General features: G+C 35.3%; 424 protein-coding genes, 3 tRNA genes, 1 other RNA gene, 36 pseudogenes and 1 riboswitch (2 of these 465 running past the window's edge). Of the genes and pseudogenes, 202 read left to right on the top strand and 262 right to left on the bottom strand.

All coding sequences use genetic code 11. The annotated features are described in order from the left end of the window. Nucleotides 1-1,518: the 5' portion of a UvrD-helicase domain-containing protein gene (locus ABWU73_RS03080; RefSeq protein ID WP_341810294.1), read on the bottom strand. 1,809 nt of this gene lie to the left of the window's left edge; the window shows 1,518 of its 3,327 coding nt (coding positions 1-1,518); its start codon is at nucleotides 1,516-1,518; the stop codon falls past the left edge of the window. An 81-nt stretch (nucleotides 1,519-1,599) separates the two neighbouring features. Between ABWU73_RS03080 and ABWU73_RS03085 the strand changes: the two genes are divergently transcribed. The 10 genes and pseudogenes from ABWU73_RS03085 to ABWU73_RS03130 all read left to right on the top strand — a co-directional run bounded on the left by ABWU73_RS03085 (nucleotide 1,600) and on the right by ABWU73_RS03130 (nucleotide 8,275). Further along, complete coding sequence (locus ABWU73_RS03085; RefSeq protein WP_264329568.1) at nucleotides 1,600-2,466, top strand: 4-(cytidine 5'-diphospho)-2-C-methyl-D-erythritol kinase; 867 nt, start codon at nucleotides 1,600-1,602, stop codon at nucleotides 2,464-2,466. Nucleotides 2,467-2,469: 3 nt separating this feature from the next. Next, nucleotides 2,470-2,834 (top strand): annotated as a pseudogene (locus ABWU73_RS03090) (Mth938-like domain-containing protein). A gap of 1 nt (nucleotide 2,835) precedes the next feature. After that, nucleotides 2,836-3,636, top strand: a complete 801-nt coding sequence (locus ABWU73_RS03095; RefSeq protein ID WP_010962536.1) for a metal ABC transporter permease — start codon at nucleotides 2,836-2,838, stop codon at nucleotides 3,634-3,636. A gap of 144 nt (nucleotides 3,637-3,780) precedes the next feature. Continuing rightward, nucleotides 3,781-3,960 (top strand): hypothetical protein, encoded by a 180-nt coding sequence (locus ABWU73_RS03100; protein ID WP_010082539.1) that lies wholly within the window; start codon nucleotides 3,781-3,783, stop codon nucleotides 3,958-3,960. Nucleotides 3,961-3,965: 5 nt separating this feature from the next. Continuing rightward, nucleotides 3,966-4,958, top strand: coding sequence for a DNA polymerase III subunit delta (gene holA / locus ABWU73_RS03105; protein ID WP_010962537.1), 993 nt, complete (start codon nucleotides 3,966-3,968; stop codon nucleotides 4,956-4,958). A 169-nt stretch (nucleotides 4,959-5,127) separates the two neighbouring features. After that, complete coding sequence (locus tag ABWU73_RS03110) at nucleotides 5,128-6,174, top strand: Fic family protein (RefSeq protein ID WP_264329569.1); 1,047 nt, start codon at nucleotides 5,128-5,130, stop codon at nucleotides 6,172-6,174. An 83-nt stretch (nucleotides 6,175-6,257) separates the two neighbouring features. Next, a complete protein-coding gene (locus ABWU73_RS03115; RefSeq protein ID WP_353285508.1) occupies nucleotides 6,258-6,821 on the top strand; it encodes a hypothetical protein in 564 nt (187 codons plus the stop codon). Then, nucleotides 6,814-7,473 (top strand): RadC family protein, encoded by a 660-nt coding sequence (locus ABWU73_RS03120; RefSeq protein WP_065094945.1) that lies wholly within the window; start codon nucleotides 6,814-6,816, stop codon nucleotides 7,471-7,473. Before ABWU73_RS03115 ends, ABWU73_RS03120 begins: the two co-directional genes overlap by 8 nt. 102 nt (nucleotides 7,474-7,575) lie before the next feature. Then, nucleotides 7,576-7,911, top strand: a complete 336-nt coding sequence (locus ABWU73_RS03125) for a helix-turn-helix domain-containing protein (RefSeq protein ID WP_065094946.1) — start codon at nucleotides 7,576-7,578, stop codon at nucleotides 7,909-7,911. Nucleotide 7,912: 1 nt separating this feature from the next. Then, complete coding sequence (locus ABWU73_RS03130; RefSeq protein ID WP_065094947.1) at nucleotides 7,913-8,275, top strand: helix-turn-helix domain-containing protein; 363 nt, start codon at nucleotides 7,913-7,915, stop codon at nucleotides 8,273-8,275. 188 nt (nucleotides 8,276-8,463) lie between these two features. On the opposite strand, the gene ABWU73_RS03135 is transcribed toward ABWU73_RS03130, so the two are convergent. Further along, nucleotides 8,464-9,546 carry a hypothetical protein gene (locus ABWU73_RS03135; RefSeq protein WP_065094948.1) on the bottom strand — a complete coding sequence of 361 codons (1,083 nt, stop codon included), beginning with the start codon at nucleotides 9,544-9,546 and terminating at the stop codon, nucleotides 8,464-8,466. Nucleotides 9,547-9,723: 177 nt separating this feature from the next. Between ABWU73_RS03135 and ABWU73_RS03140 the strand changes: the two genes are divergently transcribed. From ABWU73_RS03140 to ABWU73_RS03175, 8 genes and pseudogenes are all read left to right on the top strand, one after another. Beyond that, nucleotides 9,724-10,668 carry a hypothetical protein gene (locus ABWU73_RS03140; RefSeq protein WP_245611053.1) on the top strand — a complete coding sequence of 315 codons (945 nt, stop codon included), beginning with the start codon at nucleotides 9,724-9,726 and terminating at the stop codon, nucleotides 10,666-10,668. A gap of 51 nt (nucleotides 10,669-10,719) precedes the next feature. After that, nucleotides 10,720-11,049 carry a helix-turn-helix domain-containing protein gene (locus ABWU73_RS03145; protein WP_007549995.1) on the top strand — a complete coding sequence of 110 codons (330 nt, stop codon included), beginning with the start codon at nucleotides 10,720-10,722 and terminating at the stop codon, nucleotides 11,047-11,049. 22 nt (nucleotides 11,050-11,071) lie between these two features. Then, a complete protein-coding gene (locus ABWU73_RS03150) occupies nucleotides 11,072-11,446 on the top strand; it encodes a helix-turn-helix domain-containing protein (RefSeq protein WP_007549999.1) in 375 nt (124 codons plus the stop codon). Between the two features lie 303 nt (nucleotides 11,447-11,749). Beyond that, nucleotides 11,750-11,881, top strand: a complete 132-nt coding sequence (locus tag ABWU73_RS03155; protein ID WP_265017781.1) for an ankyrin repeat domain-containing protein — start codon at nucleotides 11,750-11,752, stop codon at nucleotides 11,879-11,881. A 9-nt stretch (nucleotides 11,882-11,890) separates the two neighbouring features. Next, entirely contained in the window at nucleotides 11,891-12,097 is a 207-nt protein-coding gene (locus tag ABWU73_RS03160) for an ankyrin repeat domain-containing protein (protein WP_353273299.1), read from the top strand. After that, nucleotides 12,097-12,165: pseudogene (locus ABWU73_RS03165) on the top strand (hypothetical protein); the annotation flags it as partial. The gene ABWU73_RS03160 and the pseudogene ABWU73_RS03165, both read left to right, overlap by 1 nt. Before the next feature lie 27 nt (nucleotides 12,166-12,192). Further along, nucleotides 12,193-13,025 (top strand): annotated as a pseudogene (locus ABWU73_RS03170) (IS5-like element ISWpi1 family transposase). Between the two features lie 87 nt (nucleotides 13,026-13,112). Further along, a pseudogene (locus tag ABWU73_RS03175) lies at nucleotides 13,113-13,957 on the top strand (IS630 family transposase). Here the strand turns inward: ABWU73_RS03175 and ABWU73_RS03180 are convergent. The 4 genes from ABWU73_RS03180 to ABWU73_RS03195 all read right to left on the bottom strand — a co-directional run bounded on the left by ABWU73_RS03180 (nucleotide 13,952) and on the right by ABWU73_RS03195 (nucleotide 18,262). Continuing rightward, complete coding sequence (locus ABWU73_RS03180) at nucleotides 13,952-14,212, bottom strand: DUF6444 domain-containing protein (RefSeq protein ID WP_065094363.1); 261 nt, start codon at nucleotides 14,210-14,212, stop codon at nucleotides 13,952-13,954. The pseudogene ABWU73_RS03175 and the gene ABWU73_RS03180 sit on opposite strands and share 6 nt — an antisense overlap. A gap of 472 nt (nucleotides 14,213-14,684) precedes the next feature. Then, nucleotides 14,685-14,852 (bottom strand): hypothetical protein, encoded by a 168-nt coding sequence (locus tag ABWU73_RS03185; RefSeq protein ID WP_353285509.1) that lies wholly within the window; start codon nucleotides 14,850-14,852, stop codon nucleotides 14,685-14,687. A 6-nt stretch (nucleotides 14,853-14,858) separates the two neighbouring features. Then, nucleotides 14,859-16,781, bottom strand: coding sequence for a hypothetical protein (locus ABWU73_RS03190; protein ID WP_353285510.1), 1,923 nt, complete (start codon nucleotides 16,779-16,781; stop codon nucleotides 14,859-14,861). 8 nt (nucleotides 16,782-16,789) lie between these two features. Then, nucleotides 16,790-18,262, bottom strand: coding sequence for a hypothetical protein (locus ABWU73_RS03195; protein ID WP_264373741.1), 1,473 nt, complete (start codon nucleotides 18,260-18,262; stop codon nucleotides 16,790-16,792). A gap of 432 nt (nucleotides 18,263-18,694) precedes the next feature. On the opposite strand from ABWU73_RS03195, the gene ABWU73_RS03200 reads away from it, so the two are divergent. Then, complete coding sequence (locus ABWU73_RS03200) at nucleotides 18,695-19,576, top strand: DMT family transporter (RefSeq protein WP_264373742.1); 882 nt, start codon at nucleotides 18,695-18,697, stop codon at nucleotides 19,574-19,576. A gap of 124 nt (nucleotides 19,577-19,700) precedes the next feature. On the opposite strand, the gene ABWU73_RS03205 is transcribed toward ABWU73_RS03200, so the two are convergent. Then, nucleotides 19,701-21,026 (bottom strand): IS4 family transposase, encoded by a 1,326-nt coding sequence (locus ABWU73_RS03205; protein WP_264339118.1) that lies wholly within the window; start codon nucleotides 21,024-21,026, stop codon nucleotides 19,701-19,703. A 142-nt stretch (nucleotides 21,027-21,168) separates the two neighbouring features. On the opposite strand from ABWU73_RS03205, the gene ABWU73_RS03210 reads away from it, so the two are divergent. Continuing rightward, entirely contained in the window at nucleotides 21,169-22,371 is a 1,203-nt protein-coding gene (locus ABWU73_RS03210) for a UDP-glucose dehydrogenase family protein (RefSeq protein ID WP_353285523.1), read from the top strand. Between the two features lie 27 nt (nucleotides 22,372-22,398). On the opposite strand, the gene ABWU73_RS03215 is transcribed toward ABWU73_RS03210, so the two are convergent. The 14 genes and pseudogenes from ABWU73_RS03215 to ABWU73_RS03280 form a co-directional block, all read right to left on the bottom strand. After that, complete coding sequence (locus ABWU73_RS03215) at nucleotides 22,399-23,535, bottom strand: MFS transporter (protein WP_264951477.1); 1,137 nt, start codon at nucleotides 23,533-23,535, stop codon at nucleotides 22,399-22,401. Between the two features lie 127 nt (nucleotides 23,536-23,662). Then, nucleotides 23,663-23,929, bottom strand: coding sequence for a hypothetical protein (locus tag ABWU73_RS03220; RefSeq protein WP_353285511.1), 267 nt, complete (start codon nucleotides 23,927-23,929; stop codon nucleotides 23,663-23,665). 40 nt (nucleotides 23,930-23,969) lie between these two features. Further along, a protein-coding gene (locus tag ABWU73_RS03225) for an IS5 family transposase (protein WP_156518237.1) occupies nucleotides 23,970-24,733 on the bottom strand; the annotation gives its coding sequence in 2 pieces (ribosomal slippage) (nucleotides 23,970-24,379 and nucleotides 24,379-24,733; 765 coding nt in all). Between the two features lie 62 nt (nucleotides 24,734-24,795). Then, nucleotides 24,796-25,137 (bottom strand): annotated as a pseudogene (locus ABWU73_RS03230) (beta-eliminating lyase-related protein); the annotation flags it as partial. Next, a pseudogene (locus ABWU73_RS03235) lies at nucleotides 25,121-26,443 on the bottom strand (ABC transporter ATP-binding protein); the annotation flags it as partial. The pseudogenes ABWU73_RS03235 and ABWU73_RS03230, both read right to left, overlap by 17 nt. A 21-nt stretch (nucleotides 26,444-26,464) precedes the next feature. Further along, a protein-coding gene (locus ABWU73_RS03240; protein ID WP_265017733.1) for an IS5-like element ISWpi1 family transposase occupies nucleotides 26,465-27,297 on the bottom strand; the annotation gives its coding sequence in 2 pieces (ribosomal slippage) (nucleotides 26,465-26,928 and nucleotides 26,928-27,297; 834 coding nt in all). A gap of 53 nt (nucleotides 27,298-27,350) precedes the next feature. Further along, nucleotides 27,351-27,833 (bottom strand): annotated as a pseudogene (locus ABWU73_RS03245) (ABC transporter ATP-binding protein); the annotation flags it as partial. Then, a complete protein-coding gene (locus tag ABWU73_RS03250) occupies nucleotides 27,834-28,661 on the bottom strand; it encodes a phytanoyl-CoA dioxygenase family protein (RefSeq protein ID WP_353285512.1) in 828 nt (275 codons plus the stop codon). A 3-nt stretch (nucleotides 28,662-28,664) separates the two neighbouring features. Next, nucleotides 28,665-28,823, bottom strand: coding sequence for a hypothetical protein (locus ABWU73_RS03255; RefSeq protein WP_353285513.1), 159 nt, complete (start codon nucleotides 28,821-28,823; stop codon nucleotides 28,665-28,667). Between the two features lie 4 nt (nucleotides 28,824-28,827). Next, nucleotides 28,828-30,504 (bottom strand): WG repeat-containing protein, encoded by a 1,677-nt coding sequence (locus tag ABWU73_RS03260; protein ID WP_264373748.1) that lies wholly within the window; start codon nucleotides 30,502-30,504, stop codon nucleotides 28,828-28,830. Further along, nucleotides 30,465-32,792 carry a glycosyltransferase gene (locus ABWU73_RS03265; RefSeq protein ID WP_264951393.1) on the bottom strand — a complete coding sequence of 776 codons (2,328 nt, stop codon included), beginning with the start codon at nucleotides 32,790-32,792 and terminating at the stop codon, nucleotides 30,465-30,467. Before ABWU73_RS03265 ends, ABWU73_RS03260 begins: the two co-directional genes overlap by 40 nt. After that, on the bottom strand, nucleotides 32,749-33,702 hold the full coding sequence (locus tag ABWU73_RS03270) for an NAD-dependent epimerase/dehydratase family protein (RefSeq protein ID WP_264951391.1): 954 nt from the start codon (nucleotides 33,700-33,702) through the stop codon (nucleotides 32,749-32,751). Before ABWU73_RS03270 ends, ABWU73_RS03265 begins: the two co-directional genes overlap by 44 nt. A gap of 94 nt (nucleotides 33,703-33,796) precedes the next feature. After that, nucleotides 33,797-34,576 carry an NTP transferase domain-containing protein gene (locus ABWU73_RS03275; RefSeq protein WP_264711469.1) on the bottom strand — a complete coding sequence of 260 codons (780 nt, stop codon included), beginning with the start codon at nucleotides 34,574-34,576 and terminating at the stop codon, nucleotides 33,797-33,799. A gap of 120 nt (nucleotides 34,577-34,696) precedes the next feature. Then, nucleotides 34,697-37,297, bottom strand: a complete 2,601-nt coding sequence (locus ABWU73_RS03280) for an ankyrin repeat domain-containing protein (RefSeq protein WP_264373665.1) — start codon at nucleotides 37,295-37,297, stop codon at nucleotides 34,697-34,699. A 554-nt stretch (nucleotides 37,298-37,851) separates the two neighbouring features. Here ABWU73_RS03280 and ABWU73_RS03285 point away from each other — a divergent pair. After that, a complete protein-coding gene (locus tag ABWU73_RS03285; protein ID WP_245610998.1) occupies nucleotides 37,852-37,995 on the top strand; it encodes a hypothetical protein in 144 nt (47 codons plus the stop codon). 201 nt (nucleotides 37,996-38,196) lie between these two features. On the opposite strand, the gene ABWU73_RS03290 is transcribed toward ABWU73_RS03285, so the two are convergent. Next, a complete protein-coding gene (locus tag ABWU73_RS03290) occupies nucleotides 38,197-39,117 on the bottom strand; it encodes a patatin-like phospholipase family protein (protein ID WP_264373666.1) in 921 nt (306 codons plus the stop codon). A gap of 9 nt (nucleotides 39,118-39,126) precedes the next feature. Next, a complete protein-coding gene (locus ABWU73_RS03295; RefSeq protein WP_065094365.1) occupies nucleotides 39,127-39,351 on the bottom strand; it encodes a hypothetical protein in 225 nt (74 codons plus the stop codon). Between the two features lie 197 nt (nucleotides 39,352-39,548). Between ABWU73_RS03295 and ABWU73_RS03300 the strand changes: the two genes are divergently transcribed. After that, nucleotides 39,549-40,010 (top strand): ankyrin repeat domain-containing protein, encoded by a 462-nt coding sequence (locus tag ABWU73_RS03300; RefSeq protein ID WP_265038305.1) that lies wholly within the window; start codon nucleotides 39,549-39,551, stop codon nucleotides 40,008-40,010. Here the strand turns inward: ABWU73_RS03300 and ABWU73_RS03305 are convergent. The 12 genes from ABWU73_RS03305 to ABWU73_RS03360 all read right to left on the bottom strand — a co-directional run bounded on the left by ABWU73_RS03305 (nucleotide 39,987) and on the right by ABWU73_RS03360 (nucleotide 49,244). Continuing rightward, the gene (locus ABWU73_RS03305) at nucleotides 39,987-40,955 is read right to left on the bottom strand and encodes a phage late control D family protein (protein ID WP_264951386.1); all 969 of its coding nucleotides are present in this window, start codon (nucleotides 40,953-40,955) and stop codon (nucleotides 39,987-39,989) included. The two genes, ABWU73_RS03300 and ABWU73_RS03305, sit on opposite strands and share 24 nt — an antisense overlap. Nucleotide 40,956: 1 nt before the next feature. Continuing rightward, nucleotides 40,957-41,160: a tail protein X gene (locus ABWU73_RS03310; protein ID WP_065094347.1), complete on the bottom strand. Its 204-nt coding sequence runs from the start codon at nucleotides 41,158-41,160 to the stop codon at nucleotides 40,957-40,959. After that, nucleotides 41,141-41,362, bottom strand: a complete 222-nt coding sequence (locus tag ABWU73_RS03315) for a phage tail protein (protein ID WP_353285514.1) — start codon at nucleotides 41,360-41,362, stop codon at nucleotides 41,141-41,143. The genes ABWU73_RS03310 and ABWU73_RS03315 overlap by 20 nt, the downstream gene beginning before the upstream one ends. A gap of 40 nt (nucleotides 41,363-41,402) precedes the next feature. Beyond that, entirely contained in the window at nucleotides 41,403-42,491 is a 1,089-nt protein-coding gene (locus tag ABWU73_RS03320) for an IS481 family transposase (protein ID WP_264329420.1), read from the bottom strand. 72 nt (nucleotides 42,492-42,563) lie between these two features. Next, the gene (locus ABWU73_RS03325) at nucleotides 42,564-42,755 is read right to left on the bottom strand and encodes a phage tail protein (RefSeq protein ID WP_353285515.1); all 192 of its coding nucleotides are present in this window, start codon (nucleotides 42,753-42,755) and stop codon (nucleotides 42,564-42,566) included. Nucleotides 42,756-42,758: 3 nt separating this feature from the next. Then, nucleotides 42,759-44,930, bottom strand: a complete 2,172-nt coding sequence (locus tag ABWU73_RS03330) for a phage tail tape measure protein (protein ID WP_265017787.1) — start codon at nucleotides 44,928-44,930, stop codon at nucleotides 42,759-42,761. Nucleotides 44,931-45,042: 112 nt separating this feature from the next. Next, a complete protein-coding gene (locus tag ABWU73_RS03335; RefSeq protein ID WP_065094344.1) occupies nucleotides 45,043-45,294 on the bottom strand; it encodes a phage tail assembly protein in 252 nt (83 codons plus the stop codon). Between the two features lie 17 nt (nucleotides 45,295-45,311). After that, on the bottom strand, nucleotides 45,312-45,812 hold the full coding sequence (locus ABWU73_RS03340; RefSeq protein ID WP_065094343.1) for a phage major tail tube protein: 501 nt from the start codon (nucleotides 45,810-45,812) through the stop codon (nucleotides 45,312-45,314). A 14-nt stretch (nucleotides 45,813-45,826) separates the two neighbouring features. Further along, nucleotides 45,827-47,014 (bottom strand): phage tail sheath subtilisin-like domain-containing protein, encoded by a 1,188-nt coding sequence (locus tag ABWU73_RS03345; protein ID WP_264373673.1) that lies wholly within the window; start codon nucleotides 47,012-47,014, stop codon nucleotides 45,827-45,829. Between the two features lie 11 nt (nucleotides 47,015-47,025). Further along, nucleotides 47,026-47,583, bottom strand: a complete 558-nt coding sequence (locus tag ABWU73_RS03350; protein ID WP_065094341.1) for a hypothetical protein — start codon at nucleotides 47,581-47,583, stop codon at nucleotides 47,026-47,028. Nucleotides 47,584-47,589: 6 nt separating this feature from the next. Further along, nucleotides 47,590-49,053 (bottom strand): hypothetical protein, encoded by a 1,464-nt coding sequence (locus ABWU73_RS03355; protein ID WP_065094340.1) that lies wholly within the window; start codon nucleotides 49,051-49,053, stop codon nucleotides 47,590-47,592. Further along, entirely contained in the window at nucleotides 49,050-49,244 is a 195-nt protein-coding gene (locus ABWU73_RS03360) for a hypothetical protein (protein ID WP_065094339.1), read from the bottom strand. The genes ABWU73_RS03355 and ABWU73_RS03360 overlap by 4 nt, the downstream gene beginning before the upstream one ends. A 117-nt stretch (nucleotides 49,245-49,361) precedes the next feature. On the opposite strand from ABWU73_RS03360, the gene ABWU73_RS03365 reads away from it, so the two are divergent. The 5 genes from ABWU73_RS03365 to ABWU73_RS03385 all read left to right on the top strand — a co-directional run bounded on the left by ABWU73_RS03365 (nucleotide 49,362) and on the right by ABWU73_RS03385 (nucleotide 54,480). Beyond that, nucleotides 49,362-50,450 (top strand): IS481 family transposase, encoded by a 1,089-nt coding sequence (locus tag ABWU73_RS03365; protein WP_264329420.1) that lies wholly within the window; start codon nucleotides 49,362-49,364, stop codon nucleotides 50,448-50,450. Nucleotides 50,451-50,551: 101 nt separating this feature from the next. Further along, nucleotides 50,552-51,979: a phage portal protein gene (locus ABWU73_RS03370; RefSeq protein ID WP_341811062.1), complete on the top strand. Its 1,428-nt coding sequence runs from the start codon at nucleotides 50,552-50,554 to the stop codon at nucleotides 51,977-51,979. After that, complete coding sequence (locus tag ABWU73_RS03375) at nucleotides 51,976-53,046, top strand: S49 family peptidase (RefSeq protein WP_065094326.1); 1,071 nt, start codon at nucleotides 51,976-51,978, stop codon at nucleotides 53,044-53,046. Before ABWU73_RS03370 ends, ABWU73_RS03375 begins: the two co-directional genes overlap by 4 nt. A gap of 27 nt (nucleotides 53,047-53,073) precedes the next feature. Next, nucleotides 53,074-53,445, top strand: coding sequence for a head decoration protein (locus ABWU73_RS03380; protein WP_341811061.1), 372 nt, complete (start codon nucleotides 53,074-53,076; stop codon nucleotides 53,443-53,445). A gap of 30 nt (nucleotides 53,446-53,475) precedes the next feature. Then, nucleotides 53,476-54,480: a major capsid protein gene (locus ABWU73_RS03385; protein WP_264711513.1), complete on the top strand. Its 1,005-nt coding sequence runs from the start codon at nucleotides 53,476-53,478 to the stop codon at nucleotides 54,478-54,480. Between the two features lie 148 nt (nucleotides 54,481-54,628). On the opposite strand, the gene ABWU73_RS03390 is transcribed toward ABWU73_RS03385, so the two are convergent. From ABWU73_RS03390 to ABWU73_RS03415, 6 genes are all read right to left on the bottom strand, one after another. Beyond that, complete coding sequence (locus tag ABWU73_RS03390) at nucleotides 54,629-55,717, bottom strand: IS481 family transposase (RefSeq protein ID WP_264329420.1); 1,089 nt, start codon at nucleotides 55,715-55,717, stop codon at nucleotides 54,629-54,631. A gap of 53 nt (nucleotides 55,718-55,770) precedes the next feature. Beyond that, nucleotides 55,771-55,959, bottom strand: a complete 189-nt coding sequence (locus tag ABWU73_RS03395) for a gpW family head-tail joining protein (RefSeq protein WP_353285516.1) — start codon at nucleotides 55,957-55,959, stop codon at nucleotides 55,771-55,773. Further along, nucleotides 55,949-57,787 carry a phage terminase large subunit family protein gene (locus tag ABWU73_RS03400; RefSeq protein WP_341811104.1) on the bottom strand — a complete coding sequence of 613 codons (1,839 nt, stop codon included), beginning with the start codon at nucleotides 57,785-57,787 and terminating at the stop codon, nucleotides 55,949-55,951. The genes ABWU73_RS03395 and ABWU73_RS03400 overlap by 11 nt, the downstream gene beginning before the upstream one ends. Beyond that, the gene (locus ABWU73_RS03405) at nucleotides 57,784-59,268 is read right to left on the bottom strand and encodes an ankyrin repeat domain-containing protein (protein ID WP_265038249.1); all 1,485 of its coding nucleotides are present in this window, start codon (nucleotides 59,266-59,268) and stop codon (nucleotides 57,784-57,786) included. Before ABWU73_RS03405 ends, ABWU73_RS03400 begins: the two co-directional genes overlap by 4 nt. An 18-nt stretch (nucleotides 59,269-59,286) precedes the next feature. Then, nucleotides 59,287-59,757 (bottom strand): hypothetical protein, encoded by a 471-nt coding sequence (locus ABWU73_RS03410; protein WP_065094962.1) that lies wholly within the window; start codon nucleotides 59,755-59,757, stop codon nucleotides 59,287-59,289. Between the two features lie 132 nt (nucleotides 59,758-59,889). Next, nucleotides 59,890-60,360, bottom strand: a complete 471-nt coding sequence (locus tag ABWU73_RS03415) for a Holliday junction resolvase (RefSeq protein WP_065094961.1) — start codon at nucleotides 60,358-60,360, stop codon at nucleotides 59,890-59,892. Between the two features lie 885 nt (nucleotides 60,361-61,245). On the opposite strand from ABWU73_RS03415, the gene ABWU73_RS03420 reads away from it, so the two are divergent. The 6 genes from ABWU73_RS03420 to ABWU73_RS03445 all read left to right on the top strand — a co-directional run bounded on the left by ABWU73_RS03420 (nucleotide 61,246) and on the right by ABWU73_RS03445 (nucleotide 67,243). Further along, on the top strand, nucleotides 61,246-61,737 hold the full coding sequence (locus ABWU73_RS03420; protein WP_065094960.1) for a sigma-70 family RNA polymerase sigma factor: 492 nt from the start codon (nucleotides 61,246-61,248) through the stop codon (nucleotides 61,735-61,737). A 51-nt stretch (nucleotides 61,738-61,788) separates the two neighbouring features. Beyond that, a complete protein-coding gene (locus tag ABWU73_RS03425) occupies nucleotides 61,789-62,586 on the top strand; it encodes an ATP-binding protein (protein ID WP_065094959.1) in 798 nt (265 codons plus the stop codon). A gap of 23 nt (nucleotides 62,587-62,609) precedes the next feature. Then, a complete protein-coding gene (locus ABWU73_RS03430) occupies nucleotides 62,610-63,098 on the top strand; it encodes a hypothetical protein (RefSeq protein ID WP_065094958.1) in 489 nt (162 codons plus the stop codon). Nucleotides 63,099-63,241: 143 nt separating this feature from the next. Beyond that, nucleotides 63,242-64,005 (top strand): IS5 family transposase gene (locus ABWU73_RS03435; protein ID WP_156518237.1). Its coding sequence is split into 2 segments (ribosomal slippage): nucleotides 63,242-63,596 and nucleotides 63,596-64,005, totalling 765 coding nucleotides; the frame shifts between segments, so codons are not numbered across the junction. A 123-nt stretch (nucleotides 64,006-64,128) separates the two neighbouring features. After that, nucleotides 64,129-65,166, top strand: a complete 1,038-nt coding sequence (locus ABWU73_RS03440) for an AAA family ATPase (RefSeq protein ID WP_265017850.1) — start codon at nucleotides 64,129-64,131, stop codon at nucleotides 65,164-65,166. 22 nt (nucleotides 65,167-65,188) lie between these two features. Beyond that, nucleotides 65,189-67,243 carry an AAA family ATPase gene (locus ABWU73_RS03445; protein ID WP_410541773.1) on the top strand — a complete coding sequence of 685 codons (2,055 nt, stop codon included), beginning with the start codon at nucleotides 65,189-65,191 and terminating at the stop codon, nucleotides 67,241-67,243. A gap of 248 nt (nucleotides 67,244-67,491) precedes the next feature. Here the strand turns inward: ABWU73_RS03445 and ABWU73_RS03450 are convergent, their stop codons facing one another. After that, a complete protein-coding gene (locus ABWU73_RS03450; protein ID WP_264711505.1) occupies nucleotides 67,492-68,604 on the bottom strand; it encodes a hypothetical protein in 1,113 nt (370 codons plus the stop codon). Further along, entirely contained in the window at nucleotides 68,570-69,766 is a 1,197-nt protein-coding gene (locus tag ABWU73_RS03455; RefSeq protein WP_265017813.1) for a hypothetical protein, read from the bottom strand. Before ABWU73_RS03455 ends, ABWU73_RS03450 begins: the two co-directional genes overlap by 35 nt. 319 nt (nucleotides 69,767-70,085) lie before the next feature. On the opposite strand from ABWU73_RS03455, the gene ABWU73_RS03460 reads away from it, so the two are divergent. The 7 genes from ABWU73_RS03460 (at nucleotide 70,086) to ABWU73_RS03490 (ending at nucleotide 74,858) form a co-directional block, all read left to right on the top strand. Further along, nucleotides 70,086-71,720: a recombinase family protein gene (locus tag ABWU73_RS03460; RefSeq protein ID WP_265017851.1), complete on the top strand. Its 1,635-nt coding sequence runs from the start codon at nucleotides 70,086-70,088 to the stop codon at nucleotides 71,718-71,720. Between the two features lie 475 nt (nucleotides 71,721-72,195). Beyond that, the gene (gene dapB / locus ABWU73_RS03465) at nucleotides 72,196-72,981 is read left to right on the top strand and encodes a 4-hydroxy-tetrahydrodipicolinate reductase (protein ID WP_264329570.1); all 786 of its coding nucleotides are present in this window, start codon (nucleotides 72,196-72,198) and stop codon (nucleotides 72,979-72,981) included. Beyond that, nucleotides 72,978-73,736, top strand: a complete 759-nt coding sequence (pstB, locus tag ABWU73_RS03470; protein ID WP_006280935.1) for a phosphate ABC transporter ATP-binding protein PstB — start codon at nucleotides 72,978-72,980, stop codon at nucleotides 73,734-73,736. Before dapB ends, pstB begins: the two co-directional genes overlap by 4 nt. 78 nt (nucleotides 73,737-73,814) lie before the next feature. Continuing rightward, nucleotides 73,815-74,117 carry a transposase gene (locus ABWU73_RS03475; protein WP_209472831.1) on the top strand — a complete coding sequence of 101 codons (303 nt, stop codon included), beginning with the start codon at nucleotides 73,815-73,817 and terminating at the stop codon, nucleotides 74,115-74,117. A gap of 122 nt (nucleotides 74,118-74,239) precedes the next feature. Beyond that, entirely contained in the window at nucleotides 74,240-74,536 is a 297-nt protein-coding gene (locus tag ABWU73_RS03480; RefSeq protein ID WP_094189604.1) for an IS3 family transposase, read from the top strand. A 3-nt stretch (nucleotides 74,537-74,539) separates the two neighbouring features. Beyond that, a complete protein-coding gene (locus ABWU73_RS03485) occupies nucleotides 74,540-74,701 on the top strand; it encodes a DDE-type integrase/transposase/recombinase (protein WP_010082071.1) in 162 nt (53 codons plus the stop codon). Continuing rightward, nucleotides 74,694-74,858, top strand: a complete 165-nt coding sequence (locus ABWU73_RS03490; RefSeq protein ID WP_010082072.1) for an IS3 family transposase — start codon at nucleotides 74,694-74,696, stop codon at nucleotides 74,856-74,858. Before ABWU73_RS03485 ends, ABWU73_RS03490 begins: the two co-directional genes overlap by 8 nt. A gap of 179 nt (nucleotides 74,859-75,037) precedes the next feature. Here ABWU73_RS03490 and prfB read toward each other — a convergent pair. Then, a protein-coding gene (prfB, locus tag ABWU73_RS03495; RefSeq protein ID WP_141456981.1) for a peptide chain release factor 2 occupies nucleotides 75,038-76,142 on the bottom strand; the annotation gives its coding sequence in 2 pieces (ribosomal slippage) (nucleotides 75,038-76,066 and nucleotides 76,068-76,142; 1,104 coding nt in all). 153 nt (nucleotides 76,143-76,295) lie between these two features. Between prfB and mgtE the strand changes: the two genes are divergently transcribed. Further along, nucleotides 76,296-77,666 carry a magnesium transporter gene (gene mgtE, locus ABWU73_RS03500; protein WP_265017723.1) on the top strand — a complete coding sequence of 457 codons (1,371 nt, stop codon included), beginning with the start codon at nucleotides 76,296-76,298 and terminating at the stop codon, nucleotides 77,664-77,666. A gap of 255 nt (nucleotides 77,667-77,921) precedes the next feature. Here the strand turns inward: mgtE and ABWU73_RS03505 are convergent, their stop codons facing one another. Then, nucleotides 77,922-79,382, bottom strand: coding sequence for a TrkH family potassium uptake protein (locus ABWU73_RS03505; RefSeq protein WP_095742676.1), 1,461 nt, complete (start codon nucleotides 79,380-79,382; stop codon nucleotides 77,922-77,924). 141 nt (nucleotides 79,383-79,523) lie between these two features. On the opposite strand from ABWU73_RS03505, the gene ABWU73_RS03510 reads away from it, so the two are divergent. Continuing rightward, nucleotides 79,524-80,582, top strand: coding sequence for a hypothetical protein (locus ABWU73_RS03510; protein ID WP_244226868.1), 1,059 nt, complete (start codon nucleotides 79,524-79,526; stop codon nucleotides 80,580-80,582). A gap of 72 nt (nucleotides 80,583-80,654) precedes the next feature. Here the strand turns inward: ABWU73_RS03510 and ABWU73_RS03515 are convergent, their stop codons facing one another. Continuing rightward, nucleotides 80,655-81,671 (bottom strand): substrate-binding domain-containing protein, encoded by a 1,017-nt coding sequence (locus ABWU73_RS03515; protein ID WP_341810296.1) that lies wholly within the window; start codon nucleotides 81,669-81,671, stop codon nucleotides 80,655-80,657. Nucleotides 81,672-81,812: 141 nt separating this feature from the next. Between ABWU73_RS03515 and dcd the strand changes: the two genes are divergently transcribed. The 7 genes from dcd (at nucleotide 81,813) to ABWU73_RS03550 (ending at nucleotide 92,283) form a co-directional block, all read left to right on the top strand. Continuing rightward, the gene (gene dcd, locus ABWU73_RS03520; protein ID WP_006280485.1) at nucleotides 81,813-82,370 is read left to right on the top strand and encodes a dCTP deaminase; all 558 of its coding nucleotides are present in this window, start codon (nucleotides 81,813-81,815) and stop codon (nucleotides 82,368-82,370) included. Nucleotides 82,371-82,705: 335 nt separating this feature from the next. Next, nucleotides 82,706-85,912 (top strand): glycoside hydrolase TIM-barrel-like domain-containing protein, encoded by a 3,207-nt coding sequence (locus ABWU73_RS03525; RefSeq protein ID WP_265040401.1) that lies wholly within the window; start codon nucleotides 82,706-82,708, stop codon nucleotides 85,910-85,912. A 57-nt stretch (nucleotides 85,913-85,969) separates the two neighbouring features. After that, the gene (locus ABWU73_RS03530) at nucleotides 85,970-86,836 is read left to right on the top strand and encodes a hypothetical protein (RefSeq protein ID WP_264329574.1); all 867 of its coding nucleotides are present in this window, start codon (nucleotides 85,970-85,972) and stop codon (nucleotides 86,834-86,836) included. 394 nt (nucleotides 86,837-87,230) lie between these two features. Beyond that, nucleotides 87,231-88,394: a multidrug effflux MFS transporter gene (locus tag ABWU73_RS03535; protein WP_265017884.1), complete on the top strand. Its 1,164-nt coding sequence runs from the start codon at nucleotides 87,231-87,233 to the stop codon at nucleotides 88,392-88,394. Nucleotides 88,395-88,526: 132 nt separating this feature from the next. Further along, nucleotides 88,527-90,305, top strand: a complete 1,779-nt coding sequence (locus ABWU73_RS03540; RefSeq protein WP_353285518.1) for an ankyrin repeat domain-containing protein — start codon at nucleotides 88,527-88,529, stop codon at nucleotides 90,303-90,305. Nucleotides 90,306-90,377: 72 nt separating this feature from the next. Further along, nucleotides 90,378-91,466, top strand: coding sequence for an IS481 family transposase (locus tag ABWU73_RS03545; protein ID WP_264329420.1), 1,089 nt, complete (start codon nucleotides 90,378-90,380; stop codon nucleotides 91,464-91,466). Between the two features lie 43 nt (nucleotides 91,467-91,509). Next, nucleotides 91,510-92,283 carry an ankyrin repeat domain-containing protein gene (locus ABWU73_RS03550; protein ID WP_341810305.1) on the top strand — a complete coding sequence of 258 codons (774 nt, stop codon included), beginning with the start codon at nucleotides 91,510-91,512 and terminating at the stop codon, nucleotides 92,281-92,283. A 275-nt stretch (nucleotides 92,284-92,558) separates the two neighbouring features. Here ABWU73_RS03550 and ABWU73_RS03555 read toward each other — a convergent pair whose 3' ends face one another. After that, on the bottom strand, nucleotides 92,559-92,732 hold the full coding sequence (locus ABWU73_RS03555) for a hypothetical protein (protein WP_264329576.1): 174 nt from the start codon (nucleotides 92,730-92,732) through the stop codon (nucleotides 92,559-92,561). Nucleotides 92,733-92,947: 215 nt separating this feature from the next. Further along, nucleotides 92,948-95,020: a transketolase gene (gene tkt, locus ABWU73_RS03560; RefSeq protein ID WP_341810298.1), complete on the bottom strand. Its 2,073-nt coding sequence runs from the start codon at nucleotides 95,018-95,020 to the stop codon at nucleotides 92,948-92,950. A 113-nt stretch (nucleotides 95,021-95,133) separates the two neighbouring features. On the opposite strand from tkt, the gene rpsD reads away from it, so the two are divergent. The 3 genes from rpsD (at nucleotide 95,134) to iscX (ending at nucleotide 96,075) form a co-directional block, all read left to right on the top strand. Beyond that, entirely contained in the window at nucleotides 95,134-95,748 is a 615-nt protein-coding gene (gene rpsD, locus ABWU73_RS03565; protein WP_010962555.1) for a 30S ribosomal protein S4, read from the top strand. A 9-nt stretch (nucleotides 95,749-95,757) separates the two neighbouring features. Then, a tRNA-Leu gene (locus ABWU73_RS03570) sits at nucleotides 95,758-95,844 on the top strand. 30 nt (nucleotides 95,845-95,874) lie between these two features. Beyond that, nucleotides 95,875-96,075, top strand: coding sequence for a Fe-S cluster assembly protein IscX (iscX, locus tag ABWU73_RS03575; RefSeq protein ID WP_010962556.1), 201 nt, complete (start codon nucleotides 95,875-95,877; stop codon nucleotides 96,073-96,075). Between the two features lie 142 nt (nucleotides 96,076-96,217). Here the strand turns inward: iscX and ABWU73_RS03580 are convergent. Further along, nucleotides 96,218-97,050 (bottom strand): IS5-like element ISWpi1 family transposase gene (locus tag ABWU73_RS03580; protein ID WP_094189578.1). Its coding sequence is split into 2 segments (ribosomal slippage): nucleotides 96,218-96,681 and nucleotides 96,681-97,050, totalling 834 coding nucleotides; the frame shifts between segments, so codons are not numbered across the junction. A 382-nt stretch (nucleotides 97,051-97,432) separates the two neighbouring features. On the opposite strand from ABWU73_RS03580, the gene ABWU73_RS03585 reads away from it, so the two are divergent. The 5 genes from ABWU73_RS03585 to ABWU73_RS03605 are packed head-to-tail and all read left to right on the top strand — an operon-like array spanning nucleotide 97,433 to nucleotide 100,864. Further along, complete coding sequence (locus ABWU73_RS03585) at nucleotides 97,433-97,774, top strand: DUF721 domain-containing protein (RefSeq protein ID WP_010082513.1); 342 nt, start codon at nucleotides 97,433-97,435, stop codon at nucleotides 97,772-97,774. A gap of 37 nt (nucleotides 97,775-97,811) precedes the next feature. Beyond that, a complete protein-coding gene (rpmB, locus tag ABWU73_RS03590) occupies nucleotides 97,812-98,126 on the top strand; it encodes a 50S ribosomal protein L28 (protein ID WP_006279619.1) in 315 nt (104 codons plus the stop codon). Further along, nucleotides 98,119-98,982 carry a lipoyl synthase gene (gene lipA, locus ABWU73_RS03595; RefSeq protein ID WP_077188099.1) on the top strand — a complete coding sequence of 288 codons (864 nt, stop codon included), beginning with the start codon at nucleotides 98,119-98,121 and terminating at the stop codon, nucleotides 98,980-98,982. The genes rpmB and lipA overlap by 8 nt, the downstream gene beginning before the upstream one ends. A gap of 53 nt (nucleotides 98,983-99,035) precedes the next feature. Then, complete coding sequence (ubiE, locus tag ABWU73_RS03600; protein ID WP_264329578.1) at nucleotides 99,036-99,752, top strand: bifunctional demethylmenaquinone methyltransferase/2-methoxy-6-polyprenyl-1,4-benzoquinol methylase UbiE; 717 nt, start codon at nucleotides 99,036-99,038, stop codon at nucleotides 99,750-99,752. Continuing rightward, the gene (locus tag ABWU73_RS03605) at nucleotides 99,749-100,864 is read left to right on the top strand and encodes an FtsW/RodA/SpoVE family cell cycle protein (RefSeq protein ID WP_264329579.1); all 1,116 of its coding nucleotides are present in this window, start codon (nucleotides 99,749-99,751) and stop codon (nucleotides 100,862-100,864) included. The genes ubiE and ABWU73_RS03605 overlap by 4 nt, the downstream gene beginning before the upstream one ends. 441 nt (nucleotides 100,865-101,305) lie before the next feature. On the opposite strand, the gene ABWU73_RS03615 is transcribed toward ABWU73_RS03605, so the two are convergent. From ABWU73_RS03615 to ABWU73_RS03635, 5 genes and pseudogenes are all read right to left on the bottom strand, one after another. Further along, entirely contained in the window at nucleotides 101,306-101,563 is a 258-nt protein-coding gene (locus tag ABWU73_RS03615; protein ID WP_213862938.1) for a hypothetical protein, read from the bottom strand. Between the two features lie 6 nt (nucleotides 101,564-101,569). Beyond that, a complete protein-coding gene (locus ABWU73_RS03620) occupies nucleotides 101,570-102,310 on the bottom strand; it encodes an Rpn family recombination-promoting nuclease/putative transposase (RefSeq protein ID WP_264329580.1) in 741 nt (246 codons plus the stop codon). Further along, complete coding sequence (gene ltrA / locus ABWU73_RS03625; RefSeq protein WP_006280223.1) at nucleotides 102,307-103,854, bottom strand: group II intron reverse transcriptase/maturase; 1,548 nt, start codon at nucleotides 103,852-103,854, stop codon at nucleotides 102,307-102,309. Before ltrA (ABWU73_RS03625) ends, ABWU73_RS03620 begins: the two co-directional genes overlap by 4 nt. Nucleotides 103,855-103,891: 37 nt before the next feature. Beyond that, nucleotides 103,892-104,035, bottom strand: coding sequence for a hypothetical protein (locus ABWU73_RS03630; protein ID WP_173862902.1), 144 nt, complete (start codon nucleotides 104,033-104,035; stop codon nucleotides 103,892-103,894). 454 nt (nucleotides 104,036-104,489) lie between these two features. Further along, nucleotides 104,490-104,735, bottom strand: a pseudogene (locus ABWU73_RS03635) (PD-(D/E)XK nuclease family transposase); the annotation flags it as partial. A gap of 841 nt (nucleotides 104,736-105,576) precedes the next feature. On the opposite strand from ABWU73_RS03635, the gene ABWU73_RS03640 reads away from it, so the two are divergent. The 5 genes from ABWU73_RS03640 to ABWU73_RS03660 all read left to right on the top strand — a co-directional run bounded on the left by ABWU73_RS03640 (nucleotide 105,577) and on the right by ABWU73_RS03660 (nucleotide 110,105). After that, nucleotides 105,577-107,292 carry an ABC transporter ATP-binding protein gene (locus ABWU73_RS03640; RefSeq protein WP_264329714.1) on the top strand — a complete coding sequence of 572 codons (1,716 nt, stop codon included), beginning with the start codon at nucleotides 105,577-105,579 and terminating at the stop codon, nucleotides 107,290-107,292. 195 nt (nucleotides 107,293-107,487) lie between these two features. Then, nucleotides 107,488-107,706: a hypothetical protein gene (locus tag ABWU73_RS03645; protein WP_010962563.1), complete on the top strand. Its 219-nt coding sequence runs from the start codon at nucleotides 107,488-107,490 to the stop codon at nucleotides 107,704-107,706. A gap of 93 nt (nucleotides 107,707-107,799) precedes the next feature. Next, on the top strand, nucleotides 107,800-109,506 hold the full coding sequence (argS, locus tag ABWU73_RS03650; protein ID WP_010962564.1) for an arginine--tRNA ligase: 1,707 nt from the start codon (nucleotides 107,800-107,802) through the stop codon (nucleotides 109,504-109,506). Between the two features lie 94 nt (nucleotides 109,507-109,600). Continuing rightward, nucleotides 109,601-109,825, top strand: a complete 225-nt coding sequence (locus ABWU73_RS03655; RefSeq protein ID WP_010962565.1) for a hypothetical protein — start codon at nucleotides 109,601-109,603, stop codon at nucleotides 109,823-109,825. Next, on the top strand, nucleotides 109,803-110,105 hold the full coding sequence (locus tag ABWU73_RS03660) for a type II toxin-antitoxin system RelE family toxin (protein WP_233395579.1): 303 nt from the start codon (nucleotides 109,803-109,805) through the stop codon (nucleotides 110,103-110,105). Before ABWU73_RS03655 ends, ABWU73_RS03660 begins: the two co-directional genes overlap by 23 nt. Nucleotides 110,106-111,106: 1,001 nt before the next feature. Here the strand turns inward: ABWU73_RS03660 and ABWU73_RS03665 are convergent. The 4 genes from ABWU73_RS03665 to ABWU73_RS03680 all read right to left on the bottom strand — a co-directional run bounded on the left by ABWU73_RS03665 (nucleotide 111,107) and on the right by ABWU73_RS03680 (nucleotide 115,781). Continuing rightward, nucleotides 111,107-112,402, bottom strand: a complete 1,296-nt coding sequence (locus tag ABWU73_RS03665) for a Na+/H+ antiporter NhaC family protein (RefSeq protein WP_006280467.1) — start codon at nucleotides 112,400-112,402, stop codon at nucleotides 111,107-111,109. Nucleotides 112,403-112,545: 143 nt separating this feature from the next. Then, nucleotides 112,546-113,634, bottom strand: coding sequence for an IS481 family transposase (locus tag ABWU73_RS03670; RefSeq protein ID WP_264329420.1), 1,089 nt, complete (start codon nucleotides 113,632-113,634; stop codon nucleotides 112,546-112,548). Between the two features lie 1,088 nt (nucleotides 113,635-114,722). Further along, nucleotides 114,723-115,346 (bottom strand): heme ABC exporter ATP-binding protein CcmA, encoded by a 624-nt coding sequence (gene ccmA / locus ABWU73_RS03675; protein WP_007548816.1) that lies wholly within the window; start codon nucleotides 115,344-115,346, stop codon nucleotides 114,723-114,725. 3 nt (nucleotides 115,347-115,349) lie between these two features. Beyond that, complete coding sequence (locus ABWU73_RS03680; RefSeq protein ID WP_174515653.1) at nucleotides 115,350-115,781, bottom strand: hypothetical protein; 432 nt, start codon at nucleotides 115,779-115,781, stop codon at nucleotides 115,350-115,352. Nucleotides 115,782-115,977: 196 nt separating this feature from the next. Between ABWU73_RS03680 and aspS the strand changes: the two genes are divergently transcribed. Both aspS and ABWU73_RS03690 read left to right on the top strand, forming a co-directional pair. Next, nucleotides 115,978-117,780, top strand: a complete 1,803-nt coding sequence (gene aspS, locus ABWU73_RS03685) for an aspartate--tRNA ligase (protein WP_007548818.1) — start codon at nucleotides 115,978-115,980, stop codon at nucleotides 117,778-117,780. A 61-nt stretch (nucleotides 117,781-117,841) separates the two neighbouring features. After that, nucleotides 117,842-119,104, top strand: coding sequence for an MFS transporter (locus ABWU73_RS03690; protein ID WP_006280528.1), 1,263 nt, complete (start codon nucleotides 117,842-117,844; stop codon nucleotides 119,102-119,104). A 7-nt stretch (nucleotides 119,105-119,111) separates the two neighbouring features. Here the strand turns inward: ABWU73_RS03690 and ABWU73_RS03695 are convergent, their stop codons facing one another. Together ABWU73_RS03695 and pdhA are read right to left on the bottom strand one after the other, a co-directional pair. After that, a complete protein-coding gene (locus ABWU73_RS03695; RefSeq protein WP_006279888.1) occupies nucleotides 119,112-120,035 on the bottom strand; it encodes an RluA family pseudouridine synthase in 924 nt (307 codons plus the stop codon). A 383-nt stretch (nucleotides 120,036-120,418) separates the two neighbouring features. Then, nucleotides 120,419-121,399 (bottom strand): pyruvate dehydrogenase (acetyl-transferring) E1 component subunit alpha, encoded by a 981-nt coding sequence (gene pdhA / locus ABWU73_RS03700; RefSeq protein ID WP_006279887.1) that lies wholly within the window; start codon nucleotides 121,397-121,399, stop codon nucleotides 120,419-120,421. Nucleotides 121,400-121,454: 55 nt separating this feature from the next. On the opposite strand from pdhA, the gene hemJ reads away from it, so the two are divergent. The 3 genes from hemJ to miaB all read left to right on the top strand — a co-directional run bounded on the left by hemJ (nucleotide 121,455) and on the right by miaB (nucleotide 124,105). Then, nucleotides 121,455-121,883 carry a protoporphyrinogen oxidase HemJ gene (gene hemJ / locus ABWU73_RS03705; protein WP_010082641.1) on the top strand — a complete coding sequence of 143 codons (429 nt, stop codon included), beginning with the start codon at nucleotides 121,455-121,457 and terminating at the stop codon, nucleotides 121,881-121,883. Beyond that, nucleotides 121,880-122,185 (top strand): hypothetical protein, encoded by a 306-nt coding sequence (locus ABWU73_RS03710; protein WP_353285519.1) that lies wholly within the window; start codon nucleotides 121,880-121,882, stop codon nucleotides 122,183-122,185. Before hemJ ends, ABWU73_RS03710 begins: the two co-directional genes overlap by 4 nt. A 600-nt stretch (nucleotides 122,186-122,785) precedes the next feature. Beyond that, nucleotides 122,786-124,105, top strand: a complete 1,320-nt coding sequence (gene miaB / locus ABWU73_RS03720; RefSeq protein WP_264329713.1) for a tRNA (N6-isopentenyl adenosine(37)-C2)-methylthiotransferase MiaB — start codon at nucleotides 122,786-122,788, stop codon at nucleotides 124,103-124,105. Between the two features lie 139 nt (nucleotides 124,106-124,244). On the opposite strand, the gene ABWU73_RS03725 is transcribed toward miaB, so the two are convergent. After that, the gene (locus tag ABWU73_RS03725; RefSeq protein ID WP_007548626.1) at nucleotides 124,245-125,711 is read right to left on the bottom strand and encodes a peptide MFS transporter; all 1,467 of its coding nucleotides are present in this window, start codon (nucleotides 125,709-125,711) and stop codon (nucleotides 124,245-124,247) included. 176 nt (nucleotides 125,712-125,887) lie between these two features. Between ABWU73_RS03725 and ABWU73_RS03730 the strand changes: the two genes are divergently transcribed. Together ABWU73_RS03730 and ABWU73_RS03735 are read left to right on the top strand one after the other, a co-directional pair. Beyond that, entirely contained in the window at nucleotides 125,888-129,229 is a 3,342-nt protein-coding gene (locus ABWU73_RS03730) for an isoleucine--tRNA ligase (RefSeq protein WP_265017716.1), read from the top strand. Between the two features lie 58 nt (nucleotides 129,230-129,287). Beyond that, the gene (locus ABWU73_RS03735) at nucleotides 129,288-132,035 is read left to right on the top strand and encodes a hypothetical protein (RefSeq protein ID WP_265017715.1); all 2,748 of its coding nucleotides are present in this window, start codon (nucleotides 129,288-129,290) and stop codon (nucleotides 132,033-132,035) included. On the opposite strand, the gene pheT is transcribed toward ABWU73_RS03735, so the two are convergent. Continuing rightward, nucleotides 132,026-134,365, bottom strand: coding sequence for a phenylalanine--tRNA ligase subunit beta (gene pheT, locus ABWU73_RS03740; protein ID WP_209472911.1), 2,340 nt, complete (start codon nucleotides 134,363-134,365; stop codon nucleotides 132,026-132,028). The two genes, ABWU73_RS03735 and pheT, sit on opposite strands and share 10 nt — an antisense overlap. 112 nt (nucleotides 134,366-134,477) lie before the next feature. Then, nucleotides 134,478-134,741 (bottom strand): hypothetical protein, encoded by a 264-nt coding sequence (locus ABWU73_RS03745; RefSeq protein WP_010962582.1) that lies wholly within the window; start codon nucleotides 134,739-134,741, stop codon nucleotides 134,478-134,480. 229 nt (nucleotides 134,742-134,970) lie between these two features. Here ABWU73_RS03745 and ABWU73_RS03750 point away from each other — a divergent pair, with 229 nt between their 5' ends. Genes ABWU73_RS03750 through ABWU73_RS03775 form a run of 6 tightly spaced genes read left to right on the top strand, consistent with a single transcriptional unit; the run spans nucleotide 134,971 to nucleotide 139,574 of the window. Then, nucleotides 134,971-135,696: a F0F1 ATP synthase subunit A gene (locus ABWU73_RS03750; protein WP_341810299.1), complete on the top strand. Its 726-nt coding sequence runs from the start codon at nucleotides 134,971-134,973 to the stop codon at nucleotides 135,694-135,696. A gap of 59 nt (nucleotides 135,697-135,755) precedes the next feature. Beyond that, the gene (locus ABWU73_RS03755) at nucleotides 135,756-135,983 is read left to right on the top strand and encodes a F0F1 ATP synthase subunit C (protein ID WP_006014985.1); all 228 of its coding nucleotides are present in this window, start codon (nucleotides 135,756-135,758) and stop codon (nucleotides 135,981-135,983) included. A gap of 3 nt (nucleotides 135,984-135,986) precedes the next feature. Continuing rightward, nucleotides 135,987-136,466, top strand: a complete 480-nt coding sequence (locus ABWU73_RS03760) for an ATP synthase F0 subunit B (RefSeq protein WP_010962584.1) — start codon at nucleotides 135,987-135,989, stop codon at nucleotides 136,464-136,466. An 8-nt stretch (nucleotides 136,467-136,474) separates the two neighbouring features. Then, on the top strand, nucleotides 136,475-136,951 hold the full coding sequence (locus ABWU73_RS03765) for a hypothetical protein (protein WP_065094793.1): 477 nt from the start codon (nucleotides 136,475-136,477) through the stop codon (nucleotides 136,949-136,951). Nucleotides 136,952-136,956: 5 nt separating this feature from the next. Continuing rightward, complete coding sequence (locus ABWU73_RS03770; protein WP_264329710.1) at nucleotides 136,957-138,564, top strand: glycosyltransferase family 2 protein; 1,608 nt, start codon at nucleotides 136,957-136,959, stop codon at nucleotides 138,562-138,564. Further along, the gene (locus tag ABWU73_RS03775; protein WP_264329709.1) at nucleotides 138,513-139,574 is read left to right on the top strand and encodes a COX15/CtaA family protein; all 1,062 of its coding nucleotides are present in this window, start codon (nucleotides 138,513-138,515) and stop codon (nucleotides 139,572-139,574) included. Before ABWU73_RS03770 ends, ABWU73_RS03775 begins: the two co-directional genes overlap by 52 nt. On the opposite strand, the gene ABWU73_RS03780 is transcribed toward ABWU73_RS03775, so the two are convergent. Further along, complete coding sequence (locus ABWU73_RS03780) at nucleotides 139,523-141,598, bottom strand: acetyl-CoA carboxylase biotin carboxylase subunit (protein WP_353285520.1); 2,076 nt, start codon at nucleotides 141,596-141,598, stop codon at nucleotides 139,523-139,525. The two genes, ABWU73_RS03775 and ABWU73_RS03780, sit on opposite strands and share 52 nt — an antisense overlap. Before the next feature lie 70 nt (nucleotides 141,599-141,668). Next, nucleotides 141,669-142,388 (bottom strand): hypothetical protein, encoded by a 720-nt coding sequence (locus ABWU73_RS03785; RefSeq protein WP_264373806.1) that lies wholly within the window; start codon nucleotides 142,386-142,388, stop codon nucleotides 141,669-141,671. A gap of 150 nt (nucleotides 142,389-142,538) precedes the next feature. On the opposite strand from ABWU73_RS03785, the gene gltX reads away from it, so the two are divergent. Together gltX and sdhA are read left to right on the top strand one after the other, a co-directional pair. Further along, nucleotides 142,539-143,969, top strand: a complete 1,431-nt coding sequence (gltX, locus tag ABWU73_RS03790; RefSeq protein ID WP_264329706.1) for a glutamate--tRNA ligase — start codon at nucleotides 142,539-142,541, stop codon at nucleotides 143,967-143,969. A gap of 763 nt (nucleotides 143,970-144,732) precedes the next feature. Continuing rightward, the gene (gene sdhA / locus ABWU73_RS03795; protein WP_213862922.1) at nucleotides 144,733-146,538 is read left to right on the top strand and encodes a succinate dehydrogenase flavoprotein subunit; all 1,806 of its coding nucleotides are present in this window, start codon (nucleotides 144,733-144,735) and stop codon (nucleotides 146,536-146,538) included. Here the strand turns inward: sdhA and ABWU73_RS03800 are convergent, their stop codons facing one another. From ABWU73_RS03800 to ychF, 5 genes are all read right to left on the bottom strand, one after another. Continuing rightward, entirely contained in the window at nucleotides 146,539-149,061 is a 2,523-nt protein-coding gene (locus tag ABWU73_RS03800) for an ankyrin repeat domain-containing protein (RefSeq protein ID WP_264329705.1), read from the bottom strand. It lies immediately after the preceding gene. 282 nt (nucleotides 149,062-149,343) lie between these two features. Then, on the bottom strand, nucleotides 149,344-149,952 hold the full coding sequence (gmk, locus tag ABWU73_RS03805; protein WP_209473330.1) for a guanylate kinase: 609 nt from the start codon (nucleotides 149,950-149,952) through the stop codon (nucleotides 149,344-149,346). Further along, entirely contained in the window at nucleotides 149,936-151,741 is a 1,806-nt protein-coding gene (locus tag ABWU73_RS03810) for a pentapeptide repeat-containing protein (protein WP_265017714.1), read from the bottom strand. The genes gmk and ABWU73_RS03810 overlap by 17 nt, the downstream gene beginning before the upstream one ends. Continuing rightward, the gene (locus tag ABWU73_RS03815; RefSeq protein WP_264329703.1) at nucleotides 151,734-152,927 is read right to left on the bottom strand and encodes an ankyrin repeat domain-containing protein; all 1,194 of its coding nucleotides are present in this window, start codon (nucleotides 152,925-152,927) and stop codon (nucleotides 151,734-151,736) included. The genes ABWU73_RS03810 and ABWU73_RS03815 overlap by 8 nt, the downstream gene beginning before the upstream one ends. A gap of 267 nt (nucleotides 152,928-153,194) precedes the next feature. Then, the gene (gene ychF, locus ABWU73_RS03820; protein WP_010962597.1) at nucleotides 153,195-154,289 is read right to left on the bottom strand and encodes a redox-regulated ATPase YchF; all 1,095 of its coding nucleotides are present in this window, start codon (nucleotides 154,287-154,289) and stop codon (nucleotides 153,195-153,197) included. A gap of 117 nt (nucleotides 154,290-154,406) precedes the next feature. On the opposite strand from ychF, the gene ABWU73_RS03825 reads away from it, so the two are divergent. After that, the gene (locus tag ABWU73_RS03825) at nucleotides 154,407-155,342 is read left to right on the top strand and encodes a hypothetical protein (RefSeq protein WP_265017713.1); all 936 of its coding nucleotides are present in this window, start codon (nucleotides 154,407-154,409) and stop codon (nucleotides 155,340-155,342) included. 87 nt (nucleotides 155,343-155,429) lie between these two features. After that, nucleotides 155,430-156,605 (top strand): CCA tRNA nucleotidyltransferase, encoded by a 1,176-nt coding sequence (locus ABWU73_RS03830; protein ID WP_264329701.1) that lies wholly within the window; start codon nucleotides 155,430-155,432, stop codon nucleotides 156,603-156,605. On the opposite strand, the gene ABWU73_RS03835 is transcribed toward ABWU73_RS03830, so the two are convergent. The 5 genes from ABWU73_RS03835 to ABWU73_RS03855 form a co-directional block, all read right to left on the bottom strand. Next, nucleotides 156,589-157,668 (bottom strand): hypothetical protein, encoded by a 1,080-nt coding sequence (locus ABWU73_RS03835; protein WP_264329700.1) that lies wholly within the window; start codon nucleotides 157,666-157,668, stop codon nucleotides 156,589-156,591. The genes ABWU73_RS03830 and ABWU73_RS03835 overlap by 17 nt on opposite strands. Next, nucleotides 157,646-158,359: a hypothetical protein gene (locus ABWU73_RS03840; protein WP_264329699.1), complete on the bottom strand. Its 714-nt coding sequence runs from the start codon at nucleotides 158,357-158,359 to the stop codon at nucleotides 157,646-157,648. Before ABWU73_RS03840 ends, ABWU73_RS03835 begins: the two co-directional genes overlap by 23 nt. Nucleotides 158,360-158,494: 135 nt before the next feature. After that, complete coding sequence (locus tag ABWU73_RS03845) at nucleotides 158,495-159,028, bottom strand: HK97 family phage prohead protease (RefSeq protein ID WP_264329698.1); 534 nt, start codon at nucleotides 159,026-159,028, stop codon at nucleotides 158,495-158,497. A 250-nt stretch (nucleotides 159,029-159,278) separates the two neighbouring features. Next, nucleotides 159,279-159,611: a hypothetical protein gene (locus ABWU73_RS03850; protein ID WP_044471216.1), complete on the bottom strand. Its 333-nt coding sequence runs from the start codon at nucleotides 159,609-159,611 to the stop codon at nucleotides 159,279-159,281. Nucleotides 159,612-159,715: 104 nt separating this feature from the next. Next, nucleotides 159,716-160,012 carry a hypothetical protein gene (locus ABWU73_RS03855; protein WP_353285521.1) on the bottom strand — a complete coding sequence of 99 codons (297 nt, stop codon included), beginning with the start codon at nucleotides 160,010-160,012 and terminating at the stop codon, nucleotides 159,716-159,718. Between the two features lie 171 nt (nucleotides 160,013-160,183). On the opposite strand from ABWU73_RS03855, the gene ABWU73_RS03860 reads away from it, so the two are divergent. Both ABWU73_RS03860 and tatC read left to right on the top strand, forming a co-directional pair. Beyond that, nucleotides 160,184-161,281, top strand: a complete 1,098-nt coding sequence (locus ABWU73_RS03860) for a type I glyceraldehyde-3-phosphate dehydrogenase (protein WP_264329858.1) — start codon at nucleotides 160,184-160,186, stop codon at nucleotides 161,279-161,281. Then, the gene (gene tatC / locus ABWU73_RS03865) at nucleotides 161,278-162,039 is read left to right on the top strand and encodes a twin-arginine translocase subunit TatC (protein WP_264329696.1); all 762 of its coding nucleotides are present in this window, start codon (nucleotides 161,278-161,280) and stop codon (nucleotides 162,037-162,039) included. The genes ABWU73_RS03860 and tatC overlap by 4 nt, the downstream gene beginning before the upstream one ends. Before the next feature lie 53 nt (nucleotides 162,040-162,092). Here the strand turns inward: tatC and ABWU73_RS03870 are convergent, their stop codons facing one another. Continuing rightward, nucleotides 162,093-162,548, bottom strand: a complete 456-nt coding sequence (locus tag ABWU73_RS03870) for an arginine repressor ArgR (RefSeq protein ID WP_010081874.1) — start codon at nucleotides 162,546-162,548, stop codon at nucleotides 162,093-162,095. Nucleotides 162,549-162,673: 125 nt separating this feature from the next. On the opposite strand from ABWU73_RS03870, the gene ABWU73_RS03875 reads away from it, so the two are divergent. From ABWU73_RS03875 to ABWU73_RS03885, 3 genes are read left to right on the top strand one after another with little or no spacing between them, the layout of a single operon-like run. Further along, nucleotides 162,674-163,408 carry an ABC transporter substrate-binding protein gene (locus tag ABWU73_RS03875; protein WP_264329695.1) on the top strand — a complete coding sequence of 245 codons (735 nt, stop codon included), beginning with the start codon at nucleotides 162,674-162,676 and terminating at the stop codon, nucleotides 163,406-163,408. Next, nucleotides 163,408-164,055: an amino acid ABC transporter permease gene (locus ABWU73_RS03880; protein ID WP_007548901.1), complete on the top strand. Its 648-nt coding sequence runs from the start codon at nucleotides 163,408-163,410 to the stop codon at nucleotides 164,053-164,055. Before ABWU73_RS03875 ends, ABWU73_RS03880 begins: the two co-directional genes overlap by 1 nt. After that, nucleotides 164,048-164,680, top strand: a complete 633-nt coding sequence (locus ABWU73_RS03885; protein ID WP_227738583.1) for an amino acid ABC transporter ATP-binding protein — start codon at nucleotides 164,048-164,050, stop codon at nucleotides 164,678-164,680. The genes ABWU73_RS03880 and ABWU73_RS03885 overlap by 8 nt, the downstream gene beginning before the upstream one ends. Before the next feature lie 391 nt (nucleotides 164,681-165,071). Here the strand turns inward: ABWU73_RS03885 and ABWU73_RS03890 are convergent, their stop codons facing one another. Together ABWU73_RS03890 and ABWU73_RS03895 are read right to left on the bottom strand one after the other, a co-directional pair. After that, nucleotides 165,072-165,836, bottom strand: coding sequence for a phage major capsid protein (locus ABWU73_RS03890; RefSeq protein WP_341810306.1), 765 nt, complete (start codon nucleotides 165,834-165,836; stop codon nucleotides 165,072-165,074). Then, nucleotides 165,785-166,117, bottom strand: coding sequence for a hypothetical protein (locus ABWU73_RS03895; RefSeq protein WP_341810301.1), 333 nt, complete (start codon nucleotides 166,115-166,117; stop codon nucleotides 165,785-165,787). Before ABWU73_RS03895 ends, ABWU73_RS03890 begins: the two co-directional genes overlap by 52 nt. A 92-nt stretch (nucleotides 166,118-166,209) precedes the next feature. Between ABWU73_RS03895 and ABWU73_RS03900 the strand changes: the two genes are divergently transcribed. Beyond that, nucleotides 166,210-166,410, top strand: coding sequence for a hypothetical protein (locus tag ABWU73_RS03900; RefSeq protein WP_264329693.1), 201 nt, complete (start codon nucleotides 166,210-166,212; stop codon nucleotides 166,408-166,410). A gap of 599 nt (nucleotides 166,411-167,009) precedes the next feature. On the opposite strand, the gene ABWU73_RS03905 is transcribed toward ABWU73_RS03900, so the two are convergent. The 5 genes from ABWU73_RS03905 to ABWU73_RS03925 all read right to left on the bottom strand — a co-directional run bounded on the left by ABWU73_RS03905 (nucleotide 167,010) and on the right by ABWU73_RS03925 (nucleotide 173,876). Next, a complete protein-coding gene (locus tag ABWU73_RS03905) occupies nucleotides 167,010-167,807 on the bottom strand; it encodes a hypothetical protein (RefSeq protein ID WP_007548904.1) in 798 nt (265 codons plus the stop codon). Between the two features lie 49 nt (nucleotides 167,808-167,856). Continuing rightward, nucleotides 167,857-168,531, bottom strand: a complete 675-nt coding sequence (gene pyrF, locus ABWU73_RS03910) for an orotidine-5'-phosphate decarboxylase (RefSeq protein WP_006279404.1) — start codon at nucleotides 168,529-168,531, stop codon at nucleotides 167,857-167,859. 30 nt (nucleotides 168,532-168,561) lie between these two features. Further along, complete coding sequence (locus tag ABWU73_RS03915) at nucleotides 168,562-169,884, bottom strand: hypothetical protein (RefSeq protein ID WP_264329692.1); 1,323 nt, start codon at nucleotides 169,882-169,884, stop codon at nucleotides 168,562-168,564. 171 nt (nucleotides 169,885-170,055) lie between these two features. Further along, nucleotides 170,056-171,135 (bottom strand): hypothetical protein, encoded by a 1,080-nt coding sequence (locus ABWU73_RS03920; RefSeq protein WP_265017711.1) that lies wholly within the window; start codon nucleotides 171,133-171,135, stop codon nucleotides 170,056-170,058. A 263-nt stretch (nucleotides 171,136-171,398) separates the two neighbouring features. Next, nucleotides 171,399-173,876, bottom strand: coding sequence for a valine--tRNA ligase (locus tag ABWU73_RS03925; protein ID WP_264329690.1), 2,478 nt, complete (start codon nucleotides 173,874-173,876; stop codon nucleotides 171,399-171,401). 249 nt (nucleotides 173,877-174,125) lie between these two features. Between ABWU73_RS03925 and ABWU73_RS03930 the strand changes: the two genes are divergently transcribed. Next, nucleotides 174,126-175,382, top strand: coding sequence for a hypothetical protein (locus tag ABWU73_RS03930; RefSeq protein WP_341810302.1), 1,257 nt, complete (start codon nucleotides 174,126-174,128; stop codon nucleotides 175,380-175,382). Between the two features lie 50 nt (nucleotides 175,383-175,432). On the opposite strand, the gene ABWU73_RS03935 is transcribed toward ABWU73_RS03930, so the two are convergent. Then, a complete protein-coding gene (locus ABWU73_RS03935; protein ID WP_264329687.1) occupies nucleotides 175,433-175,948 on the bottom strand; it encodes a gamma carbonic anhydrase family protein in 516 nt (171 codons plus the stop codon). Between the two features lie 144 nt (nucleotides 175,949-176,092). Between ABWU73_RS03935 and secG the strand changes: the two genes are divergently transcribed. The 4 genes and pseudogenes from secG to ABWU73_RS03955 all read left to right on the top strand — a co-directional run. After that, the gene (gene secG, locus ABWU73_RS03940; RefSeq protein WP_264329686.1) at nucleotides 176,093-176,413 is read left to right on the top strand and encodes a preprotein translocase subunit SecG; all 321 of its coding nucleotides are present in this window, start codon (nucleotides 176,093-176,095) and stop codon (nucleotides 176,411-176,413) included. Further along, on the top strand, nucleotides 176,413-178,017 hold the full coding sequence (locus ABWU73_RS03945; protein WP_264329685.1) for a CTP synthase: 1,605 nt from the start codon (nucleotides 176,413-176,415) through the stop codon (nucleotides 178,015-178,017). Before secG ends, ABWU73_RS03945 begins: the two co-directional genes overlap by 1 nt. Nucleotides 178,018-178,042: 25 nt before the next feature. Further along, nucleotides 178,043-178,450 carry a nucleoside deaminase gene (locus ABWU73_RS03950; RefSeq protein WP_209472967.1) on the top strand — a complete coding sequence of 136 codons (408 nt, stop codon included), beginning with the start codon at nucleotides 178,043-178,045 and terminating at the stop codon, nucleotides 178,448-178,450. 64 nt (nucleotides 178,451-178,514) lie between these two features. Then, nucleotides 178,515-179,242 (top strand): annotated as a pseudogene (locus tag ABWU73_RS03955) (IS5-like element ISWpi1 family transposase); the annotation flags it as partial. A gap of 35 nt (nucleotides 179,243-179,277) precedes the next feature. Here the strand turns inward: ABWU73_RS03955 and ABWU73_RS03960 are convergent. Continuing rightward, nucleotides 179,278-180,366 (bottom strand): IS481 family transposase, encoded by a 1,089-nt coding sequence (locus ABWU73_RS03960; RefSeq protein WP_264329420.1) that lies wholly within the window; start codon nucleotides 180,364-180,366, stop codon nucleotides 179,278-179,280. A gap of 232 nt (nucleotides 180,367-180,598) precedes the next feature. Between ABWU73_RS03960 and tsaD the strand changes: the two genes are divergently transcribed. Next, on the top strand, nucleotides 180,599-181,606 hold the full coding sequence (gene tsaD, locus ABWU73_RS03965; protein ID WP_265017708.1) for a tRNA (adenosine(37)-N6)-threonylcarbamoyltransferase complex transferase subunit TsaD: 1,008 nt from the start codon (nucleotides 180,599-180,601) through the stop codon (nucleotides 181,604-181,606). Between the two features lie 441 nt (nucleotides 181,607-182,047). Beyond that, entirely contained in the window at nucleotides 182,048-183,136 is a 1,089-nt protein-coding gene (locus ABWU73_RS03970; protein ID WP_264329420.1) for an IS481 family transposase, read from the top strand. Between the two features lie 243 nt (nucleotides 183,137-183,379). Here ABWU73_RS03970 and ABWU73_RS03975 read toward each other — a convergent pair whose 3' ends face one another. Further along, nucleotides 183,380-184,516: a cysteine desulfurase family protein gene (locus ABWU73_RS03975; protein ID WP_264329523.1), complete on the bottom strand. Its 1,137-nt coding sequence runs from the start codon at nucleotides 184,514-184,516 to the stop codon at nucleotides 183,380-183,382. A gap of 155 nt (nucleotides 184,517-184,671) precedes the next feature. Between ABWU73_RS03975 and ABWU73_RS03980 the strand changes: the two genes are divergently transcribed. After that, nucleotides 184,672-185,370: an alpha/beta hydrolase gene (locus ABWU73_RS03980; protein ID WP_209473125.1), complete on the top strand. Its 699-nt coding sequence runs from the start codon at nucleotides 184,672-184,674 to the stop codon at nucleotides 185,368-185,370. Between the two features lie 238 nt (nucleotides 185,371-185,608). Here the strand turns inward: ABWU73_RS03980 and ABWU73_RS03990 are convergent, their stop codons facing one another. Both ABWU73_RS03990 and ABWU73_RS03995 read right to left on the bottom strand, forming a co-directional pair. After that, entirely contained in the window at nucleotides 185,609-186,283 is a 675-nt protein-coding gene (locus tag ABWU73_RS03990) for an ABC transporter ATP-binding protein (RefSeq protein WP_007549198.1), read from the bottom strand. Between the two features lie 39 nt (nucleotides 186,284-186,322). Then, nucleotides 186,323-186,784, bottom strand: a complete 462-nt coding sequence (locus tag ABWU73_RS03995; protein WP_164224387.1) for a HesB/IscA family protein — start codon at nucleotides 186,782-186,784, stop codon at nucleotides 186,323-186,325. 47 nt (nucleotides 186,785-186,831) lie between these two features. On the opposite strand from ABWU73_RS03995, the gene ABWU73_RS04000 reads away from it, so the two are divergent. From ABWU73_RS04000 to tnpC (ABWU73_RS04010), 3 genes and pseudogenes are all read left to right on the top strand, one after another. Next, complete coding sequence (locus tag ABWU73_RS04000) at nucleotides 186,832-188,031, top strand: deoxyguanosinetriphosphate triphosphohydrolase (protein WP_065106726.1); 1,200 nt, start codon at nucleotides 186,832-186,834, stop codon at nucleotides 188,029-188,031. Then, nucleotides 188,031-189,113 carry a bifunctional diaminohydroxyphosphoribosylaminopyrimidine deaminase/5-amino-6-(5-phosphoribosylamino)uracil reductase RibD gene (ribD, locus tag ABWU73_RS04005; protein ID WP_264329521.1) on the top strand — a complete coding sequence of 361 codons (1,083 nt, stop codon included), beginning with the start codon at nucleotides 188,031-188,033 and terminating at the stop codon, nucleotides 189,111-189,113. Before ABWU73_RS04000 ends, ribD begins: the two co-directional genes overlap by 1 nt. Before the next feature lie 112 nt (nucleotides 189,114-189,225). Then, a pseudogene (gene tnpC / locus ABWU73_RS04010) lies at nucleotides 189,226-190,564 on the top strand (IS66 family transposase). A 143-nt stretch (nucleotides 190,565-190,707) separates the two neighbouring features. Here the strand turns inward: tnpC (ABWU73_RS04010) and rpe are convergent. Together rpe and ABWU73_RS04020 are read right to left on the bottom strand one after the other, a co-directional pair. Further along, complete coding sequence (gene rpe, locus ABWU73_RS04015) at nucleotides 190,708-191,388, bottom strand: ribulose-phosphate 3-epimerase (protein WP_007549508.1); 681 nt, start codon at nucleotides 191,386-191,388, stop codon at nucleotides 190,708-190,710. 94 nt (nucleotides 191,389-191,482) lie between these two features. Continuing rightward, nucleotides 191,483-191,911 carry a zinc-ribbon domain-containing protein gene (locus tag ABWU73_RS04020; protein WP_182366253.1) on the bottom strand — a complete coding sequence of 143 codons (429 nt, stop codon included), beginning with the start codon at nucleotides 191,909-191,911 and terminating at the stop codon, nucleotides 191,483-191,485. A gap of 73 nt (nucleotides 191,912-191,984) precedes the next feature. On the opposite strand from ABWU73_RS04020, the gene dapD reads away from it, so the two are divergent. Continuing rightward, a complete protein-coding gene (gene dapD, locus ABWU73_RS04025) occupies nucleotides 191,985-192,815 on the top strand; it encodes a 2,3,4,5-tetrahydropyridine-2,6-dicarboxylate N-succinyltransferase (protein WP_264329520.1) in 831 nt (276 codons plus the stop codon). 6 nt (nucleotides 192,816-192,821) lie between these two features. Here the strand turns inward: dapD and ABWU73_RS04030 are convergent, their stop codons facing one another. Together ABWU73_RS04030 and ABWU73_RS04035 are read right to left on the bottom strand one after the other, a co-directional pair. Beyond that, complete coding sequence (locus tag ABWU73_RS04030; RefSeq protein WP_010962783.1) at nucleotides 192,822-193,106, bottom strand: DUF2610 domain-containing protein; 285 nt, start codon at nucleotides 193,104-193,106, stop codon at nucleotides 192,822-192,824. After that, complete coding sequence (locus tag ABWU73_RS04035) at nucleotides 193,107-193,478, bottom strand: hypothetical protein (protein WP_022626336.1); 372 nt, start codon at nucleotides 193,476-193,478, stop codon at nucleotides 193,107-193,109. Nucleotides 193,479-193,579: 101 nt separating this feature from the next. Between ABWU73_RS04035 and ABWU73_RS04040 the strand changes: the two genes are divergently transcribed. After that, a complete protein-coding gene (locus tag ABWU73_RS04040) occupies nucleotides 193,580-194,629 on the top strand; it encodes a class I SAM-dependent methyltransferase (RefSeq protein ID WP_264329519.1) in 1,050 nt (349 codons plus the stop codon). Nucleotides 194,630-194,892: 263 nt separating this feature from the next. On the opposite strand, the gene terL is transcribed toward ABWU73_RS04040, so the two are convergent. The 3 genes from terL to ABWU73_RS04055 all read right to left on the bottom strand — a co-directional run bounded on the left by terL (nucleotide 194,893) and on the right by ABWU73_RS04055 (nucleotide 199,727). After that, entirely contained in the window at nucleotides 194,893-196,344 is a 1,452-nt protein-coding gene (terL, locus tag ABWU73_RS04045; RefSeq protein WP_265017706.1) for a phage terminase large subunit, read from the bottom strand. A gap of 1,014 nt (nucleotides 196,345-197,358) precedes the next feature. Next, on the bottom strand, nucleotides 197,359-198,933 hold the full coding sequence (locus ABWU73_RS04050) for a penicillin-binding transpeptidase domain-containing protein (protein WP_209472678.1): 1,575 nt from the start codon (nucleotides 198,931-198,933) through the stop codon (nucleotides 197,359-197,361). Continuing rightward, nucleotides 198,888-199,727: a polysaccharide deacetylase family protein gene (locus ABWU73_RS04055; RefSeq protein WP_065106681.1), complete on the bottom strand. Its 840-nt coding sequence runs from the start codon at nucleotides 199,725-199,727 to the stop codon at nucleotides 198,888-198,890. Before ABWU73_RS04055 ends, ABWU73_RS04050 begins: the two co-directional genes overlap by 46 nt. A gap of 122 nt (nucleotides 199,728-199,849) precedes the next feature. Here ABWU73_RS04055 and ABWU73_RS04060 point away from each other — a divergent pair, with 122 nt between their 5' ends. The 4 genes from ABWU73_RS04060 to ABWU73_RS04075 all read left to right on the top strand — a co-directional run bounded on the left by ABWU73_RS04060 (nucleotide 199,850) and on the right by ABWU73_RS04075 (nucleotide 201,558). Further along, nucleotides 199,850-199,972, top strand: coding sequence for a hypothetical protein (locus ABWU73_RS04060; protein WP_264711393.1), 123 nt, complete (start codon nucleotides 199,850-199,852; stop codon nucleotides 199,970-199,972). 84 nt (nucleotides 199,973-200,056) lie between these two features. Further along, complete coding sequence (locus ABWU73_RS04065; RefSeq protein ID WP_012673223.1) at nucleotides 200,057-200,716, top strand: RadC family protein; 660 nt, start codon at nucleotides 200,057-200,059, stop codon at nucleotides 200,714-200,716. A gap of 103 nt (nucleotides 200,717-200,819) precedes the next feature. Then, complete coding sequence (locus ABWU73_RS04070) at nucleotides 200,820-201,152, top strand: helix-turn-helix domain-containing protein (RefSeq protein ID WP_041582615.1); 333 nt, start codon at nucleotides 200,820-200,822, stop codon at nucleotides 201,150-201,152. A gap of 34 nt (nucleotides 201,153-201,186) precedes the next feature. Beyond that, on the top strand, nucleotides 201,187-201,558 hold the full coding sequence (locus ABWU73_RS04075) for a helix-turn-helix domain-containing protein (protein ID WP_041582616.1): 372 nt from the start codon (nucleotides 201,187-201,189) through the stop codon (nucleotides 201,556-201,558). Between the two features lie 136 nt (nucleotides 201,559-201,694). On the opposite strand, the gene ABWU73_RS04080 is transcribed toward ABWU73_RS04075, so the two are convergent. After that, nucleotides 201,695-202,777, bottom strand: a complete 1,083-nt coding sequence (locus ABWU73_RS04080; RefSeq protein WP_012673224.1) for a hypothetical protein — start codon at nucleotides 202,775-202,777, stop codon at nucleotides 201,695-201,697. A gap of 198 nt (nucleotides 202,778-202,975) precedes the next feature. On the opposite strand from ABWU73_RS04080, the gene ABWU73_RS04085 reads away from it, so the two are divergent. The 8 genes and pseudogenes from ABWU73_RS04085 to ABWU73_RS08135 form a co-directional block, all read left to right on the top strand. Further along, nucleotides 202,976-203,899 (top strand): hypothetical protein, encoded by a 924-nt coding sequence (locus tag ABWU73_RS04085; RefSeq protein WP_012673225.1) that lies wholly within the window; start codon nucleotides 202,976-202,978, stop codon nucleotides 203,897-203,899. A gap of 51 nt (nucleotides 203,900-203,950) precedes the next feature. Next, nucleotides 203,951-204,280 (top strand): helix-turn-helix domain-containing protein, encoded by a 330-nt coding sequence (locus ABWU73_RS04090; protein ID WP_007549995.1) that lies wholly within the window; start codon nucleotides 203,951-203,953, stop codon nucleotides 204,278-204,280. Nucleotides 204,281-204,302: 22 nt separating this feature from the next. Then, on the top strand, nucleotides 204,303-204,677 hold the full coding sequence (locus ABWU73_RS04095) for a helix-turn-helix domain-containing protein (RefSeq protein ID WP_007549999.1): 375 nt from the start codon (nucleotides 204,303-204,305) through the stop codon (nucleotides 204,675-204,677). A 398-nt stretch (nucleotides 204,678-205,075) separates the two neighbouring features. Continuing rightward, nucleotides 205,076-205,839 (top strand): IS5 family transposase gene (locus ABWU73_RS04100; protein ID WP_156518237.1). Its coding sequence is split into 2 segments (ribosomal slippage): nucleotides 205,076-205,430 and nucleotides 205,430-205,839, totalling 765 coding nucleotides; the frame shifts between segments, so codons are not numbered across the junction. A 127-nt stretch (nucleotides 205,840-205,966) separates the two neighbouring features. Continuing rightward, nucleotides 205,967-206,086 carry an ankyrin repeat domain-containing protein gene (locus ABWU73_RS04105; RefSeq protein ID WP_353285524.1) on the top strand — a complete coding sequence of 40 codons (120 nt, stop codon included), beginning with the start codon at nucleotides 205,967-205,969 and terminating at the stop codon, nucleotides 206,084-206,086. Between the two features lie 83 nt (nucleotides 206,087-206,169). Continuing rightward, nucleotides 206,170-206,217, top strand: a pseudogene (locus ABWU73_RS04110) (hypothetical protein); the annotation flags it as partial. 12 nt (nucleotides 206,218-206,229) lie between these two features. Further along, on the top strand, nucleotides 206,230-206,406 hold the full coding sequence (locus tag ABWU73_RS04115; protein WP_007552506.1) for a hypothetical protein: 177 nt from the start codon (nucleotides 206,230-206,232) through the stop codon (nucleotides 206,404-206,406). 50 nt (nucleotides 206,407-206,456) lie between these two features. Beyond that, nucleotides 206,457-206,576 (top strand): annotated as a pseudogene (locus ABWU73_RS08135) (recombinase); the annotation flags it as partial. A gap of 452 nt (nucleotides 206,577-207,028) precedes the next feature. On the opposite strand, the gene ABWU73_RS04120 reads toward ABWU73_RS08135, so the two are convergent. After that, the gene (locus tag ABWU73_RS04120; protein WP_264377396.1) at nucleotides 207,029-209,809 is read right to left on the bottom strand and encodes an ankyrin repeat domain-containing protein; all 2,781 of its coding nucleotides are present in this window, start codon (nucleotides 209,807-209,809) and stop codon (nucleotides 207,029-207,031) included. A 617-nt stretch (nucleotides 209,810-210,426) separates the two neighbouring features. Between ABWU73_RS04120 and ABWU73_RS04125 the strand changes: the two are divergent. Next, a pseudogene (locus ABWU73_RS04125) lies at nucleotides 210,427-211,448 on the top strand (IS110 family transposase). 287 nt (nucleotides 211,449-211,735) lie between these two features. Here ABWU73_RS04125 and ABWU73_RS04130 read toward each other — a convergent pair. After that, nucleotides 211,736-214,000: a hypothetical protein gene (locus tag ABWU73_RS04130; protein ID WP_191111445.1), complete on the bottom strand. Its 2,265-nt coding sequence runs from the start codon at nucleotides 213,998-214,000 to the stop codon at nucleotides 211,736-211,738. A gap of 9 nt (nucleotides 214,001-214,009) precedes the next feature. Continuing rightward, complete coding sequence (locus tag ABWU73_RS04135; RefSeq protein ID WP_264688609.1) at nucleotides 214,010-215,374, bottom strand: hypothetical protein; 1,365 nt, start codon at nucleotides 215,372-215,374, stop codon at nucleotides 214,010-214,012. 281 nt (nucleotides 215,375-215,655) lie between these two features. On the opposite strand from ABWU73_RS04135, the gene ABWU73_RS04140 reads away from it, so the two are divergent. The 6 genes from ABWU73_RS04140 (at nucleotide 215,656) to ABWU73_RS04165 (ending at nucleotide 219,273) form a co-directional block, all read left to right on the top strand. Next, nucleotides 215,656-215,982, top strand: coding sequence for a hypothetical protein (locus ABWU73_RS04140; protein ID WP_007549972.1), 327 nt, complete (start codon nucleotides 215,656-215,658; stop codon nucleotides 215,980-215,982). A gap of 391 nt (nucleotides 215,983-216,373) precedes the next feature. Further along, complete coding sequence (locus tag ABWU73_RS04145) at nucleotides 216,374-216,991, top strand: ankyrin repeat domain-containing protein (RefSeq protein WP_007549519.1); 618 nt, start codon at nucleotides 216,374-216,376, stop codon at nucleotides 216,989-216,991. A gap of 24 nt (nucleotides 216,992-217,015) precedes the next feature. Next, nucleotides 217,016-217,348: an ankyrin repeat domain-containing protein gene (locus ABWU73_RS04150; protein WP_007549517.1), complete on the top strand. Its 333-nt coding sequence runs from the start codon at nucleotides 217,016-217,018 to the stop codon at nucleotides 217,346-217,348. Between the two features lie 31 nt (nucleotides 217,349-217,379). Then, nucleotides 217,380-218,735 carry an IS66 family transposase gene (gene tnpC / locus ABWU73_RS04155; RefSeq protein ID WP_264688612.1) on the top strand — a complete coding sequence of 452 codons (1,356 nt, stop codon included), beginning with the start codon at nucleotides 217,380-217,382 and terminating at the stop codon, nucleotides 218,733-218,735. 46 nt (nucleotides 218,736-218,781) lie between these two features. Continuing rightward, nucleotides 218,782-218,955 carry a hypothetical protein gene (locus tag ABWU73_RS04160; protein ID WP_007549098.1) on the top strand — a complete coding sequence of 58 codons (174 nt, stop codon included), beginning with the start codon at nucleotides 218,782-218,784 and terminating at the stop codon, nucleotides 218,953-218,955. 72 nt (nucleotides 218,956-219,027) lie between these two features. Then, nucleotides 219,028-219,273 (top strand): hypothetical protein, encoded by a 246-nt coding sequence (locus ABWU73_RS04165; protein ID WP_146038228.1) that lies wholly within the window; start codon nucleotides 219,028-219,030, stop codon nucleotides 219,271-219,273. A gap of 310 nt (nucleotides 219,274-219,583) precedes the next feature. Here ABWU73_RS04165 and ABWU73_RS04170 read toward each other — a convergent pair whose 3' ends face one another. The 7 genes from ABWU73_RS04170 to ABWU73_RS04200 all read right to left on the bottom strand — a co-directional run bounded on the left by ABWU73_RS04170 (nucleotide 219,584) and on the right by ABWU73_RS04200 (nucleotide 236,576). Next, nucleotides 219,584-220,672, bottom strand: a complete 1,089-nt coding sequence (locus ABWU73_RS04170; protein WP_264688613.1) for a hypothetical protein — start codon at nucleotides 220,670-220,672, stop codon at nucleotides 219,584-219,586. 212 nt (nucleotides 220,673-220,884) lie between these two features. Beyond that, on the bottom strand, nucleotides 220,885-221,340 hold the full coding sequence (locus ABWU73_RS04175) for an Hsp20/alpha crystallin family protein (protein WP_007549102.1): 456 nt from the start codon (nucleotides 221,338-221,340) through the stop codon (nucleotides 220,885-220,887). A 442-nt stretch (nucleotides 221,341-221,782) separates the two neighbouring features. Then, entirely contained in the window at nucleotides 221,783-223,576 is a 1,794-nt protein-coding gene (locus ABWU73_RS04180; RefSeq protein WP_353285457.1) for an ankyrin repeat domain-containing protein, read from the bottom strand. A 63-nt stretch (nucleotides 223,577-223,639) separates the two neighbouring features. After that, complete coding sequence (locus tag ABWU73_RS04185; RefSeq protein ID WP_341817317.1) at nucleotides 223,640-224,623, bottom strand: ankyrin repeat domain-containing protein; 984 nt, start codon at nucleotides 224,621-224,623, stop codon at nucleotides 223,640-223,642. A gap of 380 nt (nucleotides 224,624-225,003) precedes the next feature. Further along, nucleotides 225,004-232,428, bottom strand: a complete 7,425-nt coding sequence (locus ABWU73_RS04190; RefSeq protein WP_264711397.1) for an ankyrin repeat domain-containing protein — start codon at nucleotides 232,426-232,428, stop codon at nucleotides 225,004-225,006. 372 nt (nucleotides 232,429-232,800) lie between these two features. After that, on the bottom strand, nucleotides 232,801-233,880 hold the full coding sequence (locus ABWU73_RS04195; protein WP_174516910.1) for an ankyrin repeat domain-containing protein: 1,080 nt from the start codon (nucleotides 233,878-233,880) through the stop codon (nucleotides 232,801-232,803). A gap of 95 nt (nucleotides 233,881-233,975) precedes the next feature. Next, nucleotides 233,976-236,576, bottom strand: a complete 2,601-nt coding sequence (locus ABWU73_RS04200; protein ID WP_264951567.1) for an ankyrin repeat domain-containing protein — start codon at nucleotides 236,574-236,576, stop codon at nucleotides 233,976-233,978. A gap of 517 nt (nucleotides 236,577-237,093) precedes the next feature. Between ABWU73_RS04200 and ABWU73_RS04205 the strand changes: the two genes are divergently transcribed. Beyond that, nucleotides 237,094-237,246, top strand: coding sequence for a hypothetical protein (locus ABWU73_RS04205; protein WP_174516912.1), 153 nt, complete (start codon nucleotides 237,094-237,096; stop codon nucleotides 237,244-237,246). A 201-nt stretch (nucleotides 237,247-237,447) separates the two neighbouring features. Here the strand turns inward: ABWU73_RS04205 and ABWU73_RS04210 are convergent, their stop codons facing one another. Beyond that, the gene (locus tag ABWU73_RS04210; RefSeq protein WP_264951913.1) at nucleotides 237,448-238,368 is read right to left on the bottom strand and encodes a patatin-like phospholipase family protein; all 921 of its coding nucleotides are present in this window, start codon (nucleotides 238,366-238,368) and stop codon (nucleotides 237,448-237,450) included. A gap of 4 nt (nucleotides 238,369-238,372) precedes the next feature. Continuing rightward, on the bottom strand, nucleotides 238,373-238,591 hold the full coding sequence (locus ABWU73_RS04215) for a hypothetical protein (RefSeq protein WP_264711399.1): 219 nt from the start codon (nucleotides 238,589-238,591) through the stop codon (nucleotides 238,373-238,375). Nucleotides 238,592-238,739: 148 nt separating this feature from the next. Between ABWU73_RS04215 and ABWU73_RS04220 the strand changes: the two genes are divergently transcribed. Then, entirely contained in the window at nucleotides 238,740-239,252 is a 513-nt protein-coding gene (locus tag ABWU73_RS04220) for an ankyrin repeat domain-containing protein (RefSeq protein WP_264711400.1), read from the top strand. Here the strand turns inward: ABWU73_RS04220 and ABWU73_RS04225 are convergent. The 14 genes and pseudogenes from ABWU73_RS04225 to ABWU73_RS04290 form a co-directional block, all read right to left on the bottom strand. Further along, a complete protein-coding gene (locus ABWU73_RS04225; protein ID WP_191110948.1) occupies nucleotides 239,229-240,197 on the bottom strand; it encodes a phage late control D family protein in 969 nt (322 codons plus the stop codon). The two genes, ABWU73_RS04220 and ABWU73_RS04225, sit on opposite strands and share 24 nt — an antisense overlap. Nucleotide 240,198: 1 nt before the next feature. Beyond that, nucleotides 240,199-240,372, bottom strand: a complete 174-nt coding sequence (locus ABWU73_RS04230; RefSeq protein ID WP_255586148.1) for a tail protein X — start codon at nucleotides 240,370-240,372, stop codon at nucleotides 240,199-240,201. A gap of 10 nt (nucleotides 240,373-240,382) precedes the next feature. Next, a complete protein-coding gene (locus tag ABWU73_RS04235) occupies nucleotides 240,383-240,799 on the bottom strand; it encodes a phage tail protein (RefSeq protein ID WP_191110947.1) in 417 nt (138 codons plus the stop codon). Between the two features lie 3 nt (nucleotides 240,800-240,802). Beyond that, a complete protein-coding gene (locus ABWU73_RS04240) occupies nucleotides 240,803-242,974 on the bottom strand; it encodes a phage tail tape measure protein (protein WP_264711401.1) in 2,172 nt (723 codons plus the stop codon). A 112-nt stretch (nucleotides 242,975-243,086) separates the two neighbouring features. Further along, nucleotides 243,087-243,338 (bottom strand): phage tail assembly protein, encoded by a 252-nt coding sequence (locus tag ABWU73_RS04245; RefSeq protein WP_015588509.1) that lies wholly within the window; start codon nucleotides 243,336-243,338, stop codon nucleotides 243,087-243,089. 16 nt (nucleotides 243,339-243,354) lie between these two features. Then, nucleotides 243,355-243,855, bottom strand: a complete 501-nt coding sequence (locus tag ABWU73_RS04250; protein ID WP_065094343.1) for a phage major tail tube protein — start codon at nucleotides 243,853-243,855, stop codon at nucleotides 243,355-243,357. A gap of 14 nt (nucleotides 243,856-243,869) precedes the next feature. After that, nucleotides 243,870-245,027: a phage tail sheath subtilisin-like domain-containing protein gene (locus ABWU73_RS04255; protein WP_264711403.1), complete on the bottom strand. Its 1,158-nt coding sequence runs from the start codon at nucleotides 245,025-245,027 to the stop codon at nucleotides 243,870-243,872. Between the two features lie 15 nt (nucleotides 245,028-245,042). Then, complete coding sequence (locus tag ABWU73_RS04260; protein ID WP_208571640.1) at nucleotides 245,043-245,600, bottom strand: hypothetical protein; 558 nt, start codon at nucleotides 245,598-245,600, stop codon at nucleotides 245,043-245,045. A 6-nt stretch (nucleotides 245,601-245,606) separates the two neighbouring features. Next, nucleotides 245,607-247,082, bottom strand: coding sequence for a hypothetical protein (locus ABWU73_RS04265; RefSeq protein ID WP_264688622.1), 1,476 nt, complete (start codon nucleotides 247,080-247,082; stop codon nucleotides 245,607-245,609). Continuing rightward, nucleotides 247,079-247,264: a hypothetical protein gene (locus ABWU73_RS04270; protein ID WP_174517025.1), complete on the bottom strand. Its 186-nt coding sequence runs from the start codon at nucleotides 247,262-247,264 to the stop codon at nucleotides 247,079-247,081. The genes ABWU73_RS04265 and ABWU73_RS04270 overlap by 4 nt, the downstream gene beginning before the upstream one ends. A gap of 7 nt (nucleotides 247,265-247,271) precedes the next feature. Then, a complete protein-coding gene (locus ABWU73_RS04275; RefSeq protein WP_264336323.1) occupies nucleotides 247,272-248,468 on the bottom strand; it encodes a hypothetical protein in 1,197 nt (398 codons plus the stop codon). 20 nt (nucleotides 248,469-248,488) lie between these two features. Beyond that, nucleotides 248,489-250,435, bottom strand: coding sequence for a DUF4815 domain-containing protein (locus tag ABWU73_RS04280; protein WP_264688624.1), 1,947 nt, complete (start codon nucleotides 250,433-250,435; stop codon nucleotides 248,489-248,491). A gap of 6 nt (nucleotides 250,436-250,441) precedes the next feature. Then, nucleotides 250,442-251,128, bottom strand: a complete 687-nt coding sequence (locus ABWU73_RS04285) for a hypothetical protein (protein ID WP_264378050.1) — start codon at nucleotides 251,126-251,128, stop codon at nucleotides 250,442-250,444. A gap of 20 nt (nucleotides 251,129-251,148) precedes the next feature. Next, a pseudogene (locus ABWU73_RS04290) lies at nucleotides 251,149-251,601 on the bottom strand (phage tail protein); the annotation flags it as partial. Nucleotides 251,602-251,680: 79 nt separating this feature from the next. Here ABWU73_RS04290 and ABWU73_RS04295 point away from each other — a divergent pair. Further along, complete coding sequence (locus ABWU73_RS04295) at nucleotides 251,681-252,769, top strand: IS481 family transposase (RefSeq protein ID WP_264329420.1); 1,089 nt, start codon at nucleotides 251,681-251,683, stop codon at nucleotides 252,767-252,769. A 36-nt stretch (nucleotides 252,770-252,805) separates the two neighbouring features. Here ABWU73_RS04295 and ABWU73_RS04300 read toward each other — a convergent pair. The 17 genes and pseudogenes from ABWU73_RS04300 to ABWU73_RS04380 all read right to left on the bottom strand — a co-directional run. After that, nucleotides 252,806-253,576: pseudogene (locus ABWU73_RS04300) on the bottom strand (phage tail protein); the annotation flags it as partial. Between the two features lie 3 nt (nucleotides 253,577-253,579). After that, complete coding sequence (locus ABWU73_RS04305; RefSeq protein ID WP_012673241.1) at nucleotides 253,580-254,377, bottom strand: baseplate J/gp47 family protein; 798 nt, start codon at nucleotides 254,375-254,377, stop codon at nucleotides 253,580-253,582. Between the two features lie 9 nt (nucleotides 254,378-254,386). Further along, nucleotides 254,387-254,722, bottom strand: coding sequence for a GPW/gp25 family protein (locus tag ABWU73_RS04310; RefSeq protein WP_191110937.1), 336 nt, complete (start codon nucleotides 254,720-254,722; stop codon nucleotides 254,387-254,389). Nucleotides 254,723-254,727: 5 nt separating this feature from the next. Next, the gene (locus tag ABWU73_RS04315) at nucleotides 254,728-255,180 is read right to left on the bottom strand and encodes a PAAR domain-containing protein (protein WP_318010167.1); all 453 of its coding nucleotides are present in this window, start codon (nucleotides 255,178-255,180) and stop codon (nucleotides 254,728-254,730) included. A gap of 39 nt (nucleotides 255,181-255,219) precedes the next feature. Further along, the gene (locus ABWU73_RS04320) at nucleotides 255,220-255,789 is read right to left on the bottom strand and encodes a phage baseplate assembly protein V (protein ID WP_205517798.1); all 570 of its coding nucleotides are present in this window, start codon (nucleotides 255,787-255,789) and stop codon (nucleotides 255,220-255,222) included. Beyond that, nucleotides 255,779-256,306: a hypothetical protein gene (locus ABWU73_RS04325; protein WP_224721422.1), complete on the bottom strand. Its 528-nt coding sequence runs from the start codon at nucleotides 256,304-256,306 to the stop codon at nucleotides 255,779-255,781. The genes ABWU73_RS04320 and ABWU73_RS04325 overlap by 11 nt, the downstream gene beginning before the upstream one ends. Continuing rightward, nucleotides 256,287-256,775: a phage tail protein gene (locus tag ABWU73_RS04330; protein ID WP_164224822.1), complete on the bottom strand. Its 489-nt coding sequence runs from the start codon at nucleotides 256,773-256,775 to the stop codon at nucleotides 256,287-256,289. The genes ABWU73_RS04325 and ABWU73_RS04330 overlap by 20 nt, the downstream gene beginning before the upstream one ends. Next, nucleotides 256,768-257,088: a hypothetical protein gene (locus tag ABWU73_RS04335; protein WP_174516711.1), complete on the bottom strand. Its 321-nt coding sequence runs from the start codon at nucleotides 257,086-257,088 to the stop codon at nucleotides 256,768-256,770. Before ABWU73_RS04335 ends, ABWU73_RS04330 begins: the two co-directional genes overlap by 8 nt. Before the next feature lie 83 nt (nucleotides 257,089-257,171). Continuing rightward, nucleotides 257,172-258,176, bottom strand: a complete 1,005-nt coding sequence (locus tag ABWU73_RS04340) for a major capsid protein (RefSeq protein WP_164224824.1) — start codon at nucleotides 258,174-258,176, stop codon at nucleotides 257,172-257,174. A gap of 43 nt (nucleotides 258,177-258,219) precedes the next feature. After that, nucleotides 258,220-258,591 (bottom strand): head decoration protein, encoded by a 372-nt coding sequence (locus ABWU73_RS04345; protein ID WP_164224825.1) that lies wholly within the window; start codon nucleotides 258,589-258,591, stop codon nucleotides 258,220-258,222. Continuing rightward, nucleotides 258,584-259,672, bottom strand: a complete 1,089-nt coding sequence (locus ABWU73_RS04350) for a S49 family peptidase (RefSeq protein ID WP_236515170.1) — start codon at nucleotides 259,670-259,672, stop codon at nucleotides 258,584-258,586. The genes ABWU73_RS04345 and ABWU73_RS04350 overlap by 8 nt, the downstream gene beginning before the upstream one ends. Next, the gene (locus ABWU73_RS04355; RefSeq protein ID WP_264337665.1) at nucleotides 259,669-261,096 is read right to left on the bottom strand and encodes a phage portal protein; all 1,428 of its coding nucleotides are present in this window, start codon (nucleotides 261,094-261,096) and stop codon (nucleotides 259,669-259,671) included. The genes ABWU73_RS04350 and ABWU73_RS04355 overlap by 4 nt, the downstream gene beginning before the upstream one ends. Beyond that, on the bottom strand, nucleotides 261,096-261,320 hold the full coding sequence (locus tag ABWU73_RS04360; protein ID WP_187297528.1) for a gpW family head-tail joining protein: 225 nt from the start codon (nucleotides 261,318-261,320) through the stop codon (nucleotides 261,096-261,098). The genes ABWU73_RS04355 and ABWU73_RS04360 overlap by 1 nt, the downstream gene beginning before the upstream one ends. Before the next feature lie 3 nt (nucleotides 261,321-261,323). Continuing rightward, a complete protein-coding gene (locus tag ABWU73_RS04365; protein ID WP_341817332.1) occupies nucleotides 261,324-263,147 on the bottom strand; it encodes a phage terminase large subunit family protein in 1,824 nt (607 codons plus the stop codon). Beyond that, nucleotides 263,144-264,622 (bottom strand): ankyrin repeat domain-containing protein, encoded by a 1,479-nt coding sequence (locus tag ABWU73_RS04370; RefSeq protein ID WP_264711408.1) that lies wholly within the window; start codon nucleotides 264,620-264,622, stop codon nucleotides 263,144-263,146. Before ABWU73_RS04370 ends, ABWU73_RS04365 begins: the two co-directional genes overlap by 4 nt. A gap of 19 nt (nucleotides 264,623-264,641) precedes the next feature. Next, on the bottom strand, nucleotides 264,642-265,112 hold the full coding sequence (locus ABWU73_RS04375) for a hypothetical protein (protein WP_264711409.1): 471 nt from the start codon (nucleotides 265,110-265,112) through the stop codon (nucleotides 264,642-264,644). A gap of 135 nt (nucleotides 265,113-265,247) precedes the next feature. Beyond that, the gene (locus ABWU73_RS04380) at nucleotides 265,248-265,718 is read right to left on the bottom strand and encodes a Holliday junction resolvase (protein WP_077188250.1); all 471 of its coding nucleotides are present in this window, start codon (nucleotides 265,716-265,718) and stop codon (nucleotides 265,248-265,250) included. 876 nt (nucleotides 265,719-266,594) lie between these two features. On the opposite strand from ABWU73_RS04380, the gene ABWU73_RS04385 reads away from it, so the two are divergent. Genes ABWU73_RS04385 through ABWU73_RS04405 form a run of 5 tightly spaced genes read left to right on the top strand, consistent with a single transcriptional unit; the run spans nucleotide 266,595 to nucleotide 271,708 of the window. Then, nucleotides 266,595-267,086 (top strand): RNA polymerase sigma factor, encoded by a 492-nt coding sequence (locus tag ABWU73_RS04385; RefSeq protein ID WP_236514589.1) that lies wholly within the window; start codon nucleotides 266,595-266,597, stop codon nucleotides 267,084-267,086. Nucleotides 267,087-267,137: 51 nt separating this feature from the next. Then, complete coding sequence (locus ABWU73_RS04390; protein WP_341817331.1) at nucleotides 267,138-267,935, top strand: ATP-binding protein; 798 nt, start codon at nucleotides 267,138-267,140, stop codon at nucleotides 267,933-267,935. 23 nt (nucleotides 267,936-267,958) lie between these two features. After that, nucleotides 267,959-268,447, top strand: a complete 489-nt coding sequence (locus ABWU73_RS04395; protein ID WP_264337671.1) for a hypothetical protein — start codon at nucleotides 267,959-267,961, stop codon at nucleotides 268,445-268,447. Further along, on the top strand, nucleotides 268,444-269,670 hold the full coding sequence (locus tag ABWU73_RS04400) for an AAA family ATPase (RefSeq protein ID WP_264711411.1): 1,227 nt from the start codon (nucleotides 268,444-268,446) through the stop codon (nucleotides 269,668-269,670). Before ABWU73_RS04395 ends, ABWU73_RS04400 begins: the two co-directional genes overlap by 4 nt. Before the next feature lie 22 nt (nucleotides 269,671-269,692). Then, on the top strand, nucleotides 269,693-271,708 hold the full coding sequence (locus ABWU73_RS04405; protein WP_264711412.1) for an AAA family ATPase: 2,016 nt from the start codon (nucleotides 269,693-269,695) through the stop codon (nucleotides 271,706-271,708). 15 nt (nucleotides 271,709-271,723) lie between these two features. On the opposite strand, the gene ABWU73_RS04410 is transcribed toward ABWU73_RS04405, so the two are convergent. Together ABWU73_RS04410 and ABWU73_RS04415 are read right to left on the bottom strand one after the other, a co-directional pair. Continuing rightward, complete coding sequence (locus tag ABWU73_RS04410; protein WP_012673262.1) at nucleotides 271,724-272,833, bottom strand: hypothetical protein; 1,110 nt, start codon at nucleotides 272,831-272,833, stop codon at nucleotides 271,724-271,726. Further along, the gene (locus ABWU73_RS04415; protein ID WP_007549549.1) at nucleotides 272,799-273,995 is read right to left on the bottom strand and encodes a hypothetical protein; all 1,197 of its coding nucleotides are present in this window, start codon (nucleotides 273,993-273,995) and stop codon (nucleotides 272,799-272,801) included. Before ABWU73_RS04415 ends, ABWU73_RS04410 begins: the two co-directional genes overlap by 35 nt. Before the next feature lie 312 nt (nucleotides 273,996-274,307). On the opposite strand from ABWU73_RS04415, the gene ABWU73_RS04420 reads away from it, so the two are divergent. From ABWU73_RS04420 to ABWU73_RS04440, 5 genes are all read left to right on the top strand, one after another. Beyond that, a complete protein-coding gene (locus ABWU73_RS04420) occupies nucleotides 274,308-275,939 on the top strand; it encodes a recombinase family protein (protein ID WP_353285458.1) in 1,632 nt (543 codons plus the stop codon). Further along, on the top strand, nucleotides 275,869-277,332 hold the full coding sequence (locus ABWU73_RS04425; RefSeq protein ID WP_341817379.1) for a YifB family Mg chelatase-like AAA ATPase: 1,464 nt from the start codon (nucleotides 275,869-275,871) through the stop codon (nucleotides 277,330-277,332). The genes ABWU73_RS04420 and ABWU73_RS04425 overlap by 71 nt, the downstream gene beginning before the upstream one ends. Nucleotides 277,333-277,415: 83 nt before the next feature. Further along, the gene (locus tag ABWU73_RS04430) at nucleotides 277,416-277,865 is read left to right on the top strand and encodes a hypothetical protein (RefSeq protein WP_264329516.1); all 450 of its coding nucleotides are present in this window, start codon (nucleotides 277,416-277,418) and stop codon (nucleotides 277,863-277,865) included. A gap of 248 nt (nucleotides 277,866-278,113) precedes the next feature. Further along, complete coding sequence (gene ftsZ / locus ABWU73_RS04435) at nucleotides 278,114-279,310, top strand: cell division protein FtsZ (RefSeq protein ID WP_264329515.1); 1,197 nt, start codon at nucleotides 278,114-278,116, stop codon at nucleotides 279,308-279,310. Continuing rightward, entirely contained in the window at nucleotides 279,310-279,708 is a 399-nt protein-coding gene (locus ABWU73_RS04440) for an EVE domain-containing protein (RefSeq protein WP_007549395.1), read from the top strand. Before ftsZ ends, ABWU73_RS04440 begins: the two co-directional genes overlap by 1 nt. Nucleotides 279,709-279,741: 33 nt before the next feature. Here ABWU73_RS04440 and ABWU73_RS04445 read toward each other — a convergent pair whose 3' ends face one another. Together ABWU73_RS04445 and ABWU73_RS08140 are read right to left on the bottom strand one after the other, a co-directional pair. Then, nucleotides 279,742-279,921, bottom strand: a complete 180-nt coding sequence (locus ABWU73_RS04445; protein ID WP_022626337.1) for a hypothetical protein — start codon at nucleotides 279,919-279,921, stop codon at nucleotides 279,742-279,744. 15 nt (nucleotides 279,922-279,936) lie between these two features. Then, nucleotides 279,937-280,068 carry a hypothetical protein gene (locus ABWU73_RS08140; protein ID WP_255322244.1) on the bottom strand — a complete coding sequence of 44 codons (132 nt, stop codon included), beginning with the start codon at nucleotides 280,066-280,068 and terminating at the stop codon, nucleotides 279,937-279,939. A gap of 24 nt (nucleotides 280,069-280,092) precedes the next feature. On the opposite strand from ABWU73_RS08140, the gene ybeY reads away from it, so the two are divergent. Both ybeY and ABWU73_RS04460 read left to right on the top strand, forming a co-directional pair. Further along, a complete protein-coding gene (gene ybeY, locus ABWU73_RS04455; RefSeq protein WP_010082473.1) occupies nucleotides 280,093-280,545 on the top strand; it encodes an rRNA maturation RNase YbeY in 453 nt (150 codons plus the stop codon). An 86-nt stretch (nucleotides 280,546-280,631) separates the two neighbouring features. Beyond that, nucleotides 280,632-281,420, top strand: coding sequence for a succinate dehydrogenase iron-sulfur subunit (locus ABWU73_RS04460; protein WP_010082472.1), 789 nt, complete (start codon nucleotides 280,632-280,634; stop codon nucleotides 281,418-281,420). A 3-nt stretch (nucleotides 281,421-281,423) separates the two neighbouring features. Here the strand turns inward: ABWU73_RS04460 and ABWU73_RS04465 are convergent, their stop codons facing one another. The 4 genes from ABWU73_RS04465 to ABWU73_RS04480 are packed head-to-tail and all read right to left on the bottom strand — an operon-like array spanning nucleotide 281,424 to nucleotide 284,857. After that, nucleotides 281,424-282,560: a hypothetical protein gene (locus tag ABWU73_RS04465; RefSeq protein WP_010962793.1), complete on the bottom strand. Its 1,137-nt coding sequence runs from the start codon at nucleotides 282,558-282,560 to the stop codon at nucleotides 281,424-281,426. A gap of 42 nt (nucleotides 282,561-282,602) precedes the next feature. Then, on the bottom strand, nucleotides 282,603-283,382 hold the full coding sequence (locus tag ABWU73_RS04470; RefSeq protein WP_006280097.1) for a GNAT family N-acetyltransferase: 780 nt from the start codon (nucleotides 283,380-283,382) through the stop codon (nucleotides 282,603-282,605). Continuing rightward, a complete protein-coding gene (locus ABWU73_RS04475; protein WP_006279290.1) occupies nucleotides 283,372-283,854 on the bottom strand; it encodes a phosphatidylglycerophosphatase A in 483 nt (160 codons plus the stop codon). Before ABWU73_RS04475 ends, ABWU73_RS04470 begins: the two co-directional genes overlap by 11 nt. A 19-nt stretch (nucleotides 283,855-283,873) precedes the next feature. Continuing rightward, the gene (locus ABWU73_RS04480; protein WP_010962796.1) at nucleotides 283,874-284,857 is read right to left on the bottom strand and encodes an NAD(P)H-dependent glycerol-3-phosphate dehydrogenase; all 984 of its coding nucleotides are present in this window, start codon (nucleotides 284,855-284,857) and stop codon (nucleotides 283,874-283,876) included. 325 nt (nucleotides 284,858-285,182) lie between these two features. Between ABWU73_RS04480 and ABWU73_RS04485 the strand changes: the two genes are divergently transcribed. After that, complete coding sequence (locus tag ABWU73_RS04485) at nucleotides 285,183-285,953, top strand: response regulator transcription factor (protein ID WP_265017705.1); 771 nt, start codon at nucleotides 285,183-285,185, stop codon at nucleotides 285,951-285,953. A gap of 51 nt (nucleotides 285,954-286,004) precedes the next feature. On the opposite strand, the gene rnpB is transcribed toward ABWU73_RS04485, so the two are convergent. The 3 genes from rnpB to ABWU73_RS04500 form a co-directional block, all read right to left on the bottom strand. Continuing rightward, nucleotides 286,005-286,354: RNase P RNA component class A (rnpB, locus tag ABWU73_RS04490), an RNA gene on the bottom strand. A 157-nt stretch (nucleotides 286,355-286,511) separates the two neighbouring features. Further along, nucleotides 286,512-286,778, bottom strand: a complete 267-nt coding sequence (locus tag ABWU73_RS04495) for a hypothetical protein (protein WP_353285459.1) — start codon at nucleotides 286,776-286,778, stop codon at nucleotides 286,512-286,514. Then, on the bottom strand, nucleotides 286,763-288,613 hold the full coding sequence (locus tag ABWU73_RS04500; protein WP_353285460.1) for a hypothetical protein: 1,851 nt from the start codon (nucleotides 288,611-288,613) through the stop codon (nucleotides 286,763-286,765). Before ABWU73_RS04500 ends, ABWU73_RS04495 begins: the two co-directional genes overlap by 16 nt. A 224-nt stretch (nucleotides 288,614-288,837) precedes the next feature. Between ABWU73_RS04500 and nuoE the strand changes: the two genes are divergently transcribed. Beyond that, complete coding sequence (gene nuoE / locus ABWU73_RS04505) at nucleotides 288,838-289,338, top strand: NADH-quinone oxidoreductase subunit NuoE (protein WP_264329512.1); 501 nt, start codon at nucleotides 288,838-288,840, stop codon at nucleotides 289,336-289,338. Next, nucleotides 289,339-290,343 (top strand): annotated as a pseudogene (gene tgt / locus ABWU73_RS04510) (tRNA guanosine(34) transglycosylase Tgt); the annotation flags it as partial. A gap of 33 nt (nucleotides 290,344-290,376) precedes the next feature. Here tgt and ABWU73_RS04515 read toward each other — a convergent pair. The 3 genes and pseudogenes from ABWU73_RS04515 to ABWU73_RS04525 form a co-directional block, all read right to left on the bottom strand. Then, nucleotides 290,377-291,150: pseudogene (locus ABWU73_RS04515) on the bottom strand (integrase core domain-containing protein); the annotation flags it as partial. Between the two features lie 13 nt (nucleotides 291,151-291,163). Further along, a complete protein-coding gene (locus ABWU73_RS04520) occupies nucleotides 291,164-292,489 on the bottom strand; it encodes an IS4 family transposase (RefSeq protein ID WP_264339118.1) in 1,326 nt (441 codons plus the stop codon). 86 nt (nucleotides 292,490-292,575) lie between these two features. Then, nucleotides 292,576-292,905 (bottom strand): annotated as a pseudogene (locus tag ABWU73_RS04525) (helix-turn-helix domain-containing protein); the annotation flags it as partial. A gap of 77 nt (nucleotides 292,906-292,982) precedes the next feature. Here ABWU73_RS04525 and ABWU73_RS04530 point away from each other — a divergent pair. Beyond that, nucleotides 292,983-293,093, top strand: a pseudogene (locus ABWU73_RS04530) (IS5 family transposase); the annotation flags it as partial. 93 nt (nucleotides 293,094-293,186) lie between these two features. Here ABWU73_RS04530 and ABWU73_RS04535 read toward each other — a convergent pair. The 4 genes from ABWU73_RS04535 to ABWU73_RS04550 form a co-directional block, all read right to left on the bottom strand. Continuing rightward, on the bottom strand, nucleotides 293,187-295,133 hold the full coding sequence (locus ABWU73_RS04535; RefSeq protein ID WP_353285525.1) for an ankyrin repeat domain-containing protein: 1,947 nt from the start codon (nucleotides 295,131-295,133) through the stop codon (nucleotides 293,187-293,189). Continuing rightward, entirely contained in the window at nucleotides 295,090-295,941 is an 852-nt protein-coding gene (locus tag ABWU73_RS04540; RefSeq protein ID WP_264329683.1) for an ankyrin repeat domain-containing protein, read from the bottom strand. Before ABWU73_RS04540 ends, ABWU73_RS04535 begins: the two co-directional genes overlap by 44 nt. A gap of 249 nt (nucleotides 295,942-296,190) precedes the next feature. After that, entirely contained in the window at nucleotides 296,191-297,396 is a 1,206-nt protein-coding gene (locus ABWU73_RS04545; RefSeq protein ID WP_244663081.1) for an MFS transporter, read from the bottom strand. A 266-nt stretch (nucleotides 297,397-297,662) separates the two neighbouring features. Then, nucleotides 297,663-297,839, bottom strand: a complete 177-nt coding sequence (locus ABWU73_RS04550) for a hypothetical protein (protein WP_174930852.1) — start codon at nucleotides 297,837-297,839, stop codon at nucleotides 297,663-297,665. A gap of 714 nt (nucleotides 297,840-298,553) precedes the next feature. Here ABWU73_RS04550 and ABWU73_RS04555 point away from each other — a divergent pair. Continuing rightward, nucleotides 298,554-299,648 (top strand): ATP-binding protein, encoded by a 1,095-nt coding sequence (locus tag ABWU73_RS04555; RefSeq protein ID WP_264329682.1) that lies wholly within the window; start codon nucleotides 298,554-298,556, stop codon nucleotides 299,646-299,648. 547 nt (nucleotides 299,649-300,195) lie between these two features. Continuing rightward, entirely contained in the window at nucleotides 300,196-301,194 is a 999-nt protein-coding gene (locus ABWU73_RS04560; RefSeq protein ID WP_012673123.1) for a pyruvate dehydrogenase complex E1 component subunit beta, read from the top strand. On the opposite strand, the gene ABWU73_RS04565 is transcribed toward ABWU73_RS04560, so the two are convergent. The 11 genes from ABWU73_RS04565 to pgsA all read right to left on the bottom strand — a co-directional run bounded on the left by ABWU73_RS04565 (nucleotide 301,170) and on the right by pgsA (nucleotide 312,944). Next, complete coding sequence (locus tag ABWU73_RS04565) at nucleotides 301,170-301,544, bottom strand: TrbC/VirB2 family protein (RefSeq protein ID WP_006279664.1); 375 nt, start codon at nucleotides 301,542-301,544, stop codon at nucleotides 301,170-301,172. The genes ABWU73_RS04560 and ABWU73_RS04565 overlap by 25 nt on opposite strands. 854 nt (nucleotides 301,545-302,398) lie before the next feature. Beyond that, nucleotides 302,399-304,195: a translation elongation factor 4 gene (gene lepA / locus ABWU73_RS04570; RefSeq protein WP_264329681.1), complete on the bottom strand. Its 1,797-nt coding sequence runs from the start codon at nucleotides 304,193-304,195 to the stop codon at nucleotides 302,399-302,401. 75 nt (nucleotides 304,196-304,270) lie between these two features. Then, nucleotides 304,271-305,674 carry a malonyl-CoA decarboxylase gene (locus ABWU73_RS04575; RefSeq protein ID WP_264329680.1) on the bottom strand — a complete coding sequence of 468 codons (1,404 nt, stop codon included), beginning with the start codon at nucleotides 305,672-305,674 and terminating at the stop codon, nucleotides 304,271-304,273. A 1,200-nt stretch (nucleotides 305,675-306,874) separates the two neighbouring features. After that, nucleotides 306,875-307,567: a thiamine diphosphokinase gene (locus ABWU73_RS04580; protein ID WP_010962623.1), complete on the bottom strand. Its 693-nt coding sequence runs from the start codon at nucleotides 307,565-307,567 to the stop codon at nucleotides 306,875-306,877. Further along, nucleotides 307,548-307,823, bottom strand: a complete 276-nt coding sequence (locus tag ABWU73_RS04585; protein WP_006280002.1) for a SemiSWEET family sugar transporter — start codon at nucleotides 307,821-307,823, stop codon at nucleotides 307,548-307,550. Before ABWU73_RS04585 ends, ABWU73_RS04580 begins: the two co-directional genes overlap by 20 nt. Next, nucleotides 307,812-307,914: riboswitch (TPP riboswitch) on the bottom strand. (Overlaps the previous gene by 12 nt.) Before the next feature lie 76 nt (nucleotides 307,915-307,990). Then, a complete protein-coding gene (locus tag ABWU73_RS04590; protein WP_265017881.1) occupies nucleotides 307,991-308,836 on the bottom strand; it encodes an SPFH domain-containing protein in 846 nt (281 codons plus the stop codon). A 7-nt stretch (nucleotides 308,837-308,843) separates the two neighbouring features. After that, nucleotides 308,844-309,782 (bottom strand): M23 family metallopeptidase, encoded by a 939-nt coding sequence (locus ABWU73_RS04595; protein ID WP_264329854.1) that lies wholly within the window; start codon nucleotides 309,780-309,782, stop codon nucleotides 308,844-308,846. Nucleotides 309,783-309,785: 3 nt separating this feature from the next. Continuing rightward, nucleotides 309,786-310,520: a YebC/PmpR family DNA-binding transcriptional regulator gene (locus tag ABWU73_RS04600; protein WP_341810146.1), complete on the bottom strand. Its 735-nt coding sequence runs from the start codon at nucleotides 310,518-310,520 to the stop codon at nucleotides 309,786-309,788. A gap of 60 nt (nucleotides 310,521-310,580) precedes the next feature. After that, a complete protein-coding gene (locus ABWU73_RS04605; protein WP_213862790.1) occupies nucleotides 310,581-311,288 on the bottom strand; it encodes an outer membrane protein assembly factor BamD in 708 nt (235 codons plus the stop codon). Nucleotides 311,289-311,348: 60 nt separating this feature from the next. Continuing rightward, a complete protein-coding gene (locus ABWU73_RS04610; RefSeq protein WP_010962628.1) occupies nucleotides 311,349-312,290 on the bottom strand; it encodes a hypothetical protein in 942 nt (313 codons plus the stop codon). A gap of 120 nt (nucleotides 312,291-312,410) precedes the next feature. After that, nucleotides 312,411-312,944 (bottom strand): CDP-diacylglycerol--glycerol-3-phosphate 3-phosphatidyltransferase, encoded by a 534-nt coding sequence (pgsA, locus tag ABWU73_RS04615; RefSeq protein ID WP_010962629.1) that lies wholly within the window; start codon nucleotides 312,942-312,944, stop codon nucleotides 312,411-312,413. Nucleotides 312,945-313,078: 134 nt separating this feature from the next. Between pgsA and ABWU73_RS04620 the strand changes: the two genes are divergently transcribed. Next, a complete protein-coding gene (locus ABWU73_RS04620) occupies nucleotides 313,079-314,401 on the top strand; it encodes a malic enzyme-like NAD(P)-binding protein (RefSeq protein ID WP_264329853.1) in 1,323 nt (440 codons plus the stop codon). A 14-nt stretch (nucleotides 314,402-314,415) separates the two neighbouring features. Here ABWU73_RS04620 and ABWU73_RS04625 read toward each other — a convergent pair whose 3' ends face one another. Next, nucleotides 314,416-315,342, bottom strand: a complete 927-nt coding sequence (locus ABWU73_RS04625) for a P44/Msp2 family outer membrane protein (RefSeq protein ID WP_265017703.1) — start codon at nucleotides 315,340-315,342, stop codon at nucleotides 314,416-314,418. A 111-nt stretch (nucleotides 315,343-315,453) separates the two neighbouring features. Here ABWU73_RS04625 and ABWU73_RS04630 point away from each other — a divergent pair, with 111 nt between their 5' ends. Together ABWU73_RS04630 and grxD are read left to right on the top strand one after the other, a co-directional pair. Further along, the gene (locus ABWU73_RS04630; protein ID WP_006280012.1) at nucleotides 315,454-315,672 is read left to right on the top strand and encodes a BolA/IbaG family iron-sulfur metabolism protein; all 219 of its coding nucleotides are present in this window, start codon (nucleotides 315,454-315,456) and stop codon (nucleotides 315,670-315,672) included. A 15-nt stretch (nucleotides 315,673-315,687) separates the two neighbouring features. Beyond that, nucleotides 315,688-316,011 (top strand): Grx4 family monothiol glutaredoxin, encoded by a 324-nt coding sequence (grxD, locus tag ABWU73_RS04635; protein ID WP_006280013.1) that lies wholly within the window; start codon nucleotides 315,688-315,690, stop codon nucleotides 316,009-316,011. Nucleotides 316,012-316,205: 194 nt separating this feature from the next. On the opposite strand, the gene fumC is transcribed toward grxD, so the two are convergent. The 4 genes from fumC to murC form a co-directional block, all read right to left on the bottom strand. Next, complete coding sequence (gene fumC, locus ABWU73_RS04640; protein WP_264329675.1) at nucleotides 316,206-317,600, bottom strand: class II fumarate hydratase; 1,395 nt, start codon at nucleotides 317,598-317,600, stop codon at nucleotides 316,206-316,208. Nucleotides 317,601-317,992: 392 nt separating this feature from the next. Further along, a complete protein-coding gene (gene cgtA, locus ABWU73_RS04645; protein ID WP_006280016.1) occupies nucleotides 317,993-319,015 on the bottom strand; it encodes an Obg family GTPase CgtA in 1,023 nt (340 codons plus the stop codon). After that, nucleotides 319,003-320,277 (bottom strand): phosphopyruvate hydratase, encoded by a 1,275-nt coding sequence (eno, locus tag ABWU73_RS04650; RefSeq protein WP_010082238.1) that lies wholly within the window; start codon nucleotides 320,275-320,277, stop codon nucleotides 319,003-319,005. The genes cgtA and eno overlap by 13 nt, the downstream gene beginning before the upstream one ends. A 4-nt stretch (nucleotides 320,278-320,281) precedes the next feature. Then, entirely contained in the window at nucleotides 320,282-321,778 is a 1,497-nt protein-coding gene (gene murC, locus ABWU73_RS04655; RefSeq protein ID WP_038250394.1) for a UDP-N-acetylmuramate--L-alanine ligase, read from the bottom strand. A gap of 26 nt (nucleotides 321,779-321,804) precedes the next feature. Between murC and ABWU73_RS04660 the strand changes: the two genes are divergently transcribed. The 3 genes from ABWU73_RS04660 (at nucleotide 321,805) to ABWU73_RS04670 (ending at nucleotide 326,315) form a co-directional block, all read left to right on the top strand. Continuing rightward, a complete protein-coding gene (locus tag ABWU73_RS04660; RefSeq protein WP_209472799.1) occupies nucleotides 321,805-322,479 on the top strand; it encodes a septal ring lytic transglycosylase RlpA family protein in 675 nt (224 codons plus the stop codon). 849 nt (nucleotides 322,480-323,328) lie between these two features. Continuing rightward, a complete protein-coding gene (locus ABWU73_RS04665; protein ID WP_012673105.1) occupies nucleotides 323,329-324,693 on the top strand; it encodes an ankyrin repeat domain-containing protein in 1,365 nt (454 codons plus the stop codon). 134 nt (nucleotides 324,694-324,827) lie between these two features. Next, entirely contained in the window at nucleotides 324,828-326,315 is a 1,488-nt protein-coding gene (locus tag ABWU73_RS04670) for a type II secretion system protein GspD (RefSeq protein WP_015588942.1), read from the top strand. 7 nt (nucleotides 326,316-326,322) lie between these two features. On the opposite strand, the gene ABWU73_RS04675 is transcribed toward ABWU73_RS04670, so the two are convergent. Both ABWU73_RS04675 and mtaB read right to left on the bottom strand, forming a co-directional pair. Then, a complete protein-coding gene (locus ABWU73_RS04675; protein WP_264329852.1) occupies nucleotides 326,323-327,234 on the bottom strand; it encodes a P44/Msp2 family outer membrane protein in 912 nt (303 codons plus the stop codon). A gap of 66 nt (nucleotides 327,235-327,300) precedes the next feature. Beyond that, entirely contained in the window at nucleotides 327,301-328,527 is a 1,227-nt protein-coding gene (gene mtaB / locus ABWU73_RS04680) for a tRNA (N(6)-L-threonylcarbamoyladenosine(37)-C(2))-methylthiotransferase MtaB (RefSeq protein ID WP_264329674.1), read from the bottom strand. A 389-nt stretch (nucleotides 328,528-328,916) separates the two neighbouring features. Here mtaB and gatA point away from each other — a divergent pair, with 389 nt between their 5' ends. After that, nucleotides 328,917-330,386, top strand: a complete 1,470-nt coding sequence (gene gatA, locus ABWU73_RS04685; RefSeq protein WP_010962643.1) for an Asp-tRNA(Asn)/Glu-tRNA(Gln) amidotransferase subunit GatA — start codon at nucleotides 328,917-328,919, stop codon at nucleotides 330,384-330,386. 158 nt (nucleotides 330,387-330,544) lie between these two features. Here the strand turns inward: gatA and ABWU73_RS04690 are convergent, their stop codons facing one another. Beyond that, the gene (locus tag ABWU73_RS04690; RefSeq protein WP_264339118.1) at nucleotides 330,545-331,870 is read right to left on the bottom strand and encodes an IS4 family transposase; all 1,326 of its coding nucleotides are present in this window, start codon (nucleotides 331,868-331,870) and stop codon (nucleotides 330,545-330,547) included. A gap of 136 nt (nucleotides 331,871-332,006) precedes the next feature. Beyond that, a complete protein-coding gene (locus tag ABWU73_RS04695; protein ID WP_244226866.1) occupies nucleotides 332,007-332,600 on the bottom strand; it encodes a hypothetical protein in 594 nt (197 codons plus the stop codon). 85 nt (nucleotides 332,601-332,685) lie between these two features. On the opposite strand from ABWU73_RS04695, the gene ABWU73_RS04700 reads away from it, so the two are divergent. The 4 genes from ABWU73_RS04700 to ABWU73_RS04715 all read left to right on the top strand — a co-directional run bounded on the left by ABWU73_RS04700 (nucleotide 332,686) and on the right by ABWU73_RS04715 (nucleotide 333,744). Beyond that, entirely contained in the window at nucleotides 332,686-332,970 is a 285-nt protein-coding gene (locus ABWU73_RS04700) for a transposase (protein ID WP_038198869.1), read from the top strand. A gap of 147 nt (nucleotides 332,971-333,117) precedes the next feature. Further along, on the top strand, nucleotides 333,118-333,426 hold the full coding sequence (locus ABWU73_RS04705; protein ID WP_238514268.1) for an IS3 family transposase: 309 nt from the start codon (nucleotides 333,118-333,120) through the stop codon (nucleotides 333,424-333,426). Continuing rightward, the gene (locus tag ABWU73_RS04710) at nucleotides 333,426-333,590 is read left to right on the top strand and encodes a DDE-type integrase/transposase/recombinase (RefSeq protein ID WP_156768661.1); all 165 of its coding nucleotides are present in this window, start codon (nucleotides 333,426-333,428) and stop codon (nucleotides 333,588-333,590) included. Before ABWU73_RS04705 ends, ABWU73_RS04710 begins: the two co-directional genes overlap by 1 nt. After that, nucleotides 333,580-333,744, top strand: coding sequence for an IS3 family transposase (locus ABWU73_RS04715; RefSeq protein ID WP_080717614.1), 165 nt, complete (start codon nucleotides 333,580-333,582; stop codon nucleotides 333,742-333,744). Before ABWU73_RS04710 ends, ABWU73_RS04715 begins: the two co-directional genes overlap by 11 nt. Before the next feature lie 89 nt (nucleotides 333,745-333,833). Here the strand turns inward: ABWU73_RS04715 and ABWU73_RS04720 are convergent. The 3 genes and pseudogenes from ABWU73_RS04720 to ABWU73_RS04730 all read right to left on the bottom strand — a co-directional run. Then, nucleotides 333,834-334,212: pseudogene (locus ABWU73_RS04720) on the bottom strand (IS4 family transposase); the annotation flags it as partial. Between the two features lie 221 nt (nucleotides 334,213-334,433). Then, a complete protein-coding gene (locus tag ABWU73_RS04725; RefSeq protein WP_264329673.1) occupies nucleotides 334,434-335,435 on the bottom strand; it encodes a gamma-glutamyl-gamma-aminobutyrate hydrolase family protein in 1,002 nt (333 codons plus the stop codon). Between the two features lie 90 nt (nucleotides 335,436-335,525). Then, a tRNA-Phe gene (locus ABWU73_RS04730) sits at nucleotides 335,526-335,598 on the bottom strand. A gap of 79 nt (nucleotides 335,599-335,677) precedes the next feature. Between ABWU73_RS04730 and coaD the strand changes: the two genes are divergently transcribed. After that, on the top strand, nucleotides 335,678-336,184 hold the full coding sequence (gene coaD / locus ABWU73_RS04735) for a pantetheine-phosphate adenylyltransferase (RefSeq protein ID WP_006279325.1): 507 nt from the start codon (nucleotides 335,678-335,680) through the stop codon (nucleotides 336,182-336,184). A gap of 68 nt (nucleotides 336,185-336,252) precedes the next feature. Continuing rightward, nucleotides 336,253-336,444 (top strand): zinc-finger domain-containing protein, encoded by a 192-nt coding sequence (locus tag ABWU73_RS04740; RefSeq protein ID WP_006279326.1) that lies wholly within the window; start codon nucleotides 336,253-336,255, stop codon nucleotides 336,442-336,444. 16 nt (nucleotides 336,445-336,460) lie between these two features. Here the strand turns inward: ABWU73_RS04740 and ABWU73_RS04745 are convergent, their stop codons facing one another. Genes ABWU73_RS04745 through rpsB form a run of 7 tightly spaced genes read right to left on the bottom strand, consistent with a single transcriptional unit; the run spans nucleotide 336,461 to nucleotide 341,056 of the window. After that, nucleotides 336,461-337,087, bottom strand: a complete 627-nt coding sequence (locus ABWU73_RS04745) for a phosphatidate cytidylyltransferase (protein ID WP_077188153.1) — start codon at nucleotides 337,085-337,087, stop codon at nucleotides 336,461-336,463. Continuing rightward, entirely contained in the window at nucleotides 337,077-337,772 is a 696-nt protein-coding gene (gene uppS / locus ABWU73_RS04750) for a polyprenyl diphosphate synthase (RefSeq protein WP_006279327.1), read from the bottom strand. Before uppS ends, ABWU73_RS04745 begins: the two co-directional genes overlap by 11 nt. Before the next feature lie 6 nt (nucleotides 337,773-337,778). Then, nucleotides 337,779-338,042 (bottom strand): hypothetical protein, encoded by a 264-nt coding sequence (locus ABWU73_RS08145; RefSeq protein ID WP_010962657.1) that lies wholly within the window; start codon nucleotides 338,040-338,042, stop codon nucleotides 337,779-337,781. Between the two features lie 5 nt (nucleotides 338,043-338,047). Then, the gene (gene frr / locus ABWU73_RS04760; RefSeq protein ID WP_264329672.1) at nucleotides 338,048-338,605 is read right to left on the bottom strand and encodes a ribosome recycling factor; all 558 of its coding nucleotides are present in this window, start codon (nucleotides 338,603-338,605) and stop codon (nucleotides 338,048-338,050) included. 7 nt (nucleotides 338,606-338,612) lie between these two features. Continuing rightward, on the bottom strand, nucleotides 338,613-339,350 hold the full coding sequence (pyrH, locus tag ABWU73_RS04765) for a UMP kinase (RefSeq protein WP_369800793.1): 738 nt from the start codon (nucleotides 339,348-339,350) through the stop codon (nucleotides 338,613-338,615). A gap of 16 nt (nucleotides 339,351-339,366) precedes the next feature. Then, the gene (gene tsf, locus ABWU73_RS04770) at nucleotides 339,367-340,227 is read right to left on the bottom strand and encodes a translation elongation factor Ts (RefSeq protein WP_341810149.1); all 861 of its coding nucleotides are present in this window, start codon (nucleotides 340,225-340,227) and stop codon (nucleotides 339,367-339,369) included. Then, nucleotides 340,208-341,056 carry a 30S ribosomal protein S2 gene (gene rpsB / locus ABWU73_RS04775; RefSeq protein WP_010962661.1) on the bottom strand — a complete coding sequence of 283 codons (849 nt, stop codon included), beginning with the start codon at nucleotides 341,054-341,056 and terminating at the stop codon, nucleotides 340,208-340,210. The genes tsf and rpsB overlap by 20 nt, the downstream gene beginning before the upstream one ends. A gap of 191 nt (nucleotides 341,057-341,247) precedes the next feature. Between rpsB and ABWU73_RS04780 the strand changes: the two genes are divergently transcribed. The 10 genes and pseudogenes from ABWU73_RS04780 to ABWU73_RS04825 form a co-directional block, all read left to right on the top strand. Further along, nucleotides 341,248-341,324: transfer RNA gene (locus ABWU73_RS04780), tRNA-Asp, on the top strand. Nucleotides 341,325-341,461: 137 nt separating this feature from the next. Then, nucleotides 341,462-341,833 carry a preprotein translocase subunit YajC gene (gene yajC / locus ABWU73_RS04785; protein ID WP_010081840.1) on the top strand — a complete coding sequence of 124 codons (372 nt, stop codon included), beginning with the start codon at nucleotides 341,462-341,464 and terminating at the stop codon, nucleotides 341,831-341,833. Nucleotides 341,834-341,913: 80 nt separating this feature from the next. Then, a complete protein-coding gene (gene glmS, locus ABWU73_RS04790; RefSeq protein ID WP_264329851.1) occupies nucleotides 341,914-343,725 on the top strand; it encodes a glutamine--fructose-6-phosphate transaminase (isomerizing) in 1,812 nt (603 codons plus the stop codon). Between the two features lie 306 nt (nucleotides 343,726-344,031). Beyond that, nucleotides 344,032-344,277: pseudogene (locus tag ABWU73_RS04795) on the top strand (PD-(D/E)XK nuclease family transposase); the annotation flags it as partial. 454 nt (nucleotides 344,278-344,731) lie between these two features. Further along, nucleotides 344,732-344,875: a hypothetical protein gene (locus tag ABWU73_RS04800; protein ID WP_173862902.1), complete on the top strand. Its 144-nt coding sequence runs from the start codon at nucleotides 344,732-344,734 to the stop codon at nucleotides 344,873-344,875. Nucleotides 344,876-344,912: 37 nt separating this feature from the next. Next, a complete protein-coding gene (gene ltrA / locus ABWU73_RS04805; protein ID WP_265017700.1) occupies nucleotides 344,913-346,460 on the top strand; it encodes a group II intron reverse transcriptase/maturase in 1,548 nt (515 codons plus the stop codon). Beyond that, nucleotides 346,457-347,230, top strand: a complete 774-nt coding sequence (locus ABWU73_RS04810) for an Rpn family recombination-promoting nuclease/putative transposase (RefSeq protein WP_341810150.1) — start codon at nucleotides 346,457-346,459, stop codon at nucleotides 347,228-347,230. Before ltrA (ABWU73_RS04805) ends, ABWU73_RS04810 begins: the two co-directional genes overlap by 4 nt. A 20-nt stretch (nucleotides 347,231-347,250) precedes the next feature. Further along, complete coding sequence (locus ABWU73_RS04815) at nucleotides 347,251-347,964, top strand: pyrimidine dimer DNA glycosylase/endonuclease V (protein WP_015588934.1); 714 nt, start codon at nucleotides 347,251-347,253, stop codon at nucleotides 347,962-347,964. Between the two features lie 109 nt (nucleotides 347,965-348,073). Beyond that, nucleotides 348,074-349,552: a cytoplasmic incompatibility factor CifA gene (locus tag ABWU73_RS04820; protein WP_341811072.1), complete on the top strand. Its 1,479-nt coding sequence runs from the start codon at nucleotides 348,074-348,076 to the stop codon at nucleotides 349,550-349,552. A gap of 86 nt (nucleotides 349,553-349,638) precedes the next feature. After that, nucleotides 349,639-350,124 (top strand): annotated as a pseudogene (locus ABWU73_RS04825) (cytoplasmic incompatibility factor CifB); the annotation flags it as partial. A gap of 23 nt (nucleotides 350,125-350,147) precedes the next feature. Here ABWU73_RS04825 and ABWU73_RS04830 read toward each other — a convergent pair. The 4 genes and pseudogenes from ABWU73_RS04830 to ABWU73_RS04850 form a co-directional block, all read right to left on the bottom strand. Further along, nucleotides 350,148-350,911 (bottom strand): IS5 family transposase gene (locus tag ABWU73_RS04830; RefSeq protein WP_156518237.1). Its coding sequence is split into 2 segments (ribosomal slippage): nucleotides 350,148-350,557 and nucleotides 350,557-350,911, totalling 765 coding nucleotides; the frame shifts between segments, so codons are not numbered across the junction. 52 nt (nucleotides 350,912-350,963) lie between these two features. After that, nucleotides 350,964-351,251, bottom strand: a complete 288-nt coding sequence (locus ABWU73_RS04835; protein WP_264373933.1) for a UPF0758 domain-containing protein — start codon at nucleotides 351,249-351,251, stop codon at nucleotides 350,964-350,966. 166 nt (nucleotides 351,252-351,417) lie between these two features. Continuing rightward, nucleotides 351,418-352,310 (bottom strand): annotated as a pseudogene (locus tag ABWU73_RS08150) (helix-turn-helix domain-containing protein). An 86-nt stretch (nucleotides 352,311-352,396) separates the two neighbouring features. Continuing rightward, a pseudogene (locus ABWU73_RS04850) lies at nucleotides 352,397-352,596 on the bottom strand (DNA mismatch repair protein MutL); the annotation flags it as partial. 411 nt (nucleotides 352,597-353,007) lie between these two features. Here ABWU73_RS04850 and ABWU73_RS04855 point away from each other — a divergent pair. Both ABWU73_RS04855 and ABWU73_RS04860 read left to right on the top strand, forming a co-directional pair. Beyond that, nucleotides 353,008-353,895, top strand: a complete 888-nt coding sequence (locus ABWU73_RS04855; protein ID WP_209473055.1) for an Rpn family recombination-promoting nuclease/putative transposase — start codon at nucleotides 353,008-353,010, stop codon at nucleotides 353,893-353,895. 20 nt (nucleotides 353,896-353,915) lie between these two features. Next, nucleotides 353,916-354,461, top strand: a complete 546-nt coding sequence (locus ABWU73_RS04860) for a pyrimidine dimer DNA glycosylase/endonuclease V (protein WP_007549769.1) — start codon at nucleotides 353,916-353,918, stop codon at nucleotides 354,459-354,461. Between the two features lie 14 nt (nucleotides 354,462-354,475). On the opposite strand, the gene ABWU73_RS04865 is transcribed toward ABWU73_RS04860, so the two are convergent. The 8 genes and pseudogenes from ABWU73_RS04865 to ABWU73_RS04900 all read right to left on the bottom strand — a co-directional run bounded on the left by ABWU73_RS04865 (nucleotide 354,476) and on the right by ABWU73_RS04900 (nucleotide 363,104). Next, nucleotides 354,476-356,020, bottom strand: a complete 1,545-nt coding sequence (locus ABWU73_RS04865) for a hydantoinase/oxoprolinase N-terminal domain-containing protein (RefSeq protein ID WP_209473057.1) — start codon at nucleotides 356,018-356,020, stop codon at nucleotides 354,476-354,478. Nucleotide 356,021: 1 nt separating this feature from the next. Then, entirely contained in the window at nucleotides 356,022-357,071 is a 1,050-nt protein-coding gene (locus tag ABWU73_RS04870) for a DUF917 domain-containing protein (RefSeq protein WP_209473059.1), read from the bottom strand. Continuing rightward, nucleotides 357,040-358,218, bottom strand: a complete 1,179-nt coding sequence (locus ABWU73_RS04875; RefSeq protein ID WP_264951909.1) for a cytosine permease — start codon at nucleotides 358,216-358,218, stop codon at nucleotides 357,040-357,042. The genes ABWU73_RS04870 and ABWU73_RS04875 overlap by 32 nt, the downstream gene beginning before the upstream one ends. Before the next feature lie 94 nt (nucleotides 358,219-358,312). Further along, entirely contained in the window at nucleotides 358,313-360,409 is a 2,097-nt protein-coding gene (locus tag ABWU73_RS04880) for a hypothetical protein (protein WP_264329745.1), read from the bottom strand. Nucleotides 360,410-360,903: 494 nt separating this feature from the next. Continuing rightward, nucleotides 360,904-361,560 (bottom strand): hypothetical protein, encoded by a 657-nt coding sequence (locus tag ABWU73_RS04885; RefSeq protein WP_264329542.1) that lies wholly within the window; start codon nucleotides 361,558-361,560, stop codon nucleotides 360,904-360,906. A 174-nt stretch (nucleotides 361,561-361,734) separates the two neighbouring features. Then, nucleotides 361,735-362,007: pseudogene (locus ABWU73_RS04890) on the bottom strand (TrbC/VirB2 family protein); the annotation flags it as partial. Nucleotides 362,008-362,009: 2 nt separating this feature from the next. After that, nucleotides 362,010-362,315 (bottom strand): annotated as a pseudogene (locus tag ABWU73_RS04895) (DDE-type integrase/transposase/recombinase); the annotation flags it as partial. 7 nt (nucleotides 362,316-362,322) lie between these two features. Further along, a pseudogene (locus tag ABWU73_RS04900) lies at nucleotides 362,323-363,104 on the bottom strand (IS5 family transposase). Between ABWU73_RS04900 and ABWU73_RS04905 the strand changes: the two are divergent. Further along, complete coding sequence (locus ABWU73_RS04905; RefSeq protein ID WP_065095500.1) at nucleotides 363,096-363,368, top strand: hypothetical protein; 273 nt, start codon at nucleotides 363,096-363,098, stop codon at nucleotides 363,366-363,368. The pseudogene ABWU73_RS04900 and the gene ABWU73_RS04905 sit on opposite strands and share 9 nt — an antisense overlap. 531 nt (nucleotides 363,369-363,899) lie before the next feature. After that, the gene (locus ABWU73_RS04910) at nucleotides 363,900-365,213 is read left to right on the top strand and encodes a hypothetical protein (protein WP_341810154.1); all 1,314 of its coding nucleotides are present in this window, start codon (nucleotides 363,900-363,902) and stop codon (nucleotides 365,211-365,213) included. Between the two features lie 293 nt (nucleotides 365,214-365,506). Here ABWU73_RS04910 and ABWU73_RS04915 read toward each other — a convergent pair whose 3' ends face one another. The 16 genes from ABWU73_RS04915 to ABWU73_RS04990 all read right to left on the bottom strand — a co-directional run bounded on the left by ABWU73_RS04915 (nucleotide 365,507) and on the right by ABWU73_RS04990 (nucleotide 376,034). Continuing rightward, the gene (locus tag ABWU73_RS04915) at nucleotides 365,507-365,635 is read right to left on the bottom strand and encodes a hypothetical protein (RefSeq protein ID WP_264328353.1); all 129 of its coding nucleotides are present in this window, start codon (nucleotides 365,633-365,635) and stop codon (nucleotides 365,507-365,509) included. Nucleotides 365,636-365,736: 101 nt separating this feature from the next. After that, complete coding sequence (locus ABWU73_RS04920; RefSeq protein WP_341813942.1) at nucleotides 365,737-367,266, bottom strand: recombinase family protein; 1,530 nt, start codon at nucleotides 367,264-367,266, stop codon at nucleotides 365,737-365,739. 10 nt (nucleotides 367,267-367,276) lie between these two features. Continuing rightward, a complete protein-coding gene (locus tag ABWU73_RS04925) occupies nucleotides 367,277-367,708 on the bottom strand; it encodes a DUF2924 domain-containing protein (protein WP_341810155.1) in 432 nt (143 codons plus the stop codon). A 4-nt stretch (nucleotides 367,709-367,712) separates the two neighbouring features. Continuing rightward, a complete protein-coding gene (locus ABWU73_RS04930) occupies nucleotides 367,713-368,201 on the bottom strand; it encodes an ankyrin repeat domain-containing protein (protein ID WP_341810156.1) in 489 nt (162 codons plus the stop codon). A 33-nt stretch (nucleotides 368,202-368,234) separates the two neighbouring features. Then, complete coding sequence (locus tag ABWU73_RS04935; RefSeq protein ID WP_264329719.1) at nucleotides 368,235-368,960, bottom strand: ankyrin repeat domain-containing protein; 726 nt, start codon at nucleotides 368,958-368,960, stop codon at nucleotides 368,235-368,237. Nucleotides 368,961-369,144: 184 nt separating this feature from the next. Further along, nucleotides 369,145-370,305, bottom strand: a complete 1,161-nt coding sequence (locus ABWU73_RS04940) for a phage tail protein (protein ID WP_264329720.1) — start codon at nucleotides 370,303-370,305, stop codon at nucleotides 369,145-369,147. Continuing rightward, nucleotides 370,305-371,099 (bottom strand): baseplate J/gp47 family protein, encoded by a 795-nt coding sequence (locus ABWU73_RS04945; RefSeq protein ID WP_065095511.1) that lies wholly within the window; start codon nucleotides 371,097-371,099, stop codon nucleotides 370,305-370,307. Before ABWU73_RS04945 ends, ABWU73_RS04940 begins: the two co-directional genes overlap by 1 nt. Nucleotides 371,100-371,101: 2 nt before the next feature. Beyond that, a complete protein-coding gene (locus tag ABWU73_RS04950; RefSeq protein ID WP_065095512.1) occupies nucleotides 371,102-371,437 on the bottom strand; it encodes a GPW/gp25 family protein in 336 nt (111 codons plus the stop codon). Between the two features lie 21 nt (nucleotides 371,438-371,458). Further along, nucleotides 371,459-371,713 (bottom strand): PAAR domain-containing protein, encoded by a 255-nt coding sequence (locus ABWU73_RS04955; RefSeq protein WP_065095513.1) that lies wholly within the window; start codon nucleotides 371,711-371,713, stop codon nucleotides 371,459-371,461. Nucleotides 371,714-371,718: 5 nt separating this feature from the next. Beyond that, on the bottom strand, nucleotides 371,719-372,183 hold the full coding sequence (locus ABWU73_RS04960; protein ID WP_264328538.1) for a phage baseplate assembly protein V: 465 nt from the start codon (nucleotides 372,181-372,183) through the stop codon (nucleotides 371,719-371,721). Further along, nucleotides 372,170-372,643 (bottom strand): hypothetical protein, encoded by a 474-nt coding sequence (locus ABWU73_RS04965; protein WP_264328537.1) that lies wholly within the window; start codon nucleotides 372,641-372,643, stop codon nucleotides 372,170-372,172. Before ABWU73_RS04965 ends, ABWU73_RS04960 begins: the two co-directional genes overlap by 14 nt. Further along, complete coding sequence (locus tag ABWU73_RS04970) at nucleotides 372,640-373,140, bottom strand: phage tail protein (protein ID WP_341810157.1); 501 nt, start codon at nucleotides 373,138-373,140, stop codon at nucleotides 372,640-372,642. The genes ABWU73_RS04965 and ABWU73_RS04970 overlap by 4 nt, the downstream gene beginning before the upstream one ends. A 1-nt stretch (nucleotide 373,141) precedes the next feature. Next, nucleotides 373,142-373,447 carry a hypothetical protein gene (locus tag ABWU73_RS04975; RefSeq protein WP_052265018.1) on the bottom strand — a complete coding sequence of 102 codons (306 nt, stop codon included), beginning with the start codon at nucleotides 373,445-373,447 and terminating at the stop codon, nucleotides 373,142-373,144. Nucleotides 373,448-373,530: 83 nt separating this feature from the next. Continuing rightward, nucleotides 373,531-374,535 (bottom strand): major capsid protein, encoded by a 1,005-nt coding sequence (locus ABWU73_RS04980; protein WP_264328557.1) that lies wholly within the window; start codon nucleotides 374,533-374,535, stop codon nucleotides 373,531-373,533. Between the two features lie 43 nt (nucleotides 374,536-374,578). Then, a complete protein-coding gene (locus ABWU73_RS04985) occupies nucleotides 374,579-374,953 on the bottom strand; it encodes a head decoration protein (protein WP_264328533.1) in 375 nt (124 codons plus the stop codon). Nucleotides 374,954-375,020: 67 nt separating this feature from the next. After that, entirely contained in the window at nucleotides 375,021-376,034 is a 1,014-nt protein-coding gene (locus ABWU73_RS04990; protein WP_341810308.1) for a S49 family peptidase, read from the bottom strand. A 34-nt stretch (nucleotides 376,035-376,068) separates the two neighbouring features. On the opposite strand from ABWU73_RS04990, the gene ABWU73_RS04995 reads away from it, so the two are divergent. Next, a complete protein-coding gene (locus tag ABWU73_RS04995) occupies nucleotides 376,069-377,157 on the top strand; it encodes an IS481 family transposase (protein ID WP_264329420.1) in 1,089 nt (362 codons plus the stop codon). Nucleotides 377,158-377,232: 75 nt separating this feature from the next. On the opposite strand, the gene ABWU73_RS05000 is transcribed toward ABWU73_RS04995, so the two are convergent. The 5 genes and pseudogenes from ABWU73_RS05000 to ABWU73_RS05020 form a co-directional block, all read right to left on the bottom strand. Beyond that, on the bottom strand, nucleotides 377,233-380,691 hold the full coding sequence (locus tag ABWU73_RS05000; RefSeq protein WP_341810169.1) for a cytoplasmic incompatibility factor CifB: 3,459 nt from the start codon (nucleotides 380,689-380,691) through the stop codon (nucleotides 377,233-377,235). A gap of 13 nt (nucleotides 380,692-380,704) precedes the next feature. Next, entirely contained in the window at nucleotides 380,705-382,156 is a 1,452-nt protein-coding gene (locus ABWU73_RS05005; RefSeq protein ID WP_341810168.1) for a cytoplasmic incompatibility factor CifA, read from the bottom strand. Nucleotides 382,157-382,264: 108 nt separating this feature from the next. Next, on the bottom strand, nucleotides 382,265-382,462 hold the full coding sequence (locus tag ABWU73_RS05010; RefSeq protein ID WP_341810312.1) for a hypothetical protein: 198 nt from the start codon (nucleotides 382,460-382,462) through the stop codon (nucleotides 382,265-382,267). Next, nucleotides 382,438-382,977: a pyrimidine dimer DNA glycosylase/endonuclease V gene (locus tag ABWU73_RS05015; RefSeq protein ID WP_341810167.1), complete on the bottom strand. Its 540-nt coding sequence runs from the start codon at nucleotides 382,975-382,977 to the stop codon at nucleotides 382,438-382,440. The genes ABWU73_RS05010 and ABWU73_RS05015 overlap by 25 nt, the downstream gene beginning before the upstream one ends. A 20-nt stretch (nucleotides 382,978-382,997) precedes the next feature. After that, nucleotides 382,998-383,135 (bottom strand): annotated as a pseudogene (locus tag ABWU73_RS05020) (transposase); the annotation flags it as partial. Nucleotides 383,136-383,335: 200 nt separating this feature from the next. Between ABWU73_RS05020 and ABWU73_RS05025 the strand changes: the two are divergent. Next, complete coding sequence (locus ABWU73_RS05025; protein WP_353285461.1) at nucleotides 383,336-384,274, top strand: IS110 family transposase; 939 nt, start codon at nucleotides 383,336-383,338, stop codon at nucleotides 384,272-384,274. Here ABWU73_RS05025 and ABWU73_RS05030 read toward each other — a convergent pair. The 5 genes and pseudogenes from ABWU73_RS05030 to ABWU73_RS05050 all read right to left on the bottom strand — a co-directional run. After that, the gene (locus ABWU73_RS05030) at nucleotides 384,237-384,932 is read right to left on the bottom strand and encodes an Rpn family recombination-promoting nuclease/putative transposase (RefSeq protein ID WP_341810165.1); all 696 of its coding nucleotides are present in this window, start codon (nucleotides 384,930-384,932) and stop codon (nucleotides 384,237-384,239) included. The genes ABWU73_RS05025 and ABWU73_RS05030 overlap by 38 nt on opposite strands. Further along, nucleotides 384,929-386,335, bottom strand: a complete 1,407-nt coding sequence (gene ltrA, locus ABWU73_RS05035; RefSeq protein ID WP_353285462.1) for a group II intron reverse transcriptase/maturase — start codon at nucleotides 386,333-386,335, stop codon at nucleotides 384,929-384,931. The genes ABWU73_RS05030 and ltrA (ABWU73_RS05035) overlap by 4 nt, the downstream gene beginning before the upstream one ends. Next, nucleotides 386,332-386,478: a reverse transcriptase N-terminal domain-containing protein gene (locus tag ABWU73_RS05040; protein ID WP_353285463.1), complete on the bottom strand. Its 147-nt coding sequence runs from the start codon at nucleotides 386,476-386,478 to the stop codon at nucleotides 386,332-386,334. Before ABWU73_RS05040 ends, ltrA (ABWU73_RS05035) begins: the two co-directional genes overlap by 4 nt. Nucleotides 386,479-386,515: 37 nt before the next feature. Next, nucleotides 386,516-386,659 (bottom strand): hypothetical protein, encoded by a 144-nt coding sequence (locus tag ABWU73_RS05045; protein ID WP_173862902.1) that lies wholly within the window; start codon nucleotides 386,657-386,659, stop codon nucleotides 386,516-386,518. Between the two features lie 454 nt (nucleotides 386,660-387,113). Beyond that, a pseudogene (locus ABWU73_RS05050) lies at nucleotides 387,114-387,359 on the bottom strand (PD-(D/E)XK nuclease family transposase); the annotation flags it as partial. A 329-nt stretch (nucleotides 387,360-387,688) separates the two neighbouring features. Here ABWU73_RS05050 and ABWU73_RS05055 point away from each other — a divergent pair. The 6 genes and pseudogenes from ABWU73_RS05055 to ABWU73_RS05080 all read left to right on the top strand — a co-directional run bounded on the left by ABWU73_RS05055 (nucleotide 387,689) and on the right by ABWU73_RS05080 (nucleotide 393,416). After that, nucleotides 387,689-388,603, top strand: coding sequence for a helix-turn-helix domain-containing protein (locus ABWU73_RS05055; protein ID WP_341810164.1), 915 nt, complete (start codon nucleotides 387,689-387,691; stop codon nucleotides 388,601-388,603). Nucleotides 388,604-388,788: 185 nt separating this feature from the next. Beyond that, the gene (locus ABWU73_RS05060) at nucleotides 388,789-389,457 is read left to right on the top strand and encodes a RadC family protein (protein WP_341810163.1); all 669 of its coding nucleotides are present in this window, start codon (nucleotides 388,789-388,791) and stop codon (nucleotides 389,455-389,457) included. A gap of 316 nt (nucleotides 389,458-389,773) precedes the next feature. Continuing rightward, nucleotides 389,774-391,108, top strand: a complete 1,335-nt coding sequence (locus tag ABWU73_RS05065; RefSeq protein WP_341810162.1) for a hypothetical protein — start codon at nucleotides 389,774-389,776, stop codon at nucleotides 391,106-391,108. Between the two features lie 53 nt (nucleotides 391,109-391,161). After that, nucleotides 391,162-392,250 (top strand): IS481 family transposase, encoded by a 1,089-nt coding sequence (locus tag ABWU73_RS05070; RefSeq protein WP_264329420.1) that lies wholly within the window; start codon nucleotides 391,162-391,164, stop codon nucleotides 392,248-392,250. 293 nt (nucleotides 392,251-392,543) lie between these two features. After that, a pseudogene (locus ABWU73_RS05075) lies at nucleotides 392,544-392,591 on the top strand (hypothetical protein); the annotation flags it as partial. A 45-nt stretch (nucleotides 392,592-392,636) separates the two neighbouring features. Continuing rightward, nucleotides 392,637-393,416 (top strand): helix-turn-helix domain-containing protein, encoded by a 780-nt coding sequence (locus tag ABWU73_RS05080; RefSeq protein ID WP_341810161.1) that lies wholly within the window; start codon nucleotides 392,637-392,639, stop codon nucleotides 393,414-393,416. Nucleotides 393,417-393,462: 46 nt separating this feature from the next. On the opposite strand, the gene ABWU73_RS05085 is transcribed toward ABWU73_RS05080, so the two are convergent. The 19 genes from ABWU73_RS05085 to ABWU73_RS05175 form a co-directional block, all read right to left on the bottom strand. After that, nucleotides 393,463-394,089 (bottom strand): hypothetical protein, encoded by a 627-nt coding sequence (locus ABWU73_RS05085; RefSeq protein WP_341810160.1) that lies wholly within the window; start codon nucleotides 394,087-394,089, stop codon nucleotides 393,463-393,465. Further along, the gene (locus ABWU73_RS05090; protein WP_341810159.1) at nucleotides 394,074-395,003 is read right to left on the bottom strand and encodes a patatin-like phospholipase family protein; all 930 of its coding nucleotides are present in this window, start codon (nucleotides 395,001-395,003) and stop codon (nucleotides 394,074-394,076) included. The genes ABWU73_RS05085 and ABWU73_RS05090 overlap by 16 nt, the downstream gene beginning before the upstream one ends. Before the next feature lie 20 nt (nucleotides 395,004-395,023). Further along, nucleotides 395,024-395,251, bottom strand: a complete 228-nt coding sequence (locus ABWU73_RS05095; protein ID WP_341810158.1) for a hypothetical protein — start codon at nucleotides 395,249-395,251, stop codon at nucleotides 395,024-395,026. A gap of 29 nt (nucleotides 395,252-395,280) precedes the next feature. Next, a complete protein-coding gene (locus ABWU73_RS05100) occupies nucleotides 395,281-395,715 on the bottom strand; it encodes an ankyrin repeat domain-containing protein (RefSeq protein ID WP_353285464.1) in 435 nt (144 codons plus the stop codon). Nucleotides 395,716-395,808: 93 nt separating this feature from the next. Further along, nucleotides 395,809-396,759 (bottom strand): phage tail protein, encoded by a 951-nt coding sequence (locus tag ABWU73_RS05105; protein ID WP_353285465.1) that lies wholly within the window; start codon nucleotides 396,757-396,759, stop codon nucleotides 395,809-395,811. Then, complete coding sequence (locus ABWU73_RS05110; RefSeq protein WP_265017961.1) at nucleotides 396,760-396,969, bottom strand: tail protein X; 210 nt, start codon at nucleotides 396,967-396,969, stop codon at nucleotides 396,760-396,762. Continuing rightward, complete coding sequence (locus ABWU73_RS05115) at nucleotides 396,966-397,313, bottom strand: phage tail protein (protein ID WP_341814233.1); 348 nt, start codon at nucleotides 397,311-397,313, stop codon at nucleotides 396,966-396,968. Before ABWU73_RS05115 ends, ABWU73_RS05110 begins: the two co-directional genes overlap by 4 nt. Before the next feature lies 1 nt (nucleotide 397,314). After that, the gene (locus tag ABWU73_RS05120; RefSeq protein ID WP_353285466.1) at nucleotides 397,315-399,624 is read right to left on the bottom strand and encodes a phage tail tape measure protein; all 2,310 of its coding nucleotides are present in this window, start codon (nucleotides 399,622-399,624) and stop codon (nucleotides 397,315-397,317) included. Beyond that, on the bottom strand, nucleotides 399,606-399,737 hold the full coding sequence (locus ABWU73_RS05125; protein ID WP_341814235.1) for a hypothetical protein: 132 nt from the start codon (nucleotides 399,735-399,737) through the stop codon (nucleotides 399,606-399,608). Before ABWU73_RS05125 ends, ABWU73_RS05120 begins: the two co-directional genes overlap by 19 nt. Further along, nucleotides 399,734-399,991: a phage tail assembly protein gene (locus ABWU73_RS05130; RefSeq protein WP_149168985.1), complete on the bottom strand. Its 258-nt coding sequence runs from the start codon at nucleotides 399,989-399,991 to the stop codon at nucleotides 399,734-399,736. The genes ABWU73_RS05125 and ABWU73_RS05130 overlap by 4 nt, the downstream gene beginning before the upstream one ends. Nucleotides 399,992-400,068: 77 nt before the next feature. After that, nucleotides 400,069-400,832 (bottom strand): IS5 family transposase gene (locus tag ABWU73_RS05135; protein ID WP_156518237.1). Its coding sequence is split into 2 segments (ribosomal slippage): nucleotides 400,069-400,478 and nucleotides 400,478-400,832, totalling 765 coding nucleotides; the frame shifts between segments, so codons are not numbered across the junction. 20 nt (nucleotides 400,833-400,852) lie between these two features. Then, nucleotides 400,853-401,395 (bottom strand): phage major tail tube protein, encoded by a 543-nt coding sequence (locus ABWU73_RS05140; protein WP_353285467.1) that lies wholly within the window; start codon nucleotides 401,393-401,395, stop codon nucleotides 400,853-400,855. Between the two features lie 11 nt (nucleotides 401,396-401,406). After that, nucleotides 401,407-402,594 carry a phage tail sheath subtilisin-like domain-containing protein gene (locus tag ABWU73_RS05145; protein WP_353285468.1) on the bottom strand — a complete coding sequence of 396 codons (1,188 nt, stop codon included), beginning with the start codon at nucleotides 402,592-402,594 and terminating at the stop codon, nucleotides 401,407-401,409. After that, nucleotides 402,587-403,147, bottom strand: a complete 561-nt coding sequence (locus ABWU73_RS05150; RefSeq protein ID WP_065095397.1) for a hypothetical protein — start codon at nucleotides 403,145-403,147, stop codon at nucleotides 402,587-402,589. The genes ABWU73_RS05145 and ABWU73_RS05150 overlap by 8 nt, the downstream gene beginning before the upstream one ends. A gap of 6 nt (nucleotides 403,148-403,153) precedes the next feature. Next, entirely contained in the window at nucleotides 403,154-404,614 is a 1,461-nt protein-coding gene (locus ABWU73_RS05155; protein WP_341813920.1) for a hypothetical protein, read from the bottom strand. After that, the gene (locus ABWU73_RS05160; protein WP_341810236.1) at nucleotides 404,611-404,805 is read right to left on the bottom strand and encodes a hypothetical protein; all 195 of its coding nucleotides are present in this window, start codon (nucleotides 404,803-404,805) and stop codon (nucleotides 404,611-404,613) included. Before ABWU73_RS05160 ends, ABWU73_RS05155 begins: the two co-directional genes overlap by 4 nt. A gap of 4 nt (nucleotides 404,806-404,809) precedes the next feature. Next, nucleotides 404,810-405,997: a hypothetical protein gene (locus ABWU73_RS05165; protein WP_341813921.1), complete on the bottom strand. Its 1,188-nt coding sequence runs from the start codon at nucleotides 405,995-405,997 to the stop codon at nucleotides 404,810-404,812. A 14-nt stretch (nucleotides 405,998-406,011) separates the two neighbouring features. Further along, on the bottom strand, nucleotides 406,012-407,943 hold the full coding sequence (locus ABWU73_RS05170; protein ID WP_341813922.1) for a DUF4815 domain-containing protein: 1,932 nt from the start codon (nucleotides 407,941-407,943) through the stop codon (nucleotides 406,012-406,014). Nucleotides 407,944-407,949: 6 nt separating this feature from the next. Beyond that, nucleotides 407,950-408,633, bottom strand: coding sequence for a hypothetical protein (locus ABWU73_RS05175; RefSeq protein WP_065095316.1), 684 nt, complete (start codon nucleotides 408,631-408,633; stop codon nucleotides 407,950-407,952). A 251-nt stretch (nucleotides 408,634-408,884) separates the two neighbouring features. Here ABWU73_RS05175 and ABWU73_RS05180 point away from each other — a divergent pair, with 251 nt between their 5' ends. The 6 genes and pseudogenes from ABWU73_RS05180 to ABWU73_RS05205 all read left to right on the top strand — a co-directional run. Beyond that, nucleotides 408,885-409,373: a sigma-70 family RNA polymerase sigma factor gene (locus tag ABWU73_RS05180; protein ID WP_065095315.1), complete on the top strand. Its 489-nt coding sequence runs from the start codon at nucleotides 408,885-408,887 to the stop codon at nucleotides 409,371-409,373. Nucleotides 409,374-409,425: 52 nt separating this feature from the next. Beyond that, nucleotides 409,426-410,238, top strand: coding sequence for an ATP-binding protein (locus ABWU73_RS05185; protein ID WP_065095314.1), 813 nt, complete (start codon nucleotides 409,426-409,428; stop codon nucleotides 410,236-410,238). A gap of 23 nt (nucleotides 410,239-410,261) precedes the next feature. Continuing rightward, nucleotides 410,262-411,068: an AAA family ATPase gene (locus ABWU73_RS05190; RefSeq protein WP_065095313.1), complete on the top strand. Its 807-nt coding sequence runs from the start codon at nucleotides 410,262-410,264 to the stop codon at nucleotides 411,066-411,068. Nucleotides 411,069-411,100: 32 nt separating this feature from the next. Then, complete coding sequence (locus ABWU73_RS05195; protein WP_065095312.1) at nucleotides 411,101-411,592, top strand: hypothetical protein; 492 nt, start codon at nucleotides 411,101-411,103, stop codon at nucleotides 411,590-411,592. Then, nucleotides 411,589-412,773, top strand: a complete 1,185-nt coding sequence (locus ABWU73_RS05200) for an AAA family ATPase (RefSeq protein ID WP_065095311.1) — start codon at nucleotides 411,589-411,591, stop codon at nucleotides 412,771-412,773. Before ABWU73_RS05195 ends, ABWU73_RS05200 begins: the two co-directional genes overlap by 4 nt. Nucleotides 412,774-412,808: 35 nt before the next feature. Next, nucleotides 412,809-413,927 (top strand): annotated as a pseudogene (locus ABWU73_RS05205) (AAA family ATPase); the annotation flags it as partial. Between the two features lie 57 nt (nucleotides 413,928-413,984). On the opposite strand, the gene ABWU73_RS05210 reads toward ABWU73_RS05205, so the two are convergent. Beyond that, on the bottom strand, nucleotides 413,985-415,073 hold the full coding sequence (locus tag ABWU73_RS05210; RefSeq protein WP_264329420.1) for an IS481 family transposase: 1,089 nt from the start codon (nucleotides 415,071-415,073) through the stop codon (nucleotides 413,985-413,987). 77 nt (nucleotides 415,074-415,150) lie between these two features. On the opposite strand from ABWU73_RS05210, the pseudogene ABWU73_RS05215 reads away from it, so the two are divergent. Further along, a pseudogene (locus ABWU73_RS05215) lies at nucleotides 415,151-415,261 on the top strand (IS5 family transposase); the annotation flags it as partial. Between the two features lie 203 nt (nucleotides 415,262-415,464). Here ABWU73_RS05215 and ltrA (ABWU73_RS05220) read toward each other — a convergent pair. The 5 genes from ltrA (ABWU73_RS05220) to ABWU73_RS05240 form a co-directional block, all read right to left on the bottom strand. Beyond that, nucleotides 415,465-416,436 carry a group II intron reverse transcriptase/maturase gene (ltrA, locus tag ABWU73_RS05220; RefSeq protein ID WP_353285470.1) on the bottom strand — a complete coding sequence of 324 codons (972 nt, stop codon included), beginning with the start codon at nucleotides 416,434-416,436 and terminating at the stop codon, nucleotides 415,465-415,467. Next, entirely contained in the window at nucleotides 416,421-416,864 is a 444-nt protein-coding gene (locus ABWU73_RS05225) for a hypothetical protein (RefSeq protein ID WP_341810171.1), read from the bottom strand. The genes ltrA (ABWU73_RS05220) and ABWU73_RS05225 overlap by 16 nt, the downstream gene beginning before the upstream one ends. Then, nucleotides 416,839-417,612 (bottom strand): reverse transcriptase domain-containing protein, encoded by a 774-nt coding sequence (locus ABWU73_RS05230; RefSeq protein WP_341810172.1) that lies wholly within the window; start codon nucleotides 417,610-417,612, stop codon nucleotides 416,839-416,841. Before ABWU73_RS05230 ends, ABWU73_RS05225 begins: the two co-directional genes overlap by 26 nt. Nucleotides 417,613-417,657: 45 nt before the next feature. After that, entirely contained in the window at nucleotides 417,658-417,807 is a 150-nt protein-coding gene (locus ABWU73_RS05235; RefSeq protein WP_353285471.1) for a hypothetical protein, read from the bottom strand. 318 nt (nucleotides 417,808-418,125) lie between these two features. Continuing rightward, nucleotides 418,126-419,013: a reverse transcriptase N-terminal domain-containing protein gene (locus ABWU73_RS05240; RefSeq protein ID WP_353285472.1), complete on the bottom strand. Its 888-nt coding sequence runs from the start codon at nucleotides 419,011-419,013 to the stop codon at nucleotides 418,126-418,128. A 975-nt stretch (nucleotides 419,014-419,988) separates the two neighbouring features. On the opposite strand from ABWU73_RS05240, the gene ABWU73_RS05245 reads away from it, so the two are divergent. The 3 genes from ABWU73_RS05245 to ABWU73_RS05255 all read left to right on the top strand — a co-directional run bounded on the left by ABWU73_RS05245 (nucleotide 419,989) and on the right by ABWU73_RS05255 (nucleotide 426,511). Then, entirely contained in the window at nucleotides 419,989-422,475 is a 2,487-nt protein-coding gene (locus ABWU73_RS05245) for an ankyrin repeat domain-containing protein (RefSeq protein WP_264328570.1), read from the top strand. Between the two features lie 102 nt (nucleotides 422,476-422,577). Further along, nucleotides 422,578-425,277, top strand: coding sequence for a hypothetical protein (locus tag ABWU73_RS05250; protein ID WP_341810174.1), 2,700 nt, complete (start codon nucleotides 422,578-422,580; stop codon nucleotides 425,275-425,277). A 145-nt stretch (nucleotides 425,278-425,422) separates the two neighbouring features. Then, nucleotides 425,423-426,511, top strand: coding sequence for an IS481 family transposase (locus ABWU73_RS05255; RefSeq protein ID WP_264329420.1), 1,089 nt, complete (start codon nucleotides 425,423-425,425; stop codon nucleotides 426,509-426,511). 34 nt (nucleotides 426,512-426,545) lie between these two features. On the opposite strand, the pseudogene ABWU73_RS05260 reads toward ABWU73_RS05255, so the two are convergent. The 4 genes and pseudogenes from ABWU73_RS05260 to ABWU73_RS05275 all read right to left on the bottom strand — a co-directional run. Continuing rightward, nucleotides 426,546-426,923: pseudogene (locus ABWU73_RS05260) on the bottom strand (ankyrin repeat domain-containing protein); the annotation flags it as partial. 19 nt (nucleotides 426,924-426,942) lie between these two features. Then, the gene (locus ABWU73_RS05265; protein WP_065095468.1) at nucleotides 426,943-427,422 is read right to left on the bottom strand and encodes a hypothetical protein; all 480 of its coding nucleotides are present in this window, start codon (nucleotides 427,420-427,422) and stop codon (nucleotides 426,943-426,945) included. Nucleotides 427,423-427,605: 183 nt separating this feature from the next. Continuing rightward, on the bottom strand, nucleotides 427,606-429,498 hold the full coding sequence (locus ABWU73_RS05270; RefSeq protein ID WP_264328554.1) for a hypothetical protein: 1,893 nt from the start codon (nucleotides 429,496-429,498) through the stop codon (nucleotides 427,606-427,608). Nucleotides 429,499-429,629: 131 nt separating this feature from the next. Further along, nucleotides 429,630-430,685: pseudogene (locus ABWU73_RS05275) on the bottom strand (DNA modification methylase); the annotation flags it as partial. Nucleotides 430,686-430,743: 58 nt separating this feature from the next. Between ABWU73_RS05275 and ABWU73_RS05280 the strand changes: the two are divergent. Further along, nucleotides 430,744-431,575: pseudogene (locus ABWU73_RS05280) on the top strand (IS5-like element ISWpi1 family transposase). A 22-nt stretch (nucleotides 431,576-431,597) separates the two neighbouring features. On the opposite strand, the pseudogene ABWU73_RS05285 reads toward ABWU73_RS05280, so the two are convergent. Both ABWU73_RS05285 and ABWU73_RS05290 read right to left on the bottom strand, forming a co-directional pair. Then, nucleotides 431,598-431,768, bottom strand: a pseudogene (locus ABWU73_RS05285) (ParB N-terminal domain-containing protein); the annotation flags it as partial. A gap of 103 nt (nucleotides 431,769-431,871) precedes the next feature. Then, the gene (locus tag ABWU73_RS05290; RefSeq protein WP_065095465.1) at nucleotides 431,872-432,336 is read right to left on the bottom strand and encodes a Holliday junction resolvase; all 465 of its coding nucleotides are present in this window, start codon (nucleotides 432,334-432,336) and stop codon (nucleotides 431,872-431,874) included. A 218-nt stretch (nucleotides 432,337-432,554) separates the two neighbouring features. Here ABWU73_RS05290 and ABWU73_RS05295 point away from each other — a divergent pair, with 218 nt between their 5' ends. Both ABWU73_RS05295 and ABWU73_RS05300 read left to right on the top strand, forming a co-directional pair. Continuing rightward, complete coding sequence (locus ABWU73_RS05295) at nucleotides 432,555-433,787, top strand: hypothetical protein (protein WP_065095464.1); 1,233 nt, start codon at nucleotides 432,555-432,557, stop codon at nucleotides 433,785-433,787. Beyond that, the gene (locus tag ABWU73_RS05300; protein ID WP_065095463.1) at nucleotides 433,753-434,868 is read left to right on the top strand and encodes a hypothetical protein; all 1,116 of its coding nucleotides are present in this window, start codon (nucleotides 433,753-433,755) and stop codon (nucleotides 434,866-434,868) included. Before ABWU73_RS05295 ends, ABWU73_RS05300 begins: the two co-directional genes overlap by 35 nt. Before the next feature lie 1,228 nt (nucleotides 434,869-436,096). Here the strand turns inward: ABWU73_RS05300 and ABWU73_RS05305 are convergent. Genes ABWU73_RS05305 through ABWU73_RS05330 form a run of 6 tightly spaced genes read right to left on the bottom strand, consistent with a single transcriptional unit; the run spans nucleotide 436,097 to nucleotide 442,102 of the window. Continuing rightward, nucleotides 436,097-438,178 (bottom strand): AAA family ATPase, encoded by a 2,082-nt coding sequence (locus ABWU73_RS05305; RefSeq protein ID WP_082941387.1) that lies wholly within the window; start codon nucleotides 438,176-438,178, stop codon nucleotides 436,097-436,099. Between the two features lie 35 nt (nucleotides 438,179-438,213). Next, complete coding sequence (locus ABWU73_RS05310; RefSeq protein WP_065095311.1) at nucleotides 438,214-439,398, bottom strand: AAA family ATPase; 1,185 nt, start codon at nucleotides 439,396-439,398, stop codon at nucleotides 438,214-438,216. Beyond that, the gene (locus ABWU73_RS05315) at nucleotides 439,395-439,886 is read right to left on the bottom strand and encodes a hypothetical protein (protein WP_065095312.1); all 492 of its coding nucleotides are present in this window, start codon (nucleotides 439,884-439,886) and stop codon (nucleotides 439,395-439,397) included. The genes ABWU73_RS05310 and ABWU73_RS05315 overlap by 4 nt, the downstream gene beginning before the upstream one ends. A 32-nt stretch (nucleotides 439,887-439,918) precedes the next feature. Continuing rightward, a complete protein-coding gene (locus tag ABWU73_RS05320) occupies nucleotides 439,919-440,725 on the bottom strand; it encodes an AAA family ATPase (protein WP_065095313.1) in 807 nt (268 codons plus the stop codon). Between the two features lie 23 nt (nucleotides 440,726-440,748). Next, the gene (locus ABWU73_RS05325) at nucleotides 440,749-441,561 is read right to left on the bottom strand and encodes an ATP-binding protein (RefSeq protein WP_065095314.1); all 813 of its coding nucleotides are present in this window, start codon (nucleotides 441,559-441,561) and stop codon (nucleotides 440,749-440,751) included. A 52-nt stretch (nucleotides 441,562-441,613) separates the two neighbouring features. Then, nucleotides 441,614-442,102 carry a sigma-70 family RNA polymerase sigma factor gene (locus tag ABWU73_RS05330; RefSeq protein WP_065095315.1) on the bottom strand — a complete coding sequence of 163 codons (489 nt, stop codon included), beginning with the start codon at nucleotides 442,100-442,102 and terminating at the stop codon, nucleotides 441,614-441,616. Nucleotides 442,103-442,353: 251 nt separating this feature from the next. Here ABWU73_RS05330 and ABWU73_RS05335 point away from each other — a divergent pair, with 251 nt between their 5' ends. From ABWU73_RS05335 to ABWU73_RS05410, 16 genes are all read left to right on the top strand, one after another. Then, nucleotides 442,354-443,037: a hypothetical protein gene (locus ABWU73_RS05335; RefSeq protein ID WP_065095316.1), complete on the top strand. Its 684-nt coding sequence runs from the start codon at nucleotides 442,354-442,356 to the stop codon at nucleotides 443,035-443,037. A 21-nt stretch (nucleotides 443,038-443,058) separates the two neighbouring features. After that, nucleotides 443,059-443,355, top strand: a complete 297-nt coding sequence (locus ABWU73_RS05340; protein WP_065095317.1) for a hypothetical protein — start codon at nucleotides 443,059-443,061, stop codon at nucleotides 443,353-443,355. Nucleotides 443,356-443,372: 17 nt separating this feature from the next. Then, nucleotides 443,373-447,113, top strand: coding sequence for a neuraminidase-like domain-containing protein (locus ABWU73_RS05345; RefSeq protein WP_353285473.1), 3,741 nt, complete (start codon nucleotides 443,373-443,375; stop codon nucleotides 447,111-447,113). 87 nt (nucleotides 447,114-447,200) lie between these two features. After that, a complete protein-coding gene (locus tag ABWU73_RS05350) occupies nucleotides 447,201-450,671 on the top strand; it encodes a hypothetical protein (RefSeq protein WP_353285474.1) in 3,471 nt (1,156 codons plus the stop codon). Between the two features lies 1 nt (nucleotide 450,672). Then, on the top strand, nucleotides 450,673-452,625 hold the full coding sequence (locus ABWU73_RS05355) for a DUF4815 domain-containing protein (RefSeq protein ID WP_341810180.1): 1,953 nt from the start codon (nucleotides 450,673-450,675) through the stop codon (nucleotides 452,623-452,625). Between the two features lie 17 nt (nucleotides 452,626-452,642). Further along, nucleotides 452,643-453,821: a hypothetical protein gene (locus tag ABWU73_RS05360; RefSeq protein WP_065095394.1), complete on the top strand. Its 1,179-nt coding sequence runs from the start codon at nucleotides 452,643-452,645 to the stop codon at nucleotides 453,819-453,821. 4 nt (nucleotides 453,822-453,825) lie between these two features. Continuing rightward, nucleotides 453,826-454,020 carry a hypothetical protein gene (locus ABWU73_RS05365; RefSeq protein WP_065095395.1) on the top strand — a complete coding sequence of 65 codons (195 nt, stop codon included), beginning with the start codon at nucleotides 453,826-453,828 and terminating at the stop codon, nucleotides 454,018-454,020. Beyond that, nucleotides 454,017-455,486, top strand: coding sequence for a hypothetical protein (locus ABWU73_RS05370; RefSeq protein ID WP_065095396.1), 1,470 nt, complete (start codon nucleotides 454,017-454,019; stop codon nucleotides 455,484-455,486). Before ABWU73_RS05365 ends, ABWU73_RS05370 begins: the two co-directional genes overlap by 4 nt. Before the next feature lie 6 nt (nucleotides 455,487-455,492). Continuing rightward, nucleotides 455,493-456,053 carry a hypothetical protein gene (locus tag ABWU73_RS05375; RefSeq protein ID WP_065095397.1) on the top strand — a complete coding sequence of 187 codons (561 nt, stop codon included), beginning with the start codon at nucleotides 455,493-455,495 and terminating at the stop codon, nucleotides 456,051-456,053. Then, entirely contained in the window at nucleotides 456,046-457,233 is a 1,188-nt protein-coding gene (locus tag ABWU73_RS05380; protein ID WP_065095403.1) for a phage tail sheath subtilisin-like domain-containing protein, read from the top strand. The genes ABWU73_RS05375 and ABWU73_RS05380 overlap by 8 nt, the downstream gene beginning before the upstream one ends. An 11-nt stretch (nucleotides 457,234-457,244) precedes the next feature. Then, nucleotides 457,245-457,751 (top strand): phage major tail tube protein, encoded by a 507-nt coding sequence (locus ABWU73_RS05385; protein ID WP_065095398.1) that lies wholly within the window; start codon nucleotides 457,245-457,247, stop codon nucleotides 457,749-457,751. A gap of 122 nt (nucleotides 457,752-457,873) precedes the next feature. Continuing rightward, nucleotides 457,874-458,110 (top strand): hypothetical protein, encoded by a 237-nt coding sequence (locus ABWU73_RS05390; RefSeq protein ID WP_065095399.1) that lies wholly within the window; start codon nucleotides 457,874-457,876, stop codon nucleotides 458,108-458,110. Further along, nucleotides 458,086-458,376: a type II toxin-antitoxin system RelE family toxin gene (locus ABWU73_RS05395; protein WP_065095400.1), complete on the top strand. Its 291-nt coding sequence runs from the start codon at nucleotides 458,086-458,088 to the stop codon at nucleotides 458,374-458,376. Before ABWU73_RS05390 ends, ABWU73_RS05395 begins: the two co-directional genes overlap by 25 nt. Before the next feature lie 144 nt (nucleotides 458,377-458,520). After that, entirely contained in the window at nucleotides 458,521-458,778 is a 258-nt protein-coding gene (locus tag ABWU73_RS05400) for a phage tail assembly protein (RefSeq protein WP_065095401.1), read from the top strand. A 100-nt stretch (nucleotides 458,779-458,878) separates the two neighbouring features. Beyond that, nucleotides 458,879-461,179 carry a phage tail tape measure protein gene (locus tag ABWU73_RS05405; protein ID WP_065095402.1) on the top strand — a complete coding sequence of 767 codons (2,301 nt, stop codon included), beginning with the start codon at nucleotides 458,879-458,881 and terminating at the stop codon, nucleotides 461,177-461,179. Next, nucleotides 461,179-461,373, top strand: partial view of a phage tail protein gene (locus ABWU73_RS05410; protein ID WP_065095495.1) — the 5' portion only. It continues 153 nt past the right edge of the window; the window shows 195 of its 348 coding nt (coding positions 1-195); it begins with the start codon at nucleotides 461,179-461,181; its stop codon lies off the right edge, out of view. Before ABWU73_RS05405 ends, ABWU73_RS05410 begins: the two co-directional genes overlap by 1 nt.

A 461,373-nucleotide genomic window follows, 5' to 3' on the forward strand; every position in this document is an offset into this window, starting at 1 on the left:
TACAAGCATCAAAACTTCTGGAGTTGAGCGAAATGACTTTTCAAGTTGGCATGATATCCAATCTCTACCACCAGTTTTCGTATGAAAGTATTGTTGCATATAGTTGAATAGATGGGGATTTGCTCCTTGAAATCTGTATATGGATTGTTTTACGTCACCAACAACAAATAAGGTTCGCTTTTCATCATTACCGGCAAAAAATTCATCGCAGAGATTTGTTATAATTTTCCACTGGCTGATGCTATTGTCTTGTGCCTCGTCAACAAGGATGTGATCTATTTTTTGATCCAAGTTAAACAATATCCAATCTTTATAGTTTGGATTGCTAAGAAGATTTGTTGCTAAGTTGATTATATCATTGTAGTCAAGCAGTGCATTTTTTGATTTTTCACTATTATACAAATCAACATATACTTTAAATACACCAAGTAAGCTACTGGTTCTCTTGAATATTTGATAAGAGTTCATGTCTCTTATATGGGTAAATACTACATTCTGAACGCTCTCTATTATTTGCTCTGCATCTTTGAATTTCTCCAAAATACTTTTTGTTGCAATGGATGATATGCTCTTTTTTTCGTGCGATTCTGATTTTAAAAAGACCTTGGCTAGGTTTTCTACTTTAGTGTCATTCCAGCGCGTGACGCTGGTTCTTTTCTTCTGGATCCCAGCTGGGATGACAGTAGAATAAAGTATTTCACTATAACTCTGATCTCTTTTACTGCCTTCATTTAATATCTCGGCTAGTCTTCCCACGTGCTCAATTGTTTCACTCTGTAAGTCATGAATTTCATCTGGGGCGCTCAATTTATCTTTGATATATTTCGAATCATTTGCTGACGCTGATCTTTTTACACATAAAGTATAAAGCAAATCGCGTAGTTTATTTTCATCAATTTCAGTTGCAATAAGGTTGATATCATCCTGCACAGTTTCGTTATGAAGCACTTTATTGAATATGATGGAATGTAATTCTTTGCATTCGCTCATCGTGCAATTTGGAGCAATGCCAGCTTCTATAGGAAAGCTGGAGATTAATTTGTAACAGAAAGCGTGTATGGTTTGTATAGTTAGACCAAGATTTTCCAGTTCAGAGAAAAGCCTTCTTGCTCTTGTTAAGTGACGATCAAGTGCTTCATTTTTTCTGGATCCCTCCGTTATCCCAGCACTCTCCTTTGTCATCCCAGTGCTTGACACTGGGATCCATTCTTCCTTTTTTCTGGATTCCAGCGTCACGCGCTGGAATGACACCGATTCCTCACTTAAATGCAAGAGGTCTAGTTGTTCCAGATCCATTATTAATTCACTCTCTGAGCATATTGCCCACTTACTGAGTATGCTGTGAATGCGATTCTCCATTTCGTTTGCTGCAGCATTGGTGAATGTTAAGCAAAGAATATTTCTTTTGTTTTCTAATAAAAGTCTCAATACTCTGTCTATTAAGATTTTTGTTTTGCCTGTACCAGCGGACGCATTTACCCACACAGAGAAATTAGGATTTATGGCATTTGATCTCATCAGAAGTGCGAGAACCTTATAAAAGTTGACTAGAATAGCATTATACATATAATGTAAAAATAGTGTTAGTGAAGATATATAATGAAAAGTTTTTGTGTAAAGGCGCCTGCAAAAATCAATCTTTTTTTGCATGTTGTAGACAAAAAAGAAACAGGGTATCACTTGATTGAAGGTTTATTTGTCTTTGCTAATCTCTCTAATTTTTTGGAAATAAAAGTAGGTGAGAAGGATTCTAGATACGATAACTCTACAGTTGAATTTATAAACTCCGAGTCTAAAATAAATAACCAATATAACACTGTAATGAAAGCGGTTAATCTGCTGCTTAGGCATGCTCCTGTACGCACTAAAGTCACTGTAAAGGTTGTAAAAAACATACCAATTGCTGCAGGACTTGGTAGCGGATCCTCAGATGCTGGAGCTGTGGTACGTACGCTAGGGAAGCTGTGGGAGATTGATAGGACGATTTTAAATGAAATAGCCTTAAACGTTGGTGCTGATGTTCCCGCAAGCGTAGATAGCAAGCCAGTTTTTGTTAGAGGTATTGGCGAAGAATTATGCCACATTAAAAAATTCTCTTTACCTACAAATGTGGTGCTTGTGAAACCGAAAAAAAGGTTTTTGAGTACACCAGAGGTATTTTCCAAACATGAAGGAAAATTTTCTGAGCCAATTAAATGGAGCGATGACGCTGAAAAGGATTTGTTGAAGCTTCTTAAAGAGACGAGAAACGATCTTCAAGAAATAGCAATAAGCCTTGTTCCTGAAATTAAGGATGTGATATCAACACTTAAGTCACAAGAAGGCTCTATACTTTCTCGCATGTCAGGCAGTGGTGTATCATGCTTTGGAATATTCGATAGTGAGGAAAATGCAAAAGCTGCTGCAGTTAATATCGGAAAAAAGCAACCAGAATGGTGGGTATGCAACACTCAATTAATAGTTTGACTTATGGATATAACTCCCTTAATTTCCGAGAATAAAAATCTTATAAATGGTTACAGGGAAGGAAAATTTTTGTAAACAATCAAGAATATTGCGGCTCAATTATAATTTTTCCTGAAAAGGTGATAAAATTGAAAGAAAGTGATATAAACAGCAAGGAGTATTTTGAATCTTTTTTAACAGAGGAAATAGAAATTTTGTTAATAGGTACTGGTAAAACACGCAATATACTAAGTTCTTCAGTGAAGTCCTATCTTATGGAACAAAAAGGTTTAAATTTTGAATTTATGACAACAGGTTCTGCATGCAGAACCCATAATATTCTGATATCCGAAGATAGATTTGTTGTCAGTTATCTAATAGCCATATAGCATGCTTACCCAGGACTTTTTCATCAACAGTCTAGTTGCAGTAGTTGTAATTAGCCTAGTAACAGGCGCTTTAGGATCGTTTATGATATGGCAAAGGTTATCTTATCTTGGTGATAGTTTGTCCCATTCTTCGTTGCTTGGTGTTGCACTTGCTTTAATCTTTAAGATTAGCCCATCGCTTAGCATAATGCTCATTGCAATTACATTTGCTATACTACTTTCTCTTAATTTTAACAGATTATATTCTGCTGATACGATATTGAACATTGTTACCAATGTAGTTTTATCATCGAGTTTAATACTTATGTCTTTTCTTCCATCTGGCAATAATAGTATTATTAGCTCACTGTTTGGTGATATATTAACGCTCGATCAAAGTGATATAGTATTGATTTTTTTAACCTCTGCAGTAGTTACTTTGATATTAATATTTAGATGGCGTTATTGGTTAATGATTTCAATTAATCAAGATTTAGCAGTAGTTGAAAAAATTAATGTTACCTTTGTTAGACTAGAATTTTTAATCACTCTTGCTATATTTATAGCAATTGCTGCCCAACTAATAGGAATATTACTCATTGCTGCATTTTTGCTAATACCAGCAGCATCTGCAAGGCTCATTTCGAAAACTCCAATGCAGATGATTATTGTTGCAACAGTTTTTTCTGTGATCTCTGGGATATCAGGTCTCATGTTATCTGCAAGTTTTGATTTGTTAACTGGACCTGCAATTATACTTGTTGCAGCGGTATATTTAATTATCGCTTATTTTATAAGGCTAGTATTAAGCAGGTTGGCTTAATTTTGATCTCGAATGTTAATAATTTTGTAATATACTCATTATAAAACATCACTATAAAACATCACTATCTTAGCACAAAATAGTTTTTGCTATACTATTATTTATATGCTAATGATAAGTTGTTAATTTTATGGAGTAAGCAATATGAGCGAAGAAGGATTTTTTTCCAAATATATATCTCAACCTGTGAAAAAATTTTATAATTATATTACAGGAAAAACAGAAGAGTCAGATGATGTAGCAGGTGATGTGCATAATATTGCACAAGGAGACTCAGAGTCTTTGGATACTCATGTACAGTCAAATGAGAATGATATCATATAGATAGCATGAGGGTCACACCATCCAAAGTTAAAAAATTCCTAGAGAAACCTGATGCTTTACGTGGTGTGTTAATTCATGGAAGTGATAACAGTAGGGTTGATTTTTATGTACAAGAAATAATTGCTAATTTGGGTGAGTATTCAGTTCAGGTGATGGATTTTGCAATAGTGAATAAGTCACCCAGTTTACTGTTTTCTGAATTGGCAAACGTTTCGATGTTTACCAGCAAAAAATTAATTAAGCTGATAAATGTGAGTGGAGGTATATCCAAGGAGTTAAAAAATGTATTGGATTATAACGCAAGTGGTCATTATGTAATGATGGTAGCAAATGATCTTCCATATAATTCTGCGACTAAAAGTTATATGGAGAGTTCAAAAATTTTTGGTGTGATTGCTTGCTATAAGGACAGCAACAGCAATCTTTATGACATTATATCAAGTTACTTAAAACAAAATGATATAAAATGCACAAATGAGATAATCTACCATTTGCAATCTTACTTTAATCATAGCAAGCTGCCTATATGTTCAGAACTTGAGAAGTTAGTTTTATACTTAGGGGAGAGAAAAGACCTAAAACTTACTGATATAGAATTATGCTTTTCAACTTCCGGCAACGACTATGCTACACTTGATGATCTATGCTCTGCCATAGCAAGTAAAGATATGTCGCGTTTCATTAGAATTTCTGATGCATTGATATCGCAAGAAAATTTTTCACCGATAGCACTAATTCGCATTATATCAAATTATTTCCTACGCCTTGAAAACGTTTTGCTGTCAGTGCAAGGTGGAATGAGTGAGCAGGCTGCGATTGATCAGCTAAGCCCTCCATTGTTTTTTAAACAATTGCAGAGTTTTAAATCTCATTTGAAAAGTTTGCAACTTTCAGAACTTAAGAAGATCTTGGAAAAATTGATAAGCTTAGAAGTTACCTGTAAAAAAACTGATTTAGATCATAAAATGATTTTTCAACATGCACTGACGGGTAGCTGACTACTCGGATCCAGCCTTTCTTATAATTTCATCAAAATGTTGTATTTTAACATAAAATAGCTGCTTTTATGCCTACCAAAATTCATTCTTTAGTGTGTGTCTCACAAGTATTCTTTGCTAATAGGATATTTTCGAATGTAATTGAATATAACTAGATAAAAATACAGATATGTTTGACATTTCAAAAATTGTAATAACACCTGAAATGTTAAAATTAGTTGCTGAAATTGATGAATTTAAAGGAGCATGGCAATTGTTTGGTAATTTAGCTCCAGAACGTTTACAAATGCTCAAGAAAATTGCAACAATTGAAAGTATTGGTTCTTCTACTCGTATTGAAGGGGCAAGATTATCAGACCGTGAAGTTGAGCAATTACTATCCAAACTTGATACACGCTCATTTCGTTCTCTAGATGAACGAGAAATAGCCGGATATGCGTATGTGTGTGAAGAAGTATTTCAAAACTTTAACAAGATGCCATTTACAGAAAACACTATAAAACAGTTTCACATCTGGCTTTTACAATTTTCATATAAAGATCAAAGGCACATGGGAGAATATAAAAAATTCCCCAATCATGTTGAAGCGTTTGATGAATCTGGAAAAAGCTTGGGCATAGTTTTTGAAACAGCCTCTCCATTTGAGACAGCAACACAAATGCAAGAACTTATTTATTGGACTAGCCAGCAATTAGAGGTGAAATCGTTACACCCTCTATTAATTATTGGCATTTTTATAGTTACTTTTTTAGCTATTCATCCCTTCCAGGATGGAAATGGCAGATTATCACGCATTCTCACAACTTTCTTGTTACTAAAGTTAGGGTATATCTATGTACCTTACAGTTCCCTTGAAAGTATAATTGAAAGTAATAAGGAGAGTTACTACTTAGCTTTGCGTCGTACTCAACAATCCTTGAAGGCGAGCAGCTATGATTTTAATCCATGGCTTATGTTCTTTTTAAGGTCACTACAAAAGCAAAAATTTCATCTTGAACAAAAGGTGTCACATGAAAAAGTGTTAAATCTCTATTTACCACCACTTTCTGCTAAAGTATTAGCACTACTCAGCAAACATGGACGTCTTACAATTAAGGATTTGGAAAATATTACTAAAGCAAACTGCAATACCTTAAAGAAGCACGTATCTAATCTCGTAAAGAGTAATCACATCACTCAGCATGGAAAAGGCAAAGCAACCTGGTATGTAATATAGAGCTCAATAGGATATGTATTCATTTTGAATTGTTAAATTATTCAGCTATAGAATATAGATCACAGCTGTACAAACATTGTAGTTTGAGCCCACTAGATCCCAGTGCCCTATTCTTGTCATCCCAGTGCCCTATTCTTGTCATCCCAGTGCCCTATTCTTGTCATCCCAGTGCCCTATTCTTGTCATCCCAGTGCCCTATTCTTGTCATCCCAGTGCCCTATTCTTGTCATCCCAGTGCCCTATTCTTGTCATCCCAGTGCCCTATTCTTGTCATCCCAGTGCCCTATTCTTGTCATCCCAGTGCCCTATTCTTGTCATCCCAGTGCCCTATTCTTGTCATCCCAGTGCCCTATTCTTGTCATCCCAGTGCCCTATTCTTGTCATCCCAGTGCCCTATTCTTGTCATCCCAGTGCCCTATTCTTGTCATCCCAGTGCCCTATTCTTGTCATCCCAGTGCCCTATTCTTGTCATCCCAGTGCCCTATTCTTGTCATCCCAGTGCCCTATTCTTGTCATCCCAGTGCCCAAGCAACAAGGACAACATTGCAAATTTAGAGTTCAAAAGGGTTATTCCTCGAGAACTACTGCGTCAGAAAGCTGGCGCTGAATTTGTATATAATGTTGATCTTGGGGGTTTTTATGAATAATAGTGAGAGAAAAGAGAAATTAGAAACTCGTATTCTATCAAGTAGAGGTAGGTCTTTACTTGACCATGAGCTACTGGAACGTAATCTATCTGCGTGTGCAGAAGGAAGAGAAGTCGCTAAAAGGCTAATGGAGCTCTTTAGTAGTTTAGGAAGGGTAATTAATGCTGATTTTTATGAGCTAAAAAATGTTACAGGAATGAACGATGGAGCAATAGCAAGTATCTTTTGTCTGAAAGAGATTTTTGATAGGATACTGAAAGGTAAGTTAAAAAAATTGTCAATTCTTGATAATAGAGAAGAGCTACTAAAATACTTTAAAGCAGCAATAGGGCAGTCACGAAAGGAAAGCTTACGAGTAATATACTTAGATCGAAGTGATCATTTAATATATGAGTATATTCAAGACTGTGGAACTATAGACAGAGTACCTCTGTATGTCAGGGAAATAATAAAACAGGGATTACTGATTGATGCAGCATCTGTTGCAATTTCACACAATCATCCAAGTGGAGATATAGAACCTTCAAAGGAGGATGAGGATAACACACTTACATTAGCTGCAACCTGTGAAAATGTAGGAATGAAATTAATAGATCATATAATCGTAACACAGAAAAGCCACTTTAGTTTTTATGACAGTGGTTTATTGTAATCTGTAGACCGGAAGGAAAGTTCTCCAACTTTCCTTCTTTTTTTCACTTTATAAATTAAAAAATTCAATATAAGCTTGAACAGCTAAAATTAGTAATGAAAGGTGGAATTAGGCAAAAAAATAAAAGAGCTTAGGTTATACTGTGGTTTGACACAAACTGAATTAGGAAAAAGAATAGGTGTTTCATATAGACAGATACAAAGGTACGAAAATGGTTCAAATTGCATTTTAGCTAGTAGACTATATGACTTAGCAAAAGCCCTATCGATTGATGTTGCTGATTTTTTTACTGATGTGCATGACGACTCACATGAAGCTTATGATGAGGAGATATTAAAATTAGTTAAAGGATACAATGAAATTAAGAGCAAAAGGTTACGTAGTGTAGTTTATATATTGGTAAAATCTTTTTCTCAAAGTATATTATCTGATACGTAAAATGACCATACAACATCCTATCGATAAGCAAATAGGTGAAAGAATAAGGAAAAGAAGGCTAATGTGTGGTTTTAGCCAAAGAGACTTAGGAAAAAAGCTTGAAATTTCATTTCAGCATATACAAGGATATGAAACTGGAGAGGTAAGGCTTGTAGTTGATAGATTATATAATTTGGCAGAAGCTTTGTCAGTTGATATGTCATATTTTTTTACTAAAACCTCTGAAGACTTACGTGATAAGGCCTTCCATAGTGATGTAGGTAGCGAAGAAATATCAAGATTAGTAAGAGAATATAGAAAAATTAAAGATGAAACATTGCGTGATATTGTGCATTCAGTGATAAAGGCTCTTGCTAACAAATAGTACAAATTTTAAAGTTCAGGTATTTTTTATAATATAAAACACTTCTACAAGCAATACTAATTAAAGTAAATTATTTATGGTAAATTTGATTAAGTTTTAAAAACTACTTTACTTTGTAATAGTTAAATTGTTTACTATTTATTTCTGATAGACAAGTGGCTATGTTTCACATAGCCACTTGTCTCCAATCAAGAACGTCCTACGGATGTCGTTTTGTTGTCTTTTAATTTATTCACCCAAGAAAAGGTCTCACTACTTTTAGAATTTTGGTCGCCCCACCTTCCACATCTAGTAAAACAGCCTTTTTCTACTGCTTCTTTAACAGACATTCCACCAAATAAACAACCCTTTCCTACGATTTCTCCTATTTCTTGCAACTCGTTCCACATTTCTTCATCTTCTACCTCAATTTGTACTTGATTATAGTCTGCTGTGTCATGGTATACCATTAAATTTAGCTCTCCTAGGCTAGTATAAAATGTGACTGCAAAAGCACTGTTATCCGATATATCCACGTAGTCTCTTTCACCGCCTTTCCCAGTTTTGACTTCAACTTCACCATCACCTATTTTTATAATATTGCCACCAAGGTTTAAGTCTCCTTTACTTAAGCCCAAATTTTTTGCACCTTCTACAACTTTAGCAACATCAACTATGCAGCTATGTGAAAATTCCATATAGAAGGTCTTATTATCGATTTCTACATTTTCAACAGTTCCTTCTATAGTAGCGTTCTCTCCAACTTCCCTGAGTTTTGTGAGCCTACTATATATTTGTGGCTCAATTTCTTTTTGCACCTTTTGATGAATTTCAGTTATTTTCTTATCAACTTGTACATTAAAATCTGCTCCATTTAATGCTAACTTCCTGATTATATCCTCTTGTTTATTCCCTTTGAATTCATCACGATACATCTTAAACATTGTAACGTTAGCGAAGCCAAAGCCATCTTCATTGGCAGCATTTATTCTTATTCCTAAGTCCAAAGCTTCATCGATAACTTTACTTAACTCGTTTATATTTTTAGCTGCAATAGCTTTTTCCAGGAATTCATTTAGTTTCATATTTTCATATTCACTTAGTCTTATCCTGCATAAAGCTGATCGAAATGGATTGAGCTCCTCAGGATATGTTAAGACAGGTAATTTACTAATCTTTTTATTCGCTGTTGGAGCAGCTTTTATAAAATTAGGTAATAACCCTTCTTTTGCTATTCGCTCTACCGCTTTTAACATTTTACTAGACAATTTTTTACCATTTATTTTTTTCATTGTAACCCTCACTTAATTTCATTACTATTCGATCATATCGTGATAAATATTATTTAATTGTTAATATTATACGACTTATTGATTTACTGTATGTTATAATAACAAGTTTTGCGGGCATTTACACTAGAAAAACACATCTTGTAAAAATTATTTCAATTTCAATCAAAGTTGGGTATTGTGATTGTAAAACTGAAAGAAATGGATCTCTTGTCTTACTCCACTGAAAAGTTGAAGAAGCATTGTCAGCTACTTGATAATGAAGAAAAAATAATTCTATATGAGCAGCTGCTAGACAAGGCTAAAGACATACTTGAAAATTCAAGAGATAATGTTTCTGAACTGAAAAAGATCAGTAAAGCTGCTGTAGCAATAGAGGAAACCACCGATAAGCAGTTACTAGAAAAGTTTAATGATGACCACCCGCTAAGAGAAGTGGACATTTTAATCTACTCTCCTCAGGGAAATACTGAATATCTATTCAGCATAGATAACTCGTCAGAGCTTTATGATTTAAAAGAAGATAAGGATAAAGCTCTTTATAATGCAGTAAAATCAAATGATGTTGAGCTTGTAAAAAAGCTGCTAATGATCCTTTTACCTACAGAAGTAGGTAATTTTGATGTAGAATACTTGGAAGAATTGAAAATATTGCTGTCAGGAATTCACAAAGAATTGCAATTATCACAAGATATGAAAAATTATCTTGTGAAGACGATAAAGTTCTATAGTTTTTTATGTAGTAATTTTAGCTTATTAGTTGCAAATCCTACTGATGTAAAAGCTATGATCAATCTATTTGCTACTCAACCAAATATTGATTACCAAATAGATAAGCTTCTGCTTTCTTTTATTGTGAGAGATGTTGAGGAAAAAAAGCTAAATTCTGAAATCAAACACATGATAGAGCTTCTTGAGCAGCATGAAAGATTTGCTGAGCTCGAATATAAGGTTAGAAGATTAAGATCAGAGTTTGCATGTGGCAAAAGCAGATATTCGGCTGAAGTAATACGAAATAGCATTGCAGAACGAGAAAAAGAGATGAGGGAAATTGAGAAAAAATACGTAAGGCCAAACGATTTAATTAGCGAGAGGCAGAAATTATTAAAGCAATTACTTTGCTAGCTTTTTTTCCACTTCATAAAATTTGTTGTAAATTTGAATAAGAGGTGAAAAGTGCAATTAGGTAAAAAAATAAAACAACTTAGGTTAGATCGTGCTTTGACACAGACCGAATTGGGAAAGAGAATAGGTGTTTCGTATAGACAGATACAAAAGTACGAAAATGGTTCAAATTGTGTTTTGGCCAGTAGATTATATGATTTAGCAAAAGCACTATCGATAGATGTTGCTAACTTTTTTACTGATATGCATACTGACTCACATGAAGCTTATGATGAAGAAATACTAAAGTTAGTCAAAGGATATAACGAAATTAAGAGCAAAAGGTTACGTAGTGCAGTTTATATATTGGTAAAATCTTTTTCTCAAAGTGATAATACATAGTTAATATTATCTGATACGTAAAATGACTATACAACATCCTATCGATAAACAAATAGGGGAAAGAATAAGGAAAAGAAGGCTAATGTGTGGTTTTAGTCAAAGAGACTTAGGAAAAAAGCTTGAAATTTCATTTCAGCATGTACAAGGATATGAAAGCGGAGAGATTAGGCTTGTAGTTGATAGGTTATATAAATTAGCAGAAGTACTATCGGTTGATATGTCGTATTTTTTTACCAAAGCCTCTGAAGACTTACATGATAAGGCCTTCCATAGCGATGTAGGCAGCGAAGAAATATCAAGGCTAGTGAGGGAATATAGAAAAATTGAGGATGAAACTCTGCGTGACATTGTTCATTTAGTGATTAAGGCTCTTGCTAATACAGGCTTTAAAGCATAAATTCTCTCCTTGAATCGTTGAAGAAAACTTAAACTTTCATTTTCTTCATCATTTTGCTTTTGATTTTCTTTCACTTTGATGCGTGTAGTTATACCCTACACAAAGTATAATGTTTTAAAAATAAAAACCTGCACCATAAAATATTGAGATTTAGAATATTAACTTATAAAGTCTTTTCGGCAGTTTTAGTGAGGGTTTATTAGCAAGGATGTTGGAGGTTAGAAATGACTATATCTGAAGGTGTAATACAGGGTATAAGGCATAATGATAAGAACGAGATAGGGGAATGATTTTTTGGTCAAGATGGCTTTGCATCATCCAGCTAAGTTTGATAGCTTAGAAGTAACAAAATTTTTAGTAAATAATAAAGGTGTAAGTTTTAACACTAAAACTAATGACGAAAACAAGCCTATTCATATTGCAGCTGATTTTTGAAATATTGATATTGTAAAGTTTTCTCTTAATCAGGGAGTAGAAGTTGGTACAAAAGGTAAAAACAATTGGACTCCTTTGCATTATGCTACCAATAAAGGATATCTAGGAATTGTAAAGCTTCTAATAGAAAAGCAACAACAAGAATCATTTATTAATAATTCTAAAACTACAGATCAGTCTACTATGCTGCCAAGGAAGGACATTTACCATCTGTAGAATTTCTCATAGAAAAAGGAGCAAGAATTGATATTAGAGGTTGTCCGGAAACAAGTAAAAGGCTATAATATCTGAAATTTTAGTACGGGGTAAAGATGAGAAAAAAGTATCCAACAGATCTAAGCGAAAGGGAATGGGCAAGAATAGAAAAACACTTCAGAGTATCATACAAGAAAGGAGGAAGGCCGCCAAAGTATAGCAAAAGAGAAATATTAGAAGCAATTTTCTATGTATTGCGTACAGGGTGTTAATGGCGGTATTTACCAAATGATTTTCCGCTATGGAAGACTGTGTATGAGCAGTTCAGGCAATGGAAGAAGCAGGGAATTTTTGAGAAAATGAATTATGAAATTACAAAATATAGTAGAAGAAAAATAGGAAGGAATGAGCAGCCGAGTGCCTGTATAGTAGATAGTCAATCTGTAAAGACTACAGAAAAGGGGGGATCAAAGGCTATGATGGAAGTAAAAAAGTAAAGGGTAGAAAAAGGCATATAATTACAGACACTCAGGGTTTTATACTAGGTTGTTACGTAGGCGCTGCTAACGAAAATGATAGAGATGGTATTAAAATAGCATTAAACAATATGAGAACAAAATATACTAAAGTTAAAAAAATGTGGGCTGACATGGGATACCAAGGAAGAAATTTAAAGAATCACATAAAGGAAGAATATGACATAGATATTGAAATTGTTAAAAGGCCTCCATGTAGATTTTGGGTGCACAAAGATACGCCACCTGAGCTACTACCAACAAGAGAACAAGGGTTTAAAGTACAGCCAAGAAGATGGGTTGTAGAAAGGACTTTTGCTTGGGTTAATAGGAATAGAAGGCTATCGAAGGAGTATGATTTACTCACAACATCCACTGAGAATTTCATATACCTAGCTATGAGTAGGGTTATGTTAAAGAGGGAATATGCTTGAATTTACTTGTTTCCGGACAACCTCTATAGCCCTTCCCATAATAGTCCAAAAAGAGTAAGATATGGATTTATAGTAGTGAAGGTAAGGATGCCAGTAGCATATAGTTATGACTTAAGGAAAAAGGTAATGGAAGCGTTGGATGAAGGAGAGAGTGGAGAAACTGTTGCCAAGAGATTTAAGATCGGAAAAACAACTTTATATGAGTGGAAGAAAAGACGTGAGAAAACGGGAGATTTTCAGTCAAAAAAGCCTGGAAGCGTGGGCTATAACCATAAAATTACCGACTGGAATGCATTTGCCGAATTTGCAAATGAACAAGGTAGCAAAACTCAGTCAGAGATGGCTAAGCTTTGGGGCAATATTAGTAGACAAACAATTCATCGAGCACTTAAAAATATAGGATTCACAAGAAAAAAAAGACCTACGGGTACAAAGAAAGAAATGAGGAGCTCAATTTGCAAAGGTTATAGCGACAAAAGAACCTAAAGAATTAGTGTATATAGATGAGTCTGGCATTGATAACACTGAAGACTACCCTTATGGATATTGCCAGAAGGGACAGCGGTTTTATGCCCTAAAATCTGGCAAGAAAACTCAACGAATCAGCATGCTTAAGTGGAAGAAAGATAGTTGCTCCGGTAACCTTTGAAGGCCACTACAATATGAATATCTTTAATAAATGGTTTGAGCAGTTCCTGACACCGATTTTGGAACCTGGACAAACTGTTATCCTTGATAATGCTACTTTTCATAAGTCTAATAAGATTACTGAACTTGCTAAAGGAGTTGGTGCAGAAATTTTATATCTACCGCCTTATTCTCCCGATTTTAACAAAATTGAGCATCATTGGTTTGCTATAAAAAACAGAATTAGGAAAAACATTCCTCTATTCACATCTTTTCATCATGCTGTTGATTCTTCCTTCTTATGACTTTTTTGGACTATTATGGAAAGGGCTATAACTCTCGCTTGTGCGCTTCATGTCCTGGTTGCCTTCCTGGATTCCTGTTACTCTTCTTTTTTGTTTTTTTACATCTTGTGATGGTGGTAGAGATAAATTTTTTGAATTTAAACCCAGCTTGTCTTGTAACTCTATTACTTCCTTTCTAAGATTTTCTATCTCTGCTTTCAGATCGGCATTTTCTGACTCTAACACCACAATCTTCTCTTGCAGCACTTCTATCATTAAACCCTCTCTATCTAGCTTATCTTCTCTATACCACTATACCATTTTTGTAAACTACTTTCTTATATCGTGAACGGTTACTAGAAAAGCTTTCGAACTATGCAAGGTATCTTTTTGCCTTTACTATTTCTTTATTGTTTTAAGGCAACTGTCTGAGCTCCTCTGCCTTAGCATTATATCTCCACTTTCTGCAAGTTATTCCATTAAGTAGTAAAAATATTAGACTTGCTGCAAAACTAAGAAAAAAAGACCAAAGATAGAGCAGATTGAACTTACAGTAAAAATAGAACAAAAAACTCCAACAATAAATTGTACAAACTTCATCAGGTTAACTTTAACTTAAGAAAACATAAATCAAATTTTCTTGCTAAAAGACCTTGCTTTTTCTCCAACCTTACTCAAACGCACTCTAGCTTAATGCATAATTTTACCCATAAACAACCTTATCTTTGGTACTTTTATTAGTTACAAGTCATCTAGAAAACCCAGATGCTCTACGAAGCCCACCAATCAATATCAGATCCTGCTCTTGTTCTATAGCATTCAATATAGCGTATAACAAAACCATCGCATCTCCCCCAGTAATACGCTTGCATCCTCCACAAAATTCATATTCACTTAACTGTCGATTTGCCTCCACCCTTTTTCATTCAACTTGCTCTGCGGTGTTAGCATACTTCAACTCTATTCCAATTGGATGAGTATCATCATTTTCCGCAGATTTTGATAATATTAGGTCTATTTTCCTTCCTCTCTGTAGCTGGAACTCAATAATTACCTTGGCAGGATTACCGCAACTTTGAAATATCCCACGCAACAAAGCCTGAAATTTAGCTTCATTGTTCACGAGTAGACGGTTTCCATTTAATAACGGAGACAACAGACGAGAAATCTCGTTAAATAAAACTTCATACCTAGCCCTGTACTCACCATTCACATTACCATCATTACCAAAATTAGGCGCAGCACTCATCAATTCATCTGCAAATTGATGTAAGTTCCTAACGTTACCCATTTGTTCTGAGAACCTACCCTCAAAATAACCTTCTCTATGAGAACGTGAGTAAGCACGTAGTGATTTAAACTTCCTTGCAGAAACCACTTGTAGATGATTCTGGGCATCCACCTTACAAAGCACCTCACGTACCTTAGCATCACCTGTGGCTTGAGGTAGTAACGATAGGTCCAATGCCTTATCTGGCAAAGTCTGCCACTTCAAATGACGAAAAATGTGAAGCACAACAAAACCAATACTTGATACAAATAGAGCTAGAGTTAACGTATGCCTTACAATTTCTGCTGCATTTCCCCTACCACCTATACGTCTCATTCTCTCTCTTTGAGAGCAGTTAAATAGATACTTGTCAACCGTTACTACCCTTCGTCTACCAGCTACTCTTAAAAGATCGGCTGTGGACAAAACATTTCCCAAGAAAAACGATGACATACAGGAAAAAGTGTCACAATGAGGTGATTGAGTGAACTCTGATTCTATGGGTTGTGAAAAACGTTTTACACTCCCAATAACTTCATTTCCATGAGGATGTAGTAACCCCGGTATTAAGGAAAGACCACCTTCTGAAAAGGCCTGCACAGAAGTTCGTAGACCATCACCTCCACGCAATTGAAAATTTAACGCTACACAAACAGCACTTGGTGATGAGGTATGAATAGGCAAAGACGAAACAGAACAACTTTTAGCATAATCTTTAGCTTGTTCTAACCCTTCCTCATCACCAACCTTCAACTCAATTATAACTGGAACTGAATCATTTGCCTGATCAACACCACGAACAAGCAAAACAACATCTGCATAACCTTTTCCTATGAGTAGCTCTGGGTAGACACCAGCCACAGACCGGTATCTAAAATTTACTAAAAAACCACACAGAAAACCGTGGTAATCAGACTCTGCACCGAACACTAAGCTACCTTCATGTTCATCATGTATATCAACAATGTATTGCAAAATCCTTTTAACATTAGTACGCACTTCTCCTGCGTTATCATTTGCCAACTCATTCATCAGGTCTAACAATTCACCTGGTGCTCTGATTGGGTTAATTTCGTGAAAAACTGGTGCTTCATATTCATCACGTTGAGGGAAACTGTGTCCTTCATCAAAATGCCTACATTCCTCTCCAAATCGAAATATTTTATACTCTTCCCAGTCCAGATCCTCATCTTCCTGTAATTCTTGTGGAAGATTTTCTTCTACCTGCTGCTTCTCTTCTGCACTAAACCTTGACCCAGGGCTGTTCTCATTATCAGCAATAGTATAACACCTTACTATTCTTCTATCTTCTTCATTAGTAAGAACTGCAACTTTCAGATTTCCACAACCGTCAAAACGAAAATAAATTCTTTCATCATTTGGATCTGCAATACTAGAATCATGTGCAGTAGCAAACATGCCAAAGAAGAATGCAGGAAAAAAGCCGTGCTTATTAGCAGAATGCAAAAAAGATGGACAATTGTTTAAAAAATCCTCAAACTTCCCACTGAACTCAGTACAATTTCCATTTAATAAATCCCTAACTAATTCATCATCTTCATCATTACCATGCATAAACACTCCTACTTGTTAATAACTACAACAGGCGAACCACTAACACTAGTGCCTGCTAACGTGGATTGAGGAACTTCAGTGCTAGCAGAGGATAAATTCAAATTTCTTGCCGACTTACACAACTCTTCTATTAAATTGCAGGAGCTAGTTGCATCTATCATCTTAGAATTCCTTGTTTTATCTAAACTATTTGCTATCCTCTCTTTTAATGATTTAAAGCTTTTGTCTGAACAACAATCTTTAGCAAACTTTAAAATACTCAAGACCAAATCAACTTTTTCACCATCGCCAGCACTTTGAGTATTCTTGCTGTTCTCCTGATCTACAATCAAATTTGAAATTGCATTTTCCATTGCAACAAAAGCAATCCTATCTTTAAAAGAATCAACAACATTTATTTTATTTTGGTTAAATACGCTAGATCTCCAAAGACTGCTAATAGCTGACCTTGCTTCATTCCTGTTATCCAAGTCATAATCTTTAGAAACTACAACAAATGAAAGCGATGAGAGAAGATGTGCATATCCTCTAGGTGAAAGCATTTTCTCTACTTCAGATCTTGAACATCCCTCGCTCAAGTACTGGATAACATACTTAGTTGTGCAAAGAAAACCGTGCTCTACTAAGCAACTAAGAGGACGATAGATAACACCCCTATCTTTCTTATTCGGTAGCCCGAGCAGTGACTTATGATCTACTTTCGCGCTTATGACTTTACCTAGAAGGGAATTTAAGGTAGCAGCAAGTTTATAGCTAGATTGAAATGGAGATAATTTTGCAATAGCAGAAACTAGCAACTTTTCTCGCCCTTCTTTCCCTAATTTTTTTTCAGAACATAGAAGATTATAGAAGTGTTCCACTCCCTTACTCCACTTGAAATCTACAGCCTTATTAAATCCATCTTCTGCTTCTATATTTTCTTTGAGGTCACCTGATTTTTCATCAATCCAGAAACTGAATACATGGTCATCCTTCTCTACAAAGCGCAACAGTTCAACTCTTGCAAGTTTGTCGTTGGCAGCCAACTCCCGATTCTCCTTACTCGCGCCTTTATGACATAAATCAAGCTTAAAAGACTCCAACATCTTGTTGAATAGTTGCCTAATTTCACTCTTCACACATTCAATACATGCTATTTCATAGATAGCAAAAGGATCCAATATATCTAACCTGGCCAACTCTTTCACCAATCTAGCAGGATTTAACTCTATACCTGACCAACAAGATTCATCACGAAACGCATTACATAAGAGGTCCGATTGCTCAACGGTTAGACCCTCTACTGTTACAGGGTGAGCCTTGACCCATTCCTCAATAGCTGAAGTTCTATCACCTTTAACAACATCCTTCAGCTTACTTATTACTTTGCTAGAGATAATCTCTTTATCTTCTTCAGAATCAGAACTGAGACGAGATCTTTTGCTTGGGCCTGCATTACCCTTCAAATCTTCCGTTCCACGTTTAGTTTTACTTTTTGGCATCTAATTACCTCAAAATCAAATATTCAATGAAGGTATTATACAAGCATTAGAATAATATACAAATCGAAAAATTAGTGTGCACCTAAATTTAAGCAGTAAGTATAGACCTGCTGCAAAAGAGGAGATATAAAGAGAGATGTAGCAAGAGGGAAGATGAGCTTAAATTATCAAATCAACGTTATTCTACTCTACCTCACTAGCATTTTCCTTACCTTGAACCTTACTATTACTCACAAATATAAACATTCGTTACGTAGTTCTTAATATGTCTACAGAGACGAAATTTCCCGAATTATTTATAATTAACCCTCACGATCACATTCTGGGACCATACATCAGAAAACTTTTATATTATTAGTTTTGTAGTAAAATTATATGAGTACATCATATCTATTAAATCAGAAGCTTTATGGATTATAGACTGAGAGTTATTTGTTTGGGGTTATCTGGTTTATACTTAGCTTATTTAGTAGTGTAGCTAATGATACTATATCAAAATATCTAAGTTTACATCTTCAGAGTTTTGAAATAATTTTTTTCCGCTTTCTGTTTACCACTATTACCCTTGTACCTTTTATGTTTTACTATGGAATAGAAGCTTTTAAAACAAGTCAAATATCTATTCAAATAACTAGAGGTGCATTATTGTTTTGTGGAACGGTCTTATGGACCTATGGATTGAGTACTTTCCCCATAGTAACTGCAACGATTATAAGTTTTTCTGTACCATTATTTGTTATACTTCTTGCAATCCCTTTACTAAACGAAAATATAATTTGGCAAAGATGGATAGTAACTATTATTGGTTTTGTTGGTATTGCTATTACTATCAAAGCTCATAGTGAAGACTTTAATCCTAAAATTCTTATTTTTATTGTATCTGCATTAATCTTTGCTATATTAGACATACTTAATAAGAAACTTGTGATAAAAGAGTCAGTAATAAGTATGTTATTTTATTCAGCTCTAACGACAACTATTTTTTCTACTCCACCTTTGTTATTTTATTGGCATATGCCTTCCTTGTTGGAATTAGTATTACTGCTGATTCTGGGAATTAATTCAAATCTAATTTTGCTCTTTATCTTAAAAGCTTTTACTCTTACTGATGCTACTGCACTTGCACCTTATAGGTACATAGAGCTAATAATTTCTGCAATAGTAACATACGTTATATTTAATGAATTACCTGATAAAAGTGCTTTATATGGTACTTTGATATTAATATCTTCAACCTTATTTATAATTTATTCGGAAAGTAAGGCAATTAAGCAAAATAATGTAACAACAAAAGTTTATGACTCTCATTGTTAATGGTATTTATTTTAGATGCTAAGCTATATTTTTAAGGTGATAATAAAATGCACATAACTATTATAGGAGTAGGGTATGTAGGCTTAGTATCTGGTACAATGTTATCGGAGCCATACGCGTCAAGTTAAGAGATTGTGAGCAAATTTAGAGAGGTTAAAGTGGATACTCTAGCCCTTCTACGTTTGTCTTTTAATGAAAATCGCGACCAAGTTATAGTGAGTTTTTTAAGAAATGCTTTTAAACTATTAATTTTGGTTAATACTAAAAATAACTCTCTAACCCGCCTTTTTAGCTCAATAAATGCCTTTGTTAAGCTAAGTTCTGTATTCTTTTTCACTTCTGTGCAACCAACTATGCCGTGAAATATAAGAATTGCGCACAATTTAGCATATAGTTCACATAATACTCTGCATGGCTTTCCTTTTAGCTTATCAAGCCTGATATGGCTTTTATACAATTTAAATAATAACTCAATTTGCCACCTTACTCTGTAAATCGTTAATACTTGCTCAGCACTAATTTTATTTTCTGGAACATTAGTTATAAATATTGACCAGTTCAACAATTTTTGATTTCTTTTAGAGGATGTATATCCCTGCGATCTTGCTAATCTATTAGCTTTCCTTCTTCTGGCCATAGACTGTTCTTCAGTTAGTTTCTGACATATAATTCTTACTCTAATTTTTGCTTCTTTTCCTAACAATACCTCGTTTTCTAAAAATAACTTATCCTCTAAACATTCTAATAACTCCATTTTTTGATTTGTTTCTACATCATATATGTTGGTATCGGATTTATAACGACTTATGAAATAAGCTCCTATTTCATTGATTTGTTTAAAAGAACTTGGCACAAAATAACCGAGATCAGATATTAGCAAATCATTGCTTAATATATTACTTAAATGTTTCCTATATCCCTGGTCTGATCTTACCCCCTCCGTTAAATTAAGTTGGTCTATTATCTGATTCATGTAGTCGAAAACTAATTGTAACTTTATTCCAGACTTAGTATTGCTTTCATAGCCACTGTAGCTAGTACCATAACCTTTATACATCTCTTCCATACTGTTAGGTAGAGTAATATAGCTACTGTCCAATAATTTAACACTATTAAATTGCTGTAAGATTTTGCAATCAACTTGCAAGATATTTTTAAAGAGAATCACAGATTCATTATACATCCTTTTCATAAATTCCACTGCTTCTTCAGTAAATCTAAAATCCAAACCTTGTTTTGTTATATCTATCGAGTCCTCGTTTAGTAATTGACACATTGTTTCTACGCTACAATTATCAACTCCTATATTACCCAAGACCATGGCTTTTACGAATGATGAACCTTTTAGCTTTCTCTTTCTTTTTATAAACCTTGTTGTAATTGAGATTTTCTCTGCTTTTTCATTAAAAAATTCTTTGAGCTTTTTTGATAAGCAAGTTATTTTATTCATTGGTTCTCTCACTAAAAGTATATCTGGGAGAACTTATACCTTATTATTCTATCTCTTTCATACCTTTATTTCCTTAACTTGACGCGTATGGTTATCGGAGCAGGGCCATAAAGTTGATTGCATTGACATAAATACTGAGAAGATTGAACTTTTGAAATCAGGGAAAATTCCTCTATATGAACCTGGATTAGCAGATTATTTAGAGAATAATATAAAGTCACAAAGGATAAGATTTTTCGATTCGTATTTTCAAATAAATCCCAATACAGAAGTAGTATTTATAACTGTAGATACTCCATCAGACTCCCTAGGAAATGCAAATTTAAAGAATGTATATAATGCAGTAAGTGAAGTTTCTGAGAGAGTTAATCAAGATTGCTTAATAGTGATAAAGTCAACTGTTCCTCCTGGTACTGCAGAAAATATACATAATTATTTATCTAATAAGGGCTATAACTTTGATTTGGGGGTGAATCCAGAGTTTCTCAAGCAAGGCTCTGCAGTATCAGATTTTTTATACCCAGATAGGATAATAATAGGAGTAAAAACTAAGCTAGCTAGGGCAAAACTAGAAGTTATATATAGACCATTTATAGATAAGAATATTCCGTTAATAGTCACTGATACAGTTACTGCTGAAATGATTAAATATGCTTCTAATGCTTTTCTAGCAACAAAGGTTGCTTTTATCAATGAGATGGCAGGTTTATGTGAGCTATTAGGAGCAGACATTGACCTTTTAGCTAACAGTATGGGAATGGACCATAGAATAGGTAAGGAATTTCTCAAAGCTGGTCCAGGATTTGGAGGATCATGTTTTCCTAAAGATTTGTCAGCTTTAATAAGGCTTGCTGAAGACCACAATGTTAAGCTACAAATTTTAAATTCAGTTAAGGAATCTAACTATAATCATATAACAAACATTGCTAAAAAGGTAGAATATCTATTAAATGGAGTCCAAAATAAAAAAATAGCAATATGGGGGCTAACTTTTAAGTCTGGTACTGATGATGTAAGAAATAGCCCAGCTATAGATATTGCACAATTGTTAGTGAATAACAAGGCTAAAATTACTGCATATGACCCAATGGGGATGGATAATGCTAGGCAAGTTCTAAAGGATATAGAGTACGCGGACAATGCTATAGGGGCTGCAAGGGACGCGGAAGCCTTGTTATTGTTAACGGAGTGGAAAGAATTTAAAAATCAAGATTTTGCAAGTTTAAAGAGTATTATGGCTGCACCTAATGTTTTTGATTTCCGTAATTTATTAGATAGCGAGCTGTTACTAAGATATGGTTACCATGTTTATTCCTTGGGTAAAAAATCTATCTACAAAGTTTAACTGTTGAGAAATTTTTTTTACACCGCTTTACTTAGTTTTTTTAAGATCTTTGCTTGATAGTATGGAAAAGCAAACGAGTGCAACAACAGAGCAAATGGAAAAAAATGAAAACATAATACTGTTACCACAGTGCTTAACAAGTACTCCTAAGAGCACGCATGAAAATATTGAACTTGCAATATACCCAAATAATCCTGTTAAGCTTACAATTGCACATACATTATTTTGTGGAGCAATTTCTACAGCTATAACACCTGTCAGTACTTGCACTCCAAATATAAAGAATCCTGATAAGATTGCACCAAGGTTCATAAGAATTATGTTTTGACCAAAGTTCATTGCAATAAAAGTGAGTGCTATACCCAACATGTAAAATAATGCCAGCAAGCTTCTATTTTGAAAGAAGTACATATCACTAATTCTTCCTGTGATTAAAGTTCCAAGGATTCCACCTAAATCATATACACCTGTTATTAGTGAGGATTGTACAAGAGAAATTTGTAATTTATCCCTTAAAATTATAGGAAACCAAAAGAAGATTCCCATTTTTATAATATAAGCACAAAAAGTAGCACAACATAGAAACCATATGGAACTTGTTACCTTGATACCTATTTGAGATTTATGCACCTTATAATAGGTAGTAAAGTTGGCAATTTCTTTGTAATATGCTTTTAATATTATATAAATTCCAAAAAGTAAGCATAAGAGACCAGAGTACAAAAATGCACTCTTTGCATCATACATTTTTATTATACTTGGTAATACAATTAAAGTAATACAAGAACCAAGTTGCTGAGATGCGCTCATAACTCCCCATGATGATGCAATTGAAGAGATGCTAGAGTTTGTAACCATAAACTTGGTAATAGCTGGCCAACCTAACCCTTGTGTCCAAGCTAATAATATTAATGTTAACAGTAATAAAGTTAGATTATTATATGATAAAGTTATACCAATGGTTAATAATCCAGTTGCAATATTGCATAGCCCAAACATAAATAATGGATTATTTTTGGAGTCCATGATTATTCCATTAACAAATTTTGATACTCCATAAAAAAAAGAAAAGCAGGCAAAAAAATAGCTTAATTTTACATGGTCAGTATCTATTAACAGTGGTAGAGCAATTGGTATACTTTGTCTTGATAAATAAAGCAGCATATATCCACAGAAGAATAGTAAATATTGAAAGAAGACAAAGTTCACACCTATTCCCAAATAGCTCTATGCAGATGCTAGCATAATACTATATTGGTATAATATTGTTTGACAAGAAGTTTGCAAACAATTAGTGCAGAAAATTACTTAGTATCTTTCTTATAGCAGATACAGTAGCATTAATATCTTCATAGCTTATATCTCTATGTGTTATAGCTCTGATTTTACCTTTGATGTTAGCCATTCTAATTCCATAATTTGTCATTAGTACGTTTATTAATTCTTGAGTAGATATACAATTAGTACGTAATGAAAAATACGCTATATTAGTTTTATACAGGTCGATATCAATTATAACTTGATCTATGGAGTCTAGGCCTTCTATAAGGTGCTGCATTTTTTTATGATCTTCTTCTAAGAACCTGTCTTGAAAGGAGTTAAGCAGCTAATTTAGTAAGCATAGAAGTAATCATATTAAATAAGATATTGTTTTTTGAAGTAAGAGGAGAATGCTCGTAATCCTTGCTCATGCGTCTAAAATTGGAAAGCCAAGCAAAGGTTCGTTCTACAATCCAACGTTTAGGAATAACCTGAAATCCTGTATCAACCAATTTCTTGGTAATCGTTAGCAAACATCCAGTTTCCAACAAACATCGATTTTGTAATTTACCTTTGTATCCTTGATCAGCAAAAAACTTACGTAATGTTGGAGCTTTGCATTTAGCTTGAATAAAAAGATTGGTAGCACCATCACGATCCTGAATGCTTGCGCTGTGTACCTCTGCAGTAATTACAAGACCTAGTGTATCTACAATAATATGGCGTTTTCTACCCTTTATTTTTTTACCGGCATCATATCCTCTTGATCCCCTTTTTGAGTCGTTTTCACTGATTGACTGTCAATTATACCTACTGAAGGTGTTTCATTTTTACCAACCATTTTTCTTACCTCTTTTACTAGCATGTCATGTATTTTTTTCAATTTTCCATTATTACGCCACCTGATAAAATAGTCATACACCGTTTTCCATGGGGGAAAATCCTTTGGTAGCATTCTCCACTGGCAACCACCCCTCATTATATACCTTATTGCATTAATAATTGTTCTGATGTTATGTTTTCTTGGTCGTCCTATCGCTCCTTGTGCAACATAGGGCTCTAAAATTTCCCATTCCTTGTCACTTATATCACTTGGATACAATTTACCCTCCTATTTTTTGCTTACCTCATCATACTCTTTTCTTTATTCCCTTTCAAGACAGGTTCTAAGATTCCGCTATTATTTCTAATACAATTAAATACGATATTATTTACTTTTGCATTGCCTGCGCTATCGAAAAAATTAACGTGATAATTATAATGAGTTATTAGTTCATCACCAGGACTTGTTTGACTGGCAATGGCTAATCTATTTGCAAGCATACCGCTGGTTACAAATAATGCTTCTTCTACTTTGAATAATTGTTTGCAATATTCTGATAAGTCATTACAGCTTTTGTCTTCACCATAAGCAAAATCTCCAACAATTGCATTACTTATTGCATTTATAATGTTGGAGCTCTGCAGAGTTGTAGTGTCACTTCTCAGATCAATAATTTTTTCCATCTTCTTTTTCGACATTCAAACAACCAATTTGAGCATTCCAAAGTTCCTTGTAAAGACCTTGCTTAGAAACTAGTTCAGCGTGTTTACCATCTTGGACAATTTTTCCTTTGTTAAATACTATAATTCGATCCATGTGTAAAAGTGTAGAAATACGGTGTGCTATAGTAATCGTAGTTTTATTTTGCATCAGTTTAAATAAACTCATTTGAATTGTTTTTTCTGTTATAGAATCTAACTGACTAGTTGGTTCATCGAGAAATAATATTGGAGCGTTTTTTAAAAATGCCCTTGCTATTATTATTCTTTGTCTTTCTCCTCCAGATAGCTTGATGCCTTTTTCTCCAACTGTAGTTCCATATTGATCTGGTAGAGTCATAATGAAATCGTGAATACCAGCTAGCTTTGCAGCTCTCATTATTTCTTCGATAGTAGATTGAAGTCTACCATATATGATGTTTGCTAAAATAGTATCATGAAATAACAATGGGTCTTGAGGTATTACAGATATTTGTTGCCTCAAAGAACTCTGTGTAACTTCTGATACTATTTGATTATCAATCTGTATATTACCTTTTTTAACATCAAATAGCCTTAGAATTAAGTTTATAAAAGTAGATTTACCACCTCCAGAATAACCAACTAGACCTACCTTTTCGCAAGGATTAATGGTAACTGAAAAATCTTGAAATAATGGCTCCTGACCTTCATAAGAAAAAGAAACATTATTAAACGTTATTCTTCCACTTAATAAATTTAATTCTTTAGCATTTTCCTTATCTTGAATTTCTGGTACAGTAGTCAAGATTGGCAATGCATCTGAAACTTTGCCAAAATGAGTAGAAAATTGGGTAAGATTCCTAGTTAGATGGTTAAGAAACTCTATAATTGATACATTAATTCCAAGTACAAGAGCAATATCTCCTATTGCGATCTTGTTCAATTGATAATCATGAATTAAAAAGTACAAGTTTACTGCTTGGAGTATATCAAATGAATAGCCATATATAAACCAAAGCCAAAAGTATGCCCATTGTAATTTTTTCTCTGCAATAGTTCTTTTCTTGCATATTTGAAAAAATTTGTGTCTCTCATGTGCTTGCTGAGAAAATAACCTTACTGATATAACATTTAAAATACTATCTGCTATACTAGCTATTACTTGTGAATTTTGTTTAGAGTAATTATCAGCTAATTCAGTAAGTACACGAAAGCTGAAAATCGAGACTAAAATAAAAATGTTTACCCAAGTGAATGTAGCGATTGCAAATTTTATGTTTACTAATGATAAGGTATAAATAGCTAAGAGGTTGTCCGGAAACTAGTAAATTCAAGCATATTCCCTCTTTAACATAACCCTACTTATAGCTAGGTATATGAAATTCTCAGTGGATGTTGTGAGTAAATCATACTCCTTCGATAGCCTTCTATTCCTATTAACCCAAGCAAAAGTCCTTTCTACAACCCATCTTCTTGGCTGTACTTTAAACCCTTGTTCTCTTGTTGGTAGTAGCTCAGGTGGCGTATCTTTGTGCACCCAAAATCTACATGGAGGCCTTTTAACAATTTCAATATCTATGTTATATTCTTCCTTTATGTGATTCTTTAAATTTCTTCCTTGGTATCCCATGTCAGCCCACATTTTTTTAACTTTAGTATATTTTGTTCTCATATTGTTTAATGCTATTTTAATACCATCTCTATCATTTTCGTTAGCAGCGCCTACGTAACAACCTAGTATAAAACCCTGAGTGTCTGTAATTATATGCCTTTTTCTACCCTTTACTTTTTTACTTCCATCATAGCCTTTGATCCCCCCTTTTCTGTAGTCTTTACAGATTGACTATCTACTATACAGGCACTCGGCTGCTCATTCCTTCCTATTTTTCTTCTACTATATTTTGTAATTTCATAATTCATTTTCTCAAAAATTCCCTGCTTCTTCCATTGCCTGAACTGCTCATACACAGTCTTCCATAGCGGAAAATCATTTGGTAAATACCGCCATTGACACCCTGTACGCAATACATAGAAAATTGCTTCTAATATTTCTCTTTTGCTATACTTTGGCGGCCTTCCTCCTTTCTTGTATGATACTCTGAAGTGTTTTTCTATTCTTGCCCATTCCCTTTCGCTTAGATCTGTTGGATACTTTTTTCTCATCTTTACCCCGTACTAAAATTTCAGATATTATAGCCTTTTACTTGTTTCCGGACAACCTCTAAGACTAATGCTATGCTGTAACCGAAAAAACAATCTATAAGCAATCTTATTAACTCTATCACACTATCCATTAAGTTACTGACCTTATGTACTAAGCTTCCAGATAAATTGTTCTGATAATAGGAATGGTCTTGTTGGAGTAGCCTACAAAAAGATATATCAGCTATCTTTTGACGCATTAAGGTAAACATTCGAATGTCAACAAAATAGCCATAGAATCTAAAAGCAGTAGTGATAAGTAATGCCATACCAAGATAAGCGCTTACAGGTAATAAAAGATTTTCAATTACATTACCTTCCTGATATTTTACAGCTGTATCTAGAATATTTTTTACTAAATACTTTCTAAAAGACAAATCAACAGCTACCACCAGGGCAACTAAAGACATTATAAGTACATTAAGCTTGAATTTAGATACTATATTCAAGATGAACATCAATACACATTTGAAGCTATCAACTCTACTTCTGTTCATTTACAATGCTAGCTCCACTACGGTGACTTTTTTATTGAGAAATACAAGTAGTGAAAACCATAAATTTTTGTATATTTTTCCTGAGATGTCTCCAGCATCATGTAGTGCTGATGCTTGATTCAGAATAAGTAGCTTATATAAATCTCGCTTAGCCTCAGTAGTGTCGATCTCAGAAATATTTGTAGTTGTGTCTGTAATAAAGGCTAACCAGCTCTTGATAAGTTCTTCCATGTTTTTTACTTTTATACTTTCCTGGTAGCAAAATAATGACAAGCATTTTCTCAGTATAGATTCTGTTAACTCACCACAATTGAGTATACCAAAAACTGAAGGCTGAGGTTTTGGCACATAGGGAAGATCTTGATCTTTTATAATCCACCTTGTTACATAAGCAAATCTATCTTTAGCATCTGTATTCTTATCACTACCATGCCATAACCGTGAATCAAAAACTATCGCATCTCCTGATGAAATAGGTAGTGACTTAATTTTATAATTTTCTCGGTTATCTGAGTACTGATCAAAAAAATATGGATACCAAAAATCAACTAAAGGTTGTATTTCCCATTTATGACTGTTTTCTATAATTTGTAGTGCACCTGAAGTTTCACTGACATTATTCAAAGCTAACCAAACGGAAAAGTGGTAAGGATCATTAAAACTATAGGAGATGTCTTGATGGAAGGGAACTGCATCTATTAAATCAGCAGTTTTACATATAACATTTGATTTTTTCTGCAGTATCTGACACTGAAGTGACTTTTCAAGGTAATTTTTAATAATTTTATCTAATGCTTGAGATATAATTCTAGTTACTTGAGATAACATGCCTCATCTGCCGGTACAGTTTAAGTAGTCAGAAGTTGAAACACTTAGTTCTTGGGATAGCTTTGATATTTTATTTGTTATATCACTTAAAGACTGAGTTATTAGTTCTAAAGGAACCAGATTTTTGATAATAAAAAAACCATTTTTTTGTAGTATTTTCATATGATTAACACCTGACATCAATGACTGATAAGTAATCTGTTAAAGGTACAACAGAAGAAATTTTGAATCCTTTTACTTGTTTGAGTATTTTTTCCCAATCGCTTAATGTTCTTAGTTTACCTCCTGTTTCAACCATTACATTAATATCTACAGAGCCTCCAGCTGGAGAGCGGTAATCTAAAATAGTTTCTATCAATAAAATACGAGATATTCCTTTGACCAATTTTAAATAAGATAATACTTTATCATCATCATAATGCTGTAGAAAGCAGCAAAAGACACCTAATTCATAATTTGTAGCTGATAGTTCTTCCTGAGTTATAAGTTTGACTTTTAAATTTTCTACTAACTGTCTTGGTACTTTATGTTCGTTATATAGGCCTATAGAACCTTTATTGTGTATATCAGAATAAGCAAGAAATAAAGAATGTACACCAAATAGCAATATATTCTTAGCATCATCTATATTAATTCTAGAATTAAACTCTTTAGTATCAAACCTAGAATATCCTAGCAATGCTTGGTAAAACGCTATTTTCTTATCTTCTGATGCTTCTCTTTCCTTAAAAGATTCAAATGAAGAGATTGACTTCTGTTTTAGTATATCGGCAATCTTTAACCAATTCTTTTCAGCTGCAACTCTCACCCACATTGTTGCAGCTTTAGACAAAAACGGTATTTCCTTAAAGCACTTACCTTTTGATGATAGTTGCCATAAGTCCTTGTCCTTATCGTAATCAATAAACCCTATTTCCCACAACGCCCTTAACAGCCTTTCTAGATTTGGTACGATAATGTTTAACTTTTTAGATAAAACCGGCATAGTTGCAGGTAAAATATTTAACAAATCAAGTTCAATAGCAACGTTTGTTAGGTACGTTTTCCAAAAGGCTGAAAGTTCTGCAGAAATCCTATGCACTTGAGATTCTTTACCTAAATCAAAAATATTAAACTTTACATTTCCGGTAATATCGATTTGTCCTAACACACCTTCAAGAGTTTCAACTTTTGCCATCCCATTATAGAATGCTTCTACCATTTTAAATCTCTGCTGGTAAACAGGATCACCATTAATATCTATATGAAACCAACCATGTTGATCTTCTGCAATAGAATACCCTTTATGAAAAACATTAAGTTTTTTATACCATTTATTATGTACTAACTTTCCATGATGATTAATATGTGTAGCTTTGCCATCCTTATAGACTACAGCGATACCATCCTTAAAATCTCCAACATAATCATATTCCTCCTGATAAATCCTGTTGCCATTTAAATTAATATGAAAACATTTATCATGTCTTCTAACTACACAAGCATCTTCCTGATAATTTCCAATCCATTGATACGACTGTTTGTATACTCTACATCCAGATGAATCAATATGGTAACACCCTGTATCATCTTCTACGGCCGCTCTATTAAAGTAGAATCCAAAAGTTTTTAGAAATCTATGATGATAAACTGCTTCTCCTCTCACATTGATATGATAAGCGCCTATCTGATCATAAACCGGTGCAAGACCGGGCTCATGAAATTTACCAACCTTTATAAACCTATTTTCATACAAAGGATTTCCTAGCAACTCGTGAAACCTCTCACACGGTGAAATTTTAATAGATCTAAGATTATCTTTGATTAATTGATCAAAGGTTTTCTCATGTTGCATGTTTTGCATAATTTGTAATTTAAATAATTTTTTTGTAAGCTTAGGTACTCACTACTCTGCCATATTTCCTCGAGTTTAACCTCATTAACATTACCAAAATTTCCTAATGTCTTACGGAGTTCATCTGGGGCACAGCAAGGACTAAACTTTCCTTCATTGTTTATCCATGCTTCTTTACCTAAAAATGGGCATTGACCACCTGGAGCCAAATCCTTAATACCTTCTTGAGAAAGGATTGTGAAATTTTCTAATTTTATCTTTTTACCATTTGGCAATAGCATATTATCTCTAAGTTCGTATAACCTTCTCACCTCCGTGTTCCATCTACTAATTGCTAACTCATCTCTTCTCATAGATAGATCCTTAATTTCCTCAAAATGTGCCCAAAGATGATGTCCTTTAACTCTATCTATGCCATTTTTTATGGCCATCTTAACTATGTCATAGAGTTCATGTAAATTACTTTCCAAAAATGTTAATTGTAAAGTAACGGTACACCTTTCACCTGTATTGCTAAAGTATTTATCTCTAACTTCAAGAAAAGTTTTTAAATTTTCTGTCACTACTTCCCATTTTGAACCTTTCATGATTCTTTCATGAGTTTCTTTGGTTGCCCCATTCCAGGAAATCTTAACATCAGATAAAATTGGTACCAATAGTTCAGCCCATTTTCTAGCTCCTTTAATAGGAAAAGAACCATTGGTCGTGAGGTTAAGCTTAAGGCCGAACTCATGGCACAAATTGATTATTTCATCAAAGCTTTTGTACATTAAAGGTTCACCCATAGTAGAAGGAATGATTTCCCTTAAAGGTGTGCCAGCTGCTTCCTTAATTACTTTTCTGATAGTTTCTATCGACAGTATCTTAGGTTTTATTCCTTTAGCTTTCTTTTCTTCTTTAACTTTGCTGTATGGTGAAAAACATTCGCACATTATACAAGCAAAATTGCAGTAATCTGGATTAGTATCAAAAGTAATTCTCCAAGGACCGGGTTTAACAGCTACTGATTTGCCTTTCTTTTCAATAGCATTACGGTAAATCTTGTTAAGTTTCTCAATATGCTCACTCATAGAAGGTATATTTCCATTTTCAGTATAAGGATAGCCTTTTTGGGTAAGTTTACTATATAACCCCTGATCTGTAGATAGGATTTGCATTTTTTCTGATAAACTACTTGCATCTCTGTGCTTAAATAATAGTCCATCTCTTACATATTCTGCCATACCACCATAATCGGCTGTTATAACTGGTATTCTAAGTTGCTGTGCTTCATGTATTACTAATGGTGAATTTTCACCCCAAATTGAAGGAACGACTATTGCATCAACTTTATTAAATACGTCAGTAACTATATTCTTATTATCATAACTTCCCATCCACTCTATTCTTTCTTTAACAACAGGTGAAAACTGATCGGCAATCGCTTTTAAAGCTTTAGTTTCTTCTCTTGCTGCTCCCCAAATTCTAAGTTTTGCTTTAGATGGTAAGTGAGAAAAAGCCTTTAGTAATAGGTCAACACCTTTTTCGGGAGTATGAGTACCAATATAACCGAAAATAAACTCTTTTTCTTGTACTCTATTTCTATTCTTAAGACGATTGAGATCAAAACCATAATCAAGATAAGAAATTTTGTTTATCGGAACATTAAAATCCTGAGTAAATTTATCCATCAAGAATTTCGATGGGGAAATAAAGTAATCTATATAGTCTATTATTTTCCTTGTGTGCTTCATTCTAGTTGCAACCCATTGTTCCCAATAATTTATGTCTAAATTCAGGAATTCTTTATCTCCTGTAAAATATCCTTTGTAACATTGGGTTGCACATTTTTGATCCTTTTGTCCATCACAAAGCCGTAACAAATCTTCAGAATTGCGTTGAATAAACCTTCCTCTTGGACACATTAACCAAAAGTCATGTAGCGTAAAAATTGTAGGTATATTTTCTTTAAAAGCAATTTCTGGTAAAGTAATTGATAGATGATTAAGATGACCAAAATGTATAAGATCTGGCTGAAAGTTATCTATTACTCTTTTAAATTGTATATCTACTTCTTCATTGATAAATTTGTAACGATATTTAGCTATGGGTATATTAATTAAATGCAGTAAGATTCTGGAATCACTACTATCTAGGACTGTAGTGTAATAAAAATCAGGTAAAAAGCTATTTTCATACCTAGTAAATACTTGTACCTCATTGTTATTTGCTAGTTCATGAGCAAGAGTTTGGCTATAAACCTCTGAACCAGCACTATAATAAGGAGGGTAACCATGAATAACTTTTAATATTTTCATATATTACCATATCTATATTGTTAGGATATTGTTGTGTATTGTTTTGTAGACTTTTTATAAATTTACTTAATCCTACTTCTAATGAATGTTTTGGAGACCAACCAAGTAGCTCTTTAGCTCTAGTAAAATCACCATGGAACTTAGTTACATCAAAATTTCTTGGAGGATAAAAATCAATTCTAGAACCACTTTTCGTGACTTTTAATATTGTTTTTGCTAAGTTTTCTAAAGTACATGGGCTATTAGTAGTAAGATGAATAGCAGGAAGAGAAGATTTTTCGCTTTGTAAATATTTAACAGTTAAGCATATACCCTCTATAACATCATCCAAATAGGTAAAATCAAAAACACATTCTTTACCTTCTATTTTAATTGGATCACCTCTTAATGCATTAATACAGAGTGCAGGAATTACTCTACTGTTATGATCTAGTAAACCACCGTATACATTTGAAAAGCGTAATATTGCTACATTAAAATCTTTTGAACTTGTTATTTGTTCCTCAATAAATGCTTTACCTTTTGCATAATTATTTATTGGATCGATACTAGCAGATTCTGTAACTGGCAGTTCCTTCTGCTCTCCATAGACTTCCCTACTACTTGCATATATAAACCATGGTTTATTTGAAAGTGACTTACATAACCCTAAAAACTGCATTGTACCATCAACATTAATTTTTCTACACAGTTCAGGATAAAGTTCACCATGTATAACTCGAGAAATTGCAGCCAGATGAATAATTCCTGTACACTTAGCAAGTAGTGGTACTATATCTTCTGAAAAAAAACTGAGTGGATTGTTGTGAAACCTAATATCACAGCTTATTACTTCATGGCCCTGGTTTTCTAACTTTTTCACCAAGGTTGACCCTATCAAACCTGCAGCACCTGTTATTAATATCCCCATGTATACCCTCTCACTACAACTAGGAAAATTTGTCGTACCAATTATCTTACGAGTAAGAATCAAAAGGTATTATAAAACCAGTATAAAACAAATGTCAACTTAAATTAATGAATAAAAAAATGTAGTTATGAAAGAAAAGTTGGCCGCCTTTTTTTTGAAAATAGTGTTCGGCTTTAATCAAATCCTCTTTATTATTTACTCCCATTGCTTCTCTTTCATCAGAAACTACATAACCTACACTCAAGTTATTGTTTGCTGCAATGGGTACTATATCATTAAGACAATATTCATTGGTCGAATTATTAAATTTTATTTCTTTTACTAAGGTAAAAAGATCTTTAGCATATGAAACTATTATTCCAGAGTTTGCAAGAAGCATTTTATCTCCATTTTTTAGGATTTTTTGAACATTTCCGTAATTATCAATTACTAATCTTCCATATTGTTCATCTTGACTATTGAATCCAAGAAGAACTAAATTATTATACTTTAAACAATCAGTCATTTTCATAACTGTATCACTAGATATAAAGGGAGTGTCTCCATACTGTATTAAAACTATGTCTTGATCAGATAACTCCTCCAGATTTTCTAGAGCAATTTTAACTGCAGTGCCAGTACCTGTAATATCTTCTTGAATTATTAGTTTTATATTGTATTGATCGATTATACTTTTTAGGGTATCAAACTTTTCTAAATCTTTTAGAAGGGAGTTGTTAACAACAATTGATAAGCTTTTTAGACTCAGCGATTTTGCATTAGAAATTATATGCTCTAAAAGAGTAAGATTTCCCACTTGGTGCAACGCTTTTGAATATTCAGAATTCATTCTACTGCTCTTTCCTGCTGCTAATATTATCAAAATGTTACTCATACATGACTTAGGGATTGATTAGATAGTAAGTTAATTTATAATTAATAAGATGTAAAGCCCACTATAATTTTCTAAATGATCTAGATCTTGGCACCCTCATTAGAGTTTCATTTAAGAGAGCTATAACTTCAAACTCTTTACTCGATTTTCTACGCTGACATCTTGTAAACTCTGATCTGGACTTTTTAATATTTCTAATAATCTACTTGCAAGGTTTGAGTGTTTATTAATTACTGCAACCTGGACTAATGACTTGCCTTGATCATCACGAGCATTTGTTACAGCTACGCGCTCATCAGGTTTTATTGCTTTCAGCTTACTGATAATTTCAACATTACCATTTTTTGCATTCTCAAACAGCTCTTCTACTAATTTCAATAGGTTAGTAATATTCTGGTCTCGAGAAAGATCAAGTGGTGTTTTACCTTCTTTATTCTTGATGTTATAAATTGCACCATGTTTCAACAAAGACTTTACAGCTTCAAAAAAGCTATTTTCAGTAGCAACATGCAACGATGTAGTGCCTTTAACTATTGTTTTAGCATTAATAAAATCACTCAATTTATTGTGGCTTACACGTTGTAACAAAGCTTCAATAATTTCTTTATGACCTTTGGAAGCAGCAGTGTGTAATGGTGTATTACCTTTGTTAGTAACTTTAGTAGCATCAGCTCCATTTGCTAGCAAGATATTTACAACTTTTATATGCCCATTATTAACAGCATAATGTAATGGCGTTCTTCCATCCACGTTTTTCGAATTAGTGATTGCTCCATCTCTAATTGAACTCTCAATTCCTAAATAATTATTATCTTCTATAGCCTTAAATAACTTCTCAGTCAATTTTAGTAATTTTATAACTTCTGGGTTTCCTCTTCTTTCTGCAAAGTGTAATGGTAAAACATATCTATCTCCTTCAGCTCCAGCATTAAAGTATGCTCCGCTCATAAGTAGAGACCTAACTATATCTAAATTACCAATTTGTGCCCCTAAGTGTAAAGGCGTAGCATTTTTATCCATTTTTGCATTAACATCCGCTCCATTTATAATAAGAGTTTTAACTACCTTAGGATGACCATATTGAGCTGCAAGATGTAGGGCTGTGCCTTTATTTTGATTTTCTTTTACATTTACATCAGCACCATGTTTCAATAGAACGGTTGCTATCTGATCATAACCTTTTTCTGCTGCAAAATGTAAAGGAGTCCAATTTGTGTGATCTAGAGCATTAACTTCTGCCCCTTTTTTTAAGAGCAATTCAACCACCTCTAAATGATCATGGTCTACTGCAAAGTGTAGAGGTGTAGTACTTTTAACTGTTTTAGCATTAATGTCTGCTCCTTTATTAAGCAAAGATTTAGCAACTTCTAAATTACCATCATATGTTGCACAATGTAGAGGAGTCCAACTTCTGTTATCTAGAGCATTAACATCTACTCCATTTTCAACCAAGAAATTCATTATTTCCAAGTGATTATGCTCTGCGGCCAAATGTAGAGCTCTTCTACCATCATCCATCTTTGCATTTATATTTGCTCCTTTTGCAATTAAGCTCTCTACTATTTTTAAAGAAAAACCATTATATGCTGCATTATGTAAAGGAGTCCAATTCTGATCATCCACGTTGTTAATGTTTGCTCCATTTTTAATTAAAAAATCACTCACCTCGAAATGACTTTGCTGAATTGCTAGATGCAAAGGTGTAAAACCTTCGTTTTTTTTAGCATTAACATTGGCTTTTTTCTCTATTAGTAGCTTCACTACTTCTAAGTGACCATTCTGAGATCCTATATGTAAAGCTGTGGAATTATCGTGGCCTTTAGCATTAACATCAATTCCCCTTACTAGAAGAAGAGACTTAACTACTCCAAAGTGATTACGTTCTGCTGCTAAATGCAGAGGTGTAAGATTCTCATAATCCTTAGCATTAACATTAGATTTTGCTTTTATTAAAATGTCTACTAACTCTAAAAAGCCATTTTGAGACGCTAAATGTAGAGGTGTAATCTTATCACCTGTTTTTGTATTAACGTTTGCTCCCGCTTCAAGCAGAGCCTTAACTATATCTAATCTACCAGTTTGTGTTCCCAGATGTAAGGCTGTAATGTTCGCATCAACTTTATGATTACCTACTCCTAAAGATCCAGCATTAATATCAGACCCATGTGAAACAAGAGCTTTAACTACCTCGAGATTACCATTTTGTACTGCAGAATGCAAAGGTCTTGCTCGATCATTATTTACAGCATTAACATCTAATCCCTTTTCAATAAAAACATTTACTATATCTAGATGACCATTCTCTGCTGCTAGGTGTAAAGGTGTATTAAGTTTATCTGTTTTAGTACTAAGATCTGCTCCATTTGCAATCAAGGTGTTGACTATATCTAAATAGCCTTGCTGGGATGCAAAACTTAAAGGTGTAAAGCCTAGAATGGCCTTATGGTTTACATCTGCTCCATGAGCAATAAGAAAGTTAACCATCTCTAAGCGATTTTTTGCAATTGCAAAATACAGTGGCGTAAAGCCATCGTACTTAATCTCTGAATTAATATCTAAACCTTCTCCTAATAAAGTGTTGACTAAATCCAACTGACCATTTCCTGCTGCTAAATGTAGCGGTGTAAGACCAAGATGTTTCTGAGTTTCATAATTTTCATTTAAAAACTCTACAAAAAATTGCAGCTGATCCAGATTATTAGATATTCTATTAGTAAACATAAAAGCCTCGCATTGAAGAATTTATGTAAAATATAGCATCTACAAGTTTTTAAGCAAGATAAATCTTCTTCTTAAAAAAGATACTGTAATCCAATCTGTGTGCTTATAACTTTTTTATTTGATCATGAGTGATCAGCTGTCTCAGCTGCAATAGAGACACCTGCCTTAAGTAGCTACGTCAATTTTCTCTTTTTTTTCGCTGATGATGATGTCTTCATTCTTCTCAGTAACCAACATTCCTTTTAGAGTATAATCGTTACGTGCACCAAGAAACTTGGAAAGAACAATAGGAAATCCACTTAAAAAGCATTAATAATTATACACAATTCTGAAGAAATATTCAATCTTTTTATTGTTTTGAATGTGTTGATGAAAAAAACGTCTGTCAGAGATCATCTGAGAATTGCATTTTAGGCTTTAGATGTAGAAGGGGTCTTATCGTCTTTTTATAAATACTCTAAAAATAGGCTTAAATCGCCAAGAGATGGATATCATGAATTTAGTAGCGTAAAAACATCAAAGATACCTCATATCATAAAGTTTAATGTCAACATTTGGTAGCAACATTCCCGATTTACAAAGCAGAGGCAATAAAGGTTGCAAATAATCTACGTATGTTGGACGTTTCTGTTGATGCTATTTCTAAAATAACAGATTTATCTATTGAGGAACTTGAAAATCACGCTTCCAAAACTTAACCTGAATTAAAAGCAACATTAGTTTACTGATTTCTACACAATATATTAAAATATCAACGAAGGTGATTACATAATTAATTATCTGCATTGCTGAATGAAATTCTTGTGCTTCTGTATTCAATATATAATATTAAAAAAATATTTTAGTAAATTTATTAAAGTAGATACTAGAAACTCGCTTATTTCGTTTTTCTAGCTCAGTTATAGTTTTGGATTTTGCTTGCAGAATTTGTCTATCACTTTCTGGTTATCCTCTATCATTTTACTTGCCTCTTGCTGAAGAAATTTGATATTTTTGAGTGTAATATTGTCCATCTCAGTCGATGCTACTTTCAATTGCGATTGTATTCTTATGTATTTATCATCTATTACTTGTTCTAGTTGATAATCAACGCAATCCAATCCAGAAGCAAACATCACATTCAGTAGTGGCTTGATCCACCCTATTTTGCCAAATCTCCTTGAGTTAGCATACTTTATACTTCTATTTGTTCCACCAGTGCCTATTGATAGCAGTATAATCTCATCATTTGGAAATAACCTTTTACCACTTGCATATGCACAAGCCGCTGGATTATTGGCAAACACTCCGCCATCTATCAACACTCTCTCTCTTTGGCTAATTTTTAGACGTTTTGGTGTGAAGTACGTTGGAGCAGCTGTTGTAGCTCTGAGTGCATCTTTTAACTTAATGTTTTCTTCTTTCCAACTTTTGAAGAAAAATTCACAACTATTGTGAATGCCATAACTGGTGAGCAGTAGATTACTAGCAACATCGGCCATAGTGCTTTCGCCGAAGTATTTGTTGAGAATAAATTCCATATTTTTATATGAGTACTGAGAACCACTCAGCCAAGAAGCGATTGATTTTCTCCAAAGTGATGCTTGAAAGATATATGGTCCATACTCTTGGTAAAGTTCAACCAAATCATTGGCAGAGTATTGAAGTTTATTGCTTTTACAAAGTCCAGCAACAACAATTCCACCGGTTGAGGTTCCTGCCATTAAGTCAAAGATCTGGGAAATTGGCTTTTTTGTCCTAGATTCAATTTCTGCTAGAATAATGGCAGGAATTATTCCTCTAATTCCTCCTCCATCTACAGATAAAATGTACTTTGTCATTTGTTATAGTTATTTTTGTCTCTGCTCAAGCTCGTTAACTTCTTCAGCAAGGTTTTTGACCCTTTCTTCAAGACGATAGATGATTTCTGTAGTCCTTTGGTTTTGTTCTATAAATTTATCATGCATGTGTACTCTTAAGTCGAGTTTGGCCAGCCACCAGATAAATGCTATTGTTTGTATTACCATAGTAGCAATTACTGCTACAGGGATCTTTCCTGTACTTTGGTTTTTCATCTTAAAGTTCTCTTGCACAAATAGCTGCGTATTGATATATACAAGATTCATCAAAATTACGTCCAAAAAATCTTTTCTAAAATAAAGTTAATTGGTTGCACTGAACAAGCGATGCAAATAATATAAGAGACATGAAATCTAGCCTTTTTCGAAAATTATTAGTAAATTCGATAATACCAATAATATGTACTATCTTTTTGTTTCAACATTTTAGACCTTCAAAAAACATACCAATAAAAAGTAATGCAAATGGCAATAATCTGGAAAGATTGTCTACTGCAGCTAAAAAATGTAACTTAGATACTGTAAAGTCCTTAATAAAAAATGTGGTAGATATCAATGCTACTCATCATTTTGGCGCAACATCATTACACTATGCTACAAGCGGAGGCTGTTTAGAAGTTGTAAAATTTCTAATTAAAGAGGGCATTGATATAAATATTACTGATGCTTTTGGCTGGACAGCTTTGCACTATGCTGCACAGGAAGGACGTTTGGAAATTACTAAATTTCTACTGGAAAATGGAGCACATTCTCTTGCTAAAAATAAAGATAAAAAAACTCCTTTAGATCTTGCTGTAGAGGAATTAAACAATAATAAAGAAAAAAAAGATATTTATGAGGAAATTATCAATTTACTTTCCCATAACTGCTGTTAATATAGTACGATAGCCCAAATTATCAATTACATGCCCAGCCTTATTTATTATCCAATCACCATAAACTCCTTTGCGAAACCCCAAAAGGTTGATCTTTGCTTCGGCAAATAATTCAGGACTTCCTGGCATTGTGATATTAAGTGTTACTGTACTGCTCATCAGCTGATTTAATTTTGCAGATGCTGCACTTTGCGCCAAATCACTGCTTGCATAAACATCTCGCAGAATATAGCTTGGTTCCTGATCACCTACTTTTTCTGTTATAGTCTCTGCTTTTTCATAATCATACCAGTAGGCAATAACCGAGCCATATTGATTACGCTCATTAAATCTTACTTTCCAATTTGTAATATCTCCAGGTGTGAAAGTAATAGTGCTTAAAGTTTTTCCGGTAACTGATTTTGCTTTTCCTTTTGAAACAAACAGTAAATACCCTCCTGCAGGTTTTGCTATTGCTCCATAAATTTGAGCAAGCCTGGTTAAAAAATGCATATCGCTCTCTGCGGTCTGATCAATATGTGATATCATGATACTTGCAAACTCTTCAGCAACTTTAGCTTGATAGCCATGTTTGTTTGCGATTTTTTCCACTAAATCACTTAAAGTAGTTTGATGCCACTCATTAAACACTTGTTCCTTTAAAGACTGTTTTAAATCTGCTGCATGACTCTTAATTTTTAACGCCTGTGGCGGGCCTTGTAACACAATTTCATTTACTATGTAACCTCCCATTGGCACAATGCCAGTTTCTTTATATCCAAGTAAAATATTCAGCTTTGCTCCAGTTCTAGGAATCTCAAATAACGAATCACGGTCATCAAGGTGAATTATAGCAGTATCACTTATTACTCCAGCTTCATCAGTAATATGCATTGATACCAATCGACTCTTTATCAGCTCAGTGATTAAAACTCCCTCTACTGAAATACTAAAGTCTGGTGTCACTTTAATTCCATAGTTTTACTACTTGCTTTTGTATTGCTTTTTGAATTACAGGCAGTTTAATGGTTAACCCTGCAGGAAGAAGCTCATACTCTGCAAGACCAGGATTAGCTTTTAATACAACCTCAACTGTGCCAGAGCTGAATCCATAGTGTCTCCAGCAAATAAAATCTAACATGTCATTTTCTTTAGTTTTGTAGTACATCATTGTCAGCTGCAGTAAAGTCAGTAGTGTTATTTTGTGATGATAAATTGCTATAATGTTTTAAACTTAAATGAAACTCAGTTTTCCTTGGTTCACCATTCGGAAAAAAATATTTCTGTGTTTCTTCTATTTTTACGATAACAAAATGGCCTAAAATGTTACCTTGGCCATCAATAAGTAAAAGAGGTTTCGATGAATTTCGCATATTATTTGTAATAGTTCAGACTTGATCTGACAGGCGTGAATTAACTGACAGAAGAATTGACAAAGTCAAAACCAAAATCAGCATCCTGTTTAATGCTATCAATATTTTTCTGATAAGCAATATGCATACTATCAAAAAAGGTTTGCATAGGTGTCTTACCATAGCAATATTTACCTGAATGCGGTCGAGATCTATTGTAAGAATGCACCCAATGGTCTACATCTAGCTGAAGCTCTGCCAAAGAGGTGTAAATTTTCTTTCTGAAGATAATATTGTAGCATTCATCTTGCATAGTTCTGTGGAACCTTTCACAGATGCCATTAGTTTGTGGAGAACGAGCTTTGGTTCGAGAATGATCAATATTTTCTACCCCCAAATACAGCTGGTAAGCGTGATTTTCAGGTCTGCCACAGTACTCTGTACCACGATCCGTCAAAATGCGTAGCAATGATACTTTCTGTTCATCAAAAAACGGTATCACCCTATCATTGAGAAGGTCTGCAGCTGTAATAGCAGTCCTTTCTGTATAAAGCTTAGCAAAAGCAACTCTAGAGTAGGTATCAACAAAGGTTTGTTGGTAAATTCGTCCAATACCTTTGATATTACCCACATAATAGCTATCTTGGCTACCCAAGTATCCTGGATGTTCTGTTTCAATTTCTCCATGGGCCTCTTTTTCTTCCTTAGCCTTCTCTAGAGCTGTTATCTGCTCTTCTGTTAAGATAATGCCATCTTGAGCTACTTTTGCTTCTAATGCCTTTAACCTCTTTTTGAAATTCTCAAGATCGTTTCTTTGCCACACTGATCTTATTCCACTTGCAGAGATGAGAATTCCTCTCTTTTTCAGTTCGTTTGCTGCTCTTTCTTGTCCATACGCTGGAAATTCTATTGCTATTTCAATTACTGCTTTTTCTATATCCTCCGATACCCTATTTGCATATAATGGCTTGCTTTTGCTTATCTCGTGTAAAGCCTCTTCTCCTCCTTTTTCATACAGTTCTTTGAAGCGGTAAAATGTATCCCTTGAATATCCCATTACCTTACACGCCTGTGATACATTTCCTAATTGCTTTGCAAGTTCTAGCAATCCCAACTTTGGTTTTAGTATTTTTTCTTGTGTTGTACTCATATCTGACACTCCTTTAAAATTTATTCATATTTTTATCTTACTTTGTTCGCCTGTCAGATCAAGTCTGAACTATTACATATTATTTATTTGCTTCAGCCCTCCTGAATAGATTACTCCTGCAAGCTCAACAATGTCCTCTCCAGGACCAATACTTTGGAGCAATGGCTTTTCCCCAATACGCTCAAGTGCAGGCCAGCGATATTCACTTCTGCGTGTAAAGCCTTGCTCAATTAATGAAAATCTATATGGACCAAGAGATAACATAATTTAATTTATATCGTAAAGTGCGCCACTAAATTGTTCTCTAATTCGTTCCATTACTTCATCAGCAATGCTGCGTGCATTCTGCTCAGGGCTTGAATGAATATTGATACTAAATTGCATTTTGTTTTCTACAGTCTTACTTTGTGCTGTAATGGGGTACTTAAGAGAATCACTGATAACGTTATTTACAGATCTAACTTCTAGTCTAGCCTCATTTTTTTTACTCCATAGATTATTGATTGTTTTAAAAGGCTGAGTAATATTATTCCAAAATTTTCCTACCCAATCAGAAAAAGACTTCCATACAATTTTCACTGATTCCCAGATAGTAACAAAAAAGTTCTTTACTGCTTGCCATTTGGTAATTATCAAAGTTGCAGCAACAGCAATACCACCAATAATCAGCCCCATAGGGTTGCTCATCACGGCAATTGTTAATGCTTTAAATCCAGCAATAATTGCTGGAAAAACTGCAGAAGTAGAATAAAGACCTATTTTTACCAAAGTAATAACAGATCCAAACATTCTCCAAGTAGATAAAAGAGCGAATAAAGAACCTTTTATAAAAGTCCAAGCATATCCAAGAGATATAGCTGCTATTTTAATGCTAATCAACGCTGTAGCAGTACTCGTGATTACTGTAGTCAGTATTGGATATTCTTTTGCATACAGCGCTACTTGTGTAGTTGCTGACTTGAGAAGATTAACAGTAAAATTTAAAGGTGGTAATAATACCGCACCAAGATTCATACCCAATTCTGCTATTGAGTTCTTAAGTAACTGAAGATTATTTGCTGTAGTATTTGCTCTATTTTCAAACTCTCTTTGCATTGAGCCATGATATTCTTCGTTTATTAATCGCAAAGATTTTCTATATTCATCTAGACTACCAGTAAGTAGCGCTATATCATCCTGATATTCAAGACCAAAGAGGTCAAAGAGAACGCTAGAACGTTCTTGCTTATCTAATTTTGCAACTGTTTCTAAAAACTTAAGTAATGTACCTTGTGCATTCTTACCGATTGCTTTCTCAAACTCCTGAGCATTTATTTTTAGCACTTGAAACGCTTTTTGAAAATTGCCACCTTGTTTACTCGCTGTTTGCAACTTGCTGAGCATTGCATTAATCGCCGTACCTGCTTTTTCAGGAGTTTTGCCAAGACTAATGAAGCTACTTGCTAAAGCTCCTGCTTCCACTGCAGTTAAACCAAATTGCCTTGCTGTACCACCAATCCTGTTTAGCGTTGGAACAATGTCCTGAGCCTTTGCCGCAGTGTTATCAGAGATATGGTTTATCGCATCGCCAACGCTTTTCATTTCACCAATTTTAATTTGATAAATATTAGAAAGTTTAGCAATAGCGTCGCCTGCTTCTTCTGCTGACATATCAAATGCAGTTGCCATTTTGGCCACAGTGTCTGTAAAGATTGTAAGATCTTTAGCTGCAATACCAAGCTGACCACCACTTGCAGTAATTTGCGCAAGTTCTGCTGCAGATAGCGGAATTGTTCGTGACATTTCCTTTAATGTTTCCCCAAGCTTTGTTAAGCCATTTACATCTGTATCTTCAAACTTTACAACTTTCTTTACATCAGCCATGGCACTCTCAAAACTAATTGCAGCCTTAAGTGGTGCTGCAAGGGTGAGGCCAAGTGCCACGGTATCCATGATTTGAGCTCTAAAATTTGCTCTTTGCGCTAAAACTCCCTTACGTTTTTGCATTACGGAATTTAAAGCTGTATAGTTATTTTTAAGCTTTTCAATAGAAGAGCCAAGTTTAGCTTGATCTCCAATAAGAGATTTTATATCTCTACCACTTTTACTGAACTCCGTGCGTAAATGGTGGAGAGCACTTCTTTTTTGTAAATAAGCTGTTTTAGCTTTCAGTGCTGCAGTTTTAGACCTTGTAAACTCATTTTGCAGACTCTTACTTGGTTCTTCTGCGTTTTTTATCTGCTGAGCAAGAGATTTTGTCTTTATTTCTAGTTCATTCCAAGAACGCCTAGCAAGCAGAGCATCGTGGCTTAATTGTTTAAACTTGGATACTGATTTACTTGATGATTCAAGTTGTTTTATCGTACTACCAATACGAGAAAGTTGCTTCGTGCTACCTGCTATCGTACTATTAAAACTGCTTTGCAGTGTTGCTCCAATTACTATAGAAATTGCCTTCATTTGTATAATTTTCCGCTACTTTCAAACCAAGTAATAAATTCTTCAATATCCATATCAAGCCACTGATTGATTCCACCACCAACCATTGAGCTAAGTGATAATATGCTCAGCCTTAAATCTTCTGCTGAGACAAAAAACCTTGTAACGCTCCCTGAATCTTATTGTAGTCTGCAAGATCAAGTTCTTCTACTGCTTCTCTTGAAATACTTGCAAGATTTCCAATCAGTGCTACTTCTTTCTCTGCATCACTATTACCCATACGTTCAACAGCTAAACGGTCTCGAACTTTTGGACGACGTAGAGTTAGCTCTGAAACTAAAATTCCATCGATTTTTATTGGTTCAGTTAATTTAATTTTTTGCATTAATTTTACCCTTTTATTTAAATCCCTAAAGCTGTGCGCATAGAAGTCATTTGATCAACACCATCGATCTTGCGAATCATGTTTTCTGCATCAATTTCAATCAATTCTCTGCCATCAATGGTAAGCTTATAATAGTTGGCAGCAATTATACATTTTAGTGTTGCTTTTTCAGCAGCCTTCCAGTTACCAAAATCAAGTTCCTTAAAGAGCCCTCTTAAGTTAATTACTACTGATTCGGCATCACTACTTCCCTGCAAACCTCCTCTTAAAGTAAGAGAAACAGCATTATTGTTTATCAATCCGAAAAGTCTAAAGAGCTCAGAGTCATATTCAGAAAAAGTGAAATCTGCTTCAAGCTTTTCCATGCCCATATCAATATTTATTGGAATATCCATACCACCAGCTCTGTATTCTTCTGTTTTTATGGTAAGTTTTGGCAAGGTTACTTCATCTATTTTTCCTGCATAACCACGACCATCAACAAATACGTTAAAATTCTTTAGGATCTTTGGTAACATCTCTCTTTCTCCTTTTACAATATTGCGCCACTCACAAGGTGTGACCTGAAAGTAATCTGTTCAGCTGGATATGGTGGCGTGAACTCAAAATCAAAAGACACTTTTCCGCTTGCAATATTTGTTGGTGTATTGAGCTCTGGAGTTGCATAACATTTTCCGCTAATAATCGCCCCTTGCGCTTTTAAATTTGCAAGATAAGAATTTACCCCCTCAATCACATCATCTATATAAGTTTTGGTAATATTGCGATCAACTGCCCATAAATGAGCTCGAAGTAGACTATCGTTGATTAAATCTGCAGTCCTTCTCACTGACAGAAAAGCCCATTTTGAGTCATTTGAACATGTTCTATTTCCCCAAAGCCTATAGCCATTTTGATGAATTATCGTTGTTACTTCATTTTCATTTAAGTAGTTTGCTCTACAATTTGTATTACCGAGCGTAAAATCAATAGGCCTGCTTATGCCAACAATACCGTTTATTTCTTTATTTGAAGGTGAATGCCAAAATCCTTGTTCGCTATCTACTTTCGCTATTAAACCAGCTACAAATGGGCTAGACGGCAAAATTTCTTCTTTTCCTTCAATAAACACCTTAACCCATGGGTCAACAACGTAAACTCTTGAGCTACCTACACTTTTTCTCCATTTTATGGCTTCTTCATCATTGGTATTTGGTCCATCTGCAACTATTATTGCCCTTAGCTTTTCTGCTACTCCTATCAAAGCTGCTACTACTGGGTTTTTAGGATTTTCAGATTCAGGCAATTGATGAGTAAACTGAGGTGCAATTAGTATTCTTGGGGCAACATGTATTATGCTTTCACTGCTGAGGAATGCTTGAATTCCCTGATATTTTCCAGTCTCTTCATCAACTCCACCAATTATATTTTGAATAGCTTCACTTTCTTTGAGCTTTGTATCACTGTTTTCACTTTCTTCAACTCGAATAACTACTACTGTTGCACCAATTTGGGAAAATATTCCGTTTATTGCAGAAGGTAGTGTTCCACTTTTCCCAAGCTTTGCTGCTTCCTTTAAGCTTCCTGCTATCAGTACTGGTTTATTCAGTGGAAATTTTTGCTCATCAGCTTCAGGGGCAGTACCAATTACACCTATCACTGATAATTTAGCTGTACGTACTGATCTTGCTCCTGAGGTTACCTCAATAACCTTTACTCCGTGTAAAAATTCTTCTGGCATTTCTTCCCTTTTTAACTTTCTTGCATTGTTTTCCTGAAATCATCGAGCAAAGTCTGTAGCTCTTCTTCACTTTTGACTTCTTTAATTTTCTTCTTGGCGATGTCTTCCAATTCTTCACATTTCATTATTTCTTTTACTGCTTTTTTTGCCTTCTCTTGAATTATTTTTGCCATCTCTACTACTGAAATTCCTCTCACTCTTGCTAAAGGCTCTATAATTGCTGCATCTTTTTTATTTATAGATTCTGGTGCTGCTAGAATGTTTTTTGCGGCTTCTGCTTGAATCTCATAAGATTTAGCTTTTTGGTGAGAATTCCCTGCATATTGGTTAATATAGCTATCATAATAAAAACGCATACTATCAAATGCACAAAGCTTCGCATTATCCAGCAACTCCTTTTGTATATCTTCTTTAGTACGCTCAACAATTTCTCCTCTTTCAATTAATCGATAACTCTTTTGCCAGTCGAAATTCTTTGGTGCTTCATACCAATCATTCCCAGTTGGCTTATTTTCAAGTACTGTTACTTCTATCTGTTTGTTATTTTCAAATCTAATATAAATTGGCATTATTTGCTACCTCCAGAGCTCATAGGTTTCAGATAATCCTGGACATTGCCAAGCCTTTAGTGTTCTCTCTACATCTACCTCAAGCCCTGTGGTCAGAAAATTGCTACGTAAGTTATATATTCCCCACTGGATAAATTGACCATAGTTGTGTACATAATTTGATGCAAGCATACCTTGACTAACTTGTGTTCTAGAATATAGATAAGATGATGTGTAAAGTAACATTGCAACTGTTTTTCCTGCTGGAATTTCTACATTGCCAGATCCGGCCAATTTGCTATTAGAACTCGTGTATTGGTAAACATTTTTCCATATTATTTTCGAAATTATTGATTTACTAGCATTGGTATTATCTGGTGTTCCCACAAATAATCCTGCACCACCATACTCCGTACTAGAGTACGATGATCCAACAAATTCCATTGTTTTATTTATGTTCACATTTGTTGTATTTTTTACAAACACTACTCCAAGTGCAGCATATGGGTAATAGTATATCTCATCGTAACTACCCGAAAAACTGTTTGTGCATAACTCTCCGTAAATAAATGTTCCTTTATTTCCCTCTATAAAATTGAGTTGTCTTGGCCGATAAAAACTAACGTAATCTGTATCATATGTATGGCTACCTGCTAGTAGTTGCAACATACAGTCGGTTTTTGTTATATCACTACTCCACTTTCCAAGCTCTGTCGTAAAAGTTCCGTGGCCAAAGTAATTATTTTTTCTACCAAGTACACCAAATAAGAAAGGTAATGACCCTGGTTCAACCATATTGCGCTTTCTTATTTCGTTTGTAAGCAACGCTCTTAGTTGATCATCTCTAGTTTTTATCTCATTATGAATGTTTTTAGTTCGAGTTTCTATTTCTCCTATAATTGATGAGCCAGATGGTACATTATTAACAGCACGAAAATCTTCTACTAAACCTTTAAGACCATCTTTATGACTGTTGCTAATACTGTTTATTGCTGCAATATTCGCATCTTTTCTCGTATCAAGTAGCGATATGTGTGAATCTGATGATGCTTTTAAAGTGTTTAAGGCATTATCTCTAAGCTTGTTAATTTCATTGACAGAATTTGTTTTTGCTGCAGTTATTGACGATATTGAGTTTGTTTTGTTGCTGTTTATGTCACTTAAGTGTTTTTTTGCACTATCAAGAAGTTCTTTTAGCTTACCATCTGTCATCTGCACAATTTCAGAAACCGCATTTTTGTCAACTATTGATTCCAATGCCTTAGCAAGATATGCAAGCTGATCTGGAGTGCTGTTTGCTACTAAATCCTTAAGTCTCTTTTGTAGTTTATCAATTATTTCTTTTATTGTTGTCATCTGCACAACGTTGGAAATAGCTTTTTTATCTGCTATCAATTCCAGCGATTTTGCAAGATATGCCAGTTGATCAGCTGTGCTACTTACTGCTAAATCCTTTATCCTTTGGTGTAATGCTTCTATTGCTTCTTTCATTCCCAAAAATTTAAAAAAGTTTCAAATTTAAATCGTTTAAAATTATTTTTTAGTTGATTATGTTCATTTTCTCTTTCGGTAATATCTTCATCCATTTTCTCAATTGTGGTACGGATACGAACAACATCCTGCACAGCAATGTTTTCTGGATGAGGTAGTGAATATCCTCTGCTTGTTTTATCATCTGACATTCCGCTACGTGACAATGATTCGTAGATTTTTGACTTTAGGTGTAATAGTTCAGACTTGATCTGACAGGCGAACAAAGTAAGATAAAAATATGAATAAATTTTAAAGGAGTGTCAGATATGAGTACAACACAAGAAAAAATACTAAAACCAAAGTTGGGATTGCTAGAACTTGCAAAGCAATTAGGAAATGTATCACAGGCGTGTAAGGTAATGGGATATTCAAGGGATACATTTTACCGCTTCAAAGAACTGTATGAAAAAGGAGGAGAAGAGGCTTTACACGAGATAAGCAAAAGCAAGCCATTATATGCAAATAGGGTATCGGAGGATATAGAAAAAGCAGTAATTGAAATAGCAATAGAATTTCCAGCGTATGGACAAGAAAGAGCAGCAAACGAACTGAAAAAGAGAGGAATTCTCATCTCTGCAAGTGGAATAAGATCAGTGTGGCAAAGAAACGATCTTGAGAATTTCAAAAAGAGGTTAAAGGCATTAGAAGCAAAAGTAGCTCAAGATGGCATTATCTTAACAGAAGAGCAGATAACAGCTCTAGAGAAGGCTAAGGAAGAAAAAGAGGCCCATGGAGAAATTGAAACAGAACATCCAGGATACTTGGGTAGCCAAGATAGCTATTATGTGGGTAATATCAAAGGTATTGGACGAATTTACCAACAAACCTTTGTTGATACCTACTCTAGAGTTGCTTTTGCTAAGCTTTATACAGAAAGGACTGCTATTACAGCTGCAGACCTTCTCAATGATAGGGTGATACCGTTTTTTGATGAACAGAAAGTATCATTGCTACGCATTTTGACGGATCGTGGTACAGAGTACTGTGGCAGACCTGAAAATCACGCTTACCAGCTGTATTTGGGGGTAGAAAATATTGATCATTCTCGAACCAAAGCTCGTTCTCCACAAACTAATGGCATCTGTGAAAGGTTCCACAGAACTATGCAAGATGAATGCTACAATATTATCTTCAGAAAGAAAATTTACACCTCTTTGGCAGAGCTTCAGCTAGATGTAGACCATTGGGTGCATTCTTACAATAGATCTCGACCGCATTCAGGTAAATATTGCTATGGTAAGACACCTATGCAAACCTTTTTTGATAGTATGCATATTGCTTATCAGAAAAATATTGATAGCATTAAACAGGATGCTGATTTTGGTTTTGACTTTGTCAATTCTTCTGTCAGTTAATTCACGCCTGTCAGATCAAGTCTGAACTATTACAGTTAAAAGTTGCAGGTATGAAGCCAAAGAGAAAGATTATTTTTTCAACCAATAAAGGAATTTTATAAATGCTGCTAAAAACCTTCAAGCAATTATTTAACAAACAAAAGATAAAAAGCTCAGCCTGGGACGCTGCAGGGTCAGGAAGAAGGGTAATGTATTGGCAACCGGAGAAAAGTAGTATAAATAACTTACTTTCTCAAAGCCTTGAGCACTTGCGTAGTAGATCACGTGATATGGTAAGGAAAAACCCATATGCAGCAAATATCATTGATACAATAGTAAGTAACTCTATTGGAACAGGAATAAAACCACAATCAAAAGCAAGAGATGGAGAATTTCGAAAGAAGGTGCAAGAATTATGGCTAAAATGGACAGATGAAGCAGACAGTAGTGGAGTAAGTGATTTTTATGGATTACAAGCTCTAGTATGCAGAAGTATGATAGAGGGAGGAGAATGTTTTGTACGTTTAAGAACGAGAAAGCTGGAAGATAGATTTTCTGTGCCATTACAACTGCAAGTACTTGAGTCTGAACATTTAGATAATAAAACAAATCAAACTTTAGGAAATGGTAATGTAATTAGAAACGGGATTGAGTTCAATAGGCTTGGGCAGAGAGAAGCGTATTACCTATTTAGAGAACATCCAGGTGAAGGCTCATTTGGAGAGTCAGTGAGAGTGCCAGCAAATGATGTTTTACATATTTATAGACCACTAAGACCTGGTCAGATCCGAGGAGAGCCATGGCTTTCTAATATACTGCTAAAGCTCTATGAGCTTGATCAATACGACGATGCAGAGCTAGTAAGAAAGAAAACAGCAGCGATGTTTGCAGGGTTTATTACGAGACTTGATCCTGAAGCAAATATCATGGGAGAAGGTGAAAGTAATGAGCAAGGAATAGCACTATCTGGCCTAGAACCTGGAACAATGCAGCTTTTAGACCCAGGAGAAGATATAAAATTTTCAGAGCCGTCAGATGTAGGAGGAAGTTATGAAGCGTTTATGAGACAGCAACTCAGGGCAATAGCAATAGGCACAGGGATAACATATGAACAGCTAACAGGAGATTTAACAGGCGTTAATTATTCATCCATTCGAGCAGGATTGATAGAGTTTCGCAGGAGGTGCACGATGTTACAGCATAACATTATGGTATTTCAGTTTTGCCGTCCTGTATGGGATAGGTGGTTAGAGTTAGCACTACTTTCTGGAGAGCTAGACATAGGTGAAGAATGGACAAAGGGAAAAGAAGGAGCAAAAAAAGAAGTAAAATGGATAGCACAAGGGTTTGATTGGGTGGATCCGCTAAAAGATCAGCAAGCACAGCAAATGGCAGTAAGAAATGGATTTAAGAGTCGATCAGAAGTAGTATCAGAAATGGGTTACGATGTAGAAGAAATTGATCAGGAAATTGCTGAAGATCAAAGACGTGCAAGTGAACTGGGCTTAAGTTTTGATTCTGACGTTACGGCCAATCAAGAGGTGATATGAAGCAACAAACAACATGGTTAAACAAATGTGTAATGGTAGAACCAAGGAGTTTTGAATTACTGTCACTACAAACAGGAAAGCAGCCTATCTTTAAAAATATAAAACATGCAGTAAGAAATAGTGAAAGAGGAATAATACCGATACATGGAATCTTGACAAAAAAGTCAGAAACTTTTGATGATATTTTTGGAATGACTTCCTATAATCAAATAGAAGCACAAATTACACAAGCAATAGAAGATAGTGATATAGAAACAATCCTGTTGGATATAGACAGTCCTGGAGGAGAGGTCAATGGAGTGTTTGACCTTGCTGATTTTATTTACAGTGCAAGGGGAAAAAAGAGGATAATAGCGATAGCAAATGATGATGCATATTCTGCAGCGTACGCTATAGCTTCTAGCGCTGAAAAGGTATTTGTGAGTAGAACTTCAGGAGTAGGAAGCATAGGAGTAATAGCAAGTCATATAGATCAAAGTGGGTTTGATGAAAAACAGGGAATAAAATATACGACAGTATTTGCAGGAAGTAGAAAAAATGATTTAAATCCACATGAGCCAATAACTTCTGAGAGTTTAGAAAACCTAAAAAGCGAAGTGAATCGTTTATATGGAATGCTGGTTGAGCTAATAGCACGCAATAGAAACCTTTCTGTAGAGGCAATAAAATCAACAGAAGCAGGGCTATATTTTGGCGAGAAAGCAGTAGAAATAGGTCTTGCAGATGGAATTACAATTCTTTCAGAGTTTAAATCTATTAATAAAAACAGGAGTATTACTATGAACGAACAAACTACAACTGACCTAGAAACTGATAATTCAACTAATAAAATCAAGTATCGTACTGAAGTTCTTGAATTAATACGTTTATGTAACTTATCACGAATGCCAGAGAAAATAGGAGAATTTATTGAGCAGGGCGTAAGTGTTGAGCAAGCAAGGGAGGTTTTAATGGAATTACTTGCAGAGCGAACGAAAAAGACAGAGATACTGAGTGCAATACCACAGAATTCAGGAGAAGAGTTGATGATGCAGGTAGCGAAAAGTCGTGCGCAATCAGGCATTTAAAATATATAACAAAAGGAGAAAAGCAAAATGAGTACTATAACCGAACAAAATAATCTAGGTGACTTATTAAAGTATGAGGCATCAAGCCTGTATTCAAGAGACTTAGTAGCAGTAGCTAAAGGTCAAAATCTTAAACTTGGTACAGTTGTTGGTCGTGATAAAGACAACATGATTAAGGTAATAAATCCAACTGCCACAGATGGCACACAAACAGCGATAGGTGTAATAACAAGCGATGTAAATAGCAAAGATGGAGATACTAAAGCAATAATAATTACTCGTATTGCTCTTCTTGCCGATCATGCAGTTGTATGGCCAGCAAATATCACTGAAGAGCAGAAAACTGCAGCAATAAAGCAACTTGAAGGACGAGGGATCATTATCCGCAAGGGAGTTTAACTAAAATTAATAGGAAAAAAAGGAGAAAAAATGCAAAATCCATTTACGAATACAGCATTTAGCATGACGGCACTAACAAATGCGATGAATATATTGCCGATAAATTATGGACGTGTTGAAAATTTAAATTTGTTTCCAAGTAGGTCAGTAAGATTTAGACATATTACGATAGAAGAACACAACGGAGTGTTAAGTTTACTACCAACGCAAGTACCCGGAGCACCAGCAACAGTAGGAAAAAGAGGAAAAAGAAAGGTAAGAACATTTACGATTCCGCACATTCCGCATGATGATGTAGTGCTGCCAGAAGAAGTACAAGGAATAAGGGCATTTGGATCAGAGAGTGAACTTAAAGCGCTTGCAGATGTAATAACCGATCATTTACAGCTAATGAGAAACAAACACGCAATAACGTTAGAGCATTTGCGAATGGGAGCGCTGAAAGGGATTATTCTGGACGCAGATGGCAGTGAATTATTAAATCTGTACAACGAATTTGAAATTACGCCAAAAGTAGTAAATTTTGCACTAGGAACAGCAACAACAGATGTAAAACGTAAGTGTATGGAGGTATTGAGGCACATAGAAGATAACCTAAGTGGTGAATATATGACTGGAATTCATGCCTTGGTAAGCCCTGAGTTTTTTGATGCATTAACTTCGCATAGTAAAGTGAAAGAAGCATATGAAAGATGGCAAGAAGGTGCAGCGCTAAGGAATGATATGAGGTCAGGATTTACGTTTTGTGGTATAACGTTTGAGGAATATAGAGGACAAGCAACCGACCCTGAAGGAACTGTGAGAAGATTTATTGAGAAAGATACAGGGCACTGTTTTCCACTAGGAACAGCGAGCACATTTACAACATATTTTGCACCAGCAGATTTTAATGAGACAGTAAATACACTTGGACAGCCACTATATGCAAAACAAGAGCCAAGAAGATTTGATAGAGGGACTGATTTGCATACGCAGTCAAACCCTCTGCCAATGTGCCACCGTCCAGCAATACTAGTCAAGATCGTTGTAACATAGGTAGAGCAAATATAAAGCGGTGTGAGGCAGAAGAATGCTTTACCTCTTCTTAGCATATAAATGTTAGTATATAGCGGAGAAATGTGCAAGAGAATATTAAGAGATTATTTAAAGTGTAATAGTTCAGACTTGATCTGACAGGCGTGAATTAACTGACAGAAGAATTGACAAAGTCAAAACCAAAATCAGCATCCTGTTTAATGCTATCAATATTTTTCTGATAAGCAATATGCATACTATCAAAAAAGGTTTGCATAGGTGTCTTACCATAGCAATATTTACCTGAATGCGGTCGAGATCTATTGTAAGAATGCACCCAATGGTCTACATCTAGCTGAAGCTCTGCCAAAGAGGTGTAAATTTTCTTTCTGAAGATAATATTGTAGCATTCATCTTGCATAGTTCTGTGGAACCTTTCACAGATGCCATTAGTTTGTGGAGAACGAGCTTTGGTTCGAGAATGATCAATATTTTCTACCCCCAAATACAGCTGGTAAGCGTGATTTTCAGGTCTGCCACAGTACTCTGTACCACGATCCGTCAAAATGCGTAGCAATGATACTTTCTGTTCATCAAAAAACGGTATCACCCTATCATTGAGAAGGTCTGCAGCTGTAATAGCAGTCCTTTCTGTATAAAGCTTAGCAAAAGCAACTCTAGAGTAGGTATCAACAAAGGTTTGTTGGTAAATTCGTCCAATACCTTTGATATTACCCACATAATAGCTATCTTGGCTACCCAAGTATCCTGGATGTTCTGTTTCAATTTCTCCATGGGCCTCTTTTTCTTCCTTAGCCTTCTCTAGAGCTGTTATCTGCTCTTCTGTTAAGATAATGCCATCTTGAGCTACTTTTGCTTCTAATGCCTTTAACCTCTTTTTGAAATTCTCAAGATCGTTTCTTTGCCACACTGATCTTATTCCACTTGCAGAGATGAGAATTCCTCTCTTTTTCAGTTCGTTTGCTGCTCTTTCTTGTCCATACGCTGGAAATTCTATTGCTATTTCAATTACTGCTTTTTCTATATCCTCCGATACCCTATTTGCATATAATGGCTTGCTTTTGCTTATCTCGTGTAAAGCCTCTTCTCCTCCTTTTTCATACAGTTCTTTGAAGCGGTAAAATGTATCCCTTGAATATCCCATTACCTTACACGCCTGTGATACATTTCCTAATTGCTTTGCAAGTTCTAGCAATCCCAACTTTGGTTTTAGTATTTTTTCTTGTGTTGTACTCATATCTGACACTCCTTTAAAATTTATTCATATTTTTATCTTACTTTGTTCGCCTGTCAGATCAAGTCTGAACTATTACATTTTAACTCAGCCTTAATTCGTTGTCTTAAATTCAATAAATCATTTATTTGAACTTCCCCGTACCGCACAACATGGTCACCATAAGCAATTGATACCACTCGTTCTCCGCTTTGCAGTTTTTGAATTGCTTTCTCAACTTGAGTTAAATATTCTTCACTGTACATTTTGACTACTAAGCCATTTACTCTGTCTTAATTTTTTGGGCTTTTTACTTTCCATTTTTCCACTCAAACTATTCCATTTACTCTCTGGCCAACGATCGATTCCAAGCGCAATAGATGCAGCTCTTGCATAAATTCGGCAATCTAGTACTTCATTTCTTTCTCTTACCTTTTGCCACTCTTGTTTGGTATATCCTTTCACCACTTTGCTGACTAATTGCTCTGCCGTTAGCTGCTTAAAATATTCAGGTGCATATTCTGGAAAGTGACAATATCCAGGTAGAGCTTTTCCTTCTTCTTCTTTTAAAATATTAAGTAGTTGAAAAAGCTCTGACTTTAATATCGATACTCCTACTGGCCAGAGCTTTATTCCTCTCTTTAGCTTTTGACCACCAACTGTTACATCTACTCTACTTGGGCTACTAAGTGGTACTAGTGCTTTATTTACACCTTTCACTGCCATTACTCTTCCAGATCCTTGATGACCTCTTACCCAATTGTATACTTCCTGTGTTGCATACCCAGCATCAACTGCCATCATGCTTATCATGTATTCAAGACCATTTTCACCGATAAAATGATGATTGAGTAACTCCGAAAGTTTTTTCCATACTTCTCTACCCCCAGTATCTCCTTCAAATACTCGATAGTCTATTGACCAACTTTCGCGGCTTTTTCCCCAGGCTACAACTTCTACTTCTAAACGATCTTTTTGTACATCTACTCCTGCGGTAAGTACCACTTCTCTCCTAGGTACTGTGCCTACGGGAAAAAATTCTCTCCTGTTAAATAATTGCTTCCAATCTGGTACTTCTCCCTTATCTACCCAGGTTTCTCCAAGCGTTGTGTTGATCCAAACTTTCAGTAATTGTTCACTTTCTTTGGCATGCAGAAAATCCTCTACTGCTTGTTGCCAACTATACCAGCCAACTGGGCTATAAAGACTTGAAAGATGAAATCCTTTTTTCTCCCCTTCTTTTACCCCTATAGCTCTCCATTCTCCACGCTCAAGCATCTCTGTCTTTTGATGATTTTCTATCTTTCCGCTACATTCTATGCAAATATAATGTGCTGTTCTCGAATCATTATTTTCCCATTTTATTTGTGACCATTTTAGAACTTGATAGTAATTACAATACGGACATGGTACAAAAAAGTATCTCTTATCTGTTGCTTCAAATTCTTTCTCAATTCTGCTTATTCCATGAATCGTTGGTGTTGATACCAGAAAAATCTTTCGACGTGCAAATGTATTGGTTCGAGCTATGCTGAGTAAAACTGGATCTCCTTCTCCTCCTGAATCTCCAGGGTAAGCATCTATTTCATCAAGAAAGAGGTATTTTACTGGCATAGATCTCAGTCCTACACTGCTATTTGCTCCAGTTATTACTACTATTCCACCTGGAAACTCCTTACTCTGTACAGTATTGCCTGAATCTCTTGACCTTGGGTCTTTTACTTTACTTTTTAAACATGGTGTACTCTCTATTAATGGTGCAAATCTTCCCTTCGACCAACGCTTTCCCATTTCAACTGTTGGCTGTACTACTAGCATTGGCCCTGGTGTTTGGTCTATAATATAGCCTATCCAATTATTTCCTGCTTCTGTTCCTCCAATCTGCGCTCCTTTCATGAATATTACTTTTTCCGCTGGAGAAGATGGAGATAGTGAATCCATGATTTCTTTTAAATAAGGAGTTCTCTCTGTTCTCCACTTTCCTGGCTCTGATGCTGCAGTTGGCGCTAAAACTCGATACTCATTCGCCCACTCTGATACTTTAAGCTGCGGATCTGGTCTTAAACCTTCAGAAAAAGCTCTAGCATATATCATTGCCTGCATCTACTCACAATTGGTTCTAACTCAACACCATTAACAGTAGGACTACACTCTTCCAGTTCCATAAACATCTTTTTCTGAAATTCGTTTTCTATATATCTTTTTCTTATCTCACTTAGCATTATTGCTACAGCAAGAGCAAATATCCCTGTCATTGTTGCAAAAATGATTGCACTGCTTATTGTTGTTGCTGTTAAACCTATATATGCTGCTACTGCTATTGCGCTGACCGTAATATAGATGCAGATAATGTTATTATGCTTTTTCATCCTTTTATCTGCTATTTCTCTCTGTGCTATATATTTATTATTAAGGGTTGGAAATTTGACAGCTGTATCTCTACAGAGCAATGCCCCATTTTTTTCAGTAAACAAAACTTTTAGTAATTCTAAATTGTTTGATTTGATTGCTAAATGTAAAATAGGTGTATAATTTGCTCCTTTTTTCAGCAATAACTTTACTACATGTAAATGCCCTTTTTCTGCAGCAAGGTAAATCGGTGATAAACCTTTATTATTTGAAATATCAATATCAATTTCTTCCTTTAAAATTGCATCTATAAGCTCAATTTCTCCTTTTTGTGCAGCTAAATGCAATAGACTATTCTTTTCAGAACCGTATTTATTACTCATCAAAGCCTTTTTTATCTCAGGTTTAGCGTAATCAAATGGTGTCTTGCCGCTATCGTCTTGTACCAGAGGGTCTATATCTTCTCGCGTTAGTAAAACTTCTATTGTTTTAAGTCTTTCAGCATAGTGTAGTGGTGTTTTATTTTCGTAGTCTTGCAAATTGACTTGAGCATTAGGCTCCCTTATTAAGCATTTGAGGATATCCAAACACAAATCTCTTTCATCGTAATTAGTATTACTTACAGCTATATGAATAGGTGACAATTTCATTGAGTTTTGTCCCATGCGCGCGCTATTTACATCTGCTCCAAGCTTTAGCAGTAACTTTACTATCTCCAACTTTTTGTTATTAACTGCATAGTGCATTGGTGTCTGATTTCGTGCATCAAAGACATCTATTTCAGCGTTTCCTTCTTCCACTAAAATTTTGACAACATTTCCATGTCCTATGCCTGCCGCTAGATGTAATGGCGTATGATGCAAAGCATTTCGTACATTAACGTCAATACCTTTTCCTATCAAATATCTAACTGCATTAACTTCACCTATCATTGCAGCTAAATGAAGTAAGCTATCTTGTTCTGATCCGTATTTGTTATTAATTAGCGCTTGTAATATTTCTGCTTTTTTCCCTTCTTTGGCGTAATCAAGAGATGTTTTACCGTCATTATCTTCTACAAAAGGATTAATGTTCTTCTTTGTGAGTAACAAATCTACCATACTTAATTCGTCAAACTCTATAGCACAATGTAGTGGTGTCTTTCCATTCAACCCTCTAACATTAACATCTAATCCAGGTTGATTGATGAGACACTTTATTAACTCTAAACTTAAGTTATCAGCCATTTTACATTCAAAATCTTTTTATATTTGAAATCTATTGTTAGATAATTCTTGGAGTGAGTTTGTAATCTCTTCAGTTAGCACCATATGAATCTTTTCAGTGTCACTCAGTGATGCAAGCAGCGCTGAAACTCTATTTGGAATATTAAGCAAATTATTACGAACAACTCTTGCTACGTTAAATGCTTCAGTTTTTACCTCTTCAATTGACACAAATTTGCCTATTTCAGCTTTCACTTTAGCTTCCAAAAGTTTACCACGCTCCGTTTCATTTTTTATTCGCGTTTTTAGCAATATCGTTGAAAGTTTTTCTCCGCGCTCTTTTCTCCTAAGTGGTTGACTTGGATCTCTTATTGCTGCTACCGCTTCATTTGCTTGTTCTCGGTCAATAAGTCCATCTTCCAGCTCAACTATTCCTTTTTTTACTAAAGAACAGACATATTGCCTCGAAAACCCTTTTTCCCTTGCCCACTCTGCTTGCGTAATTCTCACCTTTTTTTCTCCTTTTTAGCACTGCTCAGCTATAATTTCGTAAGTAGTTAACATTTGAAATATATCTAACGCTAAAGAAGGCCCGAGGTCAGGACCACCAAACCCGCCAGCATGGCCGGAAGGACCCACTTTCTATGGTGTTTTTAATATATTAAAATCTTTACTAAAATTCATAACATAGAACATTAAAGCTAAAGAGTCCGCTTCATTATCATCCATTGGACAAAAACCCTTTTCCTGTACTGCCTCAATGACATCAGCTTTACTTGCATTACCCTTGCCAGTTATAAAACGTTTAATAGTCTTAACCGAAACACCTTGATAGGGAATATTGCTTTCCTCACACCAAGCAGAAAGGTGTGCTAAAAACCCTCCATAGATATGTGCAGCATCAGTTCCTAGATGTCTTCTCACTTCTTCAAAGTACACAACTTCAATACCTGGAAATTTATACTTAAGTGCATTAAGCCAATTACGAAAATTTAAAAACTGCATTCCACCACCACTAAACCTGCTAACATGAAAACTCTTACTTCCACTTTGTACTATTCCATCATGTAAAATAGTCCAACCAGTTTGTTTACCAAGATCTAGTGTAAGCATTCCCCTTTCAATCGTCAGGTACATATATATACAAGATTTGAAAAAATTACGTCCAAAAAATCTTTAATTTTCGAAATTTAACAACTAAAAACTAACATGAAAACTCTTTTACAGCCAGTTTGTTTGCCAAGATCCAGTGAGCTTTCAATTGTTGTGTACATATATATACAAGATTTGGAAAATTTTTGTCCAAAAAATCTTCAATTTTTGAAAAATTTTTTATAATTCTTGAATTTGAAAACCTTCTAAACATGATTTTTCTACTTTTAGAGGTTTTTTTATTATTCTAATCTTATATTTTATATGTTTTTATATATGTGTATATTTTTATATATGTATTATATATATATATTATATATAAGGGTTTCAGGAAGCTAGAATCCTCCATATTGGCGGACTTCAGATATGCCGTTCCTAGGAACGGTTTTAGGAACGCATGGTGAAAACCCGCCATATAGGCTAGTTCTAGATTCCTGATTCCTGATTTAGGAAGCCAGTAATTAGGAACGGAACTTAAGGTTATAGAGAGCATACTTTTCAACTATTTTCCTCTTAAAAATTTAAGCTATTCTTTTAATAGCGAAATCCACATTTTTAGCTCTTTAGGTGATATTGAATTTCAAAATATGAAATTCTTATATATTTTTAATATAACTTTAGGAAGCCTGAGCTACCCATTCTTAAAATATTGAAATCCATTTAAAATAGGTTCCAAAAACCTAAACTGTATTATTTTAAATTGCATCAGTATTATTCTCAAAAAAAAATAACAGAATATCAATAGATTAAAAATCGCATCAGTATTATTTATTTTTGCTCCTGTCCTACATAACAGCATTAATAACTCTCATCCTTAAAAGCATCAATTTGTTTTTAAGGAAAGTTATGAAATTACAAAACTACCATATAGTTATTAAAAATGTAAAATATCAAGCTTATAGACTGAAACTTGCTAAGTGCTTTATTAATGAAGCTCACGAAGATCTTGAGCAAGAACTCTTCTGTGAAATTTGGCCATGCCTTGATCAGTATGATGAAGATAAAAGTAGCTTTAACACCTTTGTAGCAAGATTAACTGAAAATAAAGCTATTAACCTGTTAAAGAAACAGCGATGTGCAAAACGTGACATCAATAACTATATTAGCATTGATGTAACAGAGCTACTTGAGAGTGAAATAACAAAACGCATTGATGTAGACTATATGATCTCGGTTTTACCAAAGGAATGGCAAAATATATGTGAGCAACTTAAATTTTTCAACTTACATGAAGTTGCCAAGATGAACAACGTTTCAAGAACCACTTTAAACAATATTATCAAGAAGATACGTGCCAAACTTTCTCCTATTTACTACGCAGGCAAAAAGAAAAATTGAACAAAATTTTTGCCTTTCTTGTATATATATACATCGTAGCATGGATAAATAATGGTTCTTACAATTTTGAATAATAATGAAAGATTGCAAACAATATCAACTGTAAAAATGGTCATCTTTGGCCCTTATGGTATTGGTAAAACAAGTCTCCTAAAGACCGTAGATGAACCAACACTTTGCCTTGATTTTGAAGCAGGGCTTCTTGCCGTTCAAGACTGGCAAGGAGATTCAATTAGCCTTCGCACTTGGAATGAAGCTAGAGATATTGCTTGTCTTATAGGGGGGTCTAATCCTGCGCTGAAGTCTGATCAAGCATATAGCCAAAGACACCATGAACATGTATCTCGTAAGTACAAAGATCTTTTTTCTGAGTTTTCTAAATACCGATGCATCTTTGTAGATAGTATAACCGTTGCTTCACGTTTATGTCTATTATGGGCAAAAATGCAACCTGAAGCTTTTTCTGAGAGATCAGGAAAGCAGGATATGAGAGCTGCCTATGGATTACTTGCTCAGGAAATGATGGCTTGGCTCAATCAATTTCAACACATCAGAGACAAAGACATCATCATAGTTGGCACTTTAGGTCAATATCTCGATGATTTCAATCGTCCAATTTGGCTACCTCAATGCGAAGGGGCTAAAACTGCTAGTGAAATTCCTGGAATAGTTGATGAAGTAATCAGTATGGTTGGAATCAAGAGAGATGATGGAACGGAGAAACGCTCTTTTGTTTGCCATACTCTAAATCCTTGGGGATACCCAGCTAAGGATCGTAGTGGACGCCTGAGTATGCTTGAAGAACCACACTTGGGGAAGCTGCTTACAAAGATTAAAAGCAAGTTTTAAAATTTAAACATGGAGAATGATATATGTTAGAAGACCTGTTAACTGACTTTAACACTGTAAAACCGCAAAGTAGATTGATACCAAAAGGTACAATAGTAAAGGTAAAAATGACAATCAAGCCTGGAGGTCATGAACACTGGTTTACTAAAAGCCCCACTACTGGTAGCATTTATTTAAATACAGAATTTACCGTTATTGAAGGTCTATACGCAAAGCACAAGATTTATCAGATAATTGGTATTAAAAGTAGTAAAGCAGAAGATACTTGGGGAGAAATGGGTCGCTCTATGCTTCGCAGTATCTTGGAATCGGCACGTGACATTCATCCACATGATAACTCAGAAAGTGCAATCCTTGCTCGTAAGCTAAATTCAGTTGCAGAATTAAATGGGTTGGAGTTTACAGTAAAGGTAGGTGTTATAACTGATGAATATGGAGAGAAGAACAAAATTGCTTCGGTAATTACTCCAGAATACCGTAAAAATTATGAAATTGACAGAGTACCATTTTGAAGTACGACGAGGAAAAGCTTTGGTCTGCTGTCGTTACTAGAGGTATTCAGGACGCAGTAGGAAAAACCCCAAAGCTAAGAACCTGTCTTGAAAGGGAATAAAGAAAAGAGTATGATGAGGTAAGCAAAAAATAGGAGGGTAAATTGTATCCAAGTGATATAAGTGACAAGGAATGGGAAATTTTAGAGCCCTATGTTGCACAAGGAGCGATAGGACGACCAAGAAAACATAACATCAGAACAATTATTAATGCAATAAGGTATATAATGAGGGGTGGTTGCCAGTGGAGAATGCTACCAAAGGATTTTCCCCCATGGAAAACGGTGTATGACTATTTTATCAGGTGGCGTAATAATGGAAAATTGAAAAAAATACATGACATGCTAGTAAAAGAGGTAAGAAAAATGGTTGGTAAAAATGAAACACCTTCAGTAGGTATAATTGACAGTCAATCAGTGAAAACGACTCAAAAAGGGGATCAAGAGGATATGATGCCGGTAAAAAAATAAAGGGTAGAAAACGCCATATTATTGTAGATACACTAGGTCTTGTAATTACTGCAGAGGTACACAGCGCAAGCATTCAGGATCGTGATGGTGCTACCAATCTTTTTATTCAAGCTAAATGCAAAGCTCCAACATTACGTAAGTTTTTTGCTGATCAAGGATACAAAGGTAAATTACAAAATCGATGTTTGTTGGAAACTGGATGTTTGCTAACGATTACCAAGAAATTGGTTGATACAGGATTTCAGGTTATTCCTAAACGTTGGATTGTAGAACGAACCTTTGCTTGGCTTTCCAATTTTAGACGCATGAGCAAGGATTACGAGCATTCTCCTCTTACTTCAAAAAACAATATCTTATTTAATATGATTACTTCTATGCTTACTAAATTAGCTGCTTAACTCCTTTCAAGACAGGTTCTAAGAGAAGAAGCAATTAATTGGCTGAATTCAAAATCTTTTGAAACTGTTTGTGAGCTAGCTAATCTCAACTTTAAACGTATGAAAAGTATGTATGGGAGTTTTATGTCTAAAAAGCAAGAAAAGATAAAAGCATTATTAATTGATAATATCAAAGAGTGTGTTTCTTACCTACTTCCAAATGGTGAATTTTACCGAGATAAAACTTATATTGGAAACTTAAATGGAAATACAATTACAGTTAAAATAGTAGGTAAGGAAGCTGGTGATTGGCGTAATTTTACTGAAGGGACTAGCGGTGATATTATTGATCTTTGGGTTTTAATTAAAGGTGATATAGATTCTGCTAGGAAGTGGCTCAATAAGAAATCAAAGAGTGGAGAAAAAAGGGAGAGAGCAGAAAAAATATTTTCTGTAAAGCAGTACTTGAGTGATCAATCACCAATACCAGAAGACATAATAGCTCCACGAATTCTCACTCCAGGTGGTCTTTTAGTCATTGGTGGTACTCCAAAGGTTGGCAAAAGTTATTTTCTTCTCTCTTTGCTTGCACATCTTGCAGCAGGAGTATCGTTTCTTAAGATGAAGTCAGCAAGGCCACTAAAAATAATCTATCTGCAAAATGAGATGGAGTACAATTACATCAGGGAACGCATACAACAAATCATAACTAATCAAAGGCTGCCAAATCTAGCAGAAGAAAACTTGATTGTTACTACAAAGATGAGATTAACTTTAAACGATGAAGGTATAGAGAGAATAAAAGAGATTATAGGAGAAAAATTTAAAACGATAGACCTTATCGTTTTGGATTCCCTTGACTATGAAAATATATTTTCCGGTCTGCAAAGCAGAATAGAAAAATTACGTTCTATAATTAATCCTATGGCTGGAATAATTATTACACGTCATACCAGAAAAGTATCCACAGCTACATTAGCAAAAAGTCCTTTTCAAGCTTTAATTGGTGCTAATGCTTTAAGAAGCTTTTATACATCTGGTATGGTAATGTTTCAACCAAATAAACGTGCAAATGTCTTGCAAGTAGTATATGAGCTAAGAAACGGTAAATCAATACCAGCAAAATTCATTAGCAGAGTAAATGGGCGTTGGCAGAACTCTAAAGTTATAGCTACGGCTTAATTTGTCTGCAAAAACGGACAGCATGGTAGAGCTAAAAACTCAGATTTTGCAAAACATCAGATCTTGTCTTTTTCATCTGTTACCAAGAGGGACATTTCGTGGTGATAAGTTTTATGTAGGTGATGTACAGGGTAACAAAGGCAAAAGTACTGTAATAGAGTTAACAGGCGAAAAAGCTGGATTATGGAAAGATTTTGCAACGGGAGAAGGTGGTGACATTATCGACCTTTGGGCAACAGTACACGGGAAGAATGCGAAAACAGAATTTCCTGAAGTAATGCTCTCAATAAGTGAATGGCTTGGCATCAAAGAAAAAAATAATATTAGAGATCTAGAACAATATCTGACTTGTAGTTGGAACTACTACGATGAAAATAACCAATTGATTGTAATAGTCTACCGTTATGATCCTCCTTTAGAGAAAAAACAGTTTAAACCATTTGATGTTAAAAAACAAAGATTCAAAGAGCCAGAGATAAGGCCACTCTACAACATTCCAGGTATTTTAAAGTCCAATAAGGTTATTCTGGTTGAAGGAGAAAAATGCGCAGAAGCACTTATAGAGAAAGGAATTACAGCTACAACTGCGATGTTTGGAGCAAATGCGCCTATTGATAGAACAGATTGGACTCCGCTAAAAGGTAAACAAATTATCATTTGGCCAGACAATGATGAAGCAGGTAATAAATATGCCAAAAACGCTGAAAAGAAACTTTTAGAATTTGGTGTTGCATCACTTGCTACGCTTAAGATTCCACCAGATAAACCAAGGAGTTGGGATGCTGCTGATTGTGTGTTAGAGGGAATAAATATTGAAGAATTTATCCTTAGCACAAATAGTCCTTATCATAGAAAGCCACTCAGAATAGATACTAGAGCTTGGACTAATATTGCTCCAGAAAGGGAATGGATTGTAAAGGATTGGCTTCCTGTTGGTAGTGTTACAGCTCTTTACGGTGATGGTGGTGTTGGAAAATCTCTCCTTGCTCAGCAATTAATGACTGCTGCTAGTACTGGTAAATCTTGGCTAGGGATAGCAATTGAGAAAATCAAGACATATGGTGTATTTTGCGAAGACGACACAGAAGAGCTTTGGCGTAGACAATGTGCAATAAATAAATTATATCAGCTTGATATGAAGTCTCCTGATTTTCTTAACAACATTTGTTTATCATCTCGTACAGGAGAAGATAATTTACTGATGGTATTCAATAGTAAAAGTACAGGACAATTAACTACTTACTTTCAGGAATTACTTGAAGATATTAAATCATTTCAGCCAAAACTTGTAGTTCTGGATACAGCAGCAGATTTGTTTGGAGGTAACGAAAATGATCGCTCTCATGTGAGACAATTTATACAAAACTGTTGTGGCAGAATAGCGCAGATAATTAAAGGGGCTGTTTTGTTATGTGCACATCCTTCGGATTCTGGAATAATACGCAAAACTGGCACAGGAGGTTCAACAGCATGGAATAATTCTGTTCGATCTAGATGGTATTTGTCAAGACCAGAAAAGACTGGTAATGATCGTGTTCTTTGCCGAATGAAATCTAATTATTCTGCATCAGAAGAAAATAAGATTTCATTTTGTTGGCAAAATGGATCGTTTTTGCAATATGATACAAATTTTAATTCAGAAAGGGTAGTAAGGGATGATTATAATAATAAACTGGATTTAGAGCGCTTGAGAAGACATGATATAATTTTAGAATTAATTGCCAATGAAGCATATAAAGGAGAAGTGTATACTGCAGCGAGCTTTGCAAAATGCTTTGAAGGAAAGTTGGGACTTGGTAGTGAACGTAGCATTCGTGAAAGAATCAGCCATCTTGCAACCATAGGTTATATAAAATTCTTTAAAAAGGCTGTAAGATCAAGTACAAGGTCAAAGTATGGTTACTTGTGTGTAAGAGACATGGAGCTGAAGATTGCTGAAAATCAATATAGATTAGTAAAACCAGATTATTATCTCTCGTCAAACAATGGAGTAACTCTGCCTGTTGAAAACCCAGATATTTGGGTTATGCGTGATCTTACCAAATTAGATTGGCAGAATGGCAGATTGGCAAACTGAAGAATTTGCCAATCTGCCATTCTGAATTTAGTAAAAATACAAGAAAATCAATATCTTATATAGTTTTGTACAAACGTCAGATTGGCAAGATGGCAAAAAATTGCCAACTAGAAGGAGTAGCCAAAAGCGCTCTTCTCAGGCTGGTTTCAGCAAGTTGGCAGATTGGCAAATTACCTTATATATATAAATATACTATGGTTATATCATAGTATATTATAAGTATAAATTGTACTACGTAAGAGAATTTTTTAGTATTTTTTTATAGTCAAAGTAAAAGGGTTAATCCGATAACCATGTGATGATCTTTGCCAACCAAGTGTTTGTATTACATCATTACGTTCAATACTTAATCCTAATTTCTCAGCCAATGTAGCTTTGATCGTTTTTTGCATCTTGTTTAATGGTTTTCTGATTTGATGTTCTAAATCTGCTTCTAAACTAAGTCCCAAGAGTTTTTCTAACTGGTTAATATTGAGAAGTGTATGTTTTTCAGGTGGCAGCTCTTTCTCGCAGTCATGTAAAAATTGCTTGAACAATATTCGAAAAATATTAAGACATGATACAGCTTTTTTATTTATAACTTCAACGCTATTAACATATACCATACCTTTAACTACCTGTAACTCCAAAAGCTTTGTTGGTACAATTGGTTCAACACGTTTAAGCGAAATATATGAAGCTGGTAAAACTTGCAAAGAAGTATTTTCTACTACCTTTGGTACTCCTCTTTTAGCTGCCTCTTGGAATATCTCAGTTAAAGTCTTAAGCTGACAAAACAGTTCTACCATTGGCACTATATATAGGCTCAATAATAGATTCGGTATATCTTTTTTTAGGGTGATGAGAACTGTCGGATGGACTCTAAGTTTATCTATGGTTAAAAATATTGCATCAGTACAAAAATCAAGGATTATTAGATTTACAATACGACCTTGATTACAAATATAATAAACTCCTTTTTCCACTTTTTCCCACATAAGTCTTGAATCATTCAACTTTGTTTCAAGCCAGTCTATGATCTTTTCTGTATTTAAGTATATGGATAAGAGATGAAATCTCTGTTTTTGATAAGTATTAGGCAGAATATGACGAGAACAGTTTTCACAAATAGCGTCATCACATGCTTCATCAAAGTCTGGATCAATGAAAATCTCATTGCTACAATTTGGATCAATTACATTTGGCCAATCAAGATGATCTTCTTCACGAGAACAAACAATATAGTACCTTTCTTGCATTTTTATTAATCCAAGATCAAATAAGTATCTTGCTGCTTTAATGTGATTTTGACTTAGATTAACCCAAGAACTATTTAAACTTAAAAGATCAGCAATTTGCTCGTGAAAGGATTTTAAGACCATAAGATTGTTCTATATGTTTCTTCAGTTCCTCTCTTTCCTTTTTATTGAGTGGATGCTCTGAATAATAAACTTCCCCACTTATTTTGAAAGAAAATGTTACCTTTTTGTTTTGGAACATTACTTTAGCTGATTGAATAGATTGTAGTATATTGCCAATAGATGACTTTAAAATATGTAACTCTGGTGCAATAGGATCATACGGCTTTACACTCAAAGTAAGATATGTATTACTATTTTTGAAATAATCTGACTTAAAATTTAACTCAAATATACAAATATTAGGGTCAGAACCCTCTATACATGCTTGAAGAAATTTATGCACTTGTAGTGGAAAGTTCTTATCCTGTATATTTACAAAAGTACATTCGCAGTTAAAATAACCACTTACAATACTATTTGCTATTTCCACAGCTTTATTAGTATTTTTAGCACAGAGATTAACCTTTGTACCATCAAGCGAAAAATCTAAAATCATCCACTCAGGTTTATGACCATGAACAACTTTGTTTGAATTAAGCAGTAAATCCATGTCACTTCCTCGACGTACAAACATATATATTCGATCTTGATGATGGAAAAAACCCTGCAACTGGTCATCATCTTTAAGTATCTGCTCTACGGCTTCTTGTGACATAAATTCCTTAAATGAAGTATTTATTTGTCTTGGTGATTTCTGTAGAGCAAATGATACGAAACCTTTCTTTTGTACTTTATCAAAGTGATAGACAAATTTTAGAAGTTTGCAATTTATGTGAAATAGTAAAAACAATAAGGATCTTTTATCATACTTAGTGTTATTTTTTATCAGGTATGATCTCATTAACTCTTGAGTAAGGGCAAATCTTGCTACTTCACTGACTGTAGCCTCAAGCTTTGTACAATCAAAGTAGCTAATGAGATAATAGTTAAAAAGAGAGTCAGAGTAACTGGTAAGTATCTTACGTTTTTGTTGAGTGGATCTATCGTCATAATCTCCGTCCTGAAAAAGTTGTCCATTTAAATGATTTTTAAAGCAATGCTGAAAAATGATGCTCAGTTGTTTACCAGAAAGGGAATCTAACCAAGATTGACGTATATTATAATCCTGAAAACGTTCTAGTAAAAGGTTGACCGGAACTTCTAAATCACTTTCCCAGAATTCGTAACTTGGATGAACATTCATACCATATTAAATAAGCTATATTATACATAATATGACAATTCAAGCAAAGATTTTTTGGACATAATTTTTTCAAATCTTGTATATTTAATTAGGGAGAATTTGTGTAAACTAGATAGCTTTCTTAAATGGAACATAAGGTGTGCATTGGTTTAGTTTAATAGAAGTCTCCTAACCTATAAAAAAATTCACAGGAAGAAAAACATGCAAAAAGGGGAATTAACTATTAATTGCCGTTATGAACCTCACAGGTTGGCGGGTACATATTTGGCAAATGCTTATGAACAATTATTGAAATGTAAAACAAAGGAGGTAGAAGAAAATGACAACGGTAAGCTTGTATGCAAGAGTTTCATCAAGACAACAGGCACAGGAGAATACAATAGAGAGTCAGATTGTAGAATTGGAGCGTCGCATTGGTAGTGATGGACATGAGTTATTAGATGAGCATAAGTTTGTCGATAATGGTTATAGTGGATCAAATTTAGAACGTCCTGGCTTAGAGAGTTTACGTGATAGAGTAGCAGAAGGTAAGATTGATAAGATATATATTCATTCACCTGATCGGTTATCACGCAAATCTGCATACCAAGCGCTCTTACTCGAAGAGTTTAGAAAAGCAGGTTCAGAGGTTGTTTTCTTAAATCATAAATTTGAGGATAACCCAGAATCTAATATGTTTTTAGGAATTCAAGGATTAGTAGCAGAGTATGAACGTGCAAAGATTATGGAACGTAATCGCAGAGGAAAACTTCATGCAGCTAAAACTGGCCGTATCAGTGTAATGAGTAATGCACCTTATGGTTATCGCTACATAGCAAAACATGTAGGTGAAGGAAGTGCTCAGTTTGAGATTAATGAAGAAGAGGCAAATGTAGTACGCAAAATATTTAATTGGGTTGGTCAAGAAAGAATAAGCATCAATGAAGTTATACGTAGACTTAGCGAGATATCGGTAATAACACAAACAGGAAAGGAACGTTGGAAAAGAAGTACTATCTGGAAGATGTTAAGAAATCCTGCTTATATAGGACGAGCAGCTTATGGTAAAACTAAGGCATGCTCGAAGCCACAAGTAAGGAAATCAAAAAAAGGAACTTGTGGTAAACTCAAAAATGGTCATTTTAGTAATGATAAAGAGAACTGGATTTACGTTCCAGTGCCAAAAATAATCAGTGATAATTTATTTGATTCAGTGCAAGTACAGCTAACTGAAAATAGGCAAAGGGCAAGAGCTCGAGAAAGAAAAGAAACTTTTTTGTTGCGGAGTTTAACAGTATGTCAGCGTTGCCAATATACTTATTGTGGTGTATATAGTAGAAATAAACGTTATTCTTACTACCGTTGTTCTGGCTCCAGGTTTAATGGCAACAGAATATGTGACAATAAATCAATACGCACTGATGTATTAGATGCAGTTATATGGGAAGAAGTCAAGAGTATACTAAAAGAGCCAGATAGGATTGCAAATGAATATCAACGTAGATTGTCAGAGAACAAAAAACCTCTACATAATCAAACACGTGAAAAGCAAGAAAGTAAGTTAAGATTAAGTATAAAAAAATTTATAGATAGCTATGCCAAAGGGTTTATAAGCCAAGAAGAATTTGAGCCAAGAATTACAACAATGAAACAGCATTTAAAAGAAATTGAGGAGGAAAAAGAAAAAGTACTTGATCAAAAGAAATTACAACAAGAATTGAGCCTTGTTACAGATAGCTTGAAAAACTTTTCCTCAAGTGTTGAATCAAAACTTGATCTGGTAGATTGGCAGACTAAGCAAAATATTATTAGAATGTTAATTCATCAAATTGAAATCAATCACAATCACTTGTATATAGTATTTCGCATAAAAAGTCTTGCAAACTTTGATCAAAATAGCCATAATAGAATTATGCAATGTTGTACTAGTCGTACAGACACTGGGATCTCATTTTACTTTATAATGATGTCATGAAAGTAGCTGACACTGGGATCCAGAAAACTTAATTTCAACCAAATAATAAAGGCTAGATCCCAGTGTCACGCACTGGGATGACAAAAAAAGGAGCACTGGAATGACAGTAGTCCTACGTCATACCGCGATTCATTCGCGGTATCTCTTAGCATAGATCCCGCTAACAAGTAGCGGGATGACGGTTGTCAGGGTGTCATCCCAGTGCCTTCTCCTGTCATCCCAGTGCCCAGACACTGGGATCCAGAAAAGTTTGCTTGTAAGCAAGCAAACTAGCATAGAAAAACGTTTTCGATGAGATTGCAGAAAGGCTAGATTCCAGACTGGAATGACATCGTTCACTATGTACCATATTGCAATAGTTGTGGTCAAGGCACTGGGATCTGAAATTGCAGTGTTCGTACAGCTATAGAATATAGATCAGAAGTGACAGAGCTTAAAAAAAGGCCTAACATTCTTAATAAACGTAAAAAGCTTTATGAAAATCAGAGTTGGAGTAATAGGCTGCTTAGGCAGAATGGGCAAAAAAATACTCAATGAATTAATTACAAATACCAAAGTGGAAATAGCAGGTGCTGTTGCCCGTTCAGGTAGTAAGTACATAGATTCAGATATTGGACCAATTATAGCCAATCTAGGAATTAAAGTTACAAGTTCTATTAGTGGCATATTTGAGTCATCTGACGTTGTAATAGATTTTACAACTAAAGAATGTATGTTAGACTGCCTTAAAGCAGCTGTAAAATTTAAAACACCGCTGGTTAGTGGCACAACTGGAATAGAAGGTGTCGATTTGAAAGAATATGCTGCTGAAGTTCCAATATTATGGTCAGCAAATATGAGTGTTGGGGTTAATGTGTTGCTGAAATTGGTAAAAAAAGCTGCTGAGCTTTTAGGTAATGAATATGACGTTGAGATTTGGGAAATGCATCATAGCTTAAAAAAGGATTCACCATCTGGAACAGCTATAGAACTTGGCAAAACAATTGCTAACGCTTCAAAAGTGGATTTTCAGTCCAATCAATATTTACATAGTGGTTCAAACATAAGGAAAAAGGGGGGAATAGGTTTTGCAGTATCTCGTGGAGGTGGAGTAATAGGAGATCACAGCGTGATGTTTGTTAATTCTGATGAACGGATAGAACTAAACCACAAAGCAATTGATCGCACAACATTTGCTAGAGGAGCTGTTCAAGCAGCAGTATGGCTATACGAAAATAAAAGAGAAATTCCGGGGCTCTATTCAATGCAGGATGTGATATGAGCAATACACGTGCCTCTGTTAAAGATTTAAATCTCTGGTACGGCTCTAAGCAAGTTTTATTCGATATAAATTTGAATATTTATAAAAGAAAAGTTACTACTTTTATCGGACCATCCGGGTGCGGTAAATCAACATTTTTGCGTTGTTTTAATCGTATGAATGACTATGTACCAGGTTGCAAAACTGTTGGTGAATTAGATATCGATGGGCTGGGTGATATATATTCACGCGATATGGATGTTGTACTACTTAGAGCAAAAGTTGGTATGGTATTTCAAAAGCCAAATCCTTTTCCAAAATCAATATATGATAATGTTGCTTGTGGGCCAAAATTGCATGGTATGGCGAAGGATAAGCAAAAATTGAATGAGATGGTGGAAAATAGTTTAACCAAGGTTGGTTTATGGGAAGAATTGAAGGACAGATTGCAAGATAGCGCACTCAATTTATCCGGTGGCCAACAACAGAGGCTATGCATCGCTCGCGCAATTGCAGTGAAGCCAACTATTTTATTAATGGATGAACCGTGCTCTGCTCTTGATCCAATGGCAACCAATGCAATCGAAAATCTTATACAAGAGCTGAAATTAAGATTTACTATAATTATGGTGACTCATTCAATGAAGCAAGCTAAAAAGTTATCTGATAGTGTAATTTTCTTTCATAATGGCAGAATTGTTGAGTCTGGAAGCACTCAAGAAATATTCGAAAATGCTCAATCTCCCTTAACAAAGGAGTATATCCTGGATCATTAAATTTCTGACCTTACCCAGAAAAAGTGGAGAGAAAGAAAAGAGTTTTTTTGGGTAAAATAAAATTTTGGAGGATTAGAAATGGTAAGAGAATATACGGCAGAATTCAAATTGGAAGCTGTTAAACTGGCAAATGAACAAAGAAAGGCAGGTCAAACAATTACAAAAATAGCAAGAGATTTAGGAATAAAGGGTGGTTTATTAGGAAAATGGATGAAGAAATATAACGAAAAAAAGTCAGCGGCAAATGCATTTCCAGGTAGAGGTAACATGGCTCCTTACGACAAAGAGAGGTTTGATTTACAAAGCAAGAGTAACAAGGGAAAGAGACATTTAAAAAAAAGCCCTGGCCAGTCAAAAAGAGTAAAATATTTTTTTATATAGTAACTGCTATAAAGTACAGGAATTATGTAGGATTTTCTGCTAGTGGCTACTATAAGTGGACCACAAGAAAAATAAGCAGTAGAGAATCAGCAAATAAAGAGCTACTCGAAGCTATTCAAAAAATATATCAAGTTTCTAAATGTAGATATGGAGCTCCTAAAATTCATGCTGAATTGAAGGCTTTGGGTAAAAGTTGCAATTTGAAAACGGTGCAAAGTATTATGCAGAAAAATGACATCAGGGCTATACTGAGAAGAAAGTTTAAAATTAAAAAACAACAAACAGATAATAGAGCTGTAGCTCCCAATATACTAGATCAAAACTTTATTGTTGATCAACCAAATAAAGTATGGGATTACTTACATCAAAACCAAGGAGGGATGGCTATATTTGGCAGCAATAATTCTCACGTATGGTAGTTAATGAGTAGTGCAATAAATAAACAATTGGTTATGAACTCTTTATTAATGGCCATTAATAGGCGTAAACCTGTTAAAAATCTACTGCTGCACAGTGACCAAGGTTCACAATATACTGCGCAAGGGTATCAATATCTCTTAGCTGTAAAGAATATAGATGAGTAATAAAGGCTGTTGTTACGACAATTCTGTTGCAGAAAGCTTCTTTAGCTCATTGAAAAGAGAAATACTTATTGATACTTCACAACACTCTGCTCAACAAACTAGAACTGCAATATTTGAATACATAGAAATTTTTTATAACAAACAACGTCACTATTAACTATTGCATTCCAGAACAATTTGATGCATCATTCTTTTTGTAAAAAACATTCCACACTTTCTCTCCACTTTTTCTGGGTAAGGTCACTTTTCCACTGATCATATTTAATCGCCATAACTTTACTCCTACTTTAACAATATTTTAATTATCATATATTATGGCAAGAAAGTCAACCCTACCTAATTTTGCTTAGTAAGCACACTAACTATGAAACAATCTATATTACCATCAAAAACAGAATTTATATTGCCCACTTCATGTCCGGTTCTTAAATCCTTCACCATTTGATATGGATGCATAACGTACGATCTGATCTGATTGCCCCAGCCTATATCGCATTTTTTACCATATTCTTCAGCCATTTTCTGTTCTTTTTTTTCCAGTTCAATTTGGTATAAACGTCCTTTAAGTAATTTTAACGCCTCATCTTTATTTCTGTGTTGAGAACGACCATTTTGGCATTGAACTACAACACCAGTTGGAATATGCGTAATGCGTACCGCACTTTCAGTCTTGTTCACATGCTGACCGCCTGCTCCGGAAGCACGATAGGTGTCGATCTTTAGATCCTTTTCATCCACAGCAATATCAATTGAATCTTCTATCACTGGAGTTACTCCTACACTTGCAAAACTGGTATGACGTTTACCATTTGCATCAAATGGCGATATTCTAACCAGCCTGTGAATTCCACTTTCACTTTTTGCCCACCCATAAGCTTTTTCTCCAACGATTTTTATCATTGCAGACTTTATACCAACTGACTCTCCTTCTAATTTTTCTACAACTTCAACTTTAAAGTTGTGATAAATTTCTGCCCACCTTATATACATGCGCATCAGCATTTCAGCCCAATCATTGCTCTCGGTTCCGCCAGCTCCTGAGTGGATTTCTAAAAAGCAGTTATTATTATCTGCTTCACCAGTAAATAAGGACTCTGTTTCTTTATACTTGATTAATTTCTCTAGCTTAGCTAATTCATTTTCAACTTCAGAGAAAAATTCTTCATCATTTTCATCAATAGCAGACTTCATTAAGCTGATGGCATCGTTGTAATCGCTTTCCAGCTTTAAAAACGACTCTACGTCATTCTTAATTTTAGAACGTTCTTTTAAAACTTCTTGTGCTTTTTGGTTATCTTGCCATAGGTCATCATTCGACGCTTGGGAGTCAAGCTCTTCAAGACGCAACTTTAATTTTTCTATGTCAAAGACACCTCCTGATAAGAGAAATACTTTTATTTAAGCTTTGAAAGTGTTCAAGAATTTCTGGATAAGTTTTCATTATACTTTAGATTTTAATATATTTACTATCAATAACAATAACAGTAAACAAAATAGAAATTTAACCATATGATAGTTAATTTAAATAATTTCATTATACTTTAATGTTTAAGGAAATCAAGCGCGTATATTTATTAAAAAACAAGGTAAAGTAATGAATATTGAAATAAGTTCCCATTATGGTTTAGACAAAAAGGCTATTGATGACTTAATAGAGTCACTTGATAACGAGGAGCTAGAGAATGTTCGTAATATTGTAAAAACGATAGACAGTGTTCAGTTAGCTTATTTTTTATCTACTTCGATCAGTGATCACAGGGAGAAATTAGTTAATATCCTCGATCAACATTTGTTAAGTGATGCCCTAGTGCATGTAGTGCCAGATTTACAAATAGAGATCATAGAAACATTGGGAATAGAAAATACAGCAAAGTTACTAATGCTCCTTGATGTAGAAGATATAGTAACCATAGTGAAAGATTTAGATAGAAAGTCTGTAGAAAATATACTTTACTATTTGCCCAGCAAAACTCAGAAATCGGTAGAGGAGTTGCTATCATATCCAGAAGAAAGTGCAGGAAGGTTAATACATAAAGATATGGTTATAGCTCCATATTATTGGACAATAAATCAACTGACAGAATTTGTGTGCAACTATAAAAAAATACCAGAAAAATTTCACCAGATATTCATTATCAACTCAAAATTAGAGCCTATAGGCAGTGTTAATTTAAATAAGGTAATATCTCACTCAGGAGACACAATAATAAAAGAGATAATGGATCATGACATAAAAATCATTAAAACTGGAATAGACCAAGAGGAAGTAGCAAGAATATTTAAAGATTACTCTCTATTATCGGCTCCGGTAGTAAATAAGAATGGTAAAATTATTGGTGTGATCTTAATTGAAGATGTGATAAAAGTTGTTCAACAAGAAACAGAAGAGGATGTACTCAAAATAAGCGGTGTATCTTCTAAAGCCGATATAAATGCCCCTATACATAAAACTATAATTAAAAGGCTACCTTGGTTACTGTTTAACCTCTTAGCTGCAACAATGTGTTCCATAGTAATTGGCTTTTTCGATGATGTAATAAAAAGTTTTATAGTGCTGCCAATAATCATGCCGATAATTGCATCAATGAGCGGAAATGCAGGATCCCAAACAGTAACGCTAACCATCCGGGCAATCGCAACAAAATATCTAACTGAGCAAAATGCAAAAAGAATACTGATGAAAGAATTTTTAATAGGTCTTATAAACGGGGTGATCTTATCTACTATTTCATTAGTAGTGTTAGCAATAAGGTTTCACAACTTCAAAGTGGAGATGATTTTTGTGGTCTCCATGATTATGATGTCAATTATTGCAACGTTCATCGGAACTTTCATTCCTATAATGCTTCATCGCTTAAAGTCTGACCCTGCCGTTTCTTCTTCAATCCTAACATCGGCAACAACTGATATTCTCTCAGCTTTTATATTTCTTGGTTTAGCTACGATCTTTTTATTAAATAGCTAATACTATCTATAGCTATACCGCCGCGAACCGTCATGCCGCGATTCATTCGCGGTATCTCTTAGCATAGATCCCGCTAACAAGTAGCGGGATGACGAGAAAGGGGCTACTTGGATGACATTCTTCTTGGTGTGCCCAAATCACAATGTTCGTACATCTGTGGATTTATTCGCGGTATAGATATCGCTAACGAGTAGCGGAATGACGGTTTTTCAAATTGTCGTAAGTCAGTTTAGCTATAATATCAAGTTTCACCAACTATTTCTCTCTATTAAATAAGAATAAATTACCTATACAAAAATAGATTGGCAATATTTCAAGTCTGCCAAGCAGCATTAAAAACGATAGAAATAATTTTACTTCATTACTGAAAGAAGAATAGTTACCTGAAGGACCTATTAAGTTGCTGAACCCTGGACCAGAGTTTGTAAGCGTTGCAGAGACTGAACTGACGCTAGTTATAAAGTCTGCATTGCTTAAGTAAGACATCACTATTGATGAAATGGTAAACGTTAACATGAAAATTGCAAAAAATATAAAGACAGAGTGAATTTCATCATTCTCCAGGGTTTTTCCATTGAATTTTACTCCATTGTCTGCATCAGGGTTTAATAAAAGGTAAAAGTAATTTCTTATAGACCTTAAAAGAACAATCAAGCGGAAGATTTTGACACCACCACTTGAAGAACCACTACATCCACCAACAAAGGTGAGAAAAAAAGCTAAGACTGAAATGAAACTCCAATCTATATGATTACAGATTGCATAACCAGTTGACGTAATCAAGGAAGTGATGGTAAATGTGCTGCATCTAAATGATAATGACACTCCTAAATCAACATTTTTATACAACCAAAAACAAGCAAATAAAGATGAGATAGTAGCTATCTTAACAAAGTAAGAGACCTGTTCATCATAGCAAATGTCTAACCGTCTTATAATTTTTAAATAGCTAAGAAAAGGCAGAGAACCCAAAATCATAAAAATGATCGTTATGACTTCTAACATAGGGTTATTATAGTGCCCTATAGAATCATTATAGTTAGCAAATCCACCAGTTGATACAGAGGACATTCCGTGGCATATTGCATCAAACAGTGGCATACCAGCTAGATAATAGGAAAATATACATAACAAAATTAAGCCATAATATATTGCCGTAACATGAATCACTACGCTTCGCGTATTCGGCAACTTCCTTTTGGTAGCATCTGAATACTCAGAATAAAGTAAATTATTTAGGCTGAGAACCTTAAACATAGGAAAAACTGCAATTCCTAAAGTGATTACACCAAAACCCCCCATGCCATGTAGCATTGCTCTCCATAGCAGTATTCCTGGAGATTGTTTTTCAATATCATTAAATATAGTTGCTCCTGTGGTTGTGATGCCAGATATCGTTTCAAACAATGCATCAACATAGCTCAGATTATCAAAATAGAAAGGAATAGCTGCAAACAGAGACAAGGCAATCCAGGTGCAACTAGTAATCGCAAAAATTGCTGGCATTCCATGCAATCTACTTAATTTACCGAGTAAAATAAAAATTGCGCCAGATGTGCAGGTAATTATGAATCCAGCGAGGAAATTTTTCCATTTGTAGCTGAGACATTTATTAGTAATAGCAGGAATAAGCATTGCTAAGCTAAACAGCAATAGGAATATTCCCACAATAAATACAATTGAACGCAAATTTTGTAAACGTTGATGATTTTTCATAGAATTACTTCCTCGCTATACAAAGCCATAAAAGCTACTCTAACGTCAAGCATTTTGTTGGCCTTTATTAACAGTTATTAACAATATACTTGATTTACTTGTAAATATGTGTGATAATTAAATTTTTATTAGAGGTAAGATATGGTTGAATTAACTGATATACAAAAAAAAATTCGAGCTTCATTAATTATAGCAATTAGCAATAACTACCCTCAAAAGGTCCAGGGCATATTCGACAATAATGAATGTGATAATATACAAGCAGTTTTGAACCACGAGGGGATTGGGGCTGGTTACAAAGATAATTTTTTAGATTTTGCTATTATTGGTCTTGACGCTGGAGTTAAAGTTCAAGGAGAAATTGGAGAAAACGTAGAGATCATTAAACAAATTTGGAAAGTTGCTAATCAGAAAACTCGTGATTTTGTGTGTTGTCGTGCAATAGAGAGTTTTCGAGGATTTGGCCTTTATAACATACCTGCTCTTAAAACAGTTATTCAAGAAATAGAAGAGCACAAGAGGGTAATGGATCTTGATATGGCACTAAGGCGTGCAATAAGAAGTCTTAATGTTGATCAAGTTAAAACAGCACTAGAGAATTGCGGTGAAGATGTAGAAAGTGTTTTGACGCGAAATGTATATTGGAGTGATGCTACTGATATTGATTGCTTGTTAATTTATCCTCTGATGGTTGACTATGAAAGAAATCTTGGCAAAGAAGAATTTGAAAAGATAAAAGAGATCACTAAACTTCTTTGGGATAAAGCTTCCCCTGATGTTCGTAACTTCTGGCTTGAAGACCACATGGTTAATAGAGAAGGTCAAAATACAGAAGATAACTATATAATAGGTTCTCTTGAAAAGCAACAAAAAGAGTATGCTAATATAGCTGGTGAGGGATGGCTTGAAGACTTTATTCAAGAAGTTAAGGGTTATAAAAAGGACAGAGAAATAAAGCTTAATGAATACAAAGGGAAGATCGCTCTAGGCGTTGTTGGACTATGCGTAGTTGGTGCTATTGCAGCCTATGTGCTGGCATATCCTGTAGTTGCATTAGTTTTAGAAGTTTCAGCAGTTTCAGCATTGGCTGTACTAGCTTATATTGGAGGAGTTTGTGAGAAATCAGAAAGTCCAAATACGAAAAGTTTGAACCCGGTTGTTTCTGGGTGTTGCAACAACGCAGAACTGCCTAATCAGTAATCCATTGTCATCCCAGCGCGCCGCGCTGGGTCTGACTACGCTAGAACAAAGAATATAAAAGAAACGTTGCCGTCACGTTATATCATAAACCTTTGCTGAAGCTTTCTTTATATCTTCACTTGAAAGTGGAATTAGACCAAGCCTAGATAGGTACCCATCTTCAATGCTGATCGAATCTATAATTTCTTTTACGAATTCTCTTAATCCATCAACAGTATCCAAGTGTTCCCTCTTTATGTAAAGGTATAGAGGTCTTGCTAATATATATTTTCCCGATGATATATTTTCGTAAGTTGGCTCAATTCCTGCAATTGTGCTCCCTTGTATTTTATCTTGATTCCTCATTAAAAAGCTGAAACTAAATATCCCTAAGGCGTTCTTGTTACTTTTCAATTTTTGTATTATTATATTTTCATTAATTCCAACTTCTATATACCTTCCGTCATCCCTTATATTACCACATGCTTTCTTTCTTTCTTCCTGATCTTTATAATTCTCTTTGAAAATTCTCGAGTTCATGCATGAATATTGATCAAGCATAATAGAATTAACCAAAGTTTCGTATGTACCTGTATTTTGATGTGGACCATAAATTTCAATTTCTGTTTTTGGTAAGGCTTGATTGACATTAGACCAAAACTTCTTATTATTTTTTACTAATTTATCATTTTCTTGAGAATATGCAGATAAAGTTTCAAATAAGTCCTTCTTTGTGAAATCAAATCTATGGCTTTGATTTGAATTTGCAATGACAACTCCATCATAGCCAATGATGATTTCTATCACTTCATTAATTTTATTCCTTTTACATAGTTCTCTTTCTACTTCCTTCATAGGGCGAGATGAAGTGGTGATGTCTGGAGTGTCTTCCCCTATTCCTGAGCAAAACATTTTGAATCCTGATCCACTTCCTATCGATTCCACAACTGGAGTCTTAAAGGAGAATACACGGTTGAACTCTTCGGCTATAAACGAGATAAAAGGAAAAACAGTTGAAGATCCAACAATTCTGATGTATTTCCTGGCATCAGCATTTGATAGCGGCGTGAATAATACGAATACAAAAATCAGGAGAAAGTTTCTAAGCATTATTTTTAGTTAAGAACATAAATCTAATTATTGTAATAAAAAATCAAACTGAAAAGCTTTAATTGCATGACAAAAGCTACAGTTTACATTTAAATTTTATTTTATATTATTGTAAGTATTACACAACTTTAAGGGGCAATTATGGCAGTTATGCCAGATAAATGGATAAGAGAAAAAGCTGAAAATTTTGGAATGATAGAACCTTTTGTGAACCACAAAAGCAGCAAAGGTGTTATATCTTTCGGACTATCATCTTATGGTTACGATGCAAGAGTGGATAATAAATTTAAAATTTTTACTAACGTTAATTCAGCCATCGTGGACCCTAAAAATTTTTCTGAGAATAGTTTCATAGATAAGGAAACAGACGTATGTATAATTCCACCAAATAGCTTTGTGCTTGCAAGTACAGTGGAATATTTTCGTATACCAAGGAATGTACTGGTCATTTGTGTTGGTAAATCAACTTACGCAAGATGTGGAATTATAGTAAACGTTACTCCCTTAGAACCTGGATGGGAAGGTCATGTCACACTCGAATTCTCAAACACCACTCCACTTCCTGCGAAAATTTACGCTAATGAAGGCGCATGCCAATTCGTATTTTTAAGCGGCGAAAGTGAATGCGAGAAATCATATGATGATATGAAAGGAAAATATATGAATCAGCATGGTATCACTTTGCCGCTGGTGAAGTGATTGCCATGAGAGTGGTAATTTTTCACTTCCGTACTTTTTCATTGTTGCTTACAATAATTATAGCTACACCATGTGCTTTTCTTAATTAAAAACTTCAACTATTCATTGTAAGTTATTGAATTTCCTACTATTTAGTAGCAAATTGTCATCCAAGTGGCTGTAAAACGACAAATTCGTCATTCCGCTACTAGTTAGCGGAATCTATACCGCGAATGAATCGCGGTATGACGGTTCGCGGCGGCATAACGATAAGCTCGTCATCCCGCTGCTTGTTAGCGGCGCGGCGGTATGACGTAGAGCCTACATTAGCTATAGAAACAAAAAGGAGGATTATCATGTCCACAATAATTTTATCATCAATTTTTGGTCAAGCAGGCAGCATTTTTGGGCCAATTGGCCGGATTATCGGCTCAGAACTCGGTGCTCTTCTTGGTGCACAGCTAGATGGGGCAATGTTCGGCCTTGATGCCGAGCAAAAAGTAACGCATGGTGCGAGACTAAAAAATCTGCAAGTTCAAACCTCAACCTACGGCAGAACGATTCCAATTATCTATGGCACTGCTCGTGTTGCAGGGAACATTATTTGGTCACAGCCAATAAAAGAAGAGGCGATAACCACCAAAAGCAAAATTGGAAGAGGTATGAACGTTACATATAATTACTACGCAACGCTTGCAATTGCGATCTGCAAGGGGAAAGTAGAAAAATTAAACAGAATCTGGGCAGATACAACATCACTTAGCTTTGATGAAATAGATTATACTTTTTACAGCGGCAGAGAAGACCAAAATCCTGATCCATTTATGTCATCAATTGAAGGAGAGGGGAATGTGCCGGCTTATAGGGGAATATCTTACATAGTCATCAAGAATTTTCCTTTAGCAGACTATAATAATCATGTTCCGGTATTTACGTTTGAAGTGCAAACTGCAGTAAAGTCAAATGAATTTTCAGTAGCAAAAAATATTCGGAATATCAATATCATACCAGGTTCAGGTGAGTTTGTATATGATACAAAAATACAGAAGAAAATCGCGCAAGAGAAAATAAGCAGCAACCAATATATCCCATATGGGCTGGCGCAAAGGGTAAATCACAACAACCACACTAAAAAGAGCGATGCAATGCTTTCTTTGGATCAATTAAAGGGAGATTTACCAAATGTTGAGTGGGTATCGGTAGTAGTCAATTGGTTTGTGAATGATCTGAACATTAAAGATTGTAAAATATATCCTGCAGTTGAATTTCAAGATGATTCCGCAATATTACCTGATGATTGGCAAGTAGGGGGTGTAACCAGAGATAATGCTCAGCTAATTTCAAAAGATGCGAGTGGAAACCCAAGGTATGGTGGCACAGTTAGTGATGCAGCGTTGATAAGATATATAGAAGAGTTACGCAGCAGAGGCTACAAGGTGATGCTCTATCCAGTGCCCTTGCTTGACACAAAGAACAAAGAGTGGCGAGGAAAATTGAGCGGGACCCCTGGGGATATAAGTGATTTTTTTGAGAATCAATATAACAAATTTATAGAGCATTATGCAAGCATTGCCAAACAGACTAAAGTAGAAGGGTTTATCATCGGTTCTGAATTTGCGCAACTTACCAAAATCAGGGATGAACAAGGGAATTACCCTGCCGTTATAGAGCTGGTCAAGCTTGCAAAACAGATAAAACTTCAGCTTGGGGAAGAAGTAACGGTAACTTACGCTGCTGATTGGAGTGAATACCATTCATATGATGGTTGGTATAATATGGATGAGCTTTGGTCTTCAGAGTACATCGACGTTATTGGCATAGATGCTTATTTTCCACTGACTGATGGGCCAGAGCCTCCTTTTGGTTATTCCGCGGAAGATGTAATGGGTGGTTGGAGCAGTGGAGTGGGGTATGATTATTTCTATGATTACTCAAAGGGTGAGCCTGAAAAAGTAAAGTATAACGACAGCAGGTATGCGTGGAAAAACATAGCAAAATGGTGGAGTGAAACTCACATAAATCCAGGTGGTAGTAAAACGAAATGGCAACCAAAAATGAAAAAAATATGGTTTACTGAGTATGGATTTCCAAGTATGAACGGCTGCACTAATGAGCCAAATGTGTTTGTTGATAAAGGCAGCATAGAGAGCAAATATCCACGATATTCAAACGGAGAGGTGAGCTTTCTTTCGCAAAAAATTGCAATTGAAGGAACGCTAAAGAAGTGGCAAAGCTCGGAAATGGTAGAAAAAATGTTTCTCTGGGCATGGGATGCAAGGCCATTTCCTTATTTCCCCAATTTGTGTGATATGTGGACTGACTGCCATAATTGGCAGACAGGACATTGGATTCAGGGAAAGCTTTCACAGCTTAATATTTCCGATGTTTTATCGGATCTATTACAAAAAGCAGGTTTAAAAAGCGATCAGTTCGATACGAGTGATGTTAAAGGATTATTGTCTGGATATGTAATAAATGACCAGCAATCGGTACGTTCAATTATTAAAATGCTGCAAAGTTGCTATTTTTTTGATGTGGTTGAACAGGACTCTAAACTGAAATTTGTCCAAAAGGGCAGGGGAGTTACAACTGTAATGCCAATTGGTGAAACGGTTTTCAGTAACAATTCAAAACTTGCTAATATCAGTCAATTAGATTTAAACAATAAAGTTAACGTCGTTTATTTTAATCGCAATTTTGGCTATCCAATTGATGTTAAATATGCTGAGTTGCCAAAGCAAGGCGCTGCTATAACAGTTGAAATACCGCTCATTATGGAGGAGGGAGAGGCGCAAAATATAGCTGAGGTTTTACTTTATTCTTCGTGGCAAGAGAGAAATATATACAATTTCAAGCTGCCGATAAAATATGCGTGGCTTGTGCCAAGTGATGTAATAACGATTTTAGACGGTGAGAAAAAGCATACGGTGAGAATTATAAAAACAAAATTCGAAAGCATGTCCATTCAAGTAATTGGCGTTGGTTATGATCACTCTATATATAAGCTTTCTTTTCCTTCAACAAGGTCACTTATGCTGAAGGAATACCCTCCTTCTCATATCAGCAAAACCATCGTAGAAATGATAGATTTACCGGATATTAAAGGTAATAGTGCAAGCTTTACTTTAATTAGTGAGGAAAAGAATTGGAAAGGAGCAACACTCTTTATTTCGTACAACGATAAGGATTATAAGCCTATCGCAAACACAAACAAGCAGTCTACTTACGGATATGTAATGGAATCTACCGACGAGGGGCTTATAGTAGTGCTACGTTTTGGTAAGCTGCTAGGAATTATCGATTCAAATTCAGCATTAATCGGAAAAGAGGTAATAAAATTCCAGAGTGCTGAACTTATAGATAAAAATAAATATAAGCTTAGTAACCTAATCAGAGGACAAGAAGGTACTAAAGAGACTGCAGGTGAAAAATTTGTTCTACTTGATGATTCAATAATATCTTTCGAAGTGCAAAGGGGAAAAAAGTTTTACCTAAAAGCAGTGACTTACGGTGACTCGCTGGAAAATACGGAAGTGAAAGTGATAAATTCATTTAGTAATTGAAATTTAATAAAGTAAGTGCTAGAATTAATATACAGGTATTAATGGTAGAGATATAACATGTCAAAGGAAATGGTCAATGCGTTGAAAGCTGAAGTGAAGAAGCTCAAATATGCTGATTTCAAAGCTAACACTTGGGGCGAAGCAATTTCTGGTGAGGGAACATATAAGGATCTTAATAGAACACACGGCCTTGCTATTAACGGACAAAAAATAACTAACGAATTTATTAACGATCTGTATTCAAACCATAAAAATCTAATTCTACGGGATGAAAACGGAAAAAGGAATTATCGTCCATTTCTCAGACAAATTTTTACAGAAATGTTTAAACACGTTGGTGCAACAATTCCCAATAACTCTATTATTGAGGAGTTAATAAATAACTATTATCAGGGCGGATATACTCATTTTCTTCCTAATGATATGAATCAAGCTCTTGGATCTTTTCATTTGTCAACGCAAAGCAACTGTGTGACAAGAGAGTATATTATGGATTGTCGTGAACCCAATTGTATAAAGCTTAGTTTTAGCATGAAATATACAAAAATGCTTAACTATGATGATTGTACATATATCGAAACACCAGGTTTTTGCAGTTCAGCGGAGTTTAAACTGAAATGTGAAGATAAAAATGTAACATATGAAGATGGTAAAGTACTTCTTACCATTCCTAAAGAGTTAGAGGACTATAAAGCTGGTGATGACGGTTTGTTTGATAAGCTTACTTATATTATAAATAAGCTTATTGAGTATTTCAAAAAACTTTGTGAGAAATTGGGCTTTGAGTTTGATACAAGAATAGAGTACGATCCTGAGCGTAATATAAAAATAGAGCATAATCTTGGTGAACCACTAAAGGTAGTAAGTGAGGCAAATGCATCTTCTGTTGAAGACTTAAAGCTTAAAGTGAATAATCAAAGGTAAGATATTGAAATTCGTGCTTTTCATGATTTTAGCTTAAGATTTCAGTGTCAAAGCACATAACTGTACGAACATTGTGATTTGAATCCACTAGGAGGGTGTCATCTAAGTAGCCTCCTTCTCCTGTCATCCCAGTGCCATGACTACTTGGATCCAGAAACTTAATTGCAAGTAAGTAAACTGCTTTGATGAAATTGTATAATGGAAACTAGATCCAAGTAGTCATGGCACTGCCCTACTGGATAGAGCCTTCACAGGCTTTTTCTTGAATAGCTACTCTTAATTTCAGTAGTTAATTTAATATACTAATGAAAAAAATACATTATAATTAAGTATATTTAATCCAGTAAATCATTAAGTGAAAACAGCTCTTTCGCAAAATATCATCTCTCTTATTATGATATTGTCTGTAGCAATTGTCGATATGGCAACTGACCTATACTCAGTTGCACTACCAAGCATTGCCAATTATTTTAAAGTAGAAGGCAGTGTAGTGCAGCTTACAATTAGCTTAAATCTAGTTGGATTTGCGGTATCTGGCTTAATTTATGGTCCATTATCGGACCATTATGGTAGGCGTCCAATGATGCTGATTGGTATGACAATTTTTACTTTGGCAAGTGTCATGTGTTATATAGCCGACAGTATTATGCTCTTGATACTAATTCGCTTCATACAAGGGGCAGGAGCTGGTGTTGCAGGTGTTGTTGGGTATGCAGCAATAAGGGATATGTACTCGGGTAGTGAATACTCGAGAGTAATTTCAAAATTAAATATGGTTGTGGCACTCTCACCTGGAATAGCTCCAGTGGTGGGCAGTTATATAATTTCACATGGGTATCATTGGAAATTTTTGTTTTTTATTATGTCACTCGCGGCAATTGCTATACTTATTTTTATCTGCTTTAAGTTACAAGAAACACTCACTGTAAATAAAAATGAAACCAGTATAACTAACATAACTACTAATATCTTCAAGCAATATATATCAATATTTAGAAATTATCGTTTCCTTGGGTTTTCAGCCATTCATGGATTAACTTTCATGTGGCTTTGGGCATACATTGCTAACTACCCGTTCATATTTGAATCGATGGGCATTGAAGTACAGTATTTTGGCTACCTCATATCGATCATAGTCATATTTTACATAATTGGAACTTTAATTAATAGAAGGTATGTACCAAAAGTAGGGGTTAGCAAAATGCTAATAATAGGTTTGGTGTTACCGATAATATCCGATAGTTTATTGGTATATTTTTATTTCGCGGACAAGTTGAATATATTCATTCTTCAAACTGCTTGGATTCCAGCCAATATCGGACTTGCATTAATAATAAGCAATAACGTAACTTCTGCTTTAGAAACGATCAAAGGTATAGGGCTTGGTAGTGCAGTCCTCTCATTCTGCAATATGATATTTGGGGCTATTGGAATATATATAGTAGGAAAATTTTTTCGCTATGGTATTTTACCAAATTTACTATTAACAATAGCATGCTCTACAATTGCAATTCTTATGTACAGCCAGCTCAAATGTACTGAAAAACACAGGGAATAACCATTATTTGCGTGATCCAGAGCTCATGGGTTATTAATGACTTTATCATGATAATATAATTTTACAGGGGGTGAGAGCTCATAGATTATTAACGACTTTATCATAACAATATAGTTTTACAGGAGGTATGGGATGAGTAATTTACAAAGTATAAATAATGATTGGTTTTCTGCTGTTATAAAAGGTAATACTAATAAAGTAAAGCGTCTAATAAGTGAAGGAGCTGAGGTTAATGCAGTAGATGAATATAACATGACTCCTTTACATTATGCTGCTACGAATGGCGATGCAGAGATAGTAAAAGATCTATTGGATAATGGGGCAGATGTTAATGCAGTAGGTCAAGATGAAAAGACTCCTTTACATTGGGCTGCTGCACATGGCCGTAAAGATGCAGTAGATGCCCTACTGAAAGTAAAAGGGATCGATGTTAATGCACAAGATAAAGATGGAAAGACTCCTTTACATTGGGCTGTTGAAAATGGCCATAAAGAGGAAGTAGAAATTTTACTAAGTAATGGGGCAAATGTTAATGCAGTAGATAAAGGTGGAAAGACTTCTTTACATTGGGCTGTTGAAAATGGCCATAAAGAGGAAGTAGAAATTTTACTAAGTAATGGGGCAAATGTTAATGCAGTAGATAAAGGTGGAAAGACTTCTTTACATTGGGTTGCTGAAAATGGCCATAAAGAAGTAGCAGAAGCCCTACTGCAAGTAAAAGGGATCGATGTTGATGCACAAGATAAAGATGGAAAGACTCCTTTACACTTTGCTGCTGAAAGTGGTTATCAGCAGGTGGTGCAAGCTCTATTGGATAAAGGGGCAGATGTTAATGCAGTAGATGATGATGGAAAGACTCCTCTACATTGGGCTGCTGAAAATGGCCATGCAGAGATAGTAAAAGATCTATTGGACAAAGGGGCAAATGTTAATGCAGAGGATGATAATGGAAATACTCCTTTAGGTTTAGCCGCTGATGAAGAAATAAAAACTCTATTGCAATCCGCAGAAGAATCTGATGATGCTAGTCCAGTATTGCAAGATGATGAAGAAGAAAGCCAAGTTCCACAAAATGCTGCTTTATTTGAGGCTGTTGAAAGAGGTGATATTGATGGATTAAAGCGTCTAATAAGTGAAGGAGCAGATGTTAATGCTTTAGATGGAAACAGATTTACTCCTTTACGGCATGCTATTGCCAAAGGAAACAAAGATATGGTCTCGCTTTTAATTGATAGCAAAGCAGATGTTAATGCACAGTCTGAAACTGGACGCGCTCTTTTACATGTTGCTGTTGACGAAGCCAACAAAACGCAACCACTCGATACAAGCATAATAGAAGCTCTATTAAAAGTAGAAGGAATCAACGTTAATGCAGTAGATAAAGATGGAAAGACTCCTTTACATGAAGCTGCTAAAAGTTACAATCAGCAAATAGTAACAGTTCTATTAGAAGCAAAAGGAATTTATGTTACTCCACTAGATAATACTCGCAGCACTCCTTTAAATCTTGCCTCTCAACAAGGCAGGCAACATATAGTAAAAATTCTAGAAGAAACGCAAAAGGACATCGAAGCTTTGTATTCAGCCGTTAAAAGTGATAATTATGAGGAAGTTCAAAGTCTATTAAGTAAAAAAGTAAACGTTAATTCAATAGACAACGATGGAAAAACTCTTTTACATTTTGCTGCTATAAAGGGCAATGTAGAAATAGTAAGAGCTCTAATACAAACAGGGGCAGATGTTAATATAGCAGATAAAGATGGAAGGGTTCCTTTATTTGAAGCTGCTTTCTATGGTCATAAAGATGCAACTGAAGTTTTATTAAATAATGGAGCAAAGGTTGATACAGTAATGGAATCACTTCTTCAGAGTATGATGGAATATAATTACAATAGTAGCCATAAAGTGTAATAGTTCAGACTTGATCTGACAGGCGAACAAAGTAAGATAAAAATATGAATAAATTTTAAAGGAGTGTCAGATATGAGTACAACACAAGAAAAAATACTAAAACCAAAGTTGGGATTGCTAGAACTTGCAAAGCAATTAGGAAATGTATCACAGGCGTGTAAGGTAATGGGATATTCAAGGGATACATTTTACCGCTTCAAAGAACTGTATGAAAAAGGAGGAGAAGAGGCTTTACACGAGATAAGCAAAAGCAAGCCATTATATGCAAATAGGGTATCGGAGGATATAGAAAAAGCAGTAATTGAAATAGCAATAGAATTTCCAGCGTATGGACAAGAAAGAGCAGCAAACGAACTGAAAAAGAGAGGAATTCTCATCTCTGCAAGTGGAATAAGATCAGTGTGGCAAAGAAACGATCTTGAGAATTTCAAAAAGAGGTTAAAGGCATTAGAAGCAAAAGTAGCTCAAGATGGCATTATCTTAACAGAAGAGCAGATAACAGCTCTAGAGAAGGCTAAGGAAGAAAAAGAGGCCCATGGAGAAATTGAAACAGAACATCCAGGATACTTGGGTAGCCAAGATAGCTATTATGTGGGTAATATCAAAGGTATTGGACGAATTTACCAACAAACCTTTGTTGATACCTACTCTAGAGTTGCTTTTGCTAAGCTTTATACAGAAAGGACTGCTATTACAGCTGCAGACCTTCTCAATGATAGGGTGATACCGTTTTTTGATGAACAGAAAGTATCATTGCTACGCATTTTGACGGATCGTGGTACAGAGTACTGTGGCAGACCTGAAAATCACGCTTACCAGCTGTATTTGGGGGTAGAAAATATTGATCATTCTCGAACCAAAGCTCGTTCTCCACAAACTAATGGCATCTGTGAAAGGTTCCACAGAACTATGCAAGATGAATGCTACAATATTATCTTCAGAAAGAAAATTTACACCTCTTTGGCAGAGCTTCAGCTAGATGTAGACCATTGGGTGCATTCTTACAATAGATCTCGACCGCATTCAGGTAAATATTGCTATGGTAAGACACCTATGCAAACCTTTTTTGATAGTATGCATATTGCTTATCAGAAAAATATTGATAGCATTAAACAGGATGCTGATTTTGGTTTTGACTTTGTCAATTCTTCTGTCAGTTAATTCACGCCTGTCAGATCAAGTCTGAACTATTACACATAAAGATATAGTTAAAGCTTTATTAAACAAGGGAGCAAATGCTGATGCAGTAGATTCATATGGACATACTCTTTTGCATTGGGCTGCTAGAGAAGGTTATACGGATATAGCAGAACTTTTATTAGAAAAAGGAGCGAATGTTAATATACAAGATAACGATCTATGGACTCCTTTACATTTTGCTACAAAAAATAAAGTGTTTATGGGTTATGCAGATCGTCCAGCAAACGCCTCTGCGGAAACAGTAAAATTCTTAATAAAAAAAGGAGCAGATGTTAATATAGAAAATGAAGATGGAAATACTCCTTTCAAATTAGCCACTGATGAAGGAATAAAAACTCTATTGCAACCAGCAGAAAAATCTGATGATAGTTCAGCGGGTGGATCATCGACAGATAGTGAAGGGGGTCAAGAGGAAGAAAAACGAGTAGGTGATGATACTGAACTACAATCAGATAATAGCAAAGAAGGGGAAAAAACCAGCACCACCAGTGCAGAACAAGGAACTGATGTACAAGACAACGATGTAGGTCCTGTTGCTTCCACAGAACCTGCACAAACAGAAGAACAGCCGAGCTCTTTTTTTGGTAGTTTGTTTAGTATACTTATGAAGCCTTTTTCATTAATTGCATCATTTTTTGGTGGTTTTTTTTCATGGTTGTTTGGGTCTGACGAAGAAAAGTCTGACACACAACCTTATGATGATTCTTCTTCACCTGGGGTCGATCAATCAGTTGAACAAAATAATGGTGATCATAATGACCAGAGCAATGTGATTTGATAGTGATCTTCTACCGGAAAAGGTGTCATCCCAGTGCTTGACACTGGGATGGCTTTGTTGCATCGCTAGCTATGATGGATTAAAGATAAAAAAGATAGGGAATATCAGTAGCTTATTATTCTGGTATTTATAACAAGAACGGTCAATGAATACCTAAATTTGAGTAAAAGAAATTTCACTACCATTTACCAATCCGGCTAAAGTTCAAGAATTTCAATGCTTTAGCTATTTTCAATAGAATTAAATTTATTAATATAAATAACAAATTACTATTCTTAAATTTGATCAGATTGATTGCAAAAAAACAAGATTTTCAATAGGTTGCTTATAATCCTAACTATAGTTAGCCTTTCATAAGTAGCGATGCAACAAAGCCATTCCAGTGTCAAGTGCTGGAATGACATCCTCTCTAAGTAGCCTCCTTCTCCTGTTATCCCAGTGCGTGACACTGGGATCTCATTTTACTTTATGATGATGTCATGAAAGTAGCTGACATTGGGATCCAGAAGACTTAATTTCAACCAAATAATAAAGGCTAGATCCCAGTGTCACGCACTGGGATGACAAAAAAAGGAGCACTGGAATGACACCATCTTGGATGGAAATAACGTCACGCGCTGGAATGACAAAGAAGAGTGGGCTTTCATATGGTTATGCAAGAGGTTTACTGAATGCAACCTAACTTCTCACACACACATTTTACCACATGATCAGCGTTGATATTAAAATGCTCATAAAGTGTTTTATAAGGTGCTGATTCTCCGAAGCTTTTCATGCCAATAAATATACCGTTTGAACCTATGTATTTATGCCAACCCATTTCACTTCCGGCTTCAATTGCAACTTTAATGCTGTCATTATTTAATATTGCCGCTTTATATTCATCGCTTTGCTCGTCAAAAAGCCTCCAGCATGGCATAGAAACAATCCTTGTACCTATACCCTTTTCCTGCAATTTCTCCCTTGCTTCAACTGCAATTTCAACCTCGGACCCCGTAGCAAATATCGTCACTTTTAATTCTTTTGAACATTCACACAAAATATATGCACCAAACTTCGATAAATTAGCAGATTGATCGATATCAGAGTAGAACTTGCGCATGTAACTTACGTTTTGCCTTGAGAGCGCAAACAGTGCTGGAGATTCTTTCTTTTCGAGTGCAATGCTAACACACTCCAGAGTTTCAACTGCATCGGCTGGCCTAAAAACATATAGATTTGGTATAGCACGCAAAGAGGCTAAATGCTCTATTGGCTGATGAGTCGGGCCATCTTCTCCCACTCCAATTGAGTCGTGAGTCATGACATACATAACCTGCTGCTTCATCAGAGCTGAAAGACGTATAGCAGGACGACAATAGTCGGAAAATACCAAAAAAGTGCCGCCATAAGGAAGAATCGCGCCGTGAAGTGCCATACCATTCATACATGCTGCCATAGCGTGCTCTCTCACTCCATAGTGGACATAAGAGCCACTATAATTATTGCTATTTATTACCTGCATGTGCTCATATTTAGTGCAATTTGACCCGGTAAGATCAGCAGAACCGCCGATTAATTCCGGCATAGACTCAGTTAAAAGTTCCATTACTCTGCCGAAAGAAGATCGAGTAGCTTCGTTTGGCATTAGCTCACATATTTGTTTCTTCAGGTCAGCTAAAACACCAGCGATATTATCTGGTAGATGTTTATCTAACCGTCTTTGAAGTTCTGCATGATACCCTGTCATCCCATCATTCTCTTCTGTCATCCCAGTACTCTCTCTTGTCATCCCAGTGCTTGACACTGGGATCCATTCTTTTTCTTCTTTCCTGGATTCCAGCGTCACGCGCTGGAATGACATCGTGTAGTTTTGTTTTGCTCTCTCAACAGTTTTCTTCCAGGCATTTTTCACATCTTCTGGTACATGGAATGGTTCATAATTCCAGTTTAATTTCTCTCTCATCTGTTTTATGTCTTCCTCCGAAAAAGCACCACTGTGAGCAGAGGATGTGCCAGCACGGCTTGAAAATTTTCCGATAATAGTTTTGCAGCAGATCATTGTAGGTTTATCAGACTTTTTTGCTTGCTCTATTGCAAGGGATATGGCATCAAAATCATGGCCATCAATTTTGTCAACATTCCATCCATACGCTAAGAAGCGTTTCTCTACATCGTCAGAACAGGAAAGGCAAGTAGCGCCATCTATAGAAATATCATTATCATCAAAAAGAGCTATAAGCTTATTCAATTTAAGATGCCCAGCAAGTGATGCTGCTTCATGGCTTATTCCTTCCATAAGACAGCCATCCCCTAGCATCACATAAGTGTAGTGATTGATTCTAAACTGCTTTTCAAGTATCGATTCAGCAAGTGCCATGCCAACAGCAGTGGCAAACCCCTGACCGAGCGGGCCTGTTGTTGCCTCTACCCCGGAAGTCAAGCCGAACTCTGGATGACCTGGGGTCTTGGATCCCATTTGTCTGAAGTTTTTTAGCTCATCTACGCTAATATAACCTGTCAAATATAATATTGAGTATAGTAACATTGACCCATGACCGTTTGATAAAACAAAGCGATCTCTATTGAACCATTTAGAATCATCAGGATTATGATTCAGATATTTAGCAAACAAAACAGTTGCAACATCTGCCATGCCAAGTGGCATACCTGGGTGTCCAGAGTTTGCTTTTTGTACTGCATCAATTGATAAAAAACGGATGGCGTTTGCCATAGATTTTAAATGTGAATGATTCATGTGTTAATAGAAAAACTTAAAAATGAAGTATAAAAGATTATATCAGCAAAAACAAGTTGACACTGAGTGCTAAAATCCTTAATAATCTAAAGTTAAATCGTGAGAGTTTTTATATGACAACTGTTATCACTAGAAAGTATAGGATTAGCCGTAGACTTGGTGTAAATTTATGGGGTAGAGCTAAAGACCCAGTAAACAAAAGGAAATACCCTCCAGGTCAACATGGTATTCTTGGATTCAAGAAGTTATCCGACTTTGGTAAGCAGTTTGCTGCGCATAAGAAATTTAAGTTTTACTACGCGATTTCAAGTAAGCAGCTCAGACGTACATTTTTAGATGCTTATAACAGAAAGGGTTATACGGCTGATAATTTTATCGGTATCTTAGAATCGAGATTAAGTTCTGTTTTATACCACTCTGGTCTTGTTCCAACAATTTACTCAGCAAAGCAGCTCATATCTCACAAGCACGTTACAGTTAATGATAAGGTGGTTAACATATCGAGTTATCGAGTGAAGCCAGGTGATATAATAAAAATAAGAGAAAGGGCAGCAAAAATCCCTGTAGTAGTAGAGGCTGAACAAAAACAAGAGCGCAAGGCTCCGGATTATTTAGAAGCAGATAGTAAAGAGCATTCAGTGAAGTATTTGAGGTCACCTCAATATTCTGAGGTTCCTTATTCAGCAGACATGGAAGTCAATTTAGTAGTAGAGTTTTACTCTAGATAGATAAAAAAAGCCCGTGTGGCGGAATCGGTAGACGCAGCGGACTTAAAATCCGTGGGTTTTGCGACCTTGGGAGTTCAAGTCTCCCCATGGGCACCAATTTAACTTAGCAGATAAATACAAAAAAGTATGAAATGGCTTGATATAGAAGATATTGTAGAAGCTCTGGAAGAAAAATTTCCAGATGAGAATATAATTAGTATTAGATTCACTGAGCTTAAAAAAAAGGTATTGAGTTTAGAGGAATTTGATGATGATGAAAAACGCTGTAACGAAAAAATACTCGAAGCTATTCAAGCAGCTTGGATTGAGGAAAGATTAACTGCATAGCAATAAACCATACGCAAACGTGATTTCTATTGCAATTTGCATATTGATTATGCTATTTTTTGGATCTAGCCTGGCAAGTTAATAATAATTTAACCAATTACAATTAAAACAGCTATAAGAGGTTGTCCGGAAACTAGTAAATTCAAGCATATTCCCTCTTTAACATAACCCTACTCATAGCTAGGTATATGAAATTCTCAGTGGATGTTGTGAGTAAATCATACTCCTTCGATAGCCTTCTATTCCTATTAACCCAAGCAAAAGTCCTTTCTACAACCCATCTTCTTGGCTGTACTTTAAACCCTTGTTCTCTTGTTGGTAGTAGCTCAGGTGGCGTATCTTTGTGCACCCAAAATCTACATGGAGGCCTTTTAACAATTTCAATATCTATGTCATATTCTTCCTTTATGTGATTCTTTAAATTTCTTCCTTGGTATCCCATGTCAGCCCACATTTTTTTAACTTTAGTATATTTTGTTCTCATATTGTTTAATGCTATTTTAATACCATCTCTATCATTTTCGTTAGCAGCGCCTACGTAACAACCTAGTATAAAACCCTGAGTGTCTGTAATTATATGCCTTTTTCTACCCTTTACTTTTTTACTTCCATCATAGCCTTTGATCCCCCCTTTTCTGTAGTCTTTACAGATTGACTATCTACTATACAGGCACTCGGCTGCTCATTCCTTCCTATTTTTCTTCTACTATATTTTGTAATTTCATAATTCATTTTCTCAAAAATTCCCTGCTTCTTCCATTGCCTGAACTGCTCATACACAGTCTTCCATAGCGGAAAATCATTTGGTAAATACCGCCATTGACACCCTGTACGCAATACATAGAAAATTGCTTCTAATATTTCTCTTTTGCTATACTTTGGCGGCCTTCCTCCTTTCTTGTATGATACTCTGAAGTGTTTTTCTATTCTTGCCCATTCCCTTTCGCTTAGATCTGTTGGATACTTTTTTCTCATCTTTACCCCGTACTAAAATTTCAGATATTATAGCCTTTTACTTGTTTCCGGACAACCTCTAAGGTTAATTATGAGGCAAAACAAAAATTTTTGAATGGAACGATCTTGACAAGTGCTACGTTGAGATAAGTTTTGCATAAAAATACTGCTTTTACGGTGTGAGGCTAGAGGTTTGTAAAGCAGTTAGCAGGTTGTCATCTAAGTAGCGTGACCAGAGCTAGATTCCGCGAACACGCCGCGGAATGACGACTATGCAATATGCGTTGCGGAGTGACGATTATGGTCATACCGTCACGGTATCTCACAAACATGTAGCAGTAATGACAAAATCTCAAGTTATATGTATACTTTTATATTATCTCCCTACTAAAAAAACAGAAAAATGCTCAAACGTAGCGGTCCAAAAAAATTAAAGTCTATAATTGAAAACTATGCATTAAAATGCATGAAAAATAAGATTAGTAAAAATGAAATACGTCTTATTTTAAACTGGCGAAATATAGTAGGGAAAGAAATAGCAGAGTGTACAAAACCGAAAAAGATCTCATATGCACAGAATATAAATTCGGGTGTGTTGCATCTGGTAGTAACAAATGGCAGCAAAGCATTGGAAATTCAGCATATGATTTCTCTTATAATAGAAAAAATTACGATATTTTTTGGCTATAAAGCAGTATATGGTATAAAAATTAAGCAAGAGAGTATTGACTATTTGACTATATAAGGTAATCTAAGTACATAGAATAATTTGGTATATTGAAGTGAGTAGAGTTTGTGAATTAACAAATAGAAAAAAATCTTTTGGTAATAAGGTATCACATTCGAATCGTAAAACAAAGCGTACCTTTCTTTTAAATTTACATAAGGTTACGTTGACAAGTGATATATTGAATAAAAAGTTTAGATTTCGTGTGGCAACAAGAACTTTGAGAACTATAGATTACAAAGGTGATTTAGATGCTTTTTTGCTTAACACAAGAACAATTAAACTAAGTGAGAAAGCGCAGAAGATAAAAAGAAGGTTGAAAAAAGTTTTAGTAAAGCAAGAGGTAGAGTTAGCCGTTTCAGATGCATAACAAACCTCAATGGCTCAGAGCAAAAGCTCCGACCGGTGAAGTATTCAATGAAACCTTAAACATCGTTAAACTGCATAACTTGCATACAGTGTGCGAAGAGGCTGCATGTCCAAACATTGGTGAATGTTGGAATAAACGTCATGCTACTGTGATGATTCTCGGTTCTGTTTGCACTCGTGCTTGTGCATTTTGCAACGTTGCAACTGGCATTCCTGATAAACTAGATCCTCATGAACCAGAAAATTTAGCAAAAGCAATAAAAAAGTTAAACTTAAAACATGTTGTCATTACTTCTGTTGATCGTGATGATTTACCAGATGGTGGCGCAAATCAGTTTATACAGTGCATAGAAGAAATTAGAAAGATAACTTCAGAAACAACAATAGAGATTTTAACTCCTGATTTTTTAAATAAGAAAGGAGCATTTGAAGCAATCGCTGTTGCATCACCTGATGTCTATAACCACAATATTGAAACAGTGCCGAGATTGTATGCAAAAATAAGACCACGAGCTCGCTATTTTCATTCACTATATTTACTGAAGATGGTAAAGCAGATTAATCCTAAAGTTTTCACAAAGTCAGGGCTTATGGTTGGTCTTGGAGAAACAAAAGAGGAAATACTGCAGGTTATGGACGATTTGCGCAGTGCTGAGGTTGATTTTATTACAATTGGTCAATATCTACAACCAACTCCAAAACATGCAAAACTTGATAGGTATGTTACCCCAGAAGAGTTTGAGCATTATAAATACATTGCTTACTCCAAAGGTTTCTTAGTGGTTGCATCAAGCCCACTAACTCGGTCATCATACCACGCTGAAGAAGATTTTAACAGGCTCAAGGCCTGTCGTTGACATTTGTGTTAATTCAAATTAATTTTTACTAATTATAAAGGAGTTTTTACGTAATGTCTACTATAAAAATCGAGAAGAAATCACAATTAGTTAAAGAGGTATTCGATTCCGTGGCAAGTCGCTACGACACCATGAATGATATAATGAGCCTCGGAATGCACAGATTATGGAAAGATAAGATGGTAAATAGTGTGCATTTTACAAAAAACTCTAAGGTTTTAGATGTTGCTGGAGGAACTGGAGATATAGCAATAAGAGTAGTAAGAAAAGAGCCAAGTGCTAAGGTTACAGTATGCGATATAAATCAAAACATGCTAAACAGAGGACGTGATAAAGCTATAAATTCAAACCAAATTAATTTTGATTGGGTATGTGCAAGTGCAGAAAGTTTACCATTTGAAGACTCCGAATTTGATTATTGCACAATAGCTTTTGGCATTCGAAATGTTTCTGACCGCAAGAAGGCTTTAAATGAGGCGCACAGGGTATTAAAACCACATGGGAAATTTATCTGCTTAGAATTTGCCCCTATGCACTATCAAAATGAGATATTTACCAAACTTTATGACTTATATTCATTTAAAGTAATTCCTAAAATTGGCAGCATAGTTGCTAAAGACAAGAGTTCTTATGAATATTTAGTGAAGAGCATCAGAGAATTTCCAACTCAGGCTGATTTTAAAATGGAAATTGAAGAGGTAGGCTTTAAGAATGTTGAGTTTCATAATATGAGCTATGGAATAGTGGCATTACACATTGGAACAAAATGAATATTAAACTCTGGTATAGAACGCTGGATTATTATCTCATCCTTCCAGTGTTTTTTTTGCTCACTATAAGCTTCATTCTTGTTTATTCAGCAAGCCCTGTAATTGCGCAGCGTCTTTTTCTACCACAGGATTATTTTATACGGCGCCATACAATTTATATAGTCCTGTCACTAATTACCTTGGTGACATTTTCTTTTCTCAACACAAGAACTATACTTAACCTCTCGTTCGCAGGTTTCATTTTATTTACTATTCTAGTAGCAATTGCGATAATACTTGGTATAGAGGTAAAAGGTGCGAAACGATGGTTACATATTGTCAAAATTTCAGTTCAACCATCTGAGTTTGTAAGGCCATTTTTTTCTGTTGTTATAGCTAGTATCTTGGCCAGCGAAATGAAGTTTAAAATACACATATCAATCATAATATTTCTGTTAGTTTTTGTGTTGTTACTTTTGCAACCTGATTTCAGTATGTCTATGCTTTTAACATATTCTTTTATCGGTCAAATGTTTATTGCATGTATACCATTTTTATACTTTTTATGCATAATAGGAATGGCCGCAACTGGAACTACAATAGCTTACTTATGCCTCCCACATATAAAGCAAAGGATTTACAATTTTGTCTTTTTTACGCAGCGCGATAACTTTCAAGTCACAAAGTCATTAGAAGCATTCAAAAGAGGTCAATTAACTGGAGTTGGACCTGGTGAAGGTAGCGTAAAAGCCTCTCTTCCTGATTGTCATACAGATTTTGTGTTTTCTGTTTTAGCAGAAGAATTTGGTTTGATTACGTGCTTAGCCACATTGATGTTATTTGGCATCATTTCCGCCCGCTTGCTTTACGTTGCATATAGGGAAAATGAATTATTTAATCTGTTGGTGATTCTCGGTATCTCAATTCAATTCATCACACAATTCATAATAAACATAGGGGTAACATTGAGTGTTTTTCCTACCACCGGCATAACCCTGCCGTTACTTAGCTATGGTGGTTCTTCTCTTTTATCTTCGAGCATCGCACTTGGCATAATGCTGTCTTTCAGTAGAAACCAAGCTATCGCATTAAAGTTTCGTGAGCGTGTTATGCTTGGAAGGTATATGGACTAAACTTGTACCGCTCACAACTATTATTGGTATCCCTCCAAAATGGGTATCTGTTCAGATGAGTGGCAAAATAAGGTAGACGAGAAAAGCAACTATAGGAACAAATGGGTGTCATGCAAGTAGCTGACACTGGTATCCAGTCCTTTTGCACAGTTCCATCAAAAACGTTGTAAAGCGCTTTCGTGTTTACCAACTTAGTGCCCAATCTGGATCCCAGACGGCTTTGTTGCATCGCTAGCTATGATGGATTAAAGATAAAAAAGATAGGGAATATCAGTAGCTTATTATTCTGGTATTTATAACAAGAACGGTCAATGAATACCTAAATTTGAGTAAAAGAAATTTCACTACCATTTACCAATCCGGCTAAAATTCAAGAATTTCAATGCTTTAGCTATTTTCAATAGAATTAAATTTATTAATATAAATAACAAATTACTATTCTTAAATTTGATCAGATTGATTGCAAAAAAACAAGATTTTCAATAGGTTGCTTATAATCCTAACTATAGTTAGCCTTTCATAAGTAGCGATGCAACAAAGCCATCCCAGACTGGGATGACAAAAAAAGGAGCACTGGAATTTTTGTTTCAGCATTAGCCATGCATCTGAACAGATACCAGAAAATATTCCACTGACATGCTGAACAACAAATACATCACTATGTCGTTTATCGCAAAAACTTATATTTTTCGTAACCATTCACACTTAATTCTGCAATTCTTTGATCTCACTCATAGAAAGACCAGTAGTTTGAGCTATAATATTAAAAGAAACACCTGCTTTAAGTAGATTCTTTGCGACTTCAATTTCCCTCTCTTTTCTACCTTCCTCTTTAGCAAGATCAAGTCTGTATTCAAGAATGGCTTCTTCTTTGCGCAGATCCATTATTCTTTCTTCATAAGCTACTAGATCTTTTTCATTCCAGTGAAACTTATCTAATTCATCATATGCTAGCTTTATTATTGGTGATTTTTCCGCAATTTTTCTGAGATCTTCGTCCGTTGTTTCATCTGCATATTTGAAAAAAAATAGCCAACGGTCTACTACACTTTCTAGTTGTTCTTCTCTACTCTTAGGAAATTTTGGCAGCTCTATGAAGATAAATTGAAAATCTTTTAAGTCATGCTCATTGGTTTTTTCATCTCTTATGGTATGGCTAGATATATAGTCAAGCTTATCAGGGAATAAGGTACAATTTGAAATCGCGATAAAGAAAATCTTCTTTAAATCAACGTATTTACCAGATTTATCAGCTTGTCTTGAGTAAGCCTTAGCAGCATAAAGTTGTGCGCGTTTTTCAAAGCCTTTATCACGAGCGAGCTGGTTAGGTAAGGAAGTAGTATTGCTACTACTCCCTCCCTTAGAAACGCAGCATGCAGGTTTCCCCACACTACGCTTGAGCCCCTTATCTAAGTCCTTCTTTTCTCGAACCGGCTTGTCCTTCATGATTCCTCAGAAAACATCATTCTTAATGGTGACACCAACAGTAGAGAACCTTCTCTTGAGAAAGAGCTTGCTAACATTTTTGTTTGTTTCACTCTTTCATCAAAATACTTTTTCCATTTTAAGTCAAGTGGATTTGCATCCGCCCTGATTTTAACATGTCGTCTGATAGGTATATCAATCAACCTAAGCAGTCTTAAATACCTTATCTCTTTCGGTTTGTTCTTGCATATGGGTGCAGCAAAGACCCATTGGCGTTGTTTCATTACCTTGAAGTAACGATTCTTTATCCAACGTAATCCTTTACGAGGATGTCTTTTCTTTGCCCATTTCCATAGAGCACACATAATTTCATGGTCTATTTTGTTAAAAGCTCTTTTCGCACACACATGGCTGTAGTAATTTCCCCATCCCCTTAATAGGGAATTGAGCAACTTGATTAGTACGGCCTGAGTGTTCGCTATGTTTGCCTTTATCAATGTACGTGCTTTATTAAGAAGTTTCTTAATACTTTCTTTTGAAGGTTTTATAATTAACTTCTTATTATACCTGCGTACATTACAACCAAGAAAGTCAAACCCTGTTGTAATAGATGTAATTTTTGTTTTCTCTTCGGAAAGGATAAGACCTCTCTCCTGAAGAAAGGACGATACTAGAGGTTTTACTTCATTTTCCAGTACTTCACGTGTGATTCCTGAAATGATAAAGTCATCTGCGTACCTGATTACATTTACTCCACTTCTGATTTTGCTTCTTCTTTTACTGCCAAGTTTACCAAATTGACTTTCCAATGATTTTTCAAGTCCATTTAGGGCTAGATTTGCTAGTATTGGAGAGATGATACTACCTTGTGGGGTACCTGCAGTTGTGGAATACAGAGTTTTTGATTCTAGGAAGCCAGCTTTTAACCAGCTATGAAGAATTTTCTTCTCCATAGGAATATGCTTCATGAGCCATTCATGGTTAATGTTATCAAAACACCCTTTAATATCACCTTCGAGTATCCATTGTAGTTGGTTACGGCTTGCCAGTAACAAGTGACAAGCCACAGTAGCGTCTGCGCAGGATCTTTTTGGTCTAAAACCATAAGAGTGACGATCACTGATCGTTTCAGCTATCGGTTCCAAAGCAAACAAGTATAATGCTTGCATGGCTCTATCTTTTATCGTAGGGATTCCAAGAGGTCTTCTTTTGCCATTAGACTTACTGATGTATATCCGTTTTAGCGGAGAAGGTTTGTATCCTCTTTGTTTTAATAGCTTTATTCCTTGAAATTTTGTGTTGCAAGTTGACCATATTTGACGATCTACACCTGCTGTGTTTTTTCCTTGGTTTTCAGTTACTCTCTTAACCGCCAAAGCTTTGCCGCTAAAAGAGCGTGTGAGAAGGTGTTGTAAAGTTTTCACCTTACCCCATCTGCCTTGTTGGACAGCCTTAACAATACGCCTCTGTAGCCTCATAACAACTTTTTGGCATTTCTTCCAGGGTAACTGGTTCCATGCTTCGGAGTTATTGGTAGGTGCACTTACAGTTGTACTTGTAATCATCTGCTTTCCTACCTTAAGTGGTTAACAAAGTTTCTTGTCATGAGGGACCAAATGGAAGTCTGCTCGTTTTCACGCGAATTAATGTTACAAATTCTATCCATTTCGTTACAAAATGGCATTCGCTTTCTCCATTATCCTTTACCTGCACATCCATCAGCATTCCTTGCGGGTTGCCTGCCATATAGGCGAAAATACAGGCTTATCCTGTTCCTTTTGTCATACAATAGTGGGTTAGGTGGCTTCTCTATACCGGTGGAATTATTATTTGCGTACATCCAGAAATGAAAAATGTAACTCATCCACATTACCTTTTGGTCGGAGCTTATCAGCATCTTTAGCTCTTTAATCGTTACGATACTTATGAAGCTTCACTTACGTTCACCATACCACTAAGCCTAGCCCTCCAACCACATGATGCTTGTAGTTTATGCTTTCTCTCACGATTGAGCATCTTCTTTATCAAGAGGAGGTTCATTGTCCGCGTCGCTCGGCACCAACTGGTTACCCAATTCGCACTGATGCGTAGACTCAGATGGCAAAACATCTGGTTCAATAAGCTTTAGAATCCTTTCAGTTTCTTTCTGAATGAATTCCTCTCCTTTTAAACAATATGACCGAAGGCTTTCAGGTCGCACCATCTCAATTATATACCTGTTCCCACTAGAATCCCTGCAAAGAACATCAACAATGCTTTGTTTATCAGAAGCAATTTCAGGATCCATTATAGTACTGAGGAATTCCACTTCTTGTATAGTATTTATCTCAGTAAACCCTAAAATATCATTCAAAAAATGTATGAGAATATTCTTATTTTTTTCAGTGCCAAATATTTTTTTGAAGGTCAAATCCAGCTTAGGGTCGAGAAACTTAGATAAAGCCATAGCCAAAGTGCTTAAAAATATTAATAATTATACACTATTATTAACAATTATTCAACCATATTTTTAAGTATAGCTATACCGCCGCGGCGCTAACACGTAGCGGGATGACGAGCTTATCGTCACGCTGCCACGAACCGTCATACCGCCGCGGTATCTCTTAACATAGATCCCTTACTTAACCGTCATACCTTAACATAGATCCCGCTAACACGTAGCGGGATGACGGTTGTCGTTTAGCCATAAAATTAAGAAATTTACCAAACGAAAAAAAAGGCAAAAGAAGCCCTAGGGTTATTATCTGCTTTAAAATATTGGCGTTTTTTATGTTTTAAACGCTTGACAAGCAAGATTTAGCTGCTTTTAATTGCAACTAACCTACGCTGCAAATGTTTAAGAAATTTACTAAGCAGAAAAAAAGACAAAGAATCCCCGAGTTAGCTAGTCTTTTACTATCTCTGTCGAGTATTGGCATTTTTTGATGTCTTGTAACGCTTTATAAGCGCGTTCAGCTTATTTAGATAAAAATCTAGATGTAGATGAAGTTTTGTAAAGACATACAGTATCTATATACTGCAAAAAATTGAACATAAGACGCCGATACATTAAGTAATCCTTACCTTTTAATCTGCAGATTGGCGAAAGCAAATACAATAGCTTCAGTTTCATGATAAGAGGGCTGGCGGAGTTTGTCAAGCAAGTTTTTCGTTTCTGCGGGCTACTACCCTTTCTTGGTGGACTAAAATCACAACAGCTGCAGAACCTAAATTGCTTCATACTACACCTTTCCCCTTTCCCCTGAAACTAAAATCTATATACTTAACTTTAGAAACTTTAAAATACGATGCGATCTAATATTAGGCAGTTATTTTACTATATAAAGCCTAATCTATCCTATTTTGTCATAGCTTTTATTGCAGTTTTATTTTCAGCCTTAACGATCCTCCTCTTTGGCAGAGGCTTAAGCAATATAATTGATTCTGGCACAGAGCACGATTTTACTACCAAACTATTAGTTGCAATACTTATAGTTTTAGCCATTTCTCTCACTGCATTTACTCGGTTATATTTCATTGGCATTGGCAGCGAGAAAGTTATCGCAAGAATCAGATATGACTTATATAGCAGTATCACTAACTTGCAACCAAGTTTCTTTGAGAACACAGGCGTACAAGATGTTATCTCAGCGTTAATTACTGATACCTCTGTGCTGCAATCAATAATAAACAGCAGCTTACTAACCATATTACGAAATTTTGTGATTCTGATTGGCAGTGTTGCTATGTTATTATATACAAATATACAACTAACTGCGTATGCAGCCGCAATAATACCTATACTACTCATTATCATGACCTCACTTGGAAAAAAAGTGCGTAGCTATGCACGCTTTGCCCAGGATAAATTAAGTGAGCTTGCGTCATTTAGTGAGGAAAATTTTAGATCTATAGTGACTATCAAATCGTTTGTACTCGAAGAAAATGAAAAAACCCGTTTTAAGGAGTATTTAAACTCAGTATCAAAATCATACGTAAAATTAGTACTCTTGCGTGCTATTTTAGTAACTCTAGTTATCACGTGTGTGATAGGTTCACTAGTTGTTTTGCTCTTTTTTGGTATTAAAGAAGTCTTAAGCAATAATATAACTATAGGAGAACTCTCCTCATTTGTGGTTTATTCAGTGCTCGCAACAGGAGCTATAAATAATTTGAGCGATAATATCAGTGATTTACAACGAGGTCTTGGAATAGTAGAGCGTTTATTTGAATTTAAAAATATGAAAAGTTCTATAGTAGATGCCGATGACCCTATAAAAATTTGTAGTGTTAAAAAAGGAATTTCGTTTAATGGTGTAACATTTTTTTATGAATCTCAGCTTGATAAGCCAGCGTTAAACAATGTATCGTTTTCTATAGAGGCTGGTCAGGCAGTATCAATTGTTGGACCATCTGGCAGTGGTAAAAGTACCATTTTAAAGCTTCTGCTCCGTTTTCATGATCCAAGCAGAGGCAGCATTACTATCGATGGGCACAATATTAAGTCAATTGCGCTAAATGACCTCAGATCGTTGTTTGGCTTAGTGCCACAAGATCACATGATATTTTCTTGCTCAATAATGGAAAATATACTATATGGCAAACCAGGTGCCGAATATGAGGAAGTGAAGCAAGCAGCCATCAGCGCTTATGCGATGGAATTTATTGATAAGCTGCCTGATAATTTTGATACATTTGTAGGAAAAAGAGGATTAAAACTTTCTGAAGGACAAAAACAACGTATTGTAATAGCAAGGGCCATACTCAACAATCCTCAGGTTTTAATACTGGATGAAGCAACCTCTGCCCTTGATTACAAAAGTGAGAACCTCGTGCAAAAAGCATTGAGCAAGTTAATGCAAAACAGAACAACAATCGTAATTACACACAGGCTATCAACCGCACTCAAGACTGACAAGATTATAGTAATTAATCATGGAAAAGTAGAAGAAGTAGGAACTCATGACTTTCTAATGAGTAAAGACGGGCTGTATGCAAAACTGGCGAAGATACAGTGGAATTGAAAGAAAATTTAAATCATACCGTTAGTTGATATGCTAGATTTATAATTAAAATTATTAAATTTTTAATTTTATTATTTTATAATGGTTCCATAGTTATCCGGAAATTTCGTGATCTGTAGTTTCTTTCATTCACGTTATATTCATAGCTTGTTCTATCTTAATGTAATTCCAATTTTGACTGTATAGGAGGTCTCTATGTTAAAACATAACTATAGTGATAAAATCAATAATCGCTATTCATATACTAACAAATTTTCTTATAGTGATGAGGGTGTAGACGAGACGATCAAGGATAAAATCACAACTGAAGATCAGGTAGTAACTGATGATGTTGAAGAGCCTGATGCTGGTAATGATGGTTACAGCGAAGGTATGGCTTTCTCTTACCATGGTTACGGCAACGACTTAATATAAACTCTGATCCAGGAAGATAAAATAGTTAAGATAAACCTTCAACTAGTCCCACTTATTCACTATACTGCTATAGATTTTATAGCAATATAGTGAATGAACATTTTTAAGCAGATTTCTTCTCTAATCTTTAGTAAATTGAATGAGTTGAAACAAAGGGGTGTTATAAGCACAAGTGCAGCAAACTTTATCATAGAGCCTCCAAGCAATAGAGTCCATGGAGACATTTACACAAATGTTGCTATGGTGCTTGCAAAGCATGAAAAGAAGAATCCCATTGAAATTGCAGAGGTTTTAGCCAAAGAATTTGAACTTTTTGATGAAGTTGCAAAAGTGGAAATAGCAGGCTCTGGTTTCATCAACATGCACTTAAAAATAGAAGTGTGGCATGGAATTTTAAAACAAATAAATGAGCTAAAAACAGAGTTTGGCACCCTAGATATAGGGAACAATCAGGCCATTAATGTTGAATTTGTATCTGCAAATCCAACTGGTCCACTGCATATTGGTCATGCAAGAGGGGCAGTATTTGGTGACGTTCTGGCAAATTTATTGAAAAAAGTTGGTTATAAAGTTACTAAGGAATACTATATTAATGATGCTGGAGCGCAGATAGATACGCTAATTCGGTCAGTATATTTGCGGTATAAGGAAGCTCTGGGAGAAAAAATCAGCATCGAAAAAGGTTTATACCCAGGTGAATATTTAAAACCAATAGGGACTGGGCTGGCCAAAAAATATGGCGCAGAGCTTCTAGAAAAGCAAGATAATCAAGTGATTAGAGACTATACTTTAAGTTCTATCTTAGAAATCATAAAGGAAGACATGAACTTACTTGGAGTAAATCATGATGTTTTTACTTCAGAGTATGAGCTACAAAAAAGTGGCAAAATTGAAGAGAGTATAAAGATATTGTCTGACAAGGGTCTAGTGTATGAAGGGTACCTGGAGAAACCAAAAGGCAAAGAAAGCGAAAATTGGACTTCCAGAAAAGAGATGCTATTTCGCTCTACAAAATTTGGTGATGACGTTGACCGTGCATTGAAGAAAGAGGACGGCAGTTGGACTTATTTTGCCTCGGATATCGCTTACCATTTTGATAAGATATCGCGTGGTTTTAACAATATGATCGTAGAGCTTGGTAGTGACCACGGCGGTTATGTCAAAAGACTCAAAGCAGTCGTCTCTGCGCTCAGTGATGATCAAGCAAAAATAGAGGTAAAACTGCATAATATTGTGAATTTTTTCGAGAACGGCAAACCTGTTAAGATGTCCAAAAGATCAGGAAACTTCCTAACAGCAAGAGATGTAGTGGAAGAAGTTGGCAGGGACATAACTCGTTTTATAATGCTAACACGCAAGAATGATATGGTCTTGGACTTTGATTTTGCTAAAGTTAAAGAACAGTCAAAAGACAACCCTATTTTTTACGTGCAATATGCGCATGCTCGTGCTCATTCGTTAATGCGTAATGCTCCAAAAGAGCTCCCAACAGCAGATCCTTCACTTTTAAGGACAGGTGGAGAGCTCTTCCTCATAAAAACCTTAGCAAAGTGGCCAGATGTGGTAGAAATTGCAGCAAGGCTTTGTGAGCCACACAGAATTACTTTCTACTTACTTGAAGTTGCAGAAGCGTTTCACGTTTTATGGGGGTATGGCAAGAGTGATTTAAACATGCGTTTCATACTGGAAGACAACTTAAACCTCACCGCTGCAAGAATGTTTCTCGTGCAGGCCTTAGCACACGTCATCGCTTCTGGACTTTCTATCTTCAATATAGAGCCTTTGGAAGAGATGAGTTGATTTTTTTATGCAAGATTGTTTTTTCAACGAATAGAGAAGTTGACAAAATTAAGTAAAAATGTTATAGTTTATAGTAGTATTTTCTGGTTAATATATGGCTCACAGTCAAAAAAAGCTCAATGTTAATGTAAGTTTTGACAGTAAATTGGCTCAGTATCTTACAGAAATGGCAGAGACTCAAAATAAAACTATTCCTGAAGTTTTAGTAGATTTAGTGGAAGAAGAGTTCGAAGAAGATGTAGAGCTATCCAAAATAGCTGACGATCGCCTCTCTGAAGGTGAAGAAGAAGTAGAGGATGATGAAAACATCTGGAAATAAAACTTACACTATAAAATTCTTAAAAAATGTTATTGAAAAAGAAATTCCAGCTCTTCCGGCAAAGATTAAATTAATGGTTCAGGAGGCCATAAAGAAACGCCTTACAGTTGATCCTTTTAATCTAGGAAAGCCTTTATGTCATAGCTTTAGAGGGCAATATAGGATAAGGGTTAGCAACTACCGTATAATTTACATCATAAATCATTCAGAACGTAAAGTACTTATTACTGCAGTGGGGTATAGAAAAAACATTTACAAACACAGAAGATTACACAATTAAAAATATAAGAAAGATCTCACCGCTGCAACTTGTCCAAGCCTTAGCACACGTCATTGCTTCTGGACTTTCTATCTTTAATATAGAGCCGTTAGAAGAAATGTGTTGATTTTTTTTTGTTACAATATGTAATGATCAAAATATTATTCAAAGTAGGGTAAAGTTATGACGATCAGTTTTAGGGAGTATTCAACTGTATTCACTGAAGTTGCGGAACAGACAGATTTAAATGGAAATAACATAATTGAAAGAATAAAAGGGCATTAGCATAGATCCCGCTAACAAGCAGCGGGATGACGGTTGTCAGGGTGTCAGGCTAGTACCTTCTCTTGTCATCCCAGTGCCCAGACACTGGGATCCAGAAAAGTTTGCTTGTGAACAAGCAAACTAGCATGGAAAGTGGTTACAACATTTTCGATGAGATTATATGGAAAACTGTATTCCAGTGTCAAGCACTGGAATACATCACAGGGGCACTGGAATGACACCCTTTACGGGCTCTTAAATTGCAACTATAAATGTTTAAGAAATTTACCAAATGAAAAAAAAGGCAAAAGAAGCCCCATGGTGGTTGGCTATTTACTATGTACTAAAATATCGGCGTTTTTTTTATTCTAAAACGCTTGATTAAGAGCGATTTAGCTGCTTTTAACTTGCAACTAACCTACACCGCAAGTGTTTAAGAAATTTACTAAGCAGGAAAAAAGGCAAAGAAACCCCGTAGTAGCTAGCATTCAAATTCTCCCTTGTCAATTTGACGTTTTTTGCTGTCTTAAACGCTTTGTAAGCGCGTTTCGGCTTATATAGGTAAAAACCCAGAAATTTTTAAAGACATGCGATGCACGTAGTGCGAAAAATTAAACATGAGACGCCAAATACCCTAAGTTTTTTGTCATTAACCTGCACAGATTGCGAAGATAAATAAATAGCTTCAGTTTCATGATAAGGGGGTTGGCGAAGGGTGTCAAGTAATTCCGTTCCTTATGGGTAAAAAAAGAGAAACTCTAAGTTGCAGCCGCACAATGTTTCTCTTTTCTGCTGTTGATGATTATTTCGCCTATTGTAACTGCCGCTAGAATAAAGCAATAATATACCTGTGTTAATAAAGAAATAGGTGATACAGAGGCGATGCTACCTGCTAGCAATAGTTGGGAACCATAAGGTAAGATACCTTTTGTAGCACAAGCAAAAACATCTAATAAGTATGCGCTGCGATGTGGCGCAATACTGTGTTTTTGTGCAAGCCTTTTTGCAATGCCACCACTTAGTAAAATAGCAATGGTATTATTGGCAACTAAGGTAGTAAACATAGACGCAATTCCTGCTATCACAAATTCAGCTTTAGTTTTTGTGATATTGCTTTCATCGATGAGTTTATGCAACGCTTTTTGACCTTGCTTGTACATTATATGGCTCAATCCACCGATAAATAGAGCAAATATCACTATTTCGTTTACTTTTTTGAAACCGTCATACACGTCATGAGGAAATTGAATGATAGCATAGTCAAAAAAAGTTATTCCTAGCACACCAGCAATAATTATGTTTATAGTTATTGTTACTAAAGTGGCGACTTCAAGCAGCCCCATGATTATTAAAGAAATGTAAGGAATAATTTTTATTATAGAATAATAATCTAAATTTGATATAGAAATAATTTTTGTACTATTTGAGGCAACTGCTAGGTAGATGAGTGTTATAATGCTGGCAATAAGTGCAACTTTAGAGTTCATTTTAAGTTTATCTTTTGCTGAAGCTTCCTGTGAAGAAACAGATGCAATGGTGGTATCAGATATCATCGAAAGGTTATCGCCAAACACGGCACCACCTACTACAGTTGCAGTTCCTATTTCGAGACCAAAAGCTCCACTTTTTGCCAGATTAACAGCTATAGGTACCATCAGCGCAACAACTCCCATAGATGTGCCAATTGCAGTTGAAATAAAAGCAGAAGCCAAAAATACTCCAGGCAGCAGTAATCTTGCTGGAAGGAAATTAAGAATTAAATTAGCAACAGTGTCTGCGCTACCGATTGATTGAGTCACCGCAGAAAATGCTCCAGAAAATAAAAAAATTAAACACATAGTAAGGGTGTTTTTGTCACCCATGCCCTTGATAACAGTATCGATGTTATGCTGAATTTTATTTGTACCACGTGAGACAGCAAAAAATAGTGCTGGTAATAAGCAGATTACTGGTGAAACCTGATGAAGTGGATTATCAGTTCCGATAAAAGAAAAATAAGCACCACTTCCAAGATACAAGATTAAAAAAATAATCAAGGGGACAAAAGCTGTCATTTTACTGTACCTAAACTTATAACTATAACTAATTAAGTGGTTTTAAGCAAGTTTGGTTTTCACTAGTTCTACAGGAAGTCAATAGCAGAGTTTTAAACTTCATATTTAATGTAATAGTTCAGACTTGATCTGACAGGCGTGAATTAACTGACAGAAGAATTGACAAAGTCAAAACCAAAATCAGCATCCTGTTTAATGCTATCAATATTTTTCTGATAAGCAATATGCATACTATCAAAAAAGGTTTGCATAGGTGTCTTACCATAGCAATATTTACCTGAATGCGGTCGAGATCTATTGTAAGAATGCACCCAATGGTCTACATCTAGCTGAAGCTCTGCCAAAGAGGTGTAAATTTTCTTTCTGAAGATAATATTGTAGCATTCATCTTGCATAGTTCTGTGGAACCTTTCACAGATGCCATTAGTTTGTGGAGAACGAGCTTTGGTTCGAGAATGATCAATATTTTCTACCCCCAAATACAGCTGGTAAGCGTGATTTTCAGGTCTGCCACAGTACTCTGTACCACGATCCGTCAAAATGCGTAGCAATGATACTTTCTGTTCATCAAAAAACGGTATCACCCTATCATTGAGAAGGTCTGCAGCTGTAATAGCAGTCCTTTCTGTATAAAGCTTAGCAAAAGCAACTCTAGAGTAGGTATCAACAAAGGTTTGTTGGTAAATTCGTCCAATACCTTTGATATTACCCACATAATAGCTATCTTGGCTACCCAAGTATCCTGGATGTTCTGTTTCAATTTCTCCATGGGCCTCTTTTTCTTCCTTAGCCTTCTCTAGAGCTGTTATCTGCTCTTCTGTTAAGATAATGCCATCTTGAGCTACTTTTGCTTCTAATGCCTTTAACCTCTTTTTGAAATTCTCAAGATCGTTTCTTTGCCACACTGATCTTATTCCACTTGCAGAGATGAGAATTCCTCTCTTTTTCAGTTCGTTTGCTGCTCTTTCTTGTCCATACGCTGGAAATTCTATTGCTATTTCAATTACTGCTTTTTCTATATCCTCCGATACCCTATTTGCATATAATGGCTTGCTTTTGCTTATCTCGTGTAAAGCCTCTTCTCCTCCTTTTTCATACAGTTCTTTGAAGCGGTAAAATGTATCCCTTGAATATCCCATTACCTTACACGCCTGTGATACATTTCCTAATTGCTTTGCAAGTTCTAGCAATCCCAACTTTGGTTTTAGTATTTTTTCTTGTGTTGTACTCATATCTGACACTCCTTTAAAATTTATTCATATTTTTATCTTACTTTGTTCGCCTGTCAGATCAAGTCTGAACTATTACATATTTAATCTACTAAATAAATAGCACATGTAGCTTATTGCTTGACAATAGGATCTAATTGTTGTCTAGATTCCAGCATCACGCGCACAACTGTACGAACATTTGTTTGCGAAGAAATGTTATAGCTGGTTTTGCCTCAAACACAAAGATGTCATCCGAGTAGCTGACTACTTGGATCCAGAAAATTTTGCTGCGAGTAAGCAAATTTGTTTGGTGAGCATAGAAAGTGGAATGTGTAAGCGCAGCCTCAACAGGTTGTCATCCAAGTAGCTGACTACTTGGATCCAGATTGGATACTGAGTTGGTGAGTATAAAAGTATAGCTAACGCGAGCTCTACGTCATACCGCCGCAGAATAATTAACCGTCATACCGCGATTCATTCGCAGTATCCCTTCGCGGTATCCCTTAGCCGCTAACAAGCAGCGGGATGACGAGCTTATCGTCATGCCACCGCGAACCGTCATACCGCGATTCATTCGCGGTATCTCTAGATCCCGCTAACAAGCAGCGGGATGACGGTTGTCGTTTAGCTATAAATATTTAAGAAATTTACTAAACAGAAAAAAAGGCAAAAGAAGCCCCGTAGTTGGCTAATTACTTACATTATACTTTCAAGTATGGCGTTTTTTTATTCTAAACGCTTAATAACCGCGACTCAGCTGCTTTTAAATGCAACTAACCTTAGCTATAAATGTTTAAGAAATTTACTAAACAGAAAAAAAGGCAAAAGAAACCCTAGGGTAGCTAGTTATTCACTATCCATTTTTTAAGTTGGCGTTTTTTTATGTTTTAAACGCTTTATAAGCGCGTTTCAGCTTATGTAGGTAGAAGTTTGATAAAGACATAAGGTGCACATAGTGCAAAAAATTAAACATGAGACGCCAGATACGTGAGTTTTTTTGTCATTTAATCTGTACAGAGAAGATAAATAAATAGCTTCAGTGTTTATGATAAGGGGGCTGGCGGAGTTTGTCAAGCAAGTTTTTTATTTCTAGCGGTTGTTGCCAAAAACTATACAAGAAGTCTATTGAAATTACGTATATCAATCGTTGTAAAATCACACAATTGCTCTGTAGAGCTATGCCCTGTAATAATTACTATACCATTTTGCTCAGAGCGTATTGAGATTAGGTTCAGCACTAATTCACACGTTGCACTATCAAGATTACAAAATGGTTCATCTATCAGCCAAACGTTTGCATTAGAAATCAAGAGGCGAGCAAGCGCAACTCTCCTTTTCCAGCCTGCAGAAAGTTCGCCATATCTAATATTAAGTACAGGTTGCAACTGCAAGCAACAAATAGCTGCCACAATCAATTCTCTAGTATTTCGTATTCCTGCCCAGAATTCTACGTTTTGAGCAACAGTTAAGCTATCTTTACAGGCATTCTTATGGCCTATATAGACCATAGAAGATATATAGGATTTTGGATCATCATATATATCTTTTCCGCAGTGCCTTATATTGCCTGATACCGGCGGTAAAAGTCCAGATAAACTTCTAATTAAGCTGGTTTTACCACTACCATTTGGACCAGTGATTAGAATCTTTGATTTTAGCTCAGCTTTAAAACTGAGATTCTTAAATAGTACCTTATTATTACGAGTGCAGGATAAATTTTCACATTCAAGCATGGATTATCTGCCCTTTCCCTTATGTTTACCTTGAGTTGAAGCCTGAGCTTTTACAAACAGCTCCCAAAATCCTTTCTGTCCGCCTTCTCTATGTATCAATTGTGCAAAACGCTGCATTAAACCATTACCCATCATAACCATCTTTGTCCATTTACCTACCGGTTTTGCTATGTCAACTATTTCTGGATCTTCTTTATAAACTTGCACATCTTTTTGTTTCTCGCGTAGCGTTTCTTGTTGTTTCATCAACTCTTTTTGCTTATTTTTTTGATATAATTCATTGAATTTTCTGTCTTCTTCCCACTCTTCTTTAAAAACTTTTCTAGGAAATATGATTTTTCTAATGCGATTTTTGTATATTTTTCTCAAAAAGAGAAATACTGCAGCTACAGCAAGTAATGTTACGCTATATAATATGATCTGTGTAAGTGGCATTTCCTGTATCTAATTCATTAAAAATACCCTTACTATTATACCATAATTATAGAAATTGTGCAATTTTTTTGCGGGTAAAGACAATATAAAAGCAGTACTGCTCTATTTCGAAAATTGCGCAAATATCTGACGAACGGGCTTGTATGTAATAAGGTTTATTTCTATACTTCTTAAAGAATTTAGAAGTAAAACAAATATGAACTGCTATAAAACTCATACGTGCAATGAACTGAGGAAGAACGACGTAGAAAAGGAAGTTACCCTTTCTGGATGGTTATATCGTAAGCGCGACCATGGTAACCTAATTTTTGTTGATTTAAGAGACTTCTACGGAATCACTCAGCTAGTATTTAATAATGACAAAGACTTTTTTGATGAGATATCAAATTTAAAATTGGAGAGTGTAATTACTGTTACAGGAATAGTTGAAGCTAGAACTGAAGATACGGTAAACAGCTCTATTTCTACCGGAGAAATCGAGGTGATAGTCAACAATTTGCGCGTTGAGTCGGAAGTTGAGTTCCACTTTGATGAAGAAATAGCAAAAGAAGAAAGAAGTATATTGGCAAGCATTACCGGCGAGCAAGAATACCCAGAAAACATGAGATTTAAATATCGATTTCTTGACTTAAGACGTGAAAAAGTCCGCAACAATATTATTTTGCGCTCACAAATTATTGCAGAGCTCCGCAAGCTCATGATAGAGCGAGGATTTTTAGAGATTCAAACTCCAATACTCACTGCTTCCTCTCCTGAAGGAGCACGCGACTACCTAGTGCCAAGCAGGCTAAATCCTGGCAAGTTCTATGCATTGCCACAAGCTCCGCAGATTTTCAAACAGTTGCTCATGGTTTCAGGGTTTGATAAATATTTCCAAATTGCACCGTGTTTTCGTGATGAAGACGCAAGGGCTGACCGTTCTCCGGGAGAGTTTTATCAGCTAGATCTTGAAATGTCTTTTGTAACTCAAGAAGACATCTTTCAGATTATTGAGTCTACCTTATATAGAGTGTTTGCTAAATTTTCTCGCAAGTCTGTCGATAAAGATTTTCCACGCATTACATACAAAGAGGCAATGCTTAAGTATGGTTCTGACAAGCCAGATTTGCGTAATCCACTATTAATCAGCGATGTTACAGAAATTTTTCGTGATTCAGGGTTCAATATTTTCAAAAGCAATATTGAGCGTGGTATGGTAGTGAGAGCCATCCCTGCACCTAAAACAGCAGAGGAACCACGCAGCTTCTTTGATAAAAAGATAGAACATGCGCAAAAAGAATTCGGTGCTAAGGGTCTCGGATATATAACGTTTGATAAAGATGGAACTGCGAAAGGCCCAATTGCTAAATTTCTTGATGAAAATAGGCTAAACCACATAAGAGAAGCAACAAACATAGAGCCAGGAGATAGTGTATTTTTTGCTTCTGACAAAGAGAATGAGGCGGCAAACATTGCAGGAAAAGTACGCACTCTTTTAGGGTCAGAACTCAGTCTTATAGATGATAATATCTTCAAGTTTTGTTGGATCATTGATTTTCCATATTTTGTATATGACGATAAAAGTAAAAAAATAGATTTCTTTCATAACCCATTCTCCATGCCACACGGTGGTCTGAAAGATTTAGAGGACAAAAATCCACTGGATATCCTTGCTTACCAATATGATCTTGTTTGCAATGGAATAGAACTGTCAAGTGGGGCGATTCGTAATAACAAACTGGATATCATGTATAAAGCTTTTGCCATTGCAGGTTATAGCCGGGGAGAAGTTGATACAAGATTCGGTGCACTTGTACGTGCATTCAGATTTGGTGTTCCTCCTCATGGTGGAATAGCACCAGGAGTTGATAGAATAGTTATGCTGCTTGCTGATGAGCCAAATATTCGTGAAGTAATCTGTTTTCCTATGAACCAGCAAGGTGAAGATGTTCTAATGGGTGCTCCTTCCAAGGTGGAGGATAAGCATTTACGTGAATTATCCTTGAAGGTTATTGAATGAAAAATTTTATAGCAAGGAGCACCGGTTAATGATATATTAGGTTATGTTAAATTGAAAGACCATGAATAATATCCAAAAAGCAATACTATCGGGCATGATCTGTAACATGATTGTGTGGTATGAACTCACTCTTTTTGGAGTATTAACAGATACAATCATCAACGTTTTTTTCCCATCAGAAGATCATTATTTGAGTACACTCAAATTCCTTGGTGTTTTTGCAATTGGTTTTGCGTTTAGACCAATTGGTGCAGTAATTTTTGGTTATATGGGAGATAAGTATGGCAGAAGAAAGACTTTACTTACTTCAGTAATATTAATTTCAATATCATCCACAATTATGGGAATTATACCTGGGTATAAAGAAATAGGGTTGCTTTCACCTGTATTGCTTGTGTTTTGTAGAATAGTGCAAGGAATAACTGCAGGAGGTGAAACAAGCATTAATACAGCATTTACGATAGAGCATTCAAAAGATAAAAAAAATCTAGGTTTCTTAGGAAGTATGAAGCCCTTTAGCGGAGCCCTTGGAACGCTCTTATGCATAACAATGATATTTATCTGCAAAAGAGTTACAGGTGAGAACTATGAAATATGGGGATGGAAGTTGCTTTTTTATTTTTGCTTTTTTTTGGGGACAATAGGTTTTTTAACTAGGTACATATTAAAAGAAAGCTTAGCATATAAAACTAATAAGTACGCTAATAATTTAGCACATTCACCATTGTTAGAACTAGTAAGAAACTATAAAAGACCGCTTATTATTTCAATCAATCTGGGAATTGCTCAGAATGCAATTGTCTACGCAGCAATAATGTTTTATAATATATCAATAAAAGAGCTAGTTATTTTATCTATTAGTGTTAAAGATTTAATGAGGATAGTAATACAGGTTGTATTTGCAGCATCTGCGGTACTTTTTGCAATTTTATCTGATAAAGTTGGAAGAAAACGCGTAATGATTCCTGTACTGATTATGCTATCTCTGATTGGTACATGTGTATTACCATTATTATCTTCCGTTAACCACTATGTCGTAATAATAACTTACTTATTGATTACTATACCAGTAGGTGCATCTTTTGGAATATATGGTTCTGTTATTTGTGAACTGTTTCCAACAAAAGTAAGATGCACTGGCGTAAGCTTAGCAAATAATATATCTGCAGGAATTTTTGGTGGCCTTTCTCCATACATATGCATGTGGCTTATAGAAAAAACCGAAACAAAACTTGCAGCAGGCATTTATCTTACTGCCTGCGCATTAATTAGCCTAATATCTGTGCTTCAAATTAAAGCCAAAGACAGAAAAGTTGATTGGTGAAATCGTTTCAGTCGAAAAATAGCGCTTCAATGGATTTTTCGATGTGTTTAGTGATAGGAGCGGTGATAGTGATTTCTTTATTGTTTGGCAGTTTTAAAGATAAAGAATGCGAATGAAGGTGAATTTTATTTGCTATCCCATCAATAAAAGCTTTTTTACCACCATATTTACCGTCACCAAGAATAGGGCAATTTATATGAGCTAAATGTGCACGTAACTGATGGGTTCTGCCGGTAATTGGTTGTAATTTTAAATAAGCAACATTGTGTTTGGATTTTGCTATAATTGAAAAATGCGTAGTGGCATTCTGAGGTGAATTTTCATCAACGACCACTTTTTCTTGACCTGAAACATATTTTTTCACCAATGGATAGTCTATTGTTCCACTATCCTTGCTCGGTATGCCAGAAGTTAATGCTAAATAAGTTTTTTTTACTCTTCGTCCTTTAAATTCTTCCATAAGGTATCTGGCAACATTAGCGTTGCGTGCGAATATTATCACTCCACTCGTATCTCTATCTAGCCTATGGACAATTTTAAATGTTTCTCCCTCTCTTATTTGGTCAAGCAAATCACTCATGCTAATCTTTACTTTTACGCCACCTTGAACGATGACCCCTGCGGGTTTGTTTATAGCTAGTATATATTCGTCTTCATATAATATGTTCTCTCTTAGTAGATTCACTAACTTTTCATTATATTTGCGATCAGAATTAGCGTTTTCAATATAATTCAAGTGCTTCAGCGTTATAGTTTGCCCAGAATTTACTCTATCACTGGACTTTGCTTTGCAATCATCAACTTTGATTAATCCTTTCCTTAAAGATTTTTCAATTACAGATTGCTTTAGATCAGGAAAGATTCTTCTGATGTACCTATCCAGCCTAACGTTATCGTCTTCTATTAATATGGTTTTTATACTTTGTAGCATTCCATTATTTATAATGAATATCTAGTGAAATGTCAATTATTGGTGTCATTCCAGTGTCAAGCACTGGAATGACACCGAAGGGGCTACTGCCGTCATAAAGGAACCAGTGTCAGCTACTCGGATGACAGGAGAAGGAGACTACTGAGATGACAGCTAGCCTGACAACCGTCATCCCGCTGCTTGTTAGCGGGATCTAGAGATACCGCGAATGAATCGCGGTATGACGGTTCGCGGCGGCATGACGTAGAGCTTGCGTTAGCTATACTTTTATACTCACCAACTCAGCTGGATCCAAGTAGTCAGAGCACTTGGATGACGGGAGAAGGAGCTATTTGGATGACATCGTTTACTATACAATGTTTGTACAGTTCTGGATAAAAAAATTAGCTAACAAATTTATAAACATCAGTATACAGCTCATCAACGCTTGGTTCTTTACTATTTTTGGCAAAATCTTCCGACTTTTTTACTAAATCACGTATTTCCTTATCAATTACTTTGCACTCTTCTTCTGAAGCCATTTTATTATCTGTCATGTATTTCTTTAAAGTGCTTATAGGGTCATGATTTTGCTTCATATCTTCAACTTCTTCTTTTAAGCGATAAGTAGCAGGATCTGACATTGAGTGACCGCGATATCGATATGTCTTCATTTCAAGCAGGATAGGCCCTTTTCCGCTGCGTGTGTGTTCCGCTGCTTCGCTTGTAGCCTCATAAACAGAGAAAAAATCCATTCCATCAACTTGTTTTCCAGGAATACCAAAACTTTCTCCTCTTTTATATAACTCTGTTACTAAAGTTGACCTTTGCACGGAGGTTCCCATTGCGTATTCATTATTTTCTATGATGTAAACCACAGGCAATTCCCACAAAGATGCCATATTAAACGATTCATATACTTGTCCTTGATTTGCAGCACCGTCGCCAAAATATGTAAATACCACATTATCTTTTTTCTTATATTTATTAGCAAATGCTATTCCTGTGCCAATTGGAACTTGTGCTCCCACTATTCCATGCCCGCCGAAGAATTTTTTTTCAACGTCAAATACGTGCATCGAACCACCTTTACCTTTCGAGCATCCTGTTTCTTTGCCGGTAAGCTCTGCCATTACAACATTTGGATCAGAATCACATGCGAGCATTAAGCCATGGTCTCTATAACTTGTGATAAAAGCGTCACCTAATTTTGATGCAGCTTGAGTTCCAACTGCAACTGCTTCTTGTCCTATTGATAGGTGACAGAACCCGCCTATTAATCCCATCCCATATAATTGTCCTGCTTTTTCCTCAAATCTGCGTATGAGTAGCATTTTCCTGTAGAATCCAATTATCTGTTCTTTAGTGAAATTTTCTGCTTTCATATCGATTTCTTTTTCATTAAACTAACACAATACCAGGAATTTTAAATTTTTGCTAATGAACTATTACCACTGGCTTGAGGCTTTTCACGTTATCTCTGTTATCATGTGGATGGCAGGTATGCTTTATTTACCCAGGCTTTATGTCTACCATGCAACTGTAAAACCGGGATCGGAAAATGATAGCTTGCTTCAAACAATGGAAAAGAGGCTACTTAGATATATCATAAACCCTGCAATGCTTTTCTCACTTGGTCTTGGAATTACACTAATGGTTATTAGGGAAGCATATCGTGAAGGATGGTTTCATGTAAAAGCATTTGCAATACTTTTGATGTTAATTATTCATATGCTACTTGCAAAATATAGGAAAAATTTTGCAATGGGTTCGAATAAGAAGTCACATATTTATTTTCGCGTTTTAAATGAAGCAGTTACAGTATTGATAATAGTTATAGTTATTATGGTTGTTGTAAAACCTTTTTGACTGACCTTACCCAAAAAAAGCAGAAAGCTCGTATCTGTTCAGATGCATGGCTAATGTACAATACTGAAATAAAAATTCCAGTGCTCCCTTTCTTGTCATCCCAGTGCTTGACACTGGGATCCAGCTTTCTTTACAAATTCACCAAAAGTGCTTCATTCTATAACGCAAAACCCATACTCACCAAACTCAATGCATTACTTGCAATTAAGTTTCCTGGATGCCAGTGTCAAGCTACTCGGATGACACCATTCTTTTTCCTGGATCCCAGTGGGCTTTGTTGCATCGCTAGCTATGATGGATAAAGATAAAAAAGGTAGAGAATATCAGTAGCTTATTATTCTGGTATTTATAACAAGAACGGTCAGTGAATACCTAAATTTGAGTAAAAGAAATTTCACTACCACTCACTAATCCGGCTAAAATTCAAGAATTTCAATGCTTTAGCTATTTTCAATAGAATTAAATTTATTAATATAAATAATAAATTACTATTCTTAAATTTGATCAGATTGATTGCAAAAAAACAAGATTTTCAATAGGTTGCTTATAATCCTAACTATAGTTAGCCTTTCATAAGTAGCGATGCAACAAAGCCATACCAGTGTCAAGCACTGGGATGACAAGAAGAGGGCACTGCCCTCTTGGATGGAAGCCAGTGTTAGCTACTTTCATGACACCCTGACAACCGTCATCCCGCTACTTGTTAGCGGGATCTAGAGATACCGTGATGGTATGACGTAGGGGTTGCCGAGAACTTGTCATCCCAGTGCTTGACACTGGGATCCAGTTTTTCGTATAATGTTGTCAAAATCTATTGTGCTAGCAAGTTCACTAGCGTCACGCGCTGGTCTGTTAGACATTTACGTGTAGGGTGAAGAAATTTTGAAAAAGACATACCAAATATGAAAGGCCTATATATTAAAACTTACGGCTGTCAGATGAACGTTTATGACTCCGTTTTAATGGAAAATGTAATTAAACCTTTGGGGTTCAACGTTGTTAGTGATGCAGGGAAAGCCGATTTAGTGATACTGAATACTTGTCACATTAGAGAGAAGGCAGCAGAAAAACTTTACTCAGAGCTTGGGAAGATTCATTCGTTACGAAAAGAAATGACTATAGTGGTGGCTGGGTGTGTAGCGCAAGCAGAGGGAGAAGAAGTGTTCAGAAGGGCTCCTTTTGTTGATATTGTTGTTGGTCCGCAGAGTATCGCTACCTTACCGGAGCTGATAGTCAAAGCAAGCAGAAGTAAAGGTCATGTAATAAACACTGATTTTCCTGAAGTTGCAAAGTTTGATAAATTGCCAGATGAATGCTATGGCAATAGCCAGGGGTCTTCTGCGTTTCTTCCCATACAAGAGGGTTGTGATAAATTTTGTACGTTTTGTGTAGTGCCCTATACTCGTGGAGCTGAGTATTCACGGCCAGTGAATGAAATATTTCGTGAAGCATTGAAATTAGTTGCAAATGGGGCAAATGAGATCAATTTGCTTGGTCAGAACGTCAATGCTTACCATGGGGAGTGCGAAGGGGAAGTGTGGGATTTAGGAAAATTAATTAGTCATATTGCTAAAATTGAAAAGCTAGAGAGGATTCGTTATACAACTTCTCATCCAAGAGATATGCATGAATCTCTCTACTTGGCACATGCGGAAGAGCCAAAGCTCATGCCGTTTGTTCACCTGCCTGTGCAGTCTGGTTCGAATAAAATATTGCACGCGATGAACAGGAAACACACTGCAGAGGAGTATTTGGAAATAATAGACAGATTTCGCAAATTGAAACCTGAAATCGAATTTTCTTCTGATTTTATTGTTGGTTTTCCTGGAGAAACCGAAAAAGATTTTGAAGAAACTATGAAATTAGTAGAAAAAGTTAGATATGCTCAGGCTTATAGTTTTAAATACAGCCCAAGACCAGGCACACCGGGAGCGGAAAGAAAAGATCAAGTACCAGAAGAGGTTAAAACAGAGCGCCTTCTTCGTTTACAGAAATTAATTAGTAAGCAACAACTTGAGTTTAACCAGAGTATGGTAGGTAAAACTATACCTGTTCTATTTAGCGATAAAAAAGGTAAACACCAAAACCAAATTATTGGTAAAAGCCCATATATGCAATCAGTGTGCATTGATGATTCTGAAGATAAATACAGGGACAAAATAGTAAATGTGAAAGTGTTGGAAGCTCGGCAGAGTAGTTTGCTGGGGTGTGCATTTCACTGATTTTAAGCAGCGTTAAATATAAATCTTAAGCAAAGAGTATTGAAAAAATGCAATCATAATCTTTTTCAAAAGTTACAAAGTTTAATTGCTACCTCTGCTGAACGTGTACCTTAAACCTACAAATTTGAGCTTACCTATATCAATTTTTTGTACAAGATGAGTTAGTAACAACTTTATGTATAAAATTGAAGAAGAATAAAAATACAATAACGAGCATTAAATTAAATATTCCCACCTTTAAAAAACCCTCTTTATATATTTCTAAAGATTCTAAATAATTTATTTTACCATTTACTGAAGGAACTGACATAAATTTTGATATTGCAACTCCGGCTAGGTTAGAAAACGCTAATGACAGCATTACTATACCCATCACTACTCCTCTAAGGTTTTTGGGGGCTAGTGTAGTTGCTTGTTCTTGGACTAATGGAGCAATACATAATTCTCCCAGTCCCATAAAGGAGATAGCAATTATTAAATATAAGTATTCTACTTTACCTTCAATGTTAGAGTTTAAACATCCTATGTACAGTGTGAAAAAACACATAGCCATTGTCAGAAGGCCAAGGGTAAACATGGAAGTTGCATATTTTTGCTTAAACTTCATGTATGTTCCAAAAAGAAAGCCAAATATTATAATTGACAAAGGATTTATGGCTTGAGAAACTGAAGCTGGGATTGTTATACCTAATACATTGTTAATAACGTTTCTTTCGGTGAATAAGTTAACCAAAGAGCCAAGCTGCATTTCTAAAGCAAAAAAACACAAGAAAAATACCACAAGAATAGATAATGCCACTAATTTTCGTCTTTGTTCTGCTGATAATTTAGATATTATATAAATAAATATGCCCAGAGCTGTTATTCCAATAAATATGAGCATATTAGTAAAAAATTCACTATGTATAAGCATTTTAGCAATTATTGATGATGACAGAAAGCTTCCTATCAATACTATACCAAAAATTTTAATCCCTAATATGCGCTTATTCATAAGCTCTGGATAAGGAGAAAGGCCGCTATCTCCTAAAAGATTCTGAAATTTGAGAAAAAATATTAGCCCTATAGACATCCCAATACCAGCTAAACCAAAGCCGTAGTGCCAGCCAAACAAGTGGGCTACATAACCACATGAAATAGAAGCCAATATTGCTCCAATATTCACACCTACGTAAAATAAAGTAAAGCCTCTGCTACGTTCAGGATCGTCTTTGCCATAGCATGAACTAAGTAAGTTAGTTACGTTCCCTTTAAACATACCAGTACCTATGGCTATTAGAGATAAACCTAAATATAATAAACCTGGTTCAAACTTAACCAATGACATGCAAGCATGACCTGCTATCATCACTATCCCTCCAAGCAACACCATGTTGCGGAATCCCATCAACTTATCAGCTAAAAAACCTCCAAGTATTGGTATAGCATAACCTGTTGCAGCAAATAATGAGTAAATAGTAAAGGCCCTCTCATCAGTGAAACCTAAGTGAGAAGTCAAAAATAGGACCAAAAGTGCCCTCATTCCATAGTAAGAGAAACGTTCCCACATTTCAACAAAGCACAACATTTTTAAAAATTGTGGAAACTTATCTGTCTTCTGATCCATAAAATACCCCTAAAGCTTGGGTTAATGTTAAGTAAAACAATAAAAACTGCAAGTAAAACTTAAAAAAAGGTATTGGAAGCTCGGCAGAATAGTTTGTTGGGGTGTGAGCTACGGAAATATTTTTGAATTTGTAATTTTTCAGAAAGCCCTATATTCTTTAGTTTTACATAGCGAACATGAAGTCAAAGCATTATCCTGATACAGTAAGTAGTCCTGATTTTTTATCGTTAGAAAAGGAAATCATAAAATTTTGGCAGGAAAACAAAGTTTTTGAGCGGTCAGTTGAAGAACGTTCCAAGGATAATTGTTTTGTCTTTTACGATGGGCCTCCGTTTGCAAATGGACTTCCGCATTATGGACATTTACTCACTGGTTTCATCAAAGACGCATTTGCAAGATATCAAACTATGCTTCAAAAAAGGGTTGAACGTAGATTTGGCTGGGATTGCCATGGATTGCCGGCTGAGATGGGTGCAGAAAAAGAACTTGGAATATCTGGTAGAACTGAGATAGAGAAGTTTGGTATAGATAAATTTAACGATCATTGCCGTACTTCTGTGATGAAATTTTCATCAGAGTGGGAGAAGTATGTAAATAGGCAAGCAAGGTGGGTAGACTTTCACAATGACTATAAGACTATGGATAAATCATTCATGGAGTCGGTCATGTGGGCATTCAAGCAGCTTTATGATAAGGGTCTGGTGTATGAATCAGTGCGCGTTGTACCATATAGCTGGGCATGCGAAACTCCATTATCTAATTTCGAAACAAGGCTTGATAACGCGTATAGAGAAAAAGTTAGCAAAGCTGTAACTGTTGCATTTGAGCTTTTAGAAAACCCACAGCAATTTAAAAGTGTTAAACGAAAGTGTAAATTACTTGCTTGGACTACAACTCCTTGGACGTTGCCGAGCAACTTGGCTTTAGCAATAGGAAAAGATATTAAGTATTGTGCAGTGTCAGTCCACCCTTTGATGTCATTCCAGCGCGTGACGCTGGAATCTATTTCTGGATCCCAGTGTCTGGGCACTGGGATGACAGGGAGTAGTGAAGGAAGTTCAATGAATGGTGAAATATACATTTTTGCTGAAAGCTACTTAGAGAAATTTATCAGCCACTCTGAACAAAACAATATTCCATATGAAAACTGCAATATAAAACTTAAAGCGAATGATCTTGCAGGTCTTTCTTACAAACCACTGTTTGACTATTTTAAAGACACAAAAAATGCATTTCGCGTTTTTATTGCTGATTATGTGACGGAAGAAGACGGTACTGGCGTTGTGCATACTGCTCCTGGATTTGGTGAGGAAGATTTTTACCTTTGCCAAAGCCATGATATTCCAGTTATTTGTCCAATTGATAACAGTGGAAAATTTACTGCTGAAGTTTCAGATTTGGCAGGGGTTCATGTTTTTGATGCCAATGATACAGTAATAAAAAAATTGAAAGGGCAGGGAAGTTGGTTTAAGACTGAGCAATATATTCACAATTATCCACACTGCTGGAGAACTGACACTCCTTTGATCTATCGAACTATGCCTTCTTGGTATGTTGCTGTTACAAAATTCAAAAGCAGAATGGTAGAGCTAAATAAGAGAGTTAATTGGATACCAAACCACATTAGAGATGGTCAATTTGGAAAATGGCTTGAAGGGGCACACGACTGGTCAATTTCACGCAATCGATTCTGGGGTACGCCAATCCCTGTATGGAAATCAGATGATGCGAGATATCCAAGAGTAGATGTATATGGTTCAATAGAAGAACTGGAGAGAGATTTTAATGTTAAAATAGACGACTTGCACAGACCATTTATCGATACTTTAACAAGACTAAATCCTGATGATCCAACAGGAAAATCAGTTATGCGCCGTGTACCTGACGTGTTTGACTGCTGGTTTGAATCTGGCTCGATGCCATTTGCGCAAATCCACTATCCGTTTGAAAATAAGGAGTGGTTTGAATCTGCGGATTTTATCACTGAATACATAGCGCAAACCAGGGGGTGGTTTTATACGCTCTTTGTATTGTCCACTGCTTTGTTTAATAGGGAACCATTTAAGAACTGCATATGCCACGGTGTTGTTTTGGATGTAAAAGGGCAAAAATTGTCCAAACGTTTGAATAACTATGCAGATCCAATGGAGGTTTTTGATAGATACGGTTCTGATGCACTGCGTTTTCTTATGCTTTCTGGATCTATTGTTTGTGGTGGTAATTTGCTACTCGATAAAGAAGGAAACTCAATACGAGATGTTCTGAAAAACGTAATAAAACCTATTTGGAACAGTTATCACTTTTTTACTATGTATGCAAATGCAGATGGAATTAAAGCTGAAGTTTGTAAGGATTATCAAAGCACTATTGATCGTTACATGATTTCCAAGTGTTTTGAAGCTGTAGAAGGTATCCAAGCTTCTATGAACAACTATAACTCCCAAGAGGCTTGCAAAATTCTGATAGATTTTTTTGAAGTGCTGAATAACTGGTATATTCGTCGCAGTCGCGAGCGTTTTTGGAAAAGTGATTTGGATCAGGATAAAACTGATGCTTATAATGTTCTATATACGGTTTTTTATTACATACTAAGAGCTGCAGCTCCTTTGTTGCCACTTATAACAGAGAATATATGGCAAGGGCTTAAGTATGAAGAAACATCTGTTCATTTGGCTAATTTTCCACAATTAGAGAAGTTTGATAGTCAGCTCATTGCCAAGATGGATCTAGTGAGAGAGGTGTGCAACTCTGCACTTTCGATCAGAAACACTTTTAATATACGTATCAGACAGCCGCTTGGCAGTATGATCATTTATCATCAGTCTTCCTGTAGTTTTCTTGAAGGTGAACCGCTTTCTGTCATCCCAGAGTTCTCTCCTGTTATCCAAGTAGCTGACACTGGGATCCAGTGTGCTGCAGATTCAAATGAGTACCAGGAGATGATAAAAGATGAGGTGAATGTAAAAAGCTTGGAATTAGTAAACAGACTTGAAGGTATTGCATCACTAGAGTTAAAGCTAAATTTCCCACTGCTTGGGAAAAGAATTCCAGACAAAATCAAGAAGCTAGTTCAATATGTCAAGGAGGGAAAATGGAAGCAAGTTGAGAATGAGCAGATATTTCTAGGAGACGAATCAGAGAACTATATTATAGAAAAAGGCGAATATGAACTATTGTTAAAAGCAAACAGTGAATATTCCTCTGTATTTGATAACAATAAAGGGATTGTCATTCTAAATACTGAACTAAATGATGAATTAATTCTAGAAGGGCTTGCAAGAGATGTCGTGAGGCTCATTCAGGAAACCAGGAAACAAGCTGATTTTCATATGTCCGATAGAATCAGAGTAATAATCAAAACAGAAGATGAGAAAATTAAGGAAGCAATAAATACGTGGATTGAATATATAAAAGAGCAGACCCTTACCTTATCTTTGGACATTAATACAGAAATTGGAACTAACTTTTATTTTAAGGAGTACCAAAATTTGATAGTTGGTATTAGGTTAAATTATTAGTAGTTGAAAGTTGTCATTGTTTATGCTATACTTAGGTTACTTGAGGTAAGGTTATGGTATGCATGCTGTTGTAGATTGTAAGAAAGTTGTTGACTTAAATAACAATAGTGATGATTTAGGTAAAGTAGAATCTATTTCCAATGTTACTTTGGAAGAGGAAGAGTCTTTTGATGCTATGGAAGCTGTTTCTAATGTAGAAGAAGGGAATGATTTAGGTCTTGCTACTTCAGAAGAGGAAGAAGAATTTTTTGATGCTGTGGAAGAACAAGAGCCGTTAGCTAATTTTAACGTTCCACTCAGTATATTTCATTATAAAGATTATAACTCTGATTTTTTTACTTCTTGGTATAATATATCAAGTAGAATATTTAAAGAGGTAAATCGAGCTTGCCCGGAGAAGAAAGTATTAAATTTAGCTCTATCAGTTTTAATGTTTCCTTATATAGTTTTCACTGCGTTAGGATTAGCCGTATATAATAAATTAAAAACAAATGATAAGACACAAATCAGTTCAGAGGAGAATAAAACAAAAAAAAGTGAAGTAAGTGAAAGTACAGCAAAAAGATTGGCATATGGTGTTCTTGCTGCAATAGTGATTCTTGTTAATATCGCTGTGCTTGCAGCATTACTTATTCCTGCAACACTCGCTTTGGCTACTTTTTATCTTTTAAATAAAAAATTATCTCATTTTTTGATTGCTGCTATTAAAATAAGTAATGGGTTATGTCAAAATGAACACCAAAATATTGAGGTGTCTTTTCATGAGATAGAGGCTATTGAAGCAGACATTAAGTGGAATATGGAAGTTAAGTTTCCACCGCAATTTAAACAACTACTTAGAGATTTATACGAAGATAAAGATGGTAGTTGGTTTAATGTTGCACGTGATTCAGAACATAATACCATACTGAAATTATCAGCTAATATCCACTTAAAAAATGGTCTTAAGCCTTTACGTAATGAGATCAAGAATGTGCTTGCAACTTCTATTCAAGAATTTGCGAAGACTATGGAAGAACTGATAAAGCTAGAAAAGAAAGAGATTACATATGATAAATTGAAGGAATTGTTGGACGAATTCAGGTTAAAAGTGGTAAGTAGCATAGATTTTAAGTTGACAACTCACTTAATATACAACGCCTATCAAGTTGCCTTTATACAAGCAGTTAGGTTTCAGCTGGATAGACGGAAAGAAGGTTTTTCACTGGAAGATGAGATAAAAAATTCTTTAGTGAGACAGGAATTAGAGAGTCAAGGTAAGGAATTACCAGGTGAGAAAGAAGTGATAATAAGAGATCTGAAAAAAGCAGGAGCAAAAGTACCGGATGTTTTAGATGATAGTGAGCTTCCTATATTTAAAGCAGAATGGAAGCGGCTTAAAGAAGAAGGGAAGATAGCTAAGAGAACAATTATTGATGTTTATAAATATAGACATAGTAGAGAAACAGAGACAGCTCTAGGTAATGCTAAAGAAGAGATTAATCTTTTAAAAAAAGAAGGACAAAAAAGATATATTAGGATACATGAAAAATTGAAAGAAATATATGGAGATGTAAAAAAGAATAATTTAGCAGGTGATGTTTTAAGAAGAAGGTTAGAAGGTCTTTTTAAGTTCGAATATGATGATCAAGAAGTTGAGCAAAGGCTAGTAAAATCAGTAATGAAAAAAGCCAAGGGTGAGTTAGGCCTATTAGGCATGCTCAGCTTAATAGACCAGTTTCGGGATTTAGAAAAGGAGATAAAAGGTTCTTTGAGTGAGAATTTAAAAGAAGCTTCAGATAAAGTAAATGCTTTTGTAGCAAAGATATATTTAGAAATAACGAAATGCAAAATACAAAATGTACTCAAAGGCCAAGCAAAGGGTATAGAGGATTCATGTAAGCTGTTAGAGGAAAAGGAGCCGGATTTAGTACAGAGGATTAATGCGCACCGAGCGGAAATTGCAGAATGCTTAGAGCAACCTATATCGTTAAGGAAAGTAATAGAAGAAAATGAGGATTTAAACAAATATTTAGAAGGTGAGCGAAATAGGAAAGGAGAACAGCATCCAAGTACAAAATTAATAGAGAAGCATTTGAAAAATAACCAAGAAATTCTCAAAGCATTAAAACAGTTAGAATTAGAAGAAAAAGGATTGTTGATAAATGAAGAAACAAAAAATGATTATATAGAAGAACTAGAATCTCGCGAAAAAATAAAGTTTGCAATAATAGAGGATGATTTACTGAAGGAGTTCGAGCGTGAAACTTTTAACGAAGAAGCAGTTAAGAAGTTGTTAGAGGAAGCGGAACTTGAATACTATTTGGCAGAAAAATGCATAAAAAGTCCTGTGATAAAAACAAAAAATAATATCAAGCACTTTTATCAAGGTTTATTGTCTCCTTTGATAGATAATTTGACAAAAGATATAATAAATAATATACCAGGAAATAGTGAAGGTTGTATACAGAAAGTTAAGAACTGGAGTAAAGTTATGTTTGGTGCAATAAAGATTGGAGCATCAAATGCTTATAAAGAGACTACAGAGAGAAAAGCGTTAAATGTGGCACATAATACTTATAAAGAAGGAGAGACATTTCTTCAATGTTTTCAGTCAAATTATGAAGGTGTTGGAGCCTTTTTAGGTAATTTATTTTCTGATGATGGGGTAACATTTAAAAATGATGTGTGGCCTAAAATAGAAGAGCATTTGCATGGAATGTGGGATAGATTTTTCAAGGATATTGAATTCAATATTGGAAATAAATTGGATGAAGTAAGTGTGACACAGCAACGGCAGGAAACTATGATTGTGACTCAACGATAAGTTCTCAAAGTTCCTCCGGTATTTTCACATACTAAATTAACTATAGCACTTGATTCTTTTTGGATCTCTTTTTCAGTTAAAGTGTGAGTTGGAGAGCAGAAAGTAACTGACAATGCTATAGACATCTTATTCGATTCTATATTATTTCCATGGTATACGTCAAATACTAAAACTTCTGTGATGAGCTCTGAGCTTTTTTTTACCACATTGATTATGTTACCTACTTTCACATCCTTATTTACAATAAATGCAAAATCACGTTTTACACTTTGGTATTTATAATCGATAAATTTCTTTCTACTTACAGGTAAATTTTCAATATTTTCTAATATCACCTCAAAACCTACAACTTTTTGCTTGATGTCAAAAAGATCTAATATATTAGGATGCAACTCTCCAAAATAACCTGCTACTTTATTCTTAAAAGAGAGAGTGCCTGACTTTCCTGGGTGGTAATGTTCTTTTTCTGCTCTCTCTATCGTTAAATTATCGCAATTGACGTTAAAAAACTCCAAAGCTGCTATGCAATCAGCCTTTGCATCAAAAACATCTACTTTCCTATTAGTATTATAATGGTTTCGCGGTAAATTATTTCCTGTTCTTATTCCACTTAAAACATGTTTAGACTGAGCTTCACCATCGTAAATCGGCCCGATTTCGAAGATTGCAAGATCAGATATTCCATGGGCAATATTATCAGCAGTAACTTGCAATAAATTTGGCATAATACTTGGTCTCATTATATTAAAGTTATTGTTAAACGGATTATCGATGATAAATAACTTATTCGAGTAACCAAATTTTTCAGCTGTTGATTCACTCATAAACGACCAGGTTAGCACTTCATGAAACCCTCTGTTTGTCATCAAAATACGCAAATTGTCGTATGTACTATCTACTTCTTCAACATTATTTGGTAGTGGTTCTTCTTTTATTTTGTCATAGCCGTATATCCTTGTTACTTCTTCAATTAGGTCAACCGGTATTGTCACGTCCGGTCTCCAGCTTGGTACTTGTACATTCCAATTGCCTTCGGTTTTTTTATCAATATTAAACCCTAGTTTCGTCAAGATATCGAACACTTCATCAGGCAATACAGATACACTTCCAAACTTGTTTACATCTTGGTAATCAAAGCTCACCTTGGTGTCAGCCCTATCTAAGCTGCCAGCAGACACTACGCTTGAGGCTTCTCCACCACATAAATCCAGAATCATTTTAGCTGCAAGGTTGAGTCCATCAAAAGTAAATTCGGGATCAACAGAACGTGCAAATCTGTAACTAGCGTCTGTGGAGATGTTTATTTGCCTTGCAGATTTAGCGATAGATATAGGGTCAAACCAAGCAGACTCTAAAAAGATATCAGTAGTTTCAAGTGTACATCCACTGCACTTTCCACCTATAATTCCAGCAACTCCATGAATATTTTTATCACCTGCAATAACGCTCATGTCTTTGTTTAATAAGTATTCTTTACCGTTTAAACCAGCAAATTTTTCTCCGTCGTTTGCTTTGCGTACTGTGAGCTCTCCTTCTATTTTTTTTGCATCATACGCGTGCATTGGGCGGCTGAAAGATATCATAATATAGTTCGTGATATCAACTATTGTAGAAATGGAGCGCATTCCTATCGATTCCAATTTATCTTTTAGCCACTTTGGGCTTTCTTGATTTTTTACATTGGCGATGTATATTCCACTAATAAAACTTTCTCCGTCAGTAACTTCAACATCGATTGGTGAATTTATGGAGCTGGTAAGTTGTGGAATGCTTAAAGTCTTTAATGTTCCAATTCCAGTTGCAGCAAGGTCGCGAGCTATTCCATAAATGCCTAAGCAATCTCCACGGTTTGGAGTAACATTTATATCAATTACAGGGTCACAATTGAAAAATTTATCCCCTACTTTATAATCATCGGAAAGCTCGATTATTCCTTCACTTTCCTCTTGAACCAACGCAAGTTCAGAAGCAGAGCAGAGCATCCCTTCACTTAGCACTCCTCGTATTTTTGTAGGCTTGATTGTGAAATCACTTTCTGGCAATGTGCTACCAAGAGATGCAAGCACAGTTTTCATACCTTCTCTAACATTGTTTGCTCCGCAAACTATTTGTAGAATTTTACTTCCGTCATCTACTTTACATAATTTTAATTTATCAGCATTTGGATGCTGTATCACCTCTAATACTTCTGCAACAATAAAACCAGCTAATTTGGTATTGTCGATCACATCTTCTACTTCTAACCCTATGTGAGTTAATTTATCGGTAATTTCTTCTAAACTAGCATTGGTTTCTAAATACTCCAGTAACCAAGATAACGTGAATTTCATCGATCTAACAAGAAACAAAAAAGTTATTGTAATATAAAATGTAGTGCTTTTAAAGCTTGTTGTAGTGGAATACTTCTACATCATTGTTTATGATGTAGAAGCTTTTGTAACTTTATATCTTCTTGCGAAGAGAAAGAATTTTTTCTATATCACCTTTTAAATCTATCTCCAGAAAGAATTTAAGACTTTCATAATCCCAGGCATCCTCATCAATGTTACCATCAAAAAAGAAGTGTATTATTGCATTGTTGAGTCCTATGTAATAATCGCGAGTATCTTCGTCAAGGAAACAATCTACTGATTCGATGTATCCGTTACCAAATTCCTGCTCCAAATTTAAAGGATGATTAGTGTTAATAAAATCTATTTCGTTCATTATATACCTCACTAAAAATTAAATTATAATCAAAATAAGATATTAAGTCAAGATATTGAATAATTTAACAAGATTAGTAAATTTTAAAATACAGAGCTGACTGTAATTAACATTCTAATTACATATTTTGTTAATATGTTAATGTTATAATAATACAGAGCCTTATCTTAATTCTTGACTTTGTCCTATAAAATTCATACTTTATTTACTGTTTATAATTCAGATTAAAATGGCATTAAATCCGCTGGAACAGTTTAAAGTATATACGGTAATAGAGTTACCTAGGTTATTTGGGTATGACGTAAGCTTTACCAATTCATCTCTTTTCACGATGATTTCGGTGATATTGGTGATACTCTTTTTGCTTTTTGGAATAAAGAAGGGGGCAGTAATACCAGGATATTTGCAAGCTGCAGTTGAGTATGTATATGATTTTGTTATTTCAATAATAGAAAATAACACTGGAAGCAAAGGCTTGCAGCACATTCCATTGATATTTACAGTGTTTATTTTCATTTTATCGTGTAATTTAGTTGGTGTTCTTCCTTATAGTTTCACGGTCACAAGTCATGTGATAGTCACCTTCGCTTTATCGATGGTGGTTTTTATTTATATAACGATTGTTGGATTTAAAGAAAGGGGAGTAGAATTTTTACGCATATTGCTACCAAAAGGAACTCCTTTGTGGCTTGCACCTATAATAATTATTATTAAGTTGTTTGCTTATTTAGTAAGGCCGGTTAGCCTATCAATAAGGCTTGCAGCAAATATGATTGCTGGTCATACAATCATCAAAGTGATAGCAGGGTTTATTGTAAATATGAACATATTTTTCACTCCTGCGCCGTTTTTGTTCATAATTGCATTGATAGGATTTGAAGTATTTGTTGCAATTTTACAAGCTTATATATTTACTATATTAACATGTGTATATTTGTCAGATGCAGTAAAGTAATTGACTTCCTTGTAGAATATTTTACAATTATATTATAAAGAAATAATTAAAGGTAATATATGGATTTAGTAGCTTTAAAATTTATAGCAATTGGTTTAGCTGTGTTTGGAATGCTCGGCGCTGGTTTAGGTATAGCTAATATCTTCTCTGCTATGTTAAATGGGATTGCGAGAAACCCTGAATCAGAAGGTAAAATGAAAAGTTATGTTTATATTGGTGCTGCCATGGTTGAAATCATGGGATTGCTTGCGTTTGTACTTGCAATGTTATTAATATTTGCTGCTTAACAGATGCCACAGCTTGATGTTTCAACCTTCTTTTCTCAAGTTTTTTGGTTTTTAATTTTTTTCTCTTCACTTTTTTTCGTAGTAAGTTGTTTATTTTTGCCAAAGTTAGATGAAATAATAAGCACTAGAAGTAAAGAAGTATTGGGTTCTTTTAATAGTTCTGTTCATCTTTTAAGACTTACGGAAGATCAGATTACCAAGTATAACGCAGCTTTAACCCAAGCTAGAATACAGGCAAAAAAAATCATAGATGATGCACTTGCTCAGGTAGAAGAAATGAGAGCTAATGTTAAGAATATATTAGAAGAGGAAGATAAAAAAAAGAGCAAGCTTATTGAAAAAAAAGTGGCAGAATTTAAATCTGAATATACTGATCAGTTAAAACAAATGGCTACTAGTATTGCTTTAATTTATTATACTAAATTGACTAATTCTGAAATTGAAGAGGAATTTATTGCTGACTTGGTGTCCAAAGAATTTTAGGGGTTTTTATGTCTACATCACTGATTATCGGTCTTGCCTTCTTGGTAAGTTTTGTCCTTTCGTATAAATTGCTAAAGAAAGTGATAAAAAATGCGCTTAACAATAAGCGTAACAAAAGCAAATTTTCAAGTGAAGAAACTGAAAAATTCAGGAAAGATATGTTGGAGTATTACAAAAAATCTTCTAAAAAATACAAAGAATTAGATGCAGAAGTTAATAAAATGATGAATGAAGCACTTGATAAAGCTAATAGTATCATTAAGCACAATAGACAGCAGCTAGATCAGACATTAGATGACAATGCCCATTCTAACTTGAAGAAAGTCACTGACCAAGTTGAAAAAGCTCTTGGAGATTTACAGGCTAACACAGCGAATATAGCTGCTGATGCTGTAAAAAAAATAATGCATGAACGTAAAGATGATAAGCGTAGTAGCGAGGTCATATCTTCATTTTCACGTGACTTAAATAAAAAATTGCATTAGGTTTAATGCCCATACTTCAAGCTGATAATGTAGAAAAAATTAAGTTTGATTCTAGTTTATGCAAAGAGCAAGAAAAACTTTTTTACTATAAATTTAATATAATTCCTTGGCAAAAATTAAATAAAACTACTTTTTTTATGGTTGAAGACACAAGCCGAGATATCAACCGTTGGGTCGAAGCTCATTACGGTATTGACTATGTATTAATAAAAGTGGATAGCGAACAGATTTTAAATCTTCTTAACTCGCACTTTGGTATTTCAGAATTTGCAAGCAACTACTTATATTACAAGAATCCTAATTTTTCAGCTAAAAGCATTAAACTAAGCTCAATATTTTTTGCTTCTTTCTTTATTGTAACTTCAATTTTAACACTAACAGAGAAATATACATATTTTGCTTTGATGTTGATATTTATAATCGGATGTTCTAGTTATTTATTCAAGTTTATAGCTACAGTTTTTAGCTTATGTGAAACCTCTAATCAAAAAGTGGATTATAGTAAGCTGAATGAAGAAGATTTTCCTATATATACTATTTTATTGCCTGCTTTTAAAGAAAGTGCAGTGATAGAGCAATTGATCGAAAGCATTGAAAGTTTGGATTATCCAAAATCAAAATTAGATGTGAAGCTTCAGGTAGAAAGTGATGACCAAGAAACGCTAGCAGCTATAGAAAAGTACACTTTACCGCAGTATTTTGAAGTAATAAAAGTGCCTCATTCTTTGCCTAGAACAAAAGCCAAGTCATGCAATTATGCTATGAGCTTTGCTAGAGGAAAGTATGCAGTAATATATGATGCGGACGATAAACCAGACCCATTGCAGTTAAAAAAAGCACTGATTGAATTTAATAAGGGCGACGATAAGCTTGCCTGTGTACAGGCGAAATTAAATTACTATAATTGTGATTATAATTTTCTCACAAAATCCTTTTCTCTGGAGTATATGAACTGGTTTCAATACTTATTGCCTGGATTCCAAAAAATGAACATGCCAATGCCTTTGGGTGGTAGCAGTAATCATTTTTCAGTAAAAATTCTAAGAAAAATGTTTTTCTGGGATGCTTATAGTGTTACCGAAGATGCTGACCTCGGTTTGAGACTTGCGCAAATGGGATATAAAACCAGGATGATTGACTCAGAAACATTGGAAGAGTCACCAATTGCTGTATTTGCTTGGATTAAGCAAAGAGCGCGCTGGATCAAAGGCTATATGCAAACTTATATTGTTCATTTAAAAAATATAAAGTCACTTTATAAACACACTGGATTTAAGGGAATTTTGCTATTGAACCTTTTTGTTGGCTCTGCAGCTTTTATATTTTTTACTACTCCATTTTTACTGCTTTCATTGATATTAACTAAAGTTTTAAATGAATTATTTTTGTACTACTTTGTAGTGGTATACGTTACTAACCTGATTCTTTTGGTAATAGCTGTCAAACAGCAAAAGATGCCTTTTTATTTTTATATAGTATCGATATTTTTTCCGGTCTATAGTCTGCTACATAGTGCAGCAGCTTTTCTTGCCTTATGGGAATTTATTCTTTACCCTGAGCGATGGAACAAAACTCAGCATGGTTTATGGAACAAAAGCAATCAAAACCTGTAGCTATTTGGCTTTTTCTCTGCTGTATCATGGTAATTCTCATGGTGGGGATTGGTGGATTTACCAGACTTTCAAAAGCAGGATTGTCAATCACAGAGTGGAAACCCATCACTGGAACATTGCCACCACTGAGTGGACAAGATTGGCTACAAGAAAAATTAAAATACGAAGCTACACCTGAATATAAAGCACTTAACTATGGTATTAGTATGGAGGAGTTTCGCGCTATATACTTAATAGAATATGTACACAGATTGGTTGCAAGACTAACAGGTTTAGTTTTTGTCCTGCCATTTATATATTTCATATTAAGAAGAAAAATATCTAAAAAGGTAGTAATAAAGCTATGTGTGGCATTATTATTTGGAGCTTTACAAGCTTTTGCTGGTTGGTATATGGTAAAAAGCGGCTTGGTAGCCAAGCCTCATGTTAGCCACTATAGGCTCGCACTTCACTTATTATTAGCATTAGTTATCTTTGCATTATTGTCATATCAATTTTTTGATTATCAGATAAGGCCACAACAAACAAAACTTAAGGTTAGTGGTAACACTATATACTACGCAAGGATGATTTTGGTCCTAATTGTAATACAAATAATTTTCGGCGCATTTGTTGCAGGATTAAATGCTGGTCTAATTTACAATACCTTTCCACTAATGGACGGACAAATCGTTCCAGAAGATTTATTTTTCTTACAGCCTATATGGCTGAATATCTTTGAGAACAGAGCGACAGTGCAATTTATACATCGAGCACTGGCATTGCTAATACTAACTTTGGTAGTAATACTCACAGTAAAAAATGCTAGCATAAAACCGGTATATATTATGCTGCTCTCCGTCGTCATTCAGATCATTTTAGGTGTAATTACTCTATTATTGCACATACCGATAGCCATTGCCATAGCTCATCAAGTGTTTTCATTTATCTTGTTTGGGTCAAGTTTATACTTCTTGTGTTATTTAAGGAAGCAGACTACATCACCAATCTGCACATTTTTTCCTTCTTGAACGGGAATATTTTTTATCACCATTGCTGCTTCAGCACATATAATATTTTCCATTTTCATCGCTTCCACAACAAATAAAGGTTGTCCTATTTCTACCTGATCTCCTACATTTACGTGTAATTTAACTAATAAGCCAGATATTGGGGATTTTACAGCATCTACTGAAATCTCTTCTGTTTCATTATTTAGCATTAACTTACTTAATTCAGCTACATGAGGTTTAAATATACAACACTCAGCTTTCATGCCTGCATGCCTTATGAAGTACTTGCTGCCTTGTCTTTCTATTTTAAGTGCTATATTGGTATCGTCATTAATTGTGATATATAGCAATCTATAACTTGATTTCCACTTGCCTATAACGGAGTATTTATTGCGATTATATACCGTTATTAATATATTATCTTGGTATTTTGCATTTACGGAGTACTCATTGTCATTTATATTCACTATGAATAAATCTCTTGCACGGTCACCTGCCATCCGAGTAGCTGATACTGGTGCCCCTTCTTTTTTACTAGATTCCAGTGTCACGCACTGGAATGACACCTGAGATGTTTCATTCACTGCTTTATGATGGTACCTTTCTTCATTTTCCAAATGAACATATAACGCAGTGAAAATAAATATTTTAATATACTCCTCTGTAACAAAATCGCCGTGAAACCCACTAGGGTAATGATCTGGAATGAATCTCGTATGGAGCTTTGCTGCGATAAAATTTGGGTGATGGAAGATGGATTCTAGAAATTCTATATTATTTGTTACTCCTTCTATATAGCATTCAGACAATGCTTTTTGCATTCTGCTGATCGCTTCTACTCTATCTTTTCCATATGTTATCACTTTGGCAATCATCGAATCATAGAACATGCTAATTTCTGAACCTGCAGCAACTCCATCATCTATTCTTACATAATCATTTTCACCCGGTTTATCGTAATATTTTATTCTTCCGCTGGAAGGGAAAAATTTCTTCGATGGGTCTTCAGCGCAAATTCTACTTTCTATTGCAGAACCAGTAAGTTTAATATCATCCTGATTGAATCTCAATTTCTCTCCACAGGAAGTTCTAATCATTTCTTCTACTATGTCTATTCCAGTTATAAATTCTGTTACTGGATGCTCAACTTGCAATCTCGTATTTACCTCAAGAAAATAGAAGTTTTGGTCTTTATCTACAACAAACTCAACAGTGCCTGCTGAAAAATAGCCAACTTGCTTTGCCAGAGAAACACATTGAACATACATTTTTTGTCTTACTTCTTCACTAATGAATGGACTTGGCGTTTCTTCTATTATTTTCTGATTATTCCTTTGTATCGAGCATTCTCTTTCTCCAAGACAAACTATATTGCCATATTTATCTGCTATGATTTGTATTTCAATATGTCTTGGCAACTCTATATATTTCTCTATAAAGATACTGCCATCCTTAAAACTTTTCTCTGCTTCATTTGTGGCTGATGTAAATGCTAGTTCAATTTCTTTTTTGGAGTTTACAATTCGCATTCCTTTGCCACCACCGCCTGATGCAGCTTTGAGCATAACGGGAAAACCGACCTCTTTAGCAACTTGAGCTGCGTGGGCAGCATCGCTGATCTTACCCATATATCCTGGCACTACATTCACTCCAGCTTTTCTTGCCGCTTCTTTTGCTGTTATTTTGTTGGCTGTAACTTCTATTGTTTCTGCACTGGGGCCGATGAAGTCTATATTATGTTTTTGAAGAGCACGTGGAAAATCTGGATTCTCTGCTAAAAAACCATAGCCAGGATGAACTGCCTGCGCACCTGTTTCAACTGCTACTTCACATATTTTTTCAATGTTTAAATAACTGAGGCAAGATGGCGAAGGGCCGATATATCTTGACTCATCTGCTTGTCTTACATGCACAGAATTTACATCTGCATCCGAGTATATGCACACACAAGATATACCCATCCTACGAGCAGTTCTGATAATCCTGCAGGCAATCTCTCCTCTGTTTGCTATTAAAATCTTACTGTACTTCTTTTCCGTCATCGTATGAGTATACTTTCTTAAGTTGAGAAAGTAAATTTCTATATCATTGCCTGCAACTTTTTGTTATATATCAGACAGCCACCCTTGCAAGATCTGTACTACTAAAAGTTTCCACTGGAGTGCTCATGTCATGCAAGTCATGTATCTCACTACACACTTTGCCTGACAGATACGCAGCCCCGCCAGAAATTATCCCAGCCATCGTAGTCAGTGCCATAGATTGAGAAACTAAAAATAAAAAGTATAAAGACAAACATAAAGCAGCAATACACGCTATAGCTCCTATTATGTATAAGCACAGGTGAAACTTCTGGTTACATATGAAGCTGTCTTTTATGCCTGCGATTTCTTTTATTTCTTTTTTGACTGTCTTACTAACCCAGTCAAGAGGAGTCTTTTTAGATTGATCTAGCGCACATCTATTGCACAATGCCTCTTTAACATAATTCTTGACATTTTCTAATTTTTTCGGATCACAATTTGGGTTAGTTTTTTCAGACTCCAAATGCTTGAATATTCCTTTTACTACACTTGGTAATATCCCCACTTCTGCTGCTATATGAAATGGATTTTCATGATCTTTATTGTACTCTAACAAATGAACATTACTTTCAACACTTTTCTTGAAAATAGATAAAAACTTATCAACCTTTCCTGTTTTTGCAGCTAAATGCAGGAGATTATCTCCCCTAATTCTTTGTTTTGTTTTATCAAAAGGGCCGGTGTAACGCCAATTGATATTAGCTTCATTATCTGAAAGCAATTTTGCTATATCTACAAGTCCATCCATAACTCACCTCGCTATATTCAACCAATACTAAATTATACAACACAATTTATGAAAAATAAATAAAATTTTATCTCTCAGAACAAATAAATTCTAAATTGTTACAAACATAAATTTTAGCTATCATCATTTACATTACTGTAACAGACAAATATGCCAGGTATAGTCACGAGATTTGCTCCATCACCAACAGGATTTTTGCACATTGGAGGAGCTCGTACTGCTTTATTCAATTGGCTCTATGCAAAGCATCATGGTGGCAGGTTTTTGCTAAGAATTGAGGACACCGACAGAAAACGTTCAACGAAAGAAGCAATTGATGCAATTATAGAAGGGCTAAGATGGCTCGGTATGAGCTATGATGGGGAAATAGTATATCAGTCAAAAAGAATAGAGCGGCATAAAGAAGTAGCAAACCTTTTAGTTGAGAAGGGTAGGGCGTATCACTGTTATTGCCCTGAGGATGAAGTTGCAGAAAAGAAAATAAAAGCAAGAGAAGAGGGCAAGATATACAAGCATAAATGTACTACAAAACCTCCTTCTTGTCATCCAAGTAGCCGACACTGGGATCCAGAAGAAAATATGTGGTCACGCGCTGGAATGACATCCGGTGTGAGGTCAGTTATCCGTTTCAAAGTGCCAGACTCACAAGAGATCGTCATTGATGATAAAATATACGGCCAAATCAAAGTAAATAGCAACCAGCTTGATGATATAGTGATCTTACGCTCTGACAACACTCCAACATATATTTTTGCTGTCGTAATTGACGATCATGATGCTGGAATAACTGATATAATACGCGGTTCTGACCATCTCACTAATACCTTTAAACATCTGCTAATATACCAGGCTCTTGATTTTGACATTCCACGCTTTGCACATGTGCCGCTTATCCATGGGGAAGATGGGAATAAGCTATCCAAAAGGCATGGTGCCACAAGCGTTTGCGATTATGAAAAGATGGGAATATTGCCAAAAGCGATGCGTAATTACTTGCTGAGACTTGGCTGGAGTCACGGCAACGATGAGATTATTAGCGATGAGCAAGCAATAGAGTGGTTTAATTTAGAAAGTATTGGTCGTTCACCTGCACGGCTCGATTTCAAAAAACTGGAGCATTTGAATAACCACTATATTAGTAATATGAGCAATGAAGATATTCTGACTCTAATGCTTAGAGAAAATACTCTAACTGACAAAAAAAAGGGCTATTTACTGCAGGGACTGACAGAGCTAAAAAAAAGAGCAAACTACCTGACCGAATTATTGGATTTAGCAAAATTTTATATTCAAGATCCGCCACTTGATTTAAGTGAAGAGGCTGAGCAAATTGTCAAATCTAACCTCAATATAATTAAGTTACTCGCATCATTTCTGTCAAAGATCGGTGATGAAAATTGGAATAAGGGTTTTTTATCTTCTCAGATCAAGGAATGTGCAAAATTGCACGATATGAAAATAAGCGATGTATACCACTCATTACGCGCCCCTATAACTGGAGTAATGGATGCACCTGGAATCATTGATATCATGGTGATTCTTGGTAAAGATGAGTGTATAAGAAGGTTACAAGCAATTTAAATGAAATAAGAAAATTACTTGACATCCTTCGCCAGCCCCCTTATCATGAAACTGAAGCTATTGTATTTGCTTTCGCCAATCTGCAGATTAAAAGGTAAGGATTACTTAATGTATCGGCGTCTTATGTTCAATTTTTTGCAGTATATAGATACTGTATGTCTTTACAAAACTTCATCTACATCTAGATTTTTATCTAAATAAGCTGAACGCGCTTATAAAGCGTTACAAGACATCAAAAAATGCCAATACTCGACAGAGATAGTAAAAGACTAGCTAACTCGGGGATTCTTTGTCTTTTTTTCTGCTTAGTAAATTTCTTAAACATTTGCAGCGTAAGTTAGTTGCAATTAAAAGCAGCTGAATTTCGCTTGTCAAGCGTTTAAAACATAAAAAACGCCAATATTTTAAAGCGGATAATAACCACGGGGCTTCTTTTGCCTTTTTTTTCGTTTGGTAAATTTCTTAATATTTATAGCTAAACGACAATCGTCATCCCGCTGCTTGTTAGCGGGATCTAGAGATACCGCGAATGAATCGCGGTATGACGGTTCGTGGCGGTATGACGGTTCGCGGCGGCATGACAATAAGCTCGTCATCCCGCTACGTGTTAGTGGCTGAGATACTGCGGCGGTATGACGTAGGATTGCTGTCATCCCGCTACTTGTTAGCGCCGCGGCGGCATGACGTCTTAACTATAGAAAACTTGTATAGATTTTTTCTACTTCTGTGATATCATAAGCCTGTAATGATAAAATAAGTAAATATGGATAAGTCAGCGTATGAGATCATAGAACATGAGTATGACGTGGTAGTAGTAGGTGCAGGTGGAGCAGGGCTCAGAGCAACGCTTGGGATGGCTGCAACTAATTTTTCAGTTGCCTGCATTTCTAAAATTTTCCCTACACGAAGTCATACAGTTGCAGCACAAGGCGGAATTAGTGCAGCTTTAGGTAATATCGGTGAAGACGATTGGCGCTGGCATGCATATGACACAATAAAAGGTTCAGACTGGCTTGGTGATCAAGATGCAATAGAATATATGTGTAAAAACGCTGCTAAAGCTGTTATTGAACTTGAAAATTTTGGCGTACCTTTTTCTCGTACAGAAGATGGCAAAATATACCAGCGTTCCTTTGGTGGAATGACAACTCACTTTGGTAAAGGAAAATCAGCGCAGCGCACTTGTGCGGCAGCAGATAAGACTGGGCACGCAATCCTTCACACTCTATATCAGCAGTGTCTTAAATTCAACGCTGAATTTTTTGTTGAATACTTTGTGATTGATTTAATTATGGATAGCGAAACCGGAGCATGCTGCGGAGTTCTTGCTTGGTCGCTATGCGACGGCACATTACATAGATTTCGTGCGCATAGAGTGGTGTTAGCAACAGGTGGATATGGACGTGTTTATTTCTCTGCAACAAGTGCGCATACCTGCACAGGTGATGGTAATGGCATGGTAGTAAGGGCTGGATTACCACTTGAAGATATGGAATTTGTACAATTTCATCCAACAGGAATATATGGCTCAGGGTGCTTGATGACAGAAGGATGCCGTGGTGAAGGGGGGTACCTCGTTAATTCTCAGGGCGAGAAGTTTATGGAACGTTACGCACCAAAAGCAAGAGATTTAGCTTCCCGTGATGTGGTAAGTCGCGCAATAACAATTGAAATTAGAGAGGGAAGGGGGGTTGGACCAAAAAAAGATCATATGTATTTAACTATAGCGCATCTTGATCCGGAAGTAATAAAACTCAGATTGCCGGGCATCAGCGAAACCGCAAGAACTTTTGCTGGAGTTGATGTCACTAAAGATCCAATACCGGTCATTCCGACTGTTCACTATAACATGGGTGGCATTCCAACCAATTATTATGGAGAAGTGATCACGCTGAAGCAAGGTAAGGAAGAAGTGGTAGATGGACTATTTGCAATTGGAGAAGCTGCATGTGTTTCTGTGCACGGTGCAAATCGACTTGGTTCTAACTCGCTTCTTGATCTTGTGGTTTTTGGTAGAGCTGCAGCGCTCAGAGCAAGAGAGAAACTAAAATCCGGTACACCACATAAAAAATTGCATTCAGACTGCACAGACTGGATAGTAGATAGATTTAATAAAATGCGATTTGCCTCCGGTGGGCTAAAAGTAGCAAAAATACGCAGCGAAATGCAGAACACTATGCAAAAGTACGCATCAGTGTTCCGTGTTGCTGAAGTTTTAGAAGAAGGCAAAAAAGCTATAAAAAAGGTAGCAAAAATGATGCCTGATATTTCACTTGAGGATCGCAGTATGATGTGGAACAGTGATTTAGTTGAAGCGCTGGAGCTTGCTAACATGATCCCACAAGCGGTTATTACCATGGAATGCGCAGCTAATCGCGAGGAAAGCAGAGGTGCACATGCTCGTGAAGACTTTCCTGAACGTGATGACAAAAACTGGATGAAGCACACTATAGCGTGGCTTGAAGAAAAGAAAGGGCAAATTAACGTAAAAATTGATTATAAAAAAGTGGCTGAAAAAACTCTGAGCGGTGAGATTGATTTCATAGCGCCAGAGAAGAGGGTTTATTAGTTACACTATCCCTACACAATTTTTCAACGAGTTTATTGATATGGCACTCATTTTAGTGTCTGGAGGACTCTCAGTATGCTCTGATTGATTTGATGATTTTTGCACCTCTTGCTCTTCTAAATCGTTGGACTTATTTTCTATATCTTTAACAGAGTTATTGCATTGTGTATCATTTTTTGGTGCGTTATCTTGAAGTGTAAGTTGCTTTTCTTCAGTAAACTTTCCTTTAATTTTTCCAAATCCTTCATAAATATTTTCTAAATTCAAGTAAATAAGATAACAAACTCCAATAACTGCTATAATAGATGAGGCAGTTGCAATTGTAATAATTCCTTGAGAAGCACTGAATATTGCTGCACAGGCTAAAGCAGCAAATACAAGCGTTGTCACTGCTTTACAAGCAACATTATTGACGTACTTCACAATATCGCGTGCTTTTAACTTCCTGCCAAAGTTGCACTTCAGTTCAGTTCTCATATCATCTGGAATAAGCGCTCTACCCATTGATTTCTCTATTCCTTTTATAGTTTTATAATACTCTTTGCTCCATAATCTTTCGGGTAGTATTAACTGCTTTGGGTCAACACCATTTTGCAATAATTTTACACAGAACTTGATCGTGTTATCACGGCTCTTAGGATTGACCAAATTATGTTTATCTTTTGTCGTCTTAGTAATTAGCGCTACTTGTAGTGGTGTGCGTTCTTTTTCGTTAGCGGCGTTTGCAGCTTTACTAAATTTCTCTTTTTCCACCGAATTTAAAATCAACTCTAAACATGTAACTTTTTGTTCTCCTTTGAATGAAGCAATATAGTGCAGAGCATTTTTTTCATCTTTATCTTGCACAGTAATATCTGCACCATTTTTTAGCAATAGTTCTAGGGTTTCATACCTTTTAGTTTTTTCAAATTTTCTATCTGTACATGATCGATCCTCATTCTTTTCTTTTATATGCTGAAGCAACTGATGAAGAGGTGTTTGCTCTTTCCCGTTAACAGCATTTATAGCCTTACTAAATTCATCCTTACCTAAAGTCAACTTCAAACATGCAACTTTTTGTTCTCCTTTGAATGAAGCAATATAGTGCAGAGCATTTTTTCCATCTTTATCTTGCACAGTAATATCTGCACCATTTTGTAGAAATAACTCTAAGGTTTTATACCTGCCAGTATCCTTAAATTCTTTTTTTACTACATTTTTTATTTTATCTTTCAATGAAGGCTCTTTACTCTTTTCTTGTATGCGCTGGAGTAGTTGATAGAGCGGTGTTTGCCCTTCTTTGTTTTTATCATTTACAGCTTTTATAAATTGCTCTTTTTGACCTGCTTTTAGCAATATATTGAGAAGTTCAAGTTTTTGTTTTGTTTCAGGTTTAACAATCAAGTGTAAAGCATTGTTACCATCTGTGTCTTTAAGGCTAATATCCGCCCCTTTTTCCAATAGTTCTTTAAAAAGTTTTTTATCACTATTTTTAATTACTGGATGTAATAGATAATTATCATTACTATCTGGAGTATTTATGGTATGTGGTATAATTTCTTTAATTTTTGCTTCTGTATTGATTTTTATTTCTGGCTTTAATTTAGATTTCTTTCCTTGCTCTGCTAATTTTTCTAAGAAATTACGGTAGTATGTCTTTTGCTCCTCTTTTAAGTTTTGTAATTCTTCTGTAGATAATTCTAAATTATCAGAGCTGGCTCCATGCTCTAACAATTTTGTAAGAAACTTAAGTGTGTTATCGTTACTTCGAATTGTATTAGACTCATGTTTTTCTTTTGTTACCTTGTTAATTAGTGCTACCTGAAAAGGGGTCTGATTTTCACTATTAATGAGTTGTGCTAGATCTTCCTTGGTGACCGTTTTTATTAGGGTACCTAGAAACTTGCATTTCTGTTTCTTTTCCAATGACACGATAAGGTGTAAAATATTATTTCCTTTCTCATCTTTTATGCTGCTAATATCCGTACAATCTTTTAGATATTTTCTAAATTTCCTGTTATTTCCATTTTTGATCGCTTTTAGTAGTAGAGCATTGTTATTTGTTATTTCGTTGCTTATTTCTACTTCATGATCATCTTCAACATCACTGCCGTAGCCACTCTCTGTTTCGCTGTCCCTACGGTTGTGGGTAAAACAATATCTGCTATTATAAGTAATTTCTGAAATTGCTTGTCCTATTTCCTCTTTTTTTATAGGGTCTAGTTCTTTCGATATTTTTCTATTCAATACCGGAAGAAAGCATTGGACATAATACTTATAATATTTTTCTTGTTCTCTAAGTGATTCTTCTAATTTAGTTAGTACTTCAGAGCTAGCACCTTCCTCAAATAACCTTTTACACTTCTTGAGGGTTCCATCTTGACCTCTTGGTTTTTCACGCTTGTGTTCTTCTTTTTTTACCTTTCTCTCTATAATGCCATATAATTGTTCGTCTTTTCTATCCTGCTCTTGCTTTTTATTTTTATCTATGCATTCACCTAATTTATCTGCATTAGTAGTTAGTGCAGTTATATCTATACCCATACTAAAACCTCAATATTAAAAGCTATTTAAGTTGTCAGCACTAAACTAACAACCAAGAAGTTTGACTTTTAAATTGAGCTAAACGTTGTATATGTATAGGTGGAAAGGCAGAAAACTAGTTTCTATTAGAAAATCTGTTGTCATAGTCAAATCCTCACTTGAACAGTTGCTACTATTTTAACCATTTAATCTTAAAAAATAATAAATATAGCTAAACTGTGAAATGTGCTATTGGCTAAAATAGGATAAGAAACTATAGCTGCAAATATCCAAATTGATTTTTTATAAATCTTCCAGGCTTGGTTTTTCTTCTGATTTTTTAAGTCTTTCTTTATTTAGTATGGAGCTTATCTCTTCTACACTTTTATCAATATCATCATTGATTATTACATAATCATATTTATCACGTTTGCTTATCTCTTTTTGAGCTTCGGCTAATCTGCGCTCTATTTCGCTTGCATCATCACTATTACGCTTTTGCAAACGCAACCTAAGCTCTTCCATTGAAGGGGGAAGTATAAAAACACTTACAACTTTTTTTCTCATGAGCTTGAATAAGTGAAATGCTCCTTGCCAGTCTATGCTGAGTAAAACGCTTATTCCATTGCTTAAGTTTTGCTCTATAAAATTTCTTGGTATACCATAAAAATTCTCAAAAACTTTGGCGTATTCAAGCATTTGGCCAGCTTTGCATAACTCGTGAAATTTTTCTTCGGTAACGAAAAAATAGTCTTTTCCATTTCTTTCGCCGGGGCGAGGCTTGCGTGTAGTCATAGAAACAGACCTAACTAAATTAGTTGATTGCTCAAGTAATTTTGCTGATATAGTAGTTTTTCCAGCTCCAGAAGGGGAGGATAGAACCAATAATACGCCCTCACTTTTTACGGTCATTTTTCTTTGCATTTTTTAACATGGTGCTTTTTGGATCAGAGTTTAAAAAGCTAGAACCTTCTAAATTAGAATTTGATAAGTTGGTGCCAATAAGAGAAGAGTTATCAAAGACAGTATAGCGCAAATCGGTCTTTTCAAAATTTGCCTTATTCAAATTAACGTTTACAAACTTTGCTCTACTCAATGTTGAATTAGAAAAATCGGCATTTTCTAAATTCATATTCTTAAATTCAAAGTAAGAATAATTTACATTAAATTTTTCACCCTGTGATATTTTCTCTTGCAAATCTCCAATTGAAGTTATAGCATTTTCTAACCCTGCAAGTTTTTTCTGCCCTTGATTGTCAATCAAAATTGAATTATCAAACTTGCAACCTGTTAAATGAGCATTAGCAACTGAACTTTTATATATGCTTGAAGAGAGAAAAGACATATCACTAATTGTTGAATTACTCAAATTGCTAAGAAAAAAACTAGTTTTCCTAAAGGCATTAGCGTGAAGCAAAGAAGATCTGAAATCGCTTTCAATAAAATTTGAATTAGTTACTTTTAAATTGGACCAACTCGAATTATCAGCTAATAAATTAAAGAATGTTGAATTTTCTATTTCACTGGAATCAATATTATGGCGAGAAAGTGTACTGTTATAAACTTGAGAGTCTTGGATTTTTATCTTATACATTGAAGTTGTAGAAAGGTCTGAATCTTCTATCTTCACATAGGTGAATAGTGAATGGTCAAAAAATGAGCCATTCATGTTAGAATTTGCAACTTTAGTATTATGAAACTTTCCGTGACGAATGTCAGCATTAGAGACATTAACTTGATGCAGTTCACTAAAACTAAAATCAATATTGGATAAATCAGCATCATGAAGATTTGCTTCAGAAACATATGCATGTTTTATCTTGGAACCATTTAGTATAGATTGAACAAAACTTGAATTATCGTCATTCACATAGGAAATTTGTGTGTTGCTTAAATCAGTTTCGTCGAAGTTACTGTTAATTATGATAGAAGAATTAAGGCAAGCATCGGAAAGATTGCTACCTGTAAAGTCTGATTCTTTTAACTCTGCACCATATATGTTAGCATTTTTTAATGAAGAAAATTGTATCTTTAATTTATATGCATCCACTCCAAAGAAACTTGCATTATCAAGGTTGTTTTTCTGCATAACAGTATCGTTTATTTCACTATCACTAAAATTTACGTGGCTAACATTCGAGTTTGATAAGTTGGAGAAATTCATTTTCACATTCGAGAAATTAGTATGCAAACCAATTACGTTGTGCATACTTACTTTTTTGAGATCGGAACTGATAAAATCAGCATAACTAACATTAGACTGATCAAATACGATATCTGTTAAGTTTGCAGAAACAAATTTTGTAAAACTCAAATTTGTACCTTTTATTTTAATGCCATGTAAATTAGCATTGGAAAAATTAGCACCACGTAAATCAACATCAATGAAAGACACATCGGATAAATCGGTGTTAGAAAAATCGGCACCAATCAGACTTACTCCATCAAAAACAGATTTACTTAGGTACAGTTGGTTAAAATTAGCTCCATTTAAGTTAGAACCAAAACCTTTCTTAAAATCTTCTGGCACGCCCTCTTTGTGGCACTGCACCAAAAATTCAGCAAAGTCTTTTTTACTGTAAGATACGTATTTTGCATCACGCAAAGCGTTTAAAAAATCACTAATCTGATTTTTTTCATCATTTGTTTCGTTTCCATAACATAAATGACCAACTAAAATTAATATCAAAAATCTAATCATCTTGCTTATCGCACTGTATTTCTTTCGTTTTCACAGCCCAATCGTACATTGCTGAGCTTTCTTTATTGTCTATTTTTCTATCCTCCAAAAGATGTGGCATCATTTCGGCAATCGCATTTATTATATTGATCTGCTTTTTTTCGATTGCTATATCAATTGGGGATTGAAAATTATTGTTAACTACTCTAAGATCAGCACCTTGTAATAAGAGAAAGCGCACTATGTCTACCTCACCTTGTTTAACTGAATAAATGAGAGGAGTATCACCCAATTTATTTCTAAACCTTAGTATCTCTTGAATTGTTAATCCAATTTTTTCTAGCTTACTTATTACTCCTCTTAAGCAAGTTAAGTTGTTCTTCTTAATGCAGTAAAAAAATTGCTTACTGTAATCATCAATAAACACAGTTGTAGGAAGATGCTCATTAAGGCTATCATATTGTCGTTTATATATTGACTTGCTTTGTATGTCTTTATGACCCCATTCTTTTATTGGTTCTCTGTTTAGCTTTGTCCATTTTTGTAAACTTTTCTTTTCACTTTGCTCTTCTTCATCTTTTTTAGTTATAGGTTTTACTCTATTGCGGTCCTTGGAATTACTGTTTGTTTCTTTCACTTTTTTTTCTTCAGACTGATTCTCTACTTTTTCTTTTTTTCCCTCTAATAATTGACTCGCATCACTTTTTGAAAGTTCATTATCTTTTATATCAATCCTCTGATCAGCTTGTAGATTTTTTTGCGGGTTAGCTGTATTCTCATTTAAATCAGCACTTAAAGGCAAAGGCTCTGGTTTCAAATCTTTATTCACTTCTTTATTGGCCACATTTGGTAAATTTTGAGCAAATTTGTCTGTGCTTCCTTCTAGCTGGTCATTTGGCAAATCTTTATCAATCCTTTCACCTTCACTTATAGTTTTTTCAACCACGAAAGCTTTGTTCTCGTTGTGTTGCAGTTTCTCTTTATCGGTAGTGCCGTCTAATCTTTTGCTCTCAGCCTCTTGTGTTTGTTTAGCATCGACGTTGCTTTTTAACTCATCTTTTTGATTTGTGCTATCTTGCTTCCTTACACCTACATTTTCGTTTTTATGAACTGATTCAATTTTCTTTTCTTCAAGCTGCTCTACGGCAAACAGGATGGGTGATCCGAATACGACAGCTAATAATATAAAATATAAAATATTCTTCATAAATATCCCAAGCATAAGCTTAATTAAAATGATACTATAATCAAATGATTAATCTACAGTAAAAAATGCCTTAGGATTTAATTTATAAAAAAACAATAGATTTTTTGTATCTGTTCAGGGGCATCGCAAATATTGAAGCAAAGTGGTCAGTGCTTACTGTACGAACATTGTGATTTGAGAGCAATCTCCGCTAGGGAGGATGTCATCCCAGTGCCCAGACACTGGGATCCAGAAAACTTAACTTTAAATAAGTGGCTGCATAATAAACTACACATTAAACCTAAAGTGCATTATATCACCATCTTGCACGATGTAATCTCTGCCTTCAAAGCGAATTTTTCCTGCGTCTTTGCAAGCTGATTCACTTCCATACTTTATGTAGTCTGCAAAGCTTATTGTCTCTGCTTTTATAAAGCCTTTCTCAAAATCAGTGTGGATTACACCTGCTGCTTTATCGGCTGTTGACCCTATTTTTACTGGCCATGCCCGTGCTTCTTTGGGGCCCACAGTAAAGAAAGTTATCATACTCAGCACTTCATACATAATACGCGCTACTCCATCAAGGCCTGATTCTTGTAAGCCAAATTCTGATAAAAAACTCTGTTTTTCCTCTTCACTATCAAGATTTGCAATATCTGCTTCGAGTTTTGCTGAAATGCAATAAAATTTGCTTTTATTTTCCTCCGCCATCCTCTCTACCTTTTTAGATAATTCATTGCCAGTTATAACATTTGTATCTTCAACATTGCAAACGTACATAACGGGCTTTGTTGTCAGCAATTGAAGCAACTTCATCTCATCTTCATTGATATTCTCCAAACTTCTTGCAGGTTTACCTAATTTTAAAGTAGCTAATACCTCTTGCATTAATTCAAGTTGTCTCTTTAGCTCTTTATCACCTTGCTTTGCTTTCTTTTCCAATTGAGGAAGCCTTTTTTCTATGCTATCAATATCAGCTAGGATTAATTCCATTTCTACCACTTCAGCATCTGATATTGGATCTATTTTACTGTGTATATGGCTGATATCGTCATCCGTAAAGCACCTGAGCAGATGAACGATGGCATCAACTTCTCTGATATGGCTTAAAAATTTATTGCCAAGCCCTTCGCCTTTGCTCGCACCCTTTACCAGACCTGCAATATCTACAACTTCTAATTGGTTGTAGATTACCTTCTCTGAGCCTGCAATTGCTGCGATTTGTTTCAAACGTTGATCTTTTATCGAAATCTTGCCTATATTTGGCTCGATTGTGCAAAAAGGATAATTTGCAGCTTCGGCTGCACTTGACTCTGTAAGCGCATTAAATAAGGTTGATTTTCCTATGTTTGGTAACCCAACTATACCGCAGTTAAAACTCATATTTGCTATGTAAAATTATAACTATTGCATAATTTAAAAATTTCTGCTATACTTAATTAGTCGCTTATTGACAATTTTGTTGGTATAGTAATATATAGCTTAAATTAAGGTAAAACTATGACTACAGCTAAGAAACGGAAACTACCAAGTGACTTTCATGATGTTGAGGTTGGAATAAAAAGGCCCAGGATCTCAGGGCAAGAAATAACTCTTTTAAATAGTAACCCTTACCCTGACAATTTCTATGTAGGACAAGCAATTGGTAATGGAAGCTGTTTTTTTGACTCGTTCAGGCAAAGTCTAGAACAACAGACAGGAGAGCAAGTTACTGCCGAAAAATTAAGAAATGATTGTAGGGAATTTGCGCAAAAGAATCCACCAAAGTGGTTTACAAATGCAATTGTCAATAGTCATGATAACAATGGCCAGCACCGTAGTGAAACTGTAGATGATTATACAGCAAACATTATGCGTAACGATAGGTGGGGTGATCCTGACGTTGAAGGCAGAATACTTTGTGAAAAGTATAAGGTAAAGCTACATGTTATAGAGAACCAGACTGTTGATAACCAAGATCTGTCTTTGCATGAATTAATAGACAATTCAGGTTCAAAAAGTGCAGGTGAATACAATAAAGTTGATTATGATGATAGTAGTATTGTGCATATAATAAACAAAGGCGGATTGCATTTCGAACCATTGCTTGATAGAAATAAAAGTTTAGCAAAACAACTGCAAGAGGAAACCAAACTTAAACAAGAGCAAGAACAAGAAGATTTCCTATTAGCAAAAAAACTGCAGCTAGACGAGATCTTAGAATATTGTAACCTTTCAAAGGATATCTCTGAGAGAGCAGAGGTTGAAAAGGGATTTGATAAGTTATTGGCAGAAAATGCTGATGGAAAAATTGGTGATGTTGTAGGGCAGTGCGTTAGTGATATAAAGCAGCGCATAGAGCAGCAAAACCCTTCAAGCCTACCAAGATGTAGTATGGAGGAATCAAGAACAGAAAAAACATTTCATCAACAACAAATATCACAATTGGAAGTGTAAAATAAATCTTCATAGCTCTGTATATTTTTATATAGGGCTTTTGCAAGCATTTCATATAATATGAACTTGCAGTACGTACTAACCTAAATGCAAGTTGACCATGAGACTAGTTTAATTATTGATGCCATAGAGGAATTTGGTGGTGAGGCTAGGCTTGTCGGCGGATGTGTGAGAGACTCAATTTTGCAGCGTGATGTTCACGACATCGATTTAGCTACTAATTTGCTTCCCAATCAAACGATTAAAGCGCTAAAACTCCGTAATATTAAAACTATTCCAACTGGCTTAAAACATGGAACTATCACTGCGGTTCTAAATCAAAGATCTTTTGAGATCACAACACTAAGGCATGATGTGAAATGTGATGGTAGGCATGCAAAAGTAGAATTTACCAATAATTGGCAAGCGGATGCTTCAAGGCGCGACTTTACATTTAACGCTCTATATGCAGATAAGCATGGCCATATATATGATTACTTTGGTGGTATAGAGGACTTAAAAGCGCAAAGGTTAAACTTTATAGGCAACGCTGAAGATAGAATTAAAGAAGACTATCTACGTATTTTAAGAGCATTTCGTTTTCATGCAAAAATATGTGTCGGAGATTTGAGTGATGAAATACTCAGCGTATGCAAAAAGCATTCGCATATGATCCAAAACCTCTCTGGAGAGAGAATAAGAGATGAAATACTTAAATTGCTGGAGTGCAATGATCCTTTTCCAACACTTAAGAGCATGCAAGAATCTGATGTTTTGCAAAAGATTATCCCAAAAGAAGTAAAATGCGAAATTCTGTCTTCGCCACTTCTTTTGGGCACTGATGCACTAGTAAAATTAGCGTTACTCCTTAGGACTACTAAAAAAAATGACAGGCTAAGTCTTGGAGAATATGTAAGCAAATTTTTACGTCTTTCAAACAAGCAAAAGAAAAAGCTGCTATTTTTACTATCCAACGATATCAAAACAGAACTCTCAGAAAAAGAGCAAAAAAAATACATATCTTTATTTGGTAGAGAATTATATTGTGATTTAGTGAAAATTTGTGGTGTTGAGTCTGGAGAAAATGTTGATGAATACATTTCATTTGCTAACACATTCAATATTCCAAAATTTCCTTTATCTGGCGATGATTTAATAAGTATAGGTCACCAGCCAGGAAAAAGTTTAGGTAGAAACTTGGAATTGCTAAAACAACATTGGGAAGATAGCTCCTACACTTTAACAAAAGAGGAGCTGGTGCTTTATGCTAAGAGCCTATTCTAACTGCTTTCTGACTGTTCAATGAATGTATGCTTGCAATATTAGGGGAACTCATAGAGGAATTAGGTATATGTTCTTTTTTAGCTTTTTCTGTTAATTGATATTCGTTTACTCCTCCTTGAGTTTGATTACACATTCCCTGATCTGGAGATAAAAATTTATCTCTTATGCTTAATGCCAGTTGTAACTCTTGAATCTTATTTGAAAAACATTTCATTTTAGCCTCTGTTAATTTTCCTGTAACAATTTCTTTAAGCAATTCTCCTGAGTCGTTATTATTATTATTCTTGCTATTAAAGCTGTGCAAGATAGAGTCTACAATCTTATTTACCCCTTCTTGTTTGTTAAATTCTAATTTTTTTACGCATTTTCTAACAGAAGGTGACAACTTGGCTTTTAACGTGTCATCTCGTAGTTCTTTACCCATATTTTTTCCAATGTTGCAATGTTCGTTGACAACTTCTTTAACCTTAGCTTCTATGATCTCCCTTGCGGATTGTTTCAAATTACTTTCTAATAATTCAAGCAGCTTACTGCTTTCAAATTTGCCATCATCTTGATTTGATAGAGACTTTATAGTTTCATTAAGCACGTTATGGCAAAAATGTTTCTCTTTAAATTCAGGAAAACCTTTTTTTAACTCCTCGTTTTTCCCAGATAAAAAGTTATTGAGACCCTTATCCCTAGAAAGCTTATTGGGCAAGTTTCGTAATTTTGAAAGAGTTGATTTTGCAGTAGATACTGTACTCACTGCACCTGCCTTTTTAGCCAATTGACCTTCTTTTGCTTCCTGTAGTTTCTTAGTGTCAGCTTTCAATTGACCTTCTAAATCAATCTCCAATTGTTGTTTAGATTCTTGAACACTTTGTAATTGCTTTCCCAAGTTCTCCATTTCACCCAATTGAGCAGTCAATGTATTCACACTTAATCGTAGAGCTTTGTTTTCATGACCTAAGTCACTGACTTTATTTTCTAATTCAGTATTTTTGTCTTTAGCCTGACACAATTTATCAGTCTGTGATTTAAGTAAAGCCACTAATTTGCTAGCTTGCCATTGTTGATTCAATTAATTTATCCTCCTTGTCCTTTAACCTACTCTTAAGTTCTATTATTTGTGCTTGCAGACTTTCATTATCTTTCCTAGTAGCTTCAATTTCTTCTCCTTGCTCTCTTATTATCATGTATTGATCAAATATAGTTTTCTGTTGTTCATCAACTTTATCCTGCATTGCTTTTTTATCTTGTTTGTATTTGGTTAGTTCCTCTTCTCGTTCGCCTGCATCTTCTGTAAGTCCCTTATAACTCTTTTCAAGTCCTTCAATTGCAGATCGTAATTCTCTATTTTCTTCTTTTAAGGAAGCATTTTGTAAACGTTCAAGTTCTAATTCCTGATTTATGCCCTCCAGCTGTTCTTCTAATGCTTCATCATCTTCCTCTGTTATCAATGCTACTCCATCAGTCTGAACCCCTCCATCTTTGTTTATCACTACACTTTGGCTCTCTTTCTCTACAACTTCAGGTTTTAAGTCAACTTGAACACTTCCATCTATTGTCTTAAAAGCATCAGTTTGAACTTCATTGTTTGCAGTAGTTTTATCGTAGTACAAAATATTTTCTGCCCATCTATTCCATCTCTTGGGCAATATTCGTCCAATCGTTTTTAGATATAACCAAGCAAATACAGTAGACCAGCTGTATTTTTTTTCCTTTCGCTTAATATTAATTTCATAATTAACCTTATTATTAATATTTAGCATAAAATTACCTTATTTTTTAACTTTAATTTACAGAAAATTTTAATAGTAATAAAGTTATATATATTAGTATAAATGTTAAACAAATACTAACACAGGTGTCAAATTATGGTAAAGTCTTTGCCCGCCTAATACACTTTAAGCAGAAATGTACATGTCTGCAAGTACAGCATTTGCTTTTTCTATCGCTCTTGCTAACACTTCCTGTTCATTGTTCTGATTTTTCACATTGATTACCTGAGCAGCCAAGTTTGCAGGAAAAGTGACCAAACTGACTTCCCATAATTCCACTTGTTTTAACACTCTAGCTCCACTTTTATGATCAACATCATACTCTATAGGTATATAGCCGATGGAAAGTCCGTTAATTGCCCCAGTTTTGAGCATCAAATACACTTCTTCTGCTTTCTGAATACCCAAAAGTAAATGTGCGGTTATATACAGGCCAACATCATTTTCATAAATATCTATGATACTACCTATAGGTTCGTCAGGATTATGCTGCCAAAGGAGTTTTATTTTATTTCTGTTTAAATTTTCCTTAAATGCTCCGGGCAATATCAGATCATTTTGTTTATCAACTATGTTAAAAACGCTCGCATAACCAGAAAATACACCGTTTTCTCCTATACTTTTTATTGACAATTGTGAATAGAGAAATTTCTTATTCATAAGGCCTCCTGTAGGTTATAGTATTGGGAATTCTGTTTGCACAACGCACTGCAATGTCAAATCTATTATATGCAGTTCTCTAAAAAGGGAAAGTATTTTTTTTAGTTACAAAATAATAAATGAGACTATGAAAGCAATAAAGATCCCAGCGTCACGCGCTGGGATGACAGTAGGAAAACTCAGATGTGAAAGCACTCAATAACAGTCTAGAAAGTATTGAGATATGAGAAAAATCTGTACTCAGGTAACATCAACAATTGATATCTCTAGACAAATTTGATCCTACTTTTACTTCTGACAGAATAGAGATAACGTTCTCTTGTATTTTTTTATATCTAGCGATTTCTGATTCATTTTTTTGCACTTCCAATCTATTATGGAGTAAACTAGAAACATCTCTTACTAACGTAGAAATGTTTTGTGCGGCCTTATATGCTATTGTTCCAATAATAAAGCTAGCAAAGGTATTAATTCTATCAGTAGTAAAATCAGAAAAGTTTGACATGTTGGCATGGAAAACAGGAATGCAAGTAAGACTACCAGGACCATTATAGTAATTACCTTTAATAGCATTAATAGCCATCAAACTCACAAAGCTAGTAATACACCCAACAATAAAAGGTCTCTTATCACTGTGTCTAAGGTCCAAATGTTGGAAAGCATCTCTTATATTAGTAATTCTGCGTATTATTTCGTAGATATGTGAAACCTTATACCACATGATGTTAAAATACGAACCATATCTTGATTGTCGTTTTCTGATGCAGAATATAATGCTGCCTCATCCTTATAATCACGAAAATTGACATCTCCTCCACTTGATCTATAAATGCTAATTATAAACTCTTCTAAGCTCATCTTATGATTTTCTTCCAAATACCTTGACACTTCCTTAAAATATTCTTTATCGGTAGCAAGTTTGTGTAGAAATGATTGGCCTGAAATTTTTTCTAATTGATCTATAATGATCCTCTGTAATAACATAATTAGCCTCCTATTAAAGTTTCAATACTATTGATAAAATGATACAGTATTATAGTTCTTTAGTCAAGGTGAATATTAATATATTAAGGTTAAAACTGCCAATTAGCAGTCAAAAGAATAAAATGAAATATCAAGTGATATCCTCTATAATTAAATTTTTTGAATGAAGAGATGACGGTTCGCGTAGGAATTAATGGTCTGGGTAGAATAGGCAGAGGCGTATTGCGTGCTATTTTCGAAATAGAAGAATATAGCAAACAAATAGAAGTTGTAGCTGTCAATGGATCGCTCAGTGCAAAGCAGCATGCACATTTGATTAAATATGATTCTGTTCATGGCAAATTCAGTGGTGATATTGATTTTAATGAGTCTCAAAATTGGATTTCTATAAATGGCAAAAAGTTTTCTTTATATAGAGAACGGAATCCTGAAAATATTCCTTGGAATGTTGATGTAATACTTGAATGTACTGGTGCATTCAATAAACGTGAAGAAGCAATAAGGCACAATGCAGAGAAAGTAATTGTCTCTGCTCCAGTTCCGGATGCTGATGTCACTATAGTTTATGGTGTGAATGACGATATGCTCGAAAAAGAGCATAAAGTGATATCAGCAGGTTCTTGCACTACAAATTGCCTTGCTCCGATTGTGAAAGTCCTACACTCCAGTTTAGGTATAAAAAGCGGTTTTATGACTACTATACATGCCTACACGAATGATCAAAATGTTCTTGATGGTAATCATAAAGATTTGCGTAGAGCAAGGGCTTGCGGATTATCTATGGTGCCAACTACAACCGGGGCAGCAAAAACAATTGGTTCTATAATTCCTGAATTAAAGGGCAAGCTAGATGGCACTGCCGTCAGAGTTCCGGTTAGCAATGTTTCTATGGTTGATTTTACATTTACGACTGATAAGAAAGCGACCGTTAAAGAAATCAATGAAATGTTTAAGGATGCAGCTCTCTCCTCTACGTCATTCCAGCGCGTGACGCTGGAATCTAATTTCTGGATCCCAGTGTCAGCTACTCGGATGACATCAGAGGGTACTAGGATGACAGAGGGTTATCCAATGTCAAATGTACTTTCTATATGCGAGGAACCTTTAGTCTCAATAGATTTTGTGCATAACCCTTATAGTGCAATTGTGGATTTAACTGGTACATATGTTACAGGTGATATATGCAGGGTTGCAGCGTGGTATGACAATGAGTGGGCTTTTTCGCTGAGAATGTTAGACATAGCATTATTGAGCTATAGTAAAGTATGAACTGGAACTCAAGCAAATACGCCTCATTTTATGAGCACTTTGCGGAACTCAGAAAAAGAGTTATCTTTTGCTTTCTATTTTTTTGCGTTGCTTTTGGTTTTTGTTATTACTTTAAGGAAAATATATACCGTTTTTTACTCGCACCTTTAATAGAAGCAACAAAAGGTAGCGAAGGTTTTTCTTTAATTTACACAGGCTTAACAGAGGCATTTTTTGTGTATCTCCAAGTTGCAATAATGAGCGCACTTTTGTTTTCTTTTCCTGTGTTTGCATGGCAATTTTATATGTTCTTAGCACCTGGGTTATATAAAAGTGAAAGGGCAGTGTTGTTGCCATACTTGATTGCAACACCGGTTTTATTTGTAACGGGAGCTACTGTAGTCTATTACTATATATTTCCTTTAGCCTGGAAGTTTTTCATCACTTTTGAACATAGTGGGAAATCTTTCGGTATACCAATAGAGTTTATGCCATCAGTTAGCGAATATTTAGACCTCGTTCTCCAATTTATGTTTGCTTTTGGCACTGCATTTCAAATTCCAGTAATACTCACATTAATGGTGAGAGTAGGGTTACTCACTACACAAAGTTTGTCAAATAAACGCAGAATCGCGATAGTGGTAATTTTTATTATCGCTGCAATCTTAACTCCACCTGATGTATTAAGCCAAGTAGGGCTTGCAATACCTATGCTGATTCTATATGAATTGTCCATTCTGATATGTAGGTATATTGAAAAAAAGAAGACAAAGATTTAAACAAAGAAATCCCTCTTATCTCCTTTATATCACATTTTTAACTTACAACATTCTTATTCAGGACTTAAATATGGAAATGTTTCATAAATTGATTGTAATACTTTGTTAAGTTCAGCCTTACTTTTGATGATCAATAATACTGTATCATCACCTGCTATAGTTCCTATAATTCCTATGTTTTTGCTATTATTTAATGAATAAATAACATACTTCTGATCTAGAAAGTAAGCTAGGCTGCTAGCTTGTCCTGGTTGAGTGTGTAGTACTATTAAACCAAAATCCGAAATTTGCATATTAAGTATTAATGGTAATCGATATTGGTTGATGTCAATTACTTTATACATACCAGCAACTTTGGCAATTTTAAGTTTTTTTAATTTTCTTGATAAAGTAGCCTGAGGAATGTTGTGCCCTCTTTCTTTAAGCAAGGTCTGTAAATCGCTCTGCTCTAAAATTTCGTGATTTTGAATAATATTTAAAATATGTTCACCTAGTGTGTTGTCATGCATTATGCATTTTCCTCATATTGAATATGTAATAAGTATATTTGAAATTATATTCATTATTTCTTGACTATTCAATTTTTAATGTCTATATTCATAAGATGAATAAAATATGAATATAAATTAGTAATATGAAAAAATATATTTTAAATGCTATTATAGTGATAAGTATTCTATTAACAGGATGCAAGGAAAATAAACACGATAATATCATTAGATTTGCAATTTCTGCAGATTATCCACCTTTTGAATATTATGAAAATGGTAAATTTACTGGCTTTGACATTGAGCTTGCTCAATTAGTAGCAAAAGAGTTAGGTAAAGAAGCGATATTTAAAGATATGCAGTTTAGTACTATATTTGCAGCATTGCAAAGTAATTCTGTAGATGCTGCTATATCTACTATTGGTAGCACAGAAGAGCGTGAAAAAAATTTTGATTTTTCAAATAGTTATTATACAGGGGAATTTGGTATTCTATATCACAAAAATAAACCCATAGCCGGTATAAACAACTTAACTCACAAGAAGATAGCCGTTCAACTAGGAACTGTCATGGAAATTTGGCTAAAAGAGCATGTTCCTACAACAGCTCAAATTATTGCTATAGACAATAATAATCAAGCTGTAGAAACATTAAAGTCTGGTCATGTTGATGGCGTCCTAATTGATGAATTCCAAGGTAAAGTATTTAGCAAAAAAAATCCTGGTCTATCATGGTCAGCCACTGCCAAGTTAGATGGTGGTTATGTTATTGCTGTGAATAAAGGATCTGCTTTAAAGGATAAAATAAACGAGGCATTAAAAAGTTTAGAAAGTAAAGGTGTAATACAAAAAATAGCAGAAAAATGGCTAGGAGATAACTGATGCAGGAATTAATTTCTAATTTCTTGTTTGTTGGAACAGGCCTTGCCTTTACTTTAAAATTATTGATTGGAGGACTGCTTTTAGGTATGAGTCTAGGAGGGTTATTTTCAGTACTCAGATATAATAAGATCTGTATTCCATTAATTAATGGAATTATATCTGTAATACGTGGCACCCCCCTTATATTACAGTTAAGTGTTGTTTATTTTATGACTCCAACCATTGCAGGAATTAAATTAAACATATTTAGTGCTGGCATTATAGCATTTGGTCTAAATAGCTGTGCTTATATTGCTGAGATTTTACGAGCTGGTATTGAAACTATATCAAAAAACCAGTTTGAAGCAGCTAAAACTTTACAAATACCTAGTTTCTATATGTGGAGAGATATTATATTACCACAAGTTATTAAAAATATTCTTCCTGCAATGATAAATGAGATCATTGCACTCCTTAAAGAAACGGCATTAATCTCTACTATTGGTGGTGTTGATATTATGCGCTCTGCGCAAATGCTTGCAGCAGAACAATTTACTTATTTTATACCACTTTGTCTTGCTGGGGCTTATTATTACGCTCTTGTATTACTAATTGAATATATAGGCAAAAAGATTGAACAGAAAGGTATATATGATAAAAATGCATAATGTTTGTAAATTATTTAATAATGTTCCAGTACTTAATAATATTAACCTGATTATAGAACAATCTATAGTTGGTCTTGCTGGTCCTTCTGGTAGTGGTAAATCAACATTGTTACGTTGTATACAAAAACTCGAAGTTTTAGATTCTGGTAGCATTGAATGCAATGATAGTACTGGTTTTGTATTTCAGGATTTTCAACTTTTCTCACATATGACTGTCTGGGAAAATCTTACATATGCTCCCAAACTTAAAAACAAAACTCAGGATCAAAGTGATTCACTACTTGAGTCTTTGGGTATTGCCTCTAAAAAAAATGATTACCCTAGTAATCTATCCGGTGGGCAAAAACAGCGGGTTGCGCTTGCCAGAAGCTTAATGATGAATCCAAGGATTCTATTATGCGATGAGCCAACGTCTGGTTTAGATGTAGCAACAATAGTCGACGTTGTGGAACTACTACAATCAGTTAGAGATATGGGTATTACTATGATTATCGCTTCTCACAATTTGGATTTTTTAACAAAAATATCAGATCGGATTATTCTGTTAAAAAACGGAAAAATAATTGTAGATATCAATCCTAAAGAAATTGATGAACCAACAAACTATTTAAAAAATAATTATTAAAAGAGAATCACTCATATCATACTGAGAGCTATAACAGATCTTAGCATCGAAAATTACATAAAATGTATATTATGGAAAATAAATTACATAATATAAGAAGCAACGCTAAAAATAAAATCACATAATATAGCAAACTATAGCTAACCCAAGAAAGGTTTTCCTACGTCATACCGCCGCGATATCTCAGCATAGATTCCGCTAACAAGTAGCGGAATGACGAATTTTTGTTTTTCAAACTGTCGGTAAATCTAAGTCAGTTTAGCTATATGTGTCAAGCACTGGGATGACACCCTCCTGATGGGCCAAAATCACAATGTTCGTACAGTTATGGAATGAATCGCGGTATGACGTGTTGCTTTGATCAGCTATAAAGATGATGCTGCGGAAGTTTTTAGTACTTGCTCGCAACTTTCAACAATTTAATAGCACTGGTGTTTACAACCTCTCCGCCGACACGCTTAGTGACAAAAAACCTCACATAAGGTTTATTCGTATAAGGGTCTCTTAATATTCTCATTCCTCTGTTATCTACAATCTTATAAGCTTGTTTGAAATCTGCCATCGCAATTACTGGTAGCTGATTGTTTGGCGCTGGTGGCATATCGGCAGATTGATATACTGGTATTCCCATTAAAGTATCTGGAGCTTCAAGCGACAGACTTGGCTGCCAGAGATACTGACCTGTTTGAGATTTTAGCAGCCTGATATCCTTCAACGTACTCCTATTCATCAAAAATGACGCATTTTTGGAATAATATTCGTCCAGAGAGTAATACAACATCATTATTGAATCACTATCTAATTTTTCAGTTTTAACTTGCTCTATTTTATTATAACTGTTTCCATTTTCATAAGCTAAAATTCCTTTTGGTTGAAAAGTGCCCTCACCCTTAATGAAGGCTTCGCTTTCTTCCTTACTAAAAGTCTCGGCAATCTTTTCCACCAGCCAACTCTCAACATCGACAAACGCATCATCGAGTAACTTTTGTGATATTTGTGGTTGAGCATATAACTCGTAAGTTGTGACGGAAATCTTTTGGATTTTGGGCGTGTCCGTATCTTTTGCAAAATCATACTTAGACTTATTGCCACCGTCCTCATCATCTACTGTTTCACTGCTCCAACCTGCACATCTCCACTGAGGGTTTTGTATGATAAACCGCTTTCCATTCCCTTGCGGATATAATCAGAAAAATATTTATCGCTTGTGCTAAAATCTGTATTTACTTCTGGGCGTTGAGCTGCAGTTTCGATCAAGTCTAAACGCTCTTTGCAACTATCAATGGCATTATTTACCTTGCATAGCTGCTCAATTGTTGCAGAATCAGCACGCCCTTTGCTTTCAATTTCTTTTAGTTTGCGATCATTTATTAATTTAAATTGCTCCCATGATGAAGCGAGTTCATTGATACGGTGAGCGATATCGGTAAGTGACATAATAGCCTCCTTTGAAAATGAAATAAAAATGGAAATAAGGTAATAGGAATGGCATCCATAGATGTTTCCCACAGTTGTACGAATATTGCAATATGGTACATAGTAAACGATGTCATTCCAGTGCTCCCTTTCTTGTCATCCCAGTGCTTGACACTGGGATCCAGCTTCTATGCAACTTAATTAAAAACGTTTGTTTTAGCGTAAGACAACTACCTTTAGCTCATCAGCTCAGTTATAAGCAAAATTTCTGGATTCCAGTGGGCTTTGTTGCATCGCTACTTATGAAAGGCTAACTATAGTTAGGATTATAAGCAACCTATTGAAAATCTTGTTTTTTTGCAATCAATCTGATCAAATTTAAGAATAGTAATTTGTTATTTATATTAATAAATTTAATTCTATTGAAAATAGCTAAAGCATTGAAATTCTTGAATTTTAGCCAGATTAGTGAGTGGTAGTGAAATTTCTTTTACTCAAATTTAGGTATTCACTGACCGTTCTTGTTATAAATACCAGAATAATAAGCTACTGATATTCCCTATCTTTTTTATCTTTAATCCATCATAGCTAGCGATGCAACAAAGCCATTCCAGTGTCAAGCACTGGAATGACATCATCTGTTGTGCAATTTACCTTTAAAAATGAATGTTCGTACAGTTATGTGCTTGGCACTGAAATGGCATCATTTTTTATCTGTTGAAAATGTAAACCGAAAAATAGCGTGGCACTTTGTGCCACGCTTAGTACTGTAAGCTTAATCCAGTAATTAAATTAAGCGAGGTAAAATAAAAGATAATGACACTATATAATGTTCGTTCTTTTATGTCAAGCACTTTTTTGAATTTTTTTGGTGATAATTTTTATCCAGTTATTTTATTATTGTAGTATAATTTCAATGCCAGATACTATCATTATGATCACTATCTAAATTTAAATCGTAATTATCATCAAATTTATATATCCCCTCCATCTCTTCTCTATGCAATTCATGTGAATCACCTAAAGCTTTTTGATTAGAAACGTCAACACAATACTGTAACAGTGCTCTTAATGCTCCAGCACTATCTTGATCTAAATTAAAATTGCTAAAATCAAATTTCTGCATATTCTCCACATGTCCTTCTCTACATAACCTACATATCTTAGCAAAAGCCCTTTCACTTTCTCGACTCCAAGCATTAAGAAAGTAAGGATCTACTACTTTGCTAAATTGTTTCTCTATCTCTTCAAGAGAGCTCTCTGGATTAAGTTCTAATATTACTTTGAAAATCCCACTGCCATGGAATCCATAAAATTTACTAGATAAGCTATCTTTTACAAAATTAACTGCATCATCTATTGTAACACCAGAGCGAGATTCAAATATCATCTCAAATGCTCCATAACAACTATCAATACCAAAATTAATTATTTTTTCCATAAAATCAATTACCTCTTCTAAGGAAATTTGTGGCTTATTCCTCAAGATAACTTCTAAACTCTTGACAAAATTATGCCCATGCTGACCCATAGCATGGGTTTTCCCATTTATTGTATAATGATATAGCTTCTTATTTTCTATTATATGCTTATTGCACTGGTAGATATGTAGCTTATTCAATTTGCCAGAATATTCCTCTATTTCCTTATCTGGTAATTTTGAGCGGAATTCCTTGATTACTTCGCGTATTATTCTATTGATATTACTCATGCTTATTCCTAATTAATATGTTAGTATTTTTATAAATTAAGTTATTATATTAAAATTCTTTCATGGATTTCAATATTAGCTCCGCACTACTTGTAGTTTTTGTAATGGGTCTGCCAATGACGATATAATCAGCTCCTGAATTTATTGCTTCTTTTGGTGTTGCTGTTCTTTTTTGGTCGTCATGACCTGGATCTATACGAATTCCTGGAGTAATAATTTTAAAGTCTTCACCGCACTCTCGGCGCACTTCTTGAGCTTCTAGTGCAGAACAGACTATTCCATGGAGTCCAATCTTTTTTGCAAGCTTTGCAAGCAAAATTACCTGTGATTTTGCCTCTCTTGCTACTCCAAGCTCGTTTAAATCCTCATTGCTCATACTAGTTAGCACTGTCACTCCAATCAGCTTTATTTTTGTGCCTTGCACTACACTTAGCGCTTCTTCAAGCATTTTTGTCCCACCGCTGATGTGCAGAGTTAACATTTCAACGTTCAGAACTTTTATTACTTCAACTGTTTTGGCTACAGTGTTTGGAATGTCATGCAATTTCAGATCTAAAAAAATTGGTACATTGCATTTTGCAACTTCTTGCACTCCAGAAAGACCTTGAGCAGCAAAAAATTCTAATCCCAGCTTTACCATGCCAACTTTACCACGCAGAGCATTAGCTAGAGAAATAGCCTTATTTAAGTCTTGTGTATCCAGTGCGCATATTATTGGGTTCATTATCTTGCATGATTTATCTTATAATAAGACTCATTGTTGTGTTTTGCAAATACTTTCACTCTGATTGAACTGACTGCGTTCATAAGATTCTGTCAATAGTGAATTTGGCAACTTGGTCGGGGTGGATGAGCGACTGACAAATAATGATTCATATCCAAGATCTTCCAGCGAAGAAGAAGGCGTTTCGTCTGGCAAAAGCCGTGCAATTTCTCCTTGTAACGCAGACTTTAATATTTGAATCGTATCTAATATTGCTTTTCCATCATTATTTCTTATTGGTTCTTCTATATTGTCTGTTACGCATCTTATCAACAGTTGCGCAAAATTCACTTGTTTTTCTTTCTCTTTCAAAAAATCTTCTATTTGACTGTCTCGTTCTAAAAGTGAATTTCTTAAACTTTTTACTTCATTATTACAATCTTTTCTTATCCCATCTAACTCAAAAGATTGATTTTTAATTAAACCATTTGCTTCATCTAACTCTTCAAATTTCTCTTTTAATTCTTTAGATAAATTTTTCTTTTCTTTGTTGACCTCTTTAATTTTACATTGTAGCTTATCTAAGTTTGCATGCAGCCTTTCTTGTTCTTCACGTAATTCCTCTACTTCTTTAGAAAGTTTATTTTTTTCCTTATTCAATGCCTCTACTTTTTCACTAAGTTCATGTTTTTTCTCACGTAGTGCCTTTTGTACTTCACGTAACGTTTCTATTCTATCATTCAACCCCTTATTCTCTAGCTCTAAATGTTTATTATCATCCACTTCCATCTTCAGCTTTGCAATAAATCTACTTCTTTCTTCCAACTGTTTCTTCAAACATGAGATTTCAAGTTTTAATTTCTCTTCCTGCTCATTAAGCTTACCTATTTCCTTTCTTGTTTTGTCCAATTCATTGTCTATTTCAAACGTACGATTCTTTGCTGTTTCTAATTTTTTCTCTAAAGATTTTTTTTCTTCAAGAAGAGATTCTCTCTCAACTTCTGACTCATTTACTTTCTGATTCAATTTTTTTGCTCTCTTGTCTAAATTTTGCTTCTCTCTAGTTAATTCATGTAATTGATTCTTCACTTCTTTGTTTGCAGCTTCTTCAGCTTCCTTTCCTAGAGTTATTTTATTTTCCAACTCTTGCTCTTTCTGAGCGAATTTATTTCTCTCAACTTCTATTTTTTTATTATTACTAATTATTTTATACGAAAGTGCAAGCACAAAAACAGATAATGTAGCTAAAGCAAGAATTAGAGGAAGAGGCACATTAGAAGTTACAATAAGCGCTAAAGATGTAAGTAACGTAAGAGTAGCTAAGGAACTAGCTATAAAATAAAATGTGTTAGCCTCACTAAGCAGATTGCTCATTACTCCCCTCCTCCCCCCACGTTCAGCAGTTTTGTATATATTTATTAAAATTCTCTTATCTGTGGAGGAATTATAGTGCTGCACCTACAACAAACTTCCCATTTTCAGTCTACTAGCTAAAAATGGCTAAGGTTTTATGTATCCAGTGTACAACTGTACTCAAAATGTGCGTTAGCTATTGGTCGAGGTAAAGCATCCACTGGAATATCCGGAATCACATGAAGCATCATTCAGCTTTTTACATGGCGATCTTATTGGAGTGGATATATAAGGTGGTTTTGGTTTCGGGAACTGTTTATTAACAGACTCATTTTCACCTATTCCTTCAAGTTCTGATAAATGTTCACTGCTTATATCTGAAGAAATGGAATGACTTTGCTCGTCTTCCTGCCCAATTACTGCTTGCAGACGTTCAACTTTTCTTTCCAAATCAGATTTATGTCTTCTTAATTTACTGCATTCGTCACCCAAATATTTTTCGCTACTTTTCAACTCACTGTTATTATCGCGCAACTTTTCATTTCCTTTTCTTTCTTGATCCAAAAGTTTTTTTAACTTTCCGATCTTATCAAGATTTTCAGTTTTTTCCTCTTCTAATTCCTTGCATAGTTTTTCTTTTTGTTCTAAATCTGCAGCTAGCTGGATCGTTTCTTGCGCTTTTTCACTTAACTTTTCTTTCAATCGTCTTTCTCTTTTTACTACATCCCCTAATTCAGATTGTAAACAAGAAGTTTCACCTTTTTCTTTTCTTAACTGCACTGCTAATTCTTCTGCTTTTTTCCTGCTCTTTTCTAAACATGTTTCCAATTCTGTTATTCTTTCTTTTAATAAAGGAGCTAAAATTCCTTTATCTTTTAATTCATCTAACTGCCTTTTTAAGGAATCTATTTCTCTTTGAGGTTGAAATAATTCCTCTATTAAAGAATCCACTCTTTCATTCAATCTTGTATTTTCATCACGTAACTCTTGGTGTTCAAAAGAAAGCATCTCCTCCCTATGTTTTAACTGATCTTCTACTTTTGCACTCGGTTCTGTATTTTGAATACGTAACTCTTGTATCTTCTTATCCAGATTCTCTATTTCACTTTTTAATTCCTGAATTTCACTATTCTTATCACTTAACTCTTTTATAGCACCATCTAATTTTTGCTGTGCCTTACTCTCTGATTGTTGTTTTACGCTTTCTAACTCTTGCTCTTTCTCAGCAAATTTATTTTTCTCAACCTCTATTTTCTTATTATTACTAATCATCTTGCATGAAAGTGCGAGTATCAAAGTAGATAGTATAGATAAACTCAAAGCAACAGGAAGAGCTACATTAAAGGCTGCAATTGGAGATAAGAATGCAACATAAGGAGCAACAGCAAGTGTCCCAGAGCAAGCAATACCAAAGTAGCAACAGCACCAGCTATAAGATATGGTGCATTGGTTTTACTATACAAATCCCTCATTATTCCTTCACACTAATAATGATTATAATAGCATGGATATTAAAGGAAGTAAAGCTATAAAAATCAGTATAAGTCTATATTCACTATGTATTTTCTGTCTTCAGTTTCAAGCTCAGACTGCATCCACTCTATCGTTTCCGCATTGCACACTGCCTGCAAATCATCCTGTGCGGATTGATCCAACTTATCCTCTTGTACGCTCGCTTTTATCATCAACTTTTTTATCAGATGCTTAACTGATACATTATTATCTGCCTTCATCTTTCTGATAATGTTTAATATCTGAATAACATTATCTCCCATTTCCTCTGAATATTTATCGTAGATAAGTTCTTCTTTGCTCGGCCAATTACTTTGATTGTGTACAGAATTATAACTATACAACTGGTGGTATATCTCTTCTGTAATGTAAGGCAAGAAAGGTGCAAATAACCGCAAAATAATATTCAGTACATACGCCAAGCTTTGTTTTGCACTTAAACTGCTTCCGTACGCACGTTTTTTTACTAACTCCAAGTAACTATCACAAAAATCCTTCCAAAAAAATTCCTCTATTACGCCCAAAGCTTCGCAGTATTCAAATTGTAATAGGTTGTTCGTTGCTCTTTCTATAACTTTGTATAACTTAGACAATATCCACTTATCCATTGTCTCGTGAGCAGAATTTATGCTCATCACTTGATGCTTTTCCATGAACATGGAAACGAACTTGCTAGCGTTCCAAAGTTTTGTAACTAGGCGCTTGCCAATTTTGAATATATTTTCAGAGTAGACTGTATCAACTCCAAGCCTTGAGTTCGCTGCCCAATAGCGCACTACATCAGCTCCATAAGTTTCAAGTATTACATGAGGAGTGATGATGTTACCCTTTGATTTACTCATCTTTTTCTTATCATCTGCTAAACACCAACCGCTGATCATAATGTTTTTCCAAGGTAAAGAATTTGCATGATAATGTGCCTTTAAAATAGTATAAAAAGCCCAAGTTCTTATTATCTCATGGCTCTGGCTGCGCAGATCTGCAGGAAATATCGTATCATAGCGATGATTTGGTAAGCTAAACTCACTGTTTACTGCCAGTGCACTCAGTTGAGGAGTAATTGAACTTGTGGCCCAGGTATCCATTACATCTTGATCTGGGATAACCTCTTCTTTGCTATACCCTTTTGGCAAATCTTTGAGTGGATCAATAGGTAGGGCCTTTATTTCAGCTAGAATAATTTTACCTTCTTCTCCCTTACGTTTGGAATACCATGCTGGAAATGGCACACCAAAATAGCGCTGCCTTGAAATGCACCAGTCCCAATTTAGCCCTTCTATCCACACTTCCATGCGTTTACGCATATTGCTTGGATACCAATTGCATTCTTTTACTTTATCTAATACTTGAGCTTTTTGCTCTAAGGTCTTGATAAACCATTGATAAGTAGGCAATATCTCAAGTGGTGCACCAGATCTTTCTGCACACTTAACAGAATGAGAAATGTTAGTGCTTTCTACCAAAAGTCCTTTTTCAGTTAGGATTTCGATTATCCGCTTTCTTGCTGCTGTAACTTTCAATCCATTTATTTCATTTAGTATATCGTCTGTCATCCGAGTAGCTGACACTGGAATCCATGTTTCTTCCTTCTGACCATGTACTGAATGAAGGTTCATCCTCCCATCCTGATCGATGATAATTTTCATCGGTAGATTATGCTTTTGCTGCCAATATATGTCGAGTTCATCACCAAACGTACAGCACATAACAAGCCCAGTGCCTTTATCTATTTTAACCTTATCATCAGCTATGATTGGAATTTTTTCCTTTGTTATTGGCACTATGGCTGTTTTTCCGATTAGATGAGTGTAGCGCGCATCCTCTGGATGACAAAAAACTGCAACACATGCGGGAAGTAACTCAGGCCGCGTAGTTGCAATGTTGATCTGCTCATTTTCTTGAGTAGAGAAAACTATCGTGTTTAAGGATGACTCAAAAACTTTATCTTCTATTTCTGCTTGCGCAATTGCTGTTTTATCAACCGGGTCCCAAAGGATGGGCTGCATTTTTCTATATGCATACCCTTTATTATATAGATCAATAAACGACATCTGTGAAAGCGTCACAGTTTCCTTGCTGATCGTGTGATATTCCAAATCCCAGTCATAACTAATGCCGACTGATTTAAATAGTTCCTTGAATTCTTGCTTTGATTTTTCAATAACCTCATGGCACATCTCTATAAATTTTTCTCTGCCAACTTCTTTTGCACGGGTTTTATAGGTTTGTTCAACCAATCTTTCAGTGGGAAGCCCATTATCATCAAACCCAATTGGGTAAAACACATCTTTTCCCAGCATGCGCTGAAACCTTGCAATAAAGTCCGTGTGGCAATAGCTAAATATATGGCCAATATGGAGTTTTCCCGATATTGTCGGCGGAGGTGTGTCTATAGTGAAAGTGTTATCCTTTTCACCATTCCATTTATAAACTTTACTTCCTTCCCACAATATGTTGCATTTGTCTTCAACTTCTTTAAAGCCGTATTTTTCTTTTAACATAAATATTTCTCAATTTTAAACCTTAAGCTAGCAACGTCATACCGCCGCGGTATCTCTAGATCCCGCTAACAAGCAGCGGAATGACGATGGTCGGTAAACCTAAATTACTTTAGCTATAGCACAATTACGGCAATTTTACGCCAAAATTTTTTGTTTACGAACATAAATTTTCTATGCTATGATAAAAATATTACTTGACCTTAGGTTCTAAGGGTATTATGTAATGTTAAATTATAATTGAGGTTCGTTATGCTAAGCTTAAAGAATGGTACAATACAGGTTGCCGATGATAAAATAGTGCTTGTTATAAAAAAAGATGATTATGAAGAATTTAAAAAGTATAAAAACGTAGATAAGAGTGGTGCTATAATTGATGACAAGTTTTATGTGGGCTGTACGCTAAATGATCAACAACTATATATTACTGGTTCTTATCCTCAAGAAGAACTAGGAGATAATACAATCATGAATGTAAAATCCGTTGGGAAAAAGGGTGGCAAATATTTTAGTCGCCTAGAAGAAATGAAAAATCTGTTAGGCTTTAACGATGGGAAAGAGGAGATTATGGTAAAAGCCCTATCTTGCCATCCCACAGTACAATTGTTAGAAGAGAAAAATGTTAAAACAACAGAATTGGAAGCTGCAGAAGAGCAGTTAAAGGGGAAAAATGAAGAATTAGAAGCTGCAAAGAAGAAAGCTGAGGAGGAATTGAGAATTAAAACACAAGAATTACAAGATCAATTGGACACAGCTCAGCAGGAAAAACAAGACTTAGAAGCTGAAGTGGAAAAACTAAAGGCAATAGATTCTACAGCGTTGCAGCAGCAGTTAGAAGAGAAAAATGCTAAAATAACAGAATTGGAAGCATTAGATGCTGTGGCGTTACAGCAAAAGTTAACAGAGAAAGAGAATGAAATAACAGCATTAAAAGCTCAACCAGATGCTGCTGTTACGAAGTTAGAGGGTGAAAAAACAACACTAACAAATAAAATAAAAGATTTAGAAGCACAGTTAAATAACCAACCAAATGCTGCTCAGTTAAAAGATAAAGACGAGAAAATAAAAGATTTAGAAGCACAGTTAAGCAACCGACCAGATGCTGCTCAGTTAAAAGATAAAGAGGATAAGATAAAAGAATTAGAAGCTAAAATAAACCAACCAAATGCTGAAGTTGAAAGCCTAAAGAAAGACTTACAAGCTCGAAATGCTCGAGTTCATCAGTTAGAGAAGGAAAATAAAGAACTAGAAGCTAAAAACAAAACAACTGAGCAACCAAAACAAGGCAATGGAGCACGGTACACTGCTACTGTTGGTATGGGTCTTGCTGCTGAACTGATAGCATTTACTGCACTTGAACGTACAGTTAAGTTAGAGATGTTAGTAATGATTGGTATAGCAGTAGCATCTGCACTCGTAGCCGGTGGTATTACATATGCAGTATTACCTAGTACTCAAGTAGATGGGGCAAAAGCACAAGAAGTAAATGAGAATGGGAAAAAGAAGTAACAAGGGTTAAGCCGAAATGTACGTGTCAAGTAAAACACTTGACGCGAACTTCAGTTTTTATATTCCTTCATTAGCATAATATAATTTTGTGCTGATTGTGTAATATGTTTAATTTCTTCATTCAACATTTTTTTGAAGAACTTTGCTGGCCTGCCAGCCCATATTTCTCCACTTTTTATTACTTTTCCATGTGTCACTAGCGAGCCAGCAGCTACCATAGCTTCAGACTCCACAACTGCATGGTCCATCACGGTAGAGCCCATACCAATAAACGCCTTATCATGCACCGTGCATGCGTGCAACACACAAAAATGTCCCACTGTTACCATGCTGCCAATAATTGTGTCACCACCTGGGTTTCTATCCACATGAATTACCGTTCCATCTTGAATATTTGTTCCATTACCTATTTTTATTGATCCAACGTCCCCTCTGATTACACAATTAAACCAGATGCTTGCATCTCTTCCTATTTCAACCTTGCCTATGATATGCGAACCACCTGCGATGAAAGCACTTTCGTCTATTTTTGGTTCATAATCTTTGTATTTTAAAATGTGATACATATTAAGCCCAAAGTCTTATGCATATGTTAATCAAAATAAGGTAAGCAGTAAATACATACTTAGATTTCAAACTACTTGGGTGACAGATGTTCTTGACTTACGTGCTTTGTACTGCTAAGATTTTTATTTTCAGCCCTATCTATAATGTCAGTAGCGGTATTAAGTATATTTCAAATAATATTGGTTGTTGTGTTAGTAATTTTAGTGCTCTTGCAGCCGCCTGGAAGTAGTTCGTTAAGTGGTTTTAGTAATACACAACATGGGGTCAATTCGATGATTCCGGTGAAATCTTCTGAAAACCCGCTCAGCAGAATAACGGCTATTGTTGCTGGATTGTTTATTATAAACACATTGCTATTGTCAGGATTATGTTCAAAAGACGTACATAAAAAATCGATCGCAGAAAAAATTATATTAGAAAAAAAGCAAGAAAGTGAATCTACTTCTGTTCCATTTGAAAATTAATGAAGGAAGCTAAATTTATCTTTGTCACAGGTGGAGTTGTGTCATCGCTTGGTAAAGGCTTAGTTGCTTCGAGTGTTGGTGCGCTTCTTCAAGCTCACGGTTTTAAGATCCGTATCAGAAAACTTGACCCGTATCTCAACATTGATCCTGGGACAATGAACCCAACTCAGCACGGAGAGGTATTTGTTACCGAAGATGGTGCTGAAACTGATTTGGATCTTGGGCATTATGAGCGTTTTACTGGAATTAAAGCAACAAAAGATGACAATATAACAACTGGTAAGATATATCATGAGTTATTGAAGAAAGAGAGGCGTGGTGATTATCTGGGCAAAACTGTGCAAGTCATTCCTCATGTAACAGATTTGATCAAATCGTTCATTTTTAATGGTACGGAAGGTTTAGATTTTGTAATATGTGAAATAGGTGGAACTGTAGGTGACATTGAAAGCCAACCATTTTTGGAGGCTATACGCCAAGTTAACTACACATTAGGAAAACAAAGAGTTATCCTTATTCACTTAACTTTAATACCATATCTTACCGCAGCGCAAGAATTAAAGACAAAGCCAACGCAGCATTCAGTTCGAGAGTTAAATTCCGCGGGGTTACAACCAGATATTATATTATGCCGCAGTGAGAAAGAAATTTTCGATAATCAAAGAGAGAAAATAGCTAAGCTTTGCAATGTTTCTTTATCCAATGTGATACCTGCTCCTGATGTGAGTCATATATATGAGTTACCGGTGTTGTATAGCCAATGTGGGCTTGATACGCAAATTTTGGAGCACTTTCATTTAAGTAAGCCAAGACCAAGCTTGACTGAATGGGATCAAATAGTGCATTCCATAAGGCACCCAACACAGGAAGTTACTGTGTCTATAGTGGGAAAATACACCGAATTCCCTGATGCGTATAAATCACTAGTTGAAGCATTAAATCATGGTGCGATTAGTAATAAAGTCAAAGTAAGGATAAATTGGGTTAACTCAAGAGAGAAGGAAGAAAAACCTATAAATGAAAAACTTATAGGAGAGAAATTACAGAATTCTCATGCAATCCTTGTTCCAGGGGGGTTTGGTGATGACGGAGTAGAGGGTAAAATATTAGCAATAAATTATGCCCGTACAAATAATATCCCATTTTTCGGAATTTGCCTTGGTATGCAGCTTGCAATTATTGAATTTGCTCGTAATGTTGTTAAGCTTGAAGATGTACACTCTGAAGAATTTCGTAACTGTAAACATCCAATCGTTAAGTTAGCTGGCGATCAAGATGACGATCTTGGTGGAACCATGAGACTTGGGGCATACAAATGTAATATAAATGCAAACTCTAAAATGATGGATGCATATAGTAACACTACTATTTCAGAAAGACACAGGCATAGATACATAATCAATTCAGATTATAAAGATGATTTGGAAAAAAATGGGCTGCTATGCAGTGGCATATCAGAAGATGGAACGTGCATAGAGGCAGTGGAGTTAGAGAGTCATCCGTGGTTTATTGGTGTGCAGTTTCATCCAGAATTTCAATCAAAGCCGTTTTCTCCTCATCCTCTTTTCGTGTCGTTCGTTAAAGCAACAATTGATAAGAAATAAGTGCCTAGTGTTTAAGTATCAATATATGGAGCTTGCCATAGAGCAAGCCAAACTCGCTCAAAAAAATGATGAGGTGCCCATAGGTGCTGTAATAGTGAGTGGAGACAATATCATTTCTTCTGCACACAATATATCCAGCGATCCAACTGCACATGCAGAGATGTTAGCGATCAGACAAGCATTTTCAACTCCCACGCTTTGTGATGCTGATATGTACGTAACATTAGAACCATGTCCGATGTGTGCTCAAGCCATTTCCTTTGCCAGAATTAAACGATTGTACTTTGGAGCTTATAATCCAAAAGGTGGAGGAATTGAAAATGGTGCTAAGATATTTCAATTTTGCAGCCATATACCTGAAGTTTATGGTGGGATATTAGAAACAGAATGCTCTTTTTTGTTAAAGGATTTTTTTGAGAAATTGAGAACATAGTTTAAGAGGTTGTCCGGAAACAAGTAAAAGGCTATAATATCTGAAATTTTAGTACGGGGTAAAGATGAGAAAAAAGTATCCAACAGATCTAAGCGAAAGGGAATGGGCAAGAATAGAAAAACACTTCAGAGTATCATACAAGAAAGGAGGAAGGCCGCCAAAGTATAGCAAAAGAGAAATATTAGAAGCAATTTTCTATGTATTGCGTACAGGGTGTCAATGGCGGTATTTACCAAATGATTTTCCGCTATGGAAGACTGTGTATGAGCAGTTCAGGCAATGGAAGAAGCAGGGAATTTTTGAGAAAATGAATTATGAAATTACAAAATATAGTAGAAGAAAAATAGGAAGGAATGAGCAGCCGAGTGCCTGTATAGTAGATAGTCAATCTGTAAAGACTACAGAAAAGGGGGGATCAAAGGCTATGATGGAAGTAAAAAAGTAAAGGGTAGAAAAAGGCATATAATTACAGACACTCAGGGTTTTATACTAGGTTGTTACGTAGGCGCTGCTAACGAAAATGATAGAGATGGTATTAAAATAGCATTAAACAATATGAGAACAAAATATACTAAAGTTAAAAAAATGTGGGCTGACATGGGATACCAAGGAAGAAATTTAAAGAATCACATAAAGGAAGAATATGACATAGATATTGAAATTGTTAAAAGGCCTCCATGTAGATTTTGGGTGCACAAAGATACGCCACCTGAGCTACTACCAACAAGAGAACAAGGGTTTAAAGTACAGCCAAGAAGATGGGTTGTAGAAAGGACTTTTGCTTGGGTTAATATGTAATAGTTCAGACTTGATCTGACAGGCGTGAATTAACTGACAGAAGAATTGACAAAGTCAAAACCAAAATCAGCATCCTGTTTAATGCTATCAATATTTTTCTGATAAGCAATATGCATACTATCAAAAAAGGTTTGCATAGGTGTCTTACCATAGCAATATTTACCTGAATGCGGTCGAGATCTATTGTAAGAATGCACCCAATGGTCTACATCTAGCTGAAGCTCTGCCAAAGAGGTGTAAATTTTCTTTCTGAAGATAATATTGTAGCATTCATCTTGCATAGTTCTGTGGAACCTTTCACAGATGCCATTAGTTTGTGGAGAACGAGCTTTGGTTCGAGAATGATCAATATTTTCTACCCCCAAATACAGCTGGTAAGCGTGATTTTCAGGTCTGCCACAGTACTCTGTACCACGATCCGTCAAAATGCGTAGCAATGATACTTTCTGTTCATCAAAAAACGGTATCACCCTATCATTGAGAAGGTCTGCAGCTGTAATAGCAGTCCTTTCTGTATAAAGCTTAGCAAAAGCAACTCTAGAGTAGGTATCAACAAAGGTTTGTTGGTAAATTCGTCCAATACCTTTGATATTACCCACATAATAGCTATCTTGGCTACCCAAGTATCCTGGATGTTCTGTTTCAATTTCTCCATGGGCCTCTTTTTCTTCCTTAGCCTTCTCTAGAGCTGTTATCTGCTCTTCTGTTAAGATAATGCCATCTTGAGCTACTTTTGCTTCTAATGCCTTTAACCTCTTTTTGAAATTCTCAAGATCGTTTCTTTGCCACACTGATCTTATTCCACTTGCAGAGATGAGAATTCCTCTCTTTTTCAGTTCGTTTGCTGCTCTTTCTTGTCCATACGCTGGAAATTCTATTGCTATTTCAATTACTGCTTTTTCTATATCCTCCGATACCCTATTTGCATATAATGGCTTGCTTTTGCTTATCTCGTGTAAAGCCTCTTCTCCTCCTTTTTCATACAGTTCTTTGAAGCGGTAAAATGTATCCCTTGAATATCCCATTACCTTACACGCCTGTGATACATTTCCTAATTGCTTTGCAAGTTCTAGCAATCCCAACTTTGGTTTTAGTATTTTTTCTTGTGTTGTACTCATATCTGACACTCCTTTAAAATTTATTCATATTTTTATCTTACTTTGTTCGCCTGTCAGATCAAGTCTGAACTATTACAAATGAATGTTCGTACAGTTGTGCGCGGTATCTCATCAGCTAACACGTAGCGGAATGACGGTTGTCGGTAAATCTTTTAGCTATAGAAGTTAACTTTGCAGTTAACTTCTACAGCGTTTCAAAGTATAGTTTTGGTAATACAGTAACTAAATATACATGAAAACCATTTTAGCTGTTGAAACAAGCTGCGACGAAACTGCAGTAGCGATTGTAAATAGTGACAAGCAAGTCCTTGCTCACAAGATTCTTTCTCAAGTAGAACACAAAAAACGCGGTGGGGTGATTCCTGAGATAGCTTCACGTGCTCATATGGAACATTTAAGTGGCCTGATAAAAAGCGCTGTAAAAAAATCTAACCTTAACTTTTGTGAACTCAATGCAATTGCAGCAACATCAGGACCAGGACTCATAGGTGGATTAATAGTTGGTACAATGATGGCTAAAGCAATTGCGCATGTAGCACAAAAACCGTTCATTGCAGTGAATCACTTAGAAGCGCATGCATTGGTTATTAGGTTACTGCATGAGGTAAAATTTCCATTTTTAGTCCTATTAATATCAGGTGGTCACTGTCAATTTTTAATTGCACAGGATGTAGGCAAATACGTTAAACTTGGAGAAACGCTTGATGACTCGCTGGGTGAAGCGTTCGATAAAGTTGCTAAGATGCTGGGTTTAAGCTACCCAGGAGGCCCATTAATTGAAAAGTTGGCTAAAAAAGGCAATGGCACAAGATTCAAACTGCCAAGGGCAATGATAAAACGTTCTGGATGTAACTTTTCGTTTTCTGGAATTAAAACAGCAGTAAAAAACTTAGTGCAAGAACTGAAAATGAGCGAGCAAGATGTGTGTGATGTATGTGCTTCGTTTCAAGAGTGTATTAGTGACATACTGCTGGACAGGGTTAGTAATGCGATTATTATAGCCGAATCTTTAAATATCAAAATCAATGACTTTGTGATTACCGGCGGAGTTGCAGCAAATAATTTCTTGAGAGAAAAATTAAAACAACACATAAACTTAAACATATTTTTTCCCCCTAACGACCTATGTACAGACAATGCAATTATGGTTGGATGGACAGGAATTGAAAGGTTACAGAAAAATTATATAGATCCACTTAATTTTGCACCAAGACCTAAGTGGGAGTTAGAGAGTTATTAAAAGCTCTCAATTCTGAATTATAGCTAAAGTGACTTAGGTTCTCTAATTGCACATAAGTCAACAATAATTTTCACACAAATCAAAACAGCATATCTTCTCCATAATCCTTGGTAATTTTACATAAGTTAAAAGTAGCATATGGTTCTCTCCGCGGTCTGAGATGACAATAAATTTGTCAAGCCGCATTATACTTGTTAGGCGGAAGTGGACGGCAACATACTTACCACGAAGTCTAACTAAGTTCTTGCTTGTCCCTTCCATCGGCATTGCTATCTTTATTTTCAATAAAATTATTGTCCTATGCTCTTTTGATGTTTATTGATAATAAAATTCTGTTTTATCAACCAACATCCTATGCATAATTTGTAATAGTTCAGACTTGATCTGACAGGCGAACAAAGTAAGATAAAAATATGAATAAATTTTAAAGGAGTGTCAGATATGAGTACAACACAAGAAAAAATACTAAAACCAAAGTTGGGATTGCTAGAACTTGCAAAGCAATTAGGAAATGTATCACAGGCGTGTAAGGTAATGGGATATTCAAGGGATACATTTTACCGCTTCAAAGAACTGTATGAAAAAGGAGGAGAAGAGGCTTTACACGAGATAAGCAAAAGCAAGCCATTATATGCAAATAGGGTATCGGAGGATATAGAAAAAGCAGTAATTGAAATAGCAATAGAATTTCCAGCGTATGGACAAGAAAGAGCAGCAAACGAACTGAAAAAGAGAGGAATTCTCATCTCTGCAAGTGGAATAAGATCAGTGTGGCAAAGAAACGATCTTGAGAATTTCAAAAAGAGGTTAAAGGCATTAGAAGCAAAAGTAGCTCAAGATGGCATTATCTTAACAGAAGAGCAGATAACAGCTCTAGAGAAGGCTAAGGAAGAAAAAGAGGCCCATGGAGAAATTGAAACAGAACATCCAGGATACTTGGGTAGCCAAGATAGCTATTATGTGGGTAATATCAAAGGTATTGGACGAATTTACCAACAAACCTTTGTTGATACCTACTCTAGAGTTGCTTTTGCTAAGCTTTATACAGAAAGGACTGCTATTACAGCTGCAGACCTTCTCAATGATAGGGTGATACCGTTTTTTGATGAACAGAAAGTATCATTGCTACGCATTTTGACGGATCGTGGTACAGAGTACTGTGGCAGACCTGAAAATCACGCTTACCAGCTGTATTTGGGGGTAGAAAATATTGATCATTCTCGAACCAAAGCTCGTTCTCCACAAACTAATGGCATCTGTGAAAGGTTCCACAGAACTATGCAAGATGAATGCTACAATATTATCTTCAGAAAGAAAATTTACACCTCTTTGGCAGAGCTTCAGCTAGATGTAGACCATTGGGTGCATTCTTACAATAGATCTCGACCGCATTCAGGTAAATATTGCTATGGTAAGACACCTATGCAAACCTTTTTTGATAGTATGCATATTGCTTATCAGAAAAATATTGATAGCATTAAACAGGATGCTGATTTTGGTTTTGACTTTGTCAATTCTTCTGTCAGTTAATTCACGCCTGTCAGATCAAGTCTGAACTATTACAAGCTTGCTAGATCCAAGTAGTCAGGACACTGGAATGACACCATAGGGGCACTGCCGTCATAAAGGAACCAGTGTCAGCTACTTGGATGACAGCTAGCCTAACAACCGTCATCCCGCTGCTTGTTAGCGGGATCTAGAGATACCGCGGGGTTGTAAAGTAATTTTTTACATCTAATGCTCGGCCAGTGCCTGCATGATACCACGTATTATCTATACCAAGGTGTTCTGCTTGTAGATATTATACCAACAATCCACTATTTTTTTTATGTCTTGTGGTTTAGTTTCTGGACCTATACTGATTCTAATTGAACACTCTGCTTGCTCTTTTGTTGCCCCCATTGCAAGCAAAACATGGGAAGGCTCAACTTTTCCAGAAGAACATGCGGAGCCATTACTAACTGCAATATGATTCAAGTCAAAATGCATAAGCTGCACATCACTCTTTACTCCTGGCATATAAATAAAACTTGTGTTTGGCAGCCTCTTAGAGTTTTTACCGAAGATTCTTATGTCACTGACAAGATTTAATAATTCACACTCTAATTGATCACGTAGCTCCTTTACTTCATCCATTTTTGATAGAAGGTCTGGAATATTTTGCAGTGCAGCAGAAAGGCCTGCAATCGCAACAATATTTTCCGTACCACCACGAAATCCCTTCTCTTGTCCACCACCTATTATAATAGGTTCTATCGCAAGTTCTTTATTGAATATTAAAACTCCACTGCCTGCTACACCGCCAAATTTATGGGCGGATAAAGTGAGTAAATCCACTCCTAAATCTTCCATATTAACTTTAATTTTCCCAACACTTTGAGCAGTGTCAGTGTGGCAAATTGCTCCAAACTTGTGTACTATTTTAGCCATTTCCTCAATAGGTTGAATAACTCCGGTTTCGTTATTTGCCATCATAACTGAAACTATTGCTTTGTTTCCTTTAAGTTCGCTTAGAATTTTTTCTAGCTCTAAAAAGTCAACAATGCCCTCCTGATTAACAGGTATTATATATGGATTACATGCAGAATTAAGAATTGAAGGATGCTCTATAGCTGAAATTATATGCAGGTAGCCTGCTATTCCTCTCATAACAAGGTTATTCGCTTCAGTTGCACCAGACGTAAAAACTATTTCTTTATCACTTGAAACGCCAATAGCACCACGTACGTTATCTCTTGCATCCTGAAGAATCTTCCTCGCTTCTTGTCCTCTCTTATGTAGTGATGATGGATTGAGCGTTTGTTTTGACAAGACCTCAAATATACTTTTTTTTACATTTTCACTAATTGGAGCAGTTGCATTGTAATCAGCATATACGCAACCACTATTTTCTAAAGAGAATGGACTCATCTGTCACTTAAATAAGTTTACCATCAACTATAGCCATAACTATGTACGTTAGCTTTAACACGATAAAAAATTTATTGCAAAAACAGCGAAATTAATACATAATTAATAACTCACGTCATTAATACCTGTCAAGCGGGTTCTTATTAGGGGTTACCATGGTTGAAGTTTTTTTGAATAATGCAACAAGAAAGATAGAAGGTGAATACCACCAAAGCAAAGATGCCAACGCGCCGGTTGTGCTGGTTTTACATCATCATCCTCAATATGGTGGTAATATGGATAGTAAAATTGTACATAGTACATATACGTCTTTTATCGATAACAATTTTTCTGCATTGAAAATTAACTTTCGTGGTGTGGGAAAATCTACCGGAACTTTTGATAAGGGTATAGGAGAATTAACTGACGCTGCGGTAGCCATTGATTGGCTTCAGGAACATAATCCTAGCAATGTTCCAATTTGGATCGCTGGTTTTTCTTTTGGAGCATGGGTGGCTATGCAGCTAACAATGCGCCGCCCTGAGATAGTGGGTTTTATTGCTCTTTCTCTTCCGGTAACTAAGTACGATTTTTCTTTTCTTTCTCCCTGTCCAGTTTCTGGGCTTATAATACAAAGCAGTAATGATACAATCTCAGAAGAAAGCGATGTAACAGAATTAGCAAAAAGGTTGATAAATTCAGTAAGAAGTGATCACATGAAATACTATATAATAGATGATACTAATCACTTTCTAAAGGATAAAGAAGAGGAAGTGACTCAAATCGTGGACAATTATATAAAACTGCGCTTGAATAGTGCAACTATTTCTTCTCAAAAGGTCAAAAAAGAGGTAAGGGTAAAAGAATATGCCTAATCTTTACAAACAAGAGAAATGAGTGTAGTAATATAAATGAAAAGGTTTTGTTATGTTTAAAAAGCTATTATTTTTTGTTTTAGCTGTGTTTATGTTATCGGGGTGTTCCCTAAGTAAACAGCGTAAGTTAAAAAGTCCGTGTATAAAAAGCAATGAAAGCATTTCATGCGAGTTGTACTCTGTTAATGATCATTGGTTAGATAAGTATAGGGCATAGAAATTGTGCTATTTTTCCTATTCACAACTTCACTAATGATCGATCTCTCAATTGGAAAATGCAGTCTGCCTTTTCTGCAAGGAGATGATTGTGTGTTACTATAAGCATAGAGCTGTTATTTTCCTTTACGTATGAATGTAGCAGTAAAAACACCTTAAAAGAATTTGTTGGATCTAAATTTCCTGTTGGCTCATCTGCAAGTAAAAGCTTTGGAGAATTTACAATGCTTCTTGCAATTGCAACTCTCTGCCTTTCCCCACCCGAAACTTCAGATACCATGCTACTTGCTTTGTTTTCCAGACCAAATTTTTCCAACATTGCTTGCGAATTTTTTTTTGCTTCAGCTTTGCTTTTTCCTGCAATGAGTTGAGGAAGCATAATATTTTCCAACACCGATAACTCTTGTAACAAATAGTGAAATTGATAAACAAAACTAAGAAAATTTCTTCTTACATGAGTTTTATGCTTATTACTGGCTTGTGTGCAATTTATTCCATCTATCGTAACTATACCTGAAGTTGGCTTGTCCAACAAGCCTGCGATTTGCAATATAGTTGTTTTCCCTGCACCTGAATCGCCAATCAGCGCTACTACTTGCCCTCTTGTGACACTTAAGTTGATATCCTTTACAACAGCAGAATTGTTCTTGAAGCTTTTATCTACGGAAGTTAGTTCTAGTGCTACATTACCACCCATGTTTAAAAGATCCAGAAGGCATCTAAGTTTTAGTAATAATTAAACCGAAAAACTGTTACCACAACCACATTGAGACTTAGCAAAGGCATTCTTTATTTGAAAACCAGAACCACTGAGATCCTCAGTATAATCTATAACTGAGTTATTTAAAAATTTTGCTGAACAATTATCAACCATTAATACAGGGTTTCCATTTTCATCATTAATTACTATATCTTTACCTTTTTCGCTAAAACTGGAGTGGCTTCTATAGTCCTCACTTTCTTCATAGTCATCATCTTCGTCTTCGTCATCAAACTCATCATCGTAATCATCGTCTTCATCATCCAAAGATAGATTTTTATTCATTTGATCCATAAGAAAATTGTATTTGAAGCCAGAACATCCACCGCCTGAAACTGCAACCCGTAAAACGGAACTCTTATCTCCTTCCTGCTCTGCAAGAGAGTGGATTTTTTTTAGTGCATTATCAGTTAAGTTGATGTTGTAATTTGTTGACATAGTAACCACCGTTTATTATTGATAACTTATTATAGTAGAAATTTTACATGTCAAACAATAATTTTCTATTAAATTATGCATGTTTTCCAAGCAAAACAAAAGGGAGATACTTCAAAGAGCCAGAAGATGAGAATCGCAGCTGCTTTCAGCGTGATAGGGACCGTATCATTCACTCTAATGCGTTTAGAAAGTTGGAGTACAAAACACAAGTTTTTATCAATTATGAGCACGACTACTATCGCACTCGGCTTACTCATAGCCTTGAAGTTGCACAAATTGCAAGGTCCATTGCGCGTAGACTTGGCTTAAATGAGGATATCACTGAATGCATAGCGCTCGCACATGATCTTGGTCATCCTCCATTTGGTCATGCAGGTGAAGATGCTCTAAAGAAATCAGTTCAAGATTTGAATCTTGATAATGAGAAGTATGAGTTTGATCATAATGTTCAAGCTATAAGGATTTTAACTTATCTTGAACAAAAACATGCTGATTTTGATGGTATGAATCTAAGTTGGGAGGTGATTGAAGGAGTTGCAAAACATAACGGTCCCTTGCTTGGTCAAAACGCGGAGTCTTCTACAAGTAATCAGCTGTTATTAGAATACAACAAAAAATATGATCTAAAACTTGAAGAATTTTCAAGCATTGAAGCGCAAGTTGCTTCAATTGCCGATGATATTGCTTACAGTGTTCACGATCTTGATGATGCACTCAGGGCGAATTTAGTAACCATCGAAGATTTGCTGAATGTTCCTTTAATTGAAAAAATGTTTAAAGACATAAGGAGCAGATATTCAGAATTGCCTCAGAGCAAACTCATACATGAATCACTGAGTGGAACTATAGGAACTATGATAAGTGATGTTGTTTCTCAGACTGAAAGAAATATTGAAGATCACAAAATAAAAAGCGTAGAAGACGTAAGAAGTCTAAATAAAATGCTAGTCACATTTTCACCAGAAGTTGCGAATGCTACAAAAGAAATGAAAAGATTCAACATGGAGAAAATATACAGAAGCTATAAACTGAGTAGAACGATGAACAAAGCAAAACGCATAATACAGGAACTCTTTCAATGTTTTTATGAAAACCCAGGATTACTTCCCACAGAGTGGAGCAAACTCGCTTGTGAATCTCAGCGTTCAGTAATAATATGTGACTATATCTCAGGTATGACAGATAGATTTGCTATACACGAGCACAGAAGAATTTTTGATACCTCATACGAAATGACTTCTTTCTAATGACTGATGATCATTTCATGTCAATTGCATTAAGGCTTGCAGAAAAAAATCTTGGAAATGTTGCACCAAATCCTGCTGTCGGGTGTGTTATTGTAAAGGATGGTACAATTGTTAGTGAGGGATACACAGGGATTGGTGGGCGTCCGCATGCGGAGGTAGTCGCTTTGCAAAACGCTAAAGATTCAACTCATGGCGCAACTATATATATCACTCTTGAGCCATGTTGTCATCACGGAGTCACGGGGCCTTGCACTGCAAAAATCATAAAAGCTAGCATAAAAAGAGTAGTAATTGCAACTATTGACCCAGATAGTAGAGTTTCAGGTGGAGGCATTAAAGCTCTGAAAGAAGCAGGAATTGAAGTTGAGCAAGGTATTATGCAAAAAGAAACAGAAGAACTGAATGTCGGTTTTTTCACCACTAAAGAATTACATAGACCATTTATAGCTTGCAAAGTCGCAACAACTCTTGACGGAAAAATCGCAACATTTACAGGCGATAGCAAATGGATAACAAGTGAAAATACGAGAAACTGGGTGCATGAGCTCAGAACGAAATATGATGCAATTATGATCGGCAGCAATACTCTTATTAATGATGATCCACTCTTAACTTGCAGATTACCAGGACTTGGAAGTAGATCGCCAATAAGGCTAATTATAGATAGCCAAGGGAGATTAAAGGAAGAGCATAACATTGCAAAGACTGCAGACAAAGTAATAACTTGGGTCATCACAAATAAAGAAGTAGAGAAAAAAATAAAAAACATTAACTACTTAGTAGTTAATTCAAGCAACGCAGGTAAGGTTTGCCTAAAGGACATGGCATTAAAACTTGTTTCAGAAATTGGTATAACAAGATTATTAGTTGAAGGTGGAGGAGTGTTAATCACAGAACTATTAAAGTGTAATTTAATCGACAGGTTGATAATATGCCGCAGTGGTAAAATTTTAGGCAATGATGCCACTCCTTTTGTAGGAGATTTAGGGATTCAATTCATTAACAACTGTTATCAGTTTAAAAAAACAAAGATAATAGAGTTTAGTGAGGATATAGTTGAGGTTTGGGATAGGTCGTCATAATCCTTACATACTCAAACAGTAAAAAAAAGGTATCCGTTCAGCGGAGCGGTAAAATAAAAAGTAGACAAGGAGTGCTAAAAACATAATATCACAAGTAGTATGTGTGGTAAATATGTCTGATCTACTAGCTAGTCTTCTCAAGCTCTGTGAAAGCTTTAAAATAGAGATAGAGCAACTAAAAGCAGAGATAAAGAGGTTAGAGATAGAAAACGAAAATTTTAGATCTGAGAATAAGGCGCTAAGAATCGAAAATGCTGAATTGAAAGAAAGACTAGGTCTGAATTCACAAAATTCATCGATACCGAGCTCAAAAGAGTTATACAAGTTAAAGAAGAAAAAGAAAAAAAGTGACAGGAAAATAGGGGCACAGATTGGGCATGAAGGAAAGTATCGCCCTAAAATGGAAGCAGATGAAGTGGTGAAAATAGAGTTCTTGCGAGTGCGGAGGAGAAATTGCGATATCGAAAGAGCCATACATTCATCAAAAAGTTGATTTGCCAGCTTATGTTGTGGAATACCAATGGCCGCTGTTGCAAGTGTGGAAAAAGAAAAAGTAGCAGGCTACCAGAAGGTGTTACTGCGGATACATTTGGTCCAAAAGTTAAGTCAACAATCGCGGCGCTGAGCGGATTTTACAAGAACTCGAAAAGAGAAGTAGCAAATATTATAAAAAATATTTTCAACCTGGACATCAGTGTTGGTAGCGTGTCAAATAGCGAGGCTAGAGTTGCAGAAAAATGCCAAGAAGCATATGAGCAAATCGAGCAAGAAGTAAGTAAAAGTGAAGTTCTGCATATCGATGAAACGAGCCATTATAACAAAGGTAAACTTGGTTGGTGCTGGATGTTTGCCAGTAATACAGCAAGTTTTATAAAATTGACAGAGTCAAAAGAAATGAAGGTTTTACAAAATAGTAAGTTCTGCAATCGCAATAGCTTACGACAGGTACGCAGCATACAACTACTTTGCCGATAAGAACAGGCAAATCTGTTGGGCACATTTATCAAGAGATTTTGAAAGATTAGCACATAGTTGAAGTTAAAGTTCTGGGCTGTTACTTAAGAAACGTAGCCACTGAATTATTTGCACTAAAAAAGGCCTTGCTAAAAAATGAGATAGATGTTTTTAGATTTACCAGACGTGCCAGAAAATTGCGAAAACGTACAAGGTATTACTTGAAGCCGTTTACCTGAAGCAATTGGAGCTTCTCGAGTTGCAAAAAATATTTTGAAATCTGAAAGAATAATGTGGAATTTTTTAGATGACCCAGAAAACATTCCGCTGACAAACAACCATGCTGAACAGCAGATACGGCATTATGTCGTTTATCGCAAAAATTCATATTTTACCCAATCGAAGCGGGGAACTTGAACGGATAATTTCATTATACTTGACATGGAAACAAATGGGCTTTCCAAAACCTCTTATCTATCATCTCTCACACCGCTTAGCTGAACGGATACAACCCAAGAAAGGTTTTTCTACGTCATACCGCCGCGGTATCTCAGCATAGATTCCGCTAACGAGTAGCGGAATGACGAATTTGTTGTTTTTCAAATTGTAGGTAAACCTAAGCCACTTTAGCTATATAGGGTCACAACAATAGATTTTTAAGATCGTTTACGGCCTTCTTAATATCTTCAGCCTTGAATATCGCCGATCCCGCAACTAAAATATCAGCACCTGCTTTTATTATATCAGCTGCGTTAGAAAAGTTAATTCCACCATCTACTGAAATTTGTGTTTTAAGATTACGCTCCTGTATCATTTTTTTTATAGTAGATATCTTGTTCAACTGTGAATGAATGAATTCCTGTCCTCCAAAGCCAGGGTTGACTGTCATAATCAGCACAATATCTAGCTCATGTATTATGTATTCAAGCACACTTGGAGAAGTTGAAGGAACAATTGAAACTCCAACTTGAATCGGTTTTTTTTCGTCGTTTACATTTTTGTATGACTTTATCTTTCTTATCAACCTCTCAAGGTGTATCTCTGCTTCTGCATGTACAGTGATAATATCAGCACCAGCATTTATAAAGCTTTCAATGTGGTTACCAGGAGATGTGACCATTAAATGCACATCAAAAGGAAGATTGCTATATTTACGTATTGCAGAAACAACGCTAGGACCAATTGTAATATTTGGAACGAAATTCCCATCCATAACGTCTATGTGTATGTAATCCACACCTAAATCGCTAATTTTTCTTACTTCTTCCCCTAATTTTGCAAAATCTGCTGAAAGTATAGAAGGTGCAATTTTAATACTCATGAGCTGCCTTTTTTGCTAAAAAATAACTTATTTTTAAAACTCTGTCACCCTAAGCACCATCTGAGTAGCTAGAGACCGATATCGGTATGCCTATTTAACTAGATCTTAAATTAGATAAAAAAAGGTAGTCTTGATAAAACTTATTTACAGCAAGTTTTTTTACATTTGGACTTTCTGTTTGTTCTTTTTTGTACCCTAATTTATAGCTTATTGAATCCTTGTATAAACTGATCGTTTTGTATGCTTTGTTCATCTCTCTAGGAAAGATGCCGTTAGCAATTACGACGCATAACCCTGTAGCTGTTGCAAAAGCTAGAGTGGTAAATGCTAGATTTTGTAAAAAATTCCTTCCACTAACTTTTTTTTCCTGTATATTAGCAGAGTGCTGTTTGTTTGACACTTCTTCTAGATATTCATGCCATATGTGATTGCAGTTCGTACATTTTACCTTTCTTCCAGATGCACCTATTTGCTTAGGAGATACTAAGTAAGTTTTAGTACAACTATTACATTGTATTTTCATAGCACTTACATATAAGTAGTAACAAGCCCAAATGATACGAGCTACAAATTTAATATCAATATATATATAACAAATGGAAGGTTTGCAACTAAAAAAAACACAGAGTGAGATAAAAGATATTTGGAAAAATAGAGAAAAATTTAATGACTGTAATCTAAAGAAAACAGCAAGAATAGCAATTAAAGAGGTAATTGAGCTCCTTGATAGTGGCAAAATTAGAGTAGCAGAAAAGCTATCAAGTGGAGAATGGGTAGTACATAAGTGGATAAAGCAGGCAATATTATTACATTTTCTCACTGAAGAAAGCAAAATAATAGACAATACCAATTGCTGGTTTGATAAGATCGGTAACAAATTTAGTGAATGGAATGAGGAGAAATTTCGCCAGTTAAAAATTAGAGCAGTTCCTGGGTGTTTTGTTCGCCGATCTGCTTATATAGGTACAAATGTTGTTCTAATGCCAAGTTTTATCAACGTTGGTGCATATGTTGATTCAGGAACAATGATAGATACCTGGTCAACGATTGGTAGCTGTGCGCAAATAGGAAAAAACTGTCATATTTCCGGTGGAGTGGGAATAGGTGGAGTTCTTGAGCCTATTCAAGCTTCACCTGTCATTATAGAAGATAATTGCTTTATTGGAGCACGTAGCGAAGTGGCCGAGGGTGTGGTAGTGAGAGAAGGATCAGTCCTTGGCATAGGCGTGTTTATTGGGGCATCAACAAAGATTATTGATAGAGAAACTAGCAAGGTATTTTACGGCGAAGTGCCACCTTATTCTGTAGTGGTACCAGGGTCTATTCCATCTAAAAATAATATTTCAACCTATTGTGCAGTCATAGTAAAAAAAGTGGATGAAAAGACGAGATCGAAAATCTCTATAAATGAAATATTGAGGGATTAAACTATCTTACTCCTTGTCGTCACTTTTTTTATCATTATTACTAACCACAGTAATGGCATACGCGCATAACTCTGAGAAAGAGACTCCATTTTCTTGAGATAGTTTATATAATTTTTGTAGACTTTCTTTTACTTTATTAGGAATATTCCCTCCACGTTCTTTTACAAGCCAGGAATCTTGATGATGAATTGGATGAGCATCACTTTTTGGATTTCCTATGTATATTGCAAAAGGTGAACTTTGTCCTTTGAAGTCACATTGTACAGTAAATTTTTTTATAGATTCAGCCATCTAAAGACCTCTACTTTTCTTTTTGGTCGATTTTATAGCAGGTGGAAGAGGTGGTTTCTTTATAAAATCTTGTCTATTGACAACACTTTCTCTACCTTCCAAAGCTCGTCGAACATCAGCTCTGCTTAATTGCGACTCTTTTGCTACCTTCATTCCATGCTTTGCCATAATATTAGCACATGCTAGTACTTTTTTTACCAATTCTAGATCACCATTTAGCATTTGAACTAGCACTTGAAACACTTCCGCTAAAGTTAGCCCATCAGCATTTATAACCTTGTTTTCTATAAAATTGACAGCTTCTTCAAATTTGTATTCAATACTATCATCTTGAGGTATAAGGGCAACATAATCGGTGTTTTTGTCGTCCATAACTGAAGCACTATTACTCACAAACTTAAGTTTATACTATATATATAAATACTCTACTATTTTATATTATGGCACGCTATAGTTAAACATTTATTAATAACATGCTCACTTATATACACGAATTAATTGACAAAAGTCAAGGATCAATATCCATCAGTGATTTCATGAATGCCGTTTTGTACCATGAAAAATACGGCTATTATACAAGTAAATTACCGCTTGGTAAGGATGGTGATTTTACTACCGCACCTGAGATCAGCCAATTATTTGGTGAAGTAATTGCAGTTTGGATAATGCATACATGGGAAAAATTAGGAAAGCCATCAAAATTTTCTCTAGTTGAACTTGGGCCAGGCAAAGGAACACTCATTCACGATATAATAAGAGTCACTAAAAAGTACAGCAGCTTTTTTAATTCAATGTTGATCCACTTAGTTGAAATAAGCCCTACTTTACGGAAGATACAAAAGGAAAAATTAAAAAGCTTAGATGTTAATTGGCACAAAAATATTGACAACCTACCAGAACAACCAACCATTTTTTTAGCAAATGAGTTCTTTGACGCTCTTCCGATAGATCAGTTTGTATATCATGATGAGGGGTGGTATGAAAATATGGTGACAAAACAAGATGATGGCAGTCTCTTGGTGTCATGCCAGTGCGTGACACTGGAATCCAGAAAAAAAGAATCATGGATTCCAGTGTCAGCTACTCAGATGACAAATGGAAAATTTTTTAATGGTGCAGTGGTGGAAATATGTTCAGTTGGGGTTGAAATATTAAAAAAACTTGAGAAGAAGATATATAATAATAAAGGAGCTGCTTTGATTGTAGATTACGGTTATGTATACCCCGCATATAAGAGCACTTTGCAATCGATAAAACAACATAAGTATGCTAATTTTCTTGAGAATGTTGGTAATAGTGATATTACCGCACTTGTGAACTTTCAAGCGTTAAGAGATTCATTAAAGCATGTAGATTGTGAGATTTTAACTCAAAGGGAATTTTTATATCTTTTTGGCATAAAAGAAAGAACCCAGGCTTTAATGAAAAACGCAAGTGATGAACAAAAGAATAGGATCTTTAGTGAATTCCTAAGGTTGACTGAAAATATGGGCACTCTTTTTAAAGCAATGCTATTGATATAGCTAACCCAAGAAAGGTTTCCCTACGTCATACCGCCGCGATATCTCAGCATAGATTCCGCTAACGAGTAGCGGAATGACGAGCTTATTGTCATGCCGCCGCGAACCGTCATACCGCCGCGGTATCTCAGCCGCTAACAAAGCGGGATGACGAGCTTATCGTCATGCCGCCGCGAACCGTCATACCGCTGCGGTATCTCAGCCGCTAATAAGTAGCGGGATGACGGTTGTCTCCTAGCTGTCATCCCAGTACTGGTAGACTCAAATCACAATGCTCGTATAGCTGCAACCCTGGAGGTACTGTTTCTCACCCACTGCAAATATTGCACGGTACTGTCCACTTGGTCGTCGTGGCGCGTTTCAGGAAACATTAAAATCTCATACTCAAAATCGTTCAGCCATACTGCTTGATGTGGCAGAAAAACCTTGCCAGACTCTATAATCGGAACAATTTGATGAAATCGAGTGAGCTTGTCATCATGTGGCACTATTTCAATAATCGGTAAATCACTGTTTGTCTTTAGCTCTTGCACCAATTGTTGACCACTTGTTTTTGCTTCGATTAAAATTGCGTGTGGCGTCCATCTTGCAGCTAGTGACAAAACCTGTTCTTTAAGCTTTGGATACTCAAGCTTTGCGCGATATACATCAAGTAAATAGAATTTATTATCTATTTTTGCCCAGGTGGTGCAGACACTAAAGTTGCTCATGTCGCTTGTTGAAACCGCAGTATCCCAACTTTGTGTTACATGCGAGAGATTATCAGGAACATTTTTATAGCGCTTTAGCCACTCTCGTTTGACTATACCACTTGAAAGCGGCAGAGGGTTTTGTTGATATTGAGCAGCAAAAGCGTAACTCCCAAGTTCAGCTTTTATTATCTCAACTTCTTCTTTTCCTCCATCGAGGGGATATAACAACTGACCTTCTTCTCTTGAATATAATATCCTTACAGGTGACGCTGGTTTATTATATAATCGCCTGGTCGCACAGTGCTGAGCTACTCGGATGATAGGAACGGGAGGTATTGGCTTTTTGATTGAATAAATAACCTGCTTATTTTCAGAAATCATTGGCAAACAAATATGATGCCATATGTTTTTTGGCTTGGAGAGAAGGTGTCCAGTTAAGTCCTCCTGGTGTAGCCTGTGCATTACAAGAACGATGACTCCTTTTTTTCTATCGTTCAGCCTGGTTACTAAAGTCTGATCAAACCAGTTTGTGGCACGCTTTCTAAGCGTTTCACTCAAAGCTTGAGCAGAACTGAGCGGATCGTCCACAATGATAAAATCACCACCTTCACCAGTTAGTGTTCCACCAACTGATGTTGCGATTCTGTATCCTCTCTGCACTGTTTGAAATTTATATTTGGTATTCTGGTCTTTGGATAGTTCTATCTCTGGAAATAGCGCTCTATACCAACTAGACTGCATCACGCACCTGGTGTCGAGCGAGTGCTTTTCGCTGAGCCGCTGAGAATAACTTGCAACTATTATTCTCGCAGTTGGTTGGTTTCCCAGTATCCATGCGGGCCACGCAACGCTTATGCACATGGACTTCATCGAGCGCGGAGGCATATTGAATATTATTCGTTTCACTTCACCAGCGCTCGCCGCTTCCAGCCTATCTGCTATGACTTTTATATACTGATAATCGTTATACTCACACCCCGGCACTACCGTTTGAAAGCACAGTTCAATGAATTTTAGAAAGTTCATGATATAATGTTGAAACCAACGCGTGACGCTGGGATGACAAAAAAAGGAGCACTGGAATGACACCCTACTTAACCGTCATACCGCGATTCATTCGCGGTATCTCTTAACATAGATCCCGCTAACACGTAGCGGGATACTTAACCATCATTACACCGTCATACCGCGATTCATTCGCGGTATCTCTTAACATAGATCCCCTACTATACCTTAACATAGATCCCGCTAACAAGCAGCGGGATGACGAATTACTTAACCATCATTACACCGTCATACCGCGATTCATTCGCGGTATCTCTTAGCCGCTAACAAGCAGCGGGATGACGAATTACTTAACCATCATCTACACCGTCATACCGCGATTCATTCGCGGTATCTCAAAGCATAGATCCCGCTAACACGTAGCGGGATGACGAATTACTTAACCATCATCTACACCGTCATACCGCGATTCATTCGTGGTATCTCAAAGCATAGATCCCGCTAACACGTAGCGGGATGACGGTTGTTGTTTAGCTATAAATATTAAGAAATTTACCAAATGAAAAAAAAGGCAAAAGAAGCCCCGTGGTTATTATCCGCTTTAAAATATTGGCGTTTTTTATGTTTTAAACGCTTGACAAGCGAGATTCAGCCGCTTTTAATTGCAACTAACCTACGCTGCAAATGTTTAAGAAATTTACTAAGCAGAAAAAAAGACAAAGAATCCCCGAGTTAGCTAGTCTTTTACTATCTCTGTCGAGTATTGGCATTTTTTGATGTCTTGTAACGCTTTATAAGCGCGTTCAGCTTATTTAGATAAAAATCTAGATGTAGATGAAGTTTTGTAAAGACATACAGTATCTATATACTGCAAAAAATTGAACATAAGACGCCGATACATTAAGTAATCCTTACCTTTTAATCTGCAGATTGGCGAAAGCAAATACAATAGCTTCACTATCATGATAAGGGCGCTGGCGAAGGGTGTCAAGTAAGTTTTTTCGTTTCTATTCCCAATAAAAGTTTGTTATATGGTTATGCAAGAAGTTTAATACTCATAGTTTCAAGCATATACTGAAATATCTCATTAGCAATTGCAACATCTTGGCGTGGGGCTTTGCCGTGTTCTATAAACACAGAGATTGCATAGCGCGGGTTATGGTAAGGGCCATAAGCGATAAATAACTTATGACTTTCACCCTTAGAGTTTATCTCTGGTGTACCGGTTTTGCCAGCAATTTGTATACCGCTTAGCCCTTTCTTATAGGTTCCAGTTTTAGAATTCACCACATCAAACATAGCTTTTCGAACTATGCTAAGATGCTCACAATCCACATCAATATCGGGAAAATCTTGTATCGTTTCATTCATCTTAATGCGGGGAATTACCTCTTTTCCTGTTGCAATCCTCGCTGCAAGAACTGCAAGCTGTAGTGGTGTTGTAAGCATATACCCTTGTCCTATAACTAAGTTGATAGTGTCACCTAAATACCACTGCGAATATAGCTTTCGTGTACGCCAATCTCTATCTGGCAACAACCCTGGAGCTTCTTCTTTAAACGTTCCAATCAGTGGCCCACTTCCAATACCAAATTTTCTGGCCATTTCTACTAGAGAGTCTACACTTATTTTTTTCCCTATATTATAAAAGTAAGTGTTGCATGATAATGCCATTGCCTCATTTAAAGATACATACCCATGGACTTTGCTTTTCAGACAACGAAATTTCCGCTCACCTATTTTCATATAGCCCTTGCACGAGAATTTCTCTTCTGGTGTTATTATCCCGTCTTTTAAACCCGCAAGCGCAACTATTACTTTAAATATTGAACCAGGTGGAATTTGATATGATAACGCACGATTCACGAGCGGCAATGAAGGAGCATTCAAGCTCTCCCAAGTCTCATTTGATAGCCTGCTAGCAAAAAGATTATTATCGTAAGAAGGTGAATTATATAATGCTAAAATTTCTCCATTATTTACATCAATTACCACTGCGGAGCCTTGGTGATCTTTAAATACCTCTGCGGTTTTCTCTTGCAGATTAATATCAATTGTCAGTTGTACATCTTGTCCGTCTTGTTGTGGTATGCTTGATAATTCTTTTATGACGCGTTTTTTAGAATTTATTTCCTGCTCAGATTTTCCTGACTTGCCTTTCAATATATGATCATATGTATATTCAATACCGCTGATTCCTACTTCGCTTATGCCTTGCTGTCTTTTTGTATATCCGATTACATGAGAACACATTGAACCAAACGGGTAATAACGTTTATAAAGAGCAGTTATTTTTTCTGACGATTTTGCTATTTTAGACTCGACTTCTGATAATGTCTGCAAATCAACTTCCTTACCAGAACCATCAAACAAAACAACATACGAAATTTTGTTCATCGCAAGTTCAATGCTATTCCTATCTAAAATTTTGCCCCGCTTAGGCATAATAGTAGCAACTCTTATTCTATTACTATTAGATAGTGCTTCGTACTTTTGTCTGTTTCGTATTTGTAAATTATATAACCTGCAACTAAAAACCGCAGAAATGGTAAGCTGAATACCACCTAATATGAATGCTCTGCGGTTAAAGACTTTGTTTTTTGTCCACATAACATTCCTTCAAAACACACTTTTTTCCCCTCTTTTATTGTTACACTTCTGGCTTTTACCGTATTACAAACCCTTTTTTCCCACTCACTTAAGGTCACAAACTTATAACCTGATTTTTTTAGTATTTTAATAATATGAGGTAAAGCTTCAATTGTGTTTGACCTGTTATTGTGATCATGAAACAGTATAACTGCTCCATTATGTACATTACTTAAAACTCTTTCAACTAAAGTTTCTGGCTTATCACCTTGCCAATCTAGCGAATCAACTGTCCATAATATTGAATACATATTTAATTGATCAGTATTTTCAATCAGATTATCGTCATAACATCCATATGGCGGACGAAACCATTTTACATCTTGTTTTATTGCATTTTTAATTGCTGTATTTGTCTTTTCCAATTCTTGCAATTGTTCCTCACTTGAAAGTGATGTCAACTTCCTATGCGACCAAGAGTGATTGCCTAACTCATGACCTGATTCATGAATTTTCTTTACTATTTCAGACGTTTTTTCATTTATACGTTCACCAAGCACAAAAAATGTTGCTTTTGCTTCATAGCTTTCCAGAACATTAATAATATCGTTTATTCTATTGTTGGAAGGTCCATCATCAAACGTAAGCGCAACAAACTTATCGTCGTTATTCAATAATTTTTTTATATTACTTAAATTTCTATATGATAGATCTAGATTACAACTGAGCCCACAGTATGGTAAATTAAAATTACAATCACTACAAAAAGCCGTACTTGAATATAGTAAGAAAAAAGTGATTATCCTTATAAACATTTGTAATCAGCAAAGTGATAGAATACTACACTTTTTTGTTAAGTTAAGCCATCTTTAATTGCTGTAGCCTTTACTTCATCGCTTCTTTAATATATTGTATTAACAATTTTATATAATATATTATGATTGCAAATATAAATACCATTGCGCTTCAGGGAATTAGCACAGTAAATGTCAATGCACAAATTCATATGGCAAATGGTATTCCAGCTTTTAAAGCAACAAGGACAACATTGCAAATTTAGAGTTCAAAAGGGTTATTCCTCGAGAACTATTGCGTCAGAAAGTTGGCGCTGAATTTGTATATAATGTTGACCTTGGAGGTTTTTATGAATAATAGTGAGAGAAAAGAAAAATTGGAAACTCGCATTTTATCAAGTAGAGGCAGGTCTTTACTTGACCATGAGCTACTGGAACGTACTCTATCTGAATGTGAAGAAGGAAGAGAAGTGGCCAAAAAGCTAATAGAGCTCTTTAGTAGTTTAGGAAGGGTAATTAACGCTGACTTTCATGAGCTAAAAAATGTTACAGGAATGAATGATGGAGCAATAGCAAGTATCTTTTGTCTGAAAGAGATTTTCGATAGGATACTGAAAGGTAAGTTAAAAAAGCTGTCGATTCTTGATAACAGAGAAGAGCTACTAAAATACTTTAAAACAGCAATAGGGCAGTCACGAAAGGAAAGCTTGCGAGTAATATACTTAGATCGAAGTGGTCATTTGATATACGAGTATATTCAAGACTGTGGAACTATAGACAGAGTACCTCTATATGTGAGAGAAATAATCAAACAGGGATTACTGATCGATGCATCATCTATTGCAATTTCACATAATCATCCAAGTGGAGATACAGAACCATCAAAGGAGGATGAGGATAACACACTTACATTAGCTGCAACCTGCGAAAATGTAGGAATGAAATTAATAGATCACATAATCGTAACACAGAAGAGCCACTTTAGTTTTTATGATAGTGGTTTATTGTAATCTGTAGACCGGAAGGAAAGTTCTCCAACTTTCCTTCTTTTTTTCTACTTCATAAATTAAAAAATTCAATATAAGCTTGAGCAGCTAAAATTAGTAATGAAAGGTGGAATTAGGCAAAAAAATAAAAGAACTTAGATTATACTGTGGTTTAACACAAACTGAGTTGGGAAAGAAAATAGGCGTTTCGTATAGACAAATACAAAGGTACGAAAATAGTTCAAACCAAATTTTGGCCAGTAGGCTATACGACTTAGCAAAAGCACTATCGATTAATGTGGCTGATTTTTTTACTGATGTGCATGTCGACTCACATGAAACTTATGATGAAGAAATACTAAAATTAGTCAAAGGATATAATGAAATTAAAAGCAAAAGGTTACGTAGCGTAGTTTATATATTGGTAAAATCTTTTTCTCAAAGTTACAATGAGAGTTAGTATTGCTTCAATACCTCAGTTAATATATTAATAAATGATTGTACAAGATGAACAACATCCTATTGATAAACAAATAGGTGAAAGAATAAGGAAGAGAAGGTTAATATGCGGTTTTAGCCAAAGAGACTTAGGAAAAAAGCTCGGAATTTCATTTCAGCATATACAAGGATATGAAACTGGAGAGGTAAGGCTTGTAATTGATAGATTGTATAATTTGGCAGAAGCTTTGTCCGTTGATATGTCATATTTTTTTACCAAAGCTTCTGAAGACTTACACGATAAGGCCTTTTGTAGCGATGTGGGTAGTGAAGAAATATCAAGGCTAGTGAGGGAATACAGGAAAATTAAGGATGAAACGTTGCGTGATATTGTGCATTCAGTGATAAAAGCGCTTGCCAATAAATAATATTGCCTGAATATATCTTCAATCCACTTCTACAAGCAATGCTAGTTAAGGTAAATTTTTTATGGTAATTTTGATTAAATTTCAAGAACTACTTTACTTTGCAATAATTATGGCTATGTAAAAACATAGCCACCAATCAAGAACGTCCTACAGATGTCGTTTTGGTATCTTTTAATTTGCTCACCCAAGAAAAGGTCTCACTACTTTTAGAATTTTGGTCGCCCCACCTTCCACATCTAGTAAAGCTGCCTTTTTCCACTACTTCTTTAACAGACATTCCACCAAATAAACAACCCTTTCCTACGATTTCTCCTATTTCTTGCAACTCGTTCCACATTTCTTCATCTTCTACCTCAACTTGTACTTGATGATAGTCTTCTGTGTCATGATATACCATTAAATTTAGCTCTCCTAGGCTAGTGCAAAGTGTTACTGTAAAAGCGCTGTTATCGGATATATCTACGTAATTTCTTTTACCGTCTTTCCCAGTTTTGACCTCAACTTCACCATCACCTATTTTTATGATACTACCGCCAAGGTTTAAGTCTCCTTTACTTAAGCCCAAATTTTTTGCACCTTCTACAACTTTGGCAACATCAACTATGCAGCTATGTGAAAATTCAATATAGAAGGTCTTATTATCGATTTCTACATCTTCAACAGTTCCTTCTATAGTAGCGTCTTCTCCAACTTCCCTAAGTTTCTTGAGCCTACTATATATTTGTGGCTCAATTTCTTTTTGCACTTTTTGATACATTTCAGCTATTTTCTTATCAACTTGTACATTAAAATCTGCTCCATGTAAGGCTAACTTTCTGATTATATCTTCTTGTTTATTTTCTTTGAATTCATCACGATACATCTTAAACATTGTAACGTTAGTGAAGCTAAAGCCATCTTCGTTGCGAGCGTTTACTCTTATTCCTAAATCCAAAGCTTCATCGACGATTTTACTTAATTTGTCTAGATTTTCAGCTGCAATAGCTTTTTCCAAGAATTCATTTAATTTCACATTTTCATATTCACTTAGCCTTATCTTGCATAAAGCTGATCGAAATGGATTGAGCTCCTCAGGATATGTTAAGACAGGTAATTTACTAATCTTTTTATTTGCTGTTGGAGCAGCTTTTATAAAATTAGGTAATAACCCTTCTTTTGCTATTCGCTCTACCGCTTTTAACATTTTACTAGACAATTTTTTACCATTTATTTTTTTCATTGTAACCCTCATTTAATTTCATTACTATTCGATCATATCGTGATAAATATTATTTAATTGTTAATATTATACGACTTATTGATTTACTATATATTATAATAACAAGTTTTGCGGGCATCTACACTAGAAAAACACATCCTATAAAAATTATTTCAGTTTCAACAAAAATGGGGTATCGTAATCGTAAAATTGAAAAAAATGGATATCCTATCTTACTCTACTGAAAAGCTGAAAAAGCATTGTCAGCTACTTGATGATGAAGAAAAAATAGTTCTATATGAGCAGCTGCTAGACAAGGCTAAAGATATACTTGAAAACTCAAGAGATGATATTGCAAAGTTGAAAGAGGTAAGCAAAGCAGTTGTAGCAATAGAGGAAACTACCGATAAGCAGTTACTAGAAAAGTTTAATGATGATCACCCGCTAAGAGAAGTGGACATTTTAATCTACTCTCCTCAAGGAAATACTGAATATCTATTCAGCATAGATAACTCATCAGAGCTTTATGATTTAAAAGAAGATAAAGAAAAAGCTCTTTATAATGCAGTAAAGTTAAATGATGTTGAGCTTGTAAAAAAGCTGCTAATGATCCTTTCACCTACAGAAGTAAGTAATTTTGACACGAAATACTTGGAAGAATTGAAAATATTGCTGTCAGGAATTCACAAAGAATTGCAATTATCACAAGATATGAAAAATTATCTTGAGAAGACGATAAAGTTCTATAGTTTTTTATGTAGTAATTTTAACTTACTAGTTACAAATCCTACTGACGTAAAAGCCATAATTGATCTATTTGCTGCTCAACCAAATATTGATTACCAAATAGATAAGCTTCTACTTTCTTTTATTGTAAGAGATGTTGAGGAAAAAAAGCTAAACTCTGAAATTAGTCATATGATAGAACTTCTTGAGCAACACGAAAGATTTGCTGAGCTCGAATACAAGGTTAGAAGATTAAGATCAGAGTTTGCAAGTGGCAAAAGCAGATACTCGGCTGAAGTAATACGAAATAGCATTGCAGAACGAGAAAAAGAGATGAGGGAAATTGAGAAAAAATACGTAAGGCCAAACGATTTAATTAGCGAGAGGCAGAAATTATTAAAGCAATTACTTTGCTAGCTTTTTTTCCACTTCATAAAATTTGTTGTAAATTTGAATAAGAGGTGAAAAGTGCAATTAGGTAAAAAAATAAAACAACTTAGGTTAGATCGTGCTTTGACACAGACCGAATTGGGAAAGAGAATAGGTGTTTCGTATAGACAGATACAAAAGTACGAAAATGGTTCAAATTGTGTTTTGGCCAGTAGATTATATGATTTAGCAAAAGCACTATCGATAGATGTTGCTAACTTTTTTACTGATATGCACACTGACTCACATGAAGCTTATGATGAAGAAATACTAAAGTTAGTCAAAGGATATAACGAAATTAAGAGCAAAAGGTTACGTAGTGCAGTTTATATATTGGTAAAATCTTTTTCTCAAAGTGATAATACATAGTTAATATTACCTGATACGTAAAATGACTATACAACATCCTATCGATAAACAAATAGGTGAAAGAATAAGGAAAAGAAGGCTAATGTGTGGTTTTAGTCAAAGAGACTTAGGAAAAAAGCTTGAAATTTCATTTCAGCATGTACAAGGATATGAAAGCGGAGAGATTAGGCTTGTAGTTGATAGGTTATATAAATTAGCAGAAGTACTATCGGTTGATATGTCGTATTTTTTTACCAAAGCCTCTGAAGACTTACATGATAAGGCCTTCCATAGCGATGTAGGCAGCGAAGAAATATCAAGGCTAGTGAGGGAATATAGAAAAATTGAGGATGAAACTCTGCGTGACATTGTTCATTTAGTGATTAAGGCTCTTGCTAATACAGGCTTTAAAGCATAAATTCTCTCCTTGAGTCGTTGAAGAAAACTTAAACTTTCATTTTCTTCATCATTTTGCTTTTCTTTCACTTTGATGCGTGTAGTTATACCCTACACAAAGTATAATGTTTTAAAAATAAAAACCTGCACCATAAAATATTGAGATTTAGAATATTAACTTATAAAGTCTTTTCGGCAGTTTTAGCGAGGGTTTATTAGCAAGGATGTTGGAGGTTAGCAATGACTATATCTGAAGGTGTAATACAGCGTATAAGGCATAATGATAAGAACGCGATAGGGGGATGATTTTTTGGTCAAGGTGGCTGTGCACCATCCAGCTAAGTTTGATAGCTTAGAACCTGTCTTGAAAGGGAATAAAGAAAAGAGTATGATGAGGTAAGCAAAAAATAGGAGGGTAAATTGTATCCAAGTGATATAAGTGACAAGGAATGGGAAATTTTAGAGCCCTATGTTGCACAAGGAGCGATAGGACGACCAAGAAAACATAACATCAGAACAATTATTAATGCAATAAGGTATATAATGAGGGGTGGTTGCCAGTGGAGAATGCTACCAAAGGATTTTCCCCCATGGAAAACGGTGTATGACTATTTTATCAGGTGGCGTAATAATGGAAAATTGAAAAAAATACATGACATGCTAGTAAAAGAGGTAAGAAAAATGGTTGGTAAAAATGAAACACCTTCAGTAGGTATAATTGACAGTCAATCAGTGAAAACGACTCAAAAAGGGGATCAAGAGGATATGATGCCGGTAAAAAAATAAAGGGTAGAAAACGCCATATTATTGTAGATACACTAGGTCTTGTAATTACTGCAGAGGTACACAGCGCAAGCATTCAGGATCGTGATGGTGCTACCAATCTTTTTATTCAAGCTAAATGCAAAGCTCCAACATTACGTAAGTTTTTTGCTGATCAAGGATACAAAGGTAAATTACAAAATCGATGTTTGTTGGAAACTGGATGTTTGCTAACGATTACCAAGAAATTGGTTGATACAGGATTTCAGGTTATTCCTAAACGTTGGATTGTAGAACGAACCTTTGCTTGGCTTTCCAATTTTAGACGCATGAGCAAGGATTACGAGCATTCTCCTCTTACTTCAAAAAACAATATCTTATTTAATATGATTACTTCTATGCTTACTAAATTAGCTGCTTAACTCCTTTCAAGACAGGTTCTTAGAAGTAACAAAATTTTTAGTAAATAATAAAGGTGTAAGTTTTAACGCTAAAACTAATGACGAAAACAAGCCTATTCATATTGCAGCTGATTTTTGAAATATCGATATTGTAAAGTTTTCTCTTAATAAGGGAGTAGAAGTTGGTACAAAAGGTAAAAACAATTGGACTCCTTTGCATTATGCTACCAATAAAGGATATCTAGGGATTGTAAAGCTTCTAATATAAAAGCAACAACAAGAATCATTTATTAATTCTAAAACCACAGATCAGTCTACTATGCTGCCAAGGAAGGACATTTATCAGCTGTAGAGTTTCTCATAGAAAAAGGAGCAAGAATTGATATTAAAAATTCCAATAATAGATCACCATTGGAACTTGCAAATGATGGAGGACATGAAGAAGTTGAAAGTTTACTAAGAAATGAATTACTTCTTGATGCTGTCAAGAGAAAAGACCGCAGTGGAGTAGAAGCTCAACTTGATAAAGGGGCTAATGTTAATTATGTACGTCGAGAAGATGGCTGTGCACCATGCTGTCAGTTATAACCATGAAAATCTTGAGTTTGTGAAGTTCTTAATAGGGAAAGAAAAGGTGAAATTATTTAGCACCAAAGATTAAAGAAGATATAGTAAATGGGAGGCAGCCAAGAAATTTGAAATTAGTTGATTTGAGAGAAATACCGGTGTTGTGGAGTGAGCAGATGGAAAAATTGTAAGGAATGGCGTCTTAATTTACAAAAGTAACAGAAAGAGTACGTGCCAGAAGGAGCTGATACGAAGGGCCATTCCAAAAGATGTTGAGGAAGTCAAGATTGATGTAAAAAAGCAAATCAATGTTATAAAAGCTGACACTCAATTATGCAAAAATATCAATATAAATGACGAAGATTTTAGCATGCTAGATACGACAATGGCAGAAAATGTATCGAATTTTAGCTGCACATTTTAATAATAGATCTGGGGAAAAATTCTATAGAAATCGAAAAATGCAACGTACAATACTCTAAATCCCAGCATACAACTCGAGAAAGTAGTACATGTGGACTAATCTACAGCTTCCTTTGAACCTGAAAGCGTACTTGAAAATTCATAAGTGCTAAGTAAATTCTTTTTTAACCATCTAAATAAACTTCCTCCATCATTGCTGTGTAACAAGTCATATACGGAGCTATGATCCACTTACAAGTAGTGACTTATGTTGGTGAGATTCTATCTTTAACTCGTCCATACTACACCTTGGTAAGCTTGAATAGCATTTTGCCAAGATTTTATTACTATTAAACAGTGGTTCAAAATGATCATGTCCCTTATTTACTATATGTAAGACATTATTGTCATCATAATCTATCCTATTATACTCACCTGTACTTCTTGATCCTAAACTATCTATTAGTTGATGCAAGGATGGATCTTGTTGTTCATCAGTAGCATGTAATGGATTACTCTCTACAACATGCAATTTTACACCATACTTTCCGCAAAGTATTCTACCTTCAACCTCAGGATCACCCCATCTATTGTTATTTAGAATATTTTTTGCATAAAAATCTGGAGTTTCCCTACGCACCACGCCATTATTATCATGACTGTTAGTAATAGCATTTATGAACCATTCTGGTGGGTTATTTCGTGCAAACTCTTTACAATATTGTCGCAATTGCTCAACAGTAGCTTTTATCCCTAATTGTTGTTCTAGTTCTTGTCTAAACGAATCAAAAAAACAGTTTCCATCTTCAATTGCTTGTCCTAAATAGAAATTATCAGGTATGTTTGATTTTTGTTCTTTATCACCTTGTTTTTCTGCTTTTTCAATAACTCCTTTCTCTAAACCAAAAATCTTACTCCAGTTATATTTACCTTCTAACCCCAATTTTTTACTTTCCTTTTCTGCTGCTTTAGCTAAGTCTGTTTTAGAAATATCCCCTTTTTCTTCACAGAATCTAGATAAAGTTTTAAAGATTTCTACCAGGTGAGTTTTTATGTCAAAATTCTTCTCCTTTTTTACAATATTAGACTCAATATAGCGTAAATCCTGTAATAGTTGTTGCTTTTCATTTACAGTTTGAGCAGCTGAACTAACTGTTTCGGAATATTGACAAAGTTTTCCTGATCTAGTAAAGAAACCTCGTTCTATGGCTTGATCAACTGGTAACCCCCCTAGTAAGCAATTCTTACCTATTTTTTCGTTACAATTTTTTAATTCCTCCAGTAAATCTTGATCGTTCACCTCTACTCTTATTAGATCTTTATTTTGTGTATCAGGATATAACCTGACCTCTAGTTCCCCCTGAATGGTATAGAAAGTTAATACTATATCACCACCTTCTGTAAGATCTGTGTAATTCCTTACACCATCTTTTGTGATAATCTCTACTTCACTATTACCGATCTTTACTATATTTCTTCCACACTTTACATCTCCATGGGTTAGCCCTAAATCCCTTGTTCCATCTGTAATTTGTGCAACATCTATTGTACTGTCCTCTGAATATTCTAAGTAAAAAGTAGCGTTATCCATTTTTGCACGATTTAACTTGCCGTTGGTCGCATTTTTTGCGATTTTCAGGAATTTCTGAGTACAATTAACATACTTTTCATGAGCTTTTATCATATTAGCTTTGTGATCTTTAAATTCTAATTCCAGTTCGCCAATTACATCTATACTGTTTTTAGTATAGCACGCTGCTCCCCACGATACCAACTTACATACTATATCACTTGCAACTTTAGGATTCTTTTCTAATCTACTAATTTCTTTTATTACATAATCTGTAAAGTTGTACTTTTCACCTTGAGAAGATTTTTTAGCGAAATTTAACATTACTCCGAAATCTATAGCTCTATCTACAACTTTTTCCAGTTGATCCATACTTTCAACTTGAGATATGTCATTTAAAAATCCACCTAGCACTATCTGTTGGTTTGGGATACTCCATAAAGTCCTAGGTGGAAGCAAACACTTTTTCTTCTTATTGCACATATTTGCATCTTTTTTAGGATCAGTTGCTCCTGCCTTTAGAAGTAAATCCACTGCTTCTTTGCAAGTAGCTCTAGCATAACTAAGTACTTTTGACATACCTACTCTATCCTGAACAATGAAAATCATTTTGAGATCCTGACTATTCTTATGTTTATCCAGAAACTTGCCTAAATTTTCAATAGCCTGACGATTAAAAACTTCACCTATAACATGAGGTTTTTTATAATCTTCAGGCGAGAGTATACCTAAAAGTATATCATACAGCTCTTTACTCAACTTTTTCTGATTGTCAGTTAAGAAGCATTCTAAAATGTGGCAGTTATTATTATCAATAGCAGTTTGTAATGGGGTTTTTCGTTTATTGTCCCGTATGTTAGGATCAGCTTTTCCCTCCAAGAGTAGATTTATAGTGAGATACCTATAGTTACTATCAGCAGCATAATGTAAAGGTGTTTTCCCTTCATTGCTTTCTATATTAGGATCAGCCCCTGCTTGTAGAAGTAAATTGACTAAAGTAGGACCGCTCTGATCATCATTGAGTCTTGAAGCAGCATGCAATAACGTTAATCCTGACTCTCCCCTTTTAAGGTTAAGAACAACTTTTAAATCTTGATCGTCCTTGTTATTTTTTAAAAAATTTTCAAGTTTTTTAGTATCGTACTCATGAAGATAAGAACCTATACCCTTAAGAGTTTTTAGTAATTCTTTATTTAACTTTTTTTGATTCTCGTTCAAATTTGTTGTATGAGCAAGCCATATACACACCAGCTCCTCAAATGAACATTGACCATCAACTAGAGATCTACCTCCATTTAATTCAGATGGAACCCATAAATATTTTTTAATTAACTCGTACTCTTCATCCAATAGTTTGTCTGTTTCTGACCACTCTTGTCCAGGACTTAATTTCTCTTCTAGCTTTTTGCTCGCTTGTTTACTTTGCCCGTTGATAGCTTCAGCAATAACCATATTTTCCTCCTAGCTTGATATATTATGTACAATATATAATATGAGTCAAGCTGATTTTAATATAATATTTTTATTATTTTGCAATTTTTGAGTTTTTGTAGTAAGTTCAGGTGTTTACATAAACTTTCTTTTAACCTAATAAAGATGCCTGATAGGATAGTAAACTTGCAACCTTGATTCAGAGTGTTAAGCAATCAACATAGCAGAATTTATAGTCTCTTTCCTTCCACATCAACTTCAACTTGACACTTCTATAAAATTCTCCGACATTGATTTTGAACTTACTACACGGATTTTTTTGCCTGCCCATCTGTAATCCACTACTCAATAAAGCCGATCTGGTTACAAAATGAAGTAGTCAATATAACACTATCAACCAATTCTAACTATAAACCTTGTATCTTGAAAAAAGCATCTAATGTTTTAAGCTTAAGCATTAGTTGGAGAAGGGAGGAACTCTGATATAAACCTTAGATATAAAATCTGTTTTGCAGATAAGAGCTCCCTCTCAAAAGTATAGGCTGGACGGCGTCTTAGAAAGACCTAAATGGTTCTAATTCTGTATTAACAAGGTTAGCCTTACTTTTCATTTTTAATGGTAACGTATGGGGTTATATATGATCAACAACTTTCTTGGCATAGATGTATCAAAAGATCGCTTTGATGTTTTTCTCTCATTTATAAGTAAAAAAGGAAAACGTGAAACTAGGAAAAGGAGCTTTAAGAACGATGATCATGGGTTTCAAGGTTTACTGAGCTTTCTACAAAAACATAATGTAGAACAAGTAAAAGCCTGCATGGAAGCTACCGGTTGTTATAGTGAAGCTTTGGCTGAATTTCTACACAATACTGGACATTTTGTTAGTGTTGTAAATCCTTATTGCATAAAATCCTACGCAAGAAGTAAGCTTACACGGCAAAAAAATGATCAGACTGATGCAGAAATTATTGCTGATTGTTGCCAAAGACAGGAACCTACTCGTTGGACACCACCTTCTCCTGAACTGAAAAAATTAAAACATCTTTATCGTTGCTCGGTTGCGTTAAAAGATGAATTGATATTAGTAAATAACCACTTAGAAAAAAAAGAGAGACTGCCCAAAGAAGTTGCAAATGCTTGGGAAGACCTTGCAATGAATATAGCTCAAAAAATAGAAACAATAAAAAACTCCGTACGTGAACTATTAAAGCAACACAAAGAGTTGTTGGAAAATTTTCAACTTCTACTGACTATTCCAGGAATAGGAGAGGAATCAGCAGTAGCTATTTTAGCTGAGGTTCCTGACATAGAAGTTTTTAGAAATGCCAGACAATTGGCAGCATATGCAGGAGTTATACCGAGAAATATAACATCAGGTTCATCTGTATATGCCAAACCCAGATTAAGTAAATCCGGTTCACAACCATTACGTAAGGCACTTTTCTTTCCTGCCATAGTAGCTAAGAATCACAATCCTATTATTATGAGCTTTTGCCAGAGATTAAAGGAAAAGGGTAAGCATAATATGGCCATAGTTGGGTCTGCAATGCGTAAGTTACTTCATATTGTTTTGGTATTTTAAGATCAAAAAAGGCTTTTGATCCTGACCATATCAAAAACTACAGGGCCAGGAGGTTAACTGAAGGTTTAGTACTTTAAAATCAAAAAATGCTTCCATTCTATCTTATGTAAAATGGCATCTTACACAAATTCATTGAATGTAATTGGTATGTTGATAAGTAAATTAGTTTTATATATACAAGACAGCAGAAATTTACTTATCAACATAACTATAATCTGTATCCGCTATACAGGATGTGAGTTGGAAGTATTTTTTAGTTTTACAATACAGCCTAGGCAATGAGACAATTTTTATAAATTTTTTGTTGACTGACAAGACGGCGTCTGCTATTTATGACAGACAATTAAACTCTCAATAATCCCTTTTATCTATAAGGAAAGTCGTCCACAGTGTCAATTCCTAAGTTATCTTTTATGCGTAGAACATTACTAACTGCTATAAGGGTATTTGGGACATTTTGTGCTGGTGCTGGCGCTTGATCATTAAATACGGCATACGAGAAAACCATTTTATCTCCATCAGTAATGCGATCAAACCCTCTACTCTGCAGATAACCCTCCACCTGTTCATCTGCTTCTTCTTCTCTATTTTGTACGTCTGCTTCAGTGGCAGCAAACTTTAGCTCTGTTCCAATCGGATGAGTACCTCCCATCCTTCCTATAGCTCGTGACAATACTAAGTCTAACTTTCCTCCTCCTCCAACCTGAAATTCACTAACTACCCTAGCAGGATTATCGCAAGTGTAAAATAATCCATGCAATGCAGCATGAAACCCAGCTTCTCTAGCATTATCTCTGTTCACTACCCATGCTAATGATTGGAGTCCTGCATTATTTGGCTGGGGTGGATTTAGCACGTTGGAAATTGCTTGGTAAAACCGTTCATGACTGTCTGGATCTTCATTTTCCCAGCCAGTATTCATCATTACATTTGCAGCGCGATGCACATTACTAACGCCACCTATTCGTAAAAGCTCACCTTGAAAAGGCTGATTACCTCTATCAAGCAGGTAGTCAGCAGGCGAGTCAAATGTTTCTACATTAACAGTTAAACCAAGATTATCATTTACTCCTCTTGTCCTTCTATTTATGGTCAAATTACACACCACTTCATGTACCATAGCATTCGGCCAACGCGATAGATCCAATCCATTGTCCGGAAAAAGTTGATTAGCCAATACGTGGCGAACATGAAATACGATCACCTCCTCCTTCTGGTCTCTACCTCGTGATACATGCAAAACCATAGTCAAAGCACGATCTCCAATATTTACTTGTGTATTGTATCTTTGCTCATCTAACATTTTTGCATTACCGTCATAGTGAAACAAGTGCTTATCTACTATTGCACGATTTCCTTCTATTGGCACAGTTCCTTTTGCAAATGCAATACTTGCGAAAGCAAATCCACTTGTATAGAGAAATATTCTTCTATCTCTAGCGTTAACACCACCCCTATTCCTAATACCTGGTACAGCAGGTACACCAAAGGCTGGATGGAGTAGATAATCCCTAACATTTTCTCCAATCTCCTCATCCTCTACAGGTTCAAATAATCTTTCCATTAAAGAAGAACCTTTTGCTAAAAAAGCCCTCACACCAAGCTGTAAACGTCCTGGGTTACCAAAATCGAAATTCACTCCAGCGCAGACAGCTCTTGGTGATAATGTTGGAATAGATATGGATGAAACGGGACATCCATTAACATAATTTCCAGCCTGCTCTAATGCACGGCCAGCATTCCTATCTGCTCTTCTGCCTGCCTTAAGTTCAGTTACACAGGGAACAGAATTAATTAACCTCTGTGTACCACGTACAATAGAAGTAATATCTGCATATCCACCACCTACAAACAGCTCAAGGTAAATATTGGCTACATTGCGATATCTAAAATGCATCAAAACACCGGAAACAAAACCATGATAGTCAGACTCTCTACCATAGAAGTCCAATGCCTGACTATATCTATCGTAGACACCAATAATATGCTGAAACACTTCCTCAGTAGTGTCGTGTACATCATCTGCATCATCACTTTCTAGCTGATTCATCAAATCCGGTAAATAATTATTTTGCAGCCCAGGTGTTCTGGTAATCTCTTGAAAACTATGTCTACGAGTTAAATAAGATGCATGATTTCCAGTAAACGGCCCTTGTCCTGCCTGAAATATCCTACATCTTACTGCTTCCTCTTCTTCATCTTCACCTTGATTATCCGCCCATATAAATGTTTTATACTCTTGCCATTCAAGCTCTTCATCTCGCAGGATACCTTCCAGCTGCTCCCTTTCCTGCTGGCTAAACCTAGAACCGTAGCTATTCTCTCTGTCAGCAATAGTATAGCACCTTACAACTCTTCTGTTATTTCCATCAGTTGTTAGAATTGCAACCTTTAGATTTCCCCTTCCAGGACTACCTGGATCATTATCAAAACGAAAGAAGATTCTTTCATCATTGTTTGCAACACCAGAATCATGTGCAGTAGCAAACATGCCAAAAAAGAACGCAGGAAAAAAGTGATCTTTGCCAACTGAATGCAGAAAAGATGGACATGAATCCAAGAAATATTCAAACTTTTCCGTGAATTCTCCACAATTTCCATTTATTAAACTTCTAACTAACCCATGCATAAAATACTCCTACTTATTGCGACCAGAAAAACTACTAACTTCAGTGCTTCCTAGTGTAGACTGTGGGTCACCAGCTCCACCAAAATCACCTCTTCCGTTAGGCACGGATACCGTATCTAATTCAGCAAACAACTTTTCTGCTAATTTACCATAGTCTATATTTTTTCTCATACCATCCCTACCAACCATTTTTAGGTTATCAACAACAGATTTTTTAAAATACATAAAACTTTCAACTGCACAAAACTCTTTGGCAAACTGTAGTACCTTTAACACCTCTTCCTTTTTTGTACAACCAAGTTGCCAATCGACAATCAATCCTGCAAGCGCACGCTTAATCGGAACCCTTCCATTAGAAAAAAATACCGCAGCTTTTTCCTCACGCCCCTCATGATTATTGAAATTACCACACTTTATAAGGTTCATTATAGCTTCCCTAGCTTGAATAGTTGACTCAGAATTTTCGAGCATCATGTCCGAAAGTGAGGAGAGAAGAAGAGTATAACTCCTAGGTGAAAGTATCTTATCCTCCAGTATTTTATCTTTAAACATCGGAAGTATAGCTTGCATCGTATCAAAAAAACCTTGATGTATCAACGCGCTAAAGAGAGAGTACACTCCTTTATCTTTTTTTGATAGCTCAGAATCTTTAAACAGCTTGTTTTTTGCTTGATCGCTCATTTTACTAAGACAAAAGTCTAAAGTAACAGCACCATTATGGTCACATTGAACAGAGGATAATATAGTAACTGCATCAGTAATTTTCCTTTCTCTTTCTTTTTCATTTAGAAGGCTATAAAAATATTCTACTCCTTCGCTCCACTTAAGTTCTATAGCTTTCTTAAATCCTTCTGTTGCGCTGACATGCTTCTTAAATTCTCCAGATTTTTTATCAACCCAAAAGCTAAATACAGGGTCTTGACTCTTCATATAACCCAACAACTCACTCTTTACATATTTGTTATTGCTAGTTGCAGGCTTACCATCATCATCTATCTCTTCAGAAGAGAAGCTACTTTTGTAAGATTCAAACTGCTTCTGAAAGAGCAAAGGAATTTTATCTATCACGCAGTATCGACATGCCATATCATATATAGGAAGAGGGTTCTTTATTTCGCCTATTTTTTCTTCAGTAAACCTCTGTCCTAAGATTGTATTGTTCAATCTCGTACCTGACCAACAACTTTCATCGCGAAATATGTTGTATAAGAATTGTAGCTTATCATCTTTAAGATATTCTACCTGCCTAATGTAAGTTTTTACCCATCTTTCAATAGCTGAACGCCTTTCAGCCATGACCTTGGAATCTGTATGTTGAATAACACTCTTTAACTTACTAAGCACTGCAGCATGACGCTCCATCTTTTTTGGCATTGTACCTCCTATATAAAAATATTGAGAGTACTATGCAAAAGTTAGAATTAAATAGCAACACTAAAATCACCAAAGATAGAAAAAACTCCATGCAAAATATTTTCTATGTTCGAACAAATACAAAAATTCTATTGGAATTATAAGAAATACAAAAGAAAACATCCTTTACCGTTCAAGAAGTTAAACAAGAATCACAAGCGATAAAAGATATACTTACGTTATCATCACAGTCTAAAAATCTAGGCTATAACAATCAAAAAATAAGCGCAAAACCAAAAATAGTGGGAGCGGTTCTTAAAAAATCAGTTAAAAGTAAATCGATAGTACCATTAAGAGCTGAGAATCAAGATTATAGACAAGTAGTGCCAAAAGTGGAGGTGCCTGTTATAGTGGTTAATCGCAAGATGAAAAGTAAAGTAAAAGCAACAGTGGAAAATTTTGAGCAAAACCAAGCAAGAGAATGTGTAGGTATGCAACCCGCTAAAAGTAGTGCCATTATAGCAGCACAATCAGATGTTGGTATAAAGAAAAATCCATTAAAAGTTGCTTCCCAAGCTCAGTCATCCTTTATGAGAAATAAAAGATCTCTAGAAAATCCTGCAAAGTAGCAGTTTGATCATGAGCCTTGTGAAAGCTCTCTTAATTACACATGTAAACGTAAAGCAGTTAGTTACACAGTTTGAAAGACACCTAGAAATAGAGTGAATCCAAATAGATTCTCTAAAAATAGAGTTAAATTTGTTACTTGTTATAATTACAACTTCTATAGACCTGTTGCAAAAGGAAAGCTGCTGTTTTTTACGGTAGTTATTTTCAAAAAAAATCTGATTTACTTTACAGCAGGTCTTATATTATTTTGGAACTTGTTTTTCTACTCTAACTGCCTATTCTGTAAAACCTAAAGAGGTATGCATAAAAACTACTTGCATTGCTAATGTTATTCATTAGCATATAATCAAATCTAATATAGGTTTCTATATAAAATAGGCAGTGGAATTTATGCTCAAAGTGGAGCGTTCAATAGATTACTTAGAAAAAGAAAAAAATAATTCAGAAGCTTCCAAAATATTAGAGAAAGTACAACGTATAGGACAAGCTTATAAATCTTCTGAACTTAAACGTTATCGTAGGTTTGATAGTGATGGTGAAAGAGAGAAAAATACAGAGCTATTTTCTGCTATAAGAAATGGCAACCTGCAGAAAGTACAAGATCTTTTAAAAGCAGGAGTAAAGCTTAACATCATTGATAAAAATAATAAAGATAATACACCTTTACACTATGCTGTTGAAAGGGATAAAAAAGAAATAGTTAGAAAATTACTGCAAGAATGGAAGGCAGATGTTAACGCTAAAAACAATAAAGGTGATACACCTTTGCATATTGCTGTTTCCAGAAATAACAAAAAACTTGTATCGCTACTTCTAGATAAACAAGCAAGAAGTGATATCAAAAATAATGAGGGTAAAGAGCCATATGAATTAGCTAAAAATCAAGAGGTAAGCTATATTTTTAAACATAGGAGCTCTCATTCTTCTGACTATAATGATATTATGAGTCAAGCCAATCTTAATGAGGAGTTGATAAAAATTGTTAAGAGTAGCACCTCAGAAAAATAAAAATCAAACGACATTGAAGATCTTTTGAAGAAAGGAGCGAACATTAATTTTCAGGACGCTAATTATGAGTTAAATACACCGTTACATGCGGCTGTTCGCAAACAGGAACCTAAAGTAGTTAAGCTGCTTGTCAAAAATGGAGCAATACAAATCAAGAATAGTAAAGGTAAAATGCCACTAGATATTGCTAAAAGTCTTAATAACGAAGGTATTATTCAAGAATTAGGCAGAGCTTCACTTCTAAAAAGGGCAAATACTGGAGAAAACAAGCCAGAAATTGGTTCTTCTAAAAAGCCAAGAATTTCCGTAATCGCTCACAGAGATAAGGTGATTTACAAAGTAAATATAAAAGTGTAAAGAAATAGGAAGCTAAATATGGAATGGGTAAATGACAAAAGTGCTGCAAGAAAAGATTGTAGCAGAAAACGCTAATCTCAAGGAAGAAATAAAAGCGCTGATCAGAGAAAATGACAGCTTGAAAGCAAAAATAGTTGAATTACAAGACAAATTGGGCTTAAATTCGCAAAATTCATCGCTGCCACCATCACGAGATATATATCGTAAGAAAGCAAAAAAGAAAAGTGATAAAAAACCAGGAGGTCAGCCAGGACATAAGGGGCATAAGCGTGAATTAATGGCTGCAGACGAGGTAGTGAGCTGCACAATTGATACGATTTGTATGTGTGGAGGTAAGGTTACTTTAGAAGATGAAATTATTCATCAGAAGGCAGAATTGCCAGAAATTAAGCCAACTGTAACTGAGTACAGATTGCAAAGAGGACATTGTAGAGTATGTAATAAAAGAATTACAGCAAATTTACCCGAAGGTGTTGCAAGAGATCTTCTAGGATCTAATGCTAAAACAATTATAAGCAGCCTTAGCGGCTTTTTTATTAACTCAAAAAGAGAGGTACAGCAAATTTTAGGCAGTATTTTTAATCTAAATATAAGCCTTGGTTTAGTCTCAAATACTGAACGCAGGGCATCGAAGAAGTGTGCATCTGAATATGAGAAAATGAAGGAAGAGTTACAAGGAAGCGAATATTTGCATATAGACGAAACAGGACACAGAAATCAAGGAAAGAGAGGCTGGAGTTGGGTAATAACGAACAAAGCGTTGACACTTCTGAAGGTAAGCGAGTCTCGTGGTAAGAAGGTGTTGAAGAGTTTACTGCCAGAATATGATGGCATAGTTGTGAGCAATAGATACGCTGTATACAATTACTTCAATCGTGAAAATAGACAGATATGTTGGACACATTTGGCAAGAGATTTTGAGAGATTTGCCCATAGTAAAAATGTTGAAGTGAGCAAAATTGGCCAAGCACTAAAATCGCTCAGCAATAAGGTGTTTGTAGTAGACAAGGCAAAAAAACACAATTCGATAGATAATTTGAGATTTTATCGACTGATGCGAAAAATTCGGAAAAGGGTAAAACATTTTTTGCGTAAAATGACGAGGGTTGTAAATAGCACTCAAGCTTCAAGAATGGCCGCTAAGATGTTACGGTCTGAGGATATGATGTGGAAGTTTTTAAGAAAACCTGAAGTGATAGAAACAACCAACAACCTTGCAGAACGGCAAATTAGACGGTACGTAATTTATCGTAAAAACAGCTTTTTCACCTGGTCAGAACGTGGGGAAAGATTCGTGGAAAGAATGTTGTCAATATTTTTGACATCACGTCTAAATGGCCAAAACCCCTTTCAAAAGCTACAGAATCTACTAGCTGTCACTGCTTAGTTCTTTATTCATTCTCACAATCCGTGAACGGTTACGAATTTCCTTCATGAAAAAAGAAGAGCCTGAAGGAACAAAAATCGAAGAGGATGAATCAAGAACATACCTTGCTTCTGGATTAAATAATACTCTTCATGGCAACATTTACCAGCTAAAATTGTTAATGTTATTTTTAAAGCGTGGACTAGATAAAAGCTACTCTTTTCGTTTGGCTACAGAGTAGAATAATGCTGAAAAATTTGATGATTTGGTTTTTATATGTAATAATTCAAAATCAAAAAAAATATATCGTTTTTTGCAAGCAAAACACAAGCAAAATAAGGAGGATAATAAAATTGGAATAAGCGATTTACTCACAAAAAATAAAGATGGTGAATTTAATTTGGCAAAGTATTTCATTTCCTACTTAAAGATTAAATACAATCAAGACTTTATCAATGGTGAACTGAAAGATTTTGTTATTTGTACCAACATTGATTTTGATCTAGATCAAAGCAGAACACAAGATGCAGTAAAAAAGTTGAAAGTGCAAAAAAAATAAAGGAAAGGAAATTTTGGTTGAAACAATTAAAGATAATGATGTCTTCTTTAAAGATGGCGGTGAGAGATATAAGCTTTCTTATGAAGTATATAACAATGTTACAAAAAATAATATCATAGAATTCAGTAGGATTATTCCTAGGATGTTTCTATGTTCCAAAAGAGGAAACTTAAATAACAAAATAAATACCCTTTTAATATACACAGAAGGCATTCTATAGCTAACTTAAGTAACCAGATACAACTATAACTTTTATTGTTTAATAACATTTGTGCCATTCTCTCTAACTTGAGCTTATGGTTTAAAGTACTTAATGACCAAGAGCATAATTATTACTACAAATAGGTGGTCTTAGGCTTTCAAGATGACTATTTACTTTCAGCGAATCGTCCAAATCATGCTCTATTTTTTGTGTTTTTATCTCGAATTTAAATCCTAATTTTTCGCAGAATTTTTGAAAATATTCTTTAATAACATCAAACAAGTTTCTACTTTCCCCTTTATAATTTTTTAGTTCCTTAGGAATAGTAAGTAATAATTTGCCATCTTTATAGGTTACACCATCTTTACCATCTTGAGACTCAAGTACAAATTCAAGTGAAGTCGATAGATCGCATATTTTTTCTCCTGGGTTATCAAACTTCGTTACGAACACTAACATATCAGATTTTACTTTTGTACTGATTGGATCAGCACAATCAATACACATTGTTTTATTCTTGCTATATTCCCCTTTTAATCCATATTCCAAGAGTGAACTTTCAAGAATAGGGATGCTTACAGCAAATTCATACCCCGCTTGGTTACAATTAGTGATTATTTCTTCTAAAATAGGGTCATTCGGAACACTTGCTTCTGCGTATTGGAACATTTCCTTAAAGACTTCTTTTACAAATGGGCGATAGTTCTTATTCTCATCTCCTACTTTTAGTAATAGATGCAGATGCTCTCTTCCAGCATTGTAAAATCTCTCAAAATCTTTCCCATATGAGGTGGTTTTCTGATAATCAGGAATTTCAGAATTTTTGCAGTGACTTTTCCATAATTCACATAACGCATTATGTGCAAGTTCCTTTTCAAGATCCTTGAGGACTGAATCAACAAAAGCTCTACCATAATCTGTATCTATTTCTCTTTGTTTTTCTCTTGCGGTTTCACTACTGTATATATCATAACTATTAAAAAGGTTGCTTTTGCGATATTGAGCTCCTTCAATTAATGCAGAGGTTAAAACTGTATCTATAATTTTTCCATTAATAACAAAGTTCATTCTTGGAAAATCGAAATACATTGTTTCACCAGAGTTTGCTGATTTATTGCTCTCACCAGCCTTTAATTCACTAAAACCAAATTCTTTAATTTTAGCCTTCAATGTAACTATTGGATTTGCCTCACTCATACTCCCTCTTTCTTCAAAGTCAATTATACCATAAGAGTTATTAATAGATTATTGACAATATGTAAGCTTAACAAAGGCTTTACACTATCTGTATAATAAATACGCTAAGACAAAAATTTAGATCTAGAAAAGATAATTGAACTTTATTACATTCCATCTATAATAATTTAAAGTAGCAAGCCTCAAACTAGAAGCCTGCTATTACTTACTGGTTACTTTACATCAATTCTCTTGATATGTTTCTCCGACTTAGGTATGGTTACGTGCAATATTCCATCTGAAAAATTAGCAGACACTTTATCTTGCTCTACATTTACTGGAAGCTGAATAGACCTATAGAAAGATCCATAGTATCTTTCTCGATGGTAAAACTGCTTATCTTTTGACTCGTTATTACACGTCTTTTCACCCTTCACTATTAAGCTGTCGCTAGATATACTAATGTCTATGCTTTCTTTGGAAATACCTGGTAGCTCTAGTGAGAGACAATAGCTTTCTTTTGTTTCATAAAAATCGCAAGCTGGTAATAGACTACTACCTCTTCTGGAAAGCTCTGAGTCCCATCCTGTAAAGAAGCTATCAAATATGTTATCAACGGCTCTTTGTAGTCCTCTTACACTAAAGTTATCACATTTATTGTTTTTATTTGAATGAACTATATTACTCATGTTGTACCTCCTTTCACTAATATATGCATTACGTAATCATTCTACTTACTAATTTCAATCCTAAATCTAAAGTCAGAGCTTTTGTTAGATGTGAAAAGTTGTTCCAATTTACTATGACTTGATTATGAGAAAAAAATCTTATTTGGATTACCATGGGTAATGCTATAAACTAGATTAATTGTAGTACGTAGAGTTATTGCATTCCTCCCATTTCTGCGATTATTTTCTTCATCTTCATTTGATAAGTATTTTACTTTCCAAACTTACCTCCAATAATTTATTTAATATTCCCCAACTTTTAGTGCACTAAATTTGCTCATTTTTCCTTAACTTGACACGTATACTTTTTTGAATATTTCCATAAAACCTTTAAAATAATCTTTAAATTACTAAAGCCATTACTTAATGTTGAAAGTAGCTTGTTCTGCTATTTTTCCTTAACTTAAACGTACTGTACTTGAGATGTACTTGAGGTAATCACTACATTGTTAATATTAGTATTAGGATTACTGATGCTAAGAGGGTTACAAGCATCTATCAAAATTCTTAAGTCTTCGTTACTCAGGTAGCTAAATATTTTTTCAGTACAGTCATATGGTAACTCAGGAAAATTGTTAAAGAGAAAATGGAAAATTTTATTGCCTTGTTCAAGTAACTCTTTTCTTTCCATACCCTTTCTGAAATGACTTTCGACCATACTAGCATATATTGGAAATTTTGTTTTATAGTCGTCTGATTTTAAAACCTGCACTATATTTTCATTCCTCATATATATTGCTAATGAGCTTGTACCTTTTGCCAAGATATCATAAAATGAAATGTTAGGATTATTAATCTTCTCACTCTTCATCCTTGCTATTTCTTCCTCACATTCATCCTGAAAGCCACTTATTTCACCACTGATACTCATTGATAGTAAATTTTTTTCACTTACATATAAATTTGCGGTTTTCATTTTAACTATGTGGCGTTTAAGAGCTTCAGCAGTTACTTCACACGAACAGACACCACGATCAGGATCGTAATAACCATCATCATCAGAGTCATAGTTGTTGAGTTGACTATAGAATGACCTTATACCAGCCATAGCAGAATCAAGTGGTGTATGATTATTTCTACTCGTAATATTAATATCAGAGCCATATTCCAAAAGAGTTGTAACAACTTCTTCATGTCCTTCTTTAGAAGCAATGTGAAGTGCTGTTCTGCCATACTCATCTCTAGAGTTAATATCAGCACCAAATTTCAAGACAGTCTCAATAATTTCCTGGTAACCTTTTTGAGCAGCCAGGTGCAGTGGTGTTATGTCACTTTTAATTTTAGAACCAACTTTAGCACCGCATTCTAGCAATACTTTTACAACCTCTTTATGGCCTTTTTGAGTTGCAATATGAAGCGCAGTTATTCCATCTTTTTGCTTAGCGTTTGCGTTAGCTCCTTTGTTCAAGAGCATTTTGCTAATTACTTCATTTCCTTGTTGAGCAGAAAGATGGAGAGGTGTTATATCACTTTTAACTGTAGAATTAACATCTGCATTATATTCTAAAAGAGCTTCAACAACTTTCGTATATCCTTTCTGAGCAGCAGCATGAAGCGTCGTAATACCATTTTTGGTTTGAGCATTTATATTAGCTCCCTTACTTAGAAGCAGTTTAGCAATTTCTCCCTTAATATTAATATCAGGATCTTCATTAGTAAGAAATCCAAAAAAACCTTCACTCTCACTTAAAGCAGTAAAATGCAATGCTGTTCTTCCATATTTATCACTAGCGTTAATATCACTATCGTGTTGCAAAAGAGCTTCAACGATTTCTATGCATTCCTTCTTAACAGCAATATTCAATAGCTCAGGATTATCTTTTACATTAGCTCTATTAGTTAAAAGTAGCTTGGTAATTTTTAAATCGGCATTCTCAGTAGCATAAAATATTGGAGTTTTTCCAGTTTTGTCTTGAGCATTTATATCAGCTCCATAGCTTATCAATAATTTAGCTACTTCTTCCTGTTTGTTTTTGGCTGCACTATGTAAAGGTGTAAAACCTTCTTTAGATGTTGAATTGTGTAACGTATTAACATCAGCACCATACTTCAATAGGTCTTCAACAATTTTCAAATATCCTTTTTCAACAGCAGCATGTAATAACTTAGGATTATTTGCATCTTCGAGATTAACAATAAGACCATATTCTAGAAGAGCCTCAACAATCTTTTTATACTCTTCTCCATAGCCGTGCACTGCGATTTTAAGAGAGCTTCTGTTACTTTGATGATTAATATCAGGACAATACTTTAAAACATCCTAAACAATCATTAAATATCCTTTTTCAACAGCGAGGTGTAGTGTGGTTTTACCATCTTTGTCCTGATTATCAACTTTAGCTCCATGTTGTAAGAGCAGCTTTACAACTGTTTTACGTCCTGTTTTGGTAGCAATATGAAGTGGCGTTAAATTACTATTTGTGCTAGCATTAATATCAGCACCTTTATTCAAGAATAATTTCACAGCTTCTTCATTGCCTAGTTCAGAAGCAAAATGTAGTGGCGTATATCCTTCCTTCAATGTGAAAGAATGAGTACAAGCACCATGGTTTAGAAGATCTTCGGCAATATGCATATATCCTTTCTTAGCAGCAATATGAAGAGGGGTTATACTATCTTCCCCTTTAACATCAACATTAGCACCTCTACTTAAAAGCAACGTGATAACTTCTTTACTACCTTTTTCAACAGCAAAGTGCAGTGGTGCATAACCTTTTTTCCATGTTGAAGTACACACACAATTAACATAAGCTCCATATTTTAAAAGATGCTCAACAATCTGTAAATACTCTCTCTCAGCTGCAATATGAAGAGGAGTTATACCATCATTGCTTCTGACGTTAATGTTAGCTCCACGATTTAAAAGTAGTTCGGTAATTTCCATTTTCTTATTTTCAATCGCATTGTGAAGCGGAGTTCTGCCATACTGATTTTTAGCATCAATGTTAGCACCTCTGTCTAGAAGCATCTTAACAATTTCTATGTCACCATTTATAGCAGCAAAATGAAGTGGAGTATTAGAAGGTCTTTTGTTTTTGCTGTTAACTTTAGAACCGTTTGTTAAAAGTAGTTTAGTAACCGCTGTATGTTTATTCTCAATAGCATCACGAAGTAAAACATATCCTTCTGACCATGCTTGTGAATAAGATAGTCCAAAAGAATTAATTAACTCCCTTGCTCTTTCTAGTCTTCCTTCACGAACTGCAGAAATTAAACTGTAGCTTGTATTATCATTGCCTAGCATAACTACTTACCCTCCAGATTATAACATTTTCCTTATATTAATATAATCATAAATAGATGATATATTATCCACAGTATATAATATAAGTCAAACTAGTTTAAACATAATATTTTTACTATCTTGCAGTGTTTTAGTTTCTGTAATAAATCCAGGTGTTTACATATACTCTCCTTTAACGCAATAAATATGTCTAATAGAATAAAATGGTAAACTTGTAGCTGTGATGTGGAGTATAAAGTAGCCCATGTACCAAAAATTTGTACTTTTTTCTATATCTACTTTCCTTAATTTGACTCTATGGCTTGCTGAAACTCAGATATTGTAACTGATTTAAGTATAATATTAACTTAGGTTATATATAAATATTTCAATAGTATTATTCAAAGTTTCAAACTTTTAACTCCACTTTCTATATTGACGTCTTGTAAATTTTGATCTGGCTCCTTCAGCATTTTTAACAATTTAGTTGCAATATTCTTATGTTTATTGGCTATAGCAACTTGCAATAATGTATTCCCTTGATTATTACGAGCATTTGTTACAGCTATAAACTCATCAGGTTTTACTGCTTTAAGCTTGCTGATAATTTCAACATTACCTTTTTTTGCATCTCCAAACAATTCTTCAATTAATTTCAGTAGGTTAGTAACTTTTTGGTCCTTAGAAAGATCAATAGGTATTTTACCTTCTTTGTTCTCAATGTTATAAATTGCACCATGTTTTAATAAAGATTTTACAACTTCCAAGGAGCCACCTTTAGCTGCAACATGAAGTGATGTAGTACCACTAGAAGTAGTTTTAGCATTAACAAAGTCATTTAATTTATCACGACTGATATGTTGTAACAGAACCTCAACAATTTCTTTGTAACATTTGGAAGTAGCAGTGTGTAATGGTGTATTACCTTTATTAGTAACTTGACTAACATTAGCTCCATTTGTTAGTAAGATGTTTACAATATCTATGTGTCCATTGCTAACAGCGTAATGCAACGGTGTTCTTCCATCAATATCTTTATCGTTGGCATCAGCTCCATCTTTTAACAGACGCTGAACAGTTCGTATATCACCTTTACTAGCAGCAATGTTGATATCTTTCTGCAGATGCTGGAGAACCTCTGATGCTTCGCTACCCTCAAGCTTAAATCTAAAATTAATCATCTCTATCTTTTTTAAAATATCTAAAACACTCGGATGACTTGGTCCAAAAACAGCTTTTCTTTGATCTAAACTTTCTCTGTAGACTTTAAGTGCGCTGATCCATTTCCCTTGAGCAAAAAGTACATTTGCTATGTTGTATTGAGTATTCAAGGTTTCTGGGTGATTTTGTTGTAAAGCTTTTTTCTGGATATTTAAAACCTCTTGAAAAGCTTTCAAGGCTTCATGATATTTATTTTGATTGAAGAGTACCCCAGCAATGTTATGTAACGTTCTCAAGGTATCAGCATGATTAATACCTAAAATTATTTTCTTCTTTTCAAAAACCTCTTTATAGATTTTTAAGGACTCTTCGTATTTACCTTGGTTAGCTAGTACCATTGCTATATTATTTTTGGCACTCACAGTGGCTAGATCATGTGTACCTAGTGTTTCTTTCCTCTTTTCAAAAACTGCCCTATTGATATTTAACGCTTCTTCATATTTTCCCTGTTTATCTAATACTAATGCCATGTGAAACTGAGTATTTAAGGTATCTGAATGATTTGACCCTAGTATTTCCTTTTGTCTCTGATAGACTTCTTGATAAATATTAAAAGCTTCTTCATCTTTCCCCTGTCTATGCAGCACTAAAGCGATTGTACTTCTTGTACTTAAAGTATCCTTATCGTTTAAACCCAGCATTTCTTTTTGTTTCTGAAAAATCTCTTTAAGCATATTTAAAGCTTCTTGGTAAATTCCTTGCTTATATAGCACTTTGGCTATATATGTCTGAATATCTAAAGTACCAGGATTGTCTGGTCCTAGTATTTCTTTTCTTCTTTCAAATGCGCTTCTGAAAATACTTAAGGCTTTTTGGTAATTGCCTTGATTCAAGAGCACTAAAGCTGTATCAATCTGAGCGGATACGTCACTTTGCGATATCTGCTTCAACTGCTCGACTTTTGAAAAGTTACTATGTACTGCAGCAACTACTAACGTTTTGTTCTCTCTATTACGAGCACTCATCACTGCTTTTACTGTATCAATATCCTTTATCTTATTTAGGTCATTAATAACTTGAGCATTACCATCTTTAACCTTTTTAAATGATTCACTGACTAGTTTAAATAAGCTAGTTATACTTTTATCCACAGTAAAATCTGATGGTGTTTTCCCACTGTCAGAGACAGCATTGTATACTGCACCATTAGATAATAGGGCCTTTACAACTTTTAAGTGAGAGAACTTAGCAGCATAATGCAGAGGAGTAAACCCCTTGTTACCAACCACATTAGGATTAGCTTTATTTTGTAATAGAATATTGACAACTCCATCATAGCCCTTCCATGCAGCATAATATAATGGTGTTACACTATCAGCATTTTTGGCATTAACAAACGCTCCTGCTTTAATGTAATTCTCAACCTCTGAAGAGCTATTACGTTTTACAGCCTCAAATAATTTCTCAGTTGATGCTAATAGATTGATAACGTCTTTATCGTTAGTCATTTCTAATGGTCTTCTACAAAGCTTGTCAACAGCGTTATAAACTGCACCATTTTTTAATAAAACTTCAATAACGTCTTTATAACCAAAATTAGCAGCAATATGCATAGGGGTTAAGCCATTAGTATCTTTAGCATTAACGTCAGCACCTTGTGCTATCAAATACTTTACAACTTCTAACCGACCTTTCATTGCAGCATAGTGTAGTAATGTCTGGTTAGCTGTACCAAGCTCATTAATACTCAACCCCTTGCTAAGGAAAAACTCTACGGTATCTTTATAACCTTCTCTAGCTGCAATGTGTATAGGCTTTGATCCAGAGGCATTTTTAGCATTAATATTAGACCCTTCATCTACTAGACATTTTACCATTTCCAAGTTACTTTCCTGTGAAGCAATGTGCAGTATAGTCCAATCATCATTGCCTTTAGCATTCATATCTACTTTTTTATACTGCAGTAACATTTTAACCACTTGCAAATGACCATGTGCAACTGCTAATTCTAAAGGTGTTCTGCTCTTATTGTCCTTAACATTAACTTTTGCTCCATTACTTAATAGGACTTCAATAACATTAACATGACCGTGTCCTGCAGCTATATGTAGTGGAGCACCTTCAACATTTACAAAGTTAACGTTAGCCTTGTTTGCTATCAAAATTTCAGCAACTTCTTCATGGCCTTCTTGTGCCGCAAGATATAATGGTGTTGTACTATTAATAGTCATAGCATCAACATTGGCTCCCCTTGCTATCAGAGCATTTACTATTTCCTTGTGGCCTCTTTTAGCAGCCAAATGTAATAGTGTAGCATCTTCAGGACCTTTCATATTAGTACGGGCCTTGTTTTTTAGCAAAATCTCTACAATATCCCTATAACCAGCGAGCACTGCTAATGATAAAGGTTCACCACCTTCTGCATTAACACTAGCTCCATTTTCTACAAGAACTTCAACGATTTCCTTATGATTATGCTTAATAGCAGAAAGCAATGGTGTTAGGTTGTTACTCTTAACATTAACATTGGCTCTATTTGCTACCAAAATTCCAACGATTTCTTTATAACCTTCCTCCACAGCTACATGTAATGGTGTACTACCTGCAATACCTTCCATATTAACTTTGGCTTCATTTTTTATTAAAAGGTTCACAATATCTTTGTGACCCCCTACAATAGCTGCATGTAAAGGTGTAAGACCATAATTAGCACTAGTATTGACTTCAGCTTTACTTTTGATTAGAAAAGCAATAGCGTCTTTATGTCCACTTAGAGCAGCTACATGCAATGGCGTCATGCCATCATTAGTTCTAGCATCAACTTCAGCTTTATTTTTTATTAGAAGATCAATAATATCTTTGCTACCATTCATCGCAGCTGCATGTAATGGTGTACTACCCTTAATGTCTTGAGCTCTAACTTCAGCTTTATTTCTTATTAGGAGTTCAATAATATCTTTGTGACCTTTCAGAGCAGCTACATGTAATGGTGTTAGATTATTATTGGCTTTATCATTGATTTCTACTCCATTTTTTATTAAAAGCTCAGCAACTGCCTTATGACCACTCTCTGCTGCATAGTGTAATGGCGTAGCATTATTTTTATCTTTAGCGCGAATGTTAACCCCATGCTCGAGAAGAGCAACAACTATCTTCAAGTGGCCACTCTGCACTGCAAAATGTAGTGGGGTTATACCTTCCACAGTGGCAATACTAGCATTTGCCTTATTTGTCAGTAAAGCCTTAACAATTTTCTCATGTCCATCTTTTGCTGCGTAGTGCAAAGGTGTGTTATTATAGGTTTTGTCAACAACATTAACATTAGCTCCATGCTTCAATAAAATATTAGCTATCTTTTCATGACCGTTTTCTATTGCATAGTGTAATGGTGTACAACCATCTATAACTCTGGAGTTAACATCGGCTCCTTTGAGAATTAAAGCATTCACTACTTCTAGGTGGCCATTTAGTGCTGCTGTATGTAATGGTATTCCCTCCTTATCGTTTCTTGCATTAACATTTGCCTCATTTTTCAGTAAAAAATTAACTAGCCCTAGATAACCACTTTCTGCAGCTATATGTAGTGAAGTAAAGCCACCCATAGTTTCGTTGATGTCAACATTCGCTTCTTTTTCTAGCATAATCTTAGCAACATCAATATGATTGTTTTTTATTGCATAGTGTAAAGGTGAAAAACCAGCTATATCTTTGGTATTAGTATTAGCATTATTTTTTAGTAGAATTTCAACAGCATCTTTGTGACCATTTTTAGCTGCAATATGTAGTGATGTTTTGCCACTATTATCTAGATCATCAACATATACACCTGTTTTTCCTATAAAAAATTCCACAATATTTTTCCTTCCATATGCAGCAGCAATATGTAGTGGGCTTTGACCATTAATATCTTTAACATTAACGTCTAAATTTTGATTAAGAACAAATTTTATAATTTCAAGACTAGGTCCCTTAGCAGCAAAATGTAATGTAGTCCATGAGTTAATACTTCTAGCATTGATGTCTGCTCCTTTTTTGAGATAACTCTTTAAGTCTTCAAGATTTCCTTCTTCCAACGCAGCAAACATTTTTTCCTGATTAGTAATAGTGATAAGGTTTTGATCGTATTTATCTTTCAGCTTGGAAGGATCATCTCTTACCGACTTGCCAATTTTCTTCTTACTTTTTATTACATTTTCTGAAATAAGTTTTTTAGCGTTCAAGATAACTGCTATTGAGGGATCAGATAACAATACATCAACTAAGGTATTATCGTGTGCTAAATGATTACGCAAACATTTTCCAGTTAATAAAGGAGTGTTATCATCTAAAAAAAGTAGATTGTTTTCTAGATGCTTCTCTGATCTACCTAAAATTGACATTATATCCAGAACAAGCATTTCTACTACTGCTTGCAACTTTTTATTCCTCTTGTAGGAAGGAAGCTTTTCAGTTAACTTGCCACTTAATGCGTTATTCCTCAAAATACTTTTCAGTTCAGATAACTTCAGTTCAAGCTGGTTATTGTATTTTTCTTCTGTTATGTTGTAAGCCTTCCTTTGTTTATGTATAGGAATAAACGAACCTTTCTCATTCAACTTGTTTCTTAATTCCTCAATCCATTTAAGGTCACCTGTTCCAAGTTCAGCAATGTAAAAAATCTCACAAGTTAATCTATTTACTTTATCAAGGTTGTCATCCTGTATTCTTGACCTAACACTATGAGAAATTTTCATTGATAGTTCGGCTATTTCTTTAAGATTGTGAGACTCTATTTGGGAAGGAATATTCTCTAGTGTTTTATTAGCAAAGAATTTTATTCCTCTAATAACATTATGGTCAATCTTATTGTCATTCAAACCAACATCTAAGCTCTTTAATGATATAAACGCCGTAACATAATCAGTTCTGATATTTTTTGATTTAGTTTTTGCAAAATTGATTATGTTATCAATTTTATTAAACAGCTCCTTTTCATAATTCGTCTTTTCAGTTATATTATTGCTTAATTCTTTTATGAGTTTTTCAAGCTTATCATGTTCCATCACTTTAAAACTCTCTGTAATCATTTCATCTAATTCAACGTTACTAAATATTCCAGCAACTTCTTTTATCTCGTCTAAGTTTTCACCTCTGGTAATTTTCTTTAGCAATATTATGACTATTTTAATCTTGTTATTGTAAAGAATATCAGTAATTACATTATCGATTCTTTTAGTATCATTTTGAACACCAATAAAAAAGTTAACATCTGTATTTTCCTCAATCTCTGTTCTTTTAGAGAGCGAGTAAGCATGTGATAGTGAGTTACGTAAATCTATAATGACTTCTCTTGTGTTCTTTGGTAATGATAGTAGAAGAAGCTCGCTTGTAGTGCTAGATAACTTGGGAGATTCTAGAGTGTTTTTTAAATATTCACCAATAACCTGTAAAACCCTTGTAATAATTAACTGTCCTTCCCTTTCTTTAGGATTAGCTGATAATGCCAACTTTATATAATCACTTATTTTCTCTAAAGAATGAATATCCCTAATTTGTTGATAATCGCTATACAACTCTCCAAATTGAGGATAATTGCTAACGATCTCTGCAACAACCCTCTCACGTTTTAACTTCGGGAGATCAGCAAATTTACCAATGTCCACACCTTCTATAATATCTTTTTCTTCTTTAAGTTTCTTTGCAAAATTTTCCAAGTGGTCTAGTATTTTACTTTTATTCAATGTGGCATTATAGAATAGATTCATTTCCTGTCGTTTTATGTGAGAAGAAACAAAACTGATCAAACAAAATTCCATTTCTTCCCAAGGTAGTCTATCGTAGGTTGATTTCAACTGCCGCTTTAATATATGAATATTTTGTGCAATAAATTTTGCTATGAATAAAAACTTTTCATCTACTTTTTCTGTGTTTGAATACTCTGCCTTTAACAGGCTAATATTTTGAAGTACTAACTCAATCCGCTCTCTTATGTTATTAAGATAACTCTTCACATTCTGATCTTGTCCAGAAGCACTAGAGAAAAAACGGAGGTTTATCAACTTATTTTCAACAAAAATTTCTATCTCTTCTGACAAGAATACGTTCTTTAGTTTTAATTCCTCATAAGCTCGTGAAAGAATTTCATCTAATTCCCTGAAATGAACAGCAAAATAATTACCTGGCCATTTATTAATGAGTGTATCAAGAAGTTCAACATTACCTGAACGTATAGCATAATAAAACGCATTATGGCATGTTTCATCCTCATCATCTGGTAATATAGTAGTTTCTCTGATGCCAACAGATAAATTACTGAGAATTTTACTATTATTGCCAAGTAGGTATTCTAAAATCTTTACCTTATTGTGTTTACAAGCTAAGATAACTAAGTTAGTACTCTTAACAGGATTGTTAGCATTATCATAATAGTCTCTCAAAGTTACTTGATCTTCTGCATCAGTTATGTAATCAATAAAATTGCTTAATTTTTTTAAGCTGTCGACATTACCATCTGATATTGCCTCTTCGAGTTCAGTTAAAACCAGGAGATAAAGTTCTTCAGCTTTTGCTTTTCTGCGGTAGAGCTTTTTATATTCTCTAATAAACTCCTCTTTTGATGTGTAAGAACGTGATAAAAACTGTTTATCTTCTTGATAAAAACTGGTTTGTTGTTTAGGTACATGCATAAACCCTCTCTGAGATATATTTACACCAGTATTAGAATAGCAAAGTTTACTTAATATGGCAAAATTTAAAATAGCATCTTTTGTTAATAAAATATTTTTGAGAGAATATCTACTAATCCTGCAATTTCAGGACGAAAAGCCTTCACAACATTTGATTTTGGGTGTGGGAAATGTGTTGGTTGTTTAAATTTTTAGTAACACCTACTAATAATAACCCGTTTGAAAACAACAAAGAGAAATGATGATCAACTTACATAAAAAAGCACTAAGTTTAGTGTTTTGGCATTATAGCAATCTCTTATGTATCACCTCTCTGGAACCATACGACTAATTGTTGTTCATAAAAAACTCTAGTACTGACAAAAAATGTATTTATTCTAATCTTGCACGTTTGGTATCATTACTTATAGAAGTTTCATAAAGTCTTGTACCAGGCTCTACGAGATTATTTAAGGAACTTAAAGATTGAAAAGTACGTTTATTGGAATCATCAAACGCTACTATAAAGTTTAACAAGTTATCATTAGATAGATATTCAGTTATATTATATGTAGAATCATGATCCAGAATAATTTTCTTTTCTTTGGCATCTTGATCTGCCACATCTAATTTAGTATAAAATTGTATCTTACTTAACTTATTTAACAAATCTGCTCTTTCTAAAAAAGGTTTTACCTTATCTAATATGATATCATTATATATAGGATAGCGTATGGAATAATCAATTTTTGCTAGTCTTACAGATAATTGATTATTATATAGTACATGTATGTTGAAATTATTTGTAACAAATTCATATAGTGGAAGGCTATCTTTTATTTCATCTGTTTTCATTTGAAGAATTTCACAAACACAGTCATCTAGATAACTTGATAATTTACTGTAATTACTGCATCCTTTATAAGGAGATAAGTCAATAATTTTTCCGTAATCCTTATTGAAGTTCCTTACTAAAGTAAATTTAATCAACAATTTAGCGCATGCTAGATCACTTACAGCGTTATCTAAAGATGTGGAACAATTATCATAAAGCCGTCGTTCACGATTTCTTATATTAATATCAGCTCCATATTCTAATAGTTCTTTAACTACTTCCAGATTTTTACCACTTTTTTTTACAGCATGGTTCAGTGCAGTATTGCCTTTACGGTTTGTTGCATTTACATCAGCACCATGTTTCAGAAGTTCTCTAACTAATTCTAATTCCTTCCCCAGTGTTATAGCAGAATGTAGTGGAGTTTCACTATACATGTTTCTTGAATTGACTTCGGCACCACCTAACAAAAGCTCTTTAGTAATTTCTACACTACTAGTAGTATGAAGTAACGTATCTCTATTCCTTTCTACTCTAAGGTTAGCATTAGCACCTGCAGACAAAAGAGCTTTAACTTTTTCTAAGTTTCGTTCATAGACTGCTTTTTCTAATTCTTTGTTAATATTATTATTTAGCATATTTTTAAAATCCTCCTAAATTTCACTATTTTGTAACAAAATTTTTGTATATTTTCTAGATCTTGGCACCCTCATTAGAGTTTCATTTAAGAGAGCTATAACTTTAAACTCTTTACTCGATTTTCTACGCTGACATCTTGTAAACTCTGATCTGGACTTTTTAATATTTCTAATAATCTACTTGCAAGGTTTGAGTGTTTATTGATTACTGCAACCTGGACTAATGACTTGCCTTGATCATCACGAGCATTTGTTACAGCTACGCGCTCATCGGGTTTTATTGCTCTCAGCTTACTGATAATTTCAACATTACCATTTTTTGCATTTTCAAATAGCTCTTCTACTAATTTCAATAGGTTAGTAATATTCTGGTCTCGAGAAAGATCAAGTGGTGTTTTACCTTCTTTATTCTTGATGTTATAAATTGCACCATGTTTCAACAAAGATTTTACAGCTTCGAAAAAGCTATTTTCAGTAGCAACATGCAACGATGTAGTGCCTTTAACTATTGTTTTAGCATTAATAAAATCACTCAATTTATTGTGGCTTACACGTTGTAACAAAGCTTCAATAATTTCTTTATGACCTTTGGAAGCAGCAGTGTGTAATGGTGTATTACCTTTGTTAGTAACTTTAGTAGCATCAGCTCCATTTGCTAGCAAGATATTTACAACTTTTATGTGCCCATTATTAACAGCATAATGTAATGGCGTTCTTCCATCCACGTTTTTCGAATCAATTATTGCTCCATCTCTAATGGAACTCTCAATTCCTAAATAATTATTATCTTCTATAGCCTTAAATAACTTCTCAGTCAATTTTAGTAATTTTATAACTTCTGGGTTTCCTCTTCTTTCTGCAAAGTGTAATGGTAAAACATATCTACCTCCTTCAGCTCTAGCATTAAAGTATGCTCCGCTCATAAGTAGAGACCTAACTATATCTAAATTACCAATTTGTGCCCCTAAGTGTAAAGGCGTAGCATTTTTATCCATTTTTGCATTAACATCCGCTCCATTTATAATAAGAGTTTTAACTACCTTAGGATGACCATATTGAGCTGCAAGATGTAGGGCTGTGCCTTTATTTTGATTTTCTTTTACATTTACATCAGCACCATGTTTCAATAGAACGGTTGCTATCTGATCATAACCTTTTTCTGCTGCAAAATGTAAAGGAGTCCAATTTGTGTGATCTAAAGCATTAATATCTGCTTCCTTTTCTAAGAGCAATTCAACCACCTCTAAATGATCATGGTCTACTGCAAAGTGTAGAGGTGTAGTACTTTTAACTGTTTTAGCATTAATGTCTACTCCTTTATCAAGCAAAGATTTAGCAACTTCTAAATTACCATCATATGCTGCACAATGTAGAGGAGTCCAACTTCTGTTATCTAGAGCATTAATATCTGCTCCATTTTCAATCAAGAAATTCATTATTTCCAAGCGATTATGTTCTGCTGCCAAATGTAGAGCTCTTCTACCATCATCCATCTTTGCATTTATATTTGCTCCTTTTGCAATTAAGCTCTCTACTATTTTTAAAGAAAAACCATTATATGCTGCATTATGTAAAGGAGTCCAATTCTGATCATCCACGGTGTTAATGTTTGCTCCATTTTTAATTAAAAAATCACTCACCTCGAAATGACTTTGCTGAATTGCTAGATGCAAAGGTGTAAAACCTTCGTTTTTTTTAGCATTAACATTGGCTTTTTTCTCTATTAGTAGCTTCACTACTTCTAAGTGACCATTCTGAGATCCTATATGTAAAGCTGTGGAATTATCGTGGTCCTTAGCATTAACATCAATTCCCCTTACGAGAAGAAGAGACTTAACTACTCCAAAGTGATTACGTTCTGCTGCTAAATGTAGAGGTGTAAGATTCTCATAATCCTTAGCATTAACATTAGATTTTGCTTTTAGTAAAATGTCTACTAACTCTAAAAAGCCATTTTGAGACGCTAAATGTAGAGGTGTAATCTTATCATCTGTTTTTGCATTAACGTTTGCTCCCGCTTCAAGCAGAACTTTAACTATATCTAACCTACCAGTTTGTGTTCCCAGATGTAAGGGTGTAATGTTTGCATCAACTTTATGATTACCTATGCCTGAAGATCCAGCGTTAATATTAGACCCTTGTGAAATAAGAGCTTTAACTACTTCGAGGTTACCATTTTGTACTGCAGAATGCAAAGGTCTTGCTCGATCATTATTTACAGCATTAACATCTAATCCCTTTTCAATAAAAACATTTACTATATCTAGATGACCATTCTCTGCTGCTAGGTGTAAAGGTGTATTAAGTTTATCTGTTTTAGTACTAAGATCTGCTCCATTTGCAATCAAGGTGTTGACTATATCTAAATATCCTTGCTGGGATGCAAAACTTAAAGGTGTAAAGCCTAGAATGGTCTTATGGTTTACATCTGCTCCATGAGTAATAAGAAAGTTAACCATCTCTAAGCGATTTTTTGCAATTGAAAAATACAGTGGCGTAAAGGCATCGTACTTAATCTCTGAGTTAATATCTAAACCCTCTCCTAATAAAGTGTTGACTAAATCCAACTGACCATTTCCTGCTGCTAAATGTAGCGGCGTAAGACTAAGATGTTTCTGAGTTTCATAGTTTTCATTTAAAAACTCTACAAAAAATTGCAGCTGATCCAGATTATTAGATATTCTATTAGTAAACATAAAGGCCTCGCATGAAGAATTTATGTAAAATATAGTATCTACAAGTTTTTAAGCAAGATAAATCTTCTTCTTAAAAAAGATACTGTGATCCAATCTGTGTGCTTATAACTTTTTTATTTGATCATGAGTGATCAGCTGTCTCAGCTGCAATAGAGACACCTGCCTTAAGTAGTTACATCAATTTTCTCTGTTTTTGCCCCTTTTTTTTCTGATGAAGATGTCTTCATTCTTCTCAGTAGCCAACATTCTTTTTAAAGTATAATCGTTACGTGCACCAAAGCATTAATAATTATACACAATTGTGAAGAAATATTCAATCTTTTTATTGTTTTGAATGTGTTGATGAAAAAAACGTCTGTCAGAGATCATCTGAGAATTGCATTTTAGGCTTTAGATGTAGAAGGGGTCTTATCGTCTTTTTATAAATACTCTAAAAATAGGCTTAAATCGCCAAGAGATGGATATCATGAATTTAGTAGCGTAAAAACATCAAAGATACCTCATATCATAAAGTTTAATGTCAACATTTGGTGCAACATTCCTGATTTACAAAGCAGAGTCAATAAAGGTTGCAAATAATCTACTTATGTTGGACGTTTCTGTTAATGCTATTTCTAAAATAACAGATTTATCTATTGAGGAACTTGAAAATCATGCTTCCAAAACTTAACCTGAATTAAAAGCAACATTAGTTTACTGATTTCTACACAATATATTAAAATACCAACAAAGGTGATTACATAATTAATTATCTGCATTACTGGATGAAATTCTTGTGCTTCTGTATTCAATATATAATATTAAAAAAATATTTTAGTAAATTTATTAAAGTAGATACTAGAAACTCGCTTATTTTGTTTTTCTAGCTCAGTTATAGTTTTCGATTTTGCTTGCAGAATTTGTCTATCACTTTCTGGTTATCCTCTATCATTTTACTTGCCTCTTGCTGAAGAAATTTGATATTTCTGAGTGTAATATTGTCCATCTCAGTCGATGCTACTTTCAATTGCGATTGTATTCTTATGTATTTATCATCTATTACTTGTTCTAGTTGATAATCAACGCAATCCAATCCAGAAGCGAACATCACATTCAGTAGTGGCTTGATCCACCCTATTTTGCCAAATTTCCTTGAGTTAGCATACTTTATACTTCTATCTGTTCCACCAGTGCCTATTGATAGCAGTATAATCTCATCATTTGGAAATAATCTCTTGCCACTTGCATATGCACAAGCTGCTGGATTATTAGCAAACACTCCGCCATCTATCAACACTCTCTCTGTTTGGCTAATTTTCAGACGTTTTGGTGTAAAGTACGTTGGAGCAGCTGTTGTAGCTCTGAGTGCATCTTTCAACTTAATGTTTTTTTCTTTCCAACTTTTGAAGAAAAATTCACAACTATTGTGAATGTCATAACTGGTGAGCAGTAGATTACTTGCAACATCGGCCATAGTACTTTCACCAAAGTATTTGTTGAGAATAAATTCCATATTTCTATACGAGTACTGAGAACCACTCAGCCAAGAAGCAATTGATTTTCTCCAAAATGATGATTGAAAGATATAAGCTCCATACTCTTGGTAAAGTCCAACTAAATCATTGGCAGAGTATTGAGGTTTATTGCTTTTACAAAGTCCAGCAACAATAATCCCACCGGTTGAGGTTCCTGCCATTAAGTCAAAAATCTGGGAAATTGGCTTTCTTGTTCTAGATTCAATTTCTGCTAGAATAATGGCAGGAATGATTCCTCTAATTCCACCTCCATCAACAGATAAAATATACTTTGCCACTTTTTTATTTTTGTCTCTGCTCAAGTTCATTAACTTCCTCAGCAAGGTTTTTGACCCTTTCTTCAAGGCGATAGATGATTTCTGTAGTCCTTTGATTTTGCTCTATAAATTTATCATGCATATGCACTCTTAAGTCGAGCTTAGCTAGCCACCAGATCAATGCTATTGTTTGTATCACCATAGTAGCAATTACTGCCATAGGAATCTTTCCTGTGTTTGTCATCTTTTTTAAAGGAAAAGTTGTATATATACATATACAAGATTCATCAAAAATACGTCCAAAAAATCTTTTCTAAAATAAAGTTAATTAGTTGCACTAAACAAGCGATGTAAATAATATAATCAACATGAAATCTAGCCTTTTTTGGAAATTGTTAACAAGTTCAATAATACCGATGATATGCGTTATTGTTCTGTATCAGCACTTTAGTACAGACCAATTATCAAAAGATGTGCCAATAAAAAGTAAGGCAAGTGGCAATGATCTGGAAACATTATCTACTGCAGCTGAAAAATGTAATTTAGATACTGTAAGATCCTTAATAAAAAATGTAGTAGATATCAATGCTACTCATCATTTTGGTGCAACATCATTACACTATGCTACAAGCGGAGGCTGTTTGGAAGTTGTAAAATTTCTAATTGAAGAAGGCATTAATGTAAACACTACTGATGCTTTTGGCTGGACAGCTTTGCACTATGCTGCACAGGAAGGACGCTTGGAAATTGTTAAATTTCTACTGAAAAATGGAGCAAATCCTCTTGCTAAAAACAAAGATAAAAAAACTCCTTTAGATCTTGCTGTAGAGGAATTAAACAATAATAAAGAAAAAAAAGATATTTATGAGGAAATTATCAATTTATTTTCCCATAACTGCTGTTAATATAGTACGATAGCCAAGGTTATCAATTACATGCTCAGCCCTATTTATTATCCATTTACCATAAACTCCTTTGCGAAATCCAGAAAGATTAATCTTTGCTTCAGCAAATAATTCAGGATTTCCTGGCATTGTGACATTGAGTGTTGCTGCATTACTCATCAGCTGATTCAACTTCGCAGATGCTGCACTTTGTGCCAAATCACTACTTGCATAAATATCTCGCAAAATATAGCTTGGTTCTTGATCACCTACTTTTTCCGTTATTGTCTCTGCTTTTTCATAATCATACCAGTAAGCAATAACCGAGCCATATTGATTACGCTCATTAAATTTTACTTTCCAATTTGTAATATCTCTAGGTGTTAAAGTAATAGTGCTTAAAGTTTTTCCGGTAACTGACTTTGCTTTTCCTTTTGAAACAAACAGTAAATACCCTCCAGCAGGTTTTGCTATTGCTCCATAAATTTGAGCAAGCCTGGTTAAAAAATGCATATCGCTCTCTGCAGTCTGATCAATATGTGATATCATGATATTTGCAAACTCTGCAGCAACCTTAGCTTGATAGCCATGTTTGTCTGCAATCTTTTTTACCAAATCATTTAAGGTGATTTGATGCCACTCATTAAACACTTGTTCCTTTAATGACTCTTTTAGATCCGCTGCATGACTCTTGATTTTTAGTCCTTGTGGCGGGCCTTGTAGCGTAATTTCATTCACTATGTAATCTCCCATCGGCACAATGCCAGTTTCTTTATACCCAAGTAAAATATTTAGCTTTGCCCCAGTTCTAGGAATTTCAAATAATGAATCACGGTCATCAAGATGAATTACAGCAGTATCACTTATTACTCCAGCTTCATCAGTAATATGCATTGATACTAACCGACTTTTTATCAACTCAGTGATTAAAATTCCCTCTACTGAAATACTAAAGTCTGGTGTCATTTTAATCCCATAGTTTTACTACTTGCTTTTGTGTCTCTTTTTGAATAACAGGAAGTTTAATGATTAATCCTGCAGGAAGAAGTTCGTACTCTGAAAGCCCAGGATTAGCTCTTAACACAATCTCAACTGCTCCTGAGCTGAATCCATAGTAGTTCCAGCAGATTAAATCTAACATATCATTTTCCTTAGTTTTGTAATATATCATTATCAAGTTGTATATCATCAACTGGATTATTTAGTGATCCGTCTGACAACACGTTATCATAGTGCTTCAAACTTAAGTGAAACTCAATCTTTCTTGCTTCACCATTTGGAAAAAAATATCTCTGCGTTTCTTCTATTTTCACAATAACAAAATGGCCTAAAATGTTACCTTGGCCATCAATGAGTAAAAGAGGTTTCGATAAATTTCGCATATTATTTATTTGCCCCAGTCCTCCTGAATAGATTACTCCCGCAAGCTCAATAACGTCCTCTCCAGGACCAATACTTTGAAGTAATGGCTTTTCTCCAATACGCTCAAGTGCAGGCCAGCGATATTCATTCCTGCGTGTGAAACCTCGCTCAGTTAATGAAAATCTATATGGACCAAGAGACAGCATAATTTAATTTATATCATAAAGTGCGCCACTAAATTGCTCTCTAATTCGCTCCATTACTTCATCAGCAATACTACGTACGTCTTGTCCAGAGCTTGGGTGAATATTAACATTAAAGTGATTATTGTGTGTTTTATTCTCTATAGTCTTATTGTGCGCTGCAATTGGGTGCTTAAGGGCGTCGCTTATAGTATTACTTACAGATCTAACTTCTAGTTTAGCCTCATTTTTTTTGCTCCATAGATTATTGATTGTTTTAAAAGGCTGAGTAATATTATTCCAAAACTTTCCTACCCAATCAGAAAAAGATTTCCATACAATTTTTACCGATTCCCAGATAGTAACAAAAAAGTTCTTTACCACTTGCCATTTGGTAATTATCAAAGTTGCAGCAACAGCAAGACCACCAATAATCAGCCCCATAGGGTTGCTCATTACGGCAATTGTCAATGCTTTAAATCCAGCAATTATTGCTGGAAAAACTGCAGAAAGACCTATTTTTACCAAAGTAACAACAGATCCAAACATTTTCCAAGTAGATAAAAGAGCAAATAAGGAACCTTTTACAAAAGTCCAAGCATATCCAAGAGATATGGCTGCTATTTTAATACTAATCAATGTTGCAATCGTACTTATGATCACTGTAGTCAGTACTGGATATTCCTTGGCACAAAGTGCTACTTGTGTAGTTGCTGACCTCAGAAGATTAACAGTAAAATTTAAAGGTGGTAATAGTACAGAACCAAGATTCATTCCTACTTCTGCTATTGAGTTTTTAAGTAACTGAAGGTTGTTTGCTGTAGTATTTGCTCTATTTTCAAACTCCCTTTGCATTGAGCCCTTATATTCCCCGTTTATTAATCGTAAAGATTTTTTGTATTCATCAAGACTACCAATAAGTAGTGCTATATCATCTTGATATTCAAGGCCAAAGAGATCAAAGAGAACGCTAGAACGTTCTTGCTTATCTAGTTTTGCAATTGTTTCTAAAAACTTAACTAATGTGCCTTGTGCATTCTTGCCAATTGCTTTCTCAAATTCCTTAGCATTTATTTTTAGCTGCTGAAAAGCTTTTTGAAAGTTTCCACCCTGTTTACTTGCTGTTTGCAGCTTGCTAAGCATTGCATTGATTGCCGTACCTGCTTTTTCAGGAGTTTTGCCAAGACTAATGAAGCTACTTGCCAGAGCTCCTGCTTCCGCTACAGTTAAGCCAAATTGCCTTGCCGTACCACCAATTCTGTTTAGTGCAGGAACAATGTCCTTAGCTTTTGCGGCAGTGTTATCAGAGATATGATTTATCGCATCACCAACGCTTTTCATTTCACCAATTTTAATTTGGTAAATATTAGAGAGCTTAGCAATAGCATCTCCTGCCTCTTCTGCTGACATATCAAATGCAGTTGCCATCTTGGCCACAGTGTCTGTGAAAACCGTAAGATCCTTAGCTTCAATACCAAGCTGCCCACCACTTGCAGTAATTTGCGCAAGTTCTGCTGCAGATAGCGGAATTGTTCGTGACATTTCCTTTAATGTTTCCCCAAGCTTTGTTAAGCCATTTACATCTGTATCTTCAAACTTTACAACTTTCTTTACATCAGCCATGGCACTCTCAAAACTAATTGCAGCCTTAAGTGGTGCTGCAAGGGTGAGGCCAAGTGCCACAGCATCCATCATTTGAGCTTTGAAATTTGCTCTTTGTGCTAAAACTCCTTTACGTTTTTGCATTACGGAATTTAAAGCTGTATAGTTATTTTTAAGCTTTTCAATAGAAGAGCCAAGTTTAACTTGATCTCCAATAAGAGATTTTATATCTCTACCACTTTTACTGAACTCCGTGCGTAAATGGTGGAGAGCACTTCTTTTTTGTAAATAAGCTGTTTTAGCTTTCAGTGCTGCAGTTTTAGACCTTGTAAACTCGTTTTGCAGGCTCTTACTTGGTGCTCCTGTATTTTTTATCTGCTGAGCAAGAGATTTTGTTTTTATTTCTAGTTCATTCCAAGAACGCCTAGCAAGCAGAGCATCGTGGCTTAATTGTTTAAACTTGAATACTGATTTACTTGATGATTCAAGTTGTTTTATCGTACTACCAATACGAGAAAGTTGCTTCGTGCTACCTGCTATCGTACTATTAAAACTGCTTTGCAGTGTTGCTCCAATTACTATAGAAATTGCCTTCATTTGTATAATTTTCCGCTACTTTCAAACCAAGTAATAAATTCTTCAATATCCATATCAAGCCACTGATTGATTCCACCACCAACCATTGAGCTAAGTGATAATATGCTCAACCTCAATTCTTCTGCTGAGACAAAAAACCTTGTAACGTTTCTTGAATCTTATTGTAGTCTGCTAAATCAAATTCTTCTACTGCTTCTCTTGAAATACTTGCAAGATTTGCAATCAGTGCTACTTCTTTCTCTGCATCGCTATTACCCATACGTTCAACAGCTAAACGATCTCGAACTTTTGGACGGCGTAGAGTTAGCTCTGAAACTAAAATTCCATCGATTTTTATTGGTTCAGTTAATTTAATTTTTTGCATTGTTTTACCCTTTTAGTTAAATTCCTAAAGCTGTGCGCATAGAAGTCATTTGATCAACACCATCGATCTTGCGAATCATATTCTCAGCGTCAATTTCAATCAATTCTCTGCCATCAATGGTAAGCTTATAATAGTTGGCAGCAATTATACATTTTAGTGTTGCTTTTTCAGCAGCCTTCCAGTTACCAAAATCAAGTTCCTTAAAGAGCCCTCTTAAGTTAATTACTACTGATTCGGCATCACTACTTCCCTGCAAACCTCCTCTTAAAGTAAGAGAAACAGCATTATTGTTTATCAATCCGAAAAGTCTAAAGAGCTCAGAGTCATATTCAGAAAAAGTGAAATCTGCTTCAAGCTTTTCCATGCCCATATCAATATTTATTGGAATATCCATACCACCAGCTCTGTATTCTTCTGTTTTTATGGTAAGTTTTGGCAAGGTTACTTCATCTATTTTTCCTGCATAGCCACGACCATCAACAAATACGTTAAAATTCTTTAGGATCTTTGGTAACATCTCTCTTTCTCCTTTTACAATATTGCGCCACTCACAAGGTGTGACCTGAAAGTAATCTGTTCAGCTGGATATGGTGGCGTGAACTCAAAATCAAAAGACACTTTTCCGCTTGCAATATTTGTTGGTGTATTGAGCTCTGGAGTTGCATAACATTTTCCGCTAATAATCGCCCCTTGCGCTTTTAAATTTGCAAGATAAGAATTTACCCCCTCAATCACATCATCTATATAAGTTTTGGTAATATTGCGATCAACTGCCCATAAATGAGCTCGAAGTAGACTATCGTTGATTAAATCTGCAGTCCTTCTCACTGACAAAAAAGCCCATTTTGAGTCATTTGAACATGTTCTATTTCCCCAAAGCCTATAGCCATTTTGATGAATTATCGTTGTTACTTCATTTTCATTCAAGTGGTTTGCTCTACAATTTATATTACCGAGCGTAAAATCAATAGGCCTGCTTGTTCCAACAATACCATTTATCTCTTTATTTGAAGGTGAGTGCCATAAGCCTTGCTCGCTATCTATCTTAGCTATTAAACCAGCTACAAATGAACTTGGAGGGAGAATTTCTTCTTTTCCTTCAATAAAAACCTTAACCCACGGATCAACAACATAAACTCTTGAGCTGCCTACACTTTTTCTCCATTTTATCGCTTCTTCATCATTGGTATTTGGTCCATCTGCTACTATTATTGCTCTTAGCTTTTCTGCTATAGGAATTAAAGCGCTAACCACTGGATTTCCAGCATCTCCAGATAATTGATGAGTAAACTGAGGTGCAATTAGTATTCTTGGCGCAACATGAACTATGCTTTCACTGCTTAAGAACGCTTGAATTCCCTGATATTCTCCAGTTTCTTCGTTAACTCCACCAATGACATTGCTGAGCGTCTCTTCTACTTTCTCCTCAACTCGAATAACTACTACTGTTGCACCAATTTGGGAAAAAATTGCATTAATAGCTGAAGGCAAAGTCCCAGATTGACCAAGTTTTGCTGCTTCTTTTAAGCTTCCTGCTATTAATATTGGTTTATTTAGTGGAAACTTTTGCCCGTCAGCATCAGGTGCAGTACCAATTACTCCAATTACCGATGATTTAGCTGTTCGTACTGTCCTCGCTCCTGAGGTAACCTCGATAACATTTACTCCATGTAGAAACTGTTCTGTCATTTCTTTTTCCCCTTTTCAACTTTCTTGCATTTTTTGTTTACAATTATCTAGCAAAGTTTGCAGCTCTTCCTTACTTTTAGCTTCACCGATTTCCCTTTCAGCTATATCCACCAATTCTTCGCACTTGATTATTGCTTTTTTCGCTCTTTTTGCTTTTTCCTGAATTATTCTTGCCATTTCTACTACTGAAATTCCTCGGACTTTTGCTAATGGCTCTATAATTTCTGCATCTTTTTTGTCTATAGATTCTGGTGCTGCTAAAATGTTCTCTGCGGCTTTTGCTTGTATTTCGTACGACTTAGACTTCTGATGAGAATATCCTGCGTATTGGTGAGTATAGTTATCATAATAAGCATGAAGATTAGAAAGTGCAGAAAACTTCGCATTTTGTAGTAACTCCAATTCAATATCTTCTTGATTCCGCTGAGCAATTTTGCCTCCTTCTGTTAAACAATAGCTTTTTTGCCAATCAAAATCTTCTGGTGCTTCATACCAATCATTTTCAGTTGGCTTGCTTTCAAGTGTTGTTGTTTCTACTTGTTTATCATTTTCAAATCTAATGTAGATAGACATTGTTTGTTACCTCCAAATCTCATACGTGTTAGATAATCCTGGACATTGCCAAGCTTTTAGCGTTCTCTCCACATCTACTTCAAGTCCTGTAGTTAGAACATTGCTACGTATGTTATAAATCCCCCACTGAATAAATTGACCATAGTTGTGTACATAATTTGATGCAAGCATACCTTGACTAACTTGTGTTCTGGAATACAGGTAAGATGATGTGTAAAGTAATATTGCAACTGTTTTTCCTGCTGGAATCTCCACATTACCAGATCCAGCTAATTTGCTATCAGAACTCGTGTATTGGTAAACATTTTTCCATATTATTCTTGAAATTCTTGATTTATTAGAATTGGTATTATCTGGTGTTCCCACAAATAATCCTGCTCCCCCATACTCCGTACTCGAATACGATGATCCAACAAATTCCATTGTCTTATTTATGTTCACATTGGTTGTATTTTTTACAAATACTACTCCAAGTGCAGCATACGGGTAATAGTATATCTCATCATAACTACCCGAAAAACTTTTTGTGCATAACTCTCCGTAAATAAATGTTCCTTTACTTCCCTCTATAAAACTGAGTTGTCTTGGCCGATAAAAACTAACGTAATCTGTATTGTACGTATGGCTACCTGCTAGTAGTTGTAACATATAGTCAGTTTTTGTTATATCACTACTCCACTTTCCAAGCTCTGTCGTAAAAGTTCCGTGGCCAAAATAATTATTTTTTCTGCCAAGTACACCAAATAAGAAAGGTAATGACCCTGGTTCAACCATGTTGCGCTTTCTTATTTCATTTATAAGAGACACTTTTAACTGTTCATCCCGAGTTTTTACCTCATTTATCAGGGATGTTTTTAATTGGTTATCACGAGTTTCTATTTCCCTAATAATTGATGAGCCAGATGGTACATTATTAACAGCACGAAAATCTTCTACTAAACCTTTAAGACCATCTTTATGACTGTTACTAATGCTATTTATTGCTGCAATATTGGCATTCTTTCTCGTATCAAGTAGCGATATATGCGAATCTGATGATGCTTTTAAAGTATTTAAGGAATTATCCCTAAGCTTGTTAATTTCATTGACAGAATCTGTTTTCGCTTCAGTTATTGCAGATATTGAATTTTCCTTATTGCTATTTATGTCACTTAAGTGCGTCCTTGCAGCGCTCAAGAGTTCTTTTAACTTACCATCTGTCATCTGTACAATTTCAGAAACCGCACTTTTGTCGATTATTGATTCCAGTGCTTTAGCAAGATATGCTAGTTGATCTGGTGTACTACTTCCTGCTAAATCTTTAAGCCTTCTCTGTAGTGCATCAATTATCTCTTTTACTTCAGTTATTTGTACAATGTCAGCAATAGCTTTTTTATCTGCTATCAATTCCAGCGATTTTGCAAGATATGCCAGTTGATCAGCCGTGCTATTTGCTGCTAAATCCTTTATCCTTTGCTGTAATGCTTCTATTGCTTCTTTCATTCCCAAAAATTCAAAAAAGTTTCAAATCTAAATCGTTCAAAATTATTTTTAAGTTCATCTTCTCTTTCACTCATATCTTCATCTATCTTTTCTATGGCTCTGCGAATACGTACTACATCTTCTACAGCTATGTTCTCTGGATGCGGCAAAGGATATCCTCGTTTGGTTTGATCAAAAGTCATTTAAATTTTATGTTACTATTACTCTGAGATTTTTGACTTTAGGACGATAAATAACCGTTCCACTTAAAACTAATTTTATCCTTGTCTCATTAGCATTAAAATTTGTCAGCACATGAGTTCTCTCTACCCAATTTTCTCCAATTGGTTTTCCTGATGTTAAATTTACTAATTGCCAATCACTGTTGCTTTTTTGTACATAAGCTTTAACATCTGCAGTGCCAGGTATCAGCGCATCGTACGTTATGGTGATTTTAGTATTAGCTCCTGCTGTAATACTTCTTGTAACATAATCTCCTTTTTCCCCTATATTACCCATAACTAGCTGTAACCCAGGATATAGCACTGGACTTTTTTCTCGCCCTCCTTTTAGGCTTGCCTTTACTGTTAGCTCTCCAGATAGTCTTTCACGCAGTGCAAGTGGCAAATTATCAGACAAAAAGTTCTCTTTTCCCTCTTCATCTGTTAAGATAAATTCCACATTGGTATCAAATGCTACTTTTTCGACGTTCGTCAAAACAATTAAATCTGAAGTATTGGTTGCTGTAACTTTTCCCAGATCAATAACGTGAGAATTTTCGCTAAATTTTGCAGCCAAAAGCCGAAACGTTAAATCTAAATTTTGATGTGGAGTCCAGGTGCTTGCATTGCTTGATGAAAGTAATACTCCTACTTGATATGGCTGGCTTGTTACCCAACGGCTATTTACTGCATCATATTTGCCAAGTTCTGCTATTTTTACTGCAGTATCTGCATCATCAGTAAGTAGTACTATTGCATACTCCTCTCCTGCATGGCAAAACACTGGTGACCACTCTATACGTGTTGCTGTGCCATCTATCTTTATATCTTTTGGCTCAATATAGCTTTCAGCAATGACAGTTTGCGAGGGCACTCCCACTGCTGTTTCTCTAATCTGCACAACAACACGTTTTTTGCCTTTATTTACAAACCATAGTTCCACGCCTCCTATGTGCCTACTTTCATTTAGAGTAAATGTTTGCGCTAAAGGATCAACTCTTCTTGCTGCGATAACTCTTCTTCTTTCCTCTATGGTAATTGTTTTTTTACCAGTATAAGTTGCTTCTCCATAACTGCCTTTATCACCGAAGAACTGCACTAACTTAGTCCCAGCAGGAATGTTTCTTGGTACAGTAAATCTTCCTTTTATTTTTCCTCTGTTATCAGCAATAAATGTTGCGATCATGTTTTTCTTTCAAATATTTTCTATGCTTTAGGTTGAATAAAAATTCCATCAAACTTTAATTCCTTAAGCTTTTCACCAGTTGCAAAACCTTCAATCTCAAAATTTTGAGTTGCTTCTCGCATAAATTCAGTTTCGTATGAGGTGCTTGACAGCAGCTCTGTTGTTTCTTTAACATTAAATACTCTAGTTACTGGACTTTTCCAATTCGTGGTAACCTCCGTCCAGTGGTCAATGTTTTTATTTAGAGTAATTTGTGCCGGGACTGGATCAAAAGCTTGATATGGATTAATCTTTTCTCCTTTAGTCTGTAAAAGCTGCTCCAGTACCGGTTCAAGTTCATACGGCAACAAATAAGTTTTTTCTTCCCCATCAATATCAGCAATAGTTACATCTATTGGTAAAATTAGTTCCTTATTTACTATTGCTGCAGACTGTGAAACTCCTTGATCACGCATATCATCGTCAAAAAACGAATCAACAAATACTCCTTTTTTCGTGGTTGGCTCTCTTGAATTTGCATCACTACGTAGACGTTCCTGTGCAACAAGAGCATAAAGATCATTTATTCCTTTTTTCATTGCTTCAAGCTCATTCATCGGTACAGCATGAATAGCATTATTCACTATTTTTACCCCTTCGCCTTTTTTCCACGTCTGATGAATGTAGCAGAGCAAAAGTTGTCCAGAGGGAGCTTTAGGCATCGATGGTCGCCAAGAGTGGGAAATTCCTTTTATTCTTCTTACCACTCCTTTGCTATCGATAGTAATTAAATCATAGCGTGGCATTTTCCAGGTGTAATCAATCAGAACCAAGCTGTTATCAACTGCTCCTTTTACTTTGCATCCCTGTTCACTTATATCTTCAGGGCTTACATGAGTACGACAGCGGTAAGTTATTTGATAACTACTTCCAGGAGCTGGTTCTTTACCTGGTAATGACCAATCAACGTTTCCTGCGTTTAATTTGTAATCTATACTATTTTCATAAATAACATTGCCTTGTTTAACTTGAATAATCTCAAGTACTGCAGAGTCAGGTATCGGATCAATAGCTCCAGAATATGAACCGTGAGTAACAGTAATAGTTTTCTGAACAGTTATATCTACTTTTTTAATTTCACTTATTGGAAAATCATTAACCTTCAGTTCCATTACTCTTTGGCTATTTGGCTGAAAAGTATGTGGCTCTGATTCAACTGATTTTATATCTGGATCTTCATCAAAAGAAATGCGAATACTGTGAGGTAACTCAATCTCATAGCCATCAACATGAGCTTTGCCCTCATTAATCACAAATATTTCTTTTTTACCTTTTTTTACCCCTTCTTCTCCCTTTTCTTCTTTGTGGAGGAACATCACTTCAAGGCCATTTACAACGTAGGAACCATTTGCCTCTTTGTCATAACGAGCAAGAGCTGTAGTTACTATATTTGCTTGTGGTGGCGGTGAGTGTTCTATTAATACTCCATTTTCAATGTTGTAAATTGGGTAAAATTCGCCATTTGTAGAGTTAACAGTAACACTTTCTACTTGGTATCCCCAAATGATGGAAACTTTAAGCCTTGCAGCTCCTACTTCCTGATAGTTTCTTGTACCAACTGCAGGATCACGAAGATTTTCGTCCTCAAGTTCTGTAATCGTAGATTCTAGATAATAAACACCTATACGCACTGTGGTACTCAGTGGAATAACAAACTCTTTTGCTTCTACTTTTCTAACTGCTCCACGAAGATAGATTTTTCCTCCTTCAAGTGTAACTTTACCAGTTTCTCTATCTATAATACAATTGCTTCCTGTTATAACATCACCATCACGAAATATTGCATCGCCTATACCTTTAAGCTTAGAGAGAGCATACTCCTGAGTCTCGTTTAATTCTGCTGACTGTAGACCTCTTCCAGCAAGAAACAAACTTTTTTCGTATTCTTTGTCAGGATTAAAGCGGTTATAATAACTATTTAAGGTCATTTTATTTCAAAAAGTTACAACAAATGAAAAAGTTTCCCGAGTTGCAGATGTTCTGATAAGTGGCACGGTGTGTTCTAAAACTAACAAAATTCCAGGATTTTCCACGTCTTTTGGCTCAAAATATCTCTGCCCAGATGACACTTTTTCCTTTACCTTTGTACCAACCATAACCCCGAGCTCCCTTATTACTTGATTTGCTGCGTCCGTGAAATCGAAAGTAAATTTAAGATAGAGATTATTAGTTGGTACATTAGAGGGTTTAAACCTACCTGTGGGAGTTAGAAGCTCTCCATCATCATCACCAGTACAAAAGAGTATCTCATCAACAACACGACGTCCAACTTCCTTAATTAATGTTGCAGAAGTAATTAGTTCCGGTGGTGTGTCTTGAGTGTACTCTATAGTGATTACGCTATCTGCTATAATTGCACCATTTTCTACACGCTCAATAGTGCCTGAGCTACTATCAACTATATAATCTATGCTTGACTGATAAATTGTTTGCCCTGTATAAACTTTTACATCTTTAATAGTGTGGTGATCTAAACTTATCTTGCCGCCTGCTGCAAAAGTTTTTTCAACTTTGTAGCTGCTTTCCCAGGTAGAATCTCCAGATCCCCAAGCAAGATGTATCGGTTGCTCTTTTATGCTCGCAGCAATAGCTGCTCTGCCTGATTGTGTGAGTACTGACATAGTTGATTGTGCAGTTGATATTATGTATATACAAGATCCGTAGAAAAAACGTCCAATTTTTTTGCAATAATAGGATCAAAATCTTTCCAAGGGCGATTTAAGTGGCGATGTTCATGCCAAGTAACCATACCTGGATAGAATGCTGCTACGTAATTTTCTAGCTCATGAATGGGATCTTTCTGTTTTGAATCTGAATCATTTTTACAATCAACGTGATATTCCACTAAATTAGACTCTATTATTTTTTGATCAGTAAAATTCTTCGCTTCATAGTAATAAGTTATACTAAATCGCTCTAAAATTGGTGTACGTTGAAAATTCCAAATCTGCTCAGAAAGTTTATCTTCACTTAAGTGAAATGTATGCTCTATTTCTTCATAAGTAGTTGATGCAAAACAAGCATTGATATCCCCTAAATTCCAACTATCTGACAATACTATCAATGCTTTAGCAAACTTAATTTCTGGCAATAAACTGTAATAGTTCAGACTTGATCTGACAGGCGAACAAAGTAAGATAAAAATATGAATAAATTTTAAAGGAGTGTCAGATATGAGTACAACACAAGAAAAAATACTAAAACCAAAGTTGGGATTGCTAGAACTTGCAAAGCAATTAGGAAATGTATCACAGGCGTGTAAGGTAATGGGATATTCAAGGGATACATTTTACCGCTTCAAAGAACTGTATGAAAAAGGAGGAGAAGAGGCTTTACACGAGATAAGCAAAAGCAAGCCATTATATGCAAATAGGGTATCGGAGGATATAGAAAAAGCAGTAATTGAAATAGCAATAGAATTTCCAGCGTATGGACAAGAAAGAGCAGCAAACGAACTGAAAAAGAGAGGAATTCTCATCTCTGCAAGTGGAATAAGATCAGTGTGGCAAAGAAACGATCTTGAGAATTTCAAAAAGAGGTTAAAGGCATTAGAAGCAAAAGTAGCTCAAGATGGCATTATCTTAACAGAAGAGCAGATAACAGCTCTAGAGAAGGCTAAGGAAGAAAAAGAGGCCCATGGAGAAATTGAAACAGAACATCCAGGATACTTGGGTAGCCAAGATAGCTATTATGTGGGTAATATCAAAGGTATTGGACGAATTTACCAACAAACCTTTGTTGATACCTACTCTAGAGTTGCTTTTGCTAAGCTTTATACAGAAAGGACTGCTATTACAGCTGCAGACCTTCTCAATGATAGGGTGATACCGTTTTTTGATGAACAGAAAGTATCATTGCTACGCATTTTGACGGATCGTGGTACAGAGTACTGTGGCAGACCTGAAAATCACGCTTACCAGCTGTATTTGGGGGTAGAAAATATTGATCATTCTCGAACCAAAGCTCGTTCTCCACAAACTAATGGCATCTGTGAAAGGTTCCACAGAACTATGCAAGATGAATGCTACAATATTATCTTCAGAAAGAAAATTTACACCTCTTTGGCAGAGCTTCAGCTAGATGTAGACCATTGGGTGCATTCTTACAATAGATCTCGACCGCATTCAGGTAAATATTGCTATGGTAAGACACCTATGCAAACCTTTTTTGATAGTATGCATATTGCTTATCAGAAAAATATTGATAGCATTAAACAGGATGCTGATTTTGGTTTTGACTTTGTCAATTCTTCTGTCAGTTAATTCACGCCTGTCAGATCAAGTCTGAACTATTACAAATAAACTCTGTGGTAGAGGATATAGTGCTTCTAAGTTGTACCACTCATGATTTCTTTCATATGTACCGTTGTAATTCTTCGTGTGAGGCTCTGTCTCTCCTAATGTTGCAACATCTAACCTATATAAATCATTACTGTAACTTCTATCATAATGTGATCTAAAAGTGCCAAATTTAAATCTTGGATTTCCTATTTTCAGCTCAAATGAGTTTTTTCTTCCAAACGATAATACTGGTCCTTCTTTTGCTATTTTTACACCTGAGTAGTCTGAAAGAAGATCTCCAAAAATACTTTCATCTAACATAAACCGCTGAGCATTGTAATAGTCATTGAATATTCGCATTAATCGAGATCTTGCCGGTGCAGAAAGTTTTGCCAGAGCAATTACACTATCGACAAAAAAGTCATTAGGAACATCAGAGATGCCAATTTGAAATTCAGCAAAATGCTCTCCTGGTGGTTCTTCTTGAATGGTAATATTATCAATGTTTGCCCATTTCAGCGCCATCTTCAGTGACTGTGGTGTACCGCGCAAACGTTGAAATCTTATTCCGTTTTGTTTAGCTAAGACCCATTCTTTTAATGCACTCTTAGTAGCTTTCTTACCCCAGGATAAAATTTCTCCCAAGCCGTATTCCGCTACTAGCCACGGCAACATTTCAGTCTGTGGGTTAAATTTAAATCCCCGTAGAGAATTTGCATCAAGAGAATAATTAATTATGTCTGTAAGTATTTGCTCTTGCTTTGAAGCATTTGGAGGAAGTATAACCAATTTTTACCTAACACTTAAATTATTTAAAGTAACGCATTCATTATCTTGCACGACGATGTCTTCTATCGGCTCTGTAAGCTCTATATTCTGCATACCTTCTATAAAGAGGTGGGCAATAATCCATGATCTGGTAACATTCCACCCTAAACCTTTAGCAGATTCAAGATCTTTGATAAATTGTTCCTTTACAGCTTCGATAACATCTTTTGATGCAGTAGGGTAAATATGCACTTTAGCATGAATAGTAATGGGAATAATACCACAGCCAATAACTGTAAGCGTATCTGTTAATACACGAATATCATCACGAATAACGTGATTTCTGACGATCTCTAGCAATTCTTCTGAAGGTACTCCATCATTTTCTGTGGAAAGTATTGAAATCTGTACACTTCCTGGTATAGGTGATACCACTTGCGCATCTTTTACTCTCGTGTCAGCAGATAATGCATGATAGCGATAATGCTCTTTACTCCCTGCTGTTGACCAACCAACAATTTTGGCTTTTACCCGCTTCCTTAAGGATTCATCATTCTCTGACTCCTTTCTCAGCACACCATAAAATTCAGCCAAGTGATCAAGGTCATTACCTCTTGCAAAAGCAAGTAAATTTGCCTGTGCTGCATCATTAATCCTTTGCCTAAGCAAAAGTTCACGCCAGGCTGCTACTTCCAGTATCTTTATTGCTGGATCACTCTCAGTTAGTGCAGAAAAACTTGCATTCCGACGCACTAACTCTTCTTTCATTCGCGAAAAGATTTCCTCAAATTTTAATGTTTCGACAATATTTGGTGTTTTCATCCTACTACCTTATACTATAATACCATCAAGGCGGATCAGCTTTCCATTTGGCAGATAGATTCCCTCTAAAATGAGAGTTACTTTACCTTCTTTTATTTCTGTTATTTGTACACGTTTAAGCTTAAATCGACGCTCCCACTTTTCTAATGCTTCTGCAACTGCTGCATAAAGTTCTTGTGCAAAACCAGGTACAATTGGATGATCTATCAGCTCAAATAACCTTGATCCGTAATCTCGGCGCATAACACGAGTGCCAATTGGCGTAGTTAAAATATCAACTATTGATTGTTTTAAATGCTCTATACCACTTATTGTTTTACCAGTTTCAGAATTCATACCACGCATATCACTTACCCTGCAAAGACATCATTGCTTCCTTGTTCTGCCACTGCTCCACAGGAAATTAGGTCACCAGTACGAGCAATGGCTTTGCCATTTACAAACACTGAATCTGACCCCTCAAGAAGGGATTGACTAGTATGTGGTGGTTTATAAGGGTCTGTTGATGCATGTTGTGACCATTCATCTCCTTGACGATGCACAGGCCTACCATTTACAAACACATTACTGCTTCCTCCTATGCCAGGGCTTTGTAAATAATCTCCATGTTGGTTACACATATCACCAAAACGAACAACTTTTCCCTGTTTTGCCAAACTTAAATCTTTGTCTGATTCTGAAAGTCGTTTTTGCCCTAACAATGAACCTCTTGTTTCCTCCTCTCTTCTTGACTCATCTTCACATCCTGATTCATATCCACTTAATTCTGATGTTTGAGAGGTATACTCAATATCACCAATCATAATACCCTTATCATTATTAGCTCTAACATTTTTCTCCGGCTAGTTTAAATCTATTTTTTTCGCATTTAACTTAATGCCACTCTCAGTAATCTCTAGACTTGAGTTCCCAACCTGTAAGACAATCTTTTCATCAGTTATATTTGAACTTGATTTTCCCGTTTTTAAAATAACTTCCTTACTAGTTACTTCCATTTGCGTTTCTTTCACTGCAAAAACAAGAGCTCCTTCTTCTTTGACAGAAATTGTAAACTTATGACCATTTCGGTCATAGTAAATAACTGTTCCATCTTTAAAAACAAAACCGCTTACTTCTTCCTTACTTCCTTCTGGAATAGGATATTTTTTATAATAAATTGCAGGTAAGACAATCCCTTTGGCAATTTCACCAGATGGCGAAAGTACTATCACCTGTTCTCCAATACTTGGTGCAGACCAACTTCTGTCTTCTCCAGCTCTTGCTGTTACCCATGGCAACCAGTCTGTTAATATATTACCTATCATTTTTACACGTACCTTAGCCGTTCCACAGCCTACTTCTTCGACTGTGCCAACTCTAATCAAGTTATTAAGTTTTATTAGTAAGTTCGCATCTTCAAAACTATTCATCATTTTTGCCAACCTTTACATATTTATGCTTATTAGCAACTCCAATATCAGGCGTAAACCCAATGTAAACAGTACTCGGCGGAATACTACTCTCTGCCCATACTGAATCACCAAGATGTACTTCATGCACCCACTCTACCATCCACACTAAATATGCATCGAGCTCTGGCCTAAAATCATCTCCTCCTCCTGAGATAAATTCTCCTGGTGAAATTTTCTCCACTTTCCAAGTGTTTTTATTTACCACTCTTGCTACTTCTGCCGCCAATGCTCTGACAATAATAGGTGCATTTTCTATTGTGCTATCAATCACAATTCGTGCTTCAAATTTTGCTCTCAGCGCTAATTCTTCTGTTCCTGGATCATGTCCTTTTTCAAAGCCACTAAGTTCTATAAATACTGCTGGTGCTATCAATTCTTTCCTGATTGCTGGATAAACCTCACAAGTTTGAATTGCTGGTATCTCTGCCTTTAGCGTATTACAAATTGCCTCATGTAAATTAGTCCAAAATGCCGTCATAAAATAACTCATGTGTAAAATATTTTTCAAATATCCTTTCAACTTCATAATTAACAAGATTTTCTATTATCCTTGAAGCCTCAGGTTCAAGTGGTAGTTTAACCTCCTGTATCGGTAGTGCTGTTCTTCCTACACGTTTAAAAATACCACGATAGCCTCTTGGCATTGTTGCCATAAATTCATCATTAAATGCTGTTCTTATTTTTGCTTGTTTTATATTTATATCATACAGATATGCTCTAATTAAAACTTTCAAAGTGCTTTTTCTTGACTTGATGATTCTTAGTCTTTTTCTAATTACTTTCAGCCTAATTTGCTTTTCTTCACTGATTTCTCGGACAGCCTGAGATTTTAACCATAGTGCCGTTTTGTTTAGCGCTCTTACCGCTGCCAACTCTACTTTAGCTTTGTTAGCATCAATGTCGTGAGTAATTCTCTCAATGTTTTCATTAACTTCAATTTTAAACATCTTTCTCTCCAAGTACTGTACAGTTTATATTCCAAACTATTCCTGAATTACCTCGCAGTGGCGGAGAATATACTTTATATTTACAACCATCAATAACAAAAATATCTCCCACCATTGGCCTGAGTACATCAAAAACGCTTACCTCAAGAAAAAGCATCTCTCCCACAAATTGTCCTTCACCAATCTCGTATAATTTATCTGGCTGTTGCTTTAGTACTTGTACCATATATGACTTATCCTTTGATTCATACAAAGCTACTTTTCCTAAATGAGCAAAACAATCTTTAAATAATCTCTTAATATTCTCTTGCACATTTCTCCGCTATATACTAACATTTATATGCTAAGAAGAGGTAAAGCATTCTTCTGCCTCACACCGCTTTATATTTGCTCTACCTATGTTGCAACGATCTTGACTAGTATTGCTGGACGGTGGCACATTGGCAGAGGGTTTGACTGCGTATGCAAATCAGTCCCTCTATCAAATCTTCTTGGCTCTTGTTTTGCATAGAGTGGCTGTCCAAGAGTATTCACTGTTTCATTAAAATCTGCTGGTGCAAAATATGTTGTAAATGTGCTTGCTGTTCCTACTGGAAAACAGTGCCCCGTATCCCTTTCTATAAATCTTCTCACGGTTCCTTCAGGATCAGTTGCTTGTCCTCTATATTCCTCAAACGTTATTCCACAGAACGTAAATCCTGACCTCATATCATTTCTTAGCGCTGCTCCTTCTTGCCATCTCTCATATGCTTCTTTCACTTTAGCATGAGAAGTAAGTGCATCAAAAAACTCAGGGCTTACTAAAGCATGAATTCCTGTCATATATTCACCACTTAGATTATCTTCTATGTGCCTCAATACTTCCAGACACTTACGTTTTACATCAGTTATCGCTGCTCCCAGTGCAAAATTTACTACTTTTGGTGTTATTTCAAATTCGTTGTACAGATTTAACAATTCACTGCCATCTGCGTCCAGAATTATTCCTTTCAGCGCTCCCATACGCAAATGCTCCAACGTTATTGCATGTTTATTTCTCATTAGCTGCAAATGGTCAGTTATTACATCTGCCAGCGCTTTAAGTTCACTTTCTGATCCAAATGCTCTTATTCCCTGTACTTCTTCTGGTAACACTACATCATCATGCGGAATATGTGGAATCGTAAATGTTCTTACCTTTCTTTTTCCTCTTTTTCCTACTGTTGCTGGTGCTCCGGGTACTTGCGTTGGTAGTAAACTTAATACTCCATTTTGCTCTTCTATGGTAATATGTCTAAATCTTACTGACCTACTTGGAAATAAATTTAAATTTTCAACCCGTCCATAATTTATCGGCAATATATTCATCGCATTAGTTAGTGCCGTCATACTAAATGCTGTATTTGTAAATGGATTTTGCATTTTTTCTTTTCCCCCTTTGTGTTTTTTATTGTTTAATATAGCTTTAGACTGCTTTACGGATAATGATCCCTCGTGTTTCAAGTTGCTTTATTGCTGCATTTTTCTGCTCTTCAGTGATATTTGCTGGCCATACAACTGCATGATCTGCTAGCATTGCACCGCGAGCAATAATTACTCCTTTAGCATTTTCCTTTGCGTTTACATCACTTGAAATTACTCCTATTGCCGTTTGTGTGCCATCGGTTGCTGTTAGATTTAAGACCCTAATAAAACCATCTTCAGTCTTTTTAGCAACTACTGCACCAAGCTTGAGATTCTGTCCTTTGGCAACAGTTATTTGATCTCGTGAATATAAATTTGATGCTTCATATTTTAGAAGATCACCAAGGTTATTTTGTTCTGTTATACTACTCATTTTGCTTTTCTCCTTTTGTTATATATTTTAAATGCCTACGACTTTTCGCTACCTGCATCATCAACTCTTCTCCTGAATTCTGTGGTATTGTACTTATTATCTCTGTCTTCTTTGTTCTTTCTGCAAGTAATTCCATTAAAACTTCCCTTGCTTGCTCAACACTTACACTCTGCTCAATAAATTCTCCTATTTTCTCTGGCATCTTTGATATATTACATAAACGTATTAATTCAAGAACTTCAGTACGATACTTAGTTAAATTATTAGTTTCTTCTTTTAGGTCAGTTATAGTTTGTTCGTTCATAGTAATACTCCTGTTTTTATTAATATATTTAAACTCTGAAAGAATTGTAATTCCATCTGCAAGACCTATTTCTACTGCTTTCTCGCCAAAATATAGCCCTGCTTCTGTTGATTTGATTGCCTCTACAGAAAGGTTTCTATTGCGTGCTATTAGCTCAACCAGCATTCCATATAAACGATTCACTTCGCTTTTTAGGTTTTCTAAACTCTCAGAAGTTATTGGCTCATGTGGATTTAAATCATTTTTTCTACTTCCTGCAAATACTGTCGTATATTTTATTCCCTGTTTTTCATCAAACCCACTTTGATCTATATGACTTGCTATTACTCCTATGCTTCCTACTCCTGAAGTTCTACTCACAAATACCTTTTCAGCGCTAGAAGCTATAGCGTACGCTGCAGAATATGCATCATCATTTGCTATCGCTATTATCCTCTTTTTTCCCCTTGCACTGTAAATAAAATCAGCAAGGTCAAACACTCCATTGACCTCTCCTCCAGGACTGTCTATATCCAACAGGATTGTTTCTATATCACTATCTTCTATTGCTTGTGTAATTTGTGCTTCTATTTGATTATAGGAAGTCATTCCAAAAATATCATCAAAAGTTTCTGACTTTTTTGTCAAGATTCCATGTATCGGTATTATTCCTCTTTCACTATTTCTTACTGCATGTTTTATATTTTTAAAGATAGGCTGCTTTCCTGTTTGTAGTGACAGTAATTCAAAACTCCTTGGTTCTACCATTACACATCTGTTTAGCCATTGTTGTTTCATATCACCTCTTGATTGGCCGTAACGTCAGAATCAAAACTTAAGCCCAGTTCACTTGCACGTCTTTGATCTTCAGCAATTTCCTGCTCAATTTCTTCTACATCGTAACCCATTTCTGATACTACTTCTGATCGACTCTTAAATCCATTTCTTACTGCCATTTGCTGTGCTTGCTGATCTTTTAGCGGATCGACCCAATCAAATCCCTGTGGTATCCATTTTACTTCTTTTTTTGCTCCTTCTTTTCCCTTTGTCCATTCTTCACCTATGTCTAGTTCTCCAGAAAGTAGTGCTAACTCTAACCATCTATCCCATACAGGACGGCAAAACTGAAATACCATTATGTTATGCTGTAACATTGTACATCTCCTACGAAACTCTATTAATCCTGCTCTGATTGATGAATAATTAACGCCACTTAGATCCCCAGTTAGTTGCTCATATGTTATTCCTGTACCTATTGCTATTGCTCTCAGCTGCTGTCTCATGAATGCTTCATAACTTCCTCCAACATCCGATGGTTCTGAAAATTTTATATCTTCTCCTGGGTCTAAAAGCTGCATTGTTCCAGGCTCTAAACCAGATAGTGCTACTCCTTGCTCATTACTTTCACCTTCTCCTAAAATATTTGCTTCTGGATCGAGTCTCGTAATAAATCCTGCAAACATCGCCGCTGTCTTTTTTCTCACTAGCTCTGCATCATCGTATTGATCAAGCTCATAGAGCTTTAGCAGTATATTAGAAAGCCATGGCTCTCCCCTAATTTGCCCAGGTCTTAGTGGTCTATAGATATGTAAAACATCGTTTGCTGGTACTCTTACTGATTCTCCAAACGTACTTTCACCAGGGTGTTCTTTAAATAGGTAGTATGCTTCCCTTTGCCCAAGTCTATTGAACTCAATCCCGTTTCTTATTACATTACCATTTGCTAAAGTTTGATTTGTTTTATTATCTAAGTGTTCAGATTCAAGCACTTGTAATTGCAACGGTACACACAGACCATCTCCAGGTTTTCTTGTTCTTAACCGTATGAAACATTCCCCGCCTTCTATCATGCTCCTACAAACCAGTGCTTGCAGTCCATAAAAATCATTTACTCCACTACTGTCTGCTTCATCTGTCCATCTCAGCCATAACTCTTGCACTCTTTTCCGAAACTCTGGATCTTTAGCTTTTGATTGCGGTTTTATTCCTGTTCCAATCGAGTTACTTACTATTGTATCAATGATATTTGCTGCATATGGATTTTTTCTTACCATATCACGAGAGCGGCTACGCAAGTGCTCAAGGCTTTGAGAGAGTAAATTATTTATGCTTCCCGTTTCTCCTTGCCAATACATTACCCTTCTTCCTGAGCCAGATGCATCCCAGGCTGAGCTTTTGATTTTTGGCTTGCTAAATAGTTGTTTGAATGATTTTAGTAACATTACAAAACTCCCTTGTTAGTAGCAAAAATAATTTTCCTCTTCGGCTTCATTCCAACAATCTTTAGTTCAGCCTTAATACGTTGTCTTAAGCTTAGTAAATCATTTATATCTACTTCTGCATATCTCACCACATGGTCACCATATGCAATTGATACCACTCGCTCTCCGTTTTGCAGCTTCTTTATCGCTTCTTCAATTTGAACTAAATACTCTTCGTTATACATTTACTACTTGCTGATCCACTTACTTTTCACTATTTTCTTTGATTTTTTACTTTCTGGTTTTTCACTTAAACTATTCCATTTATTTTCTTGCCACCTATCAATTCCAAGCGCAATAGATGCAGCTCTCGCATAAATTCGGCAATCTAGCACTTCATTTCTTTCTCTTACCTTTTGCCACTCCTGTTTGGTGTATCCCTTTACTACCTTGCTGACTAACTGCTCTGCCGTTAGCTGCTTAAAATACTCAGGTGCATACTCGGGAAAATGACAATACCCTGCTGGCACTTTCTCTTCTTCTTTTAAAACATTAAGTAATTGAAAAAGTTCTGACTTTAATATTGATACTCCTACTGGCCAGAGCTTTATTCCTCTTTTCAGCTTTTGCCCACCAACTGTTATATCTACTCTGCTTGGACTGCTAAGTGGTACTAGAGCTTTATTTACACCTTTGACTGCCATTACTCTTCCACAGCCTTGATGACCTCTTATCCAATTGTATACTTCTTGCGTTGCATATCCAGCATCTACTGCCATCATACTTATCATATATTCAAGCCCATTTTCACCGATAAAATGATGATTTAACAGCTCTGAAAGCTTTTTCCATACTTCTCCACTTCCTGTATCTCCTTCAAATACTCGGTAGTCTATTGACCAATTTTCTCTGCCTTTTCCCCAGGCTACAACTTCTACTTCCAAGCGATCTTTTTGAACATCTACTCCTGCTGTGAGAACTACTTCGCCTTTTGGTACTGTGCCAATCTGAAAAAATTCTCTCCTGTTAAATAATTGCTTCCAGTCCGGTACTTCTCCTTTATCTACCCAGGTTTCTCCAAGCGTGGTATTTATCCAAACTTTCAGTAATTGTTCACTTTCCTTTGCATGGAGAAAGTCCTCTACTGCTTGTTGCCAACTATACCAGCCAACTGGACTATAAAGACTTGAAAGATGAAATCCTTTTTTCTCACCTTCTTTTGCCTCTGTAGCTCTCCATTCTCCACGCTCAAGCATCTCTGTCTTTTGATGATTTTCTATCTTTCCGCTACATTCTATGCAAATATAATGTGCTGTTCTCGAATCATTATTTTCCCATTTTATTTGTGACCATTTTAGAACTTGATAGTAATTACAATACGGACATGGTACAAAAAAGTATCTCTTATCTGTTGCTTCAAATTCTTTCTCAATTCTGCTTATTCCATGAATCGTTGGTGTTGATACCAGAAAAATCTTTCGACGTGCAAATGTATTGGTTCGAGCTATGCTGAGTAAAACTGGATCTCCTTCTCCTCCTGAATCTCCTGGATAGGCATCTATTTCATCAAGAAAGAGATATTTTACTGGCATGGATCTAAGTCCTACACTGCTATTCGCTCCAGTTATTACTACTATTCCACCTGGAAACTCCTTACTTTGTACAGTATTGCCTGAGTCTCTTGATCTTGGGTCTTTTACTTTACTCTTTAAACATGGTGTACTCTCTATCAACGGTGCAAATCTTCCCTTCGACCAACGTTTTCCCATTTCGACTGTTGGCTGTACTACTAGCATTGGTCCTGGTGTTTGATCGATGATATAGCCAATCCAATTGTTGCCAGCTTCTGTTCCCCCAATCTGCGCTCCTTTCATGAATACTACTTTCTCCGCTGACGAAGATGGAGATAGTGAATCCATTATTTCTTTTAAATAAGGAGTTCTTTCTGTTCTCCATTTACCTGGCTCTGATGCTGCAGTTGGCGCTAAAACTCGATACTCATTCGCCCACTCTGATACTTTAAGCTCTGGATCTGGTCTTAAACCTTCAGAAAAAGCTCTAGCGTATATCATTGTCTGCATCTACTCATAATTGGTTCTATCTCAATATTGTTAACAGTAGAGTTTATTCCTCCACACTCCTCCAATTCCATAAACATCTTTTTCTGAAATTCGTTTTCTATATATCTTTTGCTCATCTCACTTATCATTATTGCTATAATAAGCGCAAATATCCCTGTTATTGTTGCAAAAATGATTGCACTGCTTATTGTTGTTGCTGTTAACCCTATACATACCGCTATTGCTACTGCACTTACTGAGGTAAAAACACAGATCACATTGTTGTATTTTCTTACTTTTGCATCTCTATGTTCTATACACCTATAATAAACTGGTACAGACTTGCCTATCTCGTCTGGTAATTTGATGCTCTTTTCTTTAAATAAAGTTTTTAGCAACTCTAAATTATTTGACTTGATTGCTAAGTGCAGAACAGGTGTATAATTTGCTCCTTTTGTCAGCAATAACTTTACTACATGTAAATGCCTTTTTTCTGCAGCAAGGTAAATCGGTGATAGACCTTTATTATTTGAAATATCAATATCAATTTCTTCTTTTAAGATAGACTCTACAATCTCAATTTCTCCTCTTTGTGCAGCTAAATGGAGTAGACTATTCTTTTCAGAACCGTATTTATTACTCATCAAAGCCTTCTTTATCTCAGGTTTAGCGTAATCAAATGGTGTCTTGCCGCTATCGTCTTTTACCAGAGGGTCTATATCTTCTCGCGTTAGTAAAACTTCTATTGTTTTAAGTCTTTCAGCATAGTGTAGTGGTGTTTTATTTTCGTAGTCTTGCAAATTGACTTGAGCATTAGGCTCCCTTATTAAGCATTTGAGGATATCCAAACACAAATCTCTTTCATCGTAATTAGTATTACTTACAGCTATATGAACAGGCGACAATTTCATTGAGTTTTGTCCCATACGTGCACTATTTACATCTGCTCCAAGCTTTAGCAGTAACTTTACTATCTCTAACTTTTTATTATTAACTGCATAGTGCATTGGTGTCTGATTTCGCGCATCAAAGACATCTATTTCAGCTTTTCCTTCTCTTATCAAAATCTTTACAACTTCTGCATGTCCTATTCCTGCTGCTAGATGTAATGGCGTATGATGCAGAGCATTTCGTACATTAACGTCAATACCTTTTCCTATCAAATATCTGACTGCATTAACTTCACCTATCATTGCAGCTAAATGAAGTAAACTATCTTGTTCTGACCCGTATTTGTTACTAATTAACGCTTTCAATATTTCTGCTTTTTTCTCTTCTTTGGCGTAATCAAGAGATGTTTTACCTTCATTATCTTCCACAAAAGGATTAATGTTCTTCTTCGTGAGTAACAAATCCACCATACTTAATTCATCAAATTCTATAGCACAATGTAGTGGTGTCTTTCCATTTAATCCTCTGACATTAACATCTAATCCAGGTTGATTAATGAGACACTTTATTAACTCCAAACTTAAGTTATTAGCCATTTTATATTCAAAATCTTTCTTATATTTGAAATTTAGTATTAGATAATTCTTGTAATGAGTTTGTAATCTCTTCAGTTAGCACCATATGAATCTTTTCAGTGTCACTCAGTGATGCAAGCAATGCTGAAACTCTATTTGGAATATTAAGCAAATTATTACGGACAACTCTTGCTACGTTAAATGCTTCAGTTTTTACCTCTTCAATTGACACAAATTTGCCTATTTCAGCTTTCACTTTAGCTTCCAAAAGTTTACCACGTTCGGTTTCATTTTTTATTCGCGTTTTTAGCAATATCGTTGAAAGTATTTCTCCGCGCTCTTTTCTTCTCAGTGGTTGACTTGGATCTCTTATTGCTGCTACCGCTTCATTTGCTTGTTCTCGGTCAATAAGTCCATCTTCCAGCTCAACTATTCCTTTTTTTACTAAAGAACAGACATATTGCCTCGAAAACCCTTTTTCCCTTGCCCATTCTGCTTGCGTAATTCTCACCTTTTTTTTCTCCTTATTTTAGCACTGCTCAGCTATAATTTCGTAAGTAGTTAACATTTGAAATATGTCTAACGCTAAAGAAGGCCCGAGGTCGGGACCACCAAACCCGCCAGCCTGGCCAAAAGGACCCACTTTTTATGATATCTTCAACGTATTGAAATCTTTACTAAAATTCATAACATAGAACATTAATGCTAAAGAATCTGCTTCATTATCATCTGTTGGACAAAAACCCTTTTCCTGCACTGCTTCAATTACATCAGCTTTACTTGCATTGCCCTTGCCAGTTATAAAACGTTTAATAGTCTTAACCGAAACACCTTGATAGGGAATATTACTTTCTTCACACCAAGCAGAAAGGTGTGCTAAAAACCCTCCATAGATATGTGCAGCATCAGTTCCCAAGTGTCTTCTCACTTCTTCAAAGTATACAACTTCAATGCCTGGAAATTTATACTTAAGTGAATTAAGCCAATTACGAAAATTTAAAAACTGCATTCCACCACCACTAAACCTGCTAACATGAAAACTCTTACTTCCACTTTGCACTATTCCATCATTTAAAATAGTCCAGCCGGTTTGTTTGCCAAGATCTAGGGTGAGCATTTCCTTTCAATTGCCGAGTACATATATATACAAGATTTGAAAAAATTACGTCCAAAAAATCTTTAATTTTCGAAATTTAACAACTAACATAAAAACTCTTTTACAGCCAGTTTGTTTACCAAGCCTTTCAATTGTTGTGTACATATATATACAAGATTTGAAAAATTTTCGTCCAAAAAATCTTCAAATTTTTAGGAATTTTTTTTTATAATTCTTGAATTTGAAGACCTTTCAAACGGGTTTCTCTACTTTTAGAGGTTTTTATTATTCTACTCTTATATTTTATATGTTTTTATATATGTGTATATTTTTATATATGTATTATATATATATATTATATATAAGGGTTTCAGGAAGCTAGAATCCTCCATATTGGCGGACTTCAGATATGCCGTTCCTAGGAACGGTTTTAGGAACGCATGGTGAAAACCCGCCATACAGGCTAATTCTAGATTCCTGATTCCTAATTCCTGATTTAGGAAGCCAGTAATTAGGAACGGAACTTAAGGTTATAGAGAGCATACTTTTCAACTATTTTCCTCTTAAAAATTTAAGCTATTCTTTTAATAGCGAAATCCACATTTTTAGCTCTTTAGGTGATATTGAATTTCAAAATATGAAATTCTTATATATTTTTAATATAACTTTAGGAAGCCTGAGCTACCCATTCTTAAAAATATTGAAATCCATTTAAAATAGATTCCAAAAACCTAAACTGTATTATTTTAAATTGCATCAGTATTATTCTCAAAAAAAAATAACAGAATATCAATAGATTAAAAATCGCATCAGTATTATTTATTTTTGCTCCTGTCCTACATAATAGCATTAATAACTCTCATCCTTAAAAGCATCAATTTGTTTTTAAGGAAAGTTATGAAATTACAAAACTACCATATAGTTATTAAAAATGTAAAATATCAAGCTTATAGACTAAAACTTGCTAAGTGCTTTATTAATGAAGCTCACGAAGATCTTGAGCAAGAACTCTTCTGTGAAATTTGGCCATATCTTGACCAGTATGATGAAGACAAAAGTAGCTTTAATACCTTTGTAGCAAGATTAACTGAAAATAAAGCTATTAACTTGCTAAAGAAACAGCGATGTGCAAAACGTGATATCAACAATTACATTAGTATTGATGTAACAGAGCTATTTGAGGGTGAAATAACAAAACGCATTGATGTAGACTATATGATCTCGGTTTTACCAAAGGAATGGCAAAATATATGTGAGCAACTTAAATTTTTTAACTTACATGAAGTTGCCAAAATGAACAACGTTTCAAGAACCACTTTAAACAATATTATCAAGAAGATACGTGCCAAACTTTCTCCTATTTACTACGAAGGCAAAAAGAAAAATTGAACAAAATTTTTGCCTTTCTTGTATATATATACATCGTAGCATGGATAAATAATGGTTCTTAAAATTTTGAATAATAATGAAAGATTGCAAACAATATCAACTGTAAAAATGGTCATCTTTGGTCCTTATGGTATTGGTAAAACAAGTCTCCTAAAGACCGTAGATGAACCAACACTTTGCCTTGATTTTGAAGCAGGGCTTCTTGCTGTTCAAGATTGGCAAGGAGATTCAATTAGTCTTCGCACTTGGAATGAAGCTAGAGATATTGCTTGTCTTATAGGGGGGCCTAATCCTGCGCTGAAGTCTGATCAAGCATATAGCCAAAGACACCATGAACATGTATCTCGTAAGTACAAAGATCTTTTTTCTGAGTTTTCTAAATACCGATGCATCTTTGTAGATAGTATAACCGTTGCTTCACGTTTATGTCTATTATGGGCAAAAATGCAACCTGAAGCTTTTTCTGAGAGATCAGGAAAGCAGGATATGAGAGCTGCCTATGGATTACTTGCTCAGGAAATGATGGCTTGGCTCAATCAATTTCAACACATCAGAGACAAAGACATCATCATAGTTGGCACTTTAGGTCAATATCTCGATGATTTCAATCGTCCAATTTGGCTACCTCAATGCGAAGGGGCTAAAACTGCTAGTGAAATTCCTGGAATAGTTGATGAAGTAATCAGTATGGTTGGAATCAAGAGAGATGATGGAACGGAGAAACGCTCTTTTGTTTGCCATACTCTAAATCCTTGGGGATACCCAGCTAAGGATCGTAGTGGACGCCTGAGTATGCTTGAAGAACCACACTTAGGTAAGCTGCTTACAAAGATTAAAAGCAAGTTTTAAAATTTAAACATGGAGAGTGATATATGTTACAAAACCTATTAACTGATTTTAACACTGTAAAACCGCAAAGTAGACTAATACCTAAAGGTACAATAGTAAAGGTAAAAATGACAATCAAGCCTGGAGGTTATGAGCATTGGTTTACTAAAAGCCCCACTACCGGTAGCATTTATTTAAATACAGAATTTACCGTTATTGAAGGTCTATATGAAAAGCATAAGATTTACCAAATAATTGGTATTAAAAGTAGTAAAGCAGAAGATACTTGGGGAGAAATGGGTCGCTCTATGCTTCGCAGTATCTTGGAATCAGCACGTGACATTCATCCACATGATAACTCAGAAAGTGCAATCCTTGCTCGTAAGCTAAATTCAATTGCAGAATTAAATGGCTTAGAGTTTACAGTAAAGGTAGGTGTTATAACTGATGAATATGGAGAGAAGAACAAAATTGCTTCGGTAGTTACTCCAGAATACCGCAAAAATTATGAAATTGACAGAGTACCATTTTGAAGTACGACGAGGAAAAGCTTTGGTCTGCTGTCGTTACTAGAGGTATTCAGGACGCAGTAGGAAAAAACCCAAAGCTAAGAGAAGAAGCAATTAATTGGCTGAATTCAAAATCTTTTGAAACTGTTTGTGAGCTAGCTAATCTCAACTTTACACGTATGAAAAATATGTATGGGAATTTTATGTCTAAAAAGCAAAAAGAGTTAAAGATGTTATTGATTGATAATATCAAGGAGTGTGTTTCTTACCTACTTCCAAATGGTGAGTTTTACCGAGAAAAAACTTATATTGGAGACTTAAATGGAAATACAATTACAGTTAAAATAGTAGGTAAGGAAGCTGGTGATTGGCGTAATTTTACTGAAGGAACTGGTGGTGATATTATTGATCTTTGGATTTTAATTAAGGGTGATATATATTCTGCTAGAAAGTGGCTCAATAAAAAATCAAAGAGTGGAGAAAAAAAAGGGGGGAAAAGAGAAGAAAAAATATTTTCTGTAAAGCAGTACTTAAGTGATCAATCACCAATACCAGAAGACATAATAGCTCCACGAATTCTCACTCCAGGTGGTCTTTTAGTCATTGGTGGTACGCCAAAGGTTGGCAAAAGTTATTTTCTTCTCTCTTTGCTTGCACATCTTGCAGCAGGAGTGTCGTTTCTTAAGATGAAGTCAGCAAGGCCACTAAAAATAGTCTATCTGCAAAATGAGATGGAGTACAATTATATCAGGGAACGCATACAACAAATCATAACTAATCAAAGGCTACCAAATCTAGCAGAAGAAAACTTGATCATTACTACAAAGATGAGATTAACTTTAAATGATGAAGGTATAGAGAGAATAAAAGAGATCATAGGGGAAAAATTTAAAACGATAGATCTTATCGTCTTGGATTCGATTGACTATGAAAATATATTTTCTGGCCTGCAAAGTAGAATAGAAAAACTACGTTCTATAATTAATCCTATGGCTGGAATAATTATTACACGTCATACCAGAAAAGTATCCACAGCTACACTCGCAAAAAGTCCTTTTCAAGCTTTAATTGGTGCTAATGCTTTAAGAAGTTTTTATACATCTGGTATGGTAATGTTTCAACCAAATAAACGTGCAAATGTCTTGCAAGTAGTATATGAGCTAAGAAACGGTAAATCAATACCAGCAAAATTCATTAGCAGAGTAAATGGGCGTTGGCAGAACTCTAAAGTTATAGCTACGGCTTAATTTATCCACAAAAACCGACACTATGCTAGAGCTAAAAACTCAGCTTTTGCAAAACATCAGATCTTGTCTTTTTTACCTACTACCAGGAGGGACATTTCGTGGTGATAAGTTTTATGTAGGTGATGTACAGGGTAACAAGGGCAAAAGTACTGTAATAGAGTTAACAGGCGAAAGAGCCGGATTATGGAAAGATTTTGCAACGGGAGAAGGTGGTGACATTATTGATCTTTGGGCAACGGTACACGGGAAGAATGCGAAAACAGAATTTCCTGAAGTAATGCTCTCAATAAGTGAATGGCTTGGCATCAAAGAAAAAAATAATATTAGAGATCTAGAACAATATCTGACTTGTAGTTGGAACTACTACGATGAAAATAACCAATTGATTGTAATAGTCTACCGTTATGATCCTCCTTTAGAGAAAAAACAGTTTAAACCATTTGATGCTAAAAAGCAGAGATTCAAAGAGCCAGAGATAAGGCCGCTCTACAACATTCCAGGTATCTTAAAATCAGATAAGGTTGTTCTGGTTGAAGGAGAAAAATGCGCAGAAGTACTTATAGAGAAAGGAATAACTGCAACAACAGCAATGTTTGGAGCAAATGCACCTATTGATAAAACAGATTGGACTCCGCTAAAAGGTAAACATATTATCATTTGGCCAGACAATGATGAAGCAGGTAATAAATATGCTAAAAACGCTGAAAAGAAACTTTTAGAACTTGGTGTTGCATCACTTGCTACGCTTAGGATTCCACCAGATAAACTAAGGAGTTGGGATGCTGCTGATGCTGTACAAGAGAATATAGATATTTTTGACTTCATCGAAAAAAACTCAAGAAAAATAATTATTAAATCACCGCTTGATATTTTTAGCTGGAGTGTGGAGCGTTTTGTAGGTCCAGTACCAAAGCAAAGATTCTTAGTTGAAGGATTATTTCCTTTGGGTGTCACATCTATTTTAGCTGCAATGGGTGATACTGGTAAAGGTATGCTTCTTCTTGACCTAGCCCTCAAGGTTGCAGCTAGCATAGATCAGGTATGCGGATTTGGCCAACTTGTTACTGAACACGGATCTGTTGTGGTATTTTCTGCAGAAGATGATACAAATGAAATACATCGTCGCTTAGAACGACTTGATCCCAAATGTGAAAGATTAAAATATAAAGATAGGCTATTTATTGTACCACTGCCAAATATAGGAGGATCTTTTGCCATACTTAAGAATGTTCGCGGTAAAGTTGTAGAAATATCTCCAGAATTTGAGTCGGTAATGAAGCAGCTGAGGAGAATAAAGGACTTAAAGCTCATTATATTTGATCCCCTTGCTTCTTTCATTCATGCAGATTTAAATGCTGATCCAGCAGTAGGGGATTATCTCATGTGTTTATTATCTGATTTAGCATGTAGCACTGGGGCTTCAATAATTACTGCACATCATATGAGAAAGCTGAAGGGAGAAAAGCCTATATCAACAGTAGAGCAAGCACGAGATGCTATTCGAGGTACTTCTGCTCTCGTAAATGGAGTCAGGTGTTCTTTTGCTTTTTGGCCTGTTGAAGATATGACTAAACCAATGATTTTTAGGTCAATTGGAAAAATCCCAAGACAAAATGCACTATTTTATGGAGCTGTTGTTAAGGCAAATGGCCTGGCTGATCGTACCATACGCACTTACCTAAGAAATGAAGAAACAGGGCTATTGGAAGACATTACTGAACAATTAAAAGCTCAAAATATTAGCGATAAAGATCTTAAAATATATCTTACTGATTCAATTGCGCGAGCTGCTAGTTCAGGACATCCATTTACTCATACAGGAAGTGCAGGAATACATAAACAACGACATAGATTGCCTGAAGTTTTTCATAGTATGGGAAGGGATAGACTAGAGCGTATAGTTCAGGAGCTTTTACAAGCAAAGCAAATAGTTAAAGGAATGGCTAATGGTTCAAAAGAAGATAAATGGCTTGATGTAAAAACAGGACCATTTGCACGTGGAGTTGGAAAATTTACTCATGGAGCTGAAAATTTTTAAAAAACATAGTTGATTCTATTTTTTTATAGTCAAAGTAAAAGGGTTAATACGATAACCATGTGATGATCTTTGCCAACCAAGTGTTTGTATTACATCATCACGTTCAATACTTAATCCTAATTTCTCAGCAAGTATAGATTTGATTGTTCTTTGCATTTTATTTAATGGTTTTCTGATTTGTTGTTCTAAATCTGCTTCTAAATTAAGTCCCAAGAGCTTTTCTAACTGATTAATATTGAGAAGCGTATGTTTTTCAGGTGGTAACTCTTTCTCGCAGTCATGTAAAAATTGCCTAAATAATATTCGAAAAATATTAAGACATGATGCAGCTTTTTTATTTATAACTTCAATACTATTAACATATACCATACCTTTAACTACTTGTAACTCCAAAAGCTTTGTTGGTATAATTGGTTCAATACGTTTAAGCGAAATATATGAAGCTGGTAAAACTTGCAAAGAAGTATTTTCTACTACCTCTGGTACTCCTCTTTTAGCTGCTTCTTGAAATATCTCAGTTAAAGTTTTAAGCTGACAAAACAGTTTCACCATTGGCACTACATATAAACTCAATAATAGATTCGGTATATCTTTTTTTAGAGTGATTAGAACTGTCGGATGGACTCTAAGTTTATCTATTGTTAAAAATATCGCATCAGTACAAAAATCAAGGATTATTAGATTTACAATGCGACCTTGATTACAAATATAATAAACTCCTTTTTCTACTTTTTCCCACATAAGTCTTGAATCATTCAACTTTATTTCAAACCAGTCTATGATTCTCTCTGTATTTAAGTATATGGATAAGAGATGAAATCTCTGTTTTTTATAAGTATTAGGCAAAATATGACGAGAGCAGTTTTCACAAATAGCGTCATCACATGCTTCATCAAAGTCTGGATCAATAAAAATCTCATTGCTACAACTTGGATCAATTACATTCGGCCAATCAAGATGATCTTCTTCACGAGAACAAACAATATAGCACCTTTCTTGCATTTTTATCAATCCAAGATCAAATAAGTATCTTGCTGCTTTAATATGATTTTGACTTGGATTGATCCAGGAATTATTCAAACTTAAAAGATCAGCAATTTGCTCGTGAAAGGATTTTAAGACCATAAGATTGTTCCATATGTTTCTTCAGGTCCTCTCTTTCTTTTTTATTGAGTGGATGCTCTGAATAATAAACTTCCCCACTTATTTTGAAAGAAAATGTTACCTTTTTGTTTTGGAACATTACTTTAGCTGATTGAATAGATTGTAGTATGTTGCCAATAGCTGGCTTTAAAATATGTAACTCTGGTGCAATAGGATCATATGGCTTTACACTCAAAGTAAGATATGTATTACTATTTTTAAAATAATCTGACTTAAAATTTAACTCAAATATACAAATGTCAGGGTCAGAACCATCTATACATGCTTGAAGAAATTTGTACACTTGTAATGGAAAGTTCTTATCTTGTATATTTACAAAAGTACATTCGCAGTTAAAATAACCACTTACAATACTATTTGCTATTTCCACAGCTTTATTGGTATTTTTAGCACAGAGATTAACCTTTGTACCATCAATCGAAAAATCTAAAATCATCCACTCAGGTTTATGGCCATGAACAACTTTGTTTGAATTAAGCAGTAAATCCATGTCACTTCCTCGACGTACAAACATATATATCCGATCTTGATGATGGAAAAAACCCTGCAATTGGTTTTCAAACTTCAGTATCTGCTCTACAGCTTCTTGTGACATAAATTCCTTGAATGAAGTGTTTATTTGTCTTGGTGATTTCTGTAGAGCAAATGATACGAAACCTCTCTTTTGTACTTTATCAAAGTGATAGACAGATTTTAGAAGTTCACAATTTATGTGAAATAGTAAAAACAATAAGGATCTTTTATCATACTTGGTATTGTTTTTTACCAGGTACGATCTCATTAACTTCTCAGTCAGAGCAAATCTTGCTACTTCACTAACTGTAGCCTCAAGTTTTGTACGATCAAAGTAGCTAATGAGATAATAGTCAAAAAGAGAGTCAGAGTAACTGGTAAGTATCTTACGTTTTTGTTGAGTGGATCTATCGTCATAATTTCCGTCCTGAAAAAGTTGCCCATTTAAATGATTTTTAAAGCAATGCTGAAAAATGATGCTAAGTTGTTTACCAGAAAGGGAATCTAACCAAGATTGACGTACATTAGAATCCTGAAAACGTTCTAGTAAGAGGTTAACAGGAACTTCTAAATCACTCTCCCAGAATTCATTACTTGGATAAACATTCATGATACTTTAAATAAGCTATATCATATATAATATGATAATTTAAGCAAAGATTTTTTGGACATAATTTTTTCAAATCTTGTATATTTATTAGGGAGAATTTGTGTGAACTAGACAGCTTTCTTAAATAAGGTGTGCGTTGATTTAGTTTAATAGGAGTCTCCTAACCTTATAAAAAAACTCACAGGAAGAAAAACATGCAAAAAGGGGAATTAACTATTAATTGCCGTTATGAACCTCACAGATTGGCGAGTACATATTTGGCAAATGCTTATGAACAATTATTGAAATATAAAATAAAGGAGGTAGAAGAAAATGGTAACGGTAAGCTTGTATGCAAGAGTTTCATCAAGACAACAGGCACAGGAGAATACAATAGAGAGTCAGATTGTAGAACTGGAGCGTCGCATTAGTAGTGATGGACATGAGTTATTAGATGAGCACAGGTTTGTCGATAATGGTTATAGTGGATCAAATTTAGAACGTCCTGGCTTAGAGAGTTTACGTGATAGAGTAGCAGAAGGTAAGATTGATAAGATATATATTCATTCACCTGATCGGCTATCACGTAAATTTTCATATCAAATGATCTTACTCGAAGAGTTTAAAAAGGCTGGATCTGAAATAGTATTTTTGAATCATAAGTTTGATGATAATCCTGATTCCCATTTATTTCTACAGATTCAGGGAGCAATAGCAGAGTATGAACGTGCAAAGATTATGGAACGAAACCGTAGAGGTAAACTTCATGCGGCCAAAGCTGGGTGTATAAGTGTGATGGGTAGGGCGCCTTACGGTTATCGCTACATAGCAAAACATGTAGGTGAAGGAAGTGCTCAATTTGAGGTTGATGAAGAAGAGGCAAATATAGTGCGTAAAATATTTAGTCGGGTTGGCCAAGAAAGAGCAAGTATAGGAGAAGTTGTACATGAACTGAATAAGATACCGATAATAACACGAACAGGAAAAAGGTATTGGAAAAGGAGCACTATTTGGAACATGTTAAAAAATCCTGCTTATATAGGACAAGCAGCTTATGGTAAAACTAGGACATGCTCAAAACCACAAGTAAAAAAATCAAAAAAAGGAACTTGTGGTAAACTTAAAAGTGGTCGCTTTAATAGTGATAAAGAGAATTGGACTTATATTCCAGTACCAAAAATAATCAATGAAAATTTATTTGATTCAGTGCAAACACAATTAGCTGAAAATAGACAAAGAGCAAGAGTACGGCAAAGAAGAGAAACATATTTATTACAAGGTTTAATGGTATGCCAACGTTGTCAATATACTTATTGTGGTACAAACCACGTTCATAAAAAGTCGACATATTATTACTATCGTTGCTCTGGTACAAACTCTAGCAAATTTAATGGCAATAAAATCTGCGATAATAAATCAATACGCACTGATGTACTCGATACAGTCGTATGGGAGGAAGTTAAGAGTATATTAAAAGAGCCAGATAGGATTGCAAATGAATATCAACGTAGATTGTCAGAGAACAAAAAACCTTTACATAATCAAACACGTGAAAAGCAAGAAAGTAAGTTAAGATTAAGTATCAAAAAATTTATCGATAGCTATGCCAAAGGGTTTATAAGCCAAGAAGAATTTGAGCCAAGAATTACAACAATGAAACAGCATTTGAAAGAAATTGAGGAGGAAAAAGAAAAAGTACTTGATCAAAAGAAATTACAACAAGAATTGAGCCTTGTTACAGATAGCTTGAAAAACTTTTCCTCAAGTGTTGAATCAAAACTTGATCTGGTAGATTGGCAGACTAAGCAAAATATTATTAGAATGTTAATTCATCAAATTGAAATCAACCACAACCACTTATACATAGTATTTCGCATAAAAAGTCTTGCAAATTTTGATCAAAATAGGCATAATAGAATTATGCAATGTTGTACTAGCAGTCAATATTGTTGGCTTGCCGGATAAAACTGTTGCAGAATCCAGAGAGCGCATCAGAGCAGCGTTAAATTCAATCAATCTACTACTACCTCCAAAAAGAATTACAGTTAATCTCTCCCCTGCGGATTTGCTGAAAGAAGGCAGTCATTATGACTTGGCTATTGCTATTGGACTACTTGTTGTAATGAATGTGATACCAGTTGAAAAAGTTCAGTCTTATATAATCATGGGTGAACTGGCTCTTGATAGCAGAGTTATTCCAGTTTCAGGTGTGCTGCCAACAGCAATTAATGCAAAAAAGGACAATAAAGGAGTAATTTGCCCGAGAGGAAATGGTGTAGAAGCTGTATGGGTGAAGAATGTTTCAATTCTGGCTATAGAGAAATTAACTGATATTATCAGACACTTTAAGGGTGAGCAATTAATTCAGCCAGTAATTTTTAATTATAGTGATGCACCCAAAGAAAAAAGATTGGTTCCCGATATGAAGGATATCAAAGGCCAAGTTGTTGCAAAAAGAGCAGCTGAAATTGCAGCAGCAGGTGGGCATAATATGCTTCTTGTTGGCCCTCCTGGTACTGGAAAATCAATGCTTGCTAAACGCTTTATAGGGTTGCTGCCTGATTTAACCGAACAGGAGATGATTGATGTTAATATTATTTCCAGCATAACAAAAACTGGTAATGAAATATTCAAAGTAACTCGTCCCTTTCGTGAACCTCATCATTCATGCTCTATGCCAGCGATGATAGGGGGAGGAAAGAATGCAAAACCTGGAGAAATTACCATGGCTCACAATGGCGTGTTATTTCTTGATGAGCTACCTGAATTTCCAAGACTCGTGCTTGATTCTCTGCGCCAACCACTTGAAGATAGAAAAGTTACCGTTGCAAGGGCAAATGCTCACATAACCTACCCTGCCAATTTTCAACTGATAGCTGCAATGAACCCTTGCAGGTGCGGTTATTTAGGTGATGCAAGCAGATCGTGCAACAAAGCTCCAAAGTGTGGCACAGATTACAAAAACAAAATATCAGGCCCATTGCTTGATAGAATAGACATATGCATTGAAATGCCAAACGTTAGCATACTCTCTCCTGAAATCTCTGTGGAGGGAGAAAGTACTAAAATTATAAGAGAAAGAGTGATAGCAGCAAGAAAAGTTCAAACTGAGCGCTATAGTGAATTAAATATTCGTTGCAATTCAGAAGTAAGCGGTGAAGCATTTAATAAATTTACTGAACCAGATCAGGCAGGGTTAGAATTGCTAAAATACGTACTGAAAGAAAATTACATTTCCAATCGAGGCTACACACGCGTATTAAAAGTTGCAAGAACTATTGCAGATCTTGCAAAAAGTGAAGAAGTAAAAAGAGCACACATTGCTGAAGCGCTCAATTACAGAATAAAGGTATATTAAAAAATTAGTTTACTTGACAGGCAATTTTTTTTACTATATGCTTCCTTAATGAAATTTTAACATTCTATTTAAGGAGTAGAGTTATGGCATTAACAAATTATGAGTATAGAAAAGAGGATGGCATTTTTCATGCTATTTCAGAAGGATATATACAAGCTGAAAAATACTGGGGAATTCCTGGTGCTGCTGGTGGAGCTGGTCAGTACGCTATGCATAATAAAGGGAGAACAGCATTATTTCCGCTTGCAGTTGCAAGTGTTGTCTTTACAGCAATGCATATGAAAGCAGGCTTTGTTAGTGCAGCAGAAGCTTCTGGGTTTCTTGCTAAGACTGCCAGTTACTTTGTTGGAACAAATCAAGCAATAGCTGCTTCATTACCTGGATTTATCGGAACAGGTGTTGCTGGTCAGATAGTTGCGGGTGCCATAATGGCAATTGCTGCAGTTGCTGCTGTTTATGGAACATATCAAGTTGCCTCAAAATTAAAAGATGTTGCAGTTGAAGCATTGAAAGGGAAAGATCAGACAATATAATAATCTTCAACAAAATAAAAAGGGATAGGTTTCTGTCCCTTTTTATAAACGTTTTCTATTTTTTGCATCGGTTAAGTGATGTCATCTAAGAATCTAGTTATTATAATTAACGGCACTTATTAGTATAAATGTTAAGAATAAGTAAATCCCGTTTACTATTTACGCCTATAGAAGTGAAAAGTATTTGCATATTATTAAAAAAGCGGTAACTTATTATCAAGTGAATTCGCTAAATTTGAGTAATTTAAATGTCTATTGATCTTAGTCTGCCGGAGTTGCCTATATTACACCCAAGGATTACCGTTGTGGGAGTGGGTGGTGCTGGTGGAAATGCTGTGAATAACATGATCCAATCTAATTTGCAAGGAGTGAATTTTGTTGTCGCAAATACCGATGCTCAAGCACTAGAAAAGTCGTTATGTGATAAAAAAATTCAGCTTGGCATTAATTTAACTAAGGGGCTTGGTGCTGGTGCTTTGCCTGATGTTGGCAAAGGTGCAGCAGAAGAGTCAATTGATGAGATTATGGAGCATATAAAAGATAGTCATATGCTTTTCATCACAGCAGGAATGGGCGGTGGTACTGGAACCGGTGCAGCACCGGTAATTGCAAAAGCAGCCAGAGAAGCAAGAGCCGCAGTTAAGGATAGAGCGCCAAAAGAAAAAAAGATATTGACTGTTGGAGTTGTAACTAAACCGTTCGGTTTTGAAGGTGTGCGCCGTATGCGCATTGCAGAGCTTGGACTTGAAGAACTGCAAAAATACGTGGATACACTTATTGTCATTCCAAATCAGAATTTATTTAGAATTGCAAATGAAAAAACTACATTTTCTGATGCATTTAAACTTGCTGATAATGTTCTGCACATTGGCATCAGAGGAGTAACTGACTTGATGGTCATGCCAGGGCTTATCAATCTTGACTTCGCTGATATAGAAACAGTAATGAGCGAGATGGGCAAAGCGATGATCGGCACCGGAGAGGCAGAAGGAGAAGATAGAGCAATTAGTGCTGCAGAGGCTGCAATATCTAATCCATTGCTTGATAATGTATCAATGAAAGGTGCGCAAGGAATATTAATTAACATTACTGGTGGCGGAGATATGACTCTGTTTGAAGTTGATGCTGCAGCCAATAGAGTGCGTGAAGAAGTAGATGAAAATGCAAATATAATATTTGGTGCTACTTTTGATCAAGCGATGGAGGGAAGAGTTAGAGTTTCTGTTCTTGCAACTGGCATTGATGGTCGCAATAATAAATCAGAAACTTCACCTATAAGTCAGAGCGAAGACTCAGAGAAAGAGAAATTTAAGTGGCCATATAGTCAAAGTGAAAGTACACAAGACAAAACACTGGAAACAAAATCAGCTGAACAGGTAAGCGAAGGAGCTAAGTGGGGCAGCAATATCTATGATATACCAGCTTACTTAAGAAGAAAAAAATAATGCAATTTTGGCTACTTAAGTCAGAGCCAAGTGAATACTCATGGCAAAAAATGGAAAAGGAGCAGGTAGTTGAGTGGGATGGTGTGCGCAATTATCAAGCTCAAAATTACATGAAAATTATGAAAGCAAGCGATCTTGCGTTTTTTTATCATACAGGTAAAGAGAAAGCAATACTTGGAATCGTTGAAGTATTTAAAGAGTATTATCATGTTAATGATCCCAAGTTCGGATTAGTGAATGTAAAGTTTTTGAAACCTTTAAATAACCAAGTAACGTTAAATAATATAAAACAAAACCCACTTTTGAAAAATATGACTATATTAAAACAACCACGTTTATCAATTGCCCCAGTTTCGGAAATTGAATGGAATGAAATAATAAGGATGAGTGATGTGTAATACCTGTCATTTCAGTTCCTAAATGATGTCATCTCAGCACACAACGCACAGCTGTATGAATATTTGTCTCGAAGGCAGTGCATTAAACGTTATAGCCGATTTTGCATCAAACACAAAGGTGTCATTCCAGTGCTTGACACTGGAATCCAGCCTTAATGCAACCACATTAAAGCCGTTGTGTTTTAATATAAGATTAGCTACTTTTATATTCACTAACTTGATGTCTAATCAAAATTCCTGGATCCCAGTGCCTAGACACTGGGATGACATCCTTCTAGTGTACAATATTCGTACAGTTGTGTACATGACACAAGGGTCTATAACTCTTCTTTTTTGGATTCCAGTGTCAGCTATTTGCATGACACCCTTACTGATGTGTCACTCATGTTAGAAGTAAATATTCTTGACAAGAAATGGTGCAGCATTATAGAAAATCCTAAAAATTTTGTATTAGGTGTCATCAATGCTTCTCTAAAAGAATTAAAAATAGACCACTATAAACCAAATATATCAATAGCTCTGGCTGATGATGACTTGCTACATCAACTTAATTTAAAATTTAGAGAAATGGATAAGCCAACTAACGTACTATCATTTCCGTATGAACAATTGTCTAATGAGTGCGATTTAGGAGACATAGCAATTTCAATAGACACAATAAAAAGAGAATCGCATGAGTATTATATACCCATTCTTGCTCACATTGCACACATGTTAGTGCATGGATTACTGCATTTACTTGGTTATGATCACCAAAAAAAAGATGAAGAAATTATAATGAAAAATCTAGAAAGAGAGATTTTAGCTTCGCTTGGCTACAATATGTGTGCGATTTAAAAGGAATTTAATAAAAATATAGTAGATGATAATAAAATATGTTATCTACAAAGGGTTTTAGCTATAAACAATAAAAGGTAAGTGATATGGTTCAGTTTTCTTTGCCAAAGAATTCTAAAATTAATCAAAAGGGCAAAATTTATCCTATTCCTGCTAGAGCAAAAAACATCAGAAGATTTCAAATTTACCGTTGGTCTGCTGATGACGAGAAAAACCCTAGAATAGACACATTTTTTATTGATATGGATAGTTGTGGCCCTATGGTACTTGATGCATTAATAAAAATAAAGGATGAAATAGATTCGACTTTAACTTTCAGACGTTCTTGTAGAGAAGGCATATGTGGATCTTGTGCCATGAATATTGACGGAACCAATACTCTTGCATGTACTAGATCTATACATGATATAAAAGGTGACGTAAAAATATATCCATTACCTCACATGTATGTAATAAAGGACCTAGTCTCGGATTTGAGCCAATTTTATGAGCAATACAAATCAATTAAACCTTGGTTACAAGCAGATAAGCCTGCCCTACCAAATAAAGAATACTCTCAATCTTCTGAAGATAGAAAAAAATTAGATGGCTTGTCCGACTGTATATTATGTGCTTGCTGTTCGACTGGTTGCCCAAGCTACTGGTGGAATAGTGATAAATTTTTAGGACCAGCAATACTATTACAAGCTTACAGATGGATTGCTGACAGCCGTGATAATAAGACAGGTGAAAGACTTGATGTTTTAAACGACCCATTCAAGTTGTATCGTTGTCATACAATAATGAATTGCACAAAAACTTGTCCTAAAGGACTTAATCCAGCAAGAGCAATAGCGAAAGTAAAACAGCTCATGGTAGAGAGAGAAGGAGTTTAAGTATTATCTTTTGCATTCTTCGTAAGAGAACAGCAAACCTTCCGAAGCGTAGGGTATTGTTAATACCCTGAACGCTTTTCCGTTTGTGAAGTGCATCGTATCATCGTACGATTCAAATAATTTTTTGAACAACTCATGTCTTTGGTTACTAATAGTTTGAAAATCCTCTTTTTCTAAAAGCTTTTTAGATTCGAAGAGGTAAAGCATAACTTCGTGATAAGTTGGGTAAGATGCCAAAAATTTTGGGTCAAATTGAAAGGTTTTTATAAAAGCATTATTATAAAATTTTAGCTTTTGATTCTTACTATATATTACTATAGCAACCGGTAACCTCTCAAGCAAATTTTTCTGTGTAGCTAAATAACTGTTTAATTCAGTATATAATTTCTCTGCATCACTAACATCTTTCCCATACATTACTATGCTACCAGAACCTTGTATTGGAATTTTAACAAAATCGAAAACCTTAGGTTCGTTCTTATAAGTTATGACATGTCTTCCTGGTTTTGTGCTATGAGCGCTACCGGTAATAGCAAATTTCTTAGAACCATCTACATATTTATCATAAAACAAGTTATAAAATTCCACCTTTCTACTCTTGTTATATCTTAGTATTGGAAATGGTAAAGAGTTGAAAACGTTTTTATAGCTCTCCACTTCCTGTGTAAGCTTACTATTTTCTAACTCAAGTCCGTTAGCCTTTATCTTACAGTCTGAGACATTCCTTATCCATAACAGCACACCTATCACATTGTTAGAATCATCTATTATGCTTCTACCGTAACATATGCAATAAACCTCACTGTCTTTTGACTTTAAATCTAGAGTAAAAGATTTATTTATTTCCTTTGCCTCAACAAAATTTTTGATTAAGCTTTCTGATTGCTCAAAAAAATTCACAAACTCATTAAATGAGTAAAAAACAGTATTAAGCAAAATTAGTAAATTGGGAGAGAACTTTTCTATACGTTTTTTTGCATCCCAAATATAAAACCCATCATTCACAGTATCAATTAAATTATTTATGATAACATTTTGATGCTGTAAGTTCTTAATCTTATTACTAATTTTTAATTTAGAATAAGAGAGAAAGAATAATATTAGAATCAATATTAAAACCACTTCATACAAAAAAAACATAGCACTTTTAAAACAAATGTAAAAATTTGTAACCGCTCAGAATTATGCTGAAGAGGTATATAAGTAAAGATTGCCTAACATTTGAAAGCCCAATCTCTTATAAAGGTTCACAGAAGATTTCATACAATGTGCTACTATATATTTGCATTCAAGCTGTTTAGCTATCTTTATTCTTTCTAAAACCATTTGGGTACCTATTCCACGATTCCTGTAAATTGGTAAAACTCCATCACTATAAAAACCAGCTACGCTATCTTGAACATAAAGACCGCATGTCCCAATAATTTCATTATTTAGTGTTACAAGAAAAAATCTTAATCTTGAGTTCTTATCATCATAATTTGATAATCCGCGAAAAAATGTGCTGACAATTCCAACGCCATGATAAAAAATTTTAGAAGTGTGTAGATCTAACTGTTCTAAGAGGTTGCTACCATTCACAGCATTTAACCTCAAGTTTGGAATAACATCAGCAGGTAAAAAGTAATTTTTCATATTAAGTAAAGCTTTTTTTGGTGTGCTAACGTGTTTTATTTCACACTTTTCTAAAATATCTCTTATTTTCATATGTGAATTTATTACCCATGTTGCTTCTATATCTCTTGTTCTGAGATAATCTAGAGTTTTTTGTATAGAAAGCTCGGTACATTGATCTCCACAGAACACAAAATTAAATAATGACTCCCTGGTACCATTTATTGTAAATATGATGTTATCAAATTCATCGTGTACTTCCCACTCAGATAAATTCGCTGTGTACAGTATATAATCCTTTAGATTTTGAACAATTAAGCTTGAATAATAAATTTTTTTATCCTGCATACACCAACAATAAACAATAAAAGGCTCCTATAAGAACACAGGCTAAAATTGCAGCTATAACGTCATCTAGCATAATACCTAAAGGACCTTTGGTATTTTTATCGATTAAATTTATAGGCCACGTTTTTATTATATCAAAAAACCTAAAAGAAAAAAAGCACAACAACAATGAAGAACAATTCATCTCTTGGCTTAACAATATCGAAACTAAAAGTATCGTCAGCAATTGACCAACCACTTCGTCAATTACTACCTCTTTTGGATCACATGAAGTCTTGTAATGTTTTATATAATTACCTGTAGACCATAATCCAATTAAGAATAAAAAAGAAATAATTGCTGCACCTAAAATTTTGTTGCTCAGGATTACAGGAACAAGCGGAAAAGAAGCCAAACTACCCACAGTACCTGGCATTTTTTTTACTGTTCCAGACAGCCACCACGTTGATATTAATTTATATAAAAATTTCACAATATATCCAAATACAAAATTAACTTATAAGAACAGAAAGAGTATCCTCTATAGAGGCGCTTTCATACAATAATCTATAGACCGCTTCACATATAGGCATTTTTATCTTTAGCTTTCCTGCTAAATTAAATATGGACTCAGCAGTGCTAAAACCTTCAATCACTGACTTGCCTTCTGACAAAATCTGCTGAACATTAAAGCCATTGTCACTATTACCTATTTTAAACCCAAAAGATAAGTTTCTTGAATTCAAGGATGTGCATGTCATAATTAGGTCACCCAGACATGCTGGCCCAAGTAGTGTATTTATATCCACACTACCGTCACCAATTTTTGCTGAGTATAAAGCCTTAATTTCGCTCATACTTTTCGTAATCAATGCTGCATGAGCATTAAACCCAAGTTTACTACCTAGAACAATCCCACACGCTATAGCAAAAACGTTCTTTAACGCTGCACAAATCTGTACTCCTATAATGTCGTTACTAAACTCCAATTTAACATTTTCTTGTTGCAGCTCTGATACTAGCTTTGAACCTAATGTGTTATTTTGGCATGCAAGAACCATTGAATAGGGTAATTTTCTTGCAACTTCTACAGCAAAGCTAGGACCTGAAAAAATAGCAATAGGATTGTTAGGTAAAATTTCATTTACTATTTCACTAGGTAATTTTAATGTAGACTTTTCTATTCCCTTACAAGCTAAAATTATTGCTACATCTTTTTTCAGATTACAATTATGCAATTGCTGACATACCTTCCTCAGAGACTGAGTGGGAACAGCGAGGATTGTTACTGAAGCATTAATTATGTCTTCAATAGCCAATTTTACTGACACATTATCAGAAATTCGACAACCGGGTAGCTTGTCACTTTCTCTTTTCCCGTTGATTGATTCAAATGTAGTTTCATTGTGAGTCCACAAAATCACATCTTTCTTACTACCTAATGAAATTGCGATTGCTGTACCCCATGCACCAGCACCTAAAATTGATATTGCCACACAATATTCCTGAAAATATTACTTATACTTTAAAATAGTAGGATAAGTAAATTAAAAATATAACACAGACATATAGAATAGTTAAATATTTATTAACCGAAGTATTCTTTTAATAATAGTAACTTTAATTCAATATTTACTAAAAATATTATTACTATCATGGTATGTCTATTATATTTTAGATCTATTTATATAACTTTGGAACAATATATTTACTATTAATTAATAAGTGTAATTTTGATCATTTGTTAATAAAAATTTGATTTATTACTTTCCTTAGTTATATATATTACTAAAATTATAAATTATTTATGGGGTGTAAAATATGCGTATATTATTAATTGAAGATGATCAAGTAAGTGCAAAGACTGTAGTTAACGCCTTAACTTCTGATGGACACTTCTGTGACGTTGTTACTTCTGCACAAGATTATAACAATAATATGGTTTCCTCAAACGGAGATTACTATGACCTAGTTATTTTAGATATATACTTACCTGGTGATATTGACGGATATGATATATTGTTAAGACTAAGAAGTGCAAAAATCAAAGTTCCTGTCTTAATACTTTCATGCATATCCGCTGTCAATCACAAAGCTAAAGGACTCGGGTATGGTGCCGATGATTACTTAACCAAGCCATTTCATAAAAGCGAGTTATTAGCTCGAATTAAGGCCATAGTGCGTCGTACTAAAGGCCATCCTGAATCGGTGATAAAGATTGGTAATATAAATATCAATTTTGATCACAGGGTTGTTGAGGTGAAAGGTAAAACGGTTCACCTTACTAATAAAGAGTATTCTATGATAGAATTGCTAGCACTGCGTAAAGGAACAGTACTAACAAAAGAAATGTTCTTAAATCATCTTTACAATGGCTTGGATGAACCTTCAGATAACAAGATAGTTGATGTTTTTATGTGCAAATTACGTAAGAAACTTGAAAGTGCAAATGATGGAAAAAGCCACATAGAAACCGTTTGGGGCAGAGGGTATGTTCTGAAAGAGTATATTGATGATGATGAATATTCTAATGTTAATGTAGGCGAAAGTAGTGATGGCTATCAAGCAGAACAAGTGAAGGACAACGCATGAAATGCCTACACATTTAAATATAGCATGGCTTATATCGCACGTATCATGTGAACGCCTAGGTGAAATATAAGCCGAGTTCTGTTTATGTAGCTATTTATCTGGAGTAAATGTTACCATTTACCGCATGCGATTTACCCGAGTAGATATGAGGAAAACATAAAATCTACTTCTATTTAATCTTGCTCCTAGTGTTGGTTACTCGACTACCAATGTTGCCATTGCCATGGTGTGCTCTTACCACACCTTTTCACCCTTACCTAAAAATATTTTAGGCGGTAATTTTCTGTAGCCCTATAACTGGAGTTACCTCCGGCGGGCATTACCCGTCACTATTTTTCCTTGGAGCCCGGACTTTCCTCTGCTATGTTTATCACACAACAGCAGCTACTTATTTCACCTAGGAATTATACTTTAACATGAAAATCACAAAAGCAAAAGACAATTTCCTAACAGTCTACATATTAAAAACATTTAGACAAATAGCTAAAGGTGATATTCCGGCACATCATCACTATCCCAAGATAAGCTTTTTTCACTTTTAGACTCCGCTTCAGTTAGTCAAGAGCCTGGTCCACCGCTTGAAGACGATGAGCTACTTCTTGATCGACTACTACTTTCTACTGATATACTATTTAGCACTGTTTCAGATTGATATATAGTTCGCATTCTGTTACCAGTGGTAAAAATTTCTTCATCGCTACTTGAAGATGATCGCCTTCTATAACCCAAATCAGTTAGTTCTAATACAGGAGCAGCATTACGACCCTTAACATATCTATATGCTATGAATCCTATAATTCCAACAATACCTATTGCTCCAACCAAAGATCCCCTATCATTCCTGCCTTATTAGACCCTATAGCAAGTTGAGTAGGTTGTGGTGAAGAAGTAGACTGAGGAAGTAAAGTCGTGGTGAATATAGGAGTTGTTGACTCTTTTGTTCTAGTACTTGGTATACTAAATACTGTTTGTGTAGTTTTCTCTGAGCTTGTTGTTGGCGCAGTTGGTTCCACTGTTACTGTGCTTGTTTGAGTCGTTGACTCTGTTGAAGGTTTATTCGTTGTAGAAGTAGGTGCAACGGCTTCTGTTGTTGGCTTCACTGTTACTGTACTTGTTTGAGTCGTTGACTCTGTTGAAGGTTTACTCATCGTAGAAGTCGACGCACCAGTCGCTGCTGTAGGTTTTACAGTACTTGTCTCAGTCCCTGAAGTTACTATCGGCACACTAGTTGACGTTGTAGCAACCGTGGTCGCTTGTGAAGTAGTAGTTGTTTTTGCTACTGTCGTTGACTCCGTTGAAGGTTTACTTATTGTAGAAGTAGGTGCAACGGCTTCCGTTGTCAATTTAGTAGTCTTCACAGCGTCGGTTTCTGCTGTGCTAGTAATTGCAGCAGTCGGCGTCTTCTTAGAAGTCACAACCGTTTCTGCAACAGTTATAGGAGCCACGGTACTACTAGAAATAATATCTGGCGTTAATCGACCGTTAATGATATTAACAAAATCACTGAGAGTTTTGATGCTATTTGCCGGTATTATTGTTGCTTCAGAAGATTTTCCAGAGCCGTTTTGATTAAAAGTTACAATATTTTCTCCACTTACCGCAGTTACGATAAAACCACCCTGACCGTTGCCTTTAATATATAATTGCTCTATAGGATCTGTAAATTGATAGATAGGAAAATCTGACACTGATCCATTTTTAAGTAGAGTTGCTATATGTAACCTCTGCTCATTAGCTGATTGGTCATTTTCAAGAAAAGCAACTAGATCATTTCCTTCCGTTTGTTCAACATACTGCAAAAAGCTTATTTCATGTTCTCTAGAAAGAGATAGTGCTTTATTATCTATTTGACCTTTTCGATTACCAAGTAAAAAGCCATTAACTCCATCCTTCAGACCCTGAATCACTTTAGCCATATCAAATTTAAAAATACGTGTTTTTCTCACCTCTTGATTTTCCTTAGTAATCCTTTTGCTCACTTGCGAATAAAGCATCGTGTTTCCATTTAATGCCAATTGCCCCTGATTATCAAAATTGAACAATTTTCTTTCTGTAACACCTTTTTCTCCAGTCAATACCTTAAATTTTCCGCTCTCGCTTGACTTTAAGTACCAAGAAACTAAAGTTTGATCCTTTAAGTTATGGGCGATTACAATTACGTCACCATTACCAACTTTCACTGCTCTTGGTTGAAAGTAACTATTGCCCACATTTGCAAGACTATTATTATCAATATTCTTTTGTAATTTTCTTTTATCTAAATGTTCAACTGAAGGAGTATTAACTGATTGTTTAATTCCGTAAGTGTTAAAAGATAAGCCTTTAACGCATTTTTCTCCTTCTTCGCTAATTCCTTCTTCAGGAAAGATAACTCCAACTTTATCTATTTCAGCTGAATCTTCTATTAATGTAAGAGATAATTGATCTTTGAATTCATTTGCTACGCTGATATTTGTACCACATTCGTATGTTTTTGATTGATATAATGGACTAATAAGTAATTTTACTTTACTGCTCCCATTACCATTATCTTGATAGCTGAGTCCGTAAGCAACTCCATTCCCCTCAATTAATTCTACGTTTGTTGGATTAAAACCTATCGCTTCTTTAATTTCCGGTGTATTTGAGTTGATCCCGAGCAATCTTCTTAATATAGACATAATTTTATTTAAAATATTAATAAAATGCTATTATGATTACTCCTGTGTGTTAATGTCAATGAAAATTTTAACTAAAATTAAAAAATTAATATAATATTTTATACTAAAAGGTAAATATAAGCTTGAAGAGGGCTAAGAAGCTTTATGCTATTTCTCAAAAAACCAACAATTGCAATCATTGGTTCTACAGGTATAATCTGTTAAAGTTTACACGAGTCTCATGAATGATAGAAAAAGAAGAGCAGTTTAGTTTTACATCAGAAAACCTCAAGAAAGCGGGAAAGTTTATAGAGATGTATCCCAAAGGTAGAGAAGGTAGTGCTGTTATGCCTTTACTATATCTGGTTCAAGAGCAATGCGGATGGGTTTCTGAATCTGCTATGCGTTATGTTGCTGATATGCTGCATATTCCACATATTCGTGTATATGAAGTGGCAAATTTTTACACCATGTATAATTTAAAACCAGTAGGCAAATATCTAATACAAATTTGTAGAACAACTCCTTGCTGGTTGTGCAATAGTGAAGAAGTTTTAAATACCTTAAAAAAAAAACTTGGAATCAATATCGGTGAGACTACTAAAGATAATTTGTTCACTTTAAAAGAAGTTGAATGCCTAGGTGCATGCGTTAATGCTCCCGTTGTGCAGATCAATAATGACTTCTATGAAAATCTTACTCCTGAGAAAGTAGAAAACATCATAACAGAACTTTCAGGCAAATAGATGAAAGAAGAATTTTCATTCAAGAGAATCAAGCAATCAGGTTCTGCAAGAGTTGGAACAATTAAAACTCCAAATGGAAGCGTAGAAACCCCCGCTTTTATATTCTGCGCAACAAAAGCTGCAATTAAAGCTGCAGATATTGAAAGAATAAGTGAAGCTGGTACCCAAATCATACTTTCCAACACCTATCACCTAATGCTTCAACCAGGAGAGAATACTGTTGCAAAACTTGGTGGTTTGCGCAAGATGATAGGATGGAATGGGCCAATGCTAACTGACTCAGGTGGATATCAGATATTTAGCTTAGGCCACGGATCAGTTTCGGAAGAGATAAAAGGAATAAGAAAAAAACAAAAAACTTTGATCAAAATTAATGAGGATGGGGCAATTTTTCGTTCTTACATTAATGGTAAAATTTATTGCTTAACTCCTGAAAAATCTGTACAAATTCAACAGAAATTAGGTGCAGATTTAATCCTAGTTTTAGATGAATGCACTCCATTTCACGTAAGCAAAGAATACACAGCAAAATCAATGCTCATGAGCCACAGATGGGCTGAACGTTCTTTAAATGAATTTGAAAAAAACAATAATGGCAAGCAGGCACTGTATGGAATTAGTCAAGGCGGAGTGTATCAAGATTTACGTAGAGAAAGTTATGATTTTATCAACGATTTGCCATTTTTTGGTCAAGCAATAGGTGGATCACTTGGTCAAAGTAAAGAGCAGATGCATGATGTAGTTTCTTTCACTATGGACCACCTGAAAAAAGACAGGCCTACTCATTTGCTTGGTATTGGTGGAATTGTGGACATCTTTCGCGGAGTAGAGCTTGGAATTGACACGTTTGATTGCGTGCATCCAACCCGCTTAGCAAGGCATGGTGGCGCACTTGTTAAAGTAAAAAACAGAAATTCTATTTCTTCAAAGTGCAAAGAGCATATTAATTTGCGGAATCAACGATTTGAGCTGGACAACAACCCAATTGAAAGTGACTGTTTATGTGTAATAGTTCAGACTTGATCTGACAGGCGTGAATTAACTGACAGAAGAATTGACAAAGTCAAAACCAAAATCAGCATCCTGTTTAATGCTATCAATATTTTTCTGATAAGCAATATGCATACTATCAAAAAAGGTTTGCATAGGTGTCTTACCATAGCAATATTTACCTGAATGCGGTCGAGATCTATTGTAAGAATGCACCCAATGGTCTACATCTAGCTGAAGCTCTGCCAAAGAGGTGTAAATTTTCTTTCTGAAGATAATATTGTAGCATTCATCTTGCATAGTTCTGTGGAACCTTTCACAGATGCCATTAGTTTGTGGAGAACGAGCTTTGGTTCGAGAATGATCAATATTTTCTACCCCCAAATACAGCTGGTAAGCGTGATTTTCAGGTCTGCCACAGTACTCTGTACCACGATCCGTCAAAATGCGTAGCAATGATACTTTCTGTTCATCAAAAAACGGTATCACCCTATCATTGAGAAGGTCTGCAGCTGTAATAGCAGTCCTTTCTGTATAAAGCTTAGCAAAAGCAACTCTAGAGTAGGTATCAACAAAGGTTTGTTGGTAAATTCGTCCAATACCTTTGATATTACCCACATAATAGCTATCTTGGCTACCCAAGTATCCTGGATGTTCTGTTTCAATTTCTCCATGGGCCTCTTTTTCTTCCTTAACCTTCTCTAGAGCTGTTATCTGCTCTTCTGTTAAGATAATGCCATCTTGAGCTACTTTTGCTTCTAATGCCTTTAACCTCTTTTTGAAATTCTCAAGATCGTTTCTTTGCCACACTGATCTTATTCCCATACGCGTCAAGTTAAGAGATTGTGAGCAAATTTAGAGAGGTTAAAGTGGATACTCTAGCCCTTCTACGTTTGTCTTTTAATGAAAATCGCGACCAAGTTATAGTGAGTTTTTTAAGAAATGCTTTTAAACTATTAATTTTGGTTAATACTAAAAATAACTCTCTAACCCGCCTTTTTAGCTCAATAAATGCCTTTGTTAAGCTAAGTTCTGTATTCTTTTTCACTTCTGTGCAACCAACTATGCCGTGAAATATAAGAATTGCGCACAATTTAGCATATAGTTCACATAATACTCTGCATGGCTTTCCTTTTAGCTTATCAAGCCTGATATGGCTTTTATACAATTTAAATAATAACTCAATTTGCCACCTTACTCTGTAAATCGTTAATACTTGCTCAGCACTAATTTTATTTTCTGGAACATTAGTTATAAATATTGACCAGTTCAACAATTTTTGATTTCTTTTAGAGGATGTATATCCCTGCGATCTTGCTAATCTATTAGCTTTCCTTCTTCTGGCCATAGACTGTTCTTCAGTTAGTTTCTGACATATAATTCTTACTCTAATTTTTGCTTCTTTTCCTAACAATACCTCGTTTTCTAAAAATAACTTATCCTCTAAACATTCTAATAACTCCATTTTTTGATTTGTTTCTACATCATATATGTTGGTATCGGATTTATAACGACTTATGAAATAAGCTCCTATTTCATTGATTTGTTTAAAAGAACTTGGCACAAAATAACCGAGATCAGATATTAGCAAATCATTGCTTAATATATTACTTAAATGTTTCCTATATCCCTGGTCTGATCTTACCCCCTCCGTTAAATTAAGTTGGTCTATTATCTGATTCATGTAGTCGAAAACTAATTGTAACTTTATTCCAGACTTAGTATTGCTTTCATAGCCACTGTAGCTAGTACCATAACCTTTATACATCTCTTCCATACTGTTAGGTAGAGTAATATAGCTACTGTCCAATAATTTAACACTATTAAATTGCTGTAAGATTTTGCAATCAACTTGCAAGATATTTTTAAAGAGAATCACAGATTCATTATACATCCTTTTCATAAATTCCACTGCTTCTTCAGTAAATCTAAAATCCAAACCTTGTTTTGTTATATCTATCGAGTCCTCGTTTAGTAATTGACACATTGTTTCTACGCTACAATTATCAACTCCTATATTACCCAAGACCATGGCTTTTACGAATGATGAACCTTTTAGCTTTCTCTTTCTTTTTATAAACCTTGTTGTAATTGAGATTTTCTCTGCTTTTTCATTAAAAAATTCTTTGAGCTTTTTTGATAAGCAAGTTATTTTATTCATTGGTTCTCTCACTAAAAGTATATCTGGGAGAACTTATACCTTATTATTCTATCTCTTTCATACCTTTATTTCCTTAACTTGACGCGTATGGATCTTATTCCACTTGCAGAGATGAGAATTCCTCTCTTTTTCAGTTCGTTTGCTGCTCTTTCTTGTCCATACGCTGGAAATTCTATTGCTATTTCAATTACTGCTTTTTCTATATCCTCCGATACCCTATTTGCATATAATGGCTTGCTTTTGCTTATCTCGTGTAAAGCCTCTTCTCCTCCTTTTTCATACAGTTCTTTGAAGCGGTAAAATGTATCCCTTGAATATCCCATTACCTTACACGCCTGTGATACATTTCCTAATTGCTTTGCAAGTTCTAGCAATCCCAACTTTGGTTTTAGTATTTTTTCTTGTGTTGTACTCATATCTGACACTCCTTTAAAATTTATTCATATTTTTATCTTACTTTGTTCGCCTGTCAGATCAAGTCTGAACTATTACAGTTAATAGGAATAGAAGGCTATCGAAGGAGTATGATTTACTCACAACATCCACTGAGAATTTCATATACCTAGCTATGAGTAGGGTTATGTTAAAGAGGGAATATGCTTGAATTTACTAGTTTCCGGACAACCTCTAAGTCTATCAATTGTCATTTGCTTGCTTATCTCTGAAACTATCTTCACTTTTTTCCATATAGCCGCCTCTAGTCTAACTGTGCAGATCGATTTGCTGCCACGTGCGTAATAAGTACAACATTAGAGTTGCTAGATAAATTATTATTAGTACCAGCTTCAGCGGCCAAATAACGACCATCTTCAGTACATGTGAGTATATAATTTAATAGTGTTGCGGCTGCTTCCCTATCATTCAGTTTTGGGTCCAAACAATAATCTATCAATTTACTAATTGACTGTTTATTTGTAACTCGACCCTCAAACTCCCTGAGAGATCCTACTCTCTCTCCTAAGTTTATAACGAATTGCTGCGTTTCTTCAGGTGTAAGTTTACCTACTCTGTAATCTAACTCATTTGCGGTTCTTGCACGTTCTACTTCTTCGTGTCCATAGCAGCCTAATAGGTTACTTATTGCCTGTACCATACCATTTAGACCATTTGCAAGTTCTACTCCTAATATCCTATACAATGACTCTTGTACCGATGTCGTATAAACTTCATCAATCACTTCTTTCAGGCAGACCAGAGTATAGATTATAAATTTTCTTTCTTCTCTTGATTCTGATAGGCTCTTTAAAATATCAGTAAGAGTTGGTACTATAACATTCCGCACAACTTCTTGATTTCTTATTAAGTTTGGTACTGTATTTTTTAATACCTTAGCCCACTGCTTATCTTCAGGCAATTTTCTTTCACTTATGGCAGTTAAAATTGTACTTCCAAGAGTTGGATCAGTTATTGCCTGAAAAATAGCATATGATACTTCCAATGATAAATGGTAAACAAGCGATAATAGATGTAAATTGGAAATAGGAATGCTGGAGCGTATCTTTAGAACATCTTTAACAGCAGCATAGAATTTCTTTAAAGTACTAGAATCTCTAGCACCTTGAAGTTCTTCAAAATTACTTAACTTATTAATGAAATTTTCTTGTATATTTTGAAATCTTGCTTCAATTAATTCCTTTTTGGATGTCATTTTTTTAGCTACACTTTCAGTCTTTTCCTTTACTTCCAGGTATAGTGCACCTGCTTCTGCTCCTCTTTCTGCTATAGTTGATAACCCGCTAAACAAATCATTAGCTGCTTCTTCTAGACTTATGTTAAATACAGCATTATTAACAATTACCTCGTGTTTGCGTTCCCCTTTTACTTTTTTATATAATACAAACAGAGACATAGATGCTATTGCAGTCAAAAAGAAGGTCACAGCTACTATTACTAACACTAGCGGAGACATTTTAATTAGAGTAAACGTGGCTGCAGCTCCCATACCAAGCGAAAACATCGCTACACATCCAACCGCTACTTGGAAATACAACTTACAGTTTTTCTTATTATTTGAAATGTTTGCGTTATTTGGAATGTCTGCTCTGTTTCGTAAAAGAAACCCGATACCTTCTATATCTCGATTCTGAAGAGCTTGTATCAGTAAAGATGACCCATTATGCGAAACATTTGCTCCTAGATCTATACAAGATTGAGCACTATCAAATAATTTATTGTTGAAAAAATACTCCAATAGTGTTTCACCAGAAGGCAATTTGAAATTTTTTACTAACTGCATGTTTTCACTCTGATCACCTCTTTCTATATATAGCTTGAATAAATAAACAGCTTCCCTAGGAGCTATTCTTGCGTGAAAAGCATATTCAAATGCTGTAAGGTTATCATGATTTTTGATATAGAGATCTGCACCATTCTTAAGAAAATCATAAAAAGTAGCGTTAGCTGTATAGGTTTCATCACATTCAATTAAGCGCTGCTTAATAAAATTGACAACAGCGTAGTGTAGTGAGCTATTTCCATTATTATCTGGTATATTAACGTTAACTCTTTGTTTTATGAGATATTTTGCATGGCCCAACTTATCTTGAATAATTGCATTTAGTAATAACGTTCTTCCTTCAGCATCTTGAGAATTTACTCCTTCATGTGCTCCCCCTTTCAAGCAATAGCACAGCATTTTCAACATCACCTTTTTCAGCTGCAACACTCAGTAGGGCTTGATCACCTTTATTAACATTAATGTTAGCACCATTTTTTAGCAACCAATCTATAACCTCTTCCTTTTCGCATCTGTCCTCAATCTCTAATGCTTTTGTAAGCACATCAAAGCAGTAGTTATGGTCAGAAACAAGTTTATTTAAATCTAATTCCCCTATATTAAGGTTGCGTGAGTATAAAAACTTTTCACTATGTTGTGCTCCATATTTTTGCAGCAAGCTATACATTTCACTGCCATATTGAGCATAATCCAAAGCAGTACAACCATCATTATCCTTAGCATTTACTTCTATTTTTTGACATAACATAGACAATGGCAAAAACCTTGCTACCAGGTACTGAGACACTTCTTTTTCATTAGCTTCTAAAAACAACTCAACAACTTTTCTATTTTCATTCCTAACAGATCTATGCAGTACAGTACGATCGCTAGCATCTATAGTATCAATCCTACTGCCATTGCTTATTAATGAACTTATAACTTTTGATGAGCATTTTTTTTCTATAGCAACGTCTAGAATAGTTTTGCCATTTTTTGTAGCATTTATATCTAAATCTTCCTTGATAAGCTGCTTAATTCTGTTTTCCCTATCGGTGCTGTTTTTTATTCTCAACACATCTTCAAAGTACTCAAAATTAGACCACGCATCACACAATGCTTCATTTTCTACTGATTTTTGTATTCTTTCTGAGTAAGCAATATCTGAATGAACAGCATTTCCTGCTTGTTCACGTACTATATTAATTCTATTATTATTTTCTGTATCTGTTGCCATATACCCTCTATAAAGCCTAACTTATATCATACTATATTTGTGACGCTTGTAAAGACTTAAATTTACAGTTGGAAATACTGTTTTTTTAGACGAATAGAATAAGAAATTAGTGTTACGCATAAAAAAGTTTATCATGGCATGTGTTTTTGATCGTTCTAATTTTTCCGCAATAAAATTTTCTCATTTAGCGAGATTAGCGCATTTTTCACACCTTTTTTCAACTTAGGAGAATACACACTTAAGAGAAAACTAAGACCAATCAAATTTCTTATCTTGCGGTTTTATTTGCAATATTGCTACCACACTGATCAACAAGCAGAAGACTATATAAAGCCCAGCAGCAAGGTTTGTTTGAGGAAATGTTACAGTCAACCAAATACAAACCATAGGAGTAAATCCTCCATGTAACGCATAAGAGATATTGCGTGATAAGCTCACACCACTAAATCTAACATTGGTAGGAAAGAGTTCAGATGCAACTATTCCTATGGGAACTATACCCCTTTCTATTATAGAGAGAACCATTACGCTCAACGCAATCACAAGATAATTTTTATAGTAATATGCAATAGATAACGCAGGACAACACAGTGCCATTGTAATTGCTATAAATAAGATTGCAGTGCGCTCTTTTCCAACTTTATCAGCCAACATTCCAAACGCTATTGAAGATATCGGCATTAATACACTGGTTATAATCAATACAATTTCGTTGATATATGTTGTTACATAAACATCCACTGATGCTATTTCCTTTGCGAGAGTTCGAAGAAATATGGTAAATCCAACAGCAACATTAACAGGTACAGATATTAAAATAGCAAGTATAAGAGCTCTCTTGTGGCGTTTTATAAGCTCTATTATTGGCAAATCAGGTAAATTTCTTTGTTTTCGATTTTTTTCATATGCTGGAGTTTCTCCCAATGTGTATATGCTATACGCGCTAATTAATCCTAAAATAGCTGAGAAAATAAATGGCAATCTCCAACCCCAGGTACAAAAATCAGTAGTTTTTTTGCAGATAATCACTATCACCGCAGAAAGCAAGACGCCAATGGAGCGACCAAAACCCATCATTCCAAAATACATCCCTAAGTTCTCTTTCCTACTGGATAAATGCTCTATAAGATAAACAGAACTTCCTTGTTCACCACCAAGTGCAATTCCTTGTGTTATATGGATTGCAAGAAGCAATATAGTAGAAATTATACCTACTTGATTGTGACTTGGAATAAATGCAATGAGACTTGATGGTATCGATATTAGCAAGATAGTAATTATTAATGCTATCCTCCTTCCATACCTGTCACCAACGTGACCAAATATGAATGCACCAAGTGGCCTTACAATTGCACCTAGCCCTACAATTCCAAATAATTGCAGTATGTTACTGTAGACATCTTTTGCAAAACAAAACTCTCTGCTGATTATGTTAATCAAATCAATAAAAAGCATGTAGTCATACCATATTGCGATTCTGCAGAGTATGGTTGATATCAACACCCTTGTTTGCACTAAATTCAATTCGTAAATGTTTGCTTATTCTATTCTGGCTGCTTTTTGGGATTTTACAACCTAAACATATGGAGTTGACTTTTTTATTATGGTGTGTGATAATTGCAATGAATATAGCTTATTTAGCAGCACTTATAGCAGCAGCTATAATAAAAATAGCAGCAGTAATACTTTGTGCTATAATGTGTATAAGCATTTTCTTTATATTATTTAAGGGAAAAAGAACACTTAGATTCAAAAGGATTTCTATCTCTTCTGAAAACAGTAGGTGTAATTTCTATAATACTATCAATTATATCTCTCCCACTTATTATATTAAGCCTTACTACTCCGTCACCTCTGGTAGTAGGTATAGTAGGTGGTATCGTTGGTGCTATTTCCATAATACCATTAATAGTAGCTTACATTTTGCTTGTGGCTATATCGAATATCTTTATTACCAAGTCTTTATAAATTTGAGCTAATGTTACTGTCTTCATTTCTTCTTGGTTGTAATATTGCTGAAAGTTATCTATTTCCATAGGTATAACATATAATCTGATTTTATAAGATATTCTACCGGGATTAAAATATCGTAAATCTTAGGCGTTATAAACAAAATTTACAGGAAAAATAAGATGATACTACTCAAAAAGGCAAACAAGACGGTATTTTTCTGGCATAAGTTAGCGTTCAGCTTTACCTTTCCTTGCAAGACATTTTAGAGCTATTATGTCTTACTTCTTGAAGATACAAGTTAGCGTTTTTAACCCGAATTCTGGATTGGAGATTAAAAAAAACAAGAATATCAATAGCTTATTGTTTTAGCATTTACGATAAAGCAGTAAGCATTTTAAGACTAGTTACTAATTTAGTAAAATTCAAGACTTTCAATAATTTACCTAAAATCTAATCCAGAATTCGGGTTAATAATAAAATCTTGTTTTTTGAAAATGAATTTGGTAAACTTTAAAGATGTATGTGACAATATGGTGATATATTGTTTTTAGTATTTAATAAAGTACGTACTTGATAATTTTTCTGAACGCTCTAATCAAGCTAAAATAGGTAAGCTAGATAAAATTATTCTTAGTTTAAAATTGGTATAAGGTATTAAGATGAAAAAAATTGAAATTTCAGAATTACTAAAAAGAATTTCAATCTGTTTACTATGCGTGGCAACTATTGTCTCTATCGCTTTTTTGTTTGCCTATATGCATACAATGTTGCTTAGTAAAGGGTATGAGTTAGCTGCACATTATGTTAGTGAAGCTATGCCTTGTGTGTTACTTGTCGTTCTCCTTTTTATTGTTTGGTTTGTATATGATCAAGTATTCAGCAAACTAAAGGAAGTAGAGCTGCCTATATCGATAGAATTAGCTAATTCAGATGATAAAAGAATAACATTTGCTGATGCTATAATTGATGACTCCTTAAAACAACGGTTGCAGATGATTTGCTGTGACCAAATGACAGAAGAAATGCGCAAGCTGTTTGGAAATAAAAGTATTAATTCACTAAGAGGTTACATATTATATGGCCTTCCTGGAAATGGTAAAACACTTATCGCTCGTGCAATTGCAGGTGAATCAAATATGAATTTCATAAGCATCTCAGGTCCTGAACTTATTGGAGTATATATTGGTCATGGTGCACATGCTGTACGCGAGCTTTTTAAAATAGCAAAAAAATATTCTCCTTGTATAGTCTTTATAGATGAAATAGATGCAGTTGCACAAAAAAGAAGTACCGCTAATAACTCAGCTTACCATTGTCGAGAGAGTTTAACACAGTTGTTAACTGAAATAGATGGATTTAAGAGCAGAAAAGATATAATAGTAATTGGTGCAACTAACCTTATCGGTGGTATAGATCCAGCACTTATTAGACCTGGACGTTTAGGTCAGAAGGTTTATGTCCCTAATCCAAACATAGAGGTGAGACAAAAGATATTGGCACTTTATATGCGAGGTACAAAAACTGATGAAAAGCTAAGCCTCCAAGACATTGCAGACAAGACTGAAGGCTATTCTGGGGCTGAGTTAGAGCAATTAGTGAATGAAGCAAAAATTAGCGCTGGTGCGCAAAGACGGCTTATAGTGAGTGAGGAAGATTTCAGTTACGCGCTTCACGTGTTAAGTCCAGAACAAGAAAGAAGGTTGGGTTCAAACAAGTGGACACAGACAAAAGAAACTTCTTTTATACAGCATTAACATAAAAATTGAAATTATAGAAGTGTAGTTGAGCCAACCTTCGTTATTCTTATTATTACCCACAAATAAAGACATGGTATTGCATTTACTCAAATAATTTAATTTTATTAACCTGAAAGCTTACTGGATTAAAATTATTAAATTAAGAGTTATAATTTTAGCAACTAAAAGCTGTAAATTGCACCATATAAACAGTTATTTCAAGCAAAAGTCATACTGACCTTAGCCAGAAAAAGTGGTGGAAAAGTTAGGAATGTTTTTTACAAAAAAAGACAGTATCAATAAAAAGGATTTTATTCTATTTGAAATATAAAATTATCATGAATTTTTCTGTTATTCCCAAGTGAATTATTATTAACTTAGCAGTATATATTATTAAAAACACAAGCAATACAATCATTTTTAGCAACCAAAACCAGCAAGCGTGAGAAGATTTTTTTTTTGGAATGAGTTGGTCATGATGTTTGTAAAACTTAATTTGTACACTTTACTTACCCCCAGTAATTCTGATATAGTTACTTTAGTTAAAGTCTATAAAAGTTTATAAATGGCAACCTTAAGTGTAAGAGAAGCTTTATGCACAGCAATTAGAGAAGAAATGCAAAACGACTCTGATGTGCTTATCATGGGTGAAGAAGTTGCAGAGTATGATGGTGCTTATAAAGTAACGAAAGGATTACTGAAAGAGTTTGGAGAAAACAGAGTAGTTGATACGCCTATTACCGAACATGGATTTGCTGGCCTTGCTGTTGGAGCGGCATTTGCTGGATTAAAGCCAATAGTCGAGTTTATGACTTTTAATTTTTCTATGCAAGCTATTGACCAAATTGTGAATTCCGCAGCAAAAACAAATTATATGTCAGGCGGACAACTTGGATGCCCTATAGTATTTCGTGGACCAAATGGCGCTGCAGCAAGAGTTGCTGCACAACATTCTCAATGCTTTGCAGCTTGGTATTCGCATATACCGGGGTTAAAAGTAATAGCACCCTATTTTGCCTCAGATTGCAGAGGTCTGCTTAAAGCTGCAATTCGTGACCCTAATCCGGTAATATTTCTAGAAAACGAAATAGCTTATGGACATGAGCATGAAGTTTCTGACTCTGAGCTATCAAACAAAGATTATCTACTTGAGATAGGCAAAGCTGCTGTTATACGGGAAGGAAAGGATGTAACTATCACTGCTTTTTCATTAAAATTAATGGATGCCTTAAATGCAGCAGATTTACTTTCGAGTGAAGGTATAGAAGCTGAAGTTATTGACCTCAGAACCTTAAGACCACTTGACACTCAAACTGTTATTAACTCTATTCAGAAGACTAATAGGTTAGTTAGTGTAGAAGAAGGATGGCCATTTGCAGGAATAGGAGCAGAGCTGTCAGCCGTTGTTATGGAACAAGGATTTGACTACCTTGATGCTCCAGTTGTACGTGTAACTGGCAAGGACATCCCCTTACCTTACGCTGCAAATCTAGAAAAAAAAGCATTACCGCAAGTGGAAGATATAGTTGAAGCCGTGCATCAGGTCTGTTTTAGAAAAAAATAGTTCTTTTTTGTGTCTCCTGTTCCGCATTGGTCCATCAAAGAAGTATTTCCAGTGCCGCCTATACCACCCATTACTTTTATGACGATAGTTTTAGCACCGAAAAATACAGCACAAAATATACCGAGTGCAAAAAGAGCTGGCCATGGCATTCTACCAAATATCGCAAGCAAAGCTGCACCTATTATCACTACGGTCATAAGCGGTCCGCCTATTCCCCAAACGTAGCCAATAATGTTACATATTACTTGAGCAGTTGTATCAGTATTAGTGTCAGCGGCAGCACTCCCAACATGAGAAAAAGAAATAAATAATACTATAAAAAGAATATTAAAAACTTTCCTAGGGTTCATCTCTATACCTTAAATTTAGATATTGCAATTATACCTAAAATACTATAATTTTTAGTAAAACTAGCATAAAGATTGAATAACAAACAGTGCCACAAAAGTAGTTGACACACAACTGCACAAATATTGTAATATAGACATAGTAAACGATATTATTCCAGTGCTTGACGCTGGAATCCAGACTTTAATTGTTATATTTATAAATAAGTCTGGAACGTTCATCTCAAATGCAGTATTTTTGTTGAAATAGCTCAACTGGATCCCAGTGTCAAGCACTGGGATGACAGCAGTCCTACGTCATACCGCCGCGGTATCTCAGCCGCTAACAAGTAGCGGGATGACGGTTGTCGTTTAGCCATAAACATTAAGAAATTTACCAAATGAAAAAAAAGGCAAAAGAAGCCCCGTGGTTGGCTAATTACTTACATTATACTTTCAAGTATGGCGTTTTTTTATTCTAAATGCTTAATAACCGCGATTCAGTTGCTTTTAAACCGCAACTAATCTAAATTAGAAACATTAAGAAATTTACTAAACAGAAAAAAAGGCAAAAGAAACCCTAGGGTAGCTAGTTATTCACTATCCATTTTTTAAGTTGGCGTTTTTTTATGTTTTAAACGCTTTATAAGCGCGTTTCAGCTTATGTAGGTAGAAGTTTGATAAAGACATAAGGTGCACATAGTGCAAAAAATTAAACATGAGACGCCAGATACGTGAGTTTTTTTGTCATTTAATCTGTACAGAGAAGATAAATAAATAGCTTCAGTTTCATGATAAGGGCGCTGGCGGAGTTTGTCAAGTAAGTTTTTTCGTTTCTAACGGTTGTTGCCAAAAACTATACAAGAAGTCTTTTAAGATCAATCACTTATCTTCAAAGCTTGAATAAAAGCATTCTGTGGAATATTTACGTTCCCTATAGAATGTAACCTTTTTTTACCCTTCTTTTGCTTTTCTAAAAGCTTCATTCTTCGCGTTACATCCCCACCATAGAGTTTAGCTGTTACATCTTTTCTGTATGGGTTAATCGTTTCTCTGGCAATGATTTTTCCGCCCACTGCCGCTTGAATCGCGATTTTGTATTGCTGACGTGGTATTAGATCCTTCAAGCGTGCACATATTTCACGCCCCCTTTTTTCTGCCCTACTTTTGTGAACAATACAGGCTAATGCATCTACGGGCTCTCCATTAATTAAAAAGCTTAATTTATCTATTTGGCTTACCAGATAGCTGGAAATTTCCCAATCCAAACTTGCATATCCTTTGGAAATTGATTTTAATCGATCATAAAAGTCAAAAACAACTTCAGACAGTGGTAATTTATATCTTAACAATGCTGTTGTTGTGTTACCAATGTAAGATAAATCCTCCTGTTCTCCCCTCCTTTCTTCACATAGAGATAGAATCTCTCCCAAGTATTGGTCAGGGACCATTATGGTTGCGGTAATCCATGGTTCTTCCACAATTTCAATTTTCGTTGGATCTGGCATATCACTTGGGTTATGAATATTCAAAACTTCACCACTTCGTGTTGTAACCCTATATATAACACTCGGTGCAGTTGCTGTTAGGTCTAAATCAAATTCTCTCTCGAGCCTTTCTTGAATAACTTCAAGATGCAACATTCCCAAAAAACCACAACGAAATCCATAGCCTAGTGCATTTGAAGTTTCAGCTTCGAAGGTAAAACTTGCATCATTTAAATGTAACTTTTCTAGAGCTTCTCTTAGATATTTAAAATCATCCGTTTTATGAGGAAAAATGCTACAAAATACCACAGGATGCACTTCTTTAAATCCAGGAAGTGCTTTACTACAAGGTCTCTTTTCCTCAGTGATAGTGTCTCCTACCTTGCAGTCTGCTACTTCCTTCATTGAAGCAGTTATAAAACCAACTTCACCCGCTGAAAGTTCACCCGTCATCACTTTTTTAGGGGTGAAAATACCGATATTATCTATCTGATATGTAGCATTATTAGACATCATAACAATTTTCATGCCTTTTTTTAGCACTCCATTTTTAACTCGCACTAAAATTACTACTCCTAAGTAAGTGTCATACCAACTATCAACTAAAATTGCTTGCAATGGAGCATTGACATCACCTTGAGGAGCTGGAAGTTTTGCTACTATTGCTTCCAGTACATCTTTTATTCCAAGTCCAGTTTTTGCTGATATTAAAACTGACTCACTTGCATCAATACCGATTATTTCCTCAACCTGGAGTTTTACCCCTTCTGGATCTGCAGCAGGAAGATCAACTTTATTGAGCACAACTATTATTTCATGGTTGTTGTCAATAGCTTTATATACATTTGCAAGGGTTTGTGCTTCAACGCCCTGGCTACTATCTACCACTAAAAGTGAACCTTCACATGCGGCTAAGCTTCGGCTTACCTCGTAAGAAAAGTCAACGTGACCTGGGGTGTCCATGAGATTTAGGCAATATTGATTACCGTCGTTTGCCGTATAATTGAGTTTTACCGTCTGTGCCTTAATTGTAATCCCACGTTCGCGTTCTATATCCATTGAATCGAGTATTTGATTGGTCATTTCTCTTGCTTCAAGGCCGTTACATTCCTCTATTAAACGGTCAGCAAGCGTTGACTTACCGTGGTCTATATGCGCTATTATTGCAAAATTTCTTATGTTGTTCATTTATGGCTATTTTACTTAAGTAGAACCATTTTACATTCTAAGTGTTGTGAGGGCAATCCTTTATTAAGAGACTATTTACTCCTTCAACATAGACGACACTTTTTTCGAGCAGGAAATCACTTTATTAACCATATAGTTTTCATGATTATTATCTATTTTAGGCAACTCATATAGATAATTTACCATCATCCCGGCTGACTGACTAATACCCTTTTCAGAAGTATCCGCCATCCAGTTTAATTGTTTTATTGATGCGCCATTGCTTAAATGAAAATGCGCCACCGGGTCATAAGTATTTCCATTACTATTATTCACTTTTAGTAAATAATATGCACATAGTTTAAGCATGTATTGTTTAGTTTCATTTGTACATTCAACATTAGTTTTTAATTGCTCTGCACTTTCTAAAATTTCTGCACTAGATTGTTTTATATTTAGTTTGCCCAATAAAGTGACATCTTGGTTTAGATTGTTTTTTAGCCATTTCGTAAAGCCAGGTATTGGAGAAAGAGTTGCGTATGTTTTTATACTTTTAAACTCTTGTGATAGCTTTTCTACAACCCTTTTGATCAAAAAATTACCAAGGCTGATTCCAGATAACCCTGCTTGAGTATTTGATATTGAATAGAATATAGCAGTGCTCGCACTACTTGGATCATTTGAAGGTACCGACTCATCTAAAAGATGTTGAATGCTATCTGCAATCTTATCCACCAATGCAACCTCTACAAAAATTAGAGGTTCGTTTGGTATCTTGTAATGAAAAAAAGCAAAACAGAGACGATCAGAGTCTAGTCTGTTTTTTAGGTCGCCCCAAGAGGAAATTTTATGCACAGCTTCATATTTTATAAGTTTTTCTAACAATGATGCAGGTGAATCCCAGGTGATTTGACGAAGATCAAGTAGATCAACATCAACCCAAGTATAGAGTATATTTTTTAATTCGCTTTCTAGTGGATTCAAGCTTCTATATTGGTTCTTTAGCTTAAGCACGTCAGAACGCATATCAACAATAAACTTAAGGCCTTCTGGTAAAGAAATAAATTGCTTCAATATTTTAGAACGCGGTGATTCAAGAATTTTTATTAAATCCTGTTCAAATTTATAGTTTAACTCGGGATCTTGGTTTTTCTTATACTCTCTAATTTTCTCATCTATTTCCGCTTTATTCGGATTAAATTTTTCTGCCAGGGTTTGTAGAAATTTTATTTTACCTTTCTCTGATAAGCTTAAGTACAAGTTACCAAGAGATACAGCGTTTTTACGTGCTGAAACCTCCCCTCCCTTTGGATTTAAGCACTCGTTCATCTTCAAGACTAAACTATCGATATCGCGACTGTTGCTTAAATCAGGACTGATGTTACCAATCCACGATCTTACAGCATCTGCCACTCCACCTAGTATTTTAAAAAAGCTTCTTACCGCCTTTTTGTCTTCAACTTTCACTATATCAGTTTTTACCAATGATTCTTTTGTCATAGATTCCCTTTATTATACATAGCTAATGCAAGTCAGGGTCATACCGCCGCGTTATCCCGCTAACAAGCAGCGGGATGACGGTTGTCGGTAAACCCAAGTTATTTTAGCTACATATAGCTTAAGTTAAAGGAAAATTTTAGCTACATAGCAGGCACTATTACTGAATTATTAATAATTCAGTAATACAATAGACTTCTTGCACTACCTCCCAAGCCACAACTGTCATTCAGTAGAAACGAAAAAACTTGCTTGACAAACTCCGCCAGCCCACTTATCATGAAACTGAAGCTATTGTATTTGCTTTCGCCAATCTGCAGATTAAAAGGTAAGGATTACTTAATGTATCGGCGTCTTATGTTCAATTTTTTGCAGTATATAGATACTGTATGTCTTTACAAAACTTCATCTACATCTAGATTTTTATCTAAATAAGCTGAACGCGCTTATAAAGCGTTACAAGACATCAAAAAATGCCAATACTCGACAGAGATAGTAAAAGACTAGCTAACTCGGGGATTCTTTGTCTTTTTTTCTGCTTAGTAAATTTCTTAAACATTTGCAGCGTAGGTTAGTTGCAATTAAAAGCGGCTGAATCTCGCTTGTCAAGCGTTTAAAACATAAAAAACGCCAATATTTTAAAGCGGATAATAACCTCAGGGCTTCTTTTGCCTTTTTTTTCGTTTGGTAAATTTCTTAATGTTTATAGCTAAACGACAATCGTCATCCCGCTACGTGTTAGCGGGATCTATGCTTTGAGATACCGCGAATGAATCGCGGTATGACGGTGTAGATGATGGTTAAGTAATTCGTCATCCCGCTGCTTGTTAGCGGCTAAGAGATACCGCGAATGAATCGCGGTATGACGGTTCGCGGCGGCGTGACGATAAGCTCGTCATCCCGCTGCTTGTTAGCGGGATCTATGTTAAGGTATAGTAGGGGATCTATGTTAAGGTATGACGGTTAAGTAAGGGATCTATGTTAAGAGATACCGCGAATGAATCGCGGTATGACGGTGTAATGACGGTTAAGCAATTCGTCATCCCGCTGCTTGTTAGCGGCTAAGAGATACCGCGGCGGTATGACGTAGGACTGCTGTCATTCAAGTAGCTGAAACTGGAATGACACGTCATAAAGGAACCAGTGTCAGCTACTTGGATGATACCTTTTTTCTACTTAGTTTGGGTTATGCAAGAAGTCTATTTACTTCTTAACTTGACGCACATGATGTCTTGCAGCATCATCTACTGTCTCTAAATAAATCATTGCTAGACATATACCACTGTGTACTTCTACGGATACCTTATTGCCTAAACTTCGATTAAAGCAAGAATTTTTTCCCGGAAAAGCAAGATTACTAAGGTGCAGTTCCCATTTTAATCCTTTAGTTGATATTTGAGCTCTCGGTATACCAAGTAAAGATATTTTAGTATTTTTTGGCAAAGAAAAAAAATGGGTAATACCTTTTTGTAAAGTGTAACCTACCATGGGAGGTGAAGGTGTGTAAAAGATACTGCCCGTACTTAGAAAAATGTTAATATTCTGTAGTATGTGATCAATTGCTCCTCCAGTAATACCCGTTACTATTGATGGCAATAACTTTACTGTTTTTAAGTGAGCCATTGCTTTAGAAAAGTCGCAATAATCTTGATCAGGTAGATATATCGTATTCAAATTAGCACGTAAATCCAGATTCACGCTATCCAAATCTCCTACTACAAGATCAGGTTTTACGCCAATTGATAGAAGCTTGTTTGCTCCTCCATCTACAGCAATAATAGGTATATCTCGTTTAAAAAACGATGAGCTCGGTATTTTTCCATTTAGCACTACAATAGAACGATATTGTTGTTGTGTACTGCAGTGCAGCACATGATCATGGTGCAGGTTTTGCATCGTAGTAACATTTTTGAATAATTGATATTATGCTAATCACTAATCCAGCAATATTGCTAAGCACCACAAAAATTGAGCTCTGGTAAAGACCATAGCCAATCCAAGACAATGAACAAATAAGATAGTTTACTAACATTAACATCGATACATCACGAGTAACTTTAGTGATATATGCTTTATATACTTGAGGTGATAATCCAATTAGAGATGCAATTAACGCAATGAAGCCGAAGCATTCTTCAATATTTATATACATACATTTTCCTACGCTTGCTTTAACAATATCAGGTTCAAAGGGTTGTACTTTATGTACTCTCAGCTTTTCTAGAGCACCCCTAATGCGTGTAATTTATAACATCATTTAGTCTATTAATCAAGAAATTAATAGTGACTTGCATTTATGAAACCCAATCGGCTTCTATGCTAATTATTATCTAAACTAATCGTCGGTTGTGCATCTTGCTCAGAGATTAGGGCAACCAACAAATTATTTATCAATTGAACCTTTTGCTTGCCATCTAATTGTAAGCTTTTGTTTTTTTCAAAATGAGCTATTACTTCCTCGACAATTCCTATTGCATTTTGCACTATATGCCTTCTTGCCGAAGTGATAGCATGTGCTTGTTGACGCCTTAACATTGCTTGTGCAATCTCGGACGAATACGCCAAATGCGATATTCTTGCTTCTGTAATCTCAATTCCTGCAATATCTAATCTTTGTTGTAACATTGACCGCAATTCATCTGAAATTTTATCAGAATTTTTACGTAAAGATTCCTCATTGCTCTCGCTGTCATACGGATAGTTACTAGCTAATTCTCTTATTACTGAGTCACTTTGTACAAAAACAAATTCGTGATAGTTGTTAACATTATAATACGCCTTTGCAGGGCTATTTACTCTCCAAACAATCACTGCTGAAATCTCTATTGGACTTCCATTGGCATCATTCACTTTTATTTTTTCTGTGTTGATATTTTGAAATTTTAGGGAAACTATATATTTGCTTGAAAAGGGAAGCGTTACACATATTCCAGACTTAAAATAAGTTCCAATATAATGACCAAAAAATTCTATCACTCTTGCTTCATTAGGGTCATTAATAAAAAATCCTTGAAGAAAAGTCAAAATTGAAACGGCAGCAACTCCAAGTGCAATTGTGCTGTCATATGCCAAAAAAAGCAGCGATAAAATTAATCCTAGCGCTATTAGTACAGGAAAAAACCGGAGTTGACTTAAATTTCTATCGTTTATCGTATTCTTATCCATATTGTCTTTAAACTTCTTTTTCACTTGAACCCTCTCTGTTGATCGTTTTATTTATCTTATTTACAAATAGTTTAAACTCTCTTAATTCATGATCAGGCAATTTTACTTCAGTTTTATGTGCTATCGTAAGCGGATCAATGTGTTTGCCATTATATATAACTTCGTAATGTAAATGGGGTCCTGTTGCAACACCAGTGCTACCAACATAAGCGATGATCTGCCCCTGCTTTACTTTAGAGCCTAACTTTATATCGCCACTAAATCTACTTACATGCGCGTAACAGGTTGAATATTCATTTTTGTGTTTTATTTTGATGTAATTTCCATAGCCACCATTCTTTCCTATATATTCTATCACACCCTCTGCAGCAGCGTATATGGGAGTGCCAAGTTTAGCTGCATAATCCACTCCTTTGTGAAAAACAATTTTACCGCGAATAGGGTGCTTTCTATTACCAAATTTCGAGGATACGCGATAATCTCCATTTAAAGGATTTGCAAAAATTTCGCCATTTTTTAAGCTTATTCCTTCTTTATTAAAATATCTTTCTTTGCCGTCTTGCGATTTATAATGATATAAACTAATAGCTTTCTTGTTTATTGTCAGTGAAGCATATAAAATTTTTTCTTCAGTCTTCTGATTATTAGGCAATCTCTCAAAAAGAACCTCCAATTTACTCTTCGGCACAATGTCTTTTTTAAAATCAACACCGAAATCTTTATATATGTTGATCAATTTCACCACTGTATTTGGCGCCAACCCTTCCGTGGCAAAAAAGGAAGATTTTATGGTACTGGATATGAATAACAACTTTCTATCACTTTCTGTCGTCAAAGTAGCTTTTTTTTTTCTGATTCCATGCTGGAATGGCTGTGCAAGATCTGTTGATGTTTCAGCGGTATATAACGGTAAGATAAAGAGCAGCATAAATACAATCAGCTTCATCATTTAAACAGCATCAACAAAAGTAAAATTACCTTCCACATACTGTACATCATCATTATCTTCTAATTCTTCAACCAATGCAGATAATTTATCAATCAACTCTTTATCGCTAATTTCAATCAGATCTTTTGGCTGCCATGAAAGACGAGCAAGTTCTGGTTCTCCGAATTTTGCATAAAAGGCATCGCGTACTTTACCAAAATCTTTTATTTCACAAGTTATAACGTGTAATCCTTCTTTGTCATTTTCCTCAACATTCAATACTTCTAATTCGATTCCATGACTGAATAAATCATCAAAATTCACACCCTCTGCTTTATAGACGATTAAGCCTACATGATCGAAAAGGTAACTAACACTTCCTGTTTCTCCTAAATTTCCACCTTTACGAGAAAAGATATAACGTACCTCAGAAGCAGTACGGTTGCGGCTATTAGTCAAGGCATGGACAATGAGTGCAGTGCCAGAAGGCCCATGACCTTCATATTGTATTTCCTCGTAATTTTCTCCAGCAACGTTACCAGTTGCATTTTTTATTGCTGTTTCTATTTTATCTTTTGGTAGATTTTCCTTGCGTGCAGCAAATATAGCAGAGCGAAGGCGCGGGTTGAGTTCGGGTAGCCCTTGCTTTGCAGCAACTGCTATTTCTCTAATCAGCTTCGTAAATTTTTGAGAGCGCTTTGCATCCTGAGCACCTTTCCGGTGTTTTATATTTGAAAATTGTGAATGACCAGCCATATTCAAATAGTTAAAAATCTAAATTATATATCAAAGCATAGAAAAAGCTAAAGCAAATTTTCAAGCCTCCGGCTTGGCATCTTGCAGGTTTTCTGCTAATAACATACTTTCATACTGCTCAGCTTCTAAGTCAAGGCCAAGAGCTGAATGGGCTGCTATTAAATGGTTAATAGACTTAGAAAAATATTTAGAATCCTTATAGCTTGCCATATTCTGGAAACGCTTAATTGCTGCTAAATATTCACCACGCCTCAGGTAAAATTTACCGATAGAATACTCTTTTGTTGATATATGTTCTGTGATTAATTTTGCTCTTTCCTTTATCTCGTCTACATATTCGCTGCCTGGAAAGAGATTAATGTACTCAGTGGCTAGCTCTAAAGTTTTATATGCAGTTTGCTGTCCAAGTTGCACTTTATTAATTTGCATGTAATAAGATAATACTCTTAAGTAGTATACATATGGTAAATCTTCACCATTTGAATAAACATATATATAATCATCCATATCACTTGCAGCACTGCTATAGTTACCCATATTATAGTGAGAGACCCCAGATAATAATTTTGCTTTCATTGCCCAATAAGAAAAAGGATACAAATCCTCTATCTTATGAAATGCCCTAATAGCTTGTTTATATTTTTTCTGGTCAAAAAGTTCAACTGCTTCTTCATATAGTTCAGTTTCAGTTTTTTCAAGATCATCCGCATACGATTGTGTAAAGGAGCAAATTAGGAAAATAAAGCACGTGATTAAAGTCTTATACATAAGATTTTTTTCGATCAAAATAAAGTATAGACCTAAATATTACTTAAATAAATAAATTTCTTAGGCAATAGCCGGTCCTTCTTCTTTATAACTACGGTCAGAACTACCTGCATTTCTTGATTCACCTCGTCCTTCCACTTTTGGATCTTTCAGCGTCTTACTGTAGGAATGTATAGTTAAGACCTGTACAGCCATAAAAATTGCAATACCTACCAAGCCTAAAGTAGGTCCAACAGCAGGATTTAAGGACGATGCTAATGCTATTAACATTATCCTTCTTATTAAAAATACAGAAGAACCAGCAAGCGCCAATCCGGCTACAGATATATTGCTAGTTTTCTTGCTAGATTTCTCATCAAGATCAGACTTTTCTGTTTCCTTTTTCTTATTTTTTTCATGCTTATCAATATAAGAAACAAGAGTTGCAAGAAAAGCAATTGCATTGGCAAGAAATAAAATTGCATCCTCTGCTGCTTCAAGTGAAGATGTTTCACCCATTATCATACCTACAATAACCAGTGCAGTTGTTATAGCCTCAATATAGATCAAACACTGACCTATATCAGAAATATTGTGCTCTTTTTCCTTTACTTCCTCTCCATTTTCAATAATCTCCAACTCTCGTTCTTTTTGTGCTATCTTCCTATTATTGTAAATTAAATATAGCGTACAAATAAGAGATAAGACTGTAAAAGGTAATATAGTGTGGCTTAGCGCGCCACTTATCACGCCAAGTAATACCTGATCGCTATATGTTTTTTCCAGTTCAATCGCCATCAGCAATGTAAATGGGACCATTGTTGCCAATGATGCACATTTTCTATATAGCTCTCTTTTTTTTAGTGCTAATAGTTCTTGTTCTAGCCTTTCTCTTTTGACTTCTTTATCAACTGTTGGCCAAAAATCCCAAAAAAACTCTTCTAATGGTTCAAAATCTCTTTTTTTCTTATTCTTTCCTGGAACCTTTTTAGTAGAAGAAAATTTGCCACTAGGTATTTTCATAATATTAACCTAATTAGTTGTAAGTTAATATAATTATACACCTTTTTGCTTTCTGAGTCAATATCACTAAGATATTAACTACTCTTGTCTATTAACTATTTCCTAGGAGATTTAATCAATCTATTTGATGCCGGCTAGGATATAATTATAGCCTGACCACATAGTTATAATAGCTGCAACCCATAAACAAATCGCACCTGTATATTGAATCATATAATAATCGTTCATTATTAGCGCTACTACAGCAACCATCTGCAAAAATGTTTTAATTTTTCCAGCTTTGCTTACAGGTAGACTAACATTTGTAGCTATCAGAAACTCCCGTAAACCCGAGACTAATATCTCCCGACAGATGATGATAATCGATGGTACTATTGTAAAATCATTTATCTTATGCTTATAAACTAGCATAATTATCGTTGAAACCACTATTAATTTGTCAGCAATTGGATCAAATAGCTTGCCAAACTTTGATTGGACTTTCCACGCACGCGCCAGGTAACCATCAAAAAAATCCGTAATGCACGCAAACACAAAGATTGATATTGTTATCAGGCCTGCATATTTATTTTCTATATAAAAACTTAATATTATTGCTGGTATTGCAAGTGCACGAGAAATTGTAAGCAAATTAGGCACGTTTTTTTTAAGCATGTAATATCATCTTACGTAATAGGTAAACTTATACAGAAGTACAACAGAGTTCACAAGTTAATAATTTACAATTGAACATTTATAAAAACTCCATATACTTAAAAAATACAAGCTTAAAATATAAGGATGTAATGATGAACGATGATTTAGATAGTACCACAAAACAAGAAGCGCTTAAGTATCACAGCAGAGGTGGTAACCCTGGTAAAATTTCAATCATGCCAACAAAACCTTTATCTACCCAGTATGATTTGTCACTTGCTTATTCCCCTGGTGTTGCAGCTCCGTGCCTTGAAATAGCTAAAAATCCTGAGGTTGTTTATGATTATACAGCAAAAAGCAACTGTGTTGCTGTCATTTCAAATGGCACTGCAGTGCTTGGACTTGGTAATATCGGTCCTCTTGCTGCAAAACCTGTCATGGAAGGCAAAGCTGTTTTATTTAAGCGTTTTGCTGATATTGATGCAGTTGATATAGAAGTTGGTACAGAAAATATAGAAGATTTCATCAATGCAGTAAGGTATCTTGGGCCAAGTTGGGGGGGGATAAATTTAGAAGATATAAGATCTCCCGATTGTTTTATAATAGAGAAACGCCTGAATGAACTGATGGATATTCCAGTGTTCCATGATGACCAGCATGGAACTGCGGTGGTTGTTGCAGCTGGCATAGAAAATGCTCTTGATATTGTTGGAAAGAAATTAGAGGACGTTAAGATCATTATGAATGGTGCTGGAGCAGCCGGTATTGCATGTTTAGAAATACTAAAGTCCATGGGCGCTAAAAATATAGTGCTGTGTGATAAGCAAGGAGTAATATACAAAGGTAGAAACGAGGATATGAATGAGTGGAAGGAAAAGTATGCAATTGATACTTCCGAACGTTCTCTACTTGATACAATAAAAGGCGCTGATGTATTCATCGGACTATCTGCAAAAGATGTGTTAAATGAAGAGATGTTAAAGAGTATGGGCAAAGACCCGATTATTTTTGCTCTTGCCAATCCCGATCCAGAAGTAAGGCCTGAGTTTGCAAAATCTGTGAGGCCAGATGCAATAATTGCAACTGGTAGGTCAGATTACAACAACCAAGTCAACAACGTAATGGGTTTTCCTTATATATTTAGAGGGGCACTTGATGTACATGCAACAACAATAAATGATGAAATGAAAATTGCAGCTGCAGATGCAATAGCAAAGCTTGCCCGTGAGCCAGTACCAGGTGAGATATCTGCAGTCTATGGCGGTCGTAAAATGGGCTATGGACGTGAATATATAATACCTACTCCATTTGACCCAAGACTAATTTCTATAGTAGCTCCTGCTGTTGCAAAAGCCGCAGTTGATTCAGGTGTTGCAAGAAAGGCAATACAAGATTGGAGTAAATATGAAAATCAATTAAAATCTCGTCTTTCTAATGTTCTCAGCACGCTGAATTTACTATCTTCACATATGTAATTTATTGGATAAAGTTAAAAGTGATAAACCAACCCAAACTCTAAGCCATATATGCCAAACCTATTGGTAATGATTGCAGTTGTTGATTCAACACGTGCAGTTTCATCAACTTTACTTCCTCCACCGGCAGGAATATATCCTTCACCAGCTAGTATCTTTATTCCTGGTACAATATCTTTAAATTGGTTATCAAGGATACCAAAATAGCGTAAACCAGCAAATGCTTGAGTTTGTGCTGTAAGTTGGTGATTGATACCAAGTTTTGCTTGGTAAGCCAAGGCATATCTGGTTTTTCCTAGAAATTTAACCCTAGTTACACCTGCACCAATACCAACATATGGGGTGAATGGCATTTTTGCTATATTAAAATCACGATATACATTGACCATTCCAGCTAAGTTATTAAAACCTTCATTTTTCATCTTAAATGCAGCTCTGAACTCTGCTTCAACACTACAATTTTCTTGAATGTGAATATCAACCTTTCCACTTCTCCAAGGTGAATTGCATTCCGCTCCAGTAGACGCATCATTGTGACGACGAAGTTCAATATATCTTGCTTTTTTCTTATCTGAATAATCTTCATCATATAAGTTAGTCTGAGAATATAAGCCTTCAAACTCAACTCTCATATTTTTGAATAAATACCCTATTGCAGCACTACCGGCAAACCCTGGAACATATTTAGGACTGTATCCAGCTTCAATTCGCTCCTTCTTATTAAAACTAAAAACCCCCTCTGTTATATTGTCACCTGCATCTTCTTTTCCTTCTAGAGAACCTATTGCATTGAAGAATGCTCCAAAATAGTTAGCTTTGATGTAAACATTCTCTAAGTTATTTATTTTATCATCGTAAGATAAGCACCTAAATGAAAAAGTTAGCAAAACCAATAGATATGTGAATTTAAATCTTTCGCCCACCACAAAGCCTCCCTGCATAATTTGTCATTCCATTATTATAGTATGCTTCTATTTTTTATGATAGCAACTTTTTATTGCGCTCAATCGTTTTAGATTTATAATGAAAGTATTGTAATTTAAAGCAAATCAATGACTATTGCAATTCACGAATTAGAGAGGATCATCAAACAATCGTTCCCCGACGCTGATATAAAGATTCATGATCTTGCTGGAGATGATGACCATTATCATTTAAAAATAAACTCCAAGTGTTTTCTTGGAAAGACAAAAATAGAACAGCATAAAATGGTATATAAAGCTCTGGAAGGTCAGTCTATACACGCCTTGCAACTGGAAACTAATACTTAAAAATAAGGTGAATTTATGAGCAATTTTGAACAAATAAAAAAAGATATAACAGAAAATGATGTGGTATTGTATATGAAAGGCACTTCTGATTTTCCTCAATGCGGATTCTCTGGACTCGTCGTGTCAATCCTAAAAAAATTGAACGTGAAGTTTAAGTATATTAACGTGTTGGAGAATGATGAAATACGTGAATCTATAAAAAAGTTTTCTGATTGGCCAACAATTCCACAATTATATATAAAGGAAGAGTTTATTGGTGGTTGCGACATCACTCGCGAGATGTACGAAAAAGGCGAACTGCAAAGTTTATTGAAGGAAAAAAAAATTATTGCGGAATAAGTACCAAGAAACCAGTGCCCAGACGCTGGATAACGTAGTATAGCTATGAAAAAGGATCTTATGTCTTAAACCGTATCCGTTCAGGGGAGCGGCAAAATAAGGTAGACAAAGCAAGATAATAATGTTGATGTTAACACTATTGTCAAGTTTACTGGCCTTTCTATTAGTGAGATTGAAGAATTAAGTGTGAGCGGTTACAAATAATTTACCATTTCTTCTGGTTTCACTATCCTTTCAAACTCTTCCTCAGTGAGCAGTTGAAGTTTTGCTGCTGCTTCTTTTAGAGTGATATTTTCTTTATAAGCAAGCTTCGCTATTTTTGCTGCATTGTCGTACCCTATATGCGTATTTAATATAGTGACCAACATCAACGACTGATTCAGTAAATCTTTTATCCTCTCTTCATTTGCTTTAATACCAATTACACATTTTTCTGTAAAATTTAAACTTGCATCAGCTAAAAGTCTTATAGACTGCAAAACATTGTAAATTATCACTGGCTTAAACACATTCAATTCAAAATGACCGTTTGAACCACTAATGGTTACAGCAACATGATTTCCCATAACTTGAGTGCATACCATAGTCACCGCTTCACACTGAGTTGGATTCACTTTACCTGGCATAATTGAAGAACCAGGCTCATTTTCCGGTAACATTATTTCCCCAATTCCGCATCTTGGACCAGAACCAAGCAACCTTATATCATTTGCAATTTTCATTAAACTGACTGCTACTGTATTGAGTGTTCCACTGAGCTCAACTAAAGCATCATTTGCTGCTAGCGCTTCAAATTTATTGCCTGCTGAAGTAAATGGAAGGTTAGTAATTCCTGCAACTTGCTTTGCAAAATCTTCAGCAAAACCCTTTTTAGTATTGAGTCCCGTGCCAACCGCAGTGCCACCTTGTGCAAGCTCGTATATACCACTTAAAGTTGATTTTACTCTCTCTATCCCCTTTTTAATCTGGGCTGCATAGCCAGAAAACTCCTGTCCTAGTGTTAGGGGCGTTGCATCTTGCAGATGAGTACGTCCTACTTTTATTATATCTTTAAATTCCTGAACCTTATTATCCAGCACCTTATGCAATTTTTCAAGATTTGGAATAAGCAAGCAGTTTATTTGCTCTGCTGCTGCTATATGCATTGCTGTTGGAAAGGTGTCATTTGACGACTGACCATAATTCACATGATCATTTGGATGTATTGGAGATTTACTACCCAAATTACCACCTAAAATCTCTATTGCACGATTGCTGATCACTTCATTCATATTCATATTAGTCTGCGTTCCGGATCCGGTTTGCCAAACAACAAGCGGAAATTCATTATTAAATTTGCCATCTATTACTTCCCTCGCGGCTGTGCAAATTGCGTCCCCTACCCTATCATCTATAACACCATGTTTCATATTAACACGCGCTGCTGCAAGTTTTACTATTGCTAATGCTTTAATCAGAGGCTCTGGCATTTTTTCTGTGCCAATCTTAAAATTTTCTAAAGAACGCTGAGTCTGTGCTCCCCAGTAATGTTCACTTGGTACTTTTACTTCCCCTAAGCTGTCTGATTCTATTCTCGTCTTTCTATCCATATTTTCCTCCTGGTGTTATGCAAACTGGTTCACTACATAATTTTTTCATGCCTACTTCTTGGTTAATTAAATCATACTAGATCCAAGTAGTCAAGTGTACGAACATTGCAATTTTCAGTTAACTTGCATGGTAGATGCAAGTAGCTGACACTGATTCACTTTATGATGGTGTCATTCCAGTCTGGAATCCAGCCTTTTCATAATCATCAAAACGTTGTATTTTAACATAAAACGGCTACTTTTATGCTTACCAACTTAATAAAATTCCTGGATCCCAGTGTCTGGGCACTGGGATGACACCCTTCTGGTGGACTCAAATCACGATGTTTGCATAGCTGTACGCTTAGTTCTGGTTGCACGCTACCATTCTTGTACATCCATAAATAGAAAATTTACGCTTTAAAAGGATCATATACATCGATTTCCTTAGAATTACTCTTTTTCAATTTTTCACTTAATAATCTTAAAATAGGCTGTAAATCACCATTAATTGATAAGCACAGCACTTCTTTATTGAGATAATTAGCTAGGTGATTCTTCTTTTCCAGAATTTCTGCTTCCCTCAATAAGTCGCATTTGTTTAATACTACAATCTCTTCTTTTTCAACAAGATCACTATTGTAAAGTTCCAATTCATTATGGATACAACTATAAGCCGAAACAACGTCATCGTGAGTTACATCGATTAAATGAAGTAAAATTTGACACCTTTCTATGTGCTTTAAAAATTTATGCCCGAGCCCAACTCCAAGGTGAGCATCAGTAATTATTCCAGGAATATCTGCTATTACAACTTCGCTATCATCCACTTTTACCATGCCTAAATGAGGTCTTACGGTGGTAAATGGATAATCGCCTACTTTTGTATCGGAATTTGAGCAGCGAGTCAAAAATTTTGATTTACCTGCGTTTGGCATGCCAATAATTCCAACATCTGATAAAACTTTTAGTTTTAATAATACATGTTTTTCTTCGCCAGGCTGACCGTAAGTAAAATGTCTTGGTGCCTTATTAGTAGAAGATTTAAAATTAGTATTTCCAAGTCCACCTTTTCCACCCTGTGCTACTTGAAATTCCATACCAGGCTTGTCAAGGTCTACTATTATCTCTTCACTTTCTTCATCAATTATTTGTGCACCGACTGGAACTTTAAGTATAACGTCTTTCCCTGCTGTGCCAGATCTATCCCTGCCTGCACCATTTTTTCCACTATCTGCTTTAATGTGTCTTCTATAACGAAAATGAAGCAAAGTGTTGAGATTAGCGTCGCTGATGAAAACTATGTTTCCACCCTTTCCTCCATTACCACCATTTGGACCACCAAATTCAACGAACTTTTCTCGACGAAAACTTGCACAGCCATCACCACCGTCACCAGCTTTTAAACACAATTTTACTTCGTCTATAAAACCCATGCTAACCCACGATAATATTTAGCATCCTTTCCTAATGCGCTTTCTATTCTGATTAGCTCGTTATACTTCGCGAGTCTATCAGAACGCGATAGCGACCCGGTTTTTATTTGCCCGCAATTTGACGCAACTGCTATATGAGATATTGTTGTGTCTTCTGTTTCACCTGAGCGATGAGAAACAACAGCTTTATAGCCATTTGATTTTGCCATTTCAATAGCAGCAAAAGTTTCTGTTAACGTCCCTATTTGATTTGGCTTGATCAGTACAGCATTTGCCATTTTTTCCTCTATTCCTTTGCATATCAGTTCACAATTTGTAACAAACAAATCATCCCCAACCAATTGAATTTTACTCCCCAATTTTGCAGTAAGTAATTTCCAACCTTCATAGTCGTCTTCACTCATTGCATCTTCTATAGAAATTATTGGATATCTTTCCACAAGATTACAATAATATTCAGTCAACTCTTCTGAAGTAAGATCTCTGTGTTCAAATTTGTAAATTCCATCTTCATAAAAAGTAGATGAAGCAACATCAAGGCCTAGTGCAAAATCACTTTGCGCTGAATAACCTGCTGATTCTATAGCGTATATGATCAAATCAAGTGCTTCTTCAGTACTTTCAATATTTGGTGCAAAACCACCTTCATCCCCTACATTTGTGCTATAACCTTTTTTCTTAAGAATGCTACGTAAGTTGTGGAATACCTCCGCAGATATTCTAATCGCTTCGCTGAAAGTCTCAGCACCGACCGGAAGAATCATGAATTCTTGGAAATCGAGCTTATTGTCTGCATGTACTCCACCATTAATTATGTTAATGAGTGGAACCGGCATAACACTCGTCTGCTTTCCTCCCAAATATCTATATAGCGGCATTTTGAAACTGTTTGCTGCTGCTTTTGCAACTGCAAGAGACACACCCAAAGTTGCATTTGCTCCAAGTTTTGATTTGTTTTTTGTTCCATCCAGTTCAATTAATGCTTTATCAATTGCATTTTGGTCCGCTGCATTCATTCCAATGATTTCATCTGCTATTATCCCATTTACAGCTTGAACAGCTTTCAGCACTCCCTTACCACAATACCTTTTCTCATCTTGGTCCCTGAGTTCCAAGGCTTCTAATTTACCGGTTGAAGCTCCAGAAGGTACAGATGCCCTGCCTATTGCACCATCACAGAGCTCAATTTCTACCTCAATAGTGGGGTAACCCCTGCTATCTAAAATTTCTCTTGCAAATACGTTATTGATTATCTTATTCATTACATTAAACCTTAACTTCCGCAATAAGTGCTGCAGTTTCCTTTGCCAATTTAGCTATATTACTACCAGCACCAATAAATAATACTATATCACTTGGACTTGTCGAATCACTAATAAAATGTGAAATGAGCAAAGCATCATTCATAATTTTTGTGTTATTAAATCCATTACTGATTAAAGCTTTTTGTATATCATCAATCCCACAACCAGGAATAGGCTTGTCTTCTGGGGGATGAACAGGAGTGAGGATGACATAATCAAACATCATGAAAATTCGTATGAATTCATCAAAAAAATTACGAATGCGGGCAAAACGAAGTGGTTCGATAATTCCTATTACTTTTCCTTTAGTAATCGAACGTGCAGCCGTTAAAGTTGCATATATTTCATTTGGATGATGGGCATAATCCTCAATTAACTTAACACCTTTAATATCGGCAATCAAAGAGAATCTTCTTGCTACTCCTTGAAATTCCAAAAGGCCTTTTTTAATATCTGCATCGCTAATTCCGAGCTTTATCGCAACTGATATTGCAGCTAGGGCGTTGCTTACTTTGTGAATTCCAATTGCATTTGATAGTACTATGTTTTTTAAAGGGCTGGATCCCAGTGTCACGCACTGGGATGACATCTCTGTACACTTTCCTTTTGTCATTCCAGCACGTAATGCTGGAATCCAGTTGTTCAACACATCAAATTCTATGCTGTTAGCATGCTGTTTAATGTTGCTGGCTCTTATGCTACCATTCTCAAACCCAAACGTTATAGAATTACCCGCATCATAATCGATGTCTACAGAATCAGGTAAAACTGCAGAACCTGCATTATTCACGAATTGGGAAAATGCATTTTTGATATTATCAAATGTGCCGTAATAATCTATGTGGTCATTGTTGATACTTGTTATGACAGCAATCTTTGCAGGGATTTTTAGCATAGTTCCATCAGACTCATCAGCCTCGATCAGAAAAGTGTCACTCCCTCCAAGTTTGAAGTTGCTCTTATAGGAATTTAATATCCCTCCTACAGTTACAGTCGCATCAATGCCAGAATGATCAAAAATGGAAGCAATCATAGCGGTTGTTGTTGTCTTTCCGCTTGAACCTGAAACCGCTATCACATATTTACCTTTCATAATTTCAGCAAGTATGTCTGATCTATGCAAAACGGTTTTATTGTTATTTTTTGCCGCAATTAACTCCACATTATCAGATTCTATTGCAGAAGAATGTACAACTATTTGAGCTTGGCTTATATTATTAGCATTGTGACCAATAAAAACCTCTATACCTAGCTTTTGTAACTTATTTATATTGTCGTTTGATTGTGCATCACTGCCTTGAACTTTGCAATTGGAATTGTGAAGAATTTCAGCAATGGCACTCATTCCGATTCCACCTATACCAATAATATGTATTATTCCTTTTTGAGTTTTGTTAATATTTAGCAGTAGATGTTTACTCATTACTAAATTTATTATAGTATAATTTAAAATCCTCATAGTATCGAACCCTCTTACCGAATACAATGATAAAAAACCTAACCTTTCTATGTCTAATATTTGTTTTGATAAGTAGCTGCAGTTTTAGCAACAGGTTTAACTGCACTGCAGGTCATTATAAAATTGGCAGCAGCTACACAATAAATGGTATAACTTATCACCCAAAAAACTGTAAACACTATGAAGAGATAGGGATAGCATCGTGGTATGGAATAGAAGATCATGGCACACTTACAGCAAATGGTGAAGCGTTTAACCGTCACTTGATCTCTGCAGCGCATAAGACTTTGCCCTTACCCTGCTTTGTTCTTGTCACTAATTTAGAAAATGGAAGAAAGCTTGTTACAAGGGTTAACGATAGAGGGCCTTTTATTGAAGGCAGAATAATAGACTTATCAGAAAAAGCAGCTCAAGTCTTAGGATTTCATAAATCTGGGCTTGCAAAAGTAAAAGTTCAATACCTAAGAAAGATGTCAGAACAATTGATACAAAATACTCCTCATTACAGAAAGCAATATGAAAAAGAAATGCAGAAACGTCACCCGAAACAAGACAGTGCAGAAAGTAAGGGATATGTTGCATTTTTTAAAAGTGCTCAGGCTGCTAAATCAGCTGCATCAAAGCTTCGCAATCAAGGAATAAAAAATGTTAGATTGCTTTTTAAGAACGATCAATATTGCGTGAAAGTGAGTTATAGGTAGTGGTGAGTGCAGAATTTGAAAGATTTGGTTAATGTAAGGAACGCTGGCTAACTATTGTAAGTTAAAAATGTGATATAAAAAAGATATCAACAATTTATAGCTATACCACCGCGATATCTCTTAGCCGCTAACACGTAGCGGAATGACGAGCTTATCGTCACGCCACCGCTAACCGTCATACCGCGATTTATTCGCGGTATCTCAGCCGCTAACAAGTAGCGAAATGACAGCAATCCTACGTCATGCCGCCGCTAACCGTCATACCGCGATTCATTCGCGGTATCTCAGCCGCTAACAAGTAGCAGAATGACAGCAATCCTACGTCATACCGTCACGGTATCTCTAGATCCCGCTAACAAGTAGCGGGATACTTGACCTTTACAGGAATGACAGTTGTCGTTTAGCTATAAATGTTAAGAAATTTACCAAATAAAAAAAAAGGCAAAGAAACCCTAGGGTAGCTAGTATTCAAATTCTCCCTTGTCTATTTGACGTCTTTTACTGTCTTAAACACTTTATAAGCGCGTTTCGGCTTGTATAGGTAGAAACCTAAAAGTTTTATAAAGACATGAGGTGCACATAGTGCAAAAAATTAAGCATGATTTACGCCAAATACATTAAGTTTTTTGTCATTAATCCACTGCAGAGATTGCGAAGATAAATAAATAGCTTCAGTTTCATGATAGGAGGGCTGGCGGAGTTTGTCAAGTAAGTTTTTCGTTTCATCCAATGCGCTGCCAAAAGTTTGTTATGCAAGAATGCACTAGCCATTTCTCACAGATTCATTTAAACTTAATCAAGTAGGAGTATTATTAACGCGAAAAGAGTTTAATTAGAGATTTAAGTGATATGGCGCGTGAGGAAGATATAAACCAATTAGTAGAAAATGGATTTGATATTAACTCAAAAGATGCAAGTGGAATCACTCTCTTGCATAAGTTCACAAAAGAAGGCGATTTAGTTGGAGTAAAGTCATTACTAGAGCACGAAGCTGATTTCAATGTCGTAGACAACGAAAATAGAAACCCTCTGCATTACGCCATTATGCATGGACACAAGAAAGTTGCTAAACTTTTTGTTAACCAACTGACAATTAATTCCAAGGATAAAAATGGATTCACTCCACTGCACCTTGCTGCACTACAAGATGACACGGAATTAATAGATTTTTTGATAACAAAAGGCGCAAAAATTAATGAAAAAGATGCCAAAGAGGGCTATACTCCTCTTCATATAGCTTCACTATACGGTTCTAAAAAAAGCGTCCAAATTTTAATTGATAGCGGAGCAAATCTCGAATGTGAAGATAACAATTTTCGTACTCCTTTGTTTTTAACCATTTATCAATGCACCGCACATTATGACAGCAGAGCAGAAATTATAGAATATCTGATAAAGAAAGGTGCAAATATAGAAGCCAAAGATGCAGAAAATAACACTACGCTTTTCCTAGCAGCGTATAACAACAAAATGCAAATAGTAAAACTTATTGCAAAAAAACAGCAAGCAAGTAACGATAAAATTAAACTTAAAGAGTTTTTTTGCACAAAAAACAACCATGGTTTTGATGCGTTAGATTGCGCTATTGAGCATAATAATAGAAAAATGGTAACATTTCTTGTTTCAAAGGGAATAGAAGCAAACGATCAAGATTTTAATGGTAACGCTAGGCTGCATAAAGCTAGCCATAATGGTAACACTAAAACAGTTAAGCTCTTATTGAAGCTTAAGGTAAACGTTAATGCTGTTACTAAATGTAACAGAACTCCCTTGCTACTCGCAGTTAAAAAAGGCCATACACAAATTGTGAAAATGTTATTGGAAGTTAGAGCCAATATGAACATTTGTGAGCAACAAGGTTTTGCACCTCTACATCTTGCTGTTCAAAAGGATTATTTTGATATAGCTCAGTTGTTAACAGAAAAAGGTGCAGACCTTAACATTAAGTGCAATAACGGTCATACCGCAATAGATATGTTCATTAGCAAGGCTCATAGCAAAAAAAACATCGAAGAAAATTACAAAAAATTTTGTAGATTTTTGATGCTTTATCTGAAAGAGCTACATAGTAAACACAAAGCCTGTTGTATACTTTCAACCCTAGCTCTAAGCTTAACAATTATAGGCTTACCATTTATTTTCAAGCCTATTATTAAATACAGAGAAAGAAGTACAATATATAAAAAAATTAGGGCTATGCTGGTCTACATTTAAGTACAAGAAGAGTATACAAAAAATACATAGCCAAAGCTAATACACGACAATTATCTGCTCGATGAAAATGAGATTAAATACATTTTTAATATTTTTATAGAAATCTATTAGTATAGATTTTGTATGCTGTTCTAATGGCTATTTTTAAATGCTTAATACTCCTCTTCATTATTTCTTGCACACATCTACCTACCAAGCAATATCCTATTAACATAGACAATTATAAGCACGATTATCCGTTGCAACAATATAACACCTCTTTGGAGATTAATGAACCGGCAATACCAGAAATTATGCCTTTACCAATAGAGTTTCCCGATCTCACAATCAGTAATCAGCTTATTTCTATTAATGTTAGTGAAGAAGTATCAGTAAAGGATTTGCTGATTGAGATAGGAAAACTTTCTGACGTTAACTTGGATATGGACCCAAAAATATCAGGTAATATTATTTTAAAGCTAAAAGATAAGGATATAAACGAAGTAATTCAGAGTATAGCAAATAGCGCCAAACTGCGTTACTCAACAAGTAATGGTGTAATTAGAATTGAGCAGGACTTGCCATACGCACAAAATTATTACGTAGACTTCATCAATATTCAACATTCTGCTCAAAGCAGTTTCGTCATTAATAACAATATTACTAACAGTGATGGAAGTAACGTTGATAGGGACTATAACAATGTTATGAAGTCTCAATACAGTAGTGACTTATGGAATTCATTAGAAAAAGGCTTGAATGCAATAATGGATGTTAACGGGGTGGATGATGGCGAATTCCTTTCATCCAACAGAGAAGCTGGTGTTATTATTTTGAATGCTAGAAAAGATATCCACAAAGCTGTTGAAGAATATATTAATAAGGTTAAGAAGTTAGCGTCTTCTCAAGTAATGATAGAGGCAAAAATAGTTGAAGTTGTGCTAGATGACAAATACCTTTCTGGTATGAACTTAAATGACTTACAAGATGGAACTAAGTCTATAATAAATCAAGATAACTCCATTATTAACCTAGCAATGAACTTTGGTGCAAATGATCTAGGAGATTTAGTAAAAAATTTAGACAAATTTGGCACTTCAACTGTAATTTCAAGCCCCAGAGTACATGCTATAAATAATCAGCAAGCGATGATTTCATTTACTAAAAACCATATTTATTTTACCTCTGATATACAAAAAGATACTAGAAACTCTAATCAGACCTTAATTACCAAGATGAATAGCGTCCCAATAGGTGTTGTGCTAATAATCCACCCAAGCATTAACATTGATACTAGTGAAATATTCATGGATATACATCCAACTTTATCAAGAATTAACGGCTACACTAAAGATCCAGATATAGAGTACGTCGCACAGCAGAGTAAAATGAAATTAAATAGCGACATTCCAATTGTTGAAATCAGAGAAATGAACTCTATGTTAAAAATTAAGAGCGGTGAAATTATGGTAATCGGCGGGCTTATAGAACATAGAGAAGATAAGCAAAGCTTATTGCATCAGAAATCAAAAAGGCTAGCGAATAATATTAGAACAGTAGAAACTGTCATTTTTTTAAAAGCAACAATCGTACCAACATTTGGTTTGTTAGATAGAAAAGATAAGAATTTATATATATATTAAATTATCACTAAAAATTAAATATCAAACCAACTTCAATATTGTGAGTAGATATGTCATCTGCAACAGGTATCGGAACGCTAAAGTAACGATAGCCGAGAAAGGTTTTGATTTCTGGGATTATTGAATAATCAACACCAAGTTTTATTTGATAAGCAAACCAAGGAACATTCAGTGGCATTGAATTTTGGGGTGACCCATTAATCCTTTTTAATCTAAAAACTGTTGGTCCTATACCAAGACCGATGTACGGAGCAAATTGTGTATCCTGAACGCTGGGATTATAATAGAAGTTTAACAAAAACGCAAATATACTTGCTGATTTATCAAATACCGGAGGAGAATTACTATCTTCAATATTGGCTATAGAATACGCGGCTTCAAAATCAATTTTACCATTTTCTCCAGCATAGTAACCTAAAGACATGCTGCTAAACCACTGGAAATCAATTTTACCATCAAATTGCTGTATACTTTTAATTTCATCTGCCACTATATTTTTTATTATAAAACCATAATGACTTTCAACTAAAGTTAGGACTCTCTCCCCTATTGCCTTTATACCCTTTACAAATATTTCTGAATTATCATGGTATACCTTACCACCGTTAGCGCTAACATAAAAATCAAGTTTTTTTGATTTTTCTTTTGTAGGCTCAGCTTGATCTGCAATACGTGACCACATATTTTTCTGATCAGCTACTTGGAAAACAGAAGGTGGACTACTTTCAAGTTCTTGATATTTTATTGGTATTTCTTTTGCAGTAACCTCCTCAGAACGTATCACACTTTTATTATTGTCTGTTTCTAATTTTAAGGGTTGTACTTGCTCAATGTGTGTATCATTACTAATATAAGTAATAAAAAAATAGACACATGAAATGAAAATCAAAAATAAAGTAATAGATATTCTAGTTATCATAAATGAATTCACAATTATCATTTACAGTATAATTACTATATCGTATATTTCTTCAATGTACAAAAATTAAGAAAAAATATTTCCAATTAGATAATTATTTTCCACTCCTTTAACATTAACTTTCACAATACTCTTGGCTTGAGCTTTTGATTCAAGCTTTATTAATGCAAAATTTTCTGCTCTACCGACATTATTTTGCTCAACCAGAACACTTTGCTTAGTGTTGATCAAGGATTGACAAAAACTGCTCATCATTTCTCTATTCATTTCTCTTAAATTTTTTACTCGTTCTTTACGCACATTCTCTGGTACTTGTGGCATTCGTGCAGCAGGTGTATTTTTCCGCTCTGAATATGGAAAAGCATGTAGGTAAACTATATTTGTTTTTTTCAGTAAATCAACTGTATCCTGAAACATTTCATCAGTTTCTGTTGGAAATCCAGCAATAATATCAGCGCCAAATGCTATATTAGGCCTCAAGCTCTTCATTTTATGACAAAATTCTATCACTTGTTCTCTGTTGTGACGACGCTTCATTCTCTTTAGTATTAAATTATTACCAGATTGTAGACTCAAATGTAAATGAGGCATAAGTCTTGACTCATTAGCTATTAAATCCATTAATTCGTCGTCAACTTCAGCAACATCGATAGAGGAAAGTCTTAGCCTCTTCAACTCTGGTATATCCTTTAAAACTCTCCTAATCATTGAACCAAGTGATGGCTTACCCAACAAATCTGTACCAAAGTCAGTAATATCAACCCCTGTAAACACTACTTCTTGATATCCATTTTCTACAAAGATCCTGATTTGCTCTATAATACTGTTTATTGGCACAGATCGATTATTCCCTCTTGCCTCAGTAATTGAACAAAATGTGCAGCTATGATTACAACCATTTTGAATTTCAATAAATGCCCTTGACTTATCTTCAAATCCATTAATTAGAACAGGTTCTACTTGGTTATCACTGACCAAGATTTTATCGTCATTTAGTAAGTAATTTTCAGCTTTTAGCTTATCTTGATTACCGAGCACTTTACTTACACCAGGAATGCTACTGTAAACTTCTGGATCCAACTGAACAGCACAACCAACTACGATAATTTCTTTATTTGGATCATTTTTGTAAATCTTACGTATCTTTTGCTTTACCTGACGTTCTGCTTCGTTTGTCACTGCACAGCTATGCACCACAACAACATTTTCTCTCTTTGCTTTTTTTAATGCTTCTTTGATTAACTCGCTCTCGTAAAAATTTAGACGACAACCAAATGTTATCACTTCATTCATGTTAGTATTTTTTGCTTTAATAGACCTAAATTATATCAAATATCCAAGCAAAGTCTCTTGCATGACTATTTTTTTGTAAATAAATGCTATGCAAGCAGCAGACACTGGGATCTCAACGATTTTCACTCAGACACAGTATCACTCCTTTGCTTATTATAGTCTTTTGACCTTTTTAAGATACAATCCGGATTGGATACTGAGTTGGTGAGTATAAAAGTATAGCTTCTACGTCATACCGCTGTGGTATCTCTTAGCCGCTAACAAGTAGCGGGATGACGATTGTCGGTGAATCTAAGTTACCTTAGCTACATTTCTAGCTGTAACTATAAATGTATGGATTTTTTATCGTGCCATGTTATAATTAACGTCTTGCTAAAAATTAAATATTGATGAATGAACTAAGAAAGTTAAGTATTACACAAATGCATGACGGGCTCAAAAAAAAGAGTTTTTCTGCCGTTGAACTCGTAGAGGCGCACATCAGTGCGGTTGAAAATGAGAAATTAAATGCATTTATAACAAAAACCCCAGAGATAGCAATGAAAGCTGCTAAAGCTGCAGATGAACATTTCTCTAGGCAAAAGGATGATTTAATCTCGCCGCTCATGGGTGTACCAGTTGGCATCAAAGATCTATTCTGTACAAAAGGAATAAAAACAACAGCATGCTCAAAAATGCTGGAAAATTTCGTTCCGACTTACGAATCTACGGTGTCTGACTTGCTTTTAAAAAGTGGAGCAGCCATGCTCGGTAAGCTTAATATGGATGAATTTGCTATGGGTTCTGCGAACACAAATAGCTATTTTGGCCCTGTTGAAAATGTGTGGATTAGAAAAAGCGATGGGGAAAAAGTTGTTCCTGGTGGATCATCTGGTGGATCTGCAGCATCGGTGGCTGGATTTTTATGCGCTGGAGCACTAGGGAGTGACACCGGTGGATCTGTGCGCCAACCAGCAGCTTATTGTGGAGTGGTTGGAATAAAGCCAACTTATGGAAGATGCTCGCGTTTTGGTATGATTGCATTTGCGAGTTCTCTAGATCAAGCAGGAGTCATTACTCGTTCTGTCTCTGATTCAGCATTAATGCTGGAAGCAATCTGTGGCTATGATACAAAAGATTCAATATCAAGCGAAAAGCCAGTGCCTAAATTTTCTAGCTTTATAAATGGTGATGTCAAGGGTAAGCGTATTGGTATACCAAAAGAATATAGGATGGATGGAATTTCAGAGGAAATAGTCCATAATTGGGAGAAAGTTGCTTCCTATTTAAAAGAAAATGGCGCTGAAGTTGTTGACGTTACTCTGCCACATACTAAATATGCAATACCAGTCTATTATTTAATTTGTTCTGCTGAAACTTCATCCAATCTTGCTCGTTATGACGGTGTGCGTTATGGGTTCAGGGTTGATGCTGATACCCTTGAAGAAATGTATTCACTAACAAGAGCAGAAGGTTTCGGTAAAGAGGTGAAAAGAAGAATTTTAATTGGCGCTTATGCGCTTTCCTCAGGTCATTACAATGAATATTACGAAAAAGCACAGTGTATCAGGGCATTAATCAGAAATGATTTTATAAAAGCGTTTGAAAAAATAGATTACATACTTGTGCCATCTGCTCCAACAGAAGCTTTTGGCTTAAATGAAAAGCCAGATCCGCTAATTATGTGCATCAATGATGTGTTTACTGTGCCGGCAAGTCTGGCAGGATTGCCTGCTATTTCTGTTCCTGTTGGGCTCTCCAATGAGGGTTTACCACTTGCCTTGCAAGTGATTGGAAATTATTATGATGAAGCTGGAATATTAAATGTGGCAAGTGTGATAGAGCAAAATTGCGGCAGAATAATTAGACCTCTTGCATAATCTATTTTTTGATAGTAATTTTTGCATTAAAATTTGCTTACGCTCCTCAACGTACTCTATGGTTCCATTTTTAGATGAATAGCAAAAACAGGGTATATTAATCTGTTTACAAAATTTTCGTGTAACAGTTCACACTTAATTAAACCATACGCGTCAAGTTAAGAGATTGTGAGCAAATTTAGAGAGGTTAAAGTGGATACTCTAGCCCTTCTACGTTTGTCTTTTAATGAAAATCGCGACCAAGTTATAGTGAGTTTTTTAAGAAATGCTTTTAAACTATTAATTTTGGTTAATACTAAAAATAACTCTCTAACCCGCCTTTTTAGCTCAATAAATGCCTTTGTTAAGCTAAGTTCTGTATTCTTTTTCACTTCTGTGCAACCAACTATGCCGTGAAATATAAGAATTGCGCACAATTTAGCATATAGTTCACATAATACTCTGCATGGCTTTCCTTTTAGCTTATCAAGCCTGATATGGCTTTTATACAATTTAAATAATAACTCAATTTGCCACCTTACTCTGTAAATCGTTAATACTTGCTCAGCACTAATTTTATTTTCTGGAACATTAGTTATAAATATTGACCAGTTCAACAATTTTTGATTTCTTTTAGAGGATGTATATCCCTGCGATCTTGCTAATCTATTAGCTTTCCTTCTTCTGGCCATAGACTGTTCTTCAGTTAGTTTCTGACATATAATTCTTACTCTAATTTTTGCTTCTTTTCCTAACAATACCTCGTTTTCTAAAAATAACTTATCCTCTAAACATTCTAATAACTCCATTTTTTGATTTGTTTCTACATCATATATGTTGGTATCGGATTTATAACGACTTATGAAATAAGCTCCTATTTCATTGATTTGTTTAAAAGAACTTGGCACAAAATAACCGAGATCAGATATTAGCAAATCATTGCTTAATATATTACTTAAATGTTTCCTATATCCCTGGTCTGATCTTACCCCCTCCGTTAAATTAAGTTGGTCTATTATCTGATTCATGTAGTCGAAAACTAATTGTAACTTTATTCCAGACTTAGTATTGCTTTCATAGCCACTGTAGCTAGTACCATAACCTTTATACATCTCTTCCATACTGTTAGGTAGAGTAATATAGCTACTGTCCAATAATTTAACACTATTAAATTGCTGTAAGATTTTGCAATCAACTTGCAAGATATTTTTAAAGAGAATCACAGATTCATTATACATCCTTTTCATAAATTCCACTGCTTCTTCAGTAAATCTAAAATCCAAACCTTGTTTTGTTATATCTATCGAGTCCTCGTTTAGTAATTGACACATTGTTTCTACGCTACAATTATCAACTCCTATATTACCCAAGACCATGGCTTTTACGAATGATGAACCTTTTAGCTTTCTCTTTCTTTTTATAAACCTTGTTGTAATTGAGATTTTCTCTGCTTTTTCATTAAAAAATTCTTTGAGCTTTTTTGATAAGCAAGTTATTTTATTCATTGGTTCTCTCACTAAAAGTATATCTGGGAGAACTTATACCTTATTATTCTATCTCTTTCATACCTTTATTTCCTTAACTTGACGCGTATGCTTAATTAAACAGACTGAATTCTGTAATTTTGGGATGTTGAAAAATTTACCTCACGTTGTCATTCCAGCGCATAACGCTGAAATCCAGATTTATAGAAACGAAAAAACTTGCTTGACACATTTTGCCAACCCCCTTATTATGATGTGTAGTACAATGATACAAATTAAGAATTCCCCCATCCTGTGCTGGTTCTTCGATCTGAAATCCTACTTCTACCTGATCACAACCAATGTTAATTTGTCCTATTAATGCTTTAATAATGCCGCGCTTAGTTTGCCAATCTAGCTGTTCCAGGTTCGATTTTACACTAGAATAAAAATTCTTTATGCTATTTATAATAAGACTTATTCCTTTTTCTACTGCCTTCTGATCAACTACCTTTTTTTTCTCTTCTTCTATCCCTTGTAAGCGTTCTTTCATTTTTCTCATTGTCTGTTTAAATTCTTCCTCGCTTATATATCCTTTCTCTCCTGCATTTTCTTGACTATAATAATCTTCCATTAATTTTTCGATACCTTCTTTTATTTGATTTTCTCTTCTTGCAAACTTTTTCTCTGATGATTCATCATTTTTATTTTCTAATACTCTACGTTGGTATTCCTTTTTTATCATCTCTGGGTTTTTTAGTACATCTTTCACCTTTTCCCATACTGACCTTACCCAGAAAAAGTGGAGAGAAAGAAAGGAGTTTTTTCGGGTAAAATAAAATTTTGGAGGATTAGAAATGGCAAGAGAATATACGGCAGAATTCAAATTGGAAGCTGTTAAGCTGGCAAATGAACAAAGAAAGGTAGGTCAACCAGTTGCAAAAGTAGCAAGAGATCTAGGAATAAGGGATAGTGTATTAGGAAAATGGATGAAGAAATATAACGAAAAAAAGTCAGCGGCAAATGCATTTCCAGATGTAGCACCTTATGACAAAGAGAGATTTGATTTACAGAAAGAGTTAGCAAAAGTAACAAGAGAAAGAGACATTTTAAAAAAAGCCCTGGCCAGTCAAAAAGAGTAAAATATTTTTTCATAAAAGAGCATAGTAAACACTATAAAGTGCAGGAATTATGTAGGGTTTTCTGCTAGTGGCTACTATAAGTGGACTACAAGGAAAATAAGCAGTAGAGAATCAGCAAATAAAGAGTTATTAGCAGATATTCAAAAAATATATCAAGCTTCTAAATGTAGATATGGAGCTCCTAAAATTCATGCTGAATTAAAGGCTTTGGGTAAAAGTTGCAACTTAAAAACAGTGCAAAGTATTATGCAGAAAAATGGTATTCAGGCTATATTGAGAAGAAAATTTAAAATTAAGAAACAACAAACGGACAGTAGAGTCGTAGCTCCCAATATATTAGACCAAAACTTTATTGTCGATCAACCAAATAAAGTATGGGATTACTTATATAAAAACCAAAGAAGGATGGCTATATTTGGCAACAATAATCGATCTATATTCACGCATGGTAGTTAATGAGCAGTTCAATAAATAAACAATTGGTTATGGACTCTTTATTAATGGCCGTTAACAAGCGTAAACCTGCCAAAAATCTACTATTACATAGTGATCAAGGTTCACAATATACTTCGCAAGGTTATCAATATCTCTTATCCATAAAAAACATAGATGAGTCATAAAGGTTGTTGTTACGACAATTCTGTTGTGGAAAGCTTCTTTAGCTCATTGAAAAGAGAAATACTTATTGATACTTCACAACACTCTGCTCAACAAACTAGAACTGCAATATTTGAATACATAGAAATTTTTTATAACAAACAACGTCACTATTAACTATTGCATTCCTGAGCATTTTGATTCATCATTCTCTTTGTGAAAAACATTCCAAACTTTCTCTCCACTTTTTCTGGGTAAGGTCAGTTTCCATTTGGTTCAAACTCGGATACAAATTCCCCAGAGCTGGGTAATCTCATACCAGAACCATCTGCTGCAATAAGTCTATAGCCTCTCCAACTCAGGTTCATCCTGATAGGCTGTTTGGATGCTTAAATTCTTGAAAGCCTGTATGGCAAATCTTATACCTTGCTTTAGAAAAAGCTTGCTTTGAGGGTACATGTCAATGGCTCCATAAGTTCACATTCTATTCCCAAACTTTTTTTAACTAACTTTAAAATCATAGAAAATACTGTCGAAAAAGGAAGTTTTCTTGTTCGTGTAAAACTCAACACAATGGATTTTCTGAAAAGTTTTCGAGTATATTGCATTTTTAATTTGTAAGATAAGATCTTTTCCTTTTTGCATGCCTCACCTAAAAAAGACACATTTTAAACTTTTTTGTTGCAATAAAATAGAAACAAAAGTGCTGTCCCTTGCACTCTTTGGATAATTTAATGATAAAAAATTTGGAGAGAAATTTTATACACTATCGCTGATATTTTTCCTTAAGTTGACGCCATTGCCTGAACGGATACATGACAAATCTATCGTTTATCAAATCGTCGGTAAGCCTAAAGCTATAGCCATTAAGCACGATAAAGAAAATCATTCATAATCGCTATAGCAACTAGTGTAGACACTTGACGTTCCTTGTGATTTGATAAATAGAGGTTTTTATCTGACTTCACAACAAGGGCTTCTGGATGACTTTGAAAGTGAACATTACCATGCTTATCTTCAATAGCCTCTATTACCCCCTCACTGGAAAATGCTGCAACTTTATATCCAAGTGACTCCAATTTTCTTCTATTTTCTGGTGTATTACTTACTGCTCCTGAATGAGCATCTGGAAAATATGTTGAAAACCAGCCATTTTCATTAGGTATTAGGAATTTGGCTACTACTTCTGCTAAACGACTATTTGGAACGATCTTTATCTGCTGGAGAGGTACATCCTCTTTCTGTGGATTAGGTGCTGATTTTAAATGAGATCTTCGTTTCTCTTCATCACTCACAACACTCACTACTTCAATTCCCTTTGCATTCATTATGCCTTCACATATGCCAAGTAAATGAATTGCAGGGTTATCATCCACTATTTTTACAATTGCTTCAGTAACAAGCTGGCGACAAGGAGTGGGTGCTGAGTGTAAATTATCCGGAATAAATATTCTATTTATTTTGTGCTCTTTAACAAACTTTGCAACTTCAACTTTTATTCGGTCTAATGTTAGCTTCTTTGCCAATGTTTCATCTTGTTTTGCAAAGATAAGCGACTTTTCTTGGATTTCTTTTAAGTTAATTATTTTATTGTAGTCAATGAGTACGGTTTTAACTCCAAAGTTATTAAACATCTCGTAGATATTTTGAGATAGCCCAAGCTCATGTGCTTCTTCCGTTTTCAACAAACCAACAACTATGTCATTATTTACTGTATTTTCTGCCGTCAAGACAGTTGACGCTGGTTCTTCTTTTCTGGTTACATGTTGAGATGCCGGTTTTTCACTAACGCCAGCATAAGTAATATTGCTTAATAATAGAACTATAATTAATAAGATATTAAATATTCTGCTATAATATCTATACATATAGTTTACCCTCTCAACACTTATATCAATATCATAACATATTATAGAACGTTTTACAACAAAAAGGTAAATTTGGTAAGAAAGAGAAGGTGGCCTGAGCAGGAATCGAACCAGCGACACAAGGATTTTCAGTCCTTTGCTCTACCAACTGAGCTATCAGGCCAACTGTATACTTTTATTTTTAGATAAAAAATGTTATTATGTCTATCAAAAGTTTTTAAAGTAGTTTATAAAAATAAAGGATGAACATTAATGACAAAATAGGAATCTACCCTGGCACATTTGACCCTATAACTTTTGGGCATCTTGACATAATCAAAAGAGCGTGTAAACTAGTCGATAAATTAATAATAGGAGTTGCAGAAAACGTTAATAAGCATACTGCCTTTGACACAAAGCTACGCACAAGCATGGCTGAAAATGAAATCAAAGGGCTAGGAATTGATGCAGATGTTATATCTTTTAATGGGTTGCTAGTGAAGTTTGCCAAAGAGCAGAATGCTTCTGTTATTATTAGGGGATTAAGAGCAGTATCGGATTTTGATTACGAGTTTCAAATGAGCTGGGTAAATTATAAACTTCTTCCTGAAATCGAAACCATATTTCTTCCTGCTTCTGAAGATACTCAATTTATCTCATCAAGCTTTGTAAAGGAAATAGCAAGATTAGGAGAAGATGTTAGCAAATTTGTATCAAAAGGTGTTCAAAACGAATTGATTAACCTGAATAGGATAAAAAATGGAGAATAGTGCTTGTTGTTTTTTATTTCTGAATGGGTATATTCAATATATAAAATGTTATAAGCTAAAGGAGCAGCATGTCAAAAGTGAGGGTTAATAATAGAAAAGTTTGTTGTCATGGTGATGAGAATGATGAGGGTTCCGGCCATCCATTAATATATTTAGATATGGGAGAAGAAGAGGAAATAGCCTGCCCTTATTGTGAAAAGACGTTTGTCCATGACTGCACTGTAGAAGCGGTTGGGGAGCTGACTAGGGATGAGCTCTAATGGCACTTCTGCAGACTTAGCTTATGTAAATAGCAATAAGAGGGGCAGTAAAAATGAAACTGTCCATACGGTCGAGCACTCCCCCATGGCCAGGTATCATATTTCCACTATCTTTAACACCGTAAGCTCTTTTAACAAGCGACTCAGTGAAATCGCCAAGTTGCGCTAGAATAGCAATTGCAAGGCCAATGATTGGAGAATAAAAAATTGAAAATAGACCAAAAAATATTGATCCAAAAATTGTACACACTACTCCAGCTAAAATCGCACCAAGAAGTCCTGCCCAAGTTTTTCCAGGGCTAAGAATTGGGCAAATTTTAGCTCCACCAAAATTCTTACCAAATAGGTAGGCAGTAACGTCAATTCCCCAAATGGTTAAGACGAACCATACTAATGCGTATTTTCCTTGTGGTAGATTATATAAATATATTAATGAGGCGCTTGGTAGTGCAATCAATAATAATGCAAAAACGTATAAAATTTTATTTCCTTGGGTTAGATTATACCATTCAAAAGAAGATAAAACTGCTATTGAAAAAATCAATAGGTAAAACGATAAATCACTGAAATATGTAGCAAAGGAAAATATGAATAATATTACTATTGAGGACAACATTCTAATTATAAAATTATTATCTACCATATTTTTTCTCTCTTTTTGTATAATCTTCTAACGCTTTACTCAAATCTTGACAAGAAAAATCAGGCCATAAAGTATCACAAAAATACAATTCAGCATAAGCTGCTTGCCATAATAAAAAGTTGCTTAACCTTTTTTCGCCACCAGTGCGAATTAATAAATCCAATTTTGGCAAATCTTTAGTATATAGAAATTTTTCAAATTCCTCTTCTGATACATAAGCAATATTTTCTTTTATAATATTGCTTATAGCTTGTGTAATTTCTTGCTTTGCTCCGTAACTGACTGCCACAGTGAGTAATAAACCATCGTTCTTATGTGTCATTTCTTCTGCTTTTTTAATTTGATCCAATATTTTACTGGGTAACAGACTTAAATTGCCAATAAAATTCAACTTAATGTTACAATTGTAAATGAAATTGACTTTATCTTCATTAGTTAAAACGGAGTAAAATAAATCAAATAGACAGTCAGTTTCGTTTTTAGGTCTAAGCCAATTCTCCATAGAGAATGCATACAAAGTTAAGTAGGGTATAGTTAAGTCCGTACAATACTTGGCAATATCGTATGCAACTTCACTGCCCTTTTTATAACCATCAATTTTTACCCTTCCTTGATTGTTCGCCCATCTACCATTACCATCCATAATAATTGCTAAATGTTTCGGTAAAGATTCTTGATTCAACATTTAAATTTAACCTAATTTTGACTTGAGTGAAATTTTTTGGATTTCAATGGACACCTGGAAGGTGTCAGCTACTTGCATGACAGGAAGAGAGTTACTGTAGTGACACCAATAGTTGATACTTGAATGCAAAATTGGTGTCATCCCAGTGCTCCGACACTGGGATCCAGGAAATTTGATTTCAAACAAGTGCATCAGATAGTTGTATAGTAAAGACTGGATTCCAGTGTCAAACACTGGAATGACATCATTTGCTATGTAAGCTTTCTCCATATCATTTAGTGATTCAGTATATCCTTTTCTTTGATGGACAATTCACCATCAATCTTTTTTATATTATCATCAGTAATATTTTGTATTTCCTTCTTAGCACCATGAAAATCATCTTCTGAGATTTCTTTATTTTCCTTCATTTTTTCTGTTTCTTCCATAATATCTCTACGTATATTTCTAATGGCAATCCGTGCATTTTCAGCAAACTGATGCAATAATTTCACTAATTTTTCACGGGTTTCTTGTGTCAAGTCCGGAAGAGCTATACGTATGGTGCTACCCTCGACAACAGGATTTAAATTCAGGTTAGCATTTAATATAGCGTTTTTCACTTCACCTACAACACTAATGTCCCAAACTTTAATTGATAGGGTTTTGTTATCTATAACCGAAACGCCTGCAACTTGATTTAACTTTTGATGCCCACCATAGATGTTTACAACTATACCATCAAGCAAAGATGCACTAGCTCTACCAGTGCGTACGCCTTTAATATCATCATGAAAGGACTGAATAGTTTTTAGCATTCTTTCTTTTGTTTGAGCTTTTATTTCATTTAACATAAATTACCTACTGTTTACAATCTGAAACTATAGTATAAGTACCTTGACCCTTAATAATATTGACTATTTTTTCTCCCTTCAAAGAAAAAACTATAATTGGAATAGAATTCTCACGAGCAAGTGAAATTGCTGATGCATCCATAACTTTTAAATCACGAGTCAATAAATCCGTGTAAGAAAGCCTATCATACATTACAGCATCCTCATTTTTTTTCGGATCAGCGGAGTATACACCATTTACTTGCGTACCCTTTAGAATAACATCACAATTCATTTCAACAGCACGTAAGGCTGCAGCTGTATCTGTAGTAAAAAATGGGTTGCCTGTGCCTGCTGCAAAAATTACCACTCTACCTTTTTCTAAATGACGAATAGCTTTCCTTCTGATGTAAGGTTCGCATACAGTGGCCATGGGTATTGCAGATAATACCCTAGAAGCTACTAAATTTTTTTCTAAAAAGTTTTGTAAAATTAAAGCATTGATTATAGTTGCAAGCATTCCAATATAATCACTGCTTGCTCTTTCACAACCACTTAAAGACGCAGATGTGCCACGAAAGATATTACCACCACCAACAACAATACATACCTGAACTCCAAGATTACAAACTTCAACTATGCCTTTAGATAACTCACCTATAGTCTCCATATCGTGACCAAATTGCTTTGATCCCATCAAAGCCTCACCAGAGATTTTAAATAACACCCTGGAATATTTTATTTCGCTTTTTTCATTTGTTGAAATAAACATTTTTTGCTATTTAATCTGCATCACCCAAAACAAGTAACTTGTAATTAGAGAGTTTAACAGCACTCAACTCGCTTGATTTTATAAAATCAGAAATCTTCATCTTATCATCCTTTATAAATTTTTGCTCCAGTAAAACAACTTCTTCATAGTACTTAGCCATTCGTCCATCTACTATTTTTTTTGCTACTTCTTCAGGTTTATTTAAGCTCCTCACTTGCTCTTCAATTATAGAACGTTCGTTGTTCAACTTCATTTGATCTAAATCATCTATAGACAAAGCTTCAGGCTCCATAGCAACTACATGCATAGCTATTTGTTTCCCAATCTCTTGTAGCTTCGCCTTATCACCAGATGATTGCAATGCAATTAAAGCACCAATCTTACCTAAGCCACACACATCACCATGTACGTAGCCAGCAATAACTCCATCCTTAGCTTCTAAGTAACAAAGCTTGCTTAACTCTAGCTTCTCACCAAGAACTGACGTACCATTCATAATAGCTTCCTGCACTGTGCCAATGCTTTCATACTTGGCATTTTTTAACTCATCAACGCTAGTACAGCGTTCTTGATGAGCAATTGATGCTAAATTTAAAACTAACTCTATAAATTTCTCATTCCTTGCGACAAAATCGGTTTCGCAATTGAGTTCAATCAATACACCACAATTTTCAGTCAAACACATAGCAACGAGCCCATCTGAAGCTACTCTATCAGATTTTTTGTCAGCTTTAGCAAGACCTATTGTACGTAACTTATCAACGGCTTTCTTAATGTCACCATCACATTCTTCTAATGCTTTTTTACAGTCACTTAAGCCAAGCCCTGTTCTATCACGTAATTCTCTTATATCATCTGGATTCATCTTCATTTGTTACTACCTCCCTTTCTTCTTCTTTGTAAACTTTACTACGTCTCCTTTTAGTTTGCACAATACCATCTTCTTTTTCTTGAATAAACTCATCACCCCTTATATCATCAATCTTAACTCCAGATTTTGCTAGACTAGACTCTATTCCAGCTAATATAGAGTCGGTAGCTAATTTACAATAGAGCTCTATTGATTTTCTTGAGTCATCATTTCCAGGTATTAGATAAGTAATACCATCTGGATCAGAATTAGTATCAAGTATTGCAACTATTGGAATTCCTAACTTCTTAGCCTCCTTAACCGCTATATGTTCTTTATTAGTATCAATGATGAATAAGATATCAGGAATTGCTCCCATTTCTCTAATACCGCCAAGCGCCTTATCAAGCTTTTGCTTTTTCTTTTCAATGTTTCCCAATTCTTTCTTTGTTAAAATGCTATCCTCGTCATTTAATATTTTCTCATATTGCATCAAGGTTTTTATCGAAGAAGAAACAGTGCCCCAATTAGTAAGCATACCACCAAGCCAACGATGATTCACATAATATTGACCACAACGAATCGCTTCACTTGCAATAATATCAAAAGCTTGAAACTTTGTACCAACAAATAGAATGCGACCACCTTGAAATGCAACGTCATATAAAGCCTTCATGGCCACCTGTAGCAATGGTAGTGTTTTTCGCAAATCAATTATATGTATACGATTTTCTTGATGCACTCCATATATGTATGGAGCCATTTTTGCGTTCCAGCGACTAATTTTGTGACCAAAATGTACACCAGATTCAGCTAAATCACGCACAGTGACTTTAGGCAAATTTGTCATATATCATTCCTCCAAATAGTTTATCTTCCATGGCATAACCCTAATGGGACTACTTGTACAAGCCATGTGTGAAATTAAATTATTTACATAGTAATAGAAAAGACAGCAAAGCGCAAACAAAAAATATTGACAAAGGGCAACATGTTTATTAGCTTTAAAGTTGAAGCCCGAAAATGCTAAAAAGAAATTAGGGGGGTGTAGCTCAGTTGGTTAGAGCGCATGCCTGTCACGCATGAGGTCGTGAGTTCAAGTCTCATCACTCCCGCCATATTAGTTTTAGCATAACTTAGAATTCGCAGTATTATTGCCGGTATTGAGAAACGCCTTCACCAAACTTGACATGGCATGGTATTGTAATTAATACTTAAATAGGTTTGTTTTTATCATTAACAATTAGGATTAAATATGCTCATTTCTGAAGTTTTTGCAGCAGATGCAACTAGCAATACATCAAGTATCGGCGCATCTTTTGCTAGTTTTATTCCACTGATTTTAATATTTGTGGTATTTTATTTTCTCATTATTCGCCCACAACAAAAAAAACTAAAAGAACATAGAAAGATGATAGATCAAATAAAACGTGGTGATACAGTCATTACTTCTGGTGGAATAATAGGTGAAGTTAATAAAGTTGATGAGGCAAATGCACAATTTATAATAGAAATAGCACCAAAAGTTGAGATAAAAGTTCTAAAGTCCGCTATATCTGAGGTTTTAAGCAAAGAAACTCAAAAAGTAGCAGCTAAACCAATTAAAAAGGTAAAATCGAAAGAATGATAAAAAGAATATAAATCAACCAGTAATAAAGGCAAAAATGCTTAACATGTTTAGAAAAAAGTTTGTTTGGTGATCCATTTGTGTGCGGAATATTTGGTGTAGTAAGTAGCGGTGATTCAGTAATACCAACTTTACTAACTGGGTTGCAAAAATTGGAATATAGGGGATATGACTCTTCAGGTATAGCAATCATAAACAACGAAGGTAAGATAGAAGTCAAAAAATCAGAAGGTAAAGTCAAAAGGTTATGTGAAGTTGTTGATGACAGCAAGATGTCTCACAGTACAGTTGGTATAGCACATACTCGCTGGGCTACACATGGAGTTCCAGGCCTTAAAAATGCTCATCCCATTCGTACAAATAATGTTGTTGTTGCTCATAACGGCATAATTGAGAATTACAATCTGCTAAAAAAGGGCCTAGAAGAAAGGGGCATGTCATTCCATACTGACACTGACACAGAGATCATACCAAACATGCTAACCTTATATCTTGATGAAGGATTGTCGCCAGTTGATTCTCTATTTAAGTGTTTAAACAACCTACACGGCTCATTTGCCTTGGTCTTATTATTTGCAGAATATCCAGACGCCTTATTTGTTGCGAAGAGAAATTTGCCTTTAGCAATAGGCTATAACTGTAACACAGTGTTTGCTGCATCTGACTCTAATGCTTTAAGTGCATTTGTGGAAAAAATATCGCATTTGGAAGATGATGACATTGCAGTGATAAAATCTAGTGGAGTTAGTATATACAACAATGGTACACAAGTTAAACGCAGTATAGAAAATAGTAGTCCAAGTGATTTTCTAATTAGCAAAAATGGTTACCCTAGCTTCATGTTAAAAGAGATTTTTGAGCAACCTTGTGCATTAAACAAAACAATAAACCAATTTTACAAGCAATATAAAGAGGTCAACAAAAAATTATTCTCTGAACTGAATCACATTACTATAGTTGGATGCGGATCATCTTATTTTGCTGGGCTAATAGCGAAGTATTGGCTGGAAAGTGTCGCTCAAGTTCGAGTATATCTAGAAATCTCGTCAGAATTTAGGTATAGCAACGTCAAGCTAGAAGAAGGCAGCATTGGGTTATTCATCTCTCAATCTGGCGAAACTGCAGATACCATAGAAGCGCTGCGTTATGCGAAATCACAGAAGCAAACAATCATTAGTATAACTAATACATTTAGCAGCAGCATTGAAAAGATCTCAGATATTGTGTTACATACTCTTGCTGGGCCAGAAATTGGTGTTGCTTCAACAAAAACCTTCTCTGCACAACTTGCAACTTTAGCATGCTTTGTCGTGGAGCTTGGAAAAATAAAAGGTGTACTGGGTGGAGAGAGAATAAAACAGCTAAGCAACGCTATTAACTCTATTCCCGAGTATGTTGAGCACGTTTTGAATGTGATGAAAATACAACATATATCGGGCAGTATATTAGAACACAATAACGTTATTTTAATCGGCAGAGGAAGTTCATACGGAGTTGCAATGGAAGGCGCATTGAAAATAAAAGAGCTTTCATATATCAATACAACTGGTATTGCAGCGGGAGAAATGAAGCATGGTTCTATTGCTTTAATAGACTCTACTGTGCTTGTTATAGCAATTATCCCTTATGATGATTTATTCTTTAAAACGCTATCTAATATACAAGAGATTATTGCAAGAAAAGGCAAAGTAATTGCCTTCAGTGATAAACAAGGAGCGCCATTCCTAAGGGGAGTTTGCGCAGATGTGGTGCAACTTCCAGACACTGATAATTTTATCTCTCCAATCATCTACAGTGTTGCTATGCAATTCCTTGCTTACTTTACTGCAGCAAAAAAAGGGTTAGATGCAGATTGTCCAAGAAATTTAGCTAAGTCTGTCACGGTTGAGTAGTCCATTTAAAGTTAAAGCTAAACTTCTAATAAGGTAACCAGACTGCATTCTGTGATTTTTAGCAAAACACGATACACAATCGTCATTCCGCTACTAGTTAGCGGAATCTATGCCGAGATACCGCGGCGGTATGACGGTTCGCGGTGGTATGACGGTTAAGTAATTCGTCATCCCGCTGCTTGTTAGCGGGATCTAGAGATACCGCGGCGGTATGACGGTTCGCGGCGGCATAGCTATCTTCAAAAATATGGTTGAATAATTGTTAATAATAGTGTATAATTATTAATATTTTTAAGCACTTTGGCTATGGCTTTATCTAAGTTTCTCGACCCTAAGCTGGATTTGACCTTCAAAAAAATATTTGGCACTGAAAAAAATAAGAATATTCTCATACATTTTTTGAATGATATTTTAGGGTTTACTGAGATAAATACTATACAAGAAGTGGAATTCCTCAGTACTATAATGGATCCTGAAATTGCTTCTGATAAACAAAGCATTGTTGATGTTCTTTGCAGGGATTCTAGTGGGAACAGGTATATAATTGAGATGGTGCGACCTGAAAGCCTTCGGTCATATTGTTTAAAAGGAGAGGAATTCATTCAGAAAGAAACTGAAAGGATTCTAAAGCTTATTGAACCAGATGTTTTGCCATCTGAGTCTACGCATCAGTGCGAATTGGGTAACCAGTTGGTGCCGAGCGACGCGGACAATGAACCTCCTCTTGATAAAGAAGATGCTCAATCGTGAGAGAAAGCATAAACTACAAGCATCATGTGGTTGGAGGGCTAGGCTTAGTGGTATGGTGAACGTAAGTGAAGCTTCATAAGTATCGTAACGATTAAAGAGCTAAAGATGCTGATAAGCTCCGACCAAAAGGTAATGTGGATGAGTTACATTTTTCATTTCTGGATGTACGCAAATAATAATTCCACCGGTATAGAGAAGCCACCTAACCCACTATTGTATGACAAAAGGAACAGGATAAGCCTGTATTTTCGCCTATATGGCAGGCAACCCGCAAGGAATGCTGATGGATGTGCAGGTAAAGGATAATGGAGAAAGCGAATGCCATTTTGTAACGAAATGGATAGAATTTGTAACATTAATTCGCGTGAAAACGAGCAGACTTCCATTTGGTCCCTCATGACAAGAAACTTTGTTAACCACTTAAGGTAGGAAAGCAGATGATTACAAGTACAACTGTAAGTGCACCTACCAATAACTCCGAAGCATGGAACCAGTTACCCTGGAAGAAATGCCAAAAAGTTGTTATGAGGCTACAGAGGCGTATTGTTAAGGCTGTCCAACAAGGCAGATGGGGTAAGGTGAAAACTTTACAACACCTTCTCACACGCTCTTTTAGCGGCAAAGCTTTGGCGGTTAAGAGAGTAACTGAAAACCAAGGAAAAAACACAGCAGGTGTAGATCGTCAAATATGGTCAACTTGCAACACAAAATTTCAAGGAATAAAGCTATTAAAACAAAGAGGATACAAACCTTCTCCGCTAAAACGGATATACATCAGTAAGTCTAATGGCAAAAGAAGACCTCTTGGAATCCCTACGATAAAAGATAGAGCCATGCAAGCATTATACTTGTTTGCTTTGGAACCGATAGCTGAAACGATCAGTGATCGTCACTCTTATGGTTTTAGACCAAAAAGATCCTGCGCAGACGCTACTGTGGCTTGTCACTTGTTACTGGCAAGCCGTAACCAACTACAATGGATACTCGAAGGTGATATTAAAGGGTGTTTTGATAACATTAACCATGAATGGCTCATGAAGCATATTCCTATGGAGAAGAAAATTCTTCATAGCTGGTTAAAAGCTGGCTTCCTAGAATCAAAAACTCTGTATTCCACAACTGCAGGTACCCCACAAGGTAGTATCATCTCTCCAATACTAGCAAGTCTAGCCCTAAATGGACTTGAAAAATCATTGGAAAGTCAATTTGGTAAACTTGGCAGTAAAAGAAGAAGCAAAATCAGAAGTGGAGTAAATGTAATCAGGTACGCAGATGACTTTATCATTTCAGGAATCACACGTGAAGCACTGGAAAATGAAGTAAAACCTCTAGTATCGTCCTTTCTTCAGGAGAGAGGTCTTATCCTTTCCGAAGAGAAAACAAAAATTACATCTATTACAACAGGGTTTGACTTTCTTGGTTGTAATGTACGCAGGTATAATAAGAAGTTAATTATAAAACCTTCAAAAGAAAGTATTAAGAAACTTCTTAATAAAGCACGTACATTGATAAAGGCAAACATAGCGAACACTCAGGCCGTACTAATCAAGTTGCTCAATTCCCTATTAAGGGGATGGGGAAATTACTACAGCCATGTGTGTGCGAAAAGAGCTTTTAACAAAATAGACCATGAAATTATGTGTGCTCTATGGAAATGGGCAAAGAAAAGACATCCTCGTAAAGGATTACGTTGGATAAAGAATCGTTACTTCAAGGTAATGAAACAACGCCAATGGGTCTTTGCTGCACCCATATGCAAGAACAAACCGAAAGAGATAAGGTATTTAAGACTGCTTAGGTTGATTGATATACCTATCAGACGACATGTTAAAATCAGGGCGGATGCAAATCCACTTGACTTAAAATGGAAAAAGTATTTTGATGAAAGAGTGAAACAAACAAAAATGTTAGCAAGCTCTTTCTCAAGAGAAGGTTCTCTACTGTTGGTGTCACCATTAAGAATGATGTTTTCTGAGGAATCATGAAGGACAAGCCGGTTCGAGAAAAGAAGGACTTAGATAAGGGGCTCAAGCGTAGTGTGGGGAAACCTGCATGCTGCGTTTCTAAGGGAGGGAGTAGTAGCAATACTACTTCCTTACCTAACCAGGTCGCTAAAACTAAAGGCTTTGAAAAACGTGCCCAATACTATGCAGCTAAAGCGTATTCAAGACAAGCCGATAAAGGTGATCAATACCAAGACCTTAAGGAAATTATCTTCATTGCTATAGCAGATTGTATCCTGTTTCCGGACAAGTCTGAGTATAAATCAAAGCATACTATTCGGGATGAAGATACTAATGAACACGATCTAAAAGATTTTTACTTCATATTTATTGAATTGCCAAAATTTCCAAAAACCAAAGAGGATCAGCTTTCAAATATAGTTGAAAAATGGATCTACTTCTTTAAATATGCAGATGAGACTAGTGAAGAAGAGCTGGAAAAAATAATAGGTAGTGATGTAATAATTAAAAAGGCCTATGAAGAACTAAATAGATTTAACTGGTCAGAAAAAGAATTTATTGCCTATGAACAGGAAATAAAACGTATTCTTGATGAACAGGCTGTCCTCGCTCAAAAACTTGATGATGCTACTGAAAAAGGTAGAGAAGAAGGCATCCTTATCGGACATGAAAAAGGCAGAAAAGCAGAGAAAATTGAGGTCGCAAAGAATCTACTAAAAGCAGGTGTTTCTATTGATATTATAGCTCAAACTACTGGTCTTACAGCTAATGAAATTAAAGACTTAAGCTGATTCTATCTTTGGATGTTTAGATGAACATCTTTGTACTAGATGAAAACCCAGAGATTGCGGCAAAAATGTTATGTGATAAGCATATAGTAAAAATGCCATTAGAAACTGCTCAGTTATTAAGTAATGTTTTTTCAATAGCATTAAAAGCGCCAAATCCTTTTGTTAGTGTCATAGATCAGGATATAGAAGTTCCATATAAACTCACTCACAGCAATCATCCTTGTTCTTTGTGGGCTAGGCAATCGAAAGGAAACTTTTGTTGGTTGATAGAGTATGGAAAAGAATTGTGTAAAGAGTATACACAGCGATACAAAAGGAAGCATAAATCAGAGGAAGTAATAAATTGGTGTGATAGTAATAAGGATTTACTCATTTTTCGATCAACTGATATGCAAGCTTTTATACAAGCACTGCCGGATCAGTATAAATGCAGCAGTGCTGTGGAAGCTTATAGGAGATATTATCTCAAGGAAAAGATGAGATTTGCTAAGTGGGAAAATGGCAGAGAAGCACCAGATTGGATAATCTGCTACACAACACCACAGCTAATACAGCTCATAAATAGAGAAGCCATCCAAATCGGACATGAAAAAGGCAGAGCCGAAGGCAGAAAAGCAGAGAAAATCGAAGTTGCAAAGAATTCACTTAAGGCCGGTGTCTCTATAGATGTTATAGCTAAAATGATCGGCCTTTCTATTGATTACATTAAGGACATTCAAGAAGAAAAGTTTTAGCCATAACGTTTTTTTTATTAAGTCCTCTATTCTAGTAATTTTTATGTTGCAATCCATTCTAATGTATGTACAATGCCTTTTTTATATAAATACTTAATAGGAGGGGTTAATGCCAACACAGAAAGAGCTTCGGGCTACGATGTCCAAAAAATTACAGGAAGCTATTAAACATCCAGATCCAACAGTTGCTGCCGGGAGGAAGTCAGCTATCAAGAGATGGGTGGGAGTCCTTCAAGATAACTTTATGGAGCACATAAAATACTTTAAGGGTGATAAGTTGAAGTTTTTGCACAATGTATTCCAAGATGAAGGTTGCTGGTCAGGTGTAAGGTTGGATAATGCTGCTTTAGGTCAAAGGTTTACTGAAGAAAAAATAGGTGGAATAGATAATCCACTTCGCAAATATGAGATGGCTTGTAGTTACTGTGTGGTAGATAAAATTCATCCACTCTTTCAAAAAAGATTTGAATCTTATAGGAACAATTTTCCTCCTGGTGCATTTGATGGTAAAACTGAAACTGAAATTGGCAAATACGTACGAAACTCGTTACTAGATAGCATAAAGAGGAAAGGTCCTGTGTTTGATTTCTGGATCGATAGAGAATCTGGGGGATTAAAGCAACCAAGTAACGCGTCAGAAGGTTTTGACAGTGCTGTAAAACTTAAGTGGAGTGAAGGAGTAGAGTATTTTTATAATCATTTAAAAGAAGAAGATAAGGAAAAGAAACTTACAGAAGCTATTATTGCTCTGTCTCGCGTTCAATCTGTTGAGAAAGATGCTCCTATTTTAGATTTTTGTGTAAGGAATATAGGTGATAAAGATACTCTTTTACAGAAATTGCTGCAGAAAGATAAGGGAGTATATTCCCTTCTTGCTGAATTAATAGAGTCATGTTTTTTTGATACGGTTCATGATTTGGTACAGTGCTGGTGTTATAAAGGCGTTTCAGCAGGAGGAGACCATTCAGACAAAATATTCTCACAGCGAGAGTATGAACTTCTTCTTTCATCACTCTCAGATGTAATGTTGAAAAATTCTGAGTCAAGTGTTCAAGCTAGATCTGTTATTATGAAGATTTGGGGATGTGATCACTTTTATAAACACAAGAAGGCTGCCGTTAATACTTCTAATTATACAGTTCATGTAAGTGGTATGCTTGCAGGATTAATAGTCAATTGGAAGCGAGAAGATAGTCATGAGTCTGATAGGGAAAAAGAAATAGAGAAAAAAGAAATATTAGATATAATGTCATTTGCCAAGGATTGCTTTCCTGAAAAGTTTGAACTTTTTAAAGAAGTCATGATAGAAAACCTTAGATTATGTGGTAGAGAAGGTAAAAGAGTAAATGTAGATTACGGTCTGTTTGCAGAAGAGTTATTCTCTGAGTTAGAGAAAACAACTCTACCTCTTGGTCCTGTAGGTGATGGTCCTTGGAATAATTTACGGTCACGATCTAAAGCTCATGGTAGTAAGGAAACAACTTTGCCAGTTGATGATGGTCCGCAGTCTGAGCTTGGAACTCCTAGTGTAAGTGGTGTTTCTTCTTATAAGAAAAAAAGCGTCTTTACGCTTAGTGGTAACAAGTAATCCACTTATGAACTCTTGGTGTTTCTGGTCGTAGTAAATAAGGGGTATTTTGTATGAGTAATGGTGATGGACTTATTAGGAGTTTGGTGGATGGAGATCTTGAAAGATTCAGACAAGGATTTGAATCTTTTTTAGATCAATGTCCATCTTTCTTGTATCATGTAAGTGCAGGTCGTTTCCTTCCTGTATTCTTTTTTAGTATGTTTGCTACTGCACATGATGCTAATATCTTAAATGCAAATGAGAGAATGTATTTTCGTTTTGATAATCATAGTATTGATACACGTGGTAGAAATAGAAATACAGGAAATCTGAAAGTTGTTATTTTAACTCATAATCGTGACGGACAGCAAGTTATCAGATGTTACAGTATTTCTGATCGTCCTAATAGTGATGGGTTAAGGTTCAGTACAAGGGAGAGAAATGCTCTAGTGCAAGAGATTAGACGGCAAAATCCGAATTTAAGGGCAGAAGACCTAAATTTTGAGCAATATAAAGTATGCATGCATGGAAAGGGCAAGAGTCAGGGAGAAGCAATTGCAACAGTATTCGAGGTGATTCGTGAAAAAGATCTTAGAACCTGTCTTGAAAGGAGTTAAGCAGCTAATTTAGTAAGCATAGAAGTAATCATATTAAATAAGATATTGTTTTTTGAAGTAAGAGGAGAATGCTCGTAATCCTTGCTCATGCGTCTAAAATTGGAAAGCCAAGCAAAGGTTCGTTCTACAATCCAACGTTTAGGAATAACCTGAAATCCTGTATCAACCAATTTCTTGGTAATCGTTAGCAAACATCCAGTTTCCAACAAACATCGATTTTGTAATTTACCTTTGTATCCTTGATCAGCAAAAAACTTACGTAATGTTGGAGCTTTGCATTTAGCTTGAATAAAAAGATTGGTAGCACCATCACGATCCTGAATGCTTGCGCTGTGTACCTCTGCAGTAATTACAAGACCTAGTGTATCTACAATAATATGGCGTTTTCTACCCTTTATTTTTTTACCGGCATCATATCCTCTTGATCCCCTTTTTGAGTCGTTTTCACTGATTGACTGTCAATTATACCTACTGAAGGTGTTTCATTTTTACCAACCATTTTTCTTACCTCTTTTACTAGCATGTCATGTATTTTTTTCAATTTTCCATTATTACGCCACCTGATAAAATAGTCATACACCGTTTTCCATGGGGGAAAATCCTTTGGTAGCATTCTCCACTGGCAACCACCCCTCATTATATACCTTATTGCATTAATAATTGTTCTGATGTTATGTTTTCTTGGTCGTCCTATCGCTCCTTGTGCAACATAGGGCTCTAAAATTTCCCATTCCTTGTCACTTATATCACTTGGATACAATTTACCCTCCTATTTTTTGCTTACCTCATCATACTCTTTTCTTTATTCCCTTTCAAGACAGGTTCTTAACACACGAAATTATCGCTGTTGTATCATCAGTCACCCCTTCTACCATTTTCAGATCATCCATCTCTTGGCTGAAGATCTTACTTATTCCAGAATACTTGTCTATTAACCTTCTAGCAATAGCTTGGGCTTGGGTCTTACCATGCACTACACTTAGAAATATTGCTACTATTTCATGATTAAGTAAAGCCTTTCCTCCCCCGCTTTGTCGTATTCTCTCTATTTCTTCTCTAAATTCATTTTTATCTTTACTTTTATTATTATTATTATTCATAAGATATACCTCCTATTAGCTACTAATTTTTTTTAATTATTTACTACTGTTTTCTTGGTAGTATTGGCATAAAGCCATAGGTTTCGGGCGAAGTCAAATCAATTTTTCAATTTTTTTTTGTTTATTTTTTATGTAAAATGCAGAAGATATTTCTTAAGTTGTGTTTTTAAAAAAGTAGCTCAGTTGCCCCAGTTGTTCGTAAAACAATATCGATAGAAATTCCTAATCTACGTAGATTCTTTGCAATTTCGGCTTTTTCCGCCTTCTTGACCTTTCCTTCGATAATCTCCATACCTTCAGATAAAGATTTGATTAGTACATAAAATCCGTTGCGTAACTCTTGATCCTCAATTTTCCTGTATTTCTCTATTAAACCACTGCTTGCTTCACTATGTTGCCTTGTAAGCAGATCTTTAATGCTGACTGATAACGCCTTTGCTATTTCATATAACTTTTCAAGTGGAACAGCAATGTTCATAGTCGCTTATTTTTTGACGCGTTGTACTAATTTTTTTTGCCAAGTCTTCCTAAGTGCATTTTCGCATTATCCTTAGCTTTTTTATCCTTTGTCCCATCCTGTAGTCTACAGAAGTAGTTTTTTCTTCTGCATTACTATATTCTTCAGTTCGTTGCTTGGAAAATTATTTCAACAGAAACTCCTACTTTAACTAGATTCTTTGCCACCTCTATTCTTGCCACTTTTCTACTATTTTCCTTGCTAACTTGTGCAGATGTAATTAATGAATAAACTACATTACGTAATTCTTGATTCTCAATTTTCTCATACTTTTCTATTAGATCTAATCCCTCACTCTCGAGATAACTGTTTTCATTTGATACAGGAATAAGATCTATAATGCTAACTGATAGTGCTTCTGCGATGCTATATAACCTTCTGATTGAAATTTTACGCTTTCCTTTTTCATACTGTAGTATGACCTGATATTTTGTACCGATTTTACTTGCTAAATCCTTTTGAGTATATCTCTTCGCTAGCCTACAACTTCTTACTTTCTGTCCTACTTTGTAGTCTAAAAAATTAGAGCAGTCACTCTTTATCTATAAAAACAAATACTTACATTCTATACTGACTCCTTAATAACCAGAAGAACTATCTCAATAAAGATCATTTCAACAAGCTTAATCTATCTTCTTTCAAGCAATTTCTCTATATCACTCAGTTTCATTTCTATATAAGTTGGTCTTCCGTGATCAGAATATGGCGTTTCCTCCATTTGCCTTAGCAACTCATTCACTTCTTCTAACCTCATTTTCTACCCGCTCTAATTGATCCATGACAAGCGATAGTTGCCAACACTTTATCTTCTACTGGCAATGTATCTTCTTTTTGTCCATGCTAATAGGATATAGATTTAACATAAAATTTGCTACTGAAATGTTGACATTAAGTTTCAAGATCTTTATCATGTAAAGGTGTGGGCTCACGATGTTAGGTAATTGAGCTTGTGGGCTCGTGTTTTTATTAGGCTCTCACACCAGAAATAAGCGTTTTTAAAGCTCTTTATAGCTACTAAATCTATGAATTCATTTGCTGGCGTTTTTAGGCGCTTTATGAGGGAGTTATAAAAAGATGTACAAAAGGACGTCTAAAGTAGAGGGTGCTATTCTAAGATGATCTCTGAAAGCCGTTTTTTTCATCAATACATTTAAAACTTTGAAAAATAAGCTAAAAATAAAAGAGTTGAACATTTCTTTAGAATTGTGTATAATTGTTAATGCTTTTTAGGTTAATTTTATGGCTCTTTCGAAGTTTCTTGATCCAAAATTAGATTTAACATTTAAGAAGATCTTCGGTACTGAGAAAAATAAGAATATCCTTATTCACTTTTTAAATGACATCTTAGGCTTTACTGGTGTTAACACTATACAAGATGTTGAGTTCCTTAGCACTATCATGAATCCTGAGATTGCTTCTGATAAACAAAGCATCGTTGATGTTCTTTGTAAGGATTCATACGGAAATAGGTATATTGCGGAAATGCAACTCGCTCGTGATAAAGGCTTTGAAAAACGCGCCCAACTCTATGCTGCTAAAGCTTACTCAAGACAATCTGGCAATTACATTGATTTTAAGAAAGTATTCTTTATTGCTATTTCTAATAGTACGCTATTTCCTACAGAGGTTGAGTATATTTCTACTCATAATATACGAGAGATAAAAACCAACGGACATTATCTAAAAGATTTTCAATTCGTTTTCATTGAGTTGCCTAAATTTACAAAAAACAGAGTAGAACAACTAGAGAACACAGTAGAAAGGTGGTGTTTTTTTTTCCGGTATGCAGAAGATACTACAGATGAAGATTTAAGAAAAATAGCAGAAAAATCACCAATAATAAAGCTAGCATATGATGAGTTAGACAAATTTCATTGGAATGAAAAAGATCTAATGGCGTACGAGGAAAGAATAATGAATCTACAGAAAGAAGAAGCCATCCTTGAATATAGGCTTGATCTTGCTAAAGACGAAGGCATCCAAATCGGTCATGAAAAAGGCAGAGAAGAGGGTGAGAAGGAAGCTAAAATAGCAGTTGCAAAGAATCTACTTAAAGCAGGTGTTTCTATTGATATTATAGCTCAAACTACTGGTCTTACAGTTGATGAAGTTAAAGACTTAAGCTGATTCTATCTTTTGACACCTAGATGAACATCTTTGTACTAGATGAAAACCCAGTAATTGCAGCACAAATGTTGTGTGATAAGCATATAGTAAAAATGCCATTAGAAACTGCTCAGTTATTAAGTAATGTTTTTTCAATAGCATTAAAAGCGCCAAATCCTTTTGTCAGTACCACAGATCAGAATATAGCAGTTCCATATAAACTCACTCACAGCAATCATCCTTGTTCTTTGTGGGCTAGGCAATCGAAAGGGAACTTTTGTTGGTTGATAGAGTACGGAAAAGAATTATGTAAAGAGTACACTTGGCGATACAAAAGAAAGCATAAATCAGAAGAAGTAATAGATTGGTGTGATAGTAATAAGGATTTACTCATTTTTCGATCAACTGATATGCAAGCTTTTATACAAGCACTGCCCGATCGGTATAAATGTACTAATCCTGTAAAAGCTTATAGGGAGTATTACCTACAGGAAAAGATGAGATTCGCTAAGTGGGAAAATGGAAGAGAAGCACCAGGTTGGATAGTAGGAAATCCTGCTACACATTTTTTCCACATCTTTTCTTGATAAGGACACAAGGTTTACGATATCCAAGGGCTAGCAGCAGTAATACGCACACGTGCAAGATTATTGGGTATATAATGATAGGGAATAATTTCTTCATATACAATGCGAATTGAACTAGGATTCACTTTATATAGCAGTGATATTTCACCCTTAGCTTCGTTTCTTATATTTTTCAACACATTTTCTCTATCAGTTAAAGAAACTACAGTATCCTTTGTTACCGAAACCTCTGCAAAAGCAGCTCCATAAGCATTTGCAACTTCAGCATATTCAGGAATGAACGCATATTTTGGTAAAAACGGTGATGCAAGCAACATAGCGCCACCACCTACAATGATAAAAGGAAGGTCAGCATGCGGTCCAGAAATTTTCTGATAAAGTTTTTCAAGCTTCAATACTATTTCGCTCATAATACGCTTTGCACACATAGCTTCCTGTTTAGTAAACTTAACAGAAGAAAAATTAACATGCCCTAAAGCTTGTGCCATATCAGTGAGAGTTATCTTGCTGCCTCCCCATAGTTTTGCATGTTGCTTTATTAGATATCCTGCACTTTCAGGTCCTATATTAACTTTATCATCTTTTGCTTCTATATAACTGCCACCTCCTAATGCAATAGACAAAATATCAGGCATAGCACAATTGAGTGTAATACCACCAATAGAAGAATTATAAAGCGAACGCCGCGGAAAATTGTTTAGCACTATACCTACGTCTGTTGATGTTCCTCCAATATCTGCAACTACACATTCATTTTTACAAGCAAGACGTGCTGCCCCCACAAAAGAATTAGTAGGGCCTGATGAAATAGTCAATATAGGGTACTGCAGTGCTTCTTCTAAAGTAATAATAGTACCGTTATTCTGAGTAATAAACAAAGGACATGTTAACCCGAAAATGCTTAATATATTTTGCAAATCTTTAAACCCTGCATTCATCGCTTTTATAAGAGCAGTATTAAGTATAGCTGAATTCTCTCTTTCGATATAACCAACTCCACCAATCTTATGTGATAACGTAAATGGAAAAGCTTTCCCTAAAATTTCTTTGATCTCATTTCCTACTATGTTCTCTTGTTCACAATATAGAGGAGAAAACACTCCCACTACTGCAAATCCTTCTGCTCCTTTATTGTGCAACTCGTATATGGCAGAGCGTACTTCAGAAATAGAAAGCTTAGTTATACAACTACCATCACAATCATACCCTCCATTAATAACTTTTTCTCCAATATACAATGTACTACGTGTCTGTGCGTTCCACGAGTATGCAGGTGGAAGTGAAGGTTTATGACCTGCAATGCGAATCACACCTACCTTGTATAGTTCAGATCCTTGCAAAACCGCATTAGTTGCGTGCGTGGTTCCTATAGATACAGCTAAAATTCTCTGTTTATCAAAAGGATGAAGCTCATACAATGTGGATAATACACGTAAAACCCCTTCAGAAATATTTTTCGTAGCAATCACTTTACAAGAAGTAACTATTGTACCATTATCCTTTACAAGTACAGCGTCAATATTTGTGCCACCAACGTCGATTCCTATTCTATAATCCATATCACCTCCTTTTTTCAGAAAGACCAAACACTTCAGGACCTACTATTGCCAGTCCTTCTGGTGTTGTCCATAACGTGGGAGAAGGAAATTTTAGCACTGATACACGTATTCCATATGTTAAAGCTTCAGAAGCTATTGGATATCCAGTATCTTTATCAAGAACAGCAATGATATCTGGTGTTGCAGCAACACAATCGGAACCATCATACACTGCAAGATATTCATTTTGATAAATGATGGTCAACATATTATTACAACCTTCTATAGATACATTTCCTGAAAGAAACCCTCCCTTAATTGACTGATCTATATCTCTTATAATTCCCTCTCCCAACAGCAATGCATGCTTATCGCATAACGCTTTTATAGGACATATTTTTCGTTCTCGTGCTTCCAGTATAATATTACCTAGAAAACATGCATAGGAGATACTGTTTCTACAAATAACTTGCTTTGCTTGTTGACCTGTTATAGGGTAACAGCTAACACCTATGCTTGAACCACATGCCACTGTCACCGCGCGCGCAACCCTTTCGAGGTGGTCACTGCTTTCAATATGCATAATTATAGTGTTACCTAAGCTATCTGCAAAAAATGCAGGACAACAAGAAATGCCATATAAATTAGGTGATACCATATTCAATGATGGAAATGCTCTGCCCATTAAGTCTCCGTCTATAACAGGAATCCCGACTTTACCTGCTGCAAGGAATGGTGTAAAAGCGTTACTTCCTCCTATTTCCGCTGGTATAAGTGCCGTAGGTTCTTTCTTATAATATAACGTAAATACATCGATTAATGAGTGACACTCTTTACTGGGTAATTTTTCTGCAGCTACAAGAGGTGCACCCATAAAACCAATGGGCATAATTAGAGCATCATCTTCCAACTCATCTATATCTGTAATAGCTACCTCGCCATGGAGTTCGATTTTATATTGTGTACTAAGCTTATTATAATAGGTATTACCTCCACCTCCTGAGCCTAATAATCCAGCCCCTAAAGAAAGAGCTTCTATATTATTGAGAGTTAGTTGGTTTATTTTTTTCACAATAGTTCTTATAAATAAACAGAAAAGTGCGTGTGCATAGAACAGCAAAAGATGATACAATTGCTGCATCGGTGTAAATAAAACCAGTTGTTATATCATGCACCTTAAGTAACGAAAGCAAACCATATATAATACCAAATATTGCACAAATGAGATTGGTTTTTTGTGCTGAAGACGTATATTGTATAGGTTGTAATTTATCCAGCACAAAACAGGTTACAATAACAGATCCTTGGCTTCCTATGACAATGGTAATTACATTAAGTAACTCCTCAAATTTTAGTATTATATTAGTACATGAAAGTACTGTACCAACAATCCCTATAATTGTTATGCAGAACGGTAATGAAACTTTGGGTAACAAAAAATTAACGTTTACACCAGCAGAATACAAGTTTAAGTTATTAGTAGTCCAGCATAAAAGAATTATAGACGGAATACACAATAACTTCCACAAATCATTTCCGCTGCTCAATAATACCTCTATAAAACTTGAATCTGGCACACAAAGAGCAAAATAGACTCCTGTGCCTATAACGAAAAAATAACATATGAAAAAGGTAAGTATAACGCTTACATATGCATCGAGATTTGTTCGTGCAAAACGATAGTATGTTGGGATATCGAAAATAGCACCTAAAGATGCTGCAATTATAAGCGGTACGCCTTTTAATGTCATATTAGATGTAAGTATAATATCAGGTAAGGTGTGCTTGTAAAAAAGTTGCAATATTGCGATTATCGTAACTATGATAAGAAAAGGCGTTGCAATATTTGCAAAGCTCTTTAATGCAGTGATACCTCTGCTTACAAGAAGTGTAATAGCGAAACCAATGATACAATTAGTAGCAACGAATACATATGGTAAGTCTTTCATTTTTAATAGAGGAAATTCTATAATAGTGTTCACCATAATGTTTTGTTGAATAGAAAACCAGAACACTAAACACATTATAATACCTAATCCATATAGCCATGTACCGTGAACACCAAAATAGTGTAATACTTGTTCTATGGTATTGCATGGTCTTCTTACTGACAATACAGCAAAACACAACCCCAACATTGTCAGTATAAGATTTGCTATAATTATAGAAATTAAGCTAGAAGTAACACCATATTTGGTAGTAAGCATATACCCCAACATGAAAGCAGGTACACAAAAGACTGCACCTGCTTGAATCGCGGTAAGATCTATGTATGTTTGACTAGTATACTTCAACTTATCACCTACAAAACAATCAAAGGAGATTCATTCTTAAGTTAGTTAGTCCTCTTTGAGCTTTTGAAGTCTCAGTTTCGTCAACTTTAGTACTAGGACCTGCTCCAGTATCAGCATGCAACTGGCGAAGGACTTCCTTGGCTTTTTCAGTGGCCTTATCAACCTTTATATCCTCCTCCATGTTAACTTTGGCATCAGGAGCTAAGCTCTTTTGATACTCACGTTCCCTTGAATAGTTTGATAAACATATATGATGTATAGCAAAAAGAGCATTTTCACTTCTCCGCGTTACTTTGGCTAAATTTCCAACCTTAACATGATGTGAATAGCGTGTATCTTTTATACCAAATCTCCTCGCAAAATTAACATGCATATTATTATAACCAAGGAAATCTTTATCTATTGAATGAAAGTCATCTACTAATGGATCTTGTAATTCTACTGAGCCATCTGGGCACTTCTCATATAAGCTTTCTACGTACTTTCTAAGTTTTTCCTCATCTTTAGATGGTTTATCTTCTTCAGGAAGTTTAGTGCATAGTGGTAATTGAATATGACCTGCAGGATGGAGCATAAGAATATTTCTGATATCACAATCTTCTGTTAGAAATTTCTTTGACGGTACTTGTGTACCATCGGCATACTCCTTATATTCTTTAGAACATTCTCCATTAATCAAGCTAAAACAAAAAAAAGCAAGAGTTGGTTGTACTTTTTCATTTTCATCAACATCTTCCTCCTTTTTATAATAAAACGTTTTTTTATTTTCTGCTTGGAACTTGTAAAAAAGCACATCTTTACTATCTATACTAAGCTGATCATTTACTCTATTAATTCTCACTAACGAAATAATGATTGGCAGCCCTTTTTGTTCCATACAGCTGATTACTGCATAGACACTAATGTAACAAGGTAATACCTTGAGGGTAATATTATGTTTTGAATACAGTAGAACACCTTTACATGTGCCCAATATTTTCTGAACTCTTTCATTTGCAATATTTTTTATATATTCTATAGAATGTAAGTTAATTTCGCTTTTCATTTTGGCAATGAGTTCTTCCTCCTTATCTTTACCAAGAGAAACACCACCAAAATTATCTATCGATTCTTCCAAAACTGCAATACCAAGTTTATCTTTTTTTCTATATTTTAACAAACTGAGCAGAATTACAGGTAAAAATAGATCTTTTTCTTTCTTTGTTAAGTTTTTGACTTCATCACGAGAAAGCTTACCTTCTTTGCAGAACTTAGGCAACATAGAAAGAATAAATAAGGGACGAATTTGACATAGGCTATCTGATACAAGAGGATCTAGTAACTCAAAGATATCTTCACCTTTGTCACATTTGTCACATATGAGTTCTTCGCAACGAGCCAAGATTTCATTAAGATCTTTTTTTTCTGCTTTGGGTTTCTCTGATGTATTGGATGAAACGCCGTAAATTTTTTCTCTAGAAACTGGCATATCATCCTCTATGTCCTTTTCGATGTTACTAAGAAGTGGTACAAAATGGTTGCTGTAATTCACTATATAAACAACATTATCACCTGTGCCTACTTCATCTGTAGTAATATGTAATCCATCTACCGATTTCTCATGCAATTCTATAACTTTAATTTTCACATTATATTTCTCACATATTATTTTTCCTTCAATTTCGTTTCTTCCACATACAGCATCTTCTAACTCTAGTTTTCTCATTAATGAATTAAGGCTTAAATCTTTAACATCTTTTACAGTAAATTCAATACGTGAAACATATCTTATAATGTTATCATCTTCTTTTTTTAAAGCTTTATTCAACCATGAACTGCTCTTTGATTGTTTTGCATATTGTTTACAACTTTTCCGTAAAGACTTTACGTTAAACTCTTCACTACTTGTAATCAGACCATTACTTTTTAGTTCATTCAATCCTTGAGCAACAGAATCAAAAAAGCAATCTCCTGCACCTACAGCAGCCCCTATTTTATAGTTCCCAGGAAACTCCTTTTTTAGCTTACTTAAAAGTTCCTCGAGTTCTTTTCGCTTCTCACCTTTTGCCTTTTTTATCTGACAAAAAACGGAAATAGGCTCTCTACTAACACCTGACCCTTTACCCACTGCTAACATATTAACTCACTAAACCAAGCTACCTGCTTGATAGCAGAAAAAATAAGCAAAGTAAATTATTTTTTTATGATAAATAACAATATTTTTCAATAGATATATATTTCCATATTTTTTATTATTAAATTAATAATATGGTTCTACTTTTTGCCTAATTAACAAACAAGCGTGAGAAGAGTTTTTCTTGGAATCCGTTGGTCTACCAAGTGTACCGTTCGAACTTTTCTTTATAATAATTCTACTATACCACAAAACTAGCTATATTAGCCTATTTTTGCCGCATTTAGATATGAATTAATTTACTTAGTTTTGTTACAACAATTTCAAGCTTTTATTTTCACAACGCTGCTTTTATTTAAATCGCTCTCACGAAGGTAGGTACTTTTTTGTGGTTTTTGTAAAAAGTAAATAACTAAATTTGTCATGGCACTAATAGGCTGATGTTTTTATAAAATCTTTTCTATATTAGTTCAAGCCTTTCAAAAATTTTAAATCTCTCATATCTGCCAAGAAGGACCTGCAACTGGTTCATTAGTTACGTTGTTAAATGCAGGGCTTGGTGTTTGTGCTAAATCTGACATTTGTAATTGCATCATTATCTTCTCGGCTACTTTCTGTTCCTCTTTTAATATTTTTCTTTCCTCCTCAGCAGCAGCTCTTGCCTGTTTTATTTCTGCAATTACATGAGACCTCAATTCGTTGATAGCCACATCATCAAATTTTAAGTCATCTTTTGCAGATTCATTTTCTTTTTGTTCACGCTTAATAAAGTTTTTGTTTAATCTATTAAATTCATCATTTAACTTCGACAACTTATCAAATTCTTCCTTACCAATAGATTGCTTACTCTTTAACTCTTCTTTGAGGCTTCTGTATTCATTGCAAATACCCTTAATTTTTTCTTTATAGTCTGTATTTAAAACTAGAAAAGTATATTGTTGCTCTAAAGATTCTTCCGCAGCCTGATTACATCTGATCTTCCTAGATATATTGAATAAATCTTCTGCTTCATCATACAATAAACTAATAGCTTTTACTCTTGCCTGCACTTCCTCTCCAGCTTGTATCGCTTTTTCAAGGCGTATTTTGGCTTCTTTTACCTCTCTCTTAAAAAAAATACTCCATTTTTGTTTTGCGGCAGGTCTTTCATTCATCCTGAAATTAGTACATACAATTTCGCAGCAGGTCTTTTTTCATCACGCTTCCGATAATTTTTATTTTGTCCTACTTTACTCTGATTAGATTTAAGTAAATGATACAAGAAGTACCACTTACCTAAAACTTTTGAGACTTGCAGCATCTTTCGTTTGCAGGACTAGCAGAAGGCTCTACTTACATGATATTGCATCCGGTTTTATTGCACTTACAACTGTAGGAGCGCCGAAAAACACAGCAGTAAACGTACCCAATGCAAAAAGCGCAGGCCACGGCATTCTGCCGAATATTGCAAGCAAAGCCGCACCTATTATCACTATCGTGATCATCGGTCCACCTAGTTTGCGAGCGTACTCCATTATTTTACATATTACGTCTGCTGTTGTGTCCAGTCTAGCTCCAGTTCCATCTACAGCTACAGCTTCAAACGCAAAAGAGAGAACTAATACATACGCTCAACTTGTCCATTTGTCCAAGGATGGCTAACTTTTGTTAGACGATGCTCAATATTATTTTCTTCACAAACACTATCGAATATGTGTTGAAAAGCGTTCTTAAGGTGCTTCTGATTGGTAAACTGTATACCGTTATCTGTCAAAATAGTGTGGATTTTATATGGTAAAATTTTAATCAAATTACGTAAAAACTCAGTAGCTATGAGTTTTGTAGCACTTTTATGCAGCTCAACATAGGTGAATTTGGATGTTCTATCTATTGCAACAAACAAATATAACTTTCCTTCTTCTGTTCTTAGAACCTGTTTAAAATCTCCTCAATAGAAGAGAGATGAAGGAAAGAACAACCATTTGTAGGCTAGTGTTAAGTTTTCGCTCGCAATTTTTCCATAACCGTCTACATTTTTCTAACCAAGCAAAAGATCTCTCAACAACCCATCTTTTTGGTAATACAGCAAAAGAGTGTAATTCACTTCGCTTTATTACTTCAACAGTTGCACCAATAATGGCTTTTATTTGTCTTGCAAAATTTTCTCCTGTATAGCCTGCATCAACTAGTATATTTTGAACTTCAGAGAGGTTTTCTCTTGCATTCTCAACCATTCTCACAGCACTGCTACGATCGGTTGTTTCTGCCGTTGTCACATAAATTGCATGTGGTAACCCTTGAATATCAACTGCTATATGACGTTTTATGCCTGAAATCTTTTTGCCTGCATCATAGCCCTTTTTTTCAGCAGTATCTGTGTTTTTTACACTTTGAGCATCAATTATGCAGAAACTGGTTTTCTCTTTCCGACCACTGTTTTGTCGGACCTCTCCAACTAATTTTTTTTAAGACCAATTCCAGCAAACTTGGTTCTTCTCCATTTTTTTTATTCCACATTTGAAAATAGTAATATATGTTTTCCCACCTTGGAAACTCTTTTGGTAACATTCTCCACTGACAACCACTTTTTAGCACGTCCACAAAATACTTCGTATATATCAATTAATCTTGGTCTCGTTTTCTTTTTCCTACTTTCTAAAATTGGTTTGATTTTTTCAAATTGCTCTCGACTTATGTCGCTTGGATACCTTTGACTCATTTATATACCTCATTATTTACCTGTTCCTACTTTAGCTCATCTCTTTGGGATTTTAAACAGGTTCTTACAGAAGGCAGCGATGTAATATTAACTTTCTATACTAGTTTGGGAGAATTAAAAGTTAGATTATGCCCTCATGAAGAAAATAAAAATTCGATAAAAGTAGAAGTGAGTAAAGAAGGTGCACTTCTACTGAAGGAAATAGAAAGTTACAATAAAGGAATAGAAGATTGTGAAGAAATAGGACAAAATTGCTTATTGTGAGGTTTATCGTTTATTGAAGCTATAGACCGAGGAGTTTTTCCTAGATCTGGTGGATTAATGCGTCCTGAAGTAATAAGCGAATCCAATAAGCAGAAGGGTTCATGGGTAAAACGTAAGATGAAGATTCAAGAAGAGTTTCTGATTCTAGGAGAGGAATTGCTAGGTAAATTATGCAGCTAACCACTTTTGCATCTGGAGTGATTTTGCTTTAGTATATAATCAAGTGTCAGTTTCTGTAACACTGTTCTCATCCCAACTGTGAATTAGATTTTAGGTAAATTATTGAAAATCATTGCTTTTTTAATTAAGTTTGATCAAATTTAAAAGTAGCGTATGCATCATGCGGCTAATATCAACATTCGTTATTGGGAACACAAATGATAAATTTGTTTAACTTCTCAATTATAGGCAAAAACAGCTCTTTTTCATGTGTTTTATAACTAACGGAAATTGGTATTAGAAAAATTATACTTGCATTAGCTTTCATTTGTGCTAATTGTTGTAGATAATGTATTCATAGATTAAGGGAGTATGGTGTTAGAATGTATTTCAAAGAATGAGCAGGTTTATGCAAATGGTGGGTTAGCTAATGAAGAACAGCATACGGAACGTTTTGGTCGGCAAACCATTGAAGGCAATGCATCATTGTTAAGTCAAGAACAAAGTGATGATGACTGGAATGAGTCCGTTATTGAAGACAAAAATACTGTTGTTGAAAGTTCTTTTGTTCCAGAGAACTCAATTTTAATGAATTTAACAAATCTGTTGACTGAGAGCGAAAAAGTTTTGATTAATGAGTTTCGTGAAAAGATGGAAAATATAATGAAAAAGTTTCATGAAAATAGATACGAAAATTCTGCAGAGGTCACTCTAGAAAAGATAGAACATTTAATAGATGAGTATTTGAAAAGGAAAATAAGACTAAATTTATGCTGTGATCAATATGAATGCACTGTGTCAAATTTTGTATTCAGCAAAATAATTGATATTGCTAATAGTGTTATTCGTATAACTCCTACTACTAGATCACGGTATAAAGAAAACGGGGAAGAGGCAATAGATGAGTGGGAGGAGAGTGAAAAACCTTTATTCAGTATTGTCAGTAAGCTATTATTAGCAGGTGCGAAAATAAACTCTGATTTTTACGATCATAGAATGATAGATGAAATTATGTACGGAAATGATGAGCCTATTTTTGCAGAATGCGAAAAAATTAAGAAAGAACTAAAAAGTATAGCATATGAAGGTTTAGTAAACAAGAATGAACAAGCTCAAGATGATGATCTAACAGTAGAAGTGGATAACAATCTTGCTTTTTTTAGGTGGCCACAAAACAGTATTGTTGAAGTTGTGAAGGTTATAAATAGTAAGGTGAATGAAAATTTCAATATAGAAAGTGGCATTTTGCAGATTGGAGAAAGTATAGTAAGAGTTGAAAGTGTAGGAGGAAAAAGGAACTACACAGATGTCTTAGGAGGTAGCATCGAGATGTCTTTTTCTACTGAGGTAGGAAAGATTAGTATTTATCTAGGTCCTAGGGATGAAGGTAGTAATAGAATAAAGGTAGAGCTTGATGAAAAGAGCAAGGAGAAGTTTGACAAGTTAAAAGATCAATCAAGTCTAGGGGAAAGCTGTCTTTTAGGGGGAAAAAGTGTTTTACAAGCTGTAAAAGGTGGAGGTTTTGAAAGAAACTGCGGAATACTTATAGAGTTAGCTGAAACTATTAAACAATCAGATTTTGTAGTGAAAGAATCAGGTGTTCCTTCTACTCTTATGAGGTCAATTGATAGTTTAGACCAACTGCAAAAGATGGAAGCTTCGAAAGGAATATTAGTATGTTCATAAGGTAGCTAAAATTATTAAATAAAAGAATAGTAGGTAAATAAGTATTGAGTTAATAATTTAGAGATTGTTCTAGAAAAGTTTACCATTTACCTGAAGCTTTGAGCATAACATTTTGTCCTCGGTTTGAAGGAGATTGTGTAATAACATACAGGTCTATGTCTTCCACTTTCTCGAGCTTGGTTATACAGCGCAAAACCCATACACGTCATTCCCACATCTGCTGCCACTGCAAAATGAATGGAAATGTTCAAAACATAAAGTGCAACACAGCTTACCAATAACGCTGATACCAGTTACAATTGGTTGATTTGATGTTTTTCGTATATAGGATTTCCTTTACTATAAAAACATGGTTCTATTTCAGCAGAAAAGGGGTTGTTATGTGAGTTTGACTCTTGCTCAATAGTTTGCTCTGGTTTCATATATAAATTAAAAATCTTTACTATTCATACTAATATCCTCATATAATTTAATGTCAGTTTTTGTAACACTGGTTCACGTCAAGACTATTCATTTCCTTTTGTTAAACGGTGCAATTAAAACCATAAAATCTCTTCATTTGTTCACTCCACAGTACCGGCATTTCCCTCAAATCAGCTAGCTTTAAACTTCTTGGCTGTCTTCCATTTACTATGTCTTCTTTAATTTTTGGTGCTAAATAATTCAACCTCAAAATTTGCTGTATACGTCTTGTACCTATATTAATTTTAACGCTCAGCTCTTTCAGACTTGCATATTTTCCTTCCTCTAGCTGACGTTTCCACAGATGGGCTCTCACCACTGCTTTGAGTAACGCATTATTTGTTTTTCCTTCTGGTTCTACTACTGTGCATTTATTTCCTTTCTTCTTTATTGGTATAAATTTTTCCTCTGATTCAGAATGCACTTCTATTCCATCTTCTTTCACCAATACTGTTTTTATTAACTTTTTCACTACTTCCTTCTGTTTTCCAAAACTTAAATTTTCCCATTTTTCTTTTCTTGCTCCTTTTTCCCAATTTTCATATAAACCTTCTGTTCTCTTCATTATTTCCTTTTCTACTTCTCCGGCTACTATTGTTCGATTTACTGATTCACAATTCTTTCCTCTTAAATGGTTATTACATATATAATATCGGTACCTTTTATTTTCTTTTTTTGAGTATGTCAGCGTCATATTTACACTGCAGCTCTTGCACTTAATTATTCCCCTAAGCAATGCTTCCTCATATTTTACTTTTCTATATGGTTGATTCTTTATCAATTCCTGCGCTTTTTGCCATTTTTCTTTTTCTATTATTGCCTCATGCTTTCCCTCATACTCTTTCTCATAATGTCTTATCTTTCCCACATATATTGGATTTGTTATTATTCTTCTCACCGTCGCTTTCTTAAATATCTCTCCTCCTTGTACTTTTCCCGATTTTGCTTCAAACTTCTTTGTTCGGTATCCCTCTCTATTTAACTCTCTTGCCAATTCTGCCATTGATTTTAGCTCCATATAACTCTCAAATATATGTTTTACTATTTTCGCTTCTTTTTTATTTATTATTAATTCTTTATCTTTTACATCATATCCAAGAGGTAAAGTTCCACCCATCCATAAACCTTGCTCTTTTGATGTTGCTATTTTATTTTTTACTCTCTCAACTATCATCTCTCTTTCTAGTTGTGCTGCTCCTGACAATACCGTTTGTACAAACTTTCCCATTGGCGTATTATTGTCAAATATCTGTGTTACTGCTACAAAATTTACTCGATGCCTTCTAAAAAATGACGTTACTTCTATACTATCTTTTGTTTCTCTTGATAACCTATCTAGTGTATATACTACTACACAGTCTATCTCTCCTCCTTTAACATCTTCAAATAATTCCTTTATTGCTGGTCTTTCTAAATTTTTCCCTGAATATCCTCCATCATCGTACCTTTTGGCCAATATTACCCAGCCTTCTCTGCTCTTTATGTACTTTTCACATGCTACTCGCTGGGCATCAAGGCTATTAAACTTCTGCTCGAGACCATCTTCATTTGATTTTCTTGTATATATCGCACACCTTACCTCTTTTAGCATTTTATTCTCTTCAACTTTCATTTTTATCACGCATCCCAAATAATAAAGGTCCGTTGTAGCTCATTCCCATTATTTTTCCGGCTACTGCTGATAATGATGTGTAAAATTCTTCTCTGTAGATTAAACCCTTATCTGTTACCATTACCGCATGCGTTTCCTCACCTCTCTCTAGTATTAATTCTGTACCTTCTACTGGTAATTTATCGCTACTTATTCTTTTTCCCTTCTCTATCCGATCTGCCAGATACTCTAGTCTTTTTGTTCCCTTTCTTGACATTTCTCCATACGCTTTTTCCTGCATTCTATAAGCTAATCTTGGTATCAGATATTTCTTTGAGTATCTAGGCGCTTCTTCTCCATATACCTTCTTCCATATTTTTCTCAGCTCATCCAAAGGTTTTCTCTCTAAATTCATTACTTTCTTTTCTGTTTCTTCCTCCATATTTTCAGCCTCTCATAGAAGGTTCTATTTGTTCAAATAACTTTTCAATTCTGTCCGTTTCTTTCTTCAATACTTCAGTTACTTCTTTACTATTTTTTGCATAATCTATTGCTGTCATCCCACATTCATCCTCTTGTTCTATTTCTCCTCCAGCTTTTACCAGCTCCTCCACTATTTCTTTTTCACCTACCATGCACGCAAGGTGTAGAGGTATGCATTTATTTCCATATTCCTCAGCATTTACGTCTGCTCCTGATTTTATCAATTCCCTCACGATTTCTAGACGTTTCTCCGTTACCGCTAGGTGCAGTGCTGTGTATCCTTTCACATCTGCTGCATTCACATTCGCTCCTTTTTCGACTAATAACTCCACTGTTTTTACCTCTACTGCATAATGTAGAGCTGTTCTTCCATTCTCGTCTCTTTCATAAATATTTTTACATGAGTTCTCTAATAATTCTTTTGCTGACTTCTCTTTCTCTTTTTTACTCATAATTTACCTCACCTTTTCTTTAAATTTAAACCCCTAAGCCTTCCTTCTCACCACCTCATCTATCATTTCATTCACTTGGCTCATTATCTTGCTCGCTAAATTTTTACACTCTTCCCTTATTAGCCCCTTATCTCTCTTTCTTATTTCTTCTATCTCTATTATTTTTAACTCAGGTAAATAGCTCCTATCCAACATATCTGCTATTTCTCCCACTAGACCCTCTATTCCATAGCACGTCAGTTTTCTACTTTTTGTTATTCCACCTTGCTTTCCCAGAAATTTCCTCGCCTTTTCATTCTCTCCATTATCCCATAGGCCATACCTTTCACTCTCCCATATATAATACATTGGTGTTGCACCATATTTATCCAGTTGATTAACTGCAGCTCCCGCTTTTACTAGCTCTTTTATTATTGCAATTCCTGCCCCTAGCCTACATGCAGAGTGCAGTGGCGTACATCCGTTGATATATTTAGTGGCATTTATTTCTCCTCCTCCCCTGATCAGCACTTTTACATTTTCTAAACTTCTCGCAAATACTGCGCAGTGCAGTGATGTATAACCCTTTTTATCTCTTGCATTGATGTCCGCTCCTTTTGTTATTAATAACTTCACTGTTTTGCAATCGGAGATTTCTACTGCATGGTGCAATACTGTTTCCCCTTTTTCATCTTTTTCATTAATATTCTTAAACGAGTTCTCTAATAATTCATAAAATGACTTATTAAAAGCTTCTCTCTTTTCCTTGCTAAACCTCATTACATACCTCACTATAAAAACATACGCCAATTTCGCTCTCTTTAGTGCAAGATCAATTTTTTTTGTTTACTTGCTACTATTTAAGTTATGTGCGTTTTGGCATGAAAAAGCAAGTCTTTTTCTGTTTATTTCATACACTTTAACCTATTATTAATATAATATATGAGGATATAAATATAAGTACTTAACTTATTATAGATATTACTTGGCTATTTTTCCAACTTCTGTTCAAATGTCGATGTTCGTGCCATGTTAGTACACCTGGGTAAAACACTAAAATGTAATTTTCTAACTCCTGTATTGCATCCTTTTGCTTTGAATCCAATTCGTTTTCAAAATGAATGTAGTGTTCTGCTACGCTAAATCTTATTATTTTGGGGGTAGAGAAATTCTTTACTTGATAGTGGTGAACGGCAAAAAATCTTTCTAAAATTGGCTTGTATTTTAAATTCCACAGTTCTTCAGATAGTTTGCTACTTCCCAATACAAATTTATTTCCTCTTTCTTCTACTCTACTAACTGGAAAGCACGCATTTATGTCTCCTAAATCCCAACTATCCGATAATATAACTTGCGCTTTCGCAAACTTAATTGCCGGTAATAAGCTCTGTGGTAGCGGATATAGCGCTTTGAAGTTATACCACACATGATTTCTTTCATAAATACCGTTATAATTCTTTGTGTGAGGTTCGGTTTCTCCAAGGATTGCTACATCCAACCGATATATATCATTGCTTAAAGCTCGTTCATAATGATCGCGTAGATAGTTTTCTACAATCCTAATAACTGGACCATGAGACATGAAAAAATTTACTCTTCCAAATGATAACACTGGGCCATCTTTTTCTATTTTTACCCCCGAATAGTCAGAAAGAAGATCTCCAAATAAACTCTCATCCAATATAAATCTCTGCGCATTATAATAATCGTTAAAAATCCTCATTAGTCTCGATCTTGCAGGTAGTGATAGTTTTGCTAATTCTACTACTGCATCAACAAAGAAATCATTTGGTACGTCTCTTATCCCTACCTGCAACTCAAAAAAGTGTTTACCGGGTGGCTCTTCAATAATTGTAATATCTTCTATATTTGCCCATTTGAGCGCTATTTTGAGTGATGCTGGGGTTCCTCTTAAACGCTGAAATTTTACTCCTTCTACTATAGCTCTTCTTTTATTTTTTACCCAACGCAGTATCTCTTCTAAACCATATTCTTCTATTATCCACTGCAGTATTTCATCTTTAAGACTAAATTTAAATTCCTTGATGCAACTTGGATTAACTTTGTAGTCGATTGCTTCTACTAGCGCTTTTTCTTGTTTGTTTGCATTTGGTGGCAGTAACATTACTCAACCTTTAAATTTCTCAAACTTGCACACTCATTACCTAGCACCACAACATCCTCTTTTGGCTCGATTAATTCCACGTTTTCTACACCATCTACAAATAAATTCGCTATTATCCAAGATTTTGTAACGTTCCATCCCAACCTTTTACTTGCTTCAAACTTCTTAATAAACTGCTTCTTGATTTCTTCCTCTGATGTTATATAATTCGTGCTGATTCTGCTGTGGATATCTATTTCCATAATATTGCAGCCAATTACTGTTACTGTATCGGTTAAAACTCTTATATCATCTCTAGTAACCTGCTTTTTTACAATTTCAAGTAGCTCTTCTAACGCCATGCCAGTTGTGGATAATTGTGTTGATAAAATCGAGATCTGTACTTTCCCTGGTATAGGTGATTCTACTAGCGCATCCTTTACTCTTCTATCTGCCGAAAGTGCATGATAACGATAATATTCTTTGCTTCCTCCTGTTGACCACCCCTTTATTTTTGCTTTGATTCTTTTTCTAAATCGTTCGTCATCTTCTTCTTTCTGCCTCTCTACTCCATAAAACTCAGCCAAATTATCAAGATCTTCTCCTGTCGCAAATTTAAGTAAATTACTCTTTACTGCTTCATTTATTCTTTCTCTAAGCAAAAGTTCTCTCCATGCTGCTACCTCCAGAATCTTTATCGCTGGATCACTTTCAACTAATGCTGTAAAACTTTCATCTCTACGCACTAACTCTTCCTTCATTCTCGAAAAGATTTCCTCAAAGTTCAGTGGTTCGATAATATTTGGCTGCTGCATTTTTAAACAACTACTCCATTAATATTTATGAACTTACCTTCTGAAAGATAGACACCTTCTAAATTCAATGTTACTCTCCCTTCTTTTACTCCTTCAACTTTTACTTTTTCTAACTTAAATCTCTTTTCCCATTTTTCCAAAGCTTCTGCAGTTGCTGCATATATCTCAAGTGTTAAATCTCTATTTATTGGCTTATCCACCAATTCAAATAATCTTGAGCCATAATCTCTCCTCATTATTCTACTGTTAATAGGAGTAGTTAATATATCAATTATTGATTGTTTCAGATGTTCTATTCCCTCTAATTCTTTACCTGTTTTAGCGTCCATTCCTTTTATTTTTCGACTATTTTAATTTTTTTATTTTGAAAACACACTTTGATTTTTACTTACTATTTGAAAACTACAGGATGCCACATCACCTGTTCTCGCTACACCAATACCATTTACAAATACGTTGTTTGATCCTTGCGTTAGTGTTTCCCCAATACTCAAGATATCACCCTTACGACAAGCAGGTCTACCATTAACAAATACATCTTCACTCCCGCTCACACAGACATGAATCGGCATACCTGTACAATGATCTCCTATGCAAACAACTGCTTTACTCATATATATCAATTTAAATCTACTCTTCTTGCTTTTAATTTAATACTATCTTTTGTCATTTCTATACTCGATTCCCCAGCCTTCAGTGTTATTTTGTCCACTACTTCAATCTCTAAATGATGCTTCCCTTTATCATATGTAAACTTTGTCCCATCCTGAAATTTTACACTATTTATTTCCTTTTTATTCTCTGGTGCAGCATACTTCTGTTGATATATTCCAGCTAGTACTACTCCTAATGATAACTCTCCCAATGGTGACAATATTACTACCTGTTCATTTATGCTTGGTGGTAGCCAGCTTCTTTCCTCTCCTGCTCTAGAAGTTATCCATGGAAGAAAATCTGTTAAAAGTTCACCTATTTTTACTCTTACTTTTGCTTTTTCATAATCTATTTCTTTTACAACTCCTATACGAATGATATTCGCTACTTTTCTATTTAGCTCTGAAATTGCAAAACTATGGTCTAACATGCACTTCACCTATATCAATAACATGTGGCATTATGCCAGTTGACCATACTGATTTACCCGCATGCACTTCATGAGTCCACTCTACTAACCACACTAAATATGCATCAAGCTCTGGCCTAAAATCATCTCCTCCTCCTGATATAAATTCTCCTGGCGAAACATTTTCCACATTCCAAGTATTTTTATTTACTACTTTTGCAACTTCGCTAGCTAAAGATCTGACAATAATAGCGGCATTTTCTATTGTGCTATCAATCACAATTCGTGCCTCAAATCTTGCTTTCAGCGCTAATTCTTCTGTTCCTGGATCATGTCCTTTTTCAAAGCCACTAAGTTCCACAAATACTGCCGGTGCTACTAATTCTTTCCTTATTGCTGGATATACTTCGCATGTTTGTATCGCAGAAATTTCTTTCTTCAGCGTGGTACAAATTTTATCATGTAAATCTTTCAAATTCATCCTTTATAGCTCAATTGACGTTCAAAAAATTTTGTAAAGACTTTCTCAACCTCATAATTAACAAGATTCCCTATTATCCTTGAAGCCTCAGGTTTCAGTGGCAACTTAACTTCCTTTATTGGCAATGCTGCCCTTCCTTCACGTTTAAACATACCGCTATTTCCTTTTGGCATAACTGCTGCAAATCCTCCTATAAACTCATGCTTTCCTACTTTCGATCCTCTTCTTGTTTTTTGTATCTTGCCAATTGTCGATGCTCTAATGTCATAGAGATTTGCTCTAATTAACACTTCTAATCTGCTAGTTTTCGCCTTAAAAATTCTTAATCTCTTTCTTATCAAACTTAATTTTATCTTCTTTTCCTCACTAATTTCTTTTGCTGTCTTCAATTTTAGCCATAGTGCTGTTCTGTTTAACGCTCTCACTATTGCTAATTCTATTTTTTTTCTTTTAGCATTTACACTTTCTATTACCTCAACTTCTATATGAACAGACATTTTACACCCCATACGCTTCGATTCGCCAGACCATTCCAGATTTATCTCTAAGTGGTGGTGTGTGTATTTTGTATTTGCAATCACCTATAACAAAAATATCTCCTACAATTGGCCTCAGTATATCAAAAATGCTTACCTCAAGAAAAAGCATCTCTCCCACAAATTGTCCTTCACCAATCTCGTATAATTTATCTGGCTGTTGCTTTAATACCTGTACCATATATGACTTATCCTTTGATTTATATAAAGCCACTTCTCCTAAATGGGCAAAACAATCTTTAAATAATCTCTTAATATTCTCTTGCACGTTTCTCCGCTATATACTAACATTTATATGCTAAGAAGAGGTAAAGCATTCTTCTGCCTCACACCGCTTTATATTTGCTCTACCTATGTTGCAACGATCTTGACTAGTATCGCTGGACGGTGGCACATTGGCAGAGGGTTTGACTGCGTATGCAAATCAGTCCCTCTATCAAATCTTCTTGGCTCTTGTTTTGCATAGAGTGGCTGTCCTAGTGTATTTACTGTTTCATTAAAATCTGCTGGTGCAAAATATGTTGTAAATGTGCTCGCTGTTCCTACTGGAAAACAGTGTCCTGTATCCCTTTCTATAAACCTTCTTACGGTTCCTTCAGGATCAGTTGCTTGCCCTCTATATTCCTCAAACGTGATTCCACAAAACGTAAATCCTGATCTCATATCATTCCTTAGCGCTGCTCCTTCTTGCCATCTTTCATATGCTTCTTTCACTTTACTATGCGAAGTTAATGCATCAAAAAACTCAGGGCTTACCAAGGCATGAATTCCGGTCATATATTCACCACTTAGATTATCTTCTATATGCCGGAGTACTTCCAGACACTTACGCTTGACATCTGTTGTTGCTGTTCCAAGGGCAAAATTTACTACTTTTGGTGTTATTTCAAATTCGTTGTACAGATTTAATAATTCTGACCCATCAGCATCTAAAATTATTCCCTTCAGCGCTCCCATTCGCAAATGCTCTAATGTTATTGCATGTTTGTTTCTCATTAGCTGTAAATGGTCAGTTATTACGTCTGCTAGCGCTTTAAGTTCACTTTCTGATCCAAATGCCCTTATTCCCTGTACTTCCTCTGGTAACACTACATCATCATGCGGAATATGTGGAATCGTAAATGTTCTTACCTTTCTTTTTCCTCTTTTTCCTACTGTTGCTGGCGCCCCTGGTACTTGCGTTGGTAATAAACTTAATACTCCGTTGTGTTCTTCTATGGTAATATGTCTAAATCTTACTGACCTACTTGGAAACAAATTTAGATTTTCAACTCGTCCATAATTTATCGGCAATATATTCATCGCATTTGTTAGTGCCGTCATACTAAATGCTGGATTTGTAAATGGATTTTGCATTTTTTCTTTTCCCCCTTTGTGTTTTTTATTGTTTAATATAGCTTTAGGCCGCTTTACGGATAATGATTCCTCGTCCTTCAAGTTGCTTTATTGCTTCAGCTTTCTGTTCTTCAGTGATATTTGCTGGCCATACAACTGCATGATCCGCAAGAAGGGCAATACGAGTAATTATTATTGCTTTAGTATCTCCATCTTTGTTATTTACATCGCTTGTTATCACACCTATCGCTATTTGTGTGCCATCTGTTCCAGCTGGATTAAGTACCCTAATAAAACCATCGTCCGTCTTTTTGGCAACTACTGCACCAAGTTTGATATTTTGACCTTTAGCTACCGTTATTTGGTCTCTTGAATATAGACTTGATGCCTCATACTTTAATAAGTCACCTAGATTATTTTGTTCGATTATACAACTCATAAATTTCTCTCCTTAACTACTTACCGCCGCTTTTATCAATGCTATATACGGCGGTTATAAAAATACTTTAACTCCTACGACTTCTTGCTACCTGTATCATTAAATCTTCTCCTGAATTCTGTGGTATTGCACTCAGTATTTCTGTCTTCTTCGTTCGCTCTGCTAGCAGTTCCATTAAAACTTCCCTGGCTTGCTCAACACTTACGCTTTGCTCAATAAATTCTCCTATCTTTTCTGGCATCTTTGATACATTACATAATCTTATTATCTCTAAAATTTCTCTACGACAGTTCTCGTAGCTTTCCTCAATAGTTGTCATACTAACACTCCTACTTTTATGATTGTTGATAAATTCAAAAAATGTTGTAACTCCATCTGCAAGACCTATTTCTATTGCTTTCTCCCCAAAATATAGCCCTGCCTCTGTTGATCGAATCTTTTCAATTGAAAGACCTCTGTTCCTTGCTATCAGCTGCACAAACATTTCATATAGTCGGTCTACTTCTTTTTGTAAGCTTCCCAGACTTTCAGACGTCATTGGCTCATGTGGGTTTAAATCATTCTTTCGACTACCAGCAAAGATTGTGGTGTACTTAATACCTTGCTTTTCATCAAACCTACTTTGATCGATATGACTTGCTATTACTCCAATACTGCCAACACCAGAAGTTCTGCTCACAAATACCTTCTCAGCGCTAGAAGCTATAGCATATGCAGCAGAATATGCATCATCATTTGCTATTGCAATAATTCTCTTTTTTGTTCTTGATTCATAAATAAAATCAGCTAGGTCAAAGACACCGTTTACTTCCCCTCCTGGACTATCTATGTCAAGTAGAATCGTCTCTATGCTTTTATCTCCTAAAGCACTCTCTATCTCTTCATGAATATTTTCATACGAAGTCATATCTAAAATATGATCAAAAGCTTCTGTTTTTTTTGTCAAAACTCCATAAATACGTATTATTGCTATTCCTTTTGGGTTTATATGAAAATGCTTTAAGTTCTTAAAGATAGGTTGTTTGCTGTTATATAATGTGTAATAGTTCAGACTTGATCTGACAGGCGAACAAAGTAAGATAAAAATATGAATAAATTTTAAAGGAGTGTCAGATATGAGTACAACACAAGAAAAAATACTAAAACCAAAGTTGGGATTGCTAGAACTTGCAAAGCAATTAGGAAATGTATCACAGGCGTGTAAGGTAATGGGATATTCAAGGGATACATTTTACCGCTTCAAAGAACTGTATGAAAAAGGAGGAGAAGAGGCTTTACACGAGATAAGCAAAAGCAAGCCATTATATGCAAATAGGGTATCGGAGGATATAGAAAAAGCAGTAATTGAAATAGCAATAGAATTTCCAGCGTATGGACAAGAAAGAGCAGCAAACGAACTGAAAAAGAGAGGAATTCTCATCTCTGCAAGTGGAATAAGATCAGTGTGGCAAAGAAACGATCTTGAGAATTTCAAAAAGAGGTTAAAGGCATTAGAAGCAAAAGTAGCTCAAGATGGCATTATCTTAACAGAAGAGCAGATAACAGCTCTAGAGAAGGCTAAGGAAGAAAAAGAGGCCCATGGAGAAATTGAAACAGAACATCCAGGATACTTGGGTAGCCAAGATAGCTATTATGTGGGTAATATCAAAGGTATTGGACGAATTTACCAACAAACCTTTGTTGATACCTACTCTAGAGTTGCTTTTGCTAAGCTTTATACAGAAAGGACTGCTATTACAGCTGCAGACCTTCTCAATGATAGGGTGATACCGTTTTTTGATGAACAGAAAGTATCATTGCTACGCATTTTGACGGATCGTGGTACAGAGTACTGTGGCAGACCTGAAAATCACGCTTACCAGCTGTATTTGGGGGTAGAAAATATTGATCATTCTCGAACCAAAGCTCGTTCTCCACAAACTAATGGCATCTGTGAAAGGTTCCACAGAACTATGCAAGATGAATGCTACAATATTATCTTCAGAAAGAAAATTTACACCTCTTTGGCAGAGCTTCAGCTAGATGTAGACCATTGGGTGCATTCTTACAATAGATCTCGACCGCATTCAGGTAAATATTGCTATGGTAAGACACCTATGCAAACCTTTTTTGATAGTATGCATATTGCTTATCAGAAAAATATTGATAGCATTAAACAGGATGCTGATTTTGGTTTTGACTTTGTCAATTCTTCTGTCAGTTAATTCACGCCTGTCAGATCAAGTCTGAACTATTACACATAAGGTTTTTGTTACACTCCTTTCATCTACCGATTACCTCTACCTACCGCCTTTACCTTTGCTAAGGTCAGAAACACGACTAGCTTCAGGACTTTCTAAGCTCGACTGTGGCAGGTCACCAAAATTACTGGAATCACTAACACCAAGCGATATAGGTGCTTCTACTAATCCATACCCTCCTCCTACTCTGTGATATCCTAATTCTAGATAAGTACGTAGCAATGGATCAATTTGTTCTCTATTTTGAATGTATGCTTGCAATTGCACATCTTGAAATCCCGGATCATTCCTGAATAATTGTGAAATGCCCACTCTTATGTTCTGAAAGTAATTTCTATCTCTGTTTGGGAGGCCTCTTCCAAGAAAATCGCGTATTATATTTATGATATTCTGCACTTGCCCAATATGATTTTCGTTTAGAACTCGATTAATATCACTAGCATTTTCTAATGCCCATAAACCACAATTCCAACCATCTGTTTGCTGACGAACAGAAACATTATTAATCCTGATATTATTTCCTAAGTTATTTTGAATGATATCGGTAATACCACCTGGAACAGCAGTAGCAGTTGAATCAGCATAGTACCCAACATAGTTCCCATTTTGACGTTCAATCACTAGTGTAACCCAATGAGTATTATTTAAAGTAATTATTAAAGTTAAACGCTGTTGTTCTTCATTTTCCCTAAATTGATTTAATACTCTAACAATGTGCTCGTTACCGTCATTCCTTGCCAAATTAGCTACTTCAAAAGTGTGATTACCTTCAGTACGAAGCTGATATCGCAATCTTCCAGCGTGAGCTATATCAATTTGTTGAAGCCAGTAATCATAATGTCCATTTCTCGTCGCAAATTCTAGTGTAAGTAGATCATTTACTTCTATCCCTTGATTTCCAAGAATATCTCTTATTTGTCTTCTTATCTCTTGTGCTGTAGGAATGGAATTATCACCTCCCCTTATTCTTGACTTTAATGTTTCTATTACCTGTGCTCTAGTACCTTGCAAGTAACTAAATGGAACGTGCAGATTATCATCTATATCAAGCAAAAAAATCGAGTTCTGTCCTGGTTTTCTTTCCGTGTAAAAGCGCCTGAAATTTTCACGAGTCTGATCTGATAATAGACCCTCTGGTGGATTTTCATCAATAACACTTTCAGGTCCCACTAATACTCCTGGTCTTGAGTCACGACCACCACGATCAAGTCTATGTACATACTCTTCTCTTCCTATTCCTTCTGGAATAGATATAAGACCTTCTACTCTCTCTGCACCTGCATTAAATATAAGAGGAAATAAAACCACCTCATTTCCAGAAGTAATAAGCAAATATCCTCTTTGCTTGTTCATAAGTTCTTTTATTCGATCTTTTGCGTTATTCTCCTTTTGTATTATTTCTTCTGCATTACCAGCAAATCTTAATATATATCCAATTGGATGAGTATCTGGATCATTTTCTGTAGGTTGCCTTAATAATAAAAGGTCTAATGTCTGTTCTGTAATTCTTGTGAGTATTACCCTTTCTCCTTCTTCTTCCTGCCCCCTTTTCAAACTATATGTTTGACCAATTTTATACATAGCAAGCACTTTATCAGGATCGTCACTAGCATAAAATACACCATGTAACATAGACCTAAACTTGTCATTGCTATCTACATCTATTATTGCATCACCGTTCATATTCTCTGGCATTAATACTCTAGAAATAGCCATCAGTAATACTCTATGCTGATCTCTATTTTGCCAGCCATCATTCATAACCCTTTCTGAAATACTATGTACATTTTCAGCATTAGGCACTTGTATAAGATCACCAGCAAGAAAATTATTTGCATTTTGATAACCGCGATATAAACCAAGATTATCTACACGGGTATTTAAGTGCACTTGATTATCTTGATTGTTAAGTATACATGATACTCTATAAACGTTAGGATTATTTCTACCAACATTAAGATTTTCTAAATTGATTGCCCCTTGTTGTTGCACATTGTAAGCTCTAGCGTCAAGTATGACTATAGGCAAACCTTGAACATGAAAGACCATAGTTAAACATCTTCTTAAATCTGGATCATCATATCTGAATATGTGTTTTGTTGCCTGCAACCTACTTCTTTTTCCATTCCTTTGTATTGGTATATACCCATTATCAAAAGCACTACTCCCAAAAGCAAAACCAGTTATACAATCAAATATTCTGTTATAATTCTCTGCATTCCTTGGTATTTCATTAGGAAGATGTTGAAGCAAGAAATCTCTAATATTTTCTCTAATTCCTTCATTCTCCAAACACTCAAATAATCTTTGTACTAAAGGAAATCTATCCTGTTGAAGTTCTACTGTATCAACCCTAAAAGGAATTCGATTTAAATTAAAATTTAATCCAACACAGACAGTATTTCTTGATTCAGTATGGATAGGTATAAATGAAAAAACATGCAATCTTTCAGCGTGACTTCTGGCGCGGTTTAATGCGATATTGGACGGTGCCCTTGTAGCAAGATTAATAACAATAGGAACATTTTCTCTTTCTGCTTGGTGACGTACAAGAAATGCAACATGTGAGTTTCTAGGAGATAAGTCAAGGTCAATGCCTATTGCGTAGTGATGACTAAAATTTGCTAAGAAACCTAATAAAAACCCGTGACTCTCAAACTTTTGACTGCGATTTTCAATATTATTTTCTATCTGCGCTCTATAATTATTATAGGTATCAGTTATATATTCTAAAATATCTTCTCGGAGAGAATCTCTTACATCTTGTCTTTGGTTGCTTGCTAGCATTTCTATAAAATCGCCAATTCTTTGTTGACTAGGTTCGACTCGTGCAAAATTGATCAACCTATCAAGCTGTTCACACTGATTTCGATTGAGTTGTCTCCTTTCTATTTCCTTAATTGTTAATCTGTGATCTTCTAAGAGCTGTCTAATAAGATTAATTTCAGATGCTGAATATTTGCCAAATTTATCTCTACCTCTAAGATCTTTTTCACGAATCACCTCGAATACTGTTGCAATTGCTTCTCCCTGACTCTTGCCCTTTCCATGCATGCATACTTTGTATTGCTCAAAATTTAGGTCTTCTTCCCTTAAATTTGGATTTTGCCCTCTAATCTCTCGCACTAGAGCATTTCTTTCCCTTGTACTGAACCTTAACCCATCACTATTAGGACGATCAGAAATACTGTAGCATCTGACAACTTGCTGTCCGTCACGATAAACAGCAACTTTTAGGTTTCCCGTATCTCGATTTTCACCATTACGTGGATTAACACCATGGTTATCAAAACGAAAATAGACCCTCTCATTTGCATTTAAGATATTAGCATCATGTGCAGCAGCAAATATACTAAAAAAGAATACAGGAAGGAAACGACCTGCACTTACATGATACAAGAAAGATGGACATTGATCTAAAAAAGATTCAAACCTTTGTCTGAAGCCTTCAAGATCTCCATCCACTAAACTCCTAATAAGTCCATCACCATTATTCATATAAGATACCCTTCTATTTTCTACGGCTAGAGACACCACTCATACTAGGAGCTTCAAACTTGGACTGCGGACCATCACCAGAACCATCAAGTGGCAAAGATGTTTTCTTACTACCATGAGCTTGAGATTGCGTCCGTAAATCATACCTAGGGCCATCACCTCCAGGAGGTAAAGTTGTTTTCTCTAACTCAGAAAACAATTCTTTCGCCAAATCATCGTAGTTTATACTTTCTGCCATTCCTTCTCTACCACACAATCTAAGGTTTTTTATTATCTTTTCCTTAAAGAACTCAAATCTCTCAGGAAAGCTATTTTTAGCAAATAACATCATATCTAGTATTTCTTTTTTCTCTACTTCTTTTTCCTCATCAGACTTATAAATGTCTTCTCGTTTCCAGTTAACTATCAATTCTGCAAGTACACCCTTTATAGGAATTCTACCATTCGAAGTATCAATAATAGCAGTCTTTTTGTATTCATCCAAGCTGTCACACTCCCAAATTTTCATAATAACAGACCTAGCTTGAGCACTTGACTCAGGATTTTTCAACATCACATCTGAAAGTGAGGAAAGAAGAAGCTTATAGTCTCGCTGTGAGAATATTTTGTCCGAACAGTCTCCTCCTGCTGAAACGCCTTTATAACACCAGCACTGTACCAAATCATGAACCGTATCAAAAAAACATGACTCTATTAATTCAGCAAGAAGGGAATATACTCCCTTATCTTTCTGCAGCAATTTCTGTAAAAGAGTATCTTTATCAGCTATATTCCTTACGCAAAAATCTAAAATAGGAGCATCTTTCTCAACAGATTGAACGCGGGACAGAGCAATAATAGCTTCCGTAAGTTTCTTTTCCTTATCTTCTTCTTTTAAATGATTATAAAAATACTCTACTCCTTCACTCCACTTAAGTTTTACAGCACTGTCAAAACCTTCTACTGCATCATACTGCTTTAATTCCCCAGATTCTCTATCAATCCAGAAACTTAATACAGGATCTTCCCTTTTCATACCGTTCAACAATGAGTTTCTTATGTATATGTCAGTTACAGGATTACCATAACCATCAACTGCATTCGAGGAAAAACTACCTTTGTAAGATTCAAACTGCTCTTGAAAGAGATGGTGAATTTTATCTACTACGCAATACCTACAAGCTATATCATATTCTGAAAGTGGATTATCTACCCCACCTATTTTCTCTTCAGTAAACCTTTGACCTAAAGCAGCATTATTTAATCTTATACCTGACCAGCAGTCTTCATCTTGGAACACTTCATGCAAAAACCTCAGCTTATCATCTTTAAAGTATTTTATGTGCTCCATAAAGTTATCTTGAAGGACTCCCACCCATCTCTTGATAGCTGACTTCCTCCCAGCAGCAACTGTTGGATCTGGATGTTTAATAGCTTCCTGTAATTTTTTGGACATCGTAGCCCGAAGCTCTTTCTGTGTTGGCATTAACCCCTCCTATTAAGTATTTATATAAAAAAGGCATTGTACAGACATTAGAATGGATTGCAATATTAAAATTACTAGAATAGAGGGTTTAATAAAAAAACGTTATGGCTAAAACTTCTTTTCTTGAATTTTCTCAATATAATCAACAGAAAACCCTGTTATTTCAGCAATAACATCAATAGAAACACCCGCCTTGAGTGAATTTTTAGCCACAGCAATTTTAGCCTGTTTTTCGCCCTCTTCCCTGCTTTTTTCATGTCCGATGAGGATGACTTCTGTGTTTATTGGCTGATAACCGTAGTGCAATGATTCCCTATTATCCAATCCGGTGCTTCTCTGCCCTTTTCCCACTTAGCAAATCTCATCTTTTCATGTAGGTAGTACTTTCTATAGGCTGTTATGGGACTACTACATTTATACCGGTCTGGCAATGCTTGTACAAAAGCTTGTATATCGGTTGATTGAAAAATGAGTAAATCCTTATTACTATCACACCAATCTACTATTTCTTCGGATTTATGCGTTCTTTTGTATCGCCAGGTGTACTCTTTACATAATTCTCTTCCGTACTCTATCAACCAACAAAAACTCCCTTTCGACTGTCTAGCCCATAAAGAGCAAGGATGGTTTTTGTGAGTAAGTTTATATGGAACTTCTATATTTTGGTTTGTGATACTGACAAAAGGATTTGGCGCTTTTAATGCGATTGAAAAAACACTACTAAGTAATTGAGCAGTTTCTAATGGCATTTTCACTATGTGCTTATCGCATAACATTCGTGCTGCAATTACTGGGTTTTCATCTAGTACAAAGATGTTCATCTAGGTGTCAAAAGATAAAATCAGATTAAGTCTTTGACTTCGTTAACTGTAAGACCAGTAGTTTGAGCTATAATATCAATAGAAACACCTGCTTTTAGTAGATTCTTTGCGACCTCAATTTTCTCTGCTTTTCTGCCTTTTTCATGGCCGATTTGGATTGTATATTAAATCAAAGTCGCAAGACTATAATGAGCAAGGAGTGATACTGTCAATTGGATTGATTGATAGAAATCGTAGGCATCTCAGTACACTCCTAGCTTTAAAAAATGGAGTACGAACGGTAGGAGGATCTAAAAGATCGAATCACAATTCTGTACAGCATTTACATTATTATTTGATTATATTTATAGGTACAAAAATGGCTAGAACAGTTTTTGTGGGTATTGATGTTTCAAAAGAAACACTTGATATCTCAATCAACAATAAACATCAGCGTATAGAAAATGCAGAGAGAGCTATATCTGAGTTTATAAAGTCGAAAATGGCTAACGTATTTGTTAAGTTATGTGTAGTAGAATCCACAGGAGGTTATGAGAAACTTGTAATAAAATTGTTACAAGAACATAACATAGCTGTTCACAGAGCTCACCCAAATCGGGTATATGCATTTGCAAAAGCCTGCAACCACTTTGCAAAAACAGATAAATTAGATGCAAAATTACTAGAAAAATATGCTGAATTTATCACAAAAAATGACGAAGTAATAGAATACATAGTTTCACAAAAGCAAGAAGAACTAAAAGAGCTAAGAGCAGTTGAGCGCAATCTAAACGATGAAGTTCATGCAAATAAGTGTCGTTTGCATAAGGTTACAGGAAAAGCCAGGGAATATATAGAAAAACAGATAGAATTTGCAAAAAAACAATTAGAGCAAATTAGGCAAGACATAGAAGATATAATAAACTCTGATCCTGATTTGAAGGAAAAAAGCAAACTGCTAACTAGCTATAAAGGTGTTGGACGGAAAACCGCAAGTATCCTACTCATAGAGGTACCTGAACTTGGTAGGTTAGATAATAAGGAAATAGCTTGTCTAGTTGGAGTTGCACCAAAAACTAGTGAAAGCGGAAGGAAAGTGAGCAAGGCCCAAGTCATAGGTGGCAGATTTTATGCTCGAAAAGCATTATACATGTCTGCTGTGGTTGCAATGCGTCATAATAAAAAAATGAAAGTATTTTACCAGCGTTTAGTTGACTCTGGCAAAGCCGCTAAAGTCGCTTTAGTTGCTGTAATGAGAAAAATCATCATTTGTTTAAATGCTATGATAAAAAACAATAATTTTTATCTTGATGTTTAAGACGGTAGATGCCTTCTTGTCTACCTTTTTCATGACCTACTCTAACACCTTCATCAAATTTTTCAGCAAAAGCAGCAATCTCATCCATTATACGCTTTTTCCTTTGCTCATATGCTAGTAATTCTTCTTCTGACCAATTAAACTTATTCATCTCTTCATAAGCTCGTTTTATTATTACGTCACTGCCAACTATTTTATCTAGGTCCTCTTCCCTTGTTTCTGCTGCATATCGAAAAAAATAACACCATTTTTCTACTATATTTTCTAGTTGATCTTCTTTCGTCTTTGTAAATTTTGGTAATTCAATGAATATGAAATAGAAGTCCTTTAAGTCATGCTCATTAGTATTCTCATCCCGAATAGTATGATTTGATTTGTACTCAGCCTTATCTGGAAAAATAATACAATCAGCAACAGCTATGAAGATAATTTCCTTGAGGTTATGATAATCATCCCCTTGATCAGCTTGACTTGAGTAGGCTTTAGCAGCATAATATTGAGCACGCTTTTCGAAACCTTTGGTCTTAGTGAACTGGTTAGGTAAGGAAGTAGTATTGCTACTACTCCCTCCCTTAGAAACGCAGCATGCAGGTTTCCCCACACTACGCTTGAGCCCCTTATCTAAGTCCTTCTTTTCTCGAACCGGCTTGTCCTTCATGATTCCTCAGAAAACATCATTCTTAATGGTGACACCAACAGTAGAGAACCTTCTCTTGAGAAAGAGCTTGCTAACATTTTTGTTTGTTTCACTCTTTCATCAAAATACTTTTTCCATTTTAAGTCAAGTGGATTTGCATCCGCCCTGATTTTAACATGTCGTCTGATAGGTATATCAATCAACCTAAGCAGTCTTAAATACCTTATCTCTTTCGGTTTGTTCTTGCATATGGGTGCAGCAAAGACCCATTGGCGTTGTTTCATTACCTTGAAGTAACGATTCTTTATCCAACGTAATCCTTTACGAGGATGTCTTTTCTTTGCCCATTTCCATAGAGCACACATAATTTCATGGTCTATTTTGTTAAAAGCTCTTTTCGCACACACATGGCTGTAGTAATTTCCCCATCCCCTTAATAGGGAATTGAGCAACTTGATTAGTACGGCCTGAGTGTTCGCTATGTTTGCCTTTATCAATGTACGTGCTTTATTAAGAAGTTTCTTAATACTTTCTTTTGAAGGTTTTATAATTAACTTCTTATTATACCTGCGTACATTACAACCAAGAAAGTCAAACCCTGTTGTAATAGATGTAATTTTTGTTTTCTCTTCGGAAAGGATAAGACCTCTCTCCTGAAGAAAGGACGATACTAGAGGTTTTACTTCATTTTCCAGTACTTCACGTGTGATTCCTGAAATGATAAAGTCATCTGCGTACCTGATTACATTTACTCCACTTCTGATTTTGCTTCTTCTTTTACTGCCAAGTTTACCAAATTGACTTTCCAATGATTTTTCAAGTCCATTTAGGGCTAGATTTGCTAGTATTGGAGAGATGATACTACCTTGTGGGGTACCTGCAGTTGTGGAATACAGAGTTTTTGATTCTAGGAAGCCAGCTTTTAACCAGCTATGAAGAATTTTCTTCTCCATAGGAATATGCTTCATGAGCCATTCATGGTTAATGTTATCAAAACACCCTTTAATATCACCTTCGAGTATCCATTGTAGTTGGTTACGGCTTGCCAGTAACAAGTGACAAGCCACAGTAGCGTCTGCGCAGGATCTTTTTGGTCTAAAACCATAAGAGTGACGATCACTGATCGTTTCAGCTATCGGTTCCAAAGCAAACAAGTATAATGCTTGCATGGCTCTATCTTTTATCGTAGGGATTCCAAGAGGTCTTCTTTTGCCATTAGACTTACTGATGTATATCCGTTTTAGCGGAGAAGGTTTGTATCCTCTTTGTTTTAATAGCTTTATTCCTTGAAATTTTGTGTTGCAAGTTGACCATATTTGACGATCTACACCTGCTGTGTTTTTTCCTTGGTTTTCAGTTACTCTCTTAACCGCCAAAGCTTTGCCGCTAAAAGAGCGTGTGAGAAGGTGTTGTAAAGTTTTCACCTTATACCCCATCTGCCTTGTTGGACAGCCTTAACAATACGCCTCTGTAGCCTCATAACAACTTTTTGGCATTTCTTCCAGGGTAACTGGTTCCATGCTTCGGAGTTATTGGTAGGTGCACTTACAGTTGTACTTGTAATCATCTGCTTTCCTACCTTAAGTGGTTAACAAAGTTTCTTGTCATGAGGGACCAAATGGAAGTCTGCTCGTTTTCACGCGAATTAATGTTACAAATTCTATCCATTTCGTTACAAAATGGCATTCGCTTTCTCCATTATCCTTTACCTGCACATCCATCAGCATTCCTTGCGGGTTGCCTGCCATATAGGCGAAAATACAGGCTTATCCTGTTCCTTTTGTCATACAATAGTGGGTTAGGTGACTTCTCTATACCGGTGGAATTATTATTTGCGTACATCCAGAAATGAAAAATGTAACTCATCCACATTACCTTTTGGTCGGAGCTTATCAGCATCTTTAGCTCTTTAATCGTTACGATACTTATGAAGCTTCACTTACGTTCACCATACCACTAAGCCTAGCCCTCCAACCACATGATGCTTGTAGTTTATGCTTTCTCTCACGATTGAGCATCTTCTTTATCAAGAGGAGGTTCATTGTCCGCGTCGCTCGGCACCAACTGGTTACCCAATTCGCACTGATGCGTAGACTCAGATGGCAAAACATCTGGTTCAATAAGCTTTAGAATCCTTTCAGTTTCTTTCTGAATGAATTCCTCTCCTTTTAAACAATATGACCGAAGGCTTTCAGGTCGCACCATTTCTATTATATACCTGGAGCCTTGAGAGTCCTTACAAAGAACATCAACAATACTCTGCTTTTTAGCGGCAATCTCAGGATCTAAAATGGTAGCTAAGAATTCAACATCGTGAATAGCAGTTAAGCCAGTAAAGCCTAAAATATCGTTCAAGAAATGAATGAGAATATCTTTGTTCCTCTCAGTACCAAATATTCTCTTGAAGGCGCAATCATTTCGTGCGTCAAGAAACTTCGAAAGAGCCATAACGAACTAACCTAAAAAGCATTAATAATTATACACAATTCTGAAGGAATATTCAACGTTTTTATTTTGGAAATCCTATTTTTTAAAGCTTCAAGAAAAAAACGACTGTCGGAGATGGCTCTAGAATCGCACTCAAGGTTTTAGGTGTCCTTTTTTTATCAACCCTTCTACCTTACAAGCCCAGCCCATGAATTTGGTGGTCTCAAACATACCTATTTTAGGTGTGAACTTTTAAAACTTACCATTTTAGCTTGTCACAGCGTAGGCATTTAATATACTAGTTTTCAACAGGCATCTGAGAGTTAGTTTGTTTATGTAAAAAAGAGTAGATGGTAGCCCCTGCAAGATACAAAATAGCACAAAAGGTAAGAAGCTGGAGGTTAAAAAGAAAATATACCATAAAAGACTTAGCAGACAAAACAGGTATAAACTATCATACGCTGCGAAGATATGAACTAGGGGTATGTGGCATTCCAGATGAAGAGTTACAAACAATAGCAGACGCATTATCAGTTAGTTTGAGTGATCTACTTCCTAGACAAAAAGTACTCAAAGAAAATCGTTGTTGTGATAAGACTCAATGGATGTCCAATTTCATAGAAAAAACAAGGGGAAGCAAGGCAATCTACGCATTAACCAAATCTATCCGAGCTGAGGAAGAAAGTGCTATAAAAGCAGCAAGAATAAGAATGGCAAAAAATATGCTCAAGTTAGAATTTGATGCTGATATTATCTACCGAGCAACAGGCTTATCAGTTGATGAATATGAAAATAAAGAAGAAAAAAGTTCTAAGCGTTCCAACAAAAGGGATGGAATGAAAAAGTGGAGGATAATACGGGGATATACTCAAGAGGAATTAGCGAAGGAGCTTGGTATAGGAGGTCCACAGATACATTACTATGAACAAGGAAGCACCATGTTCGGTGAGAGGTTATGGGAAATAGCAAGAAAATTATCAGTGAATGCTGAAGATCTGGTAACGGAAGAAAACTGTTGTGAAGACGAAGATACAGATAGTGAAGGAGAAAAAGAGCTATTAAGCTGGGCGAGAGAGTTAAAAAAAATTAACACTCAAGAATCACAAGATGAACTGGATATATGGGTAGAATTTTTATTGCAAAGAAAGCAAATTTACAAAGAGAAGATTGATAAAATAGAGGGAATGAAAGTTGCAAATAATTTACTCAAGTTAGGTTTTTCTACTGATGTTATTTCTAAAATAGTAACAACTTCTTTTACATAAAGGATTAATTTTCAATTAGATAAATAAGCATCTGTTAATATCTTAATTTTTTGATGAAAAAATAAGTAAAAAAGATTGAAAAATTGATTTGACTTCACTCGGAAGCTATGGCTTTATGCCAAGACTGCTAAAAAAGTAGCAGTAAACAATTAAAAACAATTTGTTATTAACGAGGAGTATATTTTATGAATAATAGTGAAAAACTTACAGAAGAAATAGAGAGAGTACTACAAAGCGGAGGAGGAAGTGCTCTATTTGATCGCGAAATAGTGGCAGTGCTTCTAGGAGCAGTTCATGACAGAAAGCAAGCACAAGATGTTACTAAAACTTTAATGGATAATTGCCCAGGAATAGGAGAAATTTTAGGGCGAGAAATCGATGACCTGAAAATGATAGACGGAATGACTGAACATGCAGCCGCAGCAATTGAATGTGTTAAAGAAGCTTACAAGAGGGCACTAAGAGAAGGGTTAAAGAGAGGCCCTGTAATGGATAGCCAAGAAAAGCTCATAGAATATGTAAGGGTAAGTATAGGCTTTTCAGCAAAAGAAGCTGTCCAGATAATATATTTGGATACACAGTACCGTTTGATAAGAGACGAAGTGTATTTTGGTACAATAGATGAGGTGCACCTATCTGAAAGGAAAGTGGTAAAAAAGGCATTATCAATGGAGGCAGCATCGATAATATTAGCTCACAACCATCCAGGAGGGAGTTTAGAACCATCAGAAGATGATAAAGTTATGACTAGAGAATTAGTGTCAGCGTGTCAAGGTGTGGGAATTGAGCTAGAGGATCACATTATTGTGACAGACAAAGGATATTGCAGCTTTAAGGAAAGAGAGCTGTTATAAACCAAATTTTTCAGGTTTGGGAAGTTTACTGCTAGTGGAAACAATACGAAATATGAATATAAGTGCTTTAAGGAAAGCATATTTCTATAGCTGAGATTTGGAAAAAGACATCACAAAAGTTGTAAAGCATACAAGATCTTTGTATAACTTGCATGTTAAGTTATAATAAACGAATAAAAGCCCAAAAAGCTCTATTCTTTTGTTACAAATAGTTGTAAATTATACAAGATCTTTTTATAATCTGTATATTAAGTTAATAGTAAAGCAATAAATTGCGCTATAGACTTAGATGATATGCTTAATGTAGGAGGCTTATATGACTACTAAAAAAACAGTATCATTTGATGATATAGATGGAAATACTTATGAATTAATCATTGATTCTAAAAAGTTACAAAATGGACTATCTAGTGCTATTGAAGGTATAAGGCGTACTGGCAAGAAAAACCAGAGGTCTAACTTTACAAACGAAGCAGGTAATAAGAATGATCTTAGCAGATTACCGGAAATATTTGATGCCATGGATCGTACTAGTAAAAAAAGCTGGTGGCCTGTCTTTGCAGGTGATAAGAAGACTCAGAAGCCTGAAAATGTGCCTTCCCCTAGAGATCTCGTAATCAACTTTGGAGAAGGACGTGAATTTTATAACACAAAATCTTCAAATCGTCAAAGTTCAAATCCATTTATTCCAGCTTTAAACAAGATAGAGCCGAGTGCAATTGAAAATGCAGAATTGATATGGTTTAAAAATGTAGTGGTAAAGGTAAAAAGTGTAAGTGAACTGAACAAAGTTGTAGATCAAGCACTAAATGCTGGAATCAGGATAAACGCATATAGTGAAGGACAGACGAGTTTTGCTGATGCAGTAATATTGAAAATGCTTTCAATCCCATGCAAAGAAAATGAGAAGGAAGATATAATATGTGAATTGATGCTAAGTGGAGCAATGTTCAGTTACGATCTATTGCAGGATAAGCGAATAAGTGAAGTTCATAACAAACTGTATCAAGAGGTTCGTCCACAGATAGATAAATGGCTTAAAGAACTGAGAGAAGTCGGTGAAAGTGCTATTGAAAATGAAGGGATCGTAGAAGATGTATGTATAGATAACAAAACATTTTTTATGAAATTTTCTGAGAATAGCAAAGTAAATGTTGCAAGAGTATTAGAAGGTACAAAAAATTTAGGTCTAACCACAGGGGAGATAAAATTAGGAGGTGATATTATAAAAATGGGTAATAGTGAAGTTGAAGTCAGAAGTGGAAAAGGAGGTGAAAGAAATTACACCGATATATCTGACAATAGTGCTTTTGAGATAACATTTCCCACAAGCATTGGTGGCTTAAGAATTGAAGTATACCATAATGCAGAAAATGACCATCAAGTACAGGTCAGGGTAGTAGATAAAGAAATGTGGTCTGAACTACAAAAAAGAGGCGAAGTAATAGGAAAAGGGTGCCTCTTTGGGGGAATGACAGTCAAAGAAGCGGTAGAAAAAGGAAGTTTCCCTAGGGATGGCAAGTGGAGTAAAGAGAAGGTTACAGAAGAAATAAAGGCGGTTAGTGGCTCAAGTGAAACACTATCGTGGGTGGATAGGACATGTGGAGGTAGCCAAGAAGCCTTTAGGTGTAATAGTTCAGACTTGATCTGACAGGCGAACAAAGTAAGATAAAAATATGAATAAATTTTAAAGGAGTGTCAGATATGAGTACAACACAAGAAAAAATACTAAAACCAAAGTTGGGATTGCTAGAACTTGCAAAGCAATTAGGAAATGTATCACAGGCGTGTAAGGTAATGGGATATTCAAGGGATACATTTTACCGCTTCAAAGAACTGTATGAAAAAGGAGGAGAAGAGGCTTTACACGAGATAAGCAAAAGCAAGCCATTATATGCAAATAGGGTATCGGAGGATATAGAAAAAGCAGTAATTGAAATAGCAATAGAATTTCCAGCGTATGGACAAGAAAGAGCAGCAAACGAACTGAAAAAGAGAGGAATTCTCATCTCTGCAAGTGGAATAAGATCAGTGTGGCAAAGAAACGATCTTGAGAATTTCAAAAAGAGGTTAAAGGCATTAGAAGCAAAAGTAGCTCAAGATGGCATTATCTTAACAGAAGAGCAGATAACAGCTCTAGAGAAGGCTAAGGAAGAAAAAGAGGCCCATGGAGAAATTGAAACAGAACATCCAGGATACTTGGGTAGCCAAGATAGCTATTATGTGGGTAATATCAAAGGTATTGGACGAATTTACCAACAAACCTTTGTTGATACCTACTCTAGAGTTGCTTTTGCTAAGCTTTATACAGAAAGGACTGCTATTACAGCTGCAGACCTTCTCAATGATAGGGTGATACCGTTTTTTGATGAACAGAAAGTATCATTGCTACGCATTTTGACGGATCGTGGTACAGAGTACTGTGGCAGACCTGAAAATCACGCTTACCAGCTGTATTTGGGGGTAGAAAATATTGATCATTCTCGAACCAAAGCTCGTTCTCCACAAACTAATGGCATCTGTGAAAGGTTCCACAGAACTATGCAAGATGAATGCTACAATATTATCTTCAGAAAGAAAATTTACACCTCTTTGGCAGAGCTTCAGCTAGATGTAGACCATTGGGTGCATTCTTACAATAGATCTCGACCGCATTCAGGTAAATATTGCTATGGTAAGACACCTATGCAAACCTTTTTTGATAGTATGCATATTGCTTATCAGAAAAATATTGATAGCATTAAACAGGATGCTGATTTTGGTTTTGACTTTGTCAATTCTTCTGTCAGTTAATTCACGCCTGTCAGATCAAGTCTGAACTATTACACTTTAGGAAACGTTAAACAAAGGACTTCCTTCTCAAATTGGACTGCGTAAAAGCTTTATATAAATCGCAGTCCAAGCCAAGCTCTTCCGATAAACATAAGCTAATTTAATCTTTTGATAAAGTAGCAAAAAGCCTTATAACAGATGTTTATTTCTGTAAAACTGCTGAGGCATCCATAAGATACAAAATAGCGCAAAAAGTAAGAATCTGGAGGTTAAAAAGAAAATATACCATAAAAGACTTAGCAGACAAAACAGGTATAAAATATTATACGCTGCGAAGATATGAACAAGGGATATGTGGCATTCCAGTTGGAGAATTACAAATTATAGCAGATACATTATCAGTTAGTTTGAGTGATCTACTTCCTAGACAAAAAGTACTTAAAGAAAATCGTTGTTTTGATAAACAATGGATGTACAATTTCATAGAAAAATACACAAAAACAAGAAATCGAGAATTACGCAAGGCAATTTATGCATTAACCCAATCTATTCGAGCTGAAGAGGAAAGTGATGTAAAAGCAGCAAGAATAAGAATGGCGAGGAATATGCTAAAGGCAGGATTTGCTAATGATATAATCTACCGAGCAACAGGCTTATCAGTTGATGAATATGAAAATAAAGAAGAAAAAAGTTCTAAGCGTTCCAACAAAAGGGATGGAATGAAAAAGTGGAGAATAATACAAGGGTATACGCAAGAGGAATTAGCGAAGGAGCTTGGTATAGGAGGTCCACAGATACATTACTATGAACAAGGAAGCACCATGTTCGGTGAGAGGTTATGGGAAATAGCAAGAAAATTATCAGTGAATGTTGAAGATCTGGTAACGGAAGAAAACTGTTGTGTAGAGGAAGATACAGATAGTGGAGGAGAAAAAGAACTATTAAGTTGGGTGAGAGAGTCTAAAAAAATTAACAATCAAGAATCACGAGATGAACTAGATATATGGATAGAATTTCTATCCCAAAGAAGGCAAATTTACAAAGAAAAGATTGATAAAGTAGAGTCAATCAAGGTTGCGAATAATCTACTTATACTAGGTATTTCTATTGATAATATTTCTCAAATAACTAGCTTGACTACTGAGGAAATTGCGCAATTTACGCTCCCAACGGAATTAAAACTATGATAATTTATATAATATATTATGATATAGATGAAGATAGTTAATCTATTTAAGATTTCTCTGAAGTTTTGCTTGCGGCTTTTTCTTTTACCGGTTCAACCGATACATCTTGAATTTCTTCTTCCGGCTTGGCTACTTCCTTAGATTCTGCTGCTAATTTGCGTTGTTTAATAAACTGCTTTAATGTTTTGACTGCAATAAAATTAATACTGAAAACACATGCAGAAGTTATTGCTAGTGCTGGCAGAGGAGCTAGACTGAATGTTGGTAAAATTGCCACGATTGTAGCAGATGTCAGTAAAAATGCTAACTTCTTGCTCCCGATTATCTTATTTTTCTTAACCTTTATTGGGTTTAATTTTTTTATTTTCCCTTTTAGCTCTTTAAAGCCTTTTTTGAACACGTTGCCTCTTTTCAGCTCTTTTTCTACGGGTTTTGTTTTTAAGCTTTTTATTTTTTCTTTTATTCCTTTTTTATCTTTTTTGACATTTTCTGCTTTAGAGGTTACTTTCAAGCATAGGTTAGGTTTCACCACAATTTCAGAGAGCGGTTTTGGCTTATCGTTTGAAATTTTAGCTTCTTGCCCCTTAGTCACAGTTTTATGCTTTTTGGGCGAAACTATGTTTTTTAAACCTTTCTTTGCTTTGTGGTATAATTTCTTTAGTTTGCTTGGCATCGTTCAATATTGCAAAATCTATCTATTGCTTCCTGGTTGTCCTCTATCATTGCATTTGCCTCCTGCTGTAGAAATTTGATATTTTTTGATGTAATATTATCTATGTCAGCTGATGCTATTTTCAATTGTGATTGTATACGTATATATTTATCAGCTATAACTTGATCAAGTTGGTAATTTACTGCATCTAAACTTGAAGCAAACATCACATTCAGTAGTGGCTTGATCCATCCTATTTTTCCAAATCTCCTTGAATTAGCTATGCTTCTATCTGTTCTTCCAGTACCTATCGATAACAGTAGAATATCATCATTTGGAAATAACCTCTTACCACTTGCATATGCGCAAGCCGCAGGATTATTGGCAAAAACCCCTCCATCCACTAATACCATTTCCTTTTGGTTGACTTTTAAATATTTAGGTGTAAAGTAAGTAGGTGCAGCCGTTGCAGCTCTGAGTGCATCTTTCAGCTTAATATTACCTTCTTTCCAGCTTTTAAAGAAAAATGGGCAGTTATTCTGAATATCGTAACTCGTAATCAACACATTACTTAAAGTGTTTTTAAGGATATCATCACCAAAATATTTATGAAGTACATACTCAATATTTTTATGTGGGTATTGTGCACAGTTAAACCAAGATAATATTGATCGCCTGAAGAATGAAGATTTAAAAATATATGACCCGTATTCTTGGTAAAATTCAACTAAATCATTGGCTGAATATTGGGGATTTCCTCGTTCATCTTTCTTGCATAACCCAGCCACAACAATCCCACCGGTTGAAGTACCTGCCATCAGATCAAAGATTTCAGCTATCGGTTTCCTTGTCCTTTGCTCTATTTCTGCTAGAATAATGGCTGGTATGATGCCTCTAATGCCACCTCCATCAACTGATAAAATGTATTTAATCATTGTGAGTTTAGGTAAAGGTATTAAGATTTAATTTTTCCGCTTAGAACGTGTAATTTAAACTCATCCAGTTCTTCAGAAAGATTTTTTACCCTTTCCTCAAGTATGAGTACCTTTTCCATTAAACCATATTCCATGAGCTTATCGTGAAGTTGTACCCTTGAGTCTAACTTGGATAACCACCATATGACTGCTACGGTTTGGATTAATAACGTGATAATTACTGTAATTGGGATTTTTTGGTCTTGCATGGATATAAATTTATTATGAATAATACAGCCTACTTCTCTGATGTATATTGATCCTCTGCTTTAGCAAGTAGCTTGATGATTTCATCATAAGGTTTGTCCTTAGTATGCCGCGATCTTAATACAGCAACTTTCCTTGGTGTTTTCCCATCTGTATCTCTAATGGTAGGGTCTGCACCTTTGTCTAATAAAAATCTAATTATCTTCAATTTGCCTTCATATGTAGCTGCATGTAAAGGTGTCCATCTTTCATATTTTGTAGCATTTATATCAACTCCTTTTTCTACTAAGAATTTTACAACCTCTGCACATCCTTCTTCTGCAGCATAATGTAGTGCTGTTAATTTAGGGGTCTGCACATTAATATCTAATAGATTTTCTACTGAGAATTTTACAACTTCTAAGTTACAATTTTGAGAAGCAGTTCGTAATATTGTTTTATAATTATCTATAGCTTTTGCCTTCATATAGCAATAGGTAATAACAACACATATTATTATTGTTATACACCACCAAAAATGTACTTGAGACTCTATTCATATTCAATACTTTTTTCAACATTAAACATTTGTTTTACTGATAGATGCTGATAACACAGTGCGATAACCTGAACCATCTAATACGTGTTCTGCTCTGTCAATTATCCATTCACCGTCTATATCTTGATGAAACCCTAACAAGCTAAGTTTCGTCTCTGCAAATAGTTCTGGATTACCAGGCATAGTGATATCCAACACTGCATTATTTCGCTTTAGTTGTTTTAATTTAGCATTTGCTGCACTTAGTGCTGATTCTACATTAGAGTAAAGCGTCTGTATAGTATAACTTGGACTACCAGAGCCAACTGTTTCTGATATAGTTTCACCTTTTTCATAGCTATGCCATTTTGCAATCACTGAGTTGTACCTGCTTATGGTAAAATGCACTTTCCAATTTATCGTGTCTTGAGGTCTAATAGCTGTTGTTCCTAAAGCTTTTCCAGTTGCCGATTTTGCTTTGCCTTTTGGAATAAAAAGTATATATCCGCCAGCTAGCTTTGCCATTCCTTCACGCTCTGTTGCGATCTTTGTTAACAGACTTATATCACTTTCATCTATTTGGTTAATATGTGGTATCAACACATTTTCAAATTCTTCTGCAACTCTGCATCCATATCCGTGCTTTTCTGCTATTTCCTTAACCAAGTTACCTAGAGTAATTTGATGCCATTCTTTAGATACTTTCTCTTTTAATGATAGTCTTAAATTTGTTCCATGACCCTTTATTAGCAAGGTTTTAGGCGGACTCTGCACCGTAATTTCATTAATTGTATATATACCCATGGGCATCACTCCGATTTCCCTGTACCCTAAAGAAATATTCAATTCATCTGGGATATTTAAGTTTTCATCTCTGTAATCAACACACACTTCAACTACATCGTCTATTGTTCCTGATTCATCTGTAAGGCGCAATGATATGACTCTATCTTTAATTGATTCACATTTATCTATTATAAAATCTGGCTGCATTTATTCCCAGACCTTTAATTTTGACTTTTGTATTGTTTTCTGAATAGTAGGAAGCTTTATCTTTAATCTTGCAGGCAAAAAGCTTCCGTATTCTGCAAGGCCTGGATTTTCAAGCAATACTTCCTCCACTGCTCCACTACTATACCCATAATGCTTCCAGCAAATCAGGTCTAGCATTTCTCCTTCTTTAGTTAAGTAATATATAGTCATCTATAGCTTTTCAAACTCAAACTAAATTCAACTTTTCTCGGTAGTCCATTAGGTAAAAAATACATCTGCTTTTCTTCTAACTTGGTAATTACGAATTGTCCTAAAATATTACCTAAACTATCTACTAAAACATGTGGTTTTTCAGCTTCTTTCATATTCTTTAATTGGTTTAGCCCGTTAAGATTATGAAGATAAATCATTCCTTCCAAATCTATATTTTCTACACCTTGGCCGATATTTTGCAATAGTGGCATATTTTCAATACACTCAATTGTGCTCCAACGATTTTCTCTATTATACTTTAAACTTGTTGGAGCAAATTTATACGGGCCAAGAGACAACACTTTAATAAACGGGGTCTATGTTATCAAACAGAACATCACGTGATTTTTCTCTTATCCTTTTTATTACTTCATCAGCAAGGCTACGAACATCCTGAGTTGCTGCTGCTTGAATGCTTATGTTAAAATAATTATGTTGAGTTTGGTTAAAAGTTTTATTTTCATACTTGCCTTTTATGTACTCTTCTAGATTTTTCTCATCTGCTATAGATTTCTTTTCTGTGATAGTATGTGTAATCTTAACATTATTCGAGCTATTCTGGGAAATTTCTTTGAGTGCACTATTATTTAATAGAGGATTTCTGTTATTAAAAATGTTGTTTTGAGAGAGTATACTGCTGTTTTTTCCATCAACCAACGAAACAACAGTTTTTCTCTTTTCAAATTCTTTCAGTGGACTATTTTCAGAGATTTTTCCAAATATGCTACTAACTGTATTTCCTACCCATGAAAAAGCTTTCCCTATAGGTTTAATGAGTGATTTCCAAAAGCTAGAGAAAAAGTCTTTCACCTTTTGCCAGTTGGTGATAACAAGTGCTGCACCTGTGACAAGTCCAGTAATTAAAAGCCCTATAGGATTACTCATTACAGCAAGCGTTATTGCTCTTAGTCCTGTTATTACTGCAGGAAAAACTGTAGCTGATAAAAATGAAAATGTTGCAATTATTTTTGTCCTTAAACCGAGAACTGCACTTGCTAAAAAAGTAAATCCATAACCTAACCCCACTACCAAGATTTTCAAACTTATTAAAGCTACTATAGTTCCCATGATTGCTGTAGTTAAGGTTGGATATTTTTCTGCAAATAAAGCTATGCTCCTAGTTTTTTCTTGTAAAAATTCGGCTATAGATTTTAAAGTAGGCAGCATTACTGAACCCAGGTTCATACCAACTTCAGCTATTGAATTTCGAAGAAGTCGTAATTTATTGGCTGTAGTGTCTGCACGATTTTTAAATTCTTTCTGCAGAGAGCTTCCATACTTTTCTGTATTAGCCAATAACTTTATTGCATCTTCGTATTTATTAAAACTTCCAGCTAATAATGCAATATCATCTTGATATTCCTGACCGAAAAGTTTCATCAGGATTGTAGAGCGTTCCTGGTTATCCATTTTCTTTAGAGTTTGGAAAAAATATAGCAATGCTTCTTCTCCATTTTCACTTATCCTTTGTACCATTTCTTCTGTGGCTATGCCCATTTCTTCTAATGCTGCTTTAAACGCTTTTCCTTGACTTTCAGCAGTTTGAAGCTTTGAAAGTAGTGCATTGATTGCAGTTGCAGCTTTTGCTGGTTGTTTGCCTAAGCTAATGAAAGCATTTACTAAACTGCTTGTTTGTTCAAACTTTAATCCAAACTGCTTTGCAGTACCACCAACTATTGCTAGAGCTTCAACCATGTCTTTTGCTTTAGCAGCAGTGTTATCTGATAAGTGATTGATTACATTGCCAACATGCTCCATTTCACTAACATCAATTCCATAAACGTTAGAAAGTTTAGCTATGGAATCTCCTGCTTGTTCTGCAGACATATCAAATGCTGTGGACATTTTTGCCACTGTTTCTGTAAAATTAAAAAGGTCTTCTTTCTTGATACCAAGTTGACCACCGCTTGCAGCTATTTGTGCTAATTCTGCTGCTGATAGTGGTATAGTACGTGACATCTCTTTTAATTTCTGGGCAAATTTATCTACTTCCTTTGTTTCTTTGTTAAATTCAACTACTTTTGTAACATCAGCCATGGCCGATTCAAAATCAATAGCAACTTTGATTGGTGCTGCAAGCGTTAGTCCAAGACCAATAGTTTCTATAATTTGTGACTTAAAATGTGCTTTGCTTGCTAAAAAACTTTGGTGACTACGTATTGCAGATCCAAGCTTACTATACTTACCTTTTAACGTTTCAATGGACGAACTAAGTTTATATTGATCACTTACTAATGACTTAATATTTCTTCCACTTTTTCTTACTTCTTCATTGAATGAATGTAAGGCATCTCTCTTTTTCAAGTATGCTTCTTTTGCTTTTGTTGCTGATGCTTTAGCCTTATTAAACTCAGCTTTTAAAGTTTTGCTCGGTTTTTCGACTGCTTTTATCTGTTTAGCAAGGGATTTTACCTGATCCTCAAAACCTTTCCATGATCTCTTGCTAGTCAAAACATCACTACCCAACTGCTTAAATTTTGATACTGATTTAAAAGATGAATCAAGCTTTCTTATATTCTCACCAAGATGAGTAAGTCGACTACTACTTCCTTTTATTACAGTATTAAAGCTACCATCTAAAACAGCTCCGATTTTTATAGATAATGTTGACATTTAAGCTCCTTTGCTAATTTGCTCCATGAAATAAACTCACTAATCTCCATATCAAGAATGTGCTCAACTCCACCACCTATGATAGAGCCAAGCACTAGTATTTCTAATCTCAAGTTTTTTGGATAATCGGTGAAAAAAAATCCTTTAATACTTCTTGCACTTTTACATAATCAGCAATATCCAACTCTTCAATTGCTTCTTTTGCAACTGATGTTAGATTGGCAGTCAAAGTTACTTCCTTACTCAGATCACTACCATTAAGTCTCTCAATAGCTAGATAATCTCTAACTTTTGGACGTCTAATGGTAAGCTCTGATACAGAAATACCATCAACTGTTATTGGATTATCAAGTTTTACTGTTGTCATACTTTCTCCTAAAAAATAAAATTCTAAAATCTTTTTAAAACTAAACCTAAATACCTAAGAACCTGTCTTGAAAGGAGTTAAGCAGCTAATTTAGTAAGCATAGAAGTAATCATATTAAATAAGATATTGTTTTTTGAAGTAAGAGGAGAATGCTCGTAATCCTTGCTCATGCGTCTAAAATTGGAAAGCCAAGCAAAGGTTCGTTCTACAATCCAACGTTTAGGAATAACCTGAAATCCTGTATCAACCAATTTCTTGGTAATCGTTAGCAAACATCCAGTTTCCAACAAACATCGATTTTGTAATTTACCTTTGTATCCTTGATCAGCAAAAAACTTACGTAATGTTGGAGCTTTGCATTTAGCTTGAATAAAAAGATTGGTAGCACCATCACGATCCTGAATGCTTGCGCTGTGTACCTCTGCAGTAATTACAAGACCTAGTGTATCTACAATAATATGGCGTTTTCTACCCTTTATTTTTTTACCGGCATCATATCCTCTTGATCCCCTTTTTGAGTCGTTTTCACTGATTGACTGTCAATTATACCTACTGAAGGTGTTTCATTTTTACCAACCATTTTTCTTACCTCTTTTACTAGCATGTCATGTATTTTTTTCAATTTTCCATTATTACGCCACCTGATAAAATAGTCATACACCGTTTTCCATGGGGGAAAATCCTTTGGTAGCATTCTCCACTGGCAACCACCCCTCATTATATACCTTATTGCATTAATAATTGTTCTGATGTTATGTTTTCTTGGTCGTCCTATCGCTCCTTGTGCAACATAGGGCTCTAAAATTTCCCATTCCTTGTCACTTATATCACTTGGATACAATTTACCCTCCTATTTTTTGCTTACCTCATCATACTCTTTTCTTTATTCCCTTTCAAGACAGGTTCTAAGACCGCTTGTAACAAAGCCATCTGATCAATACCATTTATCTTTCTCATCATATTTTCAGCATCGATTTCTATCAGCTCATTACCACCTATCGTAAGTTTATAATAATGGGCAGCTACAGTACACTTCAGCGTTGCTTTTTCAGCAGGTTTCCAGTTACCAAAGTCAAATTCTTTAAAAATGCCTCTTAAATTGATTATTACTGCTTCAATATCATTACTTCCACTACCTTGCATTCCACCTCTGAGCGTCAAAGATACCGAATTTCCATTTATCAACCCAAATAGCCGAAAGAGCTCTGTATCGTATTCAGAAAAAGTAAAGTCTGCTTCTAATTTCTCCATGCCCATGTCAATATTTATTGGAATATCCATACCACCAGCTCTATATTCATCTGTTTTTATGGTAAGTTTTGGCAAGGTTATTTCATCTATTTTTCCTGCATAACCCCGGCCATCAACAAATACGTTAAAATTTCTCAGTATTTTCGGTAACACTTTACTTTCTCCTAACTTATTACACTATTATTTACAAGATGAGACCTGAATATTATTTGCTCAGCCGGATATGGCGGTGTAAACTCAAAATCAAAATACACTTTTCCGCTTGCAATATTTGCCGGTGTATTGAGTTCGGGAGTTGCATAACATTTTCCGCTGATAATTGCTCCTTGTGCTTTTAAATTGGCCAAATAAGAATTCACCCCCTCAATCACATCATCTATATAAGTTTTAGTGATATTGCGATCAACTGCCCATAAATGAGCCCTAAGTAAACTATCGTTAATTAAATCTGCAGTTCTTCTCACTGATAAAAAAGCCCATTTTGAGTCATTTGAACATGTTCTATTTCCCCAAAGCCTATAGCCATTTTGATGAATTATCGTTGTTACTTCATTTTCATTCAAGTGGTTTGCTCTACAATTTGTATTACCGAGCGTAAAATCAATAGGCCTGCTTGTGCCAATAATACCGTTTATTTCTTTATTTGAAGGTGAGTGCCAGAAGCCTTGCTCGCTGTCTATCTTAGCTATTAAACCAGCTACAAATGGACTCGATGGCAAGATTTTTTCTTTTCCTTCAATAAATAACTTAATCCATGGGTCAACTACGTAAACTCTTGAGCTGCCTACACTTTTTCTCCATTTTATTGCTTCTTCATCATTAGTATTTGGTCCATCTGCAACAATAATTGCTCTTAATTTTTCTGCTATGGAAATTAAAGCACTCACTACTGAATTTACTCCATCTATTTCAGGTAACTGATGAGTAAACTGAGGTGCAATTAATATTCTTGGCGCAACATGAACTATGCTTTCACTGCTGAGAAATGCCTCAATTCCCTGATATTCTCCGGTTTCTTTATCAACTCCACCGATTATACTTTGAATAGTTTCACTTTCTTTGAGCTTTGGATCGCTGTTTTCACTTTCTTTAACTCGAATAACTACTACTGTTGCACCAATCTGGGAAAATATTCCATTTATTGCAGAAGGTAAACTGCCACTCTTTCCGAGCTTTGCTGCTTCCTTTAAGCTTCCTGCAACTAACACTGGTTTATTTAGCGGAAATTTTTGCTCATCTGCTTCAGGTGCAGTACCAATTACACCTATCACTGATGATTTAGCTGTACGTACTGTCTTTGCTCCTGAGGTTACCTCAATAACATTTACGCCATGTAAAAATTCTTCAGCCATTTCTTTGTATTTTTTTCCTGAAATCATCTAGCAAAGTCTGTAGCTCATTTTCACTTTCGGCTTCTTCAATCTTTCTTTTGGCTAAATCTTCAAGCTCTTCACATTTAATTATTGCTTTTACTGCTTTTTTCACTTTTTCCTCAATTATTCTTGCCATTTCAATAACCGTAATACCACGGACTTTTGCTAAAGGTTCTATAATTTCTTTATCCTTTTCATCTATAGATTCTGGTGCTGCTAGAATGCTTTTTGCGGCTTCCGCTTGAATCTCATAAGATTTAGCTTTTTGGTGAGAATGACCTGCATATTGGTGAGTATGATTATCATAATAGAAACGCATACTATCAAATGCACAAAGCTTCGCATTATCCAGTAACTCCTTTTGTATATCTTCTTTAGTACGCTGAGCAATTTTTCCTCCTTCTGTTAAACAATAGCTTTTTTGCCAATCAAAATCTTCTGGTGCTTCATACCAATCATTTTCAGTTGGCTTACTTTCAAGCGTTGTTGTTTCTACTTGTTTATCATTCTCAAATCTAATGTAGATAGACATTCTTTGTTACCTCCAGAGTTCATAAGTTTCAGATAACCCAGGACATTGCCAAGCTTTTAGCGTTCTCTCTACATCTATTTCAAGCCCCGTGGTTAGAAAATTGCTACGTATGTTATATATTCCCCACTGGATAAATTGACCATAGTTGTATACATAATTTGATGCAAGCATACCTTGACTGACTTGTGTTCTGGAACATAGGTAAGATGATGTGTAAAGTAATATTGCAACTGTTTTTCCTGCTGGAATTTCTACATTGCCAGATCCAGCTAACTTGCTATCAGAACTTGTGTATTGGTAAACATTTTTCCATATTATTCTTGAAATACTTGATTTATTGGTATTATCTGGTGTTCCCACAAATAATCCTGCACCCCCATACTCCGTACTTGAGTACGATGATCCAACAAATTCTATTGTTTTATTTATGTTCACATTGGTTGTATTTTTTACAAATACTACTCCAAGTGCAGCATATGGGTAATAGTATATCTCATCATAACTACCAGAAAAACTATTTGTGCATAACTCTCCGTAAATAAATGTTCCTTTATTTCCCTCTATAAAATAGAGTTGTCTTGGCCGATAAAAACTAACGTAATCTGTATCGTATGTATGGCTACCTGCTAGTAGTTGTAACATATAGTCAGTTTTTGTTATATCACTACTCCACTTTCCAAGCTCTGTCGTAAAAGTTCCGTGGCCAAAATAATTATTTTTTCTGCCAAGTACACCAAATAAGAAAGGTAATGACCCTGGTTCAACCATGTTGCGCTTTCTTATTTCATTTATAAGAGACGCTTTTAACTGTTCATCCCGAGTTTTTACCTCATTTATCAGGGATGTTTTTAATTGGTTATCACGAGTTTCTATTTCCCTAATAATTGATGAGCCAGTGGTAACAGCACGAAAATCTTCTACTAAACCTTTAAGACCATCTTTATGACTGTTACTAATGCTATTTATTGCTGCAATATTGGCATTCTTTCTCGTATCAAGTAGCGATATATGCGAATCTGATGATGCTTTTAAAGTGTTTAAGGAATTATCCCTAAGCTTGTTGATTTCATTAACGGAATCTGTTTTTACTGCAGTTATTGCTGATATTGAGTTTGTTTTATTGCTGTTTATATCATTTAGGTGTTTTTTTGCACTATCAAGAAGTTCTTTTAGCTTACCATCTGTCATCTGCACAATTTCAGAAACCGCACTTTTATCGACTATTGATTCCAATGCTTTAGCAAGATATGCTAATTGATCTGGAGTACTGTTTGCTACTAAATCCTTAAGTCTTTTTTGTAGTGCGTCAATTATTTCTTTTATTTTAGCCATTTGCACAATATTAGAAATAGCTTTTTTATCTGCTATTAATTCCAGCGATTTTGCAAGATATGCCAGTTGATCAGGTGTGCTGTTTGCTGCTAAATCCTTTATCCTTTGGTGTAATGCTTCTATTGCTTCTTTCATTCCCAAAAATTCAAAAAAGTTTCAAATCTAAATCGTTTAAAATTATTTTTTAGTTGATTATGCTCATCTTCTCTTTTGGTAATATCTTCATCTATTTTCTCAATTGTGGTACGGATACGAACAACATCCTGCACAGCAATATTTTCTGGATGAGGCAGTGGATACCCTCTGCTTGTTTTATCATCTGACATTCTGCTAAGTGATAATGATTCGTAGATTTTTGACTTTAGGGCGATAAACAACCGTTCCACTAAGTACTAACTTTACCCTCGTCTCATTACCATTAAAGTTTGTTAGCACATGAGTTCTCTCCACCCAGTTTTCTCCAATTGGTTTTCCTGATGTTAAATTTACTAATTGCCATCCTTTGGAGCTTTGTTCTACATATGATTTTACATCTGCAGTGCCAGGTATCAGCGCATCATATGTTATGGTAATCTTAGTGTTAGCTCCTGCTGTAATGCTCCTAGTTACATAATCTCCTTTTTCCCCTATATTACCCATAACTAGCTGTAACCCAGGATATAGCACTGGACTTTTTTCTCGCCCTCCTTTTAGGCTTGCTTTTACCGTTAGCTCTCCAGATAATCTTTCACGCAGTGCAAATGGCAAATTATCAGACAAAAAGTTTTCTCTTCCCTCTTCATCTGTTAAGATAAATTCTACATTGGTATCAAATGCTACTTTTTCGACGTTCGTCAAAACAATTAAATCTGATACATTATTTACAGTAACTTTGCCCAGATCAACAACATGAGAAACTTCACTAAATTTTGCAGCTAGTAGTCGAAACGTTAAATCTAAATTTTGATGTGGAGTCCAGGTGCTTGCATTGCTTGATGACAGTAATACTCCTACTTGATATGGCTGACTCGTTACCCAGCGGCTATTTACTGCATCATATTTGCCAAGTTCTGCTATTTTTACTGCAGTATCTGCATCATCAGTGAGTAGCACTATTGCATACTCTTGTCCTGCATGGCAAAACACTGGCGACCATTCTATACGTGTTGCTGTGCCATCTACTTTTATATCTTTCGGCTCAATATAACTTTCAGCAATGACAGTTTGCGAGGGCATTCCCACTGCCGTTTCTCTAATTTGCACAACAACACGTTTTTTGCCTTTATTTACAAACCATAGCTCCACACCTCCTATGTGCCTACTTTCATTTAGTGTAAATGTCTGGGCTAAAGGATCAACTCGTCTTGCTGCGATAACTCTTCTTCTTTCCTCTATGGTAATTGTTTTTTTACCAGTATAAGTTGCTTCTCCATAACTTCCTTTATCCCCGTAAAATTGCACTAATTTAGTACCGGCTGGAATATTTGCTGGTACTTTCACCTTTCCCTTTAATTTTCCCTGATTGTTAGCTGTTAACATTTGGTTTTCCAATTTTAAGTTATAGGTTGAATGTTTATTCCGTCAAATTTTATCTCTTTAAGCTTCTCACTTGGCTCAAAACCTTCAATTTCAAAATTCTGTACTGCTTCTCTCATAAATTTAGTTTCGTATGAGGTACTTGACAGCAGCTCTGTTGTTTCTTTAACATTAAATACTCTGGTTACTGGACTTTTCCAATTCGTGGTAACCTCTGTCCAGTGGTCTATATTTTTATTTAGAGTAATTTGTGCCGGGACTGGATCAAAAGCTTGATATGGATTGATCTTTTCTCCTTTGGTCTGTAAAAGCTGCTCCAGTACCGGTTCAAGTTCATATGGCAAAAGATATCTTTCCCCACCTTTTTCAATATCTGCAACTTCTACATCTATTGGTAGAACTAGCTCTCTATTTACTATTGCTGCAGACTGCAAAATTCCTTGATCACGCATATCATCATCAAAGAACGAATCAACAAATACTCCTTTTTTGGTGGTAGGTTCTCTTGAATTTGCATCATTGCGTAGACGTTCATAGGCAACCAGAGCATAAAGATCATTTATTCCCTTCTTCATTGCTTCAAGTTCATTCATCGGTACAGCATGAATAGCATTATTCACTATTTTTACCCCTTCTTTTTCTCCGTTTTTCCATGTCTGATGAATGTAGCAGAGCAAAAGCTGTCCAGAGGGAGCTTTAGGCATTGATGGTCTCCAAGGATGCGCTATGCCTTTTATCCTTCTTACTGTACCTTTTGCATCTATAGTAATTAAATCAAAGCGGGGCATTTTCCAGGTATAATCTATCAAAACCAAGCTGTTATCAACTGCTCCCCTTACTTTACATCCCTCTTCACTTATATCTTCAGGGCTTACATGAGTACGACAGCGGTAAGTTATTTGATAACTACTTCCTGGAGCTGGTTCTTTACCTGGTAATGACCAATCAACGTTTCCTGCGTTTAATTTGTAATCTATACTATTTTCATAAATAACATTGCCTTGTTTAACTTGAATAATCTCAAGTACTGCAGAGTCAGGTATCGGATCAATAGCTCCAGAGTATGAACCATGAGTAACAGTAATGGTTTTTTGAACAGTGATATCTACTTTTTTAATTTCACTGATTGGAAAATCATTAACTTTAAGTTCCATTACTCTTTGGCTATTTGGCTGAAAAGTGTGTGGTTCTGATTCAACTGATTTTATATTCGGATCTTCATCAAAAGAAACACGAATACTGTGAGGTAACTCAATCTCATAACCATCAACATGAGCTTTACCCTCATTAATCACGAATACTTGCTTTTTGCCCTCTTCTTCCTTTTGCAAAAACATTACTTCAAGGCCATTTACAACGTAGGAACCATTTGCCTCTTTGTCATAACGGGCAAGAGCTGTGGTTACTATATTTGCTTGTGGAGGTGGTGAATGTTCTATCAGCATCCCATTTTCAATGTTATAAATTGGATAAAATTCCCCATTTGTAGAGTTAACAGTAACACTCTCTGCTTGGTATCCCCAAATGGTGGAAACTTTAAGCCTTGCTGCCCCTACTTCTTGATAATTACGTGTACCAACAGCAGGATCACGAAGATTTTCATCCTCAAGTTCTGTAATGGTAGATTCTACGTAATAAACACCGATACGAACTATAGTATTAAGAGGAACAACAAACTCTTCTTTTTCGACTTTTCTAACTGCACCACGCAGATAGATTTTTCCTCCTTCAAGTGTAACTTTACCAGTTTCTCTATCTATAATACAATTGCTTCCTGTTATAACATCACCATCACGAAATATTGCATCACCTATGCCTTTAAGCTTAGAGAGAGCATACTCCTGAGTTTCGTTTAATTCTGCAGACTGTAGACCTCTTCCAGCAAGAAATAAGCTTTTTTCGTATTCTTTGTCAGGATTAAAGCGGTTATAATAGGTGTTTAAAGTCATTTTATTCTAAAAGGTTACAACAAATGAAAAAGTTTCCCGAGTTGCTGCAGTTCGAATAAGTGGTACCGTATGTTCAAGTACCAACAAAATTCCTGAATCTTCAATGTCTTTTGGCTCAAAATATCTCTGTCCTGTAGGTAATCCTTTTTTTACTTTAGTACCAACCATAACCCCAAGTTCCCTGATAACTTGATTTGCTGCGTCCGTGAAATCGAAAGTAAATTTAAGATAGAGATTATTAGTTGGTACATTTGAGGGCCTAAACCTTCCGGAGGGAGTAACAAGCTCTCCATTCTCATCACCTGTGCAGAAGAGCACTTCGTTCGCAGTACGTCTGCCAAGCTCATTGAGCAGTTTTTCAGAAGTTATCAGCTCTGGTGGTGTGCTTTCACTATATTCTACAGTAACTGCACTATTTGCCCTGATAGAGCTATTTTCCGTACGTTTTATTACACCACTACTGCTATCAACTATATAATCTATACTTGACTGATAAGTTGTTTGTCCTGTAAAAACCCTTACATCTTTAATAGTGTGGTGATCTAGAGCTATTTCACCCTCAACAAAAACTTTTTCGACCTGATGGCTACTTCCAGAGCTTGAATCACCTGTTCCCCAAGCAAGATGTATAACTTGCTCTTTTATGCTGGCTGCTATTGCTGCTCTTCCTGATTGTGTAAGAATTGACACCTGTGATGAGTTTGAAAGGCTTATATAATATATATTCAGGATTTGGAAAATTTTTGTCCAAAAAAAATGAATTTTTGCCTAATTTTTTGTTGCAGTATTATTTAAAAATCGAACTGTATTATTCTCGAAAAAAAACAATAGAATATCAATAGGTTAAAAATTGCATCTGTATTATTTATTTTTGCTCCTGTCCTACAAAGTGCACCTATAAGTTCTCATCCTTAAAGCATTAATTGTTTTAGGGAAAAGTTATGAAACTAAAAACTGCCATAGTTGTTCAAAATATACGGTATCAAGCTAAGAGATTAAAACTTTTTGAATGCTTTGCTCATGAAACTCATGAAGATCTTGAGCAAGAACTTTTCTGTGAAATTTGGACTTATCTTGATAGATATGATGAAAGTAAAGGTAGCTTTAACACTTTTGTAGCAAGATTAACTGAACGTCGTGCCAATAACTTATTGGAGAAACAACTATGTATTAAACGCAACATTAATAACTACGTCAATATTGAGAAAACAGAAGCTTTTGAAGATGAAGTAGCAAAACGTACTGATGTAGATTACATGATTTCAACGCTACCAAGAAAGATGCAAAAGATATGCGAACAACTCAAGTACTTTAACTTATATGAAGTTGCTAAGATGAACAACATATCAAGAACTACTTTAAATACTATGGTAAGAAAAATACGTATAAAACTCTCTTCCATCTACTACAAGAGCAAAAAGAAAAATTGAACATAAATTCTACCTTTCCTGAATATATAACATATACCATTGAGGTGAATAAATGACTTTTAAAATTTTAAACAATAATGAAAGATTGAAAACAACTACAGGCATAAAAGTAGTAATTTTTGGTCCTTACGGTATTGGTAAAACCAGCCTCTTAAAGACTATAAGTGAACCAACACTATGTCTTGACTTTGAAGCAGGTCTGCTTGCTGTTCAAGATTGGCAGGGAGATTCAATTAGTGTTCGTACTTGGAATCAAGCTCGGGATATTGCCTGCCTAATTGGTGGTCCAAACCCTGCGCTGAAATCTGACCAAGCATACAGTCAAAAACACCATGAACATGTATCTGGCAAGTATAAAGATCTTCTTTCTGAGACTTCTAAATACCGATGCATCTTTGTAGATAGTATAACCGTTGCTTCACGTTTATGTCTTTTATGGGCAAGGATGCAACCTGAGTGTTTTTCTGATAGATCGGGAAAAGAAGACAAAAGAGCTGCTTATGGGTTACTTGCTCAAGAGATGATGGCTTGGCTCAATCAGTTTCAACATATCAGAGATAAAGACATCATCATAGTTGGCACATTAGGTCAATATCTCGATGACTGCAATCGTCCAACTTGGCTACCTCAATGTGAAGGAGCTAAAACTGCTAGTGAGATTCCAGGTATTGTTGATGAGGTAATCAGCATGGTTGGAATTAAGAAAGATAATGGCACAGAAGTACGTTCATTTATCTGTCAGACTATTAATACTTGGGGATACCCAGCTAAAGATCGAAGTGGCTGCCTGAATATGGTTGAAGAACCACATTTGGGTAAATTACTTGCGAAAATTAAAGCCAAAACTTTGGCTCCTATTGCTTAATTAAAAATTGGAGAATAATTATTATGGAACAAAGCTTTTTCAATATCGGTCAAAAAATTCCCTTTTTCAGTGTGAAAGAATATTTGAATGATCAATCGCCAATACCAGAAGATATAATCGCACCAAGGATTCTAACTAAAAGAGGTCTATTGGTACTGGGTGGCCCACCTAAGATTGGCAAGAGTGATTTTCTTATTTCCTGGTTGATTCACATGGCTGCCGGAGTTTCATTTCTCAGTATGACTCCTAGTCGTCCTATGAAAATTTTCTACATGCAAACTGAAATTGAGTATGAATACATGAAAGAGCGTTTACAGCAACTGACATTCGACCAAGAACTTTTGGATATAGCTGCCAATAACTTAATTATCACGCCAAGAGTGCAATTATCTTTCAGCAGTGAAGAAATAGATGAGATCAAAAGCACCGTTAAAGAGCGTTTCAAACCTGATATTATTGCAATTGATCCTCTTCGTAACATTTTTAACTCAAGTGAATATGGTAATGAAAATGACAACAGCGCTATGCTATTCTTTTTGCAAAAAACGCTTGAAAGACTGAGGAACATTATTAATCCAGATGCAGGTATAATCCTTACCCACCACACAAAAAAACTATCCAAAAAGATGCTGGAAGAAGATCCATTTCAAGGCCTAAGCGGTGCTGGATCTTTACGTGGATTTTATAGCACTGGCATGGTGATGTTTGCTCATGATGAAGAAAGCACTACCCGTCAAATAGTGTTTGAGCTGCGAAATGGTGAACGTGTGGCAAGCAAGCTTGTCGATAAGATAAATGGTCGTTGGAAACTTGTAGACCAATGGAGTTGATTCTTTTTTTTACTTAATTTATAGGGAACAATATGCTAACAGATTTTTTAACTGATTTTAATACTGCAAAATTACAGAGTAATTTAATACCAAAAGGTACAATAGTCAAGGTAAAAATGGCAATTAAACCAGGAGGTTATGAAAATTGGTTCACGAAAAGCTACACTACTGGCAGCATCTATTTAAACGTTGAATTTACTGTCACTGAAGGTCCATATGCAAAACGCAAGATTTTTCAAGTAATTGGTATTAAAAGTGGCAAAGCAAGAGTTGAAGGAGAAGATACTTGGGGAGAATCTGGTCGTTCTATGCTTAGAAGTATTTTGGAGTCAGCACGGAACATTCATTCAAATGACACTTCAGAAAAAGCAGCTATTGCTAGAAAAGTCAACTCTATAGCTGACTTTAACGGGGTAGAGTTTACTGCAAAAGTTGGCATTGAAGCTGATCGGTATGGAGAAAAGAACAAGATTGCTACGGTTATTACTCCAGAACAATCTGAAGTTGATTGGTTGCCATTTTGAAGTACGACGAAGAGAAGCTCTGGATTGCTGTAATTGAGAGAGCTATCAAAGATGCAGCAGGAAAAAATCTAGAGCTAAAGAAAGAAGCAATTAAATGGTTTGATTCAGAGTCTTTTGAAACTGTTTGTGAGCTAGCTAATCTCAGCTCTAAACGTATGAAAAGTATGTATGGGGGTTTTATGCAGAGAAAGGAAATAAAAGGATTATTGATTGATAATATTAAGGAGTGTGTACCTTACCTAATTCCAAACGGTAATTTTTATCGAGAGAGGACTTATGTTGGCAACTGTGACGGGGATATGATTACAGTTAAAATAGTGGGTAAAGAAGCTGGAAATTGGCATAATTTTACTAAAGGAATTAGTGGTGATATCATTGATCTTTGGACTTTAGTGAAAGGTGATATAAATTCCGCTAAGAAGTGGTTAAATACTAAAGAAAACACAACAAAACATAAAATTACATCGTTTTCAGCAAGGCATTACTTGAATGATAAATCACCAATGCCAAAAGATATAATAGGCCCAAGAATTCTAACTCCAAGTGGTCTTTTGGTCATAGGTGGAACTCCAAAAATAGGAAAAAGTAATTTTCTACTTTCCATGTTAGTACATTTAGCTGCTGGAGTATCATTTCTTGGTATGAAGCCTGCAAAGCCACTTAAGATATTCTATCTACAGAATGAAATGGAATATGATTACATAAGAGAGCGCTTACAGAAGCTAAGAATCAGCAAGAAAATCCTTGATGAAGGAACAGAAAACTTAGTTATTACTAAAAAAGTACAGTTAACTTTGAATGTGGAAAAAATAAAGGAAATTATGTCGGAAAATCTCGATGTAAAAACAGTTGATCTTATAGTAATAGACTCTGTTTTTGATTATAGGAGTATGATCTCTTTTCTGCAAAATAGTATTGATGAACTACGCTCTATAACTAATCCTACGGCTGGAGTAATAGTTACACATTACACAAAAAAAGTGTCAACAACCACGTTAAAAAAGAATCCATTTCAAGCATTGAGTGGTGCTAATGTTTTAAGAAGTTTATATACATCTGGAGTAATGATATTTAGGCCAGAAAGGAATACTCTGCAATTGATGTACGAACTTAAAAACGGCAAACCAATACCAACAAAATTCATAAACATGGTTAACGGACGCTGGATAGCCACAGCTTAACCAAATTTCTAAACTTTAAATATATTGGAGATTTTATGGGTATCTATTGTGATTTTAATACTGCAGCTCCACGAAAAAATGCACCGTTAGTAGAAAAAGAACAACTTAAAGCTCAGCTTCTGTTAAATATCAGATCATGCCTTTCATATCTATTACCAAGAGGAACTTTTCGTGGTGATAAGTTTTATGTAGGCAATGTACAAGGTGATAAAGGAAAGAGTCTAGTAGTAGAATTAAGTGGTAGTGAAGCTGGCCTATGGCATGATTTTGCAACAGGAGAAGGTGGTGACATTATCGACCTTTGGGCGGGAGTAAATAGAAAAAGTACAAGAATAGAGTTTCCTGAAGTAATGGCTTCTATAGCTGAGTGGCTTGGTCATTTCAAAACTTCAAGTAGTCCAACTGCATATTGGGATTATTACGGTGAAAACGGCCAAGCTATTGTTAGAATCTATCGTTACGATGATGATAATGGGAAGCGATATCTTCCTTTTGATATAAAAAAGTCCGACTTTGGTGCACCGAAGATAAGGCCACTCTATAATATTCCAGGTATTTTGAAGTCCGATAAAGTTATTCTTGTTGAAGGAGAAAAATGTGCAGAAGCGCTAATAGAGAAAGGAATAACTGCAACAACAGCAATGTCTGGAGCAAATGCACCTATTGAAAAAACAGATTGGACTCCACTTAAAGGTAAACACATTATTATATGGCCAGATAATGATGAAGCAGGTAAGAAATACGCTGAAAAATCTGCTATGAAACTTACTTGCCTTGGAGTTGAAGAACTTTGCATTTTGGAAATACCTAAAGATAAACCAAAGGGTTGGGACGCTGCTGATTGCGTGAAAGAAGGTGTAAATGTTAAAGAGTTCATCCTTAGTACAAAAAAGGCTCCTTCAAAAAAATCGTTGAGAATAGATACCAGAGCTTGGGCTAATATTGCTCCAGAAAGAGAATGGATTGTTAAAGATTGGCTTCCTATTGGAAGTGTTACGGCTCTCTACGGTGATGGTGGTATGGGAAAGTCTCTACTTGCTCAACAACTAATGACAGCAGCGAGCACAGGTAAATCTTGGTTGGGAATGGAAATTGAGCAGATGAAGACATATGGTGTATTTTGTGAAGATGATACAGAAGAGCTGTGGCGAAGACAGTGTGCTATAAATAGATTATATGTAATAGTTCAGACTTGATCTGACAGGCGTGAATTAACTGACAGAAGAATTGACAAAGTCAAAACCAAAATCAGCATCCTGTTTAATGCTATCAATATTTTTCTGATAAGCAATATGCATACTATCAAAAAAGGTTTGCATAGGTGTCTTACCATAGCAATATTTACCTGAATGCGGTCGAGATCTATTGTAAGAATGCACCCAATGGTCTACATCTAGCTGAAGCTCTGCCAAAGAGGTGTAAATTTTCTTTCTGAAGATAATATTGTAGCATTCATCTTGCATAGTTCTGTGGAACCTTTCACAGATGCCATTAGTTTGTGGAGAACGAGCTTTGGTTCGAGAATGATCAATATTTTCTACCCCCAAATACAGCTGGTAAGCGTGATTTTCAGGTCTGCCACAGTACTCTGTACCACGATCCGTCAAAATGCGTAGCAATGATACTTTCTGTTCATCAAAAAACGGTATCACCCTATCATTGAGAAGGTCTGCAGCTGTAATAGCAGTCCTTTCTGTATAAAGCTTAGCAAAAGCAACTCTAGAGTAGGTATCAACAAAGGTTTGTTGGTAAATTCGTCCAATACCTTTGATATTACCCACATAATAGCTATCTTGGCTACCCAAGTATCCTGGATGTTCTGTTTCAATTTCTCCATGGGCCTCTTTTTCTTCCTTAGCCTTCTCTAGAGCTGTTATCTGCTCTTCTGTTAAGATAATGCCATCTTGAGCTACTTTTGCTTCTAATGCCTTTAACCTCTTTTTGAAATTCTCAAGATCGTTTCTTTGCCACACTGATCTTATTCCACTTGCAGAGATGAGAATTCCTCTCTTTTTCAGTTCGTTTGCTGCTCTTTCTTGTCCATACGCTGGAAATTCTATTGCTATTTCAATTACTGCTTTTTCTATATCCTCCGATACCCTATTTGCATATAATGGCTTGCTTTTGCTTATCTCGTGTAAAGCCTCTTCTCCTCCTTTTTCATACAGTTCTTTGAAGCGGTAAAATGTATCCCTTGAATATCCCATTACCTTACACGCCTGTGATACATTTCCTAATTGCTTTGCAAGTTCTAGCAATCCCAACTTTGGTTTTAGTATTTTTTCTTGTGTTGTACTCATATCTGACACTCCTTTAAAATTTATTCATATTTTTATCTTACTTTGTTCGCCTGTCAGATCAAGTCTGAACTATTACAGTTAATAGGAATAGAAGGCTATCGAAGGAGTATGATTTACTCACAACATCCACTGAGAATTTCATATACCTAGCTATGAGTAGGGTTATGTTAAAGAGGGAATATGCTTGAATTTACTAGTTTCCGGACAACCTCTCAAACACCAATAATTTCCGCTAATACCAAAGTAGTTATAGTGTCCTGTTAATTTAGCCTTCAGTACTTGCCACCAATCTTTAAGTCGAATACTTCCGCGGACTATTTTCAACCACTCCTTGATTTCTTTTAGTTTTCTGGCTAGATTTAACTTAGAGGTTTTATGTCCCATCATTAATCTACCACGACGACTTTTTGCACCATAGTGCGTAAACCCCAGAAAATTGAATTTCCGTCCTTCGTTTCTCTCTTATCGCTCGTTGCCACTCCCTCTTGCCAAACTTTACTACTCTGGTCTTGTTTTCAGATACTTCCAACCCAAATTTATTTAGCCTTTGTTTCAGTAATTCCAGAAATTCTTCCGCGTCTACCTTACTTTCGCAACAAACCACAAAATCATCGCAAAACCTTATTAGTTGTATATATCCTCTGGATCTTGGTTTAAATTTCTTTTCTATCCATAAATCCAACACATAATGTAAGTATATATTTGCTAATACAGGACTTACTATACCGCCTTGTGGTGTACCTTGTTTTGTTGCTTCATAATTTCCAGCTTCGACTATCCCTGCCTTGAGAAACCGCTTTACTAACCACAGCAAATTTGGGTCAGTTATTCGTTCCCTTAGACACCTCATTAGCCATTTATGCTGTATATTATCGTAGAACTTCTTGATATCCACTTCTACAATGTAGTTTATTGGCTTGTACATAACTGCTTTATCTAGTGCATTTACCGCTTGATGACAGTTTCTTCCAGGTCGAAATCCATATGAGCTGTCCAGAAAGTTTGCCTCGTAAATATTTTCTAATATCTTCTTCAGCATAATCTGTACTAATTTATCCTCGGTCGATGGTATTCCGAGTCCGCGTTTCTCTTTACTTCCAGCTTTCGGTATATATACCCTCTTTACTGGTTGTGGTTGATATTGCTTCCTCTTCATACTTTCTACTAGCACTTCGAGTTTCTCATTCAGATTTTCTCCGTATGATTCCACTGTTATCTGGTCTACTCCACAAGCCTTGTTACGCTTCAGTTCTTTATAACATCTCGCAAGATTCTCTGTATTTATCAGATGGACTAACGATGTGAATTTTAGTCGCTTATCTTGCTTTGCTCTTACTGCTATCTGGTTTAGTTTATATCGCATGTTATTCCTACCTCCGTTGTATTGGCATAGCAATCCCTATTCCAGTTACTATATTGCTGATCGCTTCCCCTTGTACGTGGCTTTCCCACATTCTGAGTACTATCAATCAGTCCGACTTCCCCTGCATCTTCCGCTAGTTCTTGCCTTTGTTGACTTGTTCCAACGTACCTTAATAGGAATGCATGGGATCTCCCAAGTTCACTTGAAGTCCATTTCAATACATGGCACGGTCTCAGATCCCGATAGAGTGAGTGATAACTTGCCTTTACGTTATCCTTCATGCTGTCTTCCATGGCCATGAACATGTCGACCTCTATGTCTTCAGGTATTTCGGGACTCCACTCCTTCACTTCCGTTGTGCCCTGCATTGTCCATCCCACTAGCTCTATTACACTCGTTACCTCATGCAACATAGTGGTCTGTTCCAAACTGTTGGCTAGACTTTGTTTGTGTTGGATTTTCACCAACTGTTCTCCAAGCACTTCTTGGCGCACCATCCACATACCTCTCAAATGGTACTGTCGGGTAGTTCTTTTTCATCCATATATCAAACACATGATGCATGAATATATTAGAGATGATTGGGCTAACTGAACCTCCTTGCGGAACTCCTTTATCCCTAACTACCTTACTGCCATCTGCTTGCTGAATGGGGGCTTTCATCCACCTCTCAACATACAGTATGATCCATTTGCAGTCAGTGTGTTTCTTGATAGCCTGCAGTGCTAAATCGTGGTCCAGATTGTCGAAAAATCCAGATATATCAAGATCTACTGTCCAATCATTTTTCCAACATCTCTTCCGTGCTGTATATACCGCATCCAATGCAGACTTATTTGGTCTATAACCATATGAATCCTCGTGAAATTTCGGCTCTACTATCGGTTCAAGATACATAGTAGCGGCTGTTTGTGCTACCCTGTCGGACACTGAAGGAACACATAAAGTTCTTTGTCCTCCCGTATCTTTCGGTATTGCAACAGCTTTTACTGGCTCGGGAAAATAACTTCCGGATGACATCCGATTCCATAATTTGTACAAATTATCTTTTAGATTTTCCTCAAACTTTGTTATCGAGACCTCATCTACACCTGCAGCACCTTTATTTTTCGATACTTGTTTATAAGCTCTCCAAATAAGTTGCTTCGGTATATCATAAGACTTTGTTTTATTCATTAATTCCTCCCATTACGGTTGACAAAATAATTAAAACTAAATAACTCAGCTCCTTCGCTCCATTTCCATTACAGAAACTTCTTCACTACTATGAGCTGATCCGCGCCTGTTTTTCGCATCGGTACTCTCATCCTCAGAGATCGGCTCTTTGGACTTCTTCCTTATCATCGAAACGACAGGTTCCCGTAGTTCCATGCAATAGCCTAAAATAGATTCACGCCACTTTTATGCCGGACGCCACCCACCCAGTAAACAAGCTCCAGGTAGATTTATCCCAGATTAACGACTACCCCCTGGTTTTGACGTCGTCTCTACGCTTTCGACACTTCATCAGTGGTTCACTTGCGTTCGTCTCTCTATTTCACACATGACACATAATTGTGCCTTTTCCATAACGCTCACTACCTTAGCTCTTTACCAAAGCAGCTTATGGCTGTTTGAAGCCTGCTCTTGCAAACCGGCTCCGAGGGGCCCTCCCTCATCTATTGCACAGCTTCAACACTTCCCGTGTTTCTACGGCGCACAATCATCGGCGTACGTAATTACACTAACTGAATTTTGTGCCTGCTTGCGAGATACTCTACCATATTTCTTTTTCGCATATTGAAACAGTTCTTCCTTGAGTTCTTCTTTGATATTCTGCTCTAATCCATGTAGTGCTACACATGCAAGTAGTGGTGATATTGTTCCACCTTGAATTGTGCCACGTTTAGTGGGATTAAACTTTTTATCTTTCATAGTGCCTGCTTTCAACCATCCTTTTATAATTCTCTTTAGAGTTGGTGTGGTATTAAGTTTTTCAAGCAGTGCAGAATGTTTAATATTATCAAAGCATCCGGAAATATTAGCATCCAATATAAATGCTGTTTTCTGACCAAGTGCGATAAATATAGCTGCTATTGCATCATGACACGACCTACCAGGTCTAAAACCATAAGTGTTAGGCTCAAACTTTGCCTCCCATTCCGGTTCTAGTGCCATTTTAACAAGTGTTTGCTTTGCTCTATCTGCTATTATAGGAATACCGAGCGGGCGATACTCCGATGGCCTACCAGATTTTGGGATCCATACCCTTCTTGATGGCTTTGCCTTTTCTCTTATATTTAAAGAATTTGCTAATAGCAATCTTTCCTTTTTATTAAGATTAGACTTTCCATCAATACCTGCAGTCTTTTTCCCTCTGTTATCCTGAGTTACCCTCCTAACAGCGAGCATTCTTGCACTTGTTGATTTTAGTAATAATCTCTGAAGTTTATGCATCTTCTTGATATCATTACATTTAGAAGCTCGGTAAATTCGTTTTTGTAGCTTAAATGAAGATTTCTCCAGCTTACGCCAGGGAGTTTCATTCCATTCATACCTAACATTTTGTTGGCTCATAACATATTCACTACTATTCACAACTTTACCTTCCAAACTACAGTGTTTACGTCTGCATATCCCAAATATTACTTTAGGCATTAGCTTCTTAAACAATCCCTCCACATAGAAGCATTCAGTGGGCCACCTTCTTAGTTATCCTTTTTAAACAGAGGATAATAAGAGCTTCCATGTGGTTACTCCGTTCCATGAAATCGTTTCACGTTAGACTTAGGTTCTTACTATTTGCCGGGAGATTGAAAACATCTTAATTAGATATTCTCATTCTAATTATTCATCTCTCCATACCTTTTGGTTTATGCGTATCAACTTTATTTCGCATATCAAAACTGACGACAATTCTGACATAAGTTCCTTTCGTAACCATATCTAACTTTCTTAGGGGGATTTATTACAAAGTTTAATATTACCCCTTTTTAATCCATGCTTGCACCCTAGAAAATCGCCACTTTCTTAAAGTGTGGATTATGCTTTCAACCCGATGTTAGGGCAGATGGAATTTAACCATCACGATTTCATGACTTTCGGGTCGCACGAGAAGATTTTTTCTTGGAATCGGTTGGTCTACCAAATAACCTGTTCGAACTTTTCTTTATAATAATTCTACTATATTGTAAAAGCAGCTATTTTAGCCTACTTTAACTAAATTTACATATGAACTAATTTGCCTAACTTTGTTGTAATAATTTTGCGTTTTTATTTTTGAAACACCGCTTTTACGTAAAAAGTTCTCACAAAGATACGTACCTTCTTTACGATTTTTCATAAAGAGTAAACAATTAAATTGTTGCTGCTACTAGTTATTGCAATGTTTTGCCTAAAAAATGTTGCCTGTATTGTAGGATATGGAAAAATGGACATGTAATACCAAATCTCGTAGGTAATAGGGCAAAACCAATAACGAAGGTTGGTATTAGCATTTTACCAAAATTCGTAATTTGTTTGACATAATCTTTTTTTAGTGATAGACTAAATTAATTGCAATGAGTGAGAAATATGGTTCTTGGTACTAATAGTGAAAATCAACAAGTTAATACTAGTTTGCCTGTGCGCTATGAAGAATTAAAGGGTTCTATTCATGAGGAATTAGAACAAAAAAGAAAGCTAAAATTTGAGCCAAAAGTTCAAGTTAAAGACATTCCATCTACAGGAAAAAGAAGAGCGTGTAAAGATGCAAGGAAATTCACCAAAATAGAGAAACAGCTTAGGCAAGCTAATACAGGGCAAAAAGATTTGTACTTTAAATTACTAAAAGCTTTTGAAGGTGAAGATTTGGTATCAGCAAAAGAGCTAGTAAGGGAGATGAAGAACCTTAATATATCTTATCGGGTACAGGGTGTCAAACTACTACTCTTATTAAGATTGTTTGTTACAAACGCATGTAAAGATGCTGGCTGGTTCGAATTTTACAAAGATGTCTTGTCAGAAGGTGGTAAAATTGATCTTAATGCCGATATTTGTTCTAGTGGTACAGCTTTAAGTTATGCATGCAGAGAAAAGAACAAAGATGTTGCAGAATTACTATTAAAGCATGGAACTGATATTAATAAAGTGAGTGCCCTGTCGGGTAAAACACCAATTCTTATTGCTCTAAAAAACAATGACCACAATCTAGCAAGTTTGCTTTTTCGATATGGAGCAAAAATTGATGTTACCCCTGAATTAGAACAAGCAATTATTGCTGATAGCTACAGCGAATATGAAAAGGAGACGATGGGGATTCTGTTGCAGCATACTTCTCCTGAACAAAATACCGAGATGCTAAAACATTTTTCAAGCAATGTAACCCTGGAAAGTACTGAAATTGTAAAGTTGCTTTTAGATAAAGGGGCTGATCCTAATATAGGAGAACCTGATGCAATGCAAATTGCTACCGATAAAGGTAATATTGAGCTTATGAATTTATTTAATCAAAAATTGGGAAGAGAGTCTAAAAGTTTAGAGGATTCATTTGTCATTATTCCTGACAATTTAACTTTGAATAAAATACAGGACATTCTAGATAAAGCAGCAAATGAAAATGATGATGCAAAATTGACTGAGGTTGTAAATAATATTCAGGATTACGAAAGTCAGGTGATTTGCAATTTTGATGATCCAGAAGAAGCAGGGCTTTTCGTGGGATTCTCTAAGAAGGTTTTGAATTTACAATCGCAAGTTAGAGACCAATATGTACTAAGCCGTATATTAATGGTGCTTCAATCTCAAGAAAATGGTAGCAGGTACTCAGTAAAAGAATTGTTACTGCTGGCAATCGCAGCTAATGATGAGCTAACAAAGAAATACCATGATATGCTTTTTGCTAAAGGAAACTTGAATCTTTTACATCTGCTTGTTGGTGGTGAAAAGTATATTGAAACCTTTATAGGGAAATTTCCCGATCTTTATCAAAGTTTAAAAAATCAAGCAATCCGACTTGAAAATGGTGAAGTTGGGTTTTTCTCAGTTATAGTGCTAAGGGAAGAACAAGAATTACTGGATAAAGTTTTTGCTAATGAAGATACTCTTCAAAATCTAAAAGAAATTTTGAAAAATAATACTTCTGATCCTACGTATGGTGTACTTGAAGCAGCGTCATTAGTACAAAATGAGGAATTTATCAAGAAAGTATTAGATGTGTTTGAAAGAGATGCTAAACAGAATATCAATGATCCAGCTACCAAAACTCTGTTGAAGGAGAGTTGTATTACTTTATTAGAAGCTGCAATAAGTCAAGAGTGTTTCCCGATTGTTGAATACTTATGCAAAAAATGTATTGAGGACAAAAATGAAGCAATTCAAACAATCTACAAAGAAGCATTTACAGATGATAAGATTATTGAGACGTTAAAGAAACAAATCCTGAAAAGCATAGGAACTCGCGGTAGAAGGGAAATTTACGATTTAATGTTGAAAACTGCATCGAGTGCTGATAACATTATATTTTTAGGAAAAGTATTGAATTTAGTTAAAGGTAATACAAAGCCTTTTCGTGAAAGTTTTGCTACTATTTCAGAAAATGCTTCTCCTACAACTGTTGAGCAATTACAAAAGTATAAAGATATGACTAAGTTTACAGAAGTGCCACGTGACGTTGAACCTAGAGAGGAAATACAAAAGGCCTTAGAAAAATGTTTAGAAAGTAGAATCCCTCACAAATACTCAGAGTTCGAAGCAATCGAAAGCAGAGATATTAAGGCTTCTTCTCGTGGGTGGTTTGCTATGCGCAAAGGAGTAGATTTTTTTATTAAGCCATTGAATGTTGACAATGACGACTCTGTACGATCATTTATAACAGAAGTTATTGCTGGTCCGCTATATAGACTAGCACTGTTTGGCAAATCACCAAAAATTTGGCTAATTGAAGACGATCAGGATCAAATCTTTTTGGGTTCGGAATTTCTGCCTAACTTTAATGCATTTAACCATCTATATATAGAAGCACGTGACAAAAGCAATATCAAACAAGAAAAATATTCAGATGAAGCTCAACATAAATTCTAAGAGGAGTTGCAAAAAAGCGTAGAAAATTCCAAATACTTCGCTAAGTTTTTAGCTGCATGTTTAATATTTAGGGAATTTGATTTTCATTTAGGAAATTTTGGAATGACGGAAACAAATGACACAGGCATAGCAGAAAGAAAATGGGCAAAAATTGATCATGGCTTGTCATTTGAATATCAGCGCTTTGATCAGGAGTGTTCATCAAGTGATTGTCTAGGGATTTTGAAGTTTTATTTGCAAGAAAGAAAACAGCACGGGCATCCAGCAGTAGATGGCTTGTTGAAAGAAGTTTTAGCAGAGTTAGTAGATGATGGTAAATTGTCAGAAGAATTGGGTAATATGTGCAAATTCTTAGAAGAAAGTAAAGCACTGATTGAGCAATTAATAGACAAACAAGTAGGAGATTTAAACAAGGCTCTAAGTGCACATCACGGTATAAAATTTTCCATTCTCAATGAGACTTTTTCGTATAATGCTAAACATCGTGTATTCGTTACTGATCAAGGTGATGAGCTTAGTAAGTATTTCAAGGAAATATTGTATGATCAAGTTAAAAAAGCAAAAGAGTTTTCAGAAGAGTTGAGCAAGAAGAATAAAGATCTTAAAATGAAAGATTTGAGTTTAGGTTGTAACTCTTTAGACAATACAACTGGGTCGAATGCGCAAGGTGATAGTAGTAAAGCACATTCTGAAGTTATAGTAACTGAAAGCAACAGTAGTGAAGGTGAAAATAAAAAAACAGTAGCCTCATCTATTAGGTTTCAAGGTCATACTTCACAAGATAGAAAAGAGAACTTAGACATTACAGGGCAAAATGCTTTACAATTAGAACAAGAAGAACCAAGTCAACAAGCAAAGACTGATGACCTTATTCAAGAAAAAAATCAACTAGGAAAAGAACCAAATAGTGCACAGAAAAGCTTGGATGGGAAAATTGCAGAACTTAAAGACAGAAAGACTTTTGCAAAAGAAGAAAAAAATGATACCTTAAATAGAATGGGGAGTTCAATACAGAACCTTATAAGCCATAATTCCAGGGAGGGTAAAATGCCTACAAATACAGAACAGCAAGTCAAAAGCTCATTAGGACAAGAGAAATCTGAGAATACAAGAAATCAGCTTGAAAAGCTACAAAAAGAATTGAATGAAAAAACTCAGGCACTTGAAAGCATGAAAACTCAGCTTGCAGAGAAAGAGGAAGAGCTGAAGGGTGTACAAGTTCAATTAGAGCAAGAGAAAACAAAACTGCAAGATGAGCTCAAGAAGAAAGAGAAAGAGCTGAATAGCAAAACTAGGGAAGTAACTGAGCTTACTGAAGAAAAAAGTCAACTAGAGAAAAAGCGAAATAGTATACAGCAAGACTTGGTTGAAAAAACTAAGGCACTTAATAGCACACAAGCTCAGCTTGAAAAGCTACAGAAAGACTCAGATGCAAAAACTAAAGAATTCGAGGGTACAAAAGCTCAGTTAGAACGGGAGCGGGATAGTGTAAAGCAAGAATTGGATAAAACAACTGAGGAGCTTAAGAGGAAAGAGGCTGATCTTAAAAACGGCAAGAAAGAGCTGGATAATGTGAATGAAAAGGTTTCAAAGTTAGAGCACGAGACATTAAATCAACAAGCAAGTATTGATGATACAAATCAAGCTCTGGATACAAAAACTAGTGAAGTAACTCACCTTACTGAAGAAAATACTCAATTAAAGGATAACCTAAAGACTACAACTGAAGAAAACACCGAACTAAAGAATGAGCTAAAGCTGAAAAAGCCTAAAAATGAAAATAACGACCTGAAGACAAAGCTGCAGGAATCTGAAAACAAAAGTAAAGGACTAGAGAGTCGAATCGAAGAGCTACAAGAACAGCTTGCAAGTAAAGATAAAGAGATGGATGCTGCAAATCAAGCTTTGAATGCAAGAACTCAAGCTCTTGAGAGGACACAAGCTCAGCTTGAAAAGCTACAGCAAGAATCAGTTGGAAAAGCTAATGAAGTAACTAACCTTACTGAACAACTTAAGAATACAAAAGCTCAAGCTGAAGAAGAGATTAACAAGCTAAATGGTCAAATAGATCAACTTACTCAAGAAAAAAATCAACTAGATGAGCAGTTGGATAGTGTACAGAAAGAATTGGGTATAAGAATTAGCGAAGTAACTCAACTTACTGCAGAAAATACTCAATTAAAGGACAATTTAAAAACTACAACTGAAAAAAATACTAAACTACAGAGCAATTTTGATGCTATAAAAAATACCCTAAAGACTACAACTGAAGAAGATACTAAACTGCAGAATGATCTAGAGGTTACACGAAAAATCGTGAATGAAAAAGACAGTCAAATTGGGAACCTAAACAGTAACATCATAGAACTAAATGAGCAACTAAGAAATAAAGACAGTCACATTGAAGGCCTAAATGATCAACTAAAAAGTAATGATGTTCGAGTCAAAGAGTTAAACAATAAACTTAAAAGTAAAGAGTTAAATAATACACATGGACAACTTGAAAACAAAAGCAAGCTGGAAAATCAGATTAAGGAGCTAAGTTGTAAAAATCAAAAGCTGTCGAAGGCAAGCACTCATAGTAAAAGGCAAAGTAATTATGCCTCTGTTTCTTTTGTGTTGTCAGGAGTATTTGCTGTTGGTGCAAGTTTAACAATGTTTCATTTAGTAATATGTATTTCACTTGCTGTAGCTGCATTAACTTTTCTTGCAGTAGGATTTTACTGTTCATATAAGGCAAATACAGCGCTTAGTAATGTTGAAGTTAAAAATGGTGTTGATCCTATAGCTGTGGAAGTTTAAAATAGCCCAAGTTGAGAAAGGATAGCAGAAGTAGAATAACTGTTTAGATATTGAGTTAATAATTTAGATGTAATAGTTCAGACTTGATCTGACAGGCGAACAAAGTAAGATAAAAATATGAATAAATTTTAAAGGAGTGTCAGATATGAGTACAACACAAGAAAAAATACTAAAACCAAAGTTGGGATTGCTAGAACTTGCAAAGCAATTAGGAAATGTATCACAGGCGTGTAAGGTAATGGGATATTCAAGGGATACATTTTACCGCTTCAAAGAACTGTATGAAAAAGGAGGAGAAGAGGCTTTACACGAGATAAGCAAAAGCAAGCCATTATATGCAAATAGGGTATCGGAGGATATAGAAAAAGCAGTAATTGAAATAGCAATAGAATTTCCAGCGTATGGACAAGAAAGAGCAGCAAACGAACTGAAAAAGAGAGGAATTCTCATCTCTGCAAGTGGAATAAGATCAGTGTGGCAAAGAAACGATCTTGAGAATTTCAAAAAGAGGTTAAAGGCATTAGAAGCAAAAGTAGCTCAAGATGGCATTATCTTAACAGAAGAGCAGATAACAGCTCTAGAGAAGGCTAAGGAAGAAAAAGAGGCCCATGGAGAAATTGAAACAGAACATCCAGGATACTTGGGTAGCCAAGATAGCTATTATGTGGGTAATATCAAAGGTATTGGACGAATTTACCAACAAACCTTTGTTGATACCTACTCTAGAGTTGCTTTTGCTAAGCTTTATACAGAAAGGACTGCTATTACAGCTGCAGACCTTCTCAATGATAGGGTGATACCGTTTTTTGATGAACAGAAAGTATCATTGCTACGCATTTTGACGGATCGTGGTACAGAGTACTGTGGCAGACCTGAAAATCACGCTTACCAGCTGTATTTGGGGGTAGAAAATATTGATCATTCTCGAACCAAAGCTCGTTCTCCACAAACTAATGGCATCTGTGAAAGGTTCCACAGAACTATGCAAGATGAATGCTACAATATTATCTTCAGAAAGAAAATTTACACCTCTTTGGCAGAGCTTCAGCTAGATGTAGACCATTGGGTGCATTCTTACAATAGATCTCGACCGCATTCAGGTAAATATTGCTATGGTAAGACACCTATGCAAACCTTTTTTGATAGTATGCATATTGCTTATCAGAAAAATATTGATAGCATTAAACAGGATGCTGATTTTGGTTTTGACTTTGTCAATTCTTCTGTCAGTTAATTCACGCCTGTCAGATCAAGTCTGAACTATTACATGGAGTATGATGCAGAGTATTTCGTACATTAACATCAATGCCTTTTCCTATCAAATATCTAACTGCATTAACTTCACCTATCATTGCAGCTAAATGAAGTAAGCTATCTTGTTCTGACCCGTATTTGTTATTAATTAGCGCTTGTAATATTTCTGCTTTTTTCCCTTCTTTGGCGTAATCAAGAGATGTTTTACCATCATTATCTTCTATAAAAGGATTAATGTTCTTTTTCGTGAGTAACAGATCTACCATACTTAATTCATCAAACTCTATAGCGCAATGTAGTGGGGTTTTTCCGTTTAATCCTCTAACATTTACATCTACTCCTGGTTGATTGATGAGACATTTTATTAACTCTAAACTTAAGTTATCAGCCATTTTATATTCAAAATCTTTTTTATATTTGAAATTTAGTATTAGATAATTCTTCAAGTGAGTTTGTAATCTCTTCAGTTAGCGCCATATGAATCTTTTCAGTGTCACTCAGTGATGCAAGCAATGCTGAAACTCTATTTGGAATATTAAGTAAATTATTACGGACAACTCTTGCTACATTAAATGCATCGCGCTTTACTTCTTCTACTGCTACAAGTTCTCCTATCTCAGCCCTAGCTTTTGCCTCAAGAAGTTTACCTCGTTCCATTTCATTTTTTATTCGCGTTTTAAGCAACATCGTGGAAAGTTTTTCTCCGCTTTCTGAATAGTTTTTTCTTCTCAGTGGTTGACTTGGATCTCTGATTGTTTCTATAGCCCTGTTTGCTTGTTCTCGGTCAATGAGTCCATCCTCCAACTCAACTATTCCTTTTTTTACTAAATAACAGACATATTGCTTTGATACTCCTATCTCTCTTGCCCATTCTGTTTGTGTGATTTTCACTTTTTTTTCTCCTCTCTCTTGTTTCTACGAATTTTCTTCTTGAATCTCTGAAAAGGTTTTGCCAGTATCAGCAATTCCCTACCTGTTTATACTTGCCGGCGTCTTAGAGATATTTTACTAATATAGAGCGAAGTACTCCGGTTTATAGCTGCTTTCTTTTTACATAGTGAAATTTGGCTATTTTCAACTAATACTATAAATTGCATCTTTGTAGTTATGAGATTCAACCACTACTTGCTCTAGCGTTAAACTGCTGCATTTGGCATCTTTACTATGGTTTTCTTCAAGCACTTTTGTCCTTGCTTCCTTTATTTCCTCAATGAACTTTCCATTAACTTTTTCTGGTTCAATTCTTTCCTCACAATATACAAGATTTGTGCAATTTGTTTTTCTGTAGTAATGTACTCCAAGGAATATCACTGATAGTGCAAGTATACTCGAGCCTATAAGTAGTGATAACCCTACGTTATTAATCAAAGCGTTCTGGTAAAACTTCTGTACACTATTAATACCACCTTCTACATACAGTAATAAAGGCAATACTATATTTGCAGCAACCAAACTGCTTAATAATGCTGTAAATAATGGCCTATCTTTGATTACTGATTCTACTTTATTTCTTCTACTAATGACTTTGTCGTCAATATTAATGAAGTTGTTCTTACCCTTCCAAGCGTTAAGTGTAAAATGTGAATGAGTACCATTGCTGTATTCCAGTTTGACTGATTTTATTACTTTATCTTTTGGTTGATACTTTAGCACCTGATTCAAAGTTTCATTCGCATTCTTTCCCCCTATTTGACACTCCTCAGTATCTCTAAATTGCTTTATTCCACAAAATATTGTGCTAATTGCAAGCAATGAAGTAATTGCTATCATTGGCATAGTAATATAGAGAGGGCTGTTTGCAAAAAATGCAATAAATTGTCCTTTATCCTGTAGATATACCAAAGCTGCAGAAGCGCTAAGTGCAACAGCAGCTATACCGAAAATTACAAATTCCTTCTGCTGCATTGCATATTTTACTCTTGGCAAAATTCTATTTGTTTTCTTTTCTTTTTTAATTAACGGGGTTTCTTCATTATCACTTTTTTCTGATGGGCTAGTTGAAAGTGTAACTGGACTATCATGATTTAATGACATATTCTCCCATCCTTGCCTGCCACAAAACTCACTCATTTCTGTTACTTGAGAATTTGATCTTGTCACCTCTGCACTTCTATTGTCTATCCCACTATCGCTTCCTTCCAAACTCTTTTTTAAAAATTTCGTATTCAGATCTACAGGTTCATCAGTTATATCTTCTGATTCTTTCTTAATTGATGTTTCTTCAGAATTTGACTTTTCTATCTCTGGACTTTGATCATTTATTTCACCATCTAAACCTCTTTTCGAGAATCTTTTACTTTGGTCTATAGTTGCATACATAGGTTCTCCTATAGCTTCTTGCTCATCACATTTTTCTCCATTTAATTGGAAAGAAGAATGTGGTAGCTTTGGTGGTGCAATATCCTGAATAATACTCAACCGATGATTTTCTGCTGTTCTAGGTGAAGGTGGAGCTACATTTCTAATATTGTCCTTCTCCAACATTCCATTCCTAGGTAACGGCTTTGGTTTATCTCCTAATTCTTTATCCTCTTCCTCTTTTTGCATTTCTTTTGTATTGTCTATTTTGGGGTTGGAAGATGTGTTGGATGCTGCCTCAAACTGATCAAGAGAATACGGACGGTTATATTCTATTCCATTTGCCTCACAAACTGCATTAAATTCGTCCTCTATGTCTTTACCATCATCCAATACTAAAGAAGAACAACTCACTGAAAAATCAGCACCTGCTTCGTCTATTTTTGCTGTAATACTGCTATCGCTACTATTGCTAATCACATTTAAAGAAGCTAGTTTGCATTCAGTGTTCAGGTCAGGTTCTTGCTTCGTACCTTTTTCAAACAATTCAATTCTCTCCTTAACAGATAGTGTAGAATTTGAAACATTATTTTCTACTTCTTCAGAAAACGATGCTTCATTATTTGTTTGCGAAGTTACTACTCCAGCTAACATCTTTTCTTGATTCATTGAGTACATCACATTTAATCCAAAGTTATTTGTTACGCTAAACTCATTAAAATACGGTATATACCAGTATTAATATTACAACTACCAAGGCTTACTAAATTTCTGTTTGCGTTATCTTTTCCACTTTTTTCTTACTGTTTTTCTTCTTGAATCTCTGAAAAAGTTTTACCAGTACCAGAAAGAATTGCTTCCCTACCTGTGTACACTTGCCAACGTTTTATGGTTACATCTACAAATTTTGAATCTAGCTCTATTGTCCTACAAATTCTTCCTGTTCTCTCGCATGCAATCAGTGTACTTCCAGAGCCGCTAAATGGATCAAGTACGATATCTCCTGATCTACTGCTATTAACTATTGCTCTTTCCATTAGCTCTACTGGCTTCATTGTTGGATGTAATGAGTTATGCACTGGTTTGTCATAAAACCACAGATCACTTTGATTTCTACCCCCATGCCACTCACGTTTATTGCCGCTTTTCCATCCATAGAGCATTGCTTCGTATTGTCTTTGATAATCTGATCTTCCTAGCGTAAAGTGATTCTTTGCCCAAATGATAAATGTTGACCATTTCCCTCCCGCTTCCTCAAATACTTTTTGTAACGTTGAAAACTCTGATGATGATATGCAGATGTAAATTGCACCTTTCGTATATGCTAAAATATGGGAACAGATGTCGTAGAGAAAAAGTTCGTACTTTTCACCTTGATTATCGTTTAATATTTTTTTCTCTTCTCTTTCCTGACTGCTACCGTAATCAACGTTATATGGAGGATCACATACGGTAATATCTGCCATTTTATTATCTAATACCGCTTTATATGATTCAACTAAAGAGCTATCACCACAATAGATTCGATGATCACCTAAAATCCATAGATCAGCTGGTTTTGTTATTTCTACTTTTTTGTCATCAACAACTAAGTCAGAAAGATCTTCTTCTTCACCATCTAAATCATCAAGAAAGTTTTGAACTTTTTCTAATTCAAATCCAGTCATTTTAAGATCAAACTGTAAATCTTCTAACTCTTGAATTTCTACTTTCAAAAGCTCATCATCCCACTTTGCCCAATTAGCTGATTGATTTGCCAGTAATCGAAAAGCTTTGGTTTGTGGTTCATTTAGATTATCACTTAAGACCACTGGAATACTTTCCATACCAAGTTTTCTTGCTGCTTTAAGTCTTAGAGGTTGTCCGGAAACAAGTAAAAGGCTATAATATCTGAAATTTTAGTACGGGGTAAAGATGAGAAAAAAGTATCCAACAGATCTAAGCGAAAGGGAATGGGCAAGAATAGAAAAACACTTCAGAGTATCATACAAGAAAGGAGGAAGGCCGCCAAAGTATAGCAAAAGAGAAATATTAGAAGCAATTTTCTATGTATTGCGTACAGGGTGTCAATGGCGGTATTTACCAAATGATTTTCCGCTATGGAAGACTGTGTATGAGCAGTTCAGGCAATGGAAGAAGCAGGGAATTTTTGAGAAAATGAATTATGAAATTACAAAATATAGTAGAAGAAAAATAGGAAGGAATGAGCAGCCGAGTGCCTGTATAGTAGATAGTCAATCTGTAAAGACTACAGAAAAGGGGGGATCAAAGGCTATGATGGAAGTAAAAAAGTAAAGGGTAGAAAAAGGCATATAATTACAGACACTCAGGGTTTTATACTAGGTTGTTACGTAGGCGCTGCTAACGAAAATGATAGAGATGGTATTAAAATAGCATTAAACAATATGAGAACAAAATATACTAAAGTTAAAAAAATGTGGGCTGACATGGGATACCAAGGAAGAAATTTAAAGAATCACATAAAGGAAGAATATGACATAGATATTGAAATTGTTAAAAGGCCCCATGTAGATTTTGGGTGCACAAAGATACGCCACCTGAGCTACTACCAACAAGAGAACAAGGGTTTAAAGTACAGCCAAGAAGATGGGTTGTAGAAAGGACTTTTGCTTGGGTTGATAGGAATAGAAGGCTATCGAAGGAGTATGATTTACTCACAACATCCACTGAGAATTTCATATACCTAGCTATAAGTAGGGTTATGTTAAAGAGGGAATATGCTTGAATTTACTAGTTTCCGGACAACCTCTTAAATGACCATCAACCACAGTTCCATTGCTTTTTGCAACTATTGGTATACGAAAGCCAAATTCCCTGATTGAAGCACACATTCTATTTACTACATCATCATTTTTACGAGGATTACGCTTATATTCGACGAGGTTTTCAACAGGATAGTAGTGGATTGCTAAATTCATATCTTAATAATTAAAAAGTTAATATTCAAAATATCTCTGACGCTAAAGAAGGCCTGGGGTCAGCACCATCAAACCCGCCATTCTGGCTGAAAGGACCCACTTTTTATGGATTTTTCGTCTTATTAACATTTTTACTGAAATCCATAACATAGAACATTAATGCTAAAGCATCAGATTCATTATCATCTTTAGGCAAAAACCCTTTTTCCTTTACAGCTTCAATAACTTCACTCTTACTTGCATTGCCTTTGCCTGCTATAAAGCGTTTTATAGTTTTAACATTAACACCTTTGTATGGTACGTGATGTTCTTCACACCAAGCAGACAGCACTGCAAGAAAACCACCATAGCAATGAGCTGCATCAGTTCCTAGATGTCTTCTCACCCCCTCAAAGTACACTGCAGAAATCTCTTTCAAAGAATTAAGCCAATTGCGAAAACTTAAAAAACACATGCCACCTCCACTGAAACGACTACCATGAAAGCTTTTGCTTCCACTTTCAATTATTCCATCTGTTAGAATTGCCCAGCCTGTTTGTTTGCCGAGATCGAGTGTTAGGATTGACACTTATATTCAGAATTTGTTTCGCTAGAGTGCTATATAATATATATTCAGGATTTGAAAAATTTTTGTCCAAAAAATCTTCTTCATAAATAAACTTTTTAGAAAAAAACTTGGTTAAAAATCAGTAAACAAGCATTGTATAATTATTGGTCAAGGCTTTCAGATTTCTATCTTAACAGTGTAATTAATCTATTATGCTAACGTAGCTTAGCTAATTTCTTATGAACGTTTACCCAAACCGTAAATTCTGGGAAGATGATTTAGAAGTACCAGTTAACTACTTACTTGAGCGTTTTCACAATACAGAAGTCCGTCATTCTTGGATGAATTCACTTTCTGGTAGGCAGTTAAGTGTTATCTTTCAACACTGCTTTAAAGACAAGCTAAATGGTCAACTCTTTGATGATCAAGACTACGATAACACATCCATACAATATAAACGTAAAGTGATTGCTAAACATTTAGACTCTCTAGTTATTTATTACCTGATTAGCTGTTTTGAACGTGCAAAGCTTGAAGCTACTGTCAGTGAAATTGCAAGATCTGCATTGACTGAGGAACTCATGAAATCCTACCTTCTAAAAGGTAACAATAAATACGACAAAAAGTCTTTGTTATTTCTATTGTTTCATGTAGATCACAACCTTTTAAAGTCTGTCTATCACTTTGAAAAAATACAAAGAAAAGGTTCTGTATCATTTGCTCTTCAAAAGACACCACGACAACCAAATGTTCCATTTAAAGACTTCATCTCTCAGGAAACCATAGTGCAGATACTGAAAGAAGACGACATTAAACGCAATGACGGTTTTGAAAATCAATTACAAGGTTTCTTCTACCATCAAAATCGTTTATATGTATTAGTTCGTAGAGCTAGTGGTATAGATTTACTACTAAACTCAAATAAGGTTATTCATGGTCATAAGCCAGATTGGATGATTTTGGATTTTCTAGTTAATGGTACTCAAGTAGATCTTACTGCCAAAAATATTGATCAAGCTACAGAGATAGCAAATAGCATTGCGAGTCGTTATTTTAGCTCTGAATGTGTTTTTGTAAACGCGCAGGATAAAAACTTTGCAGAGCAAGTATATAAATTCATTAAAGTTTGTGTTGATGGCTCTGATTCAAATATATTCACTTTTGAGTTAAAATTTCAGTCAAATCGTTTCAATTACAGCTATACTAATATCACTTTGACTGTTGCTCCATATGATCCTATTGCACCGGAATTGCATGTTTTAAAGCCATTTGTAGGAGACATAGTGCCATTTATAGAGTCGATTAAAGTAATATTTCAAGGCAAAAAGATAGGCTTATTTTTCAAGCGAAGTGATGAGTATATAGCAATTTACTACTCTGAACATCCTCTGAATAAAAGGGAAAGAGAGGATTTTAAAGCATACATAAAACAATTTTATGGTCTTACAATCTTGCCAAGAGCAAATCTCTGATCTTCTTAATTCTGGCAGCTCTTGGGTTAATCCAAATCAAAATTATATCGAAGCAGCAAGGTATTTGTCGAATCTTGAATTAATTAAGATGCAAGAGAGGGCCTATATTATCTGCTCTCATAGACAAGATAAATTAGATTGGCCAAATATAGTTGATCCATACTGTAACAATGAGATTTTCATTGATGAGAACTTTAACGAAGCATGCGATAATATAATTTGTGAAAATTGCAACCGTGATATTTTACCTAATACCTACAAGAAGCAAAGATTTCACCGCTTATCTGCATATTTAAACCCAGAGAAATTTATGAATTGGTTTGAAGGTCAGCTAAGTAATACGCATTTCATGTGGCAAAAAGTGGAAAGTGGAGTTTATCATGTTGGTGGACAAGGTAAGATTGTAAGTTTAATCATACTTGATTTTTGCACCAATCCAACATTCTTAACGATAGATAAGCTTAAAGCTAATCCAACTGTATTAATAATACTGAGAAAAAATCCATCAAACATACCTCTTGATTTGCCCATAGTAAAAATGGTTGACCTTTTCTTTCAGCATAAGACGTTAATTGAAGTATTCCAAGAAGCAGCACAAAGAGGAGTACTAGAGTTCATACCAAATACTTCAATGCAAATCTTACATACTGCACTTAATCTAATTGAACCTCCTAAAGAGAAGGAATTGCTAAAGTTGCAATTGATAGAGGGCTCACTTTACGTAAACAATATAGAGATTCTAAATAAGAAAGCTGTAGCATGTATGAAGGTTTTTCGCATATTATTTGAACAATTTTTGCATGATTGTAAAAAAGAATTACCTCCTGAAAAACACATGTTGCTTAGCATAACTGAAATAGAAAAGCGCCTAAATCTTGATCCAGAAGCAGATCCAGAACATCACATCAGAAAACCACTAAACACAATCCAAAGAACAATAAAAACCACCTTAGCTAAAAAGTTAGGATTAAACATCGAACGTAATGATGTGATTCAAACAGTTGGTTGGCCTGGATCATCGCGTAAAGATTATGGCTACCGTATTAACCCTTTCACTGTGCTGATAAAAGTAGTTCGTTAAGTTTTTAGTAGATTAAAGTCTCTCCGGTTCAAATCACCTATAAATAGTTTCCCAGTTCCCATTTTACAGTTGGAGCAGGGCTAGTAGCTTTTGGTTTTATATCACCTGCAGCATAGGTGCTTTAACTGCTCTTCATATTGCCTTGCATTGACAAATTTTTTCCTTCAAAGAAGATTCACTCGTTGAGATTTCCAAAATGGCACCATGCAAGCCTGCTAAAAACAGTATTCACCTATTGTAGATAAGGTATGTTTTTTGTCTCTTTCAGGCTTTTGTTTTTTCTTAAGTCTTTACAGCTAAAATAAAACGTGATATGGCTGCACAAGGTTTTCTATTGAGTTAAGCTACACATGCCCCTCATTGGGTTTTTAATGTAGTTTACAAGAGTTCTTTGGGTTAAACCTATAAATTTGGGTCCACCAAGTGGTATAATTACTCTAAAAAGCATTAAAAATAGGAATTAAAAAAATAGACTGTTATCAAGATGAATTTTTCTTCAACTGCTTCTGTGCTAATAATCACAATAGATATATTACATACTACTAATATGTAATATATTATATATATAAAGGAATCTGCCATTCTGCCAACTTGCTCAAATCAGCCATAGAAGGGAACTTTGGAACATATTTCAAGTTGGCAACTTTCTGCCATTCTACCAACTTATTACTTTTTCTAAGCTACTGATTTTCTTATATTTTTATCAATTTTAAGTTGGTAGAATGGCAGATTCTTCAGTTTGCCAACTTGCCATCTTGCCAACTTAATATATAATTCTACTATCTCCTTTTGCAATGTTATACATTTCTTGGTTTTTAGCTGTTAACTGCATTTGGTAAAAGATAATAATTTGGAAATTTTTGGTATAATCTGTGCTCCTAGGTCCTGATCTTTCTCAAGCAGCTCATTGAAATAGTATTTTCTCTCCTCTCTTTAATTCCTTAGTCCTACTATATTCAAATTTTCAGATATTTTTAAAAGGCTTGCCAGACATGTTTATATCTGTTCTATAATTATCTTTTTAGCATTTGTATTTACTTTGCTATTTTGTTGAATGGGTATTTACTTCCAAAAAATTTTTGTTTCAGACCCCTAATTCGTTTGCTATCTATAAAGAGGCTATTTGCTTCTTTAGCTTTCCTATAGATGTTATCTATAATGAAGATTGAGTAACATTATATTTTCATTATACTAATAATAATTAACATTGTATATTATCTTTCCCATATTATTTCTCAGAGTTATGTAAGACCCATACATCCCTATTTTCCACAGGTAGAGTCGCTCCATTGTTTGGTACAAGATAGTAATCTGGTTTTACCAATACATACTGATTTTCAGCAATTTTTAGCTCCATGTCTTTTACACATAGGTAACCATGCTTCGATCTTGTGTTTGATAATCCATATTCATCACACTTCTTGAAAAATTTTATATGACCTATCATTGCAAGATTACTAATTCTTTCACGAATGCTACGATCACTACCAAGTCCGAACTTTCCTTCAAAACACTTTGCAAAGCTAGCTGCAGTATATACTTCTCCTCTATACGCTTCATTAGAGATTAACTCTAAAATTATATCACATCTTCTTAGACGTTCTAAATCCAATTTAGTATTATAGCTAGACCTTACTATTCTTTCTGAATTTAATGTATCATCAGATTGTACAAACGCACCGTTATGCCAATAAAATGAAATCTTTTCTTCGTTAGATGCAGAATAATTTGACTTCTTACGGCAAAGTACTCGTTCATTACCAGAAGCATCAGCTTTATCTGGCTTTGACAAGTACCAACGAGATCTTACTGTATTATTCCACGCAGTTGAACCACCTGTACCTGTTTTACGTATTATTCCTGAATCAGAAGGATGAGCACATAATAATACAGCTCCTTTTATTACTTTCACTATTTTTCCACAACAACTTTGAATAAATTGTCTCACATGAGAGCGATTGTTTTCATTGCCACCAAATAAGTCTGCTGCTGTATCTAAAACTACTAGCTTTGGTTGAAACAATTTAATATCTTCAAGTAATTCTTCAAAGCAATGAGTTAATTTACCTATATCTTTGTTATCAAATATCATGAGTAGATTATCTTTCCACACTCTCGATAAAAAGCCAATATTATCATGAAAGTCACAGGATTCCATATCTAACTGATATAATCTATTTATAGCACACTGTCTTCGCCACAGCTCTTCTGTATCATCTTCACAAAATACACCATATGTCTTCATCTGCTCAATTTCCATTCCCAACCAAGATTTACCTGTGCTCGCTGCTGTCATTAGTTGTTGAGCAAGTAGAGACTTTCCCATACCACCATCACCGTAGAGAGCCGTAACACTTCCAATAGGAAGCCAATCTTTAACAATCCATTCTCTTTCTGGAGCAATATTAGCCCAAGCTCTGGTATCTATTCTCAACGATTTTTTTGAAGGAGCCTTTTTTGTACTAAGGATGAACTCTTTAACATTTACACCTTCTTTCACGCAATCAGCAGCGTCCCAACCCTTTGGTTTATCTTTAGGTATTTCCAAAATGCAAAGTTCTTCAACTCCAAGACAAGTAAGTTTCATAGCAGATTTTTCAGCGTATTTCTTACCTGCTTCATCATTATCTGGCCATATAATAATGTGTTTACCTTTAAGTGGAGTCCAATCTGTTTTTTCAATAGGTGCATTTGCTCCAGACATTGCTGTTGTTGCAGTTATTCCTTTCTCTATCAGCGCTTCTGCACATTTTTCTCCTTCAACAAGAATAACTTTATCGGACTTCAAAATACCTGGAATATTATAGAGTGGCCTTATCTTCGGTGCACCAAAGTCGGACTTTTTTATATCAAAAGGAAGATATCGCTTCCCATTATCATCATCGTAACGATAGATTCTAACAATAGCTTGGCCGTTTTCACCGTAATAATCCCAATATGCAGTTGGACTACTTGAAGTTTTGAAATGACCAAGCCACTCAGCTATAGAAGCCATTACTTCAGGAAACTCTATTCTTGTACTTTTTCTATTTACTCCCGCCCAAAGGTCGATAATGTCACCACCTTCTCCTGTTGCAAAATCATGCCATAGGCCAGCTTCACTACCACTTAATTCTACTACTAGACTCTTTCCTTTATCACCTTGTACATTGCCTACATAAAACTTATCACCACGAAAAGTTCCTCTTGGTAATAGATATGAAAGGCATGATCTGATATTTAACAGAAGCTGAGCTTTAAGTTGTTCTTTTTCTACTAACGGTGCATTTTTTCGTGGAGCTGCAGTATTAAAATCACAATAGATACCCATAAAATCTCCAATATATTTAAAGTTTAGAAATTTGGTTAAGCTGTGGCTATCCAGCGTCCGTTAACCATGTTTATGAATTTTGTTGGTATTGGTTTGCCGTTTTTAAGTTCGTACATCAATTGCAGAGTATTCCTTTCTGGCCTAAATATCATTACTCCAGATGTATATAAACTTCTTAAAACATTAGCACCACTCAATGCTTGAAATGGATTCTTTTTTAACGTGGTTGTTGACACTTTTTTTGTGTAATGTGTAACTATTACTCCAGCCGTAGGATTAGTTATAGAGCGTAGTTCATCAATACTATTTTGCAGAAAAGAGATCATACTCCTATAATCAAAAACAGAGTCTATTACTATAAGATCAACTGTTTTTACATCGAGATTTTCCGACATAATTTCCTTTATTTTTTCCACATTCAAAGTTAACTGTACTTTTTTAGTAATAACTAAGTTTTCTGTTCCTTCATCAAGGATTTTCTTGCTGATTCTTAGCTTCTGTAAGCGCTCTCTTATGTAATCATATTCCATTTCATTCTGTAGATAGAATATCTTAAGTGGCTTTGCAGGCTTCATACCAAGAAATGATACTCCAGCAGCTAAATGTACTAACATGGAAAGTAGAAAATTACTTTTTCCTATTTTTGGAGTTCCACCTATGACCAAAAGACCACTTGGAGTTAGAATTCTTGGGCCTATTATATCTTTTGGCATTGGTGATTTATCATTCAAGTAATGCCTTGCTGAAAACGATGTAATTTTATGTTTTGTTGTGTTTTCTTTAGTATTTAACCACTTCTTAGCGGAATTTATATCACCTTTCACTAAAGTCCAAAGATCAATGATATCACCACTAATTCCTTTAGTAAAATTATGCCAATTTCCAGCTTCTTTACCCACTATTTTAACTGTAATCATATCCCCGTCACAGTTGCCAACATAAGTCCTCTCTCGATAAAAATTACCGTTTGGAATTAGGTAAGGTACACACTCCTTAATATTATCAATCAATAATCCTTTTATTTCCTTTCTCTGCATAAAACCCCCATACATACTTTTCATACGTTTAGAGCTGAGATTAGCTAGCTCACAAACAGTTTCAAAAGACTCTGAATCAAACCATTTAATTGCTTCTTTCTTTAGCTCTAGATTTTTTCCTGCTGCATCTTTGATAGCTCTCTCAATTACAGCAATCCAGAGCTTCTCTTCGTCGTACTTCAAAATGGCAACCAATCAACTTCAGATTGTTCTGGAGTAATAACCGTAGCAATCTTGTTCTTTTCTCCATACCGATCAGCTTCAATGCCAACTTTTGCAGTAAACTCTACCCCGTTAAAGTCAGCTATAGAGTTGACTTTTCTAGCAATAGCTGCTTTTTCTGAAGTGTCATTTGAATGAATGTTCCGTGCTGACTCCAAAATACTTCTAAGCATAGAACGACCAGATTCTCCCCAAGTATCTTCTCCTTCAACTCTTGCTTTGCCACTTTTAATACCAATTACTTGAAAAATCTTGCGTTTTGCATATGGACCTTCAGTGACAGTAAATTCAACGTTTAAATAGATGCTGCCAGTAGTGTAGCTTTTCGTGAACCAATTTTCATAACCTCCTGGTTTAATTGCCATTTTTACCTTGACTATTGTACCTTTTGGTATTAAATTACTCTGTAATTTTGCAGTATTAAAATCAGTTAAAAAATCTGTTAGCATATTGTTCCCTATAAATTAAGTAAAAAAAAGAATCAACTCCATTGGTCTACAAGTTTCCAACGACCATTTATCTTATCGACAAGCTTGCTTGCCACACGTTCACCATTTCGCAGCTCAAACACTATTTGACGGGTAGTGCTTTCTTCATCATGAGCAAACATCACCATGCCAGTGCTATAAAATCCACGTAAAGATCCAGCACCGCTTAGGCCTTGAAATGGATCTTCTTCCAGCATCTTTTTGGATAGTTTTTTTGTGTGGTGGGTAAGGATTATACCTGCATCTGGATTAATAATGTTCCTCAGTCTTTCAAGCGTTTTTTGCAAAAAGAATAGCATAGCGCTGTTGTCATTTTCATTACCATATTCACTTGAGTTAAAAATGTTACGAAGAGGATCAATTGCAATAATATCAGGTTTGAAACGCTCTTTAACGGTGCTTTTGATCTCATCTATTTCTTCACTGCTGAAAGATAATTGCACTCTTGGCGTGATAATTAAGTTATTGGCAGCTATATCCAAAAGTTCTTGGTCGAATGTCAGTTGCTGTAAACGCTCTTTCATGTATTCATACTCAATTTCAGTTTGCATGTAGAAAATTTTCATAGGACGACTAGGAGTCATACTGAGAAATGAAACTCCGGCAGCCATGTGAATCAACCAGGAAATAAGAAAATCACTCTTGCCAATCTTAGGTGGGCCACCCAGTACCAATAGACCTCTTTTAGTTAGAATCCTTGGTGCGATTATATCTTCTGGTATTGGCGATTGATCATTCAAATATTCTTTCACACTGAAAAAGGGAATTTTTTGACCGATATTGAAAAAGCTTTGTTCCATAATAATTATTCTCCAATTTTTAATTAAGCAATAGGAGCCAAAGTTTTGGCTTTAATTTTCGCAAGTAATTTACCCAAATGTGGTTCTTCAACCATATTCAGGCAGCCACTTCGATCTTTAGCTGGGTATCCCCAAGTATTAATAGTCTGACAGATAAATGAACGTACTTCTGTGCCATTATCTTTCTTAATTCCAACCATGCTGATTACCTCATCAACAATACCTGGAATCTCACTAGCAGTTTTAGCTCCTTCACATTGAGGTAGCCAAGTTGGACGATTGCAGTCATCGAGATATTGACCTAATGTGCCAACTATGATGATGTCTTTATCTCTGATATGTTGAAACTGATTGAGCCAAGCCATCATCTCTTGAGCAAGTAACCCATAAGCAGCTCTTTTGTCTTCTTTTCCCGATCTATCAGAAAAACACTCAGGTTGCATCCTTGCCCATAAAAGACATAAACGTGAAGCAACGGTTATACTATCTACAAAGATGCATCGGTATTTAGAAGTCTCAGAAAGAAGATCTTTATACTTGCCAGATACATGTTCATGGTGTTTTTGACTGTATGCTTGGTCAGATTTCAGCGCAGGGTTTGGACCACCAATTAGGCAGGCAATATCCCGAGCTTGATTCCAAGTACGAACACTAATTGAATCTCCCTGCCAATCTTGAACAGCAAGCAGACCTGCTTCAAAGTCAAGACATAGTGTTGGTTCACTTATAGTCTTTAAGAGGCTGGTTTTACCAATACCGTAAGGACCAAAAATTACTACTTTTATGCCTGTAGTTGTTTTCAATCTTTCATTATTGTTTAAAATTTTAAAAGTCATTTATTCACCTCAATGGTATATGTTATATATTCAGGAAAGGTAGAATTTATGTTCAATTTTTCTTTTTGCTCTTGTAGTAGATGGAAGAGAGTTTTATACGTATTTTTCTTACCATAGTATTTAAAGTAGTTCTTGATATGTTGTTCATCTTAGCAACTTCATATAAGTTAAAGTACTTGAGTTGTTCGCATATCTTTTGCATCTTTCTTGGTAGCGTTGAAATCATGTAATCTACATCAGTACGTTTTGCTACTTCATCTTCAAAAGCTTCTGTTTTCTCAATATTGACGTAGTTATTAATGTTGCGTTTAATACATAGTTGTTTCTCCAATAAGTTATTGGCACGACGTTCAGTTAATCTTGCTACAAAAGTGTTAAAGCTACCTTTACTTTCATCATATCTATCAAGATAAGTCCAAATTTCACAGAAAAGTTCTTGCTCAAGATCTTCATGAGTTTCATGAGCAAAGCATTCAAAAAGTTTTAATCTCTTAGCTTGATACCGTATATTTTGAACAACTATGGCAGTTTTTAGTTTCATAACTTTTCCCTAAAACAATTAATGCTTTAAGGATGAGAACTTATAGGTGCACTTTGTAGGACAGGAGCAAAAATAAATAATACAGATGCAATTTTTAACCTATTGATATTCTATTGTTTTTTTTCGAGAATAATACAGTTCGATTTTTAAATAATACTGCAACAAAAAATTAGGCAAAAATTCATTTTTTTTGGACAAAAATTTTCCAAATCCTGAATATATATTATATAAGCCTTTCAAACTCATCACAGGTGTCAATTCTTACACAATCAGGAAGAGCAGCAATAGCAGCCAGCATAAAAGAGCAAGTTATACATCTTGCTTGGGGAACAGGTGATTCAAGCTCTGGAAGTAGCCATCAGGTCGAAAAAGTTTTTGTTGAGGGTGAAATAGCTCTAGATCACCACACTATTAAAGATGTAAGGGTTTTTACAGGACAAACAACTTATCAGTCAAGTATAGATTATATAGTTGATAGCAGTAGTGGTGTAATAAAACGTACGGAAAATAGCTCTATCAGGGCAAATAGTGCAGTTACTGTAGAATATAGTGAAAGCACACCACCAGAGCTGATAACTTCTGAAAAACTGCTCAATGAGCTTGGCAGACGTACTGCGAACGAAGTGCTCTTCTGCACAGGTGATGAGAATGGAGAGCTTGTTACTCCCTCCGGAAGGTTTAGGCCCTCAAATGTACCAACTAATAATCTCTATCTTAAATTTACTTTCGATTTCACGGACGCAGCAAATCAAGTTATCAGGGAACTTGGGGTTATGGTTGGTACTAAAGTAAAAAAAGGATTACCTACAGGACAGAGATATTTTGAGCCAAAAGACATTGAAGATTCAGGAATTTTGTTGGTACTTGAACATACGGTACCACTTATTCGAACTGCAGCAACTCGGGAAACTTTTTCCTTTGTTGTCACATTTTAAAAAACTTAAAGGGAGAAAAAAATGATAAATGATGCTATTGTCCGTCTTCAGAAGATGGGACTTGATGATTTAACTGCAAAGCAGCTGCTTAGTTTTAAAGATAATGAAAACTTCTTATACGACTCAGCATTTAAAATTACCGACTTATTCGAAGATAGATTTGTCGAAGCGGTAAAAGATATATTTTTAGAAAGCACAGCACGGGATATCTATCAAAAAGCTGTGGCCAGGAAAAAGTTTATCTCAATTTACATGGCAAACGCTAGGAACATCTCTGAGCCTCATTATCGAGCTCAACGTTGTTGTAACATACATTAAAATTTACAGGAGAAAAAATGCAAATACCAAAAATCTTTAATACCGACGATTACAATCAATGTGAAAGTTGCCAATCGGTACTTAGTCCTGCAGCTTATCTGGTTAAATTATTGGAAATAGTTGATAAATATGAGCAGCCACCTAAATTACTTAAAAAACGTCGTCCTGATCTCTACGATATTAAACTCGATTGTGACAATACCAACAAGGAAAAGCTATATCTTGAAATTGTCAATGAAATAATGGAGAAAAATCTAAAACTTACGCTTAAAGAAGATGATGTCCTATGTAAGCTTGCAACTGCCAAATATCCTTTTAATCTTCCAGCAAATTTTCCGCTAATGAGTATACGTGCTTACCTTAAGAAGCATAAGACAAGCTTAGCAGAGATATATAAAATACTGATTGAAAATGCTGACACTGATGCAGAATTTTTGAGTCTTTCTCCGGAGGAATATGAAGTAATTACGTCTGATAATGAAACAGAAGCTTATTTAAAAGAGGTATATGGAATAAAAGATGGAAAAATAGATCAATTGAAAAATGTTGATAAATTCATTGCACAAACAGGTATAGAGCATGATAAGCTTCAACCATTACTTGATAGCTATAAAGGTGCAAAAAAACTTACTATTACAGAACAAACTATAAATAATCTTGATAATCAAGCACTGAGCTTTCTACATCGCTTCATTCGTTTAGCAAACAAACTTAATTGGTCATTTGCTGAATTAACTCAAGCACTAAATGGGAGTAAAATTGATCAGAAAAAAATAGCAAAGATTAAAAATCTACAAGAAAGATTTAAGCAACCTTTAGCTAAGATATTTGCATTGTATGCTGATAGTTTACCAGAGAGTGTATCAAGTAAAATTGACAGTCTACCAGAATTTAAAGCACTTTTAAGTCAAAAAAGCCTCAAAGATCTAGCTGCTACAGCAAGTAATTATAGCGCATTGCAAAATATTTTAGAAGTAAACAGTAATGAATTAACTGCTTTGATTAACTACCACAATGATCAAGAGGTATTCGGAGAAAAAATTTTAAAAGTATATAAACAAGTTCTGCTTGCAAGATTAGTAAACATACCAATAGCAGAGCTCTTATTACAATTAAGCGTAGAAGGAATAAATCTGGAAAATGTGGTTGAATTTAATGATTGGCTCACAAAACATGCAATTACGACAGAGCAAATACGCAGATTGATTGATCCTGCTTCAAGTAAGCAACTTGCGAAACAATTATATGAATCAACAAAAGAAGTAAAAGATTCGCAGAGTTTCTATAACGAAGTATATAAGTGTGTAGGCAACATTCAACCTGAAATACTCGATGCTATTTATGCATTTACTGTTGATCCCAATAAACCACAGTCATTTTCAGACAAAGGATTTTTAGAAAAGCTCATTCATAACATAGATGTATTTACAACGCTAAAGTTTGAAGTAGAGGGTATTACAAGTTACAAAAGTGTCTATGGAGTAGAGGGAAAATGGTCAATTGAGCAGATTCGGACTCTGTTAAACTATAAAACACTTAAAGCATCATATTCTACACTACCTGAATACATTAACTGGTTATTTGGCAATGACTACAGCAGTGATAAAGTAACGGAGAAAATGGTTCAGCTTACTGGTTGGAGTAAAGATACACTCGAAGCTATTAAAAAAGTCGAAATATTTAAGCAATATTTTGGCAAGCAAGATTCGGTGAATTCTTTAATGAAGATTAAGTCTCTCATGGATATAGCTGAAATCAATGTCAAAGTTCTACTGAAGCTTCAGGATTTATACAATTTAAAAGCAAGTGAAGGATGGAAAAAATATACCGATACTGAAAAAGATTTAGAACTGATCACTGAAAAAGACGAAGGATATTTAGCAAGAGAAAAGCGAGATATTCTAGCAAGGTACATGATACATACTAATCCAGGTCTGAAAAACATGAGAGATCTTTATGGATTTTTGTTGATCGATGTTGAAATGAGTGAATGTTCAAAGATTTCGCCGATTAAAGCAGCACTAAATAGTGTTCAGCTATACATTCATCGCGCTATGATGAAGATAGAAAAAGATAAAGATAAGGATGTGGAGATTAAAGGCCTGACGGAAGAAGAATGGAAATGGCTGTCCAGTTATCGTGAATGGGAAGCAAGCAATAAGATAAAATTATATCCAGAAAACTACTTAAATCCAACATTACGTAAAATTGTTACTCCAGAGTATAAGAAACTACAAAACACGCTCATGCAAGGAAATATCACCGACGAAGGAGTAAGTGATGCATACATGAAGTATTTTGAAGATTTTGAACAAGTAACTAGTTTAAAAATAGTTGATAGTTGTTATGAAAAAGTAGAAGGAAAAAACACACTGTACGTTATTGGCAGAACTCTTGCGCAACCATACGATTATTATTACCGCGCAGCAGTATTTGATCAGAAAAATCAAAATATACTTTACTGGACTGCGTGGGAGAAAATAGAGGCATCGATTCCAGTTGAAACAATAACCCCAATACATGCATTCAACAGATTATTTATATTTTGGGTGCAACAAATTGAAAAAAGTGAAAATAACGAAAAAAGAATCGATGCAACGATTAATTACATATTTCAAAAACCAAGTGGCAGTTGGACAGCACCACAGAAGCTTGCAAGTGATATTAAAATAGATCCAGTTGATGAAGCAAAAAAATTATACTGGAAGAAAGTGGCAGCTTTTTACCTTCAAGAAGAGAACGGAAAAGAAAAACGGATAGTAATTGTTATCGGCAAAACAAAGTTTGATAGTGTAAGTTTATCTAATCTATTTACTCTTGATGAAGATTTAGTTGCTAGTAAGAATCAGAAAGGAAAGTTTATTAATAATCTTCCTTATAAATATCGTATTATCGACCTAAACAAAAGTTTCCTTAATCGAAAGAGTATAACGATTACAGGAGTTGGCAATAAGGTCATTTTTTTTGGTGGCAGGAGTGGCAATTATCCAAATTATCAATACTTTTCACAAGTAAATGTTTACGATGATAACACAGGAAATTGGACAACTCATACTTCTAGCGAAGCACGATATCAACCAACAGTAGGAATAGTAAGCAACAAAGCTATTTTCTTTGGGGGTACTACAAATAATCGGTTCTCAAAGGAGCTATTTTCCTCAAAAATAGATATTTATGACAGTGAAACAGGAAGCTGGACTACTCATACTGCTAGTGAAGGACGGTGGGATGTAGCAGTGGCAGTAGTAAATCACAAAGCCGTTTTCTTTGGAGGTAAGAAGATTAATGGTGAATGCTCAGCACGAATAGATATTTATGACGATGAAACAAGAAGTTGGACAACATGCACTACTAGTGAAGCAAGAATGAGTGTAACAGTAGCGGTAGTAGGAAAGAAAGCTATTTTTTTCGCAGGAAATAAAGGTTATGATAGTAGTAATCATGTAATATGTTCTTCGCAAGTAGATATCTATGATAGTGAAACAGGAAGTTGGACTACTCATACTGCTAGTGAAGGAAGGTATAGTGCAAGAGTAGGTGTAGTCGGCAAAAAAGCTATTTTTTTTGGAGATATAAAAACTATAGATAATTCTTCAAAAATAGATATTTATGACAGTGAAACAGGAAGTTGGACTACTCACACCACTAGTGAAGCACGGAAATGGATATCGGTAGCAGTAGTAGATAAGAGAGCTATTTTCTTTGGAGGTTACAAATCCTCACAGATAGATATTTATGATGATGAAACTGGAGAATGAACAGTACATGCTGCTAGTGAAGCGAGGGCTTTTGCAGCAGTAGCAGTAATTGGCAAAAAGGCTATTTTCCTTGGAGGAAATAAAGGTTTGAGAAATGGTAATTTTATATACTCTTCGCAGGTAGATATCTATAATGACGATGAAGTTGATGAAAATAAAAAATGGACTTCACACACCTTAAGTGGAGAACTAGGTAAAGACAAAGTTGCAGTAGTTGGCGATAACGTTATTTTCTTTCGTAGCAAATTAGATGGTAAGTATTGTGAAAAAGTATATGTTTACAACAATGAGGCTGATTATTGGACAACCATAACTTCAAATATTAAAAGCGATGCCTGCCCTATCATTCGAGGTGATAAAGTATCATTTTTCGGTACTGATGAAAATAATAACGTATTTAAACAAGAAATACAAATAAGCATTTCATACCCTTCTTATGATGTAATTAACCGTGATGATAAACTTCATTTAGGGAAAACTAAAAATATCTTTGAAACTAACGTTACTAATAAAAAGGATAATGCTGAACTTCTACATAAAGATGATGATAAAAAGTGGTTAACATTGCTAAGTAATTTTAAAAAGTCCTTATCCCAGCAAGTAATCAATAAACCTGGTTGGTTCATCGTTGAAGGTAACCTCGAGCGTGAAAATATTCGTGAGTCTTTCTTGCTTTTACCTAAAGATTACGATCTACCTGCAATTAGTGAGAAATCAACTTACAAGATAAACAAAAGTGAAAATAAGCTTGAGTTTGAATATGATGGTAAAAGCCAAAAATCTAACTTTCAAGATATAAAATTCTCTTTTACGAGGTTAAACATCACCGGCAATGTTCGCCATTTACGTCAAAAAGCTTATGCTGGTGGGCCAAAAAGTATTTTAACTCTAAAGTCACAGAAAATAGAACAACTTCCATTTTCAAGATTTAATCCAACAGATAGTATCTCTCATCGTCCAAGTGATACTTTGGACTTCAGTGGCGCTTATGGCCTTTATCTATGGGAAATATTTTTCCATATTCCAATGCTGGTTGCTTGGCACTTGCACAAAGAACAGGACTTTGCTACAGCAAGGAAATGGTATCAATATATCTTTAACCCTACCAATAATAATAAAGAATGGCAGTTTTTGCCTTTTGAAAAGCATAACAGTGATAATATCGTTGAGTCGATAAATGATACTCAAACTGCTGAAGAACTGGCAATTGATCCATTTGACCCATACACCATTGCAAAACAACGTACCACTGCATTTGAAAAGTATATCATCATCTCCTACATAGATAACCTCATTGATTGGGGAGATATGCTCTTTGCTAAGGGATCTTGGGAAGCATTAAATCAAGCTACGATGCTGTATATCAGAGCTTGGGATTTACTTGGCCCAAAACCTATTAAAAAAGGAAATTTTTCAGTTCAACCTCAATCCTTCAGTGAATTAAAAGACCATGATTTATTGAAAATGGAAACAGAACTACCAGCTGGTTCACAACTCGCAGTTCAATCTGATGAAGCTCATGATCTTATCAAATACAGCAATTACTTCTGCACACCTGAAAATAAGAGCTTTATTGGTCTATGGGATAAAGTTGAAGATCGCTTATATAAAATAAGACATTGTTTAGATGTTAGAGGAAAAAAAGCAGTATTACCTTTATTTCAACCACCACTTAATCCTAAGCAATTAGCAGCAGCAACTGGCAGTTATTCTCTAGCACTACCAGAGGTGAAGCTAATACCACATTATCGCTTCAGTAAAATGGTAAGTTATGCAAAATCGATAGTTGAAACGGTGATAGAATTTGGCTCAGAATTACTTGATGTTCTGGAAAAGAGAGACGCTGAGTCACTGACTATTCTTTACAACAAACAAGAAGGAATAATCAGTAATTTAATCTCATCGGTTAAAGAAAAGACCATAGAAGCCTTAAAGAAAGAAAAAGATGCACTGAGTGCAAGTTTAAATAATGCTGAGGAGCGTGAATCGCATTATGAAAGTTTAATCAATGCTGGACGTTCATACCATGAAGTGAAAGGAATCTTATCATATTCTGAAGCAACTTCAACAAGACTTGGAGCTTGTGGTATATTTGGAGCTGCAGCATTAGCACATTGGATACCTACAGTATTTGGTTTTTCTTTTGGTGGTGCTAAACCTGGCTTTTCTACACAAACAGGAGCAGATTTTCTGACTACTCTAGCAGATATTAAGAAAGAAGGTGCAGAATTATCCAATATCATAGCAAGTTATCAAAGACGTGCTGAAGATTGGGATCTACAGAAAAAATTAGCTGCCTGTGATGTGAAGCAGATCAACCACACAATAGAGGCAAATCAAATTAATCAAACCATTGCTGAGCAAGAATTAAAAGTACATAAAGAGTCAATCAAGCAAAACCAGGAAAAAAGGGAATTCTTTGAAAGTAAGTTTACAAGTAAAGAGCTCTATGACTGGATGAAAGGGCAAATAGCAATAATATATTTCCAAGCTTATAAGATGGCTTTAGAGATGGTAAAACAGGTGGAAAAAACTTATCAGTATGAGTTGAATAACGATAGAGTATTTGTTACAGCAAGCTCTTGGAACAGCTTAAAAGAAGGATTACTTGCAGGTCATAGCTTGAAGTTTGCTCTTGAGCAAATGGCCAAAGAGTATCTTGATAATAATGAAAGAGCTCTGGAGATTACTAAAACAATACCTCTAAGTCCTATTGCAATCAATGAGTTAAAAACTCAAGGAAGCTGTAAGTTTGCATTAACAGAAAAAATGTTTGATCTTGATTTTCCAGGTCATTATTGTCGTAAGATTAAAAGTATAAGAATTACTATTAAAGCAGAAGTTGCTCCTTATCAGGATATTCATGCTACATTGCAACAAACAGCCAACAGAGTAGTACTGAAACCTGAGATTGAGGCAATAAGGTCATTACTCGATGAAAATAATGAACTCAGTGATAATCAATCATTAAGAGTAAACTGTAATACAAATCAGCAGATAGCAATATCAAAAGGAAACCAAGAAGATAGTGGATTATTCGAATTAAACTTCAATGATGAACGTTATCTACCATTTGAAGGTACAGGGGCGGTATCTGATTGGATTTTAGAGCTACAAAATACTGAAAAAGTTTCTGATGTGATTATACATCTTGATTATACTGCATTTAACGGAGGAAAAGAGTTAAGTAACAAAGTAAAAGCTCTGCCGAAGCTAAAATACTATTATGACATGTTGGCAGTGAAGTTAAGTGAGGTAGATCAAGAAAAGTGGCAAAGATTTAAACAATCAGGAGAGTTTAAGTTTAAACCTTCTTTTTCGACTCGAATTAAAAATCCAGAAATTGATTTAAGTTATAACGGTGTTTATCTCGTACCAAAAATAGCAGATGGGAGTGAGGTAAATATAAAACTGGGTAATAATGTTTGGGATAAGGATACTCATAAAGTAACTGTAACTGAGCTGGAGAATGATTGGGTCATTAAAGCAACTAATGCGAATAAAATAGAGGAGATTACGGTGATAATCCCTTATAAGGCTGAAGTCAATTGGAAGTAACATGAGTTTAAACGGCTATTACAATCGCTTTGATCCTGACAAAGAGTACGAAAAAAGCTTATTCCTGGCAGGAAGGGGTTTACAGTCAGCAGAATTAAACGAGACTCAAGAGTATGCTCTTTTCAAGCTCAAAGGCATAGGAGATGCGATATTTCGTGATGGTGATGTTATAACAGGAAGCAACTGTATCATAGATGGGGAAACCGGCGAAGTCACACTTGAATCGGGAAAAATCTATCTTCGTGGAGCGGTGAGAAAAGTAGGGGGAAAAAGATTTATTATTCCACTGAATACCACAGTTCGCATCGGTGTTTTTTTCGCCCTATCCACTATTACAGAACTTGAGGATGAGAATCTTCGTGATCCTGCCGTTGGTACACGTAATTATCAAGAAGTAGGGGCAGCAAGACTTAAAGTTTCCACCATTTGGGGTTATCAAGCAGAGAATGTTTCTCCCACTTTTTCTACTGATGGAGAATTTTATCCAATTTACAACATTGAAAACGGAGTATTAATAGAGCATTCACCGCCACCACAAGCAAACATAGTAACCACAGCGCTTGCTCGTTATGACAAGGAGGCAAATGGTTCCTACGTCGTAAATGGGCTAGAAGTGATGTTCCTCCACAAAGAAGAAAAGGGAGAAGAAGGGGTAAAAAAGGGTAAAAAAGAAATTTTTGTGATTAATGAGGGCAAAGCTCATGTTGATGGTTATGAAATTGAGTTGCCTCACAGTATTCGTGTTTCTTTTGATGAAGATCCAGATATAAAATCAGTTGAATCAGAACCCCATACTTTTCAGCCAAACAGCGAAAGAGTAATGGAACTGAAGGTTAATGATTTTCCAATCAGCGAAATCAAAAAGGTTGATATCACTGTTCAAAAAACAGTTACCGTTACTCACGGTTCATACTCTGGAGCTATTGATCCGATACCTGACTCTGCGGTACTTGAGATTATTCAAATTAAACAAGGTGATGTTATTTATGAAAACAGTATAGACTATAAGTTAAACGCAGGAAACGTTGATTGGTCATTACCCGGCAAAGAACCAGCTCCTGGAAGTAGTTACTCGATAACCTATCGCTGTCGCACTCATGTAAGCCCTGAAGATATAAATGAAGAGGGATGTAAAGTAAGGGGAGCAGTTGATAACAGCTTGGTTCTGATTGATTACACCTGGAAGATGCCACGCTTTGATTTAATTACTATAGATAGCAAAGGGGTAGTAAGGAGAATAAAAGGAATTGCCCACCCTTGGAAACCATCAATGCCAAAAGCACCTAGCGGACAACTTTTACTCTGCTACATTCATCAGACGTGGAAAGATGGGGAAAAAGAAGGGGTGAAAGTAATGAATAATGCTGTTCATGCTGTACCGATGAATGAACTTGAAGCAATGAAAAAAGGAATAAATGATCTTTATGCATTAGTTGCAGAGGAGCGTTTACGCAGTGATGCAAATTCAAGAGAGCCTACCACAAAAAAAGGGGTATTTGTAGATCCGTTCTTTGATGATGATATGCGCGATCAAGGAATTTCGCAGTCTGCAGCAATAGTAAATAGAGAGCTAGTTCTGCCAATAGATGTAGAAGTTGCAGATATTGAAAAAGGTGGGGAAAGATATCTTTTGCCATATGAACTTGAACCGGTACTGGAGCAGCTTTTACAGACTAAAGGAGAAAAGATTAATCCATATCAAGCTTTTGATCCAGTCCCGGCACAAATTACTCTAAATAAAAACATTGACCACTGGACAGAGGTTACCACTAATTGGAAAAGTCCAGTAACCAGAGTATTTAATGTTAAAGAAACAACAGAATTGCTGTCAAGTACTTCATACGAAGCTGAATTTATGAGAGAAGCAGTACAAGATTTTGAAATTGAAGGTTTTGAGCTAGGTGAAAGGCTTAAAGAAGTAAAATTTGACGGCATCATTATCCAACCTATGTAAAAATAAAAAGAAAAAAAGTGGAAAATCAAGGACAAATAAGTGGAAAAATAAAAATCCCAGCAAATATTCCAGCAGGTACTAAATTAGTACAGTTTTACGGGGATAAAGGAAGCTATGGAGAAACAACGTATACTGGTAAAAAAACTATTACCATAGAAGAAAGAAGAAGAGTGATCGCAGCAAGACGAGTTGATCCTTTAGCCCAAACATTTACGCTAAATGAGAGCAGACACATAGGAGGCGTGGAGCTATGGTTTATAAATAAAGGCAAAAAACGTGTTGTTGTGCAGATTAGAGAAACAGCAGTGGGAATGCCCTCGCAGACTGTCATTGCTGAAAGCTATATTGAGCCAAAAGATATAAAGATAGATGGCACAGCAACACGTATTACTTGGTCGCCAGTGTTTTGTCATGCTGGGCAGGAATATGCAATAGTTTTACTTACCGATGACGGGGAAAATGCGGTCAAAGTAGCAGAACTTGGCAAATATGATGCAGTAAATAGCCGTTGGGTAACAAGTCAGCCATATCAAGTAGGAGTATTACTGTCATCTAGCAATGCAAGTACGTGGACACCGCATCAGAATTTAGATTTAACGTTTCGGCTATTAGCAGCAAAATTTAGCGAAAGTTCTCACGTTATTGATCTTGGTAAAGTTACTGCAAACAATACTTCAGATTTAATTGTTTTAACGAACGTCGAAAAAGTAGCATTTGATACCAATGTAGAATTTATTTTAACAGACGAAGAAGGAAAAGAAAACTTTCTGTCTGATAATTTGCCACTTGCACTGCGTGAAAGAATAAGTGGGGAATTAACGGTAAAAGCAAGCCTAAAAGGAGGGCGAGAAAAAAGTCCAGTGCTATATCCTGGGTTACAGCTAGTTATGGGTAATATAGGGGAAAAAGGAGATTATGTAACTAGGAGCATTACAGCAGGAGCTAACACTAAGATTACCATAACATATGATGCGCTGATACCTGGCACTGCAGATGTTAAAACTTATGTAGAGAAAAACGTGGGAGAATGGCAATTAGTAGATTTAACAGTAGGAAAACCTATTGGAGACAACTGGGTGGAAAGAACTCATGTGCTAACAAACTTTAATGGTAATGAGACGAGGGTAAAGTTAGTACTTAGTGGAACGGTTGTTTATCGCCCTAAAGTCAAAAATCTACGAATCATTATCACTTAGCAGAATGTCAGATGATAAAACAAGCAGAGGGTATCCACTGCCTCATCCAGAAAACATTGCTGTGCAAGATGTTGTTCGTATCCGTACCACAATTGAGAAAATAGATGAAGATATTACCGAAAGAGAAGATGAGCATAATCAACTAAAAAATAATTTTAAACGATTTAGATTTGAAACTTTTTTGAATTTTTGGGAATGAAAGAAGCAATAGAAGCGTTACATCAAAGGATAAAGGATTTAGCAGCAAACAGCACACCTGATCAACTGGCATATCTTGCAAAATCGCTGGAATTAATAATAGATAAAAAAACTATTTCCAACGTTGTGCAAATGACCACAATAAAAGAAATAATTGATGTACTACAAGGAAGGCTTAAGGATTTAGCAGCAAATAGTACACCAGATCAATTAGCATATCTTGCTAAAGCATTGGAATTGATAGTCGACAAAAGTTCGGTTTCTGAAATTGTACAGATGACAGATGGTAAGCTAAAAGAACTTCTTGATAGTGCAAAAAAACACTTAAGTGACATAAACAGCAATAAAGCAAGCTCTATATCGGCGATAACTGTAGCAAAAACAGAATCTGTAAGTGAAATCAACAAGCTTAGGGATAGTTCCTTAAACACTTTAAAAGCATCATCAGATTCACATATATCGCTACTTGATACTCGTAAAAATACCAATATTGCGGCAATAAATAGTGTTGGCAATGATCATAAAGATGGTCTTAAAGGTTTAGTGGATAACTTTCGTGCTGTTAATGATGTGCCAGGTGGTTCATCGATCATGAAGGAAATAAAAACCAGGGAAGACCAACTAAAAACACTGACAACCAAATTTAACTCCATCAATGATGTGCCTAGCAGTTCATCAATTATGAGAGAAGTGAAAAAGAGGAATATGGTTGAACCAGGGTCATTACCTTTCTTGTTTGGTGTACTTGGCAGAAAAAATAATTACTTTGGCCACGGAACTTTTACAACAGAGCTTGGAAAGTGGAGCAGTGATATAACAAAAACAGACTATATGCTGCAACTACTAGCAGGTAGCCATACATACGATACAGATTACGTTAGTTTTTATCGGCCAAGACAACTCTATTTTATAGAGGGAAATAAAGGAACATTTATTTACGGAGAGTTATGCACAAATAGTTTTTCTGGTAGTTATGATGAGATATACTATTACCCATATGCTGCACTTGGAGTAGTATTTGTAAAAAATACAACCAATGTGAACATAAATAAAACAATAGAATTTGTTGGATCATCGTACTCAAGTACGGAGTATGGGGGTGCAGGATTATTTGTGGGAACACCAGATAATACCAATAAATCAAGTATTTCAAGAATAATATGGAAAAATGTTTACCAATACACAAGTTCTGATAGCAAGTTAGCTGGATCTGGCAATGTAGAAATTCCAGCAGGAAAAACAGTTGCAATATTACTTTACACATCATCTTACCTATGTTCCAGAACACAAGTCAGTCAAGGTATGCTTGCATCAAATTATGTATACAACTATGGTCAATTTATCCAGTGGGGAATATATAACATACGTAGCAATTTTCTAACCACGGGGCTTGAAATAGATGTAGAGAGAACGCTAAAAGCTTGGCAATGTCCTGGGTTATCTGAAACTTATGAACTCTGGAGGTAACAAAGAATGTCTATCTACATTAGATTTGAGAATGATAAACAAGTAGAAACAACAACGCTTGAAAGTAAGCCAACTGAAAATGATTGGTATGAAGCACCAGAAGATTTTGATTGGCAAAAAAGCTATTGTTTAACAGAAGGAGGAAAAATTGCTCAGCGTACTAAAGAAGATATACAAAAGGAGTTACTGGATAATGCGAAGCTTTGTGCATTTGATAGTATGCGTTTCTATTATGATAATCATACTCACCAATATGCAGGTCATTCTCACCAAAAAGCTAAATCTTATGAGATTCAAGCGGAAGCCGCAAAAAGCATTCTAGCAGCACCAGAATCTATAGATGAAAAGGATAAAGAAATTATAGAACCTTTAGCAAAAGTCCGTGGTATTACGGTTATTGAAATGGCAAGAATAATTGAGGAAAAAGTGAAAAAAGCAGTAAAAGCAATAATTAAATGTGAAGAGCTTGAAGATTTAGCCAAAAGAAAGATTGAAGAAGCCGAAAGTGAAAATGAGCTACAGACTTTGCTAGATGATTTCAGGAAAAAAATACAAAGAAATGGCTGAAGAATTTTTACATGGCGTAAATGTTATTGAGGTAACCTCAGGAGCAAAGACAGTACGTACAGCTAAATCATCAGTGATAGGTGTAATTGGTACTGCACCTGAAGCAGATGAGCAAAAATTTCCGCTAAATAAACCAGTGTTAGTTGCAGGAAGCTTAAAGGAAGCAGCAAAGCTCGGAAAGAGTGGCAGTTTACCTTCTGCAATAAATGGAATATTTTCCCAGATTGGTGCAACAGTAGTAGTTATTCGAGTTAAAGAAAGTGAAAACAGCGATCCAAAGCTCAAAGAAAGTGAAACTATTCAAAGTATAATCGGTGGAGTTGATAAAGAAACCGGAGAATATCAGGGAATTGAGGCATTTCTCAGCAGTGAAAGCATAGTTCATGTTGCGCCAAGAATATTAATTGCACCTCAGTTTACTCATCAGTTACCTGAAATAGATGGAGTAAATTCAGTAGTGAGTGCTTTAATTTCCATAGCAGAAAAATTAAGAGCAATTATTGTTGCAGATGGACCAAATACCAATGATAAAGAAGCAATAAAATGGAGAAAAAGTGTAGGCAGCTCAAGAGTTTACGTAGTTGACCCATGGATTAAGTTATTTATTGAAGGAAAAGAAAAAATCTTGCCATCGAGTCCATTTGTAGCTGGTTTAATAGCTAAGATAGACAGCGAGCAAGGCTTCTGGCACTCACCTTCAAATAAAGAAATAAACGGTATTATTGGCACAAGCAGGCCTATTGATTTTACGCTCGGTAATACAAATTGTAGAGCAAACCACTTGAATGAAAATGAAGTAACAACGATAATTCATCAAAATGGCTATAGGCTTTGGGGAAATAGAACATGTTCAAATGACTCAAAATGGGCTTTTTTATCAGTGAGAAGAACTGCAGATTTAATTAACGATAGTTTACTTAGGGCTCATTTATGGGCAGTTGATCGCAATATCACTAAAACTTATATAGATGATGTGATTGAGGGGGTGAATTCTTATTTGGCCAATTTAAAAGCACAAGGAGCAATTATCAGCGGAAAATGTTATGCAACTCCCGAACTCAATACACCGGCAAATATTGCAAGCGGAAAAGTGTATTTTGATTTTGAGTTTACACCGCCATATCCGGCTGAGCAAATAATATTCAGGTCTCATCTTGTAAATAATAGTGTAATAAGTTAGGAGAAAGTAAAGTGTTACCGAAAATACTGAGAAATTTTAACGTATTTGTTGATGGCCGGGGTTATGCAGGAAAAATAGATGAAATAACCTTGCCAAAACTTACCATAAAAACAGATGAATATAGAGCTGGTGGTATGGATATTCCAATAAATATTGACATGGGCATGGAGAAATTAGAAGCAGACTTTACTTTTTCTGAATACGATACAGAGCTCTTTCGGCTATTTGGGTTGATAAATGGAAATTCGGTATCTTTGACGCTCAGAGGTGGAATGCAAGGTAGTGGAAGTAATGATATTGAAGCAGTAATAATCAATTTAAGAGGCATTTTTAAAGAATTTGACTTTGGTAACTGGAAACCTGCTGAAAAAGCAACTCTCAAATGCACTGTAGCTGCCCATTACTATAAACTTACTATCGGTGGTAATGAATTAATAGAAATCGATGCTGAAAATATGATTAGAAAGATAAATGGTGTTGATCAGATGGCCTTTCTACAAACGGTTTTAGGGATTTGATATGGTTGATAAAATTAAACAAAAATGCTAAAATATAAAGCATATATTTTGAACGCTTTTTTTATTGAAAAGTTTAGAAAAACATTATAAAATAATCATAGTGGTGGATTTTAGTAAAGTATATGGCAAATCTTGGAACTAATGTAGCTCTTAGCAAAGAAACTTCACAGCATCTTGCTGAACTGGCCAAGCTCACTAAGCAGCCTGCTCAAGAACTGGCAGAAAGGTTAATCAGGGAAGCAATTGAGCTTGAAGAGGAGGACATTTTATTATCTGCAGTTGCTGATGAGTATGATATTGAAGGTGCAAAAAAGACTAAAAGTGAGGACGTAGATTGGGATACACTATTATCTTCCTAGACAGTGCTCTCGAAAGAGATCTCCCAAGTCTTCCGAAAACAGTAAGATCAAGGGTTATAAGTGCAATAAAAGAGCGGCTTACAGTTGATCCTATTAATCTTGGTGAAGTGCTACACCATAGTCTTAAGGGATGCAGAAGACTAAGGGTTGGTGATTACCGTACTATATATCATGTCAACACTGCAAAATATGAAGTAACCATAGTTACAATAGGACATAGAGATACAATTTACGAGAAGGCTAGAAAGATACTGCGTAGACATTAAATATATTTTAACTTTTTTATTGAAAAAATTTAGAAAAATGGACTTCAATAAAGCACAAGCGTAATAGAACCACAATCATAATAAAAAAATTAGTTATGTAAAAGCCAAGCAGACTTTTATTTAATTAACTTTTTAAGGAGAAATATGCAAGCTATAACACTTAATAACCCAATAACAGTTGATGGTATTTCTGTCTCAGAACTTACCATTAGACGTCCAAAAGTTAGAGATTATCTAGCTATTGAGAGACTTAATGGTAGTGATCTGAGTAAGGAAGTAACTTTGACTGCCAATCTGACATTAGTTGCAAAAGAAGCGATTGAAGAGTTAGATATTGCAGACTATGTGAAAGTGCAAGAAGTATTAAAAGATTTTTTTTCACCAATTATCCAAAAGACTTGAGGTCAGAAGTAATCACGCTTAGTTCTATTATTGGTAGTGGAATTGAGCCTTTACTTGAAATGGAAATTAATGAATTTATCCTATGGAATGAAGCAGCGAAATGTCAACGTTATCTATAAAAATCGGAGCAATCTTGGATGGCAGTTTCAGTACTGTAATAAAGGGAAGTAGTAGTCAACTTACTCGTCTTGGTGAGAATATAAGAAAGCTTGATTCATCTTTAAAATCAGTATCAAAGTTTAAGCAGTTGGGTAGTGATGTTTTGACTAGCAGGAGATCATGGAAGGGCTTTGAAGATCAAGTAAAATCTTTAGCTAAACAAATGAAAGCGATAGAGAAACCGAGCAAAACTTTAAAAGCTGAGTTTGATAAAGCTAAGTTTTCTGCAACAAAAGCAAAAGAGGCATACTTAAGAAAGAGAGATGCCTTGCATTCATTCAATGAAGAAGTAAGGAAAAGTGGAAGAAATATTAAGTCATTAGTAAGTGATCAATATAAACTTGGTTCTTCTATTGAAGTACTAAAAGGTAAGTATGGTAAGCTTGGATCTGCAATACGTAGTCACCAAAATGTTTTAGCAAGTAAAGCACATTTTAAGTTACAAATTATAGAGACTATTGGACTAGGGCTAACGCTTGCAGCTCCAGTTAAAGTTGCGATTGACTTTGAAAGTGCTATGGCTGATGTTACAAAAGTGGTAGATTTTAAAAAAGGAACGGATGAAGCAACTAAATTTGCCAAGAAGTTGAAAGAGATGTCACATACTATACCATTATCAGCGGCAGAACTGGCACAAATAGCTGCAAGCGGTGGTCAACTTGGTATCAAGAAAGAAGATCTTTTTATGTTTACAGAAACAGTGGCAAAAATGTCTACAGCATTTGATATGTCTGCAGAGCAAGCAGGTGATTCTATAGCTAAACTCTCTAACGTTTATGGAATTGATGTTAGTAGAATGGAACATGTTGGTAATGTGATCAACCACTTATCAGATAACACTGCTGCTAAAGCAAGAGATATGGTTGAAGCTCTAGCAATAGTTGGTGGTACTGCAAAGCAGTTTGGTTTGGATATCGAGAAAACAAGTAGTTTAGCAAATGCTTTCATTAGCTTAGGTAAAACACCTGAAAAAGCTGCAACTGCTATAAATGCTCTACTTAGTAAACTTCAGACTGCTGAAGAACAAGGAGGGGATTTTAAAGCAGCATTAGAGCAAATGGGAATAACTGCAGAAGAAATAGTACAAAGAATAAGCGAAAACGGCGAAGAAGCGTTACTCTACTTTTTTCAAACTCTAAAGAAAATGGATAACCAGGAACGTTCTACAGTCCTTATGAAACTTTTCGGTCAGGAATATCAAGATGATATTGCATTATTAGCTGGAAGTTTTAATAAATACGAAGATGCAATAAAGTTATTGGCTAATACAGAAAAGTATGGAAGCTCTCTGCAAAAAGAATTTAAAAATCGTGCAGACACTACAGCCAATAAATTACGACTTCTTCGAAATTCAATAGCTGAAGTTGGTATGAATCTGGGTTCAGTAATGCTGCCTACTTTAAAATCTATAGCCGAATTTTTACAAGAAAAAACTAGGAGCATAGCTTTATTTGCAGAAAAATATCCAACCTTAACTACAGCAATCATGGGAACTATAGCAGCTTTAATAAGTTTGAAAATCTTAGTAGTGGGCTTAGGTTATGGATTTACTTTTTTAGCAAGTACAGTTCTCGGTTTAAGGACAAAAATAATTGCAACATTTTCATTTTTATCAGCTACAGTTTTTCCTGCAGTAATAACAGGACTAAGAGCAGTAACGCTCGCTGTAATGAGTAACCCAGTTGGACTTTTAATAGCAAGTCTTATCACTGGTGCAGCTCTTGTTATCACTAACTGGCAAAAGGTAAAAGACTTTTTCTCTAGCTTTTGGAAATCACTCATTAAACCTATAGGGAAAGCTTTTTCATGGATAGGAGATACAGTTAGTAGCATATTTGCTGAAAATAGTCCACTGAAAGAATTTGAAAAAAGAAAAAGTATTGTTACTGAAATAAAAGCAGTACATACTCCCCTAAAGAGTAATATTCTCAATAGTGGAAATCCTTTGCTAGGTAACAGTATAATTAAAGAATTTTCCAATAGAAATCAGAATAGCTTTAGAAGCAAAAGCCTTATTGAGGAGAAAAAGTCCACAGAAAACGATAAGATACTTGCTGACTTTGCAAGGAGTAAATTTGAAAATAAAGAACAAAATAAAACTCAGAACATCACTAATAATTACACTATCAGCATTAAAGCAGAGCCAAATCAAGATATCCGTAGCCTTGCAGATGAAGTAATAAAAAGGATAAGAGAAAAGTCACGTGATGTTTTATTTGATACGGTAGAGACATTTTATTGATGTTATCTCTTGGTCCGTATAAATTTGCTCCTACAAGTTTAAAGTATAACAGAGAAAATCGTTGGAGCACGATTGAGTGTATTGAAAATACGCCACTATTACAAAATATCGGCCAAGATATAGAAAATATAGATTTAGAAGGAACGATTCATCTGCATAATCTCAACGGGCTAAATCAACTAAAGAATATGAAA

The organism is Wolbachia endosymbiont (group A) of Andrena helvola (genome assembly GCF_964028415.1).
In the GTDB taxonomy this organism is placed as follows: Bacteria; Pseudomonadota; Alphaproteobacteria; order Rickettsiales; family Anaplasmataceae; genus Wolbachia; species Wolbachia pipientis.

Coding starts and splice junctions, on each gene's coding strand:
- ABWU73_RS04265 (WP_264688622.1), bottom strand. CDS start 247,082: ATGAAAGAAGCAATAGAAGCATTACAGCAAAGGATAAAGGATTTAGCA.
- ABWU73_RS03440 (WP_265017850.1), top strand. CDS start 64,129: ATGTCTAAAAAGCAAGAAAAGATAAAAGCATTATTAATTGATAATATC.
- ABWU73_RS04610 (WP_010962628.1), bottom strand. CDS start 312,290: ATGAAAATACCTAGTGGCAAATTTTCTTCTACTAAAAAGGTTCCAGGA.
- ABWU73_RS04190 (WP_264711397.1), bottom strand. CDS start 232,428: ATGCATGTACCTAAACAACAAACCAGTTTTTATCAAGAAGATAAACAG.
- ABWU73_RS03355 (WP_065094340.1), bottom strand. CDS start 49,053: ATGAAAGAAGCAATAGAAGCATTACACCAAAGGATAAAGGATTTAGCA.
- ABWU73_RS03875 (WP_264329695.1), top strand. CDS start 162,674: ATGAAAAAATATATTTTAAATGCTATTATAGTGATAAGTATTCTATTA.
- ABWU73_RS04565 (WP_006279664.1), bottom strand. CDS start 301,544: ATGAACCCTAGGAAAGTTTTTAATATTCTTTTTATAGTATTATTTATT.
- holA (WP_010962537.1), top strand. CDS start 3,966: ATGAGGGTCACACCATCCAAAGTTAAAAAATTCCTAGAGAAACCTGAT.
- ABWU73_RS04710 (WP_156768661.1), top strand. CDS start 333,426: ATGAGCAGTTCAATAAATAAACAATTGGTTATGGACTCTTTATTAATG.
- ABWU73_RS03085 (WP_264329568.1), top strand. CDS start 1,600: ATGAAAAGTTTTTGTGTAAAGGCGCCTGCAAAAATCAATCTTTTTTTG.
- ABWU73_RS04395 (WP_264337671.1), top strand. CDS start 267,959: ATGTTACAAAACCTATTAACTGATTTTAACACTGTAAAACCGCAAAGT.
- ABWU73_RS03975 (WP_264329523.1), bottom strand. CDS start 184,516: ATGAGTCCATTCTCTTTAGAAAATAGTGGTTGCGTATATGCTGATTAC.
- ABWU73_RS05110 (WP_265017961.1), bottom strand. CDS start 396,969: ATGACTATATATTACTTAACTAAAGAAGGAGAAATGCTAGACCTGATT.
- ABWU73_RS03505 (WP_095742676.1), bottom strand. CDS start 79,382: ATGAAAAATCATCAACGTTTACAAAATTTGCGTTCAATTGTATTTATT.
- ABWU73_RS05340 (WP_065095317.1), top strand. CDS start 443,059: ATGATAAATGATGCTATTGTCCGTCTTCAGAAGATGGGACTTGATGAT.
- ABWU73_RS04305 (WP_012673241.1), bottom strand. CDS start 254,377: ATGAAAACACCAAATATTGTCGAAACATTAAAATTTGAGGAAATCTTT.
- ABWU73_RS03995 (WP_164224387.1), bottom strand. CDS start 186,784: ATGTCAACAAATTACAACATCAACTTAACTGATAATGCACTAAAAAAA.
- ABWU73_RS03615 (WP_213862938.1), bottom strand. CDS start 101,563: ATGGTTACGAAAAATATAAGTTTTTGCGATAAACGACATAGTGATGTA.
- ubiE (WP_264329578.1), top strand. CDS start 99,036: ATGTCTACTATAAAAATCGAGAAGAAATCACAATTAGTTAAAGAGGTA.
- ABWU73_RS05320 (WP_065095313.1), bottom strand. CDS start 440,725: ATGGAACAAAGCTTTTTCAATATCGGTCAAAAAATTCCCTTTTTCAGT.
- ABWU73_RS04260 (WP_208571640.1), bottom strand. CDS start 245,600: ATGTCTATCTACATTAGATTTGAAAATGATAAACAAGTAGAAACAACA.
- ybeY (WP_010082473.1), top strand. CDS start 280,093: ATGTTAGAAGTAAATATTCTTGACAAGAAATGGTGCAGCATTATAGAA.
- ABWU73_RS03425 (WP_065094959.1), top strand. CDS start 61,789: ATGGTTCTTACAATTTTGAATAATAATGAAAGATTGCAAACAATATCA.
- ABWU73_RS03155 (WP_265017781.1), top strand. CDS start 11,750: ATGGCTTTGCATCATCCAGCTAAGTTTGATAGCTTAGAAGTAACAAAA.
- ABWU73_RS03930 (WP_341810302.1), top strand. CDS start 174,126: ATGCTAAGCTTAAAGAATGGTACAATACAGGTTGCCGATGATAAAATA.
- ABWU73_RS05105 (WP_353285465.1), bottom strand. CDS start 396,759: ATGCAGCCAGATTTTATAATAGATAAATGTGAATCAATTAAAGATAGA.
- ABWU73_RS03375 (WP_065094326.1), top strand. CDS start 51,976: ATGAAGCAACAAACAACATGGTTAAACAAATGTGTAATGGTAGAACCA.
- ABWU73_RS04630 (WP_006280012.1), top strand. CDS start 315,454: ATGACTATTGCAATTCACGAATTAGAGAGGATCATCAAACAATCGTTC.
- eno (WP_010082238.1), bottom strand. CDS start 320,277: ATGAATAAGATAATCAATAACGTATTTGCAAGAGAAATTTTAGATAGC.
- ABWU73_RS04980 (WP_264328557.1), bottom strand. CDS start 374,535: ATGCAAAATCCATTTACAAATCCAGCATTTAGTATGACGGCACTAACA.
- ABWU73_RS04030 (WP_010962783.1), bottom strand. CDS start 193,106: ATGGCTGAATCTATAAAAAAATTTACTGTACAATGTGACTTCAAAGGA.
- sdhA (WP_213862922.1), top strand. CDS start 144,733: ATGGATAAGTCAGCGTATGAGATCATAGAACATGAGTATGACGTGGTA.
- ABWU73_RS04675 (WP_264329852.1), bottom strand. CDS start 327,234: ATGATAACTAGAATATCTATTACTTTATTTTTGATTTTCATTTCATGT.
- ABWU73_RS05345 (WP_353285473.1), top strand. CDS start 443,373: ATGCAAATACCAAAAATCTTTAATACCGACGATTACAATCAATGTGAA.
- gatA (WP_010962643.1), top strand. CDS start 328,917: ATGAATGAACTAAGAAAGTTAAGTATTACACAAATGCATGACGGGCTC.
- ABWU73_RS03905 (WP_007548904.1), bottom strand. CDS start 167,807: ATGAGTAATATCAATAGAATAATACGCGAAGTAATCAAGGAATTCCGC.
- ABWU73_RS03925 (WP_264329690.1), bottom strand. CDS start 173,876: ATGTTAAAAGAAAAATACGGCTTTAAAGAAGTTGAAGACAAATGCAAC.
- ABWU73_RS03215 (WP_264951477.1), bottom strand. CDS start 23,535: ATGCTGCTTTATTTATCAAGACAAAGTATACCAATTGCTCTACCACTG.
- ABWU73_RS03725 (WP_007548626.1), bottom strand. CDS start 125,711: ATGGATCAGAAGACAGATAAGTTTCCACAATTTTTAAAAATGTTGTGC.
- ABWU73_RS03605 (WP_264329579.1), top strand. CDS start 99,749: ATGAATATTAAACTCTGGTATAGAACGCTGGATTATTATCTCATCCTT.
- ABWU73_RS05365 (WP_065095395.1), top strand. CDS start 453,826: ATGTCAGATGATAAAACAAGCAGAGGGTATCCACTGCCTCATCCAGAA.
- ABWU73_RS04835 (WP_264373933.1), bottom strand. CDS start 351,251: ATGAATAATAATAATAATAAAAGTAAAGATAAAAATGAATTTAGAGAA.
- mgtE (WP_265017723.1), top strand. CDS start 76,296: ATGAATATTGAAATAAGTTCCCATTATGGTTTAGACAAAAAGGCTATT.
- ABWU73_RS03535 (WP_265017884.1), top strand. CDS start 87,231: ATGATATTGTCTGTAGCAATTGTCGATATGGCAACTGACCTATACTCA.
- ABWU73_RS03370 (WP_341811062.1), top strand. CDS start 50,552: ATGCTGCTAAAAACCTTCAAGCAATTATTTAACAAACAAAAGATAAAA.
- ABWU73_RS05130 (WP_149168985.1), bottom strand. CDS start 399,991: ATGACAACAGTAAAACTTGATAATCCAATAACAGTTGATGGTATTTCT.
- ABWU73_RS04430 (WP_264329516.1), top strand. CDS start 277,416: ATGGCATTAACAAATTATGAGTATAGAAAAGAGGATGGCATTTTTCAT.
- ABWU73_RS05370 (WP_065095396.1), top strand. CDS start 454,017: ATGAAAGAAGCAATAGAAGCGTTACATCAAAGGATAAAGGATTTAGCA.
- ABWU73_RS03750 (WP_341810299.1), top strand. CDS start 134,971: ATGGCATTAAATCCGCTGGAACAGTTTAAAGTATATACGGTAATAGAG.
- ABWU73_RS04060 (WP_264711393.1), top strand. CDS start 199,850: ATGATTGCAAATATAAATACCATTGCGCTTCAGGGAATTAGCACAGTA.
- ABWU73_RS03970 (WP_264329420.1), top strand. CDS start 182,048: ATGAGTACAACACAAGAAAAAATACTAAAACCAAAGTTGGGATTGCTA.
- ABWU73_RS04330 (WP_164224822.1), bottom strand. CDS start 256,775: ATGTTTAAAATTGAAGTTAATGAAAACATTGAGAGAATTACTCACGAC.
- fumC (WP_264329675.1), bottom strand. CDS start 317,600: ATGGATAGAAAGACGAGAATAGAATCAGACAGCTTAGGGGAAGTAAAA.
- ABWU73_RS04540 (WP_264329683.1), bottom strand. CDS start 295,941: ATGGCAACAGATACAGAAAATAATAATAGAATTAATATAGTACGTGAA.
- ABWU73_RS04925 (WP_341810155.1), bottom strand. CDS start 367,708: ATGGAGGAAGAAACAGAAAAGAAAGTAATGAATTTAGAGAGAAAACCT.
- frr (WP_264329672.1), bottom strand. CDS start 338,605: ATGTTAAATGAAATAAAAGCTCAAACAAAAGAAAGAATGCTAAAAACT.
- ABWU73_RS03830 (WP_264329701.1), top strand. CDS start 155,430: ATGCAAGTTGACCATGAGACTAGTTTAATTATTGATGCCATAGAGGAA.
- ABWU73_RS03310 (WP_065094347.1), bottom strand. CDS start 41,160: ATGATGTACTACAAAACTAAAGAAAATGACATGTTAGATTTTATTTGC.
- rpe (WP_007549508.1), bottom strand. CDS start 191,388: ATGAGTATTAAAATTGCACCTTCTATACTTTCAGCAGATTTTGCAAAA.
- ABWU73_RS03130 (WP_065094947.1), top strand. CDS start 7,913: ATGACCATACAACATCCTATCGATAAGCAAATAGGTGAAAGAATAAGG.
- secG (WP_264329686.1), top strand. CDS start 176,093: ATGTCAGTAGCGGTATTAAGTATATTTCAAATAATATTGGTTGTTGTG.
- ABWU73_RS03530 (WP_264329574.1), top strand. CDS start 85,970: ATGTCAAAGGAAATGGTCAATGCGTTGAAAGCTGAAGTGAAGAAGCTC.
- ABWU73_RS04810 (WP_341810150.1), top strand. CDS start 346,457: ATGAAGGACAAGCCGGTTCGAGAAAAGAAGGACTTAGATAAGGGGCTC.
- ABWU73_RS03825 (WP_265017713.1), top strand. CDS start 154,407: ATGACTACAGCTAAGAAACGGAAACTACCAAGTGACTTTCATGATGTT.
- ABWU73_RS03545 (WP_264329420.1), top strand. CDS start 90,378: ATGAGTACAACACAAGAAAAAATACTAAAACCAAAGTTGGGATTGCTA.
- ABWU73_RS04875 (WP_264951909.1), bottom strand. CDS start 358,218: ATGTTGGGGTATATGCTTACTACCAAATATGGTGTTACTTCTAGCTTA.
- ABWU73_RS03340 (WP_065094343.1), bottom strand. CDS start 45,812: ATGTTACCAAAGATCCTAAAGAATTTTAACGTATTTGTTGATGGTCGT.
- ABWU73_RS04345 (WP_164224825.1), bottom strand. CDS start 258,591: ATGAGTAGTATAACAGAACAAAATAACCTTGGTGATCTTCTAAAATAT.
- ABWU73_RS04520 (WP_264339118.1), bottom strand. CDS start 292,489: ATGAATAAAATAACTTGCTTATCAAAAAAGCTCAAAGAATTTTTTAAT.
- ABWU73_RS04470 (WP_006280097.1), bottom strand. CDS start 283,382: ATGCAGGATAAAAAAATTTATTATTCAAGCTTAATTGTTCAAAATCTA.
- ABWU73_RS03585 (WP_010082513.1), top strand. CDS start 97,433: ATGCTCAAACGTAGCGGTCCAAAAAAATTAAAGTCTATAATTGAAAAC.
- ABWU73_RS03950 (WP_209472967.1), top strand. CDS start 178,043: ATGGAGCTTGCCATAGAGCAAGCCAAACTCGCTCAAAAAAATGATGAG.
- ABWU73_RS04955 (WP_065095513.1), bottom strand. CDS start 371,713: ATGAGTAAAGCAGTTGTTTGCATAGGAGATCATTGTACAGGTATGCCG.
- ABWU73_RS04130 (WP_191111445.1), bottom strand. CDS start 214,000: ATGCATGGGTTAGTTAGAAGTTTAATAAATGGAAATTGTGGAGAATTC.
- ABWU73_RS05095 (WP_341810158.1), bottom strand. CDS start 395,251: ATGCAAGACCAAAAAATCCCAATTACAGTAATTATCACGTTATTAATC.
- ABWU73_RS03515 (WP_341810296.1), bottom strand. CDS start 81,671: ATGCTTAGAAACTTTCTCCTGATTTTTGTATTCGTATTATTCACGCCG.
- ABWU73_RS05150 (WP_065095397.1), bottom strand. CDS start 403,147: ATGTCTATCTACATTAGATTTGAGAATGATAAACAAGTAGAAACAACA.
- ABWU73_RS03405 (WP_265038249.1), bottom strand. CDS start 59,268: ATGGCTGATAACTTAAGTTTAGAGTTAATAAAGTGTCTCATCAATCAA.
- ABWU73_RS05180 (WP_065095315.1), top strand. CDS start 408,885: ATGAAACTAAAAACTGCCATAGTTGTTCAAAATATACGGTATCAAGCT.
- ABWU73_RS03980 (WP_209473125.1), top strand. CDS start 184,672: ATGGTTGAAGTTTTTTTGAATAATGCAACAAGAAAGATAGAAGGTGAA.
- ABWU73_RS04340 (WP_164224824.1), bottom strand. CDS start 258,176: ATGCAAAATCCATTTACAAATACAGCATTTAGTATGACGGCACTAACT.
- pheT (WP_209472911.1), bottom strand. CDS start 134,365: ATGAAATTCACGTTATCTTGGTTACTGGAGTATTTAGAAACCAATGCT.
- ABWU73_RS03850 (WP_044471216.1), bottom strand. CDS start 159,611: ATGGCTATTAATGCTATTAAAGGTAATTACTATAATGGTCCTGGTAGT.
- ABWU73_RS08145 (WP_010962657.1), bottom strand. CDS start 338,042: ATGGAGAAAGCTTACATAGCAAATGATGTCATTCCAGTGTTTGACACT.
- ABWU73_RS04665 (WP_012673105.1), top strand. CDS start 323,329: ATGGCGCGTGAGGAAGATATAAACCAATTAGTAGAAAATGGATTTGAT.
- ABWU73_RS04295 (WP_264329420.1), top strand. CDS start 251,681: ATGAGTACAACACAAGAAAAAATACTAAAACCAAAGTTGGGATTGCTA.
- ABWU73_RS05085 (WP_341810160.1), bottom strand. CDS start 394,089: ATGCCAAGCAAACTAAAGAAATTATACCACAAAGCAAAGAAAGGTTTA.
- ABWU73_RS04250 (WP_065094343.1), bottom strand. CDS start 243,855: ATGTTACCAAAGATCCTAAAGAATTTTAACGTATTTGTTGATGGTCGT.
- ABWU73_RS04715 (WP_080717614.1), top strand. CDS start 333,580: ATGAGTCATAAAGGTTGTTGTTACGACAATTCTGTTGTGGAAAGCTTC.
- ABWU73_RS03360 (WP_065094339.1), bottom strand. CDS start 49,244: ATGTCAGATGATAAAACAAGCAGAGGATATTCACTACCTCATCCAGAA.
- ABWU73_RS04160 (WP_007549098.1), top strand. CDS start 218,782: ATGAAAAAAGAAGAGCCTGAAGGAACAAAAATCGAAGAGGATGAATCA.
- ABWU73_RS04280 (WP_264688624.1), bottom strand. CDS start 250,435: ATGACCTTAAATAGTTATTATAACCGCTTTAATCCTGACAAAGAATAC.
- ABWU73_RS04230 (WP_255586148.1), bottom strand. CDS start 240,372: ATGTTAGATTTAATCTGCTGGAACTACTATGGATTCAGCTCAGGAGCA.
- ABWU73_RS03935 (WP_264329687.1), bottom strand. CDS start 175,948: ATGTATCACATTTTAAAATACAAAGATTATGAACCAAAAATAGACGAA.
- ABWU73_RS04275 (WP_264336323.1), bottom strand. CDS start 248,468: ATGATCGCAACATTTATTGCTGATAACAGAGGAAAAATAAAAGGAAGA.
- ABWU73_RS04310 (WP_191110937.1), bottom strand. CDS start 254,722: ATGCGTGGTATGAATTCTGAAACTGGTAAAACAATAAGTGGTATAGAG.
- ABWU73_RS04985 (WP_264328533.1), bottom strand. CDS start 374,953: ATGAGTTGTATAATCGAACAAAATAATCTAGGTGACTTATTAAAGTAT.
- ABWU73_RS04620 (WP_264329853.1), top strand. CDS start 313,079: ATGAACGATGATTTAGATAGTACCACAAAACAAGAAGCGCTTAAGTAT.
- ABWU73_RS04185 (WP_341817317.1), bottom strand. CDS start 224,623: ATGCTAGGCAATGATAATACAAGCTACAGTTTAATTTCTGCAGTTCGT.
- ABWU73_RS03885 (WP_227738583.1), top strand. CDS start 164,048: ATGCATAATGTTTGTAAATTATTTAATAATGTTCCAGTACTTAATAAT.
- ABWU73_RS03640 (WP_264329714.1), top strand. CDS start 105,577: ATGCGATCTAATATTAGGCAGTTATTTTACTATATAAAGCCTAATCTA.
- aspS (WP_007548818.1), top strand. CDS start 115,978: ATGAACTGCTATAAAACTCATACGTGCAATGAACTGAGGAAGAACGAC.
- gltX (WP_264329706.1), top strand. CDS start 142,539: ATGCCAGGTATAGTCACGAGATTTGCTCCATCACCAACAGGATTTTTG.
- ABWU73_RS03400 (WP_341811104.1), bottom strand. CDS start 57,787: ATGATATATGCTAGAGCTTTTTCTGAAGGTTTAAGACCAGATCCGCAG.
- lepA (WP_264329681.1), bottom strand. CDS start 304,195: ATGAACAACATAAGAAATTTTGCAATAATAGCGCATATAGACCACGGT.
- ABWU73_RS04885 (WP_264329542.1), bottom strand. CDS start 361,560: ATGAATGAAAGACCTGCCGCAAAACAAAAATGGAGTATTTTTTTTAAG.
- ABWU73_RS03945 (WP_264329685.1), top strand. CDS start 176,413: ATGAAGGAAGCTAAATTTATCTTTGTCACAGGTGGAGTTGTGTCATCG.
- ABWU73_RS04595 (WP_264329854.1), bottom strand. CDS start 309,782: ATGAAGCTGATTGTATTTATGCTGCTCTTTATCTTACCGTTATATACC.
- ABWU73_RS03780 (WP_353285520.1), bottom strand. CDS start 141,598: ATGACGGAAAAGAAGTACAGTAAGATTTTAATAGCAAACAGAGGAGAG.
- ABWU73_RS05170 (WP_341813922.1), bottom strand. CDS start 407,943: ATGACTTTAAACACCTATTATAACCGCTTTAATCCTGACAAAGAATAC.
- ABWU73_RS05295 (WP_065095464.1), top strand. CDS start 432,555: ATGAACGTTTACCCAAACCGTAAATTCTGGGAAGATGATTTAGAAGTA.
- ABWU73_RS04035 (WP_022626336.1), bottom strand. CDS start 193,478: ATGGACGACAAAAACACCGATTATGTTGCCCTTATACCTCAAGATGAT.
- ltrA (WP_265017700.1), top strand. CDS start 344,913: ATGATTACAAGTACAACTGTAAGTGCACCTACCAATAACTCCGAAGCA.
- rpsB (WP_010962661.1), bottom strand. CDS start 341,056: ATGACAAATTTGCCTAAAGTCACTGTGCGTGATTTAGCTGAATCTGGT.
- ABWU73_RS03845 (WP_264329698.1), bottom strand. CDS start 159,028: ATGAATAAGAAATTTCTCTATTCACAATTGTCAATAAAAAGTATAGGA.
- ABWU73_RS04320 (WP_205517798.1), bottom strand. CDS start 255,789: ATGATGAATAGTTTTGAAGATGCGAACTTACTAATAAAACTTAATAAC.
- ABWU73_RS04205 (WP_174516912.1), top strand. CDS start 237,094: ATGTCAACATTTGGTGCAACATTCCTGATTTACAAAGCAGAGTCAATA.
- ABWU73_RS04465 (WP_010962793.1), bottom strand. CDS start 282,560: ATGTTTTTTTTGTATGAAGTGGTTTTAATATTGATTCTAATATTATTC.
- ABWU73_RS04970 (WP_341810157.1), bottom strand. CDS start 373,140: ATGTCTGTTCATATAGAAGTTGAGGTAATAGAAAGTGTAAATGCTAAA.
- ABWU73_RS04575 (WP_264329680.1), bottom strand. CDS start 305,674: ATGACAAAAGAATCATTGGTAAAAACTGATATAGTGAAAGTTGAAGAC.
- ABWU73_RS04240 (WP_264711401.1), bottom strand. CDS start 242,974: ATGAAGGCAATTTCTATAGTAATTGGAGCAACACTGCAAAGCAGTTTT.
- ABWU73_RS03390 (WP_264329420.1), bottom strand. CDS start 55,717: ATGAGTACAACACAAGAAAAAATACTAAAACCAAAGTTGGGATTGCTA.
- pgsA (WP_010962629.1), bottom strand. CDS start 312,944: ATGCTTAAAAAAAACGTGCCTAATTTGCTTACAATTTCTCGTGCACTT.
- ABWU73_RS04500 (WP_353285460.1), bottom strand. CDS start 288,613: ATGTCTATATTAAGAAGATTGCTCGGGATCAACTCAAATACACCGGAA.
- ABWU73_RS04585 (WP_006280002.1), bottom strand. CDS start 307,823: ATGTATATAAATATTGAAGAATGCTTCGGCTTCATTGCGTTAATTGCA.
- ABWU73_RS03775 (WP_264329709.1), top strand. CDS start 138,513: ATGGAACAAAACTCAGCATGGTTTATGGAACAAAAGCAATCAAAACCT.
- ABWU73_RS05145 (WP_353285468.1), bottom strand. CDS start 402,594: ATGGCTGAAGAATTTTTACATGGCGTAAATGTTATTGAGGTAACCTCA.
- ABWU73_RS04485 (WP_265017705.1), top strand. CDS start 285,183: ATGCGTATATTATTAATTGAAGATGATCAAGTAAGTGCAAAGACTGTA.
- ABWU73_RS04910 (WP_341810154.1), top strand. CDS start 363,900: ATGGTGTTAGAATGTATTTCAAAGAATGAGCAGGTTTATGCAAATGGT.
- ABWU73_RS04855 (WP_209473055.1), top strand. CDS start 353,008: ATGGCTCTTTCGAAGTTTCTTGATCCAAAATTAGATTTAACATTTAAG.
- ltrA (WP_353285470.1), bottom strand. CDS start 416,436: ATGCGATATAAACTAAACCAGATAGCAGTAAGAGCAAAGCAAGATAAG.
- ABWU73_RS03220 (WP_353285511.1), bottom strand. CDS start 23,929: ATGCAGCACCTTATAGAAGGCCTAGACTCCATAGATCAAGTTATAATT.
- ABWU73_RS03745 (WP_010962582.1), bottom strand. CDS start 134,741: ATGAACGAAATAGATTTTATTAACACTAATCATCCTTTAAATTTGGAG.
- ABWU73_RS04200 (WP_264951567.1), bottom strand. CDS start 236,576: ATGTTTACTAATAGAATATCTAATAATCTGGATCAGCTGCAATTTTTT.
- ABWU73_RS03445 (WP_410541773.1), top strand. CDS start 65,189: ATGGTAGAGCTAAAAACTCAGATTTTGCAAAACATCAGATCTTGTCTT.
- ABWU73_RS04670 (WP_015588942.1), top strand. CDS start 324,828: ATGGCTATTTTTAAATGCTTAATACTCCTCTTCATTATTTCTTGCACA.
- ABWU73_RS04170 (WP_264688613.1), bottom strand. CDS start 220,672: ATGAGTGAGGCAAATCCAATAGTTACATTGAAGGCTAAAATTAAAGAA.
- ABWU73_RS04415 (WP_007549549.1), bottom strand. CDS start 273,995: ATGAATGTTTATCCAAGTAATGAATTCTGGGAGAGTGATTTAGAAGTT.
- ABWU73_RS03250 (WP_353285512.1), bottom strand. CDS start 28,661: ATGTTATCTCAAGTAACTAGAATTATATCTCAAGCATTAGATAAAATT.
- ABWU73_RS04815 (WP_015588934.1), top strand. CDS start 347,251: ATGAACATCTTTGTACTAGATGAAAACCCAGAGATTGCGGCAAAAATG.
- ABWU73_RS04325 (WP_224721422.1), bottom strand. CDS start 256,306: ATGACGGCATTTTGGACTAATTTACATGAGGCAATTTGTAATACGCTA.
- ABWU73_RS03280 (WP_264373665.1), bottom strand. CDS start 37,297: ATGTTTACTAATAGAATATCTAATAATCTGGATCAGCTGCAATTTTTT.
- ABWU73_RS03475 (WP_209472831.1), top strand. CDS start 73,815: ATGGTAAGAGAATATACGGCAGAATTCAAATTGGAAGCTGTTAAACTG.
- ABWU73_RS04600 (WP_341810146.1), bottom strand. CDS start 310,520: ATGGCTGGTCATTCACAATTTTCAAATATAAAACACCGGAAAGGTGCT.
- ftsZ (WP_264329515.1), top strand. CDS start 278,114: ATGTCTATTGATCTTAGTCTGCCGGAGTTGCCTATATTACACCCAAGG.
- ABWU73_RS04560 (WP_012673123.1), top strand. CDS start 300,196: ATGGCAACCTTAAGTGTAAGAGAAGCTTTATGCACAGCAATTAGAGAA.
- ABWU73_RS04050 (WP_209472678.1), bottom strand. CDS start 198,933: ATGTGGACAAAAAACAAAGTCTTTAACCGCAGAGCATTCATATTAGGT.
- ABWU73_RS03785 (WP_264373806.1), bottom strand. CDS start 142,388: ATGGATGGACTTGTAGATATAGCAAAATTGCTTTCAGATAATGAAGCT.
- ABWU73_RS05005 (WP_341810168.1), bottom strand. CDS start 382,156: ATGCCAACACAGAAAGAGCTTCGGGCTACGATGTCCAAAAAATTACAG.
- ABWU73_RS03810 (WP_265017714.1), bottom strand. CDS start 151,741: ATGATTAGATTTTTGATATTAATTTTAGTTGGTCATTTATGTTATGGA.
- gmk (WP_209473330.1), bottom strand. CDS start 149,952: ATGACCGTAAAAAGTGAGGGCGTATTATTGGTTCTATCCTCCCCTTCT.
- ABWU73_RS04460 (WP_010082472.1), top strand. CDS start 280,632: ATGGTTCAGTTTTCTTTGCCAAAGAATTCTAAAATTAATCAAAAGGGC.
- ABWU73_RS03655 (WP_010962565.1), top strand. CDS start 109,601: ATGGCTCACAGTCAAAAAAAGCTCAATGTTAATGTAAGTTTTGACAGT.
- ABWU73_RS04020 (WP_182366253.1), bottom strand. CDS start 191,911: ATGAAAATACAATGTAATAGTTGTACTAAAACTTACTTAGTATCTCCT.
- ABWU73_RS03095 (WP_010962536.1), top strand. CDS start 2,836: ATGCTTACCCAGGACTTTTTCATCAACAGTCTAGTTGCAGTAGTTGTA.
- ABWU73_RS03695 (WP_006279888.1), bottom strand. CDS start 120,035: ATGCTACAAAGTATAAAAACCATATTAATAGAAGACGATAACGTTAGG.
- ABWU73_RS04945 (WP_065095511.1), bottom strand. CDS start 371,099: ATGCAGCAGCCAAATATTATCGAACCACTGAACTTTGAGGAAATCTTT.
- ABWU73_RS03880 (WP_007548901.1), top strand. CDS start 163,408: ATGCAGGAATTAATTTCTAATTTCTTGTTTGTTGGAACAGGCCTTGCC.
- ltrA (WP_006280223.1), bottom strand. CDS start 103,854: ATGATTACAAGTACAACTGTAAGTGCACCTACCAATAACTCCGAAGCA.
- ABWU73_RS05375 (WP_065095397.1), top strand. CDS start 455,493: ATGTCTATCTACATTAGATTTGAGAATGATAAACAAGTAGAAACAACA.
- ABWU73_RS05120 (WP_353285466.1), bottom strand. CDS start 399,624: ATGTCAACATTATCTATAAAAATCGGAGCTGTTTTAGATGGTAGCTTT.
- ABWU73_RS04930 (WP_341810156.1), bottom strand. CDS start 368,201: ATGAGTAAAAAAGAGAAAGAGAAGTCAGCAAAAGAATTATTAGAGAAC.
- ABWU73_RS04535 (WP_353285525.1), bottom strand. CDS start 295,133: ATGTTGAAAATGCTGTGCTATTGCTTGAAAGGGGGAGCACATGAAGGA.
- ABWU73_RS03450 (WP_264711505.1), bottom strand. CDS start 68,604: ATGGTCTTAAAATCCTTTCACGAGCAAATTGCTGATCTTTTAAGTTTA.
- ABWU73_RS04405 (WP_264711412.1), top strand. CDS start 269,693: ATGCTAGAGCTAAAAACTCAGCTTTTGCAAAACATCAGATCTTGTCTT.
- tsf (WP_341810149.1), bottom strand. CDS start 340,227: ATGAAGATGAATCCAGATGATATAAGAGAATTACGTGATAGAACAGGG.
- ABWU73_RS03365 (WP_264329420.1), top strand. CDS start 49,362: ATGAGTACAACACAAGAAAAAATACTAAAACCAAAGTTGGGATTGCTA.
- ABWU73_RS03755 (WP_006014985.1), top strand. CDS start 135,756: ATGGATTTAGTAGCTTTAAAATTTATAGCAATTGGTTTAGCTGTGTTT.
- iscX (WP_010962556.1), top strand. CDS start 95,875: ATGAAATGGCTTGATATAGAAGATATTGTAGAAGCTCTGGAAGAAAAA.
- ABWU73_RS04960 (WP_264328538.1), bottom strand. CDS start 372,183: ATGTTAGACCATAGTTTTGCAATTTCAGAGCTAAATAGAAAAGTAGCG.
- ABWU73_RS05100 (WP_353285464.1), bottom strand. CDS start 395,715: ATGAAGGCAAAAGCTATAGATAATTATAAAACAATATTACGAACTGCT.
- coaD (WP_006279325.1), top strand. CDS start 335,678: ATGAACATTAATGACAAAATAGGAATCTACCCTGGCACATTTGACCCT.
- dcd (WP_006280485.1), top strand. CDS start 81,813: ATGGCAGTTATGCCAGATAAATGGATAAGAGAAAAAGCTGAAAATTTT.
- ABWU73_RS05400 (WP_065095401.1), top strand. CDS start 458,521: ATGCAAGCTATAACACTTAATAACCCAATAACAGTTGATGGTATTTCT.
- ABWU73_RS05390 (WP_065095399.1), top strand. CDS start 457,874: ATGGCAAATCTTGGAACTAATGTAGCTCTTAGCAAAGAAACTTCACAG.
- ABWU73_RS03760 (WP_010962584.1), top strand. CDS start 135,987: ATGCCACAGCTTGATGTTTCAACCTTCTTTTCTCAAGTTTTTTGGTTT.
- ABWU73_RS04920 (WP_341813942.1), bottom strand. CDS start 367,266: ATGCTAAAAGAGGTAAGGTGTGCGATATATACAAGAAAATCAAATGAA.
- dapB (WP_264329570.1), top strand. CDS start 72,196: ATGAAAATCAGAGTTGGAGTAATAGGCTGCTTAGGCAGAATGGGCAAA.
- ABWU73_RS04235 (WP_191110947.1), bottom strand. CDS start 240,799: ATGCTGTCTCTTGGTCCATATAGATTTTCATTAACTGAGCGAGGTTTC.
- rpsD (WP_010962555.1), top strand. CDS start 95,134: ATGACAACTGTTATCACTAGAAAGTATAGGATTAGCCGTAGACTTGGT.
- ABWU73_RS03330 (WP_265017787.1), bottom strand. CDS start 44,930: ATGAAGGCAATTTCTATAGTAATTGGAGCAACACTGCAAAGCAGTTTT.
- ABWU73_RS05185 (WP_065095314.1), top strand. CDS start 409,426: ATGACTTTTAAAATTTTAAACAATAATGAAAGATTGAAAACAACTACA.
- ABWU73_RS04080 (WP_012673224.1), bottom strand. CDS start 202,777: ATGAAAAAAATAAATGGTAAAAAATTGTCTAGTAAAATGTTAAAAGCG.
- ABWU73_RS05355 (WP_341810180.1), top strand. CDS start 450,673: ATGAGTTTAAACGGCTATTACAATCGCTTTGATCCTGACAAAGAGTAC.
- ABWU73_RS04820 (WP_341811072.1), top strand. CDS start 348,074: ATGCCAACACAGAAAGAGCTTCGGGCTACGATGTCCAAAAAATTACAG.
- ABWU73_RS03275 (WP_264711469.1), bottom strand. CDS start 34,576: ATGAGTAACATTTTGATAATATTAGCAGCAGGAAAGAGCAGTAGAATG.
- ccmA (WP_007548816.1), bottom strand. CDS start 115,346: ATGCTTGAATGTGAAAATTTATCCTGCACTCGTAATAATAAGGTACTA.
- ABWU73_RS05165 (WP_341813921.1), bottom strand. CDS start 405,997: ATGTTAACAGCTAACAATCAGGGAAAATTAAAGGGAAAGGTGAAAGTA.
- ABWU73_RS03855 (WP_353285521.1), bottom strand. CDS start 160,012: ATGTTATTACAGAGGATCATTATAGATCAATTAGAAAAAATTTCAGGC.
- ABWU73_RS03380 (WP_341811061.1), top strand. CDS start 53,074: ATGAGTACTATAACCGAACAAAATAATCTAGGTGACTTATTAAAGTAT.
- grxD (WP_006280013.1), top strand. CDS start 315,688: ATGAGCAATTTTGAACAAATAAAAAAAGATATAACAGAAAATGATGTG.
- ABWU73_RS03800 (WP_264329705.1), bottom strand. CDS start 149,061: ATGGGTATAGATATAACTGCACTAACTACTAATGCAGATAAATTAGGT.
- ABWU73_RS04255 (WP_264711403.1), bottom strand. CDS start 245,027: ATGACAGAACAGTTTCTACATGGAGTAAATGTTATCGAGGTTACCTCA.
- ABWU73_RS05045 (WP_173862902.1), bottom strand. CDS start 386,659: ATGGCAGGCAACCCGCAAGGAATGCTGATGGATGTGCAGGTAAAGGAT.
- mtaB (WP_264329674.1), bottom strand. CDS start 328,527: ATGAATGAAGTGATAACATTTGGTTGTCGTCTAAATTTTTACGAGAGC.
- ABWU73_RS03190 (WP_353285510.1), bottom strand. CDS start 16,781: ATGCATGGTAATGATGAAGATGATGAATTAGTTAGGGATTTATTAAAT.
- ABWU73_RS03295 (WP_065094365.1), bottom strand. CDS start 39,351: ATGAAAAACCAAAGTACAGGAAAGATCCCTGTAGCAGTAATTGCTACT.
- ABWU73_RS03630 (WP_173862902.1), bottom strand. CDS start 104,035: ATGGCAGGCAACCCGCAAGGAATGCTGATGGATGTGCAGGTAAAGGAT.
- ABWU73_RS03255 (WP_353285513.1), bottom strand. CDS start 28,823: ATGAAAATACTACAAAAAAATGGTTTTTTTATTATCAAAAATCTGGTT.
- miaB (WP_264329713.1), top strand. CDS start 122,786: ATGAAAGGCCTATATATTAAAACTTACGGCTGTCAGATGAACGTTTAT.
- ABWU73_RS04285 (WP_264378050.1), bottom strand. CDS start 251,128: ATGTCAGTACTCACACAATCAGGCAGAGCAGCTATTGCTGCGAGCATA.
- ABWU73_RS03960 (WP_264329420.1), bottom strand. CDS start 180,366: ATGAGTACAACACAAGAAAAAATACTAAAACCAAAGTTGGGATTGCTA.
- ABWU73_RS05065 (WP_341810162.1), top strand. CDS start 389,774: ATGACTACTAAAAAAACAGTATCATTTGATGATATAGATGGAAATACT.
- pdhA (WP_006279887.1), bottom strand. CDS start 121,399: ATGAAAGCAGAAAATTTCACTAAAGAACAGATAATTGGATTCTACAGG.
- ABWU73_RS04135 (WP_264688609.1), bottom strand. CDS start 215,374: ATGCCAAAAAAGATGGAGCGTCATGCTGCAGTGCTTAGTAAGTTAAAG.
- ABWU73_RS04350 (WP_236515170.1), bottom strand. CDS start 259,672: ATGAAACAACAATGGCTAAACAGATGTGTAATGGTAGAACCAAGGAGT.
- ABWU73_RS05025 (WP_353285461.1), top strand. CDS start 383,336: ATGGCTAGAACAGTTTTTGTGGGTATTGATGTTTCAAAAGAAACACTT.
- ABWU73_RS04700 (WP_038198869.1), top strand. CDS start 332,686: ATGGCAAGAGAATATACGGCAGAATTCAAATTGGAAGCTGTTAAGCTG.
- ABWU73_RS03120 (WP_065094945.1), top strand. CDS start 6,814: ATGAATAATAGTGAGAGAAAAGAGAAATTAGAAACTCGTATTCTATCA.
- ABWU73_RS03680 (WP_174515653.1), bottom strand. CDS start 115,781: ATGCCACTTACACAGATCATATTATATAGCGTAACATTACTTGCTGTA.
- ABWU73_RS04245 (WP_015588509.1), bottom strand. CDS start 243,338: ATGCAAAAAATTAAATTAACTGAACCAATAAAAATCGATGGAATTTTA.
- ABWU73_RS03860 (WP_264329858.1), top strand. CDS start 160,184: ATGACGGTTCGCGTAGGAATTAATGGTCTGGGTAGAATAGGCAGAGGC.
- ABWU73_RS04690 (WP_264339118.1), bottom strand. CDS start 331,870: ATGAATAAAATAACTTGCTTATCAAAAAAGCTCAAAGAATTTTTTAAT.
- ABWU73_RS03490 (WP_010082072.1), top strand. CDS start 74,694: ATGAGTAATAAAGGCTGTTGTTACGACAATTCTGTTGCAGAAAGCTTC.
- ABWU73_RS04545 (WP_244663081.1), bottom strand. CDS start 297,396: ATGCTTTTTATTGATTTGATTAACATAATCAGCAGAGAGTTTTGTTTT.
- ABWU73_RS03325 (WP_353285515.1), bottom strand. CDS start 42,755: ATGTTATCTCTTGGTCCATATAGATTTTCATTAATTGAGCAAGGCTTT.
- ABWU73_RS03510 (WP_244226868.1), top strand. CDS start 79,524: ATGGTTGAATTAACTGATATACAAAAAAAAATTCGAGCTTCATTAATT.
- ABWU73_RS04860 (WP_007549769.1), top strand. CDS start 353,916: ATGAACATCTTTGTACTAGATGAAAACCCAGTAATTGCAGCACAAATG.
- ABWU73_RS03645 (WP_010962563.1), top strand. CDS start 107,488: ATGTTAAAACATAACTATAGTGATAAAATCAATAATCGCTATTCATAT.
- ABWU73_RS03870 (WP_010081874.1), bottom strand. CDS start 162,548: ATGCATGACAACACACTAGGTGAACATATTTTAAATATTATTCAAAAT.
- ABWU73_RS05315 (WP_065095312.1), bottom strand. CDS start 439,886: ATGCTAACAGATTTTTTAACTGATTTTAATACTGCAAAATTACAGAGT.
- ABWU73_RS04625 (WP_265017703.1), bottom strand. CDS start 315,342: ATGCAGGGAGGCTTTGTGGTGGGCGAAAGATTTAAATTCACATATCTA.
- cgtA (WP_006280016.1), bottom strand. CDS start 319,015: ATGGGTTTTATAGACGAAGTAAAATTGTGTTTAAAAGCTGGTGACGGT.
- ABWU73_RS05190 (WP_065095313.1), top strand. CDS start 410,262: ATGGAACAAAGCTTTTTCAATATCGGTCAAAAAATTCCCTTTTTCAGT.
- ABWU73_RS04385 (WP_236514589.1), top strand. CDS start 266,595: ATGAAATTACAAAACTACCATATAGTTATTAAAAATGTAAAATATCAA.
- ABWU73_RS05230 (WP_341810172.1), bottom strand. CDS start 417,612: ATGAATAAAACAAAGTCTTATGATATACCGAAGCAACTTATTTGGAGA.
- ABWU73_RS04360 (WP_187297528.1), bottom strand. CDS start 261,320: ATGTATAACGAAGAGTATTTAGTTCAAATTGAAGAAGCGATAAAGAAG.
- ABWU73_RS04590 (WP_265017881.1), bottom strand. CDS start 308,836: ATGGATAAGAATACGATAAACGATAGAAATTTAAGTCAACTCCGGTTT.
- ABWU73_RS03135 (WP_065094948.1), bottom strand. CDS start 9,546: ATGAAAAAAATAAATGGTAAAAAATTGTCTAGTAAAATGTTAAAAGCG.
- ABWU73_RS03690 (WP_006280528.1), top strand. CDS start 117,842: ATGAATAATATCCAAAAAGCAATACTATCGGGCATGATCTGTAACATG.
- ABWU73_RS04880 (WP_264329745.1), bottom strand. CDS start 360,409: ATGTTAGCAGTGGGTAAAGGGTCAGGTGTTAGTAGAGAGCCTATTTCC.
- ABWU73_RS05300 (WP_065095463.1), top strand. CDS start 433,753: ATGGTCTTACAATCTTGCCAAGAGCAAATCTCTGATCTTCTTAATTCT.
- ABWU73_RS05380 (WP_065095403.1), top strand. CDS start 456,046: ATGGCTGAAGAATTTTTACATGGCGTAAATGTTATTGAGGTAACCTCA.
- ABWU73_RS03670 (WP_264329420.1), bottom strand. CDS start 113,634: ATGAGTACAACACAAGAAAAAATACTAAAACCAAAGTTGGGATTGCTA.
- ABWU73_RS05270 (WP_264328554.1), bottom strand. CDS start 429,498: ATGAATCAAGAAAAGATGTTAGCTGGAGTAGTAACTTCGCAAACAAAT.
- ABWU73_RS05055 (WP_341810164.1), top strand. CDS start 387,689: ATGGTAGCCCCTGCAAGATACAAAATAGCACAAAAGGTAAGAAGCTGG.
- ABWU73_RS03260 (WP_264373748.1), bottom strand. CDS start 30,504: ATGCAAAACATGCAACATGAGAAAACCTTTGATCAATTAATCAAAGAT.
- ABWU73_RS04605 (WP_213862790.1), bottom strand. CDS start 311,288: ATGTATAAGACTTTAATCACGTGCTTTATTTTCCTAATTTGCTCCTTT.
- ABWU73_RS03990 (WP_007549198.1), bottom strand. CDS start 186,283: ATGGGTGGTAATGTAGCACTAGAACTAACTTCCGTAGATAAAAGCTTC.
- ABWU73_RS04740 (WP_006279326.1), top strand. CDS start 336,253: ATGTCAAAAGTGAGGGTTAATAATAGAAAAGTTTGTTGTCATGGTGAT.
- ABWU73_RS05160 (WP_341810236.1), bottom strand. CDS start 404,805: ATGTCAGATGATAAAACAAGCAGAGGGTATCCACTGCCTCATCCAGAA.
- tatC (WP_264329696.1), top strand. CDS start 161,278: ATGAACTGGAACTCAAGCAAATACGCCTCATTTTATGAGCACTTTGCG.
- ABWU73_RS03840 (WP_264329699.1), bottom strand. CDS start 158,359: ATGCTAAATATTAATAATAAGGTTAATTATGAAATTAATATTAAGCGA.
- ABWU73_RS03150 (WP_007549999.1), top strand. CDS start 11,072: ATGACTATACAACATCCTATCGATAAACAAATAGGGGAAAGAATAAGG.
- ABWU73_RS04660 (WP_209472799.1), top strand. CDS start 321,805: ATGATAAAAAACCTAACCTTTCTATGTCTAATATTTGTTTTGATAAGT.
- ABWU73_RS04915 (WP_264328353.1), bottom strand. CDS start 365,635: ATGAAACCAGAGCAAACTATTGAGCAAGAGTCAAACTCACATAACAAC.
- ABWU73_RS03915 (WP_264329692.1), bottom strand. CDS start 169,884: ATGAGCAATCTGCTTAGTGAGGCTAACACATTTTATTTTATAGCTAGT.
- ABWU73_RS04215 (WP_264711399.1), bottom strand. CDS start 238,591: ATGACAAACACAGGAAAGATTCCTATGGCAGTAATTGCTACTATGGTG.
- ABWU73_RS03335 (WP_065094344.1), bottom strand. CDS start 45,294: ATGCAAAAAATTAAATTAACTGAACCAATAAAAATCGATGGAATTTTA.
- ABWU73_RS05235 (WP_353285471.1), bottom strand. CDS start 417,807: ATGGAACTACGGGAACCTGTCGTTTCGATGATAAGGAAGAAGTCCAAA.
- ABWU73_RS05245 (WP_264328570.1), top strand. CDS start 419,989: ATGGTTCTTGGTACTAATAGTGAAAATCAACAAGTTAATACTAGTTTG.
- ABWU73_RS03195 (WP_264373741.1), bottom strand. CDS start 18,262: ATGCCAAAAAGTAAAACTAAACGTGGAACGGAAGATTTGAAGGGTAAT.
- ABWU73_RS03735 (WP_265017715.1), top strand. CDS start 129,288: ATGCATGCTGTTGTAGATTGTAAGAAAGTTGTTGACTTAAATAACAAT.
- ABWU73_RS04725 (WP_264329673.1), bottom strand. CDS start 335,435: ATGTATAGATATTATAGCAGAATATTTAATATCTTATTAATTATAGTT.
- ABWU73_RS05330 (WP_065095315.1), bottom strand. CDS start 442,102: ATGAAACTAAAAACTGCCATAGTTGTTCAAAATATACGGTATCAAGCT.
- dapD (WP_264329520.1), top strand. CDS start 191,985: ATGGAAGGTTTGCAACTAAAAAAAACACAGAGTGAGATAAAAGATATT.
- ABWU73_RS04120 (WP_264377396.1), bottom strand. CDS start 209,809: ATGGTTATTGCTGAAGCTATCAACGGGCAAAGTAAACAAGCGAGCAAA.
- ABWU73_RS04355 (WP_264337665.1), bottom strand. CDS start 261,096: ATGTTACTAAAATCATTCAAACAACTATTTAGCAAGCCAAAAATCAAA.
- ABWU73_RS05305 (WP_082941387.1), bottom strand. CDS start 438,178: ATGGGTATCTATTGTGATTTTAATACTGCAGCTCCACGAAAAAATGCA.
- ABWU73_RS05250 (WP_341810174.1), top strand. CDS start 422,578: ATGACGGAAACAAATGACACAGGCATAGCAGAAAGAAAATGGGCAAAA.
- ABWU73_RS04380 (WP_077188250.1), bottom strand. CDS start 265,718: ATGCTCACCCTAGATCTTGGCAAACAAACCGGCTGGACTATTTTAAAT.
- ABWU73_RS04270 (WP_174517025.1), bottom strand. CDS start 247,264: ATGACTTTTGATCAAACCAAACGAGGATATCCTTTGCCGCATCCAGAG.
- terL (WP_265017706.1), bottom strand. CDS start 196,344: ATGAACTTTCTAAAATTCATTGAACTGTGCTTTCAAACGGTAGTGCCG.
- ABWU73_RS03345 (WP_264373673.1), bottom strand. CDS start 47,014: ATGCCAGAAGAATTTTTACACGGAGTAAAGGTTATTGAGGTAACCTCA.
- ABWU73_RS03205 (WP_264339118.1), bottom strand. CDS start 21,026: ATGAATAAAATAACTTGCTTATCAAAAAAGCTCAAAGAATTTTTTAAT.
- uppS (WP_006279327.1), bottom strand. CDS start 337,772: ATGTTGAATCAAGAATCTTTACCGAAACATTTAGCAATTATTATGGAT.
- ABWU73_RS03385 (WP_264711513.1), top strand. CDS start 53,476: ATGCAAAATCCATTTACGAATACAGCATTTAGCATGACGGCACTAACA.
- ABWU73_RS03920 (WP_265017711.1), bottom strand. CDS start 171,135: ATGATTAGTAATAATAAGAAAATAGAGGTTGAGAAAAATAAATTTGCT.
- tkt (WP_341810298.1), bottom strand. CDS start 95,020: ATGAATCATTCACATTTAAAATCTATGGCAAACGCCATCCGTTTTTTA.
- ABWU73_RS04580 (WP_010962623.1), bottom strand. CDS start 307,567: ATGCAAAACCTGCACCATGATCATGTGCTGCACTGCAGTACACAACAA.
- murC (WP_038250394.1), bottom strand. CDS start 321,778: ATGAGGATTTTAAATTATACTATAATAAATTTAGTAATGAGTAAACAT.
- ABWU73_RS03110 (WP_264329569.1), top strand. CDS start 5,128: ATGTTTGACATTTCAAAAATTGTAATAACACCTGAAATGTTAAAATTA.
- ABWU73_RS04075 (WP_041582616.1), top strand. CDS start 201,187: ATGATTGTACAAGATGAACAACATCCTATTGATAAACAAATAGGTGAA.
- ABWU73_RS04175 (WP_007549102.1), bottom strand. CDS start 221,340: ATGAGTAATATAGTTCATTCAAATAAAAACAATAAATGTGATAACTTT.
- ABWU73_RS03395 (WP_353285516.1), bottom strand. CDS start 55,959: ATGTACAGTGAAGAATATTTAACTCAAGTTGAGAAAGCAATTCAAAAA.
- ABWU73_RS04365 (WP_341817332.1), bottom strand. CDS start 263,147: ATGATATACGCTAGAGCTTTTTCTGAAGGTTTAAGACCAGATCCAGAG.
- ribD (WP_264329521.1), top strand. CDS start 188,031: ATGACTGATGATCATTTCATGTCAATTGCATTAAGGCTTGCAGAAAAA.
- ABWU73_RS03265 (WP_264951393.1), bottom strand. CDS start 32,792: ATGAAAATATTAAAAGTTATTCATGGTTACCCTCCTTATTATAGTGCT.
- ABWU73_RS04410 (WP_012673262.1), bottom strand. CDS start 272,833: ATGGTCTTAAAATCCTTTCACGAGCAAATTGCTGATCTTTTAAGTTTG.
- ABWU73_RS03895 (WP_341810301.1), bottom strand. CDS start 166,117: ATGTCACTTACCGATATCGCTCACCGTATCAATGAACTCGCTTCATCA.
- ABWU73_RS03540 (WP_353285518.1), top strand. CDS start 88,527: ATGAGTAATTTACAAAGTATAAATAATGATTGGTTTTCTGCTGTTATA.
- ABWU73_RS03460 (WP_265017851.1), top strand. CDS start 70,086: ATGACAACGGTAAGCTTGTATGCAAGAGTTTCATCAAGACAACAGGCA.
- ABWU73_RS04440 (WP_007549395.1), top strand. CDS start 279,310: ATGCAATTTTGGCTACTTAAGTCAGAGCCAAGTGAATACTCATGGCAA.
- ABWU73_RS04085 (WP_012673225.1), top strand. CDS start 202,976: ATGGATATCCTATCTTACTCTACTGAAAAGCTGAAAAAGCATTGTCAG.
- ABWU73_RS03770 (WP_264329710.1), top strand. CDS start 136,957: ATGCCCATACTTCAAGCTGATAATGTAGAAAAAATTAAGTTTGATTCT.
- ABWU73_RS05210 (WP_264329420.1), bottom strand. CDS start 415,073: ATGAGTACAACACAAGAAAAAATACTAAAACCAAAGTTGGGATTGCTA.
- ABWU73_RS05040 (WP_353285463.1), bottom strand. CDS start 386,478: ATGATTACAAGTACAACTGTAAGTGCACCTACCAATAACTCCGAAGCA.
- ABWU73_RS05325 (WP_065095314.1), bottom strand. CDS start 441,561: ATGACTTTTAAAATTTTAAACAATAATGAAAGATTGAAAACAACTACA.
- ABWU73_RS05155 (WP_341813920.1), bottom strand. CDS start 404,614: ATGAAAGAAGCAATAGAAGCATTACACCAAAGGATAAAGGATTTAGCA.
- yajC (WP_010081840.1), top strand. CDS start 341,462: ATGCTCATTTCTGAAGTTTTTGCAGCAGATGCAACTAGCAATACATCA.
- ABWU73_RS03415 (WP_065094961.1), bottom strand. CDS start 60,360: ATGCTTACACTAGATCTTGGTAAACAAACTGGTTGGACTATTTTACAT.
- ABWU73_RS05060 (WP_341810163.1), top strand. CDS start 388,789: ATGAATAATAGTGAAAAACTTACAGAAGAAATAGAGAGAGTACTACAA.
- ABWU73_RS05195 (WP_065095312.1), top strand. CDS start 411,101: ATGCTAACAGATTTTTTAACTGATTTTAATACTGCAAAATTACAGAGT.
- ABWU73_RS03350 (WP_065094341.1), bottom strand. CDS start 47,583: ATGCCAATTTATATTAGATTTGAAAATAACAAACAGATAGAAGTAACA.
- ABWU73_RS03455 (WP_265017813.1), bottom strand. CDS start 69,766: ATGAATGTTCATCCAAGTTACGAATTCTGGGAAAGTGATTTAGAAGTT.
- ABWU73_RS04145 (WP_007549519.1), top strand. CDS start 216,374: ATGCTCAAAGTGGAGCGTTCAATAGATTACTTAGAAAAAGAAAAAAAT.
- ABWU73_RS04745 (WP_077188153.1), bottom strand. CDS start 337,087: ATGGTAGATAATAATTTTATAATTAGAATGTTGTCCTCAATAGTAATA.
- ABWU73_RS04195 (WP_174516910.1), bottom strand. CDS start 233,880: ATGCTAAATAATAATATTAACAAAGAATTAGAAAAAGCAGTCTATGAA.
- ABWU73_RS04800 (WP_173862902.1), top strand. CDS start 344,732: ATGGCAGGCAACCCGCAAGGAATGCTGATGGATGTGCAGGTAAAGGAT.
- tnpC (WP_264688612.1), top strand. CDS start 217,380: ATGACAAAAGTGCTGCAAGAAAAGATTGTAGCAGAAAACGCTAATCTC.
- ABWU73_RS04965 (WP_264328537.1), bottom strand. CDS start 372,643: ATGAATTTGAAAGATTTACATGATAAAATTTGTACCACGCTGAAGAAA.
- nuoE (WP_264329512.1), top strand. CDS start 288,838: ATGATAGAAAAAGAAGAGCAGTTTAGTTTTACATCAGAAAACCTCAAG.
- ABWU73_RS05405 (WP_065095402.1), top strand. CDS start 458,879: ATGTCAACGTTATCTATAAAAATCGGAGCAATCTTGGATGGCAGTTTC.
- ABWU73_RS04865 (WP_209473057.1), bottom strand. CDS start 356,020: ATGGATTATAGAATAGGAATCGACGTTGGTGGCACAAATATTGACGCT.
- ABWU73_RS05070 (WP_264329420.1), top strand. CDS start 391,162: ATGAGTACAACACAAGAAAAAATACTAAAACCAAAGTTGGGATTGCTA.
- ABWU73_RS04315 (WP_318010167.1), bottom strand. CDS start 255,180: ATGATTGGTGATATTGAGTATACCTCTCAAACATCAGAATTAAGTGGA.
- tsaD (WP_265017708.1), top strand. CDS start 180,599: ATGAAAACCATTTTAGCTGTTGAAACAAGCTGCGACGAAACTGCAGTA.
- ABWU73_RS05000 (WP_341810169.1), bottom strand. CDS start 380,691: ATGAATAATGGTGATGGACTTATTAGGAGTTTAGTGGATGGAGATCTT.
- ABWU73_RS05030 (WP_341810165.1), bottom strand. CDS start 384,932: ATGAAGGACAAGCCGGTTCGAGAAAAGAAGGACTTAGATAAGGGGCTC.
- ABWU73_RS03900 (WP_264329693.1), top strand. CDS start 166,210: ATGGTACATAGTAAACGATGTCATTCCAGTGCTCCCTTTCTTGTCATC.
- ABWU73_RS04935 (WP_264329719.1), bottom strand. CDS start 368,960: ATGAGGTTTAGCAAGGAAAAGAGAGAAGCTTTTAATAAGTCATTTTAT.
- ABWU73_RS03290 (WP_264373666.1), bottom strand. CDS start 39,117: ATGACAAAGTACATTTTATCTGTAGATGGAGGAGGAATTAGAGGAATA.
- ABWU73_RS08140 (WP_255322244.1), bottom strand. CDS start 280,068: ATGCAAATAGCTGACACTGGAATCCAAAAAAGAAGAGTTATAGACCCT.
- ABWU73_RS03320 (WP_264329420.1), bottom strand. CDS start 42,491: ATGAGTACAACACAAGAAAAAATACTAAAACCAAAGTTGGGATTGCTA.
- ABWU73_RS04995 (WP_264329420.1), top strand. CDS start 376,069: ATGAGTACAACACAAGAAAAAATACTAAAACCAAAGTTGGGATTGCTA.
- ABWU73_RS04420 (WP_353285458.1), top strand. CDS start 274,308: ATGGTAACGGTAAGCTTGTATGCAAGAGTTTCATCAAGACAACAGGCA.
- ABWU73_RS05090 (WP_341810159.1), bottom strand. CDS start 395,003: ATGATTAAATACATTTTATCAGTTGATGGAGGTGGCATTAGAGGCATC.
- ABWU73_RS04000 (WP_065106726.1), top strand. CDS start 186,832: ATGTCAAACAATAATTTTCTATTAAATTATGCATGTTTTCCAAGCAAA.
- ychF (WP_010962597.1), bottom strand. CDS start 154,289: ATGAGTTTTAACTGCGGTATAGTTGGGTTACCAAACATAGGAAAATCA.
- ABWU73_RS04555 (WP_264329682.1), top strand. CDS start 298,554: ATGAAAAAAATTGAAATTTCAGAATTACTAAAAAGAATTTCAATCTGT.
- ABWU73_RS04055 (WP_065106681.1), bottom strand. CDS start 199,727: ATGTTTATAAGGATAATCACTTTTTTCTTACTATATTCAAGTACGGCT.
- ABWU73_RS04065 (WP_012673223.1), top strand. CDS start 200,057: ATGAATAATAGTGAGAGAAAAGAAAAATTGGAAACTCGCATTTTATCA.
- ABWU73_RS05015 (WP_341810167.1), bottom strand. CDS start 382,977: ATGAACATCTTTGTACTAGATGAAAACCCAGTAATTGCAGCACGAATG.
- argS (WP_010962564.1), top strand. CDS start 107,800: ATGAACATTTTTAAGCAGATTTCTTCTCTAATCTTTAGTAAATTGAAT.
- pyrF (WP_006279404.1), bottom strand. CDS start 168,531: ATGAACCCAATAATATGCGCACTGGATACACAAGACTTAAATAAGGCT.
- pstB (WP_006280935.1), top strand. CDS start 72,978: ATGAGCAATACACGTGCCTCTGTTAAAGATTTAAATCTCTGGTACGGC.
- ABWU73_RS03525 (WP_265040401.1), top strand. CDS start 82,706: ATGTCCACAATAATTTTATCATCAATTTTTGGTCAAGCAGGCAGCATT.
- ABWU73_RS03665 (WP_006280467.1), bottom strand. CDS start 112,402: ATGACAGCTTTTGTCCCCTTGATTATTTTTTTAATCTTGTATCTTGGA.
- ABWU73_RS03180 (WP_065094363.1), bottom strand. CDS start 14,212: ATGATAGAAGTGCTGCAAGAGAAGATTGTGGTGTTAGAGTCAGAAAAT.
- ABWU73_RS03730 (WP_265017716.1), top strand. CDS start 125,888: ATGAAGTCAAAGCATTATCCTGATACAGTAAGTAGTCCTGATTTTTTA.
- ABWU73_RS03430 (WP_065094958.1), top strand. CDS start 62,610: ATGTTAGAAGACCTGTTAACTGACTTTAACACTGTAAAACCGCAAAGT.
- ABWU73_RS03765 (WP_065094793.1), top strand. CDS start 136,475: ATGTCTACATCACTGATTATCGGTCTTGCCTTCTTGGTAAGTTTTGTC.
- ABWU73_RS04390 (WP_341817331.1), top strand. CDS start 267,138: ATGGTTCTTAAAATTTTGAATAATAATGAAAGATTGCAAACAATATCA.
- ABWU73_RS04940 (WP_264329720.1), bottom strand. CDS start 370,305: ATGTTACTGCCACCAAATGCAAACAAACAAGAAAAAGCGCTAGTAGAA.
- hemJ (WP_010082641.1), top strand. CDS start 121,455: ATGAACTATTACCACTGGCTTGAGGCTTTTCACGTTATCTCTGTTATC.
- ABWU73_RS04225 (WP_191110948.1), bottom strand. CDS start 240,197: ATGACACCAGACTTTAGTATTTCAGTAGAGGGAATTTTAATCACTGAG.
- ABWU73_RS03100 (WP_010082539.1), top strand. CDS start 3,781: ATGAGCGAAGAAGGATTTTTTTCCAAATATATATCTCAACCTGTGAAA.
- ABWU73_RS04095 (WP_007549999.1), top strand. CDS start 204,303: ATGACTATACAACATCCTATCGATAAACAAATAGGTGAAAGAATAAGG.
- ABWU73_RS03660 (WP_233395579.1), top strand. CDS start 109,803: ATGATGAAAACATCTGGAAATAAAACTTACACTATAAAATTCTTAAAA.
- ABWU73_RS03315 (WP_353285514.1), bottom strand. CDS start 41,362: ATGCGAAATTCATCGAAACCTCTTTTACTTATTGATGGCCAAGGTAAC.
- ABWU73_RS04370 (WP_264711408.1), bottom strand. CDS start 264,622: ATGGCTAATAACTTAAGTTTGGAGTTAATAAAGTGTCTCATTAATCAA.
- ABWU73_RS03620 (WP_264329580.1), bottom strand. CDS start 102,310: ATGAAGGACAAGCCGGTTCGAGAAAAGAAGGACTTAGATAAGGGGCTC.
- ABWU73_RS03485 (WP_010082071.1), top strand. CDS start 74,540: ATGAGTAGTGCAATAAATAAACAATTGGTTATGAACTCTTTATTAATG.
- ABWU73_RS04040 (WP_264329519.1), top strand. CDS start 193,580: ATGCTCACTTATATACACGAATTAATTGACAAAAGTCAAGGATCAATA.
- ABWU73_RS03420 (WP_065094960.1), top strand. CDS start 61,246: ATGAAATTACAAAACTACCATATAGTTATTAAAAATGTAAAATATCAA.
- ABWU73_RS04550 (WP_174930852.1), bottom strand. CDS start 297,839: ATGGAAATAGCACCAACGATACCACCTACTATACCTACTACCAGAGGT.
- lipA (WP_077188099.1), top strand. CDS start 98,119: ATGCATAACAAACCTCAATGGCTCAGAGCAAAAGCTCCGACCGGTGAA.
- ABWU73_RS05255 (WP_264329420.1), top strand. CDS start 425,423: ATGAGTACAACACAAGAAAAAATACTAAAACCAAAGTTGGGATTGCTA.
- ABWU73_RS03270 (WP_264951391.1), bottom strand. CDS start 33,702: ATGGGGATATTAATAACAGGTGCTGCAGGTTTGATAGGGTCAACCTTG.
- ABWU73_RS03815 (WP_264329703.1), bottom strand. CDS start 152,927: ATGAAGAATATTTTATATTTTATATTATTAGCTGTCGTATTCGGATCA.